Origin of the sequence: Ochrobactrum sp. EDr1-4, from assembly GCF_049199085.1 — a bacterium.
In the GTDB taxonomy this organism is placed as follows: domain Bacteria; phylum Pseudomonadota; class Alphaproteobacteria; order Rhizobiales; family Rhizobiaceae; genus Brucella.
On the sequence record NZ_JBLZOF010000002.1, the window covers coordinates 115,343 to 574,855 of the forward strand.

Below are 459,513 nucleotides of genomic sequence, written 5' to 3' on the forward strand. Positions count from 1 at the left end.
CTGCCACATAGGCAATCATCAGCGCGCCAGAGCCGTTACGAATGAATGTGCCCCCCGCTTCGAGCAGATCTTCCACGATCTTCGCAACCACCTGCGGGGTTACGTAATTATTGGCACCAATGCCCGTCACCGCGTTGCGAATTGTGCGCGTTTCATCAAGCACAAGCTTTTTGCCATTAAGCGTTGCACCCTGCCCCTTGGCGGATGCGTAAAGCTCATCAAAGCATGGCGCCTGAATAACACCGATCATCGGCTCGCCATCTTTCAGCACGGCAATGGAAACGCACCAGTTCGGCATTCCGTTGACAAAAGGGCTGGTGCCATCAATGGGATCAACCACCCATGTATAGCCTGAGCTACCGGCATTCAGTCCATATTCTTCACCCAGAAAACCATCGTCGCTGAAAGCTGCTGATACACGTTCATTGATCAGCTGTTCGACATTGCGGTCAGCAATGGACACCACATCCTGCGGATCGCGCTTGGTTTCAATCACCAGCGTCTCGCGGCGATTGAAGTAATCAAGTGCCAGAGCACCAGCCTCGCGCGCAATGTGCTGCGCAAGCTTAAACCGTGCTTCAAGCTCTTTTGAAATGTCTGATGTCATGCTTGGTTTCCAGTCAGCGGGAATGAAGATGCATGGTCTAGGTAGTCTAATACCGGTAAGATGTGAGATATTGCAAAGCTGTGCATACTCTTTGTTTTTTAAATTTATGTGTCAATCGCAATTTAAATATTTTAAAATATTTCATTCTGAAAATCGGTAAAATGATCACTTTGTTCTAGATTGCACAGCCTTGCAATAACGCAAGCAACAAAAAAGGCGGCCCAAAGACCGCCTCTTCTTAATCCGTGTGAAGGCTTATCAGCCGATAGCCATCAGGCTGGCATTGCCGCCTGCAGCCGTTGTGTTGATTGAGGTCGAAACCTCTTCAAGCAACCAGCTTAAGCAATAGCAATCAGCGCTCTCAGCAAGCTGAGCGGAAGTCGCTGCCTGTGTCAGCACGAGCGGGCCTGGAAGAGCTGCCAGCTTCTTGTTGATGTCGGTCAGGCGTTCGCCCTCTCCTTCGACAAGCGCACCGGCGAAAGGCGCATCTGCCTGCCAGCCTTTTGTCCAGACAACACGCGCAGCGACGCTTGAAGGCAAGTCCTTCAAAACATTGCGCAAGCCTGAAGCCTCGTCGATGACAGCTTCGTTGCCAGTGGCAAGTGCCGCTGTCAGCTGACGATAGAAACCGGTTTCAGTCTGTGGAACCAGAAGAATGCGACCACGCGCATGAAGCGCATAGAGGTTGCGTTCACCAACCGGACCCGGAAGCTCGATATTCAAACCAAGAGCAGAAGCACTGCCGGTTTCACGAGCGGCCTGTGCCAGTTCGTTCATGCCGCGATTGCCAAGCCACTTTGCGAAATCGTTGAGCGCGGCATCGCTGTGAACCGAAGCCATACGCGGCGGGATTGGCGCTGTTTCAACGAGGCGACCGAGATAGAGCGGACCGCCAGCCTTCGGGCCCGTGCCGGACAGACCACGGCCACCGAAAGGCTGGACGCCCACAATCGCCCCGATAACGTTGCGATTGATATAGATGTTGCCAACACGGATGCGATCAGCAACATGAGCAATCGTTTCATCAAGGCGCGTATGCAGGCCGAAAGTCAGGCCATAGCCGGTTGCGTTGATGTCATCGATCAGGCTGTCCATATCGTTACGCTTGTAGCGCACAACATGCAGGACCGGACCAAACACTTCACGCTTCAGATCACGCAGACTGTCGATCTCGACGATGGTTGGAGCAACGAAGGTGCCCTTCTCAGTTCCTGCTCCAAGCGGAAGCTGCTCCACCTTACGACCCATATCGCGCATCGTCTGAACGTGCTTCTCGATGATGTCTTTGGCTTCTGCCGTGATAACAGCACCAATATCAACTTTCAGCTGGTCGGTGCGGCCAATGGACAGTTCCTTGAGCGCGCCCTTAAGCATAGTCAGAATGCGATCAGCAACATCTTCCTGCAGGCAAAGAACGCGCAGAGCCGAACAACGCTGACCGGCGCTGTCGAAAGCTGAACCGATAACGTCGAATACGACCTGTTCGGCAAGAGCGGACGAATCCACGATCATGGCGTTCTGACCGCCCGTTTCAGCAATCAGCGGGATCGGCTTGCCATTAGGCAGCAGACGCGACGCAAGCTGCGCCTGAATGAGACGTGCAACTTCGGTCGAGCCGGTGAACATCACGCCACAGGTTTCCTGTGCTGCAACGAGCGCTGCACCAATGCGGCCATCACCCAGCAGAAGCTGCAAAGCATCAACTGGAATGCCAGCTTCATGCAGAATACGCACGCCCTGTGCAGCGATGAGCGGGGTTTCTTCAGCAGGCTTTGCCAGAACCGGATTGCCTGCAACAAGAGCTGCTGCAATCTGGCCGGTGAAGATCGCCAGCGGGAAGTTCCACGGGCTGATACAGACAATTGGGCCGAGCGGCTTGTGCGCAACGCCCAGCGTGCGGCGGGTCTGTTCGGCATAATAGCGCAGGAAGTCGATAGCTTCGCGTACTTCTGCAATCGCGTTTGGCATGGACTTGCCAGCTTCACGCATGATGAGGCCAAGCAGTTCTGCCATTTCACGCTGCATGATGTCAGCCGCGCGATCAAGGCAGGCTGCACGATCAGCAGGCGAAACCTGAGACCAGCTTGCAACAGCCTTCTCAGCCGCTTTCATTGCTTGCGTAACATCGTCCGCGGCGATTTCCGTAACCGTACCCACGACATCGGAGTGATCGCCGGGATTCAGAACCGGGCGACTTTCACCCTTAACCTTGGCACCCGCAACCTGCGGTTCCGCAGTCCAGGCGCGCGTAGCATTGGACTTGAGCGTTTCGCTCAGTTCTGCCAGCTGCTCTTCATTGGAAAGGTCGAAACCCGCCGAGTTTTTGCGAATGCCATATAAATCTTCGGGCAAGCTGATCTGATCGTGACGTGCACCGACAACGGCCATCGAACGAACGACTTCCGCAGGATCGGCAATCAGTTCATCAACCGACACGCTCTTGTCACCAATGCGATTGACGAAGGAAGAGTTCGCACCGTTTTCTAGCAGACGACGGACCAGATAGGCCAGCAGCGTTTCATGCGTACCAACCGGTGCATAAATGCGAGCTGGACGACCCAGCTTCGATGCGCCGACGACTTCGTCATAAAGCGGCTCGCCCATGCCATGCAAGCACTGGAATTCATAAGAGCCGGTTTTGAAGTCTGGGCCTGCCAGATGATAGATCGTGGCAAGCGTCTGCGCATTATGCGTTGCAAACTGCGGGAAGATCACATCACGGGCGCCAAGCAATTTGGCCGCGCAGGCAATGTAGGAAACGTCGGTGTGAACCTTGCGGGTGTAGACCGGGAAATCTTCAAGGCCATCAACCTGCGCGCGCTTGATTTCGGCATCCCAGTACGCGCCCTTGACGAGACGAACCATGACGCGACGATTGTTGCGGCGGGCAAGATCGATAATGAAATCAAGCACAAACGGGCAGCGCTTGCCATAGGCCTGTACCACAAAGCCGATGCCTTCCCAATCAGCCAGATCAGGATCTTCAATCAGGCTCTGCAGAAGATCGAGTGAAAGCTCAAGACGGTCTGCTTCTTCGGCATCGATGTTGAGGCCGATATTATACTTCTTGGAAAGGGCTGCGAGCGCCTTCACCTTGGGCAGAAGTTCGCCCATGACGCGTTCGCTCTGAGCGCGAACATAACGCGGATGCAGCGCCGAAAGCTTGATCGAAATACCGGGACCGTCATAAATGCCGCGGCCGGCGGAAGCGCGACCGATCGCGTGGATCGCAGTCTCGTAATCCTTGTAATAACGTTCTGCGTCAGCAGCAGTCGTGGCAGCTTCACCGAGCATGTCGTAGGAATAACGGAATCCGCGCTCTTCAAGTGATTTTGCGCGCTTCAATGCTTCATCGATAGTTTCGCCAGTGACAAACTGCTCACCCATCATGCGCATGGCCATATCGACGCCGCGGCGGATGACAGGTTCACCACAACGAGCGATCAGGCGAGTAAGCGCTGCCGAAAGACCACTGTCATTGACGGTGTTGGTAAGCTTGCCGGTGACAACAAGACCCCAGGTTGCAGCATTGACGAACAGCGAACGACCACCGCCGACATGTGACTTCCAATCGCCATTGGAAATCTTGTCACGGATCAGCGCATCACGCGTTGCCATATCCGGAATACGCAGCAGAGCTTCGGCAAGGCACATCAGCGCCACGCCTTCCTGGCTCGACAGCGAATATTCATGCACCAGACCTTCAACGCCCGTACCCTTGTGCTTGGCACGCAGGGCTTCGATCAGCTTACGCGCTGTTTCGCGAACCTGCTTGACGGTTTCTTCAGGCAGGGTCGCCTGCTGAACCAGCGCGGTCACGCATTCGGTTTCAGGCAGACGATAGGCGTCGGTGATTGCCTTGCGCAGCGGCGTCTGAACGCGGATTGGCGGCGCGAAATTCTGGAACACAGGAGTAGCGTTGGTGGTTAGCTTATCAGTCATGGTGCAATGCTCGCAAAAACAGGCTTAAGCCCAGTTCAACTATGCTTATATATCGTGGCACACTATCACTGGCGCAAATTGCATTCTGCCTTCATTTGATCCATATAAAGGTAATTCGATCTTATTAAAGCGACTTCAAGAGGCAATTTGAATGCGAAAGATAGACTCCGTAGACGATCTGGATCAGTTCGATCGCCGCATTCTTGAAGTGCTGAGCGATGATGGTCGCATTGCCATAACCGAGTTGTCAAAAAAGGTCGGGCTTTCCAAGACGCCGTGTCAGGCACGCGTCAAACGATTGGTCGATGAAGGTTATATTATCGGCTTTCGCGCAGCGATTGATCCGGAAAAACTCGGTCTCGACCATATCTCTTTTACGACCGTGAAATTATCGGACACACGCGAAGCGGCCCTTACGGCCTTCAATGTCGCGGTCCGCAAGATACGCGAAGTCGAAGAATGTCATATGATAGCAAGCTCGTTCGACTATTTGCTGAAAGTGCGAACGCCCAACATCAGGCGTTACCGCGAGGTGCTGGGCGAAAAAATCTCGAGCCTGCCGAATGTGGCAAGCACATCCACTTTCGTGGTGATGGAGTCTGTAAAAGACAACCGCCCGGTCAGAGTCTATCCGGGCGCGCTGTAGGTTTTATAGCGGCTGATCTGCCAGATAGCGTTCGAGCGTTTTGGCTGTACCATCCTGCCAGATACGCTTGAGCGCCGCAGAAAAAGCATCGGTATAGGCCGGATTGGTGGCTAATGCGCCGAAAATATCGGTCATTTCGAGCCAGCGCGCCGGTTCGTCTTTGGCAAGCACCGCCTGCTTCACCAGACGATCCCATGACGGATCATTGGGTTCAATCACCGCACCGCTGTCCGTCGTTCCATAGCAGTAGCGGCACCAGAGAGCGGAGACCAGCGCAAGACCCGTGATCGAATGACCTTTGGCCAAACGGTCTGAAACTGTCGGCAGAATAAATTTCGGCTGGCGGTTAGAACCATCAAGGCAAAGGCGGCGGATTGTGTCGCCTATCTTCGGATTAGCAAAACGTTTGTCGATGAGCAGACGATAGTCTTCGAGAACCGTATTTGGAACTGGTGGCACTTCGGGAATAATTTCTTCTTTTGTGAGTTTTTCCAGATATTGACGGATCAGTGGATGTTCCATCGCCTCATGCACAAAATGGATATCAAGAAGCCCTCCCGGATAGGCAATCGCCGCGTGCCCACCATTAAGTATCCGAATTTTCATCAGTTCATAAGCATCGACATGATCGGAGAAGATTACGCCGACTTTTTGCAGCCGCGGACGCCCGGTCGGGAATTTATCTTCTACCACCCATTGCTTGAACCCTTCACAGAAGACCGGCCAGCCGTCCTCAACGTCAAACTCCTTCAAGGCGATATCGCGTTCGCGGGCACCGGTCGCGGGTGTGATGCGATCAACCATTGAATTCGGAAAAGCCACATTGGCCGCAATCCAATCAGCAAGTTCAGGATCGCTGAGCTTCGCGAGGCCAACGACAGCATCTTCGGTAACATGGCCGTTGCCGGGAATATTATCGCAGGACATGACCGTGAACGGCTCAACTTCGGCTTGCTTGCGCAGTTTCAGCGCCTGCACAATGAGGCCGAAGACTGTATTCGGCTTATCAGTATGAACGCTGTCATAGACAATATCCGGATCCGCTGGATCGAAATGCTGGCTTGCCGGATCGATATAATAACCGCCTTCGGTAATCGTCATCGAAACGATACGGATATCAGGCGATACGAGGTAGGCCATCAGGGCCTGTCGCCCTTCATCGGTCGATGTGGTCACGTAATCAACCATCGATGCTGTAATGCGCGCGCTGGAATAATCAGCTTCCTGCTCGACAACCGTTGTTAGCCAGTCCTGCGCTTTGAGCGTTTCGCGCATGGCATCATCACTCGCGCGAATACCCGCACCGACCAAAGCCCAATCGTGATCAAGCCCTAAACCAAACAGATCATCGAGATAAACAGCCTGATGCGCACGATGGAAGTTACCGACGCCAAAGTGCACAATTCCCGGTGTCAGCGCCTCCACATCATAACCAGGCTTATCAACTTTGTTGAAGCTCTTAAGCGTTGCACGGGACAGCTTGGTCATGACTTGCGATCCTCCTCGATGAATTCAGACAACCCAGCCTATGGCTTGATATCGCAGTGGGCAATATCTCTTTATAAGTATCGTACATTACAAATAAAAATGGCGGGCAAAGCCCGCCATTTCGATTGAATTTATAGTTCTTAGTTCAAGCCAAGTGTTCCGCGCAGTGTCGAAAGATCCTCTGCAAGCGTGTTGATCGCGCCAGCCATAACCTTGCGATCTTCTTCGGTCAGCTTGTCGTACAATTCATAGCCATCGCCCTTCTTGTACTTAACAAGAATGTCGTTGACGGTTTTGAAATTGGCATCCGACTTCTTCAGAAGCTCTGGATTTTCCTTTTCGATCAGCGGACGGAAGAGTTCGACGATCTTCTGCGAGCCATCAACATTGGCTTGGAAATCCCAGATATCCGTGTGGCTGTAACGGTCTTCTTCACCGGAAATCTTAGTTGCAGCCACTTCTTCCATAAGGGCTGCTGCACCACCGACAACCTTTTCAGGCGGGAATGTCATGTCCTTGATGCGCTTCTGAAGCTCGACAACATCTGCGTAAAGCTTATCAGCATATTTATCGAGACCTTCTGTCGAATTCTGGTCGAACAGACCATATTCGAGGCGATGGAAGCCGGTGAAATCGTCTGACTTTTCCGCGTCTTCATGATCATCTGCACGGCTATCGATCGATGCATCAAGATCAGCAAAGAGTTCAGCGATCGGCTCAATTCTTTCATAAGAAACGCGTGTCGACGGATAAAGCTCTTTCGCTTTCGCCAGATCACCAGCCTTGATCGCGTCAGTAAAAGCCTTGGTGTCTTTTACGAGAACATCAAGGTTGTCCTGAACATAGATCTTATAGTCAGCGATTGGCTGAACGAGATCGAGTGGGGAAACTTCAGCTTTTGCGACGCCAAAGCTGAGCGAAAGAGCGACAGCACAAGCCGACGCGAGCAGTGGAAGACGATATTTCATAGTTGCCTCTCCATGGTGATACAACTTTCACCCACGCGCATTCTGCGGCCCACTCGCCTGCAGGAGTGCTCGTGCATAAAAGTCATCCTGATTTTTCACGCCAGGTAGCGCGAAGAAATAACCGCCGCCAATTGGCTTGATATACTCTTCAAGAGGCTCGCCATCGAGGCGCTTCTGAACAGTGATAAAGCCCTTTTCCAAATCGGCCTGATAAGCAATGAACAGCAGCCCCATATCGAGCTGTCCAGCTTTTGTGACCCCATTGGAATAGTTAAACGGACGACGCAAAATCAAATGTTGTTCGGCATGAGCATCGCGCGGATTGGCCAGACGAATGTGGGAATCCATCGGCGTAACTTTGCCTTCGGGGTCCTTAGCGTAGTCGGGCACATCCGCTTCGGTTTTGCCATCAAAAGGAGCGCCGCTATCCTTGTGGCGACCAAAGATTGTCTGCTGTTCTTGCAGTGGCGTACGATCCCAACGCTCTACAAAATTACGGATAAGGCGCACAGCCATGTAGCTACCATTCGCAGCCCATTCCGGCTCGTCCTTGTCTGATTGAATCCAGACAATACGATCCATCAGCGCTTTGTCAGCAGCGTCGGGATTGGCTGAACCATCGCGAAAACCGAGGAAGTTACGGGCACTTTCCTTGGCTTTTGGTGAATGCGGCGGCTGTACGGGCACAGAGCCTTCTTGTTTCCAGCGGATCATCAGCAGGTCTGGCATATTCTTCACGATGTCGCGCAATGCGTGAATATTGGTATCTGCAGTATTTGAACAAAACTGAATGACCAAATCGCCGTGACAGAGGTCTTTCTGCAACGCATCATTAGGAAATGCAGTCATGCGCTGCAATTGCTTTGGCTTATGTGGCTTTAATCCAAAACGGTCATCAAAAAGCGAACTGCCAAGCCCGACGGTAATTGTCAGATTATCGGGTGTCACATGCGGACCGAGAATACCGGAATCCGAAGGCGGAAATTTGGGATCGAGTTCAGGCGGTTCGCCGCCCTTCATAAGAAAGGCAGTGCGCTCCGTGAGAAGCTTGAACATGCGTTCAAGATCGGTTCGATCACGCGCCAGCACATCGAATGAGGCAACAAGTCCCGTTGCCGGGCGTGGCGTCACGATACCCGGCTGATGAACGCCATAAAATGACTGCGCCTCATGCAGCTTGTCGCTCTCAGGCGCATTGGTCACGCTTTCGGACGAAAGCGTATTGTTCGACGAGCGCGCATTGGCTGTCTGAGACGCCAATACACCTGCAACACTTACCGCACCAGCACCGAGCAAAAGGGCACGACGCTCTGGCGATGCTGGATTGTCTGTTACATTATCTTTTTTAAAAAATTTCTTGGTCATTAATCCACTCCAAGTTGATCGCGGAGTTTTGAAAATTGATCGGCGAGAGCAGTCGCCCCGTCCTTGATTTTTGCCTTCTCATCAGCAGAAAGTGTATCATAGGCCTTGCCGTTTTGAGCCGCGAGCAACAACTTCACGGCAGACACCTGCGCATCAACCCCGTCGAGAACCTTGGGATCGACTTTGACAATAATCGGACGCAATACATCCGCTGTCTTTGCGGAGCCTTCAACAAGGCCTGCAAATACCTGTAAATCCGTATGCGCATAACGGTCATCACCTGTATCACCCGCAGTTGATGCAAAGCGATTAAGTGCCGACGCTGTGCCCGCCAGCATACGGTCCGGTGAAATGCGCAGCGCACGAATACGATCTTTGAGACCTGCCGCATCCGCTACAAGCTTGGCTGCAACAGGCTGAAGACCATCAAGCGACTTTTGTTCAAACAGACCATATTCAAGGCGATGCAGACCACCAAATGCTGGATCCTGCTCGCGCTTTTCAAAGAAATCCGCGCGTGCGTTAATTGCCGTATCAAGATCAGAAAGTGCTTCTGAAACGGGTGCTATACGCGCATAGGCTTCGCGGGCTGGCGAATAAGCGGCTTGTGCAGCTTCCAGATTACCACTTGATATAGCATCCGAAAGCGCGCCAACCGCCTTCTGGAATTCCGCCACTTCTGTTGCGAGGTAAATTTGATATTCAGCCAATGCGCCGAGGAAAGCGGTCAAAGGCAGCTTGCCCTTTTCGGCTTCACTGGTTGCTGAAGGCGTTACGATCAGTTTGCCGCGTGGATTGGAAAGAAGGCCACATGTGATCTGATATTCGCCCGGCGACAGCTTGGCCGAAAGCGTTTGCTTGAATCCTGGCGCAATATTTTCGCGTTCTTCGAGCACCATCACGCCATCAAGAATTTCCCATTCGACCGAACGATCCGACTTGTTGACGATTTCAAAAACAGAGCGTCCAGCAGGCACTGTCAGCTCATTCGGCTCGCAACTCTTGGCGTTAATGACGACCTGAACCTTACCATCAGCATCCGCGTGACGTGACTTATCTGAAACCTTAGAGGCGTAGTAAAAAGCAGCGCCTGCCGCCAATACCAACAAAATGGCAAGCACCAACACCGCTCGCACAAGGTTGCGAGAGAATGGTGCGGCTGGCTTTGGATCATGCGGCTCGGTCATGAGAAATCTCTTTGATTACGCGGAACGTTTCGCAGGCGCGGTTTGCGCTGGTGCGGACGATGGCATCAGAAATAGAATAAGGGCGGGAATAAGGAAGGCTAGATAAGCGAAAACTTCGCTAACGGTCGGCGTTGCGATATAGCCGAATATCCCGGCCAATACGGAACCAAGCGTGCTATCGAGCGGCAGAACTTCGCTGGTATCAAAAACAACGGTCTGGAAGTGGTTCCAGATGCCCGCCTCATGCAAAGCCATAACGGAATTCGCGAGAATGCCAGCCGCGATGACCAGAATGAACACACCCGTCCAGCGGAAGAAGCGGCGCAGATTGAGCTTCAAGCCACCGCGGTAAATGCCATAACCGACCAAAGCTGCGAGCAGCACACCGAGCAATGCACCAAGCGGAGCGGCTCCACCTTCGCTCTGCTGGAAAGCAGCGAGCAAGAAGAAAACTGACTCAAGCCCTTCACGCGCCACAGCAAAGAACACCATCAGGATCAGGCCGAAGCCTTTATGTGTCGGTGTCTCAAAAGCAGCATCAATCGAATGGTGCAGTTCCGCTTTGATGGAACGCGCAGCTTTGCGCATCCAGAAAACCATTGACGTGAGGACGAATACGGCAATCAGCCCGATAATGGCTTCGAACAGCTCCTGCGCTTTTTGCGGAAATTCAGCACTCAGCAATTGCAGAATGGCACCAACAGACAAAGACAAAGCGAGCGCGAGGAAAACGCCGATCCATACGACTGGCATCCATGCACTGCGTCCGGTCTGGTGCAAATAGCTCGCAATGATACCAACGATCAGCGCAGCTTCCACGCCTTCACGGAACATAATGAGAAATGGCACGAGCATTACGAAACAATCCAGTACGCTTGAAACCGAACGAGAGTGACTCTCATGCAGTGACCAGAACGATGTCCAAATTCAATATTTGAAAGGAATCGCTCTCTATCTTTACCTATCGCATTCAGCCCACACGAAGCCGCCAAGTGCTATTGCAGGAAATGCTGTTAAGCCCCCACAACAGCGCGTCAGGCCATCGTCGATCGTCTTCCTTTCTATAACTCTGGACGCTGCCTCGCAATAGAAATGAACATGACTACCATGGGAATGTTTTAGAATTATTCTAATGATTTCATAGATTTATGTAGCAAGTTTTAGGTTTGCTAATAAACAAGACCACCTGAAAAGACTTGGATTTTAGAGCTATCTTACGGAAATATAATTGGTTTTGATCTGTCAGACAGATCGAAAAATCACAAAACGGCAACAGACAGCAAGATGAAGAAATTATACAGCTTCGTGAAAAGTTTCAGAATTTTCCGAAATGGTCAAAAATTTCGCGTTTTAGGGGTTGAAGAATAGTTGCAACGGGTCCATATGACACTTGCTTACCGCTTGCGCTTCCTCCCATTGCGCGCGGTAAGTGTTCCCCTCTGGAGGTTTGCCTTTATGGCACCTTCATAACTTAGCCGGACTTTTTAGTCCGGCTCTTTTTTTGCCTAAATTTCAAAAACTTAGAATAAAAATAAAAAGCGCTGCGTTGCCGCAGCGCTTCATAAGTCCATGGGTATTTTTCGTCAAAACCGACTGCATGAGAACCGGATTCTCATCATCAGTGACGCCTTAAAAAGCTATTTCCAGCTCTTTAATTGCCCTACGAAATCAGTTTGTAAAACAAGAAATTCTATTCAAAACGGAGCGATAGAGTACCGCTCCGTTCTGCTGCTTAACAAAGTCTTTTAGAGCGTGTTTCGATCTGATTTTATCAGATCGTCGCTCTAAATGTTTGTTTCAACGCGCATCTTACCCGAAAACCGTTTCACACTTTTCGGGATGCGCTCTAGCCGTAAGACGCAACTGGCGGGCAAGAGCAGATGAGATTTCTGTCACCGCCCACATTGTCGATGCGGCTGACCGGCGGCCAATATTTCGCCGTCGTGTCAAACTCACCGCTCAAAGCGCTTCCCGGGAACACTGCTTCCTCACGGGTGTAAGGATGTGTCCATTCTGTTGCCAGCGTATCGCCTGCCGTGTGCGGAGCATTGGCCAGTGGATTATCATCCTTTGGCCAGACCCCATCGGCAACCTTTTTCGCCTCGCCCGCAATAGCAATCATTGCATCGCAAAGGCGGTCGATTTCCGCTTTTGGCTCGGACTCGGTTGGCTCAATCATCAGTGTTCCAGAAACTGGCCATGACATGGTCGGTGCATGGAAACCATAGTCGATCAGGCGCTTAGCCACGTCCTCTACAGTGATGCCTGCACTGTCTTTGAGCACGCGCGTATCCACGATGCACTCATGCGCCACACGATCATGCGCGCCGGTGTAAAGGATCGGATAAGCGTCCTTCAAACGATGCGCTATGTAGTTGGCGTTGAGGATTGCAGCCTCGGTTGCCTTCTTGAGACCCGCTCCGCCCATCATGCGGATATACATCCACGTAATGACCAGAATGGATGCACTGCCAAACGGTGCTGCGGAAACAGCGTGCTTGGAACCAATATCCACATGGCCCGGAAGGTAAGGTACAAGATGCTTAGCAACGCCAATCGGACCAACACCCGGACCGCCGCCGCCATGCGGAATGCAGAAGGTCTTGTGCAGGTTCATATGGCAAACGTCAGCGCCAATATCGCAAGGGCGCGCAAGGCCAACGAGTGCATTGAGGTTTGCACCGTCGAAATAGACCTGACCGCCATTGTCGTGGACGATTTCGCAGAAGGCCTTGATGCCTTCTTCGAACACACCATAGGTCGATGGATAGGTGATCATGAACGCCGCGAGATTATCGCGATGCTTTTCAGCCTTGGCTTTCAGATCATCGATATCGATATCGCCGTCAGGACGGCAATTAACGACAACAACGCTCATACCAGCCATCGACGCGCTGGCAGGATTGGTGCCATGTGCAGAGGATGGAATAAGGCAGATGTTGCGATGGCCTTCGCCGCGTGACTGGTGATAGTGGCGGATTGCGAGAAGTCCCGCATATTCGCCCTGACTACCGGCATTTGGCTGGAGCGATACACCGGCAAAGCCGGTGATTTCGCAAAGCCATGCTTCGACGTCTGAAGTCATCTTGGCATAGCCGGTGGTCTGAGCGGCTGGTGCAAACGGATGCAGATTGGCAACCGTGTTCCAGCTCACCGGCATCATTTCTGCTGCCGCATTGAGCTTCATCGTGCAGGAGCCGAGCGGGATCATCGCGCGATCAAGCGCCAAGTCCTTGTCGGCCAGACGACGCAGGAAGCGCATCATCTCGGTTTCTGAGCGGTGCGAATGGAACACGTCCTGTGTCAGGAAACCTTCACCACGCCCCTTGGAAGGCACCAGCAGATCATCATTGCCAACTGGCTTTGCGCCAAACAGAACGGCGAGCGCTGCAAGATCTTCCTCGGTCGAGGTCTCGTCAAAGGTAACGCCGACCGTATCCGCATCGATAATGCGGAGCAGACGACCGCCCTTGTCAGCTTCGTCAGCAATGGCCTGCGCCTTGCCGGAAACCTTAATGCTCACTGTGTCGAACAGACTGTCGCCTGCGATTTCGACGCCAGCAGCCTTGAGGCCCGTTGCAAAGCGCGACGCAAGAGTTGCCACGCGGGTTGCAATAGCCTGCAGGCCAGCTGGACCGTGCCAGATGGCATAGGATGCAGCCATATTGGCAAGCAATGCCTGCGCGGTGCAGATGTTGGAAGTCGCTTTGTCACGGCGGATATGCTGCTCACGCGTCTGAAGAGCCAGACGATAGGCGGCACGGCCATGTGCATCGACCGACTGACCGACGATACGGCCGGGGATAATACGCGTCAGTGGTTCCGATACTGCGAGATATGCAGCATGTGGACCACCAAAGCCCATGGCGACGCCATAACGCTGCATGGAGCCGACAGCCATGTCAGCGCCCCATTTTGCAGGCGCTTCCAGAATGGTCAGTGCCAAAGGATCAGCAACAGCTATCACCAAAGCGCCCTTGGCCTTGGCATCGGCGATGACGGCAGTGAAGTCGCCATAAACACCACGTGTATCCGGCCAAGGAACAATGACCGCAGCGGTATTGTCATCAACCGTGCTTCCGGCTTCAACCTGCCAGCCAAGTGGCTCGGCGCGGGTGTTGATCACATCGACCGTTTGCGGATGCAAATCACCTGCGAGCAAAACGCGCTCACGCTTATCGCGATGATGGCGAACGGCAACGCCCACAGCTTCAGCCACAGCAGTTGCTTCATCCAGCAGCGACGCACAGGCAACCGGCAGACCGGAAAGCTCGGCAACGAGCGTCTGGAAGTGGAACAGAAGCTCCAAGCGGCCCTGACTGATTTCCGACTGGTATGGTGTGTAAGCCGTGTACCAGGCTGGGTTCTCAAACAGATTACGCTGAATAACTGGCGGAGTGAGCACACCATGATAACCCGCACCGATGAAGCTTTTCTTCACCACATTGCGGTCCATGATTTCATTGAGCTCGGCAAGTGCTGCGTGTTCGCTCAAAGCTGCTGGCAGATCAAGCGCACGGTTAAGGCGTATAGACGCCGGAACCGCCTGCGTGATCAGCGTTTCCATAGAAGGAAGGCCGAGCGCTGCAAGCATTGCGCGCTCGTCTTCGATGCGTGGCCCGATATGACGGGCAACAAAAGGGAGAACCTGTTGCGTCATCTGATTATCCTACGAGTTTGTCGTAACCAGCCTTGTCGAGCAGGCCGGTAAGCTGGCTTTCATCGGAAAGCTTCAGCTTAAACAGCCAACCTTCGCCTTCAGCAGCCTGATTGACGAGAGCCGGATCGCTTGAAACAGCTTCGTTGACTTCAACGACTTCGCCATCGACCGGAGCATAAACGTCGGAAGCGGCCTTAACCGATTCAACAACCACAATGCCTTCGCCCTTGGAAACGGTGCGACCTATTTCCGGCAGATCTACGAATACGAGGTCGCCCAGCTGTTCCTGTGCGTGGATTGTGATGCCGACAGTGGCAACGCCACCCTCAATGCTGATCCACTCATGATCTTCGGTGAACAGGATATTGGCCATGGAAATCATCCTTTGCGATAGCGATGCGGTGTGAAGGGAAGTGCTGACACGTCGACGGGAACCTTGTTACCGCGGACATCAGCGAAAATGCGGGTGCCGGGAACTGCGAGACTTGCCTCGACATACCCCATAGCAACCGGGAAACCTGCGGATGGGCCGAAGCCACCCGATGTGACGGTGCCGATCTGAAAACCGGATTCGTCGAAAAGTTCTGCGCCGCCGCGCACTGGCTGGCGGCCTTCTGGCTTCAGGCCAACGCGCTTAGCAGTTGCACCCTTAGCAATCGCGTCCAGCACAGCTTTGGCGCCCTTAAAGGCAGCCTTTTCACGCACTGACTTGGTGATTGCCCATGTGAGGCCAGCAGAGACCGGATCGGTTTCCGGCGTAATATCCTGACCGTGCAGGCAAAGACCAGCTTCAAGGCGCAGGCTATCGCGAGCAGCAAGGCCAATCCATTCGACGCGTTCGTCGGCCAGAAGCTTGGCTGCAAGCGCGCGCGCCTCATCAGCAGGCAGACCGATTTCAAAACCGTCTTCGCCGGTATAGCCCGAACGGGTCATGAACCAGTTGGGATTAGGTTCAAAGCCGCTCATAAAGGTGAGTTCTGCACCGGCAAGGCCGAGATCATTAATGACGCTTTCAGCTTCCGGCCCCTGTATCGCCAAAAACACGCGATCAAGCGGATTGACGGTTACGTCTTTGCCAGATGCCGCCTCGTTAAGATGCTCAATATCGGCTTCCGCATTGCCAGCATTGGCAACAACCATGAAGCGGTCTTCGCCAAGACGCGTAACGATAAGATCGTCAAGAACGCCGCCGTTATCATTCAGAAAAAATGTGTATTTCGACTGGCCGGTTTTGAGAATCGATGGATCAAGCGGACAGGTCTCGCTCAAAAGCGCAATTGCATCGGCGCCCGAAACTTCGATCAGCTTCATGTGTGAAATATCGAAAAGACCAACATGCTCACGCGTATGAAGATGTTCCTTCATCACGCCGAGCGGATAAGTGATCGGCATGTTCCAACCAGCAAAACCGCCAAAGCGTGCGCCAGCTTCTTCATGCAGATCCTGCAAAGGCAGGGTATTCAAGTGTGCGGTATCGCCCATAACAACTCCAGAGTCGCACGTATGCCTCCGCGAAATGCGGTTGCTTCGTGCCCCTCTGTCTCAGGCCTGAGAGACTCGCATAGCCATAAAGCTATACTTACACCTTCGGCGCGGAGTTTCCTCCGACTTTCCAGAGTTGCCTTACCCATCTGCGGTTCATGGTACCTGAGAGATTTCGGGCGATTTCCCCTTCGGTGGCCAGCTTGCGCCAGCTCTCTCCCGCAGACAAACAGTGACAGAACATACTTACAAGAAGCAAAGCTCCATCACACGACATACGTCACTTAGCTTAAACCATTTCGAGAGTCATGTGGAATTATCGTCACAAGGCGACAAATCCCGGGGTTTTTGCGACAAAATTAAACGGCCCTTTTCCGATAAGCCGAAAGAATTATTTTAAAATTCATGCAAACACGGCAATAGGCAGCAAGCCCATTACACAATCATTTAATTCGAAGGAATGCTCTCTTGTGTAGACTTAAAGTCAGTTTGGCAATCATGCTGTGTGTATCGTATGGATCCGCAGCTTATAGTGATGAACCATCCAAGACAGATTACCTTTCTTTCGCAGAGCGATCATGGAAGCACTTTCGATGCGGCTACCTGCATGAAGCTGCTATGGGTCATAATATAACTGGCATACAGTTTACGCGGCGAGGCTTTGAACTCGGCAAACAATTCTTCGATGCAGTGAAAGACGGTAAAATAAACCAGATGGATTTTACCCTGAAAACGCCGCGCGATTTCTGGGTTGGCATCACGGAACTATCGCCCGAATTTGATCTCGGGCGCGCTTCGATCATTGCAAAACATCAAATCGCAGGTGAAATACTTGCGTTTAATGAAAGCCTTCCTGCGACACTCAATGACATTAAAGACAGCAGTTTTCAGATCGATAACGAACAAACCGCGAGCAATGCGATTGAGCGCATTAAAACCGAAAACTGCGATTATGACGATCTGGGCTTTTCAGCAGAGATAACAAAGAGCATGCGTGAAAATGCTCTGCGCGGCCCCATGCTTTTAAATAATGGCAAACCGCCCCGAAAAGAATGATTTGGCCAGTGCGCCTCATGATTGTGATTATAAAATGGCCAAGTTGCGTAAAAGCCATGCAATCGACAGGCTATATTGCACAGCAGCTATGCAAATCTGGCTCTCCACTTCCTAAAACATAGGGCCTATATGCTGGTGGCAACAAAGAGATTTGATTTTCACTAGGTGAGAGAAATGAACCTGATCCGCTCGTACAACAACTGGCGCCGTTACCGTAACACTGTAAATGAACTGAGCCGCCTGAGCCCACGCGAACTGAACGACCTCGGCATTATGCCTTCGGAAATTTCGTTCGTTGCACGTAAGGCTGCTGCTCGCTAAGAGCGCGCCATCAAAAGACTGATGCCTTTGATTTGAACCGCGATGCTTTATTCACGCGGTTCTACAGTTTCCAAAGTTTTCACCGGGGTGTTCCCTCCTCCCATTTTCCTCGGTGACATAAAGACCGGACCTCCTCCTCCCATTCCGGTCTTACCCTAAATGACACCTGCCGCTCCTCCCGCGGCGGGTGTTATTTTTTGTGCATTACTCTGTGGCAAGCGCTGCTTTTTGGCGCGTTATGCGATCCGCCAGTAACGAGACGGCAAACACCGCCAGCCCTGCAACCGCCAAAAAAGCACCAACTGTTCCGGTCGCGGTCCAGCCATATCCCCATGCGATAGCCAATCCACCAAGCCATGCGCCTAGTGCATTGGCGAGATTGAGTGCCGAGTGATTAAGTGCTGCCGCAAGCGTTTGCGCATCAGCGGCCACATCCATCAGACGTGTCTGCAATGCTGGCACCAATGCAAAGCCGCCACCAACAAGCAGAACACTCAAAAACGCCGTTGCCGGATGCTGCATCAAAAATGGAAATGCGAGCATCACTGCCAAATCATAGAGAAGGACGCCGCCGACCGTACCCATGACAGAGCGATCAGTCAGGTTAGAACCAACGATATTGCCCAAAACCATGCCAAGCCCGAACATGGCAAAGACGATCGGCATCCACTTCATATCGACATGCGATACTTCAGTGATGGTCGCTGCGACGTAGGAAAAGACCGAAAACAATCCGCCCGTTCCTACAGCGCCAATCGCCAATGTGAGCAAAACCTGCTTGCGGCGCAGCGCACCCAGTTCGCGTAGCGGCGAAGCACCCTCTTCTGCAGGTTGCTTCGGGACGAAAACGCTAATCATCACCATCGTTAAAATGGCGATCAGGCCAACCGCTGCAAACATGGCGCGCCAACCCGCAATTTGCCCCAGCCATGTTGCCAAAGGCGTGCCAACCAGTGTTGCAACTGTTAGACCAGTCATAACACGCCCAACAGCCTGCGCACGCTTTCCCGGCTCGGCCATTGATGCCGCCACAAGCGACGCAACGCCAAAATATGCACCATGTGGGAAGCCTGCAACGAAGCGCATCAGGATCAGGCCGTCATAGTTCTGCATAAATGCGCTAGCGAGATTGCCGAAAGCAAATAGCGCCATGAACAGAAATACCAGTTTGCGACGGTCAAGCCGGGCACCAAAGACGGCCAGAACAGGCGCGCCAATCAGCACGCCCAGCGCGTAAGAACTGATCAAGTGCCCAGCGCTTGGAATCGTCACATGCAGATCACGTGCGATATCCGGCAAAAGCGCCATGATTGCGAATTCTCCGGTGCCGATACCGAAGCCGCCAAGGGCAAGCGCTAGCTCTGCCAGTCGCACAGACGAGCGCGGCAAAGTTTCCGGCGACAAAGCCGAAGTCTGATTATTTGACATGAATAAGCCTGAAGGGAATGGAGGATGTCGGACAACCCTACCATCCCTCGCAAGCGAAGGCGATACGCTTTATTGTGATCAAATCACAATGATGGATAGCTATTTCGCCGCGACAACCTCAATCTCCACCTTGAATTCTTCCCGCGTGAAACCGGAAACGATCATCAGTGTCGACGCTGGTGCAGGCTGCGGAAACAAACGATCACGCACATCCATGTACGGGCGCATATGCGCACGATCCGTAACATAGGCATTGATGCGCACAACGTTTGAAAAGTCCATGCCACCATCACGCAGGATGCGGCGGATATTCTCAAAGCAAAGCTCGGCCTGCGCGCCTGCATCTTCAGGCACAGAACCATCTGGCCCAATACCAAGCTGGCCAGAGCAGAAAACCAGTTCAGCACAAGCGCTTACCTTCACGCCATGACTATAGGCAGCGAAAGGCGCTGCCATATCGGCAGGGAGCAGATGTTTTAAAACAGTCATTCTATATCCTCAGGCTTTCGGCGCTGCTGCGAGCAATTCTTTGAAACGAGCAGCACCCGCTGCAATATCGTCTTCACTTGGGCTTATACCAGCCGCCAGCAATCGGCGCGCCATCATGTGATCGGCCGGGCGATTGATGGAATCAACCGCCACCAGTTTGTCACCTGAAAAATGAAACACGGAGAAAGCATTATCTTCGAGATTGCCCGACAGAATATGGCGGTCGGCGTCAAACGAAAGACCTGCCGTCTGCAATTTCATGTCACCCTGATCCGACCAAAACCAAGCTACATCGCGAAACGGCGTGCCTCGACCAGCAATCGCGCGCGCAACATTCTTGGCCTGATCAGTTGCATTCTGCACTGATTCCAGTCGTACGCGACGACCTGCATGGAAATGATCATAGCTCACGCAATCGCCAATCGCATAAACATGCTCACTCGATGCACGCATATGCTGATCCACCACGATGCCATTCTCAACAACAAGTCCTGCTTCGGTCGCAAGCTCGACATTAGGAACCGCGCCTGTACCAAGCACCACCATATCAGCCGGATAAACAGTGCCATTAGCGGCTTTAATGCCCGTTACCCGACCGGCTTCGCCTAGAATTGCTTCAACGCCAACGCCGGTGAGAAGCGTTATATCCGCCGCACGGCTGCGTGTTTCAACATGGGCAGATATGTGTGTGGCAACAGAACGACCCAAGACACGCGGAGCTGCTTCAATCAGAACCGTCTTCTTGCCAAGGGCCACTGCACTATGTGCCATTTCAAGGCCGATAAAACCGCCACCGATAATCACGACGTTTTCAACACGTGGCATCATATCCGCAATGCGACGTGCATCTTCCAAACGGCGCAGCGTCACAACGCCATCAAGGTCAACACCCGGCATATCGGGGATTCGCGCCCGTGCGCCCGTTGCAAAGACCAGCTCCGACCAGTGAAGCACTTTGCCGTCATCAAGCGTGACGGTCTTGTCCGCCAAAGACACATGCGCAACGCTACGCCCAAACAGCATCTCAATATTATTATCGCGATAAGCGCTTTCCGGGCGCAGAACGAGAATGCCTGCCTCTGGGGCTTTCAGATAGGATTTTGAGAGCGGCGGCTTATGATAAGGAATATCCGTCTCATCATTAATGAGAACGATTTCGCCAGCATAACCTTCTTGTCGCAGACTGATCGCAGCCTGTGACCCAGCATGCCCCGCGCCAATAATAATACAACTGTTGTCCATAGGACCTCCGGAAATTTCCGCGCATCATAAACATGAGGCAGGCTGTCGCGTGGCGAATTCGTCACGGATTCACACCTTATTTACATGCATCCCAATTTTTTAAAACATTTAGTTTGACCGATTGGTCAGATTGTTTAGTAAAAGGCAATCGCCTCCCTATCATTTAGGAGCAAATAGATTGAAAAGATATTGGTCTGATTACACGAGCGAAGCGTTTTCACGCCTCGACCGCGATAAGATTGTGGCAGTTTTACCCGTTGGCGCAATTGAACAGCACGGACCACACCTGCCGCTGGCAGTCGATGCGGCAATCGTAGACGGCATGGTCAAAGAGACCATCGCCCGCCTGCCTGATGAAAGCCATGCGCTTTTTCTGCCGACACAGGCCATTGGCAAGAGCAATGAACACAGCCTCTATCCCGGCACGCTAACATTCTCCGCACAGACGCTCATTCGCATGTGGTGCGAAATAGGTGCCTGCGTTGCAGCAAGCGGCGTGCGCAAAATGGCGCTTTTGAACAGTCATGGTGGCCAGATCACGATCATGGATACCGTGGCCCGCGAATTGCGCATCAAACACAATATGATGGTGTTCAGCGTCAACTGGTTCGGTCTCGGTATGCCGGACGGTGTTTATAGCGAGCATGAGCTTAAGCACGGCATTCATGCTGGCGATATGGAAACCTCTGTCATGCTCGAGTTCCACCCCGACCTGGTGGATATTTCAAAAGCGCAGAATTTCCACACGCTGACTGAAACATTGGCTTCGGACTACAAGCACCTTTCGCTGAGTGGTGGCGCAAAACCTGCATGGCAGGTTCAGGACATCAACGCACATGGTGCTGCCGGTGACGCGTCGCTCGCCACTGCTGAAAAAGGCCGCAAGACCATCGATTTCGCCGCCGAACGGTTGGTTGAAGTGCTGGCTGAGATTGAGCGAGCGCCGCTCTCTTGGCTCGATAACAAGCCTGCCTGGTAAGGACGATAAGCGTGGCCCCCAACTCGCAAACCTCACCCTCCCTGATCGATATCAACGGCGTCTACAAGCAGTATGGCACAGGCGTCATTGCGGTCAGCGATATGTCGCTCAAGATCGAACAAGGTCAGTTCGTAAGCTTCCTCGGCCCATCGGGTTGCGGCAAAAGTACAGCGCTGCGCATGATCGCAGGGCTTGAATCTATCTCTGCTGGCGACATTCGCGTCAATGGCCACGCACCGGGCAAAGGCCCAATTGGTGCACAGGACATTGGCTTCGTGTTTCAGGAACCAACCCTGATGCCGTGGGCCAGCGTGTTCGACAATGTTTATCTACCGCTGCGTCTTTCCGGCATATCACGCAAGGAAGCAACGCCACGCGTCGAAGAAGCTCTGACACAAGTTGGTCTGTCGCGTTTTGCTGCCGCTTATCCGCGCGAACTTTCGGGCGGCATGAAAATGCGTGTTTCAATTGCCCGTGCATTGGTCACGCGTCCGCGCCTTTTGTTGATGGATGAGCCTTTTGCGGCGCTCGATGAAATGACGCGCTTCAAGCTAAACAATGACGTTTTGCGGCTCTGGCAGGAACATGGACTGACGGTCGTTTTCGTCACGCATAGCGTTTACGAGTCCGTCTATCTCTCCAATCGCGTCATCGTCATGGCTGCCCGCCCCGGACGGGTTGTTGCCGATATCGGCATCGAAGGCAGCTATCCACGCGCCGAAAATTATCGCGCCACCGAAGCTTACGCAAAAGATTGCGCTCGGGTTTCCGATGCGCTCACCGCGACGCTTTCATCCCAAGATATTGACCACTGAGGACAGGGAAAATGCAAAATCAACTGCCTGTTCTTAATTCGGAACAACATCGCCTCGCCCGTCGTGAGCGCAATCTGCGTATCATCATGCCGACGCTCGCGATCCTTATCGCGCTATGCATATGGGAAGGCCTCGTGCGCTTTTATGAAGTGCCACATTACCTGATCCCAGCCCCGTCGCTGATCGGTGAAACGCTTATAAAAGACGGACCTTCATTGGCGACGTCGATGTGGTTTACGGTCAAGCTCACACTGATTTCGCTGTTTTGCGCAATTGTCGGCGGCGTTCTGCTCGGCATGATCTTTGCACTGTCGCGACCAATTGAAATGGCGTTCTTTCCGTTTGCTGTCATTCTTCAGGTGACTCCGGTTATCGCCATTGCACCGCTGATCCTGATTTATGTGCGCGATACATTTTCAGCATTGCTGATCTGCGCATGGATTGTGGCTTTCTTCCCGATATTATCGAACACCGTCATCGGCCTGCGCAGTGCTGATCATAATCTGCGTGATCTGTTCAAGCTCTATCGCGCCTCGCCTTGGCAGCGTCTGCGCTATCTGCTTGCGCCAAGCGCACTGCCCTATTTCATGGCAGCGCTCAAGATTGCCGGTGGCCTCTCCCTGATCGGTGCTGTGGTGGCAGAGTTCGTTGCAGGCAGCGCTGGCCAAAGCACCGGCCTCGCCTCGCGCATTCTGGAATCGAGCTTCCGCAATGAAATCCCGCGCATGTTTGCGGCACTGTTCCTCGTTTCGCTGCTCGGCATCGTGATTTTCCTGATCACAAGCTGGCTATCGCGCCTTGTTCTCGGACGCTGGCATGAAAGCGAGATCCGTCGTGAACGTTAATATGCTGAAAGGTGTTGCCATTGCTGATCTTGATGGTCATTACGACATCAGCATCAATGGCGAGCGCATCGCTTCACTGACGCCCTCACAGGCTAAAAATGGCGGCTTTATCACACCGCTATTCGCCGAAGTGCATGTGCATCTCGACAAGACATTCACCATTGGCCGCATTGCCGAGCGTGGCAGCGCCAAAGTTGAATGCCTGTTCGACGCGATTGATCTGATGAATGTTGATCGCCAGCATTGGAATGCCGACGATATTCGCGCACGCGCCACGCGTGCCCTTGAAGCGGCCTATGCTCAGGGCGTTGGCGCAATGCGTACCCATGTTGATTGGACGACGCCTGAGCTGCCTACCGCATGGCCTGTGCTGAACGAGCTGCGTCAGGAATGGAAAGACCGCATTGATCTGGAGCTCGCAGCCCTTATCCATGGCGATATTGTGCTCGATGCCGGTGCTACGATTGCCGAGCGGGTAGCAAAAGATGGCGGCGTTCTCGGCGCATTCTTCTATCGTAATGCTGATCTTGAAGCCAAAATTGAAGAGATGTTTCGTCTCGCGGGGCAGCATGATCTCAAGCTCGACTTTCACGTCGATGAAGGGCTTGATTTGGAAGCCGATGGCTTTTCGCTGATTGTTGCCGCAACGAAGCGCCACGACATGGCGGGACGCGTCCTTTGCGGTCATGCCTGTTCGCTTTCACTGCGTTCGCCCGAAGACCTAAGCCGGATTCTCGATGCGGCAGCAGATGCAGGAACAGCGCTTGTATCGCTGCCCACATCCAACCTCTATCTGCAAGACAGGCTTGGGGGAAAATCCCCACGCCTTCGTGGTGTCGCGCCGCTAAAAGAAGCGCGTCGGGTGGGTATGAATGCCATGCTTGGCTCCGACAATGTGCGCGACGCGTTTTATCCTTATGGCGATTACGACCCGCTTTCGGCCCTGCGCCTTGCGGCCCCTGTTTGCCACCTGGAGCCAGATGAATGGCTCGACAGCATCACCACCCTGCCCGCGCGTTTCATCGGAAGCGACCGCGTCCAGACGCTGGTCGAAGGCGGACGCGCAAACTTCATTTGGCACGACGCCACCGACATCAACGACCTCATCAGCCGCCCGCAGGCGCATCGCACCATCTGGCGCGATGGCAAACACATTTAATCGGAGAAACCCATGAATTCTGCCGCACCACAGCGCATCTATGACTGGGCCGCGTTTCGCACTGAGATCGAAGGGATCCGCATTTATGACGATCCCAAGCAAGTAGAACTGCGGTCCCGCGATTATTTCTGGTATAGCCCTATCCTGACGGAAGATATCGGTCATTATCTCGGCGATCTCGTCGTCATCCCGAAAGATCAGGATGAAGTGCGCCGCGTGGCAGCTGCTGCAGCCAAGCTTCGCATTCCTATCACCGTTCGCGGTGGCGGCACGGGCAATTACGGACAGTGCGTTCCGCTTGAAGGCGGCGTCATTCTCGACATGACCAAGATCGACCGCATCATCGCAATCGAACCGGGCAAAGTTCGCGTTGAAGGTGGAGCCCGTATTTCGCGCCTCGACGATGCTGTGCGCGAAACGGGTCAGGAACTCCTGATGTATCCGTCCACCCGTCGCATCGCCACCATTGGTGGCTTTTTCTCGGGCGGCTCAGGCGGTATCGGTTCGCTGCGCCACGGCATGCTGCGTGACGATGGCAATGTCTATTCAGTCAAAGTTCTGACCGTTGAGGCCGAGCCGAAAATCATTGAACTGACAGGCCGCGACATTCACAAAGTTCAGCACGCATATGGCACCAACGGCATCATTCTTGAGCTTGAAATTGGCCTCACCAAAGCAACCGAATGGGTGCATACTGCAGCCCTCTTCGACAGCTACGAGGCAACATTAAAATTCTGCCTTAAGGCACTCGAAGAAAACCTCGATTGCTATCTGTTGACTACCGTTGATCGTCGCTTTGCGCGTTTCTACACAAAATTTGGTGATCTTTTCCCGTCCGATAAAGATGCAGTTTTTGCGATGATCGCACCGGAAGAAGTGGCGCGTTTTGAGGCTTTGGCAATCGAATTCGGCGGCAAGGTTACCTTCTCGATGACGCTCGATGAGCTACACAAAGCTGGGCTTCAACCTGCATATGAATGCGGCTGGAACCACACGACGCTTCAGGCACTCAAAGCTGAGCCGGGCTGGACTTACTTGCAGGTTGCCTATCCTCGCCCGTTCGACATCGATGTGGTGACACGCCAGATCGCACGCTATGGCGAGACGCAATATATGCATCACGAAATGGCGCGTCTTGAAGGGGAATTGCAGATTTTTGCGCTGCCGCTTGTGCGCTTTGAAGGCCGTGATGAAATGTATCGCCTGATCGAAGAACTCGAAAAGGTCGACGGTTGCGACATTTATGATCCGCACGCCTACACCATCGAAGACGGCGGCATGAAAGAAATCGACAGCGTACAGATCGAATTCAAGAAGCAAGCTGACCCATACGGCTTGCTCAATCCGGGCAAAACCCGCGGCTGGACAGCCGACATGGCATTGAAGAATTAATCAAGGGGAACCAAAATGAAAAAAACTCTCGTTACAGCGCTTGCTGCTCTCTCCATTGGCCTTTCGGCACAGATGGCCTATGCGCTCGATAAGGTGACACTCGGCACCAACTGGCTCGCGCAGGCCGGTCATGGCGGCTTCTATCAAGCCGTTGCAGATGGCACCTATGAAAAGCACGGCCTCGATGTGAAGATCGAAATGGGAGGACCACAGGTCAACAATCGTCCGATGCTGGCTGCTGGGCGCCTCGACTTCCTGCTGACCGGCAATCTGCTTTTGTCGTTCAACAATGTTGCAAATGGTGTACCAACCACGGTTGTGGCTGCTTTCTATCAGAAAGACCCGCAAGCATTGATGGCGCATGAAGGCGAATACAAGGACTTCAAAGACCTCGCCAATGCAGAGACCATCCTGATTTCCAAGGATGGTCAGTTCTCGTTCTGGCCATGGCTGGTTAAGGATTTCGGCTTCAAGGACGAGCAGCTTCGTCCATATGGTTATAGCCTTGCGCAGTTCTTGAGCGACAAGAAGACGGTGCAGCAGGCCTATGCCACTGCCGAGCCAATCTATGCTGAAAAAGAGGGCGCGAAGGTCACGACCTTCCTGCTGGCTGATCAGGGCTTCAACACCTATGCCAACACCATCGAAACACGCCAAAAGCTGATCGAAGAAAATCCTGAACTGGTTCAGCGTTTTGTAACAGCCTCCATCGAAGGCTGGAACAACTTTCTTTATGGCGACAACAGCAAAGCCTATGAACTCATCCTCAAGGACAATGCTGACATGAGCAAGGAAACGCTGGATGCGGAGCTCGCACGTCTTAAGGAACTTAAGCTGATCGACAGTGGCGACACGCTCGAAAAAGGCATTGGCGCAATCGACATGAACCGAGTGAAAGAGTTCTACGAACTCGCACGCAAGTCCGGCATTGTCAGCGGCGACGAACTGGACATGACCAAGGTTGCAACCGACGCTTTTGTTAACAAGGGCGCAGGTCTCGACATCAAGAAGCAATTGGGCCAATAACCCTCCTGCAATTCTAATAGCGGCTGGTACGAATGACCACAGACAACCAGAATGACGATAGTGAGCTGACCGGACGAGACAAGGTTCTCGGCCGCAGGCGTCGCATTCAGGGTGCCATTCGTACAGCCGCCATCGATGAGTTTGCAGAAAAAGGACTAGCCGGCGCGTCCACGCAAGGCATTGCGCAACGCGCTGGTCTGACCAAGCCGCAACTCCATTATTATATTTCCAGCAAGGAAGAGCTTTACGAGGATATTCTCATTTATATCCTTGATGAGTGGGAAGGTATATTTCTCGGCGTCAGCAATGAGGAAGACCCTGCCACGCTAATCCGGCAATATATTCGCGCCAAGCTTGAATTCAGCCAGAAGAACCCAAAAGCCTCACGGCTATTCACGACTGAAATTGCCAATGGTGCGCCTTTTCTGAGCCGCCATTGGAAGAAACACGTATCTGCAACTCATAATGCCGTGAAACTCATTCAGTCATGGGTTGATGACGGTCGTATCAAGCCGGTAGACCCGCTGCTGTTCCAGATGCACATATGGGCTGTCACCCAGCACTATGCCGACTTTGAAACACAGGTCCGCAGCATGATGTCGCTTAGTAAAGACGAGCCGCTGGACCTTGATCGCATCGAAAAAGAGGTCTCAACACTGTTTCTGCGCGCCTGCGGGCTGGAGTAAGTGCCCGCAAAATCTGACAGCTTTTTCGATACGATTAAAAAATGTCAGAATTCCTTTAGCGAACGTCAGAATCAAGTTGCACTGCAAAACAATTGTGCGTTAAAGTTGATCATAAGATTAAGGGTCTTTAATTAGTTATTACTAATCAATGACTTATATATACAGCATCGACCATCCGCAGGCGGGGGCGATGCATTAAGGAGCAGGTTCTTGGGGAGGAGCCTGCTCCTTTTCTATTGCGAGTACATTCCAGTACGAACGAATAAACGTGATATGCTCTAGAGCACATCCCGAAAAGTGGGAACCGGTTTTCGGACCAAGATGTGCGTAAAACAAATGATTATGGCGCCGATCTGATTCAATCAGATCAAAACATGTTCTAAGCGCATCACTGCAAACAAAAACCCCGGCAGATGCCGGGGTTTTGTTTTCTCGATAGCGCTACGCTTATTCAGCAAGCCATTCCTTAATACGATCTGGATGATCAGCGATATATTTATCAACGGCCTTCTCATAAGAAGTTTCCTGCGCATTAAACATCGCAGTTTCAAGCTCATCGATAGGGATGCTCATTTTGGTCAGAAGCGCTGCAGCTTTCGGGTTATCTTCCTTGAAACCCTTGCGCGCAATCGCATCGACATGCTCTGCGCCACCCAATGCGCCTTCTGGATCAGCAATATAACGAAGCTTATATTTGCCAAACATCCAATGCGGGCTCCACGAGGTCGCTACAAACCAACCGTCAGAACGCGTCGCACGATCAACTGTCGTCAGCATCGCTGCTTCACTCGATACATTCAGCTTGTAGTCCAAGCCATATTTCTTGATCGCTTCTTCGGACAGACGGGTCAGACCGGCACCTGGATCAATGCCCTGAATTTCGCCTTTCAGCTTTTCACGAATTTCTGGCTTTTTCAGATCTTCGATAGAGCTGATTTCGCTTTCCGGAATGTACGCCGGTACGATCCAGCCGAGCTTGGCACCTTCATAAAGCGGTCCAAGGTTTTCAACCTTATCTTCCACGCGCTTGTAGTAATCAGCGTGTGTTTCCGGCAGCCATGCCATCATCATCGCATCCACATCACCACGGCTCACGCCCTGATAAAGCGGTGCAACATCGGTCTGTACCAGCTCGACCTTCTGGCCAAGATTATCTTCCATCAGCTTTGCAGCGAGCTTTGTTACGAACTCTGCATCAGACCATGGAGCCCAGCCGATTTTTACCGTCTTGCTATCCTGCGCGAAGGCTGCTCCAGCACTCATACTACCTGCAACAACCGCCGCAAGACCGAATTTTGTCAGTTTACCTAACATAACTTCTCCTTTGAATTGAAAGAGTTCCCGTTTTTTATTTATGCTTGTTGATTGCGAAGTGAGGATGAGGACTGCTCCCCCTCCGCCTTCTTCATGAATGACAGCTTTTTGAAAAAGCCCAGCACGCCGCCAGAATTTCCCTTGCCAAAGCTCTGGGTGATGCGGTCGAGAATAACGGCCAGAATGACCACAGCGAGACCACCTTCAAAGCCCTTACCCACGTCCAGACGCTGAATGCCTGTCAGAACAGTATTACCAAGACCACCCGCACCGATCATGGATGCAATAACCACCATCGACAGCGACAGCATGATTGTCTGGTTCATGCCTGCCATGATGGACGGCATGGCATTTGGGAGCTGTACTTTGAAAAGCAACTGCCTTGATGTACAACCGAATGCTAGACCTGCCTCAACAAATTCCGCGTGAACCTGACGGATACCAAGATTGGTCAACCGCACCACGGGCGGCATTGCGAAGATCACCGTTGCAATCGTTCCCGGCACAGCGCCAAGGCCGAAAAACATTGCCGCTGGAATAAGATAGACAAATGCCGGCATTGTCTGCATGAGGTCAAGCACAGGACGAACAACCGATGCAACTGCATCGCTACGCGCCATCGCAATGCCAAGCGGGATGCCGATCACAACAGCGATAATTGTAGAAGCCAGCACAAGCGAGAGGCTTTCCATCGTACCGCTCCACAGCCCCATATGAATAATGAGAGCAAGAGCCAGAACTGCAAAAATCGCGAATTTCCAGCCTACCCGCCAGAGGGCCAGCAGCGTGAGAATAGCAACGCCGCCATATGGTGGAATTGCAAGAAGAGCATTTTGAATACCATCGGTTACAAAGCCGATAGTGGCTGCAATAATATCAAGTGCAGGCGTGAAATGATCGAGAATGTAGTTGACCACTACATCTGCCCCACCGCCAATACTAAAATTGAAATCCATGGTTTACCGTCCATTTCAGATCGAGTTACCTATGGCTGGACTTGTGTCCCTTGCGGGCGTCCAAAACGGGATTAATCCCGAAAGCCTGAGAGAAATGAGGCGCGCAGATCAGCCTGCGCGGCCAAGCGTTTCAAGCAATGCCGATTTACTGATAGCGCCAAGATAGCGATTGTTCCGGTCCGTGACTGGAACCGGCCAAGGGCTTTCAGCAACACGCACCAGAAGCCCCGATAGCGGTGCATCAGCCTGAATTGCAGCAGCACCATCAAGCTGGTCATTTTCAGCTTTAAAACTGCCACTTGCGAGCGCATCGCGTGTAACAACACCGCGATAAACACGGTCAGCATCCAGCAACACGCCATACGACTTACCGCTTGCATCAAGACGTTCGAGTGCCGAAGACATTTGTGCCTGATCGAAGGTGATTAGCTCATCTTCGCGTACGACATCGGCGGCTTTAAAGACGCGCGACACATCAACATTGCGGAAGAACGAACGAACATAATCATTGGCAGGTGCCGAGACGATTTCGTTTGGCGTACCAACCTGAACGACCTTGCCGTGCTGCATAATGCAAATACGATCACCAATACGCATAGCTTCATCAAGATCATGGCTTACGAAAATGATTGTGCGACTATTTTCCGCCTGAAGACGCTTCAATTCAACCTGCATTTCCGTGCGGATCAACGGATCAAGCGCCGAAAATGCCTCATCCATCAACAGGATGGTGGGTTCACTTGCCAATGCTCTTGCAAGACCAACGCGCTGCTTCATACCGCCCGACAACTGATCTGGCATCGAATTGGCATAGGGTTCAAGACCGACTGCCGACAGCGCTTTCAACGCTTTTTCGTGACGTTCAGCCTCGCCCATCCCGGCCACTTCAAGGCCGAACGCAGCATTATCAATTACGTTCCTATTTGGAAGAAGCGCAAATGACTGGAACACCATGCTCATATCGCGACGGCGAAGATCGATAAGCTCACGCTTCGACATTTTCACAATATCGCGGCCGTCAACTTCGATGGAGCCTTCAGTGGGCTCTATGAGGCGATTGAGAAGGCGCAACAACGTTGATTTACCTGAACCAGAGAGGCCCATGATCACGAATACTTCGCCTTCTTTTATATCGAAGGTCGCGTTGTCTACACCGATTGTGGCACCATGATCGCTGTGAATCTGGGCCTTTGACTTACCTGCACGCAATTCCTGCATCGCAAGCTTCGGATCGTCGCCGAAGACTTTAAACACGCTATTCAAGCTTATCTTTGTCTTAGCTGGCGACTTCATACTTTCATCCTTGTATAAAATACCATGCATTATGTTTAACCCCACTGTTCTTGTGGGTTTAATCTCCTTATTATCATTTTTATTTCTTCATTCATGCGCGAATAGGACATGCGCAACTTGCGGGCAATGACATACCCACATGGAATGATTAGCGATTGGTGTGATCTATTTATATAGGCCATTTCCAGACATGTCCACCCACAGTCACGGATTCATCTTTGCACGGCCCGTCCCCTTGATTGTTTTTGATGGGCTGCGCGACGAAATATGAAGGTTAACCAACCTATCCGCTTATCGGATTTAATCGGTCAACCTGCCTATGATAGTAATCCGCTGGAAGGGCTGCGCAGGAGCGAGCTGCGACAAATATGCAATCGGCTGCGACATGAGACAATTTAGTATTCGCAGAATATAATTCCGCATAATTACAGTGAATTTGTATGATTATACTTGTGCAATATATGGCATCATTTGCCAGAAAAATGAGCGCGGATCAACCGATCCGTGCCCAAATTCCCGAGATTATTTAACGCGATTAAATCAATCGTTAACCATATACCCGACAAAGCCAGTGATGCGCCAACGATCCCCATCGCGACGACAGAAATAAAGTGTCTGCCAGTTCAGAATATCCTGTGTTCCGTCTGCTTTGGCGATGGTTCCGTCAAATTTTTTACGCGCAACTGCGACATCACCGTTGATATCAATCACATTGAGTCGTGTTGCACGATGCACGCCATCGGCAAGAGATTCGGCATAATCTGTTGCAGCACTCGCTGCTGCCTGCCGCAACCATTCATCGCGATAGGAAGCAAGTGTCGGGAAAGCAGCATCCCATTTGTCCGGGTTTGCTTCACCGTGTGCATGAATGCCGAGAAAGCGCGCTTCATCAAAGTCATCAGCCACTAACGACCAAGTCTGAGTAACAAAAGCCTCGATATCGCGACGAACCAGCATTTCCCAAATCTGCTCACGGTCATTGTCACCAGCGAAAGGATTATCCGTCATCATTGAAGCTTTCCGCGTGCGGCAACCGGCAAAATATCGACAATATCGTCGCCGGAGATCAGATGCACTTCGTCGAAGAGATTAGAAACGACACAGACATGATCGGGAATAACCCGCACCTTGTCACCAACCTTTAAGCCAGCGAGATCACCCTTAAGCGTGCCGTGCTCTTCGCTCAGACCCGTCACCCGTGCGTCTGTCCTACCAGCCAGTTCGCCAAAATCAGGCAATCCAAGCGTGTCGCTGGAAAGCGATTTTGAACCAGCATCGATAATCACACGGTCTGCTGTCGGATGGCTGACAATTGTGGACAATACAGTCAAAGCGCAATCGTTAAGCGTTGCCGCCCCTTTTGCCACCTGAAAACGGTCGAAATAAATATAAGTACCCGGGCGATATTCAGTAACGACACTGTCGATTGGCGAAAGCCACATATCAGGCGTGCCACCGCTCGAAATGGTTTCACATCGAAGGCCATTGGCAGCCAAAAGATCACGCGCTGTACGCAACCAGTTTTCCGCCTGTTCAGCCTTGCCAGTCGCGGGATAGGTCATCAGGCCACCAAAGTGCAGACCTTTGCTTTGACTGATCTGCCGGGCAAGTTCCAGCGCTTCTTCCGCTGTTTGCACGCCGCAGCGCCCCATGCCAGTGTCGCACTCCACGAGAACCTTAAGCGGCCGCCCTGCATTGGTGAAGCGCTTTGCCAGCCCCTCAAGGGCTGTCGCGTTATCAACCGTTACCGAGATCGTTATGCGCTGATGCAGAGCATAAAGCCGATCAAGCTTCTCCTTACCCAGAATATTATAGGGCAAGAAAATATCGATAATGCCTGCATCTGCCATGACTTCAGCTTCACCAAGCTTTTGACACGTAATGCCAACAGCTCCAGCCTCAAGCTGCCGCCGCGCAAAATATGGAAGCTTATGTGTTTTAATATGCGGACGAAGCTTCACGCCGATCGCATCAGCATGTGCCTGCGCCTTAACAATATTGGCCTGCACGCGGTTAACATCGATAAGGATAGCAGGCGTATCAATCTTGCCGATCGTTTTAGGTATTCCCATTCATTCAGTCTCCCAGCGGCAAACTTGGATCATCTACTTTAAGCATATTCAGGCTTTGTTTGATGCGTCGCAGACGTTCAAGCACTTCAGGACCGCGTGTTTCAGCGGTCGCCGTCGCGATTAAGTCGACGATTGCCAACAAAGCAAAGCGCGAAGACGTTGGTTTAAAAAGATTTCCATCTTCATTAACTTGAAACGGCACAACCATGTTTGCGGTTCCCGCAAGCTCTGAAATCGGTGTAGTAATTGCAATCGTATCAGCGCCGTATTGCTTAGCAATTTCGACAGCTTCAATTACCGAGCGCGCATAGCCTGATATCGAAAAGGCGATAACCGTCATTTCGGGCCCGGCAATGGCCGCATACATCCGCTGCAACTGCCCGTCTACATGGGAAACCACGGGAATACCCAGCCGGAAAAGCCGGTTTTGCATTTCGGTTGCCATCATAGAAGAAATACCGCCAGACCCGATGCAAAGCACAGACGATGACACAGCAATTCGCTCTGCAATATTTATGATCAGCGACATATCGATGTTATCGCAGGCGCGCTGAATTGCGGAAATGGCACCATCGGTAACCGCAAGCGCGATCCGCGCCTCACGTACATCACGCGTCGGTGCTTCCGCGGTCAGATATTGACCGCCAATAGCGAGCGCCTGTGCAAGAAAAAACTTGAAATCACGAACACCGTCACAACCGAGGGATCTACAAAAGCGCGTAACAGTCGGCTCACTCACACCTGCTCGCTGTGCAATTTCTGAAATTGCAGCTTTTGATATGGAATGAGGCTCCGCAAGCACCAATGCCGCCAATCTCCTATCGGATTTTGATCCGTCCTGTGCCACAGCATGAAGCTGCGATAGGATGTCGGCGATTTTACTCATGCAGTTTTTAAAGCGGCAGTCCGCTTTCCTTATCAAACAGATGGATATGTTCAGGCCTTGCCGTTACAGGGACTCGCTCTCCGGGTGCAAGATGAATACGCTCGCGAAACACGGCCCGCACGGCGGAACCGGCAATTTTTCCGTAAACATGCGTTTCCGGTCCCGTCGGTTCAACAACTTCGACCATGAGTGACAGACCCTTTCCGTCAGTATCGACGACGAAATTTTCAGGTCGTATGCCCAATTCGGCCAAGCCTTTGGTCGTTCCGCGTCCGGGCACAGCAATACTCTCACCATCGCTGCTGCTAAATATTCCAGCCTCAGACACGGACCCTGGAATGAAGCTCATGGACGGTGATCCGATAAAGCCCGCGACGAATTTATTTGCCGGGCGGTCATATAGGTCAAGCGGCGCGCCGATCTGCTGAATCTTGCCCTGATTCATCACGACAATCCGGTCTGCCATAGTCATAGCTTCAATCTGATCATGGGTAACATAGATCACTGTTGATTTAAGCCGCTGGTGCAAACCCTTGATTTCAGTGCGCATTTGGACTCGAAGCTGTGCATCCAAATTAGACAGTGGTTCGTCAAACAGAAATACGGACGGTTCGCGAACAATGGCACGCCCCATAGCCACGCGCTGACGCTGACCACCAGAAAGCTGGCGCGGATACCGTTCCAGATAGGAGTGAAGATTGAGAATGCCTGCGGCTTTATCGACCTTAGCAGCAGTTGTTGCTTTATCTTCACCGCGAATGCGGGGGCCGAAACCAATGTTTTCGCGAGCCGTCATATGTGGAAACAGCGCATAAGATTGAAACACCATCGCGATGTTGCGCTTTTGCGGCGAGAGTTCATTAGCGCGTTCACCACCGATAATGAGATCACCATTGGAAATTGGCTCAAGCCCAGCGACCATTCGTAAAAGCGTCGATTTTCCACAACCGGAGGGGCCGACCAGAACGAGAAACTCACCATCTTCAATATCAAGATCTACACGGTCAAGGACGTTAAGCTGACCAAAAGTCTTGGTAATTCCGCGCAAAGAGACATTCTTCATGGCTTAGCTCCCACCTAAAATATCATCAATAAAAGGCCTGCATCCAGCCATCAGGCCAGCATCAACCGGCAGAACCGTGCCGGTGATGCCGGAGGCTCGATCAGACGCCAAAAATGCTACCGCCTCCGCCACCTCCTCAACATTGACAATACGTCCCAGAGGATAAAGCTTGCGCAACTTGTCGAGAACCGTTGGATCTTTACCTATCCGATGATCCCATGCAGCCGTTCGAATAGAGCCCGGACAAACCACATTCGCGCGAAGACCTTTCGGGCCATATTCAACGGCCAAGGCGCGAGCAAAAGCATTGATGCCGGCCTTTGCAGCCGCATAGGCTGGATTGCCGAAATGCATGAGTGAGTTGATGGAGGATATGAAGACAAAAGCCCCGTTTCCCCGGCGTGCCATTGCCTTTGCCAGAACCGTAGAAAGCACTGAAACACTCGTCAGATTTATATCGATTTCAGTTGCGATTTTGCTTTGCTCAAGGTCCTCAAAACTATCCGAGCGGGTCCAGCCAGCATTGTTAATGACGATATCGGGCACACCATCTGAAGCGATAATGCCTTGAGCCGCGTGCTCCACAGTTTCAGGAACACCAAGGTCAAAAACGTGACGGCTGGAGATACAATCGCTCTGCATTGCCTCAAGCGTCAGATCGCAACCGACAACGCGCGCACCGCGAGAGGTAAAAAGCTCAACAAGAGCCGTCCCCAAGCCACCGCCAGCGCCGGTTATCAATACGGATTTTCCGGCAAACTCGCCTGAATTCTCCAATTTATTCCCCTTTATACGGCGCTTTTCGCGCCCTTATTTGGCTTTAGCGTAAAAGTGAAAATGTAAGTTTGCAACAAAACTTTTTACTTGAAAGCGTTTGATTTGCCGATAATGTAAGAAAATAACAAAAATAAGCATGAAATTGCATCAGGCAATGCCAAAAAAGGGAACGGAAACATGACGATAGGAAAATGGAAGGCTGGCCTTCTGGCCGGATTAAGCATTCTGGCACTGAGCTCATTCGCACAAGCGGGCGAAGTGCGCATGACGGTTGCGGAATACAGCTCGAAAACCAAACCATATTTTGATGAAGTAAAGAAGGCTTTCGAAGCCGAGAACCCCGGCATAACGCTCAATTTCGAAGTCGTGCCATGGGATGTGCTGCTACAAAAGCTCACAACCGATATTTCCGCTGGTACCAACGCAGATCTTTCCATCATTGGTACCAGGTGGCTAATCGATTTCGTACAACAGGGTATTGCAGAGCCGCTTGACGGCTATATGGATGACGCTTTCAAAGGGCGCTTCATCGAAACATTCCTGTCGCCTTCGATACTCGAAGATAAAACTTACGGCTTGCCAATCGCGGCCTCTGCCCGCGCCATGTATTACAACAAGGATTTGTTGGAAAAAGCAGGCGTCACCAATCCTCCCGCAACGTGGGATGAGGTGAAAGCTGCCGCTGAAAAGATCAAGGCATTGGGCGGTGAAAACTATGGTTTCGGCCTTCAGGGCAAAGAAATTGAAACCGATGTTTATTATTATTATGCCATGTGGTCACAAGGGGCTGAAATCCTCAACAAGGACGGCACATCGGGCCTGAGTTCACCGGGCGCACTGGAAGCAGCCAAGCTTTACAAATCGATGATTGATGATGGTCTGACGCAGCCTGGCGTCACCTCTTATGCGCGTGAGGACGTGCAAAACCTGTTCAAGCAGGGCAAAGTCGGCATGATGATCACAGCACCGTTTTTGTCAAACCAGATCAAAGAAGAAGCGCCAAATCTTAAATACGGCGTGTCAGCAATTCCAGCCGGTCCAACGGGTGCGCGTGGAACTTATGGCGTGACAGACTCTGTCATCATGTTCGAGAACTCTAAGAACAAGGAGGAGGCATGGAAAGTGCTCGACTTCCTGTTCCAGACCGATTGGCGCGCCAAGTTCACGCAAGGCGAAGGTTTCCTTCCTGTGAATAAGGAAGAAGCGAAGATGGATTATTACGTCAATAATGCGGATCTCGCAGCCTTCACCGCACTTCTGCCAGATGCACGTTTCGCACCGATCATTCCGGGTTGGGAAGAAATCGCTGACATCACGTCTAATGCCATGCAGACAATCTATCTCGGCAAGGGTGAACCAGACGCTGTGCTCAAGGAAGCTGCCGCCAAAGCGGATGCAATCCTGAAGAAATAAGCCTCCGTCATCCCGGCAGTGCATTAGCGCATTGCCGGGCTTTCTTCATTCAACAGATGCATGGGGTTTATGGCTGATGCAAAATCGCACACTGCCCTATTTCCTGATCCTGCCAAGCCTGCTTCTGGCTGCGGTTGTGATTTTCTGGCCGGTTGTGAACCTCATAGAGATTGCCACCCACAACGTGAACCGCTTCGGGCAATTGCGAGACTTTAACGGTGTCGACAATTTCTCAGCATTGTTCGCGTCACCCGATTTCATTAATGCGATATGGCGAACTGCTTTCTGGACGGTTGCCGTTGTTGGCGGCGCTTTGCTTGTTTCGATCCCAGTCGCGATCATTCTCAATATGGACTTTTACGGCCGGTCAGTTGCACGCGTCATCATTATGCTGCCATGGGCCGTATCGCTTACCATGACCGCAATCGTCTGGCGCTGGGCGCTGAATGGCGAAAGCGGAATGCTCAATTCTGCGCTGCGTAATCTCGGGCTGATCGATAGCAATATCCAGTGGCTTGCGAGTGCAACAACCGCATTTCCGATGCAGATACTTGTCGGCATTCTCGTCACTGTGCCCTTTACAACTACGATCTTTCTCGGTGGCCTTTCGTCCATTCCCGATGATCTTTACGAAGCATCATCGCTTGAAGGTGCCAGTCCATGGCAGCAGTTTCGTGAAATTACCTTCCCGCTACTCAAGCCCTTCGTGAATATAGCCATCGTTCTGAACACGATTTATGTTTTCAATTCCTTCCCTATCATCTGGGTGATGACACAGGGGGGGCCCGCAAATTCGACCGATATTCTCGTCACGCATCTTTATAAGCTTGCGTTCCGTCTCGGAAAACTCGGTGAAGCCTCCGCAGTATCACTGATCATGCTGGCTATTCTTCTTGTGTTTACCGCGATTTATATTCGCCTTGCCATGCGGAAGGAACCGGCATGAACAAGCCAAAGGTAAAACGAACAATTCTCGCATGGGCGGCTCTTGCTCCGCTCATTGTGCTGACACTGTTTCCCTTCGCAGTAATGTTCCTCACCGCTGTAAAGCCACCCCAGGAAGTTTTGTCACCAACATGGTGGCCGAGCGAATTTCATTGGCAGAATTTCTCGGAAATGTGGATGCGTACAGGCTTCGGCACAGCACTTCTTAATTCCGTCTATGTATCGGTAATAGCATCGGTGGGCGCGATTGTTTTCTCAATCCCTGCCGCTTACGCCATGTCCCGCTTTCGCTTTGCAGGTGATGGTGCGTTTCGGCAGTTCTTGCTCATTTCGCAGATGATTTCGCCCATCGTTCTGGTGCTTGGCCTGTTTCGACTGCTCGCAGCCTATGGATTGATTGAAAGCGTTACAGCAGTGGGTGCCGTCTATATGGCGTTCAACGTCGCCTTCACGGTATGGATGCTGCAAAGCTATTTCGACACGATACCAAAGGACCTCGAAGAAGCTTCATGGATGGAGGGTGCAGGTCGTTTCAAAACACTGGCCAAAGTTTTTCTGCCGCTTTGCCTGCCAGCAATCGCAGTGACCACGATCTTTACTTTCATCAACGCTTGGAATGAGTTCGTTGTAGCGCTGACGATGCTTCGCAGTCAGGAGAGTTACACGCTACCTATTCAGGTATTCTCACTGGTTGCTGGGCGCTACACGGTTGAGTGGCATTATGTGATGGCCGCAACATTGGTTGCTACGTTGCCCGTTGCAATCCTGTTTGTTTGGTTGCAGCGCTATCTTATCAAAGGACTGTCACTCGGTGCTGTAAAATAAAAGGCGCGGGATTTTCCCGCGCCTTTAATCAATTAGTTTGCCAAAAACGTCGAGATGAATGGCACGTATGTGATCAATGCAAGCAGGATGAACAGCCCCATATACATGCTGAATGCCTGACGCGTGAAATCTGCAACACGTACTTTGGCTATATTACAGACCATCAACATCACTGTTCCGACGGGCGGCGTCAGCGTACCAATCGAAAGATTGACGATGACGATGATACCGAAATGTACAGGATCAATACCCAAGGCACGAACTGTTGGCATGAGCAATGGCACCAGAACAATCATCAGTGCTGTGCCTTCAATCAACGCGCCAAGGATCAGAAGGATTACGTTGACTGCCAGCAAAAATGCGTAAGGGTTGCTGGTGAAAGACGAGATCAACTGCATCAGCGACTGGCCGGCCTGCTCAAGCGAAAACACCCAGGCGAGTGCAGACGACGCCATGATAACCAGCATGACGGAGGCTGTGGACTTGGCGGTTTCAATAAGTGAATCCACCACGTGCGAAACGCGCATCTCGCGATAGATCACAAAGCCGATAATCAGTACGAGCGTAACAGCAACAGCACCGGCTTCCGTCGGCGTGAAGATGTTCATACGGATACCGCCGATGATCGCAAAAAGCAGCAAGACCGCTGGCCATGCAGAAGCAAGCGTCGATGCAACTTCGGCACCGCTCATGCGCTTTTCACGGCTTGGCTTATAACCACGCTTTACCGAAGTGATGTAGGCCGCAATCATCAGAATAACGGCGCCGAGAATGCCCGGAACAACACCGGCCATAAACATCTTGCCGATGGATACGTCAGCGATCAAACCATAGATGATCAGCGCAATACCCGGAGGAATGATTGGCGTGATCAGCGAACCGGCAGCCGTAACTGCGCAGGAAAATGCCTTATCATAGCCACGCTTGACCATTTCCGGCACCATCATGCGCGTCAGCATGGCGCTATCGGCGAGGTTGGAGGCGCTCACGCCACCCATCAGGGTCGAAACCATGATGTTGGTCAGCGCCATGCCGCCACGCATACGACCAACCAGAATATCCGCAACCTTAATCAGACGCTCGGCAATACCCGTATGCGACATGACCGTTCCAAGCATAATGAAGAACGGGATCGCCAGCAGCGATGTGTTCTGCGCAGGGCTGATAAAGCGCTGCACAGCAATAGCAATCGGCATCTGGTTGAAGAAGATAAAATAGGTAAAGACAGCAATCAAAATGGCCACATACAGGCGCATGTTAAGCGCAATCAGTGCCAGCATGATAAGAACGATGGTCGTCAGGTTCATGCCTTGCCTCCCGCAAATACGGCGCGCAAGGACTTGAAAGCACCTGCAAACATATAAATAGAGATAATCACGAAGCCGACGGGGACTGCGATGTCGATCCAGAAATAGGAGACGCGGAGCACGTCAGTAACTTTGAACTGCGCTGCGACCGACAGTTTGTAACCGGCATAGGATACATAAAGCAGGAACAGTCCCGAGAGAATTGAGATGATTGCATTAATGACATCACGAATCTTCTCAGAGAAGAGGTCCACAAGCATGGGAATGGCGAGATGCTGGTTGCTGCGTTCTGCCGCAACGCTACCAAGCATGATGATCCAGATCATCAAAAGCCCGGCCATTTCCTCAGTCCATTGCAATGGCTGATGTATCCAGTAGCGCATGACAACAGCGACATTGAACATTGCCAGCAAAACGAAAAGCGGCAAAGCTGCCGACCACTCGACCAGTTTATCAAAATATTTCATCGGATTAATTTCCATAAGCGTGCCATGCCGCAGTGAAAACCGCGACATGGCAATATCCGAATAGGGAGGATTAGTTCTTCAGCTCAGCCTGAATCTTTTCATAAAGACCTGGCGACCATTCAGGGAACTGCGTGTAGACTTTTTCAGCCAAAGCTTTGAAAGGAGCACGGTCAACTTCGATGACTTCGACGCCAGCTTCCTTCATTTTCTCGATCATCTCGTTGTCTTTTTCGATCGTCAGCTTCTGGCTGTAGAGACCCGCATCATATGCGGACTCATGGATCATCTTGAGCTGTTCTTCAGGCAGCGTCGAGAAGAAGGCTTCGCCACCGACGATCAGAGCCACGTTGGTCAGATAACCGACCTTGCTTAGATACTTGGCTTCTTCCTGGAACTTCTGGCCATAGAGAACCGAAATCGGATTTTCGACGCCATCAATCACGCCCTGTGCAAGGGCCGGGAAGGTTTCGCCCAGCGGCATTGGGGTTGGCGTAGCACCCATAGCTTCAAAGGTCTTGATCTGCATGACGTTGTTCGGCACGCGGATTTTCATGCCCTTGAGGTCTTCCGGCGTGCGGATCGGCTTCTTGGAAATGATCTGGCGAATACCGTAGAGATAGTTTGGCATCACGATGTGAATGCCCTTCTTCTTCAGCTCTTCGCTCTTTCCTTTGAACCAATCGCCGTCATAAACTTTGAAAAGCTGTGCCGGATCGTCAGTCAGGAACGGACCGTAAAGCACGCCGAGGTCCGGGTCATATTCGGCCAGAAAGCCAACATCGGAAATCGTCACGACATTGAGGCCCATCATGGCCTGCTCGGTCACATCCTTCTTGGAGCCGAGCTGCGAGCTTGGATAAAGCTCCAGCGTGATTTCGCCATTGCTGCGCTTGGCAAGATCGTCTTTCCAGTAATGCATCACCTCATCAAAAGGCTCGCCCGGGTTGTTTTCATAGGCAACTTTGATCGACACATTGGCAGCATAGGCTGCCATGCTTCCTGCCAGCAACATGCCAGCGGCGATCATGCCGGTAACGAGTTTTTTCATGATATTCCTCCCTTTTGGGGTCTTCAAACAATGGCCACGAGGCCGGCTTCCTCCACTAGCGCACCATACCGTCCTTCCCGGCATGACGCATTTGCTTCGATTCAGTTGCGTTCAATGATGATTTTCAGAACGTTACGATCGCCATCCCAATAGGGCAGCGCCTGTTCTGCTTGCTCAAAAGGAAACACCTTAGAGATAAGCAGGTCTGCATCGTTTCCAAGCTTCTCAAGATGCGCGATGACAGCCTCAAAATCGGTGAGCGTCGCATTGCGCGAACCCATAATGTCGAGTTCTTTGAGATTGAAGAACTGGGTCTGATAGGTCACTGGCGACTTGGAATAGCCGACATAGACCACACGACCAGCAAAGCCTGCGAGTTCAACCGCCTGCGTGAATGTGATCGGCAACCCGACCGCTTCAAAGGCGACATCGACGCCATCATCATTGGTGAGTTCCTGCACCTTCGCGACAACATCTTCGCCACCCGGCAGAGCGTGTGTTGCACCAAATTTCAGCGCCAGTTCACGCTTTTCAGCACTCGGATCGATGGCGATAATCTTTGCACCACGCGCAACTGCACCGATCAACACACCCATGCCGATCATGCCACAGCCCAGCACCGCAACGGTATCACCAGCCTGAACGCGTCCACGTTCGACCGCATGGAAACCAACTGAAAGCGGCTCGACCAATGCGAGATGACGGGGTGCAAGCGTATCATTCAGAATGAGCTTTTCAGCTGGCAGCACGATCTGTTCTGCCAGTCCACCATTCTGTTGCACACCGAGCGTCTTGTTGTAACGACAGGCATTCAAACGACCTTTGCGGCAAGACGAACACTGGCCGCAATTGGTGTAAGGCAGCACGATAACCCGTTTACCCGTGGCATAGGCCGCACTCACGCCCTCACCCGCTTCGATGATTTCGCCGCCGATTTCATGACCGGGAATACGTGGTAATTCCACCAGCGGGTTAAGCCCCTTGAACGTATTTAGATCGCTGCCGCAAAGCCCCACATGCTTGACGCTCACCCGGACGTGGCCAGGCAACAGTGGCGCTTCCGGAATCTCAGCAAAACGAGTTACGTTCTCGCTCTCGATACGCAGAGCTTTGACCATCAGAATATTCCTGTCATTTTTATTGCATGAGGCAGATCAGGTTACGGCACCGACCTGCCAAGGGACGAATTCGTTATCGCCATAATCGTAGATTTCACTCAGCGTCTGCTCACCAGAAGCCACGGCGATAATGTGCTCGAAAATGCGCGTGCCGGACTCTTCAATGGTTTCATCGCCGGTGACGATGCCACCGCAATTGAAGTCCATATCTTCCTTCATGTGTTCGTACATTTCGGAATTGGTCGCGATCTTGATGCAAGGCGCAGGCTTGAAGCCCGAAACCGATCCGCGCCCTGTGGTAAAGCAGATCACGTTACAACCGCCCGCCACCTGTCCAGTCACAGCGACCGGGTCGTAGCCCGGCGTATCCATGAAGGTGAAACCCTGTTCGGTTACGGTTTCAGCAAATTCATAGACGGCCTTGAGAGGCATGGAGCCGCCCTTGGCAACCGCACCCAGCGACTTCTCAAGAATGGTGGTTAAGCCACCGAGCTTGTTTCCGTGCGACGGATTGTTATTCAGTTCGTCGCCGTTCCGGGCCGTATAATCGCGCCACCAGTCGATGCGCTGAAGCAGCTTTTCTGCAACCGCAGGCGTAACCGCGCGGCGTGTCAGAAGATGTTCAGCGCCATAGATTTCAGGTGTTTCTGCCAGAACAGTTGTGCCGCCATTGCGCACGATCAGATCGGACGCATAGCCCAGAGCCGGGTTCGCTGAAATGCCGGAATAACCATCCGAACCACCGCATTCGAGCGCAACTTTCAGCTTCGACAACGGCTGTGGCGTGCGCTTAGCGGAATTCACCAGTGGCAGCATTTCCTTAATCTCAGCAATCGCATGATCGATGGTTTTGCGCGTGCCGCCATGCTGCTGGATCGTCATGGTGCGAAGGCGCGCACCCTCTTCCATGCGATAATGTTCCATGATCGGCGCGATCTGGTTGGTTTCGCAACCAAGGCCGATCAGCAGAATACCACCAAAATTCGGGTGCTTGGCATAGCCCTGAATGGTGCGAGTCAGTAGGCGATAGCCTTCCGACTTGGTGTTCAACGCACAGCCACTGCCATGCGTAAGTGCTACCACGCCATCGACATTCTCAAAGCCGTCAAGTCCACCCATGCGGTTGAAGTAATCCGCAATGTAGCGAGACACGGTTGCCGAGCAATTTACCGATGAAATGACACCGATATAATTGCGCGTACCGACGCCACCGAAACCGCGATCATAGCCCATGAACTGCCGGCGCTCAGCTTCCGGCAGCATACCGCGTTCTTCAATATCGACCGAAAACTGATGCTCATGCTCGGAAGGCAGCATTGCGAGATTGTGCAGATGCACATGTTCACCCACGGCAATATCCTGCGTGGCAACACCAATCACCTGCCCATATTTATGCACTTCCTTGCCTTGCGGGATAGCGTGCAGAGCAACCTTGTGACCACGCCCGATAAGATTGTGCGCAGTAATACCACCAAGCCCAATCGGATCACCAGCGCGAACCGAAATACGCGCAACCGCCACATCGTCGGACGGATGCAAAAGGATTACCGGCGTCACAGCCGAGACAGCCTTGTCGTTCATTTTTCTGACCTCACTCCCAAGATCGCAACAGCGTTAAACATGAGCCCAACTATCTGGGCTCGTTCTCCATCCATCGCTGCTTTGATGTATCCAGATGCGTTCGCATCGCTGCCTGCGCCAGAAGCGGATCCCTCGCCTCCAGTGCAGCATAAATCTTCTCATGTTCCGCCAGAGCAAATGCCCATGTGTCAGCATTTTCGTAGCGCGTGCGCATTTGCGCGGTCAGCGGACTATGCCGCTCGTCAAACAAATCACGCACGATGCGGGCAACAACCGAATTGCCCGATTGCTCGGCAATGATCAGATGAAACTGGCGATCCAGTTCAATAGGCTTGCGTTCCGCTTCAATCTGTAGCCGCATCGCATCGAGATTGCCGCGCAGGCGTTCCAGCGCTTCAGTGTTGATCTGGCTGCAGGTCATGATGACGGCACTGCCTTCGATCAGCGAACGCGCCTGCATGATTTCGAGCGGGCTTTCGCCAATCGAACCGCCTTGTGCTGGAAGCCGTGTTTCCTCAGCTGCAACATAGATCCCCGAACCCATGCGGATTTCGACATTGCCTGCAATTTCAAGCGCAATCAGCGCTTCACGCAAAGAAGGCCGGGACACGCCCAGCTGATGCGCGAGTTCACGCTCGGCTGGAAGTCTGCTTCCCGCTGGAAAATGGCCTTCACGGATCAGATGACGGACCCGATCGGCAATCTGTTGGTAAAGCCTCCGCGGTTCCACGGAGCCAATATGCTCACTCATGCTCTCTCCCAAATTGGCCTTACCATATTTTGAAGATGCAAAAAGTGCAATATTAGCTATATCATTGTAATTGCTGAATATATGCAATTATGTCAGTTTTGTCGCACCACCTTTTAGATGGATTTTAAAGAGTGGCTTGACCAATTTTACCGGCTGGCGTAGCTATTTTAGGGAATTCAGGGAGGACTACATGACCGATCAGCCATCGATTCTACAGTTTGGCACCAGCCGTTTTCTGCTCGGGCATGTGGACTTCTTCATTTCTGAAGCTTTAGCTAAAGGCGACGCTATCGGCACCGTTGCAATCGTTCAAACGACCACCAATCCTGAGAGTGCGCGCCGCATCGAGGCGCTTAACAGCGGCGAAGGCTACCCGGTCATCATTCGCGGCCTGACCAATGGCGAGGCTATTGATGAAACGCATCAGGCAAGAAGCGTAAGTGTGGCCTATTCCGCCCATACCGATTGGCAGGCTATCCGAGCACTTGCGACGCAGGTTCAGGTGATCCTGTCCAATACGGGTGATAAAGGTTTTGAGCTGGATGCAAGTGATGATGTTTCCCTATTGAGCGAAACCGACCGTTTGCCAAAAAGCTTTCCCGCCAAGCTGCTTGTGCTACTGCATCATCGCTGGCAGGTTAATCCAGAAGCAGCACTGTCGATTTTTCCGTGCGAGCTGATCTCGCGCAATGGCGACAAGCTTCGCTCGATTGTGCTTGATCTCGCAGAAAGCTGGAGCTTGCCGAAGGCTTTCACACAATGGATTGAAAGCAAATGCGTCTTTGCCAACAGCCTTGTTGACCGCATCGTATCCGAACCTATCGATCCGGTCGGCGCCATTGCTGAACCTTATGCAATCTGGGCCATTGAGCAGACAGATGGGCTCACGCTTCCCTGCAAGCACCCTGACATCGTGGTGACAGATGACCTCGCAAGCTATGAGCGCCTCAAGCTCTATCTTCTCAATCTCGGCCACACTTTCATTGCTGAGCAATGGTTGAACGGCAATCGTCCGAAGGATGAAATTGTGCTGGAGGCCATGAACGACGAAACGATCCGCAATGAACTTGAAGCGCTTTGGCGCGAAGAAGTTCTGCCGGTTTTTGCCGCTGACGGTCTGGGCGAACAGGCTGAAGCCTATGTCAATACTGTTCGCGAGCGCTTCCTTAACCCGTTCCTCAAGCACCGCATTGCGGACATTGCTTCAAACCATGCGGAAAAGAAGCAGCGCCGCTTTGCACCCGTCATTGCTCGCGCAAAAGAACTCGATCTTGATTTAACGCAGCATCGCTTAAAAGCAGCAATGTAGCCCCCCCCCAATTTCGTAATCAAAACTATTAAAATCACGATGTAGAAATGCACCATAAAATAACGACGACATCCAAAAAAGATGCCGTCGTTCTTTATCAATATAAATATAATCTTATTAAAAATGACTATGAAAGCTCTTGAATTTGTTTCTGCCCTCTTCAGACTGAGCTTATCCTAACATTCAGGTCATAAAAGAGATGCCGCAAAGCTGCTGCATCTATCATAGTGCAAGCAGCGATTATTTAGATGCAAAAGTAAGATGAACTAAAATAATCGACGCATTCATTTTTTATAAAGTCAATAAAAAGACAATTTAAAATGGACGGCTTAACAATATGACATCGCCCTAATAGCAGAAGCGTCAACAAAATGTAAACAGAGTGTCAACAATAAGCCCCTAACATTCACGTGAATATCATAAGTCAAATAATTAAGTTTAAATGCTAAATTAAAATCACTTAATTTAGCATTTAACTATACAATCAATTGGATGATGCTGCAAACAACTCTTCAAAACGCGCCTTTGCACGTGCAGGAAACTTCACCTCACGATAGCTTTGTGGAAGCTCCGCTTCGCCAACCTTAATCAGCATAACCATGCCCATGCCGTAATGCGGCGAACACTTGATGCCGTAAAAGCCTGCTTGATCAAAAGTCACTTCGATCTCTTCGTTAATCTTGCCCTTAAAGCCCGGATTGCCCTCTGGAACCATCCCATCAATAGTCGCCGCATTATGGCTCTTATGCGTCGCAACGAATTTCACCTTATCGCCCGGCGCCAGCTTCAAGAAATCAGGCTCAAAAACCATCGAACCTTTTTCACCACGGTTCATCATCTTGACTTCATACGTCTCAGCCAAAGCTGGAAATGCTGAAGTGACCATCAATGCGGCGGCCAGGAAAAGTCGTTTGCTCATTGTCATGCCAATCATGTTTATGCAGATTGTTTAAGTTCAAGCTTAGGGTGGCTCGGTGCGCGATAACGGATATGGCAGCCATCCACGCCCTCATATTCCACTTCGACCTCAACGCCGAATACCTTGCGGATACATTCGGCCCGAAGCACATCACGCGGCGTTCCTAAAGCAACAAGCTGCCCTTTATCCATGACGGCTATACGATCACAGAACATCGCCGCATGGTTTAAATCATGGAGTGCCGCAACCACTGTCAGCTTCTGTCGGCTCACAAGATCAAGCAGGCCAATTTGATGTCCGATATCAAGATGGTTTGTCGGTTCGTCCAACAACAAGATTTGCGGCTCTTGTGCCAGCGCACGTGCAATGTGCACACGCTGCCGCTCGCCACCTGAAAGCGTATGCCAGTATCGGTCTGCGAGATGCGTCATATCAACATTGGCAAGCGCACGATCCACGATCACATCATCTTCAGCGGACCATGGAGAAAGAGCGCCGAGATAAGGGGTACGTCCAAGTTCGACTGCTTGTCGTGCAGTTATGCGATCAGTCGTACCCGCCTGCTGTTCAACCAATGCCAGTTTGCGCGCAATCTCGCGGCGTTTAAGCTTATGAATGGGTGTTCCGCCGAGCTTCACCTCACCGGAACGGCTGCGGCGAACTCCAGAAAGAAGCGACAAGAAACTGGTTTTACCCGAGCCATTTGGCCCGATAATCCCGAGAAATTCGCCTTCTTTCACATCAAGCGATACGTCGCGCAGGATTTCGACACCGCCTGCCGACCAGCAAACATTATGCGTTGAAAGCATCATGACTGTGCCCTTCTCTGCCCGAGAAGGAATGCAAAAGCCGGCGCACCGAACAGAGCCGTTATGACCCCGATTGGCAGAACCTGCCCCGGAATGATGATGCGAGAGAGGATATCGGCAACAATCATGAAGATTGCACCAATGAGTGCTGAAGCTGGCAGCAATCGCCCGTGACGCACACCAACGACCATACGTGCAGCGTGGGGTATGACCAGCCCGATAAACCCGATAGAACCCACAATAGAGACCATCACCGCCGTCATCATGGCACTAACGCCGATCAGCACTGCATAGACGCGGCGCACGGGAATGCCGAGCGATGCCGCCGATTCCGAGCCAAAAGTGAATGCATCAAGGGCACGTGCATGCCAAAGACAGATTGCTAGACCCACAATGCAGGCTGGCAACGCGAGCGTCACATCAGGCCAACGCACACCAGAGAGATTGCCCAACAACCAAAACATAATGCCGCGTGCCTGCTCCGCATTGGCGGCCTTGGTGACGATAAATGATGTCAGCGCGCTGAAAAGCTGCGAGCCTGCAATGCCTGCGAGGATGATTGCGCTGTTGCCGCGCCCAGCTCGAAGTGCCAGCAGTGAAACAAGTGAGAATGCAATGATCGCACCGATGAACGCTCCCACCGAAAGCGAAAGAATACCAGCGCCGACGCCGAGAATTGCAACCGCGACGGCGCCCGTAGAGGCCCCTGCCGAAATACCTAGAATGTAGGGGTCGGCCAGCGAGTTTCGCAGAAGTGATTGCAGAACGACGCCCGATATTGCAAGAGCTGCGCCACAACAAGCCGCGACCACGGCGCGGCTTAAGCGATAGCTCCAGACAATGCCTTCATCGATAGGTTCGAGCGGATAACCAGCATTCCAGATGCGGTTGGCAATAGTCTTTGCCACCACGTCCAAAGGTATTGACGTTTCACCAATAGCGGCGCCCAGCCACAGCGCGCCGAGCAACAAGACAAGCGCCAGTGTGCCCAAAAGCACCCTACTGCTTGCGCTTCTCGAAGTCAGAATTCCGGCTGTGGCTGAGCGTGTTGTCACTTGTTCAGGCCTGAAGCTGCAATGGCATCGGCCAGCGTTTCAATACCTTCGATGGTACGAATAGTCGGGTTCATTGCCTGTGCGTCCATATCGAACACATGACCATCTTTAACAGCTGGCATCAGGCTTGCGACCGGATCACTCTTGAGGAATTCGCGCTTAACTGCAACATCATCAGCAGGGAAACGACGACGATCCATAGTGCCCGCGACGATAATTGTCGGATTGGACTTGGCAATGGTTTCCCAGCCAACAGTCGGCCACTCTTCTTCACTATCAATGATATTATTGATGCCAAGTGTTTTCAGAATATAGGCTGGAGCACCGTTCTTGCCCGCAACATAAGGATCAATATCGAGCTCTGCACTGGAGAACCAGACAACAGCCGAAAGCTTGCCATCGGCAGATGCGATCTTCTTACGTGCTGCGTCTTCACGTACTTTCAGATCAGCAACAACCTTTGCGCCGCGATCCTGCACATTGAAGATCTGCGCGAGTTCGTCGATTTCCTGATACACCTGATCCATGGTGAAGGCGTTGTGACGAACGCCATCACCGCCGTCTGAATTGTCTTTTCCAATGCAATCGGCTGGAGACGTATAAACCGGAACGCCCAATTCTTCGAATTGCTCAGCCTTCGCCACAACACCCTCAGGTCCAATCTGCCATTGGAACTGATTGGCAACAAGGTCAGGTTTTTCCGCCAGAATGCTCTCAAAGCTCGGATCATTATCCGCGAGACGCTTTACCTTGGCATTGGCTTCTTCGTAGCCTTTGAGGACAGGCCCAACCCACAAAGCTGTGCCGACCATTTTATCTCCGAGGCCCAGAAGGTATAAAATTTCTGCGCTGCTCTGACCAACGGCCACCGCACGTTCTGGCACATGTTTAAATGTCACGTCGCGCGCACAATTTTTCAACGTCAGCGGATACTGCGTTTCGGCTGCTTCAGCCGCAAAACCAGTTACGAAAAGACTTGCAGCGCCAACGATTGCGCCAAACGGCAACTTGCCGATGAGTTTCATTTGAATCCCCGAAATGATGTGAGAAAAGCCGTATCAAACGGCGGATGTGATCCGGCGCGTATAGAGAACGGACATATCCGGGGATATGAATGACAAAGGGAGGTGACGTCTTGCGACGTTAATAGCTGTCATAACCAACTCCTGCACCGGGCATCCCCGCCCGTGACCATGGACTACGTTAGACGGCAGGTCTCCTGGCTCACGAATATTCGCTGTTCATCTGCCTTCCCGAGTTAAACTCAGTGGCATGACGCCTTTGGGCGTCACAGGGATGAACGGCAATCCGCTTACAGTTGCGGGGGCAGCCACGGTCTCGGTCCCTTTTGGGTCGTCCTCACCGTGTTCCCTATTAATCCCCTTCGCTCTCGGTCGGGGAACCGTCGTAACTCTATTACGTTCTGGTATCAGCAAGGTCAAGCGACGCAAGCCACTAAATCATCGATTAAAAATTGCTTAGACTTTATGCTAATGGGCCGGGTCTCAAACAGTCTCGCGCTAGCGTATTGTAAATCCCTGTTGTAATCTCCAGATCAGGAGTCTTCACCTTGGGAGAGGTGAAGGGGTTTGAGGAGGGCTATCGAAAAGATAGCAGCACAATGCGCGAAAAGTGCATTTCGGGAGGATTTATGCGTAAATGGATTTTGGCCATTTCGTCGGTCGCAGCGCTTGCAATCGCGAGTGCAGCATCGGCTGAAGACTATAAGGTTTTGGCACCTGCGGCACCGGGCGGCGGCTGGGATCAGACTGCACGCACCATGCAGAGCGTGTTGCAGGACGAGAAGATTTCCGGCAGTGTTCAGGTCATCAACGTTCCTGGCGCTGGCGGTACTATTGGGCTTGCGCAGTTCGTTAATCAGAACAAGGGTGATCCAAGCCAGCTTATTGTTGGCGGCTATGTTATGGTCGGCGCGATCTTGACCAACAACTCCCCTGTGAATCTCGATGCTATTACGCCGATTGCACGCCTGACCGGCGAATATGAAGCCATCGTTGTTCCCGCAGGATCTGATATTCAGAACCTAGGCGATCTGGTTACAAAGCTCAAAGCAGATCCCGGCTCGGTCTCATGGGGCGGCGGTTCGGCAGGCGGTACTGACCACATTACAGCCGGACTTTTTGCAAAAGCCGTTGGCGTTGATCCTACAAAAGTGAACTACATCGCATTTTCCGGTGGCGGTGAAGCCCTTGCCGCAATCCTCGGCAATCAGGTGACTGTCGGCATTTCCGGCTATGGCGAGTTTGATCCACAAATCAAGGCTGGCACGCTACGCATCATCGGCATTTCAAGCGACGAGCGCATTGAAGGCATAGATTCACCAACCTTCAAAGAAGGTGGTGTTGATGTCTCAATCCAGAATTGGCGCATGGTGGGTGCAGCACCTGACATTACCGCTGAGCAAGAAGCGGCAATCAATGCCGACGTTGAAAAGATGGTGAAGTCTGAATCCTGGCAGAAAGCACTGAAAGATAAAGGCTGGGCAGACACTTATCTTGCGGGCGACGACTTCAAGGAACAGCTTAAGAAAGACGTCACTTCAACGGGAACCATCCTCAAGGATATTGGCCTCGTAAAATGACAGTCATTGAAAAAGAGGGAGAGCGCCGTTCCACTGGAACGGCGCCTGATTACGCAGCTCTTGTCATAGCTTTTATTCTAGGCGCGGTTGCCGTAGCCATCGCGTGGTCAACCGCCTATGGCAATAATGTTCTCTCATACTCGCCCGTTGGACCAAAAACGGTTCCCTACATCATAGCGAGCGGACTGTTCATTCTGTCGATTTGGACGGTGATCAGTGCTTTTAAACGCGAATTTCCAGAGCGTGAGCATCAGGAAATAGCCCCCATGGCGTGGATCGTTGGCGGTCTCGTTATTCAGATGCTAACAATGAAAACGCTTGGCTTTTCCATTGCGACGGGATTGCTCTTTGCTGCAACGGCTCGCGGATTTGGTTATCGCAAATTCTGGATAAGCGTACCTGTCGGCATCATCTTCGCATTCGTAATCTGGTTCATTTTTGCACGCGGCCTTCAGCTTTCCCTACCATCGGGCTGGCTTGAACACTTTGTTTAAGGCGAAAGTATATGGATACAGTCAGCCTTCTCGCCAGCGGTCTTCTGGTAGCACTCGAACCCGCTAATCTAATCTATGCGCTAATTGGCGTCACGCTTGGCACCGCGGTTGGCGTACTTCCGGGCATAGGCCCCGCGCTTACCGTAGCGCTTCTTTTACCTGTCACTTACAAGCTTGACCCTGCTGGTTCGCTCATCATGTTTGCCGGTATTTACTACGGCGGCATGTATGGCGGCTCAACCACCTCTATCCTGCTCAACACACCCGGAGAAAGTGCCTCAATCGTCACGGCATTGGAGGGCAATAAAATGGCCCGCGCGGGCCGCGGCGGACCAGCACTCGCAACCGCTGCCATCGGCTCGTTTATCGCAGGTTTGATTGCGACCCTCGCCCTCGCCTTTGTCGCACCATGGGTGGTAAAATTTGCCCTCTCCTTCGGACCATCCGAATATTTCGCGCTGATGCTACTCGCCTTTATGACCGTCTCTGCGGCTTTCGGCGATTCTACATTACGCGGTCTTACTTCGCTTTTCATCGGCTTGACGCTCGGTCTTATCGGCATTGATCAACTGACCGGACAAGCGCGTCTCGTAATGGGCACACCGAACCTGCTTGACGGCATCAATGTGACCACGCTGGCAGTTGCACTATTTGCAATCGGTGAAACGTTAGCCGTTGTTTCCAAGAAGCTCAGTCCTGATGATGAAGTTATCGCCGTCAAAGGCTCTGTCTGGATGACGAAAAATGATTGGAAACGCTCGTGGATGCCATGGCTACGAGGCACAGCGATCGGCTTTCCGATCGGTGCGATGCCTGCGGGTGGCGCTGATGTTTCGAGCTTCCTTTCCTATTCAGCAGAGCGGCAGTTTTCTAAACATCCTGAAGAGTTCGGCAAAGGTGCCATTGAAGGCGTCGCAGGACCGGAAGCAGCCAACAACGCATCCGCTGCGGGCACGCTTGTACCACTGCTCACGCTCGGCCTGCCAACCACTGCAACAGCCGCAATCATGCTGGCCGGCTTTCAGCAGTTCGGCTTGCAACCCGGACCATTGCTTTTTGTAACCAATGCATCATTGGTTTGGGGACTTGTTGCCAGTCTTCTGGTTGCCAATCTGATGCTACTGGTTCTTAACCTGCCTTTGATCGGCCTGTGGGTTAAAATGCTGACCATCCCGCGCCATTGGCTCTATGCTGGCATTCTCGTGTTCGCAACGCTTGGCACTATTGGTGCAAATGCGTCGACTTCAATGCTTTTCGGTCTTCCGGTATCCTTTGAGCTTGGCCTGCTGCTAGCCTTCGGATTGCTAGGCTATGTGCTTCGCCGCTTCTCATATCCGATAGCTCCAGTTGTCGTCGGGCTGATCCTCGGACCAATGGCCGAAAAAAGCCTACGGCAGGCATTGCAAATCAGCCAGGGTAATCCGATGACACTCGTCAATTCATGGGTATCGATCACGCTCATTACGTTGGCAATTGCTGCCGTCGTGGTGCCGATGATTATGCGCAGCCGTGGCAAAGCTGATATGCTTAAGCAGATGGCAACGGACGAAGATTAATAACAAAAAGCCCCGGAAAACCGGAGCTTTAATTTATTCATGAATCTTGCGGAACTGAGCCACGTCGATACCGAGTGTCTCAAGATCTTTTGCCATCGGCTGATGACCAACACGTAGTGCAGCAGAGGCGCGCACAGCACTACCAAATTGCGCAAAACCACGACTTAAACGGGCAAACATTTTCATCTCCATCACGGACACATTGTTGAATTAGTCCGCACTCTTGAGATGGTGCTATGCAACTTCTATTTGAAGGTATCACTTTGCATATGAGCCATGCGAAATCGGTATGTACTGATAATACTCAATATTGATCGGGATCAATGAGGCTTGCGCCTTCAGCTGACAAACTATGCTTATCAAAGGAAGGAGAAAAATATGTCAAACACACCTCACACACTGGGTGAAGAGTTTCCAGGGCAACTGGTTGCTATTCATGCCCTGAAGGCTGCGGACCCTCGTTTCGCGCGCATTCTGGAAGAGTATGACGCGGTTAACGACCAGATTCACCGTGCTGAAACGAAGATATCCCCTGTCAGTCAGGAAGAGGAAACAAACCTTCGCAAACAACGACTCGCACTAAAAGACACGATTGAACAGGCATTGGCCCAATAGCCAACCTGCATCACCAAAGGATAGCGGCGGCACTCATTAATCGCCGCTGCCTGATCTAACTGATCGCTCCATCTTCCCAACCGCAATTAACATAATAACGGCGATTGCAGTGGCTATCATCGCAATATGCCAAAGTCCAAGACCGCTTGCGAGACCTATGGCTGCGGCAAGCCACATACCTGCACCCGTCGTGATACCGGTAATCTGGCCCTTGGCAAAAATGATGAATCCCGCCGCAAGAAACGCAACACCGCTGGTGATCGCTTCGACAAGACGCGAAGGGTCCATGCGAATATTCTGATCGTCGAAAACAGGCACATTTACAAGCTCGAGCGATACGATTGTGAAGGTAGCAGATGCAAGACAGACCATCATATGAGTCTTCAAACCTGCCGGTCGCTTTCGCCACTCTCTTTCGAGACCAATAACAGCACCAAGAAAAGTTGCCAGCAACATCCTTGCCAGAACAACTGGCAAACTCAACATATTATCGTGTGTAAATTCAGCCCAGAATTGATCCATACTCTAGGTTCTGTCCTGCATTCATTTCAGGCGTATCATAGTGCATGCGAGATGGACGAAGCCCATGATTATTGGCATGTTGCAGTTTAAATGGAACGTACCGCCCATTCTGGGAATAGAGCCAACCTACAACATGTCTTTGTCAGCCGATATCGGAGAGGAGATAATGAACTTAATTGAAATATCAACGAAACTGCGAAATTCATATACGGATCACCCATAATAACCTCATTCCGAGTTAATATTATGAATATTCCATCCTGAATTCATTACATTTCAAATCGTTCATCAAAATACTTATTCAATTAAAAAACTATCGTTACTATTAAACTCGACTTGAGGACAACTTAAATGGGATATTTAATACATCAAAACAAATTAAAACCGGCGGACCCAATAAAACCTTTTCACGCAAAATTTCCTGAATTGCCACAAACCCCATATGAAAAAGAGAAGAAATACGATTAGACTCCTGTCGCTAATTTCGGACTTAAACCATTCGAGAATAAGATTAATCGCTGTGATTGGCATAAATAAGAAAAAAAGCAGGCCCCACTTAAAATGTTTGATATTCTGCCTGCGAGATGCTCCGCACCCTGTGCAAACAAAAAAGCCTTGTCGAATATGGGTTCCACAAAACGGGCAAATCAATATCAGTCACTCCTCTTTTGGGGGTCAGAAGAGTGATATGAGCACTAAATATTAGTGTCTATTACAAGTTATATTGAGGGTATTGGAATGCTCGCCATTTAACCGAGCACGGGCGATGACAAATAGTCGTTGTCGGCTGCTTCATAAATATCACGCTTCGCAAAGGCAGCGGCCAGATCATCGGTCTTGAGTGAGATTCGAATGTGTTCGCCACGAGCATCAAATGCAGCGACCTCACGAGGCACACGACGCTTATAAAAGTAGTTTCAGTTAAGCTGCTGGAGGTGTCTATGAAGACATTTATCTTCGCGTTTTCGTGATATTTAACTCGCTCCCCGGCTGCGCGTGTGGCTCAAAAATCGAGCACAGCACAATCGCAATTTCTTGTATTGCCATTTTATGTAATTAAATCAATTACTTAGGAGGTTTTAGATGGTACGGACGGGTGGATTCGAACCACCGACCTCAGGAGCCACAATCCTGCGCTCTAACCAACTGAGCTACGACCGCGTACCTAAATCTCAACGAACCATCTTTCGATTTCCGCTGACAGGGGTCACATACGGAGAATCGATCAGCATTGCAAGTCATAATAACGATCTTTTTTGAAGATATCCCCGTTTGTTAGCTGGAAAGCTTCAATCGTTAAAATTCGACCAAATCCAGTTACCACGTTTTATGCATGATTGTGCATAAAGCCGTATTATCCACCGGCACATAAAATTGGCTTACCTACATTAACTAATGAAATAGAAAATCAGGCCCATATCTAACGCGAATATAGACCACACCTCGTAAGAAGCTTATTAAAGAGCTATTAATTGGCACTTTGAGTGACAACGAGAACAGTTAAAGGACCGGTATGTCAGTATCATACCCCTTCATTGATATAGCCGCGCTGGACAACATCCGCGAAGGCTTTGCCAGAGGCGATGCGCAGCTGGTGCTGACGCGCGACCTATCGACTGTCCTTTGGATCAATGGTTCCGGTGCCAAACTCTTCGGCTTTGAACGTATCCAAGACATTATTGGCGGCCAACTCGAACTGCCCATTGCAACGCGCCGCCAAATCGCTGGTGCCAGCAGTGAAACAGGTATCGCGCCACGCATCTTCTCTGTGCGTCTCAATTCTGGACTTCGCTCTGAAATTATACGTCTAAAAATTTCGCATCTCACATTGCCAGACGGCGTTGAAGCGCTCTTGCTTGCATCAGAACAAAAAGGTAGCACGCCAGACGCGATTATTGCCGGTCTCGGCGATGAGACCACACATGTTGCTCTGATGGACGATAAGGCTCAGTTGATTGCTACAAGCGAGCGCTTTGCAGCGCTCGATATTTCCGTTTCAACACTTGAAGACCTGATGATAGAAACGCGCGATGCAGCCGAGGGGGTTGTAAAGCGCCGCATTCGTGCTGGAAAAAACTCAGTTCCCGGCGCAATTGCCAAGCTCCGCGACAATCCTGCGCTACATCTCATCTGTGTTGTAGGGAAAGCGGAAACCGCGATCAAAACGGATGCGCGCGCAACAACAGCAATCGTTAAAGATGAGACACAGGCCGAAAAGCCCACAGCGCCGAAAAGCTTTGTTTTTGACGCTGAGGGACCGCCTGCTCGATTCATCTGGAAAGTAGATGCAGAGGGAACCTTTACCGAAGTTTCGCCTGAACTCGGCAACATTATCGGGCAAAACGCAGCTGATGTTGTTGGTCGGCGCTTTGTAGAAGTGGCCACTGTTTTCGGTTTCGACACCGATGGTAGCATCAGCGCACTCTTACAACAGCGCGACACATGGTCTGGCAAGAAGCTGCTTTGGCCCGTTGAAGGCACAAGCTTGCGCGTGCCGGTAGAACTTGCAGCACTGCCCGTCTATTCGCGTGATCGCGAATTTATTGGCTTCCGCGGCTTTGGCCTTGTCCGCCCGGAAGACGCAGAGCAAGACCCCGAAACGATTGGTACAGTCCTCGCAGGCGGAACCCCAGCAAAGCGCGAAGCGGCACCGACTATTCAGGAAATGCTTAGCGCCGATGATGAAGACGATATTCTGGCTCTTTCAGAAGAAGTGGCCAATGATGATCACCCAGAAGCACCGCACCTGCAAACAGACGCACCCACGCTTCCATTCGAGCTAACGCCCAATCCCGGTCGTCGCGAGTCTGATAAGGTTATTGAACTGCTCAATGCCGCGGCCCGCGGAAAAGTAGAAGCGGACCAGAGCAAACAGCAAAAAGGCAAGGAGCAGCGCCCGGAAGGTGGTTTAACCACGACGGAACGCAATGCGTTTCGCGAGATTGCGGATCGGCTGCGCAAGCAAGGGCTGGCAAATTCGCGTCAAGAAAAAGATGCTTTGTCGGAAGACGTCACGCCTACGCAACCAGCAGCAGAGCGTGTTGCGCCTGTGGCACTCGTGACGGAAAAGCCACCCGTTACAGATGAGGTGCCTACGCCCGCAATACTTACGAAACAGCCGATTGCTGACGAAACCGCACTTCTCGCCAACCTTCCAATCCCCGTCATCATTCATTCGGGCGATGTAATCCATTACGTCAATCAGTCTCTTTTGGACCTGACTGGCTATGCAGCGCTTGCAGAAATCCAACGGGCCGGCGGCCTTGCGGCGTTATTCAACAGTGACCGTAGTGACGACGAGACAGCGGTCGGCATGGTCCTACGCCGTGCCGATGGCAGCGAAGAGCCTGTAGAAGCACATCTGAATGCGATTAGCTGGCGAGATGGTCGTGCTTTGATGCTAAGCCTTATGCCCATGCCAAGTGCTCCGGCTGTCACCGTGACCGAAAATGCAAATAGCACAGAAACGCGCGAACTTCAGGGGCACATCGAAGAACTCAGAACTATTCTCGATACGGCCACGGATGGCGTCGTGCTCATTGACACTGACGGGCGTATGCGGTCCATGAACCATTCCGCAGCCGCTTTGTTCGGCTACGATCAAGTGGATACCGAAGGCAAGTTCTTCTCGATGCTCTTTGCCATCGAAAGCCAACGCGCAGCGATGGATTATCTCCATGGCCTGTCCGACAATGGTGTTCTCAGTGTTCTCAATGATGGGCGTGAAGTCATCGGCCGTGAAGCACAAGGCGGCTTCATTCCTCTTTTCATGACCATTGGAAAACTGCCCCATACCAATGGCTTCTGCGCTGTTCTGCGCGACATCACGCAGTGGAAACGCACAGAAGAAGAACTGACAAATGCCCGCAAGGAAGCGGAACGCGCATCCAATCAGAAGACAGAATTTCTCGCCCGTATCAGTCACGAAATTCGTACACCGCTGAATGCGATCATCGGTTTCTCTGAACTCATGTCGGACGAAAAATTTGGTCCGATTGGCAATGAGCGCTACCGTGATTATCTGCGCGACATTAACCGTTCTGGCAATCACGTTCTGGCGTTGGTCAACGATCTGCTCGATATCTCCAAGATTGAGGCAGGCGGCGTTGACATGCAGTTCGAAGCCGTTTCACTCAACGATGCAATTGGCGAAGCAATTGCCCTCATGCAACCGCAGGCCAATCGTGAACGTGTGATTATCCGTTCCAGCTTCCAATCCAACCTGCCGGATATTGTTGCAGATGCGCGTTCGATTAAGCAGGTCGCACTGAATTTGCTTTCCAATGCAGTGCGTTTTACTGCGACGGCTGGACAGGTGATTGTATCGACGAATTACGAATTAAACGGTGATGTCGTCATGCGTGTGCGCGACACCGGCATAGGCATGACGAAGGCCGAAATTGAGCAAGCGCTCAAGCCGTTCCGTCAGGTTAACACCATGCAGCGCCGTCAAACTGAAAGTGCAAAAGACTGGCGCAATGAAGGCACAGGGCTTGGGCTTCCGCTGACAAAAGCGATGGTTGAAGCCAATCGTGCTCAGTTTACAATTGATTCGACACCCGGTCAGGGAACAGTCGTTGAAATTGTCTTCCCCCCGACACGTGTGCTGGCTGACTAATTTCAAAAAAATAAAAGCCCTCCCTTCAGAGGGCTTTTTGCTTTAAAAAGCATCGGCAAAAGCTCGCCACAAATTTCAGAGTCAAAGAGACACCAAAGCAATCATAGATCAGAGCCGGAAATGGCTCGATCCTTACTCCGTGTTGCATTCTTTATCGTGCCACGCCGATTGATCGTGCGTGAAATTTGGACGTTCAAATTCACACATTAGAAACTCGAGAAAAATCAGGGTTAATTTCTTAGAAACAATTGTTTAACCATATGCAGGAATCAGCATAGGCGGCTTTGCTTTGCCACAGTGCTGGGTTAGATTACGGAATATGTCTCACTGATAGGATGGTTGATGCGCTGGCCCCGATTTATGCGCCTTATTATTGCGGTCATCATTCTTGGCGCAGCAGCAGTGGCTACCCTGCTCGCGGTCATACCTTTTATCGTTTCAACTGATGCGATCCGGATTCGCGTTGCGCAGGAAATCAGTGCGTGGACTGGCTACAGCGTCGAACTGCGTGAAGCACCACGTTTGCGCGTGTTCCCAGTTCTGCGTGCGTCGCTTGATGGCGTAACGCTGAGCAAGCTATCCGATCAGGGTTCAAAACCCTTTATGAGCGCCAACCGCATTGAAATTGAGCTTTCTCCGCTTGATGCCATTATGGGGCGACTGTCATTTTCCGAAACGCAAATTGTCCGGCCACATTTCAACATCGGTGGACCCGTTGATAATTTTGCAGAGCTTCTGGATGCAATTGCAAGTTCGAATGGCAGGCTGGGGACAGCGATCCGCGCGCAACGTGCCTTGCAGCAAAACGGTGCGGATGACAAAACTCTTGCCACACAGCAAGCATCTCAGCCGTTTGGTCGCGTTGTTCTTCGCGACGGAACGATTTCATTCAATGATCCAGATTCGCAGGAAGAGCCGAAAGACGATCAGCAAATCACTAAACTGAATGCCACGCTTGAATGGCCGCGCACTTCAAGCGCCGCAACGCTGCGCGGCAGCGCATTGTGGCGCGGTGAAAATACGCAATTCAGTCTGACAGCGGCACAAGCGTTGCCGCTTCTTGCAGGCGGCACATCCGATGTAACGGCGAGTTTCACATCGACGCCTCTCAACGTCACATTTGAGGGCAAAGCCAACATTTCCAATGATCGTTTTTTTGAAGGCGCGTTGAGCGCCAAGACGCCTTCATTGAGCAATTCCCTGCGTTGGCTAGCCCTGCCACCTGTTGCGGGAAGCACCGAAATTGGTGCCTTTTCTCTTGATTCAACCATCACCTCAACACCGCGTCGTCTGAAGTTCGACAATGTCGAAATGACCACGGACGAAAGCCCCGCAAAAGGTGTGATCGAAGTTGGCTTTGAACAGGATACGCCCGCAATCACCGGAACGCTGGCCTTTGAAAAGCTCAACCTGCGCCGACTATTTTCGATTTTCGTGCCTTTGCCTGAAAACCAGCCACGTTCGCCCAGCGAACGTGATCTGAACGAACGCGATATCATCAATACAAGTTTTATCGACCGATCGGAGCTAGACCTTCGCCTTTCTGCACAAACCGCCACAGCGGGGCCCGTCTCTATGACTGGCGTCGCAGCAGCTGTTCAAATCAGAGGCGGTCGCGCGATGTTTGATATTGGCGATGCCAAGGCCTTTAACGGCATTCTTCAGGCCAACCTTCAGATTGTGCGTGACCTGAAAACAGCGACCGGCGAGTTACGCTTTAATGCTTCCGACATTGATAGCTCACAACTGTTTGCAGCGCTCGGTTTCGACAAACCGTTCGTGAATGGCAAAGGCAATGTCTCGCTTTTCATGAAGGCTCCTGCAAATCGCTGGTCAGGCTTGCTCAACAATGCCCAGGGCAATGTTTCAGTACAGCTAAACAATGGCCAAATGCAGGGCTTCTCGGTGCAGGATTTTCTGACAAAGGCAGAAAGTCAGGGCTTCTTCGCACTTGAGCGACAGGAGAATGTTTCGCTCGCTTTCAACCGTCTTGATATGAAAGCAAACCTTTCCGATGGTGTCGCTTCATTGGAAAATGCGACACTTATAACATCGCAAGGTACGCTTAATCTTGCTGGCATTGTGCCATTTGTTGACCGCAGCCTTGCGCTGAGTGGCGAAGTTATCTTCCCCGATAGCCAGCCCCAACAGCAGCAAGAAAATACAAACGGCCAGCAGGCGCAACCTTCGCCAACAAAACCGCCACTGCATTTCTTTGTTGGCGGTTCGTGGGATCGACCCTTCATTTCCCCATCAACGATGGGAAGCGGAACAGCGCAGTAAGCTGCGCCGTTCCTTTTTCATCTAACCCATACGGAACGCTGCTTGTTCGTCGCGACGGCGCTGCACTTCGCGGCGCTTGTTTACGACTGAAGCGATGATCACACCCGTCGTCACTACAGCGATCAAGATGGTGCAAACCGCGTTGATTTCCGGTGTCACACCAAGCCGCACTTGCGAATAAATCTTCATCGGTAGCGTGGTTGCGCCCGGACCCGAAGTGAAGCTTGCAATCACCAAATCATCCAGCGACAGGGTGAAGGCCAGCATCCAGCCAGAAACTACGGCTGGCAAGATTACCGGCAGGGTAATCTTCATAAAAGTGGTAACAGGTGGCGCACCGAGATCCATTGCAGCCTCTTCCAGAGAACGATCAAAGCTCACCAGACGTGACTGCACAACCACGGCCACAAAACACATTGAGAATGTGATATGGGCAAGCGTTACTGTCCAGAAACCACGGTCAAAGTTCATCGCCACGAACAAAAGCAGCAGCGAAAGGCCGGTGATAACGTCTGGCATAACAAGCGGTGCATAGACCATGCCGGAGAACAAGATACGTCCGCGAAACCGCGTATAACGCGTCAATGCGATTGCCGCGAATGTTCCGAGTATCGTGGCAATCGTGGCGGACAACAGCCCGACCCGGATCGTCACCCATGCGGCATCCATCAGTGCCTGATTGCGAAACAGTTCGCCATACCACTTCGTGGAGAACCCAGCCCAGACAGTGACCAGGCGGGATTCGTTGAACGAATAGATCACCAACAAGACGATTGGCAGATAGAGAAACGCAAAGCCGAGTGCGACTGATGCGATGTTAAAACGGGACCAGTTGTTCTGCATCTTATTTCCCCTTCTCCTGCTGGCGCGCCTGCACCTGCTGGAAAATCACAATCGGCACAATCAATATACCAAGCAGAACAACGGCAACTGCAGATGCCACTGCCCAATCGCGATTTGAGAAAAACTCACTCCAAATTGTTTTACCGATCATCAATGTCTGGGAACCACCGACCATATCAGGAATGACAAACTCACCAATAGCCGGGATCATAACCAAGAAGCACCCGGCCAACACACCCGATAGCGAAAGAGGAAATGTAATCCTCCAAAAGGCCGAAAATGGGGTACAGCCAAGATCTTGGGCTGCTTCGATGAGCGAATAATCTAGCTTCTCAAGGGATGAATAGATCGGCAGAACCATAAACGGCAAATAGCAATAGACGATAACAATATAGACCGCCGTGTCAGTGTTCAGGATTGTTAGAGGTGTATCTATGACGTTCAGCCACATAAGAAATTGATTGAGAAGCCCTTCTGGCTTCAAGATGCCAATCCAAGCATAAACGCGAATAAGAAAGGACGTCCAGAACGGCAAAATGACCAGCATCAATAATGTCGGGCGTATTGTAGTGGGTGCTCGTGAAATGCCATATGCTAAAGGATAGCCTACTAGAAGCGCTAAGAACGTTGATATGGCCGCGATACGCACACTCGACAGATACGCTTTTATATAAAGCGGATCGTCCATTAACCACACATAATTATCAAAGCTGAGCTGTTTTACCTTGTCCCAATTCGCCGCAAAACTATCGGTCAAATCGAAAGTCGGCATATAAGGAGGAATCGACATCGCAACTTGCGATTGTGAAATCTTGAAGACGATGAAAAATGGAACCAGAAAGAACAGCAGCAACCAAAAATATGGCACTGCGATCACAAGGCGACTGGTTATGGAAGCAATCAGCTTTTGCATGTGCCTCCCCTCCTTAAGCCGTCAGCACCAGACCGGCATCGGTATCAAATGAAACCCATACGCGCTCATCATAGGTCAGCGGGTTTTCCGTCTTGCGCACAGCATTCAGGCTTGCAGCCTTAATGGTACGGCCATTTTCGAGGCGAACATGGAAAACCGTCATATCGCCGAAATAGGCAATATCCCAAAGCTCACCCTCAACTGCATTGACGGACGTTTCTTCCGGCTTCTCGCGGGTGATGCGCGTTTTTTCAGGACGCACGGCATACCAGACCTTTTGACCAGTGTTCAGCTGTTCACGCGTTTCCGTGTGAATATGGAAGCCAAACTTCTCGGTCGCGATTTCCGCCTCACCATTCGCGGACTTGACCACTTCGCCTTCGATGATATTCACATTTCCGATGAAGTCAGCCACAAATTTGGAACCCGGCGCTTCATAAACTTCTGCCGGTGTTGCCACCTGCATGATGCGGCCTTTGTCCATCACAGCTATACGATCGGACATGGTCATAGCTTCTTCCTGATCGTGGGTGACGACCATAAAAGTAAGACCGAGCTTAACCTGCAAATCCATCAGTTCGAACTGGGTTTCTTCGCGCAGCTTCTTATCTAGCGCGCCAAGCGGCTCATCAAGCAGCAACACCTTCGGACGCTTCGCAACAGCACGAGCCAACGCCACACGCTGACGCTGACCGCCGGACAGTTGATGCGGCTTACGCTTGCCATATTGCTCAAGCTTCACGAGTTTCAACATTTCAGCAACGCGCGCATCGATCTCCGACTTCGCCATACCGTCCTGCTTAAGACCAAAAGCAATATTCTTCTCAACCGTCATATGCGGAAACAGCGCATAGGACTGGAACATCATGTTGACGGGACGCTTATAAGGAGGAATGCCGCGCATATCCTGACCATCCAGAGTGATGCGGCCAGAGGTCGGTTCTTCGAAGCCTGCCAGCATGCGCATCAGTGTGGTCTTGCCACAACCGGAAGCACCCAAAAGCGAAAAAAATTCTCTATTGAAGACATTGAGCGAAAGATTGTCGACGGCAGTAAAATCGCCGAAAATCTTCGTTACATTCTCAAATGAAATATAAGGCTTCGCTGCCGGATCATTCCAAGGCGCGAATTTGCGGCGAAAACTGCCAAAAGATTCCATTCCGTTCCCCTATCGCTCTATCAGGAACCTGACATTCACAGGCAGAGCCTGCCATTAAGGTATATTTTAAGACGTAGAGCGGCCCTCCTGTATGAACAGTGAGCCGCTCTCAATTTCAACGCTTATCGCGCCGGTTAGAGTACAGATCCGATTTCATCAGATTTGTACTCTAATTGTTTGTTTTAACGCGCATCTTATCCGAAAACCGTTTCACACTTTTCAGGATGCGCTTTAATCAAGCCGTCTTACGATTTAACTATTACTGGCCTGTGACAATCTTGGTCCAGGCGCGTGTAACGTAACGCTGTGTTTTCTGATCATAAGGCGTTGGCACAAAAAGCTTTTTCAGCACATCTTCGCTTGGATAGATTTCTGGATCGTCCAGAATTTCCTTGTCGATGAATTCCTGCGAAGCCTTGTTACCGTTTGCATAGAAAACAAAGTTCGATGCCTTAGCAGCAACTTCTGGGCGCATGATATAGTTCATGAATTCAAGCGCTTCTGGCACATGCTTTGAATCAGCCGGTATCGCCATCTGGTCAAACCACATCAGCGCGCCTTCCTTCGGGATCGAATAACCGATCTCTACGTCCTGATTGGCTTTCTCTGCACGATCACGCGCCTGAAAGATATCGCCCGAATAGCCAATTGCCATGCAGATGTCGCCGTTTGCAAGCGCATTGATATATTCCGACGAATGGAATTTGCGGATATTTGGGCGGATCTTCAGATAAAGTTCCTGCGCCTTTTCCATATCTTCCGACGATGGAGAATTTGGATCAAGACCGAGATAGTTCAGAGCCGGGCGAAGCATTTCGCTGGATGTATCCAGCAGGTAAATGCCGCAATCCTTTAGCTTTGCCGAGATCTCTGGGTTGTAAAGAACGTCCCACGAGTCAATCTTATCGGTGCCGAGGATTTCTTTGATCTTGGCCTTGTTATAGCCAATGCCAGTGGTGCCCCACATGTAGTTGATGGAGTATTCATTGCCCGGATCATAAGTCGCCGCACGGGTTGAAATTTCGTCCCACATATTCTTGAGGTTCGGCAGCTTGTCTTTATCAAGCTTCAGGAACACGCCTGCCGGAATCTGACGGCCAAGAAATTCGCCGGATGGCACGACAAGATCATAGCCGCTACCGCCAGCAAGAAGCTTGGTTTCAAGAATTTCATTGGAATCATAAACGTCATAGACGACTTTAATTCCGGTTTCCTTGGTGAAGTCCTTGAGGATCGAATCGTCGATATAATCCGACCAGTTATAGATATTGACCACCCGCTCCTGCGCGCTTGCGGGAAATACGGCAGCGCTCACAAGGCCCGAGACCATCGTTGTCGCCAGAAGAAAGGATTTCATCCTCATCGCGTGCTCCATTCTGCACCGTAATTTCCGGTACAGCTTAAGGGTGGGTAAACTGTTTCACTCACTACCTTTTTAGATTGTGCAGCATTCGTCAACCGGCTGATGACAACACGAACATAAAAATTGCGATGCTCACACGTTAAAGCCGCCAAGATTTTGGCTATGACGTGTCGAAAATGGTGGGGTTCGAGAACCGGAGCGGAATGTACTTTTGGGTACATGAGCACCGGAAGCATAGAAACACGCCATTTGCAGACCGTCAGAGCCGGAATATTGCTGTTCTATTGGAAGTCGAAGGCAGAGATTCCCGCCACCATTTCATCAAGCCCCAATGGACGCGTCAGCGGCGGCTCGGCCCGCGTGATGCAGCCCTGTCGCTCACACAAGCGACAAGCCGGACCGATCTCCGTGCTTGGAGAATTAATCGCTCCATAAATTGTCTCACGACCTGCATCAAGCGAGCAGCCGAGAAGAATGGCGGTGCGTCGCGGACGTTCGTTGAATGCGCCTTGCGGCCCTTCAAGCGTTCGCGCAACTGTCAGAAATGCCGACCCATCGGGCAATTCGGCAGGTTCCACAAGTACTTGCCCCGCTTGAGTAAACGCCGCATAGACCGGCAGTTTGGGACATTGACCACCAAATCGGACGGGAAATCCTTCCGCACCTGCCATGCGCAAACGATTGCCAGCGTGGTCGATCTCCATCAGAAAAAACGGCAAAGCAGCATTACCCTGTCGTTGCAGCGTTGTGAGCCGGTTCGCCGCCTGCTGAAACGACACGCCAAAGCGCGAGCGCAACACGTCAACATCATAACGCGCCCGCACAGCTGCATCGCGAAACTGGCGATAGGGCATCATCAAAGCCTGCGCAGCATAACGCGCAAGTTCAAAACGCGCTATGCGCTTCGCTTCACTCGACGAGAGTTTCAAGGCTTCCGTTTCGGCGCCGATCATCACCTGCATACGGATAAGCGCCGCTTCCATGGCAATTTCTTGCAACTGATCAAAGGGCGACAATCGCTCCGATATAAACAGCCGCTGCGAATGCCGGTCGTATCGTCTGCGCCAGTTGGGCATGGTCGCAACAGGCAATGTGCGCACGGTAATGCCATGTTCGCGCCGCAGCCATTCCTTCAGCGCAGCCGACAAATCGCCTTCGGGTTTCAACAAGGCATAAAAGCTCTCTGCCTCTTCCTCGATACGCGGATAATGATTGGGCCGCCGCGCCATGACATCGCGCACTTCATCAAGGGGCAAACGCGTTGCGGAAAGCTGCGCGTCACTTCCTTCATGCGAAAGCAATTGCGACAGATCCGAAAGGCGTTGCTGTTGCTCACGATAGGCACGGTAAAGTTTAACGATACCGCTTGCCGCATTGGGCGCCGCCTCCCCGATTTCCACCAGTTCCTGATCGCCGGGCAATTCGCCCGTCAGCAGCGGATCGGAAAACACTTCCTTTAGGCCCGCAACCGTTGTTCCGCTCTCTGCCTGAAGACCATCGAGATCAAGCTTGTAGACGCTGGCAAGCTTTAACAAGAGCTGCACCGTCAGCGGACGCTGATTGCGTTCAATAAGATTGAGATAGGACGGCGAAATGCCAAGCGCTTCGGCCATGGCTGTCTGCGTCAGACTCCGCTCATTGCGGATACGCCTGATGCGTGGACCAGCAAATATCTTGCGTTCGCTCATCCGGTCCTCCCAAACCAAAAGTGATGAGTTTTACAACTCGTGACAAAATAGCTTCAAAGCTCAGCTTTGACAATATTTACAAATTTACAGATTGCCGCAGTCAATTTTCAGACAGCATGACTTCAACTATCAAGCCGTTTTACTGCTTTTTCTGGCTCTCCCAGCTTCACGATTGTAAATCTAGTCACAGAAAGAGCGGCGACAATCTGCTCTTCCAGAACCTGATTAAAGTGTGAGGAGACACCGAAATGACAGATTTTTACAGCCTTATCCCTTCGGCACCCAAAGGTCGCTTTGACGGCATTGAGCGTGCACATACTGCCGAAGATGTGAAGAGGCTGCGCGGTTCGGTGGAGATCAAGTATTCACTGGCCGAAATGGGCGCAACACGTCTGTGGAAGCTCATCCATGAGGAAGATTTCGTCAACGCACTTGGCGCGCTTTCAGGCAATCAGGCGATGCAGATGGTTCGCGCAGGCTTGAAAGCGATCTATCTCTCCGGTTGGCAGGTTGCAGCGGATGCGAACACTGCTTCAGCTATGTATCCCGACCAGTCGCTTTATCCGGCCAATGCAGCACCAGAACTCGCCAAGCGCATCAACAAGACATTGCAGCGTGCCGACCAGATTGAAACAGCAGAGGGCAAAGGCCTGTCGGTTGATACATGGTTCGCGCCAATTGTTGCCGACGCGGAAGCAGGCTTTGGCGGACCGCTGAACGCATTCGAGATCATGAAAGCTTTTATTGAAGCGGGTGCTGCCGGTGTGCATTATGAAGATCAGCTAGCATCTGAAAAGAAGTGCGGACATCTCGGCGGCAAGGTTTTGATCCCGACTGCGGCACATATCCGCAATCTTAACGCTGCACGTCTGGCTGCGGACGTGATGGGAACGGCAACGCTGGTTATCGCCCGCACAGATGCCGAAGCCGCCAAGCTTCTGACCTCAGACATCGACGAACGCGATCAGCCCTTCGTTGATTATGATGCAGGCCGCACAGCGGAAGGCTTCTATCAGGTGAAGAACGGCATCGAGCCATGTATTGCCCGTGCGATTGCCTATGCGCCCTATTGTGATCTGATCTGGATGGAAACATCCAAGCCTGATCTCGAACAGGCTCGTCGCTTTGCGGAAGCCGTACACAAGGCGCATCCGGGCAAGAAGCTCGCTTATAACTGCTCGCCGTCATTCAATTGGAAGAAGAACCTCGACGACGCAACGATAGCGAAGTTCCAGCGTGAGCTGGGTGCGATGGGCTATAAATTCCAGTTCATCACGCTGGCAGGTTTCCATCAGCTCAACTTCGGCATGTTCGAACTGGCGCGCGGCTACAAAGATCGTCAGATGGCAGCGTATTCCGAGCTGCAGCAAGCGGAGTTTGCAGCCGAAGTCAACGGCTACACCGCAACCAAACACCAACGCGAAGTCGGCACCGGCTATTTCGATGCCGTATCACTCGCAATCACCGGCGGTCAGTCTTCGACAACCGCTATGAAGGAATCCACCGAAACGGCGCAGTTCCGTCCGGCTGCTGAGTAAAAAGGGAGTTGTAAAAATGGCTTCAATTGCACGCGTTAAGGAAAGAGCAGAAGAGCAATCAACCTCAATGAGCACCGATCAGCAAAGCGCAATCCGCATGCTGGCCAATGACCTGCACCGTCTCAATCAGTCTGTTATGAATGCGGTTGAGGCTGGCGTTTCGGTTGAACTGGTTCGCTCCGCGCGCCATCATGGTGGCGAAGGCAACTGGGGCGATCTGCTGACACCCGTTATCGTTACCCGCAATCCCTGATGCTCACCATCGCAATCACCGTCGCCACCGTGCTTTTCACTTCGACAACGCGGTGCCGGCGGAAACAATCAAGCGTAAAAGTCGCATTTCGGTCTTTTCATCCAAAAAACGTATATTAGAACTTGATATACCAGTTCATCCATGTTGGACTGGCTCAACTGACCTCCCCGGCTGGCCCTGCCAGTCGGGTTCTTTTTTACATAAGCAGGTAATCTTTTGGCTGCGGCAGGTCTGGCAAATCCGTTTCACCCAATGCTTCACGCAGATTGATCTCAATCGTATCGGCAATCGCGCCAATTGGCAGGTCATTGGGCAGCGTACCAAATGGCTCTTCAAGTTCATCGCCCAGCGCATCAAGACCAAAGAAGGTGTAAGCGACCAGCGTCGTCGCAAAAGGCGTTCCCCAGCCGAGCATATCTGCAAAGCCAAATGGAATGAAAAAACAAAACAAATAGGCCGTGCGGTGCAAAAGCAACGTATAACCGAAAGGCACAGGCGTAAAACGCAACCGCTCAGATGCGGCCTGCACTTCGGAAAGGCCGTTCACCGACGCGTTCAGCGTCTGAAAATCAATTGCATCAATGTGCCCGGCACCACGCAATTCAGCGAGTATCGCGCCAATCTTGCGCAGGATAAAATCAGGTCCGTTTCGGCTAGCTGCAAAGGCTTTTTGTTCATCAAGCATCAGCCACTTGTGCGCTTTTGCTTGCCCGTCACCCGGACGTAAATGCGGCACCATTGATTGCGTAAAGGCGACTGTATAGTGGAGCAGCTTTTCACGCACGCCTTCCATTCCCGGCAACTGGTCAAGAACCAGTGTCGCGCGTGCAAAGCCGCGTGTGACATAAACCAGTTTGCCAAAGACTTTGCGCGCCTCCCACCAGCGGTCGTAGCAGGCGTTGTTGCGAAAGCCCAAAAAGATCGAAAGAGCAATGCCGAGCAGCGCAAATGCCGTCCCATTATTGAATGCTGGAACCCAGCCGGGAAAGGCGCGATGCGCCCATACAACAACCATCGACAGCACGAAGACCGCAAATATCTGCGGCAATATCCGCGTGATAATCGATCCTTTGAGAATGAAAAATAATTTCCACAAAGGCGGGCGCGGGCGAACGATCATTACACTTGTCCAGAAGACGATTAGAGCGTCGTGCACCTTAATAGACGCACAAAACTCGCTCTGACATTTTTAAAACAGAGCACGGCTATACGCCCAAACTCTCGCAATGCGCCAGTATTACTTTAGTATTTTTTCAAGCTCGGCCCATGTCTCATTCTTGGTTGGCACCCCCATGCCGCCTTTTTGGCTTTCAGCATTGCGGTTCAGACGCGCAAACGCGACTTTTTTGCCGTCTTTTTCGGCCCAACCGACATACCAGCCAAACTGACGGCTACGGTCAATTTTGCCTTTCGCATCACGCTCAAAGCCCGATCCAGTTTTCCCATGCGCCTTCCAGCCATTTTTAAGATTTTGCGTTGGCAAAATGGCCATGGTTTTTTCTGCAACACCAGCCGAAACAGGCAGCTTTCCGCCGAGTAATTTGCGCAGAAAAACAATTTGCTCATCCGGAGAAATCTTAAGCGATGAACTGATCCACGAACGCTGCATGCCATTGTTTTCGCCCGGATCGCCACGAAGGTCGCGATTACCGTAATCAATTTGATCGGTATATTTCTGGAAATTATCTTTCCCAAGCTTGCGGGTCAGCTCCTGCGAAAACCAAACGACCGATTGATCCTGCCAATATGTCGGATCGACTGATTGCTTCCAAGCTTCACGCCAGGATGGATATTCCTTCTTATAGGGCCAGACTGGATCATGTGCATCTTTGAGAATACCGCTCTCAAAGCCCATCACCGCCAGAGGCACTTTAAATGTCGATGCTGGGCTGACGCGTGTGGCACAGCCATCGCCCTCCTTTGCCAGCACTTTTCCGCTATCAGCTTCAACAACCAGCATACAAGCCATCGTCTTTTCATAAGCATGTGCATGCAAAGCAGAAAGCGGCAAAAGCGCGAGCGACGCGACTAACAGACTGGCAAATCGGGCATAGGGTTTTGGCATCAAAACTCTCCTGTTATTCTTTGCCCGCAAACTATTTTAGCAATCATGGCAAAACGATAGCAAGAACGACCCCATCCCCCGAATTTAACTGCGATTTTCTGAAAAGCTTCATTTGTCAACGCGACTTTGCGCGGCTATCATAAGAACATACGAAATCATTTTTTGGTGTTGGATGTCAGCTGATACGACGGAAAAAAAGGCAACGCGTGCGCCGCGTCGCCGTACTCCACCCCATGTCAAATCGCTTCGCGGTGTGAAAAACTGGAAGCAGGCCACCGAATGGCTGGCATGGCGCGACATCGAAGACATCGAATGCATCACACCAGATCAGGCAGGCGTTGCCCGTGGTAAGATGATGCCCTCTAAAAAGTTTACGTCGAACACCTCACTGGCATTGCCTTCTGCTGTGTTTATGACCACCATTTCGGGTGACTACCCGGAAGATGGCCACGGATTCCAATATCCGGAAGATGATGGCGATCTGCGGCTCCTGCCCGATCTTTCCACGCTGTCGGCAGTGCCGTGGGAATCTGATGCGACGGCGCAGGTTATCTGCGATCTGGTTTATCAGGATGGCCGTGCGGTAGAGTTCACGCCGCGTAATGTGCTGCGCTCGGTCGTGGCTGCTTATAGCAAACGCGGCCTCAAACCTGTTGTGGCACCGGAAATCGAATTCTACCTGGTTCGAAAAAATCCGGACCCGGATTACCCGCTCACCCCACCAGTGGGCCGTTCCGGCCGTGCAATTGGTGGCGGACAAGGTTATTCGATTGCAGGCGTCAACGAGTTCGACGAACTGATCGACGATATTTACCACTTCTCCGAAGGTCAGGGTCTCGAGATTGATACGCTGATCCACGAAGAAGGTGCAGCCCAGCTTGAAATCAACCTGCGCCATGGTGATCCGGTTGAACTGGCCGATCAGGTCTTCTTGTTCAAACGCACAATTCGCGAAGCGGCTCTCAAGCACGATATGTATGCAACCTTCATGGCTAAGCCTATTCAGGGCCAGCCGGGTTCAGCCATGCATATCCACCAGTCAATTGTCGATAAGAAGACCGGACGCAACATTTTCTCCAATGAAGACGGTACGGAAAGCGAAGCCTTCCGCCACTTCATCGGCGGCATGCAACGCCACGTTCCCAATGCGCTTGTGATGTTCGCGCCTTATGTGAATTCCTATCGTCGTCTGACGCCATCGGCTTCGGCACCCGTCAATGTGAAGTGGGGTTACGACAATCGCACGACCGCATTCCGCGTACCACGTTCTGAGCCGGGTGGTCGTCGCGTCGAAAACCGCATTCCATCGTCAGATGCAAACCCATATCTTGCGCTCGCCGCATCGCTGGCATGTGGTCTGATCGGCTTGGTGAACAAGATCGAGGCAGATCAACCCGCCTCGACCAGCGTCAACACCAAAGAAATTGATCTGCCACGCGGCCTGATTGATGCGGTGGAGCTGTTTGAAAACGATCAGGAACTGCGCAACCTGTTTGGCAGTTCATTCGTCACGACTTACGCGGCAATCAAGCGTGCCGAGTTCGAAACTTTCATGGAAGTTATCAGCCCGTGGGAACGCGAGTTCCTGCTGCTCAACGTCTGACCGGTTCCAAATGCCCTATCAAAGCCCAATCTCGCCCGGCGTCTCCTGGTACGAAGCGAGCGTAGCGGAACGACCGCAATATCCCGAATTGGATGGCGCGCGACAGGCGGATGTCGTCGTCATCGGTGGTGGATATACCGGGCTTTCGGCGGCGTATCATCTCGCAAAGCAGGGGGCCGATGTCGTTCTGATTGAGGCCGCCCGTTTTGGCGACGGCGCATCCGGGCGTAATGGTGGGCAGTTCGGAACAGGTCAGCGCACATGGGCCGAAGATCTCGAAAAGCAATATGGCCTTGAACGGGCAAAGGCACTGTTTGATGTTGCGGAAGAAGCCAAGGCGCATCTGCTTGGCTTTGCCCGCGAACACAATATCGATATGGAATATATGCCCGGTCAAATTTCTGCGGCACATAAACCACGATATTTGAAGCATTACCGCGACCATGCGGAGCAGATGGCAACGCGGTTCAACTATCCCCATATTCGATATGTCGAGCGCGATGAAATGGCCTCGCTTCTCGGCTCAAGTCGCTATCACGGTGGTGCCTATGATGCTGGTACGGGGCATATTCATCCGCTCAAATTGCTGATTGGGCTGGCGAGAGTTGCCGCAGAGGCTGGCGCACATATTTTTGAGAACACCAAAGCCACCAAAATCACCACGGCAAGTGGTCGTGTCCAAGTCGAAACAGCGCGCGGAACGATCTCAGCAAAGCACGCGTTTCTTGCCGTCAACGCGCATGGCGGCGATCTTGAACCAACAAGTGCATCCCATGTCATGCCGATCCGTTCGTTTATCGGCGCGACAGCTCCTTTGGGTGATAATAGCCCGATTATTCCCGGCGGAGAGTCGGTGGATGACTCCCGCTTTGTGGTGCGCTATTTCCGCAAATCAAAAGATGGTCGCCTGCTGTTTGGTGGTCGTGAAGCCTATACAGCTGACAATCCACGAGACATCAGCGAGCATATCCGCCGACAGATCGCCGAAATCTATCCTGCGCTCGACAAAGTCGAAATCACACAGGCATGGGGCGGTTCTGTTGGCATCACCATGCCGCGACAACCCTATGTGCGCGAAGTGATGCCGGGCGTTATCGCGGCGGGCGGTTATTCCGGCCATGGCGTAATGCTCGCCAACTACATGGGCAGGCTTTATGCAGAAGCGATCAGCGGCAAGCGCGAGAAGCTCAAACTCTTTGAAGAGCTGCGCATTCCCGCCTTCCCCGGCGGACGCACGCTGCGCGCACCGCTGCTTTTCGTTGCGCTGTCATGGTATGCGCTGATGGATCGGATATAACATTTATCTCTTAAGAGATGTGCCGTTTTTCTGCATCCAACAAGCGAGTGAATCGAGCGTGTCACGCAAGGTTTTTCCCAGCGGTGTCACCTCGTATTCCACTCTTGGCGGCATTTCCGGGTAAACGGCACGAGTGATCAAACCGCGCGTTTCAAACAACCGCAACTGCCGCGTCAGTTCTTTCTGGGTGATCGGCGCGACAGCACGCTGCAATTCACCAAAACGGATAGGACCATCCGTAACGATCAAGCGATACAGGATCGGTATCGCCCATTTACCCGCGATAAGATTGACAAAATCCACCATCGGGCAGCGTGTGTCGGTCGACGCATTTTCGGACATGTCGCCCATAGGCCCGATCCTCAGATTAGAAAATTATTCCTTTAGTACCAAATTGGTGCCTACTATACATTAGATACTAATGGACACAATGTCCTTTCTCCCGGAAGCTAAATGCTTCGACTGCAGAAAGGTAAACTATGGGTCGTCTCGAAGGAAAATATGCGCTTATCACAGGCGGCACGAGCGGTATCGGGCTTGAAACCGCCAGACAGTTCGCCCTTGAAGGGGCGACCGTGGCCATTACAGGCCGTAAGGCGGAAGGCCTGGAAGCGGCGGCTCGTGAGCTGCCTGACAGTGTTCTCAAAATACAAAGTGATTCAGGAGATGTCGCAGCACAGGAGCAGCTTGCAAAAATGCTTGCGGAACAGTGGCCGCGCCTGGATGCCCTTTACATCAATGCGGGCGACGTCACCCATAGCCCGCTGCAGGACTTTTCCGAAGAAGCCTATGACCGCCTGATGGCGATCAATCTGAAAGGGCCATTCTTTCTCATCAAAGCGTTGCTACCACTTCTTGCCAATCCCTCATCTGTCATCCTGTGCGGATCGGCCAGCGCACATATCGGCTTGCCGCAAAGCAGTGTCTATGCCGCCAGCAAAGCCGGGCTTTTGTCGCTCGCGCGGACACTTTCAGGCGAGCTTGTTGATCGCGGCATCCGCGTGAACGGCCTCAGTCCCGGTCCGACGGAAACCCCGGCTTTTGGCAAGCTAGGACTAGCTGCCGCTGCAGAAGAAGCCTTACGTGCGGATATACACAAACTCGTGCCAATTGGACGAATGGGACGTCCCATTGAGCTTGCGAAAGCCGCAGTATTTCTCGCCTCTGATGAATCCACATTCGTCGTCGGATCAGAAATTCGAGTTGATGGCGGCGTGACTAACCTCTGACTAATCAAACCTGCAAGGTCGCATTCGTCCATTGACAATGCGGCCCGTCAGGAATAGCAAAGCACCATGATTAAAGCGCTCATCAACACTCGGTCTTATTACGCCCCGCTCATATAGCGGTGGTTTTGCTTTGTCATAGTTCAACCGCTGCATTGCCAGCGGTTTAGTTTGAAGACGGTGCCTCTGGCGATCCAGCCATTCAGAGGTCAGTCTATGTCTTTCGACGAAAATCATCAGCATAAAAAAATCGGCATTATCGGCTTCGGTGCATTCGGGCAGCTCATCGCCCGTTACCTCAGCCCATATTACCGGCTGTATGCTTATGATCCTGTCGCAAGCCTAGATAATGTTGCTGGCGCGCTATCGGTAACACTTGCGACAATCGAAGATGCAGCCGGTTGCGACATCGTTATTCTGGCAACACCCGTATCAACTCTCGAAGGTGTTGTTAGAGCTATTGCGCCACATCTGCGGCCCGGCGCGCTGGTTATGGATGTGGGGTCGGTGAAGGTTGGCCCGGCCAGTATCATGCTCAAGGGCCTGCCGGATCATGTAGATATTGTCGCCACGCATCCTCTGTTTGGCCCGCAAAGTGCACGCAATGGGATCGCTGGTCTGAAGATTGCCATTTGTCCGGTTCGCGGCACGCAAGCGCTTCGCATCGGCGCATTCTTGCGCAAGCAACTGGCGCTTGATGTAATTATGACAACACCCGAAGACCATGATCGCGATGCGGCCATGGTTCAGGGGCTCACGCATCTGATCGCAAAAGTGTTGGTGCAGATGGAGCCATTGCCAACGCGCATGACGACGAAGAGCTTCGATCTGATCATGCAGGCGGTCGGCATGGTGCGCCATGATGCACCGGAGGTTTTCCACGCCATTGAGCGTGCAAATGACTTTGCCCCCATGGTGCGCCAGCGTTTTTTTGAGCTGGCGGCCACGCTTGAACAAACACTCAATGAAGCGCACTTATAAGGTTCTGCCAGCCAAAGCCTTATGATGCCAATCGTTTAGATGCGCGATTTCAGATTGCATATTCGTGATAAATTTCACAGCAATGTCATCTGTGTCGCCATCTGCCGATGATGCGTTTTCATCCAGCTGCACGGTTTTACCAATGGCTTTGAGTTCAGAAACAAGCTGATCGAGTGCCTCACCATGGGCCGCATATTCCGTTTCTACATCTGTAATAGAGTAGGAAGTGATGGCATCACACAAGCGCTCCATCGACGTAATAACCGGATACCAGACAATGGCTTGCAATCCCGCAGGCGGCGGATCACCCAGCGCTTTCTGCAAGGTTGCCCGCATGTCTGCAAGCTTGCCATAGGCTAGTCTGCGTGCAGCAATGAGATTGACGGCTTCGTCCTTCACACCAGTCTTTTTTGAACTGTTCAGCACTTGCCCCAGATAGTGGACAATCGCCGTTCGCGCGGCAGTAAAACAGCGTTCAAAAGTCTCATATTTTCGCTTTGGCCAAACCAAATATCCGAAAACAATTACAATTAAGCCGCCTGTCAGGGTATCAACGAAACGCCAGATAGCATAATTGGCTTCCTTTGTTTCGGGGCTGACATAGTCAATCAACACGAGAACAAGCGGCGTCAAAACCATTGCAAACAAGGCATAAGACTTCTGGATCGCCCACGGCATCAAAAAGGCAATGGCCGTCAGGACCACAACAAAGGTCACGCCAAGCGGCACGAAAATCAAGATCGCGGCACCGATCAGCACACCTGCACTGGTTCCGATGCAGCGCAATATCGTTCTTCCAAAAACAGAGCCCAGATCTGGGCGCATGACGATTACGATGGTCATCGGTATCCAGTACCAATGCGTCACCCGATCGATAAAATTAAATGACAGGCCAATTCCCAGACAAATCGCAAAGGCAAGGGCCGAAAGAATCGTGTCTTTGCCAACACTCATAATATCCACCGTCATGCGCAGTCGCTCAAAAAGCGGCGCAGTCTGCGGTGTTTGCACATTCATGTTATCAAGAACAAAGGCGCGTTTATTCGTGATGCTTTCGGCGAGCTGCGCAACGGCATCTCCGATCCGCCCTTCATCAGTTTCGATCTGCTGTCGATCAATACTGCCTTTGGTGGCAAGCATGTCATGCATGAGAGCAAGATTGCTGGCAGCCTTTTTCAACACATCGATTTTATCTGTCCCAAGAACCAGCGTGAATAAAGCATCTGCCTTATGGACAATTGCAGCCGTTTGCTCGCTCTGTGGGCTGGCTCCCCAAGCATTGAATCGTGTCTCCAACATCATCTGATAGAGTGAATCTAGAAGAGTCGTCACCTGCTCTCGGTCCGCTTCGAGCATTGTGCCATCAGCGCGCGCCTGCGCGAGTTTTTGCAGTGCACTTAACAGCTTTATCAGGAGTTTCCGTCGCGGGGAATTTCCACTAAAAAGCGCTTCAATACCCAGCATAACCGCATAAAAAGCAGAACCAAGAATAAAGAAACCTGCCAACGGAATGAATGATTTGATATCCGGATTGCACAAAGCAATTGTCCCGAACATCAAAATCATCATGCAACCCGAAGACAGCACGCTGCTATGAAAGCTGATGATGGTCGAGAAAAATGCGAGAACCATCATAATGCCGATAATGGCAATCCATGGCAGAAAGCCCAGATATCCAAGCAGCAGCCCTATGGCACCGCAAAGTGCCGAAATAGCAATTTTAAGAAATGTGAATTGATAAGCCTCATCGCGTTCACCGGGCGCCTGTGTCAAAGATCCCATAGAAACAAAGAGCGATTCAGCTACATGTCCGGTCGAGATGCCTATTGCCAGCGGTAAACCAACGCCAATTCCAGCACGTATTGATCGCCCCCACACCCACTTCGCAGGTTTAAATGCCAGAAGCTGCTTCAACCAATCTCTGTTGGCGTGACTGGCGGAGGTGTGCTGCATCTAAACTCGCTTGGTCTTGATTGAACTTTCAAATGAATAAGGCACATTGCAACTTAGACATATGAAATACTTATTGCGACCCTAAAAGGCATGGTCATAAAAGTAATTTCCCCGAACAATGCGAGATCAAGCACATGAACCGCGACACACTTTTCCTTCTGACGCCGGGCTTTGAAGATCCAGCCTATCCGGGCCAGACATTTTACTGCGAGCATTGTGCGCTTATGGAAGGCGTGCTCGCTTCCTTTCCACAGCTCGGCAAAAACCTCGACATCAAGCGTATCGCCTGGCCAAGACCACGACATGACGTGATCGCGCTTGTGGGTGAAGAAAACCAATCTTTACCTTTGCTGATATTGACGAAAGGCCAGCATTCGGTCCATCAGACAGGCGAATATGAAGGCAATGCATTTGTTTCCGACAAGGATGCGATTATGGCAGTGCTTTCCGAGCGGCACGGTTTCCCCAATCCGCATCCCTGAACGAAAGTCCAGACCATGAGCGGCAAAATATTGATCAGCGCCTGCCTCGCAGGACATCCGGTCCGTTACAACGGATCGGCAAAGCCGCTCAATCATCCGCTGATCGATCAGTGGCGTTCTGAAGGTCGGCTGGTCAGCGTTTGTCCGGAACTCATGGCCGGGTTCAGCGTACCGCGCCCATCGGCAGAAATTGCCGAAGGCAGCAATGGCGAGGCGGTACTCGCGGGCGAAGGCCGGGTAGTTGAAGAAAACGGCAAGGATGTTACCGCACAATTCGTCGCTGGCGCTCGTGCGGCGCTCGCCGTTGCCCGCGCAAATGACTGCCGCTTTGCGCTGCTGATTGATGGCAGCCCATCCTGCGGCAGTCGCCTGATCTATGATGGCAATTTTGCAGGGCAAAAACATTCAGGCGCGGGTGTTACCGCAACGCTTCTGCGCAGCAATGGCATAGAGGTCTTTTCAGATACGGAAATTGAAGCACTCGGCGCACGCATTTGTGACCAGTAACTTCAAACTCCCTCTTTCCTTTTTCCTATTTCGCTCCATCTTAGCTCTCCTGCCGACTCGGCAATTTTTATAGGACGATGGGTGCTACCCTTCATGAACCTGTCTCAAAGGTTTGATCATATTCCTCGTCCGAACATCGAGCGGCGCTAAACGAGATTTCAGATTGAGTGACGCGCATCCATATGCGCTCATCCCCAACCACAACAAGGAGCAACCTCATGGTCGTTAAAGCCTATGGTGCTTATGCCGGTGACAAGCCACTTGAACCGATCGACATTACCCGCCGCGATCCGGGTGCAGACGATGTTCAGATCGCAATCGCTTATTGCGGCGTCTGCCATTCCGATCTCCATCAGGTGCGCTCGGAATGGGGCGGCACGGTCTATCCTTGCGTTCCCGGCCACGAAATCGTCGGCCATGTCACAGCTGTTGGCGCAAATGTCAGCAAGTTTAAAGTTGGCGATACAGTCGGCGTCGGCTGCATGGTCGACAGCTGCCAGCATTGCTATGCCTGCGATGACGGACTGGAACAATATTGCGAACATGGCTTCACGGGCACCTATAATTCGCCAACGTCAGACGCACCCGGCCACACGCTGGGCGGCTATTCGCAGCAGATCGTTGTGAAGGACAAGTTCGTCCTCAAGATCAGCCATCCGAAAGAACAGCTTGCAGCGGTTGCACCGCTGCTCTGCGCAGGCATCACGACATGGTCGCCTCTGCGTCACTGGCGCGTTGGTCCGGGCATGAAGGTGGGTATCGTCGGCATCGGTGGCCTCGGGCATATGGGCATCAAGCTTGCACATGCGCTCGGCGCTCACACGGTCGCTTTCACCACATCCGAAAGCAAGCGTGAAGACGCAAAAGCGCTCGGTGCGGACGAAGTGATCGTATCGCGCAACGAAGAAGAGATGAAAGCTCATGCCAATAGCTTTGACTTCATTCTCAACACTGTTGCAGCCAGCCACAATCTTGATGCCTTCACGCAGCTTCTGAAGCGTGACGGCACTTTGACGCTCGTTGGCGTGCCTGAACATGCGCATCCATCGCCAAGCGTGGCTGCGCTGATCTTCAAGCGCCGTTCGATTGCCGGTTCGCTTATCGGTGGCATTGCTGAAACGCAGGAAATGCTCGATTTTTGCGCTGAAAAGGGCATCGTTTCTGACATCGAAATGATTGCTATTCAGGATATCGAAAATGCATATGAACGTATGCAGAAGAGCGATGTGAAGTACCGCTTTGTCATCGACAGCGCGACCCTCGCAGCCTAATGAACTACAAACGGCCCGGTCATTCCGGGCCGTTTTTTGTTGCTAAAACACTTGAGATTCGGGCTCTGTCGTGCCGAAAATGGTGCATTCTGAGAACCGGAGCGGAGTGTACTTAAAGGTACATGAGCACCGGAAGCGCAAGAAGGTGACATTTGCAGGCCGACAGAGCCCGAATATCAATTGTTTTAAACAGGGATTTCGGAGACCTGCTTAACCGTCTGGCTTGGAACGTCAGTTTTCAGGCTTTGCACGCCTTTGATACGGCTAAGATGCTCTGACTGAAACCGGCGATAGTCTTCAATATCCGCTGCTACAACGCGGATCATTGCATCGAAATCGCCGAGCATGAAATAACATTCAACCACCTGCGGCAGTTTCAAAATCGCTTTGGCAAATGTTTGCAGTGTTTCTTCGTCCTGCTGGTCAAGACGAATGCGCACAAAGAAGGTCAGCCCTTTGCCGATCTTAGCTGGATTAAGCACAGCAACATAGCGGTCAATCACACCCGCCTCTTCTAAAAGCCGAACGCGGCGCAAACACGGCGACGGCGACAGCCCCACTTCCCGCGCCAGATCATTGTTCGCAATTCGACCATTGCGCTGAAGCACGCGAAGAATCCGTCGATCGATGTCATCCAGCTTCATTGGCTCTCAATTCCATTTCTGCAAATAATATTGGCATTCTGTGCCAAATATTGATGCATAAGAGCGATCTTTGCAACCCGATTGCGCGAGACATTGGCTACATTGCCCATCGATCAAGCAGATCACGCAATGCATGAGGGGCAGCCTAAAGGCCCGCCAACGGAATTTATATGGATATTTCGCAAGACTACGCACCGCAGAAAAGCAAGACTGCACGCAACTCGGAGTTTCGCCGGGGTGCCGTTGCGGGCTTTCCAGTTCTGCTAGGCATCATTCCCTATGCGGTGGTTCTGGGTGCGCTTGCGACGCAAAAAGGGCTGAGCATTGTTGAAGTCCCATTGATGACTGGCCTCAACTTTGCAGGCGGCTCTGAATTTGCAGCCATCCAGCTCTGGACGTCCCCGCCGCATATTCTGCTAATCGCCGCGATTACGTTTCTGGTCAACAGTCGCCATCTGCTGATGGGCGCAGCACTTGCTCCCTTCATCCGCCATCTGCCGAAGCGCAAAGCTTTCGCAACACTGTTTCTGATGTGTGATGAAAGCTGGGCTATCGGGATTGCTGATGCCAGACGCCGCAAGGCCAAAGGTATCAATCCTGCTCTCAGCCTGAAATTCTATGCTGGTGTTGCGGTGCCGTTCTACGTCGCATGGGTATTTTTCACTACGCTCGGCGCTGCCTTTGGCCCAATGATGGGCGATCTGCGTCCCTATGGATTTGACATGGCCTTCCCGGCCGTCTTCCTCGTACTGCTGGCAGGCATGTGGAAAGGTGTTGCCGCTGCACGCCCATGGCTCGTCAGCCTTGTTGTTGCAGCCGTTACTTACCTCACCATTCCCGGCGCGTGGTATGTCGCAGCCGGTGCGATTTCCGGCTTGATTGCAGCTTATGTCCTTGCAGGTGACGACAATGATTGATCCATTAGCAGTTGCAGCCATCGTTCTGATGGCAGGTGTTACCTATCTCACGCGCATCGGCGGATATATTCTTTTGCGCAATCGCACACTCAGCAAGCGCGCAACAGCCATAATGGAAGCAGCACCCGGCTGCGTGCTGATTTCGGTTATCGCGCCTGATTTCGTGTCAGACAAGCCGGCTGATCTAGCAGCGCTTGCGATCACCATTCTTGCTGCAACGCGTTTTTCGATGCTGCCAACCGTCATCATCGGTATCTGCTCGGCGGGCTTTTTCCGCTATCTGATGGGCTAATTCTTTTTCGATAATTCGCCCAAAATCCATTCGCGAAATGCGCGGATTTTGGGCATATTCTTTCGTGCTTTTGGATAAGCCAACCAGTAGGCCTGTCCATCATCGCAAAGAAGATCAAAAGGCTGTATCAGTTGGCCGGATGCAAGTTCTGCTTCGTGAAAAGCAGGCGTCAGGATACCCACGCCTTGCCCAGCAGCGGCTGCACGGCCTTCAAGATGCTGCGCACCATAACGGCTAAATGCATTGCCCTGTATTTTTGGATCTTCAATTCCAGCTGCTTCATACCAGATTTTCCACCATGGGTCGGTGGGATCAACGGCACGAAGGCGCAATAAATCCGCAGGCTCTTTAATACCTCCGACCGACTCTATAAGCTTCGGACTAAGCATTGGCGAGAACTGCGCTTTGATAAGCTCATGCGCGTCGAGTTCCGGCCAGTCGCCTCTGCCACTGCGAATGGCCATGTCTATATTCGAGGTCGAAAAATCGATCATATCGTTGGATGTATCAAGCCTGACAGCCAGTGACGGATGCTGCATCTGAAACGACCCCAAGCGTTGCACCAGCCAGTTGGCTGCAAACGTCACCACGGCACTGATCGTCAACACGCCCTGCGTATCTTCACGCGCCGATGCAAATGCCGTGCGCATTGTTTCAAACGCTTCGTTGATCTGAGGTGCCAGGCGCTTGCCCAGTTCGGTCAACTCCACCTGTCGCGGTTTGCGCAGAAAAAGCGGTGCGCCGACGCGTTCTTCCAGCAGCTTGATCTGATAGCTGACGGCAGCCTGCGTCATTCCCAGCTCTTGCGCCGCACGCGTAAAGCTCGCATGTCGGGAGGCGGATTCAAAAACGCGAATGGCTGAGAGCGGCGGCAGAGTTTTCGACATAATACATAAGTTCTCCTTATGCATCATAATCGACGTTCAATTGGAAAACAACGCGTTATTCAGTCATAAGCATAGGCAGAATTTAATCGACAGCCGAACTTCCCACTCGGCTTTAAACTTAGAAAAATCGAGACCGACCATGCGTGATGTTGAGATCAACTCATCAGCGATTGCTTCCGCTTGCCCTGAAAAAATAGCGCCTTTTAGTCTTCGTGCGTGGATTGCACGCTTTTTCAGGGCAAAGCCAAGCCCTTACATCATCAGCGAACATTCGCCGGAATATCTACTGCGCGATGTGGGAATCAAAGAGGGACGACCATCCCGTTTTAACCGTGATGGTCACAAGCTGCCCGAATGGTGAAAGTGGTTTGTTTTTTAGCATTATCCTACGCAAAACCGCTTCGCACTTTTGCTGGAAATGCTTTAACCACTAACCACCGCAAAGCCACGCGCTTTCAAACCGCGCCGGTCTTCGCGCAGATTATCGATCAGGCGTAACCGGCTGCCTCCCAGATGCGATGTCATCAAATCTATCGCTTTTGAAGCATCGCCTTCCCGAACTGCATCCAGAATTGCGTGATGCTGCTGCCATGCCCGCGCAAGCGCATCCGCATCGCGCACTTCAAGCCAGCGCGCCCGCGAAAGCCGCTGCATGGCATCGCGAACACCACGGCTCAGAAACTCATTGCCGGAAAGTCGCGCGAGTTCGATGTGAAAGTCCATGCCCACACGATGCCATTCCTCGCGTGTGCTCGTCGCATCACAACTGTTGAGCATCTCAGCAATTGTTTCCACGCCACTGCGATCGTCCAGCGCGCAGGTGACGTTAAGAGCGGCAATCTCCAGCGCCTCGCGATAAACGCCGATCTGTTCAATCTCCGCCAGATTGATCGGTGACACGGTCCATCCACGCCCTTCCCGCCCCACAAGACCTTCAGCTTCAAGACGCAAAAGCGCTGCGCGGATCGGCGTGCGTGATGCATTGAACTGAGCTTCAATCGCACGTTCAGTCAATCGCTCGCCCGGCCCCAACTCAAGCCCAAGGATCATATCGCGAAGCTGCTCTTCGACTTGACGCATCTGTGACATTGTACCCTCAATAATTCTAGCAAGCGGCCAATTGACAAGCCGCGGCGACAAGCGCATGTGTGTATTCCATTTTGGTATCCCAAAATGGAATACAATGCAATCATACATAAAACTAACGGAACACAGCATGAGCACCCAGCACGCCACAAGCGGCGGCAAGGCCACAATCAACGCGGATGCGCAGAGCGCTACCGCCGCAGATGAAACCCATGAACGCTACTGGAAGCAGAACCTGCTTATCTGCCTCGTCGGATCGTTCACCACCCTTGTTGCTATGTCGCTGCTTCTACCGTTCCTACCACTTTATGTGGCGCAGCTGGGCGTAGTTGACGAAGCTGCTATCGTGCAATGGTCTGGTATCGCTTATGGCGCAACCTTTCTCGCGGCCGCTATTGTGGCTCCGTTCTGGGGTAAGCTCGGCGACCTTTATGGCCGCAAGCTGATGCTGATCCGCGCCAGCCTTGGCATGGCGATTGCCATGTCGTTGATGGGGATGGTGACTGACATATGGCAGTTGGTAGCGCTGCGCCTGTTTGTAGGCATCGCGGGCGGTTATTCATCGGGTTCGATGATTCTCGTTGCAACCCAGACGCCAAAGAACAAAACCGGCTGGGCGCTGGGTGCATTGTCTGCTGGCATTATGGGCGGCAATCTGGCTGGCCCGTTGCTGGGCGGCGCGTTGCCGCCTTTGATCGGTATCCGTGCAACCTTCTGGTTGGCTGGCAGCGTGATCTTTCTGACTTTTCTTGCGACAACATTTCTGATCCGCGAAGACCGCAAACCGCCCAAACGCAACAAAGAACAGAAGAAACAATCGATATGGGCAGCAATTCCAGACCGCAGACCGGTCATTGCAATGCTGGCTACCGGCATGTTGCTGATGTTCGCCAATATGTCGATTGAGCCGATCATAACCGTCTATGTGATGCAACTGATGGACGACCAAGCCAAGGTCACCCTGATTTCAGGTGTCGTGATGGCTGCGGCAGCACTCGGCAGCATACTGTCTGCCTCGCGTCTTGGCCGTCTCGCAGATCGTATCGGCCATACCCGCGTTATCACTGGCGCTTTGGCAATTGCCGCATTGCTGTTGATACCACAAGCTTTCGTAACCGAAGCATGGCAACTCATCGGCCTGCGTTTTCTGATGGGCTTGGCACTCGGCGGCCTTTTACCCTGCATCAGCAGTGTCATCCGGCACAATGTCCCTGATCGCGTTGCGGGTAGTGTGCTTGGTCTTTCTGTTTCGGCGCAATATGTCGGTCAGGTTGCGGGTCCTGTCGCTGGCGGCTTTGTCGGCGGACGCATTGGAATGCCAGCCGTCTTCATCGGCACATGCATATTGATGGCGATGGGCGCGCTTTATAACTGGATGGTTTGGCGCCGGGCTTCACAGAACTGACGTATGGTGGAAATAGGTACACCCATCAATTGAGTCCCTTTTGAAAGCCTAACATGACATTCCAACCATTCGCGCCCTTCGATGCACTGGCAGAACAGCTTCTGCCGCATGCGCTGGAGGCAAAAGCCGACGGCTCGCATGATCTGTCCCACATTGCGCGCGTATGGAAAAATGCTGCTGCGATCCAAAAGTCAGAAGGTGGCGACGCGGAAATACTCTTCGCCGCCGCCCTGCTCCATGATTGCGTCAGCGTCGAAAAGAATTCGCCGGATCGTCATCGCGCATCAGGACTGGCCGCAGAAAAAGCGTCCAATCTCCTGCGTGAGCTTGGGTGGAATGAAGAACGTATTACCGCCACCGCGCATGTGATCGAGGCGCACAGCTTTTCGGCCAATATCGAGACGCGCACGCTTGAGGCAAAGATATTGCAGGATGCAGACCGGCTGGATGCGATTGGCGTGATTGGTGCCGCGCGCTGCTTTTACATTGCAGGGCGCATGGGCAGTGCACTTTACGATAGCACCGATCCGATGGCCGAAAATCGCCCATTGGATGATAAAAGCTATGCGCTGGATCACTTCCGCACCAAGCTTTTCAAACTTGCCTCCGGCTTCAAAACTGAAACCGGAAGCCAGATGGCAGCGGCACGCCACGAAAAACTGGAAGCCATATTCAATGACTTCCTGAGCGAAGCTGGTTATTAGAGCGCATCCCGAAAAGTGCGGAGCGCCTTCGCGGGGAAATCAGTCCACTGGACTAATTTCTACCCCCGCTACGATCGGAACAAGATGCGCGGAAGTGCAAATAAATAGAACATTTCCAACGATTCAATAAGAACCAGAAATGCTCTAGATCGAGTAACCGCCATCGACGCTAAGTGCGGTTCCCGTCACCATTGAAGACGCGTCGGAAGCAAGGAAAAGTGCGGCTTCTGCCACGTCTTCCGGCTTGGAAAAGCGGCCAAGTGGAATGGTGGCTTTAAGACTTTTGCGCGCCTGCGGGGTATCTTCTGCAAGGAACATACCCAACGCTTCGCTGTCGCTTTCTGCGGGGCAGATGCAATTGACGCGGATATTCTTATCAGCCAATTCCAGTGCCATCGCCTTGGTCGCGCTCACGACCCAGCCTTTGGAGGCCGCAAACCATGTCAGCCCCTTGCGCGGACGGTTAGCCATAGCTGATGCCGTATTGATAATCACGCCGCCGCCCTGATGCTCCATGATCGGCGCAACCAGCAGGGTGGAATAATAAATCGCCTTCATATTGACCGCATTGATAAGATCAAAATTATGCTCATCCACATCGGTCAGCGGCATATTGCGGTGCGTGAAGCCAGCATTATTGACCATAATGTCAATGCGACCGAACTTGTCGAAAGCTGCACGTGCCAACCGTTCCACATCGTCTTTGCGGGACACATCCGCCTGAACAGACAATGCATTCTCGCCAATATCGGCTACCTCATCCTCAAGACGCTTTACATTGACATCAGCCAGCACGACGTTTGCGCCTTCGGCTGCAAAACGGCGCGCTATGGCAGAACCGAAACCCGATCCTGCACCCGTGATAATCGCAACCTTATCTTGCAGCCTTTTCATGTCATTCTCCTTTTGCGGATGTGCGATATGATCCGCCCGTCAAATCAGTAAACTTTGTTCTTCACAGATGTGTTCTGGCATAAATATGGCTCTATGTTGAACATGCCATCTGTGCATATGCAGTTAACTAAACGGCAAAGACAGCTGTAATTGGCAACATTCGCGAGAATGTTACATTGGAGTGTTGAATTTAAATCGATTAGATTATAGACAAATGATGCACGAAAATCGCAATCTGCTAAGAGCAAGGTGATTTGCGTCAGAATTGGAAGAGAGCAATATATGACCAGCCAGATAATACCGGTAGAGCCCTTCGATTGCATCGTTTTTGGTGGCTCCGGCGATCTTGCCGAACGCAAACTGATTCCTGCGCTGTATCAGCGTCAGCGTGCGGGTCAGCTCAGTGAGCCAACGCGCATCATTGGTGCATCGCGCAGTGCCATGACCGATGAGGAATATCGCAAGTTCGCGCGCGATGCGATCAACGAACACGTCAAGTCTGCCGAAATTGACGCCAAGGAAGTCGAGACGTTCATTGCTCGCCTTTCCTATGTTGCCGTCGATGCAAAATCAGAAGACGGCTGGGCCGCTCTGAAAGAAGCAATTGGCAAAAAACCTGAAAAGATTCGCGCTTTCTATTTGGCTGTCAGCCCAACACTGTTTGGCGACATTGCCAGCCGTTTGAAATCACACGGCCTGATTACCCGGGACACGCGCATCATCGTTGAAAAGCCTATTGGCCGCGATCTCGAATCCGCCAATGTACTCAACGACACAATCGGCAGCGTTTTCCGCGAAGATCAGATTTTCCGTATCGACCATTACCTTGGCAAAGAGACCGTTCAGAACCTTATGGCTCTGCGCTTTGCCAATGCGCTTTATGAGCCACTGTGGAATTCTGCACATATCGACCATGTCCAGATCACGGTTGCGGAAGAAGTTGGTCTCGAAGGCCGCGCCGGATACTACAACACCGCTGGCGCGCTGCGCGATATGGTACAGAACCATATTCTCCAGCTTCTCTGCCTCGTCGCCATGGAACCACCATCGTCGCTCGAAGCCGATGCCGTCCATGACGAAAAGGTCAAGGTACTGCGTTCGTTGAAGCCAATCACCACTGCCAACGTCGAAGACGTGACAGTTCGCGGCCAGTATCGCGCCGGTGCATCGGCAGGTGGCCCAGTTAAGGGTTATCTCGACGATCTCGGCAGTGATGACAGCAACACGGAAACTTTCGTTGCCCTGAAAGCCGAAATCGACAATTGGCGCTGGGCTGGCGTTCCATTCTACATGCGCACAGGCAAGCGTCTTGCTTCGCGCGTTTCGGAAATTGTCGTCACCTTCAAGCCAATCCCGCATTCGATCTTTGGCGATAATGCAGGCAAGGTCGTGGCCAACCAGCTCGTCATCCGTTTGCAGCCTGATGAAGGTGTGAAACAGTGGCTGATGATCAAGGATCCGGGTCCGGGCGGCATGCGTCTGCGTCACGTTCCACTCGACATGAGCTTCGCCGAGTCGTTCAATGAACGTAACCCGGATGCCTATGAACGCTTGATTATGGACGTTGTGCGCGGCAATCAGACGCTGTTCATGCGTCGTGATGAAGTGGAAGCAGCATGGCGCTGGGTTGACCCAATTCTGAAGGGTTGGGATGTCAACAACCAGCAGGTTCAGGGCTATACGTCAGGCACTTGGGGTCCATCCTCGTCAATCGCTCTTATCGAGCGCGACGGTCGGACCTGGCACGAAAGCTGAAAATGCTGAGACCGGAGACGTTGACAGACATTTCCGGATCAGTCTTTGTGCCAAAAAAGAAAGAACGAGCGCGAATATCCAATGAGATTGCGCCCGTTCTGGACGTATGGACTTGAAAGGTACGGCATGAGCATCGAACGGCACGATTTTACCAGCGGGACAGAACTAGCGCAGTCGCTCTCTGAAGCAATTGCGGACAAGCTGTCGAGCGCTATCGCTGAGCGGGGACATGCGACAATCGCTGTTTCCGGCGGCACAACGCCGCTTAAGCTGTTCGATATTTTGTCGCGCAAGATGATCGACTGGACGCTTGTGACCATCACGCTTGTTGATGAACGCTTCGTGGCTCCGACCAATGAGCGCTCGAACGAGAAGCTGGTGCGCGATCACCTGCTGCGCGACCATGCAGGTGTTGCGAAATTTGTCGGCCTTTATAATCCGGCAGCAACGGCTGAAACTGCTGCTCTTGCTGCAGCTAACCGCATTGACGCGCTGCATCGTCCGTTTGATGTTGTTGTGCTTGGCATGGGCAATGATGGCCACACGGCTTCGTTCTTCCCGAATGCCGACAGGCTCGATCAGGCAATCGATCCAAAGACCAAAGCTGTGGTTCTTCCAATTCATGCAGAAGGTGCTGGCGAAAAGCGTCTGACACTGACTTTGCCGCTGCTGGTGGAAGCAGACATGCTGGTTCTGCATATCGAAGGTGCCGCTAAACAGGCGACGCTTGAGAAAGCACTGGCAGGCGACGACGAAAAGGAAATGCCGGTTCGCGCCGTATTCCGTCACGCGCGCAAGCCGATACAACTCTACTGGACGAGCTAACAGTCTCAATAAAGACGCAGTTTGCGTTTGGGACTGTCGGCGTTAAACTGAGCCACAGGCAAGCCTGAAATTATTTCACAGGTGATACCCATGACGACGCAAACTGCGCATACCCGCATCAAGGCCATCACTGAGCGTATCGTTGAACGCTCAAAACCCACCCGCGAAGCCTATCTCGGACGTGTGCGTGAGGCGGCTTCCCGTAAGCCGCACCGCTCGGTGCTTGGCTGCGCCAATCTCGCGCACGGCTTTGCAGCCTGTGGCCCGAATGACAAGGCTGCGCTGACCGCCGACGTTGTTCCAAATCTTGGCATTATCACCGCTTATAACGATATGCTCTCGGCTCATCAGCCGTTTGAAGCCTATCCGGAACTGATCCGCGCAGCCGCACGCGAAGCTGGCGGCGTTGCGCAAGTTGCAGGTGGCGTGCCTGCCATGTGCGATGGTGTCACGCAGGGCTTTGCCGGCATGGAACTCTCGCTGTTCTCGCGAGAAGTTATTGCCATGGCAGCCGCTGTCGGCCTGTCACACGATATGTTCGATGCTGCCGTTTATCTCGGCGTCTGCGACAAGATCGTACCGGGCTTGATCATCGGCGCGCTGACTTTCGGTCATCTGCCAGCAGTTTTCATTCCGGCAGGTCCAATGACAAGCGGACTACCGAATGACGAAAAGGCAAAGACCCGCCAGCTTTATGCCGAAGGCAAGGTTGGTCGTGCCGAATTGCTGGAATCGGAATCAAAATCCTATCACGGCCCCGGCACCTGCACATTCTATGGCACGGCCAACTCCAATCAGATGCTTATGGAGATCATGGGGCTACATCTGCCCGGCTCGTCCTTCATCAATCCCGGCACACCCTTGCGCGATGCCCTCACCCGCGAAGCGGCAAAACGCGCGCTGGCCATTACAGCTTGTGGCAATGAATATACGCCGGTTGGGGAAATGATCGACGAGCGCTCTTTCGTCAATGGCATTATCGGGTTGAACGCCACCGGCGGATCGACCAATCACACTATCCATCTCATCGCCATGGCGGCGGCTGCGGGCATCAAGCTCACATGGAAAGATATTTCTGAAATATCTGATGTTGTGCCGCTTTTGGCACGCGTCTATCCAAACGGCCTTGCCGATGTGAATCATTTTCATGCAGCTGGCGGAATGGGCTTTCTCATCCCCGAATTGCTTGACGGGGGCATTCTGCACGAAGATGTGCGAACTGTCTGGGGCGAAGGTCTACGCCCTTATGCCATTGAACCGAAACTTGGCGAGAATGGCACGGTTATTCGTGAACCGGTTCCTGAAAAGAGCGGCGACGACAAGGTTTTGGCCAAAATCGGCGCACCCTTCCAGCCGAGCGGCGGCATCAAAGTTCTGACCGGCAATATCGGCAATGCTATCATCAAGGTTTCCGCAGTGAAGCCCGACCGTCATGTTATCGAAGCACCTGCCAAAGTTTTCAACGATCAGGCTGAATTGCAGGCGGCTTTTAAGGCTGGCGATCTGACGGGTGATTTTATCGCCGTCGTCCGCTATCAGGGACCGAAAGCCAATGGTATGCCCGAACTGCATAAGCTGATGACTGTGCTTGGCATTTTGCAGGATCGCGGACAGCGTGTAGCCCTTGTCACCGATGGTCGTCTTTCAGGCGCATCTGGCAAAGTGCCATCTGCCATTCACGTGACACCGGAAGCGCTCGACGGTGGCGCCATTGGAAAAATCCGCAATGGCGATATTATCCGGCTCGATGCAGTAAATGGCACATTAGGCGTACTTATAAACAACGCGCTTCTGGATGAGCGGATTGAGCGCTGCCCTGATCTATCGGCCAATGAACATGGCATGGGTCGCGAGCTTTTCCGCGCCTTCCGCAACATCGCCGGACGGGCTGATGAAGGCGCATCGGTGTTTTGAGATAAAGACATGCTTCTAATTGAAAGGCCGCATGATACATGCGGCCTTTCTTTTATTTTCAGAATACTGGCTTTTCGAAGCCAACGCTGCGGCAAGCAGCTGTTAACGTGTTCGCCATCAGCATTGCGATGGTCATCGGACCCACGCCACCCGGAACCGGCGTGATGGCGCCAGCCACCTTTTCCGCATCCGCAAAATCAACATCGCCAACCAGACGCGTCTTGCCTTCGCCCTTTTCAGGCGCAGGAATGCGATTGATACCGACGTCAATTATAGTAGCGCCCGGCTTCACCCAATCAGCCTTAACCATCTGCGGACGGCCAACAGCTGCCACCAGAATATCGGCTGTACGCGCAATCGCGGAGAGGTCTTTGGTGCGGCTATGCGCAACAGTAACTGTTGCATTAGCAGCAAGCAGAAGGTTGAACATCGGCTTGCCGACTATATTGGAACGGCCAATCACAACAGCATTAAGACCCGACAGATCACGACCGTGAACGCGCTCAATCATGATCATCGCGCCTGCTGGCGTGCATGGAACGAAAGCCGTATCGACTTCGCCGGTGCCAAGCTTGCCAACATTGATGAAATGGAAGCCATCAACGTCTTTTTCCGGCGCAATCGTCTGGATCACACGGCCTGAATCGATGTGCTTTGGGAGCGGCAGCTGCACGAGAATACCGTGAATAGCTGGGTCGTTGTTTAGGCTATCGATCAGATCAAGAAGTTCCTGCTCGGAAGCATCCTCGGCCAAATCGTGCTGCACGGAAACGAAACCGCACTCCTTAGCCTTCTTGCCTTTAGAAGTAACATAGACCTGACTTGCTGGGTCTTCACCGACAATCACCACAGCGATGCCAGGGACAACGCCGGTCGCAGCCACGAGCTTTTCGGTCTCACGCTTCACCGTTGAAACCACATCCTCGGCGAGCTTCTTGCCATCGATCAATTGGGCCATATTGAGTGCTCCGATCTAACAGACGATGCCTTGGGATACACCGCCTTCGTCCTAAAGACATGCCAATAAGCGTCATCAGCGACGATGACAATCTCTAAGCGGCAAGTTTCAGGATAAAGTCGCAAAATGCCGAAGCGTGAAGGCGATTTCATAGAGCAGCGCAACTGTCACAAACACCGCGTGATAGCGCCGGTTATCAGTGAATATGGCCACAAGGCTGGCCGCTATCAACAATGCAATACGAACGGGATATTCGAAGCCGTAGAGATAGTAATGGTCCATACCTTTCAGCAAAGTATCAACAACATCAGCGACATAGAGCAGTGCCAAAATGCCGAAGAACCATTTTCGCCGAGAGATGAAATAGTCACGATAGCCGGTATATTCCCCCATACTGTCAGGGAACAGCAGAGTGCAAAGCAGGAAATAAAGCCCGGCATAGAAAATTACAAAGAAGTAGATTTCGAAGGTCCAGAGGTGGATCGTGCGAAGGCTAAATTCAAACCACCAGAAATGGATGACCGACAGAAGAATAAAAGCGACCCACGCAATATGCACCGGATAGATATTCTGTTTGCCCGGATGCTGAATAAAACGCGCAAGCCCCGTCAGAAGGCGTGAAACGCTAAGGCCAAGTATGATCCCGATGATAATGCGGACATGCGTGAAAGCTTCCGCGGGCGGCACGCCGGTTGTTAACAACGGATCCATTGTTTCCCTCTTAGTTCAATTATTAGTTATTCTGTTTTAAAAACCTTATATTTCAATAAACAACTAAGTATAAAAACACGACGCCAACTTGCGTCAGCGTCGTTCACAACCCGATATCGACAAACAGTCGACTTAGTTAATCGAACCAAGGAAACCTGACCAGTTTTCCGACCAGTTTGCGCGGCTTTTTTCATCAGCAGAGCGGATATTACAGGTCTGCAAATCGCTTTCAGGAATATCCTGATGCGTCTTTTCACACACCCAAACATCGCTATTGTCAGGAACTGTCGACGCTACGAGACTAACGATTTTGTTGTCTTTAATACCAAGAAGAATATCGAAATCGCTCTCTTCATTGTTGAAAGCCCATGAGCAATATTCGTCAAAGTCTGGGCGATTTTCGTCAGGCTTGCCGCAAGCCTTGTCGTGATCAGGAGCCAGCTTGTCCATAAAGGCCTTGCCTGCGGGCGAGGAAATGACAAGATCGGCATCAGAGAGCTTGCTGATCTCTTTTACTGCCCACTCAGGACTATTTGGTGTTTCAGCAACTGCTGCACCTGCGGCCAAAACACCAGCTGCCATTGCAGCCACACGCACGATTTGGAAAGCTTTTCCCAGCATTCGCTCACCTTTTAAAGCAATGATTTACAACAGATTTTGTCAGATCATAATTATTTCCAGATAGAGACCTATCCATAAAACAGTATCTGTTCAACAAAGAATTGATTGCAAGTTTGAAACATTATAGCGCGTCTCTTCTCCAGAGTTTTTGCCTTCGCGCCTTGCGGTTTGTGTTTATGGAGGGCTATATCGGACCCAACAAACGATAGTGCTTAAACACTCGATTCATGAAGGTGGAACATTCTCATGCAAGATACAGTCATTCTCGTCGGTTGCGGCAATATGGGCTTTGCCATGCTCAAGGGCTGGCTCGACAGCGGCATTCTGCAATCCGAGAATGTGTATGTGGTTGAACCATCCGAAGCTCTTCAGAGCCGTGCTGCGCTTGCTGGCGTTAATGCATGTTCGAGTGCAGATTCGCTGCCCGACGATCTTAACCCGCGCATGGTGCTGGTTGCCGTCAAGCCACAAGTCATGGGCACAGTTTTGCCTTCCTATAAGCGCTTTGCGCCAAACGCGACCTTTGTGAGCGTCGCGGCAGGCATTCCCGTTTCATTTTTTGAACAGCATCTCGGTAGCGATGCAAAGATCATGCGTTGCATGCCGAACACGCCAGCAGCCATTGGCAAAGGCATGCTCGTTACCTACAAAAATGCCAATGTCAGTGACGATGATGCAGCTTTCGTAAAGAGCTTACTTAAGACATCAGGCAAGATCGCAAGCATTACTGACGAAGCGCAGATGGATGCCGTGACTGCCGTTTCCGGTTCCGGTCCTGCTTATGTATTCCACTTCATCGAAGCGCTGACAGATGCTGGCGTGACAGCTGGTCTTCCGCGCGAAACAGCAGCGCTTCTTGCCATGCAGACCGTCATGGGTGCAGGTGCATTGGCCGCAGCAAGCAGCGACACCCCAACCAAGCTGCGCGAGCAGGTTACAAGCCCGAACGGCACAACTGCAGCGGCACTGGACGTCTTGATGGGTGAGGATCGCCTCAAGAATTTGGTTGCCGAAGCTGTCGATGCGGCACGGAAGCGTTCGATTGAGCTTGGAAAGGCTTAAACCAAAACACGCGGCACGGCTTCAATCAGCGCCTTTGTAACAGGCGCTTGCGGTGCCGCTATCAACTCTCGCGCCGGGCGACATTCAACAATACGCCCGCGCTCCATCACGGCAATCCGATCCGCCATTTGTGCTGCAACCGCCAGATCATGCGTGATGAAGAGATATGCCGTGCCTTCGGCCTTCTGTATCTCCTGCAATAGTTTCAGAATTGAGCCCCGCACCGTCACATCGAGCGCCGACACTGCTTCATCCAGAACGATGAGCGACGGTGTTGTTGCGAAGGCCCGTGCAATTGCCACACGCTGACGCTGGCCACCGGAAATCTCATGCACACCGCGTTTGCTCAATTTGGAATCAAGGCCAACCTTTTGCAGAAGCTCTGAAATATCGCGCCTTATCCCATGAATACGCAGCGGTTCGTTGAGCAGGTCATACACCGTTGCGCGTGGATTGAATGCCGAAAGTGGGTCTTGAAACACCATCTGCATCCGCGCGCGGCGCTTTCTTAATTCGCTGCCTTTGAACGCAAGCCAATTCTCATTCTCAAACTGGATTGAACCGGATTCAAGCGGATGCAGCCGTAGAAGTGCGCGCGCCAATGTGGATTTACCGCTGCCGGAAGGCCCGACCAACGCCAGCGTTTCACCTGCTGCAATCTCAAGATTTACATGATCCAGCGCGAGCTTATCGCCATAACGCACGGTCAGATCAGTCGCCTGCAACAAATGTCTATCCATGTTGAGGCTCCAGCACGGGAACGGCTGCAATCAGCGCTTTTGTATAATCGCTCTTCGGGTTTGTTATGATCGCACGCGCTGGGCCGCTCTCCACCAGTTCACCATGACGGAACACGGCAATACGATCCGCCAGATTGGAAGCCAGCGCAATATCATGTGTGATGAAGATTAGCGTCATGCCATCAGTCTGAACCAAGGCACGCAGCAGTGCCACGACTTGCCTTTGCACAATGGTATCGAGCGCACTGGTTGGCTCGTCAGCAATCAGCAGAGTGGGGTTTGCTGCTATGGCAAGTGCTATTGCGATGCGCTGTTTCTGCCCACCGGAAAACTGATGCGGATAACGCGAAAAACTTATGTCCGGCTCTGCTATCTGAACGCGCGCTAACAACTTGAGCGCCTTATCTTCTACCGCATGACGATCAATGTTTTCGTGAGCACGGATAGTTTCGACCAGTTGCGCACCAACACGCATCAAGGGATCGAAACTTGAAGCTGGATCCTGAAACACAAAGCCCACATCGCAGCCCGGCTTTGGTTTTCCATTCGGCCATAGGATCGCGCCTGAAACGCGAGCATTGGCTGGCAGCAGGCCAGCAAGAGCCAACGCCAATGTGCTTTTTCCAGAACCGCTTTCACCAATAATGGCAAGTGTCTCGCCGGCATATATATCGAGGTCAAGATTGTTGAGCGCTGTATCGCTGCCATAGTGCACGCCTAGCTTTTCAATATGGGCGAGCGCACTCATGCCTGCACCTCGCGCCGCGATGCAGCCTGTGTGATGCCTTCGCCCGCGAGATAGACACCAACGACAGTCAAAGCCAGCGCAAGCCCGGGCAGAATGGACAACCACGGCGCAGAGCGTAAAACCGTGCGGCCTTCGGCAATCATGCCGCCCCATGTCACGCGATTGGGATCACCAAGTCCCAGAAATGACAGCGCTGCTTCAATCAGAATTGCAGAGGCGACAATTACCGGAACAAGCGCCAGCACCGGCGGCAAGGCATTAGGGAGGATTTGCCGAAAAGCAATCTCCAGCGGGTGCATACCAATAACACGGGCTGACGCCACATAATCGCGCTCACGGATGGACAGTACCTGCCCGCGCGTAAGACGTGCAGCCTGCGTCCAGCTAGAAAGCGCAATCGCCGCAACCAGTACCGGCAGCGAAGGCCCGGCAATGCTGACCAATGCCAGTGCAAGCAAAAAGCCCGGTACGGTCTGAAAAGCTTCCGTAATCCGCATCAGCACTTCATCGACCAAACCACCGGCAAAACCTGCCAGCGTACCGACAATGCTGCCAATCAGAATGGATGCCGCCGCCGCCGCCAGCCCCACAATCAGCGATGTACGGCTCGCATGGAGAAGCTCGGCCAGCACATTACGACCCAGCCGGTCAGTTCCAAGCGGGAAGGATGCATTGTCGAATGGCGCAAGCATCGGCGTCGCAACAATACGCAGCGGATCACCGGGAAAAAGCAGCGGCGCAAAAAGCGCTGCTGCGATCAGCAGGAACAGAATAATCGCGCCTGCAACGCCCTCGCCCGATCCGAAATAGCGTTTCATACCACTCATCATGGCCGCACCTTTTGCGCAGATATGCGCGGATCAAGCCAGAGATAGAGAAGATCGACCACAAAATTGACGGCGATCACCATGATGGCACTCGTCAGAATAACACCCAGCAGCAAAGGTGTATCGCGGCTTGCAACCGCCTCCTGTGCGAGCCTTCCAAGGCCGGGAACTGCAAAGACGCTTTCAATCACCACGCTGCCGCCCAGCATAGAAGCGGCTTGTAGGCCAAGCATGGTCACGAGTGGCAAGGCAGCATTGCGCGCCACATGGCGCAGCACGATACGCGGGCGTGATATGCCTCGCGCTTTCAGTGCGCGGACGAAATCCATACGCCAGATGTCAGCCATAGAAGCGCGCATCACACGCAGATAAAGCGCCAAGTAAATCAGCGCCAGCGAGACCACCGGCAGCAGAAGATGACGCGCTATATCTAAGGCTCGTGCAAGACCTTCCTTACCAGAAGCAATCGTCTCAATGCCGCTTGAAGGCAGCCAGCGCAACCGGATTGAAAACAGGATGACCAGCACCAGTGCCAGCCAAAAACCGGGTATGGCATAAAGCACAAGCGAGGCAACCGACAAAAAACGATCGCGAAAACTTCCGGGTCTTGCGCCTGCGACAATACCCAGAGCCGACCCCACCGCGAATGACAGCGCCGTCGCAGCGCCCATCAGCAAAAGCGTATTGGGAAGGCGCTCAAGAATGATGCCAACAATGGGGCGGTTGAAACTGACCGACCAACCAAGATTGCCTTGCAAAAGTGCGGCAAGATAAGCAGTCAACCTGTGCCAAACGGATTGATCCAGCCCCCAGCGCGCACGCATTTCAGCCATGGCACTCGCATCACCGCCGAAGCTTACCGCATAGGCATCAACCGCATCGCCGGGCGCCAGTTCCAACATCAAGAAACAGCCGACAATAACAATCAGCAGCACAATCATGCTGCTGATCAGTCGTTTCCTGAAAAGAGTTAGAATCTGCGCCACGTCGTGAACGTACAATCAAAGCAGCGCTTCGTCACAATATTTCGTCACTGTTCAATAAACACATCTGCCCAGTTGGAAACTGCCCAGCGCGGATTGTTGGAGACATTCTTAACGCGGTCATTGGCAACCGTGATAAAGCCCCATTCCGCCACATTGATGAGCGGCAAATCAGCTTCGACCAGCTGCTGGAATTGATGATAAAGTGCTGTGCGCTTTTCCTCGTTAATTTCATGTGCAGCCTTAGCAATTACCGCGTCCAATTCCGCATTGGCGTAACCACCCTGATTGGAAAACGGCACGCCTGCTGCAATACCGCTTTCCACCAGAATGGTCGTCGAAATAGCCGGATCGCCACGATAGACGGTCGGTGCAATGGCGAGATCAAAATCGTGATCCGTATAGACTGCCTTCTGATGTGCTGCTGAATCATTATTGACGATACGCGCATCAATGCCGATTTCCGCCAACGCTTGTCGCAGATAATCACCAAACTGCTTGGTTTCATTGAAATATGGGGCTGGCAGCAGCTTTAGTGCAAAGCGCGTGCCGTCCTTGCCGCGCTTATAACCCGCCTCATCCAGCAGCGCATTGGCCTTCGCCACATCGAAAGGATAATCGGTGACATCGCCCGTATAAAACTGGCTGTCATATTGCGGAACGGGTCCGGTCGAAGGCTTGGCATAGCCCAAGAAAATCGTCTTCACGACGAAATCTCGATCAATCGAATGAGCGATTGCCTGACGAACTTTAAGGTCTGAGAGTTCCTTGCGGCGATGATTGATTTCAACGACCAGCTGATAGGTCAGCGCCTCATAGCCTTTAGAAATGACATTGATCCCCGGCACTTTTGAAATGCGGTCGAGATCGGCCAGCGGTACGGCGGAAAACGCAGCAAGATCAATTTCCTCGGCTTCCAGCGCACCTGCTGCAGCAGCACGATCCGGCAGCACGCGGTAAATGATTTCATCAAGATAAGGCTTGCCCTCGCCCCAATAATCTTCGTTTTTCGCAAGGCGATAATATTCACCGGTCTTGTGCTCTGCATATTTGAACGGGCCAGTGCCAATCAACTTCTCATTGGCGGGATTGGCGGCAATATCCGTGCCCTCAAACACATGCTTCGGCAATACTGCGGTGAGCGCTGGCAGCGCATTGCGAATAAGCTGAAACGGTGTTGGTTCACTGAAATAAAAAACTGCCGTATGCTCATCCGGTGTTTCGACTCTCTCCAAGGCCTTGAACACAACACGACCGAGATTTTGCAGCGGCTTCCAGACTTGCAGCGCCGAAAAAGCAACGTCTGCGGATGTGAAGGGCTTACCGTCATGCCATTTGACGCCATCACGCAGGCGGAAGGTTGCGGTCAGACCGTCATCAGAGCCTTCCCAGCTGGTTGCAAGGCGTGGCGCCAGACCGTTTTCACCATCAAATGAGGCTTCAGCCAAAGGCTCGATGACCTTGCTCGCCACGAAGAAAATGCCGTTGGAAGCGACAATGGCCGGGTTGAGATTGCGTGGCTCTGAATCTGCTGCAACAACCAGTCGACCGCCTTTTTGTGGTGCATCTTCAGCCCGTGCCAAGCGAGGCAACAGCGGCAAAGCCGCAAGCGATGTCGAACCAACCAGAAATGCCCTGCGTGAAGCAACAAACCGAGCCATATACCTGCCTCCGAAATTCCGTTTCCATTGTCTACAACGGCGCTACGGGAATTGCAGGGTAAATCCTGTCACAGTGGCAATAAATATCGAAACTTGTTTCTCTTTTCGTAAGGCTAATCCACTGGCAGCTCTCTGTGGGACCAGTCCTTTTTAGGGATAGGGTCACCAATCGCATATTGAAAAGACGAAACCGCCATGTCTTTTGGGTTAACTTCGCAATTGAAATCGAGGTTGTACCATTTTGCATGACTTCTGAAGGCACCATCGGACATTTTCAGACTCGATGCTGTCAGCGCCCCACCCGTTCGCGCCATCATATCAGGAATAATATCAGGCCGGTGATGCCGGATTTGCTCCAATGCCTCTATTCCGCAAATCTGAATGACGCGATCCGTGGGAGAAAGCTTGCCCAAAGCCTGTTTGACATTTGGGTTTGAAAGCGCATCCTTCGAATATATTTTCTTGGCTTTTGTCATCTGCACTTCTTGCTTCGCCAAACTGGCTACACTCACAGCCGATCTTTCGGCGCTCAAAATTGGATCAGTGGCAGATGATTTATTCTGATTGGGTTCGGTTTCGCTGTCCGTCGGTTGAGCCGCATCTTCACCCTCTTGTTCAGAAGGCGTTGAGGGCTCGATTTTGGTGTTTTCTTTCTCTTCGTTTGCAGCTGTCTCAAACGCCTTTTGTTCAGATGCGGCTCTGGCAGCATCATCCGTCTTATCCGACTGTTTCTCAGCCTGTGCCGAGGGTGGTGGCGGAACGAGTTCGACCTTTACATCCTCAGGCTGGACAGAATGCGTCGATACCGGAAAGGTGATCAATAATAGCGCGAGCACAGCACCATGCAGGCCGACTGAAACGACGCCACCCAATATCGTGTCTTTGTCCACCACAGATGACGATCCCTTCATTTCGATCCAATTAGGGACTGCATAAAATAGATGCGGGCCTCAACTAATGCATATCAGGCAAAAACATGAAGCAATTTCGCTAGAAAATCATCTATTTCCTAACGCGATCAAGATCGTGCTGTGAAAACACTGAACATACATTGCCTAAATACACAGACTTTGCAAAAACGCTTAAACATCTCCACTGGCAAATTCGGCCATGCAATACACTGCCAAGCAATGCTCAAAGGAAGAGATTTTCTGATGACTTTTATAGATAGCCAAATGCAACGGAAAATTAGCTTCGCATTCGGCGCAATGCTTTTGATCACTTCGCCAGTCTATTCACAGGTTGCATCAACAATTCAGACACCGCCAGCATCCGCTATCGCCGCGCTTTCAGGTGAACAATCCCTGCATGAACTCGCTCTGGCCAATCTCGTTGCTTCAAACTGCGAGATCAGTGGCGTGACAAAAGGCGATGCGGCACTGATCGGCGGAACAGCACAAGCCGTGGCCAGCCACATGAATTTGACTATGGATGTTTACATCACCAGCTACGTTCAACCGGCAATGATGAAACTCACAACTCCAGCTGCATGTGAAGAACATGCACCCACGACAACCAACGTCTTAAAGAAAATAAAAGAGTTGGGTGGGACAGTATTGGATTGATCAAAGAAACTTGCTTACATCTTGAAAATAAATCAAAAGCAAAACCAATCACAGCTTTTGGCATGAGAGATGTAATAGAATGTACGAGAAGCGTACCACTCCACCAGTGAGTCAAAGCCGTTTCATTGAACGGATGATGAAACATGCTCTTTATGTAATAGTCGTCATGCTCATCTCGGTGGCAATCGGTGCAGTTGGCTTTATTATTTTCGAAGGCCTTGGGCTTGAAGATGCAATACTGCATTCAACCTTCATTCTCAGTGGTTTTGGTTTGATCACCGTTCCTGCAACTACTGCAGGCAGAATGTTCGCTGGAATATATGGCCTGTACGCCAATATTTTTTTCCTGGCGGGCTTCAGCATCATGTTTGCTCCAATCATTCACCGTATATTACACAAAATGCACGCGGATGATTTCTGAACCCAACGGAACTGATTTTCTCTTACCGGCCTTATTAAAGAAATTTTCTCCTTGCCAAACACCCACCCTTGCATAGATCATGGTTAATTATGTGTTGTCGTATTTCGTGAGGAGATGTTCGATACGGCACATACATGGCGAGCTTTTACAGCTCTTTTAACCGCATTTGCGGAGTCCTGTATTGTAGTTTCCGTAAGTGCCTGAAGCCAATCATATTGGAAGAGAGGAAACAGAAATGTCTAGTTTGCTGCCCCCACTTCATGACGGTCATGCACCGATCTATTTGCATCACGCATTTCAGAACGCAATCGATGCTTATGAGGACTGGAACCTTGAATCGGCTGAACCAGTCGTCGCAATCAATGGCAAGATAACGCGTATTAGCGTCGTTTTTCGGCGGCTATGGAGTTGTACCGATACCGTCCCGCGTCATACGCTTGAAGCGTTAAGGGATATCGTTCCATCAAACCTTATCCATGCGGAACGCTGGAAAGACAGCGCTACATTTGCCGAAGCTGCCCATCTCATGCGCACAGCACTGGAATGGCGCAAAGCTAGGCGCGTTCCCGTCGTCTGCTAAGCCAGACTAACTTATGCTGCGGGCGGGATTTGCCCCGCCCGTTTCCAATCACAATCTATAATTCAAAGCTTGCGGAAGCGTACGCGCGCACTGCGCTCAATGGCTGCAACGGTCAATTCGTCCAACGACCAACGGTCACGCAACATCTGCAAAAACTCAAGCTCTTCCTGCTCAACATGTAAATCAGCAGCAGCCACCTCAACAGCCAGCGCATAAGCGGTATCATAGAGCTTTTCTGGCAGAGCATCATGCGCCAAATCGAGAATGCGCTCCAGACCATCGTCATAGGAAAGCATCTCAAGACAATCACTGGCCAGCTTCGGCAATCGAGTAGCATCAAACCCCTGAAACACAGGCAGACGGGAAACCACATTGCTGATGGATGCCAATTCCGCATCGGTCATCGTTGTATCTGCGGCGGAAGTCGTCACCATGATGTAAACGAGCGCGTCATGAGGCGAAATGTTTTTCATCGAATGCTCCTGCATCGTCCAACCGGAATCATAGTTTCGGCTAATTTTGGAGAAAATTAAGGAGCATATAAGGCTTACGCAAGCAAATTCGGACGTAATCACTGTGCCAAAGATTGACGTGTAGGCTTCGCCGCGCCATAGAGCAATGGTACATAAGTGTGCAAAAAATTTCAGCAAACAAAGCCCTTCACAGGACATCAGGATAACATCATGACTTCGCACCGCCTTCCCGAAATTACGCTGACCCCGGAACTGACCGCGGCGGCTGCGGAAGCGAAATCGTGGCCCTTTGAAGAAGCGAAGAAAATCCTCAAGCGCTATGCCAAAACCGGCATGCCAGAAACCGTGATTTTCGAGACTGGTTACGGCCCATCGGGCCTGCCACATATCGGCACATTTGGCGAAGTGGCACGCACCTCTATGGTCCGCCATGCCTTCCGCATTCTCACGGAAGACAAGGTCAAGACGCGCCTGATCTGTTTCTCGGACGATCTCGACGGGATGCGCAAGATCCCGGAAAATGTGCCGGACAAGGCAGCGCTGGAACCTTATCTGCAATTGCCGCTTTCCGCCGTGCCAAACCCGTTTGGCGGCGAATATAAGAGCTTTGCCGAGCATAACAATGCCATGCTCTGCCGCTTCCTCAATACCTTTGGTTTCGATTACGAATTTGCCAGCGCATCCGAATATTACCAGTCCGGTAAGTTTGATGCAGTTCTACTGAAAGCTGTTGAACGCTATGACGACATCATGAAAGTGATGCTGCCGACGCTCGGCGAAGAGCGTCAGGCGACCTACAGCCCATTTCTGCCAATTTCGCCAAAGTCTGGCCGCGTGCTTTACGTGCCGATGAAGAGTGTGGACGCCAAGACTGGCACCATCACTTTTGACGATGAAGACGGTGTTGAAACCACGCTTTCCGTCACCGGCGGCAAAGTGAAGCTTCAGTGGAAGCCAGATTTCGGTATGCGCTGGGCTGCACTCGGCGTCGATTTCGAAATGTTTGGCAAGGACCATCAGACTAATGCGGGTATTTACGACCGCATCTGTGAAATTCTTGGCGGTCGCGCGCCAGAGCATTTCGTTTACGAACTGTTTCTTGACGAACTTGGCCAGAAGATTTCAAAGTCAAAGGGCAATGGCATCTCGATTGACGAGTGGCTGGCCTATGCGCCAACCGAAAGCCTTGCGCTCTATAACTTCCAGAAGCCAAAGACCGCGAAGAAGCTCTATTTCGACGTGATCCCGAAGGCCGTGGACGAATATTTCACCTATCTCTCGGCTTATAACCGTCAGGAGTGGAAAGACCGCCTGAACAATCCGGTCTGGCACATCCATTACGGCAATCCGCCAAAAGTTGAACTGCCGGTTACATTCGCGCTGATGCTCAATCTGGTCAGCGCATCGAATGCGGAAAACCCAAGCGTTCTCTGGGGTTTCATCTCCCGCCATGTGCCGGGTGTTACGCCTGAAAACAATCCGGAACTCGACGCGCTTGTTGGCTATGCAATCCGTTACTTCAACGATTTTGTGAAGCCGACCAAGCAGTTCCGCACCCCTGACGACGTTGAACGCGCAGCTCTTGAAGGTCTTGATGCGAAGCTTGCTACGCTTCCAGCTGGTAGCGACGGCAATGACATTCAGAACTCAATTCTGGACGTTGCCCGTGCAATCGAGCGCTATCAGGATCACACGAAGAAAAGCCCTGAAGGCGGCCCCGGCGTTTCGGTTTCCTTCTTCCAGATGCTCTATGAAGTGCTGATCGGTCAGGAACGCGGCCCACGCTTTGGTTCATTCGTTGCCCTTTATGGCATCGATGAAACCCGTGCGCTCATTCAGAAGGCTCTTGCTGGCACATTGTCGTAAGTGACAAATAATTCGAAAAATGCCCTGCGCCGATCAATCAGCGCAGGGCATTTTATTTTATATCATCTTCCACTCTGATTAAAACTAAGCAGGGGGGAAGACATCAAATGTTCAATACGCATATCCCAAAAACCGTTTCACATTCTTAGAGATACGCTCTAATTTTGCGGCGCAGGCGGAAATTCACCATCAAGCTGTTGTGGTCTTGTCGGTTGAAGAGGCGTCTGTGGCACTTGGATTGATGGCTGATTGCCCCCATTGCTAAACTCTGGCAACGCGGTTTCAGGCTTATTTCCATAGATCCCGAGTTTTCCTGCCTCTGCTTTTTCACCCGCTTCCTGATATGCACCACCCGCAACAGCTTTCGCCCAACCGTTGGCGACCAACCACTGCGCTGCATCGTCATTGCCGACGCTGCACTGCGTCGCAATAGCAGCGCCGCTATCATCCTGCGGTAGTCGGCACATAATTGCCCGAGCGCGTAACCACTGACGAAAAGCTGTGCGCGCCTGCATACCACATGGCCAGCTTTCACCCGCTGACGACTGGCACATTTGCTCGACCGGCATGACGTCTATGCCTTGCAAATCAACAATACGCCCCTGACTTTCAAGCCGCCCTGCCGCTATTGCGACAGGTCGCTGCAAAAGCTGCATCGGCTCCCCATCATCCACTGGCGTTGCAGGTACTGGCGGCTCAGGTGGTTTTGGTGTTGAAGCCAACCCAAGATCACTCAGTGGCGGCCGTGCAGATTCACGCTCAAGTCCACCTTGTCCTGTTTGCGTGGAAGAATTCTGCTCTGTAGTCGTTGGCGCGGTGTCAGGAGTTGATGTCTCTTGGGGTGCGGGATTGTCCTCACCCACATTTTTATCAGGCTCGTTATAATCAAACTGCTCAACAACAATCCCATTGCCAGTAGAAGCATCAGGTTTGCTTTGACCGTCGCCACTTTCGACAATCGTCACCGGGCGATCCAACGCACCGTAAAACGGTGCAACGAATGCAGCGACGAGAATGGCCCCGGTTAAACCAGCCAAGCTACCGAAAACAATCCGGGCATTATTTTTACGATGCGGCCTGGCCATTACTGACTGGCCCATAGAATGCGCGCGACCCACTCAACATCTTTCATTTCAAAAGCACGGTTCGGAAATTCAGGATTGAACGAATGTAATTCGATTGTGCGTGGCGTCTGGCGATGTAGAATTTTGGCCATAACCTCTCCGTCTTTCGTGCGAACCACAACACGATCACCGCGTCGAACCGCTGCATTGGGTGCTACAACCAGCGTATCGCCATCACGATAAAGCGGCAACATCGAGTCGCCAGAAACTTCCAGCGCATAGACATTATCTGTGGGAGCCGCGGGAAACTGAACCACATCCCAGCCCTGACCAGCTGGAAAACCGGCATCATCAAAATAGCCGCCAGCCCCCGCTTCAGCCATGCCAAGCAGCGGAATGGCGCTTGGCTCCTGCAAATATTCACCATAATTGGGCGTCGAATTTTCACCACGGATGAGCCGGGTAAATTCATCCAATGTTGCCCCGGTGGCTTCCATCACTTTGGCAAGTGACTCTGTCGAAGGCCAACGCGCGCGGCCATCTGATGCATATCGCTTGGACTTATTAAAAGTGGTTGGATCCAGCCCTGCACGACGCGCAAGACCGGACGCACTTAAAGAGCTGCGTTCTGCCAAGGCATCAATCGCAGCCCATACGCTATCGTGAGAAAACATTGCCGCAACCTACAAAAGAGGATTTTAAACCTAATTACCTAACATATATTGTGGCGAACTTAACAGAATTCCTAAAACGACGCAAGATGTGCGATTTTACAGGCAAATTTTCTTATACATAGACAAAACGCGCGACATCGGAATGTCGCGCGTTTTTCATTTCAGTCAAACGTTTATACGTTAAGCGGCTTTCTTCGCTTCATTTTTATACGGATTGAAGCGCTGGTAGAAGCTTTCGCCATTCTCTGCCATATCAACAAGCAGCTTCGGTGCCTTGAACTGCTGACCGTATTTGCGCTGCAACTCTTTGGCAAGCTTGACGAATTTCTTCGCACCCATGCCATCAATATAAGACAACGTACCGCCGGTATAAGGTGCGAAACCAAAGGCCAGAATGGAGCCCACGTCGGCTTCACGCGGATCGGTGACAATGCCTTCTTCCATCACGCGTGCAGCTTCCAAAGCAATCGTCACGAGAAAACGCTCTTTAAGTTCGCTCACGTCAATCTTGTCAGGGTTCTGCTGCGGATAAAGATCTTTGAGACCGGTCCAGAGATGCTTCTTGGCAGGCTTGGCTGGATACTCATAGAAGCCCTTACCGTTCTTGCGGCCCTTACGATCAAACTCATTAACGAGCTTGTCCACCAGTTCCACATGGCGCGGATCAACGGCCTTTTCGCCAAGATCGGCAAGCGTTGCCTTGAGGATTTTCTGCGAAAGGTCGATCGCTGTTTCATCATTGAGCGCAAGCGGGCCAACCGGCATGCCGGCCATGCGGGCGGCATTTTCGATCATCGCAGCAGGAACACCTTCAACGAGCATGTTGTAGGCTTCTGACATATAACGCAGTACGCAACGATTGACGTAGAAGCCGCGGGTGTCGTTGACGACAATTGGCGTCTTCTTGATCGCACGAACGTAATCAAGGGCTACGGCAAGCGCCTTGTCGGATGTCTTCTTGCCGAGGATCACTTCAACCAACAGCATCTTATCGACGGGCGAGAAGAAGTGAATGCCGATGAAGTTCTTCGGACGCTTGGAGACTTTGGCAAGACCGCTGATCGGCAGAGTTGAAGTGTTGGAAGCGAAAATCGCGGAAGTTTTCAGCACTTCCTCAGCCTTTTCGGTCGCGACACGTTTGACTTCGCGATCCTCAAACACCGCTTCGATCACGAGGTCAGCCCCTTCAAGCAAACCATAATCAGGCGTTGCGGTGATGAGCGATAGAAGCTTTTCCTTGTCGGCCTCTGTCGCACGACCCTTCTGCATTTCCTTGGTGATCAGGTCAGCAGCATGGGCTTTTCCCTTGTCAGCAGACTCCTGATCGCGGTCGATCAATACCACCGGAATGCCAGCCTTAGCAGTCACATAAGCAATACCTGCGCCCATGAAACCAGCGCCAATAACGCCGATCTTCTTGAACTTGTTTGGCTTTTCATCAACCGGGCGGCGTGCGCCCTTGTTCAACTCCTGCAACGACACGAAGAGCGAACGGATCATCATGCCCGCTTCAGTCGTCTGGAGGATTTCGGTGAAGTAGCGCTGTTCAATCCTGAGACCGGTATCAAACGGCACTAGAAGGCCTTCATAGACCGACTTCAGAATAGCCAGTGCCGCTGGATAATTGCCGGAAGTTTCACGACGCAAAATAGCAGTTGCCGCAGGCCAAAGATTTGCACCGGCAGCCGAATAGATCGCTCCGCCCGGCAGCTTGAAGCCTTTTTCATCCCATGGCTGAACTGGCTTGAGGCCACTCTTGATGAGCTTCTTAGCGGTTTCAACGAGCTTCTTGGCAGGTGCAACTTCAGTAACAAGACCCATCGCCTTGGCGCGCTGCGCCGTTAGGCTTGAGCCTGTGGTCATCATTTGCAACGCGTCCTGCTGGTTGGCAAGGCGTGGAACGCGCTGTGTGCCGCCAGCGCCCGGAAAGAGGCCGACTTTCACTTCTGGCAGGCCCATCTTCACGCCCGGCGCATCAGATGCAACGCGGGCATGGCAAGCAAGTGACATTTCAAATGCCCCGCCCATGCAGGTGCCATTGATGGCCGAGACCCATGGCTTGCCCGAAGTTTCGAGCTTGCGGAACAGTCCGCCCATCCGGCCGACATTATCAAACAGAGACTGGACAGCAGCTTGCTTGTCCTTTGCCTTTTGCTTCTGGAATTCCTTGAACATGCCTTCAAGCATGGTCAGGTCAGCACCACCGGAGAACGTGTCTTTGCCAGACGTGATGACTACGCCCTTGACCTTTTCGTCAGCAGTCGTCGCGTCGATGATGGTGTTTAATTCCTGCATCGCTTCGACGGTGAAAACATTCATCGACTTTTCAGGCATGTCCCAAGTGACGAGAGCGATGCCATCGGTGTCAGTTTCAACTTTGAAATTTACATAAGTCATTTTCTGAAACTCCCCTTACACGCGCTCAATGATCGTGGCCGTACCCATGCCAGCGCCGATACACAACGTGACCAGTGCGGTGTTGAGATCGCGGCGTTCCAACTCATCCAGCACCGTGCCGAGGATCATCGCGCCCGTTGCACCCAGCGGATGGCCAAGCGCTATCGCGCCGCCATTAACGTTGATCTTGTCATGCGGAATGTCAAAAGCCTGCATGTAACGCAGAACCACGGCAGCGAAGGCTTCGTTCAACTCGAACAGATCAATATCCGAGATTTTCATCTTTGCTTGTTTGAGAAGCTTTTCCGTCACATCGACCGGGCCAGTCAGCATAAGCGCTGGTTCAGAACCGATATTGGCAAAAGCACGGATACGCGCACGCGGTTTAATATCAAAGGCTTTGCCAGCCTTCTTCGAGCCAACGAGAACGCCTGCTGCACCATCAACGATACCAGACGAATTACCGGCATGGTGAACGTGATTGATGGTTTCGACTTCTGGATGCGCCTGAATGCCGACAGCATTGAAGCCGCCCATTTCGCCGGGCATCACAAAGGACGGGTTGAGCTGGCCGAGCGCCTGCATATCGGTGCCGGGACGCATATGCTCGTCATGATCAAGAATGGTAAGGCCATTCTGATCCTTGATCGGAATGACGGAATTCTTGAAATAGCCCTTTTCCCACGATTTTGCAGCGCGTTTCTGGCTTTCGACTGCATAGGCATCGACATCATCACGCGAAAAGCCGTATTTCGTAGCGATCAGATCAGCCGACACGCCCTGCGGCATGAAACGACCGGGAAAGCCCACTGATGGGTCCATATACCAGGCGCCGCCCGACATACCCATGCCAACGCGCGACATACTTTCAACGCCACCGGCAATCACCAGATCATCCGCGCCAAAGGCAATCTTAGCCGCAGCCAGATTGATCGCATCAAGACCCGACGCACAGAAACGCGAAATCTGGATACCCGGCGCTTTAAAATCATACCCCGCTTCAAAAGCCGAAGAACGCGGAATGACAGCACCCGCTTCGCCGACCGGATCGACACAGCCGAAAATAATGTCATCGACCTTTGCCGTGTCGATGCCGTTGCGGTCGCGCAAGGATTCGAGAACCTTCGCGCCCAGACGAACGGCAGGCACTTCATGCAGGCTACCGTCTTTCTTGCCACGTCCACGCGGTGTGCGAACGTGATCGTAAATATAAGCCTCAGCCATTTTTTCTCCTTCCCGCCAATTCCAAGCAGCATTGGCGCAATATCAAAATTTAGAATGCGTCTGCGTTAAGCGCCATCATGCTATCCGCACCGGACTGGATGCGTGCAAGATGTGCAACGGTTTCCGGCATGATGCGCTCGAAATAGTAGCGTGCGGTTACAAGCTTTGCTTCAAGATAGGCCTTGTTGCCTTCTCCTGCGGCAAGCTTTTCTTCGGCAACTTTCGCCATGCGCGCCCACATGTAACCGAGCGCCACCAGACCAAAGAGATGCATGTAATCGTTCGATGCTGCACCGGCATTGTCAGGCTTTGCCATCGCGTTCTGCATCAGCCACATGGTTGCGGCCTGAAGGTCGTTGACGCCCTTCTTCAGATGCTTCGTGAAAAAGCTAAGCTTTTCATTTTCGCGGTTGGTTTCGCAGAATTCGCCCACTTCCTTGAAGAAAGCAGTGATCGCACGACCACCATTCAGCGCCAGTTTGCGGCCAACCAGATCAAGCGCCTGAATGCCGTTGGCACCTTCATAGATCATGGCAATACGTGCATCGCGCACATACTGGCTCATGCCGTGTTCTTCAATATAACCATGACCGCCGAACACCTGCTGCGCCATGACAGCATGTTCAAAACCCTTGTCGGTCAGAACACCTTTCAACACCGGCGTAAGCAGACCAACTAGATCATCTGCAGCCTGACGCTCTGCTTCATCGCCGGAACGATGCGCAATATCGGAGTTCAACGCCGTCCAAAGGATAAGCGCACGACCGGCTTCATTGTAAGCACGGATATTCATAAGGTTACGGCGGATATCCGGATGCACGATGATCGGATCGGCCTTCTTGTCAGGCGCTGCCGGACCCGAAAGTGCTCGGCCCTGAATACGCTCACGCGCATAAATTGCGGCGTTCTGATAAGCAGTTTCCGCTATCGAAAGCCCCTGCAAAGCCACACCGAGACGCGCTTCATTCATCATTGTGAACATGGCGCGCAGGCCCTTGTGTGCCTCGCCAATCAGATAACCGGTTGCGTCATCGTAATTCATAACGCAGGTGGAATTGCCGTGAATGCCCATCTTTTCTTCGATGGAACCACAAGATACGCCATTGCGCTCGCCCGGATTGCCATCAGCATCCAGAATGAATTTTGGCACGATAAACAGCGAAATGCCCTTAACACCTTCCGGCGCACCGTCGATACGGGCCAGCACCAGATGAATAATGTTTTCCGACATGTCGTGTTCGCCAGCAGAGATGAAAATCTTCTGGCCGGAAATCTTGTAGGAGCCATCTTCCTGTGGTGCAGCCGTTGAACGCAGCAGCCCCAGATCGGTGCCGCAATGCGGCTCGGTCAGGTTCATGGTGCCGGTCCATGTGCCTTCGACCATCTTAGGCAGATAAGTGTCTTTCTGCTCATCCGTGCCATGGGTGAGGATCGCAGCAATCGCACCCTGCGTGAGGCCGGGGTACATGGTAAGCGCCATATTCGCCGACGACATGTATTCGCCAACAGCGGTATGCAGCAGATATGGAAGTCCCTGCCCGCCATATTGTTCCGGTACAGCAAGACCAAGCCAACCGCCTTCGCGATACTGGTCATAGGCCGCCTTAAAACCCTTCGGCGTCTTAACAGAACCATCGGATGCGCGAACGCAGCCTTCCTGATCGCCAGAATGATTGACCGGAAACAGCGTACCTTCGGCGAGCTTCGCGCCTTCGGACAAGATCGCCTCGACGACATCGGGCGATACATCGGCAAAACCCGGCAAATTGTTATAACGCTGATAATTCAGAACGTCATTGAGAACGAAATTTGTATCCTCAACTGGCGCGCGATAGCTCGGCATCGAAATCCTCCAAATCAATTACCTGCTGTTTCGCCTAGACGAAACATACATTAGCTTGCGTCGACGACATGATTGCCACATCAAAAACTCAAATGCGTGACAGCACGTCTTTACCTAAAATTGGGCTGAAAACGCATAAATCCAGCCGTTTAATCCACTTTTGACACCATTCCCGATCAAGATTTGATGAGAAAGGCGAAGTTTCAGATAGAAACTAGCCTACTATTACGTTTCCGTAAACGTCAAAATTTACACTTAATAGTACCCACTGGTTTAAGCAGCAAAAAAACAGACAAAAGCACACCCACGATCATAAACAGGCGAAGGAAGACCGAAGCTTATTGGCAATTAAGCGGGCGATGACACTGCCAGGCCACCATTCCCATGAGCATTGCACGGCATCACAGCCTGAATTTCCAATGACACTCCAGCAAGCAGCTGCCCCCCCCTAATTCCTATTACGCCATTTGCGTAATATTTTGACCTCACTTTTGCGACGCCAACGGCGGACGCGATGAGAATCATTGGAAAGAACTACCAATCCGAGCGGAAGCATCCAGAAACCGAGGATTGGTAAGAAGCCCAGCGCACCACCTAAAACCAATGCACCGCCTAAAGTTCGGCGCATTGCAACCGATTTGGGCACAGGGATTCGCTTTCCAAGAATCAAAATGGTGCGTTTGACAGGTATTTCATAGGCTTCACTCATAGAACATTCGTACTTTCTGATCCTAACGTGGGTATTCCACAGACATAAATACCCCGGGAAATATGGGGTTTCGTAGGCGAAAAGCAAAAAATTAGAAAAAATGAAAAATAGGGCTTTGCAAATCAGAAATCCTCCTGCTATACGCCACATCGCTGACACAGCGAGCGCCTCTTCCCCGGTAGCTCAGTGGTAGAGCAACCGGCTGTTAACCGGTTGGTCGCTGGTTCGAATCCGGCCCGGGGAGCCACTGCTTTCTTAATGAAAACAGTAGGTTGCATAAAAATCTCAGTTTAAAAATAGAGCATTTAAAAGCTTTAAAATACTGAATTACTGTCTTCGAATTGGTATCTCGAATATATTTTTCTGATAATCCACGGCGCATTTTGCATCGTTTTTTAGATTTCCAACTCATCCATCAGCATTACTAATAGGCTACTTCCCATTGTTGCCCTGCTTAATAGGGGGGAGTTGGCAAGCTTCGGTATCAGCGTGGACTTCCGCCTTTAAAGCCAACTTGAATATCTCACACAGTATAACTGATGTAACACTCATTCTTCCCCAGCCTCACGTCAAAACCCCGAATTTTGAGCCGCAATACCCGATAACAAAACATTGATTTTAATTAATGTTTTGATCCTATTTCATTCATCTGGCGTTCACTCCTCGATTGATACGTTTGGTTCAACACAAAAGGAGTGTCCCATGATTAAGAAAGCCATCCTCGCTGCAATCGCTCTTTCATTTGTTGGCGCACCACTTGCGCAGGCACAAAATCACAATCCGCCACGCAAGCCTGGGTATAGCCACACTGAAAACTCCCGCCCTTCTCATGGGAAAAACTTTGAACGTCACGACCGGCGCGACCAAAAACAAAAGCGCTGGTCACGTGGTGAGCGATATGGTGATTGGCGCCGTCATCAGGAAATTAAAGACTATCAGCGCTATGGCCTTCGTAAGCCAGGCCGCGGTCAGCATTGGGTAAAAGTCGACAATCAATATTTGCTTATCGCTGGTGCGACAGGCCTTATTGCCGGCATCTTGGCTGCGAGATAAATATTAAGCGGGGCTTAGGCCCCGCCTTTAAACTGCATTCAACTATTGGTAATGATTGCTCCGCAGGTTTAGGCACACAAATCCCCATCGAACCAATTCAGATCCCAGAGCATTATCCAAAACTTCGCGATGCATCTTTATATTTTGTCGGACAGACAGCATTCCTTTACGGCGTAAGCTTCATGCGCTGTAAGCCCTCTATTTTATCAAACACACATCGATTTAGACTTACGCCCCGCATATGAGGACTACTGACGCATACGAGGCTGACATACGCATTGCCGCGACGTGAAGCACCGCAAAGCGCAAAAAATATGTAGTCAGCTATATTTTGCGACCAACTCAAGCAACAGTACCAATACGTAACAGGCTGGACGGCTATAATATTCTGTTGAAATCAGAAATTCATATAAATTAACTCTAGAAACAACATCAAAATTAACGAAAGCAGGTATCAGCGAAAACCTTACTGGAGATAAAAATGAAGTTTTCAGATTTCCTGACATTTAACAAATTTCTTACGCCCTATCTGGTCAATGTAATTTATTGGATTGGCCTAATTGGCATAATAATTTCATCTTTAGTTATATTCTTTTCGGCGTTTTCAGCGTTCGGGGGCTTCAAAAATATTATTGGAGCAGTAGTTTTGCTCGCTGTTGGAACGTTGTTTTGGCGCGTTGTCTGCGAAGGTCTTATTCTTTCATTTAAGGTACTTGACCGACTTACAGAAATCAGAGATCGCCTACCTCGTTAATTGAGAAACAGAAAAACAGGCGCTGAAGCGCCTGTTTTGTTTCCAATACCGTCCCATGCATTGAACACAATCTCATTGAACTCATAAGGCCGACTGACCTGCAGATTCCAGCATAGGGGCGGCACGGCAATGCTAATTGTAAATGCCACCGTTGAAACATCTGGCAGCACCCCTCACCCTGTCGTCATTTAATTCGAAATACCCTGAGCGACCTTCTACAGATCACGCAAAACGGCACTCATACATGCATATCGTGCAGGGCCTGAAGATCAACAACATCCGCGATACGTCACGCCATTCCATGTTCAGAATGTGAGAGCGTAATTTGAACAAATCATCTGGCGGATGGAACGCAACTGAAGCGATAAAAAAAGTTGCTAAGTAATTGATTTTGGTGAGCGCGCAGGGATTCGAACCCTGGACCTACTGATTAAAAGTCAGTTGCTCTACCGGCTGAGCTACGCGCTCCCAAGAGGGACAAATCATCCCAGGAAGTGCGCGGAACATACGGGCGACTTTCGGATTGGTCAACACCATAAGTTCAAGTTTTCCCACATAAATTCAAAAAAATCGGCCATTTAAGAGAAAAATCAGATCCAGCTTTATAAAGAATAATGTGAGCACACCAAATCTGGGCGATTTGATCACCGCATAGAGATCAAATCCCTTAGATTCGGTTCTGCACAATGCTTAGAACGTTATAAAACGATACCGCCTACGCAGCTGACATTGTAACCTTCGCTCAGGTTGCGATTTGTAATACGGCACGACAGACGCGCTCTCATATAATTAATCCAACAATATTGGTCTTTCATGTCCCTCATAACAAATATCATATTCCGATTCAGGCACTCACTCTCGGGCATCGGCCTGGCACTCGGAACGTTATTGTTCGCGGCCGCCCTCACGCCAAGCCTCGTCCCACGAACATATGTCATGCAAGGAATATTGTGCGGAACTGCGTTTGGTTTCGGTTACGGCTTTGGCGTCGTATGGCGCTGGACATGGAACTATCTTGAATTGCCTGCGCCAAGCAACCGCTTGCGAAGCATCACTAATCTCTTTGTTGGAATCACGTGCACGGTAATAGCAATCACAGCGCTTTATTTTTCAGCTGGATGGCAAAACTCTGTACGCTCGGTGATGGGCATGGACGCAGTTCCAAGCGCTTATCCAGCAAGCGTATGCGCATTCGCAATTGTTACGTTCCTTATTCTTCTCTTGCTAAGCCGCGCATTAATCCTCCTTGGGTTGTTTATTTCGAGAACAACGCATCGTCTGATACCCCGCCGGGTTTCAAACGTCTTAGGCGCAGTCCTGACCGTTATCATTGTATGGACGATAGCGAACGGTCTTCTCATCCAATCGGCTTTCAAGGTAGTTGACCGGTCGTTTAGTGAATATGATGCGCTGATTGAACCTGAGCGCCCGCAACCGACCCAATCAAACAAAACCGGAAGCGCTTTCTCGTTGCTCAAATGGGAAGAACTGGGACGAGCAGGCCGGGAATATATATCTTCGACACCCACGGCTTCAGAGATATCTTCAGTTACCAAACGGCCTGCAATTGACCCCATTCGTGTCTACGCAGGCTTGAATGTGGCAAGCAAGCCCAAGCAACGCGCTGAACTTGCGCTTGAAGAACTGAAGCGGCAAAATGGCTTTGATCGGTCGGTGCTCGTCATAGTCACTCCAACAGGCACCGGCTGGGTTGATCCAGCCGCTATGGATGGCCTCGAATTTCTGCATGATGGCGATGTCGCGAGTATCGCGATGCAATATTCCTATCTCAACAGTCCACTATCTCTGCTGTTCCAGCCCGAATATGGTGCTGAGTCCTCCCGTGCTTTGTTTACCAGTGTTTATAACTACTGGAAAACGCTTCCAAAAAATCAACGTCCACGTTTATATCTTTACGGCTTAAGCCTTGGTGCGATGAACTCTGAAAAATCAGTAGCCCTATTTGAAATGCTCGAAGACCCAATCAACGGCGCATTGTGGAGTGGTCCGCCATTTCCAAGCCGTGACTGGAAAGAAATCACAAGAGACCGAAATCCGGGTACACCGGAATGGTTACCAGTATTCAGAGATGGCTCTTTCGCACGCTTCATGAATCAAAATGGAGAGGCACCAGGCAATGGAGATCACTGGGGACCATTGCGAATTGTCTATCTGCAATATGCCAGTGATGCCGTCGTGTTCTTTGATAGCCACGCCTTTTATCGCCAGCCCGATTGGATGGAAGCGCCCCGCGGCCCGGACGTTTCACCTCAATTGCGGTGGTATCCGGTAGTAACGATGTTACAATTGGCCCTCGATATGGCATTCGCAACAACAACACCTATGGGCTACGGCCACGTCTACTCCCCTGAAGACTATGTTGATGCATGGATAAAAGTGACAGATATCAACGGCTGGGATAGCGACCGGATTGAGCAACTCAAGCAATATCTCGGGCGTAAAATTGCGAATGACGATGTTGAAGGTTACGAGCAGCGCGGGGGCTAAAAAACCCTTAAACAAAACAGCCGCCCTTGCGAGGCGGCTGTCATTTGAGAAGCTATTCCAAACTCATCAATAAGGTGAGTAGCACTGCTGACGCGGGCCATTATACGGCTGGAAAGTGTTATCCGAAGCGCGATACGACTTATATCGGTTATAACACCACTGAACATGGTTGTTGCCCTGACGATACACCGGCTGTGGCGCAGGCTGGGAAGCAATTGCTCCGCCTATAATCGCGCCAGCACCAAACGCTGCCAGAGGGTACCACCACCCATCATTATGGCGACGATAGCCATGGCGGTAATTATTATAGCCACGGTGACCATTCCAATAGCCTGGACGCGGGCGATGATTGCCGTTCCAGCCCGGACGATGGCCTGGACGCCCACCATTCCAGCCAGGGCGGTTTCCCGGACGATGGCCATTCCAATTTCCGTTACCATGACGACGCCAGCGATCATCCCGAATCTGATGAACATTATCACTGCCTGCAATCTGCGCAGTTGGCAGGACCGGAGCCGCCGAAACCGGTACCATCGCACCGATCAGAAAAGTAGCGCCTACAAGGCCGACTACTATTTTTTTCAGAGAGTTTATCATCTTATTCTCCAGTTCAACTGCACACATCATCACAGAAGAAAGATGAACCTGTGCTGAATGATGGTTAGAAATATATGTCACCCTAATGGTATGGCAAGCTGCGCGCTCCACATCGCATCAGCATGGTTAAAACATTTATGAAACCTATTGGTTCTAGGACCTAACAGATGCTTACTTTATGAGTTTCAATTCACCAATACTGACCGCCTTGATCGCTCCAGCAATTTGCCATCAACGGCATCGATCTTTGAATTTTATCCGTCATCTTCTATAGAGGCATTTTGACATCTGGTGGCGAGATTGAAAAAGCTGCATATGCTGCTGCTATGAATGATAGCTCCGCTTGCCCTACCGCTCATCCAGACAACGAACCAAAACGATTGACGCATTTTCTGCCGCAGTCAGGAGATCAGTCCGTGGAGTGGCTCGTCGCGGACGGATTAACGGATTACGAAGTAGCGCTCACGTTCATGGAACAGCGCGTGCAAGCTATTCGCGAGGGCACTGCCAGCGAGCTTGTCTGGCTTGTCGAACATCCGCCGCTTTACACTGCCGGCACCAGCGCTCACACTGAAGATCTTCTGACGCCAGATCGCTTCCCGGTTTTCAACACCGGACGTGGCGGTGAATACACCTATCACGGCCCCGGTCAGCGTGTGGCCTATGTCATGCTGGACTTGAAGCGTCGCCGTGAAGACGTCCGGGCATTTGTAACCGCACTTGAGCAATGGATCGTCGAGACATTGGCCCAGTTCAACGTCAAAGGTGAACGTCGTGCAGATCGTGTTGGCGTATGGGTTTCACGCCCAGAAAAGCCGCTGCTTGCCAATGGTGGAATGTGTGAAGATAAGATCGCTGCTATCGGCATTCGCCTGCGCCGCTGGGTGAGCTTCCACGGCATTGCCATCAATGTCGAGCCAGAGCTCGAACATTTTGGCGGCATCGTCCCTTGCGGCATTGCGGAATATGGGGTGACCAGCCTTGTCGATCTTGGCTTGCCGATCACCATGGGCGACGTGGATGTTGCTCTTGGAGTAGCTTTTGAAAGCGTCTTCGGCCCTCGTCAGACGAAATAATCAGACGACTTTTATTCGCCTCTCGCGCATGAAGACGTAAAAGCCCGACCCTACGATAATGAAGATGCCGAACCATTTGGACGGCGTCGGAAAATCACCAAATATAATCAGCCCAACCAGAACCGCGTTGACGATTTCCAAATACTGAAACGGTGCTAGCATGGATGCTGGGGCAAGCTTAAATGCCTGCACAACCAACAAATGGCTGACTGTGCCAATTGCGCCCAGCAGAAACAGCAACAACCAAGGCTGTAGGCTATGAGGCAGCGCGAAGCTTAGATCTTCAACGCCAGCAGCCGTGCCAAAAATCATAAACAGACCTGCGATCAGCGATCCACCGACGCCTGCATAAAACTGCATGACGACAGGACCTTCTTTCGCACCATATTTGCGGTTCAAAATCAGATAGATCGCGAAAGTAACGGCAGTTGCCAACGGCAACAGCGATACCGCACCAAAAATCTCAAAGCTCGGCTGAATAACGATCATCGTACCAATCAACCCGATACCGACCGCACTGAACCGGCGCCAACCGACCTTTTCTTTAAGAAATATAGCAGATAGCAATGTGAGGATCAGCGGCTCGGCAAAAAACACCGCCATGGCGTCGGCGAGCGGCATATATTTAACGGCGGTGAAGAAACACGTTCCGCCAAAGCCCATCAGCGCGCCACGCACAAGATTGCCTGTAAGATGTTTCGTATGCAGCGCGGTTAAGCCGCCCATGGCAATCAAAACTGCAAACATCAGTCCGGACTGAATGAAAAAGCGCATGAAGGTAACGGTCGCCGGAGGCATGTTATCCATCATGGCAAGCCACTTGCCGATGGCATCCATTAGCGGCAGTAGCAGCACCGAAAGCACCATGATCGCCATGCCCTTTACATGCGCTTCTGTACCGCCTGTCGCCGTGCCGTGCATTTTATCACTCACAATTTCATCACTGCAATTGCGCTTACGCGAATGATCGGCTTGTTTCTATCTTAATCCGCGTAATTGAGCCTGCGGTTTGACTTTCGCCATGTTTGTGGTGCAAATCGGTCTCGCAACGCACAAAACCACTTGATAAGTTCGGGCAAAAGCGGAACGTAAGGCGAACTTTGTTCGCGTTACGGGTATTATCGTGGCATCATCTGTGTGATTCGCAGATATAGATTTGGTACCGTTCGCATGGGGCGGTCCTATAGGTTTCAGACAGAAAGCTTTTCGGACAAAGATGGACGATAACGATCTCTTTTCCAGAGTAGTCAGCAATGCCCGTGAACGGCAGACGGACCGACAGCCCGATAAGGCTCCGGCACCACAGCCTGTTGCCCAAACGGTCACACCGCCATCTGCACCGAAACCTGCTTCAGTGACAACAAAAGCTCCACCTATTTCGTCGAGTGGCGATGATTACAACGCATCTTCCATCCGCGTTCTTGAAGGCCTTGAGCCTGTACGTCTGCGCCCCGGTATGTATATCGGCGGCACTGACGAGAAGGCGCTGCATCATCTGTTCGCAGAAGTCATCGATAACTCGATGGACGAAGCGGTTGCAGGCCATGCCAATTTTATTGAAGTCAGCCTGGATACTGAAGGCTTCCTGACAGTTAGCGATAACGGACGCGGCATTCCGGTTGATGAGCACCCACAGGTGCCGGGAAAGTCGACGCTTGAAGTCATCATGACCAAGCTGCACGCAGGCGGTAAGTTTGATGGCAAAGCCTATGAAACCTCCGGCGGCCTGCACGGTGTTGGTGTATCGGTGGTCAACGCACTTTCCGATGTTCTGGAAGTAGAGGTTGCGCGCAATCGACGCCTTTATCGCCAGCGCTTTTCGCGCGGCATTCCGCAGGGTGGTCTTGAAGATGTCGGCGAAGTCCACAACCGTCGTGGTACGCGCGTACGTTTCCATCCGGACCCCGATATTTTCGGCAAGAGCGCCCATTTTGATCCGCACCGGCTTTATCGCATGGCGCGCTCAAAGGCGTATCTGTTTGGTGGTGTCGAAATTCGTTGGAGTTGCGATCCGTCGCTTCTCGACCCAAAGAAAGAAACACCTGAAAAGGCCGTTTTCCATTTCCCCGGTGGTCTGAAAGATTATCTCTCGGCGTCACTTGGCAAAGAGCATCAGGTTACGCGTGAGATTTTCTCTGGCCGAACCGAAAAGCAAGGCGGTCATGGTGCCGTTGAGTGGGCGATCTCATGGTATGGCGGCGACGGCTTCGTCAATTCCTACTGTAATACGATCCCGACTGCCGATGGTGGCACGCATGAAGCGGGTCTTCGTATTGCCCTCACACGTGGCCTCAAAGCCTATGCGGAACTGACCAACAACAAACGCGCTTCAATCATCACCACCGATGACGTGATGATATCTGCCGCTGCTATGATGTCCGTCTTTATTCGCGAGCCTGAATTTGTCGGCCAGACCAAGGATAAGCTTGCAACCGTCGAAGCGCAGCGAATTGTAGAAAATGTAATCCGCGATCCATTCGATCATTGGCTTACCGCGTCGCCGCAAGAGGCATCACGCCTTCTCGATTGGGTTGTTGACCGTGCAGAGGAACGTCTGCGTCGTCGTCAGGAAAAGGAAACCGTTCGCAAGAGCGCAACGCGTAAGCTGCGTCTTCCGGGTAAGCTTGCTGACTGCACGCAAAATGCGGCTGCGGGTGCTGAATTGTTCATCGTGGAAGGTGATTCCGCTGGCGGATCTGCCAAGCAAGCGCGCAATCGCTCCAATCAGGCGATCCTGCCGCTGCGTGGTAAAATCCTGAATGTCGCCAGTGCTGGCCGCGAAAAGCTAACAGCAAACCAGCAGATTGCCGATCTCGTGCAGGCCTTGGGTGCCGGCACGCGTAAAAACTATCGCGAAGAAGATTTGCGTTATGATCGCATTATCATCATGACAGATGCGGACGTGGATGGCGCGCATATTGCATCGCTGTTGATTACGTTCTTCTACCAGGAAATGCCGGACCTTATCCGTAACGGGCACCTTTATCTGGCCGTTCCGCCGCTTTACCGCATTAGTCAGGGTGGCAAAGTTGCCTATGCACGTGACGATGCGCACAAAGATGAGTTGATGCGCACAATGTTTACAGGTCGCGGTAAGGTAGAGCTTGGCCGCTTCAAAGGCCTCGGCGAAATGCGCGCCGAACAGCTCAAAGAAACCACGATGGACCCTAAGAAGCGTACCCTTCTGCGCGTCCATGTTGATGAAGATTATATCGAAGAAACACGCGTCACTGTTGATGATCTGATGGGTACAAAGCCGGAAGCCCGCTTCCGCTTCATTCAGGATCGCGCTGCATTCGTAGAAGAGCTTGATATTTAGCTCAGCTTAACGGCATGTAAGCAATAAGTCGGAATACAGATCCGTGAAGGATTGCGGGCGCATATATTCGCCCGCCATCAGATCATTTATTATGATCTGCCAGCCATTGCTGCATCATTTTGATTTCGGCTTCCTGTGCGGAAATGACTTCTTCCGCGAGGGCTTTCACCTTCGGATCAGAGCCATATTTGAGTACAACGCGAGCCATATCAATCGCACCCTGATGATGTGGAATCATTCCCCGCATAAAATCTGCATCCGCATCGCCCGTATATTCTATGCTCATGCCTGCATGCATACGGTCATTCGCATCCTTATAAGCCGAAACCGCAGAATTATCGGAAGTCGCATCAGCTTTCGCAGCACTGCTACCATGATGCATGTGTGAATCGCCAGCATTTGTCTGCGCCTGAGCAATGCCTGCTCCCAGACATACGACCACCACACCCGCTAAAAAACTCTTTGTCGCGCGTTTATAATCAACCAAAAACATATTCAAAAATGGCATGAGAACCTCCGTGGTTTATCTCATGCCAAAAGATGAGGCTTGCCATCGTTGGAAGGTCAAGCAATTAGATATCAAAAACTAAAATAAACGAAAGCACGCCCCCACAGGTGATTTATTGTTTTACATCAATGCCGAGCTTGGTTTGAATATCATCAATCGATTCTTTGACAAAGAATGTAAGATCAGTGCTCAGCGTTACAATACGCGTTCCTGTACCATAGGCATTATATGACAAAACGTGGTTGAAATTGACCGCGACTCGCTCGCCGCTGACGTCCGTAAGCATAATCCACATATAAGCCCCTCCTCTGAAAAACGATTCCTTATAAGAGGATAGGCGCATGTCTTAAAATGGCAATGACGCTTTATAAGTCTGCGCGCATTCGGACTTTTTCAACATTGCGCTCAAAGCTTGCCGACCATTCTTCGCTACGCTGATAAATGCGAAAGCCTAATTTCTCATACAGTCTAATTGCCAGGAGATTATCGGCATGTGTGCCGATTTCGGCATCTGAAAAGCCATTGAGAACAATCTGAGCCATCAACGCATCAAGCAACGCGCCGCCCAGTCCCTGACCGTGATGGGCAGGATCAATCCAGAGGTCGGAAATATAGTTTGATTTCGGGACATGAGCCCCCCAGCCGCAAATCTCGCTGCTTCGTTCCGCGAGCAGAACACCATCGGCATTCTCATACAAATCACGAAGGAATTTGGCCTGAAGCCCTGCCCAGCTTTCATTCGTGAGCGTAATGTTGCGTGCTGCGGTTTGCCATGCCCGAACTGCTAGCTCAGCCATCAAAACAAATTCGCCGGGCGATGCCCGGCGAATGAGAGTTTCAGATCTTACCACCATTTCTTTGGGGTAAAGCGCCCAGCTGCTTGCTCAATTGCATTGGCTGCCTGGAACAAAGTTTCTTCTTCAAATGGACGGCCGATCAACTGCAAACCAAGCGGCAAGCCCTGATCGTTAAGGCCCGCAGGAACAGCAATACCCGGCAGACCCGCCATGTTGAGCGTGATGGTGAAGATGTCATTGAGATACATCTTAACCGGATCGTTTGCGAGTTCCTTGTCGCCAATGCTGAACGCAGCAGAAGGCGTAATCGGCGTCAGAATTGCATCAACACCACTTGCAAAGACATTTTCAAAGTCTTTCTTGATCAGTGTACGAACCTTCTGCGCGCGCAGATAATAAGCATCGTAATAGCCCGCCGACAGAACATAGGTTCCCGTCAGGATGCGGCGCTTTACTTCCCTGCCAAAACCTGCGGCGCGGCTCTGTTCGTACATATCGGCAATGTCCTTGCCCGGCACGCGCAGACCATAGCGCACGCCATCATAACGCGCGAGGTTGGACGAAGCTTCAGCAGGTGCAACGATGTAATAAGCGGCAAGCGCATATTTAGTGTGCGGCAGCGAAACATCGACGATTTCTGCACCAGCATCCTTAAGATACTGAACGCCCTTCTGCCAAAGCGCTTCGATTTCTTCCGGCATACCGTCGATACGATATTCGTTCGGAATACCGATCTTGAGGCCCTTCAGCGACTTGCCGATAGCTGCTTCATAATCTGGAACCGGCAGATCAACAGACGTTGTATCTTTCAGATCGACCGATGCCATTGATTTGAGCAGGATTGCAGCGTCGCGAACGTCGCGCGCAATCGGACCAGCCTGATCAAGCGACGATGCATAAGCGACAACACCCCAGCGCGAAACGCGACCATAGGTCGGCTTAATGCCAACTGTGCCGGTGAACGCAGCTGGCTGACGGATCGAGCCGCCGGTATCAGATGCCGTAGCGCCTGCGCAAAGATGCGCTGCAACAGCTGCGGAGGAACCACCCGAAGAACCGCCCGGCACCAAATCAACATCCGAGCCGTTTGCGCGCCAAGGATTCTTCACCGGACCGTAATAGGAGCTTTCATTGGACGAACCCATCGCGAATTCATCCATGTTGAGCTTGCCCAACATGACAGCGCCGTCAGCCCAGAGGTTGGAAGTGACGGTTGATTCATATTCAGGCTTGAAGCCGTCAAGAACGTGCGAACAGGCCTGCGTGTGAATACCCTTGGTCGCGAACAAGTCTTTTACGCCAAGCGGAATACCTTCCAACGCACCGGCTTTGCCTTCGGCAATGCGAGCGTCGGAAGCCTTTGCCATTTCGCGCGCCTTTTCAGGCGTCACAGCGACATAGGCATTGATCTTGTCATTGGCGGAATCAATAGCCGCAATATAGGCGTCAGTCAGTTCGGTCGCTGTGAAGGCTTTAGCCTTCAACTTGTCGCGCGCTTCGGCAATGGTCAGTGCGGTCAGTTCGCTCATCATCAAATCCTGTAAAGTCACGCCGCAACCGGCGCATTCGTGGTGAATGATAAAAGGTCTATTCAACGACCTTTGGCACCACGAAGAAATTGTCTTCGGTAACAGGCGCATTCGCAACAACGGCATTGGCAATATTGCCATCCGTCACGGCATCTTCACGTAAGCGCATTTTCATCGGCGAAACCGAGGTCATAGGCTCAACACCTTCAACATCAACTTCATTCAATTGCTCAACAAAGCCCAAAATTGCATTGAGTTCGCCAGTCATGCGCTCGGCTTCGTCTTCTGTGACGGCGATACGCGCAAGATGCGCGACGCGCTTGACGGTTGAAATATCGACGGACATCCTGTTCTCCGCAAATGCATGTTTAGGGCGGCGGACCGCCACCCCGAAAAGGTTCTTTTACCGGCTATAACGGTGTGGGTGCGGAAGCGCAACATTTCTTGCGCTCCCATCCATAGTTAGAAGCGATGAGCGTGGCCCGGTTTCGCCACCAGTACCTTTGTGTGCTTATGGTCAGCCATAGCTTCAAAAAACTTGTCTGCCGTCTGATCGATGATCGGGAACGAACCATAATGGCATGGCAGAACGGTTTTGAAGTTGAAATAACGCTGGCAGGCAAGAGCCGCCACAGCCCCGCCCATTGTGAAGCGATCACCAATCGGCACAATGCCGATTTCCGGCTGATGCAATTCATTGATCAGCGCCATATCGGAGAAAATATCCGTATCACCCATATGATAAAGTGTCGGTGCATCGTTGAAATGGAAAACCAACCCGTTTGGATTACCAAGCGCCTGGCTGACGCCATTTTCGGTCAGCATAGCCGATGAATGAAGGGCATTGACGAAAGTCACAGTGAAGCCTTCATGCGCCAGCGTGCCGCCAGTATTGCCAGCGTCAAGCTTTTCAACGCCCTGACTTCCGAGCCATGTGGCCAGATCAGCATTGGCGATAACGGTCGCACCATGTTCCTTAGCAATCGCGACCGTATCGCCAATATGATCGCCGTGACCGTGCGTCAGCGCGATATGCGTGGTGCCCTTGGTGGCTTCCTTGAAATCGATGCCCTTAGCACCCGGATTTCCATTGATGAACGGATCAATAAGAATAACGGCCTTATCTGTTTCAACGCGATAGGCTGCATGGCCCAACCAAGTGATTTTCATTGTATTTCTCCGTGTGGCTCGATTTTCAACTCTAAAACAGATATTACGGCTCAATTCCATCAGGCAATATGAAGCCTGATCAAAATACTATGAGGACACATGGCCGTCGTTGAAATCGAAGACGTTTTGGAAATCCTGCAACCCGGCCAGACTGTCGCCGGGCTGGACCTTGGCACTAAAACTATTGGCCTTGCAGTTTCTGATCTCGGCCTGTCGTTCTCGCATCCACGTCCTGTGGTTAAACGCACCAAGTTCACAATCGATGCACAGGTGCTGCTCAAAGCGCTTGAAGCCGACAAAGTTGGCGTCATCATTATTGGCCTGCCTATGAACATGGATGGTTCAGCCGGACCACGCGTTCAGGCAACGCGTGCCTTCGTGCGCACCATGCAGCCCCTGACCGATCTGCCTTTCGTCTATTGGGACGAGCGGCTTTCAACAGTCGCTGCCGAACGCGCGCTGATCGGCATGGATGTTTCCCGCGGCAAGCGGGCCGAACGCATCGATTCGGCCGCAGCTTCCTTCATCCTGCAAGGTGCACTGGATCGTCTGCACATGCTGCGCTCATCGCATTTTGACGACAGCGATTACGACGCAGGATAAAGCTGATCCAATATCCGGTTGGCATTGTGTCGTGCATCCAGCATGCCATAGGTCGAACGCCACTGCCCGCCAAGACGTGTCTCAATAAACGCGTCTGCCACATCATCTGCCCCAAGATTGCGCAGTTCTGCAGCTGCAGCAGCATAAGCGAGCTGCTCCGTCAGAAGGCGTGCAACACCCTGATCGGTTTCGGTTAGCTGCAAAGCTGCCTGCAACACATCAATGGTGCCCTGCCCGCGTACACCCAACTGTCCGCTAATCCAGTCGAGAACTTCGTCGAACAGTGCCGGTGCACGCGAAAGCACACGCGCCACATCAAGCGCCATGACATTGCCCGAGCCTTCCCATATCGCATTGACCGGCGCTTCGCGATAAGCGCGTGCAAGATTGCCATCTTCAACATAGCCATTGCCGCCAAGGCATTCCATCGCTTCATAAAGCAATGCCGGTGCAATCTTGCAGACCCAATATTTAACAACCGGCGTCATGCAGCGCGCAAAAGCCGCTTCTGCGCGGTCACTTGCAGCCATGTCAAAGGCACGCGCCAGACGCATGGACAGTGCAGTCGCACCCGCCACATCAAGCGCCATATCAGCGAGAACGCGGCTCATCAGCGGTTGTTCGATCAGCTTTTGCCCACCCACTTCGCGATGACGTGCATGATGAACGGCCTCAGCCAGTCCCGAACGCATAAGGCCAGCAGAGGCAACAGCACAATCAAGCCGCGTCAGCGTGACCATATCCATGATGGTTTTGACGCCCTCGCCCAGATTGCCGACCAGATGACCGATAGCGCCATCGAACTCGACTTCTGCGGAGGCATTGGATTTGTTGCCGAGCTTGTCTTTGAGACGCTGGAAGAAGAAGCCGTTGCCAGCCGCTTCATTGGTCAGGCGCGGCAACAAGAAACAGGACAGACCTTCTTCCGCCTGCGCCAGCACCAGAAAAGCATCCGACATTGGAGCCGACATAAACCACTTATGACCACTGATTGTATAGGTGCCGTCTTCGTTGCGTTCGGCGCTGGTTGTATTGGCGCGCACATCCGTGCCGCCCTGCTTCTCGGTCATGCCCATGCCAAGCGTTATGCCATGCTTTTGCAAGGCAGGCTTTTGCGAGGAATCATATTTGCGCGACAAAATCTGCGGCGACCATTCCTTGTAAAGATCAGGCGACGCCATGACGGCAGCAAGCGACGCATTGGTCATGGTGAGCGGGCACAGATGCCCTGCCTCAAGCTGTGCGGTCAAGAAGAAGCGCGCAGCGCGTGCCTGATGGCGACGTCCGGCTTCAGCTGGATTGGCTTCCCAAATCGAGCAATGTAGACCCTGTGCAATCGAACGGCGCATTAGCGCATGATAGGCGGGGTGATATTCCACCAGATCAGATCGCCGACCCTGACGATCATGGGTACGCAGCTTTGGAAGCTCTGTATTGGCAAGGCGCGCCAGATCCTGCGCTTCCGCCGACATGACAAAACGTCCGGTGTTTTCCAGATCAGAATGCAGTTCTTTGGGAAAGCGTGCTGCGATCTGTATCAGAAGCGGATCGCCCAGATATGCATTTGTGCCCGTCATGGACGGTGTCTGGTTGGTGACTTCGTGCGTTTTCACAGGCTCATCCGTTTGGTTCTGGTCAATTCAAAATCAGCTCGCGAGCCTTTTGAAGCTCAGCGATTTAATATTCTATGCTTTCTTGCATCGTAATTTCCTAACATTTTCACACAGCCCACCGCTTTATGCCCAAAGAATACAGGTTTTTCTTTGTGAATCGGCCAAAGCCATTATAAGGGCGGTTGCGGTCCAGTTCTTGCGGCTCTATACGGGTGACTTGCCATGACAAATCAAACGGTCTCACCGATTTATCCTCATCGCCACCTGCTTGGCATCAAGGGGCTATCGCCCCTGGACATTAATTGTCTTCTCGATCTTGCAGATCAGGAAGTGGCTGTCTCAAGACAGTCCGAGAAGAAAAAGTCCGTGCTGCGCGGTCGCACCCAGATCAACCTCTTCTTTGAAGCATCGACGCGAACGCAATCATCGTTTGAACTCGCCGGAAAACGGCTGGGCGCGGACGTGATGAACATGTCGGTCGGCAATTCATCGGTCAAGAAGGGCGAAACGCTCATCGACACCGCGATGACGTTGAACGCCATGCAGCCAGACATTCTGGTTATACGCCATGCGTCTGCCGGTGCTGCAGCACTCCTTGCGCAAAAAGTCGGTTGTGCAGTCGTCAATGCGGGCGATGGCGCGCATGAACACCCAACACAAGCGCTGCTTGATGCACTGACCATCCGCCGCGCCAAAGGCGACATCGGAAACCTGATCGTTGCCATTTGCGGTGATGTGCTTCACTCGCGCGTTGCGCGCTCCAACATTCTGCTTCTCAATGCACTTGGCGCACGGGTTCGTGTCGTCGCCCCTTCGACCCTGCTGCCCTCCGGCATCGCCGATATGAGTGTTGAAGTTTACAACACCATGGAAGAAGGCCTGAAAGACGCCGACGTGGTCATGATGCTGCGCCTTCAACGCGAGCGTATGGCTGGTTCCTTCGTACCTTCAGTGCGTGAATATTTCCGCTTCTACGGTCTCGACAAAGAAAAGCTGAAACTCGCACGGCCTGACGCACTGGTTATGCATCCCGGCCCGATGAATCGAGGTGTCGAGATTGCATCCGACGTCGCAGACGGTCCGCAGAGTATGATCCAGCAGCAGGTGGAAATGGGTGTGGCGGTGCGTATGGCGGTTATGGAAGCCCTGCTCGATCCGCGCCGCGCAGAAATTGCAGGAGAACGCTCATGAGTGCGATCCTTTTTGAAAATGCCCGCATCATTGATCCGTCACGCGGGCTTGATGAAATCGGAAGCCTGCTGATCAAAGACGATAAAATCGTCGCCAGCGGTGCTGACGCCCGCAATCAGGGCGTACCTGAAGGTGCTGAAGTCATTAACCTGAATGGCATGGCGATTTTGCCGGGTCTCGTTGATTCCCGCGTCTTTGTCGGCGAACCGGGTGCGGAACACCGCGAAACCATTGCATCGGCCAGTCAGGCCGCAGCGGCGGGCGGTGTAACCTCGATTATCATGATGCCCGATACCGATCCGGTAATTGATGATGTGGCACTGGTTGAGTTTGTCAAGCGCACGGCGCGCGACACCGCCATCGTCAATGTGCACCCCGCAGCAGCCATTACTAAGGGCTTGCACGGCGAAGAAATGACCGAAATCGGCCTGCTTCGAGATGCAGGAGCCGTTGCCTTCACCGAAGGTCGCCATACGATTGCCAACACGCAGTTGATGCGTCGCGCACTCACCTATGCGCGCGACTTCGATGCCGTCATTGCCTGTGAAACCCGCGATCCATATCTCGGTGCCAATGGCGTTATGAATGAAGGCCTGTTTGCGAGCTGGCTTGGTCTTTCGGGAAGTCCACGTGAAGCAGAAGTGATTCCACTGGAACGTGATCTGCGTCTGGCTGCGCTCACCCGCAGCAAATATCACGCGGCACAGATTTCCTGCGCCATGTCTGCTGATGCGCTCAAGCGGTCAAAAGACCTTGGCGCAAATGTCACCGCTGGCATTTCCATCAATCATCTCTCACTCAACGAGAATGACATTGGTGAGTTCCGCACCTTCTTCCGTCTGTCACCGCCCTTGCGTAGTGAGCAGGATCGTCTGGCAATGGTTGAAGCCGTCAAAAACGGCACCATCGACATTGTTGTATCAGCCCATGATCCGCAGGACGTGGATACTAAACGCTTGCCTTTTGCGGATGCAGAAGCGGGCGCAATTGGACTGGAAACACTGCTGGCAGCGGCTCTTCGCCTTCACCACAATGACAGCATTCCGTTGCTTCGTCTGGTGGAAGTGCTTTCAACCGCTCCTGCCCGTATCTTCGGTCTGGACGCTGGCACACTGAAGCCTGGCGCAAAGGCTGATCTTGCGATTGTCGATCTGGATGAGCCATGGGTGGTTCGTGAAGAAGACCTGCATTCGCGCTCGAAAAACAGCTGTTTTGAAGGTGCCCGCTTCCAGGGCCGTGTCAACCGCACGATCGTTGGCGGGAAAACCGTTTATACGGCTTAGCAGTCACTAAATAAGCATCAAGAATAATGCCTTAGGCTTTTCTTGCCGCTCACACGAATTTTGAAAAGCCGTCTTGATTTTAGACGGCTTTTCTTCTCAACTGAATTCATAAAGAAGATATGGGGAGTTTCATGGCCGAAGCAGGTCTGATCAATTTGGTGACACTCGGCACGCTGATATTTGGCTATATCCTTGGTTCCATTCCCTTCGGGCTTGTCCTGACACGGCTGGCAGGACTGGGCGATGTACGTTCAATTGGCTCGGGCAACATTGGCGCAACCAATGTTTTGCGTACCGGAAATAAGAAACTCGCCGCGGCAACACTTATTCTTGATGCACTGAAAGGCACAGCAGCTGTCCTCATTGCCTCAAAATTCGGTCAGGATGCGGCTATCGCTGCCGGTTTTGGTGCGTTTATCGGCCATCTATTTCCGGTTTGGATCGGCTTCAAAGGCGGTAAAGGTGTTGCGACCTATCTCGGCATTCTGCTTGGCCTCGCATGGCCCAGCGCACTGATTTTCATCGCTGCTTGGATCGTAACCGCCCTACTCACCCGCTATTCGTCGCTGTCTGCACTTGTGGCCAGCCTCATTGTCCCAATCGCGCTTTATGTTCGTGGTGATCTGTCGATTGCGACCCTGTTTGCAATTATGACAATTATCATTTTCATCAAACACCACGCCAATATTTCACGCCTTCTAAGCGGCACTGAAAGCAAGATTGGCAAAAAGGGATGAAGCAGAGCGCGAATTCAAAAAACGGAATTCGCCTCTCAGATAAGCAGCGGCTCAATTGGCTGCGTCTCATTCGTACTGAAAATATCGGACCCGTCGCGTTCCGCGATCTCATCATGTTTTGTGGCTCTGCGGCCAGTGCCATAGAACGGCTTCCTGATCTTAATATACGTGGCGGTGGTTCAAAGCCCGTACGTGTTACGCCGCTTGAAGATGCCGAACGCGAGATTGAAGCGATTGAGCGCATAGGCGCGCGGCTTGTCGGCATGGGCGAACCTGACTACCCACAACAGCTTAAAAACTGCGAGGCACCACCGCCGCTTGTCATTATCAAGGGCAATCCAAATGTCTTTCGCAAACCACCCGTTGCAATTGTGGGATCGCGCAATGCATCCGTTGTCGGTGCCCGCTTCACGGAAAGACTAGCACGCGATCTTGGTGACGCTGGCTTCGCAATTGTTTCAGGCCAAGCACGCGGAATTGACGCAGCGGCACACAAGGCGAGTTTGACAAGTGGAACCGTCGCTGTACTGGCCGGTGGTCTTGATCGACCCTATCCACCCGAAAACCTGCCCATCTATCGCGCAATACCGGAACATGAGAGCGCATTAATCACCGAAATGCCGATGGGTGCAGAACCACGCTCACGCGATTTCCCCCGTCGCAACCGTATCATCGCAGGGCTGTCGCTCGGATTGATCGTCGTCGAAGCAGCAGAACGCTCAGGTTCGCTTATCAGTGCACGTATGGCAGGCGAAATGGGCCGCACGGTGTTTGCCGTACCCGGCTCTCCGCTTGATCCACGCGCTCGCGGAACCAATTCATTGCTGAAACAAGGGGCCACACTCGTCACAAATGCCGATGACGTTATTGAAGCCCTGAACCCACTGATAGGTCGAGAAGCAATTCACAGTGACGAAGATCAACCGGACCTGCTCAAACAATTTGACGAACCGCCAGAACCGCCACATGCAATAACCACCGACGAGCAGCGCGACATTCTGCTTGATGCGCTAAGTGTTGTGCCGATTGATGTGGATAGTCTTGTGCGCCATACAAGCCTTGATGCCAGCAGCGCGCAACTCATTTTGTTAGAACTTGATCTTGCCGGGCGGCTTTTACGCTATCCCGGCAATCAGGTGGCATTGGTGCCTCAATAGAAAATATATTTGAATATTATTTTGCAGATTTGCGTTTGCGGCTGCCTTCTTTTGCCTCCTGCAACGCCATATCCATCATGTAAACAAGCAAAGGCTGATTAGTTTCTTTAGCCATGACAATCAATTCCTCAAGCATTTGCTCAATATACATCAACAACTCCCGGCGTGTCGCCACCCGTTGAACCATACTTGCCCCCAAGATCGTTCGTTTATCTCCATCCTAAAATCATCCATTTGATATCTGCATTTGGATATACCCCACAGCAATACTACCATCTGGTTTATAATTAACAACATCAATCTTAGGTTGTATTTGACGATTTTTCGCATGTCGCTCTTGACCAAACGCAAACCGCTGTTCATGTGAATGGCAACAATTTGAACGCGATGAATTGGCATTTTGCCTGTGAAGATCGCGAATCTGGGCTGCTTTAATGAATGTTGTCGTCGTAGAATCGCCTGCAAAGGCAAAAACAATCAATAAATATCTTGGCTCGAACTATACGGTTCTGGCCTCGTTCGGTCACGTGCGCGATCTGCCAGCTAAGGATGGCTCAGTTCGCCCGGATGAAGACTTTGCTATGTCATGGGAAGTGGATAGCAATTCTTCCAAACGACTGGCCGATATTATCAAGGCGCTCAAAGATAGCGACGCATTGTTTCTCGCAACCGATCCGGATCGCGAAGGCGAAGCTATTTCGTGGCATGTGCTTGAAGTTCTGAACCAGAAAAAGGCGCTTAAGGGCAAAACCGTAAAGCGTGTAGCGTTCAACGCCATCACCAAGAAATCGGTTCTCGACGCCATCGCCAATCCGCGTGACCTCGACGTGCCGTTGGTCGATGCCTATCTGGCACGCCGTGCGCTGGACTATCTCGTCGGTTTCAATCTATCGCCGGTTCTGTGGCGCAAGCTGCCGGGCGCTCGTTCCGCTGGACGTGTTCAGTCGGTCGCATTGCGTCTGGTTTGTGATCGCGAATCTGAGATCGAACGCTTTATCCGTGAAGAATATTGGAATATTGCTGCTTCGTTGAAAACGCCGCGCAATGATGCCTTTATCGCACGCCTCACGGCAGTTGATGGCAAGAAGCTCGGCAAGCTCGACATTAAAAATGAAGAGCAGGCAACGGCAATTCGCACAATGCTTGAAGGCGCAAGCTTTAAGGCTGTTTCTGTCGAAGCAAAGCCGACCAAGCGCAATCCCGGCCCTCCATTCACCACCTCAACGCTGCAGCAGGCCGCATCCGGCCAGCTTGGTTTTTCGGCCTCGCGCACCATGCAGGTTGCGCAGCGTCTTTATGAAGGTGTCGACATTGGCGGCGAAACTGCCGGTTTGATCACCTATATGCGTACTGACGGTGTGCAGATTGCACCGGAAGCAATTACCGCTGCGCGTGAAACGATTGGCAAAAACTTCGGTCCGAATTACGTGCCGGAAAAGCCGCGCTATTATTCCAGCAAGGCCAAGAATGCGCAGGAAGCGCACGAAGCAATCCGCCCAACGGATTTCTCACGTCATCCAAAAGAAATGCGCCGTTTCCTTGATGAAGATCAGGCCCGCCTCTATGAACTGATCTGGAAGCGTACAATTGCCAGCCAAATGCAGGCAGCAGACATTGAACGCACGACCGCAGACATCGAAGCCACCAATGGCTCGAAATCAGCAATGCTACGCGCCAACGGTTCGGTAACAAAGTTCGACGGCTTCCTCGCCGCCTATACCGACCACCGTGAGGAAGAGGACGAGGATGAAGATAGCGCAAAGCTGCCTGAAATTCGTTCGGGCGAAGCGATTGCACGCGAAAAAATCGATGCCACACAGCATTCGACAGAACCACCGCCGCGTTATTCTGAAGCTTCGCTCATCAAAAAGATGGAAGAACTGGGCATTGGTCGTCCATCGACTTATGCCGCGACACTCGCAACTCTTCGCGACCGCGAATATATCACTATCGACAAGCGCAAGCTGACACCCGATCCGAAAGGTCGTCTGGTTACGTCGTTCCTCGAAAGCTTCTTCAAACGCTATGTGGAATATGATTTCACCGCTGATCTGGAAGAAAAGCTCGATCTGATTTCTGACGGCAAGTTGCTGTGGAAAGACGTATTGCGCGATTTCTGGCGCGACTTCTCAGGCTCCATCGATGATATCAAAGAGCTGCGTGTTACCAATGTTCTTGATGCGTTGAATGAAGAACTTGCACCGCTCGCTTTCCCTGATCGTGGCGATGGCAGCGATCCACGCTCGTGCCCAACCTGCGGCACGGGTCAGCTTTCGCTGAAGCTCGGCAAATATGGCGCGTTCGTTGGCTGCTCCAACTATCCTGAGTGCAAGTTCACCCGTCAGCTTAATGGCGAAGGCAATGGTGACGCCGCAGCTTCCGATGAGCCAAAATCACTTGGCAAAGACCCATTCACGAACGAAGAAATCACGGCACGCAGTGGGCGCTTTGGCCCGTATATCCAACGTGGCGAAGGCAAGGAAGCCAAGCGCGCCAGCCTGCCAAAGGGTTGGTCACTGGATACGGTCGATCATGAAAAGGCGATTGCTCTTCTGTCACTGCCACGCGACGTCGGACAGCATCCTGAAACCGGCAAAATGATCTCGGCAGGCATCGGCCGCTACGGCCCTTATGTCAGCCATGATGGAACTTTCGCGAACCTTGAAAACGCAGAAGAAGTCTTCTCTGTTGGTCTGAACCGCGCTGTTGCTGTGCTTGCAGACAAGAAGTCCAACGGTGGCGGTCGTGGCCGTGCAACCCCTACCGCACTTGCAACACTTGGCGATCACCCGGATGGCGGTTCAATCACTGTTCGTGACGGTCGTTACGGTCCATATGTGAATTGGGGCAAGGTCAATGCTACGCTTCCAAAGGGTCAAGACCCGGCAAGTGTGACCATGGAAGAAGCGTTGGTTCTGATCGCTGCCAAAGCTGGCAGCACCAAGACCAAGAAGGCTCCGGCTCGTAAATCAGCCGCTAAATCGGCAGATGGCGAGAAGAAAGCCGCGCCGAAAAAAGCTGCGGCTAAAAAGCCAGCAGCGAAGAAAATAGCCGCACCCAAAGCAAAGGCCCCGTCTAAAGCAAAAGCTAAGTCGGCAGAGGAGTAAGAATTGGCACGTCGTTTCCCAAAACCCGATACCGGACGATCCGCACGGACCGAACGGCGTGCAGCAACAGCGAAATTGAACGAAGCAAAATCAGCCGACCCGATTGCTTATCTGCCAACGCGTGAGGAAGTCCTCAAATTTATCGAGGAAAATCCTGACCGTGCAGGCAAGCGCGAGTTGGCTAAAGCGTTCAACATCAAAGGTGATGCACGGGTTTATCTCAAAGACCTGTTGCGTGAACTAAGCGATGAAGGCTTGGTCGAAAAGCGCGACCGTCGCCTGTCACGTCCGGGTTCCTTGCCGCCGATTGCCAGTTTGAACATCACTGGTCGCGATAAAGAAGGTGGCCTCGTCGCTAGCCCGGTCGATTGGGACGAGGCGGAATATGGCAAACCACCCGTCATTTTGATCCGTCGCACGCGTTTGAACAAAACATCCGATGGTCCGGTTGTGGGCGTCGGTGATCGCGTCTTGGCAAAAATTTTCCGCAGCAAAGAGCATGACGGTCCGGAATACTCGGCGCGTGTCATCAAGGTTCTTGAGCAAAACAACAATGCTGTGCTTGGCGTTTTGCGCAAGCTGAGCAATGGCGAATGGCGGCTTGAGCCGGTCAATCGCAAACAGCCAGAAGTACAGCTTGACGCGCAATCGCTGTTAGATGCGAAAAGTGGTGATCTGGTCGAAGTGGAACTTCTGTCGTCGCGCCGCTATGGTCTGCCAAGCGGTAAGGTTCGTCAGGTCGTTGGTTCCGTTGACAGTGAAAAAGCGCTGTCGATGATCGCTATTCATGAGCATGAAATCCCGCATATCTTCCCTGAGGAAGTTCTGCGTGAAGCAGCGGCTGCAAAGCCCGCAACGCTGGATGGTCGTGAAGACTGGCGCGAAATGCCTCTGCTGACCATCGACCCAGCAGATGCAAAAGACCACGATGACGCGGTTTACGCAGAACCAGATACCGATCCGAATAATCTCGGTGGCTTTGTCGCTGTTGTAGCGATTGCCGATGTTGCCGCTTACATTCGCCCCAACTCAGCCCTTGATCGCGAGGCATTGAAGCGCGGCAATTCAGTTTATTTCCCGGATCGGGTGGTGCCGATGCTGCCTGAACGCATTTCAAACGATCTGTGTTCGTTGCGTGAACTGGAAGACCGCCCAGCGCTTGCCGTGCGGATGGTGTTTGACGCAAACGGTCATAAGAAGTCGCATAAGTTCCATCGCATCCTTATGCGCTCACATGCCAAGCTATCCTATCAGCAGGCACAGGCAGCGATTGACGGCGCAACGGACGAGAAGACCGCACCGATCCTCGAAACCATCCTGAAGCCGCTTTGGGCTGCCTATGCAGCGCTTAAACGCGGACGGGATGCGCGTGAGCCGCTTGAGCTTGATTTACCTGAGAAGAAAATCATTCTCGCGCCTGATGGCAAGGTCGAAAAGGTCATCGTGCCGGAACGCCTGGATGCGCATAAGCTCATTGAAGAGTTTATGATTCAGGCCAATGTGGCTGCGGCAGAAGCTCTGGAAGCGAAACGCCAGCCGCTCATCTTCCGTATCCATGATGCCCCAGCGCTTGCCAAACAGGAATCGCTCCGCGAATTTCTACGTACGCTTGATCTGAGCCTTGCCAAAGGCGCGGAACTCAAGCCCGGCCAGTTCAACCGTATTCTTGAAGCCGTTGACGGCACCGATCATCAGGATCTGGTCAATCAAGTTGTTCTGCGCACGCAGAGCCAAGCGATTTATAGCCCTGATAATATTGGCCATTTCGGACTGCATTTGCACAAATATGCGCATTTCACCTCGCCTATTCGCCGCTACGCCGATCTGATCGTGCATCGCGCATTGGTGAAGGCGCTCGGACTTGGCAATGACGGCCTGACCACCGCTGAAGAAGCGCAGCTCGTGGAAACAGCGGCACTTATTTCGTCAACCGAACGCCGTGCCATGTTGGCCGAACGCGAAACCGTTGACCGCCTGATTGCGCATTTCCTCGCAGCGCATCTCGGCGACGAGTATGAGGGCCGTGTTACCGGCGTTACAAGAGCCGGACTTTTCGTATCTCTTGCGACATATGGCGCAGACGGACTTGTGCCCATTTCAACTTTGGGCAATGAATACTATCTGTATGATGAAGCAAACCACGCACTCGCGGGTGAAAGAAGCGGAAAAGGCTTCCGTCTCGGCGATACGGTGACGGTGAAGCTAGTGGAAGCGCTCCCTGTCGCGGGTGCGCTTCGTTTTGAGATGGTTTCGGAACCGCACTCCCTGCCGATGTCGACGCGTTCGCATCATAAGGCAACCAAGGGAATGCGCGGGCGCACAGGAAAGCCAGCAGGCGTTTCGCGCTCAAAAAGAAAAGGTCGCAAATGAGCACGTTAGAGGCCAGTTCAACAGATAATCAAATCCACGTTTTCGGTGGCGATAGCGAGAAAACAGCCCGGCCAACACGCAATCTTGGACAAGCTATGTGGCGCGGGTTTAAGTCTCGCTGCCCGCATTGCGGCGAAGGCAAACTGTTTCGCTCTTTTGTAAAGCCCGTCGATCATTGCTCCGTTTGCGATGAAGATTATACGGAGCAGCGCGCCGATGATCTTCCTGCCTACCTGACAATTTTGATTGTCGGTCATATCGTTGTCGGTGCCTTCATGGGCGTTGAAGCAACAACAAACCTTTCGCTCGTAGCGCATATGGCCATTTGGGGACCGATGATCGTTCTCATGTCGCTGGCGCTTCTGCAACCGATCAAGGGTGCTACCATTGGACTGCAATGGGCCTTGTTCATGCATGGTTTTGGCGGAAAAGGCGAAGGTGAATACGGCGACGTTACCTGACAGGGTTTTCCCCGTGACCTCCGCCTCACACACCACAAATGATAAAATAAAACCGCTGCTTCGCCCACGCGATGCAGCTTCGCTTCTTCTTGTTGATCGGACAGAAAGTATCCCGCGTATTTTGATGGGACGTCGCCATCCATCTCTTGCTTTCATGCCCGGAAAATACGTGTTTCCGGGAGGTCGGGCCGACCCCGGCGATGGCAGCATGGCTGCTGCATCCGAATTAACCGCTGAGGACACGGTCAAGCTCGTTACAGGGATGGGATCGCGTGCCTCACAACGCCGAGCACGAGCGCTCGGACTTTGCGCCATTCGCGAAACATTTGAGGAAACCGGGCTTCGTTTTGCCCGACGAAATCACCACGAAGCCATGTCATCAAACGGTGGCAATTCTCCTGCAAACAAGGACTGGTTATCATTTCTGGAAGGTGGTGCGCTGCCTGCGCTAGGCGATCTGCGCTATTTTGCACGCGCAATCACGCCGCCCGGAAATGTCCGCCGATTTGATGCGCGTTTTTTCATTGCTTTTCGTGACAGCCTGCCAGAACTGCCGAACCAGCAACTTGTTCCCGGTGGAGAACTACAGGATTTGAATTGGGTTTCTATCGATGAGGTTGATAAACTGGATGTTGCCCGTATTACTCAGGCCATTCTGAAAGAAGCGCAGACGCTGCTGACAGAAACCCGGCACGAATTGCCAGCCACCCTTCCGGTGGTACAATACAGCAAGCGGCATGGCCGCTTTGTGCGTGAAGTGATCTAACCTTATGAACAAAGAAATTCATCCTGCCGATCTCGCAGCGCGGCAACCTGGCAACGGGCCTAATGAAGGCGAATTGCATTGGCGTTCGCTTGCGGCAGCAATTGCCACGATCAGCGCTATGGGGGCCGCTATCGGTCTTGGCATTCCGCTTTTAAGCGTTTTGCTCGAAAGTCGCGGTCACTCGGCCAGTCTGATTGGTGCCAATACTGCTGTCGCTGGCCTTGCTTCCATTGTTGCAGCACCCCTTGCAGCACCGATTGCAGCGCGCCTCGGCGTGGCCAAAGCAATCGTTCTTATGCTGGTTATCGGCAGTTTCGCATTTCTTGGTTTTCACTTTTTCCAGCCACTTTGGGCATGGTTCGCACTGCGAATCGTACTGCATTTCGCACTGACCGTGCTTTTCGTTCTCTCGGAATATTGGATCAATGCTTCCGCTCCGCCAGAAAAGCGAGGCTTGGTGCTTGGCATCTATGCGACATCCCTATCAATGGGCTTTGCCCTTGGACCTTGGCTGTTCTCAAAGATCGGCAGTGCTGGTGGCATGCCTTTCTATGTCGGTTTCGCAATCATTCTGATTGCCATCATTCCAGTATTGATCGCATGGCGCGATAGTCCAGATTTCGAGGAGGGCGAACATGTTCCCTTCCTGCCGTTTATCTTTGCAGTTCCAGCCGCGACGATGGCCGTCTTCGTTTTCGGCGCTGTTGAAACTGGTGGCTTCGCACTGTTCCCGGTCTTTGGCGCACGCGTAGGCTTTAGCGAAGGCGATGCCGCATTGCTGCTGACCATGATCGGCCTTGGCAATGTGTTGATGCAGATTCCATTGGGAATCATCAGCGACAAGATTTCAGATCGCCGCAAATTGCTGCTGTTTTGCGCTGTCACCGGCCTTATCGGAATGATCGCCCTGCCCTACCTTATGCACAGCTGGTATCTTATGGCCGCCGTACTGTTTTTGTGGGGCGGCGTGGTCGCCGGTCTCTATACCGTAGGCCTTGCCCATCTTGGTTCTGAGCTGACGGGACGCGAACTTGCATCCGCCAATGCTGCATTCATCTTCTGCTATGCAATCGGAATGCTGGCAGGCCCGCAAGCGGTTGGAGTCGGCATGGATGCGATGGGACCCAAGGGATTCCCGCTCACACTCGGCATCTTTTTTGCGGCTTTTGCACTCTTTGCTACGATTAGGCTCGTTCAAAAGAAGAAGCGGGGTTGACTTTTCGCCGCTAAACCGTAGTGTCGCGCCGAATTTCCGCTTCTTACCAACAGGTGAGACTCGTAGCGGTTTAATCATAAAAGAGCAGGTATTTCGATATGGCCAAGGCTACGACCATCAAGATTAAGCTTTTGTCGACCGCTGACACCGGCTTCTTCTACGTAACGAAGAAGAACAGCCGCACGATGACGGATAAGATGACAAAGACTAAGTACGACCCGATCGCGCGCAAGCACGTCGACTTCAAGGAAACGAAGATTAAGTAATTCGTTTCTGCCGCCAGAATAACTGGCAGGAATCAAAAAGCCGTCTCTTATGAGACGGCTTTTTTGTTAGGCGCTGTTTAAGGCATTCAGGCCGCCGAAAGAACGATCCGATTGCGACCTTTTTTCTTGGCCTCATAAAGGGCTGCATCCGTACGCGCGAAAAGCGCTTCGACCGTATCGCCACCCATCAAGCGAAGCGACGCAATGCCGATGCTAATTGTCATAGCAATCTGATGCTTGCCGCCAGCAAGCAAGAATGGCTCTTCTGATACTGCATCACGAATTCGCTCTGCAACGGCCGCAGCAGAAGCCAAATCAGTATCCGGTAACACGATGGCAAATTCTTCACCGCCGTAGCGGCACATTACATCCATGCCGCGAATCTTTGTGCGCAACCGCGTAGCAAATTCTCGCAACACATCATCGCCGCCATCATGACCATATTGATCATTGACGCGCTTGAAGTGGTCGAAGTCGATCATGATGACCGTTAACGGCCTCTCACGGCCTGTAGCACGCGATAGAAGCACTGGCAGGTGCGTATCAAGGTAACGGCGGTTATGCAGCCCTGTGAGGCTGTCTGTAACCGCCATAGTTATGGTACGATGCAGGCTCTGGCGCAAAAGATCATTGTAGCACTTGCGTTTGATCTGTGTGCGCAATCGCGCATAAAGCTCCAGCTTCTCCAATGGACGCATGACATAATCATTCACACCCAACTCAAGTGCACGAACAACTAACGAGCCTTCATCTTCATTGACGATCAGAATGATCGGCACAAGCCTCGTGCGTTCAATCGTTCGTATCTGCGAACAGAGGCGCAGCGGATCATAATAAGTAAAATCAGCTGAAATGACGATGCTGTCATAGTCGTTCTCAATCGCCTTAATGAGCGCATCATTGGCATCATTGGCCACATCGACGAAATAGTCTTCGCCCAGAATCACGCGCAGTCGTGCAGCCGCAATTTCGTTCTCGTCAACGATCAGAATGCGCGCGGCGTCTTCTCCACCACCGAAACGACCGGAAAGCTTGGTAACGAGCAGTGCTTCAACTTCTGTATCGGCGACCGTGCCGGTTCTTTGAAACAATTCATCTGAAACCATCTTCAAACGGGCAAGACTTTTGACGCGCGAAAGCAGTTGCTGATCATTCACTGGCTTCGTCATAAAATCGTCTGCGCCAGCTTCAAGACCTGTGATCTTGTCTTGAGCGCTATTAAGCGCCGTTAACATCACAACGGGTATATTTGTCGTGCGCGGATCGTCTTTCAGACGACGACAGACTTCAAAACCATTGATACCCGGCATCAAAACATCAAGAATGACGACATCAATCTGCCCACCCAGACAGATTTCGATCGCCTCCGCACCATTATAAGCGGACACAACTTCGTAATATTCGCGCAAAAGCAGAGCTTCGAGCAGCTTTACGCTCGATTCTACATCGTCCACGACGAGAATTCGTGCTGTCATGATCCCCTGCCCCCCCCTAAAACCTTATACCGCGAACGTGCCTTTATTCAAAATAATCAGGCATCGCCGAGATAAGACTTTATCGTCTCAATAAAACGCGGAACAGAAATTGGCTTGGATATGTAAGCCTCGCAACCGCCCTGTCGAATGCGTTCCTCATCACCCTTCATCGCAAATGCGGTGACGGCGATGACCGGAATATGCTTGAGCTCCTCGTCGTCCTTAAGCCATTTTGTGACTTCCAGACCGGAAACTTCAGGCAACTGAATATCCATCAAAATCAGATCGGGGCGATGTTCACGGGCAAGATCAAGCGCCTCAAGGCCACTTCTGGTCCTGATGGTCTCATATCCACTGGCTTCGATTAGATCGCGAAACAACTTCATATTCAGTTCGTTGTCCTCGACGATCATCACAGTTTTGGTCATCGAATATTCCCTGGCCTTATTCTTGTCCGCCACACGACAGGTTTGTTGTGCCCATTACGCCCACATGGATTCTATGTAGTTTAAGCGTATTTGATTGACGAATAGCAAATATTCTACCAAATCCGACATTGCAGTGATTTCACCCAACAACTGAAATTGCCTTTCATTTTAGCGTATAGTGCAAATCAGCGTGAATCGAATTTTCAGCGATCTACGGCACACTGACTGAGCTTAAAGCGGAGAGAACTAATATGAAAACTGTCATGAGTGAGACAGAGGCAGAAGCTCTTGCGGTGGAAGCACTCGTGTGGATGGCACAAGATAACGATCTGATGCCGCGTTTTCTCGCTTTGACGGGCATCGAAGTCTCTTCAATTCGCTCTGCTGCACAAGAGCCTGGTTTTCTTGCAGGCGTGCTGCAATTCTACTTAAGCCACGAGCCAACGCTGCTTCGCTTTTGCCAGGAAACAGGCCGCGATCCCGCAACAATTGAAAAAGCAGCGATACTTTTGCCGGGCGGCATGAAGCAGGACTTTTAACAAAAAAGCCCCGCCTAAGCGGGGCTTTCTACTACGTATTCGCGCGCTTACGCAAAATCTTCTGGCAGAAGTTCCTTCGGGAAGTTCTGGTAAGAAACTGGGCGCAGGAAGCGGCGGATCGACATTGTTCCAACGCTGGTTGCGCCGAAGTTTGTCGATGCCGGGTATGGTCCGCCGTGAACCATTGAATCCACAACTTCAACGCCAGTTGGGAAGCCATTGACGAGAACGCGGCCCGCTTTGCGCTCCAGCACCGGCAGAAGCTTTTGTGCTTCAGCAATGTCGCCTGCATCCATGTGAATCGTTGCAGTCAGCTGACCTTCAAAGCCACGCGCAAGCTTTTCCATTTCATCGACGGAACCAACGCGGATGACCAGTCCAAGAGGACCGAACACTTCTTCACCAAGCGCATGGTCAGACAGGAAGCGCTCGCCAGTTGTTTCAAACAGATTTGGCGAAACCTGACGACCCGATGACTCGGTTTCATAAAGCGGTTTCACGGCATTGCGCGTTTCAAAACGCTCTTTGCCTTCGTGGTATGCCTGCGCAATACCATCAGTCAGCATGGTCTGCGGAGCAACTTTTTTGAGACCTTCGACAGCAGCAGTTGTGAAGGTATCGGCATCTGCGCCATCGAGAACAACGGCGATACCCGGATTGGTGCAGAACTGACCTGCGCCCATGGTGAGCGAACCAGCCCAACCCTGTCCGAGCGTTTCAGCACGTGCCTTCATTGCTTCTGGCAGAAGGAACATCGGGTTAACCGAACCGAGTTCGCCAAAGAATGGGATTGGCTCAGGACGTGCAGCGCAAAGATCGAACAATGCACGACCACCACCGAGTGAACCGGTGAAGCCAACAGCCTTGATATAAGGGTTCTGAACCAGCGCATGGCCAACATCACGACGGCCGCCCTGAATGAGCGAGAACACGCCCGGATGAACGCCGGTCTTCTTGATAGCGGCTTCAACGGCTTGCGCCACGATTTCACCTGTGCCGGGATGCGCCGAATGGCCCTTCACGACAACTGGGCAACCAGCTGCAAGTGCTGCTGCTGTGTCACCACCGGCTGTCGAAAACGCCATTGGGAAATTGGACGCCCCAAAGACTGCAACAGGACCAATTGGGCGCTGAACGAGACGAATTTCTGGACGTGGTGCTGGCTGACGATCAGGAAGTGCAGCATCAAAACGGCGATCAAGATAGTCGCCTTTTTCGATATGATCAGCGAACAAACGCAGCTGTCCAGTGGTGCGGCCGGTTTCGCCCTGAAGACGCGCTTCCGGCAAGCCAGTTTCCTGCGAGCCTATAACAACGATATCAGCAATGCGTGCTTCGATTTCGTCGGCGATAGCGCGCAGGAATGTGGCGCGCTCAGTGCGGGTCGAATAGCCATAAGACCAGAAAGCATCTTCCGCAGCTTCACAAGCGCGGTTCACCAGCTCGACTGTACCGACTGCAAACGAATGCGCTGGCCCACTTGCTGGTGAAGATTGAAAAGTCCCGGCTCCATCGAGCCATTCGCCAGCAACAAAGTGTTTCCCTTTGGGCGTAAATGCCATTCGTCCATCCTCCTGTAGAAATCAACGCACAATTAAGCCAGTATCTCACTGCATCTAAATTGTACTTGTCTAATGATTGTATACCCTGTTTGTTTGTATACAGTGTGTGCGCACATATCAATTGCCTGCGGGACGTTCCATGCAGGTTTAGCCATGAAAGATGCATGATGAGCGAGACCACCATCCTGAGCATTGCCACGCTTCACGACCGCGTAGAGGCGATTTTTCGTAAAGCAGGGCTGAACGCTATACAGGCTGCTGCTGTCACGCATGTTATTATCGCGGGTGAACGCGATCACTGCAAATCCCACGGCATATATCGTATCGAAGGTGCGCTGCGCACAGTCAAGGCCGGGAAGGTAAAAGCAGACGCGATTCCTGAAATTGTGGCCGATGAAGCTTCAAGCATCGTGCGGGTGAACGCCAACTTTGGCTTCGCCAATGCTGCATTTGAAACAGGTGTTCCTGTGCTTGCCGAGCGCACGCGTAAGAATGGTATTGCAGCGCTTGTTATCAATGATTGCACACATTTTTCAGCACTCTGGCCAGAGGTCGAAGCACTGACGAACGAAGGACTGGCCGCCCTCGTCATGTGCCCAAGCTACGCGACCGTTGCGCCAACGGGCGGCAACAAACCACTGCTCGGCACCAATCCTTTTGCATTTGGCTGGCCGCGCAAGGAAACCTCGCCTTATGTCTTCGACTTTGCAACATCGGTTGCAGCACGTGGCGAAATCGAATTACATCGCCGCGCTGGTAAACAACTACCGGAAGGCTGGGCGCTGGATGCGGAAGGCAACCCGACAACTGATCCTGAAACAGCACTCGCCGGTGCCATGCTGCCATTTGGCGGCCATAAGGGTTCTGCGATCAGCACGATGGTCGAACTGCTTGCGGCCATCATGATTGGTGACCTGACCAGCCCCGAAGTACTCGACTTCCTCGGCACGACGACTCTGTCACCAGTGCATGGCGAACTGATCATCGCGTTTTCACCGGAAGCTTTTGCGAAAGGCCGTCCGGGCGATCCGTTTACGCGTGCCGAAATGCTGTTTGACGCTATTGTTGGACAAGGCGCCCGCCTTCCCTCGCAGCGTCGCTTCAAGGCACGCGCTGAGTCTGAAAGCGAAGGCATCAAACTCACCAAAGCGGAGATCGACCAACTCGATCTTCTGCTGGAAAAAGGCCTCGACGCCATCAACTAAAAACCAAAACAAAAAAGCCCTCCAAACGGAGGGCTTTTTCAATCTATTTCTATATTCAAGCCTTGTAGGTCTGAACAGCGCCGGGCAACTTGCTCCACTCGGCATACCAGTTGTTGAAGAGCTTGAACTGCGCTTCAACATAACCGCGCTGGCTGTCGGAGAGCTTATCGCTTGCGTTGAAGTGCAGCGTATATTCCTTGTCACCCTTCAGAACCATCATGTGCTTGAAGTAAAGCACAAGGTCCGGGCCTTCATCAAAAGAGGACAGAACAGCAAGCGCCTGTTCAAGTTCAAGCGCACGCTGGCGCGCATCCGCATCACCCTTTGCTGCAGCCTGCGAAAGCTTGCACATCTGGATGACTTCCTTCGGCAGAACGTTGCCAATGCCGGTGATAGCACCTGTTGCACCGCAGTTCACAAATCCATGGAACACAGCCGTATCAACACCGATCATTAGCGTGACATCGTCATCGCGGCTGGTGATGTTTTCGGCTGCGTAACGCATGTCGGCTGGGCCGCCGAACTCTTTGAAGCCAACGAGGTTCGGATGCTCCGCACGCAGTGCGAAGAACAGATCAGCGCGCGTTGCAAAGCCATAATAAGGGCTGTTGTAGATGACGGCAGGAAGATCAGGAGCAGCCGAAAGCACAGCCTTGAAGTGTTCCTTTTGCGCTGCAATCACCGAGCCACGCGACAGAACACGCGGGATGACCATCAGGCCTTTTGCGCCAACTTTCTGAGCATGTGCAGCATGAGCCGCAGCAACAGCGGTGTTCACAGCGCCAGTACCCACGATAACCGGAATGCCAGCGGCGGTCAGACGAGCAACGCCTTCCATACGCTGTTCATCGGTAAGCAGAGGCCAGTCGCCCATCGAACCGCAATAAACGACAGCCGACATACCAGCGTCGATCAGTTCCTGGCCCTTGCGCACCAGCGCATCGAAATCAGGCGTGCGGTCGTCCTTGCACGGGGTCATCAGAGCCGGAATCACGCCGGAAAAAATATTGGCAGCCATCGAAAACTCCTCTCAGAGCATTACCGTCGAACTGCGGTGCAGTTTTACAACGGGCAATGCAACAAACAAAAACCAAAGCGATTGGACTGTCATGGATCTGGCCATTTTCAGTTCGCTGCAACTGATATATCAGTCTGTATTTTATTTGTCGACAGAAATTACACGGCGCTACAGGTTTATTTCCAGACGGTCATCGCGCATCACCAGCTTCTGTACCTGACGCACGATCTGCTCTGCATGTTCATGCGCCAGCTGTTCGGCTAGTTTCATGTCGCGCGCAGCGATTGCAGCGATCATTTCCTCATGCTCCTCGACAAAACGCCGTGGCAGACGATCATTATAAGACTGATAGTAGAGCCGCAAAATGCGCCGCCCCTCATCCAGCAATCGTTTAAAAAGACTGGTGAAATATGGATTGCGGCCCGCTTCTGCGATTGCAAGATGCAGAGCTGCATTGGTCGCAATCATCCCAAGCGCGTCCTGTGCTTCCACAGCTGCGGTAAACTCAGCTTGATGCAAAGCGATGATATCCAGATCTTCCTGCCGATGATTTTTAGCGGCAAGCTGTGTTGTGGCGCGATACATCAAAGTCAGTGCGTCGAAATAGGTATGCATGTTGAGGAAGTCGATGTTCGACACCATCGTCGAACGATTAGGCAGCGTATCAATCAGCCCCTCGCCCGCCAGCCGCACCAAAGCTTCACGGATTGGCGTGCGGGACATTTTAAACCGTTCGGCAAGCTGCACTTCATCGATCGGGCTGCCAGGCGGCAGCACCAGATCGAGAATTTCATCGCGCAACAGGTCATAGACCATCTTCCCGCCAGAACCGCGCTTGCGTTCAGGGATGGCGTTGTTATCGCTTTCCGTCATCGGCAGCTCCTCATGAAAGTATTAGGCGAATGGTTCCGTTGGTCCTTTTGCAGGCTGCGTAAACCACTGCGCACCATCAGCGCTCATGTAAATATGATCTTCCAGACGCACACCAAACTGCCCCGGCACGACAATCATTGGTTCATTTGAGAAGCACATACCCGCTGCCAGCTGCAACTGATTGCCACGCACGATATAAGGCGCTTCATGAATTTCCAATCCAAGACCGTGACCTGCACGATGCGGCAAACCGGGAAGCTGATAATCCGGCCCCAAGCCATGCTTGACCAACACGGCGCGCGCAGCGTCATCGAGGCTGGAACAGGCAGCACCAAGCTTTGCAGCATCGAACACGGCCTGTTGTGCCTGTCGTTCAATAGTCCAGATACGCTCAAAATCGGCTGTCGGCTCATCAAGCATATAGGTGCGGGTCAGATCGGAGTGATAGCCATCAATTCGGCAACCTGTATCGACGAGAATAACATCGCCATTCTTATAAAACTGCTCGCCATCGGCACCATGTGGGAGGGACGTCGCTTCACCAAAAGAAACGATGCAAAAGGTCGAGCCGCTTGCACCCATTTCGCGATGCTGCTCATCGATAAAGCGCACCACATCGGATGCGGCAATGCCCGGACGAATGAATTGATGCGCACGACGATGCACTTCAAGCGTCAGCCCCATGGCATATTTGATAATGTCGATTTCAGTCTGTGACTTGACGATACGCTGCTCACGAATGACCGGGCCAGCGTCAATAAGACGATCCGCGCCAATTTCTCGACGCAACGCATTATAGACAAACAGCGGGACTGCTTCGTCAACGGCAAGTGTCTCATCGGCTTTCAGAAGCGAAGCGACGAGAGCAGCGCTATTTTCCTCTTCCTGCCAGATGCGGATTTCACCGGGGAGATGCGGAAGGCTTTCCACACGGCTTTGCTCAAAACCCGGAACGACATAGACAATCTCGCTTTGCGTAATCACTGCACCAAGCAGGCGTTCGCTCGAATGCCAGACAAGGCCAGTGTAATAAAGCAGGCTCTCAGTCGACCCTAGCAGCAAGGCACCGATATTTTTTTCGGTTAAATTGCGGCGCAGAACATTGATACGCTCAAGCCGCTCATCATTGGAAATGCTGGGGCGTTGGGTAGTGAGAGACATTGCTTATTCCTTTCAGCCTGCCACGGACTCGGTGACATGCTGAAAGGATAAATCTCTGTACGCAATTTGTCGACAATATTAGAGTTTCACCAGACCTGTGCGCTTGAGAAGGCCCATCAGTAATAGCGGCAGCAGCGTTGTGAGCAGGATCGCAATGAAAGCCATCGCCATGCCGAGGCCGATCGAACCTTGCTCAAACTGTCGCCAGATGAAGATCGAGATCGTCTGCATCCCAACAGGTGCCACCAGTATCGAAGCGACCAGCTCACGCGTTGCCACAGCAAAAACCAGCAGCATTGCGGTAATTAGGCTTGGCGCGATCAGCGGCAGCATGATGCGGCGGAAAGTTGTAAAACTACCTGCACCGCAAACGCGCGCGGCGGCTTCAAGATTATCGCCAATTTGATGAAACGCTGCAGTTGCATAGCGGATTGGCTGTGGCAACAGAATGCAGCAATAGGCAAGCAGTAGGATCAGTGGCGTATTATACGGCGAAATCAGCAAAGATGGCTGGTTCCATGCAAGGATCAAACCGACCGCAACTACGACACCGGGAAGAGAGTTTGGCAACACCGTCAGAACATCAAGCCAGAACCGCCCACGAAAGCGCATTTTGACAACCGCATAAGCAGCTACGGCACCCAGAAATCCGGTTAGCAACGCGCTCGCAACACCCAAGGAAAGGCTGTTGGTCAATGCGCGCATAGCACCTGCACTATTATCTGCAATATCTGCAAAATTATCAAAGCCGAGATTGGATAGTGTAAGCCCACCGGAAATAGTCTTCGACATGGCTGTCGCAAGAATTGCGAGCAGCGGCACGCCGGTTGCAGCAAAAGCGACTACACCAAACAGGATGACAACCGGAACCTTGAACACGCCAAGTTCGCGCTTGTCTTTGTTTTGTGGCTTACCACCCGTTGTCACATAAGAACGGCGCGTCAAAATCCAGCGCTGCAGCATAAAAGCTGCGAGCGATAACAAAACCAATGCCAGCGAAAAGACCGCGGCGCCCGAAAGATCAATCGGCCAATCGGAAATGCGCATATCGATTTCCGTTACCAGCACTTCAAAACCGGATCGGCTGCCAAGTGCTGCCGGTGTGCCATATTCCTCAATTGCCGAAGCGAAGACGAGAAGCAGGCTTGCTGCCAGTCCCGGCGTTGCAAGTGGCAGCGTAATGCGGAAAAACGACCGCCAAGGCGACGCACCAAAAACACGGCCAACATCAGAATAACGTGCGCCAACAGCTTCAATCGTCCGCGACACGGCGAAATAAACCAGCGGAAACGTGTTGAGCGCCATCACGAATGTCATGCCGGCAAGCGAAAACAGAAAAGGCGCGAGGTTAAAGCCTGCAAGCTGATCAAGATAGCCGCGTGGCTGCAGAGTCATGATCCAGCCAAGCGTCGCAATATAGGGCGGTATCATGAAAGGCACGAGCATCAGCACGTCCCACACCAGCGCAAACGGCACTTTATATAGCGCCCGAAAAACAGCGAGAGGCACCGCAATAATCGCCGATAAAATCACGACGCTGACACCAAGCAAAATGGTGTTGCCGGTCATGCGCAGAAGTCTTGGATCTTCAAACAAAGCTGGCAGATGCACAAAAGGTGCGCTGAACACGCCCTGCCCGATCTGCGGGAAAATCGCCTGTAAGACAATGAAAATAAACGGAACCGCGACGACAATAGCGAGGCCGATAACGGCCACAAGCCCAAGCGGATTTGCAGCGGTAGCGGTCTTTGCACTCATGATTGCCTCTACGGTATTCCAGCTGCCATGAAAAATGACAGCAATCTAAAAATAGCCAAAAGAAATGGCTCTCCTCAATTTGAGGAGAGCCACCCGGATTTTACTTCTTCACGCCGAAAATCGCGTTGAATTCCTTCAACGTTTCATTGCGCTTGCCGTAAACAGCTGCTGCATCGATCTTGAGAATCTTCAGATCATTGATCAGCGGACGGTTAGCCACAACGTCGGAACGTGCAGGCATCAGGTAAGTGTCAGCAACCATCTTCTGGCCTTCATCCGAAAGCATGTAATCGATGAACTGCTTGGCTTCGTCCTGATTTTTCGACCAGTTGAGGATCATGGCAGGACGTGGCGCAATTACCGTACCCGATGCCGGGAAGATAACGTCAATAGCTTCGCCCTTGGCTTTGCCAGCCAGCGAGATATAATCGACAGCACCAAAAACAGCGGCCTTTGCACCCTGAAGCACTGGGTTCAGCGCTTCTGCATTGGCACCGGCTGCAACTGCGCCATTTGCCTGCAGGTTCTTGAACAGGTCCCAGCCCTGTGTTTCCGAAAGTGCGGCAACGAGTTCAAATGTTGCACCCGACTGCGATGGATCTGGGAGGTTCACCAGATCCTTATATTCTGGTTTGGCCAGATCAGCCCATTCGGTTGGCTTTGGCGTCTTGCTGTTTGGGTTCCATGCAATACCAAGCGCCGAAACACCCTGTGCAACAGCGGTTTCGTTCTTCAGAAAATCAGGAACTTTTGCAGCATTCGGGCTGGTGTAAGCAACCAGCCAATCGCGCTTGGCGAAATCAGTTGCTGTATCCCAGGAAGCAGAAATCAGAACGTCCACAACAGGATTGGCAGCTTCGGCTTCAATACGGGCCATAACCTTGCCGGTCGTTGCCTGAAACACATTGACCTTGGTGCCGGTCTTGGCTGTGAAGCCAGCGGCCAGACCTTCGATCAGCTTGCCGGGACCAGCCGAATAAACGGTGATGTCGGCGAAAGCTACCGAGCTTGCGAGCAGAGCTGCGGCAAACGCCATGCCTGCGCCGATAAGGGACTTTTTCATTAATCTCTCCTGAGATGTGCCTGAGACAGAAGTTTTAGCGGGAGAACCAGCGGAGTTGCTCCGCATCGATTGCGATACCAACCGGCACGCCGGGTGTAAGACGATGACTGTCGAGATAAGTGAGTTCATGCGACACGGTTTGCGAACCGATGCGTACCGTCGTTAGATGACCGTCACCGCGAAACTGCGTGCGCAGAACCGTTGCCGGAATGGATAAACTGCACAATTCGACGCTGCGCACCGACCGCGATGGCAGAAGCACATGCGTCGCCTGAGCGGGCGCTATGCTGTTCGCAAGCCGGATTTCCGTTTGCGCGATACGATAACCAGCACTTTCACGCTCAACGGGCATCACACAGCCAAGACGAAGGAAATCAGCAACGGCAGGCGTATTGGGCTGCGCGACAAGAACTTCTGGCGCTGCCAGCTGTTCGATAACCCCTGCCCGCATGATCGCGACCTGATGAGCAAGCGAAAAAGCCTCACTCTGATCATGGGTCACATAGATAGCCGTCAGGCCAAGATTTGCGACAAGCTGACCAATTTCGGTGACCATATTCTCGCGCAATTCGCGATCAAGATTGGAGAGCGGTTCGTCAAAAAGCACGAGACCGGGTTCAGCAACGATTGCGCGCGCAATCGCCACGCGCTGTTGCTGACCGCCCGACATATCGCTGATCGAACGATCACCAAAGCCTTTAAGACCAACACGGTCCAAAGCCGATTTCACACGCGTTTCACGCTCAGCGCGTCCAATGCCGCGCATTTCCAGCGGAAATGAAACATTCCCGTAAACAGTCATATGCGGCCAAAGCGCATAATCCTGAAACACCATGCCAAGATGACGCTTTTCCGGCGGCGAAAACTTGCCCGTCGCAGCATCAGCAACTTTTACGCCATTGATCGTAACGGATCCGCTCGTGGGTGCCAGAAGACCTGCCACCAGACGAAGCAATGTGGTCTTTCCACAACCCGACGGACCAAGCAGAGCAAGCGTCTGGCCTTTTGGTAAGGTCAGATCAATATTTCTCAGGATCGTATTATTGCCATAGGCGAGGCTCAGGCCTTCTGCCTCGACAGCAACATCTGCGTGTATTTTAGTTTCATGTAACATAAGCGCGCAATCTTAATGGTTTGCGCGCTTCTATTCCGGCTGCATGACAGCCGGATGACACACCAGTGAGCTATTCACCTTATCAAATAATCGCAGGAGATACACTCGGTCAGCAACGGTGCCACCAATTGGCGAAACAGGCGTGCCACTACGGAGACTAAGTATGCCTCGCCTCACACCACATGACCATATAAATGCAGGCGCAATGATAAGTTACTATCAATTACGAATACTCAAACGCTCATTCGCAGACTAACTACAATGTGAAAACGTCTTTCTGCGCTCTACTTGATAAATGTGATGCTCAATGTTTTATCCGAAGCATGTTTATGCTGTCTCAAAATCTGTGAGAAACTTCAATCGAGCAATTAATGATATTAAGTAACGGTTAAACAATTCTCATAGACATGAGAAAAAATACAAATAAATATAATATTACGAGCTAAAATAATGTTCTGAAAATTGACAAAGCGAATAAATCCGCGGTTATAATAATCATAGGAACATACGAGGAATTCGTGCTCAAATTTCAAAACACAGTTCTTGAGTTAATCGCTAGGGGAAAACCTCTCAGGCAAACACTGGAAGAAATGTGCTTTGGCATCGAGGAACTCATAGAGGACTCTCGCGTTATGGTCTGCTCCGTGGACAACGCCGGGATGATACATATGTTGGCAGCACCAAGTCTGCCCACCAGTTATACATATGCTTTGAATGGTGTTGTAGTTGGCCCGGAGATTGGCTCTTGTGGCAGTGCTATCTACAATAACGTTTCAGTGACTGTCCACGACATTGAAAAAGATCCGAAATGGGCTGCTTACAGGCACCTTGTTTTACCAATAGGCCTTCTGGCCTGTAGCTCTTTACCTGTCATCAATGACGCCGATGAAGTCATTGGTGCAATCGCTATCTATTTTCTCAGAAAGCATACTCCTACCACGGAAGAGAGCGATATACTCAAGGCCGGCGCCCAACTCTGCAAGCTCGCGATGATGCGCGAAATGCGCATTCTCAACTATGAACGCAGAGCAACTGTAGATGTATTAACAGGACTGGCAAACCGTTCAGCATTTGACGATGCTCTATCGCAATTGCGCTGCGAACTGCCCGGAAGTTGGGCTCTCTTTGTCATTGACGTCGACAATCTCAAAATAACCAACGACACTTTTGGCCATGATGTCGGCGACTTCTTGATCAGTACAATTGCCGCGCGGGTTTCAGCTACGTTAGCGCCTGATATAACCTTTAGAACAGGTGGCGACGAATTCACCGTTATCATCCAAAATCATAAGGCGCTTTATGACCTTGATCATACTGCAGACCTGATTTTCCAAGCGCTCTCTTCACCAATTGATTATGATGGTCAGACTATTTTGCCTCGCGCAACCATCGGGGGAGCTGTACTTTCTGCACTTGATACCCACCCGCAAATAGTGCGTCGCAATGCAGACTTTGCTCTCTATCACGCCAAAGACAACGCCCGTGGCAGTTTTGTGCTTTATCAAGCCAACCTGGGAACACGCATTTTACACCGTCGCAACTCAATTAAAGAAGTACGCGAAGCACTCGAGGAAAAACGTATCACAGCGCATTATCAGCCCATTATTCGGCTTGATACTGGCGAGGTTGTTGGCTTTGAAGCATTAAGTCGAATGACAACTCCATCGGGTGATATTCTTTCCGCCGCAATGTTTCAGGAGTCGTTCTCTGATGTCCACATTGCATCAGAAATCACCCAATATATGCTTTCAATTGTTGCTCAGGATATACGACATTGGCTTGATCTGGGTTTGCCAGTTCAACATGTCGGAGTTAACGTAACAGCAGCGGATTTCTACGTAGGTGACCTTGCTGCTTTTGTTTCAAAAAAATTCTCAGATTACAACGTACCACTTAATCATCTCATTATAGAGGTGACAGAAAACGCATATATCGGGCAACGTGATGATGTAGTAGCATCAGGCATTCGAAACCTGCGATTACTGGGTGTACGGGTCGCACTCGATGATTTTGGTACAGGATTCGCGGCGCTCGCTCATCTTCTTACCGTTCCCGTCGATATCATCAAAATAGACAGATCATTTGTATGCCGCCTCGCGCCCGGCGATCCGAGTGTCGCCATTGTCAAAGGAATTGTGCAGATCGCACGAGACTTAAATATCAGACTTGTTGCAGAGGGAGTAGAGACTCTTGAACTGTCTGAAACACTTCAAAAAATGGGTTGCCAACTTGGGCAAGGCTATGCATTTTCAAAAGCTGTAGAGTGCGAAAAAGCCACCGAAATTCTACGCGAATTTGGTCAATATAACGACCGATCCAGCTTACGCTCTGCAAAGTCTTTCTACGCAAAAAAAAAATCCATTTACAATACGCTGTGATCCAATGTCTCAAACTATTCGTATCACGAGATATGAATACAAGCATTTCCTTAAGCCCGCAGACATGGCAAAAGAAAATGGGGCGCGATTTGCGGCTTCTGTCTTCACCATATCAGCGCGTACGGGATACGAACCGAATGATTGAACGGACTGCTTCTGAAAATCAGCCCTCATTAGAGGAATTGATGCTGGCGGTCAGTTCTCGACGCGATGTGGACGCATTCGAGGTGATTTTCAAACATTTCGCTCCTCGGGTGAAGGCCTATATGGCCAAACTGTCTGCCGATACGCAAACAGCGGAAGAATTAATGCAAGAAACCATGATTGCGGTCTGGAACAAGGCAGACCACTATGATTTTTCAAAAGGCGCCTTGTCGACATGGATATTCACCATCGCACGCAACCAGCGCATTGATGCTGTGCGTCGCACCCGCCGCCCTGAATATGACGCAACCGACCCGGCCTTTGTTCCAGACGAAGAACAGCCAGCCGATATGAAGATCGTCCAACGACAATCGGCCAACCAGTTGCGTGCGGCCATGGATAATTTACCGAAAGAGCAATGCACCCTGCTTGAACTCGCCTATTTCGAAGAAAGCACACATAGCGCTATAGCCAAGAAGCTTAATCTCCCGCTTGGCACGGTAAAATCCCGCCTTCGTCTGGCATTCAGCAAATTGCGTGCCGCACTCGATAATTCGGGAGCGCACTAATGGATATCAAACATCATCTCAGCGACGAACTACTCACGAGCTATGCTGCGGGTTCACTTGCAGAAGGTTGGAGCATTGCTGTCGCTACCCATCTTGCACTTTGCCCCGCTTGCCGTTCAAGACTTAAGCAGTTTGAACAGATCGGCGGGCAGCTTCTTGAAGCAGTTGAGCCAGCAAAATTCGAAGCAAGCTCATGGGAAAGCTTAAAAGGCAAATTACAACAGGTGCCGCAGCCCAAAGAACATTCCGTGCCGCGATCGGAAGTGAAAACGCCTGTCGTAATACCGGAGCCGCTGCGATCCTATGTCGGTGGCGACTTGCCAAACTTGAAATGGAAATCGCTGGGTCGGGGTGCTTATCAAGTGCCTATCAAAACACGCGATAAAGAAACACAGGTTCGCCTGTTACGAATTCCAGCCGGCAAGCCAGTACCCGAACATGGCCACGGTGGCCGTGAGTTGACGCTGGTGCTTAGTGGAAGTTTTGACGATGGCACCGGGATTTTCGCGCGTGGCGACATTGAAGAGGCGGATGCCGATCTCGTGCACCAGCCTATTGCTTCGCCCGATGGCGATTGCATCTGCCTTGCTGTGACTGACGCACCGTTAAAATTTCAGAGCTGGCTTATGCGGCTCGTACAGCCATTGGTTGGCATATAAAGAAAAGGCGGCAGATATGCCGCCTTTTTTGTTAGTTCAACACGACAATTGCCGCGTTCAAAGCTGTCGCAAGCGAAAGCCACACGAGATACGGCACAAAGAGCAGCGCTGAAATACGGTCTGGTCGCCAGGCGCGAACGATAAACAACAGCACGCAAAGCCAAACGCCGATAATCACGCAGAGCCCTAATACAGTCATATGTGCGCCAAAGAAAATCGGCGACCAGATGAAGTTCAGGGCCATTTGTCCAAACCATGGTCCACGCCGCTGCCACCCACTATCACTGATCCAGGTGCGCCAACCCGCAATCGAAATGAAGATATAAAGTATCGTCCAGATTGGCCCAAATGCTGCGTTCGGCGGAGTAAACCAAGGCTTCTGAAGCGATGCGTACCATTCCCCGGGTGGGAAACCGATACCAATAGCCATTCCAATGACAACGATAACAAAAGCGAAGACAGCCAAAAGACCTAATCTATGCATATGTTTACTCCAAACTAGCCACTTATCCGCGACGCAACCCAATAGCCAACATAGGCTGATGCGGCCGAGAGAACAGTGCCCCAGATCATATCTGCTATTGTCAGCGTCCATGACCAATTCTTCAAAGTGGCCTGATTGGTCAGATCATAAGTCGCATAGGCGATAAATCCAAGAAGCGCGCCATTTAGCAGTGTGACCATACCACTACCTGCTAGCAGCCCCGGCCTCACCGCAAAGAAAACAAGCCCAAAGACAAAGATCAAATAGAAGACGATAGCGGGTGCGAGGCGAAAACCCGACAACATCATATCACCCATAACAGGCCGGTAAATCACGTTGGCCATATTGGACAACCAAACCGCATCAATCGCGAGAAACGCAACAGCGGTAGCAGCGTAAGCTATGAGATAGTCTTTCATTGAAAGCCAACTTTCTTATTTGATGCGAGTCCAGCCAACACTCCGACACAGGAGACCAGCCAAAACACAGCCGTTGGAAGTCATAGTGTCACCATTGACCTTTACGCTGATCTTGTATGTGAGCTTGCGTTGGGGGTCGAAAGCAGTTCCTGAATATTGCCCGCTTCCGGCTTGCTTAATGCTCATGACAAGCACATCACCCGTTTTTTCCTTCGGTGTTCCGGGCTTAATCCAGGTATTGGTCGCGCAGATGTCGTTGCCGCATCCCGCAATCTTAACCCGGGCCTTTCCATCTCCACGAGCCCAGTTTCCGCCGATCTCTTCAGAGTGCGCCGAAAACGGAACCAAAACTATTATTCCAATAATTGCTACCAGCCATTTCATCGACGCCTCCCTGGTCAGTCGATCCAATTTCTAAGCGTGTTCAATCGTGTAAAGCCCGACATTGATCGCACCCTCTTCAAACCCACCTTCGCAATAGCAAAGGTAATATTCCCAAAGCCGTCTGAACTTATCGTCAAAACCAAGATTTTCGATTTCGGACCAATTCTCAATAAACCTCTGGCGCCACTCCGCGAGCGTAAGGGCGTAAGAATGGCCGAAATGTTCGATCTCTTTCACTACAAGTCCCGACTTCAGCAGATCACGTTCAAGGACTTTATCTGATGGCAGAAAGCCGCCCGGAAAGATAAATTTTTGAATGAAATCTGCTTTACGACGGTAATTTTCATAGCGCGTATCTTCGATTGAGATGATCTGTAAAACAGCGCGTCCACCCGGCTTGAGACAACGCTTCATCGTTGCGAAATATTCCGGCCAATAGGCTTCACCAACCGCCTCAAACATTTCAATCGAGACAATGCGATCAAACTGGCCTTCTACATCACGATAATCCTGCAGGCGCAGATCAACAGCACTCTCCTGTCCAGCTTCTGCGATCGTTTGATTGGCCCATGCAAGCTGCGACGGTGACAAGGTGATGCCAGTCACATGCGTTCCATCGTGTTTTGCCAGAAAGCTTGCCAGTGCGCCCCAACCACAACCGATCTCGAGAACTTTTTCACCGCCGTCAAGCGCGAGTTTGTCTGCTATGCACTGCAACTTATACTCCTGCGCACTCTCTAAGCTTCGCGTTGTCTCGTTCCATATTGCGGACGAATAGAGCATCGAAGGATCTAGCCAGCGTCGATAGAAATCATTGCCAAGATCGTAGTGAGCCTCAATATTTCTCCGGCTACCGCGACGCGTATTCGCATTAAACAGATGGCCGATACGGTTAAGCATCCGCATCCAGCCGGAACCGCGCAATGTCGTAAGCAAGGTATCGCGATTAAGTGCCGCAAATCTAATAACGGAAGTGAGGTCCGGCGATGTCCATTCGCCTTCGATGTATGCTTGAGCAAAACCAATATCGCCACCCGTCACCAGACGACGCAGGCAACGCCAGCTCTTGATGATTATTTTTGCATCCGGCCCAGCCAAGCTGCCTTGGGCAGATACCATTTTGCCCGACGGTAAAACGAGTATCAGTCGCCCATAACGCACCTGATTGAGCAACCTGCGTAAAAGACGGCCAGAGGGACTCCAACCAGAATAGCTGCTTGAGATTGGTGTTGGGAGCGGCGAGGTGTCATTAATATGGCTCATGCAGCCTCACTCCTTGGCCGAGAGGACTCTTGGCGGATATGCGTTATCGGGTCTTGCGGTGGCTGTGGTCGTTTACGCAAACGGATACCCTTCAACCAGATTTTAAGTGCCTCCCAGTGAATGCCACCAACCACGCGTAGAGTAAGAAATGGAATTGCAAAGAAAGCACGCAGCAAAGCTGCATCAGTTAGCTCAACCCGGCGCGCCAGATGGCGGGCGGTCATAAGCAATCCTTCATCGTCAAAACTGTTGATACGGATGGAGAGCTTGTCTGTGGGTGGAGAAACTTCAAACTCGTATCGCAGCTTCATATCCATGAAGGGCGAAACGTAAAAAGCCTTGTCGCAGCTTTGCACGATACGTCCACTTAAGCTGTCCTCTACCGGGATCATATAGCCGTGGCGCTGGCGGAAGGTATTATCAACCTCCCAGAGTATTGCCACGAGTTCATCCCCGCGATTATAGCAAAAGAAAACACTCAGCGGATTGAAAGCCCAGCCCAAAATACGCGGCATGGTCAGCAGTCGGATCGCACCGCCATCAGCCTTGATGCCTGCGGCTTCCATCGCACGCTCAACCTGCTCGCGCAGCGGCATATCCGATGCGTCTCCTCTGTCTTTTCTGTAGAACGAAAACAGATTGAAACGATCCAGAGAAAACATCTTTAACTGGCGGTCAAGCGCTTCCAGCTCGTCGAGATCGAGCAGGAGCGAGTAGATTTTATAAGCAAGCTTGTGCACCTTGGGCCGCAAACGCGCATGGGTCACATGTCCGGGAAAAAGCGCAGAATGGAAGTTTCCGGTCATGCCAGTGCCCTTTCTCGGACAGACAAAGGCTGGCGAAAAATACGTGCGCTTTCCTGCTCCACCTGCCATGGGCGACGCAGACCGCCGAGATCTTCTGCCACGGCAAGCCCCGCCTGGAGCCCATCCTCGTGAAAGCCCGAACCGAAATGCGCACCGCAAAACCATGTTCTGCGCCGCCCCTGCAACGACCAGATTTCTTTTTGTGCACGATCCGTTGCCATGTCAAAAACCGGATGCTGATAAATCTCACGACGGATCACAAGTTCCTCACGCGGTGCCCGACACGGATTGAGAGTAACAAAAGTTTCGGGTGCGTTTCCCAGCGGTTGCAAACGGTTCATCCAGTAAGTGATAGATGGATGCGCCGGACCAGTGGCCGAATTTGTTAGGTAATTCCAACTCGACCATGCTGCACGGCGTCTGGGCATCAACGATACATCGCTATGCAACACCGCTTCATTGCGTGAATATTGAAACGCGCCGAGAATACGACTTTCTTCAGCGCTCGGATCAGCCAACATCTGCAAAGCCTGATCGGCATGAGTGGCAATCACAACATCGTCGAAAACATGGGACCTGCCGCTTCCATCGATCAGCTCGACGGAGTTTTCAGAGCGTCGAACGGATTGGATCGGTGTCGAAAGCCTGATCTGGTCTGCATAAGCCTTGGTGATACGCTTCACATATTCCCGGCTACCGCCGGATACAGTACGCCAGATTGGCCTGTCACGAAGAGCCAGAAGACCGTGATTGCAGCAAAAGCGGACGAAGCTTGCAGCCGGATATCGACCAACTTCCATTGCAGGTGTAGACCAGATCGCCGCAGCCATTGGGTAAAGATGATCTTCACGAAAGGCCCGTCCATAACCATTGCGTGTCAGATAATCATCAAGCGAAATGCTACCCATAGCGCTCAAATCTTTTGGAGCATTGCGATAAAAACGCAATAGATCGCGTATCATCGACCAGAAACGCGGGCTGACCAGATTGGACCGCTGTGCAAACAGGCCAAAACCGGTTCCGCCTGAATATTCATAAGCACCATTTCCAACTGAGACTGCAAACGACATGTTCGACCCGGCAGTTGGAACGTCAAGTGTGTGAAACAATGCAGTTAGATTGGGATAAGTCACTTCATTATAGACGATGAAGCCGGTATCGACCGCAACGGGACCATGGATGCTTTCATACTCGACAGTATTGCTATGGCCACCGATGCGATCTGAAGCTTCAAACACTTTCACGTCATGCCGTTGCGAAAGCAGCCATGCAGCGGAAAGCCCTGAAATACCGCTGCCGATAATCGCGATTTTGAGGCGTTTTGAGCTGCCCGGATGGCTCGTGATATCCATAGTCCCTCTCTTCACCACATGCTTAGCCACGTGTGTCGGCCGCATCTGTGCTGCATTTTCATCATTTTACGTTTTGAGAAGGGAATTGGTTCAATCGGCTACCAAATTTTTTTTGAGCCACTTACGAAACCAAACGGCAGGACCGAACGTATTGCATCATATAAATACTGTTTCGAATAAAGGTCAGCCATGCAAACTGGTCTGCTCATAATTGTTGCTATCAGCCTGTCTGTCATCATGACACTTGCCTGGGGGATAGAACGAAAGACCGGCAAAAGTGGCTGGATTGATGCAATTTGGTCTTTCACAGTCGGCATCGGCTCAATCATAGCTGTATTACTTGCAGATGCGACATTGCAAAGACGTTTGGCGATCCTGCTTATCGTTCTCATATGGTCAATACGCCTTGGCTTGCACATCGCCCAACGAAGCCTAAGCCATGGCGAAGACCCACGCTATGCAAAGCTCATAAAAGAATGGGGTGAAAACGCTGCCCTACGCCTATTTTGGTTTTTGCAGATACAGGCACTCGCGGCCTTCATTCTGGTGCTGGCGGTCTATCTTGCAGCCGTAAGCCGACCCAGCTTTCCATACTTCTGGGATATGGTTGCTGTTGCAGTCATCGCTATTGCACTGCTTGGAGAAGCTATGTCTGATGCTCAACTCGCGCGGTTTCGGAAAACACCCGACGCCAAAACCGAAGTTTGCGAAACCGGCCTTTGGGCCTATTCCCGACATCCAAACTATTTCTTTGAATGGCTGTTCTGGTGTGCATGGCCACTGATGGCAATCACCGCATCACCATGGAGTTGGTTGTCGCTGCTCGCGCCTATACAAATGTACTGGTTGTTGGTTCATGTCTCCGGCATACCACCGCTTGAAGAACACATGCTAAAATCTCGCGGGGAAAAATTCCGATCTTTTCAAGCAAGGGTAAATGCATTCTTCCCCGGACCTCGAAAATGCCCTTAAAGATCAGAAGCCTCAACATGAATATATCGTCATCTATGATCGATAGTAGAAACCACACTCCTCTGAACAATGTGCTGACTCTTGCAGGTGCAAATAACCATTGCGAGGGAATAATAAGCCAACTGGATTACACATTGGATCAGCTCACAGCGTTGGATTGGCTAAAGAATTTTGACAATTCGATTGATCAGACCAAGTCAGTTCTGCAACATATCTATGTGCAAGATGCCAACCTTCGACCGAGAAATATGGTGGTGTCTGTCGCACCGGACAACCAACGTCTAAAGTCCGTGAAATAAGGATTATTCAATGACTGCGAACGCGCTAGTCTGGTTACGCAATGATCTGCGTCTTGCCGACAATCCTGCTCTTCAAGCTGCCGTTAAGCTGGGTGGTAAGATCACAGCGCTTTATGTGCACGAGACCAACCCGCAATTGCGAACGCCCGGCGGGGCGGTGCTTTGGTGGCTGGAACAGAGCCTCAACTCGCTCGAGAAAAGCCTTAATGAGCGCAATGTCGAATTGCTTGTAGCTCACGGTGACGCGTTAGAAATAATCGAGAAACTGATTGAGGAAAATGATTTCGATACAGTTTTCTGGAACCGGCGTTATGCTCCGCAGGAGCGCGATGTCGATGCAATTGTCAAATCCACACTGAAAGACAAAGGGCTCAATGTGGAATCTTTTGCAGGTAATCTTCTCGCTGAACCATGGGAGATTAAAACAGGTGGCGGCGGCCCTTATCAGGTCTTCACACCCTATGCCAAAACGCTGCGCCAGCAGGGCGTTAACCGCCCCCTATCCGCATCCGACTGGAAAGCTGAACCATCCAACATCAAACAGAAGCCAGATCGGGAGCATTATAAGCAGCCTTTCTGGTCAAAAAAGATGAACGGTATCTGGGAGATCGGCGAGGCGGCGGCCATTGATCAGTTATATCATTTCTTCGATGAAACTATTCGCAACTATGCGGGTGATCGCGATCGCCCGGATGTCGAAGGTACGTCAAAGATTTCACCTCATCTTCGCTTTGGTGAAATCAGTCCTCGGCAGGCATGGTATGCGACGCTCTCCTTGATGGATGAGCATCCTGAAACCCAAACTGGCGGCGAGAAATTTCTATCCGAACTGATATGGCGCGATTTTCACTATCATCAGCTGTATTATCGGCCTGATATTGCCGAAAACGATATGCGCAACACGCTTGCAGATGTCCAGTGGCAGAGCAAGCCTGACGCCTTTGACGCCTGGAAAATGGGCAATACCGGCGTTCCCATGATTGATGCCGGGATGCGGCAGCTTTGGGCAACAGGGTGGATGCACAACCGTGTGCGAATGCTTGTTGCGTCCGTTCTGAGCAAAAACATGCAAATCGACTGGCGAGAAGGCGAGAAATGGTTCTGGGACACGCTCGTCGATGCCGATATCGCCAGCAACCCGGGGAGCTGGCAATGGGTGGCAGGTTGCGGCATGGATGCTGCCCCGTATTTCCGTGTTTTCAATCCCGTCTTGCAAGGCGACAAGTTCGATACTGGCGGCAGATATGTGCGCGAATGGGTGCCTGAAATCGCAGCTCTGCCGGACAAATGGATTCACAAGCCATATGCGGCCCCGGCAGACGTGCTGCAAAAAGCAGGCATCGTTCTGGGCAAGACCTACCCACTTCCAGTCTTCAAAGCCCCCAAAGCGGGTAAATAATCAGGTGATTAAAAACGGGCGCTCATCTGAGCGCCTCAAGTTCCGCGATGCGCGCTGCACTGTCTTTTTCAAGAATGCGTGTCATTTCCCGAATGATTGTTTCCGCCAACACGAAAAGCGCAGCCGACGAATCCCATGCCGAAGGCACGGCAATGCGCCCAGCAAGTACATGGCGCGATACGCGCGAAATCGGCGAAAGCCATTGATCGGTCACGAGGATTATTTCGACACCCCGGCCTCGTGCCTTTTCTGCTAGTTTCAGCAGACTTTCCTGATAACGACGAATATCAAAGACCACAAGCACATCGCGTTTGCCCATATCGAGCAAACGATCCCGCCACACACTTTCCTGCCCGCCGAGATGAAACACATTGGGCCGAATAATGGTCATGTGTGCCGCCATATATTGCGCGATTGGGTCGGTGAAGCGTCCGCCGATCAAATAAACATTGCCCTTAGAATTACAAAGCGCTGCAACCGCCTGTTTAAGCTGCTTTTCACCTAAATGCCGAAAGCTCTCCCGGATATTCTCAAGTGTATGTTCAACAGCCGGATAGGCGTTATCCTGCACCTTATCAGACCGCTCATTGCGATTGTGCGGAGATTGCAGCTGCGCGGCCAGTTCATCCTGCAAACGGGCCTGAAAATCAGAGTAATTCTGGAAACCGAGACGATTGACGAAGCGAAGAATTGTCGGCGAACTAACCCCCGCGAGCACGGAAAATTCGGCAACCGTTTTGAGACCCAGCATAGGATAATTGGCGATTAATGTTTGTGCAGCACTGCGCTCGCCAGCGGGCATCGCATCAATGCGTTCATTAATCAGTTCAGCGACTGTCGCACTCGTCTGCACGCTGTCTCCATTCAAAAATGCCCTTTTTAGATTTGGGCGAAATTGTATTTGACAAATTATCATATGCCGTATCAAATATTCCACAATAGCGCAAAATATGAAAAACGTAACATAAGTTACAGCGCGGGGAGCATTAAGAATGACGGACGAGCGAGAACATCGCACGGTTTCGTGCGTGCCTGTTATTGTCGTAAATGCAAACGGCAACAGCCCTTGGCTGTTTATCTGCGAACATGCTTCAAACTTCATCCCCGAGCGCTTCAACAGCCTGGGTTTAAACCCTGAAGCATTGAAAGCACATATTGCATGGGACCCCGGCGCAGTTGAAGTTGCGCGTCACCTAAGTAGCAAACTTGATGCTCCGTTAATCGAAGCGACGTATTCGCGTCTATTGATTGATTGCAACCGCCCGCTGGATGCACGCGATCTCATTCCAGAAATCAGCGAAACAACGGTTATCGAAGGCAATCACGATCTTGGCGCTATAGAACGCACTGCACGGATAGACCTTTCACATCGGCCGTTTCATACACAGATCGAAGATGTTGTTGCGGAACGCGCCAAGCGCGGATTGCCATCGTGGATTGTCACGATCCATTCGTTCACACCTATCTATCGCAGCGTTTCACGGCCATGGCAGATCGGCATCATTCACGATGAAGACGACCGGATTGCAAAGCTATTGATTGCGGTATTAGCCGAAAACAAGAGCCTGAATATCGGCATCAACGAGCCTTATTCACCGGCTGACCGGGTCTATTATACGCTGGAACGTCATGCGCGCCCGCGCAACGCTCCCTGCGTGATGATTGAACTCCGCAACGATGAAATTGCCACCACAGAAACGCAGAAACAATGGGCGGCACGGCTCGCCACTATCCTGAGCCAGATCGAAAGCCAGAAGGAGCAAACCAACACATGGCCAAACAGCTGACTTTCGACACCCTGAAAAGCGCCGTTGCAAATGACGAGATTGATACCGTGCTTGCATGTTTTGTTGATATGCAGGGGCGTCTGATTGGTAAGCGTTTCTATGCCGAATTTTTCGTGGAATCTGCCCATGATGAAACCCATGGCTGCAATTATCTGCTGGCTGATGACATCGATATGGAGCCGGTTCCCGGCTATGAAGCCGCAAGCTGGGACAAGGGCTATGGTGATTTTGTCATCAAGCCCGATCTCTCAACGCTTCGTCTGGCACCATGGTTGGAAAAGACAGCAATTGTTCTCTGCGATGTGCTCGAACATAAAGATCATCAAGACCTTGCACATTCACCCCGTGCCATCCTCAAGAAGCAGCTCGCTCGCCTGCATGAGCGCGGCTATCGTGCCTATTTCGCGTCAGAGCTCGAATTTTATCTCTTTGATGAGACATATAAAACCGCACGCGCTAAGCGCTGGCAGGAGATGGAAACCGCCTCTCCCTATGTGCAGGATTATGTTATCCATCTGACAACCAAGGAAGAACAGGTTCTGCGCGCCATGCGCAATCATCTGGGTGCTGCAGGCATTCCTGTAGAAAACTCCAAGGGCGAATGGGGTCCAGGCCAACAAGAGCTTAATGTTCGCTATGCGGAAGCGTTGGAAATGGCCGACCGCCATGTCATCATGAAAAACGCCATGAAGGAAATTGCCGAGGCGCATGGCAAGTGCATTACCTTCATGGCCAAATATGACTATAATCGTGCTGGAAGCTCCAGCCATATCCATAACTCCATCTGGAGTGCGGATGGAAAAGAACCGCTTTTCTTTGACCCCAAAGCACCTAACACCATGACGCCACTCATGCGCTCGTGGGTGGCAGGACAGCTAAAATACGCGACCGATTACACCTATTTTCTGGCACCCTATATAAACTCCTATAAGCGCTTTCAGGCGGGTACATTCGCGCCGACCAAGATCATGTGGAGTCAAGATAATCGCACGGCGGGCTTCCGCCTTTGCGGCGAAGGTACAAAAGGTATTCGCATTGAATGTCGCATCGGTGGCGCTGATCTCAACCCCTATCTGGCTTTTGCGGCACTGATCGCAGCGGGGCTTAAAGGCATAGATGAAAAGCTGGAGCTGGAAGAGCCATTTGTGGGCGACGCCTATAGCGCCGTTAAACTCAAAGAAATTCCATACACTTTGCGCGAGGCAGCAGAAGCGCTCAAAAGCTCAGACTTTCTCAAGGAAGCGCTCGGTGAAAATGTGGTCAATCACTATCTCCACACCGCCCATTGGGAGCAGATTGAATATGATCGCCGCGTCACCGATTGGGAACTGCATCGCGGTTTTGAACGCTATTAAACTTATTTAGAGGAATTGTCCGATGAGCGGCACGGCCAAAATTATCTCCCCAATTGATGGCTCGATTTATGCAGAGCGCGCTTATGCAAACGACGCTGCAATCAATGCAGCGGTAACGACAGCACGTCACGCACAACCGCAATGGGCGGCAACGAGCATTGCCGAGCGCGCACGATATTGCAGTGCAGCCCTTGATGCGCTCGCAGCAATGCAGGACGAAATCATTCCTGAAATCGCGTGGCAGATGGGTCGGCCAACACGCTATGGCGGCGAAAATGGTGGAGTGCAGGAACGCGGCCAATATATGATTGAAATAGCCGAAGAAGCACTGAAATCTTATGTTCCGGCGCAAAAAGATGGCTTTCGACGCTATGTAAAGCACGTTCCGCTTGGCGTGGTGATGGTGATCGCGCCGTGGAATTATCCCTATCTTACCGCCGTCAATACTATCATCCCGGCACTAATGGCAGGCAATACAGTTCTTTTGAAACATGCAACACAAACACTGCTGACAGGCGAGCGTTTTGCGCAAGCCTTTGAGAAAGCGGGGATTCCCAAAGGTGTGTTCCAGAATATCGTTCTTGATCATGCATCAACGGAAAAACTGCTGGCATCGGGCATGATCGACCATGTCAATTTCACAGGCTCTGTCGGTGGTGGGCGAGCGATTGAAAAAGCCGCTGCGGGCACCTTCATGTCGCTCGGGTTAGAGCTTGGCGGCAAAGACCCAGCCTATGTGCTACCGGACGTTAATCTCGATCACGCCGTAGCCAATCTTGTCGATGGAGCTTTCTTCAATTCCGGTCAGTGCTGCTGCGGTATCGAGCGCATCTATGTGCACGAGGCTGTCTATGACCGCTTTGTCGATGGCTTCATCAACCTCACCAAACAATATGTCGTCGGCAATCCGCTTGACGACGCGACCACGCTTGGACCGATGGCACAGGCACGTTTTGCCGATCTGATCCGCGAGCAGAAGGCCGAAGCCTTGCGCAAGGGTGCCAAAGCGCATGTCAACATGAACGTCGAACATGACATCGCCGGTTCGCCTTACATTGCGCCGGAAATTTTCACCCATGTCGATCATCAGATGAGCGTCATGCACGAGGAAAGCTTCGGTCCTATTGTTGGCATCATGAAGGTGCGCAATGATGACGAAGCGCTGGCACTGATAAATGATAGCATTTACGGCCTTACCGCCTCCCTCTGGACGACTGATTCGGACCATGCAGCAAGCCTTGGCGACCGCATCGAAACCGGCACTCTTTTCATGAACCGCTGCGATTATCTTGACCCCGCATTGGTATGGACCGGCGTAAAAGATACTGGCAAGGGGGCCGCCCTTTCCCCTATTGGCTACGGCAATCTCACGCGACCAAAGTCCTTTCACTTACGTGAAAAAATCTGATCTGTTTGAATATCTGGAAAGCAATCGACATGACCAATTTGACTGCAAAATGGAATTTTCCGACTACGGTGCTTTTCGGACCGGGCCGCATCAAAGAACTGCCCGTCGTACTCAAAGCAGCCGGCATTGAACGCCCTTTATTCGTCACCGATCCGGGCCTCGCAAAGCTTCCTGTTGTAGCCTCGACGCTCGCAATCCTGGATGAAGCGGGCGTCAAATATGCAGTCTTTTCCGATGTGAAGCCCAATCCGGTTGAGAGCAATCTTACCGCTGGCGTGCAGGTTTTCAACGACGGCAAACATGACGGCGTTATCGCCTTTGGTGGCGGTTCAGCGCTCGACCTTGGCAAGCTCATCGCCTTTCAGGCTGGTCAAACACGCCCGGTTTGGGACTTTGAAGACATTGGGGACTGGTGGACCCGAGCTGACAGCAGTGCGATTGCACCCATCATCGCCATACCCACCACTGCAGGTACAGGTTCAGAGGTTGGCCGTGCAGGCGTTCTGACCAATGAGGCAACGCACACCAAGAAAGTCATTTTTCACCCGAAAATGCTTCCAGTAACCGTCATTGCCGATCCTGAACTTTCGGTAGGCATGCCACCATTCATTACGGTTGGCACTGGAATGGACGCGCTGGCGCATTGTCTGGAAGCCTATTGCGCGCCCGGCTTTCACCCGATGGCCGACGGCATGGCGGTTGAAGGCATCCGTTTGGTGTTCGAAAATCTGCCAAAAGCCTATGCCGATGGTTCAGATATTGAAGCGCGTGCCAATCTGATGGCTGCGGCCTCTATGGGCGCGACAGCTTTCCAGAAAGGACTGGGTGCGATCCACTCGCTTTCGCACCCTATTGGTGCGCTTTACGATACGCATCATGGCATGACCAATGCCGTTTTCATGCCTTATGTGCTGCATCATAACCGCGCGGCAATCGAAAAGCGCATTGAACGGCTTGCCCGTTATCTTGGTATTGAAGGTGGATTTGACGGCTTTATCGATGCAATCATGAAGCTCCGCAGCGATCTTGGTGTGCCAGATAAATTGCAGGACTTCATCAAAGATCTTGATATGGATAGCGACCGCAAGACGCTGATTGCAGATATGGCAATTGTCGATCCAACTGCGGGAGGCAATCCTGTTGAGCTGACGAAACAGGGCGCAATTGATCTTCTCAACGCCTCCATCACCGGCAGAGTTTGAATGATAAAGGCCCCGCGCATTTTAATACGCGGGGCTTTTGTAAAATCTGCCTTATCGGCGCTTAAAAAACGGCGCTCTTTTTTCCTTGAATGCTGCGCGGCCTTCTTGTGCATCAGCGGTTGCAAAACAGATCGTTTGTAAATCCCGTTCATATTCAATGGCTTTTTCAAGCGGCATTGAAACCGCAGCTTTGAGATTGAGTTTGGCGGTTTCAGCCGCAATCGGTGCGCGTGAAGCAATCACATTCGCAATCTCACGTGCACGTTTGAGCAAATCTGCTTGCGGAACAACTTCGCTAACAAGCCCCCAGCGCTCAGCCTTTTCAGCGGAAATAGGATCACCGGTCATAATCATGAGTGCCGCATTGGATGCGCCGACTGAATGAGCGAGATGGACCGCCATTCCGCCACCGCCGATCCAGCCCAACTTGATCTCTGGCGCTGCAAATTGGGCGTTATCCGAGGCAATGCGAATATCACAAGACATAGCCGTCTCAAGTCCACCACCAAAAGCATAGCCATTGACCGCCGCAATCGAAGGCTTAAGCAGCGCACGAAACGCATCGCAGTAATCCGGACGGTTGCGGAACTGCCATGGCGTTTCATAAGTGTCGAGCTCGCGAATATCAGAACCCGCACAGAAGGCCCGCTCACCCGCACCCGTCAAAATAACGCAGCGGATGGTGTCGCTATCATTGCATTCAGTAACGGCCGCAACAATCGCATCCGCCATTTCTGGCGTCACAGCATTGAGCTTTTGCGGACGGTTAAGCGTGATGATAGCAACCGCGCCATCGACTTCAAATTGAACGTCTTCGGTCATGTAAAACTACCTTTCACTGCCGTGTACGCGTGAAGCTGCATAAAGCGACTGAAGTTCATTCAGAACATTGGAGGCCGCGCGCTTTTCATCGAAAGCAGCGCCTAACAATACCGAAGCCTTGCTCTGAAACGCAATGTAACCGTCATGACGAGGGCGCACATAGGCGTGCTCCAATGTATCCGCTGTGTTGCGATAAAAATCGCCCCAGCGCGCATTTACTTGGTCGTTATGCCAAGCATCGCGGCGCGATGGCTGTCCATCATGTTCTGGAATAAAGCCGGATTGTGCTTCACTGCTCATCAACCACAAAAGATGCGCTTTAAGTTCGGGCGTCACCTCACAACGACGAGAAATGCCAATGCCTGTGCCACCCAGTGTTGAACCGGGACGCCCGCCAACGACTGAGCGTGGCGCATTGTGAAATGCGATTGCGTGACCATTTTGCGGAGCCGCATAATTCACATAGCCATAGACCAGCGGGCAAAGCACTACATCGTCATGTTCGGCCATGTGGCCAAGAATGCCGATAGGGTTCTTCTGCCGAACCGATGCAGGGCTGCGAGCAGCAAGCTCCGCCATCAGATCATAGACCTGTCGTCTAACATTATCTGAAACGAGAATATCAGGGTCTGTTTCTGCTGGCGGCTCACCAAAAGCTGCCGCAATAGACAGAAATGACAGACAGGCATGTGGGCCGGCAATCGAAAGCGCAACCTTTCCGGTTTCGCGCGACAGGCGCAGTACATCATCCCATGTGGTCGGAACATCGGCTACGAGATCAGACCGCAAAGCCATAACCTGTGTTGCAGCATCCAGCGGCAGTGCCCAATGTTGCCCCGCAAAACGATAACTGGTTAGCGACGGACCAATGCTAGCTCTGCCAAGCTCCGCAACGGTTTCAGGGCCGAAAACTTCTTCAAGCGAAAGCAGGCAATCGCCCGCCAGTGCTTCGCCTACATGTGGGTGATCCAAGACAACAAGATCATAACGCGCACAAAGATCGGCAATCGGATGTGATTCAAAACCTTCAAGCGGTTGCTTATCCCAATTAATCAGCAGTCCTTCGCTTGCCATTTCCGGACGCTTCGCCGCTGCCGCCAACGCATTAAAACCACGCGGGTGATCCCATGTCAGTGCTTTAATCAGCTGCATGTCAGAGCTTCCCGGAAACAACAGCACCCGATTGCTCAAGCGCGTCAATCTTGTCCGTCGCGTAGCCAGCCTCTGCCAGAATATCACGCGTATCCTGCCCGGTGATCGGCGCACCGCGATCAACAGTGGATGGTGTCTTGGAGAACCGGATCGGGAAGCCCGGGGTTTTCACCTTGCCTTCGGTCGGATGCTCATATTCCACAAAGGTGCCATTGTGTTTGATCTGCTCGTCTTCAACGAGATCACCATAACCATAGACAGGCCCACACCAAATATCAGCTGCACGGAGCAACTCCAGCCATTGCGCAGATGTTTTCGTCTTCAGCTTATCGCGCGTTTTAGCGAAAATTTCATCGCGACGCGCCCAGGTATCGACTTCATCGCTCATGGTGAGGAAACTGTCTTCACCAATCACTTCACCAAGCGTTTTAAGCTTGGGAAATGCCACAATGATAAACCCATCCGATGTTGCGAATGCCCCATAGGGTGCGCGGATATAAACATGCGCATGCGGCTCTGCCGAACGCGTCTGTGGTTTACCGCCAACGGTGAAAACCGAAAGCTCCTGCATTTGGATCGTGGTGATTGCATCCAGCATATTGACCTGCACAAGCTGTCCCTCGCCCGTGCGTTCGCGATGCAGAAGTGCCGCCAATGCACCTTCAAAAGCCGTATAGGCCGTAATCGCATCGACGAGATATTGGCCTGCCGCCGTTGGCGCTTCACCCTCACGACCCGCCGACAGCATCGCTCCCGACATGCCCTGCAAAACGAGATCCTGTCCCGGACGATTAACGTAAGGACCATCTTCGCCATAGCCGGAAATTGAAACATAAATCAGCTTCGGATTGATCTTGGAAAGCGACTCGTAATCGACGCCCAAACGCTTGGCGACACCGGGACGATAGTTCTGCAGGAACACGTCGGCGGTCTTTACCAGATCGAGCAGAACTTGTTTTCCGTCATGCGATTTGAGATCAACCGCCAGCGAACGCTTATTGCGGTTGAGTGACAGGAACGAAACGTTGACCTGATTGCCCTCGGCACCACCAGCAGCCACATGGCGCTGCCATTCGCCCGTTGTTGGCTCAACCTTAACCACATCCGCGCCCAGATCGCCCAGGCGCTGCGCCGCAAACGGTCCCGCCATGGCAATTGAACAATCCAGCACCCGATACCCCGTTAAAACGCCCATAGCACTATCCTCATGGCTGAAATTCGTTGTTCATGAAACTATCACTTAGTTTCAGCTTGTCTAGAGTGAGCGCTAACATTATTAAGCAAAAATTGCGATTGAAGATGAAGCTTTTTGTAAAAATGTGGATGCAATCGGGGACTTCTAACCGCTGGCTCTGATTTTCAGTTCAAAACCGACATCAATTCTTGTTTGGGAAGGCGTTTCGCCGCGCATGGCATCAAGAAGCAGCTCTCCCGCTTTGCGTCCAATTTCATCTGAAGGCACCGCGACCGTCGTCAATGGCGGCACCAGATGCTTTGAGAGTTCGAAATCGCCAAAGCCAGTAATTGCGAGTTTTTGCGGCACATTCATACCAGTGCGCTGTGTTTCGAGCAGCGCACCCGAAGCGAGAATATCGCTTGAGAACATGATCGCGTCAGTGTCTGGATATTGCGCGAGTACGAGCTTCAACAGATCAATGCCCGAAGCCATCACAAGCTGCATCTCAGTTTCAATTGTCATGCGTGGCTTCTTGCCGGGAAAACAAGCCGCCATTTTCGCTTCAAATGCATCCCGACGCTCGGCTGCACGGTTGTCGCCTTTGCGCACCACACCGGCAAAAACGATGTTACGTTTGCCGGATGCCAGCAAATGATCGACCATCTCAGCGATTGCATCAGCATTGGAGAAACCCACCACCCGATCAAGCGGATGATCGGGTAAATCCCAGCCCTCAACAATAGGAATCTCTGCACGTTTCAGCAGTGCAATGCTGCCCTTTGTATGACGCGTACCAATCAGAAAAATCCCATCCGGGCGGCGTCCGAGCAGGCTGCGGATAATCTCTTCCTCACGCTCCTGGCTGTAATCAGTATTACCGAGAAATATCTGATAACCGGCACGATTTAACACCTCAGAGAAATGCTGAATTGTGTCGGCAAAAACCGAGGCTGAAAGCGTTGGAATGATCGCAGCAACGGTATTGCTTTTGTGCGATGCAAGATGACTTGCCGCCAGATTATGAACGTAATGCGTCTTCTCAATTGCGGCCTGAATGATCTCGCGTTTTTCAGGCGTCACCGTATCCGGATAGCGTAATGCGCGTGAGACGGTCTGCATGGACACACCCGCAGCCGCGGCCACATCTGCCATCGTAACACCGGAGCCTTTGCGTCGGCTTTTTCTGGGAAGCGCTTTTCCGCCTGTCAAAGATCAAACAGCCCTTACAAAAGAGTGGTGACGATATCGTCTTGCCTTTTCCTAAGCCATGATGCGGACCACGTAAACGCAAAATGCGATTTAATGCATCACCCAGCCGCCATCGACATTCAAAGTTTGGCCAGTAATAAACCCCGCTTCATCGGACGCAAGGAACATCAAAGCGGATGCAATATCCTTTGACGATCCGCGACGTTTGACGGCCTGATGGTCCAATACAAACTTTGTATAGCCCTCAGGATCAGGATGGATTTTCTCCGCATCCGTTGGAAAAGCCCCCGGAGAAATCGCATTCACCGTGATGCCATAAGCGCCAAATTCACGTGCCCATGCTCGGGCAAGTCCAATCAAAGCGCCTTTCGATTGCACATAAGGCGAAAGCTGCGCCCAGCCACCATAGGCGGTAACGCTGGCGATATTGATAATCCGACCCCAGCCGTTTTCACGCATATGCGGCAGAGCCACCTGAACGCAGACAATGCCCGCGTCGACATTGATGCGCTGCACAGCCTGCATTTCTTCAAGCGTATAGTCTTCAAACTTCTTTGAAGGATAAATCGCGGCATTGTTGATAACGATATCAAAGCCACCAACTTCAGCAGAGATCGCTTCAAGCGCCGGTCGCAGCGCCTGCAAATCTGACAAATCAAGCGCTTGGATCGAAAGACCACTCAGAGCTTCAGCGGCGGCTTTCTCTTTCAACTCTTCAATCTTCTTCGGATCATGATCTATCGCCACAACTTTCGCGCCAGCGCGCAGAAAGTTAAGCGTTGTCTCAAGCCCAAGACCACCGGCAGCGCCCGTATAAAGAATGGTTTTGCCTGCTACGGAAAATCTAGCTTCAGCGCTCATCAGCGGCCTCCAATAGCAATATGATTTCCTGATGGCGCCGGATAATCGTCTTCGGGCTGCTTTGTGATTGCCGTAATCCGCGCTTCGCTTGCGGCAATATCGGCAGCATCGCCCAGAATGCGGAAGGTGCTATCGTAGCGGCGCTCTTCGCCATGTTCGAGCCAAATCAACTCACCACGATCACGCGCCCCACCATGCCCCAAAACATGGTTTGTCGCTGGCTCAATGCCAAGCGCATATTGTCCGGCTTGCAGGTTCTGCCATTCATACATGCAAGGGAACTGATCTTTGCGCGTCGTGACTTCAAAGCCGATGCCAAGCCGGTCATTGACGAGCGCAACCGGCACCTCCCCATTGGCGTCAGCGCCCATTTCATGCTGCCAGACCTGCTCATGAAACTGCATTTGAGGAGCTGGTAATGTGCGATAGCCAACGCCTTGTTTCTTATAATCGTCGCCCGCATGTGCAGCCCAGACAACATCCTTAACGGGTGCAAGATAACGCGAGCCTTCAGCAAGAACCGGATGCCCGACATTGATGTGATAGCAATACATATGCGGCGTGCGATAAAAACCGCGATTGGTCACGCGATCTGTCAGTTGAATATCGTTGGTGCCAGCCTTGATTTCTATGCGGCGGGTGAGTTCAAGATGTTCGCCGAACACTGTTCCCTGCGTGACCACACCTTCGCACCAGAGAAAGCATTCGTCACCTTCCCAGCGTTCGCCATAGCCAGTGAGTTTTGCAGGAATGGTGCCTATGCGGCCATGAATGGAGTGCTTTATCGTTTCACGCGGCTTATAATTATAATGGTCTGCCGGTTCGTCATACATAAAGAGAATATGATCGAGGCCGCATGTGACCAACAGGCCAGAGAACGAGCGCATCCAGCCAAGACCGCCCTCGCCCTCATATTCATGCAAGCCCGGATGGCGGAAACCAGAGGGAGAATTCCAGCCAATCGCCATACCGCGATATTCGCAATCAGCAATATCGAGCGCGCGATCAACAAGCACGGTGAAGCGTAGGCCCGTGCCTGAACGAAACTCCAGCATTCTTATGCCGCGTTCGACTCCATCTTCAAGCACCATCAGGCGTACACCAGCGAATTGCGCAAATGAACCACTGCTCGCTGCAATATCGCGACGCGACCGCGCCTCACCAAAAAGCTTCACCATTCTCGAACCTTAAATCGTCTGGCCTAAGGCCAATCCAGTCAGAAAGCGGCCAGTGTCGGAACGCTTGTTTCAAGCACCGACCGCCCACCCCCCACGGTGTTAGAGTCCCTGCGCGCGCAGCTTCCCATCAAGGAACTTCTTGGCACGCGGCACATCGGCCTCGTCGAGATGCTCGATTATCATCGGAATGTTCGGGTGCTTCTGTGCAAGACGCTTGAGATAAAGATCGTAATTCAGCGAACCAAGACCCGGAGCAGGCAGTTCGATCTCACCCACGCCGCGGAATGTATGGCTTTCAAGCGCATCTGCATCGCCAATATCCGCGTGCTTTTCGGTCTTGTCATCACCGGAACGCTTAACATCTTTGGCATGGCCGATTTTGATCTTGTCGCTCAGCGTATCGAAGACCTGATTGAGGATTTCATCCATACGGTCAATGTTGTGCGTTTCAAAATAATTGGTCGGGTCCATCAACAGGCCAAGGCCCGGATGATCGACCTGCGCAAACATTTTCACTGTTTCTTCCACCGAGCCAACGACGTTGTTCACATAGGTTTCGAGCAGGAATACCGCACCGTGATCATAGGCAAACTGCGACAGGTCAGCGATGACCTTGCGGCATTCCTCAAAACCTTCTTCGGTCTTGTTTTTCGGATGATGAACCCAATCAGACTCGGTGTTGTAGGTACCGGTTTCCGAAATCACATAAGGCGTGCCGAGATACTGAGCATGGCGGATAATCTCTTTGAGGTAGCCGACGCGACGCTCGCGCTCTGCCTTGTCTGGGTGAATAATATTGGTGTAGCCGGAAATGCACGAGATCGGCAGATTATTATCGCGGAACGTCTCGCGGATTTTAACGCACTTATCCTTGGTGATCTGACCAGCGCTCAGATCAATATCCTTGAAATGCATGTCGAGCTGCACAGTATTGAAGTCGAGAGCCCGGATTTTTTTGGCTGTTTCCTCCAGCGAGTAAGGAAAATAGCCACTGAAAATACCCACCTGCATCATGATAAAACTCCTCCCGTTTTGTATGATTACTGAATTGATATTTCGGACAATCTGACCGTGCGGCCTTCATCGATGGACTTGTAGCCTGCCTCGATGAGCGCAACCGTTTTCACATTGTCTGCCACTGATAGTGCTGGCGGCTCGCCCGAATGGATCGCATATTGCAACTGCTCCATCACGCCGATGAAAGCATGTGGGAACCACATGGTTTCCCATTTCGGGCTGACCCATTTACCGTCAGTTGTTTTCTTGGAAGCATAGGTCAGTGTCGATGGCGAACCATCGGGCCAGCCAATCGTGCCTTGCGCAACGCCATCTGTGCCTTCAACGCGCCATTTGATGTAAATATCGCTGTCAAAACCCTCTTCGCGCGGCCCTGACCAAACGTCTTCCATCGAAACAGCCATGACACCACTTGGGAACATCAGCGTTGAAACTGTAATGCCGTCCTTATGCGCGAATGCCGTGCGCGGGTCCGTGCGTGTCAGTGTAGTGATGGTGTCTGGCTCGCCAAACAGAAACCGAAGTACATCGAGATGATGCACGCTCATATTGGAGAGCGTCAGACGGTCATAATCTTCCAGAAAGCCCTGCCAATGCGGAATGGCGCGCATTTCAATTGTCGCCATAACTGGCGTTCCGATCTCACCCTTATCAAGGATCTGCTTGAGAACCCGCATCGACTGGTCGTAGCGCATGTTCTGATTGACCGAGAGAATTTTGCCCGCTGCGGCGGCTTCATCGCGAAGCGCAATGGCTTCCTCAAGCGTTAAAGCCAGTGGCTTCTGCGCGAGAATACCTTTGATATGTGGCTGTGCCAGCGCCTTGCGAATGAGTGCTGGCTGCTGATCCGGTGGATAGGCAATATCAAGAATTTCGATATTCTCGTCCGCGATCAATGCTTCAGGCGTATCGTGTACGGTCGGAATGCTCCAGCGCTCAGCAACTTCCGCCGCCTTAGCCTTTGTGCGCGAAGCAATTGCAGCAACGGCAAAACCCGCTTCCTTATAGGCGGCAAGATGGCACTCAGCCATGATCATGCCCGCGCCGATGCAACCGATTTTAAAATCCCGAACCCGAACCTGCGGATCAGGGGCGAAGCCCTGCGATACGCTCATATAACCCTCCCGCTATAAATCTCTCATCCTCCCGCTTAGAGCAGCGGCATGCTTGAAGCGACCGATAATCGCCGCAAGCTGCACAGATGAGAAATATCAACCTCCATTGATATGGCGAGGATTAATGAAGATTGATGACAGCAGTGTCAACATCATTAAAAATCATTTTCCATCAATTTTCATCTTTTTACACGCAAACACTACAAATGCGTGACCTAATATCGCGACAATTCATATGAATGATGTTTTTTGATGCGAAACTAACGCTAAAATATTCATTCATGAGGAAAACGGCCTCTCGCCCTCGCTTTAGGCTTGCAAGATTTTCAAATCTAAATACATCATTTTACATCATTTTATGAGGGACTGGATTTGCGCTCAACTCTGACCGACATCGCCAAAGCCGCAGGCGTTTCGAGCGCGACCGTTGATCGTGTATTGAACAATCGCGAAGGCGTGAAACAGCGCACCCGTGAGATCGTGTTCGAAGCAGCACGTAATCTTGGCTATCTGCCCGGCAGTACCAGTAAAGGTACCCTGCCCCTAGAGGTCGTTAAACTCGACTTTATTCTACCTGCCGGAACCAACACATTCATCGCCAATCTGCGTGATCAAATTATCAAACAAGCGGCTTTAAATCCTGAAATAGACCTGACAATTCATAGTGTCGAAGGCTTCAATCCCGATACGCTAGCACGCGCACTGGAAAGCCTGAAAGGTCAAACCAACGGTGTCGGCGTTGTTGCGCTGGATCATCCGAGCGTGCGTGAAGCAATGCGGACACTCGCCCAAGCAGACGTCCCCATTGTCACAATTGCATCCGATATTCTGCACGTTCCCCGCGTTCGCTATATTGGCATCGACAACCGCGCTGCGGGTCGTTTGGGCGGTTATATTCTCGGGCGTTTCCTTGGAAAAGCGGGCGGAACAAAGATCGCACTCTTCGCGGGTTCACTCGCATATCGCGGCCATGAAGAGCGCGAAATGGGTTTTCGGCGGGTTCTCGCAGAAGAGTTCCCGCGCTTTAACATTGTTGAACTCACAGAAATCAAAGATGACCGCGAACGCGCCTATAATGAGACCACTGCACTTCTGAAACGACACCCTGACCTCGCCGGAATTTACAATATTGGTGCAGGCAATCAGGGCATCGGACAAGCTCTGATGGACTCCGGCAAATCCGATTCCATCATATTTATCGGCCACGAACTGACCGAAAGCACGAAACGGCTGCTCTTAAACGGAACGATGGATGCCGTGATTGATCAGAATCCGCGTGTGGAAGCCCGCGAAGCATTAGCGGCACTCGTCAGCACCATCAAAAATGAACAGATCGACGAGCACCCGCCACGCATTCAGGTCATTTTCAGGGAAAACATCCCTGAAACCTGATCGGCGTATCACTTCGTGTAAAGGTCGCGCGAGCGCTCCAAATGATGACGCATCGCGCCTTCTGCACCATCCGCATCTTTCGCGGCGATTCGATCAAGAATTTCTTCATGCTCGACCAACGTGAAGTTTTCTTTACCCGTCCAGATCAGCATATGGGTATGGTATTCACGCAGCCATGCGAGCATCGCCTCGCTTAAACCCACAAAAATCGGATTGCCCGAAATCTTTGCAATACGAATGTGAAATTCCATATCGGCAGAGATAAATGCATCGGCCTCACCCAGCGACGCGCGCTGCCGATCGACGATTGCTTTCAGATCAGCAACATCCTGCGCGGTCGCTTTCAAAGCCGCTTCTCGCGCAATGCCACGCTCAAAGAAAATACGCGCGTTCTTAAGATGCTCAAGGGAATCAATCGACTGCGCCAGCATGATCTTAGCTGTTGGATCAACCTGCTGAAAGATTGACCGCGCCGTCAGTTTGAGAACTTTCGCCCGCTCGCCATGCGAAATGCTGACAAGCCCCATTTTGGCAAGCGACTGCATCGCCTCGCGGATTGCGGGGCGTCCGACGCCAAATCGCTCCATCAAGACGCGTTCCGATGGCATCTCATCGCCGGGCGTTAGCTCGCCCGACGTGATCATGTTTTCTAGCCGGTCGAATACCTCGTCCGACAATTTCCGGCGAATAATCGGTTCCGCTGGCTTATTCATGCTATCTCACTGCGCATTGTCATTCCCCCCTTATGCCTCCTCAGGCTCCGCAAAGGAAGCTGTTACCCACGATCTCGTGAATGGGCTAACAATTTTCCACTTGCAGATATTGGAATACTCATTATACCAGTTCGCACTCGGAGCCAAGCGCTTCAGTCGCATGCTTGAAAGCGAGGAGAAACTTTCGAGTAGGTGTGGAGAATAAATGTCGGAGCATTTCTGACATGGGTGGAACACTAAAGCGCATCCCGAATGATTTGAAACGGTTTTCGGAAAAATGCGCTTTAAAACAAGCAGCGAGCGACAAAAAATCCGATGAATATCTGTCTGACCTATCGCATTGAGACAACCGGCAGCATCGAACAGATGGCAGCCAAGATCGCCAGCGATCAGTCAACCGGCACTTTTGTCGCCCTTCCCGGCGAGACAGAAGAACTCAAAGCCCGCGTTGCAGCGCGTGTGCTCGAAATTCGTCCGCTTGAAGATGCAACAGTTCCCGCTTGGCCAGAACTTGAATCCGGACACGGCCCAATCAAGCGCGCCGATGTTGATATTTCCTTTCCGCTTGATGCGGTCGGCACCGACCTTGCAGCGCTGATGACCATTGCCGTTGGCGGTGTTTACTCAATCAAGGGCATGACCGGCATTCGCGTTGTCGATATGAAGCTGCCGGAAGCCTTCAAAAGCGCGCACCCCGGCCCGCAGTTCGGTATTGCCGGAAGCCGTCGCCTGACAGGTGTTGAAAAGCGCCCGATCATTGGCACGATCGTTAAGCCAGCACTGGGCCTTCGTCCGCATGAAACAGCGGAACTCGTTGGCGAACTCATTGAATCGGGCGTTGATTTCATCAAAGACGATGAAAAGCTGATGAGCCCGGCTTATTCGCCGCTCAAAGACCGCATCGCCGCAATCATGCCACTTATTCTCAATCATGAGCAGAAGACCGGCAAAAAGGTCATGTACGCTTTTGGCATTTCGCATGCCGATCCTGATGAGATGATGCGCAATCATGACATGGTGCTTGAGGCTGGCGGCAATTGCGCCGTGGTCAACATCAACTCGGTCGGCTTTGGCGGCATGAGCTTCCTGCGCAAGCGCTCTGGCCTTGTTTTGCACGCACATCGCAACGGCTGGGATATTCTGACCCGCAATCCGGGTGCAGGCATGGACTTTCGCGTCTATCAGCAATTTTGGCGCCTGCTCGGCGTCGATCAGTTCCAGATCAACGGCATCCGCGTGAAATATTGGGAGCCGGACGAAAGCTTCGTCAACTCGTTCAAGGCTGTCAGCACACCGCTATTTGATCCATCCGATTGCCCGCTTCCCGTAGCCGGTTCCGGCCAGTGGGGCGGACAGGCACCGGAAACCTATGAACGCACGGGCCGCACAACGGACCTGCTTTATCTCTGCGGCGGCGGCATCGTCAGCCACCCGGGTGGCCCTGCTGCGGGCGTTCGCGCCGTGCAGCAGGCATGGGAAGCAGCCGTCGCTGGCATCCCGCTCGAAACTTACGCAACGGACCATCCTGAACTTGCAGCTTCATTGGCCAAATTCGGGAAGGGAGGCGAATAATGTCAAAAGCACCTCACGACCTTCTTCTGTCTTACTATGGCGACGATCTCACCGGCTCCACCGACGTTATGGAGGCCATGGCTTCCAACGGCGTTGACACCGTTCTGTTCATGAACGTACCGGATGAAGAACTGCTTGCGCGCTTTTCGCATTGCAAGGCTATCGGCCTTGCGGGCACCAGCCGTAGCGAAACACCGGAATGGATGCAGGAAAACCTCACGCCTGCATTCAACTGGCTGAAGAGCCTGAACGCGGCAATCGCGCATTACAAGGTCTGTTCAACATTCGATTCATCACCCAAAGTCGGCAATATCGGCAAGGCCGTCGAAATTGGCAAAGCGATCTTTGATCAAACCTATGTGCCTGTGATCGTTGGCGCACCGCAGTTGAAGCGATACACGTCTTTCGGCAATCTGTTTGCTGCTTATCAGGGCGAAGTCTACCGCATTGACCGTCATCCGGTCATGAGCCGTCATCCTGTTACGCCGATGCATGAAGCCGATCTGCGCATGCATCTCGAACAGCAAACAGCGCTTAAAACCGTGCTTGCTGATCTCGTAGCACTTTCCGCCGCCGATGCCGACGAGCGCGTAAATGCAATAGTCAAAGATGCCGACGGCATGTTGCTGCTTGATGTCGATAGCAGCGAAAGCCAGTTGCAGGCAGGTGAACAGCTCTGGCGGCTGCGTCCCGATGCAAGCTGGTTCGTTGCTGGTTCGTCGGGCATTGAATATGCGCTTCTCGCTGCGTGGGCGAAAGCCGGACTTATTGGCGCGAAGAAAGAATTTCCGCTTCCGGGCAAAGCTGACCGCATTGCGGTTGTTTCAGGTAGTGTTTCGCCAACAACCGAACGCCAGATCCGTCATGCGACGGCATCCGGTTTTACTGGCATTGATCTCAATCCACTCGATCTGCTTGGCGAAAACGGCAATCAGGCAATCGAAACTGCTCTTGCTCAGGGGCAGCAGGCACTCCAGCAGGGCAACAGCGTCATCTTGAACACCGCGCTTGGCCCATCGGCGGATCGCGGTACAGAAATCGATAAGATCGCAGGCAGCCGCCACAAGCTGGCGCGCAGCCTCGGCTTCATCCTCCGCAGCCTAGTTGAGCGCGAGCAGTTGACCCGCGCTGTGATCGCAGGCGGCGACACTTCCAGCCACGCCTTGCGCGAGTTGCATGTCGATGCGCTTACAACACTACTTCCATTGCCTCAGACCCCGGGTTCCCCGCTCTGCACGGCACATGGCACCTATGCCGCCACCAACGGTCTTCAAGTTGCGCTTAAAGGCGGACAGGTCGGTTCTGACGGATACTTCAGCCAGATTCGTGACGGTCTCACCGCTTAAATCTGGAATACTCATTGACTGGTTATACCAGTTAAGCTACCAAAACTACGGGAAGGAAATACAATCATGACAGCTATTGCTCTGTTCGGCGCCGGTGGCAAGATGGGCTACCGTCTGGCCAAGAACCTCAAGGGTTCGCGCTTTGACGTTCGCCACATTGAAGTCAGCGAAGTCGGTAAAGCACGTCTGAAAGACGATCTCGGCATCGATACAATCGATGTTGATGCAGGCCTCGAAGGCGCAGAAGTCGTTATTCTGGCTGTTCCAGATACCATCATTGGTAAGGTTGCAGCGGGCATCGTTGACAAGCTAAAGCCAGGCACCATGGTTGTTGCACTCGATGCAGCTGCTCCATTTGCCGGTCATCTGCCAGAACGCGCAGACCTGACATATTTCGTCACGCATCCTTGCCATCCGCCAATCTTCAACGATGAAACCGATCCTGCTGCAAAGCGCGATTTCTTCGGCGGAATTGCTGCAAAGCAGCACATCGTTTCGGCTCTGATGCAGGGTCCGGAAGAAGCTTATGCTTTGGGCGAAGAAGTTGCCAAGGTCATCTGGGCTCCTGTCATGCGCTCGCACCGCGTTACTGTTGAGCAGCTCGCAATTCTCGAGCCAGGTCTTTCGGAAACCGTTGCCGCTTCGCTTCTCGTTGTTATGAAGCAGGCCATGGACGAAACCGTTCGTCGCGGCGTTCCTGAAGAAGCCGCACGCGACTTCCTGCTCGGCCACATGAATGTTCTGGGCGCTGTCATCTTTGGCGAAGTTCAGGGCGTGTTCTCGGATGCATGCAACAAGGCAATCGAATTCGGCATTCCAGCGCTGATGCGCGACGATTGGAAGAACGTGTTCGAGCCAGAAGAGATTGCAGAAAGCATTCGTCGCATCACGTAATATCTATCGGGGAGAGCGCAAGCTCTCCCTTCACTGCCTCTTGGGAAATGGGGCTTTAATTGGGAGGAAAACATGAAGTTTACACGTAGGACAATTGCGCGCGGATTTGCGATCGCAGCTCTTTCGGCCAGCTTGGCAGGCGGAGCGGTCATGCCAGCATGGGCGGCAGACCTTATCGCGATCATCACGCCATCGCATGACAATCCATTCTTTAAAGCTGAAGCCGTCGGCGCTGAAGCAAAAGCCAAAGAACTTGGCTACGAAACACTTATCCTCGTGCATGATGATGACGCTAACAAGCAGTCGCAGCTCGTCGATACGGCCATTGGTCGTGGTGCAAAAGCCATCATTCTCGACAATGCCGGTTCGGAAGCCTCTATTGCTGCCGTTCAGAAGGCAAAAGACGCTGGCATTCCATCCTTCCTGATCGACCGTGAAATCAATGCCACAGGCGTAGCAGTATCGCAGATTGTTTCCAACAATTATCAGGGTGCACAGCTCGGTGCAGAAGAGTTCGTCAAGCTGATGGGCGAAGCTGGCAATTACGTCGAACTTCTCGGTCGTGAAGCTGATCTGAATGCTGGTATTCGATCCAAGGGCTATCACGATGTTATCGATGATTATCCTGATCTAAAGATGGTTGCACAGCAGTCGGCCAATTGGAGCCAGCCAGAAGCCTTCACCAAGATGCAGAGTATTTTGCAGGCAAACCCTGACATCAAGGGCGTTATCGCTGGTAACGACACCATGGCAATGGGTGCATGGGCAGCGCTTGAAGCTGCTGGCCGCAAAGACGTGATCGTCGTTGGTTTTGACGGCTCGAACGATGTTCGCGACTCGATCAAGGCGGGCGGCATCAAGGCAACCGTTCTTCAGCCAGCCTTCGCACAGGCACAGATGGCTGTTGAACAGGCTGACCAGTACATCAAGACCGGCAAAGGTCCTGCTGAGGAAAAGCAGCTGATGGATTGCGTTCTTATCAATACTGACAATGCAGACAAGCTCGAAACCTTCGCATTGAAGGACTAACTCCCAAGGCTTGCGAGGTCGGGAGCGCAAATTTCAAAGTTAGCGCTCCCGACAGTATTTCTTCTATCGAGGATATTCTCATGTCAGTGCTGAAGTCAGCTTCCATTGTCCTGCTGGCCTGCGGCGTCGCGCTTTCGGGCTGCAAAATCATCAAGACGCCAACAGCAGAAGAAGCCGCAGAAGCACGCGGCGATAATTTCAACCCGGATCGCGCTGTTGCGCAAATCTGGGAAGGCAAAGTCGTTCCTTATTTCGCAGAAAAATCCATATCGCTTGGCGAAGTAATGGATGCTGCAAATACCAATCTCGATGAGGCTGGCGAAAAGTTCGGCCATCGCGAGAAGCAAGGCAATGCACCGTGGACCTTCGCAACCAAGCTTGAAGGCACTGTGGTTGGCGCAGAAACCAAATCGCGTGCCGCCTATGTCGATGTCGACAGCAATGGCGACGGCAAGGCCGATGCTCGTGTGCAGATCGGGCCGACCGTTCGTGGCACTGCAATCCGAGACGCTCTCAAAATTGTCAACTTCAACGAGTTCCGCAACCAGATCGAATGGGCGCAATTCGGCAAGTCATTCAATATTCTCGTCAATGACTCCATTCTCACAAAACTACCACGTGAAGACCTGATCGGTATGAAAGTGACGACAACCGGCGCTTTCCCGATGCCATCAAAGGGTCAATTGCCGCTGTTCACCCCTGTTTCTATTTCTCTGGAGAAATAATCCATGGAAGCAGAAGCAAAAAACAAGGACGACATCGTCCTCAGACTTGAGGACGTATCAAAAGTCTATTCGGGCATTGTCGCGGTCAAGCGCGCCAATCTCGAATTGCGGCGCGGCTCGGTCAATGTGCTTGTTGGCGAAAATGGCGCTGGCAAATCGACATTGATGAAGATAATCGCCGGTGTAGAACGCCCAACCATGGGCAAAATCATTCTCGACGGCGAGGAAGTATCCTTCGATAGCCCTGCTGACGCACAAAAGCGCGGCATTGCAATGATTTTTCAGGAACTGAACCTGTTTTCAAACATGTCGGTTGCAGAAAACATCTTTGCCAAGCGCGAAATCACCCGCGGCATACGCGGGATTGATCACAAGGCGCAGATCAAAAAGGCCAATGAATATCTTGACCGCCTGGATGCTGGCATTGATGCGCGAACCATGGTTGCAGACCTGCCGATTGGTCAGCAACAGCTTGTCGAAATTGCCAAAGCCGTTTCGATTGATGCGCGCATTGTCATTATGGATGAACCAACTTCCGCACTTTCAGCTGCTGAAGTTGATATTCTTTTTAAGGTCATTGCTGATCTCAAAAGTCGCGGTGTAGCCATCGTCTATATCTCGCATCGCCTGGAAGAATTGATGCGCATTGGCGATTACATCACCGTGCTTCGTGATGGGCAGATCACCGGTCAGGAAGAAATCAAAAACATCAACACGCAATGGATTGTGCGTTCGATGATTGGCTCTGATGCCAAGGATTTCGCCAAGGCTGTCACGCATAAAATGGGCGGGGAAATGTTCCGCGCCGAAAACATTACCCTGCCCCGCGCCATCGGCGGTCTGGCTGTAGACAATGTTTCACTCAGCGTTCGTGCAGGCGAAGTGCTTGGGATTTACGGCCTGATGGGTGCCGGACGCTCCGAGTTCTTTGAATGCATCATGGGGCAGCACGCTCATTCAACCGGCGAGATTTACATCGACGGCAAAAAGATCGCCGAGCGCGACACCACCCGCCGTATTCGCCGCGGACTGGCGCTGATCCCCGAGGATCGGCAGCGCGAAGGACTGGTGCAAATCTTGTCGATTGCCAGCAATCTGACACTGGCGAGCCTTGATCGTCTTGCGCGTTTTTTCCACATCGCGCCCAAGCGTGAAAAGCAAGCTATTCAGGAAGCTATCAAGGATCTGGCGATCAAAGCGCCCAACCCTGATTTTGAAGTCACCTCTATGTCAGGCGGTAACCAGCAAAAGGTTGTCATCGGCAAAGCACTGATGACCAACCCAAAAGTTCTGCTGATGGATGAGCCATCGCGCGGGATTGATGTCGGCGCAAAAGCTGACGTTTTCCGCACCATGCGCAGGCTCGCCGGTGAAGGGCTCGCCATTCTGTTTTCAACATCTGATCTGGAAGAAGTCATGGCGCTCTCCGATCGCATCGCGGTGCTCAGCAATGGGAAGCTGATTGCCATATTTGACCGCGAAAACGCGACGGAAGCCGACATTGTTGCCGCTTCGGCTAAGGGCCACGGACATGTCACCGACCATGACCAACAAACAAGGGAACTCGCGTCATGACAGCCAAAACCACGGCAGCCTCTGACCCAACCTTTTCGAGCGGCTCAGCTTTGCTGACGCTGATGAAACTGCGAACCTTCATCGCGCTTTTTGCAGTGTTTATCTTCTTCGCATTCGCAGCACCCAACTTTCTTTCGACAGCCAATCTCATTTTGATGTCGAAACACGTTGCGCTGAATGCATTCCTTGCCATGGGCATGACCTTCGTCATCATCACCGGCGGCATCGATTTGTCGGTCGGCTCCATCGTCGGCCTTTGCGGTATGGTCGCAGGCGGCTTGCTGATCTACGGCATTGACCTTGGCATTGGCTATACGATGTATTTCAACGTGATCGAAATCTCGCTGATCACGCTTGCGGTGGGTGTGGCCGTTGGCTTCGTCAACGGATTACTCATAACGCGGCTCAATGTTGCACCATTCATCGCGACACTCGGCACTCTTTATGTGGCACGCGGTCTGGCACTGCTATCATCAGACGGTCAAACCTTCCCGAACCTCGTAGGACGCGAAGACCTTGGCACACAGGGCTTTGGCTTCCTGGGCGCGGGTAGCATTATTGGCCTGCCAGTATCCATCTGGATTCTCGTCGTTGTCGCACTCGCAGCCGCCTACATCGCGCGTTACACTCCACTTGGCCGGCAGATTTTTGCTGTTGGTGGCAATGAACGTGCGGCACGCATGTCGGGTATCCGCGTTGATCGCGTAAAGATGTTCGTTTACATGTTTTCGGGCTTCTGCGCGGCGATTGCTGGCCTTATCATTTCATCCGAACTGATGGCTTCGCATCCGGCAACGGGTAACTCGTTTGAGCTGAACGCCATTGCGGCGGCGGTTCTGGGCGGCACTTCCATGTCGGGCGGACGCGGCACAATCGGCGGCACGATCATCGGTGCTTTCGTTATCGGTATTCTCTCCGACGGTCTGGTTATGATGGGCGTTTCGTCCTTCTGGCAGATGGTTATCAAAGGGCTTGTCATCATCATTGCCGTGGTGGTCGATCAGGCACAGCGCCGCCTCCAGCAGCGCGTAACACTCATGCAAATGGCAAAAGCAGGATAAAAATGGCAGACTTGAATGGCGCTCTCATCGGTTGTGGTTTCTTCGCAATCAATCAGATGCATGGATGGAATGATGTTTCAGGTGCCAAAATTGTGGCGATCTGCGACCGCGATCCAGAGCGGCTGAAGATTGTTGGCGATCAGTTCGGCATCGAACGCCGCTACACGGATGCAAACGCGCTATTCGCCGATGGCGGCATCGACTTTGTCGATATTGCCACCACCGTTTCAAGCCATCGCGCTCTGGTGGAACTTGCAGCTGCTCATAAGGTGCCTGCAATCTGCCAGAAGCCATTTGCCAAAACGCTTGATGATGCCAAGGCCATGGTTAAGGTCTGTGATGATGCAGGCATTCCGTTGATGGTGCATGAAAACTTCCGCTGGCAAACGCCTATTCAGGCCGTTAGCAAAGCGCTCGACAGCGGTGTTATCGGTACACCATTCTGGGGCCGTTTCTCGTTCCGCTCGGGATTCGACGTGTTTTCCGGCCAGCCATATCTTGCGGAAGGTGAACGCTTCATCATTGAAGATCTCGGCATCCACACGCTTGATATTGCGCGCTTTATCCTTGGTGATGTGACAAGCCTTGTCGCACGCACCAAGCGCGTCAACCCGAAGATCAAGGGCGAGGACGTTGCAACCATTCTCATGGACCATGAAAATGGCGCCACTTCGATTGTCGATGTAAGCTATGCAACCAAGCTCGAAACCGATCCATTCCCGGAAACGCTGATTGAACTTGATGGCACGGAAGGCTCAATCCGTCTTTATCAGGGTTATCGCCTTGAAGTGATTACGCCTGCTGGCACTACAGTTTCTGACGTTTCGCCTGCATTGCTCTCATGGGCATCGCGCCCATGGCACAATATTCAGGAAAGCGTTTTTGCCATTCAGCAACATTGGGTGAACAAGCTTGCATCGGGTGAAGAAACCTCAACCTCGGGCGCTGACAATCTCAAGACTTTCGCGCTTGTAGAAGCGGCCTATGACAGCGCTGCAAGCGGCAATCGCGTCGATATTACGGCGTTGCTCAAATGAGCAGCGTCGATCCCTTCCTGCTGTATGGCACTCGTGAGGCTGAAACCCCGCCTCAGCACCTCAAAGCTGACTTATTGTCAGTCGATCTGAGCAACGGCAATCTTCGTACCATCAAATATGATGGTGTGGAGATTCTGCGCGCAGTCTCCTATTTGGTGCGTGATCGAGACTGGGGGACTTACAGCCCGGCAATCCACGATCTAAATGTCGAGCAAAGTGCCAGCGGTTTTAGCGTCTCCTATCAGGCACGCTGCGAAGGCCCGGATGCAACGCAACTCGCTATCGATGTGCGTATTAAGGCTGATAGCAATGGCGAACTGACTTTTGACGCCGTGGCCAACACCGCAACCGGCTTTGAAGCAAACCGCTGCGGTTTCTGCATTCTGCATCCGATTGTCGGCGTTGCCGGTTCGCCTGTCACTGTTGAACATGTCGATGGCACGCTTAACGAAACCCATCTGCCTGATCTCATTGAACCGTGGCAACCGTTTAAGGACATGCGCGCTATCACCCACGAGGCAATGCCGGGCGTTTTCGCCGAGTGCCGTATGGAAGGCGATACATTTGAGATGGAAGACCAGCGCAACTGGTCTGATGCATCTTACAAAACCTATGTGCGCCCGCTCGCTTTGCCTTGGCCTTACCAGCTTGAAGCAGCGCAACCTTTGCATCAGCGCATTGTCCTCAATATTCGCGACACGCGCGAAGCTGATTCAAAGACGACGAAAAGTGCTGAACCCGTGCGCATTACGCTCGGTAAGACAAGCGGCGCCATGCCGAATATCGGCATCATCATCACGCCGGAAGAGGCCAAAGCAAGCCTTGCTGCAATTGATGTTTTGCAAGAGATTGCGCCGCAGGATTTGCTATTTCACTACGATCCGCTGGCGGGTCATGACGGATCAGCATTTGTCGATTTTGCAGCACTGACAAAACATCACAAAGGTCGCGTTTCGCTTGAAATTGCATTGCCTTGCGAGAAATCACTCATTGATGAAACCAAGGCCATCGCCTCAGACATGAAAGCGGCAGGCTTTACGCCAGACGCGATCATGATCTCACCGGCAATCGATCGGCAATCGACACCGCCGGGGAGCGAATGGCCACCCTGCCCGCCGCTTGAAGATGTTTATGCGGCAGCACGAGCAGCCTTCCCGGATGTGCAGCTTGGCGGCGGCATGCTGAGCTATTTCACCGAGCTTAATCGCAAGCGCGTTCCCGGTGACCTGATCGATTTTGTCAGCCACTGCACCAATCCCATTGTGCATGCTGCGGATGATTTGAGCGTCATGCAGACGCTTGAAGCGCTGCCTTTCATCACGCGTTCGGTGCGTGCGATTTATGGCGATAAGCCCTATCGCATCGGACCATCGACCATTCCTATGCGCCAGAATCCCTATGGCAGCCGCACGATGGAAAATCCGAATGGCAAACGTATTGCCATGGCCAACCGCGATCCGCGCCATAACGGAAAATTCGCGGAAAGCTTTGCTTTTGCCTATGTCATTTCAGTGCTGAATGCAGGTCTCGACAGCCTCACACTTTCGGCGCTCACCGGCCCATTCGGACTTATTGCTGGTGACAACGAACCGACAGCTGCGGGTCACAAGCGCCCTCTGTTTAACACCGTAAAAGTGCTGGCTGATCTTGCGGGCAAAAGCTGGAAACAATGCCGGACCTCGCGCCCATCTGACGTTCTGGCAATGGCAGTGGAAGACAAGATTTGGCTCGTTAACATCACTCCGCATGAACAGACTATGTCTGTTCCAAACGGCAAGATAATTTCCCTGTCACCCTACGAGGTTAGCTCAATAAGCATCTAAAAAAAACCGGGCTATGGCCCGGTTTTTTAATTCTAAATCAGCGACGTTTCGCGGGCTCATCTCCAAGTACCATGCCATGGCGTTTTAAAAGCTCAGCAAGAACAAGCTCCAGCTCCCGCGCCTTGCGTGCAGCATCCCAGCTAAACTCGACGCTAAGAATATCGGCAATTGCAGCCAGATTGGCATCCGACAGCGCGCCATCAATTGCCAGTGTCGTGCGGCGCAAAACAACGTCAGAGAGATGCACAACCAGCTCATTGCGCGCAATCCACGCGATTTCTGCACGACTGATGCTGTCTGTATCAGGCAAAAGTGTAACACCAACTTTGGCTTCGTCCTGAATGATCGGCAGAGCGGTCGTGCCATAACGCTGCAATAGCGTCTCTACGCGTTCAGCTGCAAGTCCATTTTCCTTGGCGTATTTCGCCACCCATGCGGCGCGTGCACGATCATCCGCTGGGTAATCTTTACCCCCGCCGATAGTCAAAGTGCGGGTTGATTTGAGACGCTCGCGGCCAAAGCGCTTGAGCACCGTGTCGGCGACTTCTTCAGCGAAACCGCGGAACGTTGTCCACTTGCCGCCAACCAGCGAAATGATCTCAAACGGACGGCCTGCATCCGGTTCGATAACTGGTGCGGAATGATCGCGGCTGATGAGCCCCGGTTCAGACGCATTGGACGCTGGCAGTGGACGAATACCGCTATAAGTGTAAACAATCTGGCTACGATCAAATTTCAGCTTCGGCAGCAGCGAACGCAGGCTCTCGATGAAATAATCGATTTCCTTGTCTTCAGCAAAAACCTCATCCGGATTATTGGCCGGAATATCGGTTGAGCCGACCAGCGCAAGGCCATGATAATCATAGACAAGGCAGATACGACCATCATCTGCCTCGAAATAGATCATCCGGCCCTTAAGGCTCTTCACCAGTTCAGGATGATCGATCAAAATATGCGAACCCTTGGTGCCACCAATCATCTTGGTTTCTTTACCAAGCGCCGCGTTGACATGATCGATCCAAGGACCAGCGGCATTGATAACGATCTTTGGTTTAACCGTGAAAGCCGAGCCTTCTGGCCCTTCAAAGCTCACTGCGCCGTCCCTCGCGGCGACAATCGACGTGAAATTCGCTGCAGCACTTTTCGGATTGGCTTTCAGGCCATCGCTGACAAGCTCATAAACCAGGCGTTCTGGTTTGCTGACCCATGCGTCATAATAAATGCCACCACCCACAATAGACGGTGTCATATATGGCATTTCCTTCAAGGCTTTCTTCTTGAAGAGAAAGTTATGCTTCGGCATGACGCGCTCACGCGCACCAAAATAATCATACAAACCAAGACCAATCTTGATAAGAACCGCGCCACGACTGCGTGGAGCGGTAGTCGAGCCAAACAAAGTCCGAAGCGCTGCGGGAATACCCTTGGTCCACGAGAACACCGGAATAAATGTCGGCAGCGGGCGAACATTATGCGGCGCGTTTTTCAGCAGGATATTGCGCTCGACCGTTGATTGCGCCACCAGACCAAATTCGCCGGTTTCGAGATACTTGAGGCCACCATGAATAAGACGCGAAGGCGCAGCACTGGTGCCAGAACCAAAATCGCCCTTATCGACAATGAAGCAGCTCACGCCCTGTTCACTCAGATCACGATAAAGACCCGCACCATTGATGCCAGCCCCCAGAATGAGAACATCAACACCGTCAGCTTCAAGTTGGCTGATGCGGTTCTTCATTTGGGCACTGCTTACGAAATCGTTCATTTCACTGTCTTCGCTATATTTCAATCAGTTAAGGCATCGATCTTGGACCAGATTGGCCCCATTGCAGATGCTATTTCCTTGAAGAGCGCATAACGCTTTTCATAATCTGCACTGCGCTGCGCATCCGGCACGTAGGTCCGGCCAATCGCATCGAGATCACGCGGATCACTATAGACATCAGAAAAAACGCCAGCGCCCTTGCCTGCGCAAAGTGCTGCGCCCCATGCGGCTGCTTCATCGGTATCGGTCACTGTCACCGGCATACCCAGCACATTGGCAAACATTTGCGCAAAGGATGGGCTGCGCGAAACGCCACCAGTCAAACGTGCTGCGGAAATTTCGAAGCCGTCTTTGAGATGGTCGACATGAATACGGTGATTGAAGGCGATGCCCTCCCACACAGCGCGCAGCATATCGCCACGTTCCTGCCAACCGCGTAGACCAAAGAACGCGCCGCTTGCCATCGCACCATAGGGCGAGCCAAACAGATAAGGATGGAAAAGTGCCGTCGAAGGCTTTGCCAGCGCGGCGTCGATTTCCGGGCGCAGCATATCGTGGATCGAGCGGCCAGTTTCTTCAGCCTCACGACGTTCTGCCGGGCAAAGCTTATCAAGGAACCAGTCGTAATTCGCGGTGGAAGCAGGCGAGATGGACATATTGTTCCATTCACCCGGTGCGATGCCATTGCGGCAGAACCAGCTCTTATCGACACGGGGTTCGGACGACAGCGTTTCATTGATTGAATAAGTGCCCGCGACAACCGCAACCGTACCGATCTTAAGACCGCCGACACCGAGCGCCGAAGCGGTCACATCATGCAGGCCACCAACAACCGGCGTTCCCGCAAGAAGCCCTGTACGGCTGGCGCATTCCTGCGAAACGCCACCGATGATTTCGTCGGAGCGCGACATAGACGGCAGTGCATCCCAGAGCGCTTCAAGGCCAAAAAGCTTGAGCGCGTCTTTGGAATAGTCCTGTGTTTTATAATCAGTGAACGATGTCGATGCCTCGGTGCGGTCAGTGCCAACTTCGCCCGTCAAACAAAAACGCAGCCAGTCTTTACAGGCAATCACATGACCAATGCGATTATAGCGGTCAGGCTCATTTTCCTTGACCCAGGCCAGAATTGCGGAAGGAGCCGAGGCGTGCGGTAGCTGGCCCGTAATCGCAATCGACTGGTCAGCCACTGCGCTGCTTAACCAGCGTTCAGCGACATCAACAGCACGGCTATCAAGCGACAGGATGCCTTTTCCAAGCGGACGCGCATCTTGGTCGAGCATGTAAATGCCGTCGCCATGCGCAGTGGTGGCAATTGCGAGAATATCCGATGCCGGGCGTCCACTTTTTTCAATCGCTTCCGCAATTGCATCAGCTGTTGCGTTCCAGAACTCATCCATGTCACGCTCAACATGGCGAGGCTTTGGGAAATATTGAGGGACGCGGCGGCGCGCAACGGCAAGCGTTGTGCCATCAACATCGAAGATAACGGCCTTGGTGACGGTCAGTCCGCTATCGATTCCCAACAAAGACGGCATGGATTGTATTTCCTGATATGTATGCGCTAAATTCGTGAGCCTTGCGGCTATTCTTTCGTTCCGCTCGAGCCGGCGATGACGACATTAATGCCCTGGGCCTGCATCCGCTCAACATGTTCGAGTGATGTTTTGTCATCGACAATCACCACATCGAAATCCTTAAGCGCTCCAAAATTATGCAATGCGCGGCGCTCGAACTTGGTGTGATCGGTCAACAGCACGCGTTTTGCAGAACTCTCCAGCATTGCGCGTTTGGTTTCGACCATTTCTGGCGATTGGTGAAACAACAGATCATCGGTGATTGCCGCAATCGAAATGAAAACCACATCAGCACGCAAACGACGAATTTCATGGATTGTCATGCCGCCAACAAAGGCGTTGCACCAGTTGTAAAGCTGACCACCAAGACCCAGCAACGTAACATCTTTTATGTCGCGCACTTCATTCATCAGGATCAGCGAATTGGTGATAACCGTCAGCGGACCCTTATCCGCTAGATATGGCACCATCTGGAGAACGGTTGTGGAGTCGTCGAGAAAAATAGCCTGACCCGGCTCTACGAATTGCATCGCGGCTTCAGCGATCAGCTTCTTTTCTTCGGATTGGCGCGCGACGCGATAGAGGTCGCTGGCCTCAATAAGGCTTGTGGGTGCTGCGGAAACAATGCCGCGCGATTTACGAAACAGGCCGCGACTAACCAGTTCATCCACATCGCGATGCGCTGTCATAAGACTGATCGCGAAACGCTCGGTCAGATCTTCAATCCGCACTGACCCTTCGGACATAATCATTTCAGCAATTTGCTGGCGGCGAACCAGCTGACGCGCGTGCCTACTATCGTTGGGCACCTGCTCTGTCAGAAGGTTGTCTATGCTTGCTTTCGTGCTTGTAACCATGCCTATCACTCGTCCCCAGCCCGCCAATGTCCTATTGGCCGGTCCCGATTCATAGCCTCGGTACTAAAATAAAAACGGGGCGCGGACTACACCGCGCCCCATCTTGTCGGTTCTTACTGTTCCAGAACGAATGGAGCAGTGTACTTGTCAACATTGTCCTTGGTGATCAGGAAGCAATCGAAAAGCTGCTTTTCCTGGTCAACGCCGGTCTTGCCTGTCTTGATGAAGTTGTCGGCCTGCTTAACAGCAGCTTCCGAGAAAATCGCAACTGGCTGAAGAACGGTGTACTGAAGTTCACCGGCCTTGATTGCAGCAACTGCATCTGGCGAACCGTCAAAACCGCCAACCTTAACCTGATCAAGCTTTCCAGCCTTCTTCAGAGCAGCAATTGCACCGAGAGCCATTTCGTCGTTACCCGAGATAACGCCAATGATGTCTGGGTTTGCCTGAAGCAAAGCCTGCATCTTGTCGTGACCCTGTGTACGGTTCCAGTTCGCAACGTCCTGACCAGCCTTTACGAGGTCTGGGTACTGCGAAAGAACAGTTTCGTAGCCGTTCGAACGAGTGGCTGCATTGTTGTCTGATGGCGAACCGAACAGCTCAACATACTTGCCTTCTTCACCAACGCTCTCAACCCACTGCGTTGCACCGAGTGCTGCGCCCTGTGCGTTGTTGGAAACGAGCTGTGCCTTAGCAAGGCCTTCCTGGTTGATTTCAGCATTCACGAGGAACACTGGAATGCCAGCTGCGACAGCGCGCTTAACTGCACCAACAGAACCGTCAGCATTTGCAGGATCAAGAATGATCGCAACCGACTTGTTGGTGATCGCGGTGTCGATCAGGTTGCTTTCTGTGTTGGTGTCGCCCTTGTGGCCGCCAACAACAGCCGAATAGCCAAGGCCTTCAGCGGTTTTCTTGGCGATTTCGCCTTCAGTGTACCAATATGGGTTCGAAGGATCGTTGACCACGATTGAGATCAGACCTTCAGCCCATGCGGTGCTGGCGATAAGCGGCAATGCTGCTGCAGCAGCAAAAAGAACGCGCATACCCTTCTTAAACATGTCTCACTCCCGTAAAAGATTATCGTTGCACAATGCCGGTTTCCCGGCGTTACCATTTCCAAAAGGCGAGGCTTTTGCTTGATCGCCATTGTGGAATGTTTTCGCTACCCCCGAAGAACTGGCTCCGCCCTGAACGGTGAGCGGAGCCGTAACTTTGTTTAACGTCGGGAATATTGAATGCTGTTGAGCAGGACCGCGAGCACGATGACCGCGCCGGTAAATACGGTCTGCCAGTAGGACGATACGCCGATGATCACGAGGCCATCGGAGAGGAAGCCAATCACGAAAGCGCCCAAAAGCGTTCCGAGAATTGTCCCGCGACCACCCGTCAGCGCTGCGCCACCAATGACCACTGCAGCGATTGCCGTCAATTCGTAGGTCGTACCTGCGGTTGGACCAGCGGAGGTCAGCTGCGACGACAGAACCAGACCAGCGATAGCGGCGCAGATGCCCGAAATCACATAGACCGAAATCTGCACGCGCTTGACCGGAACGCCGGAAAGTTCAGCAGCACGTTCATTACCACCCGAAGCATAGAGCCAGCGGCCAAAGGCTGTGCGGTTGAGCACGACTGCGACGATGATCGCGAGAACGGCCAGCACAAGAACGCCAATCGGCACACCAAAAAGCGTGTTGAAGCCAAGCCAATCAAAGCCCGTATTGCCGAGCTCAGGACGACCGCCAAGATTGTTGTAGGTCAGACCATTGGTCATCAGAAGTGCTACACCGCGTGCACAATAAAGCACGCCAAGCGTTGCTACGAATGCTGGAACGCGCAGATAGGCAATCAGAACGCCATTGATGCCACCAACAAACGCACCAAGCGCACAAGTGATGAGGACGACTGCCCAAACCGGGAAGTACAAAATGACGCCCAGCTCCGGAATATTGACGCCCTGCATCAAAAAGCCAGCGACAACGCCCGCAAGACCAAGAGTGGAACCGACCGAAAGATCGATACCGCCATTCAAAATAACCAGCAGCATGCCAATCGCAAGCAAGCCAAATATGGCCACATGCGACGACATGATCAGGAAGTTATTGACGGTAAAATAATAAGGCGAAAGGAATGAAAAGGCCGCGATAATCGCGATCAGCGCAAAAAACGCACGACCTTCGAGCAGCAAATGCACGATGCTGGTTTTCCGCTTCGCCCCATTCGGGGCCGCTTTTTCTTTTGTAGTCGTGACTGACATTCTATCAGTGCTCCATAACTATTTTAATGGCCGACCATGGACTCGCCCGAGGCGGCCATGATCTTTTCCTTGGAGACATCAGAGCCAAATTCGGCTGAGATGCGTCCACGGTGCATAACAATGATACGATGAGCGATGCTGAGGCACTCGCCGACTTCTGATGTGGTGTAGACAACCGCCAAACCGTCTTTGGCCTTCTCGGCCAGAAGCTTGAACACTTCGGCCTTCGCGCCAATATCGATACCGCGGCTTGGCTCATCCAGCAGGATAACCTTCGGCTCCGTTGCCAGCATCTTGCCGATAACGACCTTCTGCTGATTGCCGCCGGAAAGCGAACCGATTGCGGCTTCGCCACCATCCGTCTTGATGTGAACGTTTTTAATCGACTGATCGACGATGCTCTTTTCGCGCTTTTTCGATGTGAAAAGGCCTTTCGTCATTTCGCCAATGCTGGCGAGCGACAGGTTACGGCCAACCGTCATCGTCTGCACGAGACCATCGCGCTGGCGATCTTCTGGCACGAGAACCAGACCTTGATCGATGCGCTGCGCAATCGTCAGACCCGCGACGTCCTGACCTTTAAGCAGAATGCTGCCCGAACTTGCTTTCAGACGACCGGCAACGGTTTCAAGAAGCTCGGTACGACCCGCGCCCATCAAACCGTAGATACAAACGATCTCACCGGCGCGCACATTGAGCGACATATTATCGACAAGCGCGAAATCACCCGACTTATCCTGAACGGTCAGACCTTCCACGGAAAGTGCGACATCGCCCCATTCATAGCCAGTCGGAGGTGAGCCAAGGTCGAAGTTTTCGCCAACCATGTTGCGAACGATCCATTCAAGATCAATGTCAGCGCGTGGGGCGTAAGCCGTCATTGCGCCGTCACGCAGCACAACCGCATGATCGGTGATCTGCAAAGCTTCTTCGAGATGGTGCGAGATGTAAACGATGGCAACACCACGCGCCGTCAGATCGCGAATGACCTTGAACAACACTTCAACTTCTGAAGCACTCAACGCAGACGTTGGCTCATCCATGATCAGAATTCGCGAATTGACCGAAAGCGCACGCGCGATTTCGACAACCTGCTGCTGACCAAGACGAAGCTCTTCAACAGGTGTCAGCGGATCAATGTCTTCTTCAAGCTCTGCAAGCAATTCGCGCGTGAGGCGTTCTTCTTCGGCGAAGTTAACGCCGGTTGCACCACGGATTTCGCGTCCCATGAAAATGTTGTCGCGCACATTCATATTGGTCGCGAGGCTTAACTCCTGATGGATAATCGAAATGCCGCGATCACGTGCTTCCGAGGAGGAATTGAACGTGACAGGTTCACCATCAAGAATGATTGTGCCTGATGTCGGCTGAATAACACCCGACAGAACTTTCATCAGGGTCGACTTGCCAGCACCGTTTTCGCCAAAAAGCGTGGTGACCTGACCGCGACGAATTTCAAAATTCACGCCTTTAAGGGCATGAATGCGGCCATAGGCCTTGGCAACATCATGCGCGCTGAGAACAACGTCGCCGTGCTTGCCTTCGATTGTCTTCCGGTCAGGGCTCATTTTACTTCGAGCCCCACTGGCGTAACCAGCCAGTTCTTCGGATTAACAAGCTTGAAAACGCCCGTCACCGTAACCGTCTTGCCAACCAGATTATCGACATCAACGCCTTCAAGAACCTGTTTCTTCATCTCATTATTGAGAGCGGAACCAGCGTTCTGGAATTCGATCTGGTTCTTGAACTGACCAAATTCGATTGTGCCAGTCGCGTCACGCAAATCGGTGCCGTTTACAGCAGGGCCCGTCTGAACGCGGATAGCCATGCCTTCAGGGAAACCATCAACCTTGATGACATTGTAGTTGGACTTACGTTCTTCGACAGTGCCAGTAAACTTGACCGGGATAACCGGGTTCACACTGCCAACGCCGTATTTCTTACCGGCGGCGTCTTTGTCAGCAGCAAGCGCTGTACCAACTTCAACAGCATCAGCTGCACGTTCTTCAACGCTGGCCTTAACTGTTGGGAACTCTGCCGCGCCATAGGCGTCAGGTGAGAAAACCTGCTGACGCACATCGGCATCAGAACCGATTTTCACGACCTTCGTGTCAAATCCAATTGCACCGATAACCACCACCGCAGCGATCACGCTCCAGAGGACGGCGCGACTTGATTTGGCGGGCTTTGGTGTAACTTGATTAGCTTGTGTACTCATTATCAAACGCCTTCAGCAAATTCTGCCGGATTGTCGTTATAGAAACGGATGATGCGGTTAGGCCTATACAGCCTCATGATTGCGCGGATTATGCGTAACCTTAGCGACCGCGAAATATCGGGCAGCCAAAGGGGCAAAACAAACAGGAGCAGAAATCTGAAACATAAATCCTCCGCATGTTGCCGGCACCGCCCCTCCGCGTAGCCTGGAAACAAAGATGCCGCCGTCATGATCTATGATAGCAGCATGTTATCAACTCCAATAATCATGTTATAAAGACATATAACTGTCAATCAGGACTTTTTGAAACGCGTTCCATTTTGCACATTTGAACGCCAAAAATGCACGCAACTCCGGCGAATTTCGCCACAAAAGCTGAAATGCCTGCCCCAGCGCTCCGAAAAACAGAACGTGCACTTCCCTGAGAGCAGTCTAAAATTTTTGTTAATTAAAACAATATCTTAATAGAATTAAGCCACCCAAAAACATCTGAATAATACTTCTTTATATCCAAATAAACCCCGATTAAATGCGGTGAAATTCACTGCCATCACCTTTTGGTGAAAAAAAATGCTTGTGCACAAAAATTTTACAGACAGTCATGTATCGTTATGTTATCTCAACTAGACGCAAAAGCCTATTTTGTCTAAAACAATGGGCAGCGAGCGACAAATTTCGTCGCGGGAGGAAATCCAAATGTCCGTCAAGGACCACATTGGGAAAGCGTAATTCAGTCATGCGTGGTCAAGGTGATATAATCATCGGCATCGACGCGGGCACGTCCGTCGTCAAGGCTGTGGCATTCGACCTGAACGGTCGTCAACTCGATTCGGCGGCTGTCCGTAACAAATATGAAACCGGCGAACATGGTGCTGTGACGCAGTCACTTTCCCAGACTTGGGACGACTGCGCCAAAGCTATACGCGGCCTTGCGGATAAAGTCCCAAATTTAAGCCAACGCACTGCGGCTGTTTCCGTTACCGGACAGGGTGATGGCACATGGCTGGTGGGACGCGATAACAAGCCCGTCGGCGATGCGTGGATATGGCTCGACGCACGCGCCGCTAATACGGTTACAAAACTTGCTGCAGGACCTATGAACCGTGCGCGCTTTGAAGCGACCGGAACCGGGCTGAACACCTGCCAGCAAGGTACACAAATGGCGCATATGAACAGTTTCGTGCCGGAACTGCTCGATAATGCGGAAGTCGCCCTTCATTGTAAGGACTGGCTTTATCTCAATCTCACCGGCGTCCGCGCCACAGACCCATCGGAAGCCAGTTTCACGTTCGGCAATTTCCGCAATCGTCAATATGATGATGTGGTTATTGAAGCACTCGGTCTTATTAAGCGCCGCAATCTGCTGCCCGAAATCGTAGACGGTACTCTGACGCAGCATCCTTTGTCCCCCGACGCGGCCGCTGCAACGGGTCTTTTGGCCGGCACGCCGGTGAGTCTCGGCTATGTCGATATGGTGATGACCGCACTCGGCGCTGGCGTTTATTCCGGCACTGCCGATGCAGGTTGCTCGACTATCGGATCGACGGGCGTGCATATGCGTGCGAAACCTGTTTCCGAGATTAATCTGAATGCGGAAGGCACAGGCTACGTTATCGCGCTGCCAGTTCCCGGCATCGTCACGCAGGTTCAGACCAATATGGGCGCGACGATCAATATCGACTGGATATTGCAGGTCGCCGCTGATCTGATGTCTACAGCAGACAAACCAGTCTCGCTAAGCGATCTGATACCGCGCCTTGATGAATGGTTTAATGCAAGTCGCCCCGGCGCATTGCTTTACCATCCTTATATTTCGGAAGCTGGCGAACGCGGACCTTTCGTTAATGCCTTTGCTCGCGCTGGCTTTATCGGACTTTCAAGCCGCGACCGCTTCCCCGAACTGGTGCGTTCGGTGGTTGAAGGTCTCGGCATGGCGACGCGTGATTGCTATGCTGCAATGGGCGATATGCCTGCCGAACTGCGCATAACTGGTGGCGCGGCTCGCTCTCGCGCTCTTCGCAGCACGCTTTCCGCAGCAGTGAATGCGCCGGTGCGCGTTTCATCGCGTGAAGAGGCGGGTGCTGCTGGCGCTGCCATGATGGCGGCGGTCGCAATTGGTGCTTATTCCAACATGGAAGATTGCATTGCGGAATGGGTTGCACCTTTGCTGGGTGCTGGCGAAGCACCTGATGCCGCACAGGCACAACGCTACGCAGAACTGTTTGGCGCCTATAAGGACGCCCGACTGGCTCTGACCCCGATCTGGGACAAGCTTGCAGCCGATCGGTAATTCGACAATCGGCTGAGATGACATATTATTTTGCCGGAATTCCGGCATCCGAAGGAGCATGAGATGGCTGAACCGGAAACCTGCGATCTGTTTGTGATTGGCGGCGGTATCAATGGCGCGGGCGTGGCTCGCGATGCAGCCGGGCGCGGCCTTAAGGTTGTGCTGGCAGAAAAAGACGATCTTGCAGAAGGCACCTCGTCTCGCTCTGGCAAGCTGGTTCATGGCGGTCTGCGCTATCTTGAATATTATGAGTTCCGCCTTGTTCGCGAAGCATTGATTGAGCGCGAAGTGCTGTTGAATGCAGCACCGCACATTATCTGGCCAATGCGTTTTGTTCTCCCGCACAGCCCGCAGGATCGTCCGGCTTGGCTCGTGCGCCTTGGCCTGTTTCTTTACGACCATCTTGGCGGTCGCAAGAAGCTCCCCGGCACCCGCACGCTTGATTTGAAGCGCGATCCGGAAGGCACCCCGATTCTCGATCAATACACCAAGGGCTTTGAATATTCCGATTGCTGGGTAGATGATGCCCGTCTCGTCGTTCTCAATGCTGTTGGTGCCGCTGAAAAGGGTGCAACCGTTCTGACCCGCACGCCGGTAACGTCGGCGCGTCGCGAAAAAGGCGGCTGGATCGTTGAAACCAAGAACCGCGATACAGGCGAAGTGCGCAACTTCCGCGCACGTTGCATCGTCAATTGCGCTGGCCCGTGGGTAACGGACGTAATCACCAATGTTGCTGGCTCAAACTCGTCGCGCAATGTGCGTCTCGTCAAGGGCAGCCATATCATCGTGCCAAAGTTCTGGTCCGGGGCGAATGCCTATCTGGTACAGAACCACGATAAGCGCGTGATCTTCATCAACCCGTATGAAGGCGACAAGGCGCTCATCGGCACCACCGATATTGCTTATGAAGGTCGTGCAGAAGATGTAAGCGCGGACGAGAAAGAAATCGATTACCTGCTCACCGCAGTAAACCGCTATTTCAAGGAAAAGCTGCGTCGCGAAGATGTTCTGCATAGCTTCTCTGGCGTGCGTCCGCTGTTTGATGACGGCAAGGGCAACCCGTCCGCTGTCACCCGCGATTATGTGTTCGATCTCGATGAAACCAATGATGCGCCATTGCTAAACGTATTTGGCGGCAAGATCACCACATTCCGCGAACTTGCTGAACGCGGTATGCATCGCTTGAAGCACATCTTCCCGAAAATGAGTGGTGACTGGACACATGACGCACCGCTTCCGGGCGGCGAAATCGCCAATGCCGACTTTGAGACTTTTGCGAACAGCCTTCGTGACAGCTATCCTTGGATGCCGCGCAAACTGGCCCTGCATTACGGTCGTCTCTATGGCGCACGCACAAAAGACGTGGTTGCGGGTGCCTCCGACCTCGCCGGTCTTGGTCAGCATTTCGGCGGCAATCTTTATGAAGCCGAAGTTCGCTATCTCGTTGCAAAAGAGTGGGCAAAGACGGCGAACGATATTCTCTACCGCCGCACCAAGCATTATCTGCATCTGACCGAAGCTGAACGAGCCGCATTTATCGCTTGGTTCGACAGCGCTAAAATTGCTGCCTGAGGACACCATGGCCCTTACGCTTTCACTAAACACAAATCCGCTTGTAAATCGCTTTGCAGAGCCGGATGATCTGATTGAAACCGTTGCACGTGATCTGCGCCTGCGCGATCTTCAGCTCACGCATGAGTTCATCAATCCAAGCTGGGATGCTTCGACCATCCGCCGTCTCACCCGCGACATGGACAAGGCATTAGAGCGCACTGGCGTTCGCGTTACCTCCGGCATGACCGGCCCTTATGGTCGTCTCAACCATTTCGGCCATCCAGACGCAGATGTGCGCCGCTATTATGTCGACTGGTTCAAAACATTTGCTGATATTATCGGCGATCTCGGTGGCAAGTCCGTCGGCACGCAGTTTGCGATTTTCACCTATAAGGATTTTGACAATCCTGAACGCCGCGAAGAACTGATCAAAATCGCAATTGATTGCTGGGCGGAAGTTGCCGAACATGCAGCCGGTGCTGGTCTTGATTATGTGTTCTGGGAGCCAATGAGCATCGGTCGTGAATTTGGCGATACAATCGCGGAAAGCATCAAGCTCCAGGATCGTTTGACCGCAGCAAATATGGCAATACCGATGTGGATGATGGCCGACATTGATCATGGCGATGTCACCTCTTCAAATCCAGACGATTTTGACCCCTATGCATGGGCGCGTGCTGTGCCAAAAGTGTCGCCAATCATTCATATCAAGCAGAGCCTGATGGATAAGGGCGGTCACCGTCCTTTCACGGCAGCCTTCAACGCCAAGGGTCGCATTCAGCCTGAACCGTTGCTGAAAGCCTTTGCCGAAGGTGGAGCAGTGGACAATGAAATTTGTCTTGAGCTGTCGTTTAAGGAACGTGATCCAAACGACCGTGAAGTCATTCCACAGATTGCGGAAAGTGTGGCCTTCTGGGCGCCACACATTGACACCGGCGCCGGAGATTTGAAAATATAACCACAAGAAAACAATAAAGAATCGGGAGCAGGCAGCATAAAAATGGCAGATGCAGAGGATTCCTTAGCCCTTCGTGCCGCCTGGCTTCACTTTATTGGCGGAATGACCCAATCAGCCGTTGCGAAACGGCTGGGGCTACCTTCCGTAAAAGCCCATCGGCTCATCGCCAAAGCAGTTGCAGACGGCGCGGTTAAAGTGACCATCGACGGCGATATTTCCGAATGTATCGACCTCGAGAACCAGCTCGCTGAAAAATACAATCTAGAATATTGTGAAGTCGCACCCGATCTTGGCGAAGACGCCCTGCCCCTGCTCTCCTTAGGCAATGCTGGTGCGGAATTTTTGCGTCGTGAGATTGAACATGGTGACCATGAGGTGATCGGCCTCGGCCATGGCCGCACGCTTTCGGCGGCGGTTAGCCACATGCCGCGTGTAACCGCTAAGGATTTGGAATTCGTTTCACTGCTCGGTGGTTTGACGCGAAACTTTGCAGCCAACCCGCATGACGTGATGCATCGCATTGCCGAGAAGACCGGCAGACCCGCTTACGTGATGCCTGTGCCGTTCTTTGCTAATACCGCAGAAGATCGCGAAGTGCTGCTTGCGCAAAAGGGTGTCACAACCGTCTTCGACATGGGTTGCCGTGCGGAACTGAAAATCGTTGGTATCGGCACCGTCGACGCTCATGCACAGCTCGTCACATCAGGCGTAATTGATTTGGCAGAGATGGAAGAGATTGCTGAATATGGTGCGGTCGGTGAAATGCTCGGTCACTTCTTTGATAAGAATGGCACACGACTGGATACCAAGCTGACAGCCCGCACCATAGCAGCTTCCGTTGAAAACGCTGATATGAGCCGGATCATCGGCCTGGCTGGCGGCCTGTCGAAGACAGAAGCTATTCGCGCCGTTCTGAAAAGCGGTCGTCTGTATGGTCTCATCACGGATGAGCGCACCGCAAAAGCCCTTGTGGAGTAAATCGCGCCTCACTCAACAAAACATCACAAAATAACATTTTATATGGATTATTATGTGATTTTGTGATTTAAACTTGCGTCATAAGCAACCACGCTTTGAGATCGGAATTTTCGTGAAACGCGACGAAAGAAGACAGGCGATCATCAATCTGCTGATTGAAAATCACGCAGTTGATCTGGATGATCTTGCTGATCGTTTTGCTGTTTCCAAAATGACCATTCATCGCGATCTGGACTCGCTCGAAGAATCTGGCGTGTTGCGCAAAGTTCGCGGCGGCGCGACGATGGACCCCGGCTCGCAATTTGAAAGTGATTTCCGTTTTCGCGTGCAGCAGGACAACGAAGCCAAAGTTCAGATGGGCCGCGCTGCTCTTGAATTGATTGAGCCCGGCATGACCGTGATGATCAATGACGGCTCAACAGCGGCAGTTCTTGGCAGCATGCTGATTGAAAAGCGCCCGCTGACAGTAATCACCAACAATGCAGTGATCATTGAAACTCTCAAGGGTGAGGCTGGTATCAACCTGATCGCATTAGGCGGCGTTTTCTCCGCAAAGTTCAATGCTTTCTTTGGTCTGCTTACCGAAGAAGCACTTTCCAAGCTCAGTGCAGATTTTGCCTTCATTTCAGCGCCCGCCGTTAACGGACGCCTCGTCTATCACATGGATGAAAACGTCGTTCGCACCAAGCGCGCCATGACTGCATCGGCAACACGCACGTGCCTGCTGGTCAATCACCAGCGTTTCCGTCGCACAGCACTTCATGTCATGGCTGATCTCGGCGACTTTGATGCCATCATCACCGATCAGTCGCCGGGCGATGCACTCGTCGCCGATCTGGAGCCAGCTGGTATTAAACTAACAATCGCAGAATAGTTTCTGCGGAACCGCATTTACACAAGCAGAAAGAACATTCGAGCATGTCCAAATTCTGGGTAGGTACGAGCTGGAAAATGAACAAGACGCTGGCCGAAGCCCGCGTTTTTGCAGAAAAGCTGAAAGAGGCCGATGGCGATCGTTCAGCGGATATTCAGCGCTTTGTCATTCCACCCTTTACCTATGTTCGTGAAGTCAAAGACATTCTGGCCGATACATCGGTCAAAGTTGGCGCGCAGAACATGCACTGGGCTGATCAGGGCGCTTGGACCGGCGAAATTTCACCGCTGATGCTCAAAGATTGCAATCTCGACATCGTTGAGCTTGGCCATTCCGAACGCCGTGCAAACTTTGGCGAAACCAACGAGACTGTTGGTCTCAAGGTTGAAGCCGCTGTTCGCAACGGCCTGATCCCGCTTATCTGCATTGGTGAAACGCTGGAAGATCGCGAAAGCGGACGCGCTGCAGAGGTGCTTGCTGAAGAAGTACGCGGTGCGCTTTCCAAACTTTCGGATGAACAGAAGAAAGCCGAAATCCTGTTTGCCTATGAGCCTGTATGGGCGATTGGTGAGAACGGCATTCCAGCCTCGGCAGAGTACGCTGATGCCCGTCAGGCTGAAATTATTACTGTTGCCGAAGGCATCCTTGGCCGTCGTGTGCCTTGCCTTTATGGCGGCTCGGTCAATCCCGGCAATTGCGAAGAACTCATTGCCTGCCCGCATATCGACGGCCTGTTTATCGGTCGTTCGGCATGGAACGTGGAAGGCTATCTCGACATTCTGGCGAAATGCGCCAAAACCATCAAAGCTAATTAAGGAGCAATATCATGAAAGTAGCAGTAGCAGGCGACAGCGCTGGCGAAGGTCTGGCCAAGGTTCTTGCCGATCACCTCAAGGACCGCTTTGAAGTGTCGGAAATCTCGCGCACTGAAGCCGGTGCCGAAGCATTTTACGCAAACCTCTCGGATCGCGTTGCATCCGCCGTTCTCGATGGCACCTATGACCGCGCAATTCTGGTTTGTGGCACCGGCATCGGTGTTTGCATTGCAGCCAACAAGGTTCCGGGCATTCGCGCAGCGCTGACGCACGACACCTATTCGGCAGAACGTGCAGCGCTCTCCAACAACGCGCAGATCATCACCATGGGCGCACGCGTTATCGGTTCGGAAGTTGCAAAGACCATTGCCGATGCATTCCTTGCGCAGACTTTTGACGAAAACGGTCGTTCGGCTGGCAATGTTGACGCCATCAACGAAGTTGATGCCAAGTACAACAAGTGCTGATCGCCTAATCTCTTGAAAACAAAAAAGCGGCGGGGAAACCCGCCGCTTTTTTATTGAGGTCTTGCTCAGCTTTTAGCTGAACTTTGGGTCCAGCGAACCATCACGATAACGCTTTGCCATGTCTGACAGCGGGATCGGACGAATAGACTGGGCGTGGCCGGCAGTGCCGAATTGTTCGAAGCGATCCTTGCAGAGCTTGGTCATCGCAGCCATTGCAGGCTTGAGATACTTACGTGGATCGAACTCGCTCGGATCTTCTTGCAACACGCGACGGATCTGACCTGTCAGCGCCATGCGGTTATCGGTGTCGATATTGATCTTGCGCACGCCATGCTTGATACCGCGCTGGATTTCTTCAACAGGCACACCCCAGGTTGGCTTCATCTTGCCGCCATACTTGTTGATGATTTCCTGCAAATCTTCCGGCACCGAAGACGAACCATGCATAACAAGATGCGTATTTGGCAGCTTGCGATGGATTTCCTCGATCACGTTCATGGCAAGCACGGAACCATCAGGCTTGCGGCTGAACTTGTAAGCGCCATGCGAGGTGCCCATAGCTATTGCCAGTGCATCGACCTTTGTTTCACGCACAAATTTCACGGCTTCATCGGGGTCAGTCAGAAGCTGGTCATGAGAAAGCTGACCTTCTGCGCCGTGACCGTCTTCAGCTTCACCCATGCCAGTTTCGAGCGAACCCAAAACGCCAAGCTCACCTTCGACGGAAATGCCGCCAAGATGTGACATTTCGCTGACCTGACGGGTGACGGAGACGTTATAATCCCAGTCAGCGGGCGTCTTGCCATCAGCCTTAAGCGAGCCGTCCATCATGACGGAGGTAAAGCCAGCCTGAATGGCGGTCATGCAAGTGGCAGCCTCGTTGCCATGATCGAGATGCACGCAAACCGGAATATGCGGATAGATTTCCGTGACCGCATCCATCATGTGGCGTAGCATGATATCGTTGGCATAGGAACGCGCACCGCGCGAAGCTTGCAGGATAACCGGCGAATTGGTTGCATCCGCCGCTTCCATAATGGCGAGCGCCTGTTCCATGTTGTTGATGTTGAAAGCCGGAACGCCATAGCTGTGTTCAGCAGCGTGGTCGAGCAATTGACGGAGCGTAATACGTGCCATCTGAGTTTCCTCCTAGTTAATTGCGCGAACGCGCGTAATATTCGCCGAGCACATCGACTTCCTCGGCAACACCGAACACCAGCGCGCTGCGCTCGTGATAGGTTTGGGGAATAATGTCGAGGATCGGCGTGGAACCGTTGGTCGCTTTGCCACCAGCCTGCTGGCTGAGGAAAGCAATAGGATTGGCTTCATAAACGAGGCGTAAGCGGCCTTTTTCGTAGCCCGAACGCGCATCGTCTACGTAGAAGAAGATGCCGCCGCGCTGCATGATGCGATGCATGTCGCCCACAGCAGCGCCCAGCCAGCGCATGTTGAAATTGCGCCCGCGCGGACCGTCCTCACCGTTGTAGCAATCATCGACGTAGGCCTTCATGCCAACCGACAGATGACGATATACGGATGCGTTATAGGCGAGATCTGACGTGCGCTCAGGAAGTGTCACATTCTCACGTGTGATCTGGAAAATACCGCTGACAGGATCAAGCGTTGCGAAAATCACGCCTTCCCCAACCGAAAGCGCAAGATCAATCGAATTGCCGAACGAAACATACCCTGCTGCCAGCTGGCGATTGCCGGGCTGAAGGAACGGCTCTGCCGTATCGGCTGGGAAAATCGAGAAAATAGTGCCGAGCGGTGCGCCAAGGCCGACATTGCCTGAGCCATCAAGCGGATCGATTGCAACAGCAACCAGACCATCCGCTTTACCCGGAACAGGAAGCTCTGCTTCTTCAGACAAAACCGATGCGGCACCGGCTGCAATCAGCAGCTCAACAAAGAGATTGTGCGAGCCGACATCGATACTCTTCTGCTGGTCGGAATCGCTATTAACGCCAACCAACTTACCCGGATTACCCGGCAGCGAACCGCGCGCGATGCGTCCGGCGAGACGACCTGATCCAGCCAGAATTGCCTTGATCACATTGCTTGTTGCTAGACGCAAGTGATCTTTGCCTGCCCATGTATCAAGATATTCGCCAACAGATTGCAGATTGATAACATCTGTATCGCCAGCCAAAACGAGCGGCGCGTAATTACCTACCATTGTCATTCGCCCTGCTCCCGAAGAAGCTGCATTTGTGGCATGCAGACTGCACGCTGGGTTTTGTTAAAGGCGGGGGAAGCTGAACTCATTTACTGGCAATCTCCATGCAGATGTCTTTAAGACACGCCCTTATTGGGCTGAGACATGCCGGACGTAACACCGTTTTGAGATCATAACAATAATCCCAATAACATTATAACGATTGAAATGTGATATCGTGTTTTAAAATCATGTTAATTACGGATATGCGGCGTCATTTTCCCAAGCCAAAGACACATTGAGACGCAAAACGAGTCACCAAATTATTGAATGACCCACATTTTATGGAAAAACAGGAGAATTATAACATCTCAGTGTGCGAAGATTCCAAGCACGTTTAGAAGCCGAGAGAATTTCAAACCATTGCGCTGAAAAATAGTCCGCTTTGGTTTTGTATATTTGTTGCGGCGCTGTAAACACCGGCTTGAAGCAAAGATGTGCCCTATTCCGGCTTTTTCTTATCGGGATTGTAGGTCACGAAGAAACGAAATGACGCCCATAGGCCAAGTGCGCCAAATAACATGGCCCAACCAACACTGCCCATGAAAACTTCAAATGCTGCCCAAGCGAGACAGCTACCGGCGATTAAAATCCGTGTCCATAAGGGGCGAAAGCGCGGGTCATCAAACTCAAACATCTTTTAGCCTTGCTATGCTTAACGTTGTTACATCATGCATAGATGATTTGAGACTAAGATTAAACCACTTCGATCACGTCAGAAAATAATCAATCGAAAATTTGGCATGAACTGTACACTCAAAAGGGTAAAATATGGCGTATAGCCAAATGTTTTGAGAAACTATTTTCTTGTTAGTATAATCGTAGGCGATCATGATTGGTGTTATGGATCAATCATATTATATAAATATCGCAATAGCAGTGCTTCCATTTATTTTTTGGACTGCAATACTGTTTGCTCTTTATTCGCCGATTGGAGTGTTATCGGAACAAACCCCACCAATCTCCGATAATACAGATACTGTGGACGACACTTATAAAGATAATTTCGTGATTATACCCTACGGCTTGATATTCCCGATACATTATAGATCCAATTCTGGCGTACAGAATTACGGATGACAATTTAGGTTATCTATCTAGAAAATACATAATCGCAAAATTACGAGAAAAATAAACAGAGGGAAGATTTCTCCCCTCTGTTATTCTTAAATAAGTTTATTTTAGCGAGAATTGATCGTCCAGAAATCCTGCCAATCCTGAAGCTTTGAATAGTCGCTTTCAGCGGTCTCTGAATGTGGAGCATAGAGCTTAGTCCATGACTTTCACGATACCAACGAGGAACTATTGAAGGCTTTGTCAAAGGGACGCATAGACCTTGCCTATAACGTGCCCTTGTCTGATGTCAGTAAATGGCAGCACGATGCCGCGAAGTTTGCGGTGATAATACCGCAGGATTACGTGGTCGCTTTGCCTTGAACTGCGCTCATTCCAGAACGAAGCAACCATGCAAATATCGCCGAACAAGCGATCACATTTCTCCTATCCCCTGACGGACAGACAATACTTCAACAGTCTGGTTTAGTAGCAGATGCCAGTCGTTTGGATATAACATCACTGCAACCCGTCGAACTCGGGCCAGAGCTTTTAGTCTATCTTGATGGACTTGAGCTTAGCCGCTTTCTTGATACATGGTTCCAGCTAAACGCCCACGAATGACCAACACAAACGACACCGACAAAACACGGTTTCCGTAACTATCTAAAAAGGCCAAAGACATTTAATCCTTGGCCTTTTTTATCACTTAAATAAGCCCTTCTTCCTTAAGAGCTTTCTGTACAGCAGGGCGAGCCATAACACGTTCACGAAGAGCAAGCGCCTTAGGATACGCTGAAAGATCGACTTTCATCAAAAGGCCCCAGCCAATAACAACGGCTGCATAAGCATCCGCTTGCGTGAACTCCGAACCAAGCCAATATGGATGGCCTTCACCAAGCATAGCTTCAAACTGGCTCATACGGCGATTGATTGACCCTACTACAGAAGCCTTGGCCTCATCAGAAAGGTTTGGCGCAAACAGACCACCAAAAGCAACGTGCAGATCGCCACAGAAACCGAGTGCTTCCTGTAAGCGAGCGCGCTCAATAGTGCCATAAGCGGGTTTGAATGCCGCTACATCGGAATGATCTCCGATATATTGCAGGATCGCTGAATTTTGGGTGATGACTTTACCCGGCTCAACTTCGATAGCTGGGACTGCACCGCGCGGATTAATCTTCAAATAATCTGCACCACTTGCAGTCTTCTTTTCCTTCAAATCAACTGTTTCAAGATCGTAGGTAAAACCTGCTTCGCTCAAAACGATATGAGGGGCGAGAGAACAAGCTCCCGGCTTATAGTAAAGCTTCATGATAGCCTCCGTTGCAATTTGGTTCGAACGGTTCTTATCACTTTTAAATAAAAGAAAAATATTGATTACAATCACAAAGTTGGGAGGTATTTTTACCTATCGGGAACACCAACAAAGATCATTATTCTAATTCAAAAGCGGGGCAGCGCCCTTTGCAGCAAAAGCTAGGCTGTGTTTACCAGCAAGCCGCATAAGATCGTGGTGGTGATTGTTTCTGCTGCCTTCACATAATCGGCTTCGACGAGCTTATCAACATCAAGCGCATCACGGGAGAGAGCTACAAACTCGACATAAAATTGCGTTGCAGACCAGAGCAAAATGAACAAGTGCCTCGCATCGACGGGCATGATTTTACCCGATGCTGCCGATGCGTCGATGACGCTCTCCTTTTCAACCGTGACCCTGCGCATATGTTCACGCGTATCTCTTGAAAGGTGTTCAGCCCCCTGTAAAATCTCATTGGTAAACAGACGCGTTTCGGCTGCATTTTCATATGCATGAGTAAGCTTGGCGCAAACATAGGCTTCGATGGCTTCTGCTGATTCACGGTCAGCTGAAATGTGCGCAAATGTATCATCCCAACTATGAATCAGCCGGTCGATTGCTGCGTTGTAAATCTCTTATTTCGAGGAGAATTAATAATAGACATTTCCTTTTGGCAGTCCCGAAGCCTAGCAATTTCAACGATGCGCACGCCATCAAGCCCCTTTCGAGAAAATATCTCAACAGCGGCAGTCGATCTCTTGAGGATGTTGCGCGCTCTGATCGTTTCATCAGAAACCACCTGACCTTCAGGTTCCACTTCCGCCGATCTGCTATGCTATGCCATTAGTTATCCCATTGTTTCAAAGTGTTTTTCTAAGATTAATCATCCCAGTCAGACACGCGCGCGCATCCACTGGTCTAGTCATACAACAGTAAGAGATCAATGGAATCGAGTGACCAATAAAAAAGAAGCTGACAAAACGGTCAGGTTCTTAAAATTGGCTGGCCACGCAACCTTGGGGAGCGTGCGGTTAAAAACTGCAATGGAGGAGTTTCTGTCAGATTGGCATAGCGATCTGCGCGAGCCATGGCGCGCACTTCTCGGCAATGTTGCCCTTGATTTTGATGGGATTGCGCCTGAACTTGAAATGGAAATATGGGAGCCGATTTTTCCGGTTCGCCGCGGCAAACACTTTCCGGGAATGCCGGTCGGTACGCATTGCCTACGCGCTTTTGATGGCATTTCGCCTGATGATGTTCGCTGCGTTGTTCTTGATCTGGATCCATATCCCGAACCGGGCTTTGCAACCGGTCGCGCCTTCGAAGCGGGCAACCTGCGCTGCGTGTTGCGCGATCATCCGGCATTTGCGGACAATGTTCTGTCCCGTCCCAATCCATTCATCCTCTGCAACAATTTTCTTAAGGAGATGGGCTCGCCGTCTCAAAGAACGCGGCGTCACTGTTATTCTAATCCTGCATAAAATCCGGGAAGTGCTGGCAATCGCAGATACGGTCACGGTTCTTCGTGGCGGCAGGCTGGTTGACGGACCGTTGCCGTGTGGCTCAATTGATGCCGACAAGCTCGCAGAGCTGATCATTGGTGCAAATGCGGCTAAAAATCTTAATGCCGACGACAAGGCAGCATTGACCGGCAGCACGATTGTTACCCATGCGTACGAAAAATGAGAATGCAATTGCGGGAAAAACTGCACCCATACTGCGCATGAAAAAGGTATCTACCCGCTCCGATCCTGAAGGGCCAGCGCTTGATCAGGTTGATCTCGAAATTCGTCCCGGTAAAATCATCGGCGTTGCGGGGATGGAAGGCAACGGACAGCGCGCACTTGTTCGCGCAATCGCTGCAATAGCAGATGTCGTTGATGGTACAATTGCATTAGACAACAAAGAGCTGACCGACGCGCCGCTTGCAGCACGACGGGCAGCCGGACTTCGTATCATTCCTTTTGAACGCAATGTCGAAGGTTTGAACCTGACGAGTCCGCTTTGGGGAAACTGGGCTGCACGCAATCTGCTTCAGATGCCGCTTTTGTCGACTATAAATCCGGCTGCCATCCGCAAACAATGTGATGCCGCTCTTAAACAGTGGGATGTGCGTTATTCGGAAGTCGGACAGCGAGCCGGTTCACTGTCGGGCGGTAACGCGCAAAAAGTAATCCTCTCGCGTGAAATGGACGAGGATGCGCATCTCATTCTTGCTGCACAACCGACCCTTGGTTTGGATATTGGAGCAACTTCCTTTGTGTGGGATTCGATGCGCAAAGCTCGGGCGCGCAGACATGGCGCATCGGGCTTGCGAGTTTTCTGCTCAGCGGTGCGCTTGCCGGTCTTACCGGAACAATTGAATTCATGGGGCCAAATGGCCGTATCACCGGCGGTTTCCTGCCGGGACATGGTTTTACGGCAATTTTGATTGCACTCGTTGCTAATTTCTCCGTGGTTGGAACAGCATTTGTTGCGCTGTTTTTCGGTGGACTTGCCTCTGCAGCTTTGTATCTGCCGATTATGGCGGGTCTTCCGTCATCAGCTATCGACATTATCAATGCCGCAATCGCTCTCTTTATCACTGCAAAATCCAGCGTCGTTGACCGGATCGCAAAACTCGGAGGACGGATATGGAAGACTTCGTAATTGCTATCCTGCGCTCAGGTACGCCGCTGATTTATGTCACACTCGCAGGGGTGATCGCGCAGCGAACCGGTATCTGGCATCTCGGTCTTGAGGGCCTGATGATTGTCGGTGCCTGCGCAACCATTGTCGGTATTGTGTTCACACAATCGATCTGGTCAGCGCTTCTGATTGCGATTAGCGTCTATGTTGTCGGCTCAATCCTGTTCTGGTTTGTTGTCGAAAAACTCAAAGCCAATCAGATCATTGCGGGTCTCGGGCTAACCGGTTTGGGCCTTGGTGGCACAGCGCTTGCCGTTCAATCCATTTTTGGCGCGCAAGCCGGAGTCAGCGCACCTTTCGGTCAGCCGCGCATCGGCCCGGCATTCGGCGCCCATGGCTCTCTTTAGATCCTCGTGCTTCTCATGCCGTTTGTCGTGTTTGCCATGTGGGTTGTCTTACGACGCACACGTTTTGGCTTGCGTTTAACTGCAGCAGGCGAACATCCGTTTGCAGCGCGTAGCATCGGCATAAACCCTGCCTTGATGCGTCTTGTGGCGCTAATGGTTGGCGGTGTTTTGTGTGCATTGGCCGGTGGGGAACTTGCAGCCGGTAGTCTTCAGATTTTCACGCAGAACATGACCGCTGGTCGGGGCTTTATGGGCTTTGCTGCCGTTATCTTCGGTGCTGGTCACCCTATTGGCGCAAGTCTCGCCGCGGTGTTCTTTGCTGTGGTGGGTGCACTCGGCATCGGGGCACAACTGGCTTTTGGCGACCGTGTTCCACACGATCTGCTGCTCGCCTTACCCTATATCGCAACGGTTATTGGCATCTGGATTAGCACGCAATTGCGTGGCGGCACGAAAGCTGCCAACGGCTTTGGCGAGTTGCGCGATCAGTAATTGCGGGAAGACCTGTCATGCCGATCATAAATCAGACGATCATCAGAAATGCCACCATTCTGACCATGTGCGCGCAGCACGGAAGTCGTCCGATAAATGGCGATATTCTGATTGAAAATGGTCGGATTTCAGCCATTGGCAACGATTTTGCGGCATTGCCCGATGCGGTTATGATTGATGGAAAAGACCGGCTTGTTATGCCCGGTCTCATCAACGCGCACACCCACTCAAGCGAGACATTCTTCCGTGGCCGATATGAAGGCATGCCGCTCGAAATCTGGTTGCTTTATGCCTATCCGCTGCTGATGGGGCCGACCATTGATCAGAGTCTGCTTTATCTGCGCAGTATGTTTCTGGCGATGGAATCTTTGCGCAATGGTGTGATCACCTTGTGCGATGATTTTTTCGATCCGCCAGCCCATGATCTTTCCCGGCTTTCAACGGTGTTTAAAGCCTATAAGGATGCAAATATATGCACGAACTGGGGATACTCTCTCGCAACACAACAATTGCACATTCTGTGTGGGTCAGCGAGCAAGACATTGAGATGATGGGCGATGCGCGTTGTTCTGTTGCGCATAATGCTATTTCCAATCAGAAACTTGGTGCTGGCATTGCGCCCGTTCGTCAATTGATGGATGCAGGTGTCTCGATTGGTTTGGGAACCGACGGTGTTTCCTCAAACGATACTGCGCGCATTTTTAATGTGATGCGTGTGGACGGTCTGATCCACAGCGTATCTGTTCCCGATTCCGCTAAATGGATCAGGGCTGATGAAATACTGACCATGGCGACCATTGGCGGTGCGCGCAGTGCAATGCTGGAGAATGTCACCGGATCACTCGAAATTGGCAAGGCTGCCGATTTGCTGATCATCGATCTCTCAACGCTCAGCTTTACCCCGCTTAATGATGTAGCCAAGCACCTTGTCTATCCCGAGAACGGCTCGTCAATCGAGACGGTTATGGTTGCTGGAGAAATCGTCGTTGATAGGGGCGCTATGCGCACAATCGATGAAGCCGCTATCTAGCCGAAATCCGTGAGCTTGTTCACGCGCATCTGGCTGAACATGCGAAGCTTGAGCAACGTAACGCCGCGTTTCATTCTACCATGGCCGAAATTCACCGCCGCGCCACAGCAAAAGACATTGGTATGAGCCGGTATCTAAAAAACTAACCGGCTTCTATATCGTCAGAAGCCGGTTAGTTTATGTGGCTTGAACGGCTATTATTTTTGAGTTGAATTTACTCTTGCACTCTGCAAGTCCGCCAAATCCGCAGTAATAGCAGCAGCTTCGTTTTGCAGTACATCCTTGGCTTTAGCGCGTGCTTGTTCGATAGCAAGATCAGCACTCAGGCTTCGCTCATTTGCCTGCAATCCATCGTCGCTGGAAGATTCTATTTCAGCAGTATCTTGTCCACGAGACTTCAGACGGTCTGCTCTCGCCTTCATCTCATCACGACGCTCTGTTTCATTGAGCGATATAGATTTTTTTTCGCGATCCTGTTGTAAGGTATCGATATCTTGGACGAAACTCTGGAATTCAGGCTCGTTCTCGACACGTTTACTATGCAGCTGTTGCAGGGATGGAATCAATTTTTTCACATCGCCTGTGGGCTTATATTTTGCAGGCTTAATCTCGGTCCACGGCAGAGCGTTCTTAAAGCTCGATTCTCCGAAACTTTCCAAGTTATAAAGCCCTGGCAACTCAATATCGGGCGTCACACCGCGCAACTGGGTTGTACCGCCGTTAACCCGGAAAAACTGCGCAACCGTAAATTTCAGTTCGCCAAATTGTGGCTCAGGATTGTTCACAACTTCATCCAGATTAACAACCGTCTGGACAGTGCCCTTACCGAAACTCGGCTCGCCGATAACAACACCACGACCGTAATCCTGTATCGCAGCTGCAAAAATCTCGGAAGCGGAAGCAGATCCGCGATTAATTAGAACTCCGAGCGGCCCATCCCATGCTGGCACTGGGAGATCGTCACTTTCGACCTTCACTTCCCCTTTTGCATTGCGCTGCTGAACAACAGGCCCCTTGCCTATAAACAAACCAGTGAGGTCAATAGCTTCTGACAATGAGCCACCACCATTGTTGCGCAGATCGAACAATATGCCATCGACCTTCTCTTTTTTGAGTTCAGTGATAAGCTTCGCAACATCGCGGCTGGCACTGCGATAATCCTTGTCGCCCTTACGGCGCGCTTCAATATCCTCGTAGAACGCAGGAAGTGTAATCACGCCAATCTTACTGGTGTTATCGCCATCCTTTACGGACAGGATCGTCTGCTTGGCTGCCTGTTTATCAAGACTAATCTTATCACGCACAAGACTGACGATATGATGCGTCGCATCTGGTCCTGCATCTGCTGGTAGGATATCCAGCCTTACAACTGTACCTTTTGCACCGCGTATCAACTCCACCACTTCATCGAGGCGCATTCCAACAACTTCTTTGATCGGACCGTCTTTATCCTGCCCTACCCCGACAATTCTGTCGCCCACAGCCACCTTACCCGAAAGCTGTGCTGGGCCACCTGCTACAAGTTCACGAATAGTCGTGTAATCGTCTCTTTCCTGCAAAACAGCGCCAATACCGACCAGCGATAGCTTCATTGAAATATCGAACTCAGCGGAGGCCTTAGCCCCAAAATAATCCGTATGGGGATCAACTGAAGTTGTATAAGCGGCCATAAACGTCTGGAATACATCTTCTGGTTTCGACTTAAAGACACGCGCCAGTGAATTATCGTAGCGCTTTCCAAGCGTTTCACGAATGTCGGCGTCATTCTTGCCAGCTAACTTCAAGCGCAGCCAATCGTTCTTAACGCGCTTGCGCCAAAGGTCATCCCGCTCAGCAGAGGTCTTAGGCCACGGGCCTTTATCGCGGGCCAGAGGGTAGCTTTCCTTTACGGTGAAATCAAAATTATCCTTGAGCAAGTTGCGCGCATAAGTAATGCGATCAGTAATACGCTCCTGATAAATATTAAAAATTGCAAACGGTATGCTCAAATCCTGCTTCTGGATGGCATCATCGATTTTCTTGCTGCTCGTCATGAAGCTATCGATATCGGATTGCAAAAAGATAAGCCGTTCCGGGTCAAGCGAGTCGATAAATCGGTCCATAACCACCGCTGATAGCTTATCGTCGAGCGGGACTGGCTTGTAATGGAAGCGTGTCAGAAACTCTGAGGTCAATTGCGCGGCCTGCATTTGTTGCGGCAACGGTTCTAATGCTGCTGGCGGTCGAGCTTCTAAGGCATGTGAGCTAGAGCTAAGCGCCAGAAAGAGAAACAGAAAACCAGATATTAATCGTATCACTTTTGATCCATTTCTCTTCACAATGATAACTCAATCAACCAACTATTTGGGGCAACAACCACTTTTTGGCAACCGATCAACATTCACTTTTACGAATGTTTGATACGTCGGAACCGTCTGATCACAGACGCTATATTCTCTATAATCATTCGCACAAACAAAGATGCGTATTCTGAACCTTAGCATCTATGCAAGTCTGATTGACCTTAATTTTTCTTCATGTAACAAATTACTGGAACTGGTCATACAGCAGATTTTGGGCGCAAACATGTACGACTATTGTATTGTGGGAGGCGGCATCGTCGGTTTGGCGACCGCGCTGAAGATTGTTAAAAGCGAACCCGGTGCAAGCCTTCTTCTGCTAGAAAAAGAAAGCTCGCTCGCCGCGCACCAGACTGGGCATAATAGCGGGGTTATTCACGCCGGTATCTATTATAAACCCGGAAGCCTGAAAGCAGAGCTTTGTCGTTCAGGTGAACGCATGACAAAACAATTTTGCGATGAAAATAACATTCCCTATCGCACGCCCGGAAAATTAGTCGTCGCAACCAACCAGATGGAATTACAACGACTGGCAAATCTCGAAACGAATGCTGCTGCGAATGGTATAACATGTCGGCGTTTAACTCCAGCGGAGCTTATCGAACTCGAACCCCATGTTACCGGACTTGGCGCTTTGCTGGTTGAGCAAAGTGGGATTGTTGATTATCGCGCCGTATCAAGAGCCATGGGCGATATGATCAGGAATGCGGGCGGCACGATCACTTTCAATGTTGAGGTTGATCGTATCGAAGAGCTTAGCGATGCCGTCAGGATTCATACGAACAAGCAAGTATGGGAAAGTCGTTACGTTGTTGCTTGCGCTGGGCTTCAAGCCGACCGCCTCGCCCAGCGTTCGGGACAAGCCGTTGATTTTCGAATCGTGCCATTTCGCGGAGAATATTACGCATTAAAGCCCGAGCTGAGTAATCTGGTCGAACGCATGATTTATCCAGTGCCCGATCCGTCTATGCCGTTCCTTGGCATTCATTTAACCCCAATGATGGATGGCAGACTGACCGTAGGTCCAAATGCTGTGCTTGGCATGTCGCGTGAGGGTTACGCAAAGCTCTCAGTCAACCTTCATGACATGGCGACCTACGCGAAATTCCCGGGTTTCTGGAAGGTTATTTCAAACAATTTTGGCTCCGCAATTCAGGAGTTGAAAGACAGTCTCTTCAAATCCAGCTATCTGGAAAAATGTAGAAAATATTGCCCTTCACTTACAGCCGATGATTTGCTTCCTTATCGGGCAGGAATACGCGCTCAAGCCGTTTCAAACACCGGCGAACTCATCCACGATTTCAAGTTTATTCAGTCTAAGCGCGTTTTACATGTCTGCAACGCACCCTCACCGGCGGCGACATCAGCAATCCCAATTGGCGAGTTAATTTTTAAACGCTTACAGCAATAAACAAACCAAAAATCCTCAATTATCGTTTTTCAATAACGCGGACGCTTTGACCTGCACCAATGTCAATCAACTGCGTCGATGGCGGCGGCTGATGAACATCGTGTGTGCCGAAGCTTTCCGGGTAAAATTGACAACCATCAGGTGGCAGTGGCGCGCTTCTCTCATCAATCAGCTTTATGCCCGTCAATTCCGCTATCGGATCAGGAATGGCAGATATTAATCGTCGCGTATAAGGATGGGTCGGGTTTGAGAATACCTGATCCCACTGCCCGCTTTCGACGATCTGCCCGAAATACATAACCGCCACACGGTCACTCATGTGTTCAACGACACTCAGATCATGGCTGATCATGATATAGGATAGGCCCAAACGCTCTTTGAGTTCCAGCAACAGGTTGATAATCTGCGCACGGATCGACACATCAAGAGCGGAAACCGGCTCGTCCAGCACAATGACTCTCGGATTGAGCAGCAATGCACGCGCTATTCCTATACGCTGCCGCTGACCACCGGAAAACTCATGCGGGAAACGTCGAGCCTGTTCAGGTTTCAGGCCGACAAGACGCAAAATTTCTTCAACGCGCCCGTCAACTTCGTAACGCGATTTAATGCCATGAAGCCGTAAGGGTGCAGCAAGCGATGTGTAAATTGTCTGGCGTGGATTGAGCGATGCAAACGGATCTTGAAACACCATCTGCGCCATTTTTGCACGTTCAATCCGCGACGGTTCGTGTGCAGATGTAATCGGCTTGCCTTCGAAAAAAATCTCCCCACTGGTCAGCTTTTGCAGCCCAACAATTGAAAGTGCGAGTGTGGATTTACCACAGCCAGACTCCCCAACAATCGACAGACACTCACCCTTGTTTAGGGTCAGACTCAGATTATTGACTGCATATAGGAATTGCTTTGAACGGCTAAATATTCCGCCGCTAATCGGGAATCTGACACAGAGATCGTCGACGCGAACAAGAGGCTCAACTGGATTAGTGGAATTCGCTTCACTCATGATGGAAGCACCTTACGGAGCCCAAATCGGATAATGGGGTCCAGCCCGGTTTCTCAGTGCGACAAATATCGGTTGTATGCGTGCAGCGTGGTTCGAACCTGCACCCCTCTGGAAAGGCCGAAATTGATGGAACGACACCCTCAATTTCCTGCAGCTTTCGCTGTCCGTCTTTTTGACGGGATCCAAGCTGCGGAAGAGACGCCAGCAAACCACGCGTATAGGGATGTGCAGGATGCTGGAAAAGATCTGCGGTTAGACGTTCCTCGACAAGATGCCCCGCATACATAACACCGACCCGACGACACATCTTGGCAATAACGCCGAGGTCATGACTGATCATCAGCACCGATGTGCCCCGCTCTGCGCAAAGTTCCTGCATAAGGCGCAAGATTTCCGCCTGCACAGTGACATCAAGTGCTGTTGTTGGTTCGTCAGCAATCAAAAGATCGGGGTCGCAAGCCAGCGCAATCGCAATCATAACGCGCTGCCGCATACCACCCGACATTTGGTGAGGATAATTTTTTACACGCTGATCCGGCGCCGGAACCTGAACACTTGCCAGCGCCTGCACAGCCCTGCGTTCTGCCTCATGCCATGTCGCGCCCTGATGCAACACAAACATTTCAGCAATTTGTCGCCCCACTGGCGACAAAGGATTGAGGGCTGTCATAGGCTCTTGAAAAATCATCGCAATGCGATTGCCGCGTAGTTTCCGCATGTCACGCGCTGATATTTTCCGAAGGTCCTGCCCTTTGAAGCGTATTGCGCCACCTGCAACAGACAGGGGCTTACGCAGCAGTCCGATCATGGAAAGTGCGGTAATGCTCTTTCCGCATCCGGACTCTCCAACCAAACCGAAAGTTTCGCCAGCACCAATGGTGAAAGACACGTCTTCAACCACATTATGTGGGGTCGAACCCGAATTGAGATCAATGCGAAGGTTTTCTACCTCAAGAAGCGCGGTTTCAATCATGCCTTGCGCGTCCTCATATGCGGATCGAGCCAGTCACGCAGACCGTCACCGAACAGATTGAGACCAAGCACCGCAAAGAAAATAGCGAGACCGGGGAAAATTGCCGCCCATGGCGCATTTACAATCAGTTCACGCGCATCTGTCAGCATATTGCCCCAGCTGGGCTCCGGCGGGCTGATGCCAAGACCGAGATAAGAAAGTGCTGCTTCCGCGAGAATAGCTTCTCCCATGCCAAGCGTACCAATAACAAGGATTGGGCCAATCATATTCGGCACAATCTGCGTGATCATGATGCGACTATCGCCGTAACCAAGCATCTTGGCGGCCTGAATATAGCCTTGCTTTTTAAGAGATAGGGTAGAACTGCGCGCGATGCGACACGTCCAAGACCAGTTTGTCAGACCAAGCGCCAGCAGCAGACTTGGAAGACCGGGGCCAAGCACCGCCATAATTGCAAGAGCAAAAATCAGCGAGGGAATTGCAAGCATCAAATTGGTGAGGCCAGTGACGAAATCGTCCCACCAACCACCAAAATAACCTGCCGAAATACCAAGGCAAAGTCCGATCACAGTATTGATGCACTGCGATACAACGCCAACTGTCAAAGAGACCCGCGCGCCGTAAAGAAGGCGTGAAAAAACATCACGCCCTTGCGCATCTGTACCAAACCAGAACTGGCTGTCGGGCGGCAATTCCGCATTCATTAGATCTGCATCCATAACGGGATGATAAGGCGCAATCCACGGCGCGAAAACAGCACCCGTCACCATCACAGCGCATATGAAGCCACCAAATACGAGATTGAAACGAAGCTTCATGGGCCTACTCGTGGCTGATGCGCGGATCAATAACCGCATAAAGAATGTCGACTATCGTATTGATGATGAGGAACCACAATACGATCACAAGAATTGCTCCCTGAACCACCGGAATATCACGCAATGCAACACTGTCGATCAGCAGCGAACCGAGACCCGGCCATGAAAATAGTTTCTCCACCACAACGGCCTGCCCCATCATGGAGCCAAACTGTAAGCCAATGGTTGTGATAATAAGCACAAGCGCATTGCGCATGACATGCCATTGCACAAGGCGGAAACTATTCATGCCTTTTGAACGCGCGGTCCGGATAAAATCAGCACCCATGACTTCAAGTACCGCCGCGCGGGTTGTTCTCGCAAGAAGAGCAAGCGGTGCCACACCTAAAGTCAGCGCTGGCAAAATCACGTGCCTTAGACCGCCATCGCCGTAGCCGAAACTCGGCAACCAGCCAAGCGTCAGCGCGAAGAGATACATGAGCAAAAGCCCGAGCCAGAACTGTGGCAGTGAAAGGCCCGAAACGGCACCAATCATTGTCACACTGTCGAGAATACTGCCCGGTTTCAGTGCAGCCAGAAAGCCCAGCGGGACGCCAATCAAGATTGCAAATCCCATCGCTACGAATGCCAGTTTCAGTGTCGGTCCCATCCGCTCCTGAAGAAGCGAAACCACCGGCTGCCGTGATCGGTAAGAGGTGCCAAGATCGAATTGGGCAAGTTGCATCATGTAATTGCCGAAACGAACATGAACCGGCTTATCGAGCCCAAATTCCTGCGTGATCTTTTCGACCATTTTGGGATCATTCATGCCTTTGCCACTCGCGACGAGCCCCGTTGCTATGCTGCCCGGGACCACGCTGAAAATAACAAAGATCAGCAGTGACACTGCAATGACTGTCGGTATCATCTGCAAGACGCGACGGACAATAAAATGGAGCACACAGTCCTCTTTTCGGATCAGCGAAGATCAGCCCGCCACAATAAGCGAGCCGATCAAAATCAGCTCAATTTAGCGCCCCGACGGGACAGTGTCGTCAACCCAGAGCTTTTCATAAGACTGAACTGCGAGTTCTGCCGAGTTTGGCTGAAGACCATGCAACCATGGCTGATGCGCCATCACTGCCTTGTTATAGTTGAAGAACCAGACCGGCGCTTCTTCCTGCAACAGATTGTTGGCTTTCTTCAAAAGCTCGTTCTTCTCGTCTTCGGTTTTGGCCAGTTTCGCTTCATCAACCAGCTTATCAAAATCTGCATTGGCAAACTTCTGATAGTTACATGACGATTGCGGCGTCGTTGAATAGAAGCACTGCATAGCAGTCAACGCATCAGGACCGTTTTCCAAAGACCACATATAGGCTTGGAAATTACCCGACGGAACAACATCAGCAAGCACCGAAGCCTCAACCGGCTTGGGCGTGACTTTGATCCCAACCTTAGCCAGCATAGGGATGATCGCCTGAACAATCGTTAGACCCCAGCTCTCATTTTGTGTGGCGGTGAGTTCAAACTCAAAACCGTCAGGATAGCCAGCCTCTGCAAGCAGAGCCTTGGCTTTTTCAGGATCGTAGGGATAAGGCTTCGCATCCTTATCAAATGCAGGCGATGAATTCGGCAACCAGCCAACAGCGCGATAGGCCTTATCCTTCACCAAGCGCTTGATGATCAGATCGCTATCAATTGCATAATTGATCGCCTGACGAACGCGCTTGTCCTGAAACGGCTTGAAGTCGGGGTTGAAGCCCACTGCACGCGTATAGACCTCAGCAACTTCCACCATGTTTTTGGAGAGTTCAGGATCGGCCAGATATGCAGAATATTGCGCAGGCCCAAGCACTGCGACATCTATTTCCTTGTTGCGGAAAGCGACATCACGCGCCGACGCATCCCCCATGATCATGATGTTGATCTTGTCTGCGTACGGCTTGCCCTTTTCGTAATATTTGTCCCACTTCTCGACCGTTAGACGGGAGCCAGGGATATATTCGGCAAACTTATACGGCCCGAGACCAACTGGCTTGCGCTGAAATTCATCACTATCGCCCTCACCGGCGGGATAGATCGACGTGTTGTTGCGCATAAACTGATAGCCCGGATCAATTGGCTGCTTAAGCGTGATTTCCAGCGTATGATCGTCGATCTTTTTGAGACCTGAAATTTTCTCGGCTTTGCCTTGAGTATATTCGTCCGCACCCTTGATCTCAGAAATATAACGCGCCGGTGGAAACGCCTTCTTCGGGTCCATTATCCGCGTGTAGCTCCAGATAATATCATCCGCAGTCAGCGGCTTGCCATTATGAAAATAGGCATCTTCCCGCAGCTTATATGTGTAGACGAGCTTGTCATCTGAAACTGAAACATCGGTCGCAAGACCAAGTACGGGCTTATTTTGATCGGCATCCCAGTCATAAAGCGTGCGATGAATAGCCTTCGCGTAAAACTCGTCCTGCGTGGTGGGCGATGCCTGAACATCGAGCGTCGAGAAGCTGTCCCCGTAAGGTGCGACAAAATTAATAACGCCGCCCGTGCGTGGTTCGTCAGCGGCATAGGCTGAAGTTCCGGCCATCAACACAGCAGACAAAGCCGCAAGCAATGCAAATTTTCTCATGATTTTCCCCATCCTAGTGTTTTTATAATTTCTTATCAGCGTTTGAATACCACTTCGCCGTCGCGAATAGTAAGCATGCACAGCGTATCGTTGAGAATTTCTTCTGGCTTTGCAGCCAGCATGTTGCGCGAAAAGACAGCTATATCGGCAACCTGTCCCGGAATAAGCCTCCCCTTCACGTGTTCGAGCTTCTGTGAGAATGCCCCGAACTCTGTATAAACCTGAAGTGCTTCTTCAATGCTCACACACTCACGCGCATCCATGACCGTGCCTTTGCCCGTCTCTCGCGTCAACATGGAGTAGATATTTGGGTATGGGTTTGGATGACAAACAGGAGCATCACTTCCTGTTGCAGGCTTAAAACCAAGATCTTTCCAAGTCTTGAGCGGATAGCTTGAAAGCGCCCTCTCCTCACCCAAAACCGAAATATAAGCATCACCGAAATCGTAAATAAACACCTGCTGCGGGCATGGATAAATCCCTGCCTTTCGCATCCGCTGATGCTGTTCAGGCGTTGAGAAACCGCAATGTTCAATCCGGTGACGACGATCCGCATCAGGATGAGCGGCAAGCGCCTTTTCATATGCAGTAATCAACTGACCAATTGCAGCATCACCAATGGCATGACAAGCAAGCTGATAGCCCTTTTTATGCGCATCGAGAACCATTGCTTCAAGTTCAGCATCCGGCAGTATCTGCACGCCGATATTATCATCATCGCCCAGATAAGGCTTACTCATCCAGGCTGTACGACCACCTGCCGAACCATCAAGGAATATCTTAACCGCGCCAACGGTCAGCATGTCATCGCCAACGCCGGAGACCAAACCGGCCTCATAGCATTTTTCGACAATAGAAGTGCCGGGATCGCCTAACAGCACAAGCCATGTGCGCACAGGTAACTTCTTATGAAGCTTGGCCAGATTGTAAGCCCTGATCTCATCAAAGCCTGCGACATGCCCAACAGCTGCATCCATCACGCTGGTGATGCCGTAAGAAAGCAACATATTGCCTGCCGCTTCAATCGCTTCAATCATTTCCTCGGTTGTTGCCACTGGAATAGCCTGACGCACAACGCCTTGCGCATTTTCGGCAACCATTCCGGTCAGTACGCCATTTTTCTGCTCAATCAGACCGCCATCAGGTACGGGTGATTTTTCATCAATACCAGCAAGCTCAAAAGCCTTCGAGTTGAAAATCGAGACATGACCGCAGGCACGCACCAGCATGACCGGATGATCAGGAGCAACAGCATCGAGTTCAGATTTATGTGGATGGCGACCAGTATCGAGCTTGGTCTGATCATAACCACGCGCTTTGATCCATGTTCCAGCGGGAACCGAAGCCGCTTGCTCACGAATTGCGCCAAGCAAGCTTTCCAAAGTCGGTGCCGCTTGCGGTGTTGCATCAATCCAGTTGAGCGTCAGACCGACCGAAATAAGGTGAAGATGTGCGTCGTTTAAACCGGGGGTGGCAAACTGCCCTTCCAGATCGATCAAACGCGTTTCATCGCCTTTAAGAGACCAGATTTCATCTTTGGTCCCTGTTGCAAGCACCTTGCCCTGCCAGATTGCCAGCGCTTCCGCTATGCCTTCCTCAAATCCACACCAGATAGTACCGTTATAAATTATGGTATCGGCAAAAAGTCCGGACTTAGTGGACATACGGCGCACCTCTCCAAATCGCTGTTTCATAGAGGATGATCAGAATTTCGCTAACCTATCAACTCTTTAAACAGCTGAGTTAATAATTTTATGCGGGCAACGATCCCAGGCCGCAGCTAGACTATAAAGAGACATAGGTTTGGGAGTTAAGCTTCCCAAAATGGCAAAAGACGCCTTGCGCTTTGACGGCGCTCATACAAAAACATCAAGAATATAATGAACATGCAACGACGCTCTCCGTTGCGCAAAATACAACGGAGAGCCTCGCTTAATTAGCGACGGAAGCCTTCGCTGGCTACCATCAGATTTTTTGTATAGTCGGCTGATATGTTGCCACCGACAAGATCGCCGGCCTCGAGCTGCTCAACCACTTCACCGTTGCGCATGACTGCCAGTCGTTCACACATATGAGTGACGACACCAAGATCGTGACTGACCATAACGAAGGTCAGTTTGCGGTCGCGGCGTACTTGTTCGAGCAGATTTAGCACTTCGGCTTGTACGGAGGCATCGAGCGCCGATGTTGGTTCATCAAGAAGCAGAATGCTTGGTTCAATGATAAGCGCACGTGCAATCGCAATACGCTGACGCTGACCGCCCGAAAGCTGGTGCGGATAGCGGAAACGGAAGCCGGAGCCTAGTCCCACTTCATCGAGTGCACGAACGATACGCTGTTCCGTATCACCAATGCCATGAACAGCAAGGGGTTCAAGCAACAGACGATCAACCGTCTGACGCGGATGCAGCGAGCCGTAAGGATCCTGAAACACCATCTGAACATTGCGATAGAAGGCTTTATCACGCGGTGTTTTGAGCGGCTTTCCGTCAATGCGGATTTCGCCGTCATCAACAGGTGCTAGCCCGGCCACTGCGCGTAACAGCGTTGATTTACCAGAACCGGATTCGCCAACCAGACCAAAAGATTCTCCGCGCGCCACTTCGATGCTGACGGATTTTAGCGCGTGGAACTGATCAAAAAACACGTCGATCTTATCGACGCTTAAAGCTGGTACAGTGCTCATAGACGCCATGCCTCCTCACGCTGCAAGGTGGGAAGCGGATGACGGTCAGTTCCGAGTTTCGGCATGCAGTTTAGCAGTCCTTGCGTATAAGCATGTTTCGCATTGGCAAGATCATTTGCTGCAATTTCCTCAACGATTTTACCGGCATACATGACGATCACGCGGTCGCAAAAGGAGGAGACAAGACGTAGATCGTGACTGATGAAAATCAGACCCATGCCGCGATCAGCAACCAGCTTGTCGAGAATGCCCAGCACCTCAAGCTGCACCGTCACATCAAGCGCAGATGTTGGTTCGTCGGCAATCAGCATTTCAGGCTCGGCTACCAGCATCATGGCAATCATGACACGCTGCCCCATGCCGCCCGAAACTTCGTGCGGATAAAGCTTCATGACACGTTCGGCATCGCGAATTTGCACGGCTTCCAGCATAGCAATTGAGCGCGAACGGATTTCCGCACGCGAAAATTTGCCATGGGCTTTCAGTGTTTCTGCAATTTGCTTGCCGATGGTCATCACTGGGTTGAGCGAATATTTCGGGTCCTGCAACACCATAGCAATACGACCGCCACGCAAACTGCGGCGTTCGCGTGCCGATGCATTGAGAAGGTCGATCCCGTCAAATTCCAGTTTCTTCGCAGTGATTTGAGCATGCTGGGGCGTAAGCCCCATAATGGCACGACCCGTTTGCGATTTGCCGGAACCAGATTCACCCACAATTCCGAGGCGCTCGCGGCCAAGCGTAAAGCTTACACCGCGAACCGCTTCAATAGCACCCGTGCGGGTCGGATAGGTGACGCGCAGGTCTTCAACTGTCAGAAGTGGCTTCATTGGTTGTTACCCCGCGGATCAAGAGCATCGCGCAGACCGTCACCGAGGAAGTTGAAGCCAAGGCTGACGACAAGAATCGCAATGCCGGGCATGGCGGCAACCCACCATTGGTCCAGAATGAAACGACGACCCGAAGCAATCATTGCACCCCATTCAGGCAATGGCGGCTGTGCGCCGAGGCCAAGGAAGCCGAGGCCCGCTGCTGTCAAAATGATGCCAGCCATATCGAGTGTCACACGCACGATGAGTGACGATGTGCAAAGCGGCATGACGTGACGCAGAACAATACGGAACGGTGAAGCACCCATCAGGCGCACGGCGGAAATGTAATCCGAATTGCGAATGGTCAGCGTTTCAGCGCGCGAGATACGTGCGTAAGGCGGCCAAGACGTGATCGCGATAGCAATAATGGCGTTTTCAATGCCCGGTCCCAAGGCTGCGACAAAGGCGAGTGCCAGAATGAGCTTTGGGAAGGCAAGGAAAATATCGGTAATGCGCATCAGCACGGCATCAACCCAGCCACCGGCGTAGCCAGCAACGGTTCCGACCAGCAGGCCAATTGGCGCTGCAATGATCGCAACGAGAAGCACGACATAGAGTGTCAGGCGCGAACCATAGATCAGACGCGAAAGAATATCGCGGCCCTGATCGTCGGTTCCAAGCCAGAACCCCGGCGTGCCCGGAGGCAGCAGGCGGGCATTGGCGAGGTCACCCGTATAAGGCGAATGCGGTGCCAGCAATGGAGCAAAAGCAGCAACAAGCAGCAGTGCTATGATGATAAGCAGACCAAACACGGCCAGCTTGTTGGCCGTGAAACGACGCCAGATCATGTAAGAACGACCCAGACGTGCCTGCATACGCGATTGCGGGCGCTCTGAGAGCAGCCATTCGCGCCACGAAAGATTGGATGTTTCTGTCATTTGGCTCATCGTGTGCGCGTCCTTGGATCGAGAAGCCGATAGAGAAGATCGGACAGCAGATTGATCGCAATAAACACTGATCCGATGATGATGGTGCCACCAAGAACGGCATTCATGTCAGCATTTTGCAGCGAATTGGTGATGTAAAGACCAAGCCCCGGCCATGAGAAGATTGTCTCGGTCAGAACAGAGCCTTCGAGCAAACCTGCGTAGGAAAGTGCAATCACGGTCACCAGCGGCACCGCGGCGTTGCGAAGAGCATGGCCCCAGATGATGCGGGTTTCTGAAATGCCCTTTGCACGCGCTGCCACGATATATTCCTGCTCAAGTTCGTTGAGCATGAAAGAACGCGTCATGCGGCTGATATAGGCCAGTGAGAAGTAACCGAGCAAAGCTGACGGCAAGATAAGGTGCGAGACGATGTTGCGCAGCGCTTCCCAGTCACGTTGGATAATAGCATCAACCAGATAAAAGCCGGTGATGGGCGTGAAGGTATATTCAAAGGTGATGTCAATGCGTCCCGGACCTGACGTCCAGCCAAGGCGCGCATAGAAAACCAGAAGTGCGAGCATACCAAGCCAGAAGATCGGCACGGAATAGCCGACGAGCCCGATCACACGCACGATCTGATCGATGATGCTGCCACGCTTAACAGCGGCCAGAACACCGAGCGGAATACCGAACAAGGCACCGATGATCGTGCCAATGGTTGCGAGTTCCATCGTTGCGGGGAATACCCGGCGAATATCGGTCATAACCGGATTTGTGGTTAGAACAGACGTGCCGAAATCGCCCTGCAGGACGCCTTTCACATAAAGGAAGAACTGCTGGTAATAGGGGAGGTTGAAGCCCATTTCCTGACGGACGCGCTCAACCACATGTGCGGGTGCGCGGTCGCCAACAATGGCCAAAACCGGATCAATCGGCACAACGCGGCCGATGAAAAAGGTAACGGCCAGAAGACCAAGATAGGTGGTGATGACGATAGCCAGAAAACTGGCAATCGCCAAAGCGATGGAAGAGGAGCGCCGCCGGGCGCCCCTCTTTTTCTTAACAGCTGTTGTTGTATTCAATTGTCTGACCGTTCTTCAGATCAGTCTTTGCTGACTGGTGCGAGGAAGTTCGAATCGAATGTCGGTCCGAGTTTGTAGCCCTTCACGTTGCCGCGAAGACCTGCCACTTCGATCTGCTGGAACAGCATAACGAACGGACTTGTTTCAAGCGCTTCCTGCTGGAGCTTCTGGTAGATCGCAGCACGCTTGTCATTGTCGCGTTCAAGCAATGCGTCCTGTGTCTGCTTTGTCAGCTCAGGAATGTCCCATGCATTGCGCCATGCCAGTGTCTTGTTAGACGCGTCATCGCCATTGTCGGGGTTGGACGTGAAAGCTTCCGCATTCGAGTTTGGATCCCAGTAATCCATGCCCCACTGACCGATATAAAGGTCGTGGTTACGCGCACGGTATTTGGTCAACGTCTGCTTACCATCGCCTGGGATGATGTCGATCTTCACGCCAGCCTTTGCAGCGGACTGCTGGAAGGATTCAGCAATGCCGGTGACTGGCTGAGTGTTACGAACGTCGAAAGTGACCGACAGACCGTCTTTCAGACCTGCCTTTGCGAGCAGTTCCTTGGCCTTTTCAACATCAAGCTTATAAGGTGCTGCATCGAGAGCGCCGAGAACACCCTTTGCCTGATAGGTCTGACGCACATCGCCGATACCCTTGATCAGGGTCGAGCCAATTGCATCATAATCAACCAGATACTTGAAAGCTTCGCGCACTTCAGGCTTCGCGAGGTTCGGGTTCTTCTGGTTCAGCGAGATGTAATAGACGGTGCCCTTTGGAGCGTCGACTGCTGCGAGTTCCTTGTTCTTTTGAACAGCTTCGAGATCGCCCGGCTCCAGATTACGCGCAACATCAACGTCACCCGATTCAAGCATCAGACGCTGAGTGGCGCTTTCCTTGACGTGACGATAGAACACGCGAGCGAGCTTGGCTTTTTCGCCATAGTAATTGTCGTTGCGTTCGAGAACGACAACTTCGTTGGCGCGCCAGTCGCGAATCTTGAATGGTCCCGAACCTGCATAGCCGGTCTTCAGCCATGCAGCCGCATAGTCGGTGTCATATTTGTAATCGTCGGTCGGTGTGACCTTGACCGAATGCTCTTCAAGAAGCTTCTTGTCTACGACTGCGCCGATAGTTGCGGTGAGGCAGTTGAGCACAAAGCTTGGTGCATAAGGCTTATCGACAGTCAGCACGAAGGTTGTTTCGTCAACTGCTTTAGCGGTTTCGTTGACGTTGTCGCCAGTCAAACCAAACTGCGTAAGAATGAAAGCCGGGCTCTTGTCGAGGCGGACGGCACGTTCAAATGAATAAGCAACATCTGCTGCGGTGAGCGGATTTCCGGAGGCAAATTTGATGCCTGGCTTGAGCTTGAACGTATAGGTCAGGCCATCTTCTGAAATGGTCCAACTTTCAGCAACGCCGGGCACGACTTTCGATGTGTCGTTGATATCGAGGCGAACCAGCATGTCATAGGCATTACCGATGAATTCAGCTGGTGAAAGTTCGAAGGACTCAGCCGGGTCGAGCGTGATGGTGTCATCAATTGCCCAAGCCTGAACCAGCGTATCAGCTGGTGTGGCCGAAAATGCCGGGTTCGCAGCCAAGATGGCGGCAAAAGCGGCACCAGCAGCGAGAAGACGGAAACGTCCGAAATGGTTCATTTTAGTTCCCTTTCTGTAATTTTGTTTGTGTTCAGGCGGCTTCGTGCCATGCCTGTTTTAATACGCGTACCCAGTTGTTGCGGCAGAGCTTGGCAAGTTCTTCCTCACTATAACCTGCATTCTGCAACGCAGTTACAAGGTTTTGTGTACCCGCGGCATCGCCGATTTCCGCTGGAATAGTTGCGCCATCGTAGTCCGAGCCAAGCGCCACGCAATCGATACCCATGCGCTCGACCATATAGTCGATGTGGCGGACGACGTCAGATAGTGTGGTCTGCGCATTTTCCATGCCGTCTGAACGCAGCATAGTTGTTGCATAGTTGAGACCGGCAAGCCCTTTGCTCTCCCTGATCGCATCCATCTGACGGTCCGTCAGGTTGCGGGCAACGGGCGTCAAAGCATGGGCGTTGGAATGGCTGGCAATCAATGGCTGATCGCTGAATTTTGCCACATCCCAGAAGCCTTTTTCGGTGATGTGCGCGAGGTCGATCAAAATGCCTTTGCGATTGCACGCCTTCACCAAGCGCTCGCCAGCTTCTGTTAGGCCCGGACCCGTATCAGGCATCATCGGGAACGCGAATGGTACGCCATGCGCAAAAATATTATTGCGGCTCCAGACCGGACCGAGCGAGCGAAGGCCTGCTGCATAGAAAACGTCCAGCGCTGCAAGATCTGCATCAATCGCTTCGCAGCCTTCCATATGAAGCACGGCAGCGAAGGTGTCGCCTGCGATGGCTGCATCAAGCTCTGCACCATTGCGGCAAAGCTGCCAGCCACCGGCTTCTTCAAGACGGAGCGCGAGCGATGCGAATTCGAGAGCGATATCTAGGGATGGTGCGCGTTCCAGCGGTGGCGAAAGTGGTGTAACGTAATGTCCGTTGGCATCCGGCTTGCCCAGCTCAATATGTTCGCCAGATGGAACATAGATGGCGCAGATGCCGCCAGCGAGGCCGCCTTTGCGGGAGCGCGGCAGATCGATATGGCCGATCTTTGTGCCGTCGATGAATTCCTTGATTGGGTCGCCACCTTTACGCTGGGTTTCCCAAAGACGCAGAAGGACATCATTATGTCCGTCGAAAACGCGCTGCATATTTCATTCCTAGCTGAACGGCTGGGTGTGCCTTGCCGCTCAATTAAAAGTCTGCCTAATCAGCTGATATATAAGAAGTTGCCCGCTAAGATAGTCAAGCGCTTCATTCCCAAAAGATTATTTTGATCCCAATAAATTATTTTAAAAACAACGGATTGAACTAGAGAATGCCCAATTAGTTCTCAAATTGCATATCATGATGCAAAAAGGGCATAAGATATATGTGAGCATACATCCTCGAGAACGAGAAAAAACGACCTGCTCCAAGCAATGATCCTTTTTGAAATATAGCTCATTAACGGAAGAAGGACATTGAATTTGCGCCGTAAAGGCAAAATGCGAATGGATTGTCACGAAACGTCGTCAAGTTGACATGCAAGATACGCAAGGCAGATCAATCGCTAAGGCGATCATGTTGATAGGCGTAACGGAAATCACAAAACGCACGATAACGGCCCGCAAAATATGACTCAGGCGAAATCCGGGCAAGGTTGCGCCACCATTTATAAACTCCAACACTGGTATTGGATGCAACTTACCAGAAATTAGAAACAGCCGCAGAATATGTATGGAGTATGGATTGGGAAATCCGTTACTCTAAGCGTATAATTGTCGTATATGTTTGCGTGGCCGATCTAACATTGTAATAAGCCACGCAAACAAAAGTAATGATATTTTACTTTAACAAAATATCAGTTACATCAAAAATGCCCGCAGCAGATATTTTATCGAGTGGGGCTATTTTGAATTCATTCTTCGCGAAAACCTGCTTTAAATCAAACCTAATGAAGTTGATTGAATCGTAAGTGCGAATGTAGAAATCATTATTAGTTAAATCACCCAGCACGGTCCAGGATGTATATTCTGACTCATACTCTTGATCGCCTTCAGTAGCAAAACTTTCAATATCCAGACCACCAGATTGCGGCGGATCAATCGTTATGCCACGCGGACGATCAAAATTATTCATCATATGCCCAAGTGTGCGAATTGCTTTTTCCGAGGCCGGTTTTTCAGCATAAGTCGTGTAGTAAGCCGCCCGTACAAAACGTCCAACAGATGTATTAGATGCGGGCAAACCAGCTGTCGCTATGCCCGAGTCAGGCTGGGATACCTGCAAATCACCAAACTTACCTTTTGACTGATCGAGATTGGTCAGGAATGTGTAGTTGTTTAGGTTAGTCAGGTGCCACGTAAATTCCGGCCCATTGGTCATCACACCAACCGGGTTATCATAAACATTTTGCCTCTCGCTTGAGAACTCGATGACAATCGACTTACCCGCACGGTCATGTACGACAAAATGAAACGGCGTTTTTGCACCATGCAAGGGCACGAGTGCAGTTAGTATTGCGGTGTTATGGCCAAGCGCTTCTTTCACGTCTGCCGCGCTAGCAAACTGCGCCAAAACCCAAGCACCAAGATCGATTGCAGCAAGCATTGCCTTAGTCTTGGCAGTATTAGCTGCAGGACCAGATGCTCCGGAAAAGGCAAGCACGCTGAAAGTGAGACCTTCTTCGTTCACACCTTCTACAATTTTCAGGTCTGCGACACTCTCATTGGGAACCGCAATTGCAAAGATCCCATACTTGGACTGGAACTTTAAAGGCTTGTGGCCATCAACAACGGAAGAAAACTTATGCCCCTTTGGAATACTCGTAACGACATAAGGAAGCTCTATGGTTAGCTCCATGGTGCGCCCTGCATAAGCGCCACCACTCGCATCACGGAACAATAAAGCTGTACAAGCAAGCCACAAATCGTGGGGGATATTATAATTTGATACTTCCGTCATAAACGGCACGACTGTTGAGATCAAAGACACTTTTTACGCCCCTCATAAATTCGCTCACTGGCCTGCCCCGCAGAAACCTTCATTAAAAGAATTAAACACCAAAATTAAAACTAGCAATGAATTATAAGCAAAAAACGATAGTTGGATTTTTTAACTTTCGAAGCGGTCAAAGAGCCCCCGCAAAACGAACCTCATCTTTCGGGGGCTGCAAAAACAATTAACTAACAAACTCAACAATTGTGCCGTTGGCATCATCGGGAGAGACGATGATACCATTCACAACATCAGTATAAGTTACGTTGCTTTCATCAAGGACTGTGCGCAACTTATCAAGTGACCCAACATGGATGCGCAACCCAGAAAATGCTTGAATTGATGTTTTATCCAACCAAGCCGTACCATATTTGTTTTCTGCATAACTACGATCATAAACGAGCAGTTCTGCAGAGTTTTCTCCCGTCACAACGCGCCATCCGCCATCTATACTTATTGCCTTACCATCAGCATATAATCTTGCAAAGCCTTCGGCGGATTTTGCAGGATCCGCGGAAATTGCGATGATCGCTGCCAGGCCATTGGCACCATTCGCATGCTCAAGCAATTCAGGCACCCAAACGGTGTCACGTGTCTTATGCTGACACATAAAGACCATGCCCTGTGGCACTTCACTGTCAGCAAACGAAACCGTCTCAAACGCTGCAACGCCTTCGCTGCCATTTGGCAATTCCACTGGACGTGAAAATTTGCCAACTTCGCCTGTTTGGATGCCTAAAGCGGCAAGTTCTGACTTCGCCTGCTGTGCATTTTCTATACGGCATGCAATCGCATGCAGTCCTTCGCCCTGCGCGCTCAATTTCTCACGCTGGTGCAGGTTGCCTTCTGTTTCAGCAACAATGCCGAGCAGTTCAAAATAGTCATCCGGGAACATGATTGTGTAATTGCCTGTCCCCTTTTCCTTGCTGTGAAGTCCACGAGGGCTCAACGTGAAACCAAGACGCCGATATTGCTCAGCACTTTTATCCAGATCGTTGACCAGAAGAAAAACGTGATCGACACCTTTAACAGGATGAGACATGCAAAGAGTTCCTTTCGCTTGATCTATTCAGCTATTTGAGTTTCGCTATAGGGATGAGCTATTGGGTGGGAGATAGTGCACGGGGATTTTACAAGTTCAAGCTAACAAAGACAGAATTGTTATTGACCCCAGCTTTTACGCTTCAATTTTTTGAGAAAATTAGGATTATTTTTCGCAGAAAACGCTTTGAAAGCTCTTGATTAGCAATTTCGCCCTATAGAAACGCAGAAAATTGAAACTTATTAACACCCCTTATCCGGTATATTTTACCAATATTGGTATGAATATTAGTTTATCTTGACAATATCGTAGCAAATTCTAGCATGGCAGTGCTTGCATGAAATATTTGCACTTTGAGGCGGCTTTTTGAGTGGTTTCAAGGGCTTGAACAATATTGGGCATTGCGGGAAAAGAGGCTTGAAAGCCCTCCCTCAACGTCCTTCAGGGGAACAGAGAATGCATATCAGAAAAGCCGGCCTTGGCCTGTTTCTCGCCGCTTTTTCACTCGCAACGGCGTCCTCCCACGCCGAAGACGTGAAACGCGGCGGCTCAGTCATTGTACACATGAACACCGAGCAAGGTGTTCTCAATCCTGCATTGCGCGCTTCAACGGGCGTTTACCAGATTACTGGTCGCATCATGGAGCCACTGATCGACCGTACCTATGAAGGCTATGTGCCCGTGCTGGCAACGAGCTGGACTTCGTCGGAAGATGGCAAGGCGATCACGTTCAAGCTACGCGAAAATGTGCGCTGGCATGACGGCCAGCCGTTCACCTGCGATGACGTATCGTTCAGCGCGATGAACCTCTGGAAGAAGCTGCTGAACTATTCAACGACACTTCAGGCAAATTTGGAGTCGGTCGATTGCACAGATCCGCATACGGCGGTTTTCAACTATTCCAAGCCTATGCCGCTGGAGCTTCTGGTTGCAGCGATGCCGGATCTTGGCCATCCAGTGCCGAAGCATCTTTATGAAGGCACCGATATTCTCAAGAACAAGTATAATTCGGCACCAGTTGGCACCGGACCATTCAAGTTCGTTGAATATGAACGTGGTCAGCACATCATTGCCGAGCGTAATGATGACTACTGGCGCGGCAAGGAATACCCATATCTCGACCGCGTGATCTGGCGCTTTATGCCAGACAAGGCCGCTGCTGCGGTGGCACTTGAGTCAGGCGAAATGATGGAAACTGCTTTCAACGGCATTTCCATGTCTGATACCGAACGCCTTCAGAAAGATGGCCTCTTCGATACCGGCACAAAGGGTTTTGAAAACAACGTCGCGCATTCGACCGTTGAGTTCAATCTGCGAAACCCAATCCTCGCCAATCTGAAAGTACGTCAGGCTATCTACCACGCACTTGATATTGATTTTGCGATCAAGAGCATCATGCGTGGCTATGCCAAGCCGGGCCGCGGTCCTATCCCGAGCTCGGGCGGCATCAACTACACGGACGACGTTCAGACATATCCGTATGACGTAGAAAAAGCCAAGCAGTTGCTCGACGAAGCCGGTTATAAGGCTGGTCCAGACGGCATCCGCTTCAAGCTGCGTCACCGCCCTGCGCCATGGGGTGAATATACCCAGCTTTGGGCAGAATATTACGCACAGGCGATGAAAGAAGTCGGCATCGACGTTGAAATCGTAACCAATGACGCACCAGGCTTCCTCAATGGTGTTTATCGCGATCACGACTTTGATACCGCTAGCGGCTGGCACCAGTTCCGCTCCGATCCAGCTGTTTCAACAACAGTCTGGCTGCGTTCGGGCGCCCCGGTCGGCACAGCATGGTCAAACCAGTTCGATTACAAATCGGACGAAATGGACAAGCTGATCGATCAAGCTGCATCAGAACTTGATACAGCCAAGCGCGCTGAGCTCTATCACCAGATTCAGAAGCTTGAAATGCAGGATCTTCCGGTCATCTTCGCAATCGAACATCCGTTCGTCGGCGTGACCAACAAGGCACTGAAGAACCACCACAACACACCACGTTGGGATTCTTCAAGCTGGTACGATCTCTGGATTGATCAATAATTAAGATCAGGCTGTTGCCGGAGCCCCGGCAACAGCTCTCCACGTTCCACAATAAAACTGCTTCAAATATCTTTGCAGGATAGCCCGCAATGTCCTTGCCCCCGATCCTGAGTTTTGCGCTTCGGCGCATCTTACAGGCAATACCCGTCATTCTTCTTATAATGGTCGGCTCGTTCCTCCTGATCAAACTTGCGCCCGGCGACACCGTCGACGCTCTTGTTGGTGATATGGGTGGCGCCGACCCGCAATTCGTTGCCAATTTGCGTGCGGAATATGGCCTCGATCAGCCGGTCTGGGTTCAGCTTTGGCTCTATATCACTAAGCTTGCACAGTTCGATTTTGGCTGGTCCTATGTCTATGAACAGCCTGTGCTGGATGTTCTCCTGAACCGTCTCGTTCCGACGCTGTTGCTGATGTTGTCCTCGCTCACGGTTGCATTTGTTTTCGGTATTGCGCTTGGCGCCTTTGCGGCACGCCGTGCTTACTCGCTGACCGATAATGCTATCTCGACACTTGGCCTCATTTGCTATGCCATGCCGAGCTTCTTTCTTAGCCTGATCCTGATGTTTGTTTTCTCAGTCAAACTGGGTTGGCTGCCGGTGGGCGGCTACAAGACCATTGGCGGGTTTTACTCAGGTTGGAAGAACGTCTGGGACATTGCCGTGCATCTCGTGATGCCGACAACTGCCCTCTCACTAATCTACGTTGCCTTCTATATGCGCCTGATGCGGACAAGCGTTCTGGAAGTTGAAGACCTCGATTATGTGCGTACAGCCCGCGCAAAAGGCGCAAGCGGTGCGCGCCTGATGTTCCATCATATTATGCGCAATGCATTCCTCCCGGTTGTGACGCTGCTTGGACTTCAATTCTCGACCGTGCTTGGCGGCTCGGTGGTCATTGAGACGATTTTCTCACTGCCCGGCCTTGGCCAACTCGCCTACACATCGGTCATCAAGCGCGACCTCAACACTTTGATGGGCATCATCTTTCTGTGCTCGATACTGGTGGTGATCGTGAACTTCATCACTGATCTTATCTATGCGCGGCTTGATTCCAGGATCGAACTGTCATGACAATTCAGGACGTCTCCCTCCCTCGCCCTCAGGCTTCCCGCACTCGCGTCTTGTGGCAACGTTTCAGCCGCAACCGCGCTGCCGTGCTAGGGCTCATTCTCTTCATTGTCGTTGTGCTAATAGCCGTTTTTGCCGACGTTATTGCGCCCGGTGATCCTCTGCGCCGTGCTGGCAATCCTCTGACGTGGCCATTCATCAATGCCGCAACGCCGCTTGGAACTGACCAGCTTGGCCGTGATATTATGGCCGGCATCTTCCATGGCGCGCGTATTTCGTTGCTCATCGGCGTCGTAGCGACGATGATTTCGATAGCCATCGGAATTATCATCGGTGCTTTGGCTGGCTATTATGGTGGCTGGGTTGATGACACGCTGATGCGCATAACCGAAGCATTTCAGACCATTCCAAGCTTTGTGCTGCTGCTGGCATTGGTTGCAATTTTCGGCTCTTCAATTGAAAACATCATCATCTGCATCGGCATTGTTTCGTGGACTGCACCAGCACGCATGGTCCGTGCCGAGTTCCTCGCACTGCGCAAACGCGAATTTGTCGATGCGGCGCGCAATCTCGGTGTCGGCAATCTATCGATTATCTTCCGTGAAATTTTGCCAAATGCGCTGCCGCCAGTCGTCGTCTTCGCATCTGTTGTGATGGCCACATCTATCCTGATGGAAAGTGCGCTCGCGTTCCTCGGTCTTGGCGACCCCAACTATGCAAGCTGGGGCAATATGATTGGTCAGGGTCGTGCGGTGCTACGTACCGACTGGTTCTGCTCGGTTATTCCCGGCATCGCTATTCTGCTCACCGTGCTTTCCTTCAGCCTGCTTGGCGAAGGCCTGAACGACGCGCTCAATCCAAGGCAGAAAAAGAAATGACTGCGGCTCCCGTTCTCGAAATCCAGAACCTGCAAATTGCTCTGCCTAAAGGTGCCGACCGTCCTTTTGCTTTGCAAGACCTGACGCTCACCATCAAGCCGGGTGAAATCGTTTGCCTTGTGGGTGAAAGCGGTTCGGGCAAATCGCTTTCGGCTGGCGCTATCATGCGTCTGTTGCCGGAGCCACATGTGCACGTCACCAAAGGTACTATCAGACTAGAAGGCACTGACCTTTATTCGCTCAGCGAAGCCGAGATGAAAAAGCTGCGCGGCAACCGCATCGGCATGATTTTTCAGGAGCCAATGACTGCGCTTAATCCGCAGAAAACGGTTGGTTGGCAGATCGACGAAGTGCTGCGGTTGCATACCAAGCTCAGCCGCAAAGAACGGCACGCTGCGGTGATCGATATGCTGAACGAGGTCAAGATTCCTGACCCAGAGTCAGCCTATAACGCCTATCCACATCAGATTTCCGGTGGGCAGCGCCAACGCGTCATGATCGCCATGGCGCTGATTTTGAAGCCTCGCCTGATCATCGCCGATGAACCAACAACTGCACTTGATGTCACGACACAGGCGCAAATTCTCAAGCTCATCCGCGACCTGCAACGCGAACACAACACCGGCATTCTTTTCATCACCCATGATTTCGGCGTAGTGGCGGAGATTGCCGATCGCGTTGCGGTCTTGCGGCTCGGAGAACTGGTCGAAGAAGGCCCAGCCAATGACGTACTCAACCACCCTCAGCACCCTTACACGAAGGCGCTGATAGCATCAGTTCCGGCACTGACGCCTCCTGCAATCAAAGCATCCGTTGAAGGCCAGCCAACCATTCTCAAAGCTGAGAACCTGCGCAAGACATTCAAAGCGCAGGGCGGACTTTTCAGTGGCAAGCGCAGTGCCGTTCCTGCGGTCAAAGACCTGTCTTTTATACTGCGTCAGGGCGAAACGCTTGGCGTTGTTGGCGAAAGCGGATCAGGAAAGACAACAGTTTCGCGCATTGTGACACGTCTTCTCGAAGCCGATAGCGGCAAGGTTGATGTGAATGGTCGCGACTTTTTAAGCGCGAGCGCACGTGAAGTGCGCTCTATGCGCAAAGACATTCAGATGGTCTTCCAAGACCCTATGGCGTCGCTCAACCCGCGGCGCCGTGTTGTGGACCTGATTGCTCAAGGACCAATTGTCCACGGCATGCCAAAAAAGCAAGCTCATGCCAAAGCGCGTGAACTGCTTGAACTGGTCGAGCTGTCACCCGCTGCAGCGGACCGCTTCCCGCACGAGTTTTCGGGTGGCCAGCGTCAGCGTATCGGCATCGCACGAGCGCTCGCCCTTGAGCCGCGGATTATTGTGGCTGACGAGCCGGTTTCGGCGCTCGACGTTTCGGTGCAGGCACAGGTTCTGCGCCTGCTGGCTGACCTGCGCGAACGGCTCAACCTTTCGCTGCTCTTTGTAACACACGACCTGCGTGTAGCGGCGCAATTGTGCGACCGCATCATCGTCATGTCAAAAGGCGAAATTGCTGAAGCGGGAGAGACGGCAGATGTCTTCGCCAATCCCCAACATGAATACACCCAGCGTCTGCTTGCTTCCATTCCCGGCAAAAACTGGACGCCACCCCGCTTAGACGGCGTAGAATGAAAACGGCTAATAACATGCAAAATATCCAGTTCCCTCCATCCATCTGGGCTGCAACAGCACCATCCCGCATACCCGCCGCGCCATTAAACAGCGACACGGAAGCCGATGTTGCAATCGTCGGCGGCGGTTTCACAGGTCTTTCGGCAGCGCTGCATCTCGCAAAGCGCGGCAAGCGGGTTATCCTGCTTGAAGCCAATGCTGTTGGCTGGGGTGCATCAGGACGCAACAATGGACAAGTCATTCCAACCATGACTGCGGCTGAACCAGATGCCATAGCCAAACGCTATGGCAATGCCGGTGAACGCTTTGCAAAACTGATTGGCAACAGTGCTGACACGCTGTTCTCTATTGTTCGCGATGAGAAAATCGAAGCAGAAGCCGAACAGACGGGCTGGTTTCAGCCAGCACATTCTCCGGGCCGCGTTAAACTGTCTCAAGCACGCGTCGAAGCATGGAAACGCTTTGGTTTCCCAGCAGAATATCTCGACAGCGCTTCCACCTCAAAGCTCTTGGGCAGTGATTTCTGGTATGGCGGCATGTTCAACCCGACAGGCGGCCATATCAATCCGCTGGCTTTGGCACGTGGCCTTGCAGGTGCTGCAGAGCGTCATGGCGCGATCATTCATGAGCAAAGCCCGGTTACTTCTTTTGAACGTAAGGGCGATCATTGGGAAGTGCGCGTTGGAAACGCAACCGTTCGTGCAAAAGGCTTTCTGCTTGCGACCAATGCCTATACCGGCGAAATAAAGGAAAGCCTTGCCCCACGTCTGGCGCGTACAATCGTGCCGGTGTTGTCATGGCAAATGGCAACAGCACCGCTTAGCGATAATCTGCGCGCGATGATCCTGCCCGGCCGTCAGGCTGTTTCTGATACACGGGGCGATCTTCGCTTTTTCCGTTACGACGCACGTAATCGTCTTATCACCGGCGGCGTAGTTATGGGCAATTACAACGTTGCAGAACGTGTAAAGCAAAAGGCTGCGCACAATCTGGCAGAAGCATTTCCAGCGCTTGGTCAGCCGGAAATGACGCATGTCTGGAGCGGTTACATCGGCATGACATGGGATCGTTTCCCACGTGTTCATCAGCTTGGAACCAATGGTTGGGCATGGATCGGCTGCAATGGTCGTGGCGTTGCGCTCGGCACCGCAATGGGCCGCGAATTTGCGCGCGCTCTTGATGGTGAACCATTGCAAGAACTCGCACTTCCGGTTTCAGAGCCAGCACCGCTGCCATTCCACTCAATTGCTCGAAAGATTGCGCCTTTCTATCTCGCATGGCTACGGCGCAAAGATCTCACGGAGCCGAATTTGTAAGTCAGACTGTCAAACATTCATGCGAAAGGTAGATCCATGAATCAATTGCCAATTCTCGAACGACGCCGCATCGAGGCACTCGTTCTCAAAAATGTTTATGAGGTTCTTCGTGAGCGGTCAGGCGAAGAAGAAGCTCAGGCAGCAATCGGCGAAGCGGTGACACGCTCCGCGATTGATCAGGGTAAGGTGTTTGCGGATGAGCTGGGTCGCACCCCAGACTTGCAGGACTTTGCCGATATTCTGCCGCTCTGGACCAAAGACAATGCACTCGAAATAGAGGTACTTTCGCAGGGCAAAGATCATTTCGATTTCAACGTGAAGCGCTGCCGCTATTCGGAAATGTATCGCGACATGGGGCTTGGTCATATCGGGCACCTGCTCTCGTGTAATCGCGATGGTGATTTCTGCATCGGCTACAACCCCGAAATGAAACTGGAACGCACCCAGACGATCATGAAGGGCGCAAGCCATTGCGACTTCCGTTACAGCCTTGAGGCACAAGAACAAGGAGCCTGAAATGCCGGTTGAAAACTGGACTTCGAACCAGCTTGACGAACTTATCGCCTTCCGCCGTGATCTGCACGAAAACCCGGAACTCCTTTATGATGTCAATCGCACCGCAGAAAAGGTGGCAGAAGCTTTGCGCGCTGCTGGCCTTGATGAAGTCGTAACAGGCATTGGCCGCACAGGCGTTGTTGGCGTCATTCGTGGCCAGACCAACAAATCAGGCCGCGCGATTGCCCTGCGTGCTGATATGGACGCCTTGCCGATCCTTGAAGAAACCGGCGCAGAATGGTCATCCAAAGTGCCGGGAAAGATGCATGCCTGCGGCCATGATGGCCATACGACTATGCTTCTGGGTGCTGCTCGCGAATTGGTAAAAAGCCGGGCTTTCGATGGCACAGTCATCGTTATTTTCCAGCCCGCCGAAGAAGGTGGCGCCGGTGCGAAAGCCATGATCGACGACGGGCTGTTCAAGCGCTGGCCGGTCAACGAAGTTTACGGCATGCACAACCGTCCCAACCTCGAAGTTGGCAATTTCACGATCAATTCCGGCCCTATTATGGGTTCAGTCGATGTGCTGGATATTACAATTGATGGCGTCGGTGGACATGCAGCCTCCCCGCACCATACGATTGATCCAATCCCTGTTACAGCAGCACTCATTCAGGCAATTCAGACTCTAACGGCACGCACGATTGATCCGCTGGATTCCGCCGTAATCTCGATTACCACTATTCATGGTGGCGATGCGTTCAACGTCATTCCGCAGTCGATCAAACTGACCGGAACCGTGCGTACACTGCGCGAAGAAGTCCGCAATCTTGTCGAAGAAAAGCTGACGCGCGCGGTTCAGGGCATTGCTGATGCCTTTGGTGCAAAGGCGACACTCGACTATCAGCGCAATTATCCGGTGACCGTCAATCACGAGCACGAAACAGAATTGGCAGCACTTGCAGCAGAAGCTGTGTCAGGCGCTGAACGCGTAACCCGTGATATGCCAGCAACGCTTGGCGGCGAAGATTTTGCGTTCATGCTCAACGAAGTACCGGGCGCGATGATCAACATCGGCAATGGCCCAAGCGCCAATCTGCATCATCCAAAGTATGACTTCAACGACGATGTGATTGCCTGGGGTTGTTCTTACTGGACGACTTTGGTCAAGCAGAGACTGCCTGTTTAGTTTCCCAACACCATAAAGCCGGGATTTTTCCCGGCTTTATTTTTGTGGCTTAAACACCCAGTCTGAAATGATTGTTTGCATCCCCAATTCTGGATAGCAAGCTTGTGTCATGGCTGATAGCAACGATGCCTAATTCATATTTTTGGGTAAGGCCCATTAGGAGATGCCATATCTGTGCTTGCGCAATCGGATCAAGCGCTGAGGTTATTTCATCGGCAACCAGAAAATCTGGCTTTGCGCCAAGAGCGCGCAGAATTGAAACTCGCTGTAATTGTCCGCCAGACAGCTCATGCGGATAACGATCGTCCCATTCGGCTTCAACGCCCAACATGCGCGCGGTTTCTGCATCCGTTTCACCGGCTTCAGCAATAATTTTTCTGATCTTCCACCTTGGGTTCATGGCGGATAGTGGCGATTGATACAAATATTGCACCGGCCAGCGCTTCGATGAGGGTAGTTTGGAACCATCGAAGGTAACGTCGCCTTTAGAGGGCCGATTCAGACCTGCAAAAATGCGGCCAAGTGTCGTTTTCCCGCAACCGGACGGTCCTGAAATGCAATAAATTGACGATCTTTTCAGAGATAGCGAAACGCCTTCAAACACGAGGCGCTTGCCAAACTTCGCACTTAGGTTTCTGGCTTCAAGCATAGGCACTGAATTCGTTTTGTGGCAGTGCGCGCCACAGTGATCTTGCGTAATGTGAGCCAAGCGCTTCCCCTGCTCCAGTAAAAGCAGATGTTTGCACCACACAACTAATTTTTCCATCGTTCAATATTGCGATACGATCCGCATAGGAAAGCGCAGGCATCAGATCATGCGTAATGAGCAGAGCGCCCCCTCCCCCATTTGCGTGTTTGCGCAATTTATCCAGAATAATATCCCGATTAGAAGGGTCCAGCCCAGCCGTTGGCTCATCAGCAACAATCAGTTTCGCGCCGCCTGCTGTTGTTTGCGCCATAAGCACACGTCGAGCCATGCCACCTGAAAGTTGGTGAGGGTAGAGTTGGGCAACGTCGCCATCCAGTCCAACATCGTTCAAACGTTTTTCAATGTTGGAAAGCTTTCCGCCGCGTTTTGCCGCCCAGCTGATCAAAGCCCCGACATTTGCCGTTGGGTCCAAATAAGTCGTCTGCTGTGGCAGCAACGCGATCTCTCGGCCTCGCAGCTCACGGCGCTTGTGTTCATCAAGCAGTTTGCCACCGAAGAGAATATCCCCGGTCGCTAAGGCATTGTTTGGTAAGAGCCCCAGAATTGCGTGCGCGAGCAGGCTTTTGCCAGCTCCCGAATGCCCAACCAGTGCAACGATTTCACCTGCTGCGATATTGAGCGTCACATCGGATAATCGCGTCATCAAATTCTGGCGGAACAGACCATTGTAGCGTTGGAAGGAAACAGACAGACCATCGATTTCAAGCATCATATGTGGGCCTCTTTTGGACTGATAAGGCGACGCAATGCATTGGCGAGTAAGTCGAAGCACAGCACCATTATCAACAGTGCAAGACCGGGGAAGACGGCGAGCCACCAGCGGCCGCCAGTGATATGTTGCATGGCTTCTGACAGCATAATCCCGATAGCGGGGCGGGATGGCTCCAGACCAAAGCCTAAGAATGTCAGGCCTGCTTCATGCAAAATCGCATGCGGAAACATCAGCAGAAAGCCAACCAGCATTTGGGGCAGTAGATGCGGCAAGATGTGATTGATTAGGATGAAGCTGCGCGACTTTCCAAAGCTACGCGAAGCTTCAACAAAGGGCGCGACGCGCACCTGAATAAGTTCAGCCCTCAAAATACGCGCAAAACGCGGCCAGTGCGAAATCGCAACAGCGATGATCACGGCACCAGTTCCACCACCCAGAGCAAAGCTGATCAGGATAAGCAGAACCAGATGCGGCATGGCGAGCATGGCATCTGTAACAAAGCTACCAATCGCATCGGCTGCTTTACCAAGGCCTGATAGCAGAACGATAATCAGCGCGATGACAACGGAAAATCCTGCTGCCAGAATACCAACTCGCAGGCTTAGCGTTAACCCATGCAGCGTGCGAGCCAGCATATCGCGCCCCATCTGATCAGTGCCAAACCAATGCGAGAATGAGGGTGATAAATTGCGTATGGAAAAGTCAGAACGAACGCCGACGTTGCCATAGACCCAAGCACCAATTGAAATAGCAGCAATGATAGCCAGAGCAAACATGGCGCTGATCAACGCACGGATGCGCCCGTTAAGAGGGAAAGCCGTCATGCTTGCCCCTTCAATCTTGGATCGACAACCCGATAAAGAATATCGGCTATCATGTTGCCAGTTGAAACAACAATCGTGGTCAACATGGCGACTGCCAGCAGCAAGGCTACATCACCACGGATACCTGCTTCAACGGCAGCTCGCCCCAATCCTGGCCAGGCGAAAACCTGTTCTGCGAGAATGGCTCCACCGAAAATCTCACCAATCGAGGCAAACAACACGGTCAAAGCTGGTAGAGCTGAGTTGCGAATGCCATGGCGCAGAATGATGTCTCCCTGACGCGCGCCCTGTGCACGCGCAAAGGTAATGTAGTCTGATTGTAGTACCTCAATCAGCTTGGCGCGCGAATGCAAAGCAATCTGCGCTACACCAAAAAGCGTCAATGCCGTCAGAGGAAGTATCAGATGCTGAACACGCTCTATGACGGTGACGTCTTCCGAAGGAATGCCAATCGGGCCAGCACAACATATTGGCGTCCAGCCGAGTTTCACTGAGAACAGCGCGAGCATCAGCATTGCCAGCCAGAAAGTTGGCGTGGCAGCAAGAACGTAGCAATAAAGCCGAATGATACGGTCAGGCCAGCGTCCTTCATAAGCCGCTGAAACCATCCCGAGAGAAAAGCCGAGCACCCCGGATAGCAACCACGCCAGGCCTGTGAGCGTCAGCGAAGCACCGATGCGCGTGCTCATCACCTCGGCAACGGACGTATTATACGTAATACTAAAGCCGAGATCACCACTGAGAATATTTCCGGCCCATCGCAAAAACTGCTCATAGACTGGGCGATCCAATCCCCAAATCGCAGCGATCTGCATTTTTTGCTCTGGCCCAACATAGGCCATCGCTGGACCGAGATACGCGTTCACCGGATCAATCGGCGATGCCTTCATCAGCAGGAACACTGCGAAAGCAACGCAGATCACCAGCGCACAAAGACGCAAAATGCGTAAGGAAATCTGAGTGGCGAGGTTTGCCGTCACTCGCAGGTCCACCGCCAGTTGGCAATCGTTGCAGTGACTGGCCAACCATGTCCATGCGGCTCAATCTGCGTTTTTCCGAGATCAAGGCACTTGTTGACGAAATAAACATGGTCGAAATTAACAAGCCATGCCCATGAATTATCACCCTTCAGCCCATAATAATCAGCGGCCTCAGACCAATAAGGCATTGACGCTTCAAGGCTGCCAGCGCCCTGCGCTTTTTCAAAAAGCTCTTCAACCTTCGGGCTGGCGTAGTAGCTCGGGTTCATATATTCGACGCCGCCAAGCTTTTCGGCAAACAGGCTGTAAAGCTGGTAAGGTGAATGGCTGCCGAAACCAAAAACCACGGGTTCGGAATGCATCACCCGTCCGATGGCATCCCAGCTTCCGCCCTGCGGCGTTGCTTCAATACCGAGCGGGCGCAACAGTTCAGCCGATGTTTCGGCCAATGCTTGTCGCGTTGCATCACTCGCCGGATAGTTGATCGGAAAAGCGGCTCTCACTCCGTCTTTTGTGCGGATACCATCTTCTCCAACCATCCAACCAGCATCATCGAGAAGTGCTTTTGCACCATCGAGATTAAACTCGATTTGATCGGCTTTCCCTGCCCATGGCAGTCCATCGGCGGGACCGAATGCAGGTGTGCCATGACCATGGAGGGCAACATCCACGACCAGCTTCCGATCAATACCCATATTGATCGCCTTGCGAATAGCAGGATCTGACGTCACAGCATTACCAACTTTGCGGCCATTGACGTCATGCGGCTTGGTAAAGGGCAGGCTCAGACCGCGATTATCAACGGTTTGTACCGGTATTGCTTGAAAGCCATTTGGAACAGCATCCGCCAACTGTGCCGGAACAGCGACCATATCGACTGCGCCAGCATTTGCTGCAGCCAACCCCGGCGCCTCACCCGTGAAAAGGAACGTGATTTTCTTAAATGGCCCCTTATCACCATAATAAGCGTCGTTGCGCTCGACGATAAGCTGTTCGCCTTCATTCCAGGCTACAAACTTATAGGGGCCGGAACCGACTGGCTTACGCCCATAATCAGGACCATAGGACGCCGCAGGCACAATGCCGAGCGTATAGAATGCTTCGACAAAAGTGATCCACGGTTTGCTAAGCAAAATCTGAACCGTGTCTTTATCGATAGCGTCGGCTTTTTCCATAACGCTCAAATCAATCGCGTTTGCGGATGCTTTGGCTGTATTGAATGTAAAAGCAACATCCTCTGCCGTGACGGGTGTTCCATCAGAAAACTGCACGTCATCGCGCAATTTGATTGTCCAGACCTTTCGGTCGTCAGACAGCGTCCAACTTGTTGCTAAATCAGGTGCAGTCTCAAGGTTCACATCACGGCGCAACAATGTCGATTGGAACAGCGGGTTTCCATAGCCGCCCCATCCCGCGAGGGGATCAAATCCGTTATCCGGCTCACCACCGATCGCCAGAACCAGCGTATCCTTGGGCTGGGCATAGGCTGATGACGCACATGCAAGTGCAACAATGGCTGCAACCGAAACGGATTTGAAATTCATCTCTAACCCCCGGAGTATGATCTTTTTCCAAAAACATCTTACCGCAGTATTTGGGGGAGGCAAACAATATATCGATAAAATAAGAATTTTATTTTGCTTTAAGTGCATGAGAAATTGAAAGAAAAGCCCGCAACGAGTAGATGCGGGCTTTTGCGTTATTCAATGGACGATTTACTTGTCCATGTGCTTTTTCATACCCCAAAGGCTGAAAGCATTTTCTCCGTAGAGATTATCGTCGAGACCCTCGACCTGCACTTCTTCCGGCACGCGCAGATGACCGAAAGCATCAAGGATTTTGAGCAGGATCATCGTGATAATCCAGGCATAAGCCGCGACGATAGCCACAGCCATTGCCTGAATGCCGAGCTGATACGCGCTTGCCGAAACAGCATTAATGCTGGAGCTGGCCGTTACACCGATCAGGATCGCCCCTGTCATGCCGCCAACACCATGCGCGCGCCAGACTTCCAGCGTGTCATCGATTTTGAGCCACTTCTGTACATATTTTGCATTGAAGCAGACCGAAGCGCCGATGGCACCGATAAGCAGTGCGGTCATCGGCTCAACGTAACCGGCAGCAGGCGTGATCGTTGCAAGACCGGTCACTGCGCCAACAAGAACGCCAGAGAACGACGGACGACCGGATTCTTTCCACTCCCAGAACATCCAGACGAGCATGGCGATAGAGCCTGCAAGCATTGTGTTGGTGAAAGCATAAGCGGCCAATGCGTCAGCCGCATAAGCGCCACCCGCGTTAAAGCCGAACCAACCGAACCAGAGCAGACCTGCACCGATTGCAACAAGCGGCAAACTGGCAGGCTGTGATTCTTTTTCACCGGCTGCGAGCTTGCGCTTACCGAGATATTTCGCAGCAGCCAATGCAGAGAAACCGGCAGAAGCGTGAATGACGATACCGCCCGCAAAATCGACAACGCCAAGTTTTGCAAGGAAGCCGCCACCCCAAACCCAATGCGCTGCTGGCAGGTAAACCAGAATGGTCCAGAAGGCTATGAAGAACAGATACGCACCAAACTTAAAGCGCCCGACAAAGGCACCGGTCATCAGCGCAGGCGTGATGATCGCGAACATCATCTGATAAGCAAATACCAGAATGAAAGGAACATTCGCTGCGTATTGCGGATTTGGTTCAATACCCACATGGTACATGCCAAAATAGGTGGTGATGTCACCAATGACACCGCCGATTGACGGGCCGAAGGCAAGGCTGAAACCACCAAAAACCCAGATCAGGCCGATCACACCCATACAGACGAAGTTCTGTATCATGATGGACAGCACATCACGCTGGCGAACAAGACCACCGTAAAAAAGCGCCAAAGCCGGGGTCATCATACAGACCAGCGCCGTACAAATCAGAAGAAAAGCTGTGTCGCCAGCACTTATAGTTTGCATGTTCTTTTTCCTTCAGAACTGAAATTCAGAGCCATCGGTTCCTATTTCAAAAATTACTTATCGCTGACAAGATGCTTGGCGACCGGCTTATGAGGATGCGGTGCGAAAAGTTTCTTCGGTGCGATAAACAGATAAAGTGTAAGCACATAGGGTGCTGTGAATGACGGTAGTCCCATTGGGGCCATGAGCACATCATAGGCACCCTGAATGAACACGGTGACAATGGTTGCAAGCACGGCGTAAACGATGACTTTTCCATCGGTTTTCAGGAAAATCACACCGACTGCAATCGCTGTCAGCACTGGACTAAATCCATAAAGCCCCTGAACAACCGTTGCCGGATCAGCGCGCATGCCAATTGCTGTGATCATGGCGATCAGCGATCCGAGCGCTGCCGCAATGCCCGCCTGTCTTGAAGCGACGAAAATGCCGATCAGGATCAAAGCGCCACTTACCTCATTGCCGAGCAAAAATACTTGCGCAATGTTGCGGAAGAAGATTTGCACCAATTCAATAGTGGCCGGAATGGTCGCAGCACCTGCAATATAGTCGGAGACGAGTTTTGGAGCATCGCCGGTAACATCAAGTGCGCCAAACGAATAAGCACCAGCGACCATCAGCCAGCCGGTCAGCACGAACGGGCCTGTTGACCCGGGTATGCCCCAGCTTTTCGTAAGCGTTGCGCCGAATGTGGCTGTGATGACCGTGCTTAGTGCTGATCCGATAATGATATAAAACCAGAGCTGTGGTGTTGCTGCGATGAAGGTTGGCAGTGCTACGCCAACAAGAATGCCGTTGAAGCCGAAAAGACCTGAATTAACGGATGGCTTATCGCAATCGAGCAGCTGAGCGGTCAGCGTGGCAACGATCAGGCCAATGACCGCGCCAATCGTGGTGGCCCAAATGCCGGTCGCATAAGACGCATAGGCGATTGCTGCAAAAAACATTACGCCGGTAAAGGCGTTTTCCATGAAGAAAACCTGCCCCGCCCCACGAAGGCAGGTGATTGGAAAACTAACTTTCTTCTCTGCCATCTCAGTATCCCCTCTCAACCCATCGAAGCCGCTTTTCGATTTTTAACGCCAGAGAAACTCTTCTGGCAGAGTACGCCCACGGGCTTCTTCACGAACAATTTTCCAGAAATTTCGCACCTCAGCGCGCACGTCATAGCTCTCGATACCTGCGGTACGCAGCATAAGACCGGCATTATTGGGCAGCATGGATACGCCCGAAATTGCGCGTGGCGCATCAGTGCTGAAGTTTACCTCGACGCGCTCCTTGATACGTGCAGCAACATCAGGCGGTGTGACGCAGACAATATTTGCAAAGGCATCAAAGCCGCGCATGACGCCCGCAAAATCTATCGTTGGATTACCTTTTTCGATCAGCACCTTATCCGTAAACAGGCGCTTACCATTTGGCCGCTTCACAGAGACAAACATGGAGAGCAAATCGAAGCCGAAGCGCTCGTCTTCATGATGATGCTTTCGTCCCGTCATCATCATCTCGCCATAGATCAGCGTCGCACTCTCATCAATGACGATTTCCGTCTGGTTGATGAAGCGAGAGTTGCGATAAGGTATTGTGAAATCGGGCAAATATTCGAGATAAGCCCCTGCTTCTACCGTAACCGTCTGATATTGCGAGGCATAATTTGCATCCATCTGGTGAACACGGTTTGCGCCCTGTGATGTCACCTGAGCACAAGCATTTTCACCAACATGAATATCGATCTTGTAGCGATCACCCTGCAAAATGCCGCCGCCAATCGAGATGATGGAGCAAATCGGCAGCTCAGGCATCGCTTCGTCCCAATAAAGCGCCTGCTGAACCAGAAGCGGAGCCACACGATAAAGATCATGCAGCACCGAGCGACCGTTGCGAATAGAAAAGCCCAGACGCAACTCGCCGATTTTTCCGGGTCCGGCAGCACGCATCTGAGCTGGCTCGGTTTGATACGAGTTCAGCTCACGGGCTGCATCAAGTCGGCTTAGTCGCTCGTGAAGGCTCATGAGTTTACCCAGCGGCTTCGGTAGCGAGAACTGGCTTAACGTCAAACAGAGCCATATCGAGAATGAGCTTCATCAGATCATCAATACCTTCACCCGTTTTGCAATTGGTGAAAACAAATGGCTTTTTGCCACGCATCAGCTTGGAATCGCGGTCCATCACTTCAAGGCTCGCGCCAACATAAGGTGCGAGATCCTTTTTGTTGATGACGAGAATATCGGACTGACAAACGCCCGCGCCATTCTTGCGAGGAATCTTGTCGCCAGCAGCCACATCGATCACGTAAATATAGAAATCGGCGAGAGCTGGGCTGAATGTGAGCGTGAGGTTATCGCCGCCCGATTCAATCAGAATAACGTCGCTGTCCGGATACTTTTCTTCCAGCTCTTCGACCGCTGCAATGTTCATCGACGGATCTTCGCGCACTGCCGTATGCGGGCAAGCGCCGGTTTCAACGCCAACAATCTTTTCTTCGATCAGAATGCCGTTGAGTGTGCGACGAACCTGCTTTGCGTCTTCTGTCGTCACAACGTCATTGGTAATGATGAGCGGCTTGATGCCCATTTCAATCAGCCGTGGCGTGATCGTTTCAATAACCGCCGTCTTGCCCGAACCAACAGGTCCACCGATACCAATACGTGTAATTTTCTTCATGGTTTATTCCTATTTCGAAACGTAATCAGTTCATGAATAGACGGACATGCGTTTTCGTGTGATGCGCGACCAAAACATCGAAGATCGGTGCGAAACTGGACATTTCATCTAGCCCCAGACCGTGCACATCCTCATAGTCGCTTTCAACCCGGCTCTGCGTTGCGAATAAAATGCGTTGCGTGTCGAGATGGTCAATGCGCATCAACCGCATAGCAGCGCTCAAGATCATCGATGCAACGCCATATTGATGGACAACAAAAGCTTGCCGTTCATCTGCGCCCATATGTGCCAAAGCCAATGCCTGACCGATTGGAAAACATCCGGGTGTGGTGCCGGATTTGATGTCTTTCAGCCAGCGCTCAAGCGGCGGAAAATCGCTGATCTTGAGAGACAATTCAGCGAATTTCTTACCCATTCGGGCCAGCATAAGCTGTTGCTCTTCGCCCACCCGGCGATCCCAGACTTCATGATCAGCGGCAAGCACAGTTTCATAATCTCCCGCCAGAATGGCGCGATGGGCATGAAGAAATGCAATGCCGTCCATATGAGCGGCCTGTCGAACCACCAGATTGACAAACTGATGCAGGCTTTCCGGGTTTTTTACAACCTCGGTCTGTAGGGCAGATTCAAGCCCGTTTGAAAATGCAAAAGCACCAACCGGCAAGGTTGAATCCGAGAATTGCAGCAGTTTCGCCAAAAGAACCATATCCTGCATAGAACGCGGTTCTTCGTTCTTTATGCCTGACATTGCTTACCTGTGATCGTGCCCGTGATGATGGCCATGCGAATGATCGTGGTCATGACTGTGTTCATGGCTATGATCATGAGAGTGAGAATGGTCACCGTGAGAATGTTCGTGGCCGTGTTTATGGGAGTGATCGTGCGAATGCGCGTGCTCATGCTTGTGAAGATCGTGATGATGATGCGGTGTCGCGTCGGCGCCCGCAAAAAGCATCCGTACTTCTTTGGCATCAAGCTTCGCTGCAACTTCTTCGCCCGGTGCAAAATGCGTCTTTACGCGATCAAACGCATGGGTGCGCATGACAGAGGCCATGACTTTCTGATCAACAGACAGCGGCACATAAACCGTTGTGCCTTTAATCACCGCTGGCCAATGCTGATTGCCCAGACCATGACCCAGCTCAAAGCAAATGCGGAGGATTTCTTGAGGTGCGAGTTCTTCCAGCCCTTCAAGCTCAATGACCATCACTTCCTTGAGCGCTATGCGTGCGACAACGATAATTTTCGCGGCTTCGTCGTAATAAAGAACATCACCATCATGCAGATGCTCGGAACGCGGAAGTGAAATGGCAAGCTCTACGCCACCTTCGCTTTCCTTACGCAAACGGCTTTTTGGAGCTTCCCATTGCTCAAGAGCAAGATAATCAACCTGTGCATGATGCGAACGATCATGCCACACGGAATCCTTGATGTTACCGAGTGTTTTCTCAACGAGAATCATAGTTCCTCCGGAAGCTTATCGCTTCATATCGGCCACTGAAAAGTGCCGCAAAAGCATACACTTTCAGGCATTACATTTTATATTTGAAAGCGGGAGGGATAGCTCCCTCCCGCAGATTTCACATCAGCTAAAGAAGTAAAGCTGTGTCAAAGGAACATTCGTCGCTGGCTCAACGGTAGCGTGCTTGCCGTCCACGGTAACCGCGAATGTTTCCGGGTTCACCTCAATCGTCGGCAACGCATTGTTGCGAACCATTGAACCCTTGCTGATAGCGCGCGTGTTATAAACCGGCATGACCTGTGATTTCAGCTCGTAACGATCCACGATGCCATGCTCAAAACCTGCAGCCGACGTGAATGTCACGCGGGTTTTTGGCAATGCCGACCCAAATGCGCCATACATCGGACGATAGATCACTGGCTGTGGCGTTGGCAGCGATGCATTCGGATCGCCCATCAAGGCCCATGAAATCATACCGCCCTTGATGACCATTTTCGGCTTGGCACCGAAGAATGCTGGCTCCCAGAGCACCAGATCGGCCATTTTGCCGATTTCAATCGAGCCAACCACATGGGACACGCCCTGAGCAATTGCTGGATTGATGGTCACTTTGGACACGAAACGCAGCACACGCTGGTTGTCGTTGCCGGACTTGTCCCCTTCATAAGCACCAAAGCGCGTCTTCATTAGATGTGCGGTCTGGATGGTACGCATCCAGTTTTCACCGACGCGACCCATTGCCTGACTATCGCTCGACAGGATGGAAATTGCACCAATGTCGTGCAGCACGTTTTCAGCCGCAATGGTTTCCGGGCGCACGCGGCTTTCAGCAAAAGCAACGTCGGTCGGAATTTTCGGGCTGAGGTTGTGGCAGATCATAGTCATGTCAAACAATTCGGCCTGCGAATTGATGCCATATGGCAGCGTTGGGTTGGTCGAGCTTGGAATAACATTCGGCTGACCTGCAACGCGGATAATATCCGGTGCGTGACCGCCGCCAGCACCTTCAGTGTGATAGGTGTGGATGGTGCGGCCTTCAAAAGCGGCAATGGTATTTTCAACAAAACCAGCTTCGTTGAGCGTATCGGTGTGGATACAAACCTGTACGTCAAATGCATCAGCAACCGTGAGCGATGTACGGATTGCTTCCGGTGTACTGCCCCAATCTTCATGGATTTTGAGGCCCATGGCACCAGCGCGAAGCTGCTCTTCGATAGTCACAACTGAAGAAGAGTTGCCCTTGCCCAAAACGCCCGCATTGACGGGCCAGCTATCAAATGAACGCAGCATCATTTCGATGTTCCACGTTCCCGGCGTAATCGTCGTGCCGTTGGTGCCGTCCGATGGACCAATACCACCGCCAAAAAGCGTGGTCACGCCATTGCTGAGAGCGGCTTCTGCCTGCTGTGGCGAAATGAAGTGTACGTGCGCATCGATGCCACCAGCCGTCAGGATCAGATGCTCACCGGAGATCGCATCCGTTCCCGGTCCGAGCGGCAGTGTAACGCCTGACATGGTGGACGGGTTGCCTGCTTTACCGATGCCGTAAATCAGGCCGTTTTTAATGCCTACGTCGGCCTTGATGACGCCCTGAATGGCGTCAACGATTGTGACATTGGTAATGACAAGATCCGGTGCACCAGCGGCACTCGTCAGTTCGTTGTCATAGCCCATGCCGTCACGCAGCGTTTTGCCGCCGCCGTAAACCGCTTCTTCGCCATAGATGCGAAGGTCTTTTTCAATCTCGATGTAAAGATCAGTATCGCCCAGACGGATTTTGTCGCCTGTGGTCGGACCGTACAAATCCGAATATTGCTGCCTTGAGATTTTAGCCATTTCACTATCCTGTTCGCTGATGTTGGGGCGGGCAATTACGGCTTATTTTTAAAGCCGTAGCGCGCAACACGCTCCATTGCATCCGTCAGACGTGGGCGGGATTCGTTGTAGCTTTCTTCGCCAACCCAACCATTCACCAGGCCGTTGAACCCGAGAACGCGTTGCTTGCCCTGATAAGGAACAAGAACGACCTGCTTTTCATCGCCCGGCTCAAAACGCAAAGCGGTTGTTGCAGGAATATTCAGGCGCTTGCCAAAAGCTTGCTCGCGATCAAACTCCAGATCGGCGTTCACTTCAAAAAAGTGATAATGCGAGCCAACCTGAATTGGACGGTCGCCTTTATTACGGACTTTCAAAGTTGTTGTTGGATAGCCGGCGTTGATTTCAATATCGCCTTTACCGAGAACCAATCCTCCAACAGGAGTCTTTGCTTTATCTTCAGCCATAACTAAGCCTCCCTGCGGGGGTTACTGGATTGGATCGTGAACGGTAACGAGACGGCTGCCATCAGTGAAAACAGCTTCAACCTGCACGTAAGGGATCATCTCAACGACACCCTCCATCACATCATCTTTGGTGATGGTCTTACGCGCCAATTCCATGACTTGTTCGAGCGTCTTTCCAGCGCGCGCGCCTTCAAGGGCGGCGGCAGCAATCAAAGATACGGTTTCAGGATGATTGAGCTTCAAACCCTGGTCTTTACGACGCTGCGCGACAATCGCCAGCGTATGAATCATGAGCTTGTCAATCTCTCGCGGCGTGAAATGCATACGTAACCTCCGTACAAAGACAATGGGGAGTCGGCATGCAGCAGCCCATAAGATAGCTCCCCTCGATTAAACCACCGTAGTCAAGCTAGCAATCGCATCGTTACGGAGCAATACTTATTTTACAAATAAATAAATAAATTTCTGAGATCAGGATTAATACATCGGCATCTATTTACAGTATTGATATGCTTATCAAGCAAACTTAAATTTTCAGAAATTTTGCAATAAATCTTATCAACTAGAATTTGGTTAAAACAAATATCCAGGAAGCAGCAACGATCATACATAAAAACATCACAATTGCGCCAGTTCTGGCAAACTCCATAAATGATATTTTAATGCCACGCGCACCAGCTTGTTCAACAACGATAATACCAGCGAGGCTGCCAAAGACGATCATATTACTTGAGAAACCTGTCCCCAAAGCCAAAGCAGCACCCAATGCATCGGCATCAGGGCCAGAATGAAGATAAGGCACCAACAGCATGACGGCTGGATTGTTTCCAACCAGATTGCTTAAGACGCCGCCAACAAAAAGCAGTGAAAGCGGATCATTCAAATTAAGACCGGCTTCGCGTAAATGGTTGAGCAAATCCTGCGGAATGCCTGTTCCGGCTATCGCTGCATTTACAATGAAAAGCCCCATGATCAAAAGCAGCAGATCGCCATCGACCTGTTTGAGCATGTCTTTCGATGAAACTTTACGGCTTACAAGCAGGATACCGGCACCAGCCATAGCAACAAGCTCGCGTGGGAAATCACTGAAAACAAAGAACCCAATGACGACAATTGCTACGAGTCCGGTTTTTATTGTCTCTAGAACGTCAATTTCACTCGCCTGCGAGACATCGTCGCCTTTGGTCGAAGGTGCCTTCAGCTCCCAGCGGCCCCGATATGCGAAAACGATAACGCCCCAGACAATCGGCAGAGAAAGCAGTGCGGGAATAACAGCTATTTTCAGGAACCCGTTAAACGACAAACCCAATTGCTGAGCGGTAATCATATTCTGCGGGCTACCGATCAAAGTGGCTGTTGAACCGGTATTAACGGCAAAGCAGAAAGCCAAAAGAAATGGCACAGGATTAAGCCCGCGCGCCAAGCTCACCGAAACCAGCAAGGGCGTCATAGCCACTGCGACCACATCTTTTGTCAGAAACGCTGAGAACGAAGCGCCCATAACAATCATGACGCCGACCAATAGCGGCGGCGATAATGGTAGCTCTGTTACGCGCTTTGCAACCCAGCCATAAAAGCCAGAAACAGAAAATCCGGCTGATACGACCATCAGGCCAAACAACATGCCCAAGGTTTTGTAATCAATCGCGTTCCATGCAGCTTGCGCAGTGATACTGCCTGCCACAAGCATTGCGAGCGAGCCAATGATTGCAGCGCCCGTCCGATCAACCTTAAAACCTGGTAAAGTTCCGCAACCCATCGCAAGATATACAAGCAAGAATATGAGAACGGTCAGATCCATAATTGTCCACTATCAAGTAGCTGGTGACTGCTAAAACAAAACACACATGCATTAAACAGAGCAATCAGTCTAAATCAATGTTTTCAATATGATATTATCGAATTTAGAACTAAAGTCCTGTATGAATTGTTCTATTCAGCGTCAATCGTGATGATGATTGTTCTGGTGGGGAATAATTGAAACATCGCCGTACACGACAGCCCGCTGCGAAATGATGGAGTTTGCAAACTCTTTCACCGCTTTCACCTCGCCGCGAAGCAGGCTAACTTCAAGGCATAATTCATGATCCATATGCACGTGCAGCGAGGCAACAGACATGTGATGATGTTCGTGGTGTGACGTTGTCAATTTTTTTGCAAGATCACGCGCATCATGTTGATAAACATAGCTTAACACTCCAACACATTCGCTGGTTGCGTCAGATGCAATTGCGGTATCTTTGATACTCGCACGGACCAGATCACGCACAGCCTCGGAGCGATTGGCGTATCCTTTCAGAGCAATCAAAGCATCCAACTCTGTCATAAGATCATCATCGACAGTTATGGTAATTCTTTGCATCGGCTCTACACTCCATTGCAGTTAGATTCGGGCTAAACCTATTGTGCAGATAATCATCAAAATAGCGATGCCCCGAACTCAAGTTGCCGCCCCAAGCTTGCATGTCGGCAGGCAATAAGGGATGGATCAATCGACGTGAATTGCATTGGAGGAATGCGTGAGTAAACTTTATCTGGCAGTGGGCTCAGTTAATCGTGAAGCACCCTATTTTCAGGGTGCGCGTGGCAAAGGCCTTTCAATCTATGCATTCGATACCGCCACCGGTGACGCCCAGCGCATTTGCAGCACCTCCTCTGTCGACAATCCAACTTACCTTAGCGTTAATCCTGTCTCCGGCGTAATCTATGCCAATTCTGAAGTGTTTGGGTGGCATGAGGGCGCCGTGAGCGCCTATCGTTTTGATGGTGAAAAAGGCGAACTGGTCTACCTCAACAAGCAAGCCTGTCAGGGTAGTATAACGGCGCACAATACCATCAGCCGTGACGGAAAGTTCGTGCTGGTTGCCAATTATGCAATGGGGAGCGGTGGCCCAGATCAGTCTCTCGTTGCCCTTCCTATCAATGATGACGGCAGTCTCGGTTCTGTAACAGGTTCTGTGCGCCATGAAGGTTCGCTAGGTCCGGACAGCGAACGGCAGGAACGCAGCCATCCTCACTGCATAGTCGAAACTCCAGACGGCGGAATTTTCCTGTCTGCTGACCTTGGGCTTGATGAAGTGATTGCCTATCGCGTCGATGAGCAAGGGCAGTTCGAAAGACAGGCAAGCGTTGCTGTGTCACCCGGTGCCGGACCGCGCCACATCGCGCAGCACCCAAATGGTCGTTTTATCTATGTTGCCAATGAACTGAACTCCACTGTTTCACTCATTCATCGCAATGGCGGCGAAATGCAGCTTGTTCAAAGTTGGGCGACGATACCATCGGGCGTAGAATCCCACGGTGCAGATATTCATATCTCGCCGGATGGTGCACATTTATATTGCTCCAATCGAGGCCATGACAGCATTGCCGCTTTTAGTATTGATCAGCAAAACGGGAATTTGAGCGATCTAGGTTTCGTGCCTACGGGCGGAAAAACACCGCGCAATTTTACGCTGACACCAGACGGCAACTGGCTTCTGGTTGCCAACCAGAACAGCGATTGCATCAATATATTCTCGAGAGATCGTTCATCAGGTAAACTAACCGACACAGGCAAGCGGATAGAAATCGGCACACCTGTCTGCATCCGACCGTTTAATCTATAGACAACTGATGCTCGAAATCGGTTAGCACATCGCAGCCATTTTCTGTGACGTGCAGCATAAATTCGAGCCTCACACCGCCAATGTCAGGGTCAAAGGCGGTCGGTTCGACCATAACCACCATATCCTTTTTAAAGCTCTCGGTTTCATAGCCGACGAGCCTTGGCCATTCATGCACAGATGTGCCGATCGAGTGGCCGGAATGGTGAGCATAGCTGTAACCATGGGCCGCGATATGCGCCTGTAATCTCTGATCGAGTTCGCCGATACCAAGCCCCGGGCGGATAATCTCAATGGCCAAATCAAGCGCCGATTTTGCTGCCTTGAACTGCTTTCCAAAACCTGCGCTTGGCTTTCCAAGCATGGCCGATGCACAACTATCACCCCAATAGCCATTGACGCGCGGTGCTAGATCACAAATCAGCGGATCGCCGGTTTGTATCGTCCGGTTCGTCGGCCAGCCCATAAATGCCGATGTACGCTCTTTGCCGGAGATGAAATCGCCGGTCAGCGGCAAGCGTTCGCCGGCACGGCTTTCCATCGCAAGTCTTATATCGGCAAAGACTTCAAGCTCGGTACGGCCTGCTTTGGTCTTCTCGAGAAATGTCCGCTGCCCGGCTGATGCTGTTAATGCGGCCTCGCGTAGCAACGCAATTTCCGCTAATGTTTTGATCATGCGTTCGCGTTTAAACGCATCGCCAATCGACACGCGCTTGCATGTTTCAATGAGTGGCAGCAGTGATAATGGAAAGCTTGCTTCCTCAATTGCCACTGTTCCACTCACGCCGAGCTTTGCAAATAACTGGCCAGCCGTATCGCAATAATTGGCGAAAATATCGGTCGGGCTTTTATAGGAAAAGCCTTCATAGGTGACGATCAATTCGGCCCAGCTTTGGGTGCCAGCTTCAAGATTGGTGACAACAAGTCCGCACTCACCATTTTTGCCTACCACTGCAATGGCAGGACCACCAGCAAATGGTGATGGTCCCGCTTCAATTGCCACGATATGTCCGGATGCATAGGCAACCCCGTCAGGGCTGGTGAAAATGCCCCAATCCGCACCTGATGCCCTGATGGCGGCAATGGTTTTTGCAAGCCTTTCGTCCATCTGTATTTCCTTCAGATCAGGTTACGGATATGACGGTCGCGGCCATAGGCTGCCACCAGAAGAAGGATAAGCACACCAAGTGCAGACTGCACCATGGCATCCGAAAACCCCATACCGATCAGGAATGTGCGCAGTTCCATCAACATGATAGCGCCTGCAACGGTACCGACAAAACCGCCTCGGCCGCCAATTAATGCCGTTCCGCCAATCACTACCGCTGATACTGTCTGAAACAGATAGGGTGTGCCAACCGTCGCACTTGATGATCCGGTAAAGCCGAGCAGCAAAATGCCGGCAAGCGCTGCAAACATAGCACTCAAGCCAAACGTGATCGCCCAGATCGCCACAGGCCTGATCAGCGCAATTTCTGCGGCCTTGATGTTAGAGCCAAGCGCATAAAGCTTGCGGCCATAAATCGTGCGCCGCAACACAAAAACTGTGCCAATAGTCAGGAAGAGGGTGAACGGGATCAACCATGGAAACGGTAAAGGTCCGATGCTGCCACCTAATGATACAAAGTCATTGATGAAGGCAGGAGCCGAGCCGGTCGGCAACCCGCGTGTCCATATCTGAACACCCGCCTGAACCATTGTGCCAACGCCCAAAGTTACGATCAAGGGATGAATGGAAAGTGCGGCTGACAATGCGCCCGAAAACGCGCCAATCAGACCCGCTGATACAAGCACGATCACCCCTGCCATCAGCGGCGACATTCCATCACCATAGAGGCTTGCAAAGACCACATTAGCAAAGCCAATGACAAAAGGGATCGAAAGATCGATACCGCCAAGGATCATCACCAGCGTCTGACCGAGCGCTGCAATAGCCAGCAGCGATGCCAGAACCAGCATGGCGCGGATGGAAAACAAGCTGGCAAAGCCGGGAATGAGGGCTGCACCGAGAAGGAAAACAAGAACAACCCCGATGAAGGCGACCAGCGCACGATTGGTAGCTAAGGCTTTAATCATGGCTGCGCCACCTTGCGTCGGAAATAAAGTTTCAGTTTTTCAGAGTTGAGGCACACAGCCAGAACAAGAACTGCGCCATAGACGGCTTGAAGAACGAAAGTAGATACATTGAACGCCGTCAACATGCTTTGCAGCAGGAAAATATCAGCTGCACCCAGAAATGCTGCTTTCAAACCACCAACACCACCAGCAAGGCTGACGCCGCCTAGTGCTACCGCAGCAATGGCAATCAGCGTATAGCCCGGTCCGATAATCGGATCGCCGGAGCCAATAAGAGCTGTCAGCGAGATTGCTGCCAAACCCGCAAAAAGGCCAGCCAGTACGTAAGCCATAAAGCGTACAAGCGGAACATTGACACCTGCAGTGTAGGCTGCGCGGTCTTCACTACCAACCGCCATCAGCGTTTCATAAAATGGCAGGCGTTTAATGCCGATCCAAATCAGAATGGCCGTGCCAACCGGTAGAATGGACCATGGACCTGCGAGGGCTGCAAACCATGCCGGAACTGAACCGGATGGTGACGGCAGGATGGTCAGCGCCAGCCCACCAAATATCAGATAAGTGCCAAGCGTCGCCACAATTGGCTGAATACGGATGATTGCCGCAAGCAGTCCGTTGAGTGCGCCCGCAAGAACGCCAAGCGCGATGGCTGCGGGTATGATAACAAAGGGGGAGGATATGCCTCCCTTGGTGATCAGCAACTGCACCAAAATAACATTGATCAATCCGACGAGCGGGCCAACAGAGATGTCAATCGAACCGCGCCCGGCGAGAAACGGAATTGTGATTGCAAGCGAAGTCAGCAGCAGTGGTGCTGCAAGCCCCAGAACTGCGCCCCAGTTTGACGGTGCAAAGCGCACCGGATTGAGCACGATATTAACAACTAGCAGAATGACAAAGAGGATTGTGGCCAGTCGCGTTTCCTGCCCGCCAGAGAACAGACGTTGCAAAAAACCTGATTGATTGGATGTGCTCATAGCGCCACCTCATCCTGTCCGAACATGGCCGCAAGAACACCTGACATCGACATTTCAGATTTGCCTATTGTTTTTGAGCATTCAAAATCACGAAACACCGAAACACTGTCGCAGATTTGCAAAATTTCCTCGATTTCACTCGACAGGATCACAAGCGCAATGCCTTCTTCACGAGCAAGCTTGCGAAATGCTTCATAGAATTTCATGCGCGTATTTAGATCGACGCCGCGGGTTGGGTCATTAAGCAGCATCACACGCGGGTTCAGCGCCAAAAGCCTTGCAAGCAAAACCTTCTGCTGATTGCCACCGCTCAATGCCGTAATTGGCGCATCCATGGCCGGATAGCGGATCGACAGAAATTCCGTATAGCGCTGCAATTCTTCTTTTTGCTTGCGGCGATTGAGTATACCGCCCCACGAAAAACGCGGCATAGAAGGCATGCCGAAATTATCAAGTACGGAAAGCACCGGGAAAATGCCGGTCGCGCGTCTGTCGCGCGGAAGGTAAACAACCCCACGCTTTGCTGCATCATGATGATTACGATAGGCTTGGCGCTCGCCTGACCTGCCAACTACTTCGACTGAGGATTGGCGCGGCTGACTAAAACCCGCCAGTGCAAGCAAAAACTGCTCCTGTCCGTGGCCTTCCAATCCTGCAAGCCCGGTGATTTCGCCAGCGCGGATCGTGCCGGACAGAGCTTTGCGCCCCGGCGCCAGCACAAGGTTTTCGTAGCTAAGAATAGTCTGATTATTCGACATGGAGATGAGCCTCCGGTGCCATGAGTTCAAGAAGGATCTGACTGTTGATCTGATGTCGGTCAAGCGTATCGACAATCTGCCCGCTTCGCAGAACCGTAACCTGATCGGAAAGACGCTTCACCTCTTCAAGACGATGCGAAATGAAGATCACAATGTTACCCGACTTTGCATAATCTTCGATTGTCTCAAAAACCAGATCACGATCTGCATAATCAAGCGCAGCAGTGGCTTCATCCAGAAGCAGGATCGAGGGACGGCTAATGAAAGCCCGCGCAATGACAACCAACTGTTGAGCCGCAAGCGACAAGCTGCCAGCAGGAACATGAAGATCAATTGGAAAGCGGGCAATCTTCGACAAAACCGCTTGAGACGCCTTTTCACGCACGACTTTGCTGACTTTGCGAGAAAGCAATCCATCAAAGCCCAAGAAAATATTTTCAACAACCGAACGATGCGGCGCGATCAGCACTTCCTGAAAGACTGTGGCGAGACCAAGCGCTTTCATTTCTGCCGGGGAGTTGGCGGCAATTGTTTTATCGTTAAGAACGACGCGTCCATGCGTAGGAGCCACTACACCTGACAGAATTTTGAGCATTGTGCTTTTGCCAGAACCATTCTCACCCAGAATGGTGTGAACCCCATAGCGAAAATCGACGTTAGCACCCGTTAACGCAACAGTTTCGCCATATCGCTTTTCGAGGTTTTCGATCCTTAATGATTTGACTGGCGCATGCGTGATCGGCGGCAGACCAGCCTCCGCAAGCAGCCTGTGCATATGGGATGTGCCGATTAGGTTAAGATCAGGCTCGGGCATAATGGAATGACTTTCCGCAGGCAGAAAATGAAAACCATTGCCAGAAACTCTGGCAATGGTTGTATTTGCACAAGCTACTTACTTGGCGCAGGACGCTGGTACTTTTGCGAAATCATAAAGTGCGGTTGCACTTCCATTCGAGAAGTAGCCATTCAGCAATTCTTCGGGGAACGGGTCCTGCGGCGGGATCGGGAAGATGGCAGCCGAATCCGGCTTCATGCAGTCCTTGTACCAGTTTGGTAGGTCAACTTGAGTCACGAGCGGCATCGGCGCAATGATCGTGTTTACGAGCGGCTTCTGGCCTTCAAGAACACGCAGCGCAACGCGGAATGCATTCTGTGCTGCGACATGCGGTGAGACCTCACCACCATAGAACTTGAATGAGTCCTGATTGGCATTCCAATAGCCGAGCGCATCCCCCGAAATGGAGCCTGCAATCAGTGGTAACGGACGCCCCGCCTGCTGGAAGGCTTCAGCAATAAAGCGCGCTTCACTGCCTGTGGACCAGACCGCATCAATCTGCTGCGGCGTGGTTGCGAGTGCCTGAAGCACAGCAGACTTGGTTGTCGTGCCAGTCCATTCGCCACTTACCTTGCGGGCGATTTTAAGGTTTCCGGCTTCTTCGACAGCCTTTTCAAGGCCGGCATTTTCCTGCTGCACAAGCGGATGGCCGGAAATACCTTCAACCTGAAGGATCGTGCCGCCATCTTTGAGGGCTTCGGCAATGCCTTTGCCCATCTGGTAGCCCCAGAGGTTTTGGTTATGCATGACATTAATGGCATTTGGCGTTGTAACAGAACCAGCCGATGTGATGACCGGAATCCCAGCCTTATAAGCATCATCGATCACTGCATTTAAAGCAGTCGAGGAACCGGCAATTGTCGTAATGACATTACAACCCTGTTCAATGAAGGCACGCATTTGCGAAATCTGCTGTGTCGCATCGCCATTGGAATCTGACACGACATATTCCGACACATCACCTGCGGCGATAGCACCATCCACGAGGCGCTTGAGTTCGTCATTGAAAGTTACACGCCACGGATTGCCCATATAGGATTCCGAGTGACACCAGCGCCAAGGCTTAGCAGGGGCTTTAAAGTCGCCATAAGTGGATGGCCCAACTTCAACCACATCGGTGTAAAACGCCTGAATTTCGGTCGGTAACGTGCCCAGCAATGCTGCACGATCCTGACTTTGCGCTGGAGCGCTCAATGCGGAAGCCGACAAAATTGCAAGAGTAAGAGCTTTCAGGCCAACGCCTGAGCGTGTCAAAAACATTTGATTTCCTCCAATGTGAACCCCTCCGTTCACTTATGAAGAAATTATTCACATATACCATCAAACGTCAAATGAAAAATGTGAGCGCTCACTATTGTTCAACCATCTTCTAAGACGAGACAATTTCTTATAAATTGAAAAAAGGAAAAGCTCTCGGTTTAGCGTTATACATCAAGCCATTTCGGGCACGATTTTCTGCTGTGAAAACCCATAAATGGAGGCCTTGCCGCCATCATCCCAACATAACGATGATACGATCGCGGCTATTACCTAACCGTCATTATAAAGACGTCCCTCGCCCTGCATCTGATAAATGGGTGCGTTCATTTTAGCCCGCAAACCAGCAGAAGTGTAATCAATCTCGACGTTACCAGTTCCCATAAGGCCCATTCTGATAAGCTTAGATCCGAAGCCAATCCTATCCGGCTTTGATATTGCCGGACCACCTGTTTCACGCCAGTTTAAAAATAGCGTAGCAATTCCATTGTGATCCATTGTATTCCAGCTAATCGAAACTCGACCCGTTTCATTGGACAACGAGCCATATTTGATAGCGTTTGTGGAAAGTTCGTGGATCAACAACGACGTTGAACTTGCAGCTTTGGGTCCGATAAAAATATCGGCACCGTCAATATCAACGCGATCATCAACGCCAAGCGCCGTGGTGATTTCGCCAATGATCCGCGCGAATGATCCGCTTGAGCTTTTACCAAACTGCAGCACATTATGCGCGCTGCTCAATGCGAACAACCGCCGGGAGAAAGAGCTGAGCTCATCTTCGTTATCCCGGCTTTTAAAGGTCTGGCTAGCAATAGCCCCTACAATGCTAAAAGTATTCTTGATGCGGTGTGCAAGCTCAGCATTCATAATCTGAGCGTTCTTCTCGGCTTCGACTTTGCCTGTCGTTTCAATAACAGTATCCATCATGCCGCCAACACTGCCGTCTTCGTCCAAAATAGGACTATAGCAGAATGTATAATAGCACTGCTCGCTAAAGCCAGAACGATTGATGAGCAGCGGAAAGTCTTCGATAAAAGTCGCCTCGCCGCGCATTGCCTTCTCGGCAATTGGTCCAATATCATTCCAAACTTCAGACCATATTTCATTGAATGGCTTACCCATACAATTCTGCTTGTCGCGAAGAATAGGCTTAAAAGCATCGTTATAAAGGGTAATGAATTTCGGACCCCAAACAATCGCCTTTGGAAAACGGGACGCCATCATCATTTGAACGGCAGTCCTGAGTGGACGAGGCCAGGTTTCCGGCGCTCCAAGAGGATTGCGCGACCAGTCTATGCTTCTGATTTCCGCGACAGCTTCTCCCAATCTCGGGATGAAGAAAAAACTATCTTCCAATTTTAAGCACCCTATCGATTAGCAAACGTGCTCGAAAGCGCCAAAAAGCAAAGGTTGTGCCTTGGGAAAGTGGCGAAGCAAGAAATCAATAGCATATCGAAATTCTATTGATAACCAACGATCATCACACTTATTCGTTTTGTGCTTGCAGCAAACCTATTCCTTAACCGGCTTTTGTTCGGCGGTTTTATCAGGCTGGATATAAAGCGTTTCAGACGAGAAGGCGAAATCGGCTCCGTGAGCATGAACTATATCAATGATCCTGAGATAAACCTCTTGCTGGGCATCGAGCCATTCGGCCCAGCGCGTGGTTTTGGTAAAGCAATAAACCATGATATTGAGCGAAGAGTCCGCAAAGGCGTTAAAATAGACCAACAGGCTTTGCGTTTGGTCTATTTTATCATTGGCTTTGAGCATCGACCTTATGTCGTCGATTACGCCAGAAACTTTATCGCCGTCTTCATAGCGCAAGCCAATAGTGGTATTGATACGTCGGTTGGTCATCCGTCCCGGATTTTCAACGCTGATGGTCGAGAATGCGGCATTAGGCACATAAAGCGGGCGATTATCAAAGGTCTTAATCTTTGTCAGCCGCCAGCCGATCTCAACAACTGTACCTTCAATGTTTCGATCAGGCGAACTTATCCAGTCACCGATGCTAAACGGTCTATCGAAATAAAGCATCACCCCAGAGAAGAGGTTACTGAGTACATCTTTTCCGGCAACACCGATCGCGATGCCACCGATACCGCCAAAAGCAAGCAAACCTGAAAGGCCTATCCCAAATTGCTCGCCAAAGAGCAGCATAATAAAGAGAAATAGCGCAAGCTTTAAAATACGAGCGACCATACGCGCAGACGTCACATCATTTCCACGTTCAATCTGGCTGTGCGTGAGGCGATTAATCAACTGGAATAGCTGCTGCATGGCAATCAATGCCATGACGAAAGTTGATACCGTGTTGATAACTTCGGGCGTAATCGCTGTTATCTTATAGTCAATAAGCAGCATATAAGCGACTTGCCTGAACGTCATAATCAGTCCAAACATCGCTACAACGAAGGTCAGGTGAGCTAAAATATTTCTGGACCAGCCTTTTTTGTGTCGTATCAGAAACCAGAACACAAAGGCGGCAATCGCAAAAAGCAGAATAATTCCTGCTGCTATCCAGTATTTTGCCATTTTACCCCGCCCTTAGCCAGCCTTCATTGCCCTGCTGAAACTCCCGGCAAGCTCGCAACAGCACTCGAACTTGATGTCAAAGCCCCGGTGAAGAATGCCAGATTAGCAGCCGCGATCAGTGAGGCAGCACGTGCATCTGTTTGCGCCAGTTTTGCATCAAGCAACGCATTGTTGGCTTCATTGACGATCGTAATCGTACCAAGCCCATTCTTATAAGATTCAAGCGCCGCATCATATGCTGTGGCGGACGTCTGAACCAGAACGCCCGCAGCTTTGTTAGCAGCCAGAGACGTTTTAAGAAGATTGGATGCAAGAACGATTTCTGCAACCGCATCAAGCTGAACCTTACGGAACGTTTCAGTCGCGGCATTGCGTGTCGATTCAGCGCTTTTGAGCTGGGCCGCACGGAGCCCACTATCATAAAGCGGCATCGTGGCACCGATCAGAACACCCGCTCCAGATGACTGGTTGCCAATTGAGGGCAAGCTGCCAGCTTCAAAACGGTTGTTAGTGGAAGCAAGCGCGCCCGCTACAAAAACTTTCGGCATAAATTCGGCCTGAGCAACTTTTATGCCCGACTTGCTTGCCTGCAATGCCGCGTAACTGGCGACAACGTCAGGGCGTCGGGACAAGGCTGTCTCGACAGCCTGCTGTGTTATGCCTTCAAACTTAGCGGGCAGCGGCCTTTTCATCGAACTTTCAACATTGATGTTGAGCATGGCATTTACGCCCATCGACGCCAGAAGTGCCTGATAAATATTCTGCTGTTGCCCCTGCGATTTCACAAGCCGCAATTCAGATTGCGCAACCTGCTGCTTCGCAAGTGCCAACTCAACAGTTGTGGCGCGGCCTTCATTCAGCTTCGCCTGTACCGCAGCAAGAACGGCCTTGCTGTTACGCATGGTTTGTTCAGCAATCCGATGCCCGGCCACCGCCGCGCTATATTCATAGTAAGTGCGGGTAACATCAAAAATAACTTTCTGATGCATCGCATTAAAAGTGACATTGGCTGCAAAGGAGACTTGTTTTGCAGCATCCGCAAGCGCCGCGCGCTGACCAAAATCAAAAACCAGCCATTGTAATGCTACCGAAGGAGCGACGCCCTTCAAGGTCGTATTAACTGTACGTTCTCCTATCAGAGGAACATCAACTGGCGTACTTGTCTTTTGAACACCACCAATCACGTTCGCTGTGATTATGGGCAGCATCGTTGCCTCTACCATACCTACAGCAAGGGCAGCCTGACGTGCTTTTTCCCATGCATTTCTTGTGGTTGGATTGCTGCGCTGCGCAAGATCAATCAACTGCGCAAGATCATAAGACGAGCGCGTATCAACGGAGACTGGACTGGAAATGAGCGCCAGTTCAGGGTTGGATGGAATACTGAAATCTTTAGCACCTGTGGTATTTTCAGCAGGTGCATTTTTCCCCTGCGCAGGTTTCCAAGGCTGATCAGGGGACGCCGGAGCGAGCTTCAAGGCTTCAGTCGCACAGCCGCTCAGGGTAAGAGCAAAAATTGAAAATAGCGCAATGAATTTCAGCGTCGCAGGCTTTCTCATACCCTGCCGCCTGCCAAAAGTGCTTCCATATGCGCAAGATGCTGATCGATTTTAGTTGCCCCCTCGTGTTCTGCTTCCTCAGCAGAAACAGCCTGATCTTCTGGTGGAATTTCGCTCTGCATAACATCAGACTTTATGCGTGACGAGAGCGCGTTCAATCTCTCAACAGCATCGGGCATGACCTCACCAGAAAAGTAGACTTCCTTGTTCAGTGAAGCAAGCTCATCGACAAAGCCATCAAAGGTTTTTTCAAGCTTCTCTGAAGGACGAAGAGACGCAGGTTCGAACGGCAACAGATAAAAACAGTAACGAACATCGCTCAAAAGACGTTCTGTTTCAGCAACTGTGGCAATCATCTTGGGTCGTTCATCCGGTGTAGCAGATGCAATTTCAGCCAATTTTTTGGCTGCATCCGAAAGGCGCTGGCGGATAACGGTCACAACAGGCGCTGGCCATATCAGTGTAGAAACAAGATAAACGGCGAAGTTTCCGACCAGTACACCGACGATACGGTCGCGCGCCGAATCCATATCGGTTGTCGGACCAAAGCCTTGCAACACGGTCAACGCAAATGCGAGGCCGATCTGAACGCCGCCGTAAGAAACTTTTTCACTGCCTGCAGATACCCATGCGGCGAGAAGAGCGACAGCAAAGACTAGAACCATCAGTCCGCCAATAGTTTCCAGCTGCGGCATGAGGTAAATAATTGACGCAATTCCAATCGCAGCCCCAATCAGACAACCGGTGATACGCAATGCCAATTTGTGAATTGTATCGCCTGCGGTGCCAAGAGAGGCGACATAGCAGGTCACCATCGCCGTATGAATGCCCTGCCAATCAATTGCTGCGTAAAATACATAACATGCAATTGCCGCCAAAGTGGTTTTGAGAGCAAAGCGTTGATAAATAGGATTGGTAAAAGCATCAGCGGCAAAAAAGCTGTCACCCGCACCCTTTTTATAGTCTGTCTTCTCACGCCCCGATATATTGTTGAGCGCCTGCAAAATACCTGTCTCCTGCCTGTGGACCGAAGGCTCCGGCGACATTTCAGGCGGAGGAAGCGGTGCATCCCTATCCAACGCCTCAACGACTCTGTCGATTTGCCGAATATAATGTTTCCGGTTCTCATCCGGCGTATCCGCGGGAAGAGCAGCAGCGGCAAAAAGCAACTGATACGATGCAGGAATATCCGTTTGTATTCGAGCTAGTCTTTTTTGAGTTGTCTGATGCAGTATTTTAACAAGCATCGAACGTTTGTTCTCGTCGTCATTGGCTGCAGCTAGCTTTTCCCGCAGCCACGGATCCGTCAAGGGATTGATACTTGAAAGTGCATTACGGGCCACCAAAAGGCGCTCGCGCAGTTCATCACGCAACAGCGTAAGACTCCAGCGACCGAAAAACAGGCTGAAACCCGCAATGACAAACATGGGAAGAATGGCCATTTCCCATGCATAGCGCAAAGCAACAGAAATAACGCCATTGATCGGAACCTGACTAACAAGGCTCAAAATAAAGGCAATAATCAATGCGACGATACTGCCGCCCTCGCCGAGTTTGCTGGCAGCACCGAGGAAAATAAAAACGAATGAAACGAGGATCATAACGAGAATACGCAACAACGCAGATTCTATAGTCCACTGCAGTACAGGAACCATCAGCGCCACCAGAATGGTGATCGCAATAACCGCGGCAGTCGCAACAATCGTATTTTCCGCGCCGTCCGCCTTCATCAGAAAGATGACCAGGTAACAGCTAATTGCGGATTCCGGGATTTTGAATAGCATCGCAACGCCAGCAACAAGCGCGCAGACTGCTGCCACACGCCATGACGTTGCCATGCGGCCCGGAAAGGGTGCCAGGTCCGCTAGGGTTTCGCGGACTGCATCCCAAAGTCCGTATTTAGCAATCGTTGCCATTATGCACTGTCACAACGGCTGATGCGCCAGAGCGCGTCAACTCTGCCGGAGGGTCAATGAGCTTTACACGCACCGGAAAGCGCTGTGCTATGCGTACCCAATTTAAGTTTTTAGGCACATAGGGCAAACTACGCGGTATATTGATGAGATCTTCGGAAGAAACGCCCCAGCCAATACCCTCGACGCGGCCTTTTACCACGATGGAGCTATCGGCCAGAATTCTTACAGCGGCACAACTGCCTACCTTGATACCGCGAAGCTCTGTTTCAGGAAAGGTCGCCGATGCATACCAGCTCGACGTATCAATCAATGTAAATACAGACTGGCCGGGAGCTATGATCTGTCCGGTGCCATGGTTGGATCCTACGACCCTGCCATCATGGGGTGCCATGACGACTGCGTTGTCGAGATTATGCTGTGCCAGTGCGAGAGCAGCTTGGCGTGCACGCACCAATGCCTGTGCGCTGTCCAGCGTTCCCACGAGCGTTGTGGCGGCTTCAGCTTGTTTCACTGCCTGCGTCAAACTGATTTGAGCATCATTGCGCAACGTCTTTGCATCATCAACCTGCTGACGCGTGACATAGCCCTTCGGACTAAGCGCCTCTAAGCGTTTTAGCGTTGCTTCAGCCAGATCGAGATTCGTTCTGGCACGCACTACCTGCTGGTCGGCAATGATTGCATTTTGCGATTCAGCCTTTACCGCACGCCTTTGAGTATCAAGTGCTGCTTCAGCTATTGCGAGGTCTGCAGCGGTTTGGTCAACCAGTATTTGGAGAGGCACAGGGTCAATTGAAAAAAGCACATCGCCTTTTTTGACTGCCTGATTTTCTTCGACATTAATGGAAATGATTTTGCCGGGAACTGTCGCAGCAATATTAACAATATTAGCTCCGATGACAGCATCATCAGAAAGCGGGCTTTTGTCGGCTTCACGCAAATAAAGCCACGCCATAACGAAAGCGACGACGATCAATATGCCGGTGAGCAAAACACCGATGATGCTGAACTCTCTTTTACTATAGGCGTTCTTTTCCATACTCATCGACCATACACAAAAAGCGCGAGGCCGCAGGCAATCGCGATAACCATTGCGGTATAAGCTGTCAGGCGAAACGGAAGAATATCATCAAGACCAATGCGGATCAGAACAACCCGCACGAGAAGAGTGATAATTATCGCAATGAAAAGGCACAGCATCCATGATGGGAAATATGCGCCTAACAAAGAAAATGACGGACCTGACACCGACTAAAAGTCTCCGCTAAGTAGGCTGCGCACACCCCGCGTGTGGCAGATTCTTACTTCTCGCTTCATAGTTACGGGAACGTCAATATGCCTGCAAGCAGCAAATCCAACTTAAATTGATAATCGTATGGTCGGAACAAAAAAGAAAACAGAGTGCGATTTTAGATCAATGTTACTTCACAACGAACGATAGCTTGATGAATAACGAAGGACCAATGCATTCGAGTCCAAGGCTTTCATTCGCGGGATGACTGGCCCGCCAAAAAAGTATGGTTTACTTCTCAAACCGATCAATTCTGGTGCGATTACGCTCGTATCGATTTTCGACCGGAAACTCCGGTATCCAAGCCTCTCGTCGTATCGTCCAAAGCTCATAAGTGGGCTTGAACTGATCGGGCGCATCCAGCGATCCCAGATTGATTTCAACTTCATCGCCTGACTTTGAAAATACGGACGATCCGCAACTCGGGCAGAAATATCGCCCTTCATAACTGCTCGTTTCTCCCTCTATCACCACGGCGCTCTCCGGGAAAATCGCAGACGCATGAAACAATGCACCATGATGCTTACGGCAATCAAGGCAGTGACATACGCCAACACGGTAAGGATCGCCAGAAGCTTCAAATCTGACGCAACCACACAAGCAACCACCTGTAAATTTTTTCATGCCTGCCTTCCTCCGCGACCAGATCAACGGCTTTTATCATACTAAAAGATAATAACCGTTTGAAACGATTCAGTTCATCATGACTGTGTGGAGAAGTGTGCGGAAGTTGGAGGAGAACGTCCGCACATATCAGCAAAAATGCTGTTGGGAGGAACCCTATGTCAGTGCAATCAAGCGCCAAGGCCGGCGCACCTAAAATGACGCGTGAAGAAAAGAAGGTTATTTTCGCCTCTTCACTCGGTACCGTATTTGAATGGTATGATTTTTATCTTTACGGAACACTTGCTGCCTTTATTGGCGCCGCGTTCTTCAATGAATATCCAGAAACAACCCGTAATATCTTCGTTCTGCTCGCTTTCGCAGCAGGCTTTCTTGTGCGCCCGTTTGGCGCGCTCGTCTTCGGGCGTATCGGCGATCTCGTCGGCCGTAAATATACGTTTCTTGTGACTATCGTCATCATGGGCGCATCGACATTCCTCGTCGGTATTCTGCCCGGATCGGCAACGCTTGGTATCCTAGCACCTGCAATCCTGATCATCCTGCGCATGTTGCAGGGTCTGGCACTGGGTGGCGAATACGGCGGCGCTGCAACCTATGTTGCGGAACACGCACCAAACGGTCGTCGTGGTTTCTACACATCGTGGATTCAAACAACCGCAACGCTTGGTCTGTTCCTTTCTCTGATGGTTATTCTGAGCATTCAGAATGTCATGACCACAGAATCCTTCGCGGCATGGGGCTGGCGTATTCCATTCCTCGTTTCCATCGTTCTTCTGGGTATCTCTGTGTGGATTCGTCTGCAGATGAGCGAATCCCCAGCATTTAAGAAAATGAAGGAAGAAGGAAAGACATCCAAAGCACCGCTTACCGAAGCATTCGGCCAGTGGAAAAATGCAAAGATCGCCCTTATCGCTCTATTCGGCCTCACAATGGGTCAGGCTGTTGTCTGGTATAGCGGTCAGTTCTACGCTCTGTTCTTCTTGCAGAACGTGCTCAAGGTCGAAAACCAATCCGCCAATATCATGGTTGCGACAGCCCTTATTCTCGGCACGGGTTTCTTCGTCGTGTTCGGCTGGTTGTCGGATAAGATTGGCCGTAAGCCAATTATTATGGCTGGCTTGGCTCTTGCAGCAGTCACCTACTTCCCACTGTTCAAGGCACTCACACAAGCAGCCAACCCGGCACTTGCACATGCTGAGCAGACAATCCGTGCAACAGTAACGGCAGCACCAGGCGATTGTAACTTCCAGTTCAATGCAACAGGTACGGCCAAGTTCACCAGCTCTTGCGATATCGCAACCAGCTTCCTGTCGCGCAGTGCCGTGCCTTATGATGTTGTGACCGGCCCTGCTGGGCAGCCTGCGACTGTTAAGATCGGCGATTCAACAGTCACATCTTATGATGCTACTGCCGCCGGTGTGGACGCGAAAGCCGCTCAGGCCAAGCTGACCCACGACATCAATCTTTCTCTGCAAAAGGCCGGTTGGCCGCTGGTACGCAGCCCTGCAAAGGTTGCAGATTCAAAGCTTGATGCTTTCGTTGCTGCAAACCCAGAACTCGCTCTTGATGCCGGTGCCGTTCGTGCGGGTGAAAGTGCCACAATGACCAATGCGGAATTGGTCAAGGCAAACATCGTTACGCAGATCGAAGCAGATGCAGCAGGTGAGCCAAGTCAGGCTGTTTACACCATCCCGAATGCAGGCGCGTTCAAGATGGTTGCCGATCCGGCACAGATCAACTGGACCATGACAATCGCAATCCTAACCGTTCTCGTGATTTACGTGACAATGGTTTATGGTCCGATTGCCGCTATCCTAGTTGAAATGTTCCCAACCCGCATCCGTTATACCGGTATGTCACTGCCATACCACATTGGTAACGGCTGGTTCGGTGGACTTCTGCCAGCGACCGTGTTTGCAATGAGTGCTGCCAAAGGCGATATTTACTATGGTCTCTGGTATCCAATCATCATTGCAACTGTCACGCTCGTCATTGGTATCCTGTTCGTCAAAGAAACAAAGGATGTCGATCTCAACAAGGTCGAGTAGTCAGCATCACGATTGAAACAGAAACGCCGCTCCTTCGGGCGGCGTTTTCATTTGTTAGAACATTCAGCGATATTGCGCTTCAATTTCGATCAGTTTTTGCTTACGCCAAAGCCCGCCGCCATAGCCAGTCAGCGAACCATCAGCGCCAATGACCCGATGACACGGAATGATAATAGCAATTTGATTGGCTCCATTCGCACGCGCAACAGCGCGCACTGCGAGCGGCTTTTCGACAGCTCTTGCAATCTCACTATAGTTTCGCGTCTGCCCTGCCCTAATGTTTTGCAATTCGCGCCAGACATCACGCGTAAATTCACTTCCGTGCAACACAAGCGGCATATCGAACCTTGCAGAGCTACCGGCAAAGAAGGCATCAAGCTGTTGTTCGAGCACATCATGTGAAGGATACCGCCCAATGCCGATTGATCCATGACAGGCTTTGTAAAGCTTCTTCAACTCCTGCGGCAGAGCTTTTCGATCCGTAAACTCCAGCAAATGCAGAGCCGACTGATCGCAGACTGCAATCATCGTGCCGAGCGGCGTCTTGATCCAATCAGCGCGCAACAAGCCATCTTTTCGCAATTGTGCTGGTGGCATTCCAAGAATACGTGCGAAGGCATTGCGAAATGCATCGGGCGATTCAAAACCCGCATCGACTTGCGCATCGATAACGCGTTCACCCTGCGCCAGGGTCTGAAAGCCGTACCGCAATCGTTCCTGCCGAGCCATTTCGAGAAACGTAATTCCAAAGTGGCGTCTGAAACTACGCCGCACCGTTGACGGGTCAAATCCCATTCTCGCAACATCATCTTCGCTCCAGCGACGTTGCGGCTGAGCTTCAAGCGCTTTCAACAAAAGTTCAATCGAGGCATCCGCTTCAGCTGCAGGCTGCAATGGATGACATCGTTTGCAAGCGCGAAACCCATCCGCAATACATTCTGGAATAGATGCAAAAAATCGGCAGTTCTCTTTAAGCGGCTTCCTTGCCGGACAGGTAAGACGACAAAAAATTCCGGTCGACAGCACGCCAACATAGGCCTTGCCGTCATAAGCCGCATCGCGGGCAAGCAGAGCATCATACAAAGTGTTCAAATCTGGGAGCGTATTCAACATAGAAGCAACTCTTAACGTCTTGGCGCGAAATTGCAGCCGGAAATCGGGCGTCTATTTTTTGGTCGCAACCAATTTCGAGGCAAGATTTATTACTTTGACACGGTGGAGAAACTCGACATATCTATAATATAAATATTGATCAAAAACTGTTTGCAAACATGGATACGGGTGAAAGTTGCCTTCAGGAGTCGACACCGCAATCAGCGCTGCTGATGCTTTCTCTCATATGCGCATTATCAACGGCATGGGCATAAGCCTGTGTCTGTCACGGCTGCTTATTTTTGCATCAAAGTTCGTTCAACATCCCAATAAGCATAAAATATCCTACATGCATATTGGTTGGGTTTTTGTCGTTTTTCTTTGGATAATTCAATTCTGGTGGGACTATCTGTTTGAGAGCAGCACAAAGACTTACAATGTTTATACCTATGTTTTGGATTTGCTTTACGTCTTTGGCCTCTTTTTCATGTGCGTCACTCTAACTCCGGACGATATCAAAGAGTATGGAGATTATGAAAGATATTTCCTTTCACGAAAAACATGGCTGTTATCGCTTTTAATACTGCTCAATCTTATTGAGCTTTTACGCAGTGCAGGCCCCAGCATTTCTATCAATAACGAGGAATCTCCCCTGGGGGATTTCGTTTTCTTTGCGATTGAAACTGCAGTGATATTGCTGGCTATGAAGATCAAGAAAACAGGTTTTCAGTATTTCTTTATCGTATTGCTTATAGCGGCGGTGTTCGCAGATTTCACGATTCAACTCGACTGAATTTAAAAAAGCCGCTGCGCGATCTTCACACAGCGGCTTCTTTAATGAATATACAATCGGAATTTAGGCGGAAAGCGCCTTGAACTTTGCAAGGATTGCATCGCCCATCTCAGTCGTTCCGACCTTATTGGTACCTTCTGACCAAATGTCGGCAGTGCGCAGACCATCATCCAGAACGCCAGCAATTGCCGCTTCCAGACGATCAGCTTCATCGATCAGGTTGAACGAATAGCGCAGGCACATGGCAAGCGACGCAATCATTGCAATCGGATTGGCAACGCCCTGACCAGCAATATCCGGCGCCGAACCATGAACTGGCTCATAAAGCGCCTTACGCTTGCCAGTCACACCATCAGCTGCACCGAGCGAAGCCGATGGAAGCATACCGAGCGAGCCGGTCAACATCGCTGCAACATCAGAAAGCATGTCACCAAACAGATTGTCGGTGACGATCACGTCGAACTGCTTCGGCCAGCGAACGAGCTGCATACCGCCAGCATCCGCCAGCATATGCTCAAGCTCGACATCCGAATGCTTTTCCTTATGGCGAGCGGTGACGACCTGATTCCACAAGACGCCCGACTTCATCACATTGCGCTTTTCCATCGACGTAACTTTGTTGCGACGGGTGCGTGCCAGTTCAAAAGCCACATCGGAAATACGTTCGATTTCGTAGGTGTCATAGACCTGCGTATCGATACCGCGTTTCTGGCCATTGCCCAGATCAATAATTTCCTTCGGTTCGCCGAAATAAACACCGCCGGTCAGTTCGCGCAGGATCAGAATGTCGAGACCTTCGATCACTTCTGGCTTCAACGACGATGAATGTGCAAGCGCTGGATAGCAGATGGCCGGACGCAAATTGGCATAAAGTGCCAAATCCTTGCGAAGACGCAGAAGGCCAGCTTCCGGGCGCACTTCATAAGGAACGCTGTCCCACTTAGGGCCACCAACAGCGCCGAAAAGCACAGCATCGGCAGCAAGCGCCTTTTCCATGTCCGCATCGGAAATCGCCTGACCATGCGCATCATACGCCGAACCACCAACGAGGCCTTCGTCGGTTTCAAAACCGAGATTCAGACCCGAATTGAGGAAAGCGATAATCTTGCGGACTTCAGCCATTGCTTCAGGTCCGATACCGTCACCGGGCAGGAGGAGGAGTTTTCTGGATGCCATAATGCCAAGCCTCTGTTTTTTATCACATAATAGCGGCAGAAAAATCAAACTCCGCCATCATAATTTAAAGTTCCGCGAGGGTTATAGAACCCCCTTGCGCATCAGGCAACAATTGCCGTGCGAAATTTATGGAAAAGAACAGAGAATATATGGAAATTATATAACATCGCGGCCTAGCACCTCCCATTTGAAAAAGGCGGCTCTAAAAATGCGGGGATTATCTATTCAATGGGGCGCGCTTCCGAAGGAAGCATGATCGGAATACCACCACGAACTGGATACGCAAGCTTGGCTTTTTGCGAAATCAATTCGCTGTTTTCCGCATCATATTGAAGTGCCCCTTTGGTGAGTGGGCAAACAAGCAATTCGAGCAGCTTGACATCAAGATTGCCAGTATTTTCATTTGTCGTCATTGGTATTTCCTCGGCGCTTCATATTTTCACTACATGCTCATTGCAGACGCGAACCATAGTCATCCTTGGCTTTCGCCAGCACCATTTCTGTAATCGCAATCAACGTCGCAGCGCGCGTTTTTAAATCCGCAGCTTCCAACAGCGCCTGCTTTTCAGCAGGACCAAACGGCGACATTATTGAAAGTGCATTCACCAGTGTGTCGTTGGCTGCGCGAGAGATACTATCCCAATCCGCCTCCAGATTATGCACTTCCAGATAATCCTTGAACGCACGCAAGAGCGCTTCGCGGTCAATCTCTCCAACATCATCCGCAGCCTCAAGATCAGCGAGAAATGGCGCAATCCTGCATTGGCGATAGGGCCTGCGGGAATGCACTTCCTCCAGAACACGAAACCGGCAAATACCTTGCAATGTGATCAACACACGGCCGTCGCCTGTCTCTGAATATGCGGTGATCCGGCCAAGACAACCGACCTGGCTCAATTCAGGTTTCACGGTCTCATCGAAATCATCACTGTCGTCTTCATCCTCGACATCATTAATGCGAGGCTGGATCATCGCGATAATCCGTTTGCCGGACAATGCGTCTTCGATCATCTCAAGATAGCGAGGTTCGAATATATTTAACGGCAGTTGGCCACCCGGCAGCAAAAGTGCGCCTTTAAGCGGAAATACCGGAACAAGCTCCGGAATATCCGAAGCTATCCGATAACGGGCATTGCCCACTTGCATAACTATCTCCTTTAAGAAAACAGAAGCGACGAAAGTTTGCGACGCGCACCCAACGTCGCCGGGTCCGCATTGCCCCACGCCTCAAAGAATTGTAGAAGCTGCTTGCGCGCACCATCATCATTCCAGCTACGGTCCGCCTTCATGACTGCCAGCAATTCATCAGCGGCCTCCACGCGTCGCCCCTGCGCATTTCGCACCTGCGCTAAATCATAACGAGCCTGAAAATCGTTGGGATCGGCCTGAATGCGACGCTCCAGCTCTATCGGATCACCGATCAGTTTTACCTGATCAGCAAGAGCCAGTTTTGTTTCGAGCGCACGGACTGGCGCAGCATCTTGCGTATCCGCTGGCAGGCTCGCCAATATTTCGCGGGCTTTCTCAGCATCGCCGGATTCAAGCAAGCACGTCGCCAAGCCGACAATTGCATCCACATTATCAGGTGCTACTTGTAGGATTGACGAGAAAATCTGCGCCGCCTGCACAAAGTCACCAGCGTCAACCAGTTCTTTCGCAGCCGTAACGGCTTCAGTTATTGCTGCTTCCTGATCACTTGGGCCGCTGATTTTCGCAATAAACTCTTTGACTTTGGAGTCTGGTAACGCGCCCATAAAGCCATCGGCAGGCTGCCCATTCACAAATGCAATGACGGCGGGGATTGATTGAATGCCAAGTTGACCGGCAATGGACGGATGGTCGTCGATGTTCATTTTGACGAGCTTGACCGCGCCTGCTGCCTCACGAACGGCATTTTCAATGATTGGTGTAAGTTGCTTGCAAGGGCCGCACCATGGCGCCCAGAAATCAACGAGAACTGGCTGATTGCGCGATTCTGCAATCACATCAGCCTGAAAAGTAGCAGTCGTTGTATCCTTGATGAGATCATTGCCGCCAACATTAGGAGTTGATGTTCCAAAAGACACATTCCCGGTCATTTGCCCACCCATCTGCGCGCTCGTATTCGAATAGGGATTGTTCTGGCTTGTCATCGGATATTCCTTACGTCTTTCAACCTGCATATAGGGCGGCAGCAACTTTGTTTCGACATATCAGTTTGTACTTGCAACAATCAATTTCAAGCAGCATTCCACTAAATTGCCCGCGCGTACTCTAGATCTAAAGAGACACCTTAGCATCTTCTGAAACAGCGAGAATACGTGCTTCATGGCCAGTGGAGGTCAGAAACCGTATCAGATCATCGCGCTTGATCGATGTTGTGGCTTCATTCGTCAAAGGATGGCCATTAATAATGTCGTTTTTCATAAGAGCCGCATCAAGGACAATCTGAACATTGTGATCAGTGTCGTTCACTGCGCCAAACACGGTCACGCCACCAGGCACCACGCCAAGGTACTCCATCAATTTCTCCGGCTTGCCAAAAGAAACACGGCTGGAAGCGCCAATAATCTGATGGATCGATTTGAGATCAACGACAGCGTCTTCATCTACAGTCACGAGAAAGAAATTGTCTTTTTTGTCTTTCAAAAACAGGTTCTTTGTGTGTCCACCGGGTATTTCACCACGCAGACCCTGTGAATCGGCAACAGTGAATAAAGGTGGATGCTCCACCGTACTAACCTCTATGTCGAGATTTTTCAGATAGTCGTGAAGTTCCGCCGACGTCATAGGCATAAGATATTACTTCCCAAATATGAGGCCAACTCAAAGCCCTTTATCAAAGCGTTTCGTACACTTAATCACACGCTCCAAAGAGGCAATAGTCAAATTATGCTCGTAGGGTATCGCGAATGCATTCGTATTTCTGCCGAATGGCTACAGCGTTATGCGGATGAATCGGAATGTGGATATAAATTAGCAATTATGAACGAACTGATTCACATCGGGTTCGAAAGAATTGGCGCTTCAAAAGCTTGAAGTACGATTTCCACAGCGACCATTGAATTATTTTATTCATAAATTACAATTAGTTATACATTTTTTTGACACTCATTTTACGAATACGGATTTTCCCTATTGCATTCCCCGAGGCGTTCAGCGATATAGCGCCTGCCTAACGGAAACGACTTCTCTCTCCGCAGAGAAGACTGGCGCGAGCGGGTGTAGCTCAGGGGTAGAGCACAACCTTGCCAAGGTTGGGGTCGAGGGTTCGAATCCCTTCGCCCGCTCCAGTTTTTCCGGTTAGCTAGGCATCAAAATCCCGGCTTTGTCCGGGATTTTTGCTTTTAGAAATTTGGATTATCGTAATATTAAACTGTCCACATTGCTTCACATTTTGAGATGGAAACAATAAAAATATAATGAGCTTCGACTGCAAACAGCTCAACACTGAAGTTTAAGAGATTGATTAATATTTGACTGCTTTTTATCCCGCCACAGCATTCAGATAATGGACGGCTAATTTTCCTAATTTATTCATGGTCAGCGGTAGTTTTTTGACAATGCTAGGGCCAAATTGTTACAAGTGATACAATGTATAGACTTTTTGTTAAGTTGTTGTAATAGCAATTGATATAGGCCCAACTAGGGACTCATGATAGTAATGATTCGAGTGTGTTGCTTTTCGTTTAGCAAACAGGGAAAAATACGTTTTTGGCCAGTATAAGACTTAGCTAAAATCTGCTTTTATTCTCTCTTGGAGAGAGACATAGGGTATAATTCATATGAATTTAAACTCTCAATGGCAAACGCTAGCTGGCCTGCCACGGTTGAGCAAACAGATAATTTTGCTCATAAGCGACTGCTTGCTTCTATTGCTCAGCGCCTACCTCGCGTTCGTTATGAGACTGGGTTTCGTTTTCGTTCCCTCTCACGCCCAGTTCTTTCTTATAATAATTGCCCCCCTATTAGGAATTCCCGTTTTCATTCGTTTCGGGCTCTACAGGGCAATAATCAGGTATCTTGCAGAACGCTCAATTTGGCCAATCTTCCAGGCGACTGCAATCGCCGCGCTATTTTGGGTCGCTCTCGTATTTCTAATGGAACTATATGGCAGTTCGGGGCTACCTCGTTCTGTACCACTGCTGTACTGGCTACTCAGCACGGTGCTGATCTCAGCCAGTCGATTTGGGGCAAAGTGGCTTCTACGCAATACTGGAGGTGGAAAAACATATTCCAGTTCGGCAATCATCGTAGGCGTTGGTGAACCGGGACGTCAGCTAGCTGCCGCTTTAAGAAGCCATAGCGACACACAAATAATTGGATTTGTTGACCCAAGCGGCATGCTGAACGGCATGGATATCACCGGACTTCGCGTCTATTCCACAAAACAGATACCGCAACTGATTGAAAATTACGGCATCAGACAAGTCATCATATCTGAACCGGAGTTAACTCAGGCTCAGCGGCAAGAATTTGCACGCGTCCTTAGCCCGTTACCGGTTAGCACGCGTATTCTTCCACCCATTGCTGACCTTACAACCGGAAAATACCTCGTCAGTTCATTACGTAATGTCGAAATTGATGATCTTCTCGGGCGCTCTCCGGTTCCACCTGATGCCACTATGCTACGCGAAGTGGTCGAAGGACGCCGTATTATGATCACTGGCGCGGGCGGCTCCATAGGTAGTCAGCTTTGCCAAATTATTGCGCAATGGAAACCAGATTCTATCGTCCTCTTTGAATCTAGTGAGTTTGCACTTTACCAAATTGAACGTCAGCTCCAACGAACCGCATCGTGTGAAATCGTACCCGTTTTGGGGTCAGTACAAGATAAAGATATCCTAGAAAACATCATCCGCTTACATCACGTTGATACCGTTTACCATTGTGCAGCCTACAAACATGTACCTCTTGTCGAGAAGAATGTGTTGATTGGCATCTGTAACAATGTCTTTGGAACGCTCAATGTGGCTTCGGCATGTTTTGCCACCGATGTTGAGCGCATGGTGCTTATCTCATCTGACAAAGCGGTTCGCCCCACAAATGTCATGGGTGCAACGAAACGCTGGGCTGAACTCATCGTGTATTATTACGGAATGCTAGCTGAACAAGCAGGTAAAAATACCTCTTTTTATTCTGTACGTTTCGGCAACGTTCTTGGGTCAAATGGCTCAGTTGTTCCATTATTTCGCGAGCAAATCGCCAATGGCGGGCCAGTAACTCTGACTCATGAAGATATGACGCGATATTTTATGTCGATCAAAGAGGCTGCCGAACTGATCGTGCAGTCTGGTGCGATTGCCGAAACAGGAGATACCGTCTTACTGGAAATGGGTGAGCCCGTAAAAGTCAGAGATCTCGCAGAAAACATGATTCTCCTTGCAGGACTTACAGTTCGCAACAGCGATAACCCACAAGGCGATATCGCAATTGAAGTCACCGGCATTCGCGAAGGTGAGAAGATGTATGAAGAGCTTTTTTACGACCCATCGCAGGCACGAACAACAAGACATCCAAAAATCATGCGTGCTCCTAAGGGTAAAAAAGCAGATGTAGATGTTATGCAAAGCTTAAATGAGCTACGTGCTGCTATGGACACAAATGATGTCACAGCCATTCGCAAAGTACTTTTTGATGTCATAGCTTTTTAAAGCGACCACGAAAATCCAGCAATAATAAAAGAACAGCAACAATCGCGACCATCAGGAATATTATCTGAGAGAGTAAGTGATTAAAATACAGCATTGAAGCGGCGCACATTATTAGAATAACGTTTAAAACTCCAACGTGCGAAACTACTTTAATAACACTCCATCCTGATCTTTTTGCCATCTGATACGCATGCTTGGAATGAGCTTTCAATACATTTTCCCTTGCTGCCAAACGCAGGAGAATTGTCGTTCCAGCATCAAAAACATAGTATAGTGGAAGAACGACTGCTACAGTTATGTGCGTTTCACGCGCCAACAACAATAAAGCTGTACCAGTCATTAACCCGAGAGGCAGACTACCGGAGTCACCTAAAAAAATACGTGCTGGTGGGCGGTTAAAAAACGAGAAGCCTAATAGACCTCCTGCGAGGATGGCTGCAAGCGCGCCACTTTCAACACCGGCAAAATGCAGTACAGTCAAAATAACAATACCTAGCAGCGGAATCCCCAAACCCGCCACCGTCATTAAGTCCAATCCATCCATAAAATTTGTTATATTGATTGCCGCAACAAGTGTAATGACAATCAAAATTGCTTCACACCAATGCGGAAGCAAATCCGGCAACAATCTATATTCCGGCCCCAAACCATAAAGAACCAAGCAGCTTGCGAGCAGTTGCGATCCAAAACGCAAATAGACGGGCAATTCAAACCGATCATCCAGCGCACCAACGGCCCATAACAATATGGATGCACCCGATAAAAAACTGACTAGCTCGACCGTGATTCCGAGGTCCGGCCCGAATGTAAACAGAGTGATGAGCGCTGCGGGAATAAGCGCAAGGCCACCAATTTGCTGCGCGGGTACATTATGATTTGATCGTGGATTGAAGCCTGCTGCGAGAAAAGATCTCGGCAACAAAACGGATAGAATATACAGCGAAGCACCACAGAGAATGGCGCTTGATACAAACGAGACGAACAGCAAAATCATTGGAATACCGGCGAAAAAATATCAATAAATCCGATTTAACATCTTTGCCGATATTGGCAAATCTCTTACTGCGAAATACGTCGCTAAGAATTCATTGTTTTCCTTTCTATGATTTTCGCTGAAAAGCGATCAATGTTTAGCTCAAATAGGGATTCCAACTCTTCGCCTTTGAGCAAAAAACTATACTATTCTGGTGATAATTGCCTTAATCTCACGCTCAAAGAAGTCTGAGAATGTCGCAATACGTGGCGGTAACTTCTGAAATGGCGGGTAATAGAGCGTCAACCAAAGCTGCGGCGGCGACCATTCCGGCAAGATGTGCACCAGGCGACCCGTGCGCAGATGTTCCGCCACAATAAAGGTCGGCAGCATTGCAACCCCTGCCCCACCAGCTGCCATATTGGCCAAAACTTCACCATTGTTCGCGCTGATCATGCGTCCCGCGGAGACATTGACGGTTGAGCTTCCATCCGACAAAGCCCACTTTTCACGGCGGCTCTCGGAACTATAACCGAGACAGCCATCGGACGTCAGTTCGCTCGGATGTGCCACATCAACATATGACGTACCGGGAGCCGCGACCAAAATCCGCTTGATCTCAATGATCTTGCGCCAGATGGTGAATTTATCCGATGGTGCGCCGGAAATACGGATCGCCAGATCGAAATCCTGCTCAACAATATCAAGCATCTGGTCGGTCAGCGACAGCTCCACCTCAATCTTTGGGTAAAGCTCACGAAATGCGGAAAGAATTTGCGGCAGCACCTGCTGGCCGAGCGACATCGGCGCATTAATACGCAATCGCCCCTGATCGGCCTTATGCACATTCATGAGTTCATGCCGCGCTGCTTCCAGTGCATCGACTGCCGGTTCAATACGCGCTGCGAAGACTGCGCCATCGCTTGTCAATGAAACCTGCCGTGTTGTGCGGACAAAAAGCTGCACACCCAGTTCTTCCTCCAGTGCTGCAATTGTGCGGGTAACGGAGGCTGGCGTCATATCCAGCTCGCGTGCGACTTGCGCAAAATTTCGCTTCTCTGCCGCCAGAAGGAAAGTTTTCAGCGCTTTCAGTTCATTCATTTGATTATTGCACTCTGCGTAATAGATTAGCAATTACTGCGACAATTGTTATCAACTATCAAGTCTCTTAAATTCGGCTCAACAAGATTGCAAAGCGGTAATGCCGCAGAAAGGCAAATATCATGCTGAACCAGATTAAGGGCCTTCACCACGTCACTTCAATGGCCGCTGATGCGCGCCAGAACAACAGCTTCTTTACCGACACACTCGGCCTGCGTCGTGTAAAAAAGACCGTCAACTTCGACGAGCCAAGTGTTTACCACCTTTATTACGGCGATGAAGTCGGCACGCCCGGCTCGGTCATGACCTACTTTCCTTTCCCAAACATTGTTCGCGGCCGTCCAGGCGTTGGCGAAGTCGGTGAAACCGAATTCTCAGTGCCAAAGGGTTCCCTCGGCTTCTGGAAAGACCGCCTTGTTGCTAGAGGCGTAACCGGCCTTGAAGCTGACCGTGTATTCGGCTCCGAGCGCCTGCGTTTTCAGGGTCCGGATGGCGATGGTTTCGCGCTCGTCGAAATAGACGATGACAAGCGTGCACCGTGGATGAGCGCAGGTGTGTCTGAGGATGTCGCTATTCGTGGATTCAGCGGCGCACGTATGCGGCTTCACGATATAGATGCCAGTGCCGAACTGCTGAAGTTCATGGGTTATGAACGCGCTGAAACTGAAGGTAATGTCAGCCGCTTCATCATGCCGAATGGCAATGGTGCCGATACGATTGACCTTGAAGCCCTGCCTTCCGCTCAGGCTGCACGTCAGGGTGCTGGTTCTGTCCACCACATCGCCTTTGCGGTGCCAGATCGTGCTGCACAGCTTGAAGTACGCAAGGCACTTATGGACACGGGCTACCACGTTACGCCAGTGATCGACCGCGATTATTTCTGGGCGATCTACTTCCGCACGCCGGGTGGTGTGTTGTTTGAAGTGGCAACTAACGAGCCTGGCTTTGACCGCGATGAAGACACCGCGCATCTCGGCGAAGCACTCAAACTGCCAAACCGCTATGAAGCCTATCGTGATCGTATCGAAGCCAATCTCGAGCCTTTGGAAAGCGGTTCAATCTGATTGCCGCACTGGCTTTTCCCGCTTAGAGTTCATTCTGGAAAAAGATATCGTAAGTTTCAGAATGAACTTCCGCTTAGACTATTGTGCATGCGGTAGACAAATAGGTCTATGCACTTTAAATCGGTTTTAGCCATTCAACCTCCATCAGAAGAGCAAGCCCATGCCGCAGAAAACCGATCTTCTCGTTCCCGTCTTGCAAGGCCAGCCCGTCATTCCCGTCTTGCTGATTGATAAGGCCGAACATGCGGTTCCTTTGGCACGCGCGCTTGCCAAAGGTGGTTTGCCTGCAATCGAGATCACGCTGCGCACGCCAGCAGCACTCGATGCAATCCGTGCAGTAGCGTCGGAAGTACCAGAGGCAATCGTTGGCGCAGGCACTATCCTCAATGCAAAGCAATATGAAGAAGCAGCCAAGGCTGGTTCGCGCTTCATCGTAAGCCCCGGCGCCACGAAATATATTCTCGCGGCGGCCGATGATAGCGACGTGCCTCTCCTGCCTGCGGCAATCACCCCAAGCGAAATGCTCGCCCTTCGCGAAGAAGGCTACACGCATCTCAAATTTTTCCCAGCAGAACAGGCTGGTGGTGCGCCGTTCCTGAAAGCGCTTTCCTCACCGTTGGCAGGATTAACCTTCTGCCCAACTGGTGGCGTAAGCCTTGCAAATGCCAAAACTTATCTTTCGTTGCCAAATGTTGTCTGCGTTGGCGGCTCATGGGTTGCACCAAAAGAATTGCTGGAGGCAGGCGATTGGGATGGCATTACAAAGCTCGCTGTGGAAGCCGCAGGTTTGAAGAAATGAGCTTTTAAATAGCGCAATAAAAAAAGGGGCCCTCACGGCCCCTTTTTTCTTTACTTGCAATAGGATCAGTTGATTTTGGTAAACTTCGCTACGGTTAGGAACGTCACAGCATTTCCGCTGAACTGACTGGAGCGTTCGCTTGGCAAATCTCCACGCTGGAAGCCCGCGGTATAGACCATAGCAGGCGCAGATCTCATCGCATCGTTGCGCAGAACCGCATTGGTTGCCGGTGCAGTCTGTGCGACGGACTCCGTCGACATAGCGACCGCAGAAGCTGGAATTGCAGCTGGCTGGACCATTGGCGCTGGGCGTGAAGCTGCGGCGGCAATACGACGATCACCCTTGCCCGTTGAACGAGCGCCAGTTTTCGCAGTATGACCAACGGCAGCAACATGTGAACGTGATGGGGCCGTCTTTGCAACAGATGCGGTCTTAACAGGCGCAATCTTCACTGGCTGTGGCTTTGTGGAAGCAACCTGCTGCGTCTCAAAATCATCCTCTGGTGGCGCAATCAGCTCACCAATTTCGTCCTTTTTAGAAACCAGCGCCAATTGCGTATTGGCACGTGGCGCTTCCTTAGGCAGCGGATAGGACGCCGCATTACCCTGGGCAATCACATTGCCAGCATCGGCAACCGTTGTCTCTGACTGCGGATTATTATTAACGATCTGCGCAATCGCATCCTGCGGATTTTCTTGCGCTAACTGCGGACGCATCGCGGGAACAACAGCCGCTGCCAATTGTGGTGCTGTTTCCTGCTGCGGACGCATTGATGGGACGGGAACAAAACCGGTCAGCATCGCGTTTGTCCCAGCATCAGCGACTTGCTGCTCAGCAGCATCTTCCGGTACTGCGGCGGCTGCAAGAGCAATTGCGTCCTGCGCTGCATTAGCAGGCTTGCTAGAAGGAATAGGAACGTTAAATGCAACCGCAGGTGCTTCTTCAGCTTGCTGCGGAACTTCTACAATTGCTTCAGGGCGCGGAGCCTGCATCGGAATTGGCGCATCACGTGCAGGTAAAGCAGCGATCATTGCTTCAGGCTGTGGCGTCTGGACTGGAGCAGCAGGTGTTGGAGCCTGACGAACAGGAGCGGCACGGGCAGGACGAGCAGCCGCTGGCGCTACATCACCATTATCTTCTTCTTCATCAGCGCCACCGCCGCCAAACAGTGCACCAAACAGCGTCTTGCTCTTTTTTGGCGCAGAATTGCTTGCCATCATGACATTGCCGCCACTGGCTTTTTGTCGTTCGATCATCGCTAATGCTTGCTCATAGCCCGGCAATGGCTTGCCGTCAGCTGGAAGGTGAGCAGTTTTGCCATCTGGGAACAGTGCCAGCAGTTCGCGACGGCTCATGCGTGGCCACGAACGAACATTGCCCACATCCATATGGGTGAAGGGCGAACCGGAGCGCGGATAGTAGCCAACGCCACCGACCTGATAGCGCATGCCAATGGCGCGTAGTTTCGCAAGCGGTACACCCGGAATGAAAAAGTCCATCGCGCGGCCAAGCGTGTGCTGGCTCTTTTTAGCAACACCGCTGGTCTTGGAACGCAGCATGTTGTTGGTCGCAGGCGAACGATAAGCGGACACGACAGTGATATACTGGCTCGATCCGGTCGAGCGATAAACCTGCCAAACGAGATCGAACAGACGCGGATCCATTCGGGTTGGTTCGTTGCGACGCCAATCGCGCAGAAAGACATTCAGCTTCTTTAAGCCGTCCGGCAGGAACTTGCCGTTCTTTTTGAAGGTGATTTCTGCCTTTTCACCCGTATGAACATAATAGAGCTTCAGCGTACGTGTTTCGGCAGATGCCTGCGAAGGCGCCAGTGCCGTTACAATCGCCGCTGCAACCAAAGCTGTCGAAGCAGACGCTCGAACCTGAGAAGCCGAATTGAACAATCCTGTCCAGACTTTCGCCAACCGTGCTTTGATAGTCGATATGCTGCTCATCGAATTATATCGCCTTACCGTGTTGTCCGCCCTAGGGGCCGTATCAGAGTTCAAAAAACGAATATGCGTGAACCCTGATTGTCGGTTTTAATGGTTAATGGACACTTAGTGAACAACAAATGAGGAAACACCATGGCAAAAAAGCCACAGTCACGCATCTATTTTCAACATAGTAAAAAAACTATTAACAATCTTCATCGATGCTAACATTCTGGCAACACAGACAGGAACAATCAAAAAGTCGATATTTTATATGGCTTTAACAGGCATTATCCACGCGAAGTATGTCGAGTAATATGAGTATCGACATCTAAAGCGTCATCTTGCGCCTTGTGGGAAATAGTCGCCACATCAACGCCGTATTCCTTCAATTTCCGATAAAGAGTCGTTCTCCCAATGCCCAATCGGCGAGCGACCTCACTGATTTGCCCGTCATAATGTGCGATTGCAATACGGATCATTTGCTCTTCCGCTGCTGCCAATGTTCGAACCTGTCCTTCAAAATCGATACTGCTAATAGCCGTCCCATTATTATGCGGAACTACCGCCGCAAGTGGAGATATTATGTTCTCAGGCGACGATTTTGAGGCCGGCATGATCGCATCAAACCCAATATGACGAAAATCTCGTGCCGTGAGAGCCGATTCATTGCTTAGAATCACTGCCTGATAAATTGCGTTTTTTAATTCGCGCACATTTCCAGGCCAATCATACGATTTGAGACACTCCAACGCATAAGGCGTGATGCCCGCAATGTGCCCGCGCCGCTCCTCACTCGCAAAGCGCATTAAAAACTGATGTGCCAAACCCGGTATATCTACTGAGCGATCACGCAGATGAGGCATCTTTATCGAAAATGATGCGAAAAAGTGATACAAGCCTGGATGAAACTGTCCTAGCTGAACCAACTCAGCCAAACAATGACTGTCGGAAGCAATCAAACGAACATCACTGAAAAGCGAGCCTTTTGCATCAGACAGTACAGACTGACTTGCCTTGATAAAAGCAAATAAGCGCTGCTGCGTACGTGGGGGCAACGCGCTGATCTGATCGAAAAACAGGCTACCGCCTTCTGCTTCTGCTACTTTTCCCGCGACCAGAAAAGGCACATTATCAGGCTTTAAAAAAGCACGAGCAGCAGACTGTCCAAAGAGGATTTCATCTGCACTTTCTCTCGACAGAGATCGACAATCAACTGCAACAAACGCCGCTTGCCATCGGCTACCACCGCTAACAATTGCACGCGCGAGTGTTTCTTTACCTGTACCTACTTCACCTTCGATCAATACAGGAGTGTCGAGTGACGCAGCACGCCGTGCTAAAGAAACGACTTTCTCCATTTCCGAACTTTTGGATGACATTTCCGAGAGTGAAATGTCACTTTTTTGCGAAATGCGGGTACGTTTTATTTCATGCGTTAGCGAATCCAGCTTAAATGCATTCGCTATAGACACCTGGACCCGCTCAAAAGCAGCGGGTTTGACGATGAAATCAATCGCACCAAGCCGAATAGCGTGCATTGCGTTCTCAATCTCAGTATCAAGAACGAGCGCAATCACCGGAATGCTAATGCCTGATTCACGGATTTTCGCAAGAACCGAATATCCGTCCAAATCCGGCAGACTTAGATCGAGAAGGACAAGCGAGACGTCCTTGCGGCTTCCGATAATGTTAAGAGCATTGATGCCGCCATCTGCAAGAATAGTGCGATAACCCATACGCATAACAGCTGCCTCAAGGCCTCTGCATTGTATCGGATCATCATCAACTATAAGAATACGCGTACTCATGAACTGCTATCTACCGATGGTTTAAACGTCTCTATATCCCAATATCCAGTATGTGTCTTATTTCAGGCGTGCATTTGGAGTAGCGCTTCCTTTGAATGCAACCCCTGATAAGGTCGAAGCACATTTCATCCTCAGAATTGTTGAAACACCAACACCGCGCCCTAACCCCTTGGCGTGTTGAAAAAGACATGCGAGAAGAGGGCAACAGGAGAATGCAATGACCGAAGCGACAAAACTTGGACAATTGCCGGAATGGAATCTGGCTGACCTTTACCCTTCTGCCGAGAGCGCTGAACTAAAAGCTGATCTCGAAAAGGCGGCGAAGGATGCAGCAACGTTTGAGACACGCTGGAAGGGTAAGCTTGGCGAAGAGGCAGCCAAGACCAATGGCGGAAATTTTGCCGATGCGATCAAGGAATATGAAGCTTTAAGCGAACTTATGGGCCGCATCGCTTCTTTTGCGGGCCTTTATTACTACGGCGACACCACCGACCCCAAGCGTATGAAGCTGTTTGGTGATGTGCAGCAGAAGCTGACTGACGCCAACACACCGCTGATTTTCTTCAGTCTCGAAATCAACCGTATTGATGACGGGATACTTGAAGAAGCTATCGTCTCCAATCCGGCGATCGCTCATTATCGTCCATGGCTGGAAGATCTTCGTCTCGACAAGCCTTATGAGCTTGAGGACAAGCTGGAACAGCTTTTCCATGAAAAATCGATCACTGGCTATAGCGCATGGAACCGCCTGTTTGATGAAACCATGTCGAGCCTTCGTTTTGAAATTGACGGTGAAGAACTGGCTATCGAGCAGACCCTCAACATGTTGCAGGACGCAGATGGTGCGGTGCGCAAAAAGGCATCTGAAGCGCTTGCGAAGACTTTTGGCGCAAACCTTCGCACCTTCACGCTGATTACCAATACACTGGCCAAGGACAAGGAAATCTCCGACCGTTGGCGTGGTTTTCAGGATATTGCCGACAGCCGCCATCTTGCCAATCGCGTTGAACGTGAAGTTGTCGATGCGCTCAGCAGTGCCGTTGAAGCAGCCTATCCACGCCTCTCACACCGCTATTATGCGTTGAAAGCCAAGTGGCTCGGCCTTGAAAAGTTGGAGAACTGGGATCGCAATGCGCCGCTGCCGGAAACACCGCAGGCGCTGATCTCGTGGGATGAGGCACGCGAAACCGTGCTTTCCGCCTATGGCAACTTCGCGCCTGAAATGGCCGAAATCGCCAAGAAATTCTTTGACAAGAACTGGATTGACGCGCCGGTGCGTCCGGGCAAGGCGCCGGGTGCTTTTGCGCATCCAACAGTGCCTTCCGCCCATCCATATGTGCTGCTCAACTATATGGGTAAGCCGCGCGATGTAATGACGTTGGCCCACGAGCTTGGCCATGGCGTGCATCAGGTGCTGGCTGGCGAACAGGGTGCGCTGATGGCATCGACGCCACTCACACTGGCTGAAACGGCTTCCGTTTTTGGTGAGATGCTCACGTTCCGCTCGCTGCTTGAACGCACCACCAACAAGCGCGAGCGCAAGGCCATGCTGGCTCAAAAGGCCGAAGACATGATCAATACGGTCGTGCGCCAGATCGCTTTCTACCAGTTCGAGCGTCGTGTTCACACCGAGCGCCGCGAAGGCGAACTGACATCAGAGCGTATCGGCGAAATCTGGATGGATGTGCAGCGCGAAAGCCTTGGCGATGCAGTCAATCTCAATCCGGGTTACGAAACCTTCTGGACCTATATTCCGCACTTCATCCATTCGCCGTTCTACGTCTATGCCTATGCCTTCGGCGATTGTCTGGTAAACTCGCTTTATGCCGTCTACCAGAACTCGGAAAAAGGCTTCCAGCAGAAGTATTTCGACATGCTGAAAGCGGGTGGCACCAAGCACCACAAGGAACTGCTGGCGCCATTTGGCCTTGATGCAACCGATCCGGATTTCTGGAGCAAGGGCCTGTCGGTGGTGGAAGGCATCATCGACGAACTCGAAGCCATGGAAGACTGAGCAAATTCGTGACCCACAAGGGTTTGATGAATAGGGGTTTGAATAGGCAGCAAATCCTTTTTCGGGATGACAAGGCGGGCCGCGATGTTTTATTCGCGGCTCCGTCTTCGATTATCCGTGCCGATACGCCAGATACGTTCGAAGCGGCATGGGAGGCCATGCAACGCGCCCACGAAGCGGGCAAGTGGCTTGCAGGCTATCTCTCGTATGAAGCGGGCTATCTGCTTGAACACAAACTGAAAGAGCTCCTACCGGAAGGTCGCAAAGCACCGCTTTTATGCTTTGGTGTCTTCGATGGCCCATCAGATGAAGCCTTGCACTCGCGCAGCGATGACAACATCACGTACTTACGTGAACCGATCGCCCAGTGGTCGCTTGAGGATTACCAGCCGAAGTTTGCACGCCTTCACCAGCATTTGCGCGAAGGCGATTGCTATCAGGGCAATCTGACATTTCCGGTTCATGCTGAATGGGACGGCGATCCACTCGTGCTGTTCAACACGCTCGCAAAGCGTCAGCCTGTCCGCTATGCGACCTATTGCGATCTCGGTGGCCCGATCATCTTGTCGCGTTCGCCGGAACTTTTCTTTGAAGTGGATAGCGAAGGTTATATCGAAACACATCCAATGAAGGGCACCATGCCGCGCGGTGCCACCCCTTTTGAGGATGAGGCGAACCGCCAGTTCCTGATGAACGACCCTAAGAATCAGGCGGAAAACCGCATGATTGTCGATCTGTTACGTAATGATATTTCATTGATCAGCGAAGTCGGATCGCTTGATGTGCCTGAAATTTTCCGGGTCGAAACCTATCCAACCGTGCATCAAATGATCAGCCGTGTGCGCGCAAAACTGAAGCCGAACCTCAGCTTGCATTCTCTTTTTAAGGCGCTCTTTCCCTGCGGCTCCATCACCGGCGCGCCGAAAATCAGCGCGATGGAAATTCTGCGCAAACTGGAAAGCGTCCCGCGCGACATCTATTGCGGCTCACTGGGCTGGATAGAACCGAGCGGACGCATGCGGTTCAATGTTGCCATTCGCACGCTCTCGCTTCTTGAGCAAAATCGTGCAATTTTCAATGTCGGGGGCGGCGTGGTTTTCGATTCCACAGCGCAAGCGGAGTATGAGGAATGTCTTCTGAAAGCACGGTTCGCAACGGGACAGCGACCAGCGATGCGGAACCAGACTATCAGCTGATCGAGACAATGCGCTGGGAGCCGCTTTCTGGCATTTTGCGTTTTGATCTCCATATGGCGCGACTGGAAAATTCAGCACGCGAACTCGGTTTCCATTACAATATGGAAACAGTCCATCAGAAAATTTCCGAAATTAGTGTAGGTGAAAACCCTCTCAAACTCCGGCTAACCTTAGCCCCTGATGGGTTGATCACAATAACCGCCGCGCCCTACGAACCGCTATTGGCTCAAACTGTGTGGCGCATCGCGTTGGCTGAAACGCGTCTCAACCACGACGATGCGTTGCTCCGCCACAAGACGACTCGACGCCGAGTCTATATTTCTGCCCGTGAAGAATATTCGCCAGCGGAAGTGGACGAAGTCATTCTCCTTAATGATCGTGGAGAAATCTGCGAAGGCACCATCACATCGATTTTCCTCGATATTGGCGGCAGCACCTGTGTCACCCCTGCCCTCTCATGTGGTCTGCTCGACGGTGTTCTACGACGCGAACTTCTGAACAATAACGTCGTTCAGGAGGGCGTTGTGACGGTGGACGATCTCACCCGCGCACGCAACATTCTTGTCGGCAATTCATTGCGCGGAATGATCCGGGCTCAGCTGGTTACCATATAAATTCGTTAAACACGTTTGCTGTCATAGGCTTGTGACGTTTCTTTCTTTCTATGAACCTGTGCTATCGTAGCAAAATAAGTAATTCCGCATCCCGGAAATACCAAGCGCTGCATCCTTGCGGCAGGAGAGAGAAAGAAAATGGCGAAAGCGAAATGGCCAGTCTATGGCGAAATTACCGGCTCTGTTATTATGATCGGCTTCGGCTCGATCGGGCGCGGTACCCTGCCACTGATCGAACGCCATTTCAAATTCGACAAGTCCCGTCTGGTCGTCATCGATCCATCTGAGAAGAACCGCAAGATACTGGATGACAAGGGTATCCGCTTCATCAAGGAAGCGATCACAAAAGACAATTACAAGAAGGTTCTTGGGCCTCTGATCAAGGAAGGCGAAGGCCAACCGTTCATCGTCAATCTGTCCGTCGACACTGGTTCGCTCGACCTGATGCGCTACAGCCGTGAAGAAGGCGCGCTCTATATCGATACGGTTGTCGAGCCATGGCTGGGCTTCTATTTTGATGAAAAGGCAGACAATGCCGCGCGCACAAATTATGCACTGCGTGAAACGGTATGCGCTGAAAAGAAAAAACATCCGGGCGGCCCTACCGCTGTTTCCTGCTGCGGCGCAAATCCCGGCATGGTGTCGTGGTTTGTAAAAAAGGCGCTGATTGATCTCGCAACCGAACTCAAATTAGAATTTGAAGAGCCTGTCACCGATGACCGTCAGGGCTGGGCAAAGCTCATGAAGAAGGTCGGCGTGAAAGGTGTTCACATCGCCGAACGCGATACACAGCGCGCCAAAGAACCAAAGCCCTTTGATACGTTCTGGAACACATGGTCGGTCGAAGGTTTTATTTCTGAAGGCTTGCAGCCTGCCGAGCTTGGCTGGGGCACCCACGAAAACTGGAAACCGAAGAATGCCCGCAAACAGAAAAAGGGCAACAAGGCTGCGATCTTTCTTGAACAGCCTGGCGGCAACACGCGCATTCGCACATGGTGCCCGACCCACGGCGCACAATATGGCCTGCTTGTAACCCACAATGAAGCAATTTCGATTGCCGACTTCTTCACTGTGCGAAGCAAGAAGGGTAAGCTGGAATACCGCCCGACTTGTAACTATGCCTATCACCCAAGTAATGTCGCCATTCTCTCGCTTGATGAAATGTTTGGCGGTAGCGGACGTGCGCAGACGGTCCAGCATGTTCTCGAAGAAGACGAAATTCTCGACGGCTCGGATGAGCTGGGCGTTCTGCTCTATGGTCACGAAAAAAACGCCTATTGGTATGGCTCGCAGCTCAGCGTCGAAGAAGCCCGCAAGCTGGCACCTTATCAGAACGCAACGGGCTTGCAGGTGTCTTCCTCGGTACTTGCTGGCATGGTGTGGGCGCTTGAAAACCCGCAAAGCGGCATCGTTGAAACCGACGAAATGGATTATCGCCGCTGCCTCGAAGTGCAGCTGCCTTATCTCGGCCCCGTCAAAGGATATTATACCGATTGGAGCCCGCTTGAAGGCCGTGGCGTGTTGTTTGAAGAAGACATTGATACCAAAGACCCATGGCAGTTCCGAAACATTCTGGTTCGTTAAATTGCACGTGATTGCCCGGCCTTTGCCGGGCAATCACCATTGCGGCACTTGAGCAACAATCTCATAATACTCTTCAACAGGGCTTGTATTCGTGTAAATTTCCATACATCACACGCTAAACACTCTTACGGAGAAAATGGACATGAAACGCTTCCGCATCATCGGCTCTACGGCAATCGTATCGCTCGCGCTTGCAGGTTGTGTGGCAACCGGCCCCGGCGGTGGTGGCAATGTCCCTGTCGTCAATCGTGCACCCTCTGGCATTGATGGTCGTTGGGCTGATCCAAACGGCATCGTCTCGTCGTTCAATGGTGGCATCTTCGAAACGCGCTCGACCGACACCAATGAAAAGTTGGCCGAAGGCAACTATCGTTACCAGTCGCCACAGCTCGTTGAGATCGACATGCGTTCAATCGTGCGCGGAACATCTTCGCGCGTGAATTGCGCACTCGTTTCGCAGAACCAGCTTAACTGCACATCATCGGCAGGCTCGCGCTTCTCGCTGACGCGCCGCGCTTAAAATCTATCTGCATGATAGTTTAACGGCATACGCTTTCTGCGTGTGCCGTTTTTTCATGCGTTCCTGTCCCAAATAACTGACAATTCAACGGCCTTTGGCATTGTTAGGATTGTAATTTGCCTTTTTTTCTCTAGTTTTCCGGCAAAGCAGGAGTCGGAAAATGAGTGAGACAGATAAAGTGATCGCCACGCCAGCCAGCCATGCTGTCAAACAGCCAAAAGTTGGTGTGTTGCTGGTCAATCTCGGGACGCCAGATGGCACGAGCTATGCTCCGATGCGGCGCTATCTCGCTGAGTTCCTTTCTGACCGTCGGGTAATCGAATGGTCGCGTCTTTTCTGGTATCCGATCCTTTATGGTATCGTGCTGACTGTACGCCCAAAGCGTTCAGGCAAGCTCTATGACCGCATCTGGAACCATGAGAAAAACGAATCTCCTCTGCGCACCTATACCCGCGCTCAGGGTGAAAAGCTTGCAGTCGCCCTCAAAGACGAGGCGAACGTCATCGTTGATTGGGCCATGCGCTATGGACAACCTTCGATTGAACACGTGACGGATCGGTTGTTGAAACAGGGCTGCGAACGCATCGTCATGTTCCCGCTCTATCCGCAATATTCAGCCACCACGACTGCGACGGTGAACGATAAGTTCTTTGAAGTTCTGATGAAAAAGCGCTTCATGCCAGCGGTGCGCACGATCCCGTCCTATGAAGTCGAGCCGGTCTATATTGAAGCGCTTGCTCAATCTATTGAGAAGCATCTGGCAACGCTCGATTTCAAGCCGGAAGTCATCCTTGCCTCCTATCACGGAATTCCAAAAAGCTATTCCGACAAAGGCGATCCTTATCGTTCGCAATGCCTTGAAACATCACGGCTTTTGCGCGCTCGACTTGGAATGGATGAAAAACAGTTCCGCTCAACTTTCCAGTCACGTTTCGGACCGGAAGAGTGGCTCCAGCCTTACACCGACGAAACCCTTGTGGAACTGGCCAAGCAGGGCGTAAAATCCGTTGCAGTGCTCAATCCCGGCTTTGTGGTGGATTGCTTGGAAACAGTTGATGAAATCGGCCACGAAGCGGCGGAAGAATTTCATGAGGCTGGCGGCGTAAACTTCAGCCACATACCGTGCCTCAACGATAGCGAAGAAGGCATGAAAGTCATCGAGACACTCGTCCGTCGCGAGTTGCAGGGTTGGGTTTAATTTAGAGGGTTTGGATAATGACTGGTTTTGACATCACGCTGCTGATTTTAGCTGCACTCGTACTTATTACGCTTTTTGCAGGCATAAAGACCGTGCCGCAGGGTTACAATTATACCGTTGAGCGTTTTGGCCGCTACACACGCACGCTGATGCCGGGCCTTAATCTCATTGTGCCATTCTTCGACCGAATCGGCGCACGCCTCAATATGATGGAACAGGTGCTCGATGTTCCGACGCAGGAAGTTATTACCCGCGATAATGCGATTGTCGGCGTAGATGGCGTCGCTTTTTATCAGGTGTTGAACGCCGCACAGGCCGCTTATCAGGTTTCAAACCTGCAATATGCAATCCTCAATCTCACCATGACAAATATCCGTTCTGTCATGGGTTCAATGGATTTGGACGAACTGCTTTCCAACCGCGATGCGATCAATGATCGCCTGCTGCGCGTTGTCGATGAAGCAGCTCACCCGTGGGGTCTTAAGATGACCCGCGTGGAAATCAAAGACATCAATCCACCAGCCGACATTATCAGCTCGATGGGCCGTCAGATGAAGGCCGAACGTGACAAGCGTGCGCAGGTTCTCGAAGCTGAAGGCGACCGCAACGCGCAAATTTTGCGTGCTGAAGGTCAGAAGCAGTCACAGATTCTCGAAGCTGAGGGCAAGCTCGAAGCCGCAAAACGTGAAGCTGAAGCACGTGAACGTCTTGCAGAAGCTGAAGCTAAGGCAACGACACTGGTTTCCGATGCTGTTTCGAGCGGGAATGTTCAGGCACTGAACTACTTCATTGCACAGAAATATACTGAAGCACTCGGCAATATCGCAAGCGCTAAGAACCAGAAAGTGGTTCTAATGCCGCTTGAAGCAAGCTCGCTAATCGGCTCGCTGGCTGGCATTGGCGCGATTGCAAAAGAAGTGTTTGGAGATAGCAGTCACCCCGTTGATCCGGCGCCAACTGCACCTGCACCGCGCTCTCGCAGTGTTCCAACGACCCGCAGCTAAGACAGGATTAACGCCATGATTATTCATTTCCTGTCACAACTTGGGCTCTGGGGTTGGTTCGTTCTCGGCCTCGTCCTGCTCATTTTGGAAATTATGGCACCCGGCATTTTCTTAATCTGGTTTGGACTTGCTGCTCTTGTGACAGGCGGCATTTCCTTCCTGCTTGGCTCACTTGCAGGTTTTGGCTGGCAATTGCAAATTGTTCTGTTTCTAGTGCTTTCCGTAATCTTCGTGCTGGCAGGCCGTCGTGTTTTCGGCTCCAGCGATCGTCAGGATGAACCATTACTCAATCGGCGTGGCGATCAGCTTGTTGGTCAACGTGCGACGCTCGCAGAACCAATCGTCAATGGCCGGGGACGTATCCGCATCAACGACACGACATGGCGCATTAAAGGTCCGGACCTACCGGCTGGTACCGAAGTGCATATTGTTTCATTTGACGCGATTACGCTTGAGATGGAGGTGGCTGTGTAAACAGCCACCTTCCTTAGACGCGCATCTTTGTCCGAAAACCGCTTCACACTTTTCGGGATGCGCTCTAGATTAAGCGACGCCAATTCGCAGCAGATCGTGGAAGTGAACCAAACCAATCGGGCGATTGTTTTCAGCAACAATCAACGCGCCGATATGCTTCTCGTTGATAAGGCTAAGCGCTGCACTGGCCAGCAAATTCTGCTCAACTGTTTTGGGCTTTCGGGTCATAATATCATCGACCGCAAGCTCTGAGAGATTGCGGGCCAGATTCCGTGAAATATCACCGTCAGTGATAATACCCGCCAGCTGCCCATCCTGTTCCACAACAATCACACAGCCGAAACTTTTCTGTGCCTGCACCTTCATGGCTTCCGGCATCAATGTACCAACTGTGACCAGCGGCAGTCGATCCCCCTTGTGCATGATCTCGCGAACATGAACAAGGCTCGCACCAAGCGAACCGCCTGGATGAAAGGTTTTAAAATCTGTTGGGCTGAAACCGCGTGCTTCGAGAAGTGCGATAGCCAGCGCATCGCCGATGGCCAACTGCATCATTGTTGATGTTGTTGGTGCGAGGCCATGCGGACAAGCTTCCTGCACTTTTGGCAGCAGCAACGCGACATTGGCTGCACGTCCTAGTGCTGAATCCTCACCCGCAGTAATCGCAATCAGCGGAATGCGGAAGCGCTGGGAATAATTGACGATGCCTTTGAGTTCCGCCGTTTCACCCGACCATGACATTGCGAGAATAACATCATCTGTGCCGATCATACCAAGATCGCCATGATTGGCTTCCGCCGAATGCACGAAGAAAGCCGAGGTGCCAGTGGAAGCAAAAGTCGCAGCAAGCTTGGCACCAATATGGCCGCTTTTACCAACGCCGGTGACAACCAGACGGCCTTTAGAACCGACTATCGTCTTCACTGCTTCCGCAAAAGGCGCAGACAGGCCATTGTTCAGCGCATCTTCGAGCGCTAAGAGCCCCGCATTTTCGGTCCGGATGGTGCGTAGAGCCGAGGCAATTGAAGCCGCTTCATGTGTGGTGTCGAGCTTTGTCATGCCGCAAGGGTTAGCGCCTTAAAGCAATGTTGTCCAAGCATTTGTTGCCGCACAATCAACACCTCAAAAAGCTAAAAATAAATAAAGAATTAACCATGTCCGTTTACCGTTCATCTACCACGTTGCAACGGTTTGAAGACAATATGTTTTTTGCCAAATCCACTTCTGGCGGATCGTCGCCTTTTGTCCTCAGGCTGCGATGCCTGTTGCTGGCGAGTTGTGCTTTGGCAATTGTTAGCTCTGCCGCCTTTTCGAAGGAAGTGACACTGCGCGGCACTCTTGATGACGATACGCTGCCCGCCTCATCATCTGCGGACCAACCCACAAATCGCGATGCCGATGCATTCGATCCGAATGCGCCCGCTACAAACGAATTTGTTGACGATTCTTACACACCCCCGAGCGAGACACAGCCTGCAGAGACAACACAGGTTGCACCCATTAATGATGAAGAACCGCGGCGCTTCCTTACAACCGACAATATGCCGGTGAGTGCTGTGACAATCGAAGAGCAAGATACAACGGGCCGTGCACGTCGTGAAAACTTACCTGCTATCCCTGAACAAGGCCGCCGCCTGACAGCTGAGGCGGATCCTTTCGCGCCGCTTGGCATTCGCACAGGCAACTTCGTCCTTCGCCCATCACTTGAGCAGGGCATTAGCGCCACGACCAACGGCGATAACAGTTCTACTGGTTCGAGCGCGGTGCTGTCTGAAACGACGCTGCGGCTTAAGGCAGAATCCGATTGGGCGCGCCATCAGGCAACGCTTGACGCATCCGGCACACTGAGCAAATCTATCTCCGGGCAGGACGTGTCAGAACCTCGCGTCGATGTTCAGGGCAATCTGCGTTTTGATTTGAGCGGCCAGACAACCGTGAATGCGGGCGCGGGCTATAAGCTGCGCCGCGAAAGCGCATCAAGCCCCAACGGCGTAACGGATGCTTTGAAGCGACCTCTCGTTCATACGGCTAATGGTAGCCTTGGCATTGAACGCGATACAGGCCTTATATTTGGTCGAGCCACAGGTCGTATTGAGCATGACAGCTACGGCGATGCAGAACTGTCTTCCGGCGGAACAGTCAGCCAGAAAGATCGTGATAACACTTATGCCAGCGTAACTTTGCGCGGTGGTTTTGCGATTTCACCAGCACTCAAGCCGTTTGTCGAAGCTGAATTGGGCAAACGCATGTTCGATGAACGCGTGGACAGCAACGGTTATGAGCGCAGCGGCTCACAATATGCTGTGCGTGCAGGTTTGATGTTTGATCGCGGCGAGAAATTTAACGGCGAATTCTCGGCTGGCTTCATGCGCGCCAACAGCGACGATGCCCGCCTCGCAGATGTCAGCGGACCCTCGCTTGCGGCAGCCATCAACTGGTCGCCATTGCGCGGAACTGACGTGCAGCTTTATGCACGCACTATGGTGGACACCTCAACAACTCCGGGTGTCGCAGGTGCGCTGCTGCACTTTGCGAGCCTTGAAGTTACGCGGCGCGTTCGCTCCGATCTAAGTTTTAACGGCAAGCTCGACCTCAATGTCCGTGATAACAAGGACGGCACTGGTACGGATTACACCATCGGTGCACAGATTGGCGCGACGTATTGGATCAACCGCTTTGTCGGTATTGATGCGCGACTACGTCATGAATTTCAGACGAGCCAGATTTCTTATCGCGAGTACCACGCCAACAGCATTTATGTTGGCATGAAGGTCCAGCGCTAAAGGCTTTCAATCAAATACACAAAAGCCCACCTTCATTGCTGAAAGCGGGCTTGTGATTGTTAGATAAGCTAACTTATGCCGTTTTGATCGTCTTCAGCAATTCGGCAATTGAAACTTCAACTGTTGGACGGATATCTTTGCGCCAAAGAGCGAAAGCTACGTTGGCTTCGATAAAGCCTGACTTCGAACCGCAGTCAAATGTCCGACCATGATAATCAAAGCCATAGAATTTCTGTTGATCAGCGAGTTTTAACATCGCATCGGTCAACTGGATTTCGTTGCCAGCGCCTTTTTCCTGCTTACTTAGTAGTTCAAAGATATCTGGCTGAAGAATATAGCGGCCATTGATGTAGAGGTTGGAAGGTGCAGTGCCCTTGGCTGGCTTTTCAACCATCTGGTTGATCTCAAAGCCGTTACCGATAGCAGTACCCTTGCCCACGATGCCATATTTATGGGCTTCTTCAGGATCGCATTCCTGCACGGCAATCACGTTGCCGCCGGTCTGCTCATACAGCTCGACCATTTCCTTGAGACAGCCCTTCTTCGATTGCATCACCATATCTGGCAGAAGCAGTGCAAAAGGCTCATCGCCGACCAGCTCGCGCGCGCACCAGACCGCATGGCCAAGGCCGAGCGGAACCTGCTGACGGGTAAAGCTCGTGGTGCCGGGCTGCGGCTGCAATTCTTGCAAATGCTCAAGCTCAGCCTTTTTGCCGCGCTCAGCAAGCGTCGCATAAAGCTCAACCTGTGCATCGAAATAATCTTCGATCACAGCCTTGTTGCGTCCAGTGACGAAAATCAGATGTTCGATGCCGGCTTCACGAGCCTCATCCACGACATACTGGATAACTGGCTTGTCAACGACGGTAAGCATTTCCTTGGGGATCGACTTGGTCGCGGGTAGAAAACGGGTACCAAGACCTGCGACAGGAAAAACTGCCTTGCGGATTTTACGGATCGAACTCATTCGTCTCCTCGACTTTTTCACTAATGCTGCTGTATTATTAAAGCATTGAAACCACTGCATTTCAAATAGGGCGTTTTGATTAAGGAAAGACGAAATTATATCGCTTTCTTCATCACATTCGGTGACTTTACCTTAATCTTACTTGATTCAAAAATTCTGTAAAATTTCTCGCAATTTTTCAGGCAATCTCGCCATGGTAAACCAAATGCTAACCTGAAGCCTGTAATTTAATGCTTCATAAGGGTCGGCCCCAAATTCAACACTGGATAGTATTAAAGACTTGATGCAATCTAACTGAACTAGGCTCGGCATGAAAGGCAACTCGCCGTTTGAAGCGGCAAAACATGATTGCAGAAGGGAAACACAGAATGCTGCGATTTCCATTCACTCTGGGACGAGGAATGCGCGCCAAGATTACAGCGACCGTTGCGGTGGCAATGCTCGCATCTGGCCTGTCTACCGGCGCCGCTTTTGCCGATGCCAATTTTAGAAAATGGGTGTCCAGTTTCCGCACGACAGCCATTCAGAATGGCGTATCACCGTCGACATTCGACCGCGCGTTCCGCGGCGTCGATTCTCCAGACCCCGAAGTTTTGCGCAAAGCACGTGTTCAGCCCGAATTCAGCGAACCTGTCTGGAACTACATTGATAACCGCGTGAATGAGCACTCCGTGGCCATCGGCCAGAGCATGGCGAAAAAATGGGGCCCGTGGCTCCAGCGCATCGAACAGCGTTTCTCGGTTGATCGCAATATCCTGCTTGCAATCTGGTCGATGGAAAGCAATTACGGCGAGATTCTCAAGCGCGAAGACGTCATGATGGACACCATCCGCTCGCTTGCGACCCTTGCCTATGCCGATCAGCGCCGCGCCAAATTTGGCCGCACGCAGTTGATTGCTGCGATGAAAATTCTCCAGACCGGCGACATTGATCGCGGACATCTGACTGGTTCGTGGGCGGGTGCAATGGGGCATACCCAGTTCATTCCAACCAGCTATCAGGCCTATGCGGTTGATATGGATGGCAACGGCAAGCGCGACATCTGGAATTCGGTTCCTGATGCGCTTGGAACTGCTGCAAACCTGCTGCATCGCAATGGCTGGCAGCCCGGCCGCACATGGGGCTATGAGGTCGTGCTTCCGGCCGGCCGTAAATTCCCTTCCGGCTCGCTTTCAGCCGCCGAATGGCAGAAGCTCGGTGTGGTTCGCGCTAACGGGCGTCCATTCCCGGATGCCAATGAAAAAGTCACACTTAAAGTGATGGATGGTCGTGAAGGTCCAGCATTCTTGATGGCCAAGAACTTCTTCATGATCAAGCGCTACAACAATGCTGATAAATACGCTCTCGCAGTCGGATTGCTTGCAGATCGCATCGGCGGCTATCAAGGATTGCGTCAGGACTGGAACCGTCCGTTTACGCCGATCACAATGAATGAACGCGAAGAATTGCAGACGCATCTTAAAGCGCTCGGCTATTATGACGGCAAAATTGACGGCAAAATCGGCTCGACATCGCGCAAAGCGATTGAAGCTTTCCAACAGCGCAACGGCTTGCAGCAAGATGGGCACCCAAGCAAAGAAGTGCTGACGGTTCTCCGTCGCCGTTAAAAGCAATAAGAATAAACCCGGAGCGCGCATTTCATGTGCGCTCCTTTTTCTTTTTGGCAAAGGACATTACTATTCTAGGCGCAGGAGAGTGAGACCCATGCAGGCAGAACCATTCAAAAGTTCGATTGGCGGCGTTGTGGTGACCATGCTCATTGCCTGTGCGATAACGCTGGCTGCGTTGTCTTCAGCATCTGCACAGAACCGGCCACGCACAATTTTTGATATGCTGTTTGGGCCAAAGCAAACGCAACCACAGCCACAATATGAACAGCCAAAGCCTCAACGCACACGCCCTGCAAAACCAAAACGCACACCGAAAGCTGTAACGCCCGCAGCTCGTGCCGTTCCGGCGACGCCACCACAACCTGAAATCAACTTTGTTGAGAAAAAGCCAGACGCCAAAAAAATTCTCGTCGTCGGTGATTTTATCGGCAACGGCTTGGCGGAAGGGCTTGATGTTGCCTTTGCCGCGGATACGGACCTACGGATTGTCAGCCGCATCAATGGCTCTTCCGGCTTCGTCCGTGACGATCATTTTGATTGGCCTGCAAACATCGGCAAGATTCTCGAAGAGGAAAAGCCAGCTGCTGTCGTCGTCATGATTGGCTCAAACGACCGGCAAGCAATTACGATCAAGGGACAAAGCCTCGCGGCACGCTCCCCTGAATGGACGGCGGAATATCAGAGTCGCGTATCAAAATTCGCGAAAGAGATTACCGATAAGAATTATCCGCTGATCTGGGTCGGTCAGCCCCCATTCCGTCCTCGCGGCATGTCGCAGGATATGCTGGCACTGAACGAAATTTTCCGCACCACCTCCGAGAAGGCTGGGGCAAAGTTCGTCGATGTCTGGGATGGGTTTGTCGATGAAGAAGGCAATTTTAGCCAGACAGGCTTCGACATTAATGGTCAGACTGCACGTTTGCGCGGTAATGACGGCATCAACACGACGACAGCCGGTAAACGCAAACTCGCATTCTATGCAGAAAAGCCGCTAAAGACGCTGTTTGGTGGCAGCAAAGATAATGAGCAATTGCTGCCAACCGCTCAGACAAATGACCCGGAAAGGCCCGTAGATCGCATTGCGCCGGTTAGTCTGCGCGACGTTGATCGCGATAATAGCGGTGTTTTGCTGGGTGGCGTGATCGCGCCAAAGGGCAAAATCAATCGAACGCACAACAAAGGCAACGGTGTTTCATCTGGCCGTGCTGATGATTTTTCATGGCCCCAGAAAAGCGTAAATCCCTGAATATTAATAATATTTGCAAATATGCTTTCACATCTTGGGCGATAATACCGTGAAATATGCGGTATTTCTTCGCCTAAATGCTTATTTTCTTGTGGTTCACATTTGATATTTCCTCGTCTATCAGAAGGTCGCGCAGTCCAATAGGACGTTTCGCGCACGCGTCTGCATTGCATAAGAGGCATATGAATGAACATCGCATCAAAGCCTCCCGTTGAAAAAAAACGGGAGGAGGAACCCCATCTTGCACGCAATCTCACCAATCGACATCTCCAGCTGATCGCCATTGGCGGTGCGATTGGCACGGGCCTTTTCATGGGTTCGGGCAAGACAATCTCACTCGCCGGACCATCCATTCTGCTGGTCTATGCGATCATCGGCTTCATGCTGTTCTTCGTGATGCGCGCGCTGGGCGAAATTCTGCTGTCCAATCTCGAATATCGCTCTTTCGCTGATTTCGCGGGTGACTACCTCGGCCCTTGGGCGCAATTCTTTACAGGCTGGACCTATTGGCTCTGCTGGATTGTGACCGGCATTGCCGACGTTGTCGCCGTTTCCGGCTATATTTCGTTCTGGTATCCGGACCTCGCTTTGTGGATACCTGCACTCGGACTGATCGGCGTATTGCTCCTATTGAACCTGCCGAATGTTCGCAATTTCGGCGAAATAGAATTCTGGTTTGCGCTCATCAAAATCATAGCAATTGTCGCGCTCATTCTTGCTGGCGCTTACATGCTGATTACCGGCTTTGCTCTGCCAAACGGCACGCAAGCTTCGATTACGCACCTATGGGCCAATGGCGGGTTCTTCCCGAACGGTTTCTTCGGCTTTGTGGCTGGCTTCCAGATTGCAGTTTTTGCTTTCGTGGGTATTGAGCTGGTTGGTACGGCTGCTGCCGAAACAGAAAACCCGACCCGCAACCTGCCAAAGGCGATCAACTCGATCCCGATCCGCGTTGTGCTTTTCTATGTCGGTGCACTGTTCGTCATCATCACGGTTATCCCGTGGGATCAGGTTGACCCGGGTTCAAGCCCATTTGTCGCCATGTTCTCGCTGGCCGGTCTTGGTATTGCGGCCCATGTGGTTAACTTCGTTGTGCTGACCTCTGCAACATCGAGCGCCAACTCCGGCATCTACTCGACCTCGCGCATGATTTATGGTCTTGCCACTTCGCGTCTCGCACCGCAGACACTAGGCAAGCTAAACAGCCGCAAGGTGCCAGTAAATGCGCTGTTCTTCTCCTGCATCTTCCTGCTTGCAGGCGTTGTGCTGTTGTATGCAGGCGATAGCATCATTGAAGTGTTCACCATCGTTACAACGATATCGGCGCTTCTGTTTATCTTCATCTGGTCGATCATTCTTGCTTCTTACATTCAGTATCGCCGCAAACGTCCCGACCTGCATGAGCAGTCAACCTTTAAGCTGCCTGGTGGTCGCGCTTCCGTTGCCATGGTCTTTGCCTTCTTTGCCTTCATTCTTTGGGCACTGGCACAAGAACAAGACACAGCAGTTGCTCTGAAGATAACGCCCGTCTGGTTTGTTTTCTTAGGCATTGTCTATCTGGTAATTCGCAAGAAGCGCCAGCAAGGCTAACATAAAAGCAATAAAGCCCGGCTTATAGCCGGGCTTTATATTGAGACAAAGTACTAATTATCGAGGCAAAACCGACGATCCCATCAAGTCGGCGTCAATGGCGTGCGCTGCCTGACGGCCTTCACGAATGGCCCAAACAACCAGCGACTGACCGCGACGCACATCACCTGCTGCATAGAGCTTATCGACGGTTGTGCGGTAATCGCGCTCATTGGCCTTCACGGATGTTCCGCCCCGACGATCCGTTGCGATTTCGAGCTTATCGCTCATTTCCTTGAGCACAGAGTTTTCTGACGGGCCAAAGAAACCAATCGCGATGAAAGCCAGATCAGCCTTGATGAAGAACTCGGAGCCAGCAATCGGCTTGCGCTGATCATCAACCTGACAGCACTTCACATGGGTGAGCTTGCCGTCTTCGCCGATGAACTCAAGTGTTGCCACCTGAAATTCGCGGTTGGCACCTTCAGCCTGACTGGAAGACGTCCGCATCTTGGTTGCCCAATAAGGCCAGACGCTGAGCTTGTCTTCTCTTTCAGGCGGCTGCGGGCGAATATCGAGCTGCGTGACATTGACCGCGCCCTGACGGAAAGCCGTGCCCACGCAGTCAGAAGCCGTATCACCACCGCCGACAACGACGATGTGCTTGCCACCGGCAAGGATCGGCGCTTCGTGCCATGCAACTGATTCAATGTTTTCGCGGCCAACACGACGGTTCTGCTGCACGAGATAAGGCATGGCATCATGCACGCCTTCAAGGTCTGCACCCGGAATACCAGCTGGACGCGGCTTTTCCGAACCACCCGAATAAAGTACGGCATCGTAGGTATCGAGGAGACCACGCAGCGGCTTATCGACACCAATATTGACACCACACAGGAAACGAACGCCCTCGCCTTCCATCTGCGTAACGCGACGGTCGATCAGGTGCTTTTCCATCTTGAAGTCAGGAATACCATAACGCAGCAGACCGCCGGGGCGGCTTTCGCGTTCATAAACATCGACCATGTGACCAGCGCGTGCCAGCTGCTGTGCAGCAGCAAGACCGGCTGGGCCCGAACCAATAATCGCGACCGACTTGCCGGTTTTCTGTGCCGAAGGCTGCGGAACAATATAACCTAACTCGTAGGCCTTATCGCCCAGCGCCTGTTCAACGGTCTTGATTGCGACAGGTGTGTCTTCAAGATTGAGCGTACAAGCTTCTTCACAAGGCGCGGGGCAAACCCGACCCGTAAACTCCGGGAAGTTATTAGTCAGATGCAGGTTGCGGATCGCCTGATCCCAGTTGTTGTTATAAACGAGATCATTCCAATCCGGGATCTGATTGTTCACCGGGCAACCAGTGTCACCGTGACAGAACGGAATACCGCAATCCATGCAGCGTGCCGCCTGCTTCTGCACTTCACCATCCGTCATCGGCAGAGTGAATTCGCGGAAGTGACGAATGCGATCTGATGCTGGCTGGTACTTCGCTACCTGCCGGTCTATCTCGAGAAAACCTGTAACCTTACCCATTATTCTATGCTCCTATCACCGTGCCGTGCGCCATTTCAGGCGCACAAGCACCGCGTAATGATATTTATTTACTCAGCTGCGACACCGATCTGCATGCGCTCCATCTCTTCCAGAGCACGGCGATATTCGACCGGCATGACCTTCACGAATTTCGGGCGATAGCTTTCCCAATTGTCGAGAATGTCCTTGGCACGCGTAGAGCCGGTGTAATGCAGATGGTTGGCAATCAGCTGAACCAGACGTTCTTCGTCGTGACGCGTCATATTTGCCGATACATCCACACGGCCCTTGTGCATCAGATCGCCGCCGTGATGGTGCAGCTTTTCGAGGATGTCATCCTCTTCCGGCACCGGTTCCAGCTCGACCATCGCCATGTTGCAGCGCTGTGCGAAGTCACCGACTTCATCCAGCACGTAAGCGACACCGCCCGACATGCCGGCTGCAAAGTTCCGGCCCGTCTGACCGATAACGACAACCACGCCACCCGTCATATATTCGCAGCCGTGATCACCCACGCCTTCGACAACCGTGACAGCACCAGAGTTACGCACAGCGAAACGCTCGCCTGCCACACCGCGGAAATAGCACTCGCCTTCAAGCGCACCGTAAAGCACGGTATTGCCTGCGATGATCGAGTTTTCAGCCACAATACGCGTGTCTTCTGGCGGACGTATGACAATGCGGCCACCCGAAAGACCTTTGCCGATATAGTCGTTGCCATCGCCGATCAGCTCAAACGAGACACCGCGTGCAAGGAACGCACCAAAGGACTGGCCAGCCGTACCGCGTAGCGTAACGGCAATGGTGTCATCCGGTAAACCCTTGTGGCGGAAACGCTTGGCCACTTCGCCCGAAAGCATCGCACCTGCTGAGCGGTCGACGTTCTTGATGTCGACATTGATCTTCACCTGCGTCTTGTTTTCCAGCGCAGGCATGGCTTCAGCAATCAGCGTGCGATCCAGAACATCTTCAATCGGATGATGCTGACGCTCGGTCCAGAAGATTTCGTGCTTCTCGGCTTCCGGCTTGTAAAAGATACGGCTGAAATCGAGACCCTTCGACTTCCAATGATCAATCATGCTCTGCTTTTCGAGCAGCTGTGTTTCACCAATGATCTGCTCAAGCTTGGTGAAGCCCATGGCTGCCAGCAATGCGCGCACTTCTTCTGCCAGATAGAAGAAGAAGTTGATGACATGCTCAGGCGTACCCTTGAAGCGCTTGCGCAAAACCGGGTCCTGCGTGGCAACGCCAACAGGGCAGGTATTGAGATGGCACTTGCGCATCATGATGCAGCCAGCAGCGATCAGCGGAGCCGTCGAGAAACCGAACTCGTCGGCACCGAGAAGCGCACCGATGATCACGTCACGACCGGTCCGAAGACCGCCATCGACCTGCAATGCGATACGCGAACGAAGACCATTCAACACCAGCGTCTGGTGGGTTTCGGCAAGGCCGATTTCCCACGGCGAACCGGCATGCTTGAGCGAGGTGAGCGGCGACGCACCCGTGCCGCCATCATAGCCGGACACTGTGATGTGGTCAGCGCGTGCCTTGGCAACACCGGCCGCAACCGTACCGACACCCACTTCCGACACAAGCTTGACCGAAATATCAGCAGCCGGATTAACATTCTTCAAATCATAGATCAGCTGTGCCAGATCTTCGATCGAGTAAATGTCGTGATGCGGCGGAGGCGAAATGAGGCCAACGCCCGGCGTCGAGTGACGTGTCTTGGCGATGGTCGCATCAACTTTATGGCCCGGCAGCTGACCGCCTTCACCCGGCTTTGCACCCTGTGCAACCTTGATCTGGATAAGATCAGCATTGACCAGATATTCCGTCGTCACACCGAAGCGCCCCGATGCCACCTGCTTGATCGCAGAACGTTCAGGGTTTGGCTTGCCATCCGGCAGCGGATAAAAACGATCCGGCTCTTCACCGCCCTCACCCGTATTCGACTTGCCGCCAATAGCGTTCATCGCACGCGCAAGCGTGGTATGCGCTTCACGCGAGATCGAGCCAAACGACATGGCGCCCGTCGAGAAGCGCTTGACAATATCAACCGCCGATTCAACCTCATCGATTGCAACCGGCTTGCGGCCACTGGCTTCGGCAAAGCGAATATCAAACAGGCCACGAATAGTCTTTGCCTGCGCCGACTTTGCATCAAGCGTGTTTGTATATTCGGTGAACGTGTCCGGGTTCGACGTGCGAACGGCGTGCTGCAATTTCGCAATCGCATCCGGCGACCAGAGATGGGCTTCGCCGCGCATACGGTAAGCATATTCGCCACCGACTTCGAGTGAAGTCAAGAGAACCGGGTCATTGCCAAACGCATCGGTGTGACGACGCACAGTTTCTTCCGCGATTTCATCAAGACCAACGCCTTCAATGGTCGTTGCCGTGCCAAAAAAGAACTGATCAACAAAACGCGTCTGCAAGCCGACGGCATCAAAAATCTGCGCACCGCAATAGGACTGATAGGTCGAAATGCCCATCTTGGACATGACCTTAAGAATGCCCTTGCCAAGCGACTTGATGTAACGCTTGACCAGTTCGTCAGCATCCACTTCCGGCGGGAATTCACGACGGCGATGCATGTCGAGCAGCGTATCGAAGGCGAGATATGGGTTGATTGCTTCCGCACCATAACCAGCTAGACAAGCAAAGTGATGTACTTCGCGCGGCTCACCCGATTCAACAACCAGACCGACCGATGTGCGCTGCCCCTTGCGGATCAGGTGATGGTGGACGGCAGCCGTTGCCAGCAAAGCCGGGATCGGAATGCGATCCGGACCAACCTGACGATCCGATAGAATGACAATGTTATAACCGCCATGCACGGCAGCTTCCGCACGGTCGCACAAACGCTCAATCGCGCCATGCATACCAGCTGCACCCTCGCCGACATTATAGGTAATGTCGAGCGTCTTAGTATCAAAACGATCTTCCGTATGACCAATGGAGCGGATCTTTTCGAGATCGCCATTGGTCAGAATTGGCTGACGCACTTCCAAGCGCTTGCGGCGCGAGGTGCCAACAAGGTCAAAAATGTTTGGACGCGGTCCGATGAAGGAGACAAGGCTCATCACCAGCTCTTCGCGGATCGGATCAATCGGCGGGTTCGTAACCTGCGCGAAGTTCTGCTTGAAATAGGTGTAGAGCAGCTTCGACTTGTCGGACATCGCCGAAATCGGCGTATCCGTGCCCATCGAGCCAATGGCTTCCTGACCAGTCGTAGCCATTGGCGACATAAGAAGCTTGGTGTCTTCCTGACTGTAACCAAACGACTGCTGACGGTCGAGGAGGCTTACATCCTTACGCAGCGCGCGTGGCTCAACCGGGTTCAGGTCTTCCAGAATAAGCTGCGTGTTGGAAAGCCACTGCTTATAAGGATGCTTCTGCGCAATCTGCGACTTGATTTCCTCATCCGAAACGATGCGGCCTTCTTCCATATCGATGAGCAGCATACGTCCCGGCTGCAACCGCCACTTCTTGATGATTTTCTTTTCGTCAACCGGCAGAACACCGGCTTCAGAAGCCAGAATGACAAAATCATCGTCTGTCACGATATAACGTGCAGGGCGCAGACCATTACGATCAAGCGTCGCGCCAATCTGACGCCCATCGGTGAAGGCAACGGCTGCTGGGCCATCCCACGGCTCCATCAGGGCCGCATGATATTCGTAGAACGCACGGCGTTCGTCTGACATCAGCTTGTTGCCAGACCATGCTTCGGGGATCAACATCATCATCGCATGGGCTAGGCTGTAGCCGCCCTGATGAAGAAATTCGAGCGCATTATCAAAGCAGGCTGTGTCCGACTGGCCTTCGTAAGAAATCGGCCAAAGCTTGGAAATATCGTTCCCGAACAGTTCCGAATCCACCGACGCCTGACGGGCCGCCATCCAGTTGACATTGCCGCGCAGCGTGTTGATTTCGCCGTTATGCGCAACCATGCGATATGGATGCGCCAGTCGCCAAGATGGGAAAGTGTTGGTCGAAAAGCGCTGGTGAACGAGCGCAACAGCACTTTCAAAGCGCAGGTCTTTCAGATCGTTGTAATAAGCGCCAACCTGATAGGCCAGAAACATGCCCTTATAAACAACAGTGCGCGCCGACATGGAGACAATATAGAAGCCCTTATCGTCGCCGTCGTTTTCCTGATAAATGCGGTTCGAAATGACCTTGCGCAGCACGAACAGGCGACGTTCAAAATCATCGTCGCTCTCAATGGCAGCACTACGACCAATGAAAACCTGAACGTGAAACGGTTCGGTTGCAGCAATTTCGGGCGCCTTAGACAAGGACTCGTTATCAACCGGCACCTGACGGAAACCGATGAAAGTCTGGCCCTCAGCAGCAATGACTTCCTTGACAATTTCTTCAATATGCGCGCGCAATTCCGCATCGCGCGGCATAAAAAGATAGCCTACGGCATAATGACCCGGCTCTGGCAGATCGATGCCCTGGCGCGCCATTTCTTCGCGGAAAAAGCGATCTGGAATCTGTACCAGAATGCCCGCGCCATCACCCATCAAAGGGTCAGCGCCGACCGCACCACGATGGGTGAGGTTTTCGAGCATCTTCAGGCCGTTTTCGACAACCTGATGCGACTTCTGACCCTTCATATGCGCAATGAAGCCAACGCCGCAGGCGTCGCGTTCGTTGCGTGGATCATAGAGGCCTTGGGCGGGGGGCGTACCCGCCGAAGTTCGCGTTTTTCGGGTTGCATTGGTGGAATTGGTCGCAGCTTTGACCGTTCCGTTCTGACCGTTGTGTAAATCCACATGCGATACAGATGGCGTCAAATGCGGCATCGTCATTCCCTCCAATAAGCGCGCAACCCTGCGCGATACGATAATGAACCGAAACGGCTATTCGTTCCGAACTGTTTTAGTCGCGCATCTCATCCGAAAACCGCTTCGCACTTTTCGGGATGCGCTTTGTTTTATGTCTATGGAAAGCCTTATCGAAAAGGCGTTGGACGACGTTCCGTGGCCGATGGCATCGCCATCGAAAGGAATATTGCTTTCTCGCCTTCGTCTTTCAGGCTCGACAAGCGACCTCGGCCCGCATGGCGGCGCACCAAACTCCCCTGTCTGTTTTGAGCACCATATTCCGCCGGGTTGTTCCGATCCGCATGACGCTCTCTTTCTGCAACGCTGGAGGTCCTGAACAGAAAACCTGACAATTACAGTGAAGAATTGGACAGTAAGACTGAATTAGTCAGCATTGCTGTCCTAATAACGTATGGCAGAATTCAAATTCGGTCACAAGATGGAAACATGATTTTTCCGGGCTGATTGCGAAACAAAGTGTCGCACTAAGATGCTCAATCATTATTTAATTGCGTAAAGCGCCTGTTGCGTCAGTTTGGCGCGGCCAATGACACACATTGAAAGCTCCAAAAAGTGACAGACGCTGCCTGATTTTTAGCACTTGCAGGCCTTACACCTGTTACCAAGTCCGGTTATAGACGTTTCCATAAGGTCATACCGCCAGTGGAGAACACCGTGCATTTTGCTTCAGACAACTGGGCAGGCGCCCACCCAAAAATCGCTGAAAGCCTTTCCCTTCACGCCAACGGATTTGCTGCAGCCTATGGCGCGAGCGAAATCGACAAGCGCGTGGAGCAGCGTTTCAACGAATTGTTCGAGCGCGAAGTTGCGGTTTTCTTTGTCGGCACTGGCACAGCGGCCAACTCCTTGGCACTTGCGAGTGTGAACCGTCCCGGCGGCGTCTCGCTGGTGCATAGAGAAGCGCATGTGATCGAGGATGAGTGCGGCGCACCTGAATATTTTACCGGTGGCGCACGTCTTCATCCAATTGATGGTGCGATGGGTCGCATCGACCCTGAGCTTTTGAAGCGCGAACTCAAGCGTTTCAATCCGGCCTTCGTTCATGCCGGTCAGCCAATGGCTGTCAGCATCACGCAGGCAACGGAAGTCGGCACGCTGTACCAGCTGGAGCATATCTCGACCATTTCTGAAATCTGCCGCGGCGCAGGCCTGCCACTTCATATGGATGGCGCACGCTTTGCCAACGCTCTTGTTTCACTTGATATGACACCCGCAGAAATGACATGGAAGCAAGGCGTCGACATTGTTTCTTTTGGCGGCACCAAGAATGGCTGCTGGTGTGCAGAAGCGCTCGTCTTCATGGACCCTGCCCGCGCCAAGGATCTCCCGTTCATCCGCAAACGTGCGGCACAGCTTTTCTCAAAAACGCGTTTCATTGCAGCCCAGTTCGATGCATATCTCGAAGGTAATCTTTGGATCGAGTTGGCGAAGCATTCGAATGCGCTTTCCGCACGCCTTGCTCGTCACATTGATGCATCGAGCCAGATGCGGCTTGCATGGAAGCCGGAAGCCAATGAGGTTTTCGCAATTATGAAGCAGTCGGTTTATGATCGTCTGCGTGATGCAGGTGCGATCTTCTACGACTGGAACCCGCCGCACTCCGAAGTCAACCGCATCAGCGAAGGCGAAATTTTCGCGCGCTTCGTTACGAGCTTTGCCAATACAGAAGACGAAGTCGATCAGTTCGGCACGCTTATCGCCTGATATCTTTCATTCGTGGACGCACTAAAACAAAAAGCGGCGCTCAATGCGCCGCTTTCTTTATCTAATGCATAGTCAAGCAGAGGTTAGTGGGCGGTTTTGGCCTCAATCTGCTGGCCATCATCAGTCGATGCCGAGCTGACTTCGATCTTGCGCGGCTTCATCTGTTCAGGGATTTCGCGCTTAAGGTCGATATGGAGCAAGCCATTTTTGAGGCTGGCGCCCGCGACTTCAACAAAGTCAGCAAGCTGGAAGCGGCGTTCGAAAGCACGCGAAGCAATGCCACGATAAAGCACTTCACCGGTTTCAGAAGCATCGTCTTCGGCCTTCTGGCCCTTCACGGTCAACTGATTGCGATGCGCTTCGATTTCGAGTTCACCTTCCGAGAAGCCTGCAACGGCCATGGTGATGCGATAGGCGTTCTCACCCGTCCGCTCGATATTATATGGCGGATAAGACTGCGAGCCTTCTGGCGATGCAAGTGTATCGAGCATCGAGGAGAAGAGACGGTCGAAACCAACGGTGGAACGATAGAGTGGAGAAAAATCAACGTGACGCATGTGTAAGCCCTCCTTAAGAGCGACATAATGCTTTAACTGGCGGCAGAACTCCCATTCTGGCGAATTCTCTGGTGCCGGCGGCCCCGTTTACGGCAACCGCAAAACTTAATTGGGAGTACCGCTTTTTGTTTTCAAGGATGATTTTACTTTAGCTTGTCGAAAAATATTGCGGAGGCAAGCAGCGCCGCGTGCCTGATTGCTACACGGCACATCACTTAACGTAATAACTCCTGATCGTTTGCGACCCTTAAATTGGGGTTTCCGCCATGCAATGAACCCAAAATGAACACCATCTTCGGCGAGCGTTCAGGTGCTTGGGAATAATCTTCCCCTATGCCTGCTGAGAGGCGGGTTTATCAAAGGATTACGGTTATGAAAAAAGCTCTTCTTGCTTTTGCCGCACTTGCCACTGTCGGAACTGCTGTCGCAACTCCGACCCTTGCCGCAGACAATGGTCTGCGTGTTCAAGTTCAGTATTATGACGACATGCCCCCTCCTCCACGCGGCGGACCACGCCCCGGCTGGGATGGTCCGGATCGCGGATATGACAGAGGCCCAAACTGGGGGCCTGATCGTGGTCCCAACCATGGCCCCGGTCGCGGACCAGGCTGGGGTGACGGCTATGGTCGCCCTGAAATCTTAGGCCCGCGCCAAATTTCGCGGTCACTTCAACGGCGCGGCTACGATGTTGGTGATATGCGCCGCGATCGTGGAGCATATCTTGTTAAGGCAACCCGCCCGAATGGCCGTCGTGTAATCGTCGTCGTTGACGCTTTCAGCGGCCGCATCATTGATGAACGCCGCGCGGGTCGCGGCTGGTAGCTTACTCTTATTTTGAAAGATCAGTCTGTGTAACGTCCCTTGCACAGGCTGTTTCCTGAACCGGAAGTTTGCCTGCAAACTTCCGGTTACTTTTTATAATTGTTTATCTCATTATACTGGCACATGAATTTTAGCTGGGGCAGCAATCTGAATGCCAGATCTTCTTTTTGAAACCGGGGCCAACCCAATTCCCGCAGGAACAACGTCCGGGCTGTTTAAAGCCAAAGATGGCATTGATCTGCGTTATGCAATTCTTAAGTCAGAAGCTAAGCCCTCACGCGGAACGATTATTCTGCTGCAAGGCCGCAACGAGTTTATCGAAAAATACTTTGAAACAATGTTAGACCTTGTTGCACGTGGGTTTACTGTCGCCACGATGGACTGGCGCGGGCAAGGTGGCTCGCAACGGCTTCTCAAAGATCATATGCGCGGCTATGTGCGCAATTTCAGCGATTACACCGACGACCTAGATCAGTTTCTCACGCAGATCGTTCTTCCGGACTGCCCACCACCCTTTTATGTTCTGGCGCATTCAGCGGGTGCACTCATCACCTATTCAGCAATGCATAAGCTCGCATCGCGCGTCAGCCGCATTGTGCTATGCGCGCCGCTGATGGGGTTGCGGCCATTGCAATCCGGCGATGATAAAATGCGACGTATGGCAACGGCCCTGCGCTGGCTTGGTATGGGCACCAGATACGCCGCTGGTGGGCGCATACGCGGCGAGCGACTATTTGAAAATAACCCGCTGACCAGCGATCCGGTTCGCTTTGCACGCAATATGGAAGTTGTTCGCAACAATCCGGATCTGGCGCTCGGTGGTCCAACCATCAACTGGATCGGCAATGCATTGGGGGCGGCGTCTCGGATTCATCAGCCCGGCTTTTACGAAGGACCGACAGTGCCAATCCTCATCATTGCCGCCGGTGCCGATACTGTCGTCTCAACAGCTGCTACCGAACGGCTCGCAGCCTGCACCCGTAATATCTCGCTTGTCGTGATCGACGGAGCTCGCCACGAACTGCTTCAGGAGGCCGATTTTTACCGGGAGCAGACCCTTGCTGCCTTTGACGCCTTCATTCCCGGAACATCGGAAGTGGAAACGTTGCCAGACAGCCTTGAGCCTGCCAACCCCGATCAGCAGTGACTATCAGCTGTTGAGTAGCTCAAGCGCCGCCTGATGCAGTTCCGGTGAAGCGGCGGCAACAATATCGCCGCCCTTTTCTGCCGGGCCACCATCGCGCTGTGTGACCACGCCACCCGCCTGCTCGATAATCGGGATAAGTGCTACGATGTCATAAGGTTGTAGACCGGCCTCGACGACAAGATCGGCAAAGCCGCTCGCAAGCATGGCGAACGCATAACAATCGACGCCATAACGCGATAGACGAACGGTATTTTCCAAGCGGTCAAAACCTTTGCGTAAATCGCCTTTAAACAGCGCTGGCGTGGTGGTGAACATCGTCGCATCATCAAGCTTTGCCTGCGCGCGCACCGCAAGGCGACGTGGTTCTGCGCCTTCGCGTATCAGATATGAGCCGCTGCCATCACTGTAGAAAAGTTCTCCCGTGAATGGCTGAGACATCATGCCAGCCTTTGCATCGCCGCCTACCGTCAGGCCGACCAGCGTTCCCCATACGGGCAGGCCGGAAATGAAAGCGCGGGTTCCGTCCACCGGATCAATCACCCAAACATGGCTGCGGTCGATATTTTCTGGGCCATATTCTTCGCCAAGAATACCGTGGTCCGGAAACTCCCGGCCAATCACTGCACGAATCGCACGTTCAGCCGCACGGTCTGCTTCCGTCACCGGATCAAAGCCAGTGGTATATTTGTTGTCGATTTCATTGAACTGGCGAAATCTCGGCAACGTTTCTTGCGCTGCAACACTCGCAATTTCGGAAAAAAATGCCTTATCGATCAGCAATCCCAAACTCCCGTTTTCATCAGTTGATGCATTGATATGCAATCTTTGCTATTATTGCCTATAATTTGAGCTAACTATTTTTAGGCTCAAAAAATATGCGTAAATCCTTGACCAGAAAGGCTTTGCCGCGTAGCTTAAAGGCCAGACAGGCTGTCCTGTCGATGCCTTTCGGGGCATTTCCTCCCTAGTCTTTGGCCGCGCTTCTTCATTGCAGCGCGGCTCTTTTTATGAATATACAGAACTATTCCGCGGCCAGCGGCGGCACGACCAGAAGCTCGTCCGGTAGCGACGTGAGATCGCTCAGGAACTGATAGAGATCTCCGCACAGCGCCTCGAAGCCAACAAGTTTCTGCAATGTCTGTTCATTCATATAGAGACTGCGATTGATCTCAATTTGCAACGCATAGCACGCTGCGGCGGGCCGCCCATAATGCTCCGTGATAAAACCACCCGCATAAGGCTTGTTATGCGCAACCGTGTAACCAAGCCCCTGTAAGAGCTCCATCGCAGCCTGTGTGAGCTGCTCGCTGCACGACCGACCAAAACGATCGCCGATAATAAAATCTGGCCTCCCGCTAGTTTCCCCTGAACGCGTGCCACCCGGCATGGAGTGGCAATCGATGAGTACCGAATAGCCGAACTGCTGGTGTGTTATCTTCAGCAAAGCATCCAGCGCGCGATGGTACGGCTTGTAAAGGTGCTCAATTCTGTAGAAAGCCTCTTCCAGTGCAATACGACCGGGATAGATCAACTGTCCCTCACCCACAAGACGCGGCACTGTTCCCAAACCGCCCGCGACGCGTGCAGACTGTGTGTTGACGAAAGGCGGCAGAGGTTCGGCAAACATGCGCGGGTCAAGCTCGTAAGGCTCCCGATTCACATCAAGGAATGCGCGTGGAAAATGGGCTTTGAGCAATGGCGCACCAAGCCTTGTAACCGCTGCAAAAAGCTCATCGACATAGCAGTCTTCCGAGTTTCGGATAGCAAGCGAGTCGAGACGCGATTCTGCCAGAAAGGACGCTGGATACATGCGCCCGCTATGGGGCGAATTGAAAACGAACGGAATCCGCTGCTGCGCCGGTACACAGATCTCAAAAGGAGGAATTTGATTAAAATCGCGCTCCAGACTCATAGTCTTAATCCGTCCTGCTGCCTTCGGGCGACAAGTCATAAGATAATTTAGCTTTTAAAGCAGTATCTTAAACGAGCCCCGGGTCATCAAATGTTTGACATCCGAACGTGCGCCCTCCCTCTACATGGCAGCCGCGTCAAACGACAAAAAGCTGTAACACAAAACAGCTTGTTGCCAAACAGTGGCCATAACAATTAACATTTGCGAGAGCATTCATTTCATATTTACCAAAAGAGCGTTTTGTAGAGGAAACGCTGAGTCGTCGGCCATGCAGAAAGCTGTGCACGAACGACGTGACATTCGGACGGACCAATGAAGAGAATTCTGCTAGCTGAAGACGACAACGATATGCGTCGCTTCCTCGTGAAAGCGCTGGAAAAGGCGGGTTATCACGTTACGCACTTCGATAATGGTGCAAGCGCCTATGAAAGATTACGCGAAGAACCGTTCTCGCTGCTGCTAACCGACATTGTCATGCCGGAAATGGACGGGATCGAACTTGCTCGTAGGGCGACCGAAATCGATCCCGACCTCAAGATCATGTTCATCACCGGCTTTGCAGCCGTTGCACTGAACCCCGATTCTGATGCGCCGCGCGATGCAAAAGTGCTTTCCAAGCCCTTCCACCTGCGTGATTTGGTGAACGAAATCGAAAAAATGCTGATTGCCGCCTAGGCAATCAGTGCCTTTTCCGGGATTTGATAAGTTCTTCAACATTAAGAACAAAAAACTTCGAAAAGGGCATTGACGGGCGCAACGCGATATGGTGTATGCGCCACATCGAATGGGCGTATAGCTCAGCGGGAGAGCACTACATTGACATTGTAGGGGTCACAGGTTCAATCCCTGTTACGCCCACCATTCGAACCTCCGACACATCAATATGTTAGATAGAATCAGAGAGCGGAATAAATAGTTCTCTTTAGGTTCACTGAACCTTGCATGAACCTAATGCCCCTTTTTCTGCGCGGCTTCCATCCCGTTAAAGCGACTTCAAGCCGCCCCCCACGACAAAGGCAACGAAGGCTGCAACCAACCCGCCAATAATCATCCAGTTGATCCGATAGAGAGAAGACTGGATTCCCCTAACCGAGTTTTCCAGTCCTGAAAATCGGGTATCGATACGCGCCTCCATCGCCACCCATTTCTCATCATTGCGGGCGCTTTCAATTTCCCGCTGACGTTGCCACGTCTCCAAAGTAGCAAGCCGCTGATTATTCGTCTGTGTCGCTTGTTCTAGCCCGACAACGCGGGCGCGGAGGTCTGCTTCTGTATCTGGCATTGATGTACTCACTTCCAACAGCCCCGCGCATTACCGAATTGATTGTGTGACGCGATACCCTGCCCTGCCTTTAGATCATTGCCAGCCAGATAGAGCGCCGTGTCAGGCTTAAGGCTAATCTGCTTCCAACCCGCGCAGTTGGTCGCATTGCTCGCGCAGCCCGCCAAGCTGCTTGCACAGAGCAACAGCATCCATATTGATAACTTCCTCATCTATATCCGCCCTCTTTTGGATTGCCTTTACGGTTGCTTCTGCTGCGGCTAATGCTGACCGCTGACGCTCTTTGATTGTTCCGGCCACATATCCAGCAGCCAGACACAAAAATGCCGCCAGTACAGCGGCGGCGGTTATCTTCAACCAGTTGGGGATTAGCGCCCAGATCATGATTTGATCTTTCGGTATATGCCCCAGAGAGTGAGGGCCAGAACCACACCGCCGACAATAATACGCGCCCACTGGCCGCTTGTTAGGCTGTCTTGCTGGTCAACAATGGCCTGAGTAATGTCTGGCAGGATCGGGCCGACTGCACCGCCAACACCGGCAGCACCAGCACCACCGATTGCCACAACATCGGTTTTATCCGTCTTCGTCGTCGCTGTAACTGTGTTTGACGATACGAAAGCACCCTTGGCCCATAGACCAGCCTCGGCAGCGCGACGGTTAACAAGGCCTTGAACAGTGACTTTCTTTCCGGTCTTCGGATCAGTAGCCTTTACCCATCGAGCCAATTGGCCCGGAACAGCGCCGTAATCACCTTTGTTCAACTTCTTAAGCAGCGTGGATGAATGCAGTTCACCAGTGTTGAAATCGAAGGAAGTCAGGACAGCGAACTGATTATCGGTCAACGGCACCTTTACAAGCTTTTCGACCCGAGCTTCGAACTTTGCCAAGTCCTTAAGCAAGATACGTGATGCTTCTGCCTTCGTGATTGTCATTCCCGGCGTAACATTTGGAGATCCAGCCGCGGACGTATGCCCATAACCTATCGTCCAGATACCAGCCACGTCCTTATAAGCAGTCAGCTTAAGCCCTTCCCATTGCTGGATGAGCGAAAGCCCCGCCGCATTGATGCGTCGTGCCATTGTGTTTTCCTATTTTTGTGATTGTTAGGGTCTTGAAACCGATAAAGTGGTCACTAAATCGAAGCCGTCATTCCAACATTTAACGTTCGATCAAATGGAGGTTTCGATGAGCGACCGTTTGTTTGACAGTCCTGTTTTTGTGAAGGACGGCCCTTACCTTGTTAGAGAGATTGCAAGCATCGGAGATGCGATAGATTTTCTTTATGATTGGCCGGAGTACGACCGTGGCCTCATATACGAAACTGCCTGGAAAGCGTGCTGCGACAGCCATGACGGCATTAAACCAGTGGAAGCAGCTCAAAACGCTATTCGAGGCTTTGCTAAGAAACGAGGAATTCTCGAAGAACCAACAGTGGCACTACCTTGGATGAAGGGCAAGAAATCAGGGGGCGGCCTAGTTCAGGCTTGAAGGCGCATCATGATTTGGTTTCTAATATTTGAAGCAGCTATACTTGCTACGCTCTCAAGCGTGGTAGTTAAGCTAGGCTGGAAAGAGATCAGGTATTACATGAACCACCGACGTAATTTACAGCGCTAAACCACAGCCCCGGCCTCATAGCCGGGGTTTTTGTTGACAGTTCCAATATGGCTGTTTCATCGAATGGATGGGCCATAACGCACTTATTGCGTTTTGTTAATTTTATGAGATAGTTGGTGAGAGCAAATGAAGCCCCCGTTTCAGAAAAGCTCGGCCCCGGAGTAACCCCATTCTCTGGGGCTTTTCTTTTTCATCAACATAATTAGATTATAAAAGCGCTGATACGTGAGGCAGTCTGTTGATGCGCAGCCCTGTCACGTTGGGGGATGTGGCAGGGCTTTTCTTTTTCGATTTCGTTTTGTATTTAATGATTGCTCGCTTGGACCTTCAAATTCCGATCATTCCTCGCAAGTAGCTCCGGGTCAGCCACCAACGCCGGGGCTTTTCTTTTCTAAATTTTGCTGTAATGGTTTAGCTGCACTCGCGGCCACCCGCCAAAGTTGCCTGAGTGTAGCCCCGGTGGACTTTGCGGTCGCCGGGGTTTTCTTTGATGCGAACATATTGAAAGAAGCGCGAATGTTTCATCCGCATTTAGATTTGTATGACGCACTCTTATTAGGTACTGCTCTGATAGTTGTTGTTGTGCTCGTCGTTATCGGATGTATTTCCAAAGGAAGCCTCTGACTTTCTTTCGGCAATAAAAACCGCCTCAAGGGCGGTGCATCAGGTCAGGTTTTGGTGGCGACTTATGGGGCTAAAAGTTCGGAGGCACGCGCTGCGCCGAATAGATCATTTGCTATCTGCTCAAGCAGCGGCCAAAGCTCATGGTCTGAACGGAATGTTGTAGCATTGTTGAAAATCTGGACGGTGCGAACCGATTGCGTTTTCATCACTTCGGCCACCTGCTCGGCTTCTACTTCCGTCATGCGCTCCCATAAAGTGACAGCCGGTATGACGGTGATTACTATCTCAGGCTCTGGTTCGACATATTCGGCCACGCTTTGGAAATTGCTGTCGCGCAAAACGTTCCAAATTTCTTGGCCTCGTTCTGTGTCGTACCCGTCGAAAACTGCGAACGGCCAATCTTCATTCGTACCGTGGATTTTGGCGAGGCCAAAGACATGCGTTTGCTCTGGATTGCCCCACTGGGCGGATAGTATTTTTTGCACCACCATTATCCTATCCTTTTCCAAATCGTTGTGCGTTGTGCATTGCTCGCAGTGTTTGTTGTGCCAATAGGTTGAAAAGTCCCGTAATTCAGAGGGCTGCTTATATCACCATTGGAATTTGACCACTGCAACTCGCCGCCGCCAACACTTTGCGGGTTAATTGTCGTACCGGAGTATCGTAACAAAGCAAAACCGCCGACCGGGATTACCTCAGACAGCAGATAGTCACGAGTTCTGTCAAAGCCACGGGCCTCAATTCGATTGTAAATACCTTCGGCGGCATTCGCATTCCCGAAACGAGTAGTCCAAATAGAACCATAAACTCCGCCGTCTGCTCTGAATGACGCTGTTCCTGCATACACCCAACCAGTCGCACGTACATCGATACAGGTCACATTTCTAGGGATTTCAGCATCGCCCCAATGCGTGAAAGCGAAGTAATTTATAACCGAGCCAGACTTTGCAGATATAACCGCGCGAACGTCGGTCCCTATACGTTCCTCTCCGAAGAATGTTACCTCAAGATTTGAGTTACCAATCCGGCCAACATATGCAGGGGTATAATTTCGCTCACCTACAGCGGTATTGCTTCGTGGGTAGAGCGTATAGAGAGGGGCCGTAAGCGTTCCTCCAATCAAACGAAGGTAGCGACTGTCATAGATGGTTTGAAGCGCCGCCTTTATATTGGCCCATGTCGTTTTGAACATGGTTGATCCGCCAGCCTCTACGCCTGAAAAGAAATCTCCATCTGCGGGAGTTGTCTTTCCGTTTGCGCCTGCAATGGCTGCACCAACTGTTGCTGTGCTCACTGGCTGCACGCCAATGTTCGTTTTCGCTTGCGTTTTCTGCGGCTCGGTCAGCTCTTGAGGGGCGTATGATACTGCTGTAGCAGCTGCGACCGTCTGCCATGAAGCATCACCATCCGCAGCACTGTTCTTCGTAAGCACTTGACCTGCTGCACCGCCCGGAGCCTGAATTGCAGTATCAGCTTTGGCAAGTGACGCTAGCGTTCCGGTGGACAGCGCAAGGTTTCTGTCAGCCGAAAGATCCCCGCCGCCTGAAAGACCTGTTCCCGCAATAACTGCACGTGACGGCTGGACCGCAGTATCTGCTTTTGCAAGGGAGGAAATTGAAGCAGAGTTCAGCGCAAGCGAGCGATTTGCAGATAAATCACCGCCACCTGCTAAGCCCGTTCCTGCCGATACTGTCCGCGCTGGCTGCACAGCGGCATCAGCGCGTACCAAGCTTGCCTGCGTGGCCGCATCCAGTGAAATTGTTCTATCTGCGGCAAGCGTACCACCACCGGTCAAACCATTGCCAGCTATGACCTGTCGGGCAGGCTGAATCGCACTGTTGGCAAGCGCAAGACTTGCAATAGAAGTAGAACTGAGAGCAAACGTCCGATTTTCCGCAAGAGTGCCACCGCCTGCCAGTCCCGTACCAGCTATTAGTGTCAATGAGGGTTGAACGGCTGTATTGGCTTTCCCACCCTGTTCAGCTGTCGCGAAGTAAGCAACATCTTTCGCAGAAGCCGAACCAAGAGAAGATGGAGTTGCTGCTACATCGTTTCGAACCCCAGCCTCAACCTCAGCCTTGGTTGCTGACGGGATTTCAAATGAATGTGTGTGATAAGGAACTGCCATTTCAGTTCTCCGTTACGGAATTTGCAGCCGCCAGCAATTCAGCAAGTGACACATGTACAAACTTGCCATTTGCGAATAACACGACGCGGATTTTTGATTTGTCTTTGATGCCGCTGATAGCGGCGGGTAAAACAGTTTCAGCCATCAGAACTTCACCACTACATATACAGTGTTGTTGACTGGACGGGATTCATTGCCGCCAGAACTGCTTGTTGTGCCGCTGTAGGCATGGTCATGGTTCGGAATTGAAGCGATCTGCAAACTTTGATCTTGGTTGGCAGCGCCTAACCAACCTGACGAGTTACCGTTACCCTGCCCTCGCCCAAGAGAAATGGTCTGGCCTCCGTTCCCCGATGTTGTCCCACTGAAAGAGTGAGAATGAGCAATATTCTGACTTGCTTGCTGTGAACCAAACACACGCCCGCTATCCAGTCCTCGCCCGTCATCCCAACCACGCATGAAGTTGCCGCGCCAATCAGGAAGAAGGAAAGTTGTGGAACCGTCGCCAGCACCAAAGCGAGTGCCGATCACATTGAACAAGGCCGCATAGGTCGTGCGTGAAACGGCCCGCCCATCGCAATAGAGAAAACCGGCTGGCACTACAGGGGCGGCCATAATCTCATATGCCCCAACAGGCTTGAATGACATGGTTGGATTGAGCAGGAGCCAACCGCCTGAATTGCTATCTAATGCTGTGGAATAGATCAGTTCATAGATGCCATTTGCGGTGATATTGCCACTGGATAAGGCCGCAACTCCGGCATTCGCGCTCACCGTGAAAACGGGCTTTGAACCAATTGAGTTAACATTCAAGGTGGTCGGCCCCGTATTCGTATTAGAAGCACGAAACGAAATACGGATACCGTCAACATAAGAATTAAACGGGCTTTTGGCGGCGAAACTGATAACATTCGCAGTGCCGGTAGTGGCGGTAACCGCGCCCAGATCAGAGAGCAATTCACGCACGCGCTGCATCATCGAGCGCGCCGAGTTGTTCACCGTGGAAGGCGGCTGTCCTTCCTGCCAATTGATATTGTCGTCAGAGTTGGCGTTTGATGCCGCTTGAAGTGACCAATCCCAGATACTGCTCATCAGCGCACCTGCTTTCCTTGGTTAAGAAGCTGCATGATGTAGCCAGCCAGCGCATCGCCGTTGTTGCTTCCGTATTGTGGTTGACCGCCTTGTGCTGCACCTCCCGGTGCGCCACCACCACCGCCCGCTCCAAGCATCTTGCCAATGCCCTGCACGCCTTCTAGTGCTTTGCCGAATCCGGTCAGGCCGTTAATCGATCCATTTGCCAGCCCACTTGTAAGGCCGCTTGCAAGGCCACCAGAGGCGGCACCTGTTGCCGCGCCGCCGAGCATTCCTGCGCCGAGACTAACCATTTGAAACCTGCTTTCCTAAAAGGGCTTGAACGTAATTCGCCAAAGCTGTTGCTTGTTGCCCTGACGGGCCTTGAACCGGCGCGAGTTGCATTGCAGGTGCCTGCGGAGCCTGCTGCTGTCCGCCTCCAGCTGACATTGAGCCGAACATCTGGCTCACGCCGTCGAGATAGTTGCCGTCTTTGACCTGATCGACGCCCGCCATAAAACTCGGCTGCTGCTGTTGCTGAGAGACTGGCGCAAATGCGCCCATGATGCCGCCCTGCTGTTGCGATCCGACATTAATTGGCTCGCCCATTGGAGGGGCTGGCGTGCCGCTCTCTTGCGGCGGCGATGCTTGTTGTGATGCGACTTGGGAGCCGACACCGCGCCTTCCGGCTAACTCGATGTGCCAATTTTCATTTGAAAGCGGGAAGGCTAAACCAAAGCGTCCTGCATTTTCATGCGCCCACTTCAATGCCGATGGATCCAGATATTTTAGATCGCTGGCATGACCGTGGTTGTGATTTGACCTACCGGGAGGGGCGACCCATTTGCGCGCAGCTTCTGGAGAACCGTACTTTTTTAATGCGCCGTCCCATAGCTCTGCCTGCCTCTGCGGAGAGCGATAACCTGATGTTACCCTGAGATGCTGCAATATTTCAGGAGGAGCAGCGCTAAACATATTTGCCAGCGCCGAGGAAAACTGCGGATCAAGCCCTGAAAAGCTGTCTGGGCGCTGCGCCCCGCCCACTGCGTATCGTGACCAGTCAAAGGCCATTGCTTTCTCCATAGAAAAAAGGCCCCACGCAAGTAGGGCCTTGTGATTACAGATATTTCTGATTAGTGCTAATCTAATAAACAGGCGGGGGTCTAAATGTCTGATCAGAAGTACATTAAGAATTGCATTACAGTTTTTTTTGATAGAAGTGAAAAGCAAGATAATTCAGTAAAATACAGTATTATTTATTTGTTAGGTTCTATATTTGCTGTAATTGCTTTTATAGTAACATTAGCTTTAAATAAACTTTCATTCAATTCATTAATGGTTTTTAATATATCGTGCGCACTATTACTTTCTATTGTTACGATTAGATATACATATATATTACAATATTATATAAATTTAGTAATAATCGCTCTAAGCGTTGCAACACTATGGATGACAATTTCAAATGACTACTTGCTATCAAAATACGAGGTAAAAATTGGGCCGTGGGGATTTACGACATTAACATTAACCATTCTTTTTTACTGCTACAAATTTGGAATTGAAGTAATTATTGCTATAGATCACTTTTATCCAGGCAAGATTAATAGAAATTCTAAGATACACCCTTCAAGAAAATTAGTGAGGCGGGAGGCAACCCGTAGGTCGCTCCTCTATGCCGGTCGCCGTCGGAGACACTGAATGTTTGACCATTATAGAGATGTTGCTCAACAGATTGCCGAAGAAGAAGACAATAAGTAGCCCTCGACTCCCGGTTGCGACTCGGCTTGATTGGTTGAGTTAACAACGGGGAGGCTTAAATGGCTTATAATCTATTCATTGCATACGACTTGATACCGCCTGGGCAGAACTATGAAGCTGTTCAGGATGCGATTAAAAGTCTTGGCTCTTACTATAAGTTCCAGCTTTCATTGTGGTACGTCAACACCGAGTACACCCCTGCCGATGCTTATGCCATCGTTTCTGCTGCTATCGATGCCGGGGACAGATTGGCGGTTATCAATGCTGAAAGTGGCATTGTCTCCAATTGGGATAACCCGCCCATCGATGCGATAAATGCCATCTGGAGTAAGCCGTAACACTGCATCAATACGACCAATCGTAATCTCTTGGCGGTCAATCCCGCCAATTGGTTTTCCTTGCTCTGACATGGCTTATGCTCCTATAGTGTTGTTGGCGATAGTTAAGGGGTTACATGGGCTTTTTTAATTCAGACAAAGAGCTAGATGCTTACGAGCGCCGTCAACGAATGCTCGACAATGCCGCTCCGCATTTACACACCGCGATAATCATGAACGAGAATACCGCCGCGCTTCTATCTGAGCTGCGCTTCATTCGTTGGTTGCTTATCGCAATCCTAGCTATGCTGATAACCTTCGGTGTTCACTTCTTGCCAAAGGGTTGGTGGTATCAAGGGTGGCTGTTCACATGAAACAGATCGACCACATACCCAACGAAAAGCGCCCTCCGAAATGGATTTGGAAGGCCGCATGGGCTGTTGTCGCGCTGTTCTGGCTTCTTCAATGGCGCGATGGCTTCGATTGGGAAAACATCGCATTAGGTGGCATCACTATCGGGGTGTTGGTTGCGTGGGCAATGGAAAAGACAGGTGGTGAAACTCCTGAATCATGGCGAAGCAAGCCGCGCCGCCGATAAGCCGCCCTGCGCATTAATCAAAGCATTGTATATCTTACGGGTCTCTGCCGACATTGTGCCTTTAGCAAACTGATTTGCCAGATATTGTTGCATCTTTTCAGACATGAGAACCTTGCCCGCAACCTTTGGCACTGCTGCACCTGCCATTGCCCCACCAATACCCATCATCACATCGCCTGACGCTCCGCCTGCAATCGCGCCCATGCCGGCGGGCAAGCTCATCAATCCACGGACGGCCAGCCGCGATGATGTGCCGCTTTCTGGTAAGGGTGTCATTGCTGCCTGACCGGCTTTTACCAGATCAGTAAAATCGCTTTTACCTGTTGCGAAGGCCAAACCGTTTTTGCCTTTGCCCGCCGCTTGAGCGAGCTTTGCCGGGGTGATGAAACCTTGTCCACCTGCCTCACCAGCACCACGCGAAGCATCCGCCACAACCCGGAAATTGCCCCAGAACTTTCGCAACTGCTTCCATGCCCCAAGGTCTTGCGGGTTTGTTTTCTGAATGGATCGCTCCATCGTATCATCAAGAGCGTTGCGCAAGCCACGGTACGCTCCAGCCAGCATGTCATCATTTCCGCGTGCAGACTGTGCCAACTGGCCTAAATCTGAGCGCGCCTGTTGATACCATTGCCCTGATACATTGCCTTTATTCTTCAAGAATTCATCCACAATGTCTTTGCGAACACGGTCGAAAACAGGCTTTTTCAGCGCATCGAGCTTTTCACCATACCGATTTACTGTCTTTGCAATGTCGTTGACCATACCTTTATCAAGCGTCAGCGAATTTCGGGCTGATATATCCTGAAAGCCCTGCGAAAGACGCTGCTCCAAAGCTCCCAGATTATCAGGCGTTGCCAAACCTGAACCGCCAGCTTTTCGCATCGCGGCGTCTGTGTAAGCTCTGGCCTGCTCTTCCATCATATCGGCAGCGCGTGCGCCACCAAGTTCGCTTTCAGCATAGCGAAGGCCGCGACTGCCGGTTTTCTGCCCTGCCGTGAGCGGGATGCCTTCACTTTCAAGCGTGCGAACGGCTGCTGTGCGCTCTGGCGAAGCGGTGAATGGTGATCGAGCTTTTTGAAAAGCCTTTGATGCGCCCGCAATGGCGAACGGCGTTGCAAATCCAGCAATACCACCAATTGCGCCGCCTGATTTAGCGCTGTCTAGGCGACCCTCTGCCCCTTCTCCCGCGCCAAAACCATATCCTGCACCAAGAGCGGCACCTTCTGCGCCAGACGCGAGAGCCACGACAGGCAAGCGAGCGCCAGAATTGATTGCTGCATTTGTTGCTGACAATCCGCCCTTTGCGAGGCCCAAGCCAGTGCCAAGTGCGCCGCCGACCTGACCGCCATAATAGGCGACAGGATGGTCATCTGCTGCACGGCGTTCTGCTTCACGCATACGGCCCAGATTATAATCGTAGTCGCCACCGAAAGGCACGGTGAGTGCTGCGCTTGCCTCATCGAGCAGATTGAGGCCAGCACCTTGCCCAACACCGATGCCAAGTGCATTTGCGCCACCCTGCGGGATATTTGGATTGCTTGGACTGCGTAGGTCTTCCATTTGGCCGGTCTGAGGATTCAAGACCATGCCTTCTGGCGGCTGACCATAAGTACCGTCTGCATTGCGCGGGTCAGGCAAAGCCGTGCCGCCGCGTGCGAGCGTAGGGCCGACAGTTCCGTCATTCTGGAAGCTACCTGCATCCGGGAATTTTGACGCAATCATGCCCTTGATCTGTTCGGCTGGCATATCGTCAGGAAAATTAACCTGCGTGCCATCAGGCATTTTAACAATCGGCATGACTAAGCCTCACTGTTTAAAATATTCGGAATAGTCAACAACACTTGAACCGCTTGGTACAGTTGACGTGTCAACCTTACCTTGCACTGCCAAGCCCTGAATATCGCGGCGCTTCTGTTTGATGAACGCCTGCAAAACAGCTTTCTTTTCAGCAGGACTTTTGTCTGGATCGCCGAGTGTGGCGCGTAGTGTTTCGCCTTCTTTCTGGGTGAAGGCCGCACCAAATGTATCGCGCAGCATAGGCAGAACTTGGTTATCGACCTTGGCGATATACTCAGCTCGCGCAAGAGCGGAATCCCGTGGTTTCATTCCAAGCTCCTTCCTGCCTGCGTCAAGCAACTTACCTGTAGTGGTGTATGTAGCCTTGTCTGATAGGTCTTCGAGTTCTTCAACGACCAATTCCAGCCCCGGCAACTTGCTTGACATGCTGTGGTAGGAAGCCAATGCTTCGCCCTCGGCTGCGCCAGCCTTTTTATCGCGCTCAGCATTCGCGAGGTTCTTCGGTACTGTTCCAACAATCTGCCCTGAGCGTTTGTCTTTGATTGCAAAGCTATCGCCCAGATCAATTTGCTCTGTACCCGTCGAAATATCGAACCCGCCTGTATCAACCTTCTTGAATGAGCCATCCTTACCGAGGACGCCCAAAACGGGGTTGCCCGTCTCATCCTGCCCCCAAATCGGGTTCAATCCGTATTCCGTATCGCTTCCATCGTCACCGCCCGGCAAATCGACAATTTGGCCTGTCTGCCGGTCAAAGACTTTCTTGCCGACCGCCATATATCGATCTTTCGCATCCAAACCACCTTGTGCTTTGAGGCGCGCTGCCTCTACATCATAACCAAGCTTCTGCAATTCGAGCATCGCCTTCGGATCGCCGCCCTTGCGCATATTCTGCAGAACTTGAAACGTCGCTTGTGGGTTTTGTGCCAGTAGCTGCGCTTCACCTTCTGGAATACCGCGAGAGGTCAGATATTTAATCGTCTGGTTTTCCTGCTTGCGTTCCTGCACGGCACCCATGCCGCCGCCAATAGCTGACAGAACACCATTGCCCCGGCCAAGCCCCTGTAGAAAGGCTGCAACCGTTCCCATGTCCAAGCCGCCCGAACTGGCTGGCGCTTGCTGCTGTGGCTGTTGCGGTGTGCTCTGCGGCTGCAATAGGCTAAGTGAAGCCTGATAATCCTGCGGCGTGATTGGCGCTGCATTCGCGTCAGGCTGCGGCGGGAAATAGTTTAAATCTCCCTGCGGAATCTGCCCCGGAACTGGCGGCATCTGCTGTGGGATAGCTGCCGTCGCGGTCTGATCAATCTGCTGTGGCTGCTGCTGACCAGTCATAAGCATGTTCTGAGGCATGAATGGCATTTGAGCCGTTAGCATGTTTGGAAGGCCGTTGAAGCGATAATCAAACATTATGCTGCCTCCATTTCAAAACCGAGTTGAGAATAATCGACACGATACAGGCCATCAGCACCGAGAATGACTGCTTCCGGCTTATCTGTGAGAAGATCCTGAGCCATGACACCGCGCCAACGTTTGGTCATGCCGCGATAGTTCCACTCGTAGAGTTTGAAGCCATTACGCTCGCCAACAGGAACAATGTTCTCCTTGGTGCGAATGTCGGAAAGAAGATTGAAGCCCTTAGAACTGCTGTCTTGGCTTCCGGTAGTTGTGCCGTAATTTCCAGCTGCGCCCGCTGCCGCTGACTGGAGCAAGCCAAGTCGTGTCCAGCCCTGATTGTCCGTTTCAGTCCACTTGGCTTTATCAGCATCGAGCTTGGCCTGTGCATTCTGGTCGAGAACCTGACCACCTGCGAGCTGATTGGCTGCTGCGTTCGAGTAGCCTTGATAAAGCGAATTGAGGCCTGACAGCTTGCCCAGATTAGCGCTGTCAATCTGGCTGTTCGCGTTCATCATATTGCTGACGTCTTGATTGTACTGGTTAGCCATTGCATTGGTCGCAACCTGACCAAGCTGGTTAGACATGACGCCAGTGTGAGCGCCGGAGCCGTAACGCCCTGCGCCTGACATGCTGGAGTTAATGGTTGTGGCCGTATTGTTCAGCGTGTTCTGGAGCGCTTCATTGAAGGCTGTGTTGTTGCCGATCATCGAACCGTTTGCCATGTTCGCAAGGTTCGTCGCGCTCGATGTGTCGCCGGTTGCCAGCTTGTTGACAGCATCTGAATTATACATATCGGCAGCACCAGTCAGCTTATTGACTGCACCTGTCGTTGTGCCGTTCAGATCGGTAACTCGGTCGCCCTGATAGACATTGCCGCCCTGCCCTGAGTTGTAGAGGCTTTGCGCGTCTTTGGCTGATTGCGTAAAGAGCGGCTTGGCCCAGCTTGGCGGTTCTGACGTTTGGCTGCTGTCACTTTTACTTTTACCGCTGCTCATGCCGCTAAGTCCTTTCCGAAACGGAACACAAGAGGCTTGTATCCGTGCTTTGCCAGTTGCTTTTGCCAGCCGAACCGGCCCATGGCATGAATTTCAGTGATGCCCTGCGATTGCGCGAACTTTTCCAGTTCAGTCACCAGATCGGCCAGATAGACGCCGCCTTCCCCGCCCAGATCACAAAGATGCAGCCGCTTTTTTCCGGTGAATTCAGAAACAAAAATCTCGGTGGTCACGAAGGCTTTAAAACTGTCGTCTTCTTCGAGAATAAGCCAAAGCTGGTTCTTCCCCTTGAGGACGTCAGACATAATGCTTTCGACTGTCAGATCGTCTGGAAAGCGCTCACAAAGCTTGGTCATTGCAGCCGTCAAAGGGCGACCGTAAGGCGCTATCTGGTCAATCGTCCAGTCTTGCGTATTGCTGATTTTTAGCGCCATCCCGCATCCTCAAAAGTCACGTCAAAGCCTGTCAGGTGTGACCATTCTTCATCTGCTGGAATACGTGTTTTGAAGCGATGAAACCGCGCCCTAGATCGTTTATGAGCAATGCCTGTGTTATATGAAGGGCTTGTCTCGGTCAGCCACTTAACCGGCTCGTACTGGTTACGTCGCATGCGGACACCAACAGACAAGAATAGCTGGTCAGTATCGACAATTGGATAAACGCGCCGTGTGCGCTGGATACGGCCATCAGTGGCGCCAAACTCTTGAGAAACGAGCGTAGCTTCCATATTGCCAGCCGTGAACGAACCAAGGCGATTACCCTTGAACGCCCCAAGAATAGGTGCTCCACCCTGCCAAGCTTTACTGTCGAGCGAAAAAGGCAGCGTCTCGATATTCAGTGACACCGCGTCCAAGCCTTCAAGCGTGTAACCTGCTGTGTAAAACGGCACGATGTCGGTGGCTGAAATCTCAACCAATGACCATTGCTGCACGCCCCAATCATAAATAAGCATCTCGTTGTAGATGCCGACACCATTGTAATCCATCGCCCAATAAACGCGGGTGTAAAACGGGTCGATGACAGCAGACATTTCCGAGAGATTGGAAGCCGCCATTTTCATAAACGTTGAACGGTCAACTTTTTCGTAGCCAATAGGCAACAATTCGCCGCCGTCTGCACTGATCTGGAAGAACCCGCCCTCATCAGCAAAGAATGCATAAGAGCCACGGCAAGCGATGCCCCACGGCGATTTTGCCCCACGCTTGTCTTGCGATTTGTGGAAGGTGAAAATTATGTCTGAGCCGGGAACGAATGTGCCCGCATAAATAGCCGATTGCAGGAAAATCAGCGGGTTTGTCGCTTCGGTTGAACCCTGAACGCGTCCACCGTCTGGAAAGTCCTGATAATCAGAACTATTGGTTCCCGGTGTCCAGAATTCGCAATCGTTGAGACCAGACCATTGAACGCGATTTGGATTGTCTGGCAGCATCATAAGACAAACAAAATCACCCCAGATTTTCACCAAGCCAGCACGCGGCGGATTGCCTCCCAAATCGCGGAAGGTCGTGTTAACGCCAAGCTGGAACACCTGCGGATTGTCATTCTGATTGACCGCAATTACATACTCACCAAACAGCGCAAACGACCAAGGCGATTCATCGGAAGCGTGGTATCCGCTGACGGTTTTACTGACCTCGTTCCACTCCAAAGTGGTGTTGTCGAGCAAATATAGTCCTGTTGTCGTGCCGCCAAAGACATAGACCGACTGATCGAGCGAACGAACGGCAAAGACGCCAAGCGGGTCTTCTGGGAATGCTTCTGTGAGAGCACTCCAGTTTTTCATGGGAATGTAACCGTTGGCAGACGGCAGAACGTTCAAAAGCTGGTCCGTGTAGGCCGCATTGATGTCTGCCACGTCTGGGCGATACTCGGCGGCTGTAATAGCAACCATCAGAATGCCGTCCCGATGATTTTACCGCGCCCATTGCGGCGCGAAGTTTCAGCCGATAGCGCGCTATCTTCCTCGTTGTAGTCATTCAAAGATGCGCCTGCGAGCATCGCATCTTTCAGATAATCTTTGTAAAGCTGGTACTTCGCACGCGCTTTGATCAGGTCAAACGCTTCGGTAAACCAAGCATTGCTATCCGTCGAAGTCTGGATTTCAGCCAGGCGATATGGCCCAAGCTGCAATCGGATTGTGTATTCTGTGTCGTTTGGAATGGGATAAAGCCGAATGCGCTGGCCGAAATATGTAAACATATAAGGCTCGCCACGTGAGGCCGCGTTGTCTGAAACTGTTTCTATGTCTTCCGGCATGACGCGGCGCAAAGTTGTGCGCTGGCCGCTGCTGTCCTCGCAATAAGCGGCAACAATCCGCACGAGCGTAGAGATATTGGCATTGTCGGCCTTGCCGTACCATTCACGACCAGCAACAGTTGAAAACGTCACATCGCGGGTTTCATTGAAATAGTAGACATTTCGCTCGCAGAACCGAATGGCCGCAAAAATGCAGTTCTGTATCTGAGCCGTATATTCGCCCGTCGTGTCGTCAATCTCGTCTGCGATAACCGTCATCATGTCGTAGAATGTGCGGTCTTGTGCGTCGAGAAGCGCCGGGATGGTGTTGTTCGGACCCGAAGTCGTGACAAGAATTGCCATTAATCACCTCACAAGCTTCGTGAAAGTGAAAGAAGGGCCGAAGCCCTCCAATCAGTTTTGAACTGCATATTCAACAACGATAAAAGCTTCACCGGCTGTCGCTGCGGCACTTCTTGCGAAGGTCAGAACAGTTTCCAGAGGTCGGTAAGCGTTCGCTATTGCGAGCTTATCGAGCGGGGCAATTGCAGTCGCGTTGAGGGCCTGTGCAGCCAGATACTCATTTGCTGCGCCGCCCTGCACGCCAATATTCAACGTACCGCCGCTAAAAGCCGTGGTCACATAAACATTGCCGCGAAGAATGATGGCCTTGTCTGGCAGAATGCCAATTTCACCCTCTGTGTTCAGATCATCGAACCGAACACGCTTGCGAATGACGTGGGTAACCTGCAAGGCCAGTTGGCGACCTTGCTTGGGCTGGTTTGGATCATTGGTAGCCATGGTTCATCGCTCCTTACGAAGGCTGCGCAAAAGTCGGAATTGCGATGACGCCGAAATCGGAGCCATCAAACACCGTCTTTTTGAAGCCAAGAACCGTCTGTGCCGAAACACCCAGCTCACGCTGGTAATCGAACAGTTCTTCGACCTGCTTGTATTTGTTGGGGGTGGTTTTCATGCCGTATGCAGTCACAGCAGACTGTGCACCGAGCAGAACCGCACGGCGGACGTTTGGAACCAGCTTGCCAGTTGTAGAATGCACACCCTGCACAACGTGTTCAGCTTCTCGCAGAATGACGTTGTTGTAGACGCCAAGAGCACCAGAGAAGATCGGATTCTCAGAACCACGCTTTTCAGCCGCCTTCTGAATATCCAGCCACTGGCCTTCTTCGGTATTACGGCGAAGCTGAGTGGTGTGAATCGGGTGAATGTACATCACATAGTGATTGTCACCATTGATACGCACCGGACGGATCTTTGGATTAGCAAGCTTGGCGCGCTCTACTGCCTTATCAATCAAGGATAGTTCGAAGATATCGGCAGCAACGAGTGCTTCGTCTGTCGCTTTGCCGCCCGCACGAATAATACGGTTGGCAGATGGAGCGATTGGCGCGTTAAAGCCCCAATGCACCGGCTTGAGGTTAACGAGACGACCTTCAAACTCCATCGTAGGCGCTGTGAAGCCGCCCCAATGGATAAATGCAGTCATCGAAAGACGATCTGCATACCAGTCTGTAAGACCTGCGCTTGCTTCTTCACGAAGTTTGAACGGCACGCGCTGCGCATCAATTGTGCCCTCGTTCTTAACTCGGACAGCGTGCGCTAGCTCGTTGATGTAAATCGCATCCGAATAAGTTGAAAGCGCTTCTTCGTTGCCTTCAAGCACTTCGCTTTCAGATACACCATCACCAACGAGCTGACGACGAAGACCAAAGGTCACTTTATCGCCAGCTGATTTCTGTGTTTCGTCTTTGAGCTGAATGATGCTGTTCGAAGACGTTCCGATCAATGGTGCGATGGCAACAGCCTTAGGCACCTCAACCGCCAGTTTCTTCGACCACAGCTTGTTCGCCAAGGCGTCATTGACGCCAAAGTTTGTGGTAGTCATATCGAATTTTCCTGAGATTAGTTGCGGGGTTGGCGCTGCACTTCACGCCGTGAGCGGGCGAAGACGGATTGCTGCCGTCGCAGTGTCGGATTGCGCCCCGACAAGCGAAGGGCTGTTTAAAGCCATGCCAAGGGCTTATTCTCGTATCATCCGCCCATAAGAGCGTTGAAACGTCTTTCGTTCGCCGGGTCTTTCATCCAAGCATCGAATTCTTTTGCAGGCATAGCCGCGATTGCTTCGGCTGAGAGAGGATCGCCAGTGTTGGTTCCGTTCGATGCGGTCAGCGTCTTGGAGGAGCGCTGCGCTTCATCGATCATATTAATTTTGTCGATTGTCTGCTGCTGCGGGTTTGGCTGCTTATTGGCCGTGTATCCGTAGCCTTGTGCAATCTGATAAACGGCTTGCGCGGGATCTTGGCCTGCCTGCTTGGCCTGAATGATGATCTGGCGAAGCTCTGCGTTAATTTGAGCTACACGCGCCTGCTGGTTGCCGAAATTAGGATCAACTGATGCAAAAGCCTGCAACTGATTATCGCGAAGCTGCGCAAGAAATCCTGTCGCCTGATCAAAATCTGGAATTGACGCTTTCGCCTGATTGGCGCTGTTGTCCCACGTTGACCAGATAACTTGCTCTTGCTGCTGGTGCTGTTCGCGCTGCTGCTGTTCCTGCGTCTGTTTCTGACGCTCGGCTTTATCGGCTTCGAACTGCTTACCCTGCCACAACAGATGGCCGATAATGTCTTCTGCTGGGTCTGGCGGTGTTTCTTCTTTTGGCTGTTCCTGCTGCTGCTTATTGGCTGCGAGCAAGGTATTCCAGCGGTCATTTAATACGGCCTGATTGCGCTGAATTTCTTCAAGTGCGGCCTTAGTCTTTTTGTGTTCCTCACGCTCTGCGTGAAGCGCACCATGCGGGACAAACTTGCCTTTTTCGTCACGCTCCTGCCCGGCTGGTTCGGCCTGTGCTGGCTCCTGTGAAACCTCTGTAACAGCGGGCTGCTCAGTGGTTACAGCCTCCTGCTCGATAACATCAGTCGTGCCGCCGCTTTCGAAATACGCTTGTTCTGCCGCCGTTAAGCCGCCTGTGTTTTCCTCAGCCATCATTCAACCTCTAACTTGTATCGGGTAGCAAAACGGTTGATTTCCATTCGCGATTTATAAAAATCTTCAACAAAATCGATGTATTGATTTATAGCTCGCTGATGAGTTTTAGGCTCAATCTCAGCGATGAAGGCGAGGTCATCTATAAGCTTTCTGACCCTACCAAGTTGAAAGTCGCTAACAGAAATCTTTCTGAACAAAGCCTCTAAGGCTTTCTTCTCCTTCTTTGTCATCTTGCACCTGATTGCCCGTCTCGTGGGCCTACGAGGCTTGATACGCTCAAGCGGGCGAAGCCATCCTGATTGGATGGAATTACATCTCAACGCGTGCGCGTTTGGTATTGGCGTTCTGCTGTCGGATAGAGTTCGAAACCGCATTTGCAGCGTTCTTCTGCATATCGATTTCAGCTTTTTGCGAAGCTACAGCAAGATCGATTTCAGCCTTACGCTGCTGCACCATCAGATCAATGTAGTCGGATTCCTGCTTCATCTGCGCGGACTGCTGCTTGATCTGAATATCGGCTTGCTTGCCCTGTAAGGCCAGTTGATGCTTCTGCATTTCTGCCTGCATCTTGATTTCTTCGGGCGTCGGCTGCGGAGACTTTTTGGCCTCCTCTTCCTGTGCCTGCTTTGCCTTCTTAATCCAGCTATCAACGAGCGTTGCTGGAAGAGGCGAATATTTCGCAATCTCCAGCATCATGTCCGGCGATATGATTTCTTTCAGCATTGGCAGCATTTGCATCATAATGCCCCACGTCCGCTCTTTCTCGTTTGGACTGGTTGGCGCATCATCGACAATGATGTCGTAGTCTGCATCAGTGATATTCTCACGTGTGAGAGGCACATATTCCTGCTTTTCATCGCCAACGATACGAACGAGGCGACCATCTGACAGGTAGTTTTGGATCAGATAGAGCATCACGCGGCCCTGTCGCTTGCGATAGCGGCGAAGACTGTTGAACAGAGAAGCCAGAAGATTAAGCGATGACTGACGGCGCTGTGCTTCCAATACGCCGGCCTGATCGACTTCGCGCGTTCCGATAAACTCAGGCGACAAACCAGTTACTTGGCTGATTGCTTCCTTGCTTTCGTTGAAGAGAGCAAAGAACCCTGTCGGAAATTGCGCAACCGGCTTTGGCTGGATTTTATCAGCGCTAAGTTTGCCGTTCTTTGCCCATGTGATACTGTCAGCCTTAGCCCAGCTCTCCTCTGCTTGCCGGTCGTCTTCGAATGCACCGCGTTCTGCGATAATGCCGCCTTTAGATTGGCTGTTGAGTAGATACATAACCTGCGAGAAGAACTTATTTGCCCAACGTTGCGGGTCTTTTGTCGGGCGCACAACGCCATAGAACTGTTTTTTCAGTTTATCGCGATAGCCTGTGACACACTCCCAGCCAAACATGCCAGCTGGCACGAGCGGGCGATCTGGCTCACCCAGCAAGTCGCGACCGATGAATGCACGCTTCACAATCTTGCGTGACTGCTTGGCAAAGCGGAAACCCGGAACATTCTTTTTCAGCAAATCAATCTGCTGCTTGGAATATTCGCGCATCTGGCCTGTTTGCAGATCTGGCCCGCGATAGTAGGTTTCGCGTTCCATCCACCGACATTCGACCAGTGTGCAAAGCTTGTTGTTGTACTTTTCCGCAATATCGTTCTGTTCACCCGTATAGAAATCAGCTTGCGTTTGATCGTGCGGCTCTGCTGGATCGAGTGCTAAGGTTTTTGCCCATGCTGCATGCAGGAGTTCCGGCGCAACGTCCGGGAACATTTCTTTCACTTCGGAGAACGGCTTCTCATCAACAAACCAGAGGCGCGTTGCATCTTCAAGATTGGGCTTAACCGCATTGCAGTCCCAAGCCATTTTAAGCGGGTCCATGCGCTGCACGATTGGCGCGCCATCCGGCTCTAACTCAAAATCAAGCCGAGTATCAGTCCAACCCATGCCGCAAATGACGCTGTCTTCGAATGCATCGCTGTCTTCATCCTCTGCGCCAGCTTGGTCGCGAAACCATTCTGCTGCACTGGTCAGCAACTCGTTCGCTTCCGCATCGCCTATTTCGCGCGGGATATAACGCACCTCACGGCGGTTATTGATTTCAGAGCCAACAACAGCATTCACTAAAGGCGCAACACGATTGAAGGTCATCACAGGACGCCCTTGCTCTCTCAAAGCATTGGTGTCTGCTTCTGACCACTGATCGCCATTATAGAAAGCGTAGTCCTCGCGAGCCTCTTTGCGCCATTCAAGTGTGTGCTGAATGTCCTGCTTGTACCAGTTCTTAAGTTTCTGGCTCAGGCTATCTTTATCAAGGCGCGACGGGTCGCGGCCCTCGGTTTCATCGACCGAAGGCTTGTAATCTTCATCTGCTGCCATTGATTATCCTGCCATCCAACTTGTAGATGATGACGAACGGCCACCGTAGCGGCTCTGCTTGCCCTGAATACGCGGCTGCTCATAATGAACAGCCATAAGGCCGAAAGCGTCGGCACTGTGTGACGCCCAATCGTGGTTAGGTCCAAGCCCTATACCGCGCTGCTCGTCTTTCTTTTCGTGATACCAGCCAAGAGCTTCAACTCCGGCCTCTGTTGTTTCTTCGTTAAACCACATGGAAGGAAACAGTCTGCGCACAGCTTCAATTCTCATGCGTGCAGCGCCAGCGCCTTGGTTTGGAACGACCTCTGTTTCAAAACCCGCTTCTTCCAGCGCACTCTCGAAAGAAACATCGTGAACCTTATCTTTGGTTGATCCGTCATGAGGCAGAACACAAAGTGCTTTGCCATAGCCATTTTCGCGCAACCAATTAACATGAGTTGCCAGCGGCTGTCCTTGCGCCTCGTAATGGTCAAGCACGCGAACCTCTCGTCCCACAAATTGCACGATCCAGATAGCGGTAGCATCTGCCTTTGCGCCTGTGCCGCCAATGTCCCAATAGGCCCTGATTGTCATAAGCGGATCTTTAGCAACACGGCCAATGCGCCGTTCTTCACGCGCCTGATGAATGTGGCTCGCAAAATAAGCCCCAGCGATTGCCGTTTTAAACTCGCCTTCCCAAACATGGCCGTATTGGTCTGGACGTTCAGACTTATCAGCTTCACGCACGCGATTAAGAATGTCCGGAAACCACGGATTATCCTGCCAGTTCACCTCTGCAATCTTATGCAAAGGGTTTTCTGATTTAAAGAACCGCTGATTGGTTGCGCTGTCCTTGCGTTCGGGATTCCAAGTCACCCAAAGCTCACTGTCTTCTTCACGAAGGGTCGGAATGAGTGTTGCCCATGCTGTTTCTGTGACTGGCTCAGCTTCTTCAACCCAACACACCAGAATGCGCGACTTGGATTTCACGCTGTTGATGTTGCGATCAAGACCAGCAAACTTATAAGCAATGCGCCCTGACTTAGTGCGCACATATTTCTCGCCAATATCGAAATGAGGGAGCAACCAATCACAACCGCGAATAGCCGCCTTTACTTCTTCCAGCGAGCTTTCATCCAGCGAGTTCATAAACTGGCGGCAGCATAAGATCATGCCGGTACGCCCTGCCCGATCCCACATATAGGCTCGTATTGCCGACATGAGAGCAAAAGAACGTGTCTTACCTGATCCGCGTCCTCCATGCGCTCCACGAACGTCAGCTTTGCCGGTAAAAACCGGGATCAGCTTAGGCGGTAATTCAATCCTCGCTGTCGTCATCTGGCGCTACCAATTCAATGCGCGTGACAGTCTGCAATGGATTGTCTTCATCGCCCTTATGCTCAACGCTTGAAAGCTTCGGATGCACATAAGGCGCAGCAGCTTTTGCCGCTTCAAATCGATCCTCTGTGTTTGCCTTCTCGTCACGTAATATCGACAGCATATATTCTAACGGTGATATGCCATTCTTGATCGCGTTATCGGCAATATCTCTCGTTCTCTTGTTTGCCGTGCCAGCAGGACGGCCAGCACCATCGCGCTTACCGCCACGAGCCATGTTTGATTTCCTTTGATTGTATTCAATTCAACATGGCTCATCGTCAGCCCAATAAGGCTTAGGAGCGCCATGAGGATGAGCGCCAGACTTATTGAGGCGATAGAAGAACCACGCCACCGCGATGCACAGTAAGAGCGCTGAGAGAGCGAGAAGCTTGGCGGTCATCGTTCCTCAATCCTCATATAGCCTATCCGGTCCTTTGAATTATCGTACAGGCGTGGGACATTAGTGATAGGCTTAAACCAGAGCAAAATGACCTGAACGGATATCTGTGCAGGTTTGGAACACTCCGCTCTTTAAGCAAGAAAGTTTCCGTCATGGCAAAAGGCCAAGTACGCAGTAATCGTGAAGTGCGCAAACCTAAGAAGGACAAGTCAGCCGCGGCTGATAAGTCGGCAAGCAAGGTTGGTGGCGGCTTCACCACTCAGATCAAAGATTCTGAGAAGCAGAAAAAATAGTTTCACGCAAATATTGCCATATTAGAATTTGGGGTAGGCGGTTAAACGCCTGCCTCAACTCTTAAAACGAAAAAACCCACTCAACCGGTTGGCTAAGTGGGCAAATTCGAAAACCCCGTCAGGGAAGTTTCATACTTGCTTATAAAATAGGCATTTACAACTGATACTTTAGTGCCGCCTAAAATGACAATTCCCGCTCTAGGCGAGACTGAATTAATCTTGAAATTTACAATCTCTGGCGCTTTAATCTCCGCTCCAAAGGAGGGAGGAAAGCATGCCTTTCAGAGATGTAATGTACAGTGGTTCATTTCGTCCAAGTGAGGTTGACATACTACAGACGGCTTATACCGAATGCTGCACCTTATTGGACAGATGCCCGAAAACTCATGAAGCCCGTGCGCGAATGGCTAAATTAGTCATCATCGAGTTTGAGGCAGGTAATAGAGACCCTTACCTAATTGCCGAGCAGGTAGCCGCAGCCGAGGTTAAGATTAGCATGAGTGGCTAATTTTTACGACTTTCACCACATATAGCGTGGCTTGCTACATACGGAATCAAAAAGCGGCCCGAAAGCCGCTGTAATTCTCTTTGGTCGCGCAAATCAGCTACCTTATTCAGGCTGACTAAATGTCATTCATTAGTCAAGTCTTCTGGTTTGGCCTTACGATCTATCCCGTAGAAATCCACAAGTGCATCTAATCCTATGGCGAGAAAGCGAACCATGTGCGGCAGGTGCATGCCTGTGTCCTCATCGAGAATGCAGACTTTCCGGATTGTCGTGGCAATTGGTCGGCCTTGCTGATCGACCTTGCGGATTGCTTCACCCAGATCAAGGATGCGGTCACGTGCCTGCCCTGCGGCTTCTGGCTTGTCTGTGCCAACGCCTTGAATGCGGGTCATGTCGTGTGCGCGCGCTGATGGATATGGAATGCCGCTCAAAGCGTAATACCGGCAATAGTCTGCACCGTAGCGCAAGCCTGCCTGATAATGCGCATAGGTGACGCGATCAGGGAAAAGGATATGGAGGCGACCTAAAACTGAACCCGCTTCTGGCCGCTCTGCGATAGACGCTGACATGCCCATTTTCATGCGGGCAGAAATCACAACCAGCTTTGTCTCTGCTTCCGTCTCATGCATCCTGCGTACCACAGCCGATTTTCTCCTGCTCTTGCGTCCGTTTGGCTCCCGTTCTGCTGCTGGCAACAATGGCCTACCTTTTTTCAATCGTCGCTTTGCTGCCTTGCTATACGCCGCCATAGTGTTTCCTCATCGCCTGGGGTTATTCTTTCGCCGTTTTAATCCAGAGAGCTTTGCCGCATTTGGCTATCCGAACATCTGTGATGCGGTGTTGCCACCTCCCTCCTCTATACAATTCCCAGAGCTTGCCGCCGCCCTCACCGACCTTTTCAAACCCTAGCCTTGTCATTTACCTTGCATCTCTGCCGATGGCTAAGGCGTCTCGTGTGAATTGAGTAACCCTCATCGCCCTCTCCTATGCCGCTTTGCGAATTATGATTGCCTGCTTTGCCGTGATGTTTTCTGCAAGGCACTTACGCACGAAGGCATGAGCGCGCTCGCGGTTATCGAAGCCAAAACGCTTAAGAGAATTTAGAATCGTGGTGTGGTCGCGATTTCCAAAAAAATGACCGATGCGTGGCAATGATAGATCCTCGCGCTCCGCCCATACCGCCAGAATTGCTAAGTGCCTAACTGCCGAGATTTCATAGTTCTGGCTGCGACCAAGAATGCAACGAACAGAAAATACCGTCTGCGCGCAGACCTCATCGGCTATCTCGCGCCATGTCCGACGTAGCTGATCCGGCACTTCCTTACCCATAAGCGCAAAGGCAGCGATGATTGCAGCTTCCTTGTTTGCTTCTGCTTCTGCGGCCACGGTTTCCAGTTTTGCCAGATATTCTGCTTCGGCCTGCGCCTTAGCCTCTGCGCGCGCTTCCGTTACAGCCTTTTCAATTGCCGCCTTGTGTTGACGTTCTTCTTCGGTCTGACTGCTTACGATGAGCAACCCTGTTGCCATCGCCTTCTGCTGTCTAAGCTTAATGCCAGCCTCGACATGGCTTGATCGTGCGTAAAACATTATGCTGCTCCTGCAAGAAAACGTGTCGCGTGTAGTACTGATGGATGTGTGGAAACGGGCAAATCTTCTAAAGCGCGAAGAACTCTCCTAAGATGGAATTCCGCCGCCTCGCCCTTTGGTATTTCAATAGCTCTGGAACGGTTCGGCCTCAGTTTGATTAACCCGCGCTCTTGCAGACTATGGAGAAGCCTGTGCACTCCAGACTTTGATTGCAGTCCGAGAGCTTCCATAATTTCAATGTAAGAAGGCGCATATTCATTCTTCGCCATGAACTCGCGAATAAAGTCGAAAGCCTCTTTCTGCTTAGGTGTGATCGGGTTCATGCTGTCACCCCTTCCTTAACCGCTTTGATGAATGTCTGAATTTCGGATGGCCCGCCCTTTGGCAGATATGCGGCCTGTTGAAATGGGGGGTTCCAAGGCCAGCCCTGTGAGGTGAAAAACTCCTGCCAGCGCTGATAGATTGCTGATCCGTAAGCGACTGGCTCAAGATGCATTGTTAGTGCGCGATACCGATCTTCAATGACAACCGAGCCTTGGGCATCATCCATCGTCTTGACACGCGGGAAACCGTGGCGGCTGACGTGATCTAGATGGAACTTGCGACCTTCTTCGCCGCCCTTTGCAATCGCAGAAGCAAGGAAAGCTGTTGGCTTTGGCATGTTTGCAATCGGTCCTTCGACCAGCAACACCATGCGCTTAGCGCTCCACATCGGTGCGTACTTCTCAACACCGTCAACAATAGGCTGGTAAGGCACGCGCTTCTCTGGCGATGAAATAGAAATGACCTTGCTCCAGCGCTTTTCCGAGAGATAGCGGCTGAAACGGCAGATTGTCTTGCGACCACCCTTGCGGCTCTGATCTACGTAATCGTCAAGGAATTTAGCTGCTAGGGCGCGGTCTTCAGCGGTGAGAACCAACCAAGCAGTTACCGCTTCGCCTTCACTGTCGTGAACGTAGGAAGGCCAGCGAGAGAAAGTCTTTTGAAAATCCAAATCAGATTTATCAGCGCACTCGTGCGCATCTCTCTCAAGGTTATTAATTACTGGTTCTATTACAAGGTTAGTGTCTAAATTTTGGACACGGAAAGCCTCGTTTTTTGGACACGGCTTTTCGTTAGATTTGGACACGGCTTTTTGCTCACCGTGTCTAAAATCTGGACACGGAAAATCAGCCTCAAAAGCGAACCGATAACGGGTTGATTGCTGGCGATTTGAACGAGTTTTGCGTTGCTCACGACAGATCAATCCAGCCTTCTCCAGTTCGGCAAGCTGGTTGTTCAATGATGCACGCGACATTTCGCAGTCAGACGAAAGTGTTTCCTGACTGGGGAAACAGCCATGATCAGGGTGATAACGGTCGCATAGTTGCCATAGAACGATTTTCGCGGCAGGCTTAAGCCCACGCTGCTTTATCGCCCAATTGGTAGCCTCATGGCTCATTGGGCCTCCCTCTTGACGATTCCCCACTCCTGCAAGACGCGGATAGGCTCGTCACGCCCATAGGTCACAGCGAAGGGAATGCCTCTTGTGATGCAAAGCTGCCTGAATTGATCTTGATGCTCGGAGAGTTTGCCCTTGATGGTTTTAAGTTCGATGTAGCCATGAATACGCGGGCCAATAACCAACAGGTCAGGAAGCCCACGAGTGAGGCCATACTGCCCCATAGCGCCCATATTCGGGATCGTGGCGACAAGCGTGTTAGGCAAGCCAGCACTGCGCCAGTGTTCAATCACAGCTTTGTGGATCTGTGCTTCTTTCATGCGCCAACTCCGAAAAGCTCACCCTGTCGAGCGTCCTTACGGTCGAGCATGCGCAGAACGGTTTCGCCGCGATGTTCTTTGTCCCAGACAAACCACGCGTTGAGCATTGGCGGTGCGCCCTGACCGGTGAAGTCGATCTTCCAGCGCATGAGGTAAACGCGTGCAGGAGGGAATCGGCCCCAGAACGATGCGAGGCCACCTGCCCCCGGCCAAGACCAGTTGAGCAACAGCGCCATGTAATCGACGTCGAGAGTATCGAGCGCGTGATAAAGCCAGCGGGCTTTACCGTTGCCCCAACCACATTCGTTGAAAGGCGGATTGGTGACTATTGCAGGAGCTGGCGACACCGGGAAATCATAGAAAGACCGGATATCGGCATCGCAACCGCGATCAATTAGATCAGACGAACGCACGACAAGGCCGAGCGATTCCATTTCGCGAACCATTGCACCGTCACCGGCTGCTGGCTCCCAGATGCAAGGGAAGTCACGCAGGCGCTCAATCTCAGCATGGAGAAAGGCGCGCGTCGGCTCAGGCGGTGTCGGATAAAACTCGTTTGGTTCACGCTCAAGGGAATCGGTTTTCACAATCTCGCCGTCGAGCATGATGTGAACTGGCTTAGGCTTATTCCCTGTAGCTCTGAAAAGACCGCGTGCGCTTGCTGTCATCAGAAGTTCCACTTCATATAAAACAGCACCACAGCTAGCGGGATAAGCGTGCAGGCGGCAGCAATCAGAATGGAGCGGAGATCGATCATTTATCGCCCTTCTCTATTCTGGTCGGATAGGTTTCCTGTTCCTTTTGCCGCTGGACTTTTCGCAGCCAGTACCGGCGCAACTTCTGCCATGCGGTCACTGAGTGGCGCTCCAGCCAAAGTATCAGTGAGGCCAAGCAGTTTCGAATGACGCGCATGAGCCAATTCCCTCTCGGCTTCGTATATTTTATCGGATGCATCGCTTACGGCCTTGTAAGCGCGGGCTATGGCCGCATAAGCGGACACAGGCATGTCTTTGATTGATCGGTATCGCAGGCGGTGCATCCAAGATGCTGGCGCTCCATAAAGGCGCTCGGCACGGTGCATTGCGGCGTCAACAGTATCGCCCGGACCCCGAAAGGTCCGTTCAAGGATGAATTCGCTCATGCCTTTTGCGTTGTTGACAAACTCGACACTCATTTTGTCAGATCCTTCAAAACCTTTGTCGGACATTGCAAAGCTCTCCAGCTACGTTTCAGGACAGCAACGAACTGAAACGAAACCGAATTTGAAACCGGAGAGACTGTTTGGAACACGTCGGACACGCGGCTTGGAGAGTTCTGCAAAACGCTCGTAAAGCCGCGATAGCCCGAAGAAATGACGAAGACGCGGAAAGGCGTAGTGAAGTGTTCAAGGTTCAAAAAAGACCTGCCACCACGCGCCAGCACCCCGCGCCCAATCTTGCGGGAGACGGTGCCGGACTTGAAAGAACGCGCAAAAAACGCCCCGCAAGTTCTGAGAATTGAGAATTGGTCAGGCTGTTTCCTCATCGCCGCTTAGTCCTGACCATGAGAGGAAGCCGTGCCACGCTTATTGAAAGGTGGCACGGCTTTTTCGTCTGCCGCTTGGGAGGCGTTAGGAGCAGACAAAAGCAGATTTGATAAAGCATGATGACGAGTGCGACCGCTCGCGCCTTTGCCAGTGATCTGGCAAGTCGCAATGAAATTACCGTCTTGTGTGGGATGTACGGTCGCGCTCATGGTTCAGGCCATTCCCAACGAGTCCATGTAAAGTTGAAGCATTGCTTCTTCTTCTTGGCGCTCATGGTCTTCTTTTTTGCGGAGACGGATGATGGCGCGAACAGCCTTACTGTCGAAACCAGACCCTTTCAGTTCCGCATAGACTTCGGAAATATCTTCGCCGATTGTCTTCTTTTCTTCTTCAAGGCGTTCAATACGCTCAATGAAGGCTCGCAACTGGCCGACAGCAATTGTCTGGGCTTCCGATGTAATATCGCCGCTCATTGGTTAATCCTGATTAGGGTTGAGGTTTGGAGTGGTCATGCTGACGCTCTCACGCGGGAACGCTTAGAGGCATCAATGGCAAGACGGTCAATAAATGCCTTGGCAGGCCCACGGGTGGGCAAACCTTCTTTCTCCCAACGCCAGACGGTCGAGAGGTTGACCCCGGCCATTTCTGCCAGTTGGGTCTGTGTCAACTTGAGTGTGCGACGGATCGCTGGAAGGTCGATGTTTGCGTTTTCCATTTGCATAGTATGCATAACGCAAACTAATGCGTCAAGTCGAAACGCATACTAAAAATGTGCAATATGCAACAATGACAGAAGACACTCGCCCAGACCCCGCCAAGCGCCTTGAAGAAGCTCGTATCGCACGAGGATTTAAGACCGCACGCCAAGCAACTGAATATTTCGGATGGTCATATGTGACCTATACGCAGCACGAGAGTGGCGAGCGTGGAATTACGCGGGCTGTCGATAAGTATGCAAAGGCATACCGCGTAAGCCCGGGATGGCTATTGACGGGCGAAGGTAAAGGACCGGACGGAGTTCTGATAGAAATTCCCCCAGCCATCGAAGAAGCGTTCACCCCGTCGAAAACAAAGCCGAACGCGAGCTTCCCGCCGCGATACCAGGCATTCTCTCAAGAGCATTCTATCCCACTGCTCGGTCAATCCGCTGGCGGTCCAAATGGTCGCTTCGTTTTAAACGGTACGGAAATAGGCCGCGTGTTCTGTCCTCCAATGCTTGAAGGCGTTGAAGGCGCTTATGCTGTCATGGTGTTTGGAACTTCGATGGAGCCGCGCTATTTTGCAGGCGAAACCGTGTGGGTTAACCCTCACCTGCCAGTACGCGCTGGCGATGACGTGATTGCACAGCTCATCGAGGACGGTGAAGACACTCCGGTCGAGAGCTACATCAAGCGATTTGACTCTCGCTCATCGAGGGTTCTCCGCCTCTATCAATACAATCCGGATGAAGGCGAAGAACGGGAATTGGAATTTGACGCTGATCGTGTGTTCTCAGTACACAAGATCGTATTCAAGGCCAACGCCTGACGGATCATCATTTCGCCAAGTCGGGCGAATTGATAGGTTCCGTGCGTGTGGTGGCCGGGGTGGACACTCGCCGCATCTAATCTTGCTGCACAGATCCCGATAGCTCTGAACGCCCAGCTCTGTCGCACGCTTCAAATTCGATAAATATAGCATGCGGTTATGCCCGCAATCATCGCATGCTACGTAAACGCTGGACAGTTCGACAACAAGCCGCGCTCCATAATCATCATCGCCCCCGCCCGCCATTAGACACGCTCCATCTCGTCAACTTCTGGGGGCAACTGGTCGCCATGAGCAAAGATAAGCTTAGGCGGCTCGAAATCGCCGGTTTCTGCATCGCCTGTATTCGTGAATGCAATCACCATAGGACTGCTGTTAGCCATGCGCTCAGCGGTCCGCTTTGCGTGTGCTACGTCCTTTGCAATGAAAGGCGTGTCAGCAACCAGCTTGCCCCGCTGACCCTTGCTGTAGCTCTGCACGATGAAGTTAGTCTGCATGCCCATTACCCATACTCCCTGTACGCTTGTTATCTGCGGCAGGATGAATTATAGACGAGAACAAATCAAGAACATTCTTGATGGATTATTGATGGCTACTAGCCGCCGCCAGATGTTGCGATCAACGACAAGGTAATCACAAACTTTGGCTGTGGATAATGTGTAAATATGCAAACGAAAGCCTTTGCCACTTGACACGACTTTCATTCCTTACTTCTCAGCTAAATGAGAATCGTGTTAAAAATTAACAAATTGCATTTTTCTCTGGGGGGTTAAATTGCTCTTAGATATGGGTACTAAAACGTTGGTTGCACAACAGAGACACACAGAAAGCACGTTTAATCGACGTTCTCGTTATGTCGAACCTGCATCCATTGTCGAAACCCCCTTAAGCGAGCTCTTAGCGCATGCTGGCCGCTCTATCACAAAGCAGCAAGAGAGCTTATTTCGTAAGCCTGAAGAAAACGACCCGGTTATATTTTGGTCGGGGAATATCGACCTTTTAAAATTACCAAGTGTATCTGTCATTGGCGCTCGTTCAGTAACTGACGAAGGCCGCGCACGCGCACGACGAGTAGCGAAGGGGTTGGCTTTAGCCGGTGTGGTTGTGACCAGTGGCCTTGCTAAAGGTATAGATACTGCAGCACACAGTGGGGTTATTGAAGCTGGTGGTAAAACAATTGCCGTCATTGGTACGCCTTTAAATAAAGCTTATCCGGCAGAAAATTCCCAATTACAGGAAACGATATACACTGATCATCTACTCATATCTCAATTCCACCCCGGTCAACGGACATTTCAATCTGACTTCCCTAAACGCAACCGACTGATGGCAGCAATATCTGATGCAAGCGTTATTGTTGAAGCGTCCGACACCTCTGGTACGCTTCATCAAGCGGCTGAATGTATTCGCCTTGGTCGGTGGTTATTCATAATGCGATCTGTGGTTGAGAATGAAAAGTTAACTTGGCCCAAGCGCTTTTTGGATAATCCAAGAACTATTGTTCTGACCAGTGTTAATGACATTCTAAATCGGATTTTATAACATGCGAGTGCATTATTGTTGTGTGTATTATTCCGAACTCGCTAATAAAAACGAGGCAAGAACAGAGCCTTACTGGCAATCAAGGGCTTTTTCTTGGGCAGTTAAAACAGGTAAATTTAAGAATAATTTTACCATAGTTTATCGCAAAAAGCCGATTGGTATAAACAAATCAAACATTCATCGGGCGAGAGAAATATTTGGGAGTTTTATCGAAGCTATACTCAAGCAAGAGAAGGTAAGCGATGACGTACTCTTAATCCCGGTTCCTTCTAGAGATGCAACATTAGACGTGACAAATTATCGATCACTAATCATGGCAAGATGCTCTCTGGTGAATAGCGACAGAAAGCCTTACATTTACGATGGCTTGAGATGGTCGGAGCCCCTGAAAAAGGCACACGAACGTGGGTCGCGCAGTAGAGAAGAACTAAAAAAATATCTGAAATTGATGAGTGACGTTAAAGGTAAAAAAGCGTTTCTCATTGATGATATTTTCACCAAAGGCGGCACTTTACTTGCGTCGAAGGATGTACTTGAAGCCGCAGGAGTTGAAGTTCTCGGCGCAATTACTGCCGCGAAAACGGTGTATGATTTTAATACTGAGCCGTTTGGCTATCAAAGTATCGACCTGATTAACGAACTAAATGACTATGCCGCTTAGGGCCGCCCCGCTTCGGCGGGGTTTCTTTTTGGGTTAATCATTTCCTGATATGATGCGGCATGGACAAGCTGCCAGCCTTGCAAGACTTCTGCCATAGCGCCGCGATCTATTCGCGGATCAGGAATGCTTTGTGGCATGCAAACTATGATTTGCCCTTCGTTCCGCGAAATTGGGAACCAAGCCCTGATGACTTTCTCCAGCTGAATCCAAAAACGATTGTGAACATCGGTTCGCGATCGATTGGCATCCTGCACTCTTGGGTGAATGCGGTAGATCAACACCTGATGAAATAGCGCGCCACGCGCTGCGGTTCACATAGCAACCTCCCCTATCCAGAACATGATTACGTTCATCGTAATGCGCAGCAGTCAGGCTGCGACTTGTGCACCCTGATTCTACACGGTTTGCGACAATGCTCAACGCATAGTATGCGTTTTTCATTTTTATTTCTCGTTATGCATATTTTATATTGACGCAATAGTTTGCATTATGCATACTGCTTTCAACAAACGAGTTGGGAGCAACGAAATGCACTCCACATACCAGATCAACGCAAACCTAATTACTGGCACGCTCGCAAACATGGCGAAGTCGGCAGCTAAGCCCGCGCCAAAGGCCCGCGATAACACCCGCCAGCAGCGCGTTATGGCTGACGCTTGGAAACAGCACCGCGTATGGCTGGCAAGCAATCCAGATACGACCGTTCGCTATCGTCGCATCATGTTCTCTCATCATCTTCACTTGGCCCATGGCTCAGTGACCCGCGAAGACCACGCTCACCTGTTCTCTGTCACCAGTGATGAAAGCCGTTTCATCGGCTCAGACAGCCGGTGGAGGTAAGACGATGGCCGAGATTAAAACAGGCGGTCCAGCATTCCCGACCGGAGACATGGTTGAGCGCGACGAAAAAGGCCTGCTGCATGGATACCCTATCTCAAGCGCAGGAATGACGCTCCGCGATTACTTCGCAGCTAAGGCGTTGGATGGTGATTTGGCATCGCAATCCGAAACCGTAGGAATGTTCGAGAACAACACTCCTGATAGCTTCCTCGTTGACCGCGCCAAGTTCTACTACCGCTTCGCTGACGCCATGATCACAGCCCGCGAAGGCAGCTCATCATGACCTACGCCGCGCTCGCCCTCACCCTTTTAATCATCGCCATTGCAGCAACGTTTCTCATGCTCTGCCATGCCGAAACAATGGCCGAAATCGCTCGGAGTGAAGTTGATGTCTGAACAGGAAATCAAAGCAGAATTGAACAGGCTCAACCAGATGCTCTCTGACAAAGGCTATGATTTTTCATCTGTCACCACACAGCTTTCATCCCGTGAAGACGGTTGCACGATCCTCATCTACGGCAAGGGCTTCGATAACTACCGCGTCATCATTAAGCCTACGCTTTCCTCTGCGCTGACAGCTGCGGCCGCATTTATCGACGGCCTTACAGACATGCAGGTGGCAGCATGAAACGCTTCACCGCAAAACAGAACATCACAATCAACGGCGATAGATGCGGCTTTGAAATCGAAGTCGAAATGACTGTCAGCTTCACAGTGAGCAAGTTCATTCCAGCGTCGAATGACGGTCCAGCAGAAGAACCGGCGCCAGACGTAAACGAAGTGACCTTCTCCCGAAACGGTGAGGACGTAACCCTTCCTAGCTGGCTGATTGACGGCATCCTTGACCGTGACGGCTTCGATACTTGGCTCATGTCCGAAGCAAATGAGCAGTCAAAGCAAGCCGAAGAAGATCACGCCGACCACAAGCGCGAAATGCGCAGGGAGGCATGATGATTATCGAAAATCTCACCCGCTCCGAAATCATCGAGAGGCGCAAGGAAATCGAGCATTTCCTGAAAACTGACCCCGACATTACCACCCGCCGTTACCTCGATAAGAAAGACGCTGAACTTTACGAGGAATTAGAGCGGCTGACAAAACAAGGAATTGCAGCATGAACGCTCAGGCACAGACGGAAACTGGCACGGATATTGTCGGCTATGTATCGGCCAATCCTGTTGCTGTTCTCGTTGATGAGAAGGTCTATTCTCAGTTTTACGAGCAGATCAAAGCAGAGACTGACGCTTTCAAGCCAGACCTTTCGACCGTTTCAAGCCGTAAGGAAATTGCTGCCCTCGCCTATAAGGTGACGCGCACCAAGACGGCTATTGATGCAGCTGGCAAAAAGCTCAATGAAGATGCTCGCGCTAAGATAAACACGGTTGACGCGCAGCGCCGCAAGATCCGTGAAGAACTCGACACACTGGCTGAAACAGTCCGCAAGCCGTTGACCGAGTGGGAAACTGCCGAAGACGCTCGCATTGAAAATATCAAGTCCACACTCGCTCATATCGATGCTTGTGGCAAAGGTATGATCGGCGGAGAGCCGCAGGCGTTCGCCATTCTTTTCCGCGAATTGGAAGAAAAGGTCATCATTGATGACAGTTTTGGCGAGTTCAAGGAGCAGGCAGAGGCCGCGAAAGCAGAGGCGCTGGCGAAACTGAAAGCCGCCTTCGAAGCTCACCAGAAGGCAGAAGCAGAGCGGCTCGAACTTGAACAGCTTCGCGCTGAAAAGCTGGAACGCGACCGGATCGAGGCTGAACGTATCGAAAAGGAACGCTTAGCCAAAGAGAAGGCAGAGCGCGAAGCGATTGCAAAGGCTGAATACGAGCAGGCTGTAAAGCGTGAAGCAGAAGCAGCGGAACGCGCACAGAAGGAAGCCGCCGAACGCGAAAAGCGTGCCGTTGAAGCTGCTCGCCTTGAAGCCGAGAAAAAGGCTCAAGAGGCAATCGCACAGGCAGAACGTGAAAAGGCTGACGCTGTTGCAAAGGCCGAGGCGGAAGCCCTCGCAGTAAAGCAGAAGGCCGAACAGGCAGAAGCGGAACGTGCAGCCGAAGCCAAGCGCATTGCCGATGAACAGGCCGCACGAGACGCCGACAAGGCTCATCGCTCCAAAATCATGAAGCCCGCAAAAGAAGCATTGATGGCTCAAGGCGCGGACGAAGAAACAGCCAAGAAGATCGTTCTCGCGGTTATCGCTGGCGAAATCCCCAACGTAACATTGAGGTTTTAATCATGGCCGCTCAAGCACTTGATATTAAGCATGACACCAATGCGCCGGCTTACCGAGGCGGCGAAGCACCGATGATTTCCATGATCGAACGTGTCGTTCTCGATCCGAATGCATCTGTCGATAAGCTTGAACGCGTCCTACAGCTGCGAAATGAGGAAGTTGAAAATGCTCGTCGTCGCGACCGAGAGGACGAAGCTTTAGCAGCGAAAAAGTCATACTTTAAAGCCATGTCAGCGTGTCAGAACGATATTCCCGTAGTCATTCGTTCAGGGAAGAACAAACACACAAGCTCGACCTACGCTGACCTAGCCGACATTGAAAAGCAGGCAATGCCGGTCATTCACAAACATGGCTTCGCGGTTTCGTTTCAGCCTGATGGCTACAACGAAAATGGCGAATTGCGCATCCTTTGGGAAATTTCGCATGAAGACGGTCATTCGCGCAATGGCGTCGGTGAAATTCCTGTAGACGGCGCAGGCGCAAAGGGCGGTGTTAACAAAACTGGAACGCAGGCTTTCGGCAGCACTGCCACCTATGGTCGCCGTTATCTGCTTTGCATGCTGTTCAATATCAGCACTGGCGATGACAAAGACGGCAATATGATACCTGAACAGTCGGGCCCAATCTCTGACGAACAGGTTGTTCTACTACGCGAACTTATCGAAAGGTCAGGCGCACAAATCGATATTGTCTGCGAAAGGTACAAAATCGACGCAATCCCAGACCTTCCGTCCAACGTTTTCAATGAGTGCTTTCGAGACATTGAAAACTGGTGGAAACGTCAGCAGAGCACGAACGGCGGTGCGAAATGACCGATCTTGTTCAAGGCTCACCAGAATGGTTTGCAGCACGGCTGGGGCGCGTTACCGCGTCCCGCGTTGCAGACGTAATCGCAAAGACGAAAACCGGCTATGGAGCTTCACGCAAAAACTATCTGGCTGAACTCGTTCTTGAGCGTCTAACCGGGAAAGCAGAAGAAGGTTTCACGTCCTCCGCCATGCAGTGGGGTACGGACAACGAGCCTGACGCACGGTCAGAATATCAGTTCGAAAAGAATACGAAAGTGGTGCAGGTCGGTTTTGTGGATCATCCGCACATAGCGATGACAGGCGCGTCACCTGATGGGCTTGTCGGCGACGATGGCCTATTGGAAATCAAATGTCCTAATTCAGCAACTCACCTGGACACGCTTCGGACAAATACGATTTCGTCACGATATATCACTCAGATGAATTGGCAGATGGCCTGCACAGGTCGCCAGTGGTGTGATTTTGTTTCGTTCGATCCTCGCTTTCCAGAACACATGCGCTTGTTTGTGAAACGTCATCACCGTGTAGATGCGGACATTCGCGCTCTGGAAATCGATGTGACGCTATTCATCAAAGAGGTTGATGAGGCGATTGCTGATCTGGCTGCTGAATATCCAGCCTTTACGGAGGCAGCATGAGCCGCGCAACCCTCGTAATCAGCAATGACCTTGTGCGCCAGAAGGCAATCAACTGGCTTTGCAGCAAGAAAATGCCATGGGGAACACGTGTAGAGTTCAAGGCCCCAAAGCGTTCGCTTCCACAGAACGATAAGATGTGGGCGATGCTCACGGAGGTAGCAGATCAGGCTCGCTATCACGGCATTAAGCTGGCGACCGATGATTGGAAGCTGGTTTTCCTCGACGCTCTTAAGCGGTCGAAACAGGAAGAATTGCGCATCGTTCCAAACCTCGACGGCACCGGCTTTGTAAATCTCAGCGCATCATCATCCGATCTTTCAAAGGATGAAATGGGTGAACTCATTGAGCTTATCCACGCATGGGGTGCGCAGAACGATGTGATTTTCGCAGACGATGAAAGGAAATTCGGATGACCGCTATTTCCCTACATGCCCCTTGGGAAGCTCGCAGCACTAAGGCCAAGGCTGAAAAGTACGTTTCAACACACAGCCAGCTTGAGCGCGAAGTGCGCGGCAAGTTCGACCGTGAGTGCGAGCAGTATTTAGATATCGTCCTGTCGCTCACCGACTTCTCGGAGGTGAGCCATGCGTAAGGTTCCTGAGTGGGTCGGCAAAACCGACGACAGCAAGATACCTGACAGGGCGAAAGATCGTATCGTTGAGCGTCAAGGCGGCTTATGCGCAATCTCAGGCGTGAAATTCGGCCCCGGCGTTAAGCCTCAGTTCGATCACAAAACACCATTGTGGCTCGGCGGCAAACACTGCGAAAGCAATCTTCAAGCCATCACTGAGGATGAGCATAAGAAGAAGACTGCTGCCGAAGCTAAAGTTCGCGCAAAGGTTAACAGTCAGCGCCAAAAGCACATCGGAATTGTCGAGGCAAAAGGCACCATAAAAAGTGCCGGCTTCCAAAAGCCCGAGAAGCAGCCAAAGCGCCTCACAAAACAACTCCCCGCACGGAAACGCGACATTTTCGGTCGCACTGTTATCGAAAGCGTTTTGCCATGACCATCCCAGAAAAAGCATTACGTGCAGCACAAGAAGCAACAGAAGGTGGCTTCGGAATAACTGACGATTACATGCGCCGTGCCCTCACAGCCGCCCTGCCTTTCCTGCAATGGCTGCCATCCTCGCGTGCGCAGGCGTTGGAGGAAGCGGCGCAGATTTGTGATGCGGAAAATGCGAGGAGAACAAAACAATACGAGGAGTGGCCAAAGGATGATTTTGCGCAGCGTGAGCGTTTTCGCGTTGGTGCTCAAATGGCCACTCAAATCGCTACTTCAATCCGAGCCCTCTCGTCTCAGCCTGTAGCGTCACCCATCCGCTACAGACTTATTGAAGATGGAGAAGCCATCGAAGAAAATGACGAGTTCATTGAAGACGACGCTGTCAATTGGACGAGTGTAACCGTCAATAGGTGGGTTATCGGGATGAAATACAACCGATCACTCAAGGCAGTCCGTAGACCCCTCCCAGCCTCACCGGGAGCGTCGGCCACCCGCCAGACAGGAGGCAGCGATGCAGACGCATAATCTTAAGATCGATGCTCACCCATTCGCTGATCTGCTATCAGGTGCAAAGACTGGCGAAGTCCGCAACGATGACCGTGGATTTGAAGTTGGCGACACCGTTCATCTGACCTGCATTGACGGTCAGACGATGGATCTCACAATCAGCCATATACAGCGTGGCTATGGCCTACCTGACGGTATCTGCGTTCTGTCCTACACCCGCCCCGCCGCGCCGGTCGAGGGGTTGGAGACAAAGGCGTGGTCTTTTGAATGTGCACATTACTTCACGTCAAGTCGCGGCTATTATGAGTACAGACCAGTACTCACCAACCTTAAGCCAGATGAATACACAACGCCTGCAGAAAGAGTGAGGCGTGCAGAAGAACTCGTCACCCGCTCGCAGGCCGAGGCCATCATTGCGGCGGAACGGAACCGTGCGGAAGTAGCTGAATACAAGCTCGACCAAGCCGTCAACACAGTGCAGCCCATGATTATTCAGCGTGCTGAGCGTGCCGAAGCCTACAACGCGGCGCTGACTGCGCGGGTTAAGGAGTTGGAAATCGCTCTCGCACGGCAATCCACCAATATGGCTTTTGTATTGAACCATATGAATACAGAAGGGTGGTTTGACAAATTCACTTCTGAGCTTTCGGAAGACCGCGCCGCCTTGGAGGACCGCCCATGACCCTCATTGACCGACTATCCAAGCTGGTACGGGAAAAGAAGACTGAGAAGTTTACGTCGAAAACGAAATACTACGCCGCGTTTTACCAGACGGTTCTCTATTACTGGCCGAATGTAACCAGCAGTGAATGCCGAGAATGGGCTAGAGAATACACAAGCGCTCAATTCGGCGCGTCTGGTTTCGATTGGAGCGAGGAAGCCGCACGCGATCTTGCCCGTAGATATGTCAACGAATTTGGAGAGGCCAGCCATGGTCAGTAAAGTCGCGCAGATACGTGAGGAAATGGGCATAGCGCAGGATCTGACAAAGGCACACATCCTGTTCGTGGCTATCCCGGTTCTCAATGAAGAGGATCACAAAAAGCTTCAACTGTTGCAGGCTTCTAGGGCTTTGCAGTTATCTGGCGAAAGCAGCCCACTAGGGGAGCAGAGCGAATGAAAGTCAGATACGGAGACGGAAAAACTGAATACGGCCCCGGCGTGATGATCGAACTGACGGGCCATGAAGTTGCAAGAGCTATCTCTGCCTATCTGGTCGCTCACGACGTGAACATTCAAGGATCCAGAACAATCACCGTAAACGGAGAGCTTTGCTCTTTCGGTAACGTCTATGTCGATCCGAGCGGATGTTTGGTCAAGAAAGGCAAGCTTCTGTCAGGCCGTGGACCCGCCGGTCGCCAAGCACTGAAAGGCGGGGAGTGATGCGTGTCACCGACCTTGAGAAGTTCGCGCTTGAACAGATATGGCGACCTTACCAGAACACAATCGGCTATGAGAAAAGGCTTGAACGCCTGCCGGTATCGCTGGAAGCCACTGCCGAAAGTTTGACGCAGGACACCCGTTGGAGCGGGTTTGTCTTAAACCGACTGAGAGGGATGAACCGGAACAGCCGCATCACCTTCCCATCTTACATTCAGCATCCGCTTGTCGATGTTGTTCGCACCGCACTGCAAGAAAGGGGAAAGTGATGGCTCTACCGCCTCGGATACTTCGCAATGCCTTCAACCTCAGCGCTATGATGCGTGAGGATTATGCTGATATCCTTACCTCTGCATTCAACGCAACGAAGCTTTGGAACAAGATCATTGTGCAATGCTCCATGGTCCTCGCCAAGCTTTTCAGCAAGAGCGGGCAAGTTCAGCGCCACGTTGTGGTCACAGCCATTGCAGTAAGCCGTGATCTTGTATCCGTACTTGATGCACTCACCAATCGTCCTGTTCGTGCTGATGTATGTCATGTCGCTCTCCTGTCAGGCGGCTATTACACCGTGAACGAAACAGAAACAAATCACTTTTCAATCCATACAAGAGGTGAATAATGGAGGCGCTATTTACGCCCGCAACGCTCGCCGTACGGTGGGCATGTTCAGAAAAACACGTTCGCAATCTCATCAGAGAGGGGAAGCTCGGAGGCTTTCGCCTCGGAGGTAAATTGTTGCGTATCAAGATCAGTGACGTTGAGAGGTTCGAATGTCAGAATGGAGAATTACCCGACTACGAGGCAAGTATGCCCTCACGTTCGAACGAAATGGCAAACGCCACCGCTACTCGCTTGGCACCGATGACGCGCGCCAAGCTTACCTCCTTGCGCCTGCAATCTATGCAGAAATGACACGCGCCGAGGGTCAGAAGGTTTCTGACCTTTGGAATGGATATGTCGCTGACAAAGACGGGCATGCAATTATCGCCACGATGAAACATACATGGAAGGCTTTGAAAGAGCGCTTTGGGGAGCGTGACGGCGAAGGCATCACAAAGGACGATTGCAGAGCGCACATTGCTGAGCGTCACAAAAAAGGAATCGCAGACGGCACAATTCACACAGAGTTGGGCCACCTGCGAATGGTGCTTGTCTGGGGAGAGAAGAATGGGCTGATTACAAAAGCCCCGCACATTGAGCGCCCGAAGAAGCCAGATCCAAAAGACAGGTACATGACGCGAGATGAGGCACGGAAGATGCTTGCAGAAGCAAGAACGCCTCACCTGCGCCTAGCCTTTCACCTCATGCTGGCGACTGCCGCGCGCGTGACTGCTATCCTGGAATTGACATGGGATCGTGTCGATTTGGAAAGGAAGCTCATCTATCTCCGTGATCCGAGCGATGCAGCCCGTCGAAAAGGACGTGCCATTGTGCCGATTAACACAACATTGTTAGCCGTCCTCAAAGAAGCACGTTCGGGCGCGATGACTGATTATGTAGTCGAGTGGGCAGGTCAGCCAGTAAAGAGCCTAAAGAAAGGAATTGCCACAGCTGCTGACAAGGCTGGGTTAGATGGAATATCAGCACACGTTTTTCGACACACCGCCGCTGTCTGGATGATTGAAGCTGGCGTTCCAATGGAGGAAGTATCTCAGTATCTGGGTCACAAAAACTCTGCTATAACCAGCCGAGTTTACGCCCGATATTCTCCCACGCATTTGCGCAAAGCTGCCGAAGCGTTGGACATGGGAATATACGTAGTTCCCTCTGGCACAAGTGAACCTGCCAAGGAGAACACAAAATGAACATGGGTGCGGAGAGGGCTAATATTTAGCTCTCCCTTCCCCGTATTTCCTGCTTTTCCGGTAGGGGATATATATTGACATTGTAGGGGTCACAGGTTCAATCCCTGTTACGCCCACCATTCGAACCCCCAATACATCAATATGTTATATGAAATCCATCAAGAGTATTGATAGCGCTCTCTAGGTTCACTCAACCTATTGACCAATTTCCCATCCGCACTGACTCCTCTCGCGAAGATTGAGAGAACTCGGTGGACTGAACAAGAACAAACCGCCCCGAGGGGCGGTTGTGATTGTCGATTAAGAATAATTACTTTGCCCAGCGGCCATCATATTTGAACTCTGGTGCCTTCTCAATTTCTTCCTTGGTCGAGTTCATAACTGCCGACCATTTTTTGTCTTCGTCAAAATAGGTGATGTCCACCGCATCAGGAGCGACAATCACGTAGCGCTCGCCGACACCCAAAAAGCCTCCAACGGACACGATATAACCGCTCAGCACACCGTCTGCGATAATAAGGTCCTTAATCTCGCCGATAGTTTTATCATCGCCATTCACAATGTTCAGGCCGATAAGATTGTAGCTGAGAACCGCAGTCGGTTGGGCTGTCACGAACACTTCTTTTTCTGCGACAGTGGCAGTCTGGGCGTTAGCAAACGAAGCCAGGGCAACAGTTGCAGCAGCAGCGAGTAGAATACGACGCATCCAAATTCTCCAAAATAATCAATGACATATTGTTCGTATACATAATGCTGCCATGCACAAAACGTTCCATAGGTGCACAAATAATCTTTTAGCTACCCTCTCCCGTTCCATCGTCTGAAAGAAGTTTTAACCTGCGCAAAACTCGCGGTAGCCGTGTTTTTATGCCATTCTAATATAAAACACCTGACATCAGATAATGTCAGGTGCAATTAGAAAACGGTCTTAGCAGACGCTGAATAATAAAATTCTATTCTCAATGACTTAACTCAAAATCATTGCCAGAGAAATGATGACCAGAAATGCTGCGGCTGCAATCGTTTCAATTCGCGAATATAAAAGCATGTTTACCTCCGATCATGGTTAACGATATCTAAACAACGCAGAAGACAGGGATTGGTTCATGCCTTTCTCCAAAAATCCGATGCGCAAGAGATACATAGTAAGGAGCGTAGTTATTTCTCATCCTGCGCCAGCAAGAGGAGTGCCCGCGATTTCTTCGACGCCGCTCATTTTGTAGCTATGAATGGCATTGGCTACGCGACAATAGACGCTCTTGATACGGCTACAACGCCATCCAAGGCACCTTGCGATGCGGCGAACACGAGCAGAGACGGAAGCTGCAGCTAGTGGCAGTGCTTTGCGCTTCTGCAACGAGTTAGGGACTTCACAAAGTATGCATTTCTCGTTGCTCCGAAGGATTTTTCAAATTTAGGAAAAATCTGCATTAAGTTTCAGGACGTGAAACGCTCGAATCAAATTTAAACGTCGAGAGGTGGCTTGGACAACGCCGATTGCCGCACATGCTCAACCAGGGTCATCTTCAATGTGGCGTAGCGGTCTTCGACATTGGTTGTTTTGTTTAATATGAAGAGTATGAAAAACCCGTAGTTAGTTATGACATAATCACAATCATCGAACTTGATAAAAGATTGACAGCGACTCTTAACCGGGCAAGCTTCCATAACGCGCTAGATGCTGCCGAAGTTCTCGGCGTGTCCTACCCAACTTATGTCAGGCATGAGAATGGAACTCAGGCTTCGCGTGGACAAAGGAAAACTCTAAGCCAGGCAGTTCAAAGTTTGATCTGAACAGCCATTGCGCGGGACCGCCCATGATCGATTTGCGTCAAACTATCGTGAGAGTGGCATTGCGTTCGACGGTTCTGCACATTTCCAGCAGAAATAAGCAGTCAGCAACTCCATATGGGGTTCATCCTTTTTGCATTTCTGACGCGTTTACACCTTGATCATTCACGCTCGCCTCCAAAGCTAGACTTTTTCCATCTCCTCGACTTCTGGTGGCAACTGGTCGCCATAAGCAAAGATAAGCTTAGGCGGCTCGAAATCGCCTGTATCCGCGTCGCCGGTATTTATGAAAGCAATCACCATAGGGCTACTATTTGCCATGCGCTCTGCGGTCCGCCGAGCATGTGCTACATCTTTTGCAATAAAAGGCGTATCAGCAACTAGCTTGCCCCGCTGACCATGACTGTAGCTCTGAACTACGAAATGTGTTTCCATGTCTATTACCTATATGCGCTACTAAGCTCAATACGTGCGTCAGGATGGCCTATAAATCGAAACAAATCAAGAACATTAAAGGAGAACGTAATGGCGCATCACCCGCTACTACATCTGTCGGCCTGGCCAAAAGGTTGGCATATATCCGGGCCGAAGATAAAAGAACCAAACTATGGATGCGCTAAGGTGTAATACGGGAGGCTTCTATGAAAGCGATATCGACGGCTATCTGCATAATTCTGTTGGCCGCGGCCGTTAGTGGCTGCGCGAACAGATCGTGTCGAGATTGGCCAGGAACCTGTATCATACAGTGATTGTAGCGGCGCTATCGCTGGAGCAATTGGAAAAGTTAAGACGAAACTGACAGCAACAATCTCAGTTGCACATGCATGTTGGGTCGAAAGAACCGGGTACCAGCTTGATACAAACCATCAAGAAGCAAGCTTACCTTTATGCGCAAAACGCAATCGAAGAAGTGATGCTAAAGGCCTTTGTAAAGATGCACCTGATGGTTGGCCTTAAGTCAGCGCGCCTCTTAGATTTGAGATTCCATTTCTGCAGCTTGAAGCCGTTTAGAGTTGCCAACCCCGCTTCGGCGGGGTTTCTTTTAGCTTTGCAAAGCCCCTGTTATTAAAGTTTAGCATCCACTCAGCCGCTTAAACTGCAATTTAAGGCATCGTCCGTATTGATGGCCGAGATTCCAGAATTAGTACGAGGGGGCAAAAATGATTTCAGATTTTATAATCGGTTCAGCAGTAGGAATGGCAGTGATGTTTGTTCACTTGCTGGCCACGCTCACCGTCTATTCACTGGTGCATCTGATCGGAAACAGGATTGATGAAAACAGAGTGATATTTCTCGCCCTGTCATTAGTGACGCTGTATTTCATCCTCTTTATTTGCCTGTGTTGCAGCGTGACGATCTGGGCAACGACCTATTACCACATGGGCTTAGTTGATACTTTTGGCGATGCATTTTACTCGGCAATGCTAAATTACACCACGCTTGGAACTGGCGACCTCAACCAAATTGCAAAGACACGCCTGTTCGGCCCAATTACCGCGGCAAGTGGCATCATCATGTTTGGATGGTCAGCCGCTTTGCTGGTTTACATCATCCAACTGCATCTGCCCGTCATCCTGAAAAAGAAATGGGAACGCTGATAGGCACAGCTCTGCAGAAGTGGAATTTCCCTAAAATACTTTCAAGTATCTAAAAGAATCCGCCGCAATAACCCTGCGGCGGGTTCCTTGAATCTTGAATTACCCCTTTTACCGAGGCCCTCTTTTGATTGGCTGAAACCCGTCTGGTCGCACCCAATTAGCTTTGTTGTCGTTATTCATCGGACGAACTAATTGTGGTCTGGCAGGACGATTGTCAGGACGCGCATCTGGACGCCTGTCAGGGCGGGTGTTCTGATAATCTGGGCGACGTGAAGGTCGCTCATGACGCTCACCTCTGCGATAGTTATTATCCCTGTAGTATCGGTCATTTCTATATCGGCGTGAATCATATCGAGGTCCCGAACGATAAACTACGGCTGAACCACCGTAATAACCGCCATATGATTGTCCATAACCACCGCCACCGCCATAATAGGGATCTCCCACACAGCCCATAAGCACAACCGACAGTAAGCCTATGGAGGCCGCAGAAAAAATCTTTCTAATCGTGATCATTTTAATTCTCCGCATTCTCGTCATGTATATAGAAATACCCTGATCACTTCGAACGGCAAGAGCAATAGAAAAGCTCCTTTTGCCCACGCCCCAATGGAAACACGCTCTAAATCATATTCCACATGTCACAAACAACCGGCGCCTGGCGTCAGGACACAGTGATTTTTGGACGCTGAATTAGGTTAATGACGAAGATCATTCCTGCGTCTTTCCAGTCTTGATGAAATAACCTCGCCCAATAAAATACTTCTTGACGCCATTTCGTTATTAGGTAGACTGAACTACCTAATAACCACGATCTAAGAAATAATGTCCAGCGATATTTCCACATCATCCAAAACAGCACGTGAACGGCTTTTAGAGGCTGCCGCTATCCTGTTCTATAATGACGGAATTGCAGCGACTGGAATTGATTCAATTACCCGACGTGCGGGAGTTGCCAAACAAAGCCTTTACAACAACTTTTCATCCAAGGCTGATCTCGTAGCCACTTATCTCGAATTGCGTCACAATGAATGGTTGACGCTTTATAATAAGCGACTTGAGAATAAGACGCAGCCCAAAGAGAAGATTTTGGCCGTCTTTAAAGCCTATGAGGATCACGCCGAATTTGCTTATGAGCATGGCTTTCGCGGCTGCGGACTTCTGAATGCGGCAGCAGAATTATCAGCAGGCGACCCCGGTCGCGCAACAGTGCGAAAACACAAGGAACAGATTGAAGGTTTTATCGAAGATCATCTTCGCGCACTTCTCACGAATGAACAGCAAGTTAAACTGATGGCCAGACACCTCTCCTTCATCCTTGAAGGCGCGATTACGCGTGCAGGGCTTGAAGGAAACGGCAGACAAATGCGCGAAGCCCAGGATCTGGTCCTCGCACTTCTGAAGAACCTTTAATGCAATCATCAAAAGACTACTTGCTCGGCATTGCAGGCATCATCATTGCTTCAATCGTCTGGGGAACAACTGGCACCGCCGCAACATTTGCGCCCGAAGTTAGCGCTGCGGCAATTGGTGCGGCTGCCATGGGAATTGGCGGGCTGCTGCAAGCTTTGCTTGCTTTCAAAGGGATCTCCGCCTCCCGCCACGCTTTGCGTACCCATTGGCGTTGCCTTGCGCTGGGCGCTGTTGCTGTCGCAATTTATCCTCTCGCGTTTTATGCATCCATGCGAATGGCTGGAGTAACAATCGGAACGGTCATATCCATCGGTTCGGCACCTTTGCTTTCCGCCCTTATTGAATACAAGCTCGACGGTTTTCGCCTTTCCGCCAGATGGATAGTAGGCGCCCTCACTGGTATTCTCGGAATGATACTGCTTAGCCTTGCAGAAAGCGGCACAGCACACGCATCCGCTACAAATAACTCGGCTATGATAGGCATATTATTGGGGCTTGTGGCCGGTTTCACCTATGCACTTTATTCTTGGTGTGCGCGACGGGTTATGCAAAGCGGCATCAGTTCAACAGTCGCTATGGGTGCGATTTTTGGTCTTGGTGGATTATTGCTAATGCCAGTTCTGGCAGTCACCGGCGGCGCATTTCTGGCGTCATGGAACAATGCAGCCGTTGGCATCTATATGGCAATCATTCCAATGTTCATCGGCTATGTCTGCTTCGGCTATGGGCTAAGCCGGGTCCAAGCAAGCACAGCAACAACAATTACACTTTTCGAGCCTGTCGTTGCAGCGTTTTTGGCCGTCATCATTGTAGGAGAGCGTTTGCCTTTACTCGGTTGGTTAGGTGTGGTGCTGGTTGTAGCCTGTTTGGTTATTATTACATTGCCACAGAAAACGAGAAGGCCTGCCAATAATGCTATTTTTAGAGGAAATATGCCACAACGGACAAAAAGTTAACAACCAGTTAACGATATAGACTGGCGATCCGTTTCGTTTGAAGTTATGGGCCTTTCGATAAATATCTTATGAGGGGTCTATGTCCTACTTCCCAAATTGGCGTCTTACCAACGACAGCACCGTCTTGCCCGACGAGCGTCTTCCAACTGCAGCAGCGGTTCCGATGGGTATCCAGCATTTGCTGGCTATGTCCGGTTCCACCATCGTTGCACCACTGCTCATGGGTTTTGACCCAAATGTTGCCGTCTTCTTCTCCGGCATTGGAACACTGTTGTTCTTCCTGATGACCGGCGGGCGCGTTCCGAGCTATCTCGGCTCATCCTTTGCCTTCATCGCGGTGGTTATCGCAGTCACCGGCTATGCTGGCAGCGGCCCTAACCCGAATATCGCACTGGCACTCGGCGGCATCATCGCCTGTGGTGCGCTTTATGCCGTGATCGGCCTGATTGTCATGGCTGTCGGAACGGGCTGGGTCGAAAAGCTCATGCCGCCCGCGGTTACTGGCGCAATTGGCGTTGCCATTGGTCTGAACCTCGCACCTGTGGCTGTCGGCCAGCTTAAAGGTTCGGCCGCGCATATGTCCATTGCACTACTGACGGTGCTTTGCATGGCAATGATTTCTGCCTATGGATCGCTTGCAACCAAGCGCATCGCAGTATTGCTGGCTCTCTTGTTCGGTTATTGCCTCGTGCTGATTTTCGGTAACGGTTTTGGCTTTGTTCCCGGCATTAACTTTGCTGCAGTTGGCGCGGCGCCTTGGTTTGGCCTGCCAGCTTTTACGACACCTGTTTTCACATGGCCTGCAATCACGCTGATCGCACCTGTTGCCATCGTTCTTGTTGCTGAAAACCTTGGTCACATCAAAGCGCTTGGCTCGATCACCGGCCAAAACATGGATCGTTATATCGGTCGCGGTTTTCTGGGTGATGGTATTGCCACGATGATTTCAGGTTCTGGCGGCGGTACTGGTGTGACCACTTATGCGGAAAACATTGGCGTTATGGCAATGACGAAAGTCTATTCAACACTGATCTTTGTGATCGCTGCGATTGTGGCCATTGCACTCGGTATGTCACCAAAGTTTGGTGCAATCCTGCAAACCATTCCAGCGCCTGTTCTGGCCGGTCTTGCCGTATCGGTATTTGGACTTATTGCTTCAGCAATGGCCCGCATCTGGGTGGTCAACAAGGTCAATTTTGCTGATCCGCGCAACCTCTTCACCGTTGGCGTTGCGCTGATTTTCGGTGCCGGTGACTTCACCGTTAACATCGGAAGCTTTGCTCTTGGTGGTATTGGTACGTCAACCTTTGCCGCTCTGATCATGTATCAGTTGCTCAGCATTGGTCGTAAGAGCGACGAGATCCACTAAAAAATGCGTCGCGCAAAACCAATCAAGGTTTTGCGCGACACGCCCCCGCCCGCATCAATAACGTCGTACTTTAATCAAGCGCGACGTGTTCCCGACGAAACAATATCGAGATAAACAGCCAGCACCAAAATGCTGCCCTTGATAATCTGCTGCCAGAATGTATCGACGCCCAGCATCGACATGCCATTGTCGAGGCTCGACATAATGAGCGCGCCAACCAGTGCACCAATCACTGAGCCGACACCGCCACGCATCGACGTTCCGCCAATGAAGCAGGACGCAATAGCATCAAGTTCGCCACCAAAACCTGCCGATGGCGTACCCGCTGCAAGACGCGCAGTGGTGGTGAGGCCAGCCACGGCTGCCATCAAGCCCATCAGCGCAAACACCGCCATCTTGACAAAGTTTACATTGACGCCCGAAAAACGCGTAGCTTCCAGATTGGAGCCAACCGCATAAATGTGGCGTCCGAAGACTGTCTGCCTTGAGATAATGGTGAAAACACCCAGGATAACGAGCAGCACGAGAACCGGAAACGGAACACCCTGATAGCTGTTCAGAACCAAAATGAAGCCCAAAATCAGGATGCCTGTTCCAACCAGACGCGCAACTTCCATAGCGGGTGAAAGCATTTGCAGATTGTGCTTACGCTTGCTGGCGCGCGTTCGCAGAGTGATCAATATGAGCACGGCGAACAAGGCCATTGCGCAGACATTGCCAAACCATTCTGGCAAGTAGCCCTGCCCGAGATATTTAAAGTCTGACGAGATAGGCGCAATGGTAACGCCCCCCATAATGCCAAGCACGATCCCGCGAAAAACCAGCTGTCCGCCGAGTGTGACGATAAAGGATGGAATGCCAAGATAGGCCGTCAACCAGCCGTTAAAGCCACCCAAGATCACGCCTAAAACAAGCACCGTGCTGATTGTAGCCCATAATGGCCAGCCATAGACAACATCGAGTACAGCCGCCACGCCCCCCAGAAGACCGAGCAACGCACCGACAGACAAGTCGATTTCACCCGCCACGATAACGAACACCATGGCTGAAGCCAGCATGCCGGTAATTGCCATCTGTCGGAGGAGATTTGAGAAGTTACGCGCCGTCAAAAACTGTGACCGACCCATTTCTGGATCATAAGTCATGACCGCAAAAAATGCCCAGATCAAAGCGACCACGATCAGCAGCGCCACGATCTTATATTCTGATAAAAATTTTCTGAGGCTTTTGCCTGTCAACGTCATGTCATGCACCGGTTAGATTAGTTGCGGTTCAATGTTCAAAAAACTAGGCCGCATTGGTTGCAGGCTTGCCAATTGCAGCGGCAAGAACCCTCTCTTGGGTGAGATTTTCATTCGGGAAGTCACCGCGCAATTTGCCCTCGCCAATGACGAGAACACGATCACTAATGCCAAGAACCTCTGGCATTTCCGACGACACCATCAAAATTGCCACTCCTTGCTTCGCGAGTGCGAATATCAGCTTGTAGATTTCATACTTCGCACCGACATCGACACCGCGTGTCGGCTCATCAAGGATCAGAACCTTCGGATCCGGCAGCATCATCTTAGAAAGAACTGCCTTCTGTTGATTGCCGCCCGATAGAGACGCAATCGCCAGCATCGGGTCAGCCGTCTTCACTTTCAGACGCAAAATTTCGCGCTGGATCGTTGCAAGTTCGGCTTCTTTGTCGATGAGTCCACGCAATGAGAAGCGATCAAGGACGGAAATCGTCATGTTATGACCAACCGGCATGATCGGCAGAATGCCGTCGCGTTTGCGGTCTTCCGGCACCATACAAATGCCCTGCTGCACCGCATCACGCGGCGTGCGGATTTTGATTTCTTTGCCTTCCAGAAAAATTTGTCCCTGATGCACACCGGGCCAGACGCCAAACAGACTGGAAACAAGTTCTGTACGACCCGCGCCGACAAGACCTGCAATGCCGAGAATTTCACCGCGCCTTAATTCAAAGGAAACATCATCGACCACTTTGCGGTCGGGGTTTGTAACGCCCCAGCAGCTTATGTTGCGGGCTTCAAACACCACCTCGCCAATGTCATGCGGCTCGCGCGGGAAAAGGTTTTTCATTTCACGACCGACCATCATCGTGATGATGTCGGGTGTCGTGAGTTCTGCCATTGGGCGCGTCGCAATATGTGCGCCATCACGAATGACAGTAACCGTGTCAGAAATTTCGGCCACCTCATCAAGCTTGTGCGAGATATAGACACAAGCCATGCCCTGCGCTTTAAAATCCTTGATCAGATCAAGCAGAATACGGGTTTCTGATGAAGTCAGCGCCGAAGTCGGCTCATCCAGAATAAGAAGCTTCGCATTTTTGTTGATCGCTTTTGCAATTTCGATCAGCTGCTGCTTACCACCCGTATAATGATAAACCGGCAGCGCGACATTGATGTCGAAAATCTTGAGGCGTGCGAGCAACTCAGTCGCCCGTGCATTCATCTGATCATAATCGATAAAGCCGCCCGTTGTCGGCTCAGAACCCAAGAAGATGTTTTCGGCAACCGACAAATGCGGCACCATCATCAATTCCTGATGGATAATAACGATGCCAGCTTCTTCCGTATCGCGAATGCCGCTGGCTTTTAGTTCCTTGCCTTCCCAGAAAATCTCGCCCGTCCAGGTGCCATAGGGATAAACACCCGAAAGCACTTTCATAAGCGTCGATTTACCCGCTCCATTTTCACCGCAAAGCCCGACGCACTCTCCCGGACGCACTTTCAGGTAAATTCCATCCAACGCCTTTACGCCGTTGAAATCCTTACTGATGTTTCGCATTTCCAAAAGATATTCGGACATAAATTAACGACCTTGCAGTATTTCGGGGCAGTATTTCAGGCAGCAATTTCAAAAAGCAAATTGACCATAGACAACGCTGTCATAAATTGGCCAACCAAGGCTTGCTGAAGATCAGACGCCAAAAAGAAAAAATGTCTGGCGTCTGATCTATCAACTTATTCCAAGTTCACCGAAAAGAAGCTTACTTCCCTTCGATCTGTTCCTTGGTGTAGAAGCCGTCCGTTACGTAGACGTCAACATTGTCCTTGGTCACAGCGGTTGGCGTCAGAAGCAATGTGTCAACTTCCTTCGAACCATTGTCGATCTTGCCATTAAATTCAGGCTTTTCGTCCCGAACCAGCTGAACCGTCAGCTTCGCAGCTTCTTCAGCAATCAGCTTGAGTGGCTTGTAAACAGTCACTGTCTGCGTGCCATCAACCAGGCGCTTTACAGCGGCAAGATCGCTATCCTGACCGGAAACTGCTGTTTTGCCTGCAAGACCCTGAGCGGCCAATGCCTGAATTGCACCGCCAGCTGTACCGTCGTTGGAAGCAACAACAGCGTCAATCTTGTTCTGGTTAGCCGTCAGCGCATTTTCCATGATCGAAAGCGCTTCAGTCGGGCTCCATTCCTTGACCCACTGCGAGCCAACAATCTTAACCTTGCCGGAATCAACCGCTTCCTTCAGCGCCTTTTCCTGACCAGCACGAAGAAGCTTAGCGTTGTTGTCGGTTGGCGAACCACCCAGCAGGTAATAATTACCTTCTGGCTTTTCCTTCAGCACGGCTTCCGCCTGCATGAAACCAACGCGCTCATTATCAAAAGAAATGTAAGCATCAATATCGGCATTGAGGATCAGGCGGTCATAGGACAGAACCTTGATGCCAGAAGCCTTTGCGTCGGCCACAACCGCATCAAAAACCTTGGAATTCATCGGCACGATCACGATGGCATCGACGCCCTGCGAGATCAGATTTTCAACCTGCTTGACCTGCTTTTCTTCATTGCCGTCAGCCGACTGAACGTTGACCTTGGCACCCAGCTTTTCAGCTGCTGCGATGAAATAATCGCGGTCACGCGCCCAACGCTCTACGCGCAAATCATCGATAGAAAAGCCGATAACCGGATTTTCCGGCGATGCAAATGCTGGTGCTGTCCCCATTGCACCAATGCCCAAAGCTGCGGCAACCAACGCACCTGTCAAAAAATTACGACGCTTCATGCACGTTCCTCCAAACACCACCGACGCCATGTCGGCTGATACAAGACCTCGCCCCGAACGAAACCGCCCCCGGAGTTTGGTACGACAAAGCAGCCTCTATCGAGACCACTCATTTCTTATATCTGGCTGATCCTCCCTGCGGCGCTAAGCGCCTAGATCACTCCAGTCGGGCCATACGCATGACGCACGGCCCCTATCCTCGGCAGCAATTGATACGCGAACAAAAATGAATAGCAAGCATTTTTCTGATTTACGTACCTCATTTTTACTCCTATGTTCCGCAGCGAGGAGTGAGCATGAAACCTACCGTCCATGATATAGCCAGAACTGCGGGTGTTAGTCTCGCCACGGTTGACCGTGTGCTGAACGACCGCCCCGGCGTAAAAGGCAAGACTCGCGACCGTGTGACGGAAGCGATGAATGTGCTTGGCTATGTGCGTGATGTGGGCGCTGCCAATCTCGCTCGTGGCAGGTTATATCAGTTTGATTTCATTTTGCCGGATAATGAAAATACCTTCATGCTCAGTCTGCGCGCGGAGCTAAACGCTGCTGCCGAGCGCAGTATCGCAGAACGGGTATTCATCAATCTCATTCTCGTTCCCCCATTTGATGAAGCAGCTCTTGTCAAAGCTTTGGATGCGAGCGCGGAACGCAAACCAGATGGGGTTGCGTTTGTTGCAATCGACACCGACCCGGTGCGCGAGGCATGTAAAAGACTTGCAGAACAAAGCATTAACGCAGTCACTCTCATTTCAGATCTCGGCCTGTCATCACGTGCGCATTATGTCGGCATTGACAACGGCGCAGCAGGGCGCACCGCGGCGCGTTTACTGGGTTTGTTTGTAAGCGGAACAGATGGCGCTATCGCTGTCATTGCTGGTTCGCTCAAAGTACGTGACCATCAGGAGCGTTTTGAGGGTTTCAAAAACGCTATGGAAACGGACTTTTCGGAGCGTTTGATTCTACCAGTACTTGAAGGTTTCGACGAGAGCGCTCAGGTTGAAAAACTGGTCCACAACCTGCTTGACCAGCGCAGTGACATTGCCGGTATCTATAATCTTGGGGCGGGTAATAGTGGTCTTGTTCAGGCACTCGATACCCATCCTGGCCCTCGCCCTCTCGTTGTCGCCCATGAGCGAGATGACGTGACTTCACAGGCACTGGAAGAAGGCTTGATCCATGCCGTTTTGGCGCAAGATGCGGGGCACGAAATTCGCAGTGCTATCCGTGTTTTGAAAGCTACAGCAGACCGCCTTTCCATCGTGCCGGGACAAGAACACATTCGCATTGAAATCTTTCTTAAAGACAACCTTCCCCAACCCGATTGAGGCATGGGGCATACGACTATTCGACTGGAGCAACTATGTATCTCGGGCTTGATCTAGGAACATCTGGCGTAAAGGCGCTTCTGATTGATGACAATCAGGCCGTCATCGGTTCGGCCCATGGCGAACTTGAAGTCTCACGCCCGCATCCAGGTTGGAGCGAACAAGATCCCGCACAATGGATCAAGGCTTGCGAAACAGCCATTGATGGTCTTCGGGCTGCGCATCCAAAACAATTTGCAGCCGTTGCAGGCATTGGTCTATCCGGCCAGATGCATGGCGCAACGTTGCTTGATGAAAATGATCAGGTACTCCGCCCATGCATTCTCTGGAACGATACCCGCAGCTATAAGGAAGCTGCCGAGCTCGATGCTGATCCGGCATTCCGTGCCATCACCGGCAACATTGTCTTTCCGGGCTTCACAGCACCTAAGCTCGTTTGGGTCGCGCGCAACGAGCCGGATATTTTCTCCCGCACGCGCAAAGTGCTTTTGCCAAAGGATTATCTGCGTCTTTGGATGACCGGCGAATACGTATCTGATATGTCAGATTCGGCAGGTACGAGCTGGCTCGACACCGGCGCACGTAAATGGTCGCAGGAGCTGCTTGCAAAGACCGGTCTAACCGAAAACCATATGCCAGCGCTTGCTGAAGGCAGCGACGCAACCGGAACTTTGCGCTCTGAACTGATGGCGCGCTGGGGACTATCAACAGCCCCAGTCGTTGCAGGCGGTGCAGGTGATAATGCGGCCTCGGCCTGCGGCATGGGAACAGTGCAACCCGGTCATGCTTTCGTGTCACTCGGCACATCGGGTGTGTTGTTTGCTGCCAATGGCGCTTATCAGCCAAAACCTGAAAGTGCCGTTCACGCATTCTGTCATGCACTTCCCGGCACATGGCATCAGATGGGTGTGATCCTGTCGGCTGCGAGTGCCCTTGATTGGTTCTCCCGCATCACCGGCACCAGCGCACATGAACTGGATGCAGAACTTGGCAGCACAATAAAGGCCCCCGGTAGCACGACGTTCCTGCCCTATCTTTCGGGCGAGCGCACTCCTTACAACGACGCGAAGATTCGTGGTATCTTCAGCGGTCTCGATCATGAGACAGATCGCAAAGCGATGACGCAGGCAGTCCTTGAAGGGGTGGCTTTTGCCATCCGCGACAATCTTGTAGCGCTGCAATCGGCCGGTACAGAGATCAAATCTCTCATCGCAGTCGGGGGCGGTTCACGCTCTGCCTATTGGCTCAAATCCATCGCAACAGCACTGAATGTCCCAATTTCACTGCCTGAAGAAGGTGACTTTGGAGCGGCCTTCGGTGCAGCGCGACTAGGCCTAATTGCTGCAAGCGGCGCTGACCCTTTTGCGATCTGCACACCGCCGCGCACAGCCCGCACCATAGAACCAGAACAAGCGCTGCTCTCGTCTTATGACGAAGCTTATCAGCGCTACCACGCACTTTATCCCGCGTTGCGCCCTCTCGCGTAAGAGAGCGCGCACTTTATCAATCATCTAAATCGGAGGAATATGATGAGCACCGGATTTTTCGGCGACATCCAGAAAATACGTTACGAAGGACCAGACAGCGACAATCCACTGGCGTTCCGCCACTATAACCCAGACGAAATCGTCATGGGCAAGCGTCTGGAAGATCATCTGCGTTTCGCTGTCGCCTATTGGCATAGCTTTGCATGGGAAGGCGGAGATCCGTTCGGCGGACGCACTTTTGATCGTCCTTGGTACAAGGATGGTCTTGAAGCTGCAAAGCTGAAAGCAGATGTTGCGTTCGAATTCTTCTCGCTCCTCGGCGCACCATTCTATTGCTTCCACGACGCCGACGTGCGCCCGGAAGGCGATAACTTCGCTGAAAACACAAAAAATCTCGAAGCTATTGTCGATATTTTCGAGCAGAAGCAGGCTGAAACCGGCATCAAGCTTTTGTGGGGAACAGCAAACCTGTTCTCACATCGTCGTTATATGTCGGGTGCTGCTACAAACCCTGATCCTGAAGTGTTTGCGTTTGCAGCCGCGACCGTCAAAACCTGCCTTGACGCTACAAAACGTCTTGGTGGCGACAATTACGTACTTTGGGGCGGTCGTGAGGGCTATGAAACCCTGTTGAACACGGACCTCAGCCGCGAACTCGACAATATGGGCCGCTTCCTCAACCTCGTGGTCGAGTATAAGCACAAGATCGGCTTCAAGGGCACGATCCTGATCGAACCTAAGCCACAAGAACCAACAAAGCATCAGTACGATTACGATGTTGCCACGGTTTACGGCTTCCTCAAGCGCTACGGTCTTGAGAATGAAGTGAAGCTCAATATCGAACAGGGCCATGCTATTCTCGCCGGTCATTCGTTCGAGCACGAACTGGCACTGGCCCGCAGCCTCGGCATTCTCGGCTCCATCGACATGAACCGCAATGATTATCAGTCGGGCTGGGACACAGATCAGTTCCCGAACAATGTGCCTGAAATGGCGCTGGCCTATTATCAGGTTCTGCTCGATGGTGGTTTCAAAAATGGTGGCACCAATTTCGATGCCAAGCTGCGCCGTCAGTCGCTTGATCCGCAGGATCTGCTGATCGGTCATATCGGCGGCATGGATTGCTGTGCACGTGGCCTCAAGGCTGCGGCTCGCATGGTTGAAGACGGCGCGCTGACCAAGCCATTGGATGAACGTTATGCGGGCTGGTCTGGCGATTTCGGCAAAAAGCTCGCAACCGGCCTTTCGCTGGAGCAGATCGCATCCGAAGTCGAAACAAAGGGTATCAACCCGCAGCCAAAATCTGGCCGTCAGGAATATCTGGAAAACGTGGTCAACCGCTACGTTTGATAGTTTCAGGTATACAAAAGCCCCGCTCACTTAGCGGGGCTTTTGTTTTAGAGTGCCTATCTAATTAAATTAGGCTGGCACTCCAATTTTTATGACGCGCATCTTATCCGAAAACCGTTTCACACTTTTCGGGATGCGCTTTAATTCAACGCAACATCATTTGGCTTTCGACAAGCCGCAAATCGATCAAGCGCCTGATCATAAGCAGATGTTTTAACCGCCATCATGCCCAGTACCGTATGAAATAGATTGTCATGCGATGACGGCTCAGCTGTTGTTTTGCGCAAACAATCAAGATTTAACCCCGTATCGACGGCATATTCAGGCGAAAACCATGTGATGAAAGGAATATGGGTCTGCTGCGATGGTGCAATAAAATAGGGTGCCGCGTGAAGATATAGACCATCCTCACCGAGCGACTCACCATGATCGGACATATAAATCATCGAAGACGCAAACTTGTCCTGATGTTTTTTCAGGAGATCGATAACTTCAGAAAGAATATGATCCGTGTAAAAAATGGAGTTGTCGTACGCGTTTACGATTTCCTCATGCGAGCATTTGGCAAAGTCATTTGAACGGCAGTCTGGCTTAAAGCGCTCATACTCCGACGGATATCGACGATAATAAGCTGGGCCATGACTACCCGTCATGTGTAGAACGATGGTCGCATTGCCCGTTGTTTCGTTCAGCTCTTTCGAAAGACTATCAATCAATATTTGATCAAGACACTCGCCGCCCTCACAATAACGCTTGTCTTGTGCACCCTGCAAATCAATCAGCTTGATGCGTTCGGCAACGCCTTTGCTGCCAGTATTGTTCTCATACCAACTCGTCTGTACACCCGCATGTTTGAGCACATCCATCAGATTCTCAGAACCGCGGAACTTGGTGTTGGAGTAATCCTCACGTGTGAAAGGCGAAAACATGCACGGCACCGAAACGGAGGTTTCCGTGCCGCAACTTGATGTATTGGTAAAAGCTATAACGTCGCGCTTTTTCAATTCAGGATTGGTTTCACGCGAATATCCATTCAGGCTGAAATTTTCGGCACGCGCTGTTTCACCGACCACGACAACAGTCACCAGCTTTTTGCCTGCTGGCAGTTGAGTGAGCGTCTGCTTGGCATCCAACCCCAATGGCTCCATGACGATATCGCGGTTTTTATATACGTGCGAAACATATTGAATGGTGCTCGCGATTGGCGTGCTTGGCATTATCTTCTGCATAATATCAGCCCCATGTTCACGGAACATGGAAGAATAGGCCGCATAATTCGTGCCTATTATGACAACAGATGCGATCACACAGCTTAGGATGACGCCTGTATTCACCAGCAACTTAGAGAGTATGGGGCGGTGTTTTATACGCACCCAAGCGATCAACAGCGACGGAACAATGCCAAATATGATCATATGCCAAAGATAGCTTGAGGTAAGCAGCGCACCCGATTCAGCTTGCGTCGTTGTAAGCGCTGCTTCGACAACGTATTTGTCAATAATCGTGCCGAATGTATCTGTGAAATACGAACCGCCTGCTGCAATAATCACAAACAGGATCAGCATTGGCTTGATGATATATTTTGCTGAGAACAGCATAAAGAGCGCAATATGCAGCAACAGCAAGACAACTGCGATGCCAGTCAGCCTCCACGGAGCGTCAGCATAATATGTGCCAATCGCCCGCCAGAATGAAGTATTTGTAAAAATGAGAACGTAGAGCGCCGTTAAAAGACACAATGGTCCACTGGCGATTGTGGGACGAAACTTCTGCATGGCACGCTTTCGAAATTTTTGAACACGCGCGCCTTACAAGAGCAACCAACGACAGAGGTTGGCTTTTCAGGCCCGTTTCCGCCAGACATGAAATCAAGACGGCTTTTTTACGGCGGCTATATCCTCAAACTTTTCAAACAAGCCCGCGCATCATGTCAGATCATCCAAAAGGTGTCGAATCCAGCTTATGCCAAATCTGGATGCACCTTAAGCGGCATATCATCATGCATAGTTACAGTTTGTCGCTCAATCATACGGTGCACTAAAGGGGGGGTGGCGCCTTTGTGAAGGGCGAGCAGACGCTCTGACACTTCGGCATCCGACTGGGTTCGGCGCTGATTATGACGCACATATTCAACCCAGGTGGGCACATGGTAGCTTTCTGTCCACGTCTCTGGGTTTTCCAGATCACGCAGCAGCGCCCATTGTCGTGCACCATCACGAATACGGATACGCCGTCTCAAAGCCATCGCGGCAAGGAATGCAGGGACATCTTCCTGTGCGATTTTATAATCGACCATGATCATGATCGGACCACTGCGTGAACGAAGATCAAGCCGCAACTCGGGTTCGCTGAAGCGGTTCAGCGGGTCGAGATTGAGAGATTCAAAATCCGGCTGCGGCAAAAGAAGCCCAACCAGCGCACCAAACAGCAGGACGCAAGACGCCACGAGCAAAGCATAAGGCACGCCAAATTCATCAGCAACCGAGCCCCACAGCCAGCTGCCAGCCGCCATTCCGCCGAAGGTTGCGGTTTGATACATCGCAAGCGCGCGCCCGACCACCCAACGTGGTGTCGATAGCTGCACCGTCACATTGAACAGAGACAAAGCAAGCACCCAGGAAAGCCCCGCTGGAAGCAAAAAAATACAGCTCATCCAGATGCTGCGACTTACCGAAAGCAACGCACAGCTCAATGCAAAGGCGACAAAAGCACCACGAACCAGCCATTCATTGCCGAGCAACTCACGCAGGCGTGCACTCAACAGAGCACCGCCAATCGCCCCAACCCCAAAAAAGCCGAGCATGATGCCGTATGTCAGCGCGGTACCCTTGACCAGATCACGCGCAACGAGCGGCAAAAGTGCCAGAATAACAATCGCCGACAGACCAAAAAGAAAGCCACGAAACATCACTTTCAAAAGGTTTGGCGACATAGAAACATAGCGTAGTCCAGCCACCATCGCCGGGCCAAAGGCTTCACGCGGCAAGGTCGACTTGGCAAGTTGTGGCTGCCAGCGCCAGAGTGCCAGAATAAGGGCGATATAGCTGAAAGCATTGAAGATGAAGGCAAAGGCAGCACCCGCTGCCGCAACAATTGCACCGCCAATGGCAGGGCCAATGCTGCGCATGAGATTAAAGCTCATGGAATTCAGTGCGACCGCCGCAGGAAGATCGGCTCTTGGAACAATATCCCCCATCGAGGCTTGCCATGAAGGGTTGTGCAGTGCCCCGCCACAGCCGATGAGAAAGGTGAAGCCCAGCAGCATCCATGGCGTTAACATGCCCAAATAGGCAAAGGTTGCAAGCGCCACAGAAACGACCAACAGCATGATTTGCGCGGTCAACATGATGCGGCGGCGATCAAAATTATCGGCAAGGGCTCCGGCTGCAACCGAGAAAAACATTACCGGTAATGTCGTTGAAGCTTGAACCAGCGCAACCATGTCATCTGAATGCGCGATGGTCGCCATCATCCAGCCTGCGCCAACTGTTTGTACCAGACCGCCAAGGTTTGAAAACAGCGTTGCGGACCAAAGAGCGCGAAAAGTTCCATATTGAAACGGCGCCAAGGGGGAATTTCTTTGCGGCATTCGGACGAACCTCCATCCTACACCAATACTTTAAGTGACATAGATATAGCCACAAAGGATTAAGTGAATTCGTTCAGGCGCGACGCGACGACACAGTGTTATGCGACCTGCCCTGCACACCAGCCCGAAGACCATGCCCACTGGAAATTGTAACCACCTAGCCAGCCTGTGACATCCACAACTTCTCCAATGAAATAGAGACCCGGCACGCCTCTTGCTTCCATGGTTTTGGAATCAAGATCACGCGTATCAACACCACCGAGCGTCACTTCCGCTGTCCGATAACCTTCCGAGCCCGCAGGCTTTACATGCCATTCATTGACTGCCGCAGCAGCACGCCGCAACACGGCATCCGAACAATCAGCCAAATTGCTTGCAGGGAAATCGGCGGCAATGAGTTGCGCCAATTTCTTTGGAATGAAATAGGAAAGCGCAGTTTGCAGAGCTTGTTTGCCATTCTTGGATCGCTGCTCCCGCAATAGTTCAAACAGATCGGCCTTTGGCAGCATAGAGATAACAATCTCATCGCCTTCTCTCCAATAAGATGAAATCTGTAGGATAGAAGGACCGCTAATACCACGATGCGTAAACAGCATCGCTTCCGCAAATTTCGTCTTCTTGCAAGCCACAACTGCATCAACCGCAACACCCGCGAGAGGTTTGAGCCGCTCAAGCAAATTTGGTTCAAAAGTCAGCGGAACCAGACCGGGGCGCGTCTCGACCAGACGCAAATTAAAGCGCTTGGCTATATCATAGCCGAAGCCTGTCGCTCCCATTTTGGGAATGGACTTTCCACCTGTCGCGATGACGAGCGATTTCGCCGCGACTGTTCCGCCGGAATGCCGCACAACATAACCGTGTTCGCCTTTTTCGACATTTTCGACATTTTCGACATTTTCGATTGAAGTCTCGAGCTGCAAACGAGCGCCGTGGCGATGCATTTCATCGAGCAACATATCGATGATCTGTGTTGCCGAACCATCGCAAAACAATTGCCCAAGCGTCTTTTCATGATAGGCAATACCGTATCGCTCTACCAGTTTGATAAAATCACGCTGCGTGTAGCGGCTCAAAGCAGAAATGCAAAAATGCGGATTCTGCGACAGGAAATTCTTTGGGCTTGCATGAATATTGGTGAAGTTACAGCGTCCACCACCAGAAATGCGTATCTTATCGCCCGGCTTTTTGGCGTGATCCAAAACCAGCACCGAACGACCGCGTTTTGCAGCTTCAATCGCGCACATCATGCCAGCAGCGCCAGCGCCTATCACCAAAACATCGACGCTCTGCAAAATTCAACTCCAGCTTTACGGTCAAGCGCGCACCATATTGCGGGAAATTTCAAGCGCAAGATATGTTTTGCAGATTTTAAACATATACGGGATAGAACAAGATAGATCGGTTGAATTATGCCGAACGGGGGAAGATTTGAAAATTTCAGCATCCAGATTGCCAGAAACAAAATCTGCAAAGTCCCGTTTTCCGGGCAAACCAATCTGGTGGATGCTGTTCGTGCTTTTAGCCCTGCTAGGCCTATTGAGCGTCACGCTGACCGTTCCAATTGGGCCGATGTATTGGGACACGTATCTCTATCTGGATGCAGCTCAACGTATTCATACAGGACAAATACCATCGGTCGACTTTTCAACGCCTGTTGGGCCGCTTGGATATTATCTTTTCGCATGGGGCATGAAGCTTTTTCCACACGCCCAATCTTTGTTGCTTGTGCAATGGTCATTGCTTGCAGTTGCAGCACCTTTGATGATCGTCGTGCTTCTGGAAGTTGATAGAAAAAGCAGAACGCTTGCCTTCGCACTTCTCATTCCATTCCTGGTCTTTGCCATCTTTCCCGCCAACGTGCAGACTTACACATCTTATCCGGGGCTGGATGGCTTCGGCATCTATAATCGTCAGGTATCGCTGCTGCTTTATGTGTTGACATGCGGACTGATGTTTATTGCAGATGGCCGCAAACTAGCAGCCTTTTGTGCCGTTGTTATGCTCGCACTGTTTCTAACAAAAATCACCGGATTTTTTGTTGGTGGTCTTTTCGGTCTGACTGCAATTCTGGCTGGGCGCATCTCACTTAAAAGCGTTCTGGTTTCGACGGCTCTTGCGCTATTCGCCCTCGTGGCACTCGAATTAAACAATCACATAGTTTCGGCTTATATTGCGGACATTCAGCAGCTGCTTTTATTGAACGAAGATGCATTGCTGCCGCGTTTCCTGACGGTTGTTTCCGGCACATTGGACGTCATTCTGCCAACTGCAATTCTTGTTGTGGTTCTGCTATGGCTCGAAACCACACGCAGCATAGGTCGTGACCGCTTTTTCGACCGTAGTTCGATATGGGTTGCCGTCATTTTGTTCGGCGGCATTGCTGTAGAGACACAAAACACCGGCAGTCAGGAATTTATTTTTATCTGGCCAGTTTTGCTGATGATCTACGATCGTATCAAACATGTCGAAGGCAAAGCCAAAATCGCTTTCGTGGTGCTCGCAGCTTTCTGCGTTATTCCAACTTTTAGCAAAGTAACGCATCGAACTTTGCGGGCGATCGCTGTGGCACCAACCTATGTGCAACCGCCTGTGACCGAGCTGAAAAACATGCGCCAAGTTTCGGCCCGGCCTGACATTATGACTCGCGCAAAATTGCTGCCCGAGCATTATGCCAATTACCCCGCGCCTTATGAGACCCTTGCAATGCAAGGACAGCTGCCAAGCTGGCGGCTTTATTCCGAACTTGATTATCAAATGTATTGGCTCATCTCAGCTGACAAAGCCGTTAAAGCGTTTAAACAATTTGAGACGAAATCCGGTCTGCATCTTGATACGCTGATGACGCTCGACTTCACCGATCCGTTTCCTTGGCTACTTGATCGCAATGCGACCCGTAAAATCCAAATTGGTGCAGATCCGTTCCGCACTGTTCTCGCCATGTCGCCTGAAACCAAAGCTGCGGTTGAAGCAACTGATGGCGTATTGAGGCCTAAATGCCCGATGACGACATCGCGCCTTGCCTTGCAGGAAATCTATGCCGATGCGCTCAAAGATCGCGATGTGGTTGCGCTCGACCCTTGCTGGGATTTATTGCTGCGTCCCGGCATTCTGCAAAAATAAAAGCCGGGTGAAATCACCCGGCTTTTTCGCTTTACTTGATTTGCGCTTTCACGAAGTCTTTGACGATGCCAACAATGCCGCGTCCGAGAATTTCATCCAGCGCTGTGATGAACTCATCCACATGCTGACGGCCACAAATAAGTGGCGGCTCGAGCCGGATCACGTTGCGATTATACTCTGTGAAGGCAACCAACACGCCGTGATCACGCAGCAGATGACTACCAATAAAGCCCGGCAGTGAGCCTTTCAACTTGTCATCAAGCATAGCCAGCACAGGGCGAAGTACCATTGGCATGGCGTTGGAGAAGTCATGAAACTCCAGCCCAACCATCATGCCCTTGCCGCGCACGTCCTTGATGAGTTTCGGATAGCGTGCGTGCAGCTCATTAAGACGCCCCAGCAGATAATCACCGGTTTCCGCCGAGTTATCGATGAGATGCTCGTCGTAAAGCACGTTGATTGTTTCAATTGAGGTGATGCAGGCTTCGCCAATACCGCCGAAAGTTGCCATGGCGTGGATCATCGCCGTCTTTGGCGTACCATAGGCTTTCATATAGACGTCACGCTTTGCAATCATCGCAGCCATCGCTGTCTTGCCACCGCCCAATGACTTGGCTAGCGCCGTGACATCGGGAATAACCCCATAATGTTCAAACGCGTAGAATTTTCCTGTCCGACCAAATCCGCACTGCACTTCATCAGCAATCCAGATGACACCATACTGATCACAGAGCTGGCGCAGCTTCTGCCAGAATACAGTATCGGCTTGAATGATGCCGCCGCCGCCCTGAACGGTTTCTAGCACGATGACGCCAATTTCAGGGTCTGAGCGGAACGCGTTTTCGATTGAATCAATATCGCCGAACGGTACGCGCACCGTATTATCGACCAGCTTGAACTCACCACGATAAAGCCCGCCATCGGTGATCGAGAGCACACCCTTGGTTTTGCCGTGGAAAGAATTTTCGGCATAGACGATCTTCGGCTTCTTCGGCCCTGCAGCACGTTCTGCAACCTTGATAGCAGCTTCCATTGCTTCCGAACCGGACGAGCCTAAGAACACCATATCAAGATCGCCCGGCGAGCAGGCGGCAATGTCATAAGCGAGCGCTGCCGCATATTGCGACATGAAAGCAATCGCAATTTCGTGCCGCATTTCTTCCTGAAATTTGCGGCGTGCTTCCAGAATACGCGGGTGATTGTGCCCCAGCGCCAGAGACCCGAAGCCACCGAAGAAATCGAGAATCTTGCTACCATTTTGGTCATAATAATACATGCCTTCGGCACGCTCGATTTTCACCTTGTGAAAGCCGAGCAGCTTCATGAAATGAAGCTGTCCCGGATTTAGGTGTCCAGTGAAAAGCTCAGTCATGCGCGGCAGGTCAAGCGCCTTGGCGTCTTCAACCGTCAGAAGTTTCGGCTTAGGCGTGGTATTTGTCGTTACTAAATTTGTCATGGCCTGTCCTCACGCTGCCTTCGATGCAAGCTTTTTGTGATATTCGCTATAGGCTGCGATCAGCATATCTTCATCTCGATATTGCGGCACCCAGCCGAGTTCCCGCTCGCCTTTCGACACATCAAGAACGCACATTTCATCGGCAATCAGATACTGCTCCGGGTCCATCAAAGGCTTGTTGAGCCAGTCGAGGAAATCCAGCGTGCGCTTGACCGCCCAGGCTGGTGTCGGCACCAAAATGGATTTCGAGCCCGCGTGTTTGACCAGATCGCCAAGCAATTTGCGCACCGGCGGCGGATTGAGCGAGCCGAGATTATAAACCTCGTTCGGCACGCCTGCCTTGAAAGCGGCATAGCAAGCAGACGCACAGTCGAACACGGAAATAAACTGATAAGGATTTTTGCCCGATCCGATCATCGGCACGGGCAGATTGTTATCGATCAGCTTGAACAGCTTTTCCAGAATGCCAAGGCGTCCCGGTCCGATAATCAAGCGCGGACGGAACAGCGAAATGTTCATCCCTTTCTTGCGCCATTCTGCGGCCAATTCCTCGGTCTTCAGCTTCGACAGGCCATATTCACCAAGTGGATTGCAGGGGTGATCTTCCTTCTGCGGCCAGACATAAGTGTGGCCATAGACCATATCGGTGGTGAAATGCACGAGGCGCTTTGCGCCAGCCTCGTCCATTGCCTTGATAATGTTTTCCGTACCGTAATAGTTGACCGAAAAGAAGAAATCATGACGCTTGGCGCGCACCTGAAGCGGTGAAAGCATTTTGGCCGAGAGATTATAGACCATATCGTCGGCGCGAAGCCCAAGCTTGCGGATGGCTTCCGGGTCAGTCACATCCGTATGCACGAAAGTCGCATCACTATAATGCGCCAGATCGCTTTTCACTATGTCTGCAACAACGACTTCATGGCCATCAGCGAGAAGCATGGGAGCCAGATAACGCCCCACAAACCCATCGCCACCGAAAATAATATGTCTCATAATCCTGCCCCGGCTCTAAAAATTAAACTGGTGTACGGTCTTGAACCACTGCGTTCTGTTCAGCGTTGGGCGTCTTACCGCTCTGTGCGATCAGCACAGTTCCAATGCAAATGAATGCAATACCCGCGATCTTGTAGGCGCCCAGCTCTTCCTTGAATAAAAGCCATGCGAACACTGCCACAGCGACATAGGCAAGGCTTAGGAAAGGATATGCGAATGATAAATCGACTTTCGAGAGCACATACATATGCGACGCCATGGAAATCACAAACATGGTCAGACCAGCGAAAACCCACGGATTAAATAAAATCTGAAATATCCGATAAATCAGCGTGTCAGCTGTATAGCTGGCATTACTGAACGTCATCATTCCGTATTTAAGCAATAGCTGTGCTGCCGCATTCGTCGCGACCGTAAAGAGAATGAATGGGATATATTTCATGATCTGTCCCGTTTTAATTAGTGAGAGCGGTACGCCGCCAGAAATCAGAGCAAAACCGCGCATCGCGCATGTCTTCAAGCTGCCGCCATTCTGGAAAGCCTGCCTTGAATGTCTCGGCACTCATGCGTTGATCCTTATAGGGATTTACGCGCCCGTCTGCCTCAACGGTCATTTTGTCAAGCTGGTCCAGCAGATCAAGCGTCTTGCGCCCGCGATTGGGAAAATCCATCGTGAGCGTATAACCAGGCCTTGGAAATGACAGCAGCCCCGGAGAATGCAGATCACCGAAGCGCTTGAGAACTGTCAGGAAAGAGGCTTGTCCAGCATCGCGACTTGCTGCCAGCATTGCAGGGATTGTTTTCTCTGCCGCCTCAAAAGGTATGACGCTCTGATGCTGATATAGCCCGGCGGGGCCGTAAAAGCGGTTCCAATTGTGCAAACCATCCAGCGGATAGAAAAAGCCCGCAAAGCCTGTCAGATGCGGCTCCTGCTTACGGCGCTTTGTATAAAAATATAAGTTGTTAAAGGCTGTCAGGCTCACCTTATTAAGCATCGAAAATGGCAGATCAAACGGGACCCCGAGCCGCGCCGCGCCAGTATTCACGCTGCGATTACCATTGATCGCGTGATGACCGGTAATCAAAACGCCACGCCCTTCCGAGCGACCCGTTGCCAGTTGATCCACCCAAGCCACCGCATATTCATTGTCGCGGTCGGCTTCTTCCGCAATTGCGAAATACTCAGACAGGCTTTTAAACGGTGTGATGCGTTCTTCGACATCCAGTGATCCAACCGGCATCAGACGTATGCGGGCATTGAGGATAAGCCCCGTCAGGCCCATACTGCCAATGGTTGCCGCGAAGAGCTCAGGGTTCTCAGCACTCGAACATTGGTAATGCACACCGTCTGAACGAAGCAGTTCAAAACTCTCCACATGACTGCCGAAAGTGCCACGCACATGGTGATTTTTGCCATGAACATCATTGGCGATTGAACCGCCAAGCGTCACAAAACGCGTACCGGGAGTAACCGGCAGAAAATAGCCGTACTTGGCCACCGCCTGGATAATTTCGCTCAACAGCGCGCCAGATTCCGCTTCCAGAATTCCGGTATGCGGGTCGAAACTGACAATGTGATTGTGCGTGCGCATTGGCACAAGCAAGCCCGCATCATTATGGCAACTATCGCCATAAGACCGCCCATTGCCGAAAGCGAGCAACGTTTCCGGGCCTTCCAGTTTGGAAAATACATCGTCGAACGCAATCACGTTACGCTTGCGGCGATCAATGCGTCCAAAACTGTCAAAAGACTGGTCCATCATCGCATCCCGGCAACAAATAGCAGGATTGTTCCTATCGCGATCACGACCTGACTGCGCCAGTCATTGGCGAGAAACACGACCGGATCGTCGTCCATCTCTTTGCGATGCGCCAAAATCCAGACACGGATAATGATGTAGAGGACAATCGGAACCAACGGCCAGATCAGCCACGGATAGGTATAGAGCTGCTGAACGGCTGCGCTGTTAATGTAAAGCGCCAAAACCACAACAGCCGTGAAGCCAGACGCGACACCGCTTTGCCCGACAATATCCATATCCTCCGGTCGATAGCCGCGACCAGCGATGCGATCTTTTTCCGTTGCCGTCGAGTTCTGAAGTTCCACATAGCGCTTGACCAGCGCCAGCGACAAAAAGAAAAACATCGCGAAAGCCATCAGCCAGAATGACTGTGGAATTTCTGTCGCCGCAGTGCCACCCAAAAGCCGAAGCGCATAGAGCGCCGCGAGACAGATAACATCGACAAGAAGTGCGCGTTTCAAAACAAGCGAATAAGCTGTCGTTGCGACAAGGTAAGTGCCGATGACCAGACTGAAGGCCAATGGCAAAAAGAAACAGGTTACTGCGGTAATCACGAGCAGCAGAAATGAAACTTTAAGGCCAAAAGGAATGCTGAGCGCGCCACTTGCAAAGGGACGCAGCCGCTTCCTCGCATGTTGTCTATCGAGCGGCAAATCAATGATATCATTGATGATATATATCGCTGAAGCCGCAGCAGAAAACGCAACAAAGGCTAAAATTGAAGCAATAAAGTCTTCTGCAAAAAAGATCGTATGCGCCAGAATAGCCGGTACGAAAACCAGCAGGTTTTTAAGCCATTGATGCACACGCAGCATTTTGAGATATGGCTTTAAACCAGTAGCTGGCTTTTGAAATGACTGGCTGTCATTTGCCTTCTGAAAGCGCGATGCGGCACGATCAGGTGCTACAATGATCGCTTCGCGCGCAGCCGCAAAAACTGCAAGATCCGCACGGTCATTACCGGCATAATCGAAGCCTCTTGCACCATAATGCTCTGTCAGCGCTTTCGCTTTACGATGCGAAGACAAGTTGGTCGCGCCCGAGGTCGCAAAGACCGCTTCAAATATTCCTAGCTCTTCTGCAACGGCCCGCGCCAACGGTTCCGCAGCCGCCGTTGCAAGCACCAGTCTGCGCCCTCTTGCATGTTGATGCCGCAGATAATCGAGAAAATCCTGCCTGTATGGCAACAAAGAAACATCAAACGAAATACGGCTTGCAATTTGCTGTTTCAAGTTGGCTTTGCCCGAAACCAACCAGACGGGCAGCAAAAGCAGATATAGTGGATTTCTTTTCAGTAGAACGAAAATGCTTTCCCACAGCAGGTCAGTCGCGATCAGCGTTCCGTCAAGATCAACGGCCAAAGGCACTTCATGGCTTTTGTGCCGCTCATCCATATTAACGTATCCCCGTGATGCATGCCCGCAAGGCAAATCTCGTTCGCTTTCATCGGCAGTCATAGGACGAGAAAACAAATGAATTATAAAAATTCCCCAAACAACCGATAATTGTTATCGGGCCAGATGTCTCTACCAATCTGATTATTCGCCAATCGCTTATAATTTTGGTTAATAAACCTTCGGCTATATAAACACTGGTTAATTATTATACTCCATCATATAAGGCATTTTCGGTGTGGCATCCGACACGCACCTGCTACCGTTTCGCTTCGGTCTGAGAGCCTGATCATGAATATGGAATTCGCTTTGACTGACGGTGCCAATGTTTTCGAACTCGCACCTATTTCTCTTTGGCTCGAAGATTACAGCGGGTTGCGTGAGCAATTCGAACAGTGGCGGAAGCTTGGCGTTACGGATTTAAGAGCATTTCTCAAAGAAGACACGAGCCGCCTGCGTATCTGCACAAGTCATATCCGTGTTCTCAAGGTCAATCGCAAAACGCTGTCGCTTTATGAAGCGCAGGATTTCAACCATCTGGTTGAAAATCTGGAACGTGTTTTCCGTGACGACATGCTCGACCCGCATATCGACGAAATGGTGCAGCTCTGGAATGGCGACAACGCGTTTAACAGCGATACCATCAACTATTCACTCAATGGCAAACGTCTCGATATTCAGCTCAAAGGCGTGGTTCTTCCGGGGCACGAGGAAACGTGGGACCGAGTTCTTTTATCCATTGAAGATGTGACAGCACGCGAAGAAGCGCGGCGCGAGCAAAGCAAGCACAAACAGCATGCCGAAGGCCTATTCGAGCATTCGCCTGTTTCGCTTTGGGTTGAAGACTTCAGCCGTATCAAGCAATTGATGGATGACATCCGCGAACGTGGGATAGAAGATTTTCGGATATTTACGGACGTGCATCCAGAATTTGTACGCCAGTGCATGAGCGAAATTCGCGTTCTCGACATCAATCGTGAAACGCTGGATTTGTTTGCAGCACCGAATAAAGAAACGCTTCTGAAAAACCTGCCACATGTCTTCAAAGACGACATGGAGACGAATTTTCGCGAACAACTGATTGATCTCTGGAATGGCGTCTATTTTCAACGCCGTGAAGTCGTCAATTATGCACTTGATGGCACAGAACGACATTTATTGTTGCAATTCTCAGTTCTTCCGGGGCATGAAAACGATTGGTCGCTTGTTCAGGTCGCGCTTGCTGACATTACAGCCCGCAAAAAAGCTGAAGCCTATCTCGAATATCTTGGCAAACACGATGTTCTGACCAAGTTGCATAACCGGGCATTCTATGTTGACGAACTCAATCGGCTTGAGCGCAAAAACCACGAGCCTGTCTCAATCATCATTATTGACCTTAATGGCCTTAAAACGGCCAATGACCAGCTTGGGCACGCGAGTGGTGACGGCCTGCTACGCCGGATCGGCGAAGTTCTGAACGAAGCCGTCAAACTACCCGGTCACGCAGCCCGCATTGGCGGTGATGAGTTTGCGGTCGTTCTGCCTTATATCGATGAACGTGGCGCGGATGCTGTCATGGAAGACATTCGTCGGCTGATCGACATCAACAATCAGTATTATTCACACCTTAAGATTGAGCTTTCTATGGGTGCGGCTACCAGTATGCCGGGCGAAAATCTCGAGACAGTTGCCAAGCGCGCTGATCTTCTGATGTATGCGGATAAGCGCAAACATTATTCGACGGAAGCATTGCGAAAGTCTCAGCTCTCTTAGAGCGCGTCGCGCTCTAATTTTTACTTTACGCGCATCCCGAAAACCGTTTCACACTTTTCGGGATGCGCTCTTAATCATTCATCAAACTTGATAATCGCTTTTCCGCGCGTGAGATCTGTCACGAGTTGCGCCAGTTCACCTTGAACAGCGAGCGGCATCGCGCCGATAATTTCAACGCCCGTCGCTGTGAAGTTTTCGCTGATGATCGTCACATGTTCAACAGCCGTGAGACGCGCTTTAATCAGTGCATGATCGGAGAAGTCGTACCCAAATTGGAACCCTATAACCGGGATCACCTCGGTCTTTTCCGCTTGTCGTAAACACATGGCCGCTGTGCCGCCATATGCGCGCATCAATCCGCCACTACCCAGCAAAATACCGCCGAACCAGCGCGTGACGACCACTGCGATATTATCAAGCTGCTGACCATCAATGGCTTGTAAAATGGGCTTGCCCGCCGTGCCACTTGGTTCGCCATCATCGCTGAAACGATAATTCTGACCAATGCGCCATGCCCAGCAATTATGATTGGCAGCAAGATCGGAATGTTCAGCCAAAAAGTCTTTCGCCGCTTGTTCATTCGCAACAGGAGCAGCGACGCCTAAAAAGCGGCTCTTCTTGATCTCCTGCGTAATGGTCTCAATGCGGCTGATGGTGAACATGTCTATCCTGCAAACGGTATTTCTGCGGCCTAGCATTTTACGTAGCGGATGACGACCCCTTATGGCTCCGTTAGCATTGCAAGCATGCAAAGTTGGGTATAAGTCAAACGAGAAATGAGCAGCACTTTATAGCGCTCATATTTTTATAACGACCAAGAGGCTGCCGATGTTCGATCTGATTGTAAGAAACGCCAATCTTCCCGACGGACGTGAAAAGCAGGACATTCTGGTCAAGGATGGCAAGATTGCCGATATTGTCCCATCCAAGGGTGAACATCAGGCAGCGAAAGAAATCGACGCATCAGACCGTCTGGTCACGCCTCCTTTTGTTGATCCACATTTCCATATGGACGCGACCCTTTCGCTTGGCTTGCCGCGCCTCAATCGGTCGGGGACACTACTGGAAGGCATTGCACTTTGGGGCGAGCTAAAGCCAATGCTGACCGTTGAAGCGATGGTTGAACGCGCTCTGCGCTATTGCGATCTTGCCGTCAGCCAGGGCTTGCTTGCTATCCGCAGTCATGTCGATGTCAGTGATCCACGCCTTCTCACTGCCGAAGCGATGATCGAAGTACGCGAAAAGGTAAAGCCTTACATCGATCTGCAGCTGGTAGCCTTCCCGCAGGACGGCTATTATCGCTCGCCGGGCGCTGTCGATCTCGTCAACCGCTCACTTGATATGGGCCTTGATGTCGTGGGCGGTATTCCGCATTTTGAACGCACCATGGCTGATGGTGCAGCCTCGCTTGAAGAGCTCTGCCGCATTGCTGCTGAACGTGGCCTGCCGGTTGATATTCATTGTGATGAAACCGACGATCCAATGTCGCGCCACGTTGAAACATTGGCAGCACAGACCATGCGCTTTGGTCTGCAAGGCCGCGTGTCTGGCTCGCATCTCACCTCCATGCATTCCATGGATAACTATTACGTTTCCAAGCTCATTCCGCTCATCGCAGAAGCGCAAATGAATGCCATTCCAAACCCGCTCATCAACATCACCTTGCAGGGCCGCGCCGACACATATCCGAAACGCCGCGGTATGACCCGCGTGCCGGAACTGATGGCTGCTGGTGTTAACGTAGCCTTCGGCCACGATTGCGTGATGGATCCATGGTATTCGATGGGTTCAGGCGACATGCTGGAAGTTGGCCATATGGCCGTTCATGTGGCGCAGATGACATCCATCGAAGGCAAAAAGCAGGTCTTTAATTCGCTCACCGTTAATTCGGCCAAAGCGCTTGGTCTCGAAGGTTACGGTCTTGAAAAAGGCTGCAACGCAGATTTTGTCGTGCTTCAGGCACGCGATCCGCTGGAAGCACTGCGTCTCAAGGCCAACCGCCTGACAGTCGTCAAGCGCGGCAAGATCATTGCCGAAACACCGCAGCGCATCAGCAATTTGAACCTAGCAGGACGGCCTTCATCCGTGGATGGTGCGGATTACGCGCCACGCGGATAATACCCACAGAAATGCGACGGAAAACTAATGCCTGTTTTTCAATCGTCTGATAAAAGCGCTTGAATTAACGGCAGATTCGTCTGAAATACGTGACATTGCTCATAAGCCTCAACAAAAGAGGCAGAGCAAAAAGTCGCGCATAATTGCACGTCTAAAATCACCCAAGAGGGGTTCCTATGACCAAAATATCCACATTCACACGCCGCAGCGTTCTCGTCATGTCGGCAGCACTCGGTGCAACCGCACTCACCACCAGCGTTTTCGCAGCCGAAGAAAAGCTGAAAGTTGCAGGCATCCATGCATCGCCCGTCGAAAATGCATGGAACTCGCGCCTTCATGAAGCGCTCAAGCAGGCCAATGATGAAGGCGTTATTGAATATGTCTTCTCAGAAGGCGTTTCTGCCAGCGATTATCCCCGCGCCATGCGCGAATATGCCGAGCAAGGCATCAAGCTGATTGTCGGTGAATCCTATGCGGTTGAACGTGAAGCGCGTCAGGTCGCAGCAGATTATCCGCAGACGACCTTCATCATGGGTTCGTCCGGCAAAGAGCAGGGCGATAATTTCGGCGTATTCGGCACCTGGAACTTTGAAGCAGCATACCTTGCAGGCATGCTCGCAGGTGGCATGGGCAAAACCGGTACATTCGGCTCGGTTGGCGCTATTCCAATTCCTGAAGTCAACATGCTCATCAACGCATTTCAGGAGGGCGTAAAAGAAACCCGCCCGGATGCGAAGTTCAATGCGTCGTTTATCGGCACGTTCTTCGATCCACCAAAGGCACGTGAAGCGGGTCTTGCACAGATCGACGCTGGCGCAGACATTCTGTTTGGCGAACGCATCGGTACGGCAGATGCTGCCAAGGAACGCGGCATCAAAGCGATTGGTTCGCTGATCGATTATACGCCACGCTATCCTGACACTGTCTTCGCCAATGCGATGTGGAATTTCCGCCCGATCCTCAATGCGGCCATCGCTGACGTTAAAGCCGGATCGCCAACCGGCAAGGACTACACGCCATTCAGTCTGATGAAGGAAGGCGGCAACGACATCGTTTACGTCAAGGGTTCGGCACCAGCAGACGTCGAAGCGAAGATGGAAGCGCGCCGCGCTGAGATCAAAGCTGGCACCTTCAAAGTCGAGCCAAACCCGGCTGAACCTAAGTAACGAATTTCAGGACAACAGACGTGGCACTCGATATGAAGCAACAGGATGCAACAGCGCTCGCGCAAGCGATTGCGAAAGGCGTTTTGACCGCACGAGAGGCTATGGATGCCGCAATTGAAGCAGTAGAAAAATGGCGCCCTCTGGGCGCCATTGCATATCTCGACGCCGAACTAGGCCGAAACAACGCAGCAGCTTTTGATCACAAAGCTCCTTTCGCCGGAGTGCCATCGCTTTTCAAAGACCTCGGCGGACCGTGCGCTGGCCTGCCAATCCGGCTTGGCTCACGCGCATGTGCAGATGCGCCTCCTGAACTTGATTCAGAACTCGCTGCACGTTTACGCACAGCTGGTCTTAATTTCCTCGGGACGACAACTGTTCCCGAATTTGGCATGGCGCTTTCAAGCGAGCCTATAAATGGTCCCCTCGCCCGCCACCCTTTTGATGAAAAGCTTTCGCCTGCCGGTTCATCGGGTGGCGCCGCCGCAGCCGTTGCAGCGGGCATTGTTTCGATCGCGCACGCAACAGATGCAGGCGGCTCGATCCGCGTTCCGGCTGCAACCTGCGGGCTGATTGGCCTCAAGCCAAGCCGCGGCGCGATGCCAGCCGGTCCGTACTTCGGTAATTATCTAGCAGGTATTGCGAGCGAATTTGCGCTTTGCCGCTCTATCCGCGATGCAAAGACACTGTTTCCGCTGGTGGCCGGAAACATCGAAAGCTTCCTTCCAGATGTAGCGTTTTCTTCAACCACCCAACTTTCAAAATTACGCATTGGCGTTGTTTCCGGTGATCTGGCGAAATATCCGGTAACAGAACAGCGCCAGCAAGTGGTTGCAGATGCCGCACGCTTTCTGGAAGCGCAAGGCCACACGATCCGCAATGTTGATGCGGGCACGCTCGCGCCGCTCACTGATGCCAGCGCAACAGCGTTTGACCGGATTATCTCGGCCAATTTAGCCTCGGCAATTGATGCTTTTTTGATCGATGAAGCAAAGCTAGAAAGACTGACGCAGGCTGTAGCATCACGTGGGCGCAAGATGAGCGCTATCGATCTTTATGACGCAATGAATGGTGGCGTTATGACCGCCTATCAGCTTTGGCAGATATTCCATGATGTCGATGTGCTGATTACGCCGATGCTGGCAAGTGGTCCGCAACCTATCGGCTCTTACCCAATGGATCACGACGATGTAGACGCGCATTGGCATAAGATGAATGTCTTTGCGCCTTATGCGGCATTGGCCAATATTTCCGGTTTCCCGGCGCTTTCCATGCCTTTTGGCGAGGACACGAACGGTCTGCCGCTTGCAATTCAGCTGATTGCACCGATGGGAGCGGACAATCTTCTCTTAAACCTTGGCGAGTTGTTGGAAGAGGACCAACGCTGGCAGCACAAATTTGGCGTTGCGGGGTTGAACGCATGACCACGACAGTTCTAGAACTGCAAAACATCACCAAGCGGTTCGGCGCACTGACCGCCAATGACGATATTTCTTTAAAGCTTGAGTGCGGCGAAATCCTCGCTTTCCTGGGCGAAAACGGCGCTGGCAAAACCACGCTGATGAATATCCTCTTCGGCCATTATGTCCCCGATGAAGGCCGTGTCTTCGTCAAGGGGGCAGAAATCCCGCAGGGAAAGCCCCGTGCCGCAATTGATGCAGGCGTTGGTATGGTGCATCAGCATTTTACGCTGGCACCTAATCTCACGGTTCTGGAAAACATCATCACAGGCACTGAAAGCCTCTGGAAGCTGAAATCAGCGCACCGTGCTGCGCATGCCAAGATCGCCGAGATCGCCAAACGCTTTGGTCTACAGGTCGATCCTAATGCACGGCTTGGTGATCTTTCTGTCGGCGAGCAACAGCGCGTGGAAATTCTCAAAGCGCTTTACAACGATGCCGATATTCTGATCCTCGACGAGCCAACCGCCGTTCTGACGACACAAGAAGCAGAAGGTCTATTTAAAACACTCAAAGAAATGGCGCGTCAGGGCCTGTCGCTGATTTTCATTTCGCACAAGCTGCATGAAGTCATGTCTGCAGCTGACCGCGTTGTGGTCTTGCGCGGCGGCAAGCTTGTCGCTGAGCGTAAAGCGTCCGAAACATCGAAGGAAGAACTGGCTGAACTTATGGTTGGTCGCCGCGTTTCGCGCCCTTCGCGCGCCGCAGCTACCCCCGGCGAGACATTACTCGAAGCAAAGAATGTGAGCGTGATTGAGGATGGTGCTACACGCCTGACAGATATCGACTTTCATCTGCGCGCAGGCGAAACGCTTGGCATCATCGGCGTGTCCGGAAATGGTCAGGCAGCGCTGGGTCGTCTTGTTTCGGGCCTAAGCCAGCTTGCCAGCGGTTCCCTTGTGATGTTCGGGCAGGCTGTCACCAAGTTTGATCCGCGCGAATTTGTGGGAATGGGTGTTGGCCGTATCCCTGAAGATCGCAACACAGAAGGTGCTATCGGCGATCTCACACTTTGGGAAAATGCCGTGCTTGAACGCGTCCGCGATCCGCAGTTTTCCAATGGCATTCTGGTCAACCGCACAGCTGCGCGTGAATTTACCGACCGCATCATCAAAGACTTCGACGTGCGTGGCGGCACGCCCGACAGCCGTATTCGTCTGCTTTCGGGCGGCAACATGCAGAAGCTTATTCTGGGCCGCAATCTTGAAACGGCTCCACGTATTCTGATAGCGGCGCAGCCGACACGCGGCCTTGATGAAGGTGCCGTCGCAGCCGTCCATGCCCGCATTCTGGAAGCGCGATCCAAAGGTGCGGCCGTTCTGCTGATCTCGGAAGACCTTGACGAAATCATCGGCCTTGCCGACCGCGTTCAGGCTATCGTCAAGGGTAAGCTGTCACCGCCGATTGATGCCGATGAAGCCAATGCGCAAAGACTGGGCCTGATGATGGCCGGTGAATGGCAGAATAATTCCACGAAGGGGCTGAACTGATGCGTATTGAACGACGCGAAACACGGCCCATGGCTTTGGTGGCAACCGCGCCGGTTATCGCTGTTCTCGCTGCCTTTGTGCTCGCTGGCCTGCTGATTGCAGCTGCCGGTGCGCCGGTGCTTGAATCTTTCCGCCAGATGGCAATTGGTGCTTTTGGAACCAAGCTTTCAATCACCGAAACGCTCACCCGCGCTACTCCTTTAATGCTAACTGGCCTTGCGGCGGCGGTCGCGTTCCGCTCCAAGCTCTGGAATATTGGCGCTGAAGGTCAATTCTATATGGGCGCGCTGGCAGTTGTAGCGCTCGGCACGCAATTAGCCCTCCCCGCAGCTCTGCTTATTCCGTTGCTGCTGATCGTCGGTGCCGTTGCTGGCATGATTTTTCTGCTGATCCCGCTTGGTCTGCGCCTCCGCTTTGGTGTCGATGAAGTCGTGACCACACTGCTGCTTAATTTCGTCGCCGTACTATTCGTTTCGATGATGATCGAAGGTCCAATGAAAGACCCGCTGGCTTTCGGCTGGCCGCAGTCAGAGCCGATACCCGATGCGGCTGTTCTACCCAAAATCATGTCGGGCATGCGCCTTCATATTGGAATCGCAATTGCCATCGCACTCGCGCTGGTCATCGCCTATGTGCAGAAGCGCACGGTGTTCGGTCTTGAAACCAAAGCAGCCGGACTTAACCCGCAAGCCGCTCGTTTCGCGGGTGTTCCGCTTGGAAAAACGCTTGTGAAGGTTGCCTGCATTTCTGGTGGTTTGGCTGGCCTTGCCGGTGCAATACAGGTTATGGGTGTTAAAGGCTATGTCACGACCGACCTGTCCCCGGGCTTTGGCTATTCCGGCATCATTGTCGCCATGCTCGCCAATCTGAACCCCATCGGCGCTATTTTCTCAGCACTCTTTGCCGCCGCAATGTTTGTCGGCGCAGACGGCATGAGTCGCGCTATTGGCATTCCAAGCTTCATCGCCGATGTGACTGTGGCACTTTCACTGCTTACAATGCTGGTTGCGCTCTTCTTCACCCAATACAGGATCGCCCGATGAACGAGTTGATGGATATCCTGCTTTCTGCTGGCCTCTGGGTCTCGGTTCTACGCATCGCAACACCGCTTATTTTCGGCACGCTCGGCGCACTTTATTGCGAACGTGCGGGCGTACTTAATCTCGGCATTGAAGGTATCATGACCTTTGGCGCCATGATCGGCTGGCTTACAGTCTTTAACGGAGCAGACCTCTGGGTCGGTGTACTTGCCGCCGCAGCATCGGGTGCTGTGTTTGGCCTGCTGCATGCAGCGCTCACCGTACCGCTTGGCCTCTCGCAGCATGTCGTGGGGCTTGGCATTACACTCTTTGCCTCGAGCCTTAGCTATTTTCTGTTTCGTCTTCTGGTGCCACTGTCGTCAACGCCACCATCAATCACGCCGTTCCAGCCCGTTAATCCGTCATGGCTCGCAGACATTCCATTCATCGGACAGGTACTTGGTACTCAAACGGCGCTTACATGGCTTGCCATTCCACTGGCACTCCTGCTCGGTTATGTTCTTTTCCGCACACCGCTTGGCCTTGCCATCCGCATGACCGGCGAAAACCCGCATGCCGCCGAAGCGCAAGGCATCAATCCGATCCGCGTTCGCATTTTTACGATCATGTTTGGCAGTGCGCTGATGGCTGTCGGCGGCTCGTTTCTGACGCTCTCTGCGTTCAACTCGTTCTTCCCGACCATGATGCAGGGACGCGGGTGGGTATGTATCGCGCTCGTCGTATTCGCCTCGTGGAAGCCTGCACGCGCACTTTTGGGCGCTCTACTCTTTGCACTTTTTGACGCATTCCAGCTACGTTTGCAGACGGTTTACGGCAAGCTGGTGCCTTATCAGCTTTTCCTGATGATCCCTTACATCATGTCGATTGTCGCACTCGTCATCATGGCCCGCCGTGCACGCGTACCACAGGCATTGATGCAGCCCTATCGCCGCGGCGAGCGCTAGGTTTCACTCAATAAAACTACATACAAAAACGGCGCCTTTCGGCGCCGTTTCTTTTTAATCATTTTTCAAAGCAATCAGGCAAAGCCTTACTTACCGCTTTTTTCAAAGCGCTTGCGCTCATTTGGATCGAGGTAGAGCTTACGCAGACGGATCGACTTTGGCGTTACTTCAACCAGTTCGTCGTCCTGAATCCACGAGAGCGCGCGTTCCAGCGTCATGCGGATTGGCGGGGTTAGCTTAACAGCTTCATCCTTACCAGATGCACGAACGTTGGTGAGCTTCTTGCCCTTCAACACGTTCACTTCCAGATCGTTATCACGTGAGTGAATGCCGATCAGCATGCCCTGATAAACCTTGACGCCAGCGTCAATGATCATTGGACCACGATCTTCAAGGTTAAAGAGCGCGTAAGCAACTGCTTCACCCTGATCGTTTGAAATCAGAACGCCGTTGTTACGACCAGCGATTTCACCCTTGTAAGGCTGATATTCGTGGAACAGACGGTTCATGATCGCCGTGCCGCGTGTATCTGTCAGAAGTTCCGACTGATAGCCGATGAGACCACGGGTCGGTGCGTAGAACTTCATACGAACGCGATTGCCGCCCGAAGGACGCAACTCGACCATCTCGGCCTTACGTTCCGACATCTTCTGAACAACTGTGCCCGAATATTCTTCATCAACGTCGATGACGACTTCTTCAACTGGCTCAAGCTTTTCGCCGTTTTCGCCGTCTTTCAGAACAACGCGCGGACGCGAAACGCCAAGCTCGAAGCCTTCACGGCGCATGTTTTCGATCAAAACAGCAAGCTGCAATTCGCCACGACCCGAAACGAAGAACGAATCTTTTTCGTTTGATTCTTCGATCTTAAGCGCAACGTTGCCTTCGGCTTCTTTGAACAGACGGTCGCGGATAACGCGGCTCGTTACCTTGTCGCCTTCGGTGCCAGCGTAAGGGCTGTCATTGACGATAAACGACATAGTAACTGTTGGCGGATCGATTGGCTGCGCTGCGAGCGGAACGCTGACCGAAGTATCGCAGAACGTGTCTGCAACGGTACCTTTTGAGAGACCGGCAATAGCAACAATGTCGCCAGCCTGTGCTTCATCAATGGCCTGACGCTCGATGCCGCGGAACGCGAGAATCTTAGAGATACGGCCTGTTTCCAGAAGTGTTCCGTCCTGACCAAGAACCTTTACAGGCTGGTTGGACTTAACGGTACCGGAATGGATACGACCAGTAATAATACGGCCAAGGAACGGATCGGCTTCAAGAATTGTACCGATCATGCTGAATGGGCCTTCAGCAACCTTTGGCGCTGGCACATGCTCAAGCACCAGATCAAACAGCGCAGACAGACCCTGATCCTGTGGACCTTCTGGGTTCAACGCCATCCAGCCATTACGGCCTGAACCGTAAAGAATTGGGAATTCGAGCTGCTCATTGGTCGCATCAAGATTTGCGAAAAGGTCAAAAACTTCGTTGATGACTTCTTCATGACGACCATCTGGACGGTCGATCTTGTTGATCGCAACGATTGGACGAAGACCAACCTTAAGAGCCTTGCCAACAACGAATTTCGTCTGTGGCATTGGGCCTTCAGCAGCGTCAACGAGAACGATCGCGCCGTCAACCATCGAAAGAATACGCTCAACTTCGCCGCCGAAGTCGGCGTGACCTGGTGTATCGACGATGTTGATACGCGTGTTCTTCCAGACTACGGAAGTGGCTTTCGCGAGAATGGTGATACCGCGCTCACGCTCGATGTCGTTCGAATCCATCATGCGTTCTGCAACGCGCTGATTTTCACGGAAAGAGCCTGACTGCTTCAGCAGTTCGTCGACCAATGTGGTTTTGCCATGATCGACGTGTGCGATAATAGCGATATTACGCAATTCCATATGGAGATCACTTCTTTATGAGTTGGGAGCCGCGCCAAGATGGATGCACGGAAAATCAATGAGGCGCTCTTACATGTTTTTTTACGTTTTAGAAAGGGGCAGTACGAAACTGCCCCTAAATTAACCGAAAAAGTCCAGAATTGCGCGTTTATTTACACTGCAATTGTGACAGTTTTGCCGATGTTTCTACAACAATGTGCCTGAAAGAATGACCAGTGCCACGCTGAAATAGATCACGAGACCCGTCACATCGACCAATGTAGCGACAAATGGTGCCGATGCACTGGCAGGATCAAAGCCTAATCTACGAAGAGCAAACGGCAACATCGAGCCTGTTAACGAGCCAAACGTCACAATACAGACGAGTGCCATGCCAACTGTCGCCGCAACCAGTATCCAATGCTCACCATAATCATAAATGCCGAGGCTCTGCCAAATGGCAATACGCACAACACCGATGAAACCGAGGAATGCACCAAGGGCAAGACCCGTTGGTATTTCGCGCAAAGCAACACGCCACCAATCCTTCAGGCTTAATTCCTGAAGTGCAAGCGCGCGAATGATCAGCGACGTGGCCTGCGAACCTGAATTACCACCCGACGACATGATCAGCGGAATAAACAAGGTGAGAACCAGAGCCTTTTCAAGTTCAAGTTCAAAATGCTGCATTGCACTTGCTGTGAGCATTTCGCCGAGGAATAGAACCCCCAGCCAGCCACCACGTTTTTTGAGCATTTCGCCGAAGCCAATACGCATGTAAGGCTTATCAAGCGCCTCCATACCACCAAAGCGGTAAGCGTCTTCACTTGCGTCCTCGGTCATGGCATCCAGCACATCATCGACAGTTACAATGCCGATGATGTGGCGGCTGTCATCAACGACAGGAACGGCCAGCAAGTCATGCTTACGGAAAAGACGGGCAACATCTTCGCGATCTTCAAGCGGCGAGATCGTGATCGGATCATCGTCGCGTGCAAGCGAGAGGATTGGCTCATCCAGTTCACGCACAATCAGGCGGCGCAGGCTGACAACGCCCAGCAAAACGCGGGTTTGCGGATCGACCACATAGATGGCGTAGACAGTCTCACGCGTGCGCTCAACCTGACGGATATGATCAAGCGTCTGCCCGACATTCCAATCAGAGAAAACAGTGATGAACTCAATGGTCATCAGACTACCGGCCGTATTCGGCGCATAGCCCATCAGCTTCTTGAGCGCAGCTTTCGTTTCGGGCGCGAGAATAGGGAATAGACGCGCACGGTCAGCGTCATCCAGTTCATGGAAAACGTCGGTCGCGCGGTCAGCAGACATACCATCCAGAAGTTGGCTGGCAATGTTTGGCTGCAAAGTTGCAAGAATTTCGGTCGCACGTTCCAATTCCGGCTGATCGAGCAGACGGATAGCGTCATCATGCGAAAGCTGGGCAACAACGGCGATTGCGTCGTCTGCATCCAGTTCATTGACGATTTCTACGGCGTCGCCGGTACGAATATCAGCGATGCGGCTGGCAATTGCAGCAGCAGGGAGGTCGGCAACATTTAGAACTTCGGTGAAGTTGTTGTCGGTCATTAGCTTGCCTTTCTGTCGATCCGCCGTCAGAGGCTGATCGTGCAAGCTGACCGCAAACGATCAGATCACGAACTGCCTTGACGGCTGAAACAATCGACTGTGACTGTCGCTTGGCATAAGAGAATAAGACTCCGGTTGAAATGCAGCCATAGAGTTGCGGCTGCGTGGCTGATTTGCGCCCGGTTGCCCCGAAAGTCAACCCCCGGTCCCGATCATGAAAGCTTTTTCATAATCCCGACATACCCTTGTCTCTTCGGCTGCAAAATCCTAGATCTGATACATATCGAATTCTTTTTATCTGGAGTCTCTGATGTCCGAAAAGCAGTCTTATAATCACGCGCTTACCGAATGGAATGGACCGCTTGGCCTGCCGGATTTCACAGCATTTAAGGACGATGATTTCGCTGCTACTTTCGACGCAGCTTTGGCTGAAGACCTCGCGGAAGTCGAAGCGATCATCAATGATGCCGCTGAACCTACCATTGAAAATACGCTGAAAGCCTTGCAGCTTACCGGCCAATCGCTTGATCGCGTTTCTTCAATTTTCTGGATGCGCGCTGGCGCTCACACCAACGATACTATTCAAGCGCTGGAACGCGAAATCGCCCCAAAAATGTCGCGTCATTATTCGCGCATAATGATGGACCCAAAGCTGTTTGCACGTATTGATGCGCTTTATGAAAATCGCGGTCATCTAGATCTCGACATTGAAACAAAGCGCGTGCTTGAAAAGACCTGGAAAGGCTTTGTCCGTTCCGGTGCAAAGCTTGATGAAGCAGGCAAAAAGGAACTCGCAGGCATCAACGAGAAGCTGGCAGGCCTTGGCGCACGCTTTGGCCAGAATGTGCTCAAAGATGAATCAAGCTGGGCATTGTTTATAACCAAAGAAGCTGACCTTGCGGGACTGCCCGATTTTCTGAAAAACGCCATGCAGAGTGCCGCAACGGAGCGCGGTCAGCCAGACGCTTGGGCGATCACGCTGTCTCGTTCGATCGTTGAGCCATTTCTGACATTCTCACAAAACCGGGAGCTGCGCGAACAGGCGTTCAATGCGTGGGGCAAGCGCGGCGAAAATGGCGGAGAAACCGACAATCGCGACGTGGTGCGCGAAATGGTGGAACTGCGCGAACGCAAAGCACATCTGCTCGGCTATGCTAATTTCGCAGCCTATAAGCTCGATGACACTATGGCTAAAACGCCAAAGGCCGTGATGGATCTACTGGAGCCGGTCTGGGACAAGGCACGCGCCAAAGCGCGCGAAGAAGAAACTGAGCTTGAACGCCTGATCGCGGCTGATGGCCACAATCACAAGGTTGCGCCGTGGGACTGGCGTTTTTATGCCGAAAAGCTTCGTGCCGAGCGTTTCGCTTTCGATGAGGCCGAACTGAAGCCCTATCTGCAACTTGAAAAAATCATTGAAGCAAGCTTCGATGTAGCAACCCGTCTTTTCGACATTCGTTTTGAAGAGAAAAAAGGCATTCCCACATGGCATCCAGATGTGCGCGTGTTTCGAGTTCTCAATGCGGATGGCAGCGAGCGCGGCTTATTCCTCGGCGATTATTTTGCCCGCACCTCCAAACGTTCAGGTGCATGGATGAGTTCACTGCAATCAAGCCATAAGCTTGGTGTCGGGCAGAAACCGTTCATCTATAACGTCATGAATTTTGCGAAGCCCAAGGCTGGTGAACCTGCGCTGCTTTCGCTGGATGATGCCCGCACGCTGTTCCACGAATTTGGCCATGCGCTACATGGGCTGTTGTCGGATGTAACATGGCCTGCGATTTCCGGCACCGCAGTTTCGCGAGATTTCGTTGAACTGCCATCACAGCTCTATGAGCATTGGCTGACCGTGCCAGAAGTGCTTGAAAAATATGCGGTGCATTATCGCACAGGTGAGGCCATGCCAAAGGCGCTTCTCGACAAGGTGCTTGCTGCACGTTCGTTCAATGCGGGCTTTAACACGGTCGAGTTCACCTCGTCCGCACTCGTTGACATGGCCTTCCATACTGGCACCGAAAAGATCACAGACCCATTGGCTTTTGAAGCCGAGACGCTGAAAAAGCTTTCGATGCCTGACGCAATCATCATGCGTCATCGCACGCCGCATTTTACACATGTGTTCTCTGGCGATGGCTACTCAGCCGGTTATTATTCTTACATGTGGTCGGAGGTGCTCGATGCCGATGCATTCTCGGCTTTTGAAGAAACCGGCGATGCTTTCAACCCCGAACTGGCAACAAAGCTTAAGCAATATATCTATGCTGCTGGTGGCAGCCGCGACCCTGAAGAACTTTACAAAGCCTTCCGTGGCAAGATGCCAACGCCCGATGCGATGATTGAAAAGCGTGGATTGAACTAAACAAAACAAAAAGGCCGGGAAACCGGCCTTTTTTCATTCAATCAATATTCGCCAAGCTTAATGTCCGGCGTATATTCGACGCCCTCGACTTCTTTGATAACTGGCTGACCACAATGCAGCACACCCGTCGCTGCATTGAACGCATAGGTGGGCGAACCATGCAACTGCCAGCCTTTGTTCAAAGCTGCTGTCACACGATGACAAAATGCGGAATCGTCTGGTCCTGTGATGAAACGGTAAAGCTTCATAGTTTTCTTCCTTTTAGCCTTTACGAAGTTGATTTTGCGAGCACGCGCTCAGCCATTTTAAGATGGAGGCGCTCGACCATCTGACCGTCCAGCGATACGACGCCCTTATCAGCATTCTCCGGCTGTGCGAAGACGGCAACCACTGCACGGGCATGAGCCAAGTCATCATCAGACGGTGAAAAAGCACGGTTAGCCGATTCGATTTGCGAAGGATGAATAAGCGTCTTTCCATCAAAGCCCATTGCAGCACCTTGAGTGCATTCTGCTTCGAAGCCCGCAGTGTCGCGGAAGTCGTTATAGACACCGTCCAGAATATCGATACCGCCAGCACGCGCAGCCAATAATATCTGCATGAGCCATGGAACCATATAAGGCCGCCCAGATTGCGGACGCACACCGGTTGCCAGCGCAATATCATTTGGGCCAACCACAAAACAGCCAAGCCGTGCTGCAGAGCGATGACCTAAAACAGCAATCTCATCCGCATTCAAAATACCGCGCGGTGTTTCTATCATCGCCCAGACGCGCATTTCAGGATCAGCATCATGCCGATCAAGCCGGCTCGCCGCGTCCATCACATCCTGCGGTCGCTCAACCTTCGGCAGCAAAACTGCATCCGCGCCAATCTTTGCCGCTGCAATAAGATCGGCCTTATTCCATTGCGTATCGGCAGCGTTCACGCGCACAACGCGTTCAAAGCCAACCTTTGGATGCTCGGAAACATGCTTACTCAATGCGTCCCGTGCGGCAAGTTTCGCTTCCGGCGCAACAGAGTCTTCGAGATCGTAAATGACGCAATCAGCTCCGAGCGTCAGCGATTTTTCAACTGCACGACTATTGGAAGCGGGCACAAACAAAACGGAACGACGCGGACGAGCAATTGTTTTCATGCGCAATTTGTGCACCGATTGGCATCAGCGCACAAGCGCCCGCACCGTAAAGTTTTAAAGTCCGCTCGCCTCGTGTTCCAACTTCCCTGTGAACTCACACGATGCGCCGTGGTAATAGGTACACCCGGCAACCTCTTCGATCTCCAGATTATACTCGCCAACAAACTTCATTTTGATTTCACAAAAACGAGGGTTCCGAAGGGATTCCTTTTCGCTCGGGTCAAAGCCTTCGCTTTCGATTTTGAACGTCGCATTTTTGTCCTTGATCGTAACATCACCAGCAACGTCACCACCGCAACCCGGTTGATTTCCGATCAACGGAACCATCGTGGACAGAGACACCGCATAAAGATCGCCACCTTTATGCTTCACATTGGCTTGTAGCTCCATGCCATCATTGCCAGTATAACTTCCCTCGTGGACATTATAACTCGGCTTGTTTTCCGCAGCGGCTGGGAAACCAATAACTGCAACTGTTAATCCCAACATAAAAATTCGAAGCATATTCCACCCGTCACTGATCTTTAAAACATCAAAGCGTGAATCAGACTTTGATTATTTCAGCTGGCAGGTCAAGGACACATAATACGCTCGGAATTTTGCATAATTGATTTTGCAAGGGCTATTTTTGCTGAAATGCGCTGTTACGGCGCGCCAATTTTATGAGACTTGAAATCTGGCTTATGACTGCTTATTTTGCATTCACGGTTGGAATGCACCTGCCGCTCGCGGCCTCAAGGCCATGGTAAAGCATTCTGAATTCACGTTCCTGTTCCGGTGACGGCAGAAACGGCAATGCGGGCACCCGTTCACGAAAATGCTGCTCACATTCAGGAGCAATACCATGACCACAGCTATCCTTGCTGGTCACACAACAACTGACTTCAAACATCAAGCTCGCCGTCTAAGGCAAGCTCTGGGCGAAGAAGGCATTAATATCAGCCACGGAAAAGCACTTGATCTCGTCGCTCGCCAATCAGGCACACGCGACTGGAATACGCTTGCAGCCAACGGTGCCAAGGTTGAAAAAGCAGAGGTTGAAGACGGTACAGCACCTTACCGCGTCAGCCAGCGCGTTTCGGGCATGTTCCATTCAACCGCATTTGAAGCCCGCATCATCGGTGTTGAAGAAACGATCAAGCCTGATCTCTGGCGGATCACGCTGCAGTTCGATCCTGCGATTAATGTTGCAGTTTCACCGAACCTATCGATGCTACGCAGGCGTTTTACGGTTGTTGTCGGTGCAGATGGAAAGTCTCGCAGATTAACTGGCAGCGAAAGCGGAAATATTGCCTTAAACGTGCAGTAATTTCGCGTAACGCTGCCGAGACGCACGATTCCGAATTTTAGATCTGAAATTCAGACATATTCGTGCGTTTAGACCGTTATGTGCATCCGGAGCGACTTAAAACGCCCGGATGCACACTTATTATGATCCGAGGTTGCGACCTATTGGGCACTTACGCCCTGAAACATTGACTCTCTGCCATGCTGATGTAAATCAGATTTCAAATTTACCAATACCAAACTGACAGGCCGCAGACATGGATAAGTTTACCAAGCTCACGGGCGTTGCAGCCCCCCTGCCTATCGTCAATATCGATACGGACATGATTATCCCGAAGGATTATCTGAAGACGATCAAGCGTACGGGTCTGAGCAAGGGTCTGTTTGCCGAAATGCGCTTTAACGAAGACGGAACTGAAAACCCGGATTTCGTGCTCAACAAGCCTAGCTATCGTAACGCGCAGATTCTGGTTGCTGGCGACAATTTTGGTTGCGGCTCTTCGCGTGAACATGCGCCATGGGCACTGCTTGATTTCGGCATCCGTTGCGTCATCTCGACGTCATTCGCCGATATTTTCTATAACAATTGCTTCAAGAACGGTATTCTGCCAATCAAGGTTAGTCAGGAAAACCTCGACAAGCTGATGGACGATGCATCGCGCGGTGCCAATGCTACGCTGACCGTTGATCTTGAAACCAAAGAAATTCATGGTCCTGATGGCGGTACAATTACCTTCGATCTCGATGATTTCCGTCGCCACTGCATGCTCAATGGTCTTGATGACATTGGCTTGACCATGGAAAAAGTAACGAACATCGACACGTTCGAGGCAAAAAACGCTCAACAGCGTCCTTGGGCATAATGGCAGTTCTGTTATGCGCCTTTAGCCGATGTGTGGTGGCCTGAACCATTGAATAGGACACGGTTGGCTGAAATGGCCCGAGAAGATCAAAGCGGTGACTGGGCGGGGCGTCTCTCGCCCTCGCTGGACGAAATTGAATCCATTGCGATTGAAGCGCTTGCGCATCTTCCGCAGGAGTTTCGTGCGCTTTGTGGCGACATAATAATCCAAATTGCTGACTTCCCTGAAGAGCAGATCGTTGAAGATATGGGCTTAGAGACGCCTTTTGATCTTCTTGGACTGTTTGAAGGCATGGGTATCGGTGAGCGTTTTAGCCTGCAAACTGGCGACACGCCTAACCGCATCACGCTCTTCCGCCGCGCAATTCTCGACTACTGGTCCGAGAATGAAGAGACGCTTGGCGACATTATCACCCATGTCCTCATCCATGAAATTGGCCATCATTTTGGCCTTTCGGATGATGATATGGAAGCTCTGGAAGCGCATGCGGACTAATGCAATACATAATCGCAGTGCTGTATAAGCCCATCAGTTCTGGTCAAAATTGAGACAATTTTGGTCGTTTTCGATACAATAGAATACAGAAATTGCATGCGGAAAATGCTATAAATTCGCTCAGTTCAATCTGAGTGATGATTATGAGCCTTTCGCCCGCCGCCTATCAGCTCCTTCTTGTTTACACGACCTATGTGATTGCCGCCGGAAGCCCCGGCCCAAGCAATATGCGCATCATGGGTGTTGCAATGCATCAAGGCCGCAAAGCTGGGCTAATGTTTGCGGCAGGTGTCGTGACCGGCTCCATATTCTGGGGCCTGATGGCAGCGACGGGCGTATCTGCAATCCTTACACGGTTTGCTGAAGCGCTGATAATTCTCAAAATTTTCGGTGGTCTTTATCTGCTCTACCTCGCGTTCAAAGCAGCACGCGCTGCAATGACATCAGATGAGAAAATCGCTGCACGCAATATAAATGGTGATGCGTTCCTCTCAGGCGGCGAACTATATCGTCGTGGCCTGCTGCTGCATCTCTCCAATCCTAAATCGATATTGTCGTGGATAGCACTTGTCACGCTTGGCCTTGGCACCAATTCGTCATGGTCACAGATGACAGCATTCCTCGGCGGCTGCATTACGCTCAGCATCACGATCTTCTGCGGCTATGCGATTATCTTTTCGACCGCTCCAATGGTGCGATTATATCGTCGAGCAAGACGCTGGATCGAAGGTGTTCTGTCAGCGGTGTTTGCATTCGCCGGTATTCGTCTGCTTCTGTCACGCTAGAACCATCTGAGAAATGAGTGTCGCAATGAAGATGTTCCATGGTCTCTCCGCCTTCCCGCTCACGCCAATTGATGCCGAAGGCAATCTGATCGAGGACGCGCTAAAAGCTTTTCTGACGCGCATTCATGAGGCAGGAGCAGATTCGATCGGCCTGTTAGGAAGCACGGGTGGATATGCCTTTCTCACACGAGAACAACGTCAGCATACAGTGAAGATTGCGGTCAATCATATTGGCGGAAAAATACCGCTGATTGTTGGTGTTGGCGCGTTGCGCACTGATGAAGCACAGGCACTTGCAAGAGATGCCGCGGATGCAGGTGCTGATGCATTATTGCTTGCCCCCGTTTCCTATACGCCGCTCACACAAGAAGAAGGCTTTGAGCATTTCAAGGCTGTTGCGCGGGCCACTGATTTGCCGCTCTGCATCTATAACAACCCGGGGACCACACGATTTGTTTTCAGTGATGAGCTGATTGCTCGACTTGCAGATATCGATAATATCTACGCAATCAAGATGCCCTTGCCCGCCGACGAAAACTATGCAGCAGAGATTGAAAAATTACGCGCTGCAACACCCGATGACTTCGCCATTGGTTATAGTGGCGATTGGGGCGCAAAAGATGCACTTCTCGCAGGTGCCGACGCTTTCTATAGCGTTGCGGCGGGTCTTCTACCAAAACAGTTTTTATCACTTGTACGCGCTTCACAAAGCGGCAATCAAGCCGAGGCAGAACGTATCAATGCAGCGTTCGAGCCGCTCTGGAACCTGTTCAAAACCCACGGCAGCTTCCGCGTGATGTATGTCATCGCCGATCTATTAGGCCTTACAAAAATCGAACCACCACGACCCATATTGCCGTTAGCGGCAGAGGTGCGTGGGCAGATTGGAACTGCATTAAAAGCGTTGGAAGAACTAACCTCATAAACAAAAAAAGGCGCTCAACCGAGCGCCTTTTGCTTTTCTCGTTTTATGCTACGCTCAGGCGGACATCTATATTGCCACGTGTTGCATGTGAATAAGGGCAGACGATGTGCGCAGCATTGACCAGTTCTTGCGCCTTGGATTTTTCAACACCCGGCAAAGCGACTTCCAGAGCCACATCTAGGCCAAATCCTGTGCCATCATCACGCGGGCCAATACCGACTGTCGCAGTGACTGTGCTATCAGCGGAAATAGAAACTTTTTCCTTGGCTGCGACGAATTTCAGCGCCCCGAGGAAACAGGCTGCATAACCGGATGCAAACAACTGCTCAGGGTTGGTCCCTTCGCCGCCTGAACCACCCAGCTCTTTTGGAGTATCGAGAACGACGCTGAGACGGCCATCAGCAGTCTTTGCGCTGCCTGTGCGGCCGCCGGTTGCGGTGGACTGGGTGGTGTAAAGAATAGCCATTTCAAACTCTCCATCGGTAATCGTTAAACTATCTCCACAGCCAAATTCGCAGATTTTTATATTGTGCACAATCTAATTTTGTAAAATTTAATTACACAAATATGTGATGCACAATTTAATTGTGCATTCTGTATATTGACGCTAAGGAGGCGAACATGAGCGAGAACCGTAAAGACTCCCAATTGCACCTCTCAGATATGGTTTGTTTTGCAATCTATTCGACTGCGAATGCGCTGACACGCGCTTACCAGCCAATCCTCAGCAAACTGGAGCTTACTTATCCGCAGTTTCTGGTTATGATTGTTTTGTGGGAGCAGGATAATTGCACGGTTTCGGAAATCGGCGCGAAGCTTAATCTCGATTCAGGCACCCTCACCCCGCTTTTGAAACGGCTGGAGGCGGCAGGTCATCTCGCGCGCCGCAGAGATCCACAGGACGAGCGGCAGGTTCGTATCACACTGACTGATCAGGGCCGTGCTTTGCGCATAAAAGCAGCAGACATTCCCGAGCAGGTCTTTTGCGCGCTCGGTGAGCCGTTGGATGATTTACAGGATTTGCGCGACCGATTGGTTAATGTTCGCAATAATCTCAAAGACAAAACTTCAAGGTAACAAAAAAGCGCCGGATTGCCGGCGCTTTTGTTTTCAAACTACAGTCTTGATTAAGCCGCGAGCGACTTTGGCGTGATCAAGCCACGCGAAACCAGAAGTTCTGCGATCTGGATCGTGTTAAGTGCTGCACCCTTGCGCAGATTGTCAGAAACAATCCACATTGACAGGCCGTTTTCAACAGTGATGTCTTCGCGGATGCGGCTGATGAACGTCGCATCTTCGCCAGCCGATTCATAAGGCGTGATGTAACCGCCGTCTTCGTGCTTATCGATAACCTGGCAGCCCGGCGCTTCACGCAGGATTTCCCGCGCTTCTTCAGCCGAAATCGGGTTTTCAAACTCAATGTTGACCGCTTCTGAATGGCCAATGAAAACTGGAACACGCACAGCAGTTGCTGTGAGCTTGATCTTTGGATCAAGCATCTTCTTGGTTTCAGCCATCACCTTCCACTCTTCTTTGGTGTAGCCGTCTTCCATAAATTCATCGATATGCGGGATCACGTTGAACGCAATGCGCTTGGTGAACTTCTGTGTTGTAATAGGATCAGCAACAAAAACCGCACGCGACTGCTGGAACAGCTCGTCCATGCCTTCCTTACCAGCGCCAGAAACGGACTGGTAAGTCGCGACAACAACGCGCTTGATCTTGGCTGCATCGTGAAGTGGCTTGAGTGCCACAACGAGCTGCGCAGTCGAGCAGTTCGGGTTGGCGATAATGTTGCGCTTGCGGAAGCCTTCAATCGCGTCTGGATTCACTTCAGGAACGATCAGTGGCACATTCGCATCATAGCGCCATGCAGACGAGTTATCGATGACAACGCAGCCCTGCGCGCCGATCTTTGGCGACCATTCCTTGGAGACGTTGCCACCAGCGGACATAAGGCAGATGTCGGTATCGGAGAAATCATACTGGTCGAGCGGCTTAACCTTCAGCGTCTTATCGCCATAGGATACTTCCGTGCCCTGGCTGCGACGCGAAGCGAGAGCCACGACTTCATCAGCCGGAAAGCCACGTTCTTCGAGGATATTGAGCATTTCGCGACCGACATTTCCGGTGGCGCCGACAACTGCAATCTTAAAACCCATTTACCTTCTCCTGTCCTCTCCGCTTCCATAAAAACCCGCGACCAGCGGGCCTTTACCCTGGGCCGGACCCGGGGAGAGAGGGCGAGCAGGCCAAGGGGTCAGACCGTTTTGGTGGTCGTTTTAATGTAAGTGGCCGTGATAGTTTTAGAGACAGACGCCATGCAGGCACCGATGGCGATAAGGCCATTGCGTCCAAACAGGCTATGTGATGCGCGATATGCGTTCACGGGATGTCTCCTTTTATGATTGCGCTTTTAAGCCCTTTGGAGAAAGAGTCAATGTGTTTGCAACTGCAAGCGCAACAAAACTGCTGGAATGTCCGGGAACCATGCCACTTGTTACGCATCATCTAAAAAACAAAAGGTCCGCACAGCATTAACCGTGCGGACCTTGCATGCAATCGAACGTTATTTAGAGCACATCCCGAAAAGTGGGAACCGGTTTTCGGACCAAGATGTGCGTCAAAACAAATGATTAGAGCGCCGATCTGATAATATCAGACCGAAACGCGCTCTAGTAGAGCAAACGTGTGCGGATGGTGCCCGGAATTTCGCGCATCGCCTGAAGAACGTCCTCGGCATGTTCTTCCATCGCATCTCCTTCAATCACCACATAACCCACTTCACCATCGGTCTGCAAAAACTGGCTGATGATGTTGATATTGTGTGACGAGAAAATATTGACGAGGCTGTTGAGAATGCCCGGACGGTTTTCGTGCACATGCATGAAACGCGTGCCGTTTGGACGTGCTGGCAACTGTACCTGTGGGAAGTTTACGGCACCGAGCGTCGAGCCGACATCGGAATACTCAACCAGCTTGCGGGTCACTTCCATGCCGATGCGCTCTTGCGCTTCCGCAGTCGAGCCGCCGATATGTGGAGTTAGAATGACATTTTCAAGCCCCTGCAATGGCGAAACAAACGGATCCTTATTCGATGCAGGTTCAACCGGAAACACGTCGATTGCTGCACCAGCAAGATGGCCTTCTTTAAGCACTGTGGCCAGCGCTTCCAGATCAACCACATTTCCGCGTGCATTGTTGATGAGGAAGGCGCCCTTCTTCATCTTACGCAACTTGGCTTCGGTGATCATTTTGGCCGTCGATTTGTTCGATGGCACATGAAGGCTGATCACGTCGGAAATTTCGAGCAATTCATCCAGCGTTTCTGTCGGGATCACGTTGCCATATTGCAACTTGTCGGTCATGTCGAAATAACGAACGGTCATGCCAAGGCTTTCGGCAAGATTGCCGACCTGCGAACCGATGTTACCATAGCCGACAATACCCAGCGTCTTGCCACGCACTTCACGACTACCCGTCGCGCTCTTGTCCCAGCCTCCGGTATGTGCCGAGTTGGAACGTGGGAAAATGCGGCGCATCAACATGATGATTTCGCCAATCACCAGTTCCGCAACCGAACGTGTATTCGAGAAAGGTGCATTGAAAACCGGAATACCGCGCTTGCGAGCAGCTTTCAGGTCAACCTGATTGGTGCCGACCGAAAAACAACCGACTGCAATCAAACGCTGTGCAGCTTCAAAAACCTCATCGGTGAGCTGCGTGCGCGAACGAATGCCCACAATATGCGCCGACGCAATCGCCTCGATCAGCTCAGCCTTATCCAATGCCTTTGGCAGGTGGACAACATTGGTATAGCCAGACGATTTGAAGTAATCGACAGCGGACTGATTGATGCCTTCGAGAAGAAGAACATTGATACGCTCACGCGCAAATGAAAGACGTGCGGTCATTTTTGGGGCTTTCAGGCTCTGGCTATGCTGATCAACTCGCCATATAGCTTGGTTGGCATTTATCGCGAGAGCGACTTAGCATTCAAAGCTGAAGAAAAAAACCAAATTCGACAAAAATTGACGGATTGACGTCGTATTTGGACAAACATTCCTACTTCACAGAATATGGGCCAACAAAACGCCTACGCGATGGCCATTCTTAAAATAATCTTAGCTCAAACCATATATAAGAAGTCGCAAATCTCAATCGCCCAAATTGGGCAGGAAAAATTGTAACTGCGACTCTTACATTTTCAAATGCTCAGCCTGTCAAAACTCTGTTTGAGCAATCGTGTTCCGACCGCTTTTCTTGCTTGCATATAATTGCTGGTCTGCATGCTGGAGCCAAAGATACCCACCCATGTCACTTCGGGTTCGGGCAGATGCAATCCCGATACTGAGCGTCACACTTTTACTGACTGTAGAACCAGTATGCGGAATATTCAGAGATTGAATCTGAAACTGAATTTCACGCGCCGTTGCCAGCGCACTCTCCGGATTGGCCTCTGGCAAAACACATGCGAACTCTTCGCCGCCATAGCGCGCTGTCATGCCTGAAACTTTGTGAACCGCACGTGTGAGCGCTGCTGCCACCATGGAGATACAGCGGTCCCCTTCCGGATGACCATATGTGTCATTGAATAACTTAAAGAAGTCGATATCCAGCATGATAACGGAGAGCCACGCACCTGTCGGACCCAAACGAGATATTTCTGCCGTAAGTATAGATTCCAGCTGACGACGATTGCTGAGCCCGGTCAGCGCATCAGTCACGGCCATTTGAGCAAGCTGATCACGCAGGCGTTTAAGTTCAATGTGGTTTGAGACACGAGCATTAAGAACGATAGGATTTATTGGCTTGGTTACATAATCAATTGCACCAAGCGACAAACCACGAACTTCGGCCTCCTGATCATCAAGTCCTGTCGTGAATATTACGGGCACATCGGCCAACAGCCTATCGCTTTTGAGGCGCGAACAAACTTCGTATCCATCAAGGCCCGGCATCATGACATCGAGCAGAATTAAATCCGGCAACACCGAACGTGCCACCTCTAGAGCCTGTTCTCCTGAAGTCGCAAAAGATATTTCATAATGATCTTCCAGCACCGCGTTCATGATCTCGATATTTGATACTTCATCATCAACGATCAGAATTGTTGCGCGATCTGACATCTGGCTTACTCCGGTAGTTCTGCAACGTACTCATCAAGAGAATTACTCTGTTTTTGATGAGCAAGTGCATTTAGAAATGGCTTAGTTTTTTTTCATGAGGCGAAATCGGCTGCGTTATCCGACGCTTATACTTTCACGGGATGGATAATTCGACATCACATTTTTAAGCCTCACGTTGTGTTGAACTTGGACTATCATCAACGAAAACTTCATCCAATCTCTGAAGTGCCGTATCATAGTCGAGTTTATCGAGCGCAGCCTTAGCTGCATGGAGAGCTTCTGCTTTCTCTCCTTCATAAATGGGCGATCCGACCAGCTGCAGCAATGCATCAAAACTGGCACGCGCGCGCATGCTACGGCGTTTGAGGTTCTCTCTAAGGGTAGAGACTGCCAATTTTATATCTTCAGATTGAGCACTACCTTCCGCCTGTTGCACAGGTTCTGCTCCAGTATTTATTAAGCTTGATGCAGCCTTCAACGCCGGCTTCATTGCAGAATTGAGCGCAGACAGCGTAGATTGAAGTCCGACGAGCTGTTCATTAGCGATCGCCAATTCCACTTCAGCCGAAATACGCGCTATATCTGGAAGTTCGAGAGAAGAGGCGACTCCCTTCAATGTATGAGCGAGACGACGGGCAGAAGTTAAGTCGCCTTTGGCAATCTGATCCATCAGTGTTTGGATAACGTTTTCGAAATCATCATGGAAACTTATGATCAGTCGGCGCAACAATGCCCGCTTTCCGTTCACACGAACGAGTGCCCTCGTGAGGTCGAAAGGTTCCAGGCTCTCCGGCAACTCGGAATAATCAACGCTTATCTTTTTGTCTTGCGGACGACTTACATCAGCTTCAGCACGGCGCGGCTTCATCCAGCGCTCGAGTGTACCGATTAATACACTTGGATCGATTGGCTTCGCGATATGATCATTCATGCCCGCTTCCGCACATCGACGACGTTCTTCTTCGTAGGCATGCGCGGTTAAAGCGATAATGGGCAACGCCTCAGCGCTCCATTCACGACGAATATGTCTTGTCGCTTCAAGACCATCCATTTCAGGCATCTGCACATCCATCAGGATGGCCGAATAAGCGCCTTTTAATCGTGCAACACTTTCACAGGCTATTCGTCCGTTCTCAGCTATATCGACATCCAGGCCCGCATCATCAAGCAACTGATAAGCAATCTCACGATTGATTGCATTATCTTCAACCAAAAGCACACGCGCGCCTCTCAAAGGCTCGGCAATCAGCTCAGAATCTCTGGTTGCTTCGGCGTTGGTGTTTTCGATGGGGAATAGCGTGTTAAGTGTCTGCAAGATTTGCTGCGCTTCTATAGGCTTGGGCAAATATGCTGCAATACCCGCACGCGAGGCCTGAGTTTTAAACTCATCACTTCCATATGCGGTAATCAGAATTATTTCCGGCAACTTTGCCAGTTTTGCGCTGGCATAGAGGCGACCGACTGTTTCAAGCCCATCCATGCCTGGCATTTTCCAGTCAATTAAGAGCGCGTCGTAAGCTTGGCCACGTTCGAGCGCAGTTTCCAACGCACTGATAACCTCTGTACCAGAAGCAACCAGATCGACGGCAATCGACCAGTCAGCGAAAATACCTTGCAAAATTTCACGCGAAGCAGGGTTATCGTCAGCGACCAGTACTCGAAGCTTCTGAATATGCGGCTGCGGCCTTTCAACGATTGAATATGCACGGTCTACCTTCGCCAGCATCGCCGTCACAGTGAAAACGCTGCCTCTTCCTGGCGTGCTGAAGACCGTGATGTCACCGCCCATTTGAACAGCGATCTGCTTACTGATGACCAGTCCTAATCCTGTGCCGCCAAAGCGGCGCGTGGTAGAACTATCGGCCTGAGAGAACGAGTTAAATAGCTTTGATTGTTGCTCCGGCGTCATCCCGATACCAGTATCGGCAACTGTGACCTGCAACTTGTAGCCACTTGTCTCGGTCACAGTTCCGCTGACGCGCAGCGTTACAGAACCATTCTCACTGAATTTAATTGCATTGCTCAGAAGATTGAGGAGAATCTGTCCCAGACGCATCTCATCGCCAACAAGACGATCGGGTACATCTTGATCAATATGAAGATTCACATCGACATTTTTAGTCCGTGCATCTGCACCGGTGATTTGTAATTTGCGGTCGAAAAGCGCACGCAACTCAAACGGCCGGTTTTCAAATGTCAGCTTACCAGCGTCGTTCTTAGAAAAATCCAGAATATCATTGATAAGACGGAGCAATGATCCGCTGGCCGTGTTAATTTTGGAAAGATAATCGCGCTGCCGTTCCGTCATGTCCGTACGCGACATCAAGTGGCAGAATCCAAGAATTGCATTGAGTGGCGTGCGAATTTCATGGCTCATATTGGCAAGGAACATGCCCTTTGCCTTGTAAGCTTGCTCCACCTCGGTAGAGCGCACTTCAATCTCGGCATTCTTGACCATGATTTCGTCGCGCATGTTGCTAATGCTGTTGACGCACGCGACAAGCATATCGGAAAACCAAACCAAAACGGCAGCTTCAAGCGCTACAATAACGGCGTGAATCATCACGCGGCGAAGATCGCCTCCGGTTGGAAAAACCAAGAATGGCAGGAAATAATCAAGAGCTAAATGGTGGAACGCAACAGCTATTGCAGCAATGATGGTCGCTCTGCGATCACACCAGCCAATGGTTAGCGCAAGCATGGCAAAAAAGTACATATGCATGTCCATTTGCCATATGTGGCCACGCAATAAGTAAAGCAAAACAGCCGGTTCAGCGACAAGCGCGACAGCAGAAAGAAAACGGGTTTCAGGCGCTATATCAGCGCGCAACCACATTAAATTATATGCGAGCGCAAGAACCCCTGCAGCCAGAGCTCCGCCTATCACGGAATTCCCGTTCGCGTAGGCGATAGCTGCAAAAAGTGGAACATGCAGCCAGAAAAACACAACCAAAAAACGCGCAAAACGTCTGCGAATATCATCAAGTTCGATAATCATGATGGATTAAGCCTCTGGGACTTTGAGATCAAAACAGCTTGCAAGTTGGGATGGCTCAAAAACGAGCCACGCACCGGCACTATATAACGCCGAAACAGCATCGGAACGCGGAGCATTCACAACCAGAACATTCGTGCGCTCATTGAAGGAAATTACGTCCGCTCCGGTTTTATTTACCAAAGCAACGACTTCAGAAGCATCAGCCCAAGGGTTCAACATAACTGCAAAGTTATTGCTTTCCCCTTGTGGTAAAATCATTGCATAGGCAAGCGCTCCTAGCCCCAACACAAATAAGGCAAGGGCGGGCAAAAGCTCTCTCATACGCCACTGGCTTTGTACCAAAGGGGAACCCATCTGCATGCATCCGCAAATTAAAACGCGCTTCTCGTAAGAGTGTTTATTATATAAAAATCAGCATGTCTCGCAGTAAGTGCTAATTTAAGATTGCAATTTTCACTTAAACCACAACCTTAATAGCAAAGCGGTATAAACTGCCGTTTTTGTAATACTCAGTTCGTTTAAACTGTAATGACTTTATCCATAAACCATTTCAATTTTCCGGCGACGGCAGCATCGAGCATCAACAAATACGGTCATTGATTGAACACAAATTTTCTCTGCAACCAAAGCCCGCGGAACTAGCTAGCATTGGCTGCATATTCCCGCAAATGATTGAAAAGGCGTTTTGAATAACCAGGCAATTGCGCTTCATTTCGTGTGCATAGATAAAGCTCGCGGTCGGCCCAGCTTTCATTAATGTCTGTGATACTCAGCGCCATATAGCTTCCATAACGCAATGCAGCACTTTGCGGAACAACTGCGATACCGGCACCGCCTTCGACCATGCGGCAGATGGCTTCAAAATTTTCCGCACGCATTCGGTAATCAACAGTACGACCAAGCTCATTGGCAAGCCGACCCAGAAACTGCATGAGTGCTGTCTGCTTCGGCAGGCCAATCAGCTTGAAATCGAGAATTCTGGAATAGTTCACCTGCAACGCTGAAAGCGGATGTTCAGGCGGTGTAACCAAAACTAGCTTGTCTGGCACAAACCGCCATTGTTCCAATCCGCTCATATCAGCAGACGATGCGACAATTCCGATATCTGCTTCGCCATTCCTTAATAGACTCACCACTTCCAGACTGGGCTTGTCTTCAACGCTCACGGTGACATCGGGATGGGCTGCAAGAAATGTCCCCAGTGCATGCGGCAAATGTTCCGCTAACATATTCGTGTTCGACAGCAATCGCACATGTCCACCACGGCCATCAGCAAAATCATCAAGTGCAGTCTGCGCGCGTCGTGCATCGTCAATCAACTTGCGTGCATTTCGCGCAAACATTTCACCCGCCAGCGTTGGGCGAATGCCACGTCCGGTTCTATCGAACAGTTTGAGATTAAAGGATTCTTCCAGTTTCTTGAGGCGCGCACTGACCGCTGCGACCACGATATTATTCTGATTTGCCGCAGCCGTCAGGCTTCCGCCTTCAATGGCGGATACGAAGATACGCAGATCAATCAGATCGAATTTCATGTGTTGCACTTTCACAAATGATGAAATCAGATTTTAGCAAAGACTGATTTTCATATCCAGTCACTTAGAGCTATTCCAAAAACCAAGTCGCGTAACAGCTTATATCCAATTCTTTGAATCGATGATGAGAATAGGAATATCCAAGAAAATCATATTCTTGGATTGCTATGCTTGTTTCGTTTCGGGCAGAGATAGAAGGCTACTTTCTATATGAAAGTCGCCTGCGCTTTGCATTGAATATTCATGCTTCATGAAAGCTCGATCAAAATGTCGCAATCAGGCAGCTTTAAGCAATACCCCGTTGCACCCCGTCCTTCATGGAAAGCACTTATTGGCGCAACAGCCGTTTCCATCGTGGCGCTAGGATCAACCGCCATGGCCGATGAACCATCTGCAGAGTTGATTGCCAAGGGGCGTTATATCGCTACCGCGTCCGATTGTGCTGCGTGTCATACGGCACCACACGGCGGGACACCTTTTGCGGGTGGCTATGGAATCTCATCGCCGCTTGGTACTATTTTCTCAACAAACATCACGCCATCAAAGGCTGATGGCATCGGCAACTACTCGGAAGAAGAATTTGCGCATGCCGTTCGTGACGGTGTCGCGAAAGACGGCTCGCATCTATATCCGGCAATGCCCTACACGGCTTATGCAAAGATGACCGATGAGGACGTGAGAGCGCTTTATGCCTATTTCATGCATGAGGTGAAGCCGGTCGATCATCAGCCGCAGAAGACAGAACTGCCGTTTCCGTTCAGCGTCCGGACCTCGATGGCTGCGTGGAATCTGCTTTTCCTTGATAAGACTCGCTTCACGCCGGATGCTAGTAAATCCACAGAGTGGAATCGCGGCGCCTATTTGTCAGAAGCGCTGGCTCATTGCAGCACCTGTCACACGCCCCGCAACGATCTGATGGCCGAGCAGAGCAGCAAAGCACTGTCGGGCGGTTCGCTGGGTTCGTGGTATGCGCCGAACATCACATCCGATCCGGTCAGTGGGATTGGTGACTGGTCGCAGGAAGAACTTGTGCAATATCTGCGCACAGGACACGTCGCAGGCAAGGCGCAGGCCGCAGGCCCTATGGCAGAAGCGATTGAGCATAGCCTCCAACATTTGACGGATGACGATCTCAACGCAATAGCGGTTTACGTGAAGGACGTGGCTCCGATTTCGTCGGGTGACAAAACCCCACGTGACAAATTTGGCAAGCCATCGGTCACGGAATATGCGCTGCGCGGACTTCCGGGTGAAGTACCGAACGAAAGTGGCTTTCGTATTTTCAGTGGTGTTTGTGCCAATTGCCATCAGATGGATGGCGAAGGCAACAAGCACTATCCGTCGTTGTTCCACAACACGGTGACGGGTGCTGATCGCTCAGACAATCTGCTTTCGGCAATCGTATTTGGCGTCAATCGTACGGTTGATGGCCACACCGCTTATATGCCGGGCTTCGGGCCAGATGCCTTCTACACCGATCGCCTTTCCGATCAGGATGTTGCCGATGTCAGCAATTATGTGTTGGCGCAATACGGCAATCCGGATGTCAAAGTGACGCCCGCCGATGTGAAGCTGATCCGCGAAGGTGGACCAAAGCCGCTGATTGCCGAGCTTGCACCCTTCGCAGCACCGGCAATGGTGGTCGGCATCCTGATCCTGATTGCGCTGATTGTCTGGCTGGTTCGCCGCCGTAAGCGGGCAGCCCACGCCTGATCATTTCTTTCACAATTGCATTGCGCACTCCCGCAGGAGACCAATAATGCCAATCGATAATTTTTCTGACACCGTTTTCGGTCGTCATATTTCCCGCCGATCCGTGTTGCGAGGCTCCGTTGCAATGGTGGCGCTGGCGGCAATCGGTGCTCTTGCCGGACCTTTGCCAGCATCGGCTGCCGACGAGGCGCAGCAGGATTTCATGCAGCTTTCCACTTTTCTGACCGGCCACGATCTCGATCCGGTGCTGGGCAGCCGCTATTTCGCAGCCTTGCAGAAACGCAATCCCGACCTCGTCGCACAAATGAATGCGCTCAGTTCAGCTATCAAGCAGAGCAATGCTGCCAATATGGATGCATTTCTGGAGCTCCCTTCCATTGATCCGAAGCTGATGGAAACCGCGACTAAGATTGTATCCGCCTGGTATCTCGGCGTGGTCGGCGAGCCGGAAGATGCAGAGCTGATCGCATATGGAGAAGCGCTGATGTACCGCCCGACACGCGGCATTCTGGCGATCCCGACCTATGGACCCGGCCCAGATGCCTGGGGTCCGAAACCTGACACCAAGATTTGACAGGAAGAGAACAATGGCAAACGACGCATATGATGCGGACCTGATCGTTATCGGTTCGGGCGTAATGGGCGGTATCATTGCCAACAGCCTCGCAAAGGCTGGCAAGAAAGTGATCGTGCTCGAAGCAGGCCCGCGTGTAGATCGCCGCGATATTGTCGAGACTTTCCGCAACGCGCCTGTGAAACTTTCACTCGCCAACGCAAAATTGCAGGGTGCAGGTTCACCGTTCCCAAGCTTGCCGCATGCACCATCCACCTATGGCGATTATCTCCAGCAAGTTGGCCCGGTTAAGTACAACACGTCGTACTTGCGTGTGGTCGGCGGTACGACATGGCACTTTGGCTCGTCGCTGTGGCGTATGATTCCTAATGACTTCCGTTTGAAGTCGCTTTATGGCCACGGTCGTGACTGGCCAATCAGCTATGATGAGCTTGAACCATTCTATGCACGCGCTGAAGAAGAACTCGGTGTGAGCGGTGTCGATGGCCAGGATGAAAGCGGGCATGGCGGTGCTGCCTATCCACCGCGTTCGATCCCGTATCCAATGCGTGGCCTTAAGCCTAGCTATATGTTCAACCAGCTTTCTGAGAAGCTCTCAAAAGGTGGTTTCAATCCGATCCTTGAGCCAAATGGCCGTGCAACGCGCCCTTATGGCAAGCGTCCGGCCTGTGGTGGCAACAACAACTGCAACCCGGTCTGTCCGATTGCTGCTAAATATGACGGTTCGATGCATATCGATGAAGCCGAACGCCATGGCGCGATCATTCAGGACAACTCGGTTGTCTGCAAAATTGATGCCGATGACACCGGCAAGATTACCGCAATCTGGTATAAGCGCCCGGATGGTTCAGAGCATAAGCTCACCGCACGTTATTTCGTGATGGCTGCTTATGGTATTGAATCGCCAAAGATTATGCTTTTGTCGAAGTCTGATCGCTTCCCGAATGGTATTGCCAACTCATCCGATCAAGTTGGCCGTAACCTGATGGATCATACCGGCATCAGCATGAATGTGATGGCGAAAGAAGATTTCTGGCCGGGCGAAGGTCCAACCCAGCTTCTCGTTTATCTCAACCAGCGCGATGGCGAGTTCCGCAAGGATTACCCAAGCTACAAGATCAAGGTTCGTAATACCGTTCCGACGGGGCAGACGACGTCGAGTCTTCTGAAGAAGGGTGTTCTGGGTTCAAAACTGGACGCTGAAATTCGTCGTCAGTCGGCACGGTCGCTCAACTGGGCAGTTGATTTTGAAACGCTGCCATTGGCTGAAAACCGCGTCCTCCCAAGCACGGACAAGGTCGATGCGCTGGGCATTCCGGTCCCGTCGATTTATTACAGCGTGACCGACTATTGGAATGCAGGTCGCGACCGCGCATTGCAGGACTTCGACCAGATCGCCAAGCTTCTCGATGGCGAAATTCTGAGTACCGATGTCAAATGGCAGAACCGCCAGCACATTATGGGAACAACGATTATGGGCGACGATCCGAAGAACTCGGTCGTTGATCGCGATTGCCGCACGCATGATCACCGCAATATGTTCATTGCGGGCACCAGCGTTATGCCTTCATCGTCCTGTGTGAACCCAACGCTGACAGGTGCAGCTTTGAGCGTGCGAATTGCGGATACGTTGATCAAAGAGATTTAATGAAATGCATAGGGGTGACATTGGCCTGAATAAGGAACGTGGTTATCCCTATGCAAACAATCGATAGCGAAAAGCACTCTCTTTCAAAGGGTGATGACCATTCTTTACTGTTTATCCGGTGCTGCGACTAAGTTGCAAAAGTCGAGATCAGCATGATATTCGTCAAGCTATAAAAGCCATGAGCTTGAACTGGCGTGATAGCTAGAGCATTTCTGAATCAAGTTGGACCAGATGAAATGCTCTAGCCTTTTTTACGCACATTTTGTTCCGAAAACCAGTTCCCACTTTTCGGGATGTGCTCTACACCACTCCATCGACAATAATTTGCATTTTTCCCTGACTACAAGTCTCAATTCGCGCTTCAATGCCGTAGACACCAGCCAGCATATCTGAGGTGACGACAGCTTTTGGTGTTCCATAAGCATAAAGTCCACCATCCTTCAGAACTGCGATCGAATCCGCATAGCGTAAAGCAAGTGAAACATCGTGCAGCACTGCCACGACGATAGCGCCTTTCATACGCACGAGGCGTGCCGCAGACTGCATCACAAACACCTGATGCTTAAGATCAAGCGCACTGGTTGGTTCGTCGAGCAACAACACCTCAGGTTTGCGAACTATTGCCTGCGCAAGCGCCACAATTTGCCGCTGTCCTCCTGATAGCTCGTGAAGATTGCGCAAGGCCAGATCTGCGGCGCCCAAATCATCAAGTGTCTCATAGGCATTACTGATTGCTTCATCCCGCCCTTTACTGCCGCCAAAAGCACTCATGACAGCTTCAAGCGCTGGAAGGCCAATTGCCGGTGGCTGTGATTGCGGCATATAAGCAATCATCCGGGCGCGTTTTGCCCCCGGCACGGATGCCATGTCCACTCCATTAAGATAAATTTGTCCACGGAAAGAACCAATGCCTGCGATTGCCTTGAGCAGCGTCGATTTACCAGCAGCATTCGGGCCGAGCACCGCAACGAATTGGCCGGGGTTAACTGGCCCCATTGAGAGTGAATGGATAATTTCTTTACGCCCATATCGAACCGACAAGTCCGAAATCAACAGGCCTTTCTCGTCTGCCTTCATCGACCCGACCTGCCTCTGAAAATCAGCATAATAAATACCGGCACACCAACAAGCGCTGTCACGATGCCGACAGGTACAATCAGGCCGGGCAGCACTGTCTTGCTCGCTATGGACGACAAAGAAAGTAACAATGCCCCCACCAGACCACTTGCGGGCAGTGCATAACGCTGATCTTCACCTACGAGTAGTCGCGCAATGTGAGGTCCGACCAGCCCGATAAAGCCGATCGTTCCAACGAATGCTACAGCCATGGCCGACAAGACACTGATCCGTAGCAACGCAAAATAGCGCAGCCTTTTCACATCTATACCGAAACTAATGGCGCGTTCCTCGCCCATGCGCAGCGCTGTCATCTTGCCAGATGAGGCAAAAGACAGCGGCATCACGACGGCGAGCGCTATCGCCAGAACAAGCACTTTCTCCCAATCTGCACGCGCTAGACTGCCAACAGACCAGAAAACCAGCTGTTGGAGCACATCTTCCGTCGCTATCAACTGAAATAAAAGAACGACTGCATTACAGCTGAACACCAGAGCAATGCCGAGCAAAACGGTTGTTTCCATGCTGGTTCCACGCAATCGCGCCAATGCATCAATGAGTAAGACCGAACCAAATGCAAAAACAAACGCCGCCGCCGATACCAGCCAATTATAGGGCAACCACGCAACTGACAGACCAAAGACAATAACGGTCGACGCACCCAGCGCCGCAGCAGATGCAACGCCTAATGTGAAAGGACTTGCAAGCGGATTATTAAGCACGACCTGCATTTCAGCACCAGCCAGCGATAATGCAGCCCCAACAAGCAGTGCCATCAGCGAGAACGGCAAGCGCACATTCCATATAATAACTCGATCCGTCGGAGATAAATCCGACGGATGCAACAAGCCATGCAAGAAACTTTGCACCGTCATGCCAGATGAACCTGTAACGATATCATAGCAAAACGAGACGATCAGAAGGGCAAGCAGTCCCGAAATAATGGCTAACCGTCGCTTGCGGAGGTTTCCATAGCGTAATTTCAGCGCATTAAAACCAGAATCCGCATTCGTTTCGATAATCGTTTTCATATCCGAAGACATATTGATGATCCCGCCGCCTTACTCTCCTTGCACAGGATCAATCCAATAAGTGCCATCATTTTTGATTGTCAGAAACTCATTCAACTCCTCTTGAGTCTTTGTAGGATCAACATCCTTGAACAAGTCAGGATGCAGCCACTTTGCGAGCAATTCGACAGCAATGATGTTATAAGGTGAGTTGTAATAGTCGTGCCATAAGCCATGAGCATTATGCTCACGGATCGCCCTCAACTCCTTGAATTCCGGACGCTCCAGAACCGTGTTCAGACTTTGACGGGCAGTTGCTTCGTCAACCGCGGCACCAAGCAAAACGCCCGGCGCACGGTTACCAGTCGCAACATAAATGTCGGGATCAGCCTGTAAAACATACTCAACAGCGACATCGCCGATAGCACCGGGAACGACGCTTGATGCAATATTACGTCCGCCAACGGTATTGATGAATTGGCCGAGCCCTCCATTGCCCGTTGTATGACCGGGAGCTTGCCAGACGCCTGGAAGAAGTTCTGCAAAAACCGTTGGCTTTTTCGCCTCATCGAGATCACGCACTTTATCGGTCAGGCGCTTGAGATGTGCCCCATAGAAATCGGTAAAGGCTTTGGCCTCGTCTTTCCGATCAATCGCTTCGCCAAGCAGTTCGATGCTTTTGGGCGTATTTTCAATCGGGTTAACGCGAAAATCGACGTAAACGACGGCAACTCCAGCCTTCGCCAGCGTGTCAGCAATCGGGCTATGCGCTTTGGGGCCCTCACCCGCCACGCTGAAAACCACCAGATCCGGTTTAAGCGCGAGAATGGTTTCAACATTCACGCTGACTTCAGAAGCCTGGCCTATAAGAGCAATATCCGCAACCTCAGGAAATGCGGTTTTATAGGCTTCAAATGTATGCGGATCGAGTTTACGCAGATCGTTCTGCCAGCCGACAATCCGTTTGAAGGGGTTGTCGCGATCCAGCAATGCTAGGGCATAGCTCAGACGGCCTTCCCCCAATACGACACGTTCAACATGCTCCGGAACCTGAACCTTGCGTCCCAGAACATCCGTAATTTCCGCTGCCTGAGAAACAAGAGGTGAAAGAATACAAACCGCGGCTAAAGCCAAGGACCGCACCGCATTAACAAACGACATATAGATACTCCTGCCAGCTGTATCAGACGTTCACAAAGCATCTGCCACAAAACATCCGCTTAATTGAAAGCCACAAACTTAAACATGACAATAAATGTCAGATATCTGCCGTCTTGGACGAAACAACTGACTTAAGGAACTGAAACCTCTGCATACCAATATGCATGCGGTGCATTTTACTTTATAATCAAACTGCGCGTAATGCATTCTATGGGAAATAAAGTAGGAGAATGAAGCCTGAGATGGCACTTCCAAACATCAATCAGATTGATCTCAATCTTCTGCGGATTTTCGATGCGATCTTCCGTGAGCGAAATATCATGCGTGCGGCGCAGCGCCTCGGCATGAGCCAGCCAGCTGCCAGCCACGCTCTCGCTCGGCTACGACATACGCTTCAGGATGATCTATTTGTGCGTTCAGCACGCGGCATGTTACCAACTTCACGCGCTGAACAACTTTCAGGCCCCATTCGTCAGGCATTGAATTATCTTGAACTCGGCCTTCAGGCGCAAGATTTTAATCCTCTGACCGCAAATCAAAAATTCCGTATAGCGCTCGATAACTGTAGCGCCGTCGCGCTAACTGCCAAACTCGTTCAGACAGTCGAAGCCAATGCTCCCGGAATTTCTCTGATCTTGCGCCCCAGTGGAACGATTGATGTGGATCGCCTCATTGATGATTCTGAGCTGGATCTCTTTATCGGCAAACCTGGAATTGAGCGCGAACGCTTTGCTTCCGTGGAATTGGGCGACGATGATTTCGTTGTTGTTCATCACAAAAATCTGCGCGAACCCAATACAAAAATTTCCGTAACGGAACTCATCAGCCAACCACACCTCAATTTGTCATCAACAGGGGATGATGTGGGGTTTCTCGATACCTGGCTTGCACAACAAAAGGTATCGCGCAACGTCAAGCATTCTATCCCCTTACTCGGATTCAGCACTGTGATGGAGGATCAGGATGTCTTGGCAGTTATGCGGCGACCGATTGCAAAGGTCGTTTGTCAGAGCTCACATCTAGCGATGAGCGAACTACCTTTTGAATCGCCACGGATATCAATCTGTATGCGATGGCATAAGCGCCTAGATTCCCAGCCTGCGCATAGCTGGCTACGCGATACAATTGTTAGAAATATCTTCTCTTAAAAAGCCAAAAGGAAATCCGCCACACCCCATCGCAATTCCCTTAATAAATCCCATGCATGACGGCATCATAATGATTTTCTATTGCCATTGTGCAGCTACAAGATTTTTTACTAAGGGCCGCTTTATCGCGAATAACGACACTCCCTCGACGCGTTTCGATTATTTCTTCTGATCTGAGTTGACCTAGAGTGCGCGTCACAAAGGTTCGTCCCACACCAAGCATTTCAGATAGCTGATCATGGGTAAGTTCAAAACTATCTGAGTTGGTACGAGCCGAGGCGGCTAGCAACCATTTTGCGGTACGTTGCGTAATCGTGTGCGTTGCATTGCAGGCGGCGGTTTGAAATACCTGTGCCATAAGGCAGTCAGAATACCGTGAAAACCAATGCCTCAGCGCCACAGATTCAGCCTTCACCTGTTCTAGAGCAGCTGTTTTAATACGAAGAAATCTGCCCGGATTGCGTACAATTGCGGTCGCATAAGCTGGGAGACTGCCATTCGATACAATTCCACCGATAGCACCTTCCCGGCCAATTAACGCCACTTCCACTGCACTATTGTCATCATCAACCCAGCGCTGAAAACTTGCCATCGCCGAGCCGCAGGGGAACCACGTATTTAAAACATCGTCACCTGCTTTGTGTAAAATTGTGAGGGCATCCATTTCGAAAGCCATTGTGTGCGGAGCCAACCTTTTTCGGTCATCCTCACTAAGCATCAATAACAACAGATTATCTGAGGTTTCGCTAATCAGTTGCGTACTCATTGAAAACATTCTTTTATTTCCCTGCAAAATGTCCATAAGTGGACAGACGCGAAAGAGGTGTTATGTTACTTTTTGACATAACTTCGGCAATTAATAGGGACTTTATTTTTGCTCGCCCCCTGAAGGAACACATAAAAAAGCTCATTGCAAAAATGCTCCTAATTCAAGAAAGCATTAGGCGCATAAAAGTTCCCGTCCTTAAAACACCTGTTTAATTCGTTCATGTGAGAAAGTGCGCCGCTTCTAATGTATATACCGGAGTCTGTTAACCTCACGAACTGCGATCGCGAACCTATTCATATTCCTGGTTCCATACAGGCACACGGCGCGATGCTCGTCATTGACCCTGTAACTCAACGATTACGATATGCGTCAGCTAACTTCTCAACGTTAACAGGTTATACCGGCACCCTGACCCCTGGAACTGACATTTCTCAGATCGCTGGTGATAAGAATGCGCATGATTTTCGCAATGCCGTTGCCAAATCAAGAGAACCCGGTCTTTCTTCCATCATTATTGGCTTACGCTTTCCCGGCAGAGCCCCCCTTTTTGACGCCGTCGTCCATTCGCACGACGGGAATATTTTTGTCGAATTCGAACCCTCACCAGATAGAGGACAAACAGCGCGACAAGCGCTTGATCTCACACGCTCCGTTATTCACAGATTGGGGCTGGAAGAAAATGTAGATCGAGCAGCCACGGCTGCGGCACGACTTGTTCGCGCAATGCTTGGTTACGATCGTGTTATGATCTACCGTTTTCTTCACAATGGCGCAGGACGGGTCATTGCGGAAGCAAAGATATCTACCCTGAATAGCTTTATGGGACAGCACTTCCCGGCAAGCGACATTCCAGTTCAGGCCCGCAAGCTATATATAAGCAACACGATCCGGATGATCGCGGACACGACATCCTCACCCGTTGGATTAAGTCCTGCACTGTTGCCGGATGAAAAACCTGTAGATATGTCTTTCGCACAATTAAGAAGCGTTTCGCCTATTCATTGTGAGTATCTGAACAATATGGGTGTCGCGGCATCACTATCCATATCAGTAATTGTGAACGGCGAACTATGGGGTTTGATTGCGTGTCATCATGATACACCAAAAATCACGCCATTACCGCTTCGCATTGGCGCAGAACTCTTTGGACAGTATTTTTCACTTCACATTGCTGCTTGCGAGCGTCGGGCAACCTTGCAAGCGACTGCCGATACGCGGTCGAAGCTCGACTCCATCGTATCGAGGCTAGGCATTAACAGCTCAATGCGTGATGACCTAATTAGCCAGTTACCGGAGTTTGCAAAATTAGTTGCAAGCCACGGAGCGGCTTTATGGATGAATGACCAATGGTTTCAGACAGGGGATGCTTTGGATGAAGAACCGACGCGTCAATTGCTGAACAATATAAAACAACAATCATCAAATGACATATGGTCCACGTCTGAGATAAAGTCCTTCCTTCCAGATATAGACTCCAATGTAGCTGGATTGATAGCAATCCCTCTGTCCGTCACATTTGGTGAGTATCTTATTCTATTTAGAAATGAAGAGGCCCATCAAATCGAATGGGCGGGAGAACCTGTAAAACAGGTTTTAAATACGCCTTTTGGAGAGCGTCTGACGCCACGCGGTAGTTTTGATACGTGGCGAGAGGATGTGAAAGGTAGATCAATGCCTTGGACAGCAACAGATATTTCTGTCGCCCGTGCCATAGCAACATATCTGCGAGACGTTATTCTTCGCCAGAACGAGATATCAGAGAAAGAACGTGTTCGCACGGAACAACGCCGGCGTATTTTAAATGCCGAACTCAACCACCGGGTTAAAAACATATTGTCCCTCGTTAAGTCTATCGCCAAGCAAACCGGGATGGGTGCCAGAAATGTTGACGAATATGCGCAAACGTTGGAAGGACGACTTCGCGCGCTTTCCTCAGCGCATGACCAGTCATTAGATGGTTCCAAGAGCGGCTTTATTAAAACATTAGTCGAGAGCGAAGCTGATCTATTTAGGGACAATGAAACACCCGATAGGATAGTTCTCGATGGCGCTCCCCTCATCCTCGACCAGCGCGCCTATAGCGTCCTGTCGTTGGTAATGCATGAAATGATGACCAATGCCGCAAAATACGGCGCGCTTTCAACAGATCAGGGTCAATTATGTATCAGATGGGAGCTGACCGAAACTGGAGACTGCCTGATCAACTGGAAGGAAATAGGTGGTCCAGTTGTTGTTCGCCCAACACAAACCGGCTTTGGTACAAAGCTGATCAAAAGTTCCTTTGAATATGACCTTCGTGGAAAGGTTCATATCGAACATCACGATAGTGGCTTATGCGCAACATTTCAAATTCCCGCATCCCATGTTGTATTAGGGGAACTTAGTACGCTTGCACCCATTTCACAAAACGCGTTCAATCAGCCACAACTTGATGGAATTTCGGTTCTTGTCGTGGAAGACCAGAGTCTTATCGCGATGGACGTCGAGGATACCCTGCGGGAAATGGGTGCGAAGAATATACAACTTGCAAGCGATACAAACGATGCCATCTCAACTCTAAAATCATTTCAGCCAGACATTGCTATATTAGACTTCAATCTTGGATCCAAAACATCTGAGGCAGTCGCAGATATTCTTTCTGAACACAAAATCCCATTTATATTTATGACAGGCTACAGTGACGATTCAGCCATTCCAGAGCGTTTCCGTGCCATCGATATTTTACGAAAACCTATCAGCAAATCATCACTCGCTACCAAGTTAAAAAATAACTTGGAGGCGAAATAAAAAACACCAAACTTACGGATATTGTGCTCCGGTGACGGTCAAATAAACTGCATAAAGCGATTTTGTTGCAGTGATGAAAAGCCGGTTGCGACGTGGCCCGCCAAAAGTGACATTTGCGACGGTCTGTGGCGTATTGATCTTGCCGAGAAGCTGGCCTCCAGGCGAAAAGCAATGTACGCCGTCGCCCGCACTCGTCCAAAGGTTGCCGTCTGTATCGAAGCGAAAGCCATCTGGCAGACCGTTATCAATCGTGCAGAAAATCTTACCGCCCGTGACGCCCCCGCCGTTATCAACGATATCGAAAACGCGGATATGACGCGGTGCTTTTTCGTCGTGGCTATAGGCGCTGTCGGCAACAAAAAGCTTTGTTTCATCAGGCGAAAAGGCAAGACCATTTGGCTGCACAAAGTCTGTGATGACGGCATTAAGCTCGCCGCTTTTAGGATCAAGTCGATAGACATTCCGGGTCGGCTGTTCAGGCTCCGCTTTATAGCCTTCATAATCACCCATAATACCGTAGGTCGGGTCGGTAAACCAGACGGACCCGTCAGAGCGCACGATAACGTCATTGGGTGCGTTGAGCCTTTTGCCCTGATAGTTGTCAGCAAGCACGGTGATGCTGCCGTCGAGTTCGGTACGGGTGACACGACGTCCGCCATGCTCACAGGAGACCAGTCGTCCTTCACGGTCGCGCGTATTGCCATTGGCAAAATTCGATGGCTGGCGAAAGGTCGAGACCCCGCCATCTGGAACCCAGCGCAAAATACGCTGGTTGGGAATGTCACTCCAAAGCAGGCAGTTTAAATCACCGAACCAAGCCGGACCTTCGGCCCAGCGACAATCGCTGTAAAGTTCATCAAGATCGGCGCTTGATACGATCAAGTGTTTAAAGCGCTCATCGTGAACTTCGTAAATTGAATTATTCTGAGACAAGAAAAATACTCCGGGAATGCTGTTTAGCGCTCAGGTCTGCGGCTACTGGCAAGGAAAATCACCGCAATAATGGTGAGCCCCGTCAGTACCAGACGAACACCGGCACCGAAGCCATAGGTGTTGAGCATCGAGACTATAAGGAACATGAAAAGTGCGGCACCCCAAATGCCGGGAATGTTGGAATCGCCACCCGCAACCGCAGTGCCGCCAATGATGACAACGGCAATCGACATCAGGAGATATTCCGTGCCCATGTTAAGTGCTGCGCCGCCTGAAAAACAGGCAAGTAGGAAGCCACAGAGCGACGCTAAAACTGCGCAGATCAGATAGGTGACGAAGCGTGTGCCATCAACCGGAACACCTGCCATGCGCGCCGCAAACGGGTTTTGCCCGATGGCTGAAATCCAACGGCCATAAATGCTTTTCTTCAGAAGTACCCAGCCAATGACCGACAACAACAGTGCAACGATTGCAACATTGGGAATGCCAAAGACAGAGGAGGTGGTGAACTGTGCCAAAACTTCAGGCGGCTTTACGCGCAGGCCGCGATTGCTCCAGATGGCAGTCGACTGGATAAGAAAGCTCATCGAAAGAGTCGCGATAATTGGCGGGATACGCAGCAACTTGATCAGTGCATAATTGCAAATGCCAATGCCAAGGCCGATCAGGAGCGCAACAGCGAGGCCTGCCAGCACCATGCTGTCCTGCGAGTCCATCAGCTTTAGAGCCAATGTCGCCGCAAGGGTCATGGTGGCCGGAACCGAGAGGTCGATATTACCGGGTCCGAGCGTGATGACGAACATCTGCCCGAGGCCGACAATCACCGAAAACGATGCGAAGGTGAAAGCCGCATGAGAAAGCCCTGCGGCACCCGCGCCACCGGTAAATGCTACGGTGATGATCCAGACCGCAATAGTCGCGATAAACGACCATATCCATGGGCGAGTTGTGAGAACGGAGACAGCGCTCATTGCTTTTTCCCCTTGCGGTCGAGACGGTTGAGGAAGAGGCGGAGTGCCAGCACCAGAATGAGGATTCCGCCCTGCGCACCGATCTGCCAGTCTGGAGAAATGCGCATGAATGAGAGGAATGAACCCGCGAGGGTGAGTGTCAGCGCGCCGATAACCGCGCCGATTGGCGAAATACGGCCACCAACAAATTCACCACCGCCCAGAATGACGCCAGCAATGGAGAGCAGCGTATAGCGCAGCGCGATATTAGCATCTGCCGAGGTAGTGAGACCAACAAGCGCGATACCTGCAAGCACTGCAAAGAAGGCTGCAAGTGCATAGGTTCCGGCACGAATTGCGGTGACAGACCAGCCTGCGCGTTCGATGGATCGGGTATTTCCGCCTGCGCCGCGCATCAGCACACCGAAAGTGGTGCGCATGACGATGAAATGCGTGACAACTGCAATCAAGATGCTTGCAACAATCGCCATCGGCACAAATGGCGGCTTTGTCGTCATAATCCAGCGCGCCCAGTCAGGCGCCTGACCGCCGGGTGACGGCAAAAGTAGAACGGCAAGCCCGCCCCAGACGAACGACATTCCGAGTGTCACAACAATGGATGGGAGATTGCGCAGGTGGATGATCGCGCCAAGTGCTGCATAGGCTGCAATTGCCGCCGCAAGGATCAGAACGCCGATGACGGGATCAGTATTGAGATAGGTCGCAGCTACACAGACTACGAAGCTCACGAAGGTTCCCATCGATAGATCAAGGTCATTGACCGCCATGATGAGCATCTGCGCGATTGTTGCGAGTGCAATCGGTACTGCGAGATTGAACAGCAGGTTAAGGCCGGTATAGCTCATGGCGCGCGGCTGCATGTAGAAAACAGCGGCCAGCAGCAAAGCGAGCGAGAAAACCGGCGTAAGCAGGCGGAGAGATGAAGCGGAGAGACGCATTATTCGTGTCCTCCCTCAAAGGATGCAGCAAGCACGTTCTTTTCCGCGATTTCGTCGCCGACCAATTCTGTCACGATTGCACCGTCGCGGAAGACATAGACACGATCACATAGTTCGATCTCGTCCATTTCGGTGGAATACCAGACAAAGGTACGGCCATTTTCTGCTTCATGGCGCAGGATTTCATAGACTTCCTGCTTGGTACCAACATCCACTCCGCGCATGGGATCGTCCATCAGAATGGCGTTGGCAGTGGTGGCAAGCGCGCGGGCAAAAAGCACTTTCTGCTGATTGCCGCCGGAAAGCGAAAGAATGCGATTGCCCATATCCGGTGTTCGGATCTGGATTTTGTCTTTCCATTGCCCGCCGAGTTGATCTTCGCGTGATTGATCGACAAGCTTCAGCGATGAGAGGCGATCAAGCGAACCAATGGTAAGATTGTGCAAGATGCTCCAGAGCGGAAACGTGCCGTTCAGGCTACGATCACCCGCTACGAAGGCGATTTCGCAATTGCGCGCAGGCAACCAATTTGGCCGACCTGCATAATAAAGATCAAGCAGCATCTTGGTCTGGCCATGACCGGCAAGTCCAGCGAGGCCGATAACTTCGCCCTTGAAAGCCTGAAACGGCTTGCTGTCATGGGGGCGCTTTTTTGCAGAGAGAACAGCTGTGCCCGTCGTGTCGGCTTTTGCCGCGCGGCGTGCCGCTTTTTCACGTTCGACGCTACCCATAGCTTCGACAAGGCTGCGGTTGGTGAATTCACTTGCTGCCCGGTTGGCGACGACCTTACCGTCTTTCATGACGACAATGCGGTCGGATGTTGAGAGGATCTCACCAAGCATATGCGAAATGAGGATCACCGAACCGCCTGTGCCCACAAAGCGACGGACATAGGCCATCAGCTGTGCAGCAATGCCCGCATCGAGCGATGAGGTCGGTTCATCGAGAATGACCAGCTTTGGCGGTGTGCCGGGGGCGGTGAAGTTGATGGCGATTTCGACCATCTGCCGCTCGGCAATGGACAACTCGTCTACGGTTGCCGCGCAATCGATCTTGTGACCGGGGAAAATCTCACTGAGCTTTGTTGCGATAAGATCGACAGCCTTACCGCGCCAGTTCGCGCCCGTGAGGTCGCGCTGCATGATGCGGACATTTTCAGCAATTGTCAGATTGGGGAAGAGCGACAGCTCCTGAAAGACGCAGCGAATGCCGTGCTTGCGGGCAGTTGCCACGCCATGACCCGCCTCACCGTGATAGGAGAGGCTGCCTTCATGCGGGGTAAGGCCGCCATTGATGACGTTGACGATGGTGGATTTGCCAGCGCCATTATGGCCGACAAGCCCGACACATTCGCCTTCATGGATCACAAGTTCAGCGCCATCCAGTGCCTTAACCGCACCGAACTGCACGCGAATATTGCGTGCGGCGACGACCTCGCCTTTGTCGATTGAATGAGACATGCATCCGAACTGTATTGGAGATAAGGGAGGGGCGGACACAGGAAATGCCCACCCCCTGGGAGAAAAGGTTTACTTCGCTTCTGCGATGACCTTCTGTGCGTCTTCCAGCGAATATTCGACATTCGCAACGCCACCCTTCTGGGTATTACCGAGATCCTTATCGAGCGATTCCTGGCTGACGCTCAGGAACGGAACGACGAGGTCTTTCTTGACTTCCTTGCCGTCGAGAATCTGCTGTGCGACCCAGAAGGCGAGTGTTGAAACGCCTGGCGCGATCGACACCGACATGGTTTCGTAGCCGTTCGCATCTTTCTGCTGCTTCCACCACTGCAGTTCGTCTTCACGGTTGCCCATAATGATAATCGGCGTTTCGCGCTTTGCAGCGGCAAAGGCCTGTGCAGCACCATAACCGTCGCCGCCCTGCGTTACGACAGCATCGATCTTCGGCAGACTTGGCAGAACACCTGCGACTGCGCGCTGTGCAACATCTGCAGCCCAATCGCCATGGACCGAGCCGACGATCTTGAAGTTCGGATGCTTCTTCACGCCTTCTTCGATACCAGCATGCATCTGATCATCGACTGAAACGCCAGCCAGCCCGCGAATTTCGAGAAGATTTCCGCCTTCAGGCAGACGCTTTGCGAGATAATCCACCTGACCTTCGCCCATGGCCTTAAAGTCAACCGCAATGCGCCATGCACAAGGCTCGGTGACAATGCCGTCGAACGAAACAACGGTAATACCGGCATCGCAGGCTTCTTTGATTGCGCCATTCAATGCAGTTGGTGAAGCGGCGTTCACGACAATCGCGTCATAGCCCTGCAAAATCATGTTCTGGATTTGCGCAGCCTGTTCTGTGGCTTGATTTTCAGCGGTCGTGAAAGCGTCGGCTGCAGAAACTGCGCCTGCGCTGACGGCTTCCTTCGTCACTTTGTCCCAGCTCTGAAGCATGGCCTGACGCCATGAGTTGCCAGCATAATTGTTGGAGAAGGCGATCTTTTTCGACGATGTGTCGGCAAATGCGCTACCGCTTGCCATCAAAGTGGCTAGTGCGGCGGATGCCAAAAGAATTTTCCCAAGCTGCATTTTATTCCTCCCAGTTGCAAATATCCGCGCCGCAGAGCGTTATGCCCTTCGGATCGTTTGAATTTGAATGTGGCGCGAAACCTCCCGCACCGCCGCTCCTCAACGGCACCAGCACGCCCGCGACATTTCCTGTTGTCTTGCGAGCAATTTTCTGGTCAAGCGAGGATGTAATAAAACTGTTGCGCTGTGAAGGCTGATCGAAGCAACTGTGCTGCGAGTTTACGCAGCAAAATTGCGGGAACCCGCAAGACGCGCCGGTAGATAAGCTGCGTAATATAACAAGCTAAGCAACCTGTCTTTGGGAGGAGAGTCGCTTGCTGGAACTAGCACCTGCACGCTTGCTCGACCGCTATCTGAATATTTCCAGATTGCTGGCGGGACAACTCGATTTCGATTCCATCATTCAGGCCGTTGCTGCTGAGATTAACCATATCTTGCCCTACGATCATCTTGATGTCTGTATCAAGATGGTGGATGGCAAGTTTCATATCGCCTATGAAAGTGGGATTGCAACGGCGTGGAGTCGTAATCCACCCGCCCTTCTCTCTGGAAGCCCTATCCGCACGGTTTTATCTGGCGAGGCTGAGTACCTGCTAACCGATGATGCCCGCACTGATCCGCGCTTTCATTTTGAGGGAGCATTCTCAACCCCAATTATCGAGCATGATCTTAAAGGGCGTCTTCATGTGCCACTGAAAGCGCAAGGTAATATTATCGGCGCATTGAGTTGCTCCAGTCTACAAACCGGCAGTTACTCGATGCGTGACGTGGAAAATGCGCAATCAATTGCTGATCTTCTGGCACCGTATTTCTTCGCAATCCGCGCCGCAGAACAGGCCAAACGCTCTGCAATTGTAGAGACAGAAGCACGGGCCCGCGAAGAGGGTTTGCGTTTTGGTGCGCTTAAACTCACGGAAGCTTTGGAGACCGAGCGTCATCGTATCGGCATGGACTTGCATGATCAGACATTGGCTGATCTCACGCGTCTGGCTAGGCATGTTGAGCGGCTGACGCGCGCGCCAGATCTTTCCGGCGAGCAGCTTGAACCACTTTTTCGAGGTTTGCAGCATTGTATGCAAGACCTTCGCCAGATCATCGAAGAGGCAAAGCCATCAGTGCTCCAGCTTTTCGGTTTTGCGCAGGCAACGGAAAACCATCTTGATCGCTCGATCCGCGAAAGTGCGGTCGCCATTGAGTGGTTTCTAGAAGATGAGAGCGATGGTATGACCGACCGGCTTGAGGAGAGCGTTGCGACCTCGCTTTTCCGCATTGTGCAGGAAGCAATTAACAACGCGATCCGCCATGCCCTAGCTGGAGAAATCCGTGTTCGACTGCGTGATAAGGGTGGGCGACTTCTCGTTGAAGTCATGGATGACGGTATCGGTATGGATCGTCAGGCGCAGCGTATCGGACATGGTATCGATAATATGCGAACAAGGGCGCGGCTCATTTCAGCGAGCTTTGCCATCAGAAAAAATGCGGAGGGCAGCGGCACATGCGTGACAATTCATCTGCCCCCGGAAATGTGCGCGACAAGTGGAGAGTAAGATGCAGGTTTTGATCGTAGAAGATGATCCGTTGCATCGCACCTATTTGGGCGAAGCGATCCGCGCGGCGCTGCCCGAATGCAGTGATGTGCTGGAAGCGGATAATGGCTCGACGGGTGAAAAGCTCGCTCGCATGCATCGTGCAGCGCATATTGTGATGGACTTGCAGATGAGTGGGCGCAACGGCATTGAAGCTGCTCGCACCATCTGGAAGGAAAATCCGGAAACGCGCATTTTATTCTGGTCGAATTATGCCGATGAAGCCTATGTGCGTGGTGTTTCGCGCATTGTACCGGAAGGTGCGGCCTATGGTTATGTGCTAAAATCGGCATCCGACGACAAACTGCGTTTGGCACTTCGCAGCATTTTTGTAGAGGCCCAATGCGTAATTGATCGTGAAGTTCGTGGACTCCAACAAAAAAGCCTTGGCCATACCAGCGGTTTTAGCGAAAGCGAATATGAAATTCTGATCGATATAGCACTTGGCCTGACCGATCGCGTTATTGCGCGTCGCCGTAATCTGTCGCTCCGAAGCGTTCAAAACCGCTTACAACAGCTTTACGAAAAGCTTGGTGTCTATCAGGAAAAAGGCGAGCCTGATGAAGGGCGTTTCAACTTACGCTCGCGCGCAGTAACTGTCGCACTGTTACGAAAGCTTTTGAATTATAGCGCACTGGAACGCGCTGAAATCGAGCTGAGTGAATGGCTTAAGTAAATACATTAAGATCTAAGCATCTCGATCATAGATCTATTCTTAGAAAAAAACACTATAATATTGCTAACAAATCCGCTGCTGAGAGCCCATACAACATCGACAGTATGACCCTGATATCAGCAGCGGTAATTTTATCCCCAGATGCCTTTTCTAATTAAAGGCACCACTGTCACTTCTGCTTTCAGGGCGTTCTTTCGCAACCTTCTCGCGATAGCCGCTGGCCCGATAAGCCGCATTCGGCTCGATTGCTCCGCCGGTACGTCGACGTGCTTCTGCCAGAATTGGCTCGACGTCGGTACGATAAGCGCGCTTCAACGTATCAGATGCCATCAGGGCATCGTTTTCCTGCTGATAGGTTTCCAGCGCTTCCCGATCCACCAACAAAGCCTGCGCATAAGCACGACGGATTTCATTGGCAGATGAAATCAGGCTTTCAATCGGGTCGGTCACATTATGTGACTGATCAATCATGTGCTCAGGATGGAAATCCTTTACACCGCGATAATCGGCGTCGACAAGCTCATTGAAAACGAGGAACAGGCGGTATGGATCGATTGATCCCGCATCGAGATCGTCGTCACCATATTTGCTGTCATTGAAATGGAAGCCACCGAGCTTTCCGAACTGGATCAACCGCGCCACGATCATTTCAATATTGGTGTTTGGTGCATGGTGGCCAAGATCGACCAGACATTGCGCCTTTGGACCAAGGGTCGAGGCTATAAGGTAATTCGTGCCCCAGTCCTGCACGACTGAAGAATAAAAGGCTGGCTCATACATTTTGTGTTCAGAGAACAGCCGCCAGTCATCCGGAAGCGCTTTATAAATTTCACCCATCGAATGCAGATAACGCTCGAATGCGCGGGTGAAATTCTGCTGACCCGGGAAGTTTGAACCATCGCCAAGCCAGACGGTCAATGCCTTCGAACCGATGGCATTTCCGATCTTGATGCACTCAATATTATGTTCAATAGCCTGAGCGCGCACGGCCGGATCGACATGCGTAAGCGAGCCATATTTATAGGAATGCTGCTGATCAGCCGAATCCGAGAACGTGTTGGAATTCATCGCGTCAAAACCAAGCCCGAGTGCTTCCGCATGGGCTTTCAGTTTTTTCGGATCAGTCTTATCCCACGGAATATGCAGCGAAACGTTCGGCGTCGCGCGTGACAATTCGTTGATGACCGAACAATCGTCGAGTTTGTCAAAAATTCCGCGCGGCTCACCGCGACCGGGGAAACGGCCAAAACGTGTGCCGCCAGTCCCTGTTCCCCAAGAGGGGACAGCGACAAAATATTTGCCAACCTTATCAGTGATTTTTTCAATTTCGATGCCACGACGGGCAAGCTGTTCGCCAAGAGCCTGATAGTCACTCTTCTGTGCATTCTCAAAGCCTGAATTATGCTCAGCGATGAAATCGGCTGCAATACGTTGTTCGGACATGGTTCCTCCCAGAATGTCCTGAATTTCAATAAAGGAAGACAGAGAAGCAAGAGCGCCCTTCTGCCTTCTTGATTATTAGCGCGGGAAGCTCACCTGATTTCCGGCGTCAACATTGATAATGTTGCCCGTGGATTTGGCTGAAGCATCACTCGCAAGGAAGTAGATCGCTTCTGCAATATCTTCCGGCAATACATTGAGTTTGAGCAGCGAGCGCTTGCGGTAATGCTCTTCCAGTTCAGTGACGTCGATCTTAGATGACGCTGCACGCTGTTCACGCCATTCGCCGTCCCAGATTTTCGAGCCGCGCAGTACAGCATCCGGGTTGACCACATTCACACGAATACCAGCTTCTGCACCTTCAAGGGCAAGACAACGCGCCAGATGGATTTCTGCAGCCTTTGCCGTGCAATAGGCAGATGCACCGGGCGAAGCGGCGAGCCCATTCTTGGAAGCGACGAAAACCACGTTACCGCCAAGGTTCTGACGCCGGAAAAGCCGAAATGCCTCGCGAGAAACAAGAAAATATCCGGTCGCAAGAATATCAATATTGCGGTTCCACATCGAAAGCTCGGTCTTTTCGATCGGTGCAGACGATGCAATACCGGCATTTGAAACCAATATATCGATGCCGCCAAGTTCAACACTTGCCTCTGTGAAAGCGTTGATGACCGCACTTTCATTGGTGACGTTCAACTCGACGCTGCGAACCTGATCGGAACCAAAACGCTTGGCAAGATTTGCGTGAGCGGTTTTGAGCGATTCTGCGTCGATATCTGTCAGAACCACGCAAGCGCCCTCACCTGCCAGACGTTCAGCGGTGGCATAGCCGATGCCACCTGCACCGCCCGTAATCAACGCAATGCGTCCAGCCAGGCTTTTAGGTTTCGGCATACGCTGGAGTTTGGCTTCTTCAAGCAGCCAATATTCAATATCGAAGGCTTCCTGTTCGGGCAGCCCCTGATATTCAGATACGGATGATGCGCCGCGCATGACGTTGATTGCGTTCACATAGAACTCGCCGGCAATACGCGCTGTCGCTTTGTCGCGCGCGAAAGACAACATGCCGACGCCGGGGATCAGGAAAATGACCGGGTTGGGATCGCGCATTTTCGGCGAGTTGTCGTGCTTGCAGCTCTCATAATAGCGCGTGTAATCAGCGCGATAGGCTTCGAGTGAAGCTTCGAGACCAGCAACCACACCATCAACATCCGGTTTCGCGGGATCGAAATCGACCACAAGTGGGCGAATTTTCGTGCGCAGGAAGTGATCCGGGCAAGATGTGCCAAGGCGTGCGAGTGGCTCTAGTTCTTTCGAATTTACGAATTGCAAAACCGCATCCTGATCATCGAAATGGCCAAGCTTGCGCTCTTCCTTTCCGATCAACCCGCGTATCTCAGGCATGAGACGCGCAGCAATTGCACGGCGTTCTGAATCATCAAGGCTTTGTGTGACAGCACCGCCAAAAGCGGCCTTGCCTTCACCCTTCTTATCAAGCCATTCGATAGCCTTGTTGATGATTTCAAGCGTTAGCTCATAGCAGGCTTTTGCATCATTGGCCCATGTGAAAAGCCCATGACTTTCAAGGACTACACCCTTTGCATTCGGATTTGCTTTCACGAAAGCTTCAAGGTCAAGACCGAGCTGGAAGCCCGGACGGCGCCACGGAAGCCAGCCAATTTCGTCGCCGAAAATCTCTGCCGTCAGCTCGCGGGAATTTTTGGATGCGGCAATTGCGATGATCGCATCAGGATGCATATGATCAACATGCGTAAATGGTACAAAACCATGCAATGGCGTATCAATGGAAGCGGCACGAGGATTGAGATTGAATGTGCAGTGCGGAAGGAAGCCGACCATACGGTCTTCGTCTTCAACGCCCTTATAGATGCCCTTCAACGCGTCGAGCTTATCCTGATAAAGCGTCGAAAAACCGTCAAGCTTAATGGTGCCAACATCGCCACCAGAGCCTTTAACCCAAAGTACCGGAACGGTCTTTCCAGTGAGGGGGTCGGTTTCCTGTACCTTGGCTGATGTATTACCACCACCATAATTGGTGATCCGCTTATCAGAGCCGAGCAGGTTTGAGCGGTAAAGCAATTTTCCAGGCTCATCCAGCGTTGCCGCTTTCGCGTCGTCCCATCGATTATCCAACAGCCTATTTTGCGCCACCATCTCATCCTCCCGATATATGGTGAAGACCTGACTGAACGCTGTTTACGCCCAATCGATCACATTTCAGGCAGATATGGCGTTATGTAACGGAAGGTGTCAATCAAAAATAATCATAATCGATCAACAATAGTAAATTTTATATCGCTAGTGATTGTTTGTGATTGACATCTTCCCCTTTTATGTTTGATACATGAGGGAGGAGGAGCCATGCACGAGAGAGAACGCCACCGTATTATCCTGAGTGCAGTTCAGGAAAAGCCGGTGATCACCATTCAGGATCTTGTAGAACTGACGGAAGCGTCTGAGGCGACGCTGCGACGTGATATTGCATCTCTTCATATGCAAGGCCGTATTAAACGCGTTCGTGGTGGCGCAGAAGCTATTCATCCACCGCAACTCAGCAATCTTGCAGGTCGTTCCTTTAAAGTATCGGAAGCCGAGAATACGGATTGCAAACGCGCAATTGCACGCGAAGCCGTATCGCTTTGCGAAGAAGGTGACAGCATTATCATCAATGGTGGCTCAACCACGTTTCAGATGGTGCATTACCTTGCAGCGCGGCGCATGCAAGTACTGACAAATTCTTTTGCAATCGCTGAACATCTTTTGCGGCAGTCCAAAAGCACAGTTCTGGTGCCGGGTGGCGCGATTTATCGCGAACAGAGCCTTATTCTGTCGCCATTCGATAATGACGTGATCCGCAACTTTTACGGGCGACGCATGTTTCTGGGATGTCAGGGCATCAGTCCGCTTGGCGTGATGGAAGCAGACGCTTTGATTATTCAAAGCGAACAAAAACTGATGGGCCAGGCGGACGAAATCGTCCTGATGGTCGATTCATCAAAATTCACCCGCCGTTCAAGCCTCATCCTTTGTCCTCTTGATCGGGTCAGTACACTGATCACCGATGACGGCATTTCGGACGATGCACGACGGATGGTCGAAAATGCAGGCATCAGGCTCATCGTAACGCCTGTATCTGCGAATGCTGGCAAAGGCAATGATCGGGGAGAGACCACAGAGGTTGCCTAGGCTTTAATATAAATCGGAATGTTCTTAATCGGGAGGAATGGGACATGAAACTTTTCAAAAAACTGGCAATGAGCACGGCTATTGCCGTTGCTCTCATGGCAACTGCGGCGCAGGCTGCTGACATGAAAATTGCACTTGTTGCGAAGTCGCTGGGCAATGGCTTTTTTGAAGCCGCCAACAAGGGCGCACAGGAAGCTGCCAAGGAACTGGGTGGCGTCGAAGTTATCTACACCGGCCCAACGACAACAACTGCCGAAGGCCAGATTGAAGTTATCAATTCGCTCATTGCACAAGGCGTGGATGCGATTGCAATTTCGGCAAACGATCCGGATGCAGTTGTTCCAGCACTCAAAAAGGCTGCGCAGCGTGGTATCAAGGTTATCTCATGGGATTCAGGTGTCGCACCTGAAGGCCGCATCGTCCATCTCAATCCATCATCGAACGATCTGATTGGCAAGATGTGTTTGACGCTTGCAGCAAACCATCTTCCGGACGGCAAGGGTGATTTCGCGATCCTTTCGGCAACAACCACCTCGACCAATCAGAACATCTGGATTGACGAGATGAAGAAGCAGCTCAAGGATTTTCCGGGCCTTAATCTCGTCACCACCGTTTACGGTGATGATCTTGCCGACAAGAGCTATCGTGAAGCACAGGGCCTCCTCACCTCCAATCCCAATGTGAAGGTGATTGTCGCTCCAACTACGGTTGGCGTGCTTGCTGCCTCGCAGGCTGTCAAAGACGCGGGCAAAATCGGCGATGTTTATGTAACCGGCCTTGGTCTTCCGTCCGAAATGGCAGGCGCCATCAAGTCGGGTGCAACCAAGGAATTCGCGATCTGGAACCCGATTGATCTTGGTTATTCTGCAACGCAGATTGCCTATCATCTCGTAAAGGGTGATGCAGACGGCAAGCCGGGCTCGGAAATCGAAGCCGGTCGCATGGGCAAGATCAAGATTGGCGAAAACGGCGAAGCCGCGATGAGCGATCCATTTGTCTATGACGCATCGAACATCGACGAATTCTCCAAGGTCTTTTAATTTTAAGACTGAGGCTGGCGGTGCAATGGATAATCTTGCACCGCCATCATTTTCCGAATTGAATTCAGGTATTTCTGATGAATGCAGCTTTGCAGAAAAGCGGGCAATCGGTGTTGCCTGCCAGCCATCCGGATACGCCTTTGCTGGAAATGCGCGGCATTGCCAAGACATTTCCCGGAGTGCGAGCGCTCGATAACGTCAATATCGCGCTCTATCCAGGCCAGGTAACAGCACTGATCGGCGAAAACGGAGCGGGCAAATCGACGCTCGTCAAAATTCTGACGGGAATCTATCACCCGGACGAAGGCGAAATTCTGATTGATGGTCAGCCGGTTCATTTTTCGACTGCGCAGGATGCGACCGACGCCGGTGTAACCGCCATTCATCAGGAAACGGTGCTTTTCGACGAATTATCCGTTGGCGAGAATATCTATCTCGGCCATGCACCCCGCACGAAGCTTGGCTTCGTCAATTGGGCGGCAGTCTTTGCACGGGCACAGGCTCTGCTCTCTTCGCTGGAAATCACGGTTGATGCACGTATCAAGCTGCGAGAACTTTCCATCGCGCAGCGGCATCTGGTGGCAATTGCGCGCGCGCTTTCGGTGGATTCCAGCGTCGTCATTATGGATGAGCCGACCGCGGCCCTGTCACGCAAAGAGGTTGATGATCTTTTCCGCATCGTCGAGCGGCTGAAATCACAGGGCAAGGCGATCCTGTTCATCAGCCACAAGTTTGATGAAGTCTACGAGATTGCGGACCGTTACGCTGTTTTCCGTGATGGCTGTGCCGTTGGGCACGGACTATTGTCGGAAATGAACGAGCGCGAAATTGTCCGGCTGATGGTTGGACGTTTGGTGGAAAAGGCTTTTCCCAAGCAGGATGTTGCGCTTGGCGACACGGTGCTGAAGGTTGCGAACTATTCTCATCCGACCGAGTTCCGTGACATATCCTTTGAGCTGCGGCGCGGTGAAATCCTTGGTGTCTATGGTCTGGTGGGCGCGGGTCGTTCCGAGTTCGCACAATCGCTGTTTGGCATGACGACGCCTTCATCCGGCCAGGTTGTGCTGGAAGGCAAGGAAATCAAAATCCGCCGCTCGGGCGATGCAATTGCTCAAGGCATTGTCTATGTGCCGGAAGAACGCGGACGGCATGGCGCGGTTTTGCAGATGCCGATTTTTCAGAATGTATCACTTCCCTCACTGACGCGTACATCGCGGCGCGGGTTTCTGCGCATGGCGGAAGAATTCAAGCTCGCACGCAAATATGCTGAGCGTTTTGATCTGCGCGCTGCTGCACTTTCGGTTCCTGTGGGAACGCTTTCCGGCGGCAATCAGCAGAAGGTGGTTATCGGGAAATGGCTCGCGACCCATCCAAAGGTCATCATTCTAGATGAGCCGACCAAAGGCATTGATATTGGTTCGAAAGCCGCAGTCCATGAATTTATCAGCGAATTAGCTGCGGAAGGACTGAGCATCATTATGATCTCGTCCGAGCTACCCGAAATTATAGGTATGTCGGATCGCGTCATGGTGATGCGCGAAGGGCTGGTGGAAGGCATTTTTGATCGTGCCGACCTTGATGCCGAAGTTCTGGTGCGTGCCGCCACCGGAAATAGCGGTGAGAATGCGGGGTAGAATATGAAAAAGCTTCTTAAACAACGCGAACTCCTGCTTCTCGTCATCATCGCAATTATGATCGGGTTGTTCTCGATGCGCGCACCGGGTTTCAGCTCGCCCCGCAACCTCGCAAATATTTTCAACGACACGTCCATCCTGATTATTCTGGCCCTTGGACAGATGTCGGTGATCCTGACAAAGTCCATCGATCTATCGGTCGCGGCCAATCTGGCATTTACCGGTATGGCGGTGGCGATGCTCAATGCCGCCTTCCCCGAAATACCACTGGTCGTGTTAATTGTTGCTGCCGTGATCATTGGCGCCATACTCGGCGCAATCAACGGCATTCTGGTTTGGAAACTGGATATTCCGGCTATCGTGGTCACTCTGGGCACACTGACAATCTATCGCGGTATGGCCTTTGTGCTTTCCGGTGGTGCTTGGGTAAACGCGCACCAAATGACGGGACCGTTTCTCAATACGCCGCGCACGGTGTTTCTGGGACTTCCGCTCCTTGGCTGGACGGCGCTGCTCATTATCGGCTTTATCTATGTGCTGCTCACTCGCAGCTTCTTTGGCCGAGCACTTTATGCATCAGGTGGCAATCCAACGGCAGCGGTCTATGCCGGAATTGACGTGGGCCGAACGCGTTTTTTCGCCTTCGTACTCTCCGGTTCGTTGGCGGGTTTGTGCGGTTATCTCTGGGTTTCACGATATGCGGTTGCTTATGTCGATATCGCCAACGGATTTGAACTCGATAGCGTCGCCGCCTGCGTAATCGGTGGGATCTCGATCATCGGCGGCATTGGCACGGCCTTTGGCGCAGTGCTTGGAGCATTGTTTCTCGGTGTTATCAAAAACGCCCTACCCGTCATCAACATCTCACCCTTCTGGCAAATGGCGATTTCCGGCGCGGTTATCATCGCAGCCGTGATCTTTAATGCCCGACAGGAGAAACGCGGCGGACGCATCATTCTGCGTGACAAGGCCGCTAAGACTTATGAGGAGCCAGCAGCGTGAGCGAGATAACGGAACGCCGCCATATCCCGGATCGGCTGGGTACCTCCTATACGCGGCTGTTTGCCAGCTGGGAAATGCTGTTGCTTGGCGTGGCGATTGCGATCTTCGTCGCAAATTCCTTTGCCTCGCCATATTTCCTAAATGCCTGGAACCTTTCCGACGCAACTTTTAACTTCACCGAAAAAGCGCTCATTGCCTTTGCAATGACGCTGCTCATCATCTCCGGTGAGATCGACCTGTCGGTCGCTGCGATCATTGCCTTAGCATCGACCGCCATGGGGGCCGCAGCACAGATGGGTGTAGGCACACCCGGACTGGTTTTGATCGGCATTGGTACAGGACTATTTTGTGGTGCAATCAATGGCGGACTCGTAGCAGGAATGAAACTTCCTTCCATCGTTGTCACTATTGGTACGATGAGCCTGTTTCGCGGCATTTCCTATATTGTGCTCGGCGATAAGGCCTATGGCGGATACCCAGAAAGCTTCGCTTATTTTGGTCAAGGCTATGTCGTCTGGGTTTTCTCGTTCGAGTTTGTGCTGTTTATCGCTTTTGCGCTGATCTTTGGCGTTCTGCTTCACGCGACCAGCTTTGGCCGTCGCATTTACGCAATTGGCAATAATGAATTTGCCGCGCGCTTCTCGGGAATTCCGGTTGAGCGCATGAAGTTTACGCTGTTCATGCTGACAGGCCTGATGAGCGGGATTGCAGCGGTCTGCCTCACCTCGCGTCTCGGCTCCACCCGTCCATCGATTGCTCAGGGCTGGGAACTTGAAATCATCACGATGGTCGTGCTCGGCGGTGTGTCGATCCTCGGCGGCGCAGGCAGCATCATCGGCGTGGTAATCGCAGCTTTTGTGATGGGACTTGTGACCTTCGGCCTCGGCCTTCTCAACGTCCCTGGCATCGTTATGTCCATCTTCATTGGACTGTTGCTGATCATCACGATCTCGCTGCCAATCCTCGGGCGCAAGTTCAAAGCAAGGCGTAAAACATGACAACCGAGCGCTATGCGTTTCGTATGAAACTTCATGCCGGTCAGGAAGCCGAATATCGGCGTCGTCATGATGAAATCTGGCCGGAGCTTATCGATCTGCTGCACGAAGCTGGTGTGTCCAATTACTCGATCTGGCTAGATGAAGAAACGCATCTTCTTTTTGGCACGCTTACCCGCACGAAAGCGCGCGGCATGGCTTCGCTGCCGGACCATCCGGTTATGAAAAAATGGTGGGCGCATATGTCCGACATTATGGAAACAAACGCCGATAATTCGCCGGTTTCCGTCGACCTCAAACCAGTCTTTCATATGCCATGAAACGCATTGCCATTCTCGATATAGGAAAAACAAACGCCAAAGCTGTGCTGCTCGATGCAAAAACTGGGGGTGAAATCGCCGTTCATCGCACGCCAAACAAGGTTTTGCGGGAAGGGCCTTATCCGCATTATGACATCGAAGCGCTCTGGCAGTTTTTTCTGAAAAGCCTCACTGATTTTGCACAAAATCCCGGATTTGACGCTATATCCATCACGACCCACGGCGCCTGTGCGGCTTTGCTGGATGATACGGGTAAGCTTGCAATGCCGGTGCTCGATTATGAGCATGAATATGTTCCAGAAATCCGGGCTGCTTATGCGCGTATCAAACCACCTTTTGAAGAAACCTTTTCGCCATCATTGGGCGTCGGACTAAATCTCGGCGCGCAACTACATTATTTGAAAACCGCGTTTCCAGAAGAATTTGCCAAGGTGAGCCAGATCCTCACTTACCCGCAATATTGGGCGTATCGGTTGACGGGTGTACCATCGGTGGAAGCAACATCACTTGGCTGCCATACGGATCTCTGGCTTCCGAAAGTAAGCACCTATTCGTCGCTGGTTGAAAGCCTCGGGATTGAAGGTAAGTTCCCGCCTTTGCGTTCGGCATTCGACGTTTTGGGGCAGATGCATCAGGATCTGGCAGATGAAATAGGCATATCTGTTCCGGTGCAAGTTTATTGCGGCATTCATGATTCCAATGCGTCGCTGCTGGCTCACCTTTTGCACAGAGACCCGCCTTTTTCCGTCATATCGACCGGGACATGGGTGGTAAGCTTTGCCGTTGGTGGTGATCTCGATGGGCTTGATCCCAAACGTGATACACTGGCCAATGTCGATGCTTATGGGCGTGCCGTCCCATCCGCGCGTTACATGGGTGGCCGTGAATTTGATATGATGACCGACGGCATCAAAACTCCAACGCCAAACAGAATAGCCAAAGCACTAGACGTCGTCCTCAATCATAACATTATGGCGCTTCCATCTTCTATTTCTGGCAGCGGCCCTTATCCCAATAATTCACTTCAATGGATAAATGCTGACACTGCAAACTCTGATGAGCTTTATGTTGCAGCATGCCTTTACGCAGCCTTAATGACAGCGACTTGCCTTGATCTACTAAAAGCCTGTGGTCCAACTATCGTCGAGGGGCCTTTTGTAAAAAACCCCATTTACTTATCCGCACTGTCCAGTTTCACCGAGCGTGATGTTACGGCTGTATCCGGCAGCACCGGCACCGCCCTCGGAGCTGGACTACTTGCAGGATCAACTGTTCCTGAAGTAGAAAGTGAAACATATTCAATTAATAGCGATGCATATTTGCTTTATAGAGAATATTGGGCAAATAAAATAAATATATAAATCAAACATTATCGATATACACAAAATAATATATAAAAAAGCGATCGGTGATCAGACCGATATGCTTTAAAGCACAGCTAAATTTTCCAAAATCAAGAGATAGAAATATTAACAAAATGGCTTTGCCGAAGCGAGCGTCGTCAAAGACGTCTCGATGATCCCGATTTTCTGCTTAGCAGTAAAATAGCAAAAAGCGTGTATTGACAGGCTGAGATTTGTTGTGTGTTATAACACTTAACAAAAAGAAACCTGAACTGGGAACAACATGAACCACCACGCTACGCCGCGGTTAGAGGACCGCCTTAAAGATTCTTCACTCCTGCGGAACAAGGCATATATCGGTGGCGAATGGATAGCTGCTGACAATGGAGAGACAGTTATTGTCACAGACCCTGCAACCAATCTTGTGATCGGTTCTGTCCCAAATATGGGCGCTGCTGAGACGCGCCGCGCAATTGAAAGTGCTGAGCAGGCCCGTCATGCATGGGCAGCGCTGCCAGCCATGGAGCGCGCAATCGTTTTGCGTCGTTGGTTTGACCTGATAATTTCCAATCTTTCCGATCTCGCAACGATCATGACTGCCGAGCAGGGCAAGCCGTTAGCGGAAAGTCAAGCCGAAATCCGTTATGCTGCGTCTTTTGCGGAATGGTTTGCAGAAGAGGCAAAGCGTGCCACGGAGACCTGATCCCGGCTCCACGTGCTCGGTCTCGTATCATGGTTCTCAAGCAACCAATAGGTGTTGTTGCAGCGATCACACCTTGGAATTTCCCTGCCGCAATGATTACCCGTAAGTGCGCACCAGCTTTTGCCGCAGGTTGTTCGGTCGTGGTTAAGCCGTCAGAATTTACGCCCTACTCGGCACTTGCAATGGCCGAACTTGCTGAACGTGCTGGTATTCCAAAAGGGGTATTCAACATTGTAACTGGTGACGCGACTGCAATTGGCGGCGAAATGACTTCAAGCCCGATTGTTCGTAAAATCAGCTTCACAGGATCGACCCGCGTCGGAAAAATTCTTCTCGAACAATCAGCTAATACGGTCAAGAAAGTAGCGATGGAGCTTGGAGGTAATGCCCCGCTTATCGTGTTCGAAGACGCGGATCTTGACGTTGCGGTTCAAGGCGTTCTCAACGCTAAATTCCGCAATACCGGTCAAACCTGCATCTGTCCGAACCGCATTTATGTTCATGAAAACGTACACGACGCTTTCATCGAGCGCCTCTCTGCGGCAGTCAGCGCATTGAAAATTGGTGACGGCTTTGGTGAAGGCGTGCAACAGGGTCCGTTAATCAATGAAGCTGCGCTGACAAAGGTGGAGCGTCATGTAGCCGATGCTGTCGGCAAGGGTGCAAGAGTTGTTGTGGGCGGCAAACGCCATAGGCTTGGACAGACCTTCTACGAGCCAACGGTGCTTGTTGATGTCGATGCGACGATGCTCTTTGAAAGCGAAGAAACGTTTGGTCCAGTTGCGCCCGTGCAGCGGTTCTCGGATGAAAAAGCCGTGATCAAAGCCGCGAATGCCACCACATCCGGCCTCGCAGCTTACATTTTCACCCGAGATCTGGACCGGATGTGGCGCGTTGCTGAACAAATCGAGTCAGGCATTGTCGGCGTCAATGAAGGCTTGGTTTCCAATGAAGTCGCACCTTTTGGCGGTGTAAAAGAATCTGGCATCGGGCGGGAGGGCTCGAAGTACGGGATCGAGGAGTTCCTTGAGTTGAAATACATCTGCATCACCCAGTCTGCAGCATGAATACCCAACGGCATAACGCCGCGAGGTTAATATAAACGCATAAAAACAAAGGGGAATAACGTGAAAATCACGAGCACTTTGAAAATGGGAATTATGGCTTGTGCAGCTGCGCTAATGGGAGCAACAGCACTGAGCGGAGCAGCACATGCAGGTGCCGCTTTGGATGCAATTAAGTCCAAGGGTACTCTGGTCTGCGGCGTTGGTCAGGCCGTTCCGGGCTTTTCCGCTCCAGCTGCGAACGGCGAGTTGGCCGGCATCGACATTGACTATTGTAAGGCAATGGCAGCCGCTATTCTTGGCGATGCCTCGAAAGTCAACTATCGCCAGACATCTTATGCCGAGCGTTTTGTGTTGCTATCGTCGGGTGAGATCGACGTTCTGGCTCATGATACAACAACAACACTGAACCGCGAAGGCGCTCAGAGCGCCCGCTTCACCTCACCAAATTACTTTGACGGCTATACCTTCATGGTACCAAAGTCTCTTGGTATCGATAGTCCTGATAAGTTGGCTGACGCTACAGTCTGTATCCTGCAGGGCTCCACTTTCGAAGTGAACACTGAGAATTTCTTCAAGTCTCGCGGCCTCAACTATACACCACTTGTACTAAGTGCCTGGGAGCAGCTGGATGCAGCTTTCTTTGGCGGACGTTGTGATGCGTTCGGCGGAAATTATGGTAACCTTGCCGGATCACGTGCCGGTAATGGTAATGTCGACGATTACATCATCTTCCCGAATTTCATAACGCTGGAACCTTACGCACCTGCTGTCAAAAGTGGTGATGAGCAACTTTTCCTTATAGCACGCTGGGTCATGTTTGCGCTTGTTGAAGCTGAGCGGCTTGGGATTACGCAGGCTAACGTTGAAGATCTTGCCAAAAACTCTACCGATCCGGAAGTTAAGCAGATACTCGGCACCACACCGGGTAACGGCAAAGATCTCGGTCTGCCGGAAGACTGGGTTGTTAAACTTGTCTCAGCTGTTGGCAATTACGGTGAGAGTTTCGAGCGCAACCTAGGTAAGGCTTCCCCTCTCAAGCTCGACCGCGGTCTTAATGACCTGTGGACGAAGGGTGGCCTTATGTATGCAGCACCGTTGCGCTAATGCGTAGCGAGCGCCTTCAAAACGCGCTGTTTGTTGTGGCAGCCATTGCAGTCTTTGCGTGGCTGTCACACAATCTTGCGTCCAATCTCGCTGCACGCGGCATCAGCATCGATTATAGTTTCCTGTGGAGCGCCACGTCTTTTCCAATCGGGGAGTCACTGATTTCCTTTAGTTCAGGAGACAGCTACTTTCGGGCGTTCCTTGTGGGTCTGCTCAATACAATCAAGCTGGCTGCTGCCGCTATTGTATTGTCCACCTTGCTCGGGCTTCTGATTGGTCTTGCAGGTCGCGCTGCTCACCCGCAGCTTCGCACGCTAGCGAAGACTTATATTGAGGTCACGCGTAACACACCGCTTCTGCTCATTCTCGTTGTCTGTGCAACTGCCGTCCGCGTGCTTCCTGCACCGCGTCAGGCATGGGCACTTGGGGACTTTGTTTTCATCTCAAGCCGTGGTCTCCATGTGCCGACAATTCTGTTCGGAGATACCGGGCCCACGCTGGCCGCCATCTTCATTGCAAGCCTGATCAGTGGCTATGTATTCTGGCGCTTTATGGTGAAAGGGCGCAACGAAACTGGACATTTTTCCCGACGTGCCACAGGTGGCTTTTGCGTCTCTCTTGCGGCTCTTCTTGGCGTCATCATTT

The 459,513-nt window shown here is 51.6% G+C and carries 431 protein-coding genes, 5 tRNA genes, 5 pseudogenes and 2 riboswitches (2 of these 443 only partly in view); of the genes and pseudogenes, 194 read left to right on the plus strand and 247 right to left on the minus strand.

The annotated features are described in order from the left end of the window. Together ACOZHT_RS06930 and putA are read right to left on the minus strand one after the other, a co-directional pair. A protein-coding gene (locus ACOZHT_RS06930) for an inositol monophosphatase family protein (RefSeq protein ID WP_421565474.1) crosses the window boundary here: on the minus strand, positions 1–607 show its 5' portion. Its footprint begins 194 nt before the window's first position; only the first 607 of its 801 coding nucleotides appear in the window; it begins with the start codon at positions 605–607; its stop codon lies beyond the left edge, outside the window. Between the two features lie 258 nt (positions 608–865). After that, positions 866–4,549: a trifunctional transcriptional regulator/proline dehydrogenase/L-glutamate gamma-semialdehyde dehydrogenase gene (putA, locus tag ACOZHT_RS06935; protein ID WP_421565475.1), complete on the minus strand. Its 3,684-nt coding sequence runs from the start codon at positions 4,547–4,549 to the stop codon at positions 866–868. A 151-nt stretch (positions 4,550–4,700) separates the two neighbouring features. On the opposite strand from putA, the gene ACOZHT_RS06940 reads away from it, so the two are divergent. Continuing rightward, the gene (locus ACOZHT_RS06940; RefSeq protein ID WP_421565476.1) at positions 4,701–5,195 is read left to right on the plus strand and encodes an Lrp/AsnC family transcriptional regulator; all 495 of its coding nucleotides are present in this window, start codon (positions 4,701–4,703) and stop codon (positions 5,193–5,195) included. 3 nt (positions 5,196–5,198) lie between these two features. Here the strand turns inward: ACOZHT_RS06940 and ACOZHT_RS06945 are convergent, their stop codons facing one another. From ACOZHT_RS06945 to gcvT, 8 genes are all read right to left on the minus strand, one after another. After that, on the minus strand, positions 5,199–6,683 hold the full coding sequence (locus ACOZHT_RS06945) for a mannitol dehydrogenase family protein (protein WP_421565477.1): 1,485 nt from the start codon (positions 6,681–6,683) through the stop codon (positions 5,199–5,201). Between the two features lie 140 nt (positions 6,684–6,823). Then, positions 6,824–7,651: an iron uptake system protein EfeO gene (gene efeO / locus ACOZHT_RS06950; RefSeq protein WP_250040640.1), complete on the minus strand. Its 828-nt coding sequence runs from the start codon at positions 7,649–7,651 to the stop codon at positions 6,824–6,826. Between the two features lie 27 nt (positions 7,652–7,678). Beyond that, positions 7,679–9,016: an iron uptake transporter deferrochelatase/peroxidase subunit gene (gene efeB / locus ACOZHT_RS06955; RefSeq protein WP_421565478.1), complete on the minus strand. Its 1,338-nt coding sequence runs from the start codon at positions 9,014–9,016 to the stop codon at positions 7,679–7,681. Next, the gene (gene efeO / locus ACOZHT_RS06960; RefSeq protein WP_421565479.1) at positions 9,016–10,203 is read right to left on the minus strand and encodes an iron uptake system protein EfeO; all 1,188 of its coding nucleotides are present in this window, start codon (positions 10,201–10,203) and stop codon (positions 9,016–9,018) included. The genes efeB and efeO (ACOZHT_RS06960) overlap by 1 nt, the downstream gene beginning before the upstream one ends. Positions 10,204–10,218: 15 nt before the next feature. After that, complete coding sequence (efeU, locus tag ACOZHT_RS06965) at positions 10,219–11,058, minus strand: iron uptake transporter permease EfeU (RefSeq protein ID WP_421565480.1); 840 nt, start codon at positions 11,056–11,058, stop codon at positions 10,219–10,221. Positions 11,059–12,049: 991 nt separating this feature from the next. Further along, positions 12,050–14,863 carry an aminomethyl-transferring glycine dehydrogenase gene (gcvP, locus tag ACOZHT_RS06970; protein ID WP_421565481.1) on the minus strand — a complete coding sequence of 938 codons (2,814 nt, stop codon included), beginning with the start codon at positions 14,861–14,863 and terminating at the stop codon, positions 12,050–12,052. A gap of 4 nt (positions 14,864–14,867) precedes the next feature. Further along, positions 14,868–15,236 (minus strand): glycine cleavage system protein GcvH, encoded by a 369-nt coding sequence (gcvH, locus tag ACOZHT_RS06975; RefSeq protein WP_339509588.1) that lies wholly within the window; start codon positions 15,234–15,236, stop codon positions 14,868–14,870. A gap of 5 nt (positions 15,237–15,241) precedes the next feature. Beyond that, the gene (gene gcvT, locus ACOZHT_RS06980; protein ID WP_421565482.1) at positions 15,242–16,345 is read right to left on the minus strand and encodes a glycine cleavage system aminomethyltransferase GcvT; all 1,104 of its coding nucleotides are present in this window, start codon (positions 16,343–16,345) and stop codon (positions 15,242–15,244) included. A gap of 142 nt (positions 16,346–16,487) precedes the next feature. Next, positions 16,488–16,577: riboswitch (glycine riboswitch) on the minus strand. A gap of 386 nt (positions 16,578–16,963) precedes the next feature. Between gcvT and ACOZHT_RS06985 the strand changes: the two genes are divergently transcribed. Further along, positions 16,964–17,401 (plus strand): hypothetical protein, encoded by a 438-nt coding sequence (locus ACOZHT_RS06985; RefSeq protein WP_421565483.1) that lies wholly within the window; start codon positions 16,964–16,966, stop codon positions 17,399–17,401. Between the two features lie 174 nt (positions 17,402–17,575). After that, positions 17,576–17,722, plus strand: coding sequence for a DUF1127 domain-containing protein (locus tag ACOZHT_RS06990; protein ID WP_339509591.1), 147 nt, complete (start codon positions 17,576–17,578; stop codon positions 17,720–17,722). Between the two features lie 204 nt (positions 17,723–17,926). Here the strand turns inward: ACOZHT_RS06990 and ACOZHT_RS06995 are convergent, their stop codons facing one another. The 3 genes from ACOZHT_RS06995 to ACOZHT_RS07005 all read right to left on the minus strand — a co-directional run bounded on the left by ACOZHT_RS06995 (position 17,927) and on the right by ACOZHT_RS07005 (position 20,881). Continuing rightward, complete coding sequence (locus ACOZHT_RS06995) at positions 17,927–19,150, minus strand: MFS transporter (protein WP_421565484.1); 1,224 nt, start codon at positions 19,148–19,150, stop codon at positions 17,927–17,929. Positions 19,151–19,249: 99 nt separating this feature from the next. Then, positions 19,250–19,639, minus strand: a complete 390-nt coding sequence (locus ACOZHT_RS07000; RefSeq protein ID WP_421565485.1) for a RidA family protein — start codon at positions 19,637–19,639, stop codon at positions 19,250–19,252. A 9-nt stretch (positions 19,640–19,648) separates the two neighbouring features. Further along, complete coding sequence (locus ACOZHT_RS07005) at positions 19,649–20,881, minus strand: NAD(P)/FAD-dependent oxidoreductase (RefSeq protein WP_421565486.1); 1,233 nt, start codon at positions 20,879–20,881, stop codon at positions 19,649–19,651. A gap of 178 nt (positions 20,882–21,059) precedes the next feature. Here ACOZHT_RS07005 and ACOZHT_RS07010 point away from each other — a divergent pair, with 178 nt between their 5' ends. Genes ACOZHT_RS07010 through ACOZHT_RS07040 form a run of 7 tightly spaced genes read left to right on the plus strand, consistent with a single transcriptional unit; the run spans position 21,060 to position 27,783 of the window. Continuing rightward, positions 21,060–21,860, plus strand: a complete 801-nt coding sequence (locus tag ACOZHT_RS07010) for a creatininase family protein (protein WP_421565487.1) — start codon at positions 21,060–21,062, stop codon at positions 21,858–21,860. Positions 21,861–21,865: 5 nt separating this feature from the next. Then, entirely contained in the window at positions 21,866–22,675 is an 810-nt protein-coding gene (locus ACOZHT_RS07015; protein ID WP_421565688.1) for an ABC transporter ATP-binding protein, read from the plus strand. Between the two features lie 11 nt (positions 22,676–22,686). Further along, positions 22,687–23,520 carry an ABC transporter permease gene (locus ACOZHT_RS07020; protein ID WP_339509596.1) on the plus strand — a complete coding sequence of 278 codons (834 nt, stop codon included), beginning with the start codon at positions 22,687–22,689 and terminating at the stop codon, positions 23,518–23,520. Further along, positions 23,492–24,679 (plus strand): amidohydrolase family protein, encoded by a 1,188-nt coding sequence (locus ACOZHT_RS07025; RefSeq protein WP_421565488.1) that lies wholly within the window; start codon positions 23,492–23,494, stop codon positions 24,677–24,679. The genes ACOZHT_RS07020 and ACOZHT_RS07025 overlap by 29 nt, the downstream gene beginning before the upstream one ends. Positions 24,680–24,691: 12 nt before the next feature. Next, positions 24,692–26,071, plus strand: coding sequence for an FAD-binding oxidoreductase (locus ACOZHT_RS07030; protein ID WP_421565489.1), 1,380 nt, complete (start codon positions 24,692–24,694; stop codon positions 26,069–26,071). 15 nt (positions 26,072–26,086) lie between these two features. Further along, positions 26,087–27,097 carry an ABC transporter substrate-binding protein gene (locus tag ACOZHT_RS07035; RefSeq protein ID WP_339509599.1) on the plus strand — a complete coding sequence of 337 codons (1,011 nt, stop codon included), beginning with the start codon at positions 26,087–26,089 and terminating at the stop codon, positions 27,095–27,097. Between the two features lie 32 nt (positions 27,098–27,129). Continuing rightward, complete coding sequence (locus ACOZHT_RS07040; RefSeq protein ID WP_421565490.1) at positions 27,130–27,783, plus strand: TetR family transcriptional regulator C-terminal domain-containing protein; 654 nt, start codon at positions 27,130–27,132, stop codon at positions 27,781–27,783. A 447-nt stretch (positions 27,784–28,230) separates the two neighbouring features. On the opposite strand, the gene ACOZHT_RS07045 is transcribed toward ACOZHT_RS07040, so the two are convergent. From ACOZHT_RS07045 to ACOZHT_RS07080, 8 genes are all read right to left on the minus strand, one after another. Continuing rightward, positions 28,231–29,097, minus strand: coding sequence for a glycine betaine ABC transporter substrate-binding protein (locus ACOZHT_RS07045; RefSeq protein WP_421565491.1), 867 nt, complete (start codon positions 29,095–29,097; stop codon positions 28,231–28,233). A 38-nt stretch (positions 29,098–29,135) separates the two neighbouring features. Next, positions 29,136–30,053 carry an ABC transporter permease gene (locus tag ACOZHT_RS07050; RefSeq protein ID WP_421565492.1) on the minus strand — a complete coding sequence of 306 codons (918 nt, stop codon included), beginning with the start codon at positions 30,051–30,053 and terminating at the stop codon, positions 29,136–29,138. Positions 30,054–30,161: 108 nt separating this feature from the next. Further along, positions 30,162–31,346: a glycine betaine/L-proline ABC transporter ATP-binding protein ProV gene (gene proV / locus ACOZHT_RS07055; protein ID WP_421565493.1), complete on the minus strand. Its 1,185-nt coding sequence runs from the start codon at positions 31,344–31,346 to the stop codon at positions 30,162–30,164. A gap of 540 nt (positions 31,347–31,886) precedes the next feature. Next, positions 31,887–32,357, minus strand: a complete 471-nt coding sequence (locus ACOZHT_RS07060; RefSeq protein WP_421565494.1) for a hypothetical protein — start codon at positions 32,355–32,357, stop codon at positions 31,887–31,889. Further along, positions 32,354–33,418, minus strand: a complete 1,065-nt coding sequence (locus ACOZHT_RS07065) for a D-TA family PLP-dependent enzyme (protein ID WP_421565495.1) — start codon at positions 33,416–33,418, stop codon at positions 32,354–32,356. Before ACOZHT_RS07065 ends, ACOZHT_RS07060 begins: the two co-directional genes overlap by 4 nt. A 4-nt stretch (positions 33,419–33,422) precedes the next feature. After that, entirely contained in the window at positions 33,423–34,304 is an 882-nt protein-coding gene (locus ACOZHT_RS07070; RefSeq protein ID WP_421565496.1) for a MurR/RpiR family transcriptional regulator, read from the minus strand. A 7-nt stretch (positions 34,305–34,311) separates the two neighbouring features. Then, positions 34,312–35,367 (minus strand): ABC transporter ATP-binding protein, encoded by a 1,056-nt coding sequence (locus tag ACOZHT_RS07075; RefSeq protein WP_421565497.1) that lies wholly within the window; start codon positions 35,365–35,367, stop codon positions 34,312–34,314. 3 nt (positions 35,368–35,370) lie between these two features. Then, positions 35,371–36,144 carry an SDR family NAD(P)-dependent oxidoreductase gene (locus ACOZHT_RS07080; RefSeq protein WP_421565498.1) on the minus strand — a complete coding sequence of 258 codons (774 nt, stop codon included), beginning with the start codon at positions 36,142–36,144 and terminating at the stop codon, positions 35,371–35,373. A gap of 177 nt (positions 36,145–36,321) precedes the next feature. Here ACOZHT_RS07080 and ACOZHT_RS07085 point away from each other — a divergent pair, with 177 nt between their 5' ends. From ACOZHT_RS07085 to ACOZHT_RS07095, 3 genes are all read left to right on the plus strand, one after another. After that, entirely contained in the window at positions 36,322–37,557 is a 1,236-nt protein-coding gene (locus ACOZHT_RS07085; protein ID WP_421565499.1) for an ABC transporter substrate-binding protein, read from the plus strand. A gap of 76 nt (positions 37,558–37,633) precedes the next feature. Further along, on the plus strand, positions 37,634–38,503 hold the full coding sequence (locus tag ACOZHT_RS07090; RefSeq protein ID WP_421565500.1) for a carbohydrate ABC transporter permease: 870 nt from the start codon (positions 37,634–37,636) through the stop codon (positions 38,501–38,503). Continuing rightward, a complete protein-coding gene (locus ACOZHT_RS07095) occupies positions 38,500–39,327 on the plus strand; it encodes a carbohydrate ABC transporter permease (RefSeq protein WP_421565501.1) in 828 nt (275 codons plus the stop codon). Before ACOZHT_RS07090 ends, ACOZHT_RS07095 begins: the two co-directional genes overlap by 4 nt. 32 nt (positions 39,328–39,359) lie before the next feature. Here ACOZHT_RS07095 and ACOZHT_RS07100 read toward each other — a convergent pair whose 3' ends face one another. From ACOZHT_RS07100 to ACOZHT_RS07125, 6 genes are all read right to left on the minus strand, one after another. Continuing rightward, entirely contained in the window at positions 39,360–40,634 is a 1,275-nt protein-coding gene (locus ACOZHT_RS07100) for a TRAP transporter large permease (protein WP_421565502.1), read from the minus strand. Continuing rightward, positions 40,631–41,149: a TRAP transporter small permease gene (locus tag ACOZHT_RS07105; RefSeq protein WP_421565503.1), complete on the minus strand. Its 519-nt coding sequence runs from the start codon at positions 41,147–41,149 to the stop codon at positions 40,631–40,633. The genes ACOZHT_RS07100 and ACOZHT_RS07105 overlap by 4 nt, the downstream gene beginning before the upstream one ends. A 22-nt stretch (positions 41,150–41,171) precedes the next feature. Further along, positions 41,172–42,149, minus strand: a complete 978-nt coding sequence (locus ACOZHT_RS07110) for a C4-dicarboxylate TRAP transporter substrate-binding protein (protein WP_421565504.1) — start codon at positions 42,147–42,149, stop codon at positions 41,172–41,174. A 101-nt stretch (positions 42,150–42,250) separates the two neighbouring features. Beyond that, positions 42,251–43,267, minus strand: a complete 1,017-nt coding sequence (locus ACOZHT_RS07115) for a zinc-binding alcohol dehydrogenase family protein (protein WP_421565505.1) — start codon at positions 43,265–43,267, stop codon at positions 42,251–42,253. Between the two features lie 36 nt (positions 43,268–43,303). After that, positions 43,304–44,848: a UxaA family hydrolase gene (locus tag ACOZHT_RS07120; RefSeq protein WP_421565506.1), complete on the minus strand. Its 1,545-nt coding sequence runs from the start codon at positions 44,846–44,848 to the stop codon at positions 43,304–43,306. A gap of 49 nt (positions 44,849–44,897) precedes the next feature. Further along, on the minus strand, positions 44,898–45,599 hold the full coding sequence (locus ACOZHT_RS07125) for a FadR/GntR family transcriptional regulator (protein WP_421565507.1): 702 nt from the start codon (positions 45,597–45,599) through the stop codon (positions 44,898–44,900). A 190-nt stretch (positions 45,600–45,789) separates the two neighbouring features. On the opposite strand from ACOZHT_RS07125, the gene ACOZHT_RS07130 reads away from it, so the two are divergent. Next, a complete protein-coding gene (locus tag ACOZHT_RS07130; protein WP_421565508.1) occupies positions 45,790–46,908 on the plus strand; it encodes a mannitol dehydrogenase family protein in 1,119 nt (372 codons plus the stop codon). A gap of 484 nt (positions 46,909–47,392) precedes the next feature. On the opposite strand, the gene ACOZHT_RS07135 is transcribed toward ACOZHT_RS07130, so the two are convergent. The 4 genes from ACOZHT_RS07135 to ACOZHT_RS07150 are packed head-to-tail and all read right to left on the minus strand — an operon-like array spanning position 47,393 to position 50,716. Then, a complete protein-coding gene (locus tag ACOZHT_RS07135) occupies positions 47,393–47,833 on the minus strand; it encodes a pseudoazurin (RefSeq protein WP_421565509.1) in 441 nt (146 codons plus the stop codon). An 11-nt stretch (positions 47,834–47,844) separates the two neighbouring features. After that, positions 47,845–48,639 (minus strand): ABC transporter ATP-binding protein, encoded by a 795-nt coding sequence (locus ACOZHT_RS07140; protein ID WP_421565510.1) that lies wholly within the window; start codon positions 48,637–48,639, stop codon positions 47,845–47,847. Next, entirely contained in the window at positions 48,636–49,664 is a 1,029-nt protein-coding gene (locus ACOZHT_RS07145) for a FecCD family ABC transporter permease (RefSeq protein WP_421565689.1), read from the minus strand. The genes ACOZHT_RS07140 and ACOZHT_RS07145 overlap by 4 nt, the downstream gene beginning before the upstream one ends. A gap of 23 nt (positions 49,665–49,687) precedes the next feature. Next, positions 49,688–50,716, minus strand: coding sequence for an ABC transporter substrate-binding protein (locus ACOZHT_RS07150; protein ID WP_421565511.1), 1,029 nt, complete (start codon positions 50,714–50,716; stop codon positions 49,688–49,690). Positions 50,717–50,883: 167 nt separating this feature from the next. Next, positions 50,884–51,113, minus strand: a riboswitch (cobalamin riboswitch). A 229-nt stretch (positions 51,114–51,342) separates the two neighbouring features. On the opposite strand from ACOZHT_RS07150, the gene ACOZHT_RS07155 reads away from it, so the two are divergent. The 3 genes from ACOZHT_RS07155 to ACOZHT_RS07165 are packed head-to-tail and all read left to right on the plus strand — an operon-like array spanning position 51,343 to position 54,343. Next, a complete protein-coding gene (locus ACOZHT_RS07155; RefSeq protein ID WP_421565512.1) occupies positions 51,343–52,293 on the plus strand; it encodes a Bug family tripartite tricarboxylate transporter substrate binding protein in 951 nt (316 codons plus the stop codon). Beyond that, positions 52,290–52,787, plus strand: coding sequence for a tripartite tricarboxylate transporter TctB family protein (locus ACOZHT_RS07160; RefSeq protein ID WP_421565513.1), 498 nt, complete (start codon positions 52,290–52,292; stop codon positions 52,785–52,787). The genes ACOZHT_RS07155 and ACOZHT_RS07160 overlap by 4 nt, the downstream gene beginning before the upstream one ends. Before the next feature lie 11 nt (positions 52,788–52,798). After that, positions 52,799–54,343, plus strand: a complete 1,545-nt coding sequence (locus ACOZHT_RS07165; protein ID WP_421565514.1) for a tripartite tricarboxylate transporter permease — start codon at positions 52,799–52,801, stop codon at positions 54,341–54,343. Positions 54,344–54,376: 33 nt separating this feature from the next. Here ACOZHT_RS07165 and ACOZHT_RS07170 read toward each other — a convergent pair whose 3' ends face one another. Next, entirely contained in the window at positions 54,377–54,523 is a 147-nt protein-coding gene (locus ACOZHT_RS07170) for a hypothetical protein (RefSeq protein ID WP_339509622.1), read from the minus strand. Positions 54,524–54,721: 198 nt separating this feature from the next. Between ACOZHT_RS07170 and ACOZHT_RS07175 the strand changes: the two genes are divergently transcribed. Then, on the plus strand, positions 54,722–54,958 hold the full coding sequence (locus ACOZHT_RS07175) for a YdcH family protein (protein ID WP_339509623.1): 237 nt from the start codon (positions 54,722–54,724) through the stop codon (positions 54,956–54,958). Positions 54,959–54,994: 36 nt separating this feature from the next. On the opposite strand, the gene ACOZHT_RS07180 is transcribed toward ACOZHT_RS07175, so the two are convergent. The 3 genes from ACOZHT_RS07180 to ACOZHT_RS07190 all read right to left on the minus strand — a co-directional run bounded on the left by ACOZHT_RS07180 (position 54,995) and on the right by ACOZHT_RS07190 (position 56,641). Beyond that, the gene (locus ACOZHT_RS07180) at positions 54,995–55,480 is read right to left on the minus strand and encodes an MgtC/SapB family protein (RefSeq protein WP_421565515.1); all 486 of its coding nucleotides are present in this window, start codon (positions 55,478–55,480) and stop codon (positions 54,995–54,997) included. A 749-nt stretch (positions 55,481–56,229) separates the two neighbouring features. Beyond that, a complete protein-coding gene (locus tag ACOZHT_RS07185; protein WP_421565516.1) occupies positions 56,230–56,376 on the minus strand; it encodes a hypothetical protein in 147 nt (48 codons plus the stop codon). Positions 56,377–56,564: 188 nt separating this feature from the next. Beyond that, a tRNA-His gene (locus ACOZHT_RS07190) sits at positions 56,565–56,641 on the minus strand. A gap of 352 nt (positions 56,642–56,993) precedes the next feature. On the opposite strand from ACOZHT_RS07190, the gene ACOZHT_RS07195 reads away from it, so the two are divergent. Together ACOZHT_RS07195 and ACOZHT_RS07200 are read left to right on the plus strand one after the other, a co-directional pair. Then, positions 56,994–60,098 carry a PAS domain S-box protein gene (locus tag ACOZHT_RS07195; protein WP_421565517.1) on the plus strand — a complete coding sequence of 1,035 codons (3,105 nt, stop codon included), beginning with the start codon at positions 56,994–56,996 and terminating at the stop codon, positions 60,096–60,098. Positions 60,099–60,440: 342 nt separating this feature from the next. Next, positions 60,441–62,381, plus strand: a complete 1,941-nt coding sequence (locus ACOZHT_RS07200) for an AsmA family protein (RefSeq protein ID WP_421565518.1) — start codon at positions 60,441–60,443, stop codon at positions 62,379–62,381. 21 nt (positions 62,382–62,402) lie between these two features. On the opposite strand, the gene ACOZHT_RS07205 is transcribed toward ACOZHT_RS07200, so the two are convergent. The 5 genes from ACOZHT_RS07205 to ACOZHT_RS07225 all read right to left on the minus strand — a co-directional run bounded on the left by ACOZHT_RS07205 (position 62,403) and on the right by ACOZHT_RS07225 (position 68,347). Beyond that, complete coding sequence (locus ACOZHT_RS07205) at positions 62,403–63,224, minus strand: ABC transporter permease (protein ID WP_421565519.1); 822 nt, start codon at positions 63,222–63,224, stop codon at positions 62,403–62,405. 1 nt (position 63,225) lies between these two features. Further along, complete coding sequence (locus tag ACOZHT_RS07210) at positions 63,226–64,137, minus strand: ABC transporter permease subunit (protein ID WP_421565520.1); 912 nt, start codon at positions 64,135–64,137, stop codon at positions 63,226–63,228. Between the two features lie 13 nt (positions 64,138–64,150). Beyond that, positions 64,151–65,296 carry an ABC transporter ATP-binding protein gene (locus tag ACOZHT_RS07215; RefSeq protein ID WP_421565521.1) on the minus strand — a complete coding sequence of 382 codons (1,146 nt, stop codon included), beginning with the start codon at positions 65,294–65,296 and terminating at the stop codon, positions 64,151–64,153. Positions 65,297–65,555: 259 nt separating this feature from the next. Further along, entirely contained in the window at positions 65,556–66,659 is a 1,104-nt protein-coding gene (locus ACOZHT_RS07220) for a polyamine ABC transporter substrate-binding protein (protein WP_421565522.1), read from the minus strand. A gap of 281 nt (positions 66,660–66,940) precedes the next feature. After that, positions 66,941–68,347 carry a helix-turn-helix domain-containing protein gene (locus ACOZHT_RS07225; protein WP_421565523.1) on the minus strand — a complete coding sequence of 469 codons (1,407 nt, stop codon included), beginning with the start codon at positions 68,345–68,347 and terminating at the stop codon, positions 66,941–66,943. Positions 68,348–68,595: 248 nt separating this feature from the next. Here ACOZHT_RS07225 and aceA point away from each other — a divergent pair, with 248 nt between their 5' ends. Then, positions 68,596–69,885 (plus strand): isocitrate lyase, encoded by a 1,290-nt coding sequence (aceA, locus tag ACOZHT_RS07230; protein ID WP_421565524.1) that lies wholly within the window; start codon positions 68,596–68,598, stop codon positions 69,883–69,885. Between the two features lie 16 nt (positions 69,886–69,901). Beyond that, positions 69,902–70,138: a hypothetical protein gene (locus tag ACOZHT_RS07235; RefSeq protein WP_339509633.1), complete on the plus strand. Its 237-nt coding sequence runs from the start codon at positions 69,902–69,904 to the stop codon at positions 70,136–70,138. Between the two features lie 196 nt (positions 70,139–70,334). Here ACOZHT_RS07235 and ACOZHT_RS07240 read toward each other — a convergent pair whose 3' ends face one another. Then, positions 70,335–71,258: a bestrophin family protein gene (locus ACOZHT_RS07240; RefSeq protein WP_421565525.1), complete on the minus strand. Its 924-nt coding sequence runs from the start codon at positions 71,256–71,258 to the stop codon at positions 70,335–70,337. A 117-nt stretch (positions 71,259–71,375) separates the two neighbouring features. Further along, positions 71,376–72,203, minus strand: coding sequence for a class D beta-lactamase (gene blaOXA / locus ACOZHT_RS07245; protein ID WP_421565526.1), 828 nt, complete (start codon positions 72,201–72,203; stop codon positions 71,376–71,378). A 172-nt stretch (positions 72,204–72,375) separates the two neighbouring features. Here blaOXA and ACOZHT_RS07250 point away from each other — a divergent pair, with 172 nt between their 5' ends. Together ACOZHT_RS07250 and ACOZHT_RS07255 are read left to right on the plus strand one after the other, a co-directional pair. Beyond that, complete coding sequence (locus tag ACOZHT_RS07250; protein ID WP_339509636.1) at positions 72,376–73,806, plus strand: glutamine synthetase family protein; 1,431 nt, start codon at positions 72,376–72,378, stop codon at positions 73,804–73,806. Positions 73,807–73,816: 10 nt separating this feature from the next. Next, the gene (locus ACOZHT_RS07255) at positions 73,817–75,103 is read left to right on the plus strand and encodes an NAD(P)/FAD-dependent oxidoreductase (protein ID WP_421565527.1); all 1,287 of its coding nucleotides are present in this window, start codon (positions 73,817–73,819) and stop codon (positions 75,101–75,103) included. 3 nt (positions 75,104–75,106) lie between these two features. On the opposite strand, the gene ACOZHT_RS07260 is transcribed toward ACOZHT_RS07255, so the two are convergent. Further along, entirely contained in the window at positions 75,107–75,454 is a 348-nt protein-coding gene (locus ACOZHT_RS07260) for a winged helix-turn-helix transcriptional regulator (RefSeq protein WP_421565528.1), read from the minus strand. Between the two features lie 128 nt (positions 75,455–75,582). Between ACOZHT_RS07260 and ACOZHT_RS07265 the strand changes: the two genes are divergently transcribed. Further along, positions 75,583–76,332, plus strand: coding sequence for an SDR family oxidoreductase (locus ACOZHT_RS07265; RefSeq protein ID WP_421565529.1), 750 nt, complete (start codon positions 75,583–75,585; stop codon positions 76,330–76,332). Positions 76,333–76,545: 213 nt separating this feature from the next. Further along, positions 76,546–77,310 (plus strand): prephenate dehydrogenase, encoded by a 765-nt coding sequence (locus tag ACOZHT_RS07270; RefSeq protein ID WP_339509640.1) that lies wholly within the window; start codon positions 76,546–76,548, stop codon positions 77,308–77,310. On the opposite strand, the gene ACOZHT_RS07275 is transcribed toward ACOZHT_RS07270, so the two are convergent. Beyond that, complete coding sequence (locus ACOZHT_RS07275) at positions 77,305–79,263, minus strand: FUSC family protein (RefSeq protein WP_421565530.1); 1,959 nt, start codon at positions 79,261–79,263, stop codon at positions 77,305–77,307. The genes ACOZHT_RS07270 and ACOZHT_RS07275 overlap by 6 nt on opposite strands. A 134-nt stretch (positions 79,264–79,397) precedes the next feature. On the opposite strand from ACOZHT_RS07275, the gene ACOZHT_RS07280 reads away from it, so the two are divergent. From ACOZHT_RS07280 to ACOZHT_RS07290, 3 genes are all read left to right on the plus strand, one after another. Further along, a complete protein-coding gene (locus ACOZHT_RS07280) occupies positions 79,398–79,745 on the plus strand; it encodes a DUF3088 domain-containing protein (RefSeq protein ID WP_339509642.1) in 348 nt (115 codons plus the stop codon). Positions 79,746–79,760: 15 nt separating this feature from the next. Beyond that, positions 79,761–80,252, plus strand: a complete 492-nt coding sequence (locus tag ACOZHT_RS07285; protein WP_421565531.1) for a DUF523 domain-containing protein — start codon at positions 79,761–79,763, stop codon at positions 80,250–80,252. Between the two features lie 218 nt (positions 80,253–80,470). Beyond that, positions 80,471–81,523: an NAD(P)-dependent alcohol dehydrogenase gene (locus ACOZHT_RS07290; protein ID WP_421565532.1), complete on the plus strand. Its 1,053-nt coding sequence runs from the start codon at positions 80,471–80,473 to the stop codon at positions 81,521–81,523. 185 nt (positions 81,524–81,708) lie between these two features. On the opposite strand, the gene ACOZHT_RS07295 is transcribed toward ACOZHT_RS07290, so the two are convergent. After that, on the minus strand, positions 81,709–82,167 hold the full coding sequence (locus ACOZHT_RS07295) for an Lrp/AsnC family transcriptional regulator (RefSeq protein ID WP_094508151.1): 459 nt from the start codon (positions 82,165–82,167) through the stop codon (positions 81,709–81,711). Between the two features lie 170 nt (positions 82,168–82,337). On the opposite strand from ACOZHT_RS07295, the gene ACOZHT_RS07300 reads away from it, so the two are divergent. After that, entirely contained in the window at positions 82,338–83,084 is a 747-nt protein-coding gene (locus tag ACOZHT_RS07300; protein WP_421565533.1) for an AzlC family ABC transporter permease, read from the plus strand. Beyond that, positions 83,077–83,376, plus strand: coding sequence for an AzlD family protein (locus tag ACOZHT_RS07305; RefSeq protein ID WP_421565534.1), 300 nt, complete (start codon positions 83,077–83,079; stop codon positions 83,374–83,376). The genes ACOZHT_RS07300 and ACOZHT_RS07305 overlap by 8 nt, the downstream gene beginning before the upstream one ends. Here ACOZHT_RS07305 and ACOZHT_RS07310 read toward each other — a convergent pair. Beyond that, positions 83,373–84,263, minus strand: coding sequence for a LysR substrate-binding domain-containing protein (locus ACOZHT_RS07310; protein WP_421565535.1), 891 nt, complete (start codon positions 84,261–84,263; stop codon positions 83,373–83,375). The two genes, ACOZHT_RS07305 and ACOZHT_RS07310, sit on opposite strands and share 4 nt — an antisense overlap. Positions 84,264–84,402: 139 nt before the next feature. Here ACOZHT_RS07310 and ACOZHT_RS07315 point away from each other — a divergent pair, with 139 nt between their 5' ends. Then, positions 84,403–84,624 (plus strand): hypothetical protein, encoded by a 222-nt coding sequence (locus ACOZHT_RS07315; protein ID WP_421565536.1) that lies wholly within the window; start codon positions 84,403–84,405, stop codon positions 84,622–84,624. A gap of 62 nt (positions 84,625–84,686) precedes the next feature. On the opposite strand, the gene ACOZHT_RS07320 is transcribed toward ACOZHT_RS07315, so the two are convergent. Further along, positions 84,687–85,352, minus strand: coding sequence for a GntR family transcriptional regulator (locus tag ACOZHT_RS07320; RefSeq protein WP_421565537.1), 666 nt, complete (start codon positions 85,350–85,352; stop codon positions 84,687–84,689). A gap of 94 nt (positions 85,353–85,446) precedes the next feature. On the opposite strand from ACOZHT_RS07320, the gene ACOZHT_RS07325 reads away from it, so the two are divergent. Together ACOZHT_RS07325 and ACOZHT_RS07330 are read left to right on the plus strand one after the other, a co-directional pair. Then, the gene (locus tag ACOZHT_RS07325; RefSeq protein WP_421565538.1) at positions 85,447–86,754 is read left to right on the plus strand and encodes a multidrug efflux MFS transporter; all 1,308 of its coding nucleotides are present in this window, start codon (positions 85,447–85,449) and stop codon (positions 86,752–86,754) included. Between the two features lie 53 nt (positions 86,755–86,807). Beyond that, the gene (locus ACOZHT_RS07330; protein WP_421565539.1) at positions 86,808–87,458 is read left to right on the plus strand and encodes an HD domain-containing protein; all 651 of its coding nucleotides are present in this window, start codon (positions 86,808–86,810) and stop codon (positions 87,456–87,458) included. Positions 87,459–87,602: 144 nt separating this feature from the next. Here the strand turns inward: ACOZHT_RS07330 and ACOZHT_RS07335 are convergent, their stop codons facing one another. Beyond that, positions 87,603–88,352, minus strand: coding sequence for an SDR family oxidoreductase (locus tag ACOZHT_RS07335; protein ID WP_421565540.1), 750 nt, complete (start codon positions 88,350–88,352; stop codon positions 87,603–87,605). Positions 88,353–88,634: 282 nt separating this feature from the next. Between ACOZHT_RS07335 and zwf the strand changes: the two genes are divergently transcribed. The 3 genes from zwf (at position 88,635) to edd (ending at position 92,846) form a co-directional block, all read left to right on the plus strand. Beyond that, the gene (gene zwf / locus ACOZHT_RS07340) at positions 88,635–90,107 is read left to right on the plus strand and encodes a glucose-6-phosphate dehydrogenase (RefSeq protein ID WP_421565541.1); all 1,473 of its coding nucleotides are present in this window, start codon (positions 88,635–88,637) and stop codon (positions 90,105–90,107) included. 126 nt (positions 90,108–90,233) lie between these two features. Further along, positions 90,234–90,932 carry a 6-phosphogluconolactonase gene (gene pgl, locus ACOZHT_RS07345; protein WP_339509653.1) on the plus strand — a complete coding sequence of 233 codons (699 nt, stop codon included), beginning with the start codon at positions 90,234–90,236 and terminating at the stop codon, positions 90,930–90,932. 90 nt (positions 90,933–91,022) lie between these two features. Then, positions 91,023–92,846 carry a phosphogluconate dehydratase gene (gene edd / locus ACOZHT_RS07350; protein ID WP_421565542.1) on the plus strand — a complete coding sequence of 608 codons (1,824 nt, stop codon included), beginning with the start codon at positions 91,023–91,025 and terminating at the stop codon, positions 92,844–92,846. A gap of 58 nt (positions 92,847–92,904) precedes the next feature. Here the strand turns inward: edd and folD are convergent, their stop codons facing one another. From folD to ACOZHT_RS07365, 3 genes are all read right to left on the minus strand, one after another. Then, positions 92,905–93,804, minus strand: coding sequence for a bifunctional methylenetetrahydrofolate dehydrogenase/methenyltetrahydrofolate cyclohydrolase FolD (folD, locus tag ACOZHT_RS07355; RefSeq protein WP_339509655.1), 900 nt, complete (start codon positions 93,802–93,804; stop codon positions 92,905–92,907). A gap of 108 nt (positions 93,805–93,912) precedes the next feature. Beyond that, complete coding sequence (locus ACOZHT_RS07360; protein ID WP_339509656.1) at positions 93,913–94,515, minus strand: hypothetical protein; 603 nt, start codon at positions 94,513–94,515, stop codon at positions 93,913–93,915. Positions 94,516–94,647: 132 nt separating this feature from the next. Further along, the gene (locus ACOZHT_RS07365) at positions 94,648–95,136 is read right to left on the minus strand and encodes a hypothetical protein (RefSeq protein ID WP_339509657.1); all 489 of its coding nucleotides are present in this window, start codon (positions 95,134–95,136) and stop codon (positions 94,648–94,650) included. Between the two features lie 246 nt (positions 95,137–95,382). On the opposite strand from ACOZHT_RS07365, the gene proC reads away from it, so the two are divergent. Beyond that, positions 95,383–96,198: a pyrroline-5-carboxylate reductase gene (gene proC / locus ACOZHT_RS07370; protein WP_339509658.1), complete on the plus strand. Its 816-nt coding sequence runs from the start codon at positions 95,383–95,385 to the stop codon at positions 96,196–96,198. Here proC and ACOZHT_RS07375 read toward each other — a convergent pair. The 6 genes from ACOZHT_RS07375 to ACOZHT_RS07400 all read right to left on the minus strand — a co-directional run bounded on the left by ACOZHT_RS07375 (position 96,195) and on the right by ACOZHT_RS07400 (position 102,050). After that, positions 96,195–96,938: an ABC transporter ATP-binding protein gene (locus ACOZHT_RS07375; protein ID WP_339509659.1), complete on the minus strand. Its 744-nt coding sequence runs from the start codon at positions 96,936–96,938 to the stop codon at positions 96,195–96,197. The genes proC and ACOZHT_RS07375 overlap by 4 nt on opposite strands. Continuing rightward, positions 96,931–97,686, minus strand: a complete 756-nt coding sequence (locus ACOZHT_RS07380; RefSeq protein ID WP_339509660.1) for an ABC transporter ATP-binding protein — start codon at positions 97,684–97,686, stop codon at positions 96,931–96,933. Before ACOZHT_RS07380 ends, ACOZHT_RS07375 begins: the two co-directional genes overlap by 8 nt. Further along, positions 97,683–98,513: an ABC transporter permease gene (locus ACOZHT_RS07385; protein ID WP_339510313.1), complete on the minus strand. Its 831-nt coding sequence runs from the start codon at positions 98,511–98,513 to the stop codon at positions 97,683–97,685. Before ACOZHT_RS07385 ends, ACOZHT_RS07380 begins: the two co-directional genes overlap by 4 nt. Further along, positions 98,513–99,514 (minus strand): ABC transporter permease, encoded by a 1,002-nt coding sequence (locus ACOZHT_RS07390; protein WP_339509661.1) that lies wholly within the window; start codon positions 99,512–99,514, stop codon positions 98,513–98,515. Before ACOZHT_RS07390 ends, ACOZHT_RS07385 begins: the two co-directional genes overlap by 1 nt. A 29-nt stretch (positions 99,515–99,543) precedes the next feature. Beyond that, entirely contained in the window at positions 99,544–101,157 is a 1,614-nt protein-coding gene (locus tag ACOZHT_RS07395; RefSeq protein ID WP_339509662.1) for an ABC transporter substrate-binding protein, read from the minus strand. 113 nt (positions 101,158–101,270) lie between these two features. After that, a complete protein-coding gene (locus tag ACOZHT_RS07400) occupies positions 101,271–102,050 on the minus strand; it encodes a DUF930 domain-containing protein (protein WP_421565543.1) in 780 nt (259 codons plus the stop codon). Positions 102,051–102,188: 138 nt separating this feature from the next. Between ACOZHT_RS07400 and ACOZHT_RS07405 the strand changes: the two genes are divergently transcribed. The 3 genes from ACOZHT_RS07405 to ACOZHT_RS07415 all read left to right on the plus strand — a co-directional run bounded on the left by ACOZHT_RS07405 (position 102,189) and on the right by ACOZHT_RS07415 (position 103,723). Further along, complete coding sequence (locus ACOZHT_RS07405; protein ID WP_339509664.1) at positions 102,189–102,722, plus strand: hypothetical protein; 534 nt, start codon at positions 102,189–102,191, stop codon at positions 102,720–102,722. 79 nt (positions 102,723–102,801) lie between these two features. Beyond that, complete coding sequence (locus ACOZHT_RS07410; RefSeq protein WP_421565544.1) at positions 102,802–103,143, plus strand: hypothetical protein; 342 nt, start codon at positions 102,802–102,804, stop codon at positions 103,141–103,143. Positions 103,144–103,378: 235 nt separating this feature from the next. Then, positions 103,379–103,723: a hypothetical protein gene (locus tag ACOZHT_RS07415; RefSeq protein WP_339509666.1), complete on the plus strand. Its 345-nt coding sequence runs from the start codon at positions 103,379–103,381 to the stop codon at positions 103,721–103,723. A 62-nt stretch (positions 103,724–103,785) separates the two neighbouring features. Here the strand turns inward: ACOZHT_RS07415 and ACOZHT_RS07420 are convergent, their stop codons facing one another. Further along, positions 103,786–104,196 (minus strand): tellurite resistance TerB family protein, encoded by a 411-nt coding sequence (locus ACOZHT_RS07420; RefSeq protein WP_339509667.1) that lies wholly within the window; start codon positions 104,194–104,196, stop codon positions 103,786–103,788. Between the two features lie 210 nt (positions 104,197–104,406). Here ACOZHT_RS07420 and ACOZHT_RS07425 point away from each other — a divergent pair, with 210 nt between their 5' ends. Further along, positions 104,407–106,062 carry a lysine--tRNA ligase gene (locus ACOZHT_RS07425; protein WP_339509668.1) on the plus strand — a complete coding sequence of 552 codons (1,656 nt, stop codon included), beginning with the start codon at positions 104,407–104,409 and terminating at the stop codon, positions 106,060–106,062. A gap of 158 nt (positions 106,063–106,220) precedes the next feature. Here the strand turns inward: ACOZHT_RS07425 and ACOZHT_RS07430 are convergent, their stop codons facing one another. From ACOZHT_RS07430 to ACOZHT_RS07455, 6 genes are all read right to left on the minus strand, one after another. Continuing rightward, positions 106,221–107,147: a thermonuclease family protein gene (locus ACOZHT_RS07430; protein WP_339509669.1), complete on the minus strand. Its 927-nt coding sequence runs from the start codon at positions 107,145–107,147 to the stop codon at positions 106,221–106,223. Further along, positions 107,147–107,800, minus strand: a complete 654-nt coding sequence (locus ACOZHT_RS07435) for a helix-turn-helix transcriptional regulator (protein WP_339509670.1) — start codon at positions 107,798–107,800, stop codon at positions 107,147–107,149. The genes ACOZHT_RS07430 and ACOZHT_RS07435 overlap by 1 nt, the downstream gene beginning before the upstream one ends. Before the next feature lie 180 nt (positions 107,801–107,980). Continuing rightward, on the minus strand, positions 107,981–110,197 hold the full coding sequence (locus ACOZHT_RS07440; protein ID WP_421565545.1) for an FAD-dependent oxidoreductase: 2,217 nt from the start codon (positions 110,195–110,197) through the stop codon (positions 107,981–107,983). Positions 110,198–110,212: 15 nt separating this feature from the next. Then, complete coding sequence (locus tag ACOZHT_RS07445) at positions 110,213–111,421, minus strand: acetyl-CoA C-acetyltransferase (protein ID WP_339509672.1); 1,209 nt, start codon at positions 111,419–111,421, stop codon at positions 110,213–110,215. A gap of 49 nt (positions 111,422–111,470) precedes the next feature. Beyond that, a complete protein-coding gene (locus tag ACOZHT_RS07450) occupies positions 111,471–113,264 on the minus strand; it encodes an acyl-CoA dehydrogenase C-terminal domain-containing protein (RefSeq protein ID WP_339509673.1) in 1,794 nt (597 codons plus the stop codon). A gap of 448 nt (positions 113,265–113,712) precedes the next feature. Then, positions 113,713–113,973 (minus strand): hypothetical protein, encoded by a 261-nt coding sequence (locus tag ACOZHT_RS07455; protein ID WP_339509674.1) that lies wholly within the window; start codon positions 113,971–113,973, stop codon positions 113,713–113,715. 172 nt (positions 113,974–114,145) lie between these two features. On the opposite strand from ACOZHT_RS07455, the gene ACOZHT_RS07460 reads away from it, so the two are divergent. The 3 genes from ACOZHT_RS07460 (at position 114,146) to ACOZHT_RS07470 (ending at position 115,780) form a co-directional block, all read left to right on the plus strand. Next, positions 114,146–114,220, plus strand: a tRNA-Asn gene (locus ACOZHT_RS07460). Positions 114,221–114,675: 455 nt separating this feature from the next. Then, entirely contained in the window at positions 114,676–115,026 is a 351-nt protein-coding gene (locus ACOZHT_RS07465; RefSeq protein ID WP_339509688.1) for an RcnB family protein, read from the plus strand. Positions 115,027–115,507: 481 nt separating this feature from the next. Continuing rightward, positions 115,508–115,780 (plus strand): DUF4282 domain-containing protein, encoded by a 273-nt coding sequence (locus ACOZHT_RS07470; protein WP_421565546.1) that lies wholly within the window; start codon positions 115,508–115,510, stop codon positions 115,778–115,780. A gap of 392 nt (positions 115,781–116,172) precedes the next feature. Here the strand turns inward: ACOZHT_RS07470 and ACOZHT_RS07475 are convergent. After that, positions 116,173–116,248 (minus strand) — tRNA-Lys (locus ACOZHT_RS07475). Positions 116,249–116,593: 345 nt separating this feature from the next. On the opposite strand from ACOZHT_RS07475, the gene ACOZHT_RS07480 reads away from it, so the two are divergent. Beyond that, positions 116,594–118,288: an alpha/beta hydrolase gene (locus ACOZHT_RS07480; protein WP_339509689.1), complete on the plus strand. Its 1,695-nt coding sequence runs from the start codon at positions 116,594–116,596 to the stop codon at positions 118,286–118,288. Between the two features lie 66 nt (positions 118,289–118,354). On the opposite strand, the gene ACOZHT_RS07485 is transcribed toward ACOZHT_RS07480, so the two are convergent. Continuing rightward, positions 118,355–118,885 carry a BA14K family protein gene (locus tag ACOZHT_RS07485; RefSeq protein ID WP_339509690.1) on the minus strand — a complete coding sequence of 177 codons (531 nt, stop codon included), beginning with the start codon at positions 118,883–118,885 and terminating at the stop codon, positions 118,355–118,357. Between the two features lie 326 nt (positions 118,886–119,211). Here ACOZHT_RS07485 and lipB point away from each other — a divergent pair, with 326 nt between their 5' ends. Beyond that, a complete protein-coding gene (gene lipB / locus ACOZHT_RS07490; protein WP_339510315.1) occupies positions 119,212–119,961 on the plus strand; it encodes a lipoyl(octanoyl) transferase LipB in 750 nt (249 codons plus the stop codon). Here the strand turns inward: lipB and ACOZHT_RS07495 are convergent, their stop codons facing one another. Further along, positions 119,962–120,882, minus strand: a complete 921-nt coding sequence (locus tag ACOZHT_RS07495) for a DMT family transporter (protein ID WP_339510317.1) — start codon at positions 120,880–120,882, stop codon at positions 119,962–119,964. Between the two features lie 295 nt (positions 120,883–121,177). Between ACOZHT_RS07495 and parE the strand changes: the two genes are divergently transcribed. Continuing rightward, complete coding sequence (gene parE, locus ACOZHT_RS07500) at positions 121,178–123,280, plus strand: DNA topoisomerase IV subunit B (RefSeq protein WP_339509691.1); 2,103 nt, start codon at positions 121,178–121,180, stop codon at positions 123,278–123,280. An 82-nt stretch (positions 123,281–123,362) separates the two neighbouring features. On the opposite strand, the gene copM is transcribed toward parE, so the two are convergent. The 6 genes from copM to ACOZHT_RS07530 form a co-directional block, all read right to left on the minus strand. Next, on the minus strand, positions 123,363–123,788 hold the full coding sequence (gene copM / locus ACOZHT_RS07505; RefSeq protein WP_339509692.1) for a CopM family metallochaperone: 426 nt from the start codon (positions 123,786–123,788) through the stop codon (positions 123,363–123,365). 112 nt (positions 123,789–123,900) lie between these two features. Then, positions 123,901–124,083, minus strand: a complete 183-nt coding sequence (locus ACOZHT_RS07510; protein WP_310011354.1) for a hypothetical protein — start codon at positions 124,081–124,083, stop codon at positions 123,901–123,903. Positions 124,084–124,153: 70 nt separating this feature from the next. Next, complete coding sequence (locus ACOZHT_RS07515) at positions 124,154–124,585, minus strand: GNAT family N-acetyltransferase (protein WP_339509693.1); 432 nt, start codon at positions 124,583–124,585, stop codon at positions 124,154–124,156. A 47-nt stretch (positions 124,586–124,632) separates the two neighbouring features. After that, positions 124,633–126,114 (minus strand): Asp-tRNA(Asn)/Glu-tRNA(Gln) amidotransferase subunit GatA, encoded by a 1,482-nt coding sequence (gene gatA / locus ACOZHT_RS07520; RefSeq protein ID WP_339509694.1) that lies wholly within the window; start codon positions 126,112–126,114, stop codon positions 124,633–124,635. 58 nt (positions 126,115–126,172) lie between these two features. Continuing rightward, positions 126,173–126,460 (minus strand): Asp-tRNA(Asn)/Glu-tRNA(Gln) amidotransferase subunit GatC, encoded by a 288-nt coding sequence (gene gatC / locus ACOZHT_RS07525; RefSeq protein WP_113499140.1) that lies wholly within the window; start codon positions 126,458–126,460, stop codon positions 126,173–126,175. 116 nt (positions 126,461–126,576) lie between these two features. Continuing rightward, positions 126,577–127,284, minus strand: a complete 708-nt coding sequence (locus ACOZHT_RS07530; protein ID WP_339509695.1) for a metal-dependent hydrolase — start codon at positions 127,282–127,284, stop codon at positions 126,577–126,579. A gap of 99 nt (positions 127,285–127,383) precedes the next feature. Between ACOZHT_RS07530 and ruvX the strand changes: the two genes are divergently transcribed. Then, complete coding sequence (ruvX, locus tag ACOZHT_RS07535; protein WP_339509696.1) at positions 127,384–127,887, plus strand: Holliday junction resolvase RuvX; 504 nt, start codon at positions 127,384–127,386, stop codon at positions 127,885–127,887. Here the strand turns inward: ruvX and ACOZHT_RS07540 are convergent. After that, positions 127,872–129,500 carry an acyl-CoA dehydrogenase family protein gene (locus tag ACOZHT_RS07540; RefSeq protein WP_339509697.1) on the minus strand — a complete coding sequence of 543 codons (1,629 nt, stop codon included), beginning with the start codon at positions 129,498–129,500 and terminating at the stop codon, positions 127,872–127,874. The two genes, ruvX and ACOZHT_RS07540, sit on opposite strands and share 16 nt — an antisense overlap. 222 nt (positions 129,501–129,722) lie before the next feature. Here ACOZHT_RS07540 and ACOZHT_RS07545 point away from each other — a divergent pair, with 222 nt between their 5' ends. The 4 genes from ACOZHT_RS07545 to dprA all read left to right on the plus strand — a co-directional run bounded on the left by ACOZHT_RS07545 (position 129,723) and on the right by dprA (position 133,868). Beyond that, a complete protein-coding gene (locus tag ACOZHT_RS07545; protein WP_339509698.1) occupies positions 129,723–130,691 on the plus strand; it encodes an aspartate carbamoyltransferase catalytic subunit in 969 nt (322 codons plus the stop codon). Beyond that, the gene (locus ACOZHT_RS07550) at positions 130,688–131,974 is read left to right on the plus strand and encodes a dihydroorotase (protein ID WP_339509699.1); all 1,287 of its coding nucleotides are present in this window, start codon (positions 130,688–130,690) and stop codon (positions 131,972–131,974) included. The genes ACOZHT_RS07545 and ACOZHT_RS07550 overlap by 4 nt, the downstream gene beginning before the upstream one ends. A 131-nt stretch (positions 131,975–132,105) precedes the next feature. After that, positions 132,106–132,711, plus strand: coding sequence for a glycerol-3-phosphate 1-O-acyltransferase PlsY (gene plsY, locus ACOZHT_RS07555; RefSeq protein ID WP_339509700.1), 606 nt, complete (start codon positions 132,106–132,108; stop codon positions 132,709–132,711). Further along, positions 132,708–133,868: a DNA-processing protein DprA gene (dprA, locus tag ACOZHT_RS07560; RefSeq protein WP_421565547.1), complete on the plus strand. Its 1,161-nt coding sequence runs from the start codon at positions 132,708–132,710 to the stop codon at positions 133,866–133,868. The genes plsY and dprA overlap by 4 nt, the downstream gene beginning before the upstream one ends. A 16-nt stretch (positions 133,869–133,884) precedes the next feature. Here dprA and ACOZHT_RS07565 read toward each other — a convergent pair whose 3' ends face one another. Beyond that, positions 133,885–134,055 (minus strand): hypothetical protein, encoded by a 171-nt coding sequence (locus ACOZHT_RS07565; RefSeq protein WP_310011323.1) that lies wholly within the window; start codon positions 134,053–134,055, stop codon positions 133,885–133,887. Between the two features lie 247 nt (positions 134,056–134,302). Between ACOZHT_RS07565 and topA the strand changes: the two genes are divergently transcribed. From topA to rpmG, 6 genes are all read left to right on the plus strand, one after another. Then, positions 134,303–136,975 carry a type I DNA topoisomerase gene (topA, locus tag ACOZHT_RS07570; RefSeq protein ID WP_339509705.1) on the plus strand — a complete coding sequence of 891 codons (2,673 nt, stop codon included), beginning with the start codon at positions 134,303–134,305 and terminating at the stop codon, positions 136,973–136,975. A 3-nt stretch (positions 136,976–136,978) separates the two neighbouring features. Then, positions 136,979–139,345, plus strand: coding sequence for a ribonuclease R (gene rnr, locus ACOZHT_RS07575; RefSeq protein WP_339509707.1), 2,367 nt, complete (start codon positions 136,979–136,981; stop codon positions 139,343–139,345). Then, the gene (locus ACOZHT_RS07580) at positions 139,342–139,806 is read left to right on the plus strand and encodes a DUF983 domain-containing protein (RefSeq protein WP_339509709.1); all 465 of its coding nucleotides are present in this window, start codon (positions 139,342–139,344) and stop codon (positions 139,804–139,806) included. The genes rnr and ACOZHT_RS07580 overlap by 4 nt, the downstream gene beginning before the upstream one ends. A 154-nt stretch (positions 139,807–139,960) precedes the next feature. Further along, positions 139,961–140,572 carry an NUDIX hydrolase gene (locus tag ACOZHT_RS07585; RefSeq protein WP_339510319.1) on the plus strand — a complete coding sequence of 204 codons (612 nt, stop codon included), beginning with the start codon at positions 139,961–139,963 and terminating at the stop codon, positions 140,570–140,572. 73 nt (positions 140,573–140,645) lie between these two features. Continuing rightward, complete coding sequence (locus ACOZHT_RS07590; RefSeq protein WP_339510321.1) at positions 140,646–141,788, plus strand: MFS transporter; 1,143 nt, start codon at positions 140,646–140,648, stop codon at positions 141,786–141,788. Positions 141,789–141,886: 98 nt separating this feature from the next. Further along, the gene (rpmG, locus tag ACOZHT_RS07595) at positions 141,887–142,054 is read left to right on the plus strand and encodes a 50S ribosomal protein L33 (protein ID WP_094508422.1); all 168 of its coding nucleotides are present in this window, start codon (positions 141,887–141,889) and stop codon (positions 142,052–142,054) included. Positions 142,055–142,140: 86 nt separating this feature from the next. Here rpmG and ACOZHT_RS07600 read toward each other — a convergent pair whose 3' ends face one another. Further along, the gene (locus tag ACOZHT_RS07600; protein WP_339509713.1) at positions 142,141–143,529 is read right to left on the minus strand and encodes a PleD family two-component system response regulator; all 1,389 of its coding nucleotides are present in this window, start codon (positions 143,527–143,529) and stop codon (positions 142,141–142,143) included. A 56-nt stretch (positions 143,530–143,585) separates the two neighbouring features. Then, positions 143,586–143,957, minus strand: a complete 372-nt coding sequence (locus tag ACOZHT_RS07605) for a response regulator (RefSeq protein WP_250042903.1) — start codon at positions 143,955–143,957, stop codon at positions 143,586–143,588. A 251-nt stretch (positions 143,958–144,208) separates the two neighbouring features. Here ACOZHT_RS07605 and ACOZHT_RS07610 point away from each other — a divergent pair, with 251 nt between their 5' ends. Beyond that, positions 144,209–144,496: a DUF3572 domain-containing protein gene (locus ACOZHT_RS07610; protein WP_339509717.1), complete on the plus strand. Its 288-nt coding sequence runs from the start codon at positions 144,209–144,211 to the stop codon at positions 144,494–144,496. 47 nt (positions 144,497–144,543) lie between these two features. Here ACOZHT_RS07610 and ACOZHT_RS07615 read toward each other — a convergent pair whose 3' ends face one another. Next, entirely contained in the window at positions 144,544–146,058 is a 1,515-nt protein-coding gene (locus ACOZHT_RS07615; RefSeq protein WP_339509719.1) for an aldehyde dehydrogenase (NADP(+)), read from the minus strand. Positions 146,059–146,225: 167 nt separating this feature from the next. Here ACOZHT_RS07615 and ACOZHT_RS07620 point away from each other — a divergent pair, with 167 nt between their 5' ends. After that, positions 146,226–147,263, plus strand: a complete 1,038-nt coding sequence (locus ACOZHT_RS07620) for an Ldh family oxidoreductase (RefSeq protein WP_339510323.1) — start codon at positions 146,226–146,228, stop codon at positions 147,261–147,263. Positions 147,264–147,318: 55 nt separating this feature from the next. Here ACOZHT_RS07620 and ACOZHT_RS07625 read toward each other — a convergent pair whose 3' ends face one another. The 6 genes from ACOZHT_RS07625 to ACOZHT_RS07650 all read right to left on the minus strand — a co-directional run bounded on the left by ACOZHT_RS07625 (position 147,319) and on the right by ACOZHT_RS07650 (position 154,250). Continuing rightward, entirely contained in the window at positions 147,319–148,281 is a 963-nt protein-coding gene (locus ACOZHT_RS07625) for a dihydrodipicolinate synthase family protein (RefSeq protein ID WP_421565548.1), read from the minus strand. Positions 148,282–148,449: 168 nt separating this feature from the next. Then, positions 148,450–149,154, minus strand: a complete 705-nt coding sequence (locus ACOZHT_RS07630) for a GntR family transcriptional regulator (RefSeq protein ID WP_339509724.1) — start codon at positions 149,152–149,154, stop codon at positions 148,450–148,452. 21 nt (positions 149,155–149,175) lie between these two features. Continuing rightward, on the minus strand, positions 149,176–150,315 hold the full coding sequence (locus ACOZHT_RS07635) for a Xaa-Pro peptidase family protein (RefSeq protein ID WP_339509725.1): 1,140 nt from the start codon (positions 150,313–150,315) through the stop codon (positions 149,176–149,178). A 78-nt stretch (positions 150,316–150,393) separates the two neighbouring features. Further along, positions 150,394–152,073 carry an iron ABC transporter permease gene (locus ACOZHT_RS07640; RefSeq protein ID WP_339509728.1) on the minus strand — a complete coding sequence of 560 codons (1,680 nt, stop codon included), beginning with the start codon at positions 152,071–152,073 and terminating at the stop codon, positions 150,394–150,396. A gap of 100 nt (positions 152,074–152,173) precedes the next feature. Beyond that, a complete protein-coding gene (locus tag ACOZHT_RS07645) occupies positions 152,174–153,136 on the minus strand; it encodes an ABC transporter substrate-binding protein (RefSeq protein WP_339509730.1) in 963 nt (320 codons plus the stop codon). Positions 153,137–153,170: 34 nt separating this feature from the next. Further along, a complete protein-coding gene (locus ACOZHT_RS07650) occupies positions 153,171–154,250 on the minus strand; it encodes an ABC transporter ATP-binding protein (RefSeq protein WP_339509732.1) in 1,080 nt (359 codons plus the stop codon). A gap of 518 nt (positions 154,251–154,768) precedes the next feature. Between ACOZHT_RS07650 and ACOZHT_RS07655 the strand changes: the two genes are divergently transcribed. The 3 genes from ACOZHT_RS07655 to ACOZHT_RS07665 all read left to right on the plus strand — a co-directional run bounded on the left by ACOZHT_RS07655 (position 154,769) and on the right by ACOZHT_RS07665 (position 158,000). Next, the gene (locus ACOZHT_RS07655; RefSeq protein WP_339509734.1) at positions 154,769–156,628 is read left to right on the plus strand and encodes a sensor domain-containing phosphodiesterase; all 1,860 of its coding nucleotides are present in this window, start codon (positions 154,769–154,771) and stop codon (positions 156,626–156,628) included. A 137-nt stretch (positions 156,629–156,765) separates the two neighbouring features. Continuing rightward, a complete protein-coding gene (locus ACOZHT_RS07660; RefSeq protein ID WP_339509736.1) occupies positions 156,766–157,341 on the plus strand; it encodes a sigma-70 family RNA polymerase sigma factor in 576 nt (191 codons plus the stop codon). Continuing rightward, entirely contained in the window at positions 157,341–158,000 is a 660-nt protein-coding gene (locus tag ACOZHT_RS07665; RefSeq protein ID WP_339509738.1) for a ChrR family anti-sigma-E factor, read from the plus strand. Before ACOZHT_RS07660 ends, ACOZHT_RS07665 begins: the two co-directional genes overlap by 1 nt. A 31-nt stretch (positions 158,001–158,031) precedes the next feature. Here the strand turns inward: ACOZHT_RS07665 and ACOZHT_RS07670 are convergent, their stop codons facing one another. Genes ACOZHT_RS07670 through ACOZHT_RS07695 form a run of 6 tightly spaced genes read right to left on the minus strand, consistent with a single transcriptional unit; the run spans position 158,032 to position 162,708 of the window. Next, positions 158,032–158,484, minus strand: coding sequence for a TspO/MBR family protein (locus ACOZHT_RS07670; RefSeq protein WP_339509740.1), 453 nt, complete (start codon positions 158,482–158,484; stop codon positions 158,032–158,034). Positions 158,485–158,498: 14 nt separating this feature from the next. Beyond that, entirely contained in the window at positions 158,499–158,903 is a 405-nt protein-coding gene (locus ACOZHT_RS07675) for a DUF2177 family protein (RefSeq protein ID WP_339509742.1), read from the minus strand. Between the two features lie 15 nt (positions 158,904–158,918). Then, positions 158,919–159,287 (minus strand): DUF2147 domain-containing protein, encoded by a 369-nt coding sequence (locus ACOZHT_RS07680; RefSeq protein ID WP_339509744.1) that lies wholly within the window; start codon positions 159,285–159,287, stop codon positions 158,919–158,921. Between the two features lie 30 nt (positions 159,288–159,317). Further along, complete coding sequence (locus ACOZHT_RS07685) at positions 159,318–160,550, minus strand: cyclopropane-fatty-acyl-phospholipid synthase family protein (RefSeq protein WP_339509746.1); 1,233 nt, start codon at positions 160,548–160,550, stop codon at positions 159,318–159,320. Then, positions 160,547–161,356: a DUF1365 domain-containing protein gene (locus tag ACOZHT_RS07690; protein ID WP_339509748.1), complete on the minus strand. Its 810-nt coding sequence runs from the start codon at positions 161,354–161,356 to the stop codon at positions 160,547–160,549. The genes ACOZHT_RS07685 and ACOZHT_RS07690 overlap by 4 nt, the downstream gene beginning before the upstream one ends. Next, entirely contained in the window at positions 161,353–162,708 is a 1,356-nt protein-coding gene (locus ACOZHT_RS07695) for an NAD(P)/FAD-dependent oxidoreductase (RefSeq protein ID WP_339509750.1), read from the minus strand. Before ACOZHT_RS07695 ends, ACOZHT_RS07690 begins: the two co-directional genes overlap by 4 nt. 189 nt (positions 162,709–162,897) lie before the next feature. Here ACOZHT_RS07695 and ACOZHT_RS07700 point away from each other — a divergent pair, with 189 nt between their 5' ends. Continuing rightward, a complete protein-coding gene (locus tag ACOZHT_RS07700; protein WP_339509752.1) occupies positions 162,898–163,680 on the plus strand; it encodes a DUF1295 domain-containing protein in 783 nt (260 codons plus the stop codon). A 309-nt stretch (positions 163,681–163,989) separates the two neighbouring features. Next, positions 163,990–165,378 (plus strand): deoxyribodipyrimidine photo-lyase, encoded by a 1,389-nt coding sequence (locus tag ACOZHT_RS07705; protein WP_339509754.1) that lies wholly within the window; start codon positions 163,990–163,992, stop codon positions 165,376–165,378. Between the two features lie 22 nt (positions 165,379–165,400). Here the strand turns inward: ACOZHT_RS07705 and ACOZHT_RS07710 are convergent, their stop codons facing one another. Beyond that, positions 165,401–166,294, minus strand: a complete 894-nt coding sequence (locus ACOZHT_RS07710) for a MurR/RpiR family transcriptional regulator (protein ID WP_339509756.1) — start codon at positions 166,292–166,294, stop codon at positions 165,401–165,403. Positions 166,295–166,370: 76 nt separating this feature from the next. Here ACOZHT_RS07710 and ACOZHT_RS07715 point away from each other — a divergent pair, with 76 nt between their 5' ends. Genes ACOZHT_RS07715 through ACOZHT_RS07730 form a run of 4 tightly spaced genes read left to right on the plus strand, consistent with a single transcriptional unit; the run spans position 166,371 to position 171,130 of the window. After that, the gene (locus ACOZHT_RS07715; RefSeq protein WP_339509758.1) at positions 166,371–167,165 is read left to right on the plus strand and encodes an N-formylglutamate amidohydrolase; all 795 of its coding nucleotides are present in this window, start codon (positions 166,371–166,373) and stop codon (positions 167,163–167,165) included. Further along, on the plus strand, positions 167,150–168,520 hold the full coding sequence (locus tag ACOZHT_RS07720) for a glutamine synthetase family protein (protein WP_339509760.1): 1,371 nt from the start codon (positions 167,150–167,152) through the stop codon (positions 168,518–168,520). Before ACOZHT_RS07715 ends, ACOZHT_RS07720 begins: the two co-directional genes overlap by 16 nt. A gap of 22 nt (positions 168,521–168,542) precedes the next feature. Next, positions 168,543–169,928 carry an aldehyde dehydrogenase family protein gene (locus ACOZHT_RS07725; protein ID WP_339509762.1) on the plus strand — a complete coding sequence of 462 codons (1,386 nt, stop codon included), beginning with the start codon at positions 168,543–168,545 and terminating at the stop codon, positions 169,926–169,928. Positions 169,929–169,957: 29 nt separating this feature from the next. Further along, positions 169,958–171,130, plus strand: coding sequence for an iron-containing alcohol dehydrogenase (locus ACOZHT_RS07730; RefSeq protein ID WP_339509764.1), 1,173 nt, complete (start codon positions 169,958–169,960; stop codon positions 171,128–171,130). 51 nt (positions 171,131–171,181) lie between these two features. Here the strand turns inward: ACOZHT_RS07730 and ACOZHT_RS07735 are convergent, their stop codons facing one another. From ACOZHT_RS07735 to ACOZHT_RS07770, 8 genes are all read right to left on the minus strand, one after another. Further along, the gene (locus tag ACOZHT_RS07735) at positions 171,182–171,952 is read right to left on the minus strand and encodes an enoyl-CoA hydratase/isomerase family protein (protein WP_339509766.1); all 771 of its coding nucleotides are present in this window, start codon (positions 171,950–171,952) and stop codon (positions 171,182–171,184) included. A 6-nt stretch (positions 171,953–171,958) separates the two neighbouring features. Continuing rightward, positions 171,959–173,104, minus strand: a complete 1,146-nt coding sequence (locus ACOZHT_RS07740) for a carbohydrate ABC transporter substrate-binding protein (RefSeq protein ID WP_339509768.1) — start codon at positions 173,102–173,104, stop codon at positions 171,959–171,961. A 1-nt stretch (position 173,105) separates the two neighbouring features. After that, positions 173,106–174,299, minus strand: coding sequence for a CaiB/BaiF CoA-transferase family protein (locus ACOZHT_RS07745; protein WP_339509770.1), 1,194 nt, complete (start codon positions 174,297–174,299; stop codon positions 173,106–173,108). A 144-nt stretch (positions 174,300–174,443) separates the two neighbouring features. After that, positions 174,444–175,433, minus strand: a complete 990-nt coding sequence (locus ACOZHT_RS07750) for a LacI family DNA-binding transcriptional regulator (protein WP_339509772.1) — start codon at positions 175,431–175,433, stop codon at positions 174,444–174,446. A 147-nt stretch (positions 175,434–175,580) separates the two neighbouring features. After that, positions 175,581–176,351, minus strand: a complete 771-nt coding sequence (locus tag ACOZHT_RS07755; protein WP_339509774.1) for an SDR family NAD(P)-dependent oxidoreductase — start codon at positions 176,349–176,351, stop codon at positions 175,581–175,583. Further along, complete coding sequence (locus tag ACOZHT_RS07760; RefSeq protein WP_339509776.1) at positions 176,351–177,529, minus strand: aldose 1-epimerase family protein; 1,179 nt, start codon at positions 177,527–177,529, stop codon at positions 176,351–176,353. Before ACOZHT_RS07760 ends, ACOZHT_RS07755 begins: the two co-directional genes overlap by 1 nt. 99 nt (positions 177,530–177,628) lie before the next feature. Further along, complete coding sequence (locus tag ACOZHT_RS07765) at positions 177,629–178,543, minus strand: sugar phosphate isomerase/epimerase (protein WP_339509778.1); 915 nt, start codon at positions 178,541–178,543, stop codon at positions 177,629–177,631. A gap of 26 nt (positions 178,544–178,569) precedes the next feature. Next, complete coding sequence (locus ACOZHT_RS07770; protein WP_339509780.1) at positions 178,570–179,661, minus strand: Gfo/Idh/MocA family oxidoreductase; 1,092 nt, start codon at positions 179,659–179,661, stop codon at positions 178,570–178,572. Between the two features lie 372 nt (positions 179,662–180,033). Between ACOZHT_RS07770 and ACOZHT_RS07775 the strand changes: the two genes are divergently transcribed. Continuing rightward, positions 180,034–181,053, plus strand: coding sequence for a LacI family DNA-binding transcriptional regulator (locus ACOZHT_RS07775; protein WP_339509782.1), 1,020 nt, complete (start codon positions 180,034–180,036; stop codon positions 181,051–181,053). 8 nt (positions 181,054–181,061) lie between these two features. Here the strand turns inward: ACOZHT_RS07775 and ACOZHT_RS07780 are convergent, their stop codons facing one another. Further along, a complete protein-coding gene (locus tag ACOZHT_RS07780) occupies positions 181,062–181,766 on the minus strand; it encodes a transcriptional regulator NanR (protein ID WP_339509784.1) in 705 nt (234 codons plus the stop codon). A gap of 315 nt (positions 181,767–182,081) precedes the next feature. Between ACOZHT_RS07780 and oiaX the strand changes: the two genes are divergently transcribed. The 9 genes from oiaX (at position 182,082) to apnL (ending at position 192,828) form a co-directional block, all read left to right on the plus strand. Further along, entirely contained in the window at positions 182,082–183,338 is a 1,257-nt protein-coding gene (gene oiaX, locus ACOZHT_RS07785; protein ID WP_339509786.1) for a 3-oxo-isoapionate-4-phosphate decarboxylase OiaX, read from the plus strand. Beyond that, positions 183,338–184,684, plus strand: a complete 1,347-nt coding sequence (locus ACOZHT_RS07790; RefSeq protein WP_339509788.1) for a four-carbon acid sugar kinase family protein — start codon at positions 183,338–183,340, stop codon at positions 184,682–184,684. Before oiaX ends, ACOZHT_RS07790 begins: the two co-directional genes overlap by 1 nt. Positions 184,685–184,750: 66 nt before the next feature. Continuing rightward, complete coding sequence (locus tag ACOZHT_RS07795; protein WP_339509790.1) at positions 184,751–185,578, plus strand: phosphogluconate dehydrogenase C-terminal domain-containing protein; 828 nt, start codon at positions 184,751–184,753, stop codon at positions 185,576–185,578. 72 nt (positions 185,579–185,650) lie between these two features. After that, positions 185,651–186,607, plus strand: coding sequence for a D-ribose ABC transporter substrate-binding protein (locus tag ACOZHT_RS07800; RefSeq protein ID WP_339509792.1), 957 nt, complete (start codon positions 185,651–185,653; stop codon positions 186,605–186,607). Between the two features lie 80 nt (positions 186,608–186,687). Beyond that, positions 186,688–187,332, plus strand: coding sequence for a DUF2291 family protein (locus ACOZHT_RS07805; RefSeq protein ID WP_339509794.1), 645 nt, complete (start codon positions 186,688–186,690; stop codon positions 187,330–187,332). Positions 187,333–187,335: 3 nt separating this feature from the next. After that, entirely contained in the window at positions 187,336–188,907 is a 1,572-nt protein-coding gene (locus tag ACOZHT_RS07810; RefSeq protein ID WP_339509796.1) for a sugar ABC transporter ATP-binding protein, read from the plus strand. Then, complete coding sequence (locus ACOZHT_RS07815; protein ID WP_339509798.1) at positions 188,904–189,968, plus strand: ABC transporter permease; 1,065 nt, start codon at positions 188,904–188,906, stop codon at positions 189,966–189,968. Before ACOZHT_RS07810 ends, ACOZHT_RS07815 begins: the two co-directional genes overlap by 4 nt. Before the next feature lie 2 nt (positions 189,969–189,970). Continuing rightward, a complete protein-coding gene (locus ACOZHT_RS07820) occupies positions 189,971–191,005 on the plus strand; it encodes a Gfo/Idh/MocA family oxidoreductase (RefSeq protein WP_339509800.1) in 1,035 nt (344 codons plus the stop codon). Beyond that, positions 191,002–192,828, plus strand: a complete 1,827-nt coding sequence (gene apnL, locus ACOZHT_RS07825) for a D-apionate lactonase (protein WP_339509802.1) — start codon at positions 191,002–191,004, stop codon at positions 192,826–192,828. Before ACOZHT_RS07820 ends, apnL begins: the two co-directional genes overlap by 4 nt. Before the next feature lie 37 nt (positions 192,829–192,865). Here the strand turns inward: apnL and ACOZHT_RS07830 are convergent, their stop codons facing one another. The 7 genes from ACOZHT_RS07830 to ACOZHT_RS07860 all read right to left on the minus strand — a co-directional run bounded on the left by ACOZHT_RS07830 (position 192,866) and on the right by ACOZHT_RS07860 (position 201,499). Next, positions 192,866–194,593, minus strand: a complete 1,728-nt coding sequence (locus ACOZHT_RS07830) for a glycerol-3-phosphate dehydrogenase/oxidase (protein WP_421565549.1) — start codon at positions 194,591–194,593, stop codon at positions 192,866–192,868. Positions 194,594–194,613: 20 nt separating this feature from the next. Then, positions 194,614–196,128, minus strand: coding sequence for an FGGY-family carbohydrate kinase (locus tag ACOZHT_RS07835; protein ID WP_339509804.1), 1,515 nt, complete (start codon positions 196,126–196,128; stop codon positions 194,614–194,616). Between the two features lie 47 nt (positions 196,129–196,175). After that, entirely contained in the window at positions 196,176–197,024 is an 849-nt protein-coding gene (locus ACOZHT_RS07840) for a DeoR/GlpR family DNA-binding transcription regulator (protein ID WP_339509806.1), read from the minus strand. 113 nt (positions 197,025–197,137) lie between these two features. Beyond that, the gene (locus tag ACOZHT_RS07845; protein ID WP_094506733.1) at positions 197,138–198,085 is read right to left on the minus strand and encodes a D-ribose ABC transporter substrate-binding protein; all 948 of its coding nucleotides are present in this window, start codon (positions 198,083–198,085) and stop codon (positions 197,138–197,140) included. A gap of 158 nt (positions 198,086–198,243) precedes the next feature. After that, a complete protein-coding gene (locus ACOZHT_RS07850) occupies positions 198,244–199,281 on the minus strand; it encodes an ABC transporter permease (RefSeq protein ID WP_339509811.1) in 1,038 nt (345 codons plus the stop codon). Between the two features lie 23 nt (positions 199,282–199,304). Next, positions 199,305–200,849: a sugar ABC transporter ATP-binding protein gene (locus ACOZHT_RS07855; protein WP_339509813.1), complete on the minus strand. Its 1,545-nt coding sequence runs from the start codon at positions 200,847–200,849 to the stop codon at positions 199,305–199,307. After that, on the minus strand, positions 200,846–201,499 hold the full coding sequence (locus ACOZHT_RS07860; RefSeq protein WP_339509815.1) for a DUF2291 domain-containing protein: 654 nt from the start codon (positions 201,497–201,499) through the stop codon (positions 200,846–200,848). The genes ACOZHT_RS07855 and ACOZHT_RS07860 overlap by 4 nt, the downstream gene beginning before the upstream one ends. Before the next feature lie 736 nt (positions 201,500–202,235). On the opposite strand from ACOZHT_RS07860, the gene ACOZHT_RS07865 reads away from it, so the two are divergent. From ACOZHT_RS07865 to ACOZHT_RS07895, 7 genes are all read left to right on the plus strand, one after another. After that, entirely contained in the window at positions 202,236–203,789 is a 1,554-nt protein-coding gene (locus ACOZHT_RS07865) for an FGGY-family carbohydrate kinase (protein ID WP_421565550.1), read from the plus strand. A 63-nt stretch (positions 203,790–203,852) separates the two neighbouring features. Then, positions 203,853–205,361 carry a glycerol-3-phosphate dehydrogenase gene (locus tag ACOZHT_RS07870; RefSeq protein ID WP_339509819.1) on the plus strand — a complete coding sequence of 503 codons (1,509 nt, stop codon included), beginning with the start codon at positions 203,853–203,855 and terminating at the stop codon, positions 205,359–205,361. 7 nt (positions 205,362–205,368) lie between these two features. Next, on the plus strand, positions 205,369–206,301 hold the full coding sequence (locus ACOZHT_RS07875) for a TIM barrel protein (RefSeq protein WP_339509821.1): 933 nt from the start codon (positions 205,369–205,371) through the stop codon (positions 206,299–206,301). A 42-nt stretch (positions 206,302–206,343) separates the two neighbouring features. Beyond that, positions 206,344–207,279: a sugar-binding transcriptional regulator gene (locus ACOZHT_RS07880; protein ID WP_339509823.1), complete on the plus strand. Its 936-nt coding sequence runs from the start codon at positions 206,344–206,346 to the stop codon at positions 207,277–207,279. 112 nt (positions 207,280–207,391) lie between these two features. Further along, positions 207,392–208,153 (plus strand): DeoR/GlpR family DNA-binding transcription regulator, encoded by a 762-nt coding sequence (locus ACOZHT_RS07885; protein WP_339509825.1) that lies wholly within the window; start codon positions 207,392–207,394, stop codon positions 208,151–208,153. Positions 208,154–208,197: 44 nt separating this feature from the next. Next, positions 208,198–208,968 carry a triose-phosphate isomerase gene (locus ACOZHT_RS07890; protein ID WP_339509827.1) on the plus strand — a complete coding sequence of 257 codons (771 nt, stop codon included), beginning with the start codon at positions 208,198–208,200 and terminating at the stop codon, positions 208,966–208,968. An 11-nt stretch (positions 208,969–208,979) separates the two neighbouring features. Beyond that, the gene (locus ACOZHT_RS07895) at positions 208,980–209,435 is read left to right on the plus strand and encodes an RpiB/LacA/LacB family sugar-phosphate isomerase (RefSeq protein ID WP_339509829.1); all 456 of its coding nucleotides are present in this window, start codon (positions 208,980–208,982) and stop codon (positions 209,433–209,435) included. A gap of 72 nt (positions 209,436–209,507) precedes the next feature. On the opposite strand, the gene fba is transcribed toward ACOZHT_RS07895, so the two are convergent. The 5 genes from fba to ACOZHT_RS07920 all read right to left on the minus strand — a co-directional run bounded on the left by fba (position 209,508) and on the right by ACOZHT_RS07920 (position 214,638). Next, on the minus strand, positions 209,508–210,572 hold the full coding sequence (gene fba / locus ACOZHT_RS07900; protein ID WP_310011208.1) for a class II fructose-bisphosphate aldolase: 1,065 nt from the start codon (positions 210,570–210,572) through the stop codon (positions 209,508–209,510). A 16-nt stretch (positions 210,573–210,588) separates the two neighbouring features. Further along, complete coding sequence (locus tag ACOZHT_RS07905) at positions 210,589–211,620, minus strand: class 1 fructose-bisphosphatase (protein WP_339509831.1); 1,032 nt, start codon at positions 211,618–211,620, stop codon at positions 210,589–210,591. A 475-nt stretch (positions 211,621–212,095) separates the two neighbouring features. Next, positions 212,096–212,290 carry a DUF3329 domain-containing protein gene (locus ACOZHT_RS07910; protein WP_339509833.1) on the minus strand — a complete coding sequence of 65 codons (195 nt, stop codon included), beginning with the start codon at positions 212,288–212,290 and terminating at the stop codon, positions 212,096–212,098. A gap of 1,125 nt (positions 212,291–213,415) precedes the next feature. Next, positions 213,416–214,021, minus strand: a complete 606-nt coding sequence (gst, locus tag ACOZHT_RS07915; RefSeq protein ID WP_339509835.1) for a glutathione transferase — start codon at positions 214,019–214,021, stop codon at positions 213,416–213,418. Positions 214,022–214,185: 164 nt separating this feature from the next. Beyond that, on the minus strand, positions 214,186–214,638 hold the full coding sequence (locus ACOZHT_RS07920; RefSeq protein ID WP_339510327.1) for a TetR family transcriptional regulator C-terminal domain-containing protein: 453 nt from the start codon (positions 214,636–214,638) through the stop codon (positions 214,186–214,188). Between the two features lie 411 nt (positions 214,639–215,049). On the opposite strand from ACOZHT_RS07920, the gene ACOZHT_RS07925 reads away from it, so the two are divergent. From ACOZHT_RS07925 to ACOZHT_RS07950, 6 genes and pseudogenes are all read left to right on the plus strand, one after another. Continuing rightward, positions 215,050–215,487 carry a hypothetical protein gene (locus ACOZHT_RS07925; protein ID WP_339509837.1) on the plus strand — a complete coding sequence of 146 codons (438 nt, stop codon included), beginning with the start codon at positions 215,050–215,052 and terminating at the stop codon, positions 215,485–215,487. A gap of 10 nt (positions 215,488–215,497) precedes the next feature. After that, positions 215,498–215,692 carry a hypothetical protein gene (locus ACOZHT_RS07930; protein ID WP_339509839.1) on the plus strand — a complete coding sequence of 65 codons (195 nt, stop codon included), beginning with the start codon at positions 215,498–215,500 and terminating at the stop codon, positions 215,690–215,692. Beyond that, positions 215,676–216,437, plus strand: coding sequence for an ATP-binding cassette domain-containing protein (locus tag ACOZHT_RS07935; protein ID WP_421565551.1), 762 nt, complete (start codon positions 215,676–215,678; stop codon positions 216,435–216,437). The genes ACOZHT_RS07930 and ACOZHT_RS07935 overlap by 17 nt, the downstream gene beginning before the upstream one ends. Then, positions 216,329–216,655 carry a hypothetical protein gene (locus tag ACOZHT_RS07940; RefSeq protein WP_339510329.1) on the plus strand — a complete coding sequence of 109 codons (327 nt, stop codon included), beginning with the start codon at positions 216,329–216,331 and terminating at the stop codon, positions 216,653–216,655. The genes ACOZHT_RS07935 and ACOZHT_RS07940 overlap by 109 nt, the downstream gene beginning before the upstream one ends. After that, positions 216,640–217,533 (plus strand): annotated as a pseudogene (locus ACOZHT_RS07945) (ABC transporter permease). The gene ACOZHT_RS07940 and the pseudogene ACOZHT_RS07945 overlap by 16 nt, the downstream one beginning before the upstream one ends. A 26-nt stretch (positions 217,534–217,559) precedes the next feature. Then, a pseudogene (locus ACOZHT_RS07950) lies at positions 217,560–218,709 on the plus strand (amidohydrolase family protein). A gap of 51 nt (positions 218,710–218,760) precedes the next feature. Here ACOZHT_RS07950 and ACOZHT_RS07955 read toward each other — a convergent pair. Beyond that, complete coding sequence (locus tag ACOZHT_RS07955; protein ID WP_339510331.1) at positions 218,761–220,857, minus strand: carboxy terminal-processing peptidase; 2,097 nt, start codon at positions 220,855–220,857, stop codon at positions 218,761–218,763. A 166-nt stretch (positions 220,858–221,023) separates the two neighbouring features. Here ACOZHT_RS07955 and lhgO point away from each other — a divergent pair, with 166 nt between their 5' ends. Next, the gene (gene lhgO / locus ACOZHT_RS07960; RefSeq protein ID WP_339509847.1) at positions 221,024–222,313 is read left to right on the plus strand and encodes an L-2-hydroxyglutarate oxidase; all 1,290 of its coding nucleotides are present in this window, start codon (positions 221,024–221,026) and stop codon (positions 222,311–222,313) included. Between the two features lie 19 nt (positions 222,314–222,332). Here the strand turns inward: lhgO and ACOZHT_RS07965 are convergent, their stop codons facing one another. The 14 genes from ACOZHT_RS07965 to ACOZHT_RS08030 form a co-directional block, all read right to left on the minus strand. Beyond that, on the minus strand, positions 222,333–223,319 hold the full coding sequence (locus ACOZHT_RS07965; protein ID WP_339509849.1) for an oligopeptide/dipeptide ABC transporter ATP-binding protein: 987 nt from the start codon (positions 223,317–223,319) through the stop codon (positions 222,333–222,335). Then, the gene (locus tag ACOZHT_RS07970) at positions 223,312–224,292 is read right to left on the minus strand and encodes an ABC transporter ATP-binding protein (RefSeq protein WP_339509852.1); all 981 of its coding nucleotides are present in this window, start codon (positions 224,290–224,292) and stop codon (positions 223,312–223,314) included. The genes ACOZHT_RS07965 and ACOZHT_RS07970 overlap by 8 nt, the downstream gene beginning before the upstream one ends. Further along, the gene (locus tag ACOZHT_RS07975; RefSeq protein ID WP_339509854.1) at positions 224,289–225,110 is read right to left on the minus strand and encodes an ABC transporter permease; all 822 of its coding nucleotides are present in this window, start codon (positions 225,108–225,110) and stop codon (positions 224,289–224,291) included. Before ACOZHT_RS07975 ends, ACOZHT_RS07970 begins: the two co-directional genes overlap by 4 nt. Before the next feature lie 4 nt (positions 225,111–225,114). Continuing rightward, positions 225,115–226,050: an ABC transporter permease gene (locus tag ACOZHT_RS07980; protein ID WP_339509856.1), complete on the minus strand. Its 936-nt coding sequence runs from the start codon at positions 226,048–226,050 to the stop codon at positions 225,115–225,117. Positions 226,051–226,119: 69 nt separating this feature from the next. Further along, positions 226,120–227,715, minus strand: a complete 1,596-nt coding sequence (locus ACOZHT_RS07985; RefSeq protein WP_339509858.1) for an ABC transporter substrate-binding protein — start codon at positions 227,713–227,715, stop codon at positions 226,120–226,122. A 35-nt stretch (positions 227,716–227,750) separates the two neighbouring features. After that, positions 227,751–229,379 carry an amidohydrolase gene (locus ACOZHT_RS07990; RefSeq protein ID WP_339509860.1) on the minus strand — a complete coding sequence of 543 codons (1,629 nt, stop codon included), beginning with the start codon at positions 229,377–229,379 and terminating at the stop codon, positions 227,751–227,753. Positions 229,380–229,651: 272 nt separating this feature from the next. Then, positions 229,652–230,401 (minus strand): ABC transporter ATP-binding protein, encoded by a 750-nt coding sequence (locus ACOZHT_RS07995; RefSeq protein WP_339509862.1) that lies wholly within the window; start codon positions 230,399–230,401, stop codon positions 229,652–229,654. Then, complete coding sequence (locus ACOZHT_RS08000; protein ID WP_339509865.1) at positions 230,398–231,231, minus strand: ABC transporter ATP-binding protein; 834 nt, start codon at positions 231,229–231,231, stop codon at positions 230,398–230,400. The genes ACOZHT_RS07995 and ACOZHT_RS08000 overlap by 4 nt, the downstream gene beginning before the upstream one ends. Then, a complete protein-coding gene (locus tag ACOZHT_RS08005; RefSeq protein ID WP_339509867.1) occupies positions 231,228–232,160 on the minus strand; it encodes an ABC transporter permease in 933 nt (310 codons plus the stop codon). The genes ACOZHT_RS08000 and ACOZHT_RS08005 overlap by 4 nt, the downstream gene beginning before the upstream one ends. Continuing rightward, positions 232,157–233,167, minus strand: a complete 1,011-nt coding sequence (locus ACOZHT_RS08010; RefSeq protein ID WP_421565690.1) for an ABC transporter permease — start codon at positions 233,165–233,167, stop codon at positions 232,157–232,159. The genes ACOZHT_RS08005 and ACOZHT_RS08010 overlap by 4 nt, the downstream gene beginning before the upstream one ends. 77 nt (positions 233,168–233,244) lie before the next feature. After that, positions 233,245–234,876: an ABC transporter substrate-binding protein gene (locus ACOZHT_RS08015; protein WP_339509871.1), complete on the minus strand. Its 1,632-nt coding sequence runs from the start codon at positions 234,874–234,876 to the stop codon at positions 233,245–233,247. Positions 234,877–234,907: 31 nt separating this feature from the next. Next, positions 234,908–235,966 carry a dipeptidase gene (locus ACOZHT_RS08020; protein ID WP_339509873.1) on the minus strand — a complete coding sequence of 353 codons (1,059 nt, stop codon included), beginning with the start codon at positions 235,964–235,966 and terminating at the stop codon, positions 234,908–234,910. Positions 235,967–236,642: 676 nt separating this feature from the next. Further along, positions 236,643–237,791: a linear amide C-N hydrolase gene (locus ACOZHT_RS08025; protein WP_339509875.1), complete on the minus strand. Its 1,149-nt coding sequence runs from the start codon at positions 237,789–237,791 to the stop codon at positions 236,643–236,645. 187 nt (positions 237,792–237,978) lie between these two features. Beyond that, positions 237,979–238,836, minus strand: coding sequence for a VOC family protein (locus tag ACOZHT_RS08030; RefSeq protein WP_339509877.1), 858 nt, complete (start codon positions 238,834–238,836; stop codon positions 237,979–237,981). A gap of 456 nt (positions 238,837–239,292) precedes the next feature. Between ACOZHT_RS08030 and ACOZHT_RS08035 the strand changes: the two genes are divergently transcribed. The 7 genes from ACOZHT_RS08035 (at position 239,293) to ACOZHT_RS08065 (ending at position 247,464) form a co-directional block, all read left to right on the plus strand. Further along, complete coding sequence (locus ACOZHT_RS08035) at positions 239,293–240,879, plus strand: ABC transporter substrate-binding protein (protein WP_421565552.1); 1,587 nt, start codon at positions 239,293–239,295, stop codon at positions 240,877–240,879. 89 nt (positions 240,880–240,968) lie between these two features. Continuing rightward, entirely contained in the window at positions 240,969–241,952 is a 984-nt protein-coding gene (locus ACOZHT_RS08040) for an ABC transporter permease (RefSeq protein ID WP_339509881.1), read from the plus strand. Further along, positions 241,949–242,827 (plus strand): ABC transporter permease, encoded by an 879-nt coding sequence (locus ACOZHT_RS08045; RefSeq protein ID WP_339509884.1) that lies wholly within the window; start codon positions 241,949–241,951, stop codon positions 242,825–242,827. Before ACOZHT_RS08040 ends, ACOZHT_RS08045 begins: the two co-directional genes overlap by 4 nt. Further along, on the plus strand, positions 242,824–244,464 hold the full coding sequence (locus ACOZHT_RS08050; protein ID WP_421565553.1) for an ABC transporter ATP-binding protein: 1,641 nt from the start codon (positions 242,824–242,826) through the stop codon (positions 244,462–244,464). Before ACOZHT_RS08045 ends, ACOZHT_RS08050 begins: the two co-directional genes overlap by 4 nt. 14 nt (positions 244,465–244,478) lie before the next feature. Next, a complete protein-coding gene (locus ACOZHT_RS08055; RefSeq protein WP_339509889.1) occupies positions 244,479–245,780 on the plus strand; it encodes an FAD-binding oxidoreductase in 1,302 nt (433 codons plus the stop codon). Between the two features lie 36 nt (positions 245,781–245,816). After that, positions 245,817–246,296, plus strand: coding sequence for an L-2-amino-thiazoline-4-carboxylic acid hydrolase (locus ACOZHT_RS08060; protein WP_339509891.1), 480 nt, complete (start codon positions 245,817–245,819; stop codon positions 246,294–246,296). Between the two features lies 1 nt (position 246,297). Further along, positions 246,298–247,464, plus strand: coding sequence for a M20 aminoacylase family protein (locus ACOZHT_RS08065; protein WP_339509893.1), 1,167 nt, complete (start codon positions 246,298–246,300; stop codon positions 247,462–247,464). 49 nt (positions 247,465–247,513) lie between these two features. Here the strand turns inward: ACOZHT_RS08065 and ACOZHT_RS08070 are convergent, their stop codons facing one another. The 16 genes from ACOZHT_RS08070 to nikR all read right to left on the minus strand — a co-directional run bounded on the left by ACOZHT_RS08070 (position 247,514) and on the right by nikR (position 262,416). Then, the gene (locus tag ACOZHT_RS08070) at positions 247,514–248,113 is read right to left on the minus strand and encodes an ABC transporter ATP-binding protein (protein WP_339509895.1); all 600 of its coding nucleotides are present in this window, start codon (positions 248,111–248,113) and stop codon (positions 247,514–247,516) included. Then, positions 248,106–248,885: an ATP-binding cassette domain-containing protein gene (locus ACOZHT_RS08075; protein ID WP_421565554.1), complete on the minus strand. Its 780-nt coding sequence runs from the start codon at positions 248,883–248,885 to the stop codon at positions 248,106–248,108. The genes ACOZHT_RS08070 and ACOZHT_RS08075 overlap by 8 nt, the downstream gene beginning before the upstream one ends. Beyond that, positions 248,882–249,709: an ABC transporter permease gene (locus ACOZHT_RS08080; protein ID WP_339509899.1), complete on the minus strand. Its 828-nt coding sequence runs from the start codon at positions 249,707–249,709 to the stop codon at positions 248,882–248,884. The genes ACOZHT_RS08075 and ACOZHT_RS08080 overlap by 4 nt, the downstream gene beginning before the upstream one ends. Then, positions 249,706–250,689: an ABC transporter permease gene (locus ACOZHT_RS08085; protein WP_339509902.1), complete on the minus strand. Its 984-nt coding sequence runs from the start codon at positions 250,687–250,689 to the stop codon at positions 249,706–249,708. The genes ACOZHT_RS08080 and ACOZHT_RS08085 overlap by 4 nt, the downstream gene beginning before the upstream one ends. Next, the gene (locus tag ACOZHT_RS08090) at positions 250,686–252,233 is read right to left on the minus strand and encodes an ABC transporter substrate-binding protein (protein WP_339509905.1); all 1,548 of its coding nucleotides are present in this window, start codon (positions 252,231–252,233) and stop codon (positions 250,686–250,688) included. The genes ACOZHT_RS08085 and ACOZHT_RS08090 overlap by 4 nt, the downstream gene beginning before the upstream one ends. 171 nt (positions 252,234–252,404) lie before the next feature. After that, on the minus strand, positions 252,405–253,646 hold the full coding sequence (locus tag ACOZHT_RS08095; protein WP_339509907.1) for an ammonium transporter: 1,242 nt from the start codon (positions 253,644–253,646) through the stop codon (positions 252,405–252,407). Between the two features lie 53 nt (positions 253,647–253,699). After that, positions 253,700–254,680, minus strand: a complete 981-nt coding sequence (yut, locus tag ACOZHT_RS08100; protein ID WP_339509909.1) for an urea transporter — start codon at positions 254,678–254,680, stop codon at positions 253,700–253,702. Between the two features lie 42 nt (positions 254,681–254,722). Then, the gene (locus tag ACOZHT_RS08105) at positions 254,723–255,658 is read right to left on the minus strand and encodes an urease accessory protein UreD (protein WP_339509911.1); all 936 of its coding nucleotides are present in this window, start codon (positions 255,656–255,658) and stop codon (positions 254,723–254,725) included. A gap of 4 nt (positions 255,659–255,662) precedes the next feature. Beyond that, on the minus strand, positions 255,663–256,310 hold the full coding sequence (gene ureG, locus ACOZHT_RS08110; protein ID WP_250042530.1) for an urease accessory protein UreG: 648 nt from the start codon (positions 256,308–256,310) through the stop codon (positions 255,663–255,665). A gap of 25 nt (positions 256,311–256,335) precedes the next feature. After that, complete coding sequence (locus ACOZHT_RS08115) at positions 256,336–257,058, minus strand: urease accessory protein UreF (protein ID WP_339509917.1); 723 nt, start codon at positions 257,056–257,058, stop codon at positions 256,336–256,338. Between the two features lie 3 nt (positions 257,059–257,061). Further along, positions 257,062–257,772, minus strand: a complete 711-nt coding sequence (gene ureE / locus ACOZHT_RS08120) for an urease accessory protein UreE (RefSeq protein ID WP_339509920.1) — start codon at positions 257,770–257,772, stop codon at positions 257,062–257,064. Between the two features lie 123 nt (positions 257,773–257,895). Continuing rightward, entirely contained in the window at positions 257,896–259,608 is a 1,713-nt protein-coding gene (locus tag ACOZHT_RS08125) for an urease subunit alpha (RefSeq protein WP_339509921.1), read from the minus strand. Between the two features lie 35 nt (positions 259,609–259,643). Further along, positions 259,644–260,054 (minus strand): urease subunit beta, encoded by a 411-nt coding sequence (locus tag ACOZHT_RS08130; protein ID WP_339509922.1) that lies wholly within the window; start codon positions 260,052–260,054, stop codon positions 259,644–259,646. A 21-nt stretch (positions 260,055–260,075) separates the two neighbouring features. After that, complete coding sequence (locus tag ACOZHT_RS08135) at positions 260,076–260,378, minus strand: urease subunit gamma (RefSeq protein ID WP_339509923.1); 303 nt, start codon at positions 260,376–260,378, stop codon at positions 260,076–260,078. 238 nt (positions 260,379–260,616) lie between these two features. After that, positions 260,617–261,855: an SLC13 family permease gene (locus tag ACOZHT_RS08140; protein WP_339509924.1), complete on the minus strand. Its 1,239-nt coding sequence runs from the start codon at positions 261,853–261,855 to the stop codon at positions 260,617–260,619. 141 nt (positions 261,856–261,996) lie between these two features. After that, the gene (gene nikR, locus ACOZHT_RS08145; RefSeq protein WP_339509926.1) at positions 261,997–262,416 is read right to left on the minus strand and encodes a nickel-responsive transcriptional regulator NikR; all 420 of its coding nucleotides are present in this window, start codon (positions 262,414–262,416) and stop codon (positions 261,997–261,999) included. Between the two features lie 157 nt (positions 262,417–262,573). Between nikR and ACOZHT_RS08150 the strand changes: the two genes are divergently transcribed. After that, positions 262,574–263,662 carry a lactonase family protein gene (locus tag ACOZHT_RS08150; protein ID WP_339509927.1) on the plus strand — a complete coding sequence of 363 codons (1,089 nt, stop codon included), beginning with the start codon at positions 262,574–262,576 and terminating at the stop codon, positions 263,660–263,662. Here the strand turns inward: ACOZHT_RS08150 and ACOZHT_RS08155 are convergent. The 13 genes from ACOZHT_RS08155 to ACOZHT_RS08215 all read right to left on the minus strand — a co-directional run bounded on the left by ACOZHT_RS08155 (position 263,652) and on the right by ACOZHT_RS08215 (position 277,490). Beyond that, entirely contained in the window at positions 263,652–264,767 is a 1,116-nt protein-coding gene (locus tag ACOZHT_RS08155; RefSeq protein WP_339509928.1) for a Xaa-Pro peptidase family protein, read from the minus strand. The two genes, ACOZHT_RS08150 and ACOZHT_RS08155, sit on opposite strands and share 11 nt — an antisense overlap. An 11-nt stretch (positions 264,768–264,778) precedes the next feature. Then, entirely contained in the window at positions 264,779–265,735 is a 957-nt protein-coding gene (locus ACOZHT_RS08160; RefSeq protein WP_339509929.1) for an ABC transporter permease, read from the minus strand. Further along, entirely contained in the window at positions 265,732–266,712 is a 981-nt protein-coding gene (locus ACOZHT_RS08165; protein ID WP_339509930.1) for an ABC transporter permease, read from the minus strand. Before ACOZHT_RS08165 ends, ACOZHT_RS08160 begins: the two co-directional genes overlap by 4 nt. Further along, on the minus strand, positions 266,709–267,470 hold the full coding sequence (locus ACOZHT_RS08170) for an ATP-binding cassette domain-containing protein (RefSeq protein WP_339509931.1): 762 nt from the start codon (positions 267,468–267,470) through the stop codon (positions 266,709–266,711). The genes ACOZHT_RS08165 and ACOZHT_RS08170 overlap by 4 nt, the downstream gene beginning before the upstream one ends. After that, entirely contained in the window at positions 267,460–268,284 is an 825-nt protein-coding gene (locus ACOZHT_RS08175) for an ATP-binding cassette domain-containing protein (RefSeq protein ID WP_339509932.1), read from the minus strand. Before ACOZHT_RS08175 ends, ACOZHT_RS08170 begins: the two co-directional genes overlap by 11 nt. Before the next feature lie 78 nt (positions 268,285–268,362). Further along, on the minus strand, positions 268,363–269,565 hold the full coding sequence (locus tag ACOZHT_RS08180) for a substrate-binding domain-containing protein (protein ID WP_339509933.1): 1,203 nt from the start codon (positions 269,563–269,565) through the stop codon (positions 268,363–268,365). A 270-nt stretch (positions 269,566–269,835) separates the two neighbouring features. Further along, positions 269,836–270,792 carry an HWE histidine kinase domain-containing protein gene (locus ACOZHT_RS08185; RefSeq protein ID WP_339509934.1) on the minus strand — a complete coding sequence of 319 codons (957 nt, stop codon included), beginning with the start codon at positions 270,790–270,792 and terminating at the stop codon, positions 269,836–269,838. Between the two features lie 285 nt (positions 270,793–271,077). After that, positions 271,078–272,103, minus strand: coding sequence for a mechanosensitive ion channel family protein (locus ACOZHT_RS08190; RefSeq protein WP_339509936.1), 1,026 nt, complete (start codon positions 272,101–272,103; stop codon positions 271,078–271,080). A 23-nt stretch (positions 272,104–272,126) separates the two neighbouring features. Then, complete coding sequence (locus tag ACOZHT_RS08195; RefSeq protein ID WP_339509937.1) at positions 272,127–273,662, minus strand: TolC family protein; 1,536 nt, start codon at positions 273,660–273,662, stop codon at positions 272,127–272,129. Next, positions 273,659–275,578, minus strand: coding sequence for an FUSC family protein (locus tag ACOZHT_RS08200; protein WP_339509938.1), 1,920 nt, complete (start codon positions 275,576–275,578; stop codon positions 273,659–273,661). Before ACOZHT_RS08200 ends, ACOZHT_RS08195 begins: the two co-directional genes overlap by 4 nt. Next, positions 275,562–276,620 (minus strand): multidrug transporter subunit MdtN, encoded by a 1,059-nt coding sequence (gene mdtN / locus ACOZHT_RS08205; protein WP_339509939.1) that lies wholly within the window; start codon positions 276,618–276,620, stop codon positions 275,562–275,564. The genes ACOZHT_RS08200 and mdtN overlap by 17 nt, the downstream gene beginning before the upstream one ends. Then, positions 276,617–276,823, minus strand: coding sequence for a YtcA family lipoprotein (locus ACOZHT_RS08210; RefSeq protein ID WP_310014795.1), 207 nt, complete (start codon positions 276,821–276,823; stop codon positions 276,617–276,619). The genes mdtN and ACOZHT_RS08210 overlap by 4 nt, the downstream gene beginning before the upstream one ends. A 274-nt stretch (positions 276,824–277,097) precedes the next feature. Continuing rightward, positions 277,098–277,490 carry a GFA family protein gene (locus ACOZHT_RS08215; protein ID WP_339509940.1) on the minus strand — a complete coding sequence of 131 codons (393 nt, stop codon included), beginning with the start codon at positions 277,488–277,490 and terminating at the stop codon, positions 277,098–277,100. A 158-nt stretch (positions 277,491–277,648) separates the two neighbouring features. On the opposite strand from ACOZHT_RS08215, the gene ACOZHT_RS08220 reads away from it, so the two are divergent. Beyond that, on the plus strand, positions 277,649–279,538 hold the full coding sequence (locus tag ACOZHT_RS08220) for an MFS transporter (protein WP_339509941.1): 1,890 nt from the start codon (positions 277,649–277,651) through the stop codon (positions 279,536–279,538). A gap of 63 nt (positions 279,539–279,601) precedes the next feature. Here ACOZHT_RS08220 and ACOZHT_RS08225 read toward each other — a convergent pair whose 3' ends face one another. Beyond that, complete coding sequence (locus ACOZHT_RS08225; protein ID WP_339509942.1) at positions 279,602–280,651, minus strand: trifunctional transcriptional activator/DNA repair protein Ada/methylated-DNA--[protein]-cysteine S-methyltransferase; 1,050 nt, start codon at positions 280,649–280,651, stop codon at positions 279,602–279,604. Positions 280,652–280,826: 175 nt separating this feature from the next. On the opposite strand from ACOZHT_RS08225, the gene ACOZHT_RS08230 reads away from it, so the two are divergent. Further along, complete coding sequence (locus tag ACOZHT_RS08230; RefSeq protein ID WP_339509943.1) at positions 280,827–281,423, plus strand: hypothetical protein; 597 nt, start codon at positions 280,827–280,829, stop codon at positions 281,421–281,423. Positions 281,424–281,486: 63 nt separating this feature from the next. On the opposite strand, the gene leuB is transcribed toward ACOZHT_RS08230, so the two are convergent. The 5 genes from leuB to ACOZHT_RS08255 all read right to left on the minus strand — a co-directional run bounded on the left by leuB (position 281,487) and on the right by ACOZHT_RS08255 (position 285,374). Further along, the gene (gene leuB / locus ACOZHT_RS08235) at positions 281,487–282,599 is read right to left on the minus strand and encodes a 3-isopropylmalate dehydrogenase (protein ID WP_339509944.1); all 1,113 of its coding nucleotides are present in this window, start codon (positions 282,597–282,599) and stop codon (positions 281,487–281,489) included. 221 nt (positions 282,600–282,820) lie between these two features. After that, positions 282,821–283,012 carry a Trm112 family protein gene (locus ACOZHT_RS08240; RefSeq protein ID WP_339509945.1) on the minus strand — a complete coding sequence of 64 codons (192 nt, stop codon included), beginning with the start codon at positions 283,010–283,012 and terminating at the stop codon, positions 282,821–282,823. 37 nt (positions 283,013–283,049) lie between these two features. Continuing rightward, positions 283,050–283,745: an LON peptidase substrate-binding domain-containing protein gene (locus tag ACOZHT_RS08245; RefSeq protein ID WP_339509946.1), complete on the minus strand. Its 696-nt coding sequence runs from the start codon at positions 283,743–283,745 to the stop codon at positions 283,050–283,052. Between the two features lie 11 nt (positions 283,746–283,756). Further along, positions 283,757–284,731, minus strand: coding sequence for a thioredoxin (trxA, locus tag ACOZHT_RS08250; protein ID WP_339509947.1), 975 nt, complete (start codon positions 284,729–284,731; stop codon positions 283,757–283,759). A gap of 127 nt (positions 284,732–284,858) precedes the next feature. Next, positions 284,859–285,374, minus strand: a complete 516-nt coding sequence (locus tag ACOZHT_RS08255) for a prolyl-tRNA synthetase associated domain-containing protein (protein WP_339509948.1) — start codon at positions 285,372–285,374, stop codon at positions 284,859–284,861. Positions 285,375–285,796: 422 nt separating this feature from the next. Between ACOZHT_RS08255 and ACOZHT_RS08260 the strand changes: the two genes are divergently transcribed. Beyond that, a tRNA-Gly gene (locus ACOZHT_RS08260) sits at positions 285,797–285,871 on the plus strand. Positions 285,872–286,363: 492 nt separating this feature from the next. Beyond that, on the plus strand, positions 286,364–288,232 hold the full coding sequence (locus ACOZHT_RS08265) for a nucleoside-diphosphate sugar epimerase/dehydratase (RefSeq protein ID WP_339509950.1): 1,869 nt from the start codon (positions 286,364–286,366) through the stop codon (positions 288,230–288,232). Here the strand turns inward: ACOZHT_RS08265 and ACOZHT_RS08270 are convergent. Continuing rightward, positions 288,219–289,226: a glycosyltransferase family 4 protein gene (locus ACOZHT_RS08270; RefSeq protein ID WP_339509951.1), complete on the minus strand. Its 1,008-nt coding sequence runs from the start codon at positions 289,224–289,226 to the stop codon at positions 288,219–288,221. The genes ACOZHT_RS08265 and ACOZHT_RS08270 overlap by 14 nt on opposite strands. Before the next feature lie 180 nt (positions 289,227–289,406). Beyond that, the gene (locus tag ACOZHT_RS08275; protein WP_421565555.1) at positions 289,407–290,306 is read right to left on the minus strand and encodes a LysR family transcriptional regulator; all 900 of its coding nucleotides are present in this window, start codon (positions 290,304–290,306) and stop codon (positions 289,407–289,409) included. A gap of 122 nt (positions 290,307–290,428) precedes the next feature. Between ACOZHT_RS08275 and ACOZHT_RS08280 the strand changes: the two genes are divergently transcribed. Next, complete coding sequence (locus ACOZHT_RS08280) at positions 290,429–291,370, plus strand: VOC family protein (protein ID WP_339509953.1); 942 nt, start codon at positions 290,429–290,431, stop codon at positions 291,368–291,370. A 160-nt stretch (positions 291,371–291,530) separates the two neighbouring features. Continuing rightward, positions 291,531–292,169, plus strand: coding sequence for a 2-dehydro-3-deoxy-phosphogluconate aldolase (locus ACOZHT_RS08285; protein ID WP_339509954.1), 639 nt, complete (start codon positions 291,531–291,533; stop codon positions 292,167–292,169). A gap of 65 nt (positions 292,170–292,234) precedes the next feature. On the opposite strand, the gene ACOZHT_RS08290 is transcribed toward ACOZHT_RS08285, so the two are convergent. Both ACOZHT_RS08290 and ACOZHT_RS08295 read right to left on the minus strand, forming a co-directional pair. Continuing rightward, the gene (locus ACOZHT_RS08290) at positions 292,235–294,124 is read right to left on the minus strand and encodes a DUF882 domain-containing protein (RefSeq protein WP_339509955.1); all 1,890 of its coding nucleotides are present in this window, start codon (positions 294,122–294,124) and stop codon (positions 292,235–292,237) included. Between the two features lie 269 nt (positions 294,125–294,393). Continuing rightward, positions 294,394–295,914 (minus strand): sigma-54 dependent transcriptional regulator, encoded by a 1,521-nt coding sequence (locus ACOZHT_RS08295; protein ID WP_339509957.1) that lies wholly within the window; start codon positions 295,912–295,914, stop codon positions 294,394–294,396. A 217-nt stretch (positions 295,915–296,131) separates the two neighbouring features. Here ACOZHT_RS08295 and ACOZHT_RS08300 point away from each other — a divergent pair, with 217 nt between their 5' ends. From ACOZHT_RS08300 to ACOZHT_RS08335, 8 genes are all read left to right on the plus strand, one after another. Further along, a complete protein-coding gene (locus tag ACOZHT_RS08300; RefSeq protein ID WP_339509958.1) occupies positions 296,132–297,928 on the plus strand; it encodes a M3 family oligoendopeptidase in 1,797 nt (598 codons plus the stop codon). 26 nt (positions 297,929–297,954) lie between these two features. Next, positions 297,955–299,124, plus strand: a complete 1,170-nt coding sequence (locus ACOZHT_RS08305) for an aminodeoxychorismate synthase component I (protein ID WP_339509959.1) — start codon at positions 297,955–297,957, stop codon at positions 299,122–299,124. Further along, on the plus strand, positions 299,058–299,738 hold the full coding sequence (locus ACOZHT_RS08310; RefSeq protein ID WP_339509961.1) for an aminotransferase class IV family protein: 681 nt from the start codon (positions 299,058–299,060) through the stop codon (positions 299,736–299,738). Before ACOZHT_RS08305 ends, ACOZHT_RS08310 begins: the two co-directional genes overlap by 67 nt. A gap of 138 nt (positions 299,739–299,876) precedes the next feature. Continuing rightward, positions 299,877–301,322 carry a homospermidine synthase gene (locus tag ACOZHT_RS08315; RefSeq protein WP_339509962.1) on the plus strand — a complete coding sequence of 482 codons (1,446 nt, stop codon included), beginning with the start codon at positions 299,877–299,879 and terminating at the stop codon, positions 301,320–301,322. A gap of 142 nt (positions 301,323–301,464) precedes the next feature. Continuing rightward, positions 301,465–301,842 (plus strand): outer membrane lipoprotein Omp10, encoded by a 378-nt coding sequence (gene omp10 / locus ACOZHT_RS08320; protein WP_339509963.1) that lies wholly within the window; start codon positions 301,465–301,467, stop codon positions 301,840–301,842. 160 nt (positions 301,843–302,002) lie between these two features. After that, entirely contained in the window at positions 302,003–303,040 is a 1,038-nt protein-coding gene (gene hemH, locus ACOZHT_RS08325) for a ferrochelatase (protein ID WP_339509964.1), read from the plus strand. Positions 303,041–303,057: 17 nt separating this feature from the next. Then, positions 303,058–304,044: an SPFH domain-containing protein gene (locus ACOZHT_RS08330; protein WP_339509965.1), complete on the plus strand. Its 987-nt coding sequence runs from the start codon at positions 303,058–303,060 to the stop codon at positions 304,042–304,044. 15 nt (positions 304,045–304,059) lie between these two features. Further along, positions 304,060–304,518 carry an NfeD family protein gene (locus ACOZHT_RS08335; RefSeq protein WP_250042188.1) on the plus strand — a complete coding sequence of 153 codons (459 nt, stop codon included), beginning with the start codon at positions 304,060–304,062 and terminating at the stop codon, positions 304,516–304,518. A gap of 69 nt (positions 304,519–304,587) precedes the next feature. Here the strand turns inward: ACOZHT_RS08335 and ACOZHT_RS08340 are convergent, their stop codons facing one another. After that, positions 304,588–305,577, minus strand: coding sequence for a KpsF/GutQ family sugar-phosphate isomerase (locus ACOZHT_RS08340; protein ID WP_339509967.1), 990 nt, complete (start codon positions 305,575–305,577; stop codon positions 304,588–304,590). A gap of 143 nt (positions 305,578–305,720) precedes the next feature. Here ACOZHT_RS08340 and ACOZHT_RS08345 point away from each other — a divergent pair, with 143 nt between their 5' ends. Continuing rightward, entirely contained in the window at positions 305,721–307,301 is a 1,581-nt protein-coding gene (locus ACOZHT_RS08345; protein ID WP_339510333.1) for an outer membrane beta-barrel protein, read from the plus strand. 73 nt (positions 307,302–307,374) lie between these two features. Here the strand turns inward: ACOZHT_RS08345 and galU are convergent, their stop codons facing one another. Then, positions 307,375–308,268 (minus strand): UTP--glucose-1-phosphate uridylyltransferase GalU, encoded by an 894-nt coding sequence (galU, locus tag ACOZHT_RS08350; RefSeq protein ID WP_339509968.1) that lies wholly within the window; start codon positions 308,266–308,268, stop codon positions 307,375–307,377. A 368-nt stretch (positions 308,269–308,636) separates the two neighbouring features. On the opposite strand from galU, the gene ACOZHT_RS08355 reads away from it, so the two are divergent. The 3 genes from ACOZHT_RS08355 (at position 308,637) to ACOZHT_RS08365 (ending at position 312,714) form a co-directional block, all read left to right on the plus strand. Further along, positions 308,637–309,875 carry a lytic murein transglycosylase gene (locus tag ACOZHT_RS08355; RefSeq protein WP_339509969.1) on the plus strand — a complete coding sequence of 413 codons (1,239 nt, stop codon included), beginning with the start codon at positions 308,637–308,639 and terminating at the stop codon, positions 309,873–309,875. 97 nt (positions 309,876–309,972) lie between these two features. After that, positions 309,973–311,124, plus strand: coding sequence for a DUF459 domain-containing protein (locus ACOZHT_RS08360; RefSeq protein ID WP_339509970.1), 1,152 nt, complete (start codon positions 309,973–309,975; stop codon positions 311,122–311,124). 186 nt (positions 311,125–311,310) lie between these two features. Beyond that, a complete protein-coding gene (locus ACOZHT_RS08365) occupies positions 311,311–312,714 on the plus strand; it encodes an amino acid permease (protein ID WP_339509971.1) in 1,404 nt (467 codons plus the stop codon). A 57-nt stretch (positions 312,715–312,771) separates the two neighbouring features. Here the strand turns inward: ACOZHT_RS08365 and ACOZHT_RS08370 are convergent, their stop codons facing one another. Further along, complete coding sequence (locus ACOZHT_RS08370; RefSeq protein ID WP_339509972.1) at positions 312,772–314,226, minus strand: glutamate synthase subunit beta; 1,455 nt, start codon at positions 314,224–314,226, stop codon at positions 312,772–312,774. Positions 314,227–314,294: 68 nt separating this feature from the next. Continuing rightward, positions 314,295–319,046 (minus strand): glutamate synthase large subunit, encoded by a 4,752-nt coding sequence (gene gltB, locus ACOZHT_RS08375; protein WP_339509973.1) that lies wholly within the window; start codon positions 319,044–319,046, stop codon positions 314,295–314,297. A 133-nt stretch (positions 319,047–319,179) separates the two neighbouring features. On the opposite strand from gltB, the gene ACOZHT_RS08380 reads away from it, so the two are divergent. Together ACOZHT_RS08380 and ACOZHT_RS08385 are read left to right on the plus strand one after the other, a co-directional pair. Then, positions 319,180–319,404: a hypothetical protein gene (locus ACOZHT_RS08380; RefSeq protein WP_339509974.1), complete on the plus strand. Its 225-nt coding sequence runs from the start codon at positions 319,180–319,182 to the stop codon at positions 319,402–319,404. 338 nt (positions 319,405–319,742) lie between these two features. Further along, the gene (locus ACOZHT_RS08385) at positions 319,743–320,792 is read left to right on the plus strand and encodes a low specificity L-threonine aldolase (protein WP_339509975.1); all 1,050 of its coding nucleotides are present in this window, start codon (positions 319,743–319,745) and stop codon (positions 320,790–320,792) included. Positions 320,793–320,875: 83 nt separating this feature from the next. On the opposite strand, the gene ACOZHT_RS08390 is transcribed toward ACOZHT_RS08385, so the two are convergent. Further along, positions 320,876–321,349 (minus strand): Hsp20 family protein, encoded by a 474-nt coding sequence (locus ACOZHT_RS08390; protein WP_339509976.1) that lies wholly within the window; start codon positions 321,347–321,349, stop codon positions 320,876–320,878. A gap of 372 nt (positions 321,350–321,721) precedes the next feature. Between ACOZHT_RS08390 and ACOZHT_RS08395 the strand changes: the two genes are divergently transcribed. Both ACOZHT_RS08395 and ACOZHT_RS08400 read left to right on the plus strand, forming a co-directional pair. Continuing rightward, positions 321,722–322,171, plus strand: a complete 450-nt coding sequence (locus tag ACOZHT_RS08395; RefSeq protein ID WP_339509977.1) for a PepSY domain-containing protein — start codon at positions 321,722–321,724, stop codon at positions 322,169–322,171. A gap of 151 nt (positions 322,172–322,322) precedes the next feature. Beyond that, positions 322,323–323,318 (plus strand): alpha/beta fold hydrolase, encoded by a 996-nt coding sequence (locus tag ACOZHT_RS08400; RefSeq protein ID WP_421565556.1) that lies wholly within the window; start codon positions 322,323–322,325, stop codon positions 323,316–323,318. 3 nt (positions 323,319–323,321) lie between these two features. Here ACOZHT_RS08400 and hisN read toward each other — a convergent pair whose 3' ends face one another. Then, entirely contained in the window at positions 323,322–324,098 is a 777-nt protein-coding gene (gene hisN / locus ACOZHT_RS08405; RefSeq protein WP_339509979.1) for a histidinol-phosphatase, read from the minus strand. A 241-nt stretch (positions 324,099–324,339) separates the two neighbouring features. Beyond that, positions 324,340–325,230 (minus strand): N-formylglutamate amidohydrolase, encoded by an 891-nt coding sequence (locus ACOZHT_RS08410; protein WP_339509980.1) that lies wholly within the window; start codon positions 325,228–325,230, stop codon positions 324,340–324,342. 312 nt (positions 325,231–325,542) lie between these two features. On the opposite strand from ACOZHT_RS08410, the gene cpdR reads away from it, so the two are divergent. Both cpdR and ACOZHT_RS08420 read left to right on the plus strand, forming a co-directional pair. After that, complete coding sequence (gene cpdR, locus ACOZHT_RS08415) at positions 325,543–325,905, plus strand: cell cycle two-component system response regulator CpdR (protein WP_007877205.1); 363 nt, start codon at positions 325,543–325,545, stop codon at positions 325,903–325,905. Positions 325,906–326,016: 111 nt separating this feature from the next. Further along, positions 326,017–326,091: transfer RNA gene (locus tag ACOZHT_RS08420), tRNA-Val, on the plus strand. Positions 326,092–326,212: 121 nt separating this feature from the next. On the opposite strand, the gene ACOZHT_RS08425 is transcribed toward ACOZHT_RS08420, so the two are convergent. The 3 genes from ACOZHT_RS08425 to ACOZHT_RS08435 form a co-directional block, all read right to left on the minus strand. Further along, positions 326,213–326,512 carry a hypothetical protein gene (locus ACOZHT_RS08425; RefSeq protein ID WP_421565557.1) on the minus strand — a complete coding sequence of 100 codons (300 nt, stop codon included), beginning with the start codon at positions 326,510–326,512 and terminating at the stop codon, positions 326,213–326,215. Positions 326,513–326,626: 114 nt separating this feature from the next. Then, positions 326,627–326,896: a hypothetical protein gene (locus ACOZHT_RS08430; RefSeq protein WP_421565704.1), complete on the minus strand. Its 270-nt coding sequence runs from the start codon at positions 326,894–326,896 to the stop codon at positions 326,627–326,629. Next, on the minus strand, positions 326,893–327,594 hold the full coding sequence (locus ACOZHT_RS08435) for a lysozyme (protein ID WP_421565558.1): 702 nt from the start codon (positions 327,592–327,594) through the stop codon (positions 326,893–326,895). Before ACOZHT_RS08435 ends, ACOZHT_RS08430 begins: the two co-directional genes overlap by 4 nt. A gap of 106 nt (positions 327,595–327,700) precedes the next feature. Here ACOZHT_RS08435 and ACOZHT_RS08440 point away from each other — a divergent pair, with 106 nt between their 5' ends. Further along, entirely contained in the window at positions 327,701–328,003 is a 303-nt protein-coding gene (locus ACOZHT_RS08440) for a DUF982 domain-containing protein (RefSeq protein WP_421565559.1), read from the plus strand. 815 nt (positions 328,004–328,818) lie between these two features. Here the strand turns inward: ACOZHT_RS08440 and ACOZHT_RS08445 are convergent. Genes ACOZHT_RS08445 through ACOZHT_RS08470 form a run of 6 tightly spaced genes read right to left on the minus strand, consistent with a single transcriptional unit; the run spans position 328,819 to position 333,026 of the window. Next, complete coding sequence (locus tag ACOZHT_RS08445) at positions 328,819–329,247, minus strand: hypothetical protein (RefSeq protein WP_421565560.1); 429 nt, start codon at positions 329,245–329,247, stop codon at positions 328,819–328,821. After that, complete coding sequence (locus ACOZHT_RS08450) at positions 329,247–330,884, minus strand: hypothetical protein (protein WP_421565561.1); 1,638 nt, start codon at positions 330,882–330,884, stop codon at positions 329,247–329,249. The genes ACOZHT_RS08445 and ACOZHT_RS08450 overlap by 1 nt, the downstream gene beginning before the upstream one ends. 1 nt (position 330,885) lies before the next feature. Then, a complete protein-coding gene (locus tag ACOZHT_RS08455; RefSeq protein ID WP_421565562.1) occupies positions 330,886–331,029 on the minus strand; it encodes a hypothetical protein in 144 nt (47 codons plus the stop codon). Beyond that, complete coding sequence (locus ACOZHT_RS08460) at positions 331,029–331,976, minus strand: phage tail protein (RefSeq protein WP_421565563.1); 948 nt, start codon at positions 331,974–331,976, stop codon at positions 331,029–331,031. The genes ACOZHT_RS08455 and ACOZHT_RS08460 overlap by 1 nt, the downstream gene beginning before the upstream one ends. Continuing rightward, positions 331,976–332,269, minus strand: coding sequence for a hypothetical protein (locus tag ACOZHT_RS08465; protein ID WP_421565564.1), 294 nt, complete (start codon positions 332,267–332,269; stop codon positions 331,976–331,978). The genes ACOZHT_RS08460 and ACOZHT_RS08465 overlap by 1 nt, the downstream gene beginning before the upstream one ends. Continuing rightward, complete coding sequence (locus ACOZHT_RS08470; RefSeq protein ID WP_421565565.1) at positions 332,262–333,026, minus strand: D-alanyl-D-alanine carboxypeptidase family protein; 765 nt, start codon at positions 333,024–333,026, stop codon at positions 332,262–332,264. The genes ACOZHT_RS08465 and ACOZHT_RS08470 overlap by 8 nt, the downstream gene beginning before the upstream one ends. A 96-nt stretch (positions 333,027–333,122) precedes the next feature. On the opposite strand from ACOZHT_RS08470, the gene ACOZHT_RS08475 reads away from it, so the two are divergent. From ACOZHT_RS08475 to ACOZHT_RS08490, 4 genes are all read left to right on the plus strand, one after another. Further along, a complete protein-coding gene (locus ACOZHT_RS08475; protein ID WP_421565566.1) occupies positions 333,123–333,656 on the plus strand; it encodes a hypothetical protein in 534 nt (177 codons plus the stop codon). Between the two features lie 119 nt (positions 333,657–333,775). Continuing rightward, positions 333,776–334,054 (plus strand): hypothetical protein, encoded by a 279-nt coding sequence (locus ACOZHT_RS08480; protein ID WP_421565567.1) that lies wholly within the window; start codon positions 333,776–333,778, stop codon positions 334,052–334,054. A 116-nt stretch (positions 334,055–334,170) separates the two neighbouring features. Then, complete coding sequence (locus ACOZHT_RS08485; RefSeq protein ID WP_421565568.1) at positions 334,171–334,407, plus strand: hypothetical protein; 237 nt, start codon at positions 334,171–334,173, stop codon at positions 334,405–334,407. Then, on the plus strand, positions 334,404–334,631 hold the full coding sequence (locus tag ACOZHT_RS08490; protein WP_421565569.1) for a hypothetical protein: 228 nt from the start codon (positions 334,404–334,406) through the stop codon (positions 334,629–334,631). Before ACOZHT_RS08485 ends, ACOZHT_RS08490 begins: the two co-directional genes overlap by 4 nt. Here the strand turns inward: ACOZHT_RS08490 and ACOZHT_RS08495 are convergent. From ACOZHT_RS08495 to ACOZHT_RS08560, 14 genes are all read right to left on the minus strand, one after another. Then, complete coding sequence (locus tag ACOZHT_RS08495; protein WP_421565570.1) at positions 334,602–336,428, minus strand: hypothetical protein; 1,827 nt, start codon at positions 336,426–336,428, stop codon at positions 334,602–334,604. The two genes, ACOZHT_RS08490 and ACOZHT_RS08495, sit on opposite strands and share 30 nt — an antisense overlap. Positions 336,429–336,437: 9 nt before the next feature. Beyond that, positions 336,438–337,835, minus strand: coding sequence for a hypothetical protein (locus ACOZHT_RS08500; protein ID WP_421565571.1), 1,398 nt, complete (start codon positions 337,833–337,835; stop codon positions 336,438–336,440). Further along, positions 337,835–338,818 (minus strand): tail fiber domain-containing protein, encoded by a 984-nt coding sequence (locus ACOZHT_RS08505; protein WP_421565572.1) that lies wholly within the window; start codon positions 338,816–338,818, stop codon positions 337,835–337,837. Before ACOZHT_RS08505 ends, ACOZHT_RS08500 begins: the two co-directional genes overlap by 1 nt. Continuing rightward, positions 338,815–339,252, minus strand: a complete 438-nt coding sequence (locus ACOZHT_RS08510; protein ID WP_421565573.1) for a hypothetical protein — start codon at positions 339,250–339,252, stop codon at positions 338,815–338,817. The genes ACOZHT_RS08505 and ACOZHT_RS08510 overlap by 4 nt, the downstream gene beginning before the upstream one ends. After that, a complete protein-coding gene (locus ACOZHT_RS08515; protein WP_421565574.1) occupies positions 339,243–340,709 on the minus strand; it encodes a hypothetical protein in 1,467 nt (488 codons plus the stop codon). The genes ACOZHT_RS08510 and ACOZHT_RS08515 overlap by 10 nt, the downstream gene beginning before the upstream one ends. Further along, positions 340,709–341,416: a hypothetical protein gene (locus tag ACOZHT_RS08520; protein ID WP_421565575.1), complete on the minus strand. Its 708-nt coding sequence runs from the start codon at positions 341,414–341,416 to the stop codon at positions 340,709–340,711. Before ACOZHT_RS08520 ends, ACOZHT_RS08515 begins: the two co-directional genes overlap by 1 nt. A 51-nt stretch (positions 341,417–341,467) precedes the next feature. Beyond that, entirely contained in the window at positions 341,468–341,854 is a 387-nt protein-coding gene (locus ACOZHT_RS08525) for a hypothetical protein (RefSeq protein ID WP_421565576.1), read from the minus strand. A gap of 13 nt (positions 341,855–341,867) precedes the next feature. Next, on the minus strand, positions 341,868–342,959 hold the full coding sequence (locus tag ACOZHT_RS08530; RefSeq protein WP_421565577.1) for a N4-gp56 family major capsid protein: 1,092 nt from the start codon (positions 342,957–342,959) through the stop codon (positions 341,868–341,870). 146 nt (positions 342,960–343,105) lie between these two features. Then, positions 343,106–344,059, minus strand: coding sequence for a hypothetical protein (locus ACOZHT_RS08535; RefSeq protein WP_421565578.1), 954 nt, complete (start codon positions 344,057–344,059; stop codon positions 343,106–343,108). After that, complete coding sequence (locus tag ACOZHT_RS08540; RefSeq protein WP_421565579.1) at positions 344,056–344,289, minus strand: hypothetical protein; 234 nt, start codon at positions 344,287–344,289, stop codon at positions 344,056–344,058. Before ACOZHT_RS08540 ends, ACOZHT_RS08535 begins: the two co-directional genes overlap by 4 nt. 79 nt (positions 344,290–344,368) lie before the next feature. Next, complete coding sequence (locus ACOZHT_RS08545; RefSeq protein ID WP_421565580.1) at positions 344,369–346,432, minus strand: portal protein; 2,064 nt, start codon at positions 346,430–346,432, stop codon at positions 344,369–344,371. A 3-nt stretch (positions 346,433–346,435) separates the two neighbouring features. Further along, positions 346,436–347,749, minus strand: a complete 1,314-nt coding sequence (locus tag ACOZHT_RS08550; protein ID WP_421565581.1) for a PBSX family phage terminase large subunit — start codon at positions 347,747–347,749, stop codon at positions 346,436–346,438. Then, positions 347,730–348,026: a hypothetical protein gene (locus ACOZHT_RS08555; protein ID WP_421565582.1), complete on the minus strand. Its 297-nt coding sequence runs from the start codon at positions 348,024–348,026 to the stop codon at positions 347,730–347,732. Before ACOZHT_RS08555 ends, ACOZHT_RS08550 begins: the two co-directional genes overlap by 20 nt. A 27-nt stretch (positions 348,027–348,053) precedes the next feature. After that, positions 348,054–348,191, minus strand: coding sequence for a hypothetical protein (locus ACOZHT_RS08560; protein WP_421565583.1), 138 nt, complete (start codon positions 348,189–348,191; stop codon positions 348,054–348,056). A 152-nt stretch (positions 348,192–348,343) separates the two neighbouring features. On the opposite strand from ACOZHT_RS08560, the gene ACOZHT_RS08565 reads away from it, so the two are divergent. Further along, the gene (locus ACOZHT_RS08565) at positions 348,344–348,484 is read left to right on the plus strand and encodes a hypothetical protein (protein ID WP_421565584.1); all 141 of its coding nucleotides are present in this window, start codon (positions 348,344–348,346) and stop codon (positions 348,482–348,484) included. A 630-nt stretch (positions 348,485–349,114) separates the two neighbouring features. On the opposite strand, the gene ACOZHT_RS08570 is transcribed toward ACOZHT_RS08565, so the two are convergent. The 12 genes and pseudogenes from ACOZHT_RS08570 to ACOZHT_RS08625 form a co-directional block, all read right to left on the minus strand. Continuing rightward, positions 349,115–349,741, minus strand: coding sequence for a hypothetical protein (locus ACOZHT_RS08570; protein WP_421565585.1), 627 nt, complete (start codon positions 349,739–349,741; stop codon positions 349,115–349,117). A 235-nt stretch (positions 349,742–349,976) separates the two neighbouring features. Then, positions 349,977–350,579 carry a helix-turn-helix domain-containing protein gene (locus tag ACOZHT_RS08575; protein ID WP_421565586.1) on the minus strand — a complete coding sequence of 201 codons (603 nt, stop codon included), beginning with the start codon at positions 350,577–350,579 and terminating at the stop codon, positions 349,977–349,979. Further along, on the minus strand, positions 350,579–350,902 hold the full coding sequence (locus tag ACOZHT_RS08580; RefSeq protein WP_421565587.1) for a LexA family protein: 324 nt from the start codon (positions 350,900–350,902) through the stop codon (positions 350,579–350,581). The genes ACOZHT_RS08575 and ACOZHT_RS08580 overlap by 1 nt, the downstream gene beginning before the upstream one ends. Then, positions 350,899–351,573 carry a hypothetical protein gene (locus ACOZHT_RS08585; RefSeq protein ID WP_421565705.1) on the minus strand — a complete coding sequence of 225 codons (675 nt, stop codon included), beginning with the start codon at positions 351,571–351,573 and terminating at the stop codon, positions 350,899–350,901. Before ACOZHT_RS08585 ends, ACOZHT_RS08580 begins: the two co-directional genes overlap by 4 nt. 258 nt (positions 351,574–351,831) lie before the next feature. After that, positions 351,832–352,020: pseudogene (locus tag ACOZHT_RS08590) on the minus strand (helix-turn-helix domain-containing protein); the annotation flags it as partial. Next, complete coding sequence (locus tag ACOZHT_RS08595) at positions 352,017–352,340, minus strand: VRR-NUC domain-containing protein (RefSeq protein WP_421565588.1); 324 nt, start codon at positions 352,338–352,340, stop codon at positions 352,017–352,019. The gene ACOZHT_RS08595 and the pseudogene ACOZHT_RS08590, both read right to left, overlap by 4 nt. After that, positions 352,337–353,008, minus strand: a complete 672-nt coding sequence (locus ACOZHT_RS08600; RefSeq protein WP_421565589.1) for a hypothetical protein — start codon at positions 353,006–353,008, stop codon at positions 352,337–352,339. The genes ACOZHT_RS08595 and ACOZHT_RS08600 overlap by 4 nt, the downstream gene beginning before the upstream one ends. 89 nt (positions 353,009–353,097) lie before the next feature. After that, positions 353,098–353,514: a hypothetical protein gene (locus ACOZHT_RS08605; protein WP_421565590.1), complete on the minus strand. Its 417-nt coding sequence runs from the start codon at positions 353,512–353,514 to the stop codon at positions 353,098–353,100. Continuing rightward, the gene (locus ACOZHT_RS08610; protein ID WP_421565591.1) at positions 353,511–353,864 is read right to left on the minus strand and encodes a hypothetical protein; all 354 of its coding nucleotides are present in this window, start codon (positions 353,862–353,864) and stop codon (positions 353,511–353,513) included. The genes ACOZHT_RS08605 and ACOZHT_RS08610 overlap by 4 nt, the downstream gene beginning before the upstream one ends. A gap of 6 nt (positions 353,865–353,870) precedes the next feature. Beyond that, the gene (locus tag ACOZHT_RS08615; protein WP_421565592.1) at positions 353,871–354,074 is read right to left on the minus strand and encodes a hypothetical protein; all 204 of its coding nucleotides are present in this window, start codon (positions 354,072–354,074) and stop codon (positions 353,871–353,873) included. Between the two features lie 3 nt (positions 354,075–354,077). Continuing rightward, a complete protein-coding gene (locus ACOZHT_RS08620) occupies positions 354,078–354,338 on the minus strand; it encodes a DUF2312 domain-containing protein (RefSeq protein WP_421565593.1) in 261 nt (86 codons plus the stop codon). Between the two features lie 35 nt (positions 354,339–354,373). Beyond that, positions 354,374–354,580 (minus strand): helix-turn-helix domain-containing protein, encoded by a 207-nt coding sequence (locus ACOZHT_RS08625; RefSeq protein ID WP_421565594.1) that lies wholly within the window; start codon positions 354,578–354,580, stop codon positions 354,374–354,376. A gap of 71 nt (positions 354,581–354,651) precedes the next feature. Here ACOZHT_RS08625 and ACOZHT_RS08630 point away from each other — a divergent pair, with 71 nt between their 5' ends. Next, positions 354,652–355,392: an XRE family transcriptional regulator gene (locus ACOZHT_RS08630; RefSeq protein ID WP_421565595.1), complete on the plus strand. Its 741-nt coding sequence runs from the start codon at positions 354,652–354,654 to the stop codon at positions 355,390–355,392. A gap of 245 nt (positions 355,393–355,637) precedes the next feature. On the opposite strand, the gene ACOZHT_RS08635 is transcribed toward ACOZHT_RS08630, so the two are convergent. Further along, complete coding sequence (locus ACOZHT_RS08635) at positions 355,638–355,895, minus strand: hypothetical protein (protein WP_421565596.1); 258 nt, start codon at positions 355,893–355,895, stop codon at positions 355,638–355,640. Positions 355,896–356,166: 271 nt separating this feature from the next. Here ACOZHT_RS08635 and ACOZHT_RS08640 point away from each other — a divergent pair, with 271 nt between their 5' ends. The 22 genes and pseudogenes from ACOZHT_RS08640 to ACOZHT_RS08745 all read left to right on the plus strand — a co-directional run bounded on the left by ACOZHT_RS08640 (position 356,167) and on the right by ACOZHT_RS08745 (position 366,813). After that, a complete protein-coding gene (locus tag ACOZHT_RS08640) occupies positions 356,167–356,934 on the plus strand; it encodes a DNA-processing protein DprA (protein ID WP_421565597.1) in 768 nt (255 codons plus the stop codon). A 1-nt stretch (position 356,935) separates the two neighbouring features. After that, on the plus strand, positions 356,936–357,595 hold the full coding sequence (locus ACOZHT_RS08645) for a phosphoribosyltransferase family protein (RefSeq protein WP_421565598.1): 660 nt from the start codon (positions 356,936–356,938) through the stop codon (positions 357,593–357,595). 528 nt (positions 357,596–358,123) lie between these two features. After that, positions 358,124–358,435: a hypothetical protein gene (locus ACOZHT_RS08650; protein WP_421565599.1), complete on the plus strand. Its 312-nt coding sequence runs from the start codon at positions 358,124–358,126 to the stop codon at positions 358,433–358,435. 4 nt (positions 358,436–358,439) lie between these two features. Further along, positions 358,440–358,718 carry a hypothetical protein gene (locus tag ACOZHT_RS08655; protein WP_421565600.1) on the plus strand — a complete coding sequence of 93 codons (279 nt, stop codon included), beginning with the start codon at positions 358,440–358,442 and terminating at the stop codon, positions 358,716–358,718. Positions 358,719–358,823: 105 nt separating this feature from the next. Beyond that, complete coding sequence (locus ACOZHT_RS08660; protein ID WP_421565601.1) at positions 358,824–359,063, plus strand: hypothetical protein; 240 nt, start codon at positions 358,824–358,826, stop codon at positions 359,061–359,063. Then, the gene (locus ACOZHT_RS08665) at positions 359,060–359,386 is read left to right on the plus strand and encodes a hypothetical protein (RefSeq protein ID WP_421565602.1); all 327 of its coding nucleotides are present in this window, start codon (positions 359,060–359,062) and stop codon (positions 359,384–359,386) included. Before ACOZHT_RS08660 ends, ACOZHT_RS08665 begins: the two co-directional genes overlap by 4 nt. Then, the gene (locus tag ACOZHT_RS08670) at positions 359,383–359,553 is read left to right on the plus strand and encodes a hypothetical protein (RefSeq protein ID WP_421565603.1); all 171 of its coding nucleotides are present in this window, start codon (positions 359,383–359,385) and stop codon (positions 359,551–359,553) included. Before ACOZHT_RS08665 ends, ACOZHT_RS08670 begins: the two co-directional genes overlap by 4 nt. After that, positions 359,550–360,668, plus strand: a complete 1,119-nt coding sequence (locus tag ACOZHT_RS08675) for a hypothetical protein (RefSeq protein ID WP_421565604.1) — start codon at positions 359,550–359,552, stop codon at positions 360,666–360,668. The genes ACOZHT_RS08670 and ACOZHT_RS08675 overlap by 4 nt, the downstream gene beginning before the upstream one ends. A 2-nt stretch (positions 360,669–360,670) precedes the next feature. Then, positions 360,671–361,480 (plus strand): ERF family protein, encoded by an 810-nt coding sequence (locus ACOZHT_RS08680; protein WP_421565605.1) that lies wholly within the window; start codon positions 360,671–360,673, stop codon positions 361,478–361,480. Next, positions 361,477–362,115, plus strand: coding sequence for a lambda exonuclease family protein (locus tag ACOZHT_RS08685; RefSeq protein WP_421565606.1), 639 nt, complete (start codon positions 361,477–361,479; stop codon positions 362,113–362,115). Before ACOZHT_RS08680 ends, ACOZHT_RS08685 begins: the two co-directional genes overlap by 4 nt. Further along, a complete protein-coding gene (locus ACOZHT_RS08690) occupies positions 362,112–362,528 on the plus strand; it encodes a recombination protein NinB (protein WP_421565607.1) in 417 nt (138 codons plus the stop codon). The genes ACOZHT_RS08685 and ACOZHT_RS08690 overlap by 4 nt, the downstream gene beginning before the upstream one ends. Beyond that, complete coding sequence (locus tag ACOZHT_RS08695) at positions 362,525–362,707, plus strand: hypothetical protein (protein ID WP_421565608.1); 183 nt, start codon at positions 362,525–362,527, stop codon at positions 362,705–362,707. The genes ACOZHT_RS08690 and ACOZHT_RS08695 overlap by 4 nt, the downstream gene beginning before the upstream one ends. Continuing rightward, on the plus strand, positions 362,700–363,122 hold the full coding sequence (locus ACOZHT_RS08700) for an HNH endonuclease (protein WP_421565609.1): 423 nt from the start codon (positions 362,700–362,702) through the stop codon (positions 363,120–363,122). Before ACOZHT_RS08695 ends, ACOZHT_RS08700 begins: the two co-directional genes overlap by 8 nt. Further along, positions 363,119–363,646: a hypothetical protein gene (locus tag ACOZHT_RS08705; protein WP_421565610.1), complete on the plus strand. Its 528-nt coding sequence runs from the start codon at positions 363,119–363,121 to the stop codon at positions 363,644–363,646. The genes ACOZHT_RS08700 and ACOZHT_RS08705 overlap by 4 nt, the downstream gene beginning before the upstream one ends. Further along, positions 363,633–364,310 carry a DUF3850 domain-containing protein gene (locus ACOZHT_RS08710; RefSeq protein WP_421565611.1) on the plus strand — a complete coding sequence of 226 codons (678 nt, stop codon included), beginning with the start codon at positions 363,633–363,635 and terminating at the stop codon, positions 364,308–364,310. Before ACOZHT_RS08705 ends, ACOZHT_RS08710 begins: the two co-directional genes overlap by 14 nt. After that, positions 364,307–364,570 carry a hypothetical protein gene (locus ACOZHT_RS08715; protein WP_421565612.1) on the plus strand — a complete coding sequence of 88 codons (264 nt, stop codon included), beginning with the start codon at positions 364,307–364,309 and terminating at the stop codon, positions 364,568–364,570. Before ACOZHT_RS08710 ends, ACOZHT_RS08715 begins: the two co-directional genes overlap by 4 nt. After that, positions 364,560–364,748: a hypothetical protein gene (locus ACOZHT_RS08720; RefSeq protein WP_421565613.1), complete on the plus strand. Its 189-nt coding sequence runs from the start codon at positions 364,560–364,562 to the stop codon at positions 364,746–364,748. Before ACOZHT_RS08715 ends, ACOZHT_RS08720 begins: the two co-directional genes overlap by 11 nt. Then, entirely contained in the window at positions 364,745–365,011 is a 267-nt protein-coding gene (locus tag ACOZHT_RS08725) for a hypothetical protein (RefSeq protein ID WP_421565614.1), read from the plus strand. The genes ACOZHT_RS08720 and ACOZHT_RS08725 overlap by 4 nt, the downstream gene beginning before the upstream one ends. Beyond that, the gene (locus tag ACOZHT_RS08730; RefSeq protein WP_421565615.1) at positions 365,011–365,277 is read left to right on the plus strand and encodes a hypothetical protein; all 267 of its coding nucleotides are present in this window, start codon (positions 365,011–365,013) and stop codon (positions 365,275–365,277) included. Before ACOZHT_RS08725 ends, ACOZHT_RS08730 begins: the two co-directional genes overlap by 1 nt. After that, on the plus strand, positions 365,277–365,627 hold the full coding sequence (locus tag ACOZHT_RS08735; RefSeq protein WP_421565616.1) for a hypothetical protein: 351 nt from the start codon (positions 365,277–365,279) through the stop codon (positions 365,625–365,627). The genes ACOZHT_RS08730 and ACOZHT_RS08735 overlap by 1 nt, the downstream gene beginning before the upstream one ends. Next, positions 365,627–365,764 (plus strand): annotated as a pseudogene (locus tag ACOZHT_RS08740) (hypothetical protein); the annotation flags it as partial. The gene ACOZHT_RS08735 and the pseudogene ACOZHT_RS08740, both read left to right, overlap by 1 nt. 14 nt (positions 365,765–365,778) lie before the next feature. Beyond that, entirely contained in the window at positions 365,779–366,813 is a 1,035-nt protein-coding gene (locus ACOZHT_RS08745; protein ID WP_421565617.1) for a tyrosine-type recombinase/integrase, read from the plus strand. 310 nt (positions 366,814–367,123) lie between these two features. Here ACOZHT_RS08745 and ACOZHT_RS08750 read toward each other — a convergent pair whose 3' ends face one another. Next, positions 367,124–367,519 (minus strand): PRC-barrel domain-containing protein, encoded by a 396-nt coding sequence (locus ACOZHT_RS08750; RefSeq protein ID WP_339510060.1) that lies wholly within the window; start codon positions 367,517–367,519, stop codon positions 367,124–367,126. Positions 367,520–368,787: 1,268 nt separating this feature from the next. Continuing rightward, positions 368,788–369,039 carry a hypothetical protein gene (locus ACOZHT_RS08755; protein ID WP_339510062.1) on the minus strand — a complete coding sequence of 84 codons (252 nt, stop codon included), beginning with the start codon at positions 369,037–369,039 and terminating at the stop codon, positions 368,788–368,790. Positions 369,040–369,764: 725 nt separating this feature from the next. Here ACOZHT_RS08755 and ACOZHT_RS08760 point away from each other — a divergent pair. From ACOZHT_RS08760 to ACOZHT_RS08775, 4 genes are all read left to right on the plus strand, one after another. Continuing rightward, on the plus strand, positions 369,765–370,202 hold the full coding sequence (locus ACOZHT_RS08760) for an ion channel (protein ID WP_310014865.1): 438 nt from the start codon (positions 369,765–369,767) through the stop codon (positions 370,200–370,202). 825 nt (positions 370,203–371,027) lie between these two features. Continuing rightward, positions 371,028–371,615, plus strand: a complete 588-nt coding sequence (locus ACOZHT_RS08765; RefSeq protein WP_339510065.1) for a TetR/AcrR family transcriptional regulator — start codon at positions 371,028–371,030, stop codon at positions 371,613–371,615. Then, entirely contained in the window at positions 371,615–372,571 is a 957-nt protein-coding gene (locus ACOZHT_RS08770; RefSeq protein WP_339510067.1) for a DMT family transporter, read from the plus strand. The genes ACOZHT_RS08765 and ACOZHT_RS08770 overlap by 1 nt, the downstream gene beginning before the upstream one ends. Before the next feature lie 79 nt (positions 372,572–372,650). Continuing rightward, entirely contained in the window at positions 372,651–373,940 is a 1,290-nt protein-coding gene (locus ACOZHT_RS08775) for a solute carrier family 23 protein (RefSeq protein WP_339510069.1), read from the plus strand. Positions 373,941–374,014: 74 nt separating this feature from the next. On the opposite strand, the gene ACOZHT_RS08780 is transcribed toward ACOZHT_RS08775, so the two are convergent. From ACOZHT_RS08780 to xylF, 3 genes are all read right to left on the minus strand, one after another. Next, positions 374,015–375,184, minus strand: a complete 1,170-nt coding sequence (locus ACOZHT_RS08780) for a sugar ABC transporter permease (RefSeq protein WP_339510071.1) — start codon at positions 375,182–375,184, stop codon at positions 374,015–374,017. A 43-nt stretch (positions 375,185–375,227) separates the two neighbouring features. Further along, complete coding sequence (locus ACOZHT_RS08785; RefSeq protein ID WP_250041857.1) at positions 375,228–376,763, minus strand: xylose ABC transporter ATP-binding protein; 1,536 nt, start codon at positions 376,761–376,763, stop codon at positions 375,228–375,230. A 181-nt stretch (positions 376,764–376,944) separates the two neighbouring features. Continuing rightward, positions 376,945–377,964 (minus strand): D-xylose ABC transporter substrate-binding protein, encoded by a 1,020-nt coding sequence (xylF, locus tag ACOZHT_RS08790; RefSeq protein ID WP_310014875.1) that lies wholly within the window; start codon positions 377,962–377,964, stop codon positions 376,945–376,947. A gap of 296 nt (positions 377,965–378,260) precedes the next feature. On the opposite strand from xylF, the gene ACOZHT_RS08795 reads away from it, so the two are divergent. From ACOZHT_RS08795 to xylA, 3 genes are read left to right on the plus strand one after another with little or no spacing between them, the layout of a single operon-like run. Then, complete coding sequence (locus ACOZHT_RS08795) at positions 378,261–379,292, plus strand: LacI family DNA-binding transcriptional regulator (RefSeq protein WP_339510081.1); 1,032 nt, start codon at positions 378,261–378,263, stop codon at positions 379,290–379,292. 35 nt (positions 379,293–379,327) lie between these two features. Beyond that, the gene (xylB, locus tag ACOZHT_RS08800) at positions 379,328–380,779 is read left to right on the plus strand and encodes a xylulokinase (protein ID WP_339510083.1); all 1,452 of its coding nucleotides are present in this window, start codon (positions 379,328–379,330) and stop codon (positions 380,777–380,779) included. 42 nt (positions 380,780–380,821) lie between these two features. Further along, positions 380,822–382,129 carry a xylose isomerase gene (gene xylA / locus ACOZHT_RS08805; RefSeq protein WP_339510085.1) on the plus strand — a complete coding sequence of 436 codons (1,308 nt, stop codon included), beginning with the start codon at positions 380,822–380,824 and terminating at the stop codon, positions 382,127–382,129. A 140-nt stretch (positions 382,130–382,269) separates the two neighbouring features. Here the strand turns inward: xylA and ACOZHT_RS08810 are convergent, their stop codons facing one another. The 3 genes from ACOZHT_RS08810 to ACOZHT_RS08820 all read right to left on the minus strand — a co-directional run bounded on the left by ACOZHT_RS08810 (position 382,270) and on the right by ACOZHT_RS08820 (position 386,965). After that, positions 382,270–383,904 carry a phosphoethanolamine--lipid A transferase gene (locus tag ACOZHT_RS08810; protein WP_339510087.1) on the minus strand — a complete coding sequence of 545 codons (1,635 nt, stop codon included), beginning with the start codon at positions 383,902–383,904 and terminating at the stop codon, positions 382,270–382,272. 185 nt (positions 383,905–384,089) lie between these two features. After that, the gene (locus tag ACOZHT_RS08815; protein WP_339510089.1) at positions 384,090–385,718 is read right to left on the minus strand and encodes an MFS transporter; all 1,629 of its coding nucleotides are present in this window, start codon (positions 385,716–385,718) and stop codon (positions 384,090–384,092) included. A 98-nt stretch (positions 385,719–385,816) separates the two neighbouring features. Further along, positions 385,817–386,965, minus strand: coding sequence for an NAD(P)/FAD-dependent oxidoreductase (locus ACOZHT_RS08820; protein WP_421565691.1), 1,149 nt, complete (start codon positions 386,963–386,965; stop codon positions 385,817–385,819). A gap of 187 nt (positions 386,966–387,152) precedes the next feature. Between ACOZHT_RS08820 and ACOZHT_RS08825 the strand changes: the two genes are divergently transcribed. Further along, entirely contained in the window at positions 387,153–388,838 is a 1,686-nt protein-coding gene (locus ACOZHT_RS08825; RefSeq protein ID WP_421565692.1) for a hypothetical protein, read from the plus strand. 31 nt (positions 388,839–388,869) lie between these two features. Here ACOZHT_RS08825 and ACOZHT_RS08830 read toward each other — a convergent pair whose 3' ends face one another. From ACOZHT_RS08830 to ACOZHT_RS08850, 5 genes are read right to left on the minus strand one after another with little or no spacing between them, the layout of a single operon-like run. Continuing rightward, positions 388,870–390,294 (minus strand): aspartate aminotransferase family protein, encoded by a 1,425-nt coding sequence (locus tag ACOZHT_RS08830; protein WP_421565618.1) that lies wholly within the window; start codon positions 390,292–390,294, stop codon positions 388,870–388,872. 9 nt (positions 390,295–390,303) lie between these two features. Further along, the gene (locus tag ACOZHT_RS08835) at positions 390,304–391,287 is read right to left on the minus strand and encodes an NAD-dependent epimerase/dehydratase family protein (RefSeq protein ID WP_421565619.1); all 984 of its coding nucleotides are present in this window, start codon (positions 391,285–391,287) and stop codon (positions 390,304–390,306) included. Between the two features lie 22 nt (positions 391,288–391,309). Then, positions 391,310–391,729, minus strand: coding sequence for an EamA family transporter (locus ACOZHT_RS08840; RefSeq protein ID WP_339510097.1), 420 nt, complete (start codon positions 391,727–391,729; stop codon positions 391,310–391,312). Between the two features lie 13 nt (positions 391,730–391,742). Continuing rightward, positions 391,743–393,047 carry an FAD-binding oxidoreductase gene (locus tag ACOZHT_RS08845; protein WP_339510099.1) on the minus strand — a complete coding sequence of 435 codons (1,305 nt, stop codon included), beginning with the start codon at positions 393,045–393,047 and terminating at the stop codon, positions 391,743–391,745. Further along, complete coding sequence (locus tag ACOZHT_RS08850) at positions 393,047–394,483, minus strand: UbiA family prenyltransferase (RefSeq protein WP_339510101.1); 1,437 nt, start codon at positions 394,481–394,483, stop codon at positions 393,047–393,049. Before ACOZHT_RS08850 ends, ACOZHT_RS08845 begins: the two co-directional genes overlap by 1 nt. A 291-nt stretch (positions 394,484–394,774) precedes the next feature. Between ACOZHT_RS08850 and ACOZHT_RS08855 the strand changes: the two genes are divergently transcribed. Continuing rightward, the gene (locus ACOZHT_RS08855) at positions 394,775–396,238 is read left to right on the plus strand and encodes a diguanylate cyclase domain-containing protein (RefSeq protein ID WP_421565620.1); all 1,464 of its coding nucleotides are present in this window, start codon (positions 394,775–394,777) and stop codon (positions 396,236–396,238) included. 74 nt (positions 396,239–396,312) lie between these two features. Here the strand turns inward: ACOZHT_RS08855 and ACOZHT_RS08860 are convergent, their stop codons facing one another. After that, positions 396,313–396,900: a YigZ family protein gene (locus ACOZHT_RS08860; protein ID WP_339510106.1), complete on the minus strand. Its 588-nt coding sequence runs from the start codon at positions 396,898–396,900 to the stop codon at positions 396,313–396,315. Positions 396,901–397,066: 166 nt separating this feature from the next. Between ACOZHT_RS08860 and ACOZHT_RS08865 the strand changes: the two genes are divergently transcribed. From ACOZHT_RS08865 to ACOZHT_RS08890, 6 genes are all read left to right on the plus strand, one after another. Next, positions 397,067–398,356, plus strand: a complete 1,290-nt coding sequence (locus ACOZHT_RS08865; RefSeq protein ID WP_339510108.1) for an amidohydrolase family protein — start codon at positions 397,067–397,069, stop codon at positions 398,354–398,356. Between the two features lie 176 nt (positions 398,357–398,532). Next, positions 398,533–399,522, plus strand: a complete 990-nt coding sequence (locus ACOZHT_RS08870) for a BMP family protein (RefSeq protein ID WP_339510110.1) — start codon at positions 398,533–398,535, stop codon at positions 399,520–399,522. A gap of 20 nt (positions 399,523–399,542) precedes the next feature. Continuing rightward, positions 399,543–400,943 (plus strand): amidase, encoded by a 1,401-nt coding sequence (locus ACOZHT_RS08875; protein WP_421565621.1) that lies wholly within the window; start codon positions 399,543–399,545, stop codon positions 400,941–400,943. Next, positions 400,940–402,469 carry an ABC transporter ATP-binding protein gene (locus tag ACOZHT_RS08880; RefSeq protein ID WP_339510116.1) on the plus strand — a complete coding sequence of 510 codons (1,530 nt, stop codon included), beginning with the start codon at positions 400,940–400,942 and terminating at the stop codon, positions 402,467–402,469. Before ACOZHT_RS08875 ends, ACOZHT_RS08880 begins: the two co-directional genes overlap by 4 nt. Next, positions 402,469–403,512 carry an ABC transporter permease gene (locus ACOZHT_RS08885; protein ID WP_339510118.1) on the plus strand — a complete coding sequence of 348 codons (1,044 nt, stop codon included), beginning with the start codon at positions 402,469–402,471 and terminating at the stop codon, positions 403,510–403,512. Before ACOZHT_RS08880 ends, ACOZHT_RS08885 begins: the two co-directional genes overlap by 1 nt. Next, positions 403,509–404,453, plus strand: coding sequence for an ABC transporter permease (locus ACOZHT_RS08890; RefSeq protein ID WP_339510120.1), 945 nt, complete (start codon positions 403,509–403,511; stop codon positions 404,451–404,453). Before ACOZHT_RS08885 ends, ACOZHT_RS08890 begins: the two co-directional genes overlap by 4 nt. 86 nt (positions 404,454–404,539) lie before the next feature. Here the strand turns inward: ACOZHT_RS08890 and typA are convergent, their stop codons facing one another. Then, positions 404,540–406,354 carry a translational GTPase TypA gene (typA, locus tag ACOZHT_RS08895; RefSeq protein WP_421565622.1) on the minus strand — a complete coding sequence of 605 codons (1,815 nt, stop codon included), beginning with the start codon at positions 406,352–406,354 and terminating at the stop codon, positions 404,540–404,542. Positions 406,355–406,540: 186 nt separating this feature from the next. Beyond that, positions 406,541–407,923: a magnesium transporter gene (gene mgtE / locus ACOZHT_RS08900; RefSeq protein ID WP_339510124.1), complete on the minus strand. Its 1,383-nt coding sequence runs from the start codon at positions 407,921–407,923 to the stop codon at positions 406,541–406,543. Between the two features lie 310 nt (positions 407,924–408,233). Here mgtE and ACOZHT_RS08905 point away from each other — a divergent pair, with 310 nt between their 5' ends. Then, positions 408,234–410,282 (plus strand): M3 family metallopeptidase, encoded by a 2,049-nt coding sequence (locus ACOZHT_RS08905; protein WP_339510126.1) that lies wholly within the window; start codon positions 408,234–408,236, stop codon positions 410,280–410,282. A 41-nt stretch (positions 410,283–410,323) separates the two neighbouring features. Here the strand turns inward: ACOZHT_RS08905 and ACOZHT_RS08910 are convergent, their stop codons facing one another. Genes ACOZHT_RS08910 through ACOZHT_RS08920 form a run of 3 tightly spaced genes read right to left on the minus strand, consistent with a single transcriptional unit; the run spans position 410,324 to position 411,924 of the window. Beyond that, a complete protein-coding gene (locus tag ACOZHT_RS08910; RefSeq protein ID WP_250043456.1) occupies positions 410,324–410,530 on the minus strand; it encodes a DUF1737 domain-containing protein in 207 nt (68 codons plus the stop codon). A gap of 20 nt (positions 410,531–410,550) precedes the next feature. Further along, positions 410,551–411,420 carry an HpcH/HpaI aldolase/citrate lyase family protein gene (locus ACOZHT_RS08915; protein ID WP_421565623.1) on the minus strand — a complete coding sequence of 290 codons (870 nt, stop codon included), beginning with the start codon at positions 411,418–411,420 and terminating at the stop codon, positions 410,551–410,553. 54 nt (positions 411,421–411,474) lie between these two features. Then, complete coding sequence (locus ACOZHT_RS08920; protein WP_339510132.1) at positions 411,475–411,924, minus strand: hypothetical protein; 450 nt, start codon at positions 411,922–411,924, stop codon at positions 411,475–411,477. 340 nt (positions 411,925–412,264) lie between these two features. Here ACOZHT_RS08920 and ACOZHT_RS08925 point away from each other — a divergent pair, with 340 nt between their 5' ends. The 5 genes from ACOZHT_RS08925 (at position 412,265) to ACOZHT_RS08945 (ending at position 415,775) form a co-directional block, all read left to right on the plus strand. Next, positions 412,265–412,729, plus strand: a complete 465-nt coding sequence (locus tag ACOZHT_RS08925; protein ID WP_339510134.1) for a glyoxalase superfamily protein — start codon at positions 412,265–412,267, stop codon at positions 412,727–412,729. Positions 412,730–412,964: 235 nt separating this feature from the next. Further along, positions 412,965–413,570, plus strand: a complete 606-nt coding sequence (leuD, locus tag ACOZHT_RS08930; RefSeq protein WP_339510136.1) for a 3-isopropylmalate dehydratase small subunit — start codon at positions 412,965–412,967, stop codon at positions 413,568–413,570. 72 nt (positions 413,571–413,642) lie between these two features. Beyond that, a complete protein-coding gene (locus ACOZHT_RS08935) occupies positions 413,643–414,065 on the plus strand; it encodes a metallopeptidase family protein (protein WP_339510138.1) in 423 nt (140 codons plus the stop codon). Positions 414,066–414,208: 143 nt separating this feature from the next. After that, the gene (locus ACOZHT_RS08940) at positions 414,209–414,850 is read left to right on the plus strand and encodes a LysE family translocator (RefSeq protein ID WP_339510141.1); all 642 of its coding nucleotides are present in this window, start codon (positions 414,209–414,211) and stop codon (positions 414,848–414,850) included. A 25-nt stretch (positions 414,851–414,875) separates the two neighbouring features. After that, a complete protein-coding gene (locus tag ACOZHT_RS08945; protein ID WP_339510143.1) occupies positions 414,876–415,775 on the plus strand; it encodes a dihydrodipicolinate synthase family protein in 900 nt (299 codons plus the stop codon). A gap of 43 nt (positions 415,776–415,818) precedes the next feature. Here the strand turns inward: ACOZHT_RS08945 and ACOZHT_RS08950 are convergent, their stop codons facing one another. Next, entirely contained in the window at positions 415,819–416,241 is a 423-nt protein-coding gene (locus ACOZHT_RS08950) for an organic hydroperoxide resistance protein (RefSeq protein ID WP_339510144.1), read from the minus strand. A 155-nt stretch (positions 416,242–416,396) separates the two neighbouring features. Here ACOZHT_RS08950 and ACOZHT_RS08955 point away from each other — a divergent pair, with 155 nt between their 5' ends. Continuing rightward, on the plus strand, positions 416,397–416,852 hold the full coding sequence (locus ACOZHT_RS08955) for a MarR family winged helix-turn-helix transcriptional regulator (protein ID WP_339510146.1): 456 nt from the start codon (positions 416,397–416,399) through the stop codon (positions 416,850–416,852). Between the two features lie 50 nt (positions 416,853–416,902). Here ACOZHT_RS08955 and ACOZHT_RS08960 read toward each other — a convergent pair whose 3' ends face one another. The 7 genes from ACOZHT_RS08960 to ACOZHT_RS08990 form a co-directional block, all read right to left on the minus strand. Continuing rightward, a complete protein-coding gene (locus ACOZHT_RS08960) occupies positions 416,903–417,937 on the minus strand; it encodes an aspartate-semialdehyde dehydrogenase (protein WP_339510149.1) in 1,035 nt (344 codons plus the stop codon). Positions 417,938–418,035: 98 nt separating this feature from the next. After that, the gene (locus tag ACOZHT_RS08965; RefSeq protein ID WP_339510151.1) at positions 418,036–418,164 is read right to left on the minus strand and encodes a hypothetical protein; all 129 of its coding nucleotides are present in this window, start codon (positions 418,162–418,164) and stop codon (positions 418,036–418,038) included. 286 nt (positions 418,165–418,450) lie between these two features. Then, positions 418,451–419,689: a phosphoglycerate dehydrogenase gene (gene serA / locus ACOZHT_RS08970; RefSeq protein WP_421565624.1), complete on the minus strand. Its 1,239-nt coding sequence runs from the start codon at positions 419,687–419,689 to the stop codon at positions 418,451–418,453. 309 nt (positions 419,690–419,998) lie between these two features. After that, positions 419,999–420,904 carry a diguanylate cyclase gene (locus tag ACOZHT_RS08975; RefSeq protein WP_339510155.1) on the minus strand — a complete coding sequence of 302 codons (906 nt, stop codon included), beginning with the start codon at positions 420,902–420,904 and terminating at the stop codon, positions 419,999–420,001. 163 nt (positions 420,905–421,067) lie between these two features. Further along, positions 421,068–423,902: a response regulator gene (locus ACOZHT_RS08980; protein ID WP_339510157.1), complete on the minus strand. Its 2,835-nt coding sequence runs from the start codon at positions 423,900–423,902 to the stop codon at positions 421,068–421,070. A gap of 6 nt (positions 423,903–423,908) precedes the next feature. Beyond that, positions 423,909–424,256, minus strand: coding sequence for a hypothetical protein (locus ACOZHT_RS08985; RefSeq protein ID WP_339510160.1), 348 nt, complete (start codon positions 424,254–424,256; stop codon positions 423,909–423,911). A gap of 284 nt (positions 424,257–424,540) precedes the next feature. Then, on the minus strand, positions 424,541–425,437 hold the full coding sequence (locus ACOZHT_RS08990) for a LysR family transcriptional regulator (RefSeq protein ID WP_339510162.1): 897 nt from the start codon (positions 425,435–425,437) through the stop codon (positions 424,541–424,543). A 243-nt stretch (positions 425,438–425,680) separates the two neighbouring features. On the opposite strand from ACOZHT_RS08990, the gene ACOZHT_RS08995 reads away from it, so the two are divergent. The 3 genes from ACOZHT_RS08995 to ACOZHT_RS09005 are packed head-to-tail and all read left to right on the plus strand — an operon-like array spanning position 425,681 to position 429,372. Beyond that, positions 425,681–427,150 (plus strand): c-type cytochrome, encoded by a 1,470-nt coding sequence (locus tag ACOZHT_RS08995; protein WP_339510165.1) that lies wholly within the window; start codon positions 425,681–425,683, stop codon positions 427,148–427,150. Between the two features lie 46 nt (positions 427,151–427,196). Beyond that, a complete protein-coding gene (locus ACOZHT_RS09000; RefSeq protein WP_421565625.1) occupies positions 427,197–427,724 on the plus strand; it encodes a sorbitol dehydrogenase family protein in 528 nt (175 codons plus the stop codon). Positions 427,725–427,737: 13 nt separating this feature from the next. Continuing rightward, the gene (locus tag ACOZHT_RS09005; protein ID WP_339510170.1) at positions 427,738–429,372 is read left to right on the plus strand and encodes a GMC family oxidoreductase; all 1,635 of its coding nucleotides are present in this window, start codon (positions 427,738–427,740) and stop codon (positions 429,370–429,372) included. Between the two features lie 300 nt (positions 429,373–429,672). Here ACOZHT_RS09005 and ACOZHT_RS09010 read toward each other — a convergent pair whose 3' ends face one another. From ACOZHT_RS09010 to ACOZHT_RS09020, 3 genes are read right to left on the minus strand one after another with little or no spacing between them, the layout of a single operon-like run. After that, positions 429,673–430,449 (minus strand): ABC transporter ATP-binding protein, encoded by a 777-nt coding sequence (locus ACOZHT_RS09010; protein ID WP_339510172.1) that lies wholly within the window; start codon positions 430,447–430,449, stop codon positions 429,673–429,675. Further along, a complete protein-coding gene (locus tag ACOZHT_RS09015; protein WP_339510174.1) occupies positions 430,446–431,531 on the minus strand; it encodes an iron ABC transporter permease in 1,086 nt (361 codons plus the stop codon). Before ACOZHT_RS09015 ends, ACOZHT_RS09010 begins: the two co-directional genes overlap by 4 nt. An 18-nt stretch (positions 431,532–431,549) precedes the next feature. Beyond that, positions 431,550–432,659, minus strand: a complete 1,110-nt coding sequence (locus ACOZHT_RS09020; RefSeq protein ID WP_339510176.1) for an ABC transporter substrate-binding protein — start codon at positions 432,657–432,659, stop codon at positions 431,550–431,552. Between the two features lie 230 nt (positions 432,660–432,889). On the opposite strand from ACOZHT_RS09020, the gene ACOZHT_RS09025 reads away from it, so the two are divergent. Beyond that, entirely contained in the window at positions 432,890–433,807 is a 918-nt protein-coding gene (locus ACOZHT_RS09025) for a LysR family transcriptional regulator (RefSeq protein WP_421565626.1), read from the plus strand. Positions 433,808–433,847: 40 nt separating this feature from the next. Here ACOZHT_RS09025 and ACOZHT_RS09030 read toward each other — a convergent pair whose 3' ends face one another. After that, positions 433,848–434,573 (minus strand): Crp/Fnr family transcriptional regulator, encoded by a 726-nt coding sequence (locus ACOZHT_RS09030; protein ID WP_339510180.1) that lies wholly within the window; start codon positions 434,571–434,573, stop codon positions 433,848–433,850. Between the two features lie 246 nt (positions 434,574–434,819). Here ACOZHT_RS09030 and ACOZHT_RS09035 point away from each other — a divergent pair, with 246 nt between their 5' ends. Further along, positions 434,820–437,363, plus strand: coding sequence for an HWE histidine kinase domain-containing protein (locus tag ACOZHT_RS09035; protein WP_339510182.1), 2,544 nt, complete (start codon positions 434,820–434,822; stop codon positions 437,361–437,363). Between the two features lie 12 nt (positions 437,364–437,375). On the opposite strand, the gene ACOZHT_RS09040 is transcribed toward ACOZHT_RS09035, so the two are convergent. From ACOZHT_RS09040 to ACOZHT_RS09060, 5 genes are all read right to left on the minus strand, one after another. After that, positions 437,376–438,296: an SMP-30/gluconolactonase/LRE family protein gene (locus tag ACOZHT_RS09040; RefSeq protein ID WP_339510184.1), complete on the minus strand. Its 921-nt coding sequence runs from the start codon at positions 438,294–438,296 to the stop codon at positions 437,376–437,378. 23 nt (positions 438,297–438,319) lie between these two features. Beyond that, complete coding sequence (locus ACOZHT_RS09045) at positions 438,320–439,267, minus strand: ABC transporter permease (protein ID WP_339510186.1); 948 nt, start codon at positions 439,265–439,267, stop codon at positions 438,320–438,322. Continuing rightward, on the minus strand, positions 439,264–440,205 hold the full coding sequence (locus tag ACOZHT_RS09050) for an ABC transporter permease (RefSeq protein ID WP_250044175.1): 942 nt from the start codon (positions 440,203–440,205) through the stop codon (positions 439,264–439,266). The genes ACOZHT_RS09045 and ACOZHT_RS09050 overlap by 4 nt, the downstream gene beginning before the upstream one ends. Further along, positions 440,205–441,665: a sugar ABC transporter ATP-binding protein gene (locus tag ACOZHT_RS09055; protein WP_339510188.1), complete on the minus strand. Its 1,461-nt coding sequence runs from the start codon at positions 441,663–441,665 to the stop codon at positions 440,205–440,207. The genes ACOZHT_RS09050 and ACOZHT_RS09055 overlap by 1 nt, the downstream gene beginning before the upstream one ends. Before the next feature lie 69 nt (positions 441,666–441,734). After that, a complete protein-coding gene (locus ACOZHT_RS09060; RefSeq protein ID WP_339510189.1) occupies positions 441,735–442,751 on the minus strand; it encodes an ABC transporter substrate-binding protein in 1,017 nt (338 codons plus the stop codon). 314 nt (positions 442,752–443,065) lie between these two features. On the opposite strand from ACOZHT_RS09060, the gene ACOZHT_RS09065 reads away from it, so the two are divergent. Together ACOZHT_RS09065 and ACOZHT_RS09070 are read left to right on the plus strand one after the other, a co-directional pair. Next, entirely contained in the window at positions 443,066–444,298 is a 1,233-nt protein-coding gene (locus ACOZHT_RS09065) for a sensor histidine kinase (RefSeq protein WP_339510191.1), read from the plus strand. 1 nt (position 444,299) lies between these two features. Continuing rightward, the gene (locus ACOZHT_RS09070; RefSeq protein ID WP_339510193.1) at positions 444,300–445,013 is read left to right on the plus strand and encodes a response regulator transcription factor; all 714 of its coding nucleotides are present in this window, start codon (positions 444,300–444,302) and stop codon (positions 445,011–445,013) included. A gap of 150 nt (positions 445,014–445,163) precedes the next feature. Here ACOZHT_RS09070 and rhaI read toward each other — a convergent pair whose 3' ends face one another. Both rhaI and ACOZHT_RS09080 read right to left on the minus strand, forming a co-directional pair. Further along, a complete protein-coding gene (rhaI, locus tag ACOZHT_RS09075; protein WP_339510195.1) occupies positions 445,164–446,456 on the minus strand; it encodes an L-rhamnose catabolism isomerase in 1,293 nt (430 codons plus the stop codon). A gap of 75 nt (positions 446,457–446,531) precedes the next feature. Continuing rightward, positions 446,532–448,628 carry a bifunctional rhamnulose-1-phosphate aldolase/short-chain dehydrogenase gene (locus tag ACOZHT_RS09080; RefSeq protein ID WP_339510197.1) on the minus strand — a complete coding sequence of 699 codons (2,097 nt, stop codon included), beginning with the start codon at positions 448,626–448,628 and terminating at the stop codon, positions 446,532–446,534. Positions 448,629–448,835: 207 nt separating this feature from the next. Here ACOZHT_RS09080 and ACOZHT_RS09085 point away from each other — a divergent pair, with 207 nt between their 5' ends. The 10 genes and pseudogenes from ACOZHT_RS09085 to ACOZHT_RS09130 form a co-directional block, all read left to right on the plus strand. Beyond that, on the plus strand, positions 448,836–449,660 hold the full coding sequence (locus ACOZHT_RS09085; RefSeq protein ID WP_339510199.1) for a DeoR/GlpR family DNA-binding transcription regulator: 825 nt from the start codon (positions 448,836–448,838) through the stop codon (positions 449,658–449,660). A gap of 44 nt (positions 449,661–449,704) precedes the next feature. Beyond that, positions 449,705–450,700 carry a rhamnose ABC transporter substrate-binding protein gene (gene rhaS / locus ACOZHT_RS09090; protein WP_339510201.1) on the plus strand — a complete coding sequence of 332 codons (996 nt, stop codon included), beginning with the start codon at positions 449,705–449,707 and terminating at the stop codon, positions 450,698–450,700. 77 nt (positions 450,701–450,777) lie between these two features. Then, complete coding sequence (locus tag ACOZHT_RS09095) at positions 450,778–452,334, plus strand: sugar ABC transporter ATP-binding protein (RefSeq protein WP_339510203.1); 1,557 nt, start codon at positions 450,778–450,780, stop codon at positions 452,332–452,334. Between the two features lie 3 nt (positions 452,335–452,337). Next, positions 452,338–453,336, plus strand: coding sequence for an ABC transporter permease (locus ACOZHT_RS09100; protein WP_339510205.1), 999 nt, complete (start codon positions 452,338–452,340; stop codon positions 453,334–453,336). After that, the gene (locus tag ACOZHT_RS09105) at positions 453,333–454,334 is read left to right on the plus strand and encodes an ABC transporter permease (RefSeq protein ID WP_339510207.1); all 1,002 of its coding nucleotides are present in this window, start codon (positions 453,333–453,335) and stop codon (positions 454,332–454,334) included. The genes ACOZHT_RS09100 and ACOZHT_RS09105 overlap by 4 nt, the downstream gene beginning before the upstream one ends. Next, positions 454,331–454,651: an L-rhamnose mutarotase gene (gene rhaM, locus ACOZHT_RS09110; RefSeq protein WP_339510209.1), complete on the plus strand. Its 321-nt coding sequence runs from the start codon at positions 454,331–454,333 to the stop codon at positions 454,649–454,651. Before ACOZHT_RS09105 ends, rhaM begins: the two co-directional genes overlap by 4 nt. Further along, the gene (locus ACOZHT_RS09115; RefSeq protein WP_421565627.1) at positions 454,648–456,012 is read left to right on the plus strand and encodes an FGGY-family carbohydrate kinase; all 1,365 of its coding nucleotides are present in this window, start codon (positions 454,648–454,650) and stop codon (positions 456,010–456,012) included. Before rhaM ends, ACOZHT_RS09115 begins: the two co-directional genes overlap by 4 nt. A 265-nt stretch (positions 456,013–456,277) precedes the next feature. Continuing rightward, positions 456,278–457,764: pseudogene (locus ACOZHT_RS09120) on the plus strand (NAD-dependent succinate-semialdehyde dehydrogenase). 60 nt (positions 457,765–457,824) lie between these two features. Further along, complete coding sequence (locus ACOZHT_RS09125) at positions 457,825–458,868, plus strand: amino acid ABC transporter substrate-binding protein (RefSeq protein ID WP_339510215.1); 1,044 nt, start codon at positions 457,825–457,827, stop codon at positions 458,866–458,868. Next, positions 458,868–459,513, plus strand: the 5' portion of a protein-coding gene (locus ACOZHT_RS09130; protein ID WP_339510217.1) for an ABC transporter permease subunit. It continues 479 nt past the right edge of the window; only the first 646 of its 1,125 coding nucleotides appear in the window; the start codon lies at positions 458,868–458,870; the stop codon falls past the right edge of the window. Before ACOZHT_RS09125 ends, ACOZHT_RS09130 begins: the two co-directional genes overlap by 1 nt.

What these genes read in the sequence shown, in the direction of transcription:
- ACOZHT_RS08125 (WP_339509921.1), bottom strand. Translation starts at nt 259,608, where the DNA reads ATGGCTAAAATCTCAAGGCAGCAATATTCGGATTTGTACGGTCCGACC.
- ACOZHT_RS07710 (WP_339509756.1), bottom strand. Translation starts at nt 166,294, where the DNA reads ATGATAATTTGTCAAATACAATTTCGCCCAAATCTAAAAAGGGCATTT.
- hemH (WP_339509964.1), top strand. Translation starts at nt 302,003, where the DNA reads ATGAGTGAGACAGATAAAGTGATCGCCACGCCAGCCAGCCATGCTGTC.
- ACOZHT_RS07330 (WP_421565539.1), top strand. Translation starts at nt 86,808, where the DNA reads ATGACATTCCAACCATTCGCGCCCTTCGATGCACTGGCAGAACAGCTT.
- ACOZHT_RS08955 (WP_339510146.1), top strand. Translation starts at nt 416,397, where the DNA reads ATGAGCGAGAACCGTAAAGACTCCCAATTGCACCTCTCAGATATGGTT.
- oiaX (WP_339509786.1), top strand. Translation starts at nt 182,082, where the DNA reads ATGAATATCTGTCTGACCTATCGCATTGAGACAACCGGCAGCATCGAA.
- ACOZHT_RS08745 (WP_421565617.1), top strand. Translation starts at nt 365,779, where the DNA reads ATGTCAGAATGGAGAATTACCCGACTACGAGGCAAGTATGCCCTCACG.
- ACOZHT_RS08080 (WP_339509899.1), bottom strand. Translation starts at nt 249,709, where the DNA reads ATGACGGCTTTCCCTCTTAACGGGCGCATCCGTGCGTTGATCAGCGCC.
- galU (WP_339509968.1), bottom strand. Translation starts at nt 308,268, where the DNA reads ATGAGTTCGATCCGTAAAATCCGCAAGGCAGTTTTTCCTGTCGCAGGT.
- ACOZHT_RS07200 (WP_421565518.1), top strand. Translation starts at nt 60,441, where the DNA reads ATGCGCTGGCCCCGATTTATGCGCCTTATTATTGCGGTCATCATTCTT.
- ACOZHT_RS08000 (WP_339509865.1), bottom strand. Translation starts at nt 231,231, where the DNA reads ATGAAGCCACTTCTGACAGTTGAAGACCTGCGCGTCACCTATCCGACC.
- ACOZHT_RS07050 (WP_421565492.1), bottom strand. Translation starts at nt 30,053, where the DNA reads ATGGATTTCAATTTTAGTATTGGCGGTGGGGCAGATGTAGTGGTCAAC.
- ACOZHT_RS07870 (WP_339509819.1), top strand. Translation starts at nt 203,853, where the DNA reads ATGGCTGAACCGGAAACCTGCGATCTGTTTGTGATTGGCGGCGGTATC.
- ACOZHT_RS08345 (WP_339510333.1), top strand. Translation starts at nt 305,721, where the DNA reads ATGTTTTTTGCCAAATCCACTTCTGGCGGATCGTCGCCTTTTGTCCTC.
- ACOZHT_RS07075 (WP_421565497.1), bottom strand. Translation starts at nt 35,367, where the DNA reads ATGAAGAATGTCTCTTTGCGCGGAATTACCAAGACTTTTGGTCAGCTT.
- ACOZHT_RS07360 (WP_339509656.1), bottom strand. Translation starts at nt 94,515, where the DNA reads ATGGATCCGTTGTTAACAACCGGCGTGCCGCCCGCGGAAGCTTTCACG.
- folD (WP_339509655.1), bottom strand. Translation starts at nt 93,804, where the DNA reads ATGGCCCAATTGATCGATGGCAAGAAGCTCGCCGAGGATGTGGTTTCA.
- ACOZHT_RS08060 (WP_339509891.1), top strand. Translation starts at nt 245,817, where the DNA reads ATGAATCAATTGCCAATTCTCGAACGACGCCGCATCGAGGCACTCGTT.
- ACOZHT_RS08065 (WP_339509893.1), top strand. Translation starts at nt 246,298, where the DNA reads ATGCCGGTTGAAAACTGGACTTCGAACCAGCTTGACGAACTTATCGCC.
- ACOZHT_RS09015 (WP_339510174.1), bottom strand. Translation starts at nt 431,531, where the DNA reads ATGTCTTCGGATATGAAAACGATTATCGAAACGAATGCGGATTCTGGT.
- ACOZHT_RS08885 (WP_339510118.1), top strand. Translation starts at nt 402,469, where the DNA reads ATGCGTATTGAACGACGCGAAACACGGCCCATGGCTTTGGTGGCAACC.
- ACOZHT_RS09095 (WP_339510203.1), top strand. Translation starts at nt 450,778, where the DNA reads ATGAATGCAGCTTTGCAGAAAAGCGGGCAATCGGTGTTGCCTGCCAGC.
- ACOZHT_RS07045 (WP_421565491.1), bottom strand. Translation starts at nt 29,097, where the DNA reads ATGTTAGGTAAACTGACAAAATTCGGTCTTGCGGCGGTTGTTGCAGGT.
- ACOZHT_RS07205 (WP_421565519.1), bottom strand. Translation starts at nt 63,224, where the DNA reads ATGCAGAACAACTGGTCCCGTTTTAACATCGCATCAGTCGCACTCGGC.
- ACOZHT_RS07430 (WP_339509669.1), bottom strand. Translation starts at nt 107,147, where the DNA reads ATGGCCAGGCCGCATCGTAAAAATAATGCCCGGATTGTTTTCGGTAGC.
- ACOZHT_RS08705 (WP_421565610.1), top strand. Translation starts at nt 363,119, where the DNA reads ATGACCATCCCAGAAAAAGCATTACGTGCAGCACAAGAAGCAACAGAA.
- ACOZHT_RS08490 (WP_421565569.1), top strand. Translation starts at nt 334,404, where the DNA reads ATGAAACAGATCGACCACATACCCAACGAAAAGCGCCCTCCGAAATGG.
- ACOZHT_RS08105 (WP_339509911.1), bottom strand. Translation starts at nt 255,658, where the DNA reads ATGAGCCTTCACGAGCGACTAAGCCGACTTGATGCAGCCCGTGAGCTG.
- ACOZHT_RS08070 (WP_339509895.1), bottom strand. Translation starts at nt 248,113, where the DNA reads ATGCTTGAAGCCAGAAACCTAAGTGCGAAGTTTGGCAAGCGCCTCGTG.
- ACOZHT_RS07000 (WP_421565485.1), bottom strand. Translation starts at nt 19,639, where the DNA reads ATGACTGTTTTAAAACATCTGCTCCCTGCCGATATGGCAGCGCCTTTC.
- ACOZHT_RS07455 (WP_339509674.1), bottom strand. Translation starts at nt 113,973, where the DNA reads ATGAGTGAAGCCTATGAAATACCTGTCAAACGCACCATTTTGATTCTT.
- ACOZHT_RS08335 (WP_250042188.1), top strand. Translation starts at nt 304,060, where the DNA reads ATGATTATTCATTTCCTGTCACAACTTGGGCTCTGGGGTTGGTTCGTT.
- ACOZHT_RS08670 (WP_421565603.1), top strand. Translation starts at nt 359,383, where the DNA reads ATGATGATTATCGAAAATCTCACCCGCTCCGAAATCATCGAGAGGCGC.
- ACOZHT_RS08155 (WP_339509928.1), bottom strand. Translation starts at nt 264,767, where the DNA reads ATGGACGAAAGGCTTGCAAAAACCATTGCCGCCATCAGGGCATCAGGT.
- ACOZHT_RS08710 (WP_421565611.1), top strand. Translation starts at nt 363,633, where the DNA reads ATGCAGACGCATAATCTTAAGATCGATGCTCACCCATTCGCTGATCTG.
- ACOZHT_RS09060 (WP_339510189.1), bottom strand. Translation starts at nt 442,751, where the DNA reads ATGCAGCTTGGGAAAATTCTTTTGGCATCCGCCGCACTAGCCACTTTG.
- ACOZHT_RS08050 (WP_421565553.1), top strand. Translation starts at nt 242,824, where the DNA reads ATGACTGCGGCTCCCGTTCTCGAAATCCAGAACCTGCAAATTGCTCTG.
- ACOZHT_RS08975 (WP_339510155.1), bottom strand. Translation starts at nt 420,904, where the DNA reads ATGTCAGATCGCGCAACAATTCTGATCGTTGATGATGAAGTATCAAAT.
- ACOZHT_RS09035 (WP_339510182.1), top strand. Translation starts at nt 434,820, where the DNA reads ATGTATATACCGGAGTCTGTTAACCTCACGAACTGCGATCGCGAACCT.
- ACOZHT_RS07150 (WP_421565511.1), bottom strand. Translation starts at nt 50,716, where the DNA reads ATGAAACTCATCGGCAAGTTGCCGTTTGGCGCAATCGTTGGCGCTGCA.
- apnL (WP_339509802.1), top strand. Translation starts at nt 191,002, where the DNA reads ATGAGCAGCGTCGATCCCTTCCTGCTGTATGGCACTCGTGAGGCTGAA.
- ACOZHT_RS08635 (WP_421565596.1), bottom strand. Translation starts at nt 355,895, where the DNA reads ATGGGCATGCAGACTAACTTCATCGTGCAGAGCTACAGCAAGGGTCAG.
- fba (WP_310011208.1), bottom strand. Translation starts at nt 210,572, where the DNA reads ATGGCACGTATTACGCTCCGTCAATTGCTCGACCACGCTGCTGAACAC.
- ACOZHT_RS08620 (WP_421565593.1), bottom strand. Translation starts at nt 354,338, where the DNA reads ATGAGCGGCGATATTACATCGGAAGCCCAGACAATTGCTGTCGGCCAG.
- ACOZHT_RS07675 (WP_339509742.1), bottom strand. Translation starts at nt 158,903, where the DNA reads ATGAAAGACTATCTCATAGCTTACGCTGCTACCGCTGTTGCGTTTCTC.
- ACOZHT_RS07910 (WP_339509833.1), bottom strand. Translation starts at nt 212,290, where the DNA reads ATGTTTGAGTTTGATGACCCGCGCTTTCGCCCCTTATGGACACGGATT.
- ACOZHT_RS07835 (WP_339509804.1), bottom strand. Translation starts at nt 196,128, where the DNA reads ATGCCGTCTTTGTTGGGAATCGATAGCGGACTGACCGTCACCAAGGCC.
- ACOZHT_RS08945 (WP_339510143.1), top strand. Translation starts at nt 414,876, where the DNA reads ATGAAGATGTTCCATGGTCTCTCCGCCTTCCCGCTCACGCCAATTGAT.
- ACOZHT_RS08580 (WP_421565587.1), bottom strand. Translation starts at nt 350,902, where the DNA reads ATGAACCCGATCACACCTAAGCAGAAAGAGGCTTTCGACTTTATTCGC.
- ACOZHT_RS07290 (WP_421565532.1), top strand. Translation starts at nt 80,471, where the DNA reads ATGGTCGTTAAAGCCTATGGTGCTTATGCCGGTGACAAGCCACTTGAA.
- ACOZHT_RS08665 (WP_421565602.1), top strand. Translation starts at nt 359,060, where the DNA reads ATGAAACGCTTCACCGCAAAACAGAACATCACAATCAACGGCGATAGA.
- leuB (WP_339509944.1), bottom strand. Translation starts at nt 282,599, where the DNA reads ATGGCATCCAGAAAACTCCTCCTCCTGCCCGGTGACGGTATCGGACCT.
- ACOZHT_RS07135 (WP_421565509.1), bottom strand. Translation starts at nt 47,833, where the DNA reads ATGACAATGAGCAAACGACTTTTCCTGGCCGCCGCATTGATGGTCACT.
- cpdR (WP_007877205.1), top strand. Translation starts at nt 325,543, where the DNA reads ATGAAGAGAATTCTGCTAGCTGAAGACGACAACGATATGCGTCGCTTC.
- ACOZHT_RS07625 (WP_421565548.1), bottom strand. Translation starts at nt 148,281, where the DNA reads ATGGCTGCCAATATTTTTTCCGGCGTGATTCCGGCTCTGATGACCCCG.
- ACOZHT_RS07745 (WP_339509770.1), bottom strand. Translation starts at nt 174,299, where the DNA reads ATGGGCGTTTTAACGGGGTATCGGGTGCTGGATTGTTCAATTGCCATG.
- ACOZHT_RS07670 (WP_339509740.1), bottom strand. Translation starts at nt 158,484, where the DNA reads ATGCATAGATTAGGTCTTTTGGCTGTCTTCGCTTTTGTTATCGTTGTC.
- ACOZHT_RS07250 (WP_339509636.1), top strand. Translation starts at nt 72,376, where the DNA reads ATGTCAGCTGATACGACGGAAAAAAAGGCAACGCGTGCGCCGCGTCGC.
- ACOZHT_RS08200 (WP_339509938.1), bottom strand. Translation starts at nt 275,578, where the DNA reads ATGGCAACGATTGCTAAATACGGACTTTGGGATGCAGTCCGCGAAACC.
- ACOZHT_RS07105 (WP_421565503.1), bottom strand. Translation starts at nt 41,149, where the DNA reads ATGTCGCGGTTTTCACTGCGGCATGGCACGCTTATGGAAATTAATCCG.
- gatC (WP_113499140.1), bottom strand. Translation starts at nt 126,460, where the DNA reads ATGTCCGTCGATATTTCAACCGTCAAGCGCGTCGCGCATCTTGCGCGT.
- ACOZHT_RS08785 (WP_250041857.1), bottom strand. Translation starts at nt 376,763, where the DNA reads ATGTCCGAATATCTTTTGGAAATGCGAAACATCAGTAAGGATTTCAAC.
- ACOZHT_RS08175 (WP_339509932.1), bottom strand. Translation starts at nt 268,284, where the DNA reads ATGCCCGAGCCTGATCTTAACCTAATCGGCACATCCCATATGCACAGG.
- proC (WP_339509658.1), top strand. Translation starts at nt 95,383, where the DNA reads ATGCAAGATACAGTCATTCTCGTCGGTTGCGGCAATATGGGCTTTGCC.
- ACOZHT_RS07380 (WP_339509660.1), bottom strand. Translation starts at nt 97,686, where the DNA reads ATGAGTGCGCTCGCCCATATTGAAAAGCTAGGCGTGCACTATGGCAGC.
- ACOZHT_RS08760 (WP_310014865.1), top strand. Translation starts at nt 369,765, where the DNA reads ATGATTTCAGATTTTATAATCGGTTCAGCAGTAGGAATGGCAGTGATG.
- ACOZHT_RS07180 (WP_421565515.1), bottom strand. Translation starts at nt 55,480, where the DNA reads ATGGATCAATTCTGGGCTGAATTTACACACGATAATATGTTGAGTTTG.
- efeU (WP_421565480.1), bottom strand. Translation starts at nt 11,058, where the DNA reads ATGCTCGTGCCATTTCTCATTATGTTCCGTGAAGGCGTGGAAGCTGCG.
- ACOZHT_RS08240 (WP_339509945.1), bottom strand. Translation starts at nt 283,012, where the DNA reads ATGACGACAAATGAAAATACTGGCAATCTTGATGTCAAGCTGCTCGAA.
- ACOZHT_RS08460 (WP_421565563.1), bottom strand. Translation starts at nt 331,976, where the DNA reads ATGAGCAGTATCTGGGATTGGTCACTTCAAGCGGCATCAAACGCCAAC.
- ACOZHT_RS07335 (WP_421565540.1), bottom strand. Translation starts at nt 88,352, where the DNA reads ATGAAAAGGCTGCAAGATAAGGTTGCGATTATCACGGGTGCAGGATCG.
- gltB (WP_339509973.1), bottom strand. Translation starts at nt 319,046, where the DNA reads ATGCCGCATTTGACGCCATCTGTATCGCATGTGGATTTACACAACGGT.
- ACOZHT_RS08835 (WP_421565619.1), bottom strand. Translation starts at nt 391,287, where the DNA reads ATGAGACATATTATTTTCGGTGGCGATGGGTTTGTGGGGCGTTATCTG.
- ACOZHT_RS07990 (WP_339509860.1), bottom strand. Translation starts at nt 229,379, where the DNA reads ATGTCCACTAAGTCCGGACTTTTTGCCGATACCATAATTTATAACGGT.
- copM (WP_339509692.1), bottom strand. Translation starts at nt 123,788, where the DNA reads ATGCCATTTTTGAATATGTTTTTGGTTGATTATAAACGCGCGACAAAG.
- ACOZHT_RS07735 (WP_339509766.1), bottom strand. Translation starts at nt 171,952, where the DNA reads ATGACCGAAGACGTTCAATTTGAAGTCGATGGCGCGGTTGCTATCATC.
- ACOZHT_RS07280 (WP_339509642.1), top strand. Translation starts at nt 79,398, where the DNA reads ATGAACCGCGACACACTTTTCCTTCTGACGCCGGGCTTTGAAGATCCA.
- ACOZHT_RS08575 (WP_421565586.1), bottom strand. Translation starts at nt 350,579, where the DNA reads ATGTTTTACGCACGATCAAGCCATGTCGAGGCTGGCATTAAGCTTAGA.
- ACOZHT_RS08005 (WP_339509867.1), bottom strand. Translation starts at nt 232,160, where the DNA reads ATGAGCCAAATGACAGAAACATCCAATCTTTCGTGGCGCGAATGGCTG.
- ACOZHT_RS07810 (WP_339509796.1), top strand. Translation starts at nt 187,336, where the DNA reads ATGGAAGCAGAAGCAAAAAACAAGGACGACATCGTCCTCAGACTTGAG.
- ACOZHT_RS08500 (WP_421565571.1), bottom strand. Translation starts at nt 337,835, where the DNA reads ATGTTTGATTATCGCTTCAACGGCCTTCCAAACATGCTAACGGCTCAA.
- ACOZHT_RS07765 (WP_339509778.1), bottom strand. Translation starts at nt 178,543, where the DNA reads ATGATGCAGGTGGGTATTTTCAGTGGCTATTTTCCTTACTCGCTGGAG.
- ACOZHT_RS07760 (WP_339509776.1), bottom strand. Translation starts at nt 177,529, where the DNA reads ATGGTGAAGCTTTTTGGTGAGGCGCGGTCGCGTCGCGATATTGCAGCG.
- ACOZHT_RS07270 (WP_339509640.1), top strand. Translation starts at nt 76,546, where the DNA reads ATGTCTTTCGACGAAAATCATCAGCATAAAAAAATCGGCATTATCGGC.
- efeO (WP_250040640.1), bottom strand. Translation starts at nt 7,651, where the DNA reads ATGAAATATCGTCTTCCACTGCTCGCGTCGGCTTGTGCTGTCGCTCTT.
- ACOZHT_RS07620 (WP_339510323.1), top strand. Translation starts at nt 146,226, where the DNA reads ATGAGCGAGACCACCATCCTGAGCATTGCCACGCTTCACGACCGCGTA.
- ACOZHT_RS08680 (WP_421565605.1), top strand. Translation starts at nt 360,671, where the DNA reads ATGGCCGCTCAAGCACTTGATATTAAGCATGACACCAATGCGCCGGCT.
- ACOZHT_RS07255 (WP_421565527.1), top strand. Translation starts at nt 73,817, where the DNA reads ATGCCCTATCAAAGCCCAATCTCGCCCGGCGTCTCCTGGTACGAAGCG.
- ACOZHT_RS08950 (WP_339510144.1), bottom strand. Translation starts at nt 416,241, where the DNA reads ATGGCTATTCTTTACACCACCCAGTCCACCGCAACCGGCGGCCGCACA.
- ACOZHT_RS08160 (WP_339509929.1), bottom strand. Translation starts at nt 265,735, where the DNA reads ATGATTAAAGCCTTAGCTACCAATCGTGCGCTGGTCGCCTTCATCGGG.
- ACOZHT_RS07860 (WP_339509815.1), bottom strand. Translation starts at nt 201,499, where the DNA reads ATGAGTACACAAGCTAATCAAGTTACACCAAAGCCCGCCAAATCAAGT.
- ACOZHT_RS07865 (WP_421565550.1), top strand. Translation starts at nt 202,236, where the DNA reads ATGCGTGGTCAAGGTGATATAATCATCGGCATCGACGCGGGCACGTCC.
- topA (WP_339509705.1), top strand. Translation starts at nt 134,303, where the DNA reads ATGAATGTTGTCGTCGTAGAATCGCCTGCAAAGGCAAAAACAATCAAT.
- ACOZHT_RS08170 (WP_339509931.1), bottom strand. Translation starts at nt 267,470, where the DNA reads ATGTCGAATAATCAGACTATTCTTAGCTACGAAAACCTTGTGCTGGCG.
- ACOZHT_RS08555 (WP_421565582.1), bottom strand. Translation starts at nt 348,026, where the DNA reads ATGGCTCGTGGCGGTAAGCGCGATGGTGCTGGCCGTCCTGCTGGCACG.
- ACOZHT_RS08795 (WP_339510081.1), top strand. Translation starts at nt 378,261, where the DNA reads ATGAAACCTACCGTCCATGATATAGCCAGAACTGCGGGTGTTAGTCTC.
- putA (WP_421565475.1), bottom strand. Translation starts at nt 4,549, where the DNA reads ATGACTGATAAGCTAACCACCAACGCTACTCCTGTGTTCCAGAATTTC.
- ACOZHT_RS08750 (WP_339510060.1), bottom strand. Translation starts at nt 367,519, where the DNA reads ATGCGTCGTATTCTACTCGCTGCTGCTGCAACTGTTGCCCTGGCTTCG.
- ACOZHT_RS07610 (WP_339509717.1), top strand. Translation starts at nt 144,209, where the DNA reads ATGAAAACTGTCATGAGTGAGACAGAGGCAGAAGCTCTTGCGGTGGAA.
- ACOZHT_RS07685 (WP_339509746.1), bottom strand. Translation starts at nt 160,550, where the DNA reads ATGAGCCATATTAATGACACCTCGCCGCTCCCAACACCAATCTCAAGC.
- ACOZHT_RS07515 (WP_339509693.1), bottom strand. Translation starts at nt 124,585, where the DNA reads ATGGCTGAGCTAGCAGTTCGGGCATGGCAAACCGCAGCACGCAACATT.
- ACOZHT_RS07100 (WP_421565502.1), bottom strand. Translation starts at nt 40,634, where the DNA reads ATGAACCTGACGACCATCGTTCTTATCATGCTGGCACTGATTGCGCTT.
- yut (WP_339509909.1), bottom strand. Translation starts at nt 254,680, where the DNA reads ATGGCAGAGAAGAAAGTTAGTTTTCCAATCACCTGCCTTCGTGGGGCG.
- ACOZHT_RS08330 (WP_339509965.1), top strand. Translation starts at nt 303,058, where the DNA reads ATGACTGGTTTTGACATCACGCTGCTGATTTTAGCTGCACTCGTACTT.
- ACOZHT_RS08810 (WP_339510087.1), bottom strand. Translation starts at nt 383,904, where the DNA reads ATGCAGAAGTTTCGTCCCACAATCGCCAGTGGACCATTGTGTCTTTTA.
- mgtE (WP_339510124.1), bottom strand. Translation starts at nt 407,923, where the DNA reads ATGACCGACAACAACTTCACCGAAGTTCTAAATGTTGCCGACCTCCCT.
- ACOZHT_RS07995 (WP_339509862.1), bottom strand. Translation starts at nt 230,401, where the DNA reads ATGAGCACTGTACCAGCTTTAAGCGTCGATAAGATCGACGTGTTTTTT.
- ACOZHT_RS08430 (WP_421565704.1), bottom strand. Translation starts at nt 326,896, where the DNA reads ATGATCTGGGCGCTAATCCCCAACTGGTTGAAGATAACCGCCGCCGCT.
- ACOZHT_RS07615 (WP_339509719.1), bottom strand. Translation starts at nt 146,058, where the DNA reads ATGGCATTTACGCCCAAAGGGAAACACTTTGTTGCTGGCGAATGGCTC.
- ACOZHT_RS08245 (WP_339509946.1), bottom strand. Translation starts at nt 283,745, where the DNA reads ATGCAAGTGGGCAATGCCCGTTATCGGATAGCTTCGGATATTCCGGAG.
- ACOZHT_RS08115 (WP_339509917.1), bottom strand. Translation starts at nt 257,058, where the DNA reads ATGTCAGGCATAAAGAACGAAGAACCGCGTTCTATGCAGGATATGGTT.
- ACOZHT_RS09030 (WP_339510180.1), bottom strand. Translation starts at nt 434,573, where the DNA reads ATGAGTACGCAACTGATTAGCGAAACCTCAGATAATCTGTTGTTATTG.
- ACOZHT_RS07895 (WP_339509829.1), top strand. Translation starts at nt 208,980, where the DNA reads ATGAAAGTAGCAGTAGCAGGCGACAGCGCTGGCGAAGGTCTGGCCAAG.
- leuD (WP_339510136.1), top strand. Translation starts at nt 412,965, where the DNA reads ATGGATAAGTTTACCAAGCTCACGGGCGTTGCAGCCCCCCTGCCTATC.
- gcvT (WP_421565482.1), bottom strand. Translation starts at nt 16,345, where the DNA reads ATGGGCGATACCGCACACTTGAATACCCTGCCTTTGCAGGATCTGCAT.
- ACOZHT_RS09005 (WP_339510170.1), top strand. Translation starts at nt 427,738, where the DNA reads ATGGCAAACGACGCATATGATGCGGACCTGATCGTTATCGGTTCGGGC.
- ACOZHT_RS07975 (WP_339509854.1), bottom strand. Translation starts at nt 225,110, where the DNA reads ATGAAGCTTCGTTTCAATCTCGTATTTGGTGGCTTCATATGCGCTGTG.
- ACOZHT_RS08045 (WP_339509884.1), top strand. Translation starts at nt 241,949, where the DNA reads ATGACAATTCAGGACGTCTCCCTCCCTCGCCCTCAGGCTTCCCGCACT.
- ACOZHT_RS08655 (WP_421565600.1), top strand. Translation starts at nt 358,440, where the DNA reads ATGGCCGAGATTAAAACAGGCGGTCCAGCATTCCCGACCGGAGACATG.
- ACOZHT_RS07120 (WP_421565506.1), bottom strand. Translation starts at nt 44,848, where the DNA reads ATGAACGACAAGGCTGTCTCGGCTGTGACGCCGGTAATCCTTTTGCAT.
- ACOZHT_RS07495 (WP_339510317.1), bottom strand. Translation starts at nt 120,882, where the DNA reads ATGCACGGCACGGCGACAGGCGGTACAGAAGCGCATGTAAAGGGCATG.
- ACOZHT_RS07420 (WP_339509667.1), bottom strand. Translation starts at nt 104,196, where the DNA reads ATGAAAAACATTTCGCCTCATGACGCGCTCGTTTACATCATGGTGACG.
- ACOZHT_RS08445 (WP_421565560.1), bottom strand. Translation starts at nt 329,247, where the DNA reads ATGGTGGTGCAAAAAATACTATCCGCCCAGTGGGGCAATCCAGAGCAA.
- ACOZHT_RS08435 (WP_421565558.1), bottom strand. Translation starts at nt 327,594, where the DNA reads ATGGCACGACGCATCAATGCGGCGGGGCTTTCGCTCATCCAGCAATGG.
- ACOZHT_RS07140 (WP_421565510.1), bottom strand. Translation starts at nt 48,639, where the DNA reads ATGATGCTTTCAACGCATAATGTTTGCTGGTCGGCAGGCGGTGTCGAA.
- ACOZHT_RS07805 (WP_339509794.1), top strand. Translation starts at nt 186,688, where the DNA reads ATGTCAGTGCTGAAGTCAGCTTCCATTGTCCTGCTGGCCTGCGGCGTC.
- ACOZHT_RS08075 (WP_421565554.1), bottom strand. Translation starts at nt 248,885, where the DNA reads ATGATGCTTGAAATCGATGGTCTGTCTGTTTCCTTCCAACGCTACAAT.
- ACOZHT_RS08545 (WP_421565580.1), bottom strand. Translation starts at nt 346,432, where the DNA reads ATGGCAGCAGATGAAGATTACAAGCCTTCGGTCGATGAAACCGAGGGC.
- ACOZHT_RS08450 (WP_421565561.1), bottom strand. Translation starts at nt 330,884, where the DNA reads ATGGCAGTTCCTTATCACACACATTCATTTGAAATCCCGTCAGCAACC.
- ACOZHT_RS08255 (WP_339509948.1), bottom strand. Translation starts at nt 285,374, where the DNA reads ATGCCTATGACGTCGGCGGAACTTCACGACTATCTGAAAAATCTCGAC.
- ACOZHT_RS09115 (WP_421565627.1), top strand. Translation starts at nt 454,648, where the DNA reads ATGAAACGCATTGCCATTCTCGATATAGGAAAAACAAACGCCAAAGCT.
- ACOZHT_RS08905 (WP_339510126.1), top strand. Translation starts at nt 408,234, where the DNA reads ATGTCCGAAAAGCAGTCTTATAATCACGCGCTTACCGAATGGAATGGA.
- ACOZHT_RS07565 (WP_310011323.1), bottom strand. Translation starts at nt 134,055, where the DNA reads ATGGTTCAACGGGTGGCGACACGCCGGGAGTTGTTGATGTATATTGAG.
- ACOZHT_RS09000 (WP_421565625.1), top strand. Translation starts at nt 427,197, where the DNA reads ATGCCAATCGATAATTTTTCTGACACCGTTTTCGGTCGTCATATTTCC.
- ACOZHT_RS07965 (WP_339509849.1), bottom strand. Translation starts at nt 223,319, where the DNA reads ATGAGTGAAGCGAATTCCACTAATCCAGTTGAGCCTCTTGTTCGCGTC.
- gatA (WP_339509694.1), bottom strand. Translation starts at nt 126,114, where the DNA reads ATGAGCGAACTGACCGCACTGACCATTGCCGAAGCGCGCGACAAGTTG.
- xylB (WP_339510083.1), top strand. Translation starts at nt 379,328, where the DNA reads ATGTATCTCGGGCTTGATCTAGGAACATCTGGCGTAAAGGCGCTTCTG.
- ACOZHT_RS08615 (WP_421565592.1), bottom strand. Translation starts at nt 354,074, where the DNA reads ATGAGCGCGACCGTACATCCCACACAAGACGGTAATTTCATTGCGACT.
- nikR (WP_339509926.1), bottom strand. Translation starts at nt 262,416, where the DNA reads ATGCAAAGAATTACCATAACTGTCGATGATGATCTTATGACAGAGTTG.
- ACOZHT_RS08990 (WP_339510162.1), bottom strand. Translation starts at nt 425,437, where the DNA reads ATGAAATTCGATCTGATTGATCTGCGTATCTTCGTATCCGCCATTGAA.
- ACOZHT_RS08775 (WP_339510069.1), top strand. Translation starts at nt 372,651, where the DNA reads ATGTCCTACTTCCCAAATTGGCGTCTTACCAACGACAGCACCGTCTTG.
- ACOZHT_RS07725 (WP_339509762.1), top strand. Translation starts at nt 168,543, where the DNA reads ATGAGCGGCACGGCCAAAATTATCTCCCCAATTGATGGCTCGATTTAT.
- ACOZHT_RS07660 (WP_339509736.1), top strand. Translation starts at nt 156,766, where the DNA reads ATGATTGAACGGACTGCTTCTGAAAATCAGCCCTCATTAGAGGAATTG.
- ACOZHT_RS08940 (WP_339510141.1), top strand. Translation starts at nt 414,209, where the DNA reads ATGAGCCTTTCGCCCGCCGCCTATCAGCTCCTTCTTGTTTACACGACC.
- ACOZHT_RS08465 (WP_421565564.1), bottom strand. Translation starts at nt 332,269, where the DNA reads ATGGTTAGTCTCGGCGCAGGAATGCTCGGCGGCGCGGCAACAGGTGCC.
- lhgO (WP_339509847.1), top strand. Translation starts at nt 221,024, where the DNA reads ATGCGTATTCTGAACCTTAGCATCTATGCAAGTCTGATTGACCTTAAT.
- ACOZHT_RS08730 (WP_421565615.1), top strand. Translation starts at nt 365,011, where the DNA reads ATGCGTGTCACCGACCTTGAGAAGTTCGCGCTTGAACAGATATGGCGA.
- ACOZHT_RS08600 (WP_421565589.1), bottom strand. Translation starts at nt 353,008, where the DNA reads ATGACAGCAAGCGCACGCGGTCTTTTCAGAGCTACAGGGAATAAGCCT.
- ACOZHT_RS08225 (WP_339509942.1), bottom strand. Translation starts at nt 280,651, where the DNA reads ATGTTGAATACGCTCCCAGATTTGAACACTTTGTATGATGCTCTGCTT.
- ACOZHT_RS08845 (WP_339510099.1), bottom strand. Translation starts at nt 393,047, where the DNA reads ATGGACCAGTCTTTTGACAGTTTTGGACGCATTGATCGCCGCAAGCGT.
- ACOZHT_RS07410 (WP_421565544.1), top strand. Translation starts at nt 102,802, where the DNA reads ATGTACGAGAAGCGTACCACTCCACCAGTGAGTCAAAGCCGTTTCATT.
- ACOZHT_RS08860 (WP_339510106.1), bottom strand. Translation starts at nt 396,900, where the DNA reads ATGTTCACCATCAGCCGCATTGAGACCATTACGCAGGAGATCAAGAAG.
- ACOZHT_RS07170 (WP_339509622.1), bottom strand. Translation starts at nt 54,523, where the DNA reads ATGTTTGCCCGTTTAAGTCGTGGTTTTGCGCAATTTGGTAGTGCTGTG.
- ACOZHT_RS08570 (WP_421565585.1), bottom strand. Translation starts at nt 349,741, where the DNA reads ATGGCGGCGTATAGCAAGGCAGCAAAGCGACGATTGAAAAAAGGTAGG.
- dprA (WP_421565547.1), top strand. Translation starts at nt 132,708, where the DNA reads ATGAAGCAGAGCGCGAATTCAAAAAACGGAATTCGCCTCTCAGATAAG.
- ACOZHT_RS08020 (WP_339509873.1), bottom strand. Translation starts at nt 235,966, where the DNA reads ATGCAGCGCGTTTTCGACGGACATAATGATGTCCTTCTGCGTCTTTGG.
- ACOZHT_RS08505 (WP_421565572.1), bottom strand. Translation starts at nt 338,818, where the DNA reads ATGAGCAGCGGTAAAAGTAAAAGTGACAGCAGCCAAACGTCAGAACCG.
- ACOZHT_RS08190 (WP_339509936.1), bottom strand. Translation starts at nt 272,103, where the DNA reads ATGGCAAAATACTGGATAGCAGCAGGAATTATTCTGCTTTTTGCGATT.
- ACOZHT_RS06990 (WP_339509591.1), top strand. Translation starts at nt 17,576, where the DNA reads ATGAACCTGATCCGCTCGTACAACAACTGGCGCCGTTACCGTAACACT.
- xylA (WP_339510085.1), top strand. Translation starts at nt 380,822, where the DNA reads ATGAGCACCGGATTTTTCGGCGACATCCAGAAAATACGTTACGAAGGA.
- ACOZHT_RS09050 (WP_250044175.1), bottom strand. Translation starts at nt 440,205, where the DNA reads ATGCGTCTCTCCGCTTCATCTCTCCGCCTGCTTACGCCGGTTTTCTCG.
- efeO (WP_421565479.1), bottom strand. Translation starts at nt 10,203, where the DNA reads ATGACCGAGCCGCATGATCCAAAGCCAGCCGCACCATTCTCTCGCAAC.
- ruvX (WP_339509696.1), top strand. Translation starts at nt 127,384, where the DNA reads ATGGCCGTCGTTGAAATCGAAGACGTTTTGGAAATCCTGCAACCCGGC.
- rhaS (WP_339510201.1), top strand. Translation starts at nt 449,705, where the DNA reads ATGAAACTTTTCAAAAAACTGGCAATGAGCACGGCTATTGCCGTTGCT.
- ACOZHT_RS07095 (WP_421565501.1), top strand. Translation starts at nt 38,500, where the DNA reads ATGAACAAGCCAAAGGTAAAACGAACAATTCTCGCATGGGCGGCTCTT.
- ACOZHT_RS07065 (WP_421565495.1), bottom strand. Translation starts at nt 33,418, where the DNA reads ATGGGAATACCTAAAACGATCGGCAAGATTGATACGCCTGCTATCCTT.
- ACOZHT_RS07110 (WP_421565504.1), bottom strand. Translation starts at nt 42,149, where the DNA reads ATGAAAAAACTCGTTACCGGCATGATCGCCGCTGGCATGTTGCTGGCA.
- ACOZHT_RS07795 (WP_339509790.1), top strand. Translation starts at nt 184,751, where the DNA reads ATGACAGCTATTGCTCTGTTCGGCGCCGGTGGCAAGATGGGCTACCGT.
- ACOZHT_RS08755 (WP_339510062.1), bottom strand. Translation starts at nt 369,039, where the DNA reads ATGGAAACACATTTCGTAGTTCAGAGCTACAGTCATGGTCAGCGGGGC.
- ACOZHT_RS08960 (WP_339510149.1), bottom strand. Translation starts at nt 417,937, where the DNA reads ATGGGTTTTAAGATTGCAGTTGTCGGCGCCACCGGAAATGTCGGTCGC.
- ACOZHT_RS07855 (WP_339509813.1), bottom strand. Translation starts at nt 200,849, where the DNA reads ATGAGCCCTGACCGGAAGACAATCGAAGGCAAGCACGGCGACGTTGTT.
- mdtN (WP_339509939.1), bottom strand. Translation starts at nt 276,620, where the DNA reads ATGAGTATGGAAAAGAACGCCTATAGTAAAAGAGAGTTCAGCATCATC.
- ACOZHT_RS08410 (WP_339509980.1), bottom strand. Translation starts at nt 325,230, where the DNA reads ATGAGTCTGGAGCGCGATTTTAATCAAATTCCTCCTTTTGAGATCTGT.
- ACOZHT_RS07300 (WP_421565533.1), top strand. Translation starts at nt 82,338, where the DNA reads ATGGATATTTCGCAAGACTACGCACCGCAGAAAAGCAAGACTGCACGC.
- ACOZHT_RS08690 (WP_421565607.1), top strand. Translation starts at nt 362,112, where the DNA reads ATGAGCCGCGCAACCCTCGTAATCAGCAATGACCTTGTGCGCCAGAAG.
- ACOZHT_RS07275 (WP_421565530.1), bottom strand. Translation starts at nt 79,263, where the DNA reads ATGCAGCACACCTCCGCCAGTCACGCCAACAGAGATTGGTTGAAGCAG.
- ACOZHT_RS07850 (WP_339509811.1), bottom strand. Translation starts at nt 199,281, where the DNA reads ATGTCAGTCACGACTACAAAAGAAAAAGCGGCCCCGAATGGGGCGAAG.
- ACOZHT_RS08130 (WP_339509922.1), bottom strand. Translation starts at nt 260,054, where the DNA reads ATGGCTGAAGATAAAGCAAAGACTCCTGTTGGAGGATTGGTTCTCGGT.
- ACOZHT_RS08220 (WP_339509941.1), top strand. Translation starts at nt 277,649, where the DNA reads ATGTCAGTGCAATCAAGCGCCAAGGCCGGCGCACCTAAAATGACGCGT.
- ACOZHT_RS08610 (WP_421565591.1), bottom strand. Translation starts at nt 353,864, where the DNA reads ATGAGGAAACAGCCTGACCAATTCTCAATTCTCAGAACTTGCGGGGCG.
- ACOZHT_RS07720 (WP_339509760.1), top strand. Translation starts at nt 167,150, where the DNA reads ATGGCCAAACAGCTGACTTTCGACACCCTGAAAAGCGCCGTTGCAAAT.
- ACOZHT_RS08475 (WP_421565566.1), top strand. Translation starts at nt 333,123, where the DNA reads ATGTCTGATCAGAAGTACATTAAGAATTGCATTACAGTTTTTTTTGAT.
- ACOZHT_RS07880 (WP_339509823.1), top strand. Translation starts at nt 206,344, where the DNA reads ATGGCAGATGCAGAGGATTCCTTAGCCCTTCGTGCCGCCTGGCTTCAC.
- ACOZHT_RS07155 (WP_421565512.1), top strand. Translation starts at nt 51,343, where the DNA reads ATGCGTAAATGGATTTTGGCCATTTCGTCGGTCGCAGCGCTTGCAATC.
- ACOZHT_RS08485 (WP_421565568.1), top strand. Translation starts at nt 334,171, where the DNA reads ATGGGCTTTTTTAATTCAGACAAAGAGCTAGATGCTTACGAGCGCCGT.
- ACOZHT_RS08735 (WP_421565616.1), top strand. Translation starts at nt 365,277, where the DNA reads ATGGCTCTACCGCCTCGGATACTTCGCAATGCCTTCAACCTCAGCGCT.
- ACOZHT_RS08855 (WP_421565620.1), top strand. Translation starts at nt 394,775, where the DNA reads ATGAATATGGAATTCGCTTTGACTGACGGTGCCAATGTTTTCGAACTC.
- ACOZHT_RS08285 (WP_339509954.1), top strand. Translation starts at nt 291,531, where the DNA reads ATGCCGCAGAAAACCGATCTTCTCGTTCCCGTCTTGCAAGGCCAGCCC.
- ACOZHT_RS08630 (WP_421565595.1), top strand. Translation starts at nt 354,652, where the DNA reads ATGACAGAAGACACTCGCCCAGACCCCGCCAAGCGCCTTGAAGAAGCT.
- ACOZHT_RS08720 (WP_421565613.1), top strand. Translation starts at nt 364,560, where the DNA reads ATGGTCAGTAAAGTCGCGCAGATACGTGAGGAAATGGGCATAGCGCAG.
- xylF (WP_310014875.1), bottom strand. Translation starts at nt 377,964, where the DNA reads ATGAAGCGTCGTAATTTTTTGACAGGTGCGTTGGTTGCCGCAGCTTTG.
- ACOZHT_RS07260 (WP_421565528.1), bottom strand. Translation starts at nt 75,454, where the DNA reads ATGGGCGACATGTCCGAAAATGCGTCGACCGACACACGCTGCCCGATG.
- ACOZHT_RS06940 (WP_421565476.1), top strand. Translation starts at nt 4,701, where the DNA reads ATGCGAAAGATAGACTCCGTAGACGATCTGGATCAGTTCGATCGCCGC.
- ACOZHT_RS07415 (WP_339509666.1), top strand. Translation starts at nt 103,379, where the DNA reads ATGTCTAGTTTGCTGCCCCCACTTCATGACGGTCATGCACCGATCTAT.
- ACOZHT_RS07005 (WP_421565486.1), bottom strand. Translation starts at nt 20,881, where the DNA reads ATGGACAACAGTTGTATTATTATTGGCGCGGGGCATGCTGGGTCACAG.
- ACOZHT_RS07115 (WP_421565505.1), bottom strand. Translation starts at nt 43,267, where the DNA reads ATGGTCAAAGCTCTGCGTATCGAGAGCGAGAACGTAACTCGTTTTGCT.
- ACOZHT_RS08595 (WP_421565588.1), bottom strand. Translation starts at nt 352,340, where the DNA reads ATGAAAGAAGCACAGATCCACAAAGCTGTGATTGAACACTGGCGCAGT.
- ACOZHT_RS08525 (WP_421565576.1), bottom strand. Translation starts at nt 341,854, where the DNA reads ATGGCTACCAATGATCCAAACCAGCCCAAGCAAGGTCGCCAACTGGCC.
- ACOZHT_RS08195 (WP_339509937.1), bottom strand. Translation starts at nt 273,662, where the DNA reads ATGAGAAAGCCTGCGACGCTGAAATTCATTGCGCTATTTTCAATTTTT.
- ACOZHT_RS08780 (WP_339510071.1), bottom strand. Translation starts at nt 375,184, where the DNA reads ATGACGTTGACAGGCAAAAGCCTCAGAAAATTTTTATCAGAATATAAG.
- ACOZHT_RS07695 (WP_339509750.1), bottom strand. Translation starts at nt 162,708, where the DNA reads ATGGATATCACGAGCCATCCGGGCAGCTCAAAACGCCTCAAAATCGCG.
- ACOZHT_RS09020 (WP_339510176.1), bottom strand. Translation starts at nt 432,659, where the DNA reads ATGTCGTTTGTTAATGCGGTGCGGTCCTTGGCTTTAGCCGCGGTTTGT.
- ACOZHT_RS08650 (WP_421565599.1), top strand. Translation starts at nt 358,124, where the DNA reads ATGCACTCCACATACCAGATCAACGCAAACCTAATTACTGGCACGCTC.
- ACOZHT_RS08185 (WP_339509934.1), bottom strand. Translation starts at nt 270,792, where the DNA reads ATGATGATGGCGTCCCGTTTTCCAAAGGCGATTGTTTGGGGTCCGAAA.
- ACOZHT_RS08565 (WP_421565584.1), top strand. Translation starts at nt 348,344, where the DNA reads ATGGCAAAAGGCCAAGTACGCAGTAATCGTGAAGTGCGCAAACCTAAG.
- efeB (WP_421565478.1), bottom strand. Translation starts at nt 9,016, where the DNA reads ATGACCAAGAAATTTTTTAAAAAAGATAATGTAACAGACAATCCAGCA.
- ACOZHT_RS07740 (WP_339509768.1), bottom strand. Translation starts at nt 173,104, where the DNA reads ATGCAGCTGATTAAAGCACTGACATGGGATCACCCGCGTGGTTTTAAT.
- proV (WP_421565493.1), bottom strand. Translation starts at nt 31,346, where the DNA reads ATGAAGTCGCCAGCTAAGACAAAGATAAGCTTGAATAGCGTGTTTAAA.
- ACOZHT_RS07445 (WP_339509672.1), bottom strand. Translation starts at nt 111,421, where the DNA reads ATGGCTGAGGCTTATATTTACGATCACGTTCGCACACCGCGTGGACGT.
- ACOZHT_RS08840 (WP_339510097.1), bottom strand. Translation starts at nt 391,729, where the DNA reads ATGAAATATATCCCATTCATTCTCTTTACGGTCGCGACGAATGCGGCA.
- pgl (WP_339509653.1), top strand. Translation starts at nt 90,234, where the DNA reads ATGAGCATCGAACGGCACGATTTTACCAGCGGGACAGAACTAGCGCAG.
- aceA (WP_421565524.1), top strand. Translation starts at nt 68,596, where the DNA reads ATGACAGATTTTTACAGCCTTATCCCTTCGGCACCCAAAGGTCGCTTT.
- parE (WP_339509691.1), top strand. Translation starts at nt 121,178, where the DNA reads ATGGACGATAACGATCTCTTTTCCAGAGTAGTCAGCAATGCCCGTGAA.
- ACOZHT_RS08550 (WP_421565581.1), bottom strand. Translation starts at nt 347,749, where the DNA reads ATGACGACAGCGAGGATTGAATTACCGCCTAAGCTGATCCCGGTTTTT.
- ACOZHT_RS07035 (WP_339509599.1), top strand. Translation starts at nt 26,087, where the DNA reads ATGAAAAAAACTCTCGTTACAGCGCTTGCTGCTCTCTCCATTGGCCTT.
- ACOZHT_RS07830 (WP_421565549.1), bottom strand. Translation starts at nt 194,593, where the DNA reads ATGAACGATTTCGTAAGCAGTGCCCAAATGAAGAACCGCATCAGCCAA.
- ACOZHT_RS08700 (WP_421565609.1), top strand. Translation starts at nt 362,700, where the DNA reads ATGCGTAAGGTTCCTGAGTGGGTCGGCAAAACCGACGACAGCAAGATA.
- ACOZHT_RS08925 (WP_339510134.1), top strand. Translation starts at nt 412,265, where the DNA reads ATGACCACAGCTATCCTTGCTGGTCACACAACAACTGACTTCAAACAT.
- ACOZHT_RS07385 (WP_339510313.1), bottom strand. Translation starts at nt 98,513, where the DNA reads ATGAGTGGTATGAAACGCTATTTCGGATCGGGCGAGGGCGTTGCAGGC.
- ACOZHT_RS08400 (WP_421565556.1), top strand. Translation starts at nt 322,323, where the DNA reads ATGCCAGATCTTCTTTTTGAAACCGGGGCCAACCCAATTCCCGCAGGA.
- ACOZHT_RS07925 (WP_339509837.1), top strand. Translation starts at nt 215,050, where the DNA reads ATGGAGGAGTTTCTGTCAGATTGGCATAGCGATCTGCGCGAGCCATGG.
- ACOZHT_RS09080 (WP_339510197.1), bottom strand. Translation starts at nt 448,628, where the DNA reads ATGGTGGCGCAAAATAGGCTGTTGGATAATCGATGGGACGACGCGAAA.
- ACOZHT_RS08380 (WP_339509974.1), top strand. Translation starts at nt 319,180, where the DNA reads ATGTCTATGGAAAGCCTTATCGAAAAGGCGTTGGACGACGTTCCGTGG.
- ACOZHT_RS08770 (WP_339510067.1), top strand. Translation starts at nt 371,615, where the DNA reads ATGCAATCATCAAAAGACTACTTGCTCGGCATTGCAGGCATCATCATT.
- omp10 (WP_339509963.1), top strand. Translation starts at nt 301,465, where the DNA reads ATGAAACGCTTCCGCATCATCGGCTCTACGGCAATCGTATCGCTCGCG.
- ACOZHT_RS07305 (WP_421565534.1), top strand. Translation starts at nt 83,077, where the DNA reads ATGATTGATCCATTAGCAGTTGCAGCCATCGTTCTGATGGCAGGTGTT.
- blaOXA (WP_421565526.1), bottom strand. Translation starts at nt 72,203, where the DNA reads ATGCCAAAACCCTATGCCCGATTTGCCAGTCTGTTAGTCGCGTCGCTC.
- ACOZHT_RS08355 (WP_339509969.1), top strand. Translation starts at nt 308,637, where the DNA reads ATGCTGCGATTTCCATTCACTCTGGGACGAGGAATGCGCGCCAAGATT.
- ACOZHT_RS08090 (WP_339509905.1), bottom strand. Translation starts at nt 252,233, where the DNA reads ATGAATTTCAAATCCGTTTCGGTTGCAGCCATTGTTGCACTTGCATGT.
- ACOZHT_RS08515 (WP_421565574.1), bottom strand. Translation starts at nt 340,709, where the DNA reads ATGGTTGCTATTACAGCCGCCGAGTATCGCCCAGACGTGGCAGACATC.
- ACOZHT_RS07470 (WP_421565546.1), top strand. Translation starts at nt 115,508, where the DNA reads ATGAAGTTTTCAGATTTCCTGACATTTAACAAATTTCTTACGCCCTAT.
- edd (WP_421565542.1), top strand. Translation starts at nt 91,023, where the DNA reads ATGACGACGCAAACTGCGCATACCCGCATCAAGGCCATCACTGAGCGT.
- ACOZHT_RS08850 (WP_339510101.1), bottom strand. Translation starts at nt 394,483, where the DNA reads ATGGATGAGCGGCACAAAAGCCATGAAGTGCCTTTGGCCGTTGATCTT.
- ACOZHT_RS08540 (WP_421565579.1), bottom strand. Translation starts at nt 344,289, where the DNA reads ATGACAAAGAAGGAGAAGAAAGCCTTAGAGGCTTTGTTCAGAAAGATT.
- ACOZHT_RS06995 (WP_421565484.1), bottom strand. Translation starts at nt 19,150, where the DNA reads ATGTCAAATAATCAGACTTCGGCTTTGTCGCCGGAAACTTTGCCGCGC.
- ACOZHT_RS07605 (WP_250042903.1), bottom strand. Translation starts at nt 143,957, where the DNA reads ATGACCAAAACTGTGATGATCGTCGAGGACAACGAACTGAATATGAAG.
- ACOZHT_RS07165 (WP_421565514.1), top strand. Translation starts at nt 52,799, where the DNA reads ATGGATACAGTCAGCCTTCTCGCCAGCGGTCTTCTGGTAGCACTCGAA.
- ACOZHT_RS08660 (WP_421565601.1), top strand. Translation starts at nt 358,824, where the DNA reads ATGTCTGAACAGGAAATCAAAGCAGAATTGAACAGGCTCAACCAGATG.
- ACOZHT_RS09055 (WP_339510188.1), bottom strand. Translation starts at nt 441,665, where the DNA reads ATGTCTCATTCAATCGACAAAGGCGAGGTCGTCGCCGCACGCAATATT.
- ACOZHT_RS08865 (WP_339510108.1), top strand. Translation starts at nt 397,067, where the DNA reads ATGTTCGATCTGATTGTAAGAAACGCCAATCTTCCCGACGGACGTGAA.
- typA (WP_421565622.1), bottom strand. Translation starts at nt 406,354, where the DNA reads ATGGAATTGCGTAATATCGCTATTATCGCACACGTCGATCATGGCAAA.
- ACOZHT_RS08270 (WP_339509951.1), bottom strand. Translation starts at nt 289,226, where the DNA reads ATGATTTTGCTGTTCGTCTCGTTTGTATCAAGCGCCATTCTCTGTGGT.
- ACOZHT_RS08725 (WP_421565614.1), top strand. Translation starts at nt 364,745, where the DNA reads ATGAAAGTCAGATACGGAGACGGAAAAACTGAATACGGCCCCGGCGTG.
- ACOZHT_RS07240 (WP_421565525.1), bottom strand. Translation starts at nt 71,258, where the DNA reads ATGATCGTTCGCCCGCGCCCGCCTTTGTGGAAATTATTTTTCATTCTC.
- ACOZHT_RS07315 (WP_421565536.1), top strand. Translation starts at nt 84,403, where the DNA reads ATGCGTGATGTTGAGATCAACTCATCAGCGATTGCTTCCGCTTGCCCT.
- trxA (WP_339509947.1), bottom strand. Translation starts at nt 284,731, where the DNA reads ATGACAAGCCAGAACAATCCCTATTCGAATACGAGCGCGCAGATGGGT.
- ACOZHT_RS08295 (WP_339509957.1), bottom strand. Translation starts at nt 295,914, where the DNA reads ATGAGTACGCGTATTCTTATAGTTGATGATGATCCGATACAATGCAGA.
- ACOZHT_RS08820 (WP_421565691.1), bottom strand. Translation starts at nt 386,965, where the DNA reads ATGATGTGCGCGATTGAAGCTGCAAAACGCGGTCGTTCGGTGCTGGTT.
- lipB (WP_339510315.1), top strand. Translation starts at nt 119,212, where the DNA reads ATGAATGATAGCTCCGCTTGCCCTACCGCTCATCCAGACAACGAACCA.
- ACOZHT_RS08870 (WP_339510110.1), top strand. Translation starts at nt 398,533, where the DNA reads ATGACCAAAATATCCACATTCACACGCCGCAGCGTTCTCGTCATGTCG.
- ACOZHT_RS07800 (WP_339509792.1), top strand. Translation starts at nt 185,651, where the DNA reads ATGAAGTTTACACGTAGGACAATTGCGCGCGGATTTGCGATCGCAGCT.
- ACOZHT_RS07650 (WP_339509732.1), bottom strand. Translation starts at nt 154,250, where the DNA reads ATGTTACATGAAACTAAAATACACGCAGATGTTGCTGTCGAGGCAGAA.
- ACOZHT_RS08520 (WP_421565575.1), bottom strand. Translation starts at nt 341,416, where the DNA reads ATGGCAATTCTTGTCACGACTTCGGGTCCGAACAACACCATCCCGGCG.
- ACOZHT_RS07320 (WP_421565537.1), bottom strand. Translation starts at nt 85,352, where the DNA reads ATGTCACAGATGCGTCAAGTCGAAGAGCAGCTTCGCGATATGATCCTT.
- rhaM (WP_339510209.1), top strand. Translation starts at nt 454,331, where the DNA reads ATGACAACCGAGCGCTATGCGTTTCGTATGAAACTTCATGCCGGTCAG.
- ACOZHT_RS08040 (WP_339509881.1), top strand. Translation starts at nt 240,969, where the DNA reads ATGTCCTTGCCCCCGATCCTGAGTTTTGCGCTTCGGCGCATCTTACAG.
- ACOZHT_RS08215 (WP_339509940.1), bottom strand. Translation starts at nt 277,490, where the DNA reads ATGAAAAAATTTACAGGTGGTTGCTTGTGTGGTTGCGTCAGATTTGAA.
- ACOZHT_RS08315 (WP_339509962.1), top strand. Translation starts at nt 299,877, where the DNA reads ATGGCGAAAGCGAAATGGCCAGTCTATGGCGAAATTACCGGCTCTGTT.
- ACOZHT_RS07295 (WP_094508151.1), bottom strand. Translation starts at nt 82,167, where the DNA reads ATGAAGCTGGATGACATCGATCGACGGATTCTTCGCGTGCTTCAGCGC.
- ACOZHT_RS08140 (WP_339509924.1), bottom strand. Translation starts at nt 261,855, where the DNA reads ATGGATCTGACCGTTCTCATATTCTTGCTTGTATATCTTGCGATGGGT.
- ACOZHT_RS08300 (WP_339509958.1), top strand. Translation starts at nt 296,132, where the DNA reads ATGACCGAAGCGACAAAACTTGGACAATTGCCGGAATGGAATCTGGCT.
- zwf (WP_421565541.1), top strand. Translation starts at nt 88,635, where the DNA reads ATGACCAGCCAGATAATACCGGTAGAGCCCTTCGATTGCATCGTTTTT.
- ACOZHT_RS08470 (WP_421565565.1), bottom strand. Translation starts at nt 333,026, where the DNA reads ATGGCCTTTGACTGGTCACGATACGCAGTGGGCGGGGCGCAGCGCCCA.
- ACOZHT_RS07425 (WP_339509668.1), top strand. Translation starts at nt 104,407, where the DNA reads ATGACTTCGCACCGCCTTCCCGAAATTACGCTGACCCCGGAACTGACC.
- ACOZHT_RS07635 (WP_339509725.1), bottom strand. Translation starts at nt 150,315, where the DNA reads ATGTCTCTCACTACCCAACGCCCCAGCATTTCCAATGATGAGCGGCTT.
- ACOZHT_RS08605 (WP_421565590.1), bottom strand. Translation starts at nt 353,514, where the DNA reads ATGAGTGTCGAGTTTGTCAACAACGCAAAAGGCATGAGCGAATTCATC.
- ACOZHT_RS07715 (WP_339509758.1), top strand. Translation starts at nt 166,371, where the DNA reads ATGACGGACGAGCGAGAACATCGCACGGTTTCGTGCGTGCCTGTTATT.
- ACOZHT_RS08910 (WP_250043456.1), bottom strand. Translation starts at nt 410,530, where the DNA reads ATGAAGCTTTACCGTTTCATCACAGGACCAGACGATTCCGCATTTTGT.
- ACOZHT_RS07435 (WP_339509670.1), bottom strand. Translation starts at nt 107,800, where the DNA reads ATGTTTTCTCACGATAGCGTATGGGCTGCGATTGATGCCTTGGCAGAA.
- ACOZHT_RS07310 (WP_421565535.1), bottom strand. Translation starts at nt 84,263, where the DNA reads ATGTCGAAAACTCTGCCGCCGCTCTCAGCCATTCGCGTTTTTGAATCC.
- ACOZHT_RS07125 (WP_421565507.1), bottom strand. Translation starts at nt 45,599, where the DNA reads ATGAGTGAGCATATTGGCTCCGTGGAACCGCGGAGGCTTTACCAACAG.
- ACOZHT_RS08530 (WP_421565577.1), bottom strand. Translation starts at nt 342,959, where the DNA reads ATGACTACCACAAACTTTGGCGTCAATGACGCCTTGGCGAACAAGCTG.
- ACOZHT_RS07440 (WP_421565545.1), bottom strand. Translation starts at nt 110,197, where the DNA reads ATGACTTATGTAAATTTCAAAGTTGAAACTGACACCGATGGCATCGCT.
- ACOZHT_RS07040 (WP_421565490.1), top strand. Translation starts at nt 27,130, where the DNA reads ATGACCACAGACAACCAGAATGACGATAGTGAGCTGACCGGACGAGAC.
- ACOZHT_RS07025 (WP_421565488.1), top strand. Translation starts at nt 23,492, where the DNA reads ATGAAAGCGAGATCCGTCGTGAACGTTAATATGCTGAAAGGTGTTGCC.
- ACOZHT_RS08480 (WP_421565567.1), top strand. Translation starts at nt 333,776, where the DNA reads ATGGCTTATAATCTATTCATTGCATACGACTTGATACCGCCTGGGCAG.
- ACOZHT_RS07235 (WP_339509633.1), top strand. Translation starts at nt 69,902, where the DNA reads ATGGCTTCAATTGCACGCGTTAAGGAAAGAGCAGAAGAGCAATCAACC.
- ACOZHT_RS07905 (WP_339509831.1), bottom strand. Translation starts at nt 211,620, where the DNA reads ATGACAATGGTAGGTAATTACGCGCCGCTCGTTTTGGCTGGCGATACA.
- ACOZHT_RS08095 (WP_339509907.1), bottom strand. Translation starts at nt 253,646, where the DNA reads ATGCAAACTATAAGTGCTGGCGACACAGCTTTTCTTCTGATTTGTACG.
- ACOZHT_RS08365 (WP_339509971.1), top strand. Translation starts at nt 311,311, where the DNA reads ATGAACATCGCATCAAAGCCTCCCGTTGAAAAAAAACGGGAGGAGGAA.
- ureE (WP_339509920.1), bottom strand. Translation starts at nt 257,772, where the DNA reads ATGATTCTCGTTGAGAAAACACTCGGTAACATCAAGGATTCCGTGTGG.
- ACOZHT_RS07030 (WP_421565489.1), top strand. Translation starts at nt 24,692, where the DNA reads ATGAATTCTGCCGCACCACAGCGCATCTATGACTGGGCCGCGTTTCGC.
- ACOZHT_RS07640 (WP_339509728.1), bottom strand. Translation starts at nt 152,073, where the DNA reads ATGAGTGCAAAGACCGCTACCGCTGCAAATCCGCTTGGGCTTGTGGCC.
- ACOZHT_RS08165 (WP_339509930.1), bottom strand. Translation starts at nt 266,712, where the DNA reads ATGAGCACATCCAATCAATCAGGTTTTTTGCAACGTCTGTTCTCTGGC.
- ACOZHT_RS07820 (WP_339509800.1), top strand. Translation starts at nt 189,971, where the DNA reads ATGGCAGACTTGAATGGCGCTCTCATCGGTTGTGGTTTCTTCGCAATC.
- ACOZHT_RS08395 (WP_339509977.1), top strand. Translation starts at nt 321,722, where the DNA reads ATGAAAAAAGCTCTTCTTGCTTTTGCCGCACTTGCCACTGTCGGAACT.
- gcvH (WP_339509588.1), bottom strand. Translation starts at nt 15,236, where the DNA reads ATGGCCAATATCCTGTTCACCGAAGATCATGAGTGGATCAGCATTGAG.
- ACOZHT_RS07550 (WP_339509699.1), top strand. Translation starts at nt 130,688, where the DNA reads ATGAGTGCGATCCTTTTTGAAAATGCCCGCATCATTGATCCGTCACGC.
- ACOZHT_RS08495 (WP_421565570.1), bottom strand. Translation starts at nt 336,428, where the DNA reads ATGCCGATTGTTAAAATGCCTGATGGCACGCAGGTTAATTTTCCTGAC.
- ACOZHT_RS08980 (WP_339510157.1), bottom strand. Translation starts at nt 423,902, where the DNA reads ATGATTATCGAACTTGATGATATTCGCAGACGTTTTGCGCGTTTTTTG.
- ACOZHT_RS07645 (WP_339509730.1), bottom strand. Translation starts at nt 153,136, where the DNA reads ATGAAAAAGTCCCTTATCGGCGCAGGCATGGCGTTTGCCGCAGCTCTG.
- ACOZHT_RS08890 (WP_339510120.1), top strand. Translation starts at nt 403,509, where the DNA reads ATGAACGAGTTGATGGATATCCTGCTTTCTGCTGGCCTCTGGGTCTCG.
- serA (WP_421565624.1), bottom strand. Translation starts at nt 419,689, where the DNA reads ATGACCGCACGTCTTTCATTTGCGCGTGAGCGTATCAATGTTCTTCTT.
- ACOZHT_RS09070 (WP_339510193.1), top strand. Translation starts at nt 444,300, where the DNA reads ATGCAGGTTTTGATCGTAGAAGATGATCCGTTGCATCGCACCTATTTG.
- ACOZHT_RS07450 (WP_339509673.1), bottom strand. Translation starts at nt 113,264, where the DNA reads ATGCCGAGCTATCGCGCGCCAGTTGAGGATACAAATTTCGTTCTCAAT.
- ACOZHT_RS07485 (WP_339509690.1), bottom strand. Translation starts at nt 118,885, where the DNA reads ATGATAAACTCTCTGAAAAAAATAGTAGTCGGCCTTGTAGGCGCTACT.
- ACOZHT_RS07585 (WP_339510319.1), top strand. Translation starts at nt 139,961, where the DNA reads ATGCCCGGAAAATACGTGTTTCCGGGAGGTCGGGCCGACCCCGGCGAT.
- ACOZHT_RS07875 (WP_339509821.1), top strand. Translation starts at nt 205,369, where the DNA reads ATGGCCCTTACGCTTTCACTAAACACAAATCCGCTTGTAAATCGCTTT.
- ACOZHT_RS08055 (WP_339509889.1), top strand. Translation starts at nt 244,479, where the DNA reads ATGCAAAATATCCAGTTCCCTCCATCCATCTGGGCTGCAACAGCACCA.
- ACOZHT_RS07160 (WP_421565513.1), top strand. Translation starts at nt 52,290, where the DNA reads ATGACAGTCATTGAAAAAGAGGGAGAGCGCCGTTCCACTGGAACGGCG.
- ACOZHT_RS07730 (WP_339509764.1), top strand. Translation starts at nt 169,958, where the DNA reads ATGACCAATTTGACTGCAAAATGGAATTTTCCGACTACGGTGCTTTTC.
- gst (WP_339509835.1), bottom strand. Translation starts at nt 214,021, where the DNA reads ATGAAGCTTTACTATAAGCCGGGAGCTTGTTCTCTCGCCCCTCATATC.
- ACOZHT_RS08645 (WP_421565598.1), top strand. Translation starts at nt 356,936, where the DNA reads ATGCGAGTGCATTATTGTTGTGTGTATTATTCCGAACTCGCTAATAAA.
- rhaI (WP_339510195.1), bottom strand. Translation starts at nt 446,456, where the DNA reads ATGTCCGAACAACGTATTGCAGCCGATTTCATCGCTGAGCATAATTCA.
- ACOZHT_RS09100 (WP_339510205.1), top strand. Translation starts at nt 452,338, where the DNA reads ATGAAAAAGCTTCTTAAACAACGCGAACTCCTGCTTCTCGTCATCATC.
- ACOZHT_RS07070 (WP_421565496.1), bottom strand. Translation starts at nt 34,304, where the DNA reads ATGAGTAAAATCGCCGACATCCTATCGCAGCTTCATGCTGTGGCACAG.
- ACOZHT_RS07225 (WP_421565523.1), bottom strand. Translation starts at nt 68,347, where the DNA reads ATGAGCGAACGCAAGATATTTGCTGGTCCACGCATCAGGCGTATCCGC.
- ACOZHT_RS07780 (WP_339509784.1), bottom strand. Translation starts at nt 181,766, where the DNA reads ATGAATAAGCCAGCGGAACCGATTATTCGCCGGAAATTGTCGGACGAG.
- ACOZHT_RS08425 (WP_421565557.1), bottom strand. Translation starts at nt 326,512, where the DNA reads ATGCCAGATACAGAAGCAGACCTCCGCGCCCGCGTTGTCGGGCTAGAA.
- ACOZHT_RS07465 (WP_339509688.1), top strand. Translation starts at nt 114,676, where the DNA reads ATGATTAAGAAAGCCATCCTCGCTGCAATCGCTCTTTCATTTGTTGGC.
- ACOZHT_RS07600 (WP_339509713.1), bottom strand. Translation starts at nt 143,529, where the DNA reads ATGACAGCACGAATTCTCGTCGTGGACGATGTAGAATCGAGCGTAAAG.
- ACOZHT_RS08280 (WP_339509953.1), top strand. Translation starts at nt 290,429, where the DNA reads ATGCTGAACCAGATTAAGGGCCTTCACCACGTCACTTCAATGGCCGCT.
- ACOZHT_RS08985 (WP_339510160.1), bottom strand. Translation starts at nt 424,256, where the DNA reads ATGGGTTCCCCTTTGGTACAAAGCCAGTGGCGTATGAGAGAGCTTTTG.
- ACOZHT_RS07690 (WP_339509748.1), bottom strand. Translation starts at nt 161,356, where the DNA reads ATGACCGGAAACTTCCATTCTGCGCTTTTTCCCGGACATGTGACCCAT.
- ACOZHT_RS07365 (WP_339509657.1), bottom strand. Translation starts at nt 95,136, where the DNA reads ATGCTGGGAAAAGCTTTCCAAATCGTGCGTGTGGCTGCAATGGCAGCT.
- ACOZHT_RS09025 (WP_421565626.1), top strand. Translation starts at nt 432,890, where the DNA reads ATGAAGCCTGAGATGGCACTTCCAAACATCAATCAGATTGATCTCAAT.
- ACOZHT_RS07985 (WP_339509858.1), bottom strand. Translation starts at nt 227,715, where the DNA reads ATGAGAAAATTTGCATTGCTTGCGGCTTTGTCTGCTGTGTTGATGGCC.
- ACOZHT_RS06985 (WP_421565483.1), top strand. Translation starts at nt 16,964, where the DNA reads ATGGGTCATAATATAACTGGCATACAGTTTACGCGGCGAGGCTTTGAA.
- ACOZHT_RS08625 (WP_421565594.1), bottom strand. Translation starts at nt 354,580, where the DNA reads ATGGAAAACGCAAACATCGACCTTCCAGCGATCCGTCGCACACTCAAG.
- ACOZHT_RS09045 (WP_339510186.1), bottom strand. Translation starts at nt 439,267, where the DNA reads ATGAGCGCTGTCTCCGTTCTCACAACTCGCCCATGGATATGGTCGTTT.
- ACOZHT_RS07325 (WP_421565538.1), top strand. Translation starts at nt 85,447, where the DNA reads ATGCAATCATACATAAAACTAACGGAACACAGCATGAGCACCCAGCAC.
- ACOZHT_RS08310 (WP_339509961.1), top strand. Translation starts at nt 299,058, where the DNA reads ATGTCTTCTGAAAGCACGGTTCGCAACGGGACAGCGACCAGCGATGCG.
- ACOZHT_RS08180 (WP_339509933.1), bottom strand. Translation starts at nt 269,565, where the DNA reads ATGTTTTTGACACGCTCAGGCGTTGGCCTGAAAGCTCTTACTCTTGCA.
- rpmG (WP_094508422.1), top strand. Translation starts at nt 141,887, where the DNA reads ATGGCCAAGGCTACGACCATCAAGATTAAGCTTTTGTCGACCGCTGAC.
- ACOZHT_RS07545 (WP_339509698.1), top strand. Translation starts at nt 129,723, where the DNA reads ATGACAAATCAAACGGTCTCACCGATTTATCCTCATCGCCACCTGCTT.
- ACOZHT_RS07175 (WP_339509623.1), top strand. Translation starts at nt 54,722, where the DNA reads ATGTCAAACACACCTCACACACTGGGTGAAGAGTTTCCAGGGCAACTG.
- ACOZHT_RS07755 (WP_339509774.1), bottom strand. Translation starts at nt 176,351, where the DNA reads ATGAGCGCTGAAGCTAGATTTTCCGTAGCAGGCAAAACCATTCTTTAT.
- ACOZHT_RS07060 (WP_421565494.1), bottom strand. Translation starts at nt 32,357, where the DNA reads ATGATGACGGATAATCCTTTCGCTGGTGACAATGACCGTGAGCAGATT.
- ACOZHT_RS07480 (WP_339509689.1), top strand. Translation starts at nt 116,594, where the DNA reads ATGTCCCTCATAACAAATATCATATTCCGATTCAGGCACTCACTCTCG.
- ACOZHT_RS07790 (WP_339509788.1), top strand. Translation starts at nt 183,338, where the DNA reads ATGTCAAAAGCACCTCACGACCTTCTTCTGTCTTACTATGGCGACGAT.
- ACOZHT_RS08440 (WP_421565559.1), top strand. Translation starts at nt 327,701, where the DNA reads ATGAGCGACCGTTTGTTTGACAGTCCTGTTTTTGTGAAGGACGGCCCT.
- ACOZHT_RS08290 (WP_339509955.1), bottom strand. Translation starts at nt 294,124, where the DNA reads ATGAGCAGCATATCGACTATCAAAGCACGGTTGGCGAAAGTCTGGACA.
- ACOZHT_RS07090 (WP_421565500.1), top strand. Translation starts at nt 37,634, where the DNA reads ATGCAAAATCGCACACTGCCCTATTTCCTGATCCTGCCAAGCCTGCTT.
- ACOZHT_RS07375 (WP_339509659.1), bottom strand. Translation starts at nt 96,938, where the DNA reads ATGGATAGACATTTGTTGCAGGCGACTGATCTGACCGTGCGTTATGGC.
- gcvP (WP_421565481.1), bottom strand. Translation starts at nt 14,863, where the DNA reads ATGACGCAACAGGTTCTCCCTTTTGTTGCCCGTCATATCGGGCCACGC.
- ACOZHT_RS08340 (WP_339509967.1), bottom strand. Translation starts at nt 305,577, where the DNA reads ATGACAAAGCTCGACACCACACATGAAGCGGCTTCAATTGCCTCGGCT.
- ACOZHT_RS08880 (WP_339510116.1), top strand. Translation starts at nt 400,940, where the DNA reads ATGACCACGACAGTTCTAGAACTGCAAAACATCACCAAGCGGTTCGGC.
- ACOZHT_RS08830 (WP_421565618.1), bottom strand. Translation starts at nt 390,294, where the DNA reads ATGACAAATTTAGTAACGACAAATACCACGCCTAAGCCGAAACTTCTG.
- ACOZHT_RS09010 (WP_339510172.1), bottom strand. Translation starts at nt 430,449, where the DNA reads ATGAAGGCAGACGAGAAAGGCCTGTTGATTTCGGACTTGTCGGTTCGA.
- ACOZHT_RS07750 (WP_339509772.1), bottom strand. Translation starts at nt 175,433, where the DNA reads ATGGCAGATGTGGCCGCGGCTGCGGGTGTGTCCATGCAGACCGTCTCA.
- ACOZHT_RS06945 (WP_421565477.1), bottom strand. Translation starts at nt 6,683, where the DNA reads ATGACCAAGCTGTCCCGTGCAACGCTTAAGAGCTTCAACAAAGTTGAT.
- ACOZHT_RS08935 (WP_339510138.1), top strand. Translation starts at nt 413,643, where the DNA reads ATGGCCCGAGAAGATCAAAGCGGTGACTGGGCGGGGCGTCTCTCGCCC.
- ACOZHT_RS08695 (WP_421565608.1), top strand. Translation starts at nt 362,525, where the DNA reads ATGACCGCTATTTCCCTACATGCCCCTTGGGAAGCTCGCAGCACTAAG.
- ACOZHT_RS08675 (WP_421565604.1), top strand. Translation starts at nt 359,550, where the DNA reads ATGAACGCTCAGGCACAGACGGAAACTGGCACGGATATTGTCGGCTAT.
- ACOZHT_RS09085 (WP_339510199.1), top strand. Translation starts at nt 448,836, where the DNA reads ATGCACGAGAGAGAACGCCACCGTATTATCCTGAGTGCAGTTCAGGAA.
- ACOZHT_RS07210 (WP_421565520.1), bottom strand. Translation starts at nt 64,137, where the DNA reads ATGCAAAAGCTGATTGCTTCCATAACCAGTCGCCTTGTGATCGCAGTG.
- ACOZHT_RS08995 (WP_339510165.1), top strand. Translation starts at nt 425,681, where the DNA reads ATGCTTCATGAAAGCTCGATCAAAATGTCGCAATCAGGCAGCTTTAAG.
- ACOZHT_RS08370 (WP_339509972.1), bottom strand. Translation starts at nt 314,226, where the DNA reads ATGGGTAAGGTTACAGGTTTTCTCGAGATAGACCGGCAGGTAGCGAAG.
- ACOZHT_RS08015 (WP_339509871.1), bottom strand. Translation starts at nt 234,876, where the DNA reads ATGAACCATTTCGGACGTTTCCGTCTTCTCGCTGCTGGTGCCGCTTTT.
- ACOZHT_RS08765 (WP_339510065.1), top strand. Translation starts at nt 371,028, where the DNA reads ATGTCCAGCGATATTTCCACATCATCCAAAACAGCACGTGAACGGCTT.
- ACOZHT_RS08030 (WP_339509877.1), bottom strand. Translation starts at nt 238,836, where the DNA reads ATGTCTCATCCTGTTAAAGGTGTCGATCACGTTTTTCTTCTGGTCAAC.
- ACOZHT_RS07815 (WP_339509798.1), top strand. Translation starts at nt 188,904, where the DNA reads ATGACAGCCAAAACCACGGCAGCCTCTGACCCAACCTTTTCGAGCGGC.
- ACOZHT_RS07085 (WP_421565499.1), top strand. Translation starts at nt 36,322, where the DNA reads ATGACGATAGGAAAATGGAAGGCTGGCCTTCTGGCCGGATTAAGCATT.
- ACOZHT_RS07630 (WP_339509724.1), bottom strand. Translation starts at nt 149,154, where the DNA reads ATGACGGAAAGCGATAACAACGCCATCCCTGAACGCAAGCGCGGTTCT.
- ACOZHT_RS07890 (WP_339509827.1), top strand. Translation starts at nt 208,198, where the DNA reads ATGTCCAAATTCTGGGTAGGTACGAGCTGGAAAATGAACAAGACGCTG.
- ACOZHT_RS08135 (WP_339509923.1), bottom strand. Translation starts at nt 260,378, where the DNA reads ATGCATTTCACGCCGCGAGAGATTGACAAGCTCATGATTCATACGCTG.
- ACOZHT_RS08920 (WP_339510132.1), bottom strand. Translation starts at nt 411,924, where the DNA reads ATGCTTCGAATTTTTATGTTGGGATTAACAGTTGCAGTTATTGGTTTC.
- ACOZHT_RS08455 (WP_421565562.1), bottom strand. Translation starts at nt 331,029, where the DNA reads ATGGCTGAAACTGTTTTACCCGCCGCTATCAGCGGCATCAAAGACAAA.
- ACOZHT_RS08035 (WP_421565552.1), top strand. Translation starts at nt 239,293, where the DNA reads ATGCATATCAGAAAAGCCGGCCTTGGCCTGTTTCTCGCCGCTTTTTCA.
- plsY (WP_339509700.1), top strand. Translation starts at nt 132,106, where the DNA reads ATGGCCGAAGCAGGTCTGATCAATTTGGTGACACTCGGCACGCTGATA.
- ureG (WP_250042530.1), bottom strand. Translation starts at nt 256,310, where the DNA reads ATGAAGAAAATTACACGTATTGGTATCGGTGGACCTGTTGGTTCGGGC.
- ACOZHT_RS07970 (WP_339509852.1), bottom strand. Translation starts at nt 224,292, where the DNA reads ATGATTGAAACCGCGCTTCTTGAGGTAGAAAACCTTCGCATTGATCTC.
- ACOZHT_RS08685 (WP_421565606.1), top strand. Translation starts at nt 361,477, where the DNA reads ATGACCGATCTTGTTCAAGGCTCACCAGAATGGTTTGCAGCACGGCTG.
- ACOZHT_RS07580 (WP_339509709.1), top strand. Translation starts at nt 139,342, where the DNA reads ATGAGCACGTTAGAGGCCAGTTCAACAGATAATCAAATCCACGTTTTC.
- ACOZHT_RS08715 (WP_421565612.1), top strand. Translation starts at nt 364,307, where the DNA reads ATGACCCTCATTGACCGACTATCCAAGCTGGTACGGGAAAAGAAGACT.
- ACOZHT_RS07530 (WP_339509695.1), bottom strand. Translation starts at nt 127,284, where the DNA reads ATGAAAATCACTTGGTTGGGCCATGCAGCCTATCGCGTTGAAACAGAT.
- ACOZHT_RS07665 (WP_339509738.1), top strand. Translation starts at nt 157,341, where the DNA reads ATGGATATCAAACATCATCTCAGCGACGAACTACTCACGAGCTATGCT.
- ACOZHT_RS08265 (WP_339509950.1), top strand. Translation starts at nt 286,364, where the DNA reads ATGAATTTAAACTCTCAATGGCAAACGCTAGCTGGCCTGCCACGGTTG.
- ACOZHT_RS07130 (WP_421565508.1), top strand. Translation starts at nt 45,790, where the DNA reads ATGACCGATCAGCCATCGATTCTACAGTTTGGCACCAGCCGTTTTCTG.
- ACOZHT_RS07395 (WP_339509662.1), bottom strand. Translation starts at nt 101,157, where the DNA reads ATGGCTCGGTTTGTTGCTTCACGCAGGGCATTTCTGGTTGGTTCGACA.
- ACOZHT_RS08815 (WP_339510089.1), bottom strand. Translation starts at nt 385,718, where the DNA reads ATGCCGCAAAGAAATTCCCCCTTGGCGCCGTTTCAATATGGAACTTTT.
- ACOZHT_RS07215 (WP_421565521.1), bottom strand. Translation starts at nt 65,296, where the DNA reads ATGGAATCTTTTGGCAGTTTTCGCCGCAAATTCGCGCCTTGGAATGAT.
- ACOZHT_RS08275 (WP_421565555.1), bottom strand. Translation starts at nt 290,306, where the DNA reads ATGAATGAACTGAAAGCGCTGAAAACTTTCCTTCTGGCGGCAGAGAAG.
- ACOZHT_RS07020 (WP_339509596.1), top strand. Translation starts at nt 22,687, where the DNA reads ATGCAAAATCAACTGCCTGTTCTTAATTCGGAACAACATCGCCTCGCC.
- ACOZHT_RS07285 (WP_421565531.1), top strand. Translation starts at nt 79,761, where the DNA reads ATGAGCGGCAAAATATTGATCAGCGCCTGCCTCGCAGGACATCCGGTC.
- ACOZHT_RS07840 (WP_339509806.1), bottom strand. Translation starts at nt 197,024, where the DNA reads ATGGTTACAAGCACGAAAGCAAGCATAGACAACCTTCTGACAGAGCAG.
- ACOZHT_RS08915 (WP_421565623.1), bottom strand. Translation starts at nt 411,420, where the DNA reads ATGAAAACAATTGCTCGTCCGCGTCGTTCCGTTTTGTTTGTGCCCGCT.
- ACOZHT_RS08560 (WP_421565583.1), bottom strand. Translation starts at nt 348,191, where the DNA reads ATGACCGCCAAGCTTCTCGCTCTCTCAGCGCTCTTACTGTGCATCGCG.
- ACOZHT_RS07935 (WP_421565551.1), top strand. Translation starts at nt 215,676, where the DNA reads ATGCGTACGAAAAATGAGAATGCAATTGCGGGAAAAACTGCACCCATA.
- ACOZHT_RS08305 (WP_339509959.1), top strand. Translation starts at nt 297,955, where the DNA reads ATGAATAGGGGTTTGAATAGGCAGCAAATCCTTTTTCGGGATGACAAG.
- ACOZHT_RS07700 (WP_339509752.1), top strand. Translation starts at nt 162,898, where the DNA reads ATGCAAACTGGTCTGCTCATAATTGTTGCTATCAGCCTGTCTGTCATC.
- ACOZHT_RS07770 (WP_339509780.1), bottom strand. Translation starts at nt 179,661, where the DNA reads ATGAGCGTATCGCAGGGCTTCGCCCCTGATCCGCAGGTTCGGGTTCGG.
- ACOZHT_RS07680 (WP_339509744.1), bottom strand. Translation starts at nt 159,287, where the DNA reads ATGAAATGGCTGGTAGCAATTATTGGAATAATAGTTTTGGTTCCGTTT.
- ACOZHT_RS08535 (WP_421565578.1), bottom strand. Translation starts at nt 344,059, where the DNA reads ATGATGGCTGAGGAAAACACAGGCGGCTTAACGGCGGCAGAACAAGCG.
- ACOZHT_RS07845 (WP_094506733.1), bottom strand. Translation starts at nt 198,085, where the DNA reads ATGTTTAAGAAGGGTATGCGCGTTCTTTTTGCTGCTGCAGCAGCATTG.
- ACOZHT_RS07705 (WP_339509754.1), top strand. Translation starts at nt 163,990, where the DNA reads ATGACTGCGAACGCGCTAGTCTGGTTACGCAATGATCTGCGTCTTGCC.
- ACOZHT_RS08510 (WP_421565573.1), bottom strand. Translation starts at nt 339,252, where the DNA reads ATGGCGCTAAAAATCAGCAATACGCAAGACTGGACGATTGACCAGATA.
- ACOZHT_RS08360 (WP_339509970.1), top strand. Translation starts at nt 309,973, where the DNA reads ATGCAGGCAGAACCATTCAAAAGTTCGATTGGCGGCGTTGTGGTGACC.
- ACOZHT_RS07265 (WP_421565529.1), top strand. Translation starts at nt 75,583, where the DNA reads ATGGGTCGTCTCGAAGGAAAATATGCGCTTATCACAGGCGGCACGAGC.
- ACOZHT_RS07220 (WP_421565522.1), bottom strand. Translation starts at nt 66,659, where the DNA reads ATGAGGATGAAATCCTTTCTTCTGGCGACAACGATGGTCTCGGGCCTT.
- ACOZHT_RS07510 (WP_310011354.1), bottom strand. Translation starts at nt 124,083, where the DNA reads ATGTGGATTATGCTTACGGACGTCAGCGGCGAGCGAGTCGCGGTCAAT.
- ACOZHT_RS08390 (WP_339509976.1), bottom strand. Translation starts at nt 321,349, where the DNA reads ATGCGTCACGTTGATTTTTCTCCACTCTATCGTTCCACCGTTGGTTTC.
- ACOZHT_RS07195 (WP_421565517.1), top strand. Translation starts at nt 56,994, where the DNA reads ATGTCAGTATCATACCCCTTCATTGATATAGCCGCGCTGGACAACATC.